Genomic DNA, 456,514 nt, shown 5'->3' with positions numbered 1-456,514 from the left:
GACCTCCCGGTACGCCTCGCCGCGCACCTGCACCACCGGACCGTCCGCCACCATGCCCCTCAGCCTAGTCAGCCACCGGCAGCCGCGCGGTGTAGGAAACCGCCTCGGCGTCGACCCGGCACCCGGTCAGGTGCCCGCCGACGTCGCCCAGCCCGCGCAACCAGGTCACCTCGGCGGCCCTGTCGCCGCCGACCGGGAACTCCCGGGTCTCGCCGGTGAACAGCCGATCCGACAATGCGCAACGGGCGGCCCTGGCCTCCGCGTACCGGGCGACGAGGGCTGGCGCGTCGTCGGCCCGCAGGGCGGCGGCCAGCCCGTCCAGGAAGGCGCGGACCTCGGCCAACCCGTCCAGGACCCGGTCGCGGTTACCCAGCAGCATGTTCGCGGTCCGCTCGGCCGGAGTGCCGGCGACCCGCGTGCCGTCGGAGAAACTGCCCGCGGCCAGCGTCAGCACCGCGTCGCGCAGCGGCGCCCGCTGCGTCGCACCGGCCAACGCCCCGGCCAGCAGGTGTGGCACGTGCGAGGCGAGCGCCGCCGCCGAGTCGTGGGCCGACGCCGACATCGGCACGACGCGGGCGGCGAACACATCCACCAGCAGCCCGGTCAGCCAACGGAAGGCGTCCGTCGCGGCGCCCGGGGTCGGGCAGAGCACCCAGGCGGCGTTGGTCAACAGGGTCGGCGAGGCGGCGGTCAGGCCGGCCGACTCCGCGCCGGCCATCGGATGCCCGGGTACGAACCGGTCGGCCAGCCCGAGCCGACCGGCCGCCTCGGCCACCTCGACCTTGGTGCTGCCCACGTCGGTGAGCACACAGCCGGGCGCGGTCAGCTCGGCCACCCGGGCCAGGGTCAGCGGGAGAGTCGGCAGCGGGCCGCAGAGAAAGACCACGTCCCGACCGGACACGGCCTGCTCGATCGTGGCCGGGGCGACCACACCCCGGAGCTGGGCCCCCGCACGGGTGGCCGGGTCCGGGTCCCATCCGACGACGTCCAGGCCGGCCTCGGCCAGGCGCAGCAGCACGGAGCCGCCGATCAGGCCGGTGCCGATCACGGCTGCGCGCACCCCGGCGTACCGCCCGGTCGTGCCGTCGGTCATCGCCGGGCGCCCGGGGTCAGGCCCGCAGCCGGTCGGCGACCGCCGCGACGTGCGCGTCGGACTCGGTCAGTGCGACCCGGACGTACTGCCCGGCGGAGGGGCCGTAGAACACCCCGGCGGCGACCAGGATGCCCCGACGGGCCAGCCAGTCGACCGTCTGCCAGCAATCCTCACCGCGGGTGAGCCACAGGTAGAGACCCGCCTCGGAGTGCTCGACGGTGAACCCGGCCTCGGTGAACGCGGCCCGGAGCACCTCACGTCGGGCGCGGTAGCGCTCCCGCTGCTCCTCGGCGTGGCCCTCGTCGTGCAGCGCGGCCACCATCGCCGCCTGCACGGGCGCGGGCACGATCATGCCCGCGTGCTTGCGCACCTTCAGCAGCTCGGCGACGAGCGCCGGGTCACCGGCGACGAACCCCGCCCGGTAGCCGGCCAGGTTGGACCGCTTGGACAGCGAGTGCAGGGCCAGCACCCCGTCGTAGCTGCCGCCGCTGACCTGCGGGGACAGCACGGAAACCGGCTCCGCCGACCAGCCCAGAGGCAGGTAGCACTCGTCGCTGGCGACCACCGCGCCGCGCTCCCGGGCCCAGTCGACCACCTTGCGCAGGTGCGCCGCGGGCAGCACCCGCCCGGTCGGGTTGCCGGGCGAGTTGACCCAGACCAGCCGGACCCGCGAGGTCGGCCCGACCGAGGTGAGCGAGTCGGTGCGCACGACGGTGGCGCCGGCCAGCCGGGCGCCGTCCTCGTACGTCGGGTACGCGATCGACGGCACCACCACCACGTCACCCGGGCCGATGCCGAGCAGGGTGGGCAGCCACGCGACCAACTCCTTCGAGCCGATCGTCGGCAGCACTCCGAGACCGTCGACACCAGCGCCGCAGGCCCGGGACACCCATGCCGCGATCGCGGCCCGCAACGCGGGCGTACCGGCGGTCAGCGGGTAGCCGGGAGCGTCGGACGCTTCAGCCAGGGCTCGACGGATCACCTCGGGCACCGGGTCGACCGGCGTACCCATGGAGAGGTTGATCAGGCCCTCCGGATGCGCTGCGGCCAGGGTGGCCGCGGCGTCCAGGGTGTCCCAGGTGAACTCGGGCAGCCGCGACGAGACCGGCGCGGGCCGGTTCAGTGGCCCTCGCCGCGCGGCGGCTGCGCGGCGACGAAGGTGGCGTCCTTCTCCACCTTGCCGACCTTCGAGGCGCCACCGGGCGAGCCCAGGTCCTCGAAGAACTCGTAGTTGGCGCCGGTGTAGTCCTTCCACTGCTCCGGGACGTCGTCCTCGTAGAAGATCGCCTCCACCGGGCAGACGGGCTCACAGGCACCACAGTCGACGCACTCGTCGGGGTGGATGTAGAGCATCCGGTTGCCCTCGTAAATGCAGTCGACCGGGCACTCCTCGATGCATGCCTTGTCGAGCACATCCACGCACGGCTCGGCGATGATGTAGGTCACCGGTCTTCTCCTCCGCAGACACGTCGCGATCTCCCGCGACGGTAAGAGCCTAGTATCTCGCCGGGGAGGGGGTCGATCGTGCTCCGACAGCAGGATGTGGGACACCGAATTGTGGTCCGCCGGATTGTGGGGATTCGCGAAGGCCGCCCGCTCTTCTCCGATGCCCTCGGCGAGCTGGTGGAGCTGAGCGAGACTCATCTCACCCTGGCCACGGCGAAGGGGCCGCTACGGGTTCCGGTGGCCCAGGTCCACCGCGCCAAGCGGGTGCCGGCGACCCGTCGACCGACTGCGGCGGCCGTCGTGGCACTGGAGCGGGCCGCAGACGAGGCCTGGCCGGCACCGACGCGCGGCCGACTCGGCGACTGGCTGCTCCGGTCGGCGGACGGCTGGACCGGCCGGGCCAACTCGGCGCTGCCGATCGGCGACCCGGACCGGCCGCTGCTGGCCGCCGTGGACGCGGTGGAACGCTGGTACGCCGAGCAGGGCCAGCCCGCGATGATCAATACGCCGCTGCCGCTCGCCGCACCGGTCGGCGGCGAGCTGGACGCCCGCGGCTGGACCGCCCGCCCGCCGACACTCGTGCAGACCGCACCACTCCCCCTGCCGCCCGAGGGTCCGCCCGCCCCACGACAGGGTGGCGCGATCACCGCCACGCCCGGCGCCGCTGGGGCGCAGAACGACGAGGTCGCCGAGCCGCCCGCCGACGTCGAGGAGCCGGGCACCGCTGCGGTCGCCGACGCCGAGTCGCCGCCCGGCGCGGTCGTCGAGCTGCGCACGGCGCCGAGCGAGCCGTGGCTGGCCGTCGCCGCCGGCCGCAAGGGCGGCCTACCGGAGGCCGCCCGACACGTGCTCACCGCCGTGGACCAGGTCCGCTTCGCCCACGTGTACGTCGACGGCGCGCTGGTGGCTGTCGGCCGGGGCACGGTGACCGGCGAGGGGCGCTGGTTGGGCCTCAGCCTGATCGAGGTGCTGCCGGACGCCCGCCGGCAGGGGCTGGCGCGGCGCGTGATCCACGAACTGACCGCCTGGGGCGTGTCGGTCGGCGCGACACACGCGTTCCTCCAGGTCGAGCAGCACAACACGGCCGCGGTCACGCTCTACCGACGGCTCGGCTTCACCACCCACCACACCTACCTGACCCGGGTCGCCCCGCACTGAAGCCTGACCACCCGGGGCCGCCCAGCGATCGGTCCGGGCGCTGATCCACTCGCGTTCACGGAAACCGGGCCATCCGATGCGCCCTGACCCCGCGACTTCCTGAAATCCGAGTCGATCACCGCCCAGCACGCGAGCGGCGCACGCGGGCCGGGTCAGCGGCGGACGACCCGGCGGGGCTTGGCGGCCCTCACCTCGGCGTACCGCTTGAGCTGCTGCGAGCGGTAGTCCCGCCCGAGCGCGGTCAGCACCAGATAGCCGACCAGCAACCCGGCGCCGGTGGCGAGCAGGTAGAGCCAGATCTGGGCGAAGAACGTCGGCGCGCCGCCCGCGAAGGGGTTGTGACCGATCAACAGGGGCCCGACCAGCACGGTCAAGACCATCGCCATCGGCACCACGAGGGCCATGTCGGCCGCCCAGCCCGCCAGCGGCCGACGACGACCCCAGCGGAAGGCGACCACCGCCAGGATCAGCCCGATCACCGCGAACATCGCCAACGACACCCGGTCGGCGGCGGTGTCGTCACCCTCGAAGCCGAACCGGATGATCAGCCGGGCGACCACGTTCACCGCGAACAGGGCCGCAACGAGCACCCCGATGTCACGCCACCGCTTGTCCATCACCGGACCTCCCGCCGTACGCCCCGTCGTGGGGCCCCCATCTCTGGCAGGAATATCTACCACCCCTACCTGGGTGACGTCATCAGCCGCCGAGGGTGTGCGGCGGGGCGAGGATCTGCCGGAAGCCCATCACCGCGAAGGTCATCGCACCCGCCACGATCATGGCCAGGCCGACCCAGTTGTCGCCGGCCAGCAGCAGGTCGCCCTCGCTGGTCCGGAGGGCGGCCACCGCCATCAGCGCGAACCACGGCACCGCCGGCAACGCCACCGCCCACCTACGGCCGACCGCCTCGTACGCGAACCAGCTCAACGCGATGTTCGCGCCGACTGCCACGACCACTGACACGCCGATCAGGTGACCACCGACGCGGACCGTGGCCAGCAGCAACTCCAACACCCCGGTCAGCACCCCGGCCACCACCACGACGATCGCGCCGGCCACCCGCAGGCCCAGGTCCAGCAGGCGCGGCGGCGGTCCCGCCGGGGGCGGGGCGGCCTGGTCGTCGACGACCGTCATCGGCGCGGCGGGCGAGGTCACCGGAGACCGGCCGCCGCGACCGGAGACCGGTCCGGGGCGGTCTCCAGGGGCAGCCCGGCGAAGAGGTCGTCCTCCCAGCCGTACGGCCCGGTGCCCGGACCCTTCCCGCCGACGGCGAGGGTGAAGTACTCCACGCCCATGAACTCGCCGCCGAAGTTACCGGCGATCGAGTAGAGCCAGGAGTCGGCCGGGATCTGGGTGGCGTGCGCCCGCATCGCGGCTTCCTTGGCCAAATGCTGGTCGGTGCCGTCGATTCGGGCGGCGATCTCCGCGTCCGGGGTGCCGAAGGGCAGGTCGGCGATGTCCTCGATGCCGCCGAACGGGTTGTCCGAGGATTCCGCGAACTGCGTCATCCCGGCCTCCAGCACACTGAGCGGCATCGCCGTCCAGTAGACCTTGAGCGGGGCGCAGCCCTCGGCGGCGGCCAACTCGACGGCGCGCATCGCCACCCGGTGCGCCTGGATGTGGTCGGGGTGGCCGTAGAAGCCGTTCGGGTCGTACGTGACGAGCACCTGCGGGCGTACCTCCCGCATGATCTCGACCAGGTGCCCGGCGGCCTCGTCGAGGTCGGCCTGCCAGAAGGCCCGCGGGTGTTCGTTGGTCGCGAGCCCCATCATGCCCGAGTCGCGGTAGCGGCCCGCGCCCCCGAGGAAGCGGTGGTCGGTGACGCCGAGCGCGGCGCACGCGGCGGTCAGCTCGGCGATGCGGTACCCGCCGAGCTGGTCGGCCTCGGCGGCGACGAGCTGGGCCAGCGCGGGGACGTGCACCTCACCCTCCTCGCCGAGGGTGCAGGTCACCAGCGTGACGTGCGCGCCGTCGGCGGCGTAGTGGGCCATCGTCGAGCCGGTGCCGATCGACTCGTCGTCGGGGTGCGCGTGGACCAGCAGCAGGCGGCGGTCGGGCAACATCGTCACGCCGGTCACTCTAACCGGCGGTTCCCCCCGGTCGGCGCTGACGCGTCCGCCCAGGTCGGCCACATCACCTGCGGTCCGGCTCTACGATTTGGTCTGTGGACTTTCCGGAGCTGGCCGCCCGCACCCACCGGTTCAGCCACGGCGCGCCACGCGCTGTCTCGGTGGCCGAGGACGGCTCCCGGGTGATCTTCCTGCGCTCCGCCGGGCCGGAGGATCCCGCGGACGCGCTCTGGATGCTGGACGTGGCCACCGCCGAGGAGCGCCTGGTCGCCGACCCGGCGACGCTGCTCGGCGAGGACGGGGACGTCAGGTCCCTCTCCCCCGGCGAACGCGCCCTGCGGGAACGGCTGCGGCTCAGTGCCGCCGGCATCGGCTCGTACGCACTGGACGCCGCCGGCCGGGTCGCCGTGTTCGCGCTGGCCGGGCGGTTGTTCCGGGCTGACCTGGTGCACGGTGACGTGGTGGAGGTGGCCGCCGTCGGCCCGGTGCTGGACCCGCGTCCGGACCCGACCGGGCAGCGGCTGGCGTACGTGACCGACGCGGCCGAGGGTGTGCGCCGGGGCGAACTGCGGGTGATCGACCCGGACGGGACCGACACCCTGCTGGCCGGCGAGGACGCCGGGGTGAGCTGGGGCTTGGCCGAGCACATCGCGGCTGAGGAGTTCGGCAGGTACCGGGGCTACTGGTGGGCTCCGGACGGTCGGTCGGTGCTCGCCGCCCGGGTCGACGAGTCTCGCCTGGAACGCTGGCACCTGCACGACCCGGCCCAACCGGCCAGCCCACCGACGGCCGTCGCGTACCCCCGAGCCGGTGGGCCGAACGCCGAGGTCAGCCTGCACCTGCTCGACCTGGACGACGGCTGGGTCGACGTGCACTGGGACCGGGAGACCTACCCGTACCTCACCGGGGTCAGCTGGGGCGAGGGCAGCCCGTTGATCACCGTGCTGCGCCGCTCACAGCAGCACGGGCTGGTGTTGGCGGTGGACCCCCGCACGGGGGAGACGCAGGTGCACGCGGAGCTGGCCGACCCGCGTTGGGTCGAGCCGATCGCCGGCACCCCGGCGCACCTGCCGGACGGCCGGGTGCTGGTCGGCGGGGAGTTGGCCCATGACGGGTACGACGCACGGTGCTTGTTCGCCGACGGCACCCTGCTCACCCCGCCGTCGCTGTACGTACGCCGGGTGGTCGGTCGGCTGCCGGCCGCCTCCGGCCCGGCGGACCTGCTGGTCGAGGCGAGCGACGGCGAGCCTAGCGAGCGTCACCTGTTCCGGATCCGCACCACCATCGGCGGTGGGGTGGACGCGCGGCGACTCACCACCGACTCCGGCTGGTACACCGCCGCGGTCGGCGGGGACGTGCTGGCGGTCGGTGTCGCGTCACTGGACCACGCCGGGGTGCACTGGACGGTGCGGCGCGGTGACCAGGAGCTGGCCGAGCTGCGGTCGTTCGCCGCCAACCCGCCGTATGCTCCGCTGCCGCTGCTGGAACGGGTGACCGACCGGCGGCTGCCGGCGGCGGTGCTCTACCCGGACAACCACGTGACGGGTCGACGGTTGCCGGTGCTGCTGGACATCTACGGCGGGCCGGGGCACCAGGAGGTCGTGGCGGCGCGGGCCGCGTGGTTGGAGCGGCAGTGGTGGGCCGACGCCGGGTTCGCGGTGGTCACCATCGACAACCGGGGTACGCCGGGAGTGGCCCCCTCGTTCGAGAAGGCGATCCACCGCCGGGTCGCCGACGTGATCCTCACCGACCAGATCGACGCGCTGACCGCACTCGCCGGCAAGCACCCGGACCTGGACCTGAGCCGGGTGGGGGTGCGCGGCTGGTCGTTCGGCGGCTGGCTGGCCGGGTTGGCGGTGCTGCGCCACCCGGAGCTGTTCCGCTGCGGCATCGCCGGCGCGCCGGTGACCGACTGGGCGCTGTACGACACCGCGTACACCGAGCGTTATCTGGGGTTGCCGGAGGACGGCATGGACGTCTACGCGCACCACTCGCTCGTCGAGTTGGCCGCCGAGCCGGTCACCGGCCCGGACCAGGCCCGCCCGTTGCTGCTGGTGCACGGTCTGGCCGACGACAACGTGGTGGCCGCGCACACGCTCCGGCTGTCGGCGGCCCTGCTGAGCACCGGTCGCCCGCACGCCGTGCTGCCGCTGACCGGCGCCACCCACATGGCCGCGAACGGCACCGCCGAGCGTCTGCTTCCACTGGAGCTGGAGTTCCTCCGGACCCATCTGCTGTAGCCGGGATCCGGCCTCAGTCCGATCCCCGGGACGCGGCCCCCCTGCCGACAACCCTGTCGGAAAGGGGGCCGGCCTGCCCACTCCTGGAACGTGTTGTCGGCGCTCAGCCCTTCGGGTTGGGGCCGAAACGGTTCGTGCCCGGCGTGCTGTCCAACACGAAGAACACGATGAGGACGATGAAGCCCACGAGCGGCACCAGAGCGATCAGCAACCACCATCCCGTGCGGTCGGTGTCGTGCAGGCGTCGCACCCCGACCGCCAGCGAAGGCAGCAGCAGCGCCAGGGAGGCGACGAGGCCGATCAAACCGGTGGTGGAGCCCTCGAAGTCCAGTCCCAGCGCACCATCCAGGATGGACGCGACGATGCTGACCAGGACTGTGAACAAGGCGAACCACCAGTACTCGGACCGGCGGGCGCGGCCCGTGAAGCCGACGTACTTACTGAGAACCGACTTGACTGCGTCAATGAAGGACATGACTATCCCCGTTCGATTGAGGGGTTTTCAAGGTCATCGCGGAGGCAGCCAAACAGTTCGATCCGGCGAGGTCAAGGGGCGAACAGCCGAGGCGCGGTAGCCGCAGCGCCTATCGGGACCGACCGATGAGGCAAGCGCCGACGAGTCGAGTCGCTGCCCGGCACCGGACACACCTCCGGTCACAGACCGCTGGTGCCCTGGTCGGAGACCGACGGCGGCCAGCGGTGCGTACGCCACTGGTTCCACGTCGCGAACCCAGCCGGCGGGTCGTCGATGGCTTCGCTGCCGTCGAGTTCGCCCGGCGTCGGGACCTCGAAGTTCGCAGCCCACTCGGCGAGTTCGTCGTCGGACATCGGCCACGTCGTGTGCGGCGCTTCCGCTTGGCGCTGATCGAGCCGTCTGCGCTGCTCGGCCGGGGTGAGTGCGAAGTAGTGCAACTCCACCGTCGCGCCGACGTCCGCTGCTGCCTGCCGCAGCGCAGTGCGCTCGTTCCGACTCCACAGGCCGTAGTCGATCACGACGTTGGTGCCGAGTTCGAGGGACCGCAGCCCGATCTCGATGAGCCTTCCTTCGATCACGTCCTGGGCCGACGGCGGATTCTCCGGCCCGTAGAGAGCCTTCACCCACTCGTCCTTCGTCAGACGAAGAGCCTTCCGCTCGACCTCGATACGCCGAGCAGCAGTGGTCTTCCCGGTGCATGGGAGCCCCACCGTCAGGAACAGTGTCGTCATCCCCCGCCTCCGTACGAACGACCCCTCGTCACCGGGTCGGGACGACCCTATGCGCACCAGCCTTTCGCGCCGACCGATCCGGTCGCCCGAGCTCTGAGGATGCGCGCGGCCCATCGCATGGATCCACGAGCACCAGGGCACCCCGCACGGCCGCACGTGGTCGCGGTTCTCGTTCGACTCACCGGCCGCCCGGCACGGAGTTGAAGAAGTCGGAAAGAAGTCCGGCCGTCTGCGCAGGATCTTCGAGCATGGGTGAGTGACCGACACCGGGCATCAGCTCGACTGTCGCACCCGCAACGCCGCGGTACGCGGCCGCCGACGACGATCGCCACCTCTGGTCGAGCTCACCGAAGATGACCAGCAGTGGCTTGCCGAGGCTCGTGAGCCGATCCGGAAGGTGTCGCTGGGTCAGATAGTCCTCGGACGCCCGCGATGCCGCCGTGAGCCCGTGGTAGGTCATGCCACGCGTGTCGTCGACGAGCTGCTGCGGGACGGGGAAGCCGGGCGCGAACGCGGTGCTCAAGCCCCGGCGCAGAATCCCATCGGTCCGAAGTCGCCACAGGAGTTGACCCAGCACGGGGACGAAGACGAGCTTGCCGACCGGCCCGTCCGAGATGAAGGCGTCCAGGTGCGGTCCCGTGTTGACGAGCGCGAGCGCGGTCACCAGGTCGCCGCGGTGTTCGGCGAGCGCGGTGGCGACGTAGCCGCCGGTGGAGTGGCCGATCACGATGGCCTGTTCGACGCCGAGCTGGTCCAGTGCCTGCCCGACGCGGCGTCCTTGCTGCGACACGGCATAGCCGCCGCCGGTCGGTTTCGCGGATCGGCCATGTCCGAGCAGGTCGATTCGGATGACACGATGGGACGCTGCCAGCGTCGGGACGATCGACTTCCACCACTCGGTCGAGGCGCCGAGCCCGTGGATCAGCACGAGTACCGGGGCGTCGCGGGGTCCGTCCTGGCTGACGTTGATGTCGCCGCCGTCGAGCTGCAGGATCGTGTCTCCGGTGGCAGGCGCGGCCTGCCAGTTCACCGATGCCGCGTTGGCGAGGAGCAGTCCGACGACCGTGAGCAGTGTCGTCGAGGCGATGACGCGCCGTCGCCGACGGGCGTGACGTCCACGCGGTTGCTGGTCGGGCGCGCGCGGGTCGACCTCGTCGACCTGTTTGCCGGGGGCTGGCGATGCCGTCATGAAGTCACTGTCGCTGCCCTGCCGTGCCGCCGGCTTGGACGAATGTTCCCCTCAACCGCGCGCGTAGGGCCGTGGCCGCACTGCGAGGTGCAGGCGTGAGGCTGGGCCGTCGGCACGCCGGGTCGAGGATGCTCCAACGACTGAATCGTCTACGACATCAGCTCGAAAGGAAGCGTGCAGTACCACCCATCCCGGGCCGGCCGAACAGCGCTCGCGCTCGAAGGACGGACGGCGAGGGCCCCCTTCCGACGACGCTGTCGGAAGGGGGCCCGGCCTGCCTGCAATACGACTACGGCTTGACGTGCGCGTTCACGAACGACGGGTAGCCGAAGACGCTGGAGATGAAGATCCCGCCGGCCTTGGACCCGTGCACGTTGTACGCCACGTCGACGTACATCGGCACCACCGGCGCGTACTCCTTCATGATCCGCTCGTCGAGCTTGGCCCACTCCGGGCCCTGGTCGGCGGGGGCGAGGGCCAGGATGCGGTCCATCTCGGCGTTGATCGCCGGGTCGTTGAAGTAGGACTGGTTGCTGTTGCCCTCGGCCTTGATGGTGCGGCCGTCGTAGAGCACCGGCAGGATCGACGCCCCGCTGGGCCAGTCGGCCGCCCAGTTACCGATGTACAGGTCCCACGGGTTGTCCTTCTTCTTGATCTCGTCGAGCTTGGCGTCGTCGGAGATGTTCCGCACCGTGATCTTGAAGCCGGCCCGCTCCAGGTTGGCCTTGAGCTGCGCGCCCTGCTGCTGCTCCGTGGAGTTGTCGGCGACACCCAGCACCAGCTCCGGGGTCTTGCCGCCGAGCAGTTCCTTGGCCTTGTCGACGTTGCCGTTGGGACCGGCCGGGTACGCCTCGTACGCCTGGTAGCCGATGGTGGCCGGCGGCATCAGCGTGGTCAGCGGCGCGGCGACGTTCTGGCCGCCGAGCGCCTTGATCATGCCTTCGCGGTCGATGGCGTAGTTGAGCGCCTGGCGGATCTTGAGGTCGGTCACCCGCTGGTTGTTGATGACGAGCTGGTTGGCGCTCGGCGTCGGGGAGAGGATGCTGCGCGACTTGAGCGCGGGGTCACCGGCCACCTTGGCGACCAGCGAGGCGGGCACGGTGTTGAAGGCGAGCGCGCTCTGGTCGGCGCCGTTGTCGGCGATCACCCGGTTGTTGGCGGCGTCCGCGGTCGGGCCGAAGGTCCAGACGAACTGGTCCGGGTACTGGTGCCGCACCGGGTCGGTGGCCGGGTCCCAGTTGGGGTTGCGGTCCAGGGTGAGCTGTACGCCGACCTGGTTCTTGGCGATCTTGTACGGGCCGGACGAGAACGGCTGCTTGTCCACGTCGATGCCGGTGTCCTTGTCGGCGGGCAGCGGCGCGGTCGTCGGCAGTGAGGCCGCGAACGGCAGGTCACAGCGGGGCTTGGCGAACTCGAAGCGCAGCGTCTTGGCGTCCGGCGTGCTCAGGCCGGGCGGGAGCGACGTCTTGTTCTTCTTGAAGTCCCACTTGGTGTCGAACTGCGCGGTGTCGGCCAGCCACTCCTGGATGTAGGTCGGGCCACCGGAGAGGTCGGGGTCGAAGGACCGGGCGATGCCGTACGCGATCTCCTTGGAGGTGATCGGCCGGCCGTCCTCGAACTTCACCCCGTCCTTGATGGTGAATTCCCAGACCTTGCAGTCGTTGTTGACGTTCTTGCCCGGGGTCTCGGCCAGGTCACCGACCAGGACCAGGCCGCCCTTGCCGTCGTCCTTCCAGGTGGTCAGGTAGCGGGACCAGAGCGGGTTGGCCATCAGACCGGCGAACGAGTACGTCCGCTGCGGGTCGAGGTGGGAGATCGGCGACTCGCGGATGACGGTGAAGGTGCCACCCTTCTGCGCCCCGCTCACCTCGGCCGCGGGCCCCTGCGAGTCCTTGGGGTCGGTCGAGATGACCCCGGTCTGCGTCCGGTTGGTGTCCACCGTGGTGCCCTCGCCCGTGTTCTTCGAGCACGCACCCAGTGCCACCACCAGAGCGATCGCGCCGCCTGCGGCAACCGCCACGCGTGGTCGCATGAAATACCCCCTTCAGCCGTGTGCCGTGCGGTCTCGTCGGGGCGAGAACCACCGACGTCCCGAGGATCGTAAGGAAGAAAACCTACGAGTTGTGTAACAGTTGTCGATAAGTTTCGCCATCGGTCACCGCAGCCGTACCCGCGGATCGATGGCCGCGTAGAGCAGGTCCACCAGCACGTTCGCCAGGACCACGAAGACGGCCGCGATCAGCACGGTGGCCATGATCGTGGGTAGGTCACCCGAGCGCACCGCGTCCACCGCCGTACGCCCCAGCCCCTGGATGCCGAACGTCGTCTCGGTGATCACCGTGCCGCCCAGCGCCCCGCCCACGTCCAGCCCCGCGATCGTCACCACCGGGGTGATCGCCGCGCGCAGCGCGTGTCGCCCGTACACCTTCGGTTTGGCCAGGCCCTTGGCCCGCGCGGTCCGGACGAAGTCCTCCGACAGCGTCTCCAACATCTGCGCCCGCGACAGCCGGGCGTAGATGGCCGAGAAGAGGAAGGCCAACGCCACCCAGGCGAGCACCAGCCCACTGGCCCACTTCGCCGGGTTGTCGAAGAGGGAGGTGTAGCTCGGCACCGGCAGCCACCGCAGGTTGTAGACGAAGACCAGCAACAGCACCGCGCCCACGAAGTAGAGCTGCAACGAGGCACCGGTCAACGAGAAGCCGATGGCGGCCCGGTCCAACCAGGTGCCCCGCCGCAGCGCGGACACCATGCCCAGCCCGACCCCCAGTAGCAACCACAGGATCGCCGCCGGGATCACGATGCTCAGCGTCACCGGCAACACCCGGGCGATGGTGTCCGAGACCGCCTCGTTGGTGACGTACGACCAGCCCAGGCAGGGCGCGTCGCACCGGCCGCCCTGGGCGCTGCCCAGGTCCCGACCGGTGACGATGCCCTTCATGTAGCCGGCGTACTGGCTGATCAGCGGGTCGTTCAGGCCCAGGTCGTCGCGGACCCGCTCCAACCGCTCCGGGTTGCAGTTCTTCGAGCAGATGCTGCTCACCGGATCACGCGGCAGGGCGAAGAACATCAGGAAGGTCAGCACGCTCACCGCGAAGAGCGTCAGCGTGGCCGAGAACAGTCGCTTGAGCAGAAATCGCGCCATCGGGTACCCCCTACCGGGACGACTTCGGGTCGAGCGCGTCCCGCAACGCGTCGCCGAAGAGGTTGAAGGCGAACACCAGCGCGAAGATCACGATGCCCGGGAAGAACACGTACGCCGGGTCGGTCTGCAGGTAGTCCAGACTGCGGTAGATCATTCGGCCGAAGCTCGGTGTCTCGTCGCTGAGCCCGACGCCGATGAAGGAGAGCGCTGCCTCGCTGGTGATGAACTGCGGCACCGCCAGGGAGAACGACACCAGGATCGGCGCCCAGATGTTCGGCAGCAGCTGCCGGAAGAGCATGTGCCCCAACCCGGCGCCGCTGGCCTTGGCCGCCTCCACGAACTCCCGCTCACGCAGCGCGATCACCTGCCCCCGCACCAGCCGGGCGGTGCTGGTCCAGCCGAAGATCGCGAAGACGGCGATCAGCACGCCCACCCCGAAGGCCGACGACACCTGCCCCCGCTCGCCGTAGAAGCGCAGCGTGATGGTGGGGGTGAGCGCCAACGCGATGATCAGGAAGGGCATCGCCAGGGTCAGGTCGGTGATCCAGTTGACCACCGCGTCGAGCCAGCCACCGAGGTAACCGGCGAGCGCGCCGAGCGCGACGCCGATCGTCGCGGTGATCAACGCGGCGGCGAGAGCGATGAACAACGACGTGCGCAGCCCGTAGACCAGCCGGATGAAGATGTCCCGACCCAGCCCCGGCTCCAGACCGAACCAGTGCTCCCCGGTGACACCACCGGCGTACCCCAGCGGCATGCCGGAGCCGTCCAGCAACTGCTGGAACTGCTCGCGCGGGCCGATCCCGTAGACCATCTCGATCAGCGGGGCGGACAACCCCAACACCATGAAGAACACCAGGAGTACGCCGCTGACCACGGCCGTGCGGTCACGGCGCAGCCGCAGCCAGGCGAGTTGACCGGGTGAACGGCCGACGACGCCCTTCTCGGCGGGTCCGCCCGCGTCCGTGCCGGACTCGATCTCGGCCAGCGCCACACCCTCCACCGGGGAGAGGCTCACGACGACACCTCCTCGACGGTCGGGCTGGTCGACCCGGCCGCTTCCGGGCGCGTGCCGGCCGGTCCCCCTTCGGGGCTCGTGCCGGCCGGTTCCCCTACCGGGCTCGTGCCGGCCGGTTCCCCTTCCGGGCTCGTGCCGGCCGGTTCCCCTTCGGGGAAGTGACACGCGGTGGACTGCCGGCCGCCGTCGCGCGGGACCAACGCCGGATCCTCGGTGGCGCAGAGGTCCTGCGCCTTCCAGCAGCGGGTACGGAACCGGCAGCCCGACGGCGGGTCGAGCGGCGTCGGCACGTCACCGGTCAACCGGATGCGGCCCGCTGGGCCGAGCCGGGTGACGTCCGGGATCGCCGAGAGCAGAGCCCTGGTGTACGGGTGCTGCGGGCGCTCGTAGATGTCCTCCCGATCGCCGATCTCCACGATCCGGCCCAGGTACATGACCGCGACCCGCTGGCAGAAGTGCCGGACCACGGCCAGGTCGTGCGCGATGAACACGAACGCCAGACCCAGCTCCCGTTGCAGGTCACGCAGCAGGTTGACGACCTGCGCCTGGATCGAGACGTCCAGCGCGCTCACCGGCTCGTCCGCGACGATCAGTTTGGGCCGCAGGGCCAGCGCCCGGGCGATGCCGATGCGCTGGCGTTGACCGCCGGAGAACTCGTGCGGGTACCGGTTGTAGTGCTCCGGGTTCAACCCGACCAGCTCCAGCAACTCCTGGACCCGGGCCTTGACCCCGCCCGGCGGTCTGATGCCGTTGACCTGCAACGGCATCGCCACGATCCGGCCGACGGTGTGCCGGGGGTTCAGCGACGCGTACGGGTCCTGAAAGATGATCTGGAGTTCCTGACGCAGTGGGCGCAACTCTCGGCGACCGGCGTGCGTGATGTCCCGCCCGGCGAACTCGATGCTGCCGCTCGTCGGCTCCAGCAACCGCACCAGCATCCGGCCGGTGGTGGTCTTGCCGCAGCCCGACTCCCCCACCAGCCCGAGCGTCTCGCCGGGGCGCACGTCGAAGTCGAGCCCGTCCACCGCCCGCACCAGGCCGGTGTCGCGCAGCCCCTGTCGTACCGGGAAATGCTTGGTCAGGCCGCGCACCCGCAACAACGGTTCGTCGGTCACCTCCACGGTCCTCACACAGCCACCCCCACTCGTGCGACGTCCTCGGCGTAGAACGCGGCGCGCTCCTCGGCGCCCAGGTGGCAGGCGACCAGGTGCCCGTCGCCGCCCGCCGGACGCAGCTCGGGCGTCTCGGTGCGGGATCGGCTGCCGGCGCGGTCCGCATACCGGCAACGCGGGTGGAACGCGCAGCCGGACGGCAGGTTGATCAGGCTCGGCGGGTTGCCGGGGATCGGCACCAGGTCCGCGTCCGCGTCGCCGTGCAGCGACGGCACGCTGGAGAGCAACCCCCAGGTGTACGGATGCTGCGGCGAGCGGAGCACCTGCTCGACGCTGCCCCGTTCGACGGCACGACCGCCGTACATCACCAGCACGTCGTCGGCGACCTGGCCGACCACGCCGAGGTCGTGGGTGATCAGGATGATCGCGGAGTGGAACTCGGCCTGGAGGTCGGCGAGCAGGTCCAGGATCTGCGCCTGCACGGTGACGTCCAGCGCCGTGGTCGGCTCGTCGGCGATCAGCAGTGCAGGGTCGTTGACCAGCGACATCGCGATCATCGCCCGTTGCCGCATGCCGCCGGAGAACTCGTGCGGGTACTGGTCGAAGCGGCGGCCCGCCTGCGGGATGCCGACCCGGTCCAGCATGTCGACAGCCCGCTTGCGGGCCTCGCGGCGGTTGGCCTTCGGGTGATGCACCCGGTACGCCTCGGCGATCTGTCGACCCACCGTGTAGTAGGGGTGCAGCGCCGACAGCGGATCCTGGAAGATCATCGCCATGTCCCGGCCACGCAGCCGGCGTACCTCCTCGTCGGGCAGGCCGACCACCTGTCGGCCGCCGACGGAGATCTCACCGGTGATGGTGGCCCGCTTGGGGTCGTGCAGGCCGAGGATGGCCAGCGAGGTGACGCTCTTGCCGGAGCCGGACTCACCGACGATGCCGAGGGTGCGACCCCGCTCGACGGCGAACGACACCCCGTCGACCGCGCGCACCACGCCGTCCGAGGTGTCGAACCGGACGCGCAGGTCACTGACCCGCAGGTAGGCGTCCTCGCTGCCGCGCTGCGTCGGCACGGCGGGATGGTCGTCCGGCTTCCCGGACGGCGCCGGATCCGAGCTGTCCACGGCAACCTCCCTCAGTGACGAAGAGAACTTACAACAAAGTCCCGAGGGTGAAAATAAGCTACAAAGTCGGCACGTGTCAGCGGGCCCGAGCGTAACGAGTCGGCATCGGCCCCGCATCCCCGTCACCTCGCCATCCACGCCCGTTCATGGCTCCGATCGCACGTCAAGTGCGATCATTGGGCGAGCAGCCAGCAAAGGATGTCCGTGGCACGAGGTGGAGGTGACGATGACCGCGGCGGTGTTCAACCATGAAGGCCCGTGGACCGAAGAGGAGTACCTCGCCCTCGGCGAGACGCAGCAACGCGTCGAACTCTTCGACGGGAGCCTCCACGTGACCCCAGCCCCCACCCCCCGACACCAGAACATCTCCGGCGAACTACGCGCGATGCTACGAGCCCCGGTTCGCGAGGCCGGCCTACACGTCTTGGAAGCGGTGAACGTCCGCCTCAGGCCCGGCCGGATCCCGATCCCTGATCTTGTTATCACCGGCCCGATCGACTTCGACGAACTCAACGTCGAGGCAGGTGACGTGCGGCTAGTTTGCGAGATCATCTCGCCGAGCAACGCGTCGACTGACAAAGTGCTCAAGATGCACTACTACGCTGCCGCCGGCATCGAGTGGTACCTCCTGGTGGAGCAGGAGAGCGGCACCATGCATCTGTACCGGCGGCGGGGCGGTCACTACATCGAGCAGTCCGTAACCAGACCGGGCGATCAGCTGGTGCTCACTGAGCCGGTGAAGGCCACCATTCGGCCGGAGGAGTTGCTCCCCTGACGGGTGTCGGTCGGCTGGCCTAGGGTCGGTCCCATGACCGAGTTCGACGCGGCCACCGCCGCCGTCCAGGCCGCCCTCGACGCGGGAGCGCGGTACGCCGACGCACGGGTGATGCATCGCCGCTACGAGTCGATGACCGCCCGCAACGGTGACGTGGAGGAGCTGACCCAGGACGAGAGCATCGGGCTTGGCGTCCGGGCGCTCGTCGGCGCCAGTTGGGGCTTCTACGCCGTACCCGATCTCTCCGACGCCGCCGCCCGCGACGCCGGCCGGCGCGCGACGCGTACCGCGATGGCGAGCGCGCGGGTGCCGGGCCCGGCAGTCGACCTGGTGCCCACCGAGGCCGTCACCGCGAGCTGGGCGTCCGGCTGCCAGATCGACCCACTCGGGGTGCCACTGTCGGACAAGGGCGACCTGCTGGTCGACGCGACCCGCGCGATGGTCGAGCACGGTGCGGACCTGGCCGAGGGCCTGTACCAGGTCTGGGACACCGCGAAGTGGTTCGTCTCCAGTGAGGGCCACCGGATCGACCAGCGGATCCGCGAGTGCGGTGGCGGCATCTCCGCCACCTCCATCGGTGACGGCGAGACGCAGCGGCGGTCCTGGCCGAGCTACCGGGGGCAGTACGGCACCACCGGTTGGGAGTTGGTCGAGTCGCTCGACCTGGCCGCGCACGCCGCGCAGATCGCCGACGAGTCCCGGGCGCTGCTCACCGCGCCGCTCTGCCCGGCCGGTGAGACGGATCTGATCCTCGGCGGCGAACAGTTGGCCCTGCAGATCCACGAGTCGGTCGGGCACGCCATCGAGCTGGACCGCATCCTCGGCTGGGAGGCGGCGTTCGCCGGCACGTCCTGGTTGGACCTGGCCCAGCTCGGCTCGCTGCGCTACGGCTCGGAGCTGATGAACATCACCATCGATCCGACGATCCCGGGCGCGCTGGGCAGCTTCGGCTTCGACGACGAGGGCTCCCCGGCGGTCAAGCGGGACGCGGTTCGCGACGGCCGCTGGGTCGGTGTGCTCGCCGGTCGGGACTCCGCCGCGATGGCCGGCCTCGACTACGGCGGCAGCGTACGGGCCGACGGGTGGGCACGCCTGCCGATGGTGCGGATGACGAACGTGGGCCTGGAACCCGGCCCGCACACCCTGGAGGAGATCATCGCGGCGACCGACGACGGCGTTCTGATGGACCTCAACCGGTCCTGGTCGATCGACGACAAGCGGCTCAACTTCCAGTTCGGCTGCGAGGTCGGCTGGGAGATCAAGAAGGGGCGGCGGGGGCGGATGCTGCGCAATCCCACGTACACGGGGATCGGCCCGCTCTTCTGGCGCTCGATGGACATGCTCTCCAACGAGACGATCTCCTGGGGCACGCCCAACTGCGGGAAGGGCCAACCCGGCCAGATCGGCCACACCGGCCACCCGGCGGCGCCGGCCCGGTTCCGCAACGTCCGGGTGGGGGTTTCCGCGTGAGCGCGAGGAGTGAGCCGGGGTTGCGAGCCCCGCAGTCGCGAACGAAAGGGAGCTCAGTGAGCGCGAGGAGTGAGCCGGTCTTGCGAGCCCCGCAGTCGCGAACGAAAGGCGGCACCGCGTGAGCGCGAGGAGTGAGTTGGAGCTGGCGGGGCAGGTCGTCGAACTGGTCCGGCAGCTCGGCGGGCCGGCGGCGCAGGCCGATGCGGTGGTGACGCGGGCGGATCTGGCGCTGACCCGGTTCGCCAACTCGGCCATCCACCAGAACGTGGCGGAGTCGACTGTCGGTGTCCGGTTGCGGCTGCATGTGGACGGCCGGACCGCCGCCGGCAGCGGCAGCGTGGTCACCGCCGACGGGCTGCGCGCGCTGGTGGAGCGGACACTGGCCGCGGCCCGTCTCTGCCCACCCGACCCGGGTTGGCCGGGGCTGACCGAGCCGACGCCCACGCCGGACGCGCCGCCCGTGGACGAGGCGACCGCGTACGCCGAGCCGGATCAACGGGCCGACCGGGTGGGCGCGTTCGTGGCCGCCGCCGGGGGCCTGAGCACGGCCGGCTACTGCCGTACTGCGCACCGGTCGTCGGGGTTCGCGAACTCGGCCGGGCACACCGCGTACGGCCGCTCGGCGGAGGCGGCGATGGACGGCATCGCCCGCCGCGACGGCGCGGACGGGGTGGCCCGACGCAGCGCGGATCGGCTCTCCGACCTCGACGGTGCCGCGTTGGGGGCGCACGCGGCGGCGAAGGCGCAGGCCGCGGCCGATCCGGTGGAGCTGCCGCCGGGGCACTACGAGGTGGTGTTCGAGCCGGCCGCGGTGGCGGACCTGTTGCAGAACCTGTCCTGGTTCGGCTTCAACGGCAAGCGGTACGCCGAACGGCAGTCGTTCGCCGAGCCGGGGGTCGCCCAGTTCGACCGGGCGGTGACCCTGGTGGACGATCCGCTGGGCGCGTCGGGCCTGCCGTTCGACGCGGAGGGCACCCCCCGTGGGGCGTTGACCCTGGTCGAGGCGGGCACCACGCGGGCGGTCGCGCACGACCGACGGACCGCCGTGGAGGCGGGTACGCAGTCCACCGGGCACGCGGTCGCGGGTGGCGCCACCTGGGGGCCGATGGCGCGCACCATGCGGCTGGTCGGCGCGGCGGCGGGCCCGGCCGGTGCGAACGGCCGGAGCACCACCGGCGCGGCGGCCGGGGCGGTCGTCGACGCGGACACGGCCGCACTGGTCAGCGGTGTGCGGCGGGGTCTGCTGGTCAGCGACCTGTGGTACACGCGGGTGCTCGACCCGAAGAGCCTCGTCGTCACCGGGTTGACCCGCAACGGCGTCTGGTTGATCGAGGACGGCACCGTCGTGCGGGCGGTACGCGACCTGCGGTTCACCGAGTCGTACCCCCGGGCGCTCGGGCCGGGGGCGGTGCTCGGGCTGGGCGCGCGGCCGGTGCGCCAACCGGATCGGGTGGACGGTGCGTGGTGGACGGCGCCGCCGGTGCGGCTGGCGTCCTGGCACTTCACCGGAGGCGCCTCCGGCTGACCTTCGCCGATACGGCACCGACCGCCGCATCGAGGGTCTTTTCCGCAGGCCAGACACACGGGACGGTCCCTTGCGCGGACGGCTCGCAGAGATCGGCGTAACGTGTGTCACTTAGCTGCGTCGGTCGATCCGGCGTGGTCGTTGTGTGCGCAGGACGTGGCAGCGGGTGCGGTTCTCCGGTCCGCGTGCCGACCGGTGAAAGCTCAGCCCGCCCGTACGGGCCCGTCGAGGAGACGACTCGAATGACTTCAACGGCAACGAGGCCGCGGGGGGCGCGGGCGCGCGCCGCCATCGCGGCGAAGACGTTGCGTACCGACCGCTGGTGGTTCGCCCCGCTGATCACCGTGATCGGGCTCAGCGCCTGGGTCGCGTACGCGACGGTCCGGGTCTTCATGCACGACTTCTACTGGGTCCCGGATTACCACTACCTGACCCCGTTCTACTCGCCCTGCGTCACGGAGCGGTGCATTGAGGGCGCCTCGCACTTCGGGCGGTTCCTGCCCGGCTGGTGGATCATCCCGGACGCCGCGTTGACCCTGCCGTTCCTGCTGCTGTTCCGGCTCACCTGCTACTACTACCGCAAGGCGTACTACCGGTCGTTCTGGCTGTCGCCGCCGGCCTGCGCCGTGCCGGACGGCCACAAGGAGTACGGCGGTGAGACCCGTTTCCCGCTGCTCGGTCAGAACCTGCACCGCTACTTCTTCTACGCCGCCGCGATCATCTCGCTGATCAACACCTGGGACGCGATCCTCGCGTTCCACTCCCCCAAGGGCTTCGGCTTCGGGCTGGGCAACATCATCCTGGTGCTCAACGTGGTGATGCTCTGGGCGTACACCATCTCCTGCCACTCCTGCCGGCACATCATCGGCGGCCGGTTGAAGCACTTCTCCAAGCACCCGGTGCGGTACCGGGCCTGGACGTTCGTCTCGGCACTGAACGTCCGGCACATGCAGCTCGCCTGGATCACCCTCGGCACCCTGGCGCTGGCCGACTTCTACATCATGGCGGTCGCTGCCGACTGGTTCTCCGACCTGCGGTTCATCAACTAAAGGGCCCCTGACATGACCACTACCACTCGCATCGAACGACACCACTACGACGTCGTCGTCATCGGGGCCGGCGGCGCCGGTCTGCGTGCCGCCATCGAGGCCCGGCTCGCCGGCAAGAAGACCGCGATCATCTCCAAGTCGCTGTTCGGCAAGGCGCACACGGTGATGGCCGAGGGCGGCGCGGCCGCGGCGATGGGCAACGTGAACAGCCGGGACAACTGGCAGGTGCACTTCCGCGACACCATGCGCGGCGGCAAGTTCCTCAACAACTTCCGGATGGCCGAGCTGCACGCGAAGGAGTCGCCGCAGCGGATCTGGGAGTTGGAGACGTACGGTGCGCTCTTCGACCGCACCAAGGACGGCAAGATCTCGCAGCGCAACTTCGGTGGCCACGAGTACCCGCGTCTGGCGCACGTGGGCGACCGGACCGGTCTGGAGCTGATCCGCACCCTCCAGCAGAAGATCGTCTCGCTGCAGCAGGAGGACCAGCGGGAGTTCGGCTCGTACGACGCTCGGATCAAGGTGTTCTCCGAGACCACGATCACCGAGCTGCTGCTCGACGGTGACCGGGTCGCCGGCGCGTTCGGCTACTACCGCGAGTCGGGCGAGTTCATCCTCTTCGAGGCGCCGGCCGTGGTGCTGGCGACCGGCGGTGTCGGGCGTTCCTACAAGGTCACCTCGAACTCGTGGGAGTACACCGGCGACGGGCACGCGTTGGCGCTGCGCGCCGGGGCAACGCTGATCAACATGGAGTTCCTCCAGTTCCACCCGACCGGCATGGTCTGGCCGCCCTCGGTGAAGGGCATTCTGGTCACCGAGTCGGTCCGTGGCGACGGTGGTGTCCTGAAGAACTCCGAGGGCAAGCGGTTCATGTTCGACTACGTCCCCGACGTCTTCCGCAAGCAGTACGCGGAGACCGAGGAGGAGGCGGACCGCTGGTACACCGACCCGGACAACAACCGGCGTCCGCCGGAGCTGCTGCCCCGCGACGAGGTGGCCCGCGCGATCAACAGTGAGGTCAAGGCCGGTCGGGGCTCCCCCGCCGGCGGTGTCTTCCTGGACATCGCGAGCCGGCGTTCGGCCGACGAGATCCGTCGGCGACTGCCGTCGATGTACCACCAGTTCAAGGAGCTGGCCGACGTCGACATCACCGCCGAGGCGATGGAGGTGGGGCCGACCTGTCACTACGTCATGGGCGGCGTCGAGGTGGACCCGGACTCGGGTGCCGCCTTCGGCCACGTACGCGGGCTGTTCGCCGCCGGTGAGGTGTCCGGCGGCATGCACGGCTCCAACCGGCTGGGCGGCAACTCCCTGTCCGACCTGCTGGTCTTCGGCAAGCGGGCGGGCGGCCACGCGGCCAGTTACGCCGACGGGCTGACCGCCCGGCCGAAGGTGGCCGTGGACGCGGTCGAGGCAGCCGTGGAGACCGCGCTCGCTCCGCTGCAGCGTGACACCGGCGAGAACCCGTACACCCTTCAGCAGGACCTCCAGGCGGTCATGGGGGATTTGGTCGGCATCATCCGGCGGGAGGGTGAGCTGGCCGACGCCCTGGTGCGGCTGGCCGAGCTGCGCGAGCGGGTCGCCAAGGTGAGCGCGGCCGGTGGGCGACGCTACAACCCGGGCTGGCATCTGGCCCTGGACCTGCGCAACATGCTCGTGGTCTCGGAGTGCACCGCGAAGGCGGCGCTGGAGCGGCAGGAGTCGCGCGGCGGGCACACCCGGGAGGACTACCCGGCGATGGAGCCGAAGTGGCGGCAGGTGAACCTGGTCTGCTCGCTGGACGGCGACAGCGTACGGCTGACCCGTAAGCCGCTGCCGAAGATGCGGCCGGAGCTGATCGGCCTCTTCGACCGTGCGGAGCTGGCCAAGTACCTCACCGACGAGGAGCTGGCCGACTTCGACGCCCTCGTCGCCGACGCTGGAGAGGCGGACAACCGATGAGCGCGAAGCGTCAGTTCCGGATCTGGCGGGGCGACGAGACCGGCGGGGACCTGCAGGACTACATGGTGGAGGTGAACGAGGGCGAGGTCGTCCTCGACGTCATCCACCGTCTGCAGGCCACCGACGCACCCGACCTGGCCTGCCGGTGGAACTGCAAGGCCGGCAAGTGCGGCTCCTGCTCCATGGAGATCAACGGCAAGCCGCGACTGGGCTGCATGACCCGGATGTCGACCTTCGGCGACGACGAGACGGTCACGGTCACCCCGCTGCGTACCTTCCCGGTCATCCGGGACCTGGTCACCGACGTCTCGTTCAACTACGAGAAGGCACGGGAGACTCCGGCCTTCGCCCCGCCGGCCGACGTGGCACCGGGTGACTACCGGATGCAGCAGGTCGACGTGGAACGCTCGCAGGAGTTCCGAAAGTGCATCGAGTGCTTCCTGTGCCAGACGGTCTGCCACGTGATCCGCGATCACGAGGAGAACAAGCAGGCGTTCTCCGGCCCCCGGTACTTCATCCGGGCGGCCGAGCTGGACATGCACCCGCTGGACACCCGGACCGACCGCAAGGAGTACGCGCAGGCCGAACAGGGCCTCGGTTTCTGCAACATCACCAAGTGCTGCACCGAGGTCTGCCCCGAGCACATCAAGATCACTGACAACGGGATCATCCCCATGAAGGAACGGGTCGTCGACCGCAGGTACGATCCCCTTGTGTGGCTTGGTAGCAAGATCTTCCGTCGGGGCGAGACGCCCCAGACCAGCGTGACCACCGCCCGTCAGGGCTCTGCGACGCCGGGTTCGGCCCACGGTGGGCTGCACTCGCACGCGGGTGGTTCCCACGACTCGCGGGCTGAGGCGCAGGCGCAGAGCGGCGTCAACTGGGACCGGGAGGTGCCCCACCCGACCGCTCCGGCGGTGGACGACCGGGGCAAGCTGCCGCTGACCGAGCTCACGTTCGACCGGCCCGCCGCGCCGTCGCCGTTCGGTGACGACGTGACGTTCCCGCTGCCTCCGGAGCACCTCAACTTCGCCCACCCGGACCAGGACAAGCACTGACCACCCGAACCAGACGGGGGCCGCGGCTGTTGCCGCGGCCCCCGTCCCGTTCCCACCCACCCCCACCCCCATTCGGGCGTTGATCATGAAGTTGTTGCTGCGACACGCCGCGGTCAGCCTGGCGGTAACTTCATGATCACCGAAGGGGAAGGGTCGGGGCTGAGGCCAGGGAGCAGGCTGGGTTAGGGAGTTTCGAGGAGGGGGCGGAGGGCTGCGACGATGGGGGCGTCGGCGGGGAGCCAGGTGACCGAGTCCAGCTCGTCGGCGGTCAGCCAGCGCAACCCCTCGTGCTCCAGGGCCTGCGGCTCGTCGCCGTCGAGCAGGCGGGCCGCGTACACCTTGAGCACCGAACGGCCGTGTGCCATCCGCACGTCCCGGCCGACCCGGTCGCCGATCTCCACGCGTACGGCCAGCTCCTCGACGCACTCCCGGACCAGGGCGTCGACCTCGGACTCCCCCGGCTCGACCTTTCCGCCGGGGAACTCCCACATCCCCGCCACCTCCGGCGGCGCGGAACGCGCGCAGGCGAGCACCCGCCCGTCCCGGATTATCGCCGCACCGACGATCACCTTCAGGTCGCGTCGTTCGGCCTGCCCGCCATCATTAGCCCGTTCGGTCCGCACGGGCGTCCAGGGTGCCAGATCAATCGGCGGTTTGGGTACCGGAACCGTCCGCTAGGCCAATAGAACACGGAAGTGTGGGCGTGGACACCCCTCCCGCGTGGGGAGAGACTAGGGGACACCGACAAGACACGGGATGGCGACGATTTGGCCACAAGCCGGCAACGGCGCTTGGGGGGTGCGGTGATGCGCGTGCTGTTCAGCAGCAGGTCGAAGCACGACTACCTTGCCGACGCGTTGACCTTGCTATCTGGTTGGACGCGCGAAGGGGAGCAGATCCGACGGACGCTCGTGATCGACGATACCCAACACGCGGCGCTAACTGAACGAGTCAAGGTGGTCGCGGACGCGCTGCACCTGCGCCCCGAGATCAGTCGACGGTCCGACAGCACCCAGATCCGGGTCGGGCACGGCAACGGCGAGCCGCTGACCGAGGGCGAGGTCCTGCTGGCCGCCCGCATCGAGGACGCCTACCGCGCGGTCACCGAGTCCTGAGACCCGCGACCGACGCGAACGCGCGGTGAGGCACGGCGAGTTCCAGCATCCCCGCCTGGTCGAGGTCTACGACGCGGAGTGCCGGTGGGGGCCGGACGACGACTTCTTCCGGGCGGTGGTGGGTGAGACTCCGGCGGCCCGGGTGCTCGACCTCGGCTGCGGCACCGGCCGGTTGACCGTCGCCCTCGCCGCCGCCGGTCACACCGTCACCGGCGTCGACCCGGCCGGCGCGTCAGTGGCCGCCGCCCGCGCCCGTCCCGGTGGCGAGTCGGTGACCTGGGTCGAGGGCACCTCGGCGGTGCTGCCGAGCGGGGTGTTCGACGTGGCGGTGCTGACCAGCCACGTGGCGCAGTTCTTCGTGGACGACGCGGAGTGGGCGCGTACCCTCGCCGACCTGCGCCGTGCGCTCGTGCCCGGCGGCCGGTTGGTGTTCGACGCCCGCGACCCGGCGGACCGCCGCTGGGAGCTGTGGAACCCGGTGGATTCGCGGCGGCTGATCACCCTGCCGGGCGGCGGCGAGGTCCGCGCGTGGACCGCTGTCACCGGGGTACGCGACGGAGTGGTCGACTTCACCCACCACTACCACTTCGCCGACGGCGAGCGGTTGGTCAGCTCGGCGACCCTGCGGTTCCGCACCGAGGCGGAGCTGCGTGAGTCTCTGACCAGGGCAGGTTTCGTGGTGGATCGTGTCTACGGCGGTTGGCGTCACGAGCCCGTCGGCCACGGCGACGGCGAGTTCGTGGTCCTCGCCCGGGCCGGCGGGCTGGCACCGGTTTTCTAGCCTGGGACGCATGGCGAACATCGCGTACGACCGCAAAGAGCAGGTCCAGCAGATCGAGAGTGGCCTCCTCGACGGTGAGCAGATCATCGCCGTCTACGACGCCGTCGGCACGGGCACCGGGTTCATCGGGCTGACCGACCGCCGCGTGATCATCCAGGACCGGTCCTTCGTCGGGAAGCGGTTCGCGATCACCAGCATCCCGTACTCGAAGATCACGAGCGTGAGCGTGGTCAGCAACAAGTCCTGGGGTGGGTCGTTCTTCTCCACCGGGTCGATCGCGATCCACGTCGGCACGCACACCTACGAGGTGGAGTTCCGTGGTGCGCAGAAGAGTCACCACGTGCACAACGTGATCCTGCACCACATCTCCTGACCTGACGTCCCGCTGCGGGCCCGGCCGGCGTAAATGCCTTGCCGGGCCCGCAGTGTCTCTGGTGTCCTCGGTCGACTGTCACGCGAAGGGAGCAGCGCCATGCCCGCTACGACGAAGTGCCTCCGACCCGACGTCAATCGCACCGAGGAATCGAGACTTCGTGAGCAGATCTGTTCCCCCGACCACGGCGCCGCCGCGCGCCACTGACACCACCTGCGGAGGCCGCTGATGTCGGTCTTCGACGATCCCGGCCTCTTCGGCCGGCTGTGGGCCGCCGACTACGACGGCCCGGGCAACCCCGACGCGATGCCGGCGGTGGATTTCCTGGCCGACCTGGCCGACGGTGGTCCGGTACTCGAACTGGCGATCGGCACCGGCCGCGTCGCGCTTCCACTGGCCGAGCGTGGTCTCACCGTGCACGGCGTGGAGGCGTCCGAGGAGATGGTGGCCCAGTTGCGGGCCAAGCCCGGCGGCGACCGGATCCCGGTGGTCATCGCCGACATGGCCGACGTACCGGTGCCGGGTGAGTTCCGGCTGGCGTACCTCGTCTTCAACACGCTGTTCAACCTGGTCGACGCCGAGCGACAGGCGGACTGCTTCCGTAACGTCGCCCGGGTCCTGTCACCCGGTGGCGCGTTCGTCATCGAGACGTTCGTGCCCGACCCGCGCAGCTTCGACTCCGACGAGCAGGTGCAGGTGTGGGACGTGGCCGAGGACTCCGCAACGATCCGGCTGCACAGGTATGACCGGCCGGCGCAGCGGTTCATCAGGCAGACCATCACCTTCGACAGTGCTGGTGTGCACCTGAAGCCGTTCGCCATGCGGTACGCCTGGCCGCACCAGATAGACGCGATGGCGCAGCGGGCGGGGCTCCGGCTCACCGAGCGGTACGCCGACTGGCAGCGGCGACCGTTCCAGGCCGACAGCCCGTCGCACATCTCCGTCTACCGGGCGGAGTAGCGGTGTGATCGACTCGGGTTCCGGAAAGTCGCTGTGTTGTCGCCGCGACTTCGAGGAACCCGAGTCGACCTCGCACCCTCCGGTGAGTGAGGTGCCGTAACGCAGTCCCGGGCGCTGAACTGGACGTCAGTCTCCCTCGTGGTGGCGGTCGCTTTCGATCGCCTCGGCGATCCGCTTGATCCGGCGCAGACGGGCGTCCCAGGTCGCGCCCACCGCCGACAGCTGGGCGACCGCGCGGGCGAGCTGCGCCTCGTCGACCTGGTAGTGACGCTCACGGCCGGCCGGCTCGCCGTGGATCAGCCCCACCCGATCCAGGACGGCCAGGTGTTTCGCGACGGCCTGACGGGTGACGGGCAGCCGCCTGCTCAGCGACGTCGCAGTGCCCGGCCCGTCGGCGAGTAGAAGATCGATCATGGTACGACGGGTGGGGTCGCCGATCGCGGACCACAGCTCGTCGTCGACCGCCGTACTCACGGGGTGGCGACCAGCCGCGCGACGTACGTGCCCAGCCTGGGCAGGTAGTGGTCCCAGCCGTTCTCGTGGTCGCGGTACTGCTCCTCCAGGACGGCGACCTCCCAGCCCATCTCGCGGAACCCGGTCTCGGTCATGCGAACCCGGGTGCCCGCACCGCTGGCCGCCAGGTCGAAGGTGACGAGCAACGCCTGCCCGTTCCGGCCCTCGTCGGTGAAGCACCACCGGAAGGAGAATCGTTTCGGCGGGTCGACCTCGACCACGGCGAGGGCGACGGTCGTCGTCTCGCCGGTGTCAGCGTTGCGCCAGACCAGCTCGCCGGGCGCGCCCGCGACCGATTCGAACCGTGCGTCGTCCGGCCACCACTCCCGCATGTGCTCCGGTCGGCTGACGACCTCGAAGACCACCTCGGGTGACGCGTCGACGTGGATATCGCGTTCGATCGTTCCCTGTTCCATACCCTCACCCTTTCGCAACCTTTGGTTGCACTCAACCTACGACGACGGACCCCCATCACGCAACCTTTTGTTGCATGTCGTGGATTCGTCGTACCCGGGTCGGACAATGCCGAGCATGTCTGAGACGACTCCGCACCGGCACCACGCCATCGACTACGTCGAGTTCACGGTGAAAGACCTCGCCGAGGCCAAGAGCTTCTACACCGAGGCGTTCGGCTGGCAGTTCAACGACTACGGCCCGGGGTACGCGGGCATCCGCAGCCCGCAGGGTGACTCCGAGGTCGGCGGTCTACGCCTGGACGACGCCGTACGCGCCGGCGGTCCGCTGGTGCTGCTCTTCTCGGCCGACCTCGACCGGTCGGTGCAGGCGGTCAAGGACGCCGGTGGCCAGGTGGTCGACGGGCCGTACGACTTCCCCGGTGGCCGGCGGTTCCACTTCACCGACCCCAGCGGCAACGAGCTGGGGGTCTGGGCCGAGCAGTAGACCCCTGTCGATGGTGGCCGGCCGGCTTGACCGGGCACCATACGATCCGCGCATGCGGCGTGCGGAGATGGACGGAGTCACGGTCTTCCAACACGATCTGCCAGGCGTGCTGGGCGCATCGTTGACCTTCGGCTGTGGCACCCGCGACGAGGAGCTGGACTCCATCGGCCTGAACCACCTGGTGCATCATCTGTTGGAACGGGCCGACCCGTACATCGCGGAGAAGTACGCGAACGACACCTGGGTGAACGAGACCTCCTTCGTCGCCGCCGGCACACCCGCGCAGATCGCGGAGCACTTCACCACTGTCTGCTCGGCTATCAGCCATCTTCCGCCGACGGACCTGTCCGACGCGGTGGCCGACGTCGACGCGGACGACCGGGACGTGTCCGACATCGACGAGGGCGTGCTCGACCCGTGGGGATCACTGCTCGCACGGCGGTTCGGGCCGCGCGGGCACGGCCTGGCGCGCTGGCCCGCGGTGGATTACCGGCTCTTCACGGCCGACGAGGTCAGCCAGCATGTGGGCAGGTTCTTCACCAGCGGCAACGCCGTCCTCGCCACGACCGCCGAAGCACCTGCGGCGATGCGACTGCTACTGCCCGCCGGACCCCGCGCACACCACGACATACACCTCGTGAACCACCAGTCGGGCCCGGCCTGGTACGCCGACGAGGTGCGGGGTGTGGCGCTGGTCGTCGGCGCCGCGCCCAGCGTGGAAGCCCTCCTGCTGATGTCCGCGCTGAGATCGCGCGTCGACCAGGCGCTGCAGCGGGCCGGGATCGCCCCGTTCGCCGAACTCATGGCCGAGGTCGTCGACGGCACACGGCACGAACTCGGCATCAGGATCAGCCCGACGAGAGCCAGGCGGTTCGACGCCGCGGCGGCGGCGGAACTGCTCTGGGCCGAGCTACGGAGACTGGTGCACGACGGGCTCGACCCGGCCGACATGGCCGACCTGGAGGCGACCCGGACCGCAGCCGCACCCGCGGAACTCGTGCCGCTGTATGACGCGTTGGCCTGGATGCGGCCGATCGGAAAGCTCGGATCCGCTGTCCACCGGGAGTTGTTCGGCACCACCGAGCACTACCTCACGGACCCGCTCACCGAACCGGACGGGCTCTCCCCGGCAGCGACGCGGGACATCATGTCGGGCTGGCTCTCCTCCGCGATGATCGTCGTGCCGTACGAATCGCGACCAGACCTTCCCGGCGTCGGCGACGCCTCCTGCCCCAGCACCCGTTTCGTGCCGGCGGGCGAGGTGGTCCGGCCGGCCCTCCGGAAGCGGTTCGGCAACAAGGGCTCGATGGTGATCGGCACCGATGCCATATCCACCGTGGACGGCGAAGGGAACGTGCACACCGTCCCGCTGGCCCAGGCGCTCGTCGTCGAAGGCGACGACGCACTCTGGCTCGCCCACGTCGGCCACGGTTGCGTCACCACCATCTCGGACTTCACCCACGCAGCCGACAAGCTCCGGTCCGCGCTACCGCCACGACGGTTCCGCAGAGCGGCAGTGACCTGAGCCCGCAGGCGGATTCCCAGCGGCCGTCACTGCCGCCGAGCGCGCAGCACACCGGTCAGCATCGGCAGGGCGAACTCGCCCTCGGCGGTTTCCGGCCGGCTCCCGAGGAAGGTGCGAATGCGGCCGAGCACGGCCTCCCGGTCCGGATCCGGCATGACCAGCATCCCCGCCCGGGTCGCGAGCGTGGCGACGAGGGAATCGGCGGTACGGCGCTGCGCGTGCGGAAACTCGGCCTGCTGCGACGCCCCCAGCCGGGCGACCGGACCGAGCAGGTCCGCTGTCGCCGTCCGCCAGGCACTCAACGTGTCACGCGGGCCGATGGCCGCGCTTCCGCTGACCCGTTCGAGGTCGGCAACCCAGTCGACCCGGTCGTCCATGACGTTCCACAGGCCGGCCAGGACGCCTCCGGGTGCGAGGACCCGGGTGATCTCCGGCCCCGCGACGGCCATGTCGAACCAGTGCAGGGCGTTGCCGGCCAACACGGCGTCGACTGACGCATCCGGCAACGGGATGGCCTCGGCGCTACCCGGCAGCGCACGAACGGTCGGCAGCGCGCGGCGCAGCTCGGTGAGCATCGCCGGGTCGGGCTCGACCGCGACGACGTCCACGCCCACCGCGAGCAGTGTGGCGGACAGCTTGCCGGTACCGGCTCCTAGGTCGAGCACGCGCCGGCCGGGCGCGACCTCGAGCGCCCATCGCACCGCGGCCTGCGTGTAGTCCGGGCGGTGCTCGGCGTACGCGGCAGCCGCCGCGCCGAACGACGATCGCAGCAGCTGTCCCGTCATGCGCTCAACCTACCCCCGGTCGCTGGACGCCGACTGCGACCATGACCGTCGTGAAGATCGTGCGGATCTGGTGGCGATGGCGCTACCCCGCCTACCTGCTCGGCATCGTGGCCGGGATGGTCATGATGTGGCTGCCCCTGAAGACCTTCGATGACCAGGAAGCCTGGGAGACCCGGCTGCGGGCCGACGGCGTGCCCATCCAGGCGGTCATCCACGAGACCGTGTACAAGGCCCGCAACAGCCGCACGATGCATCTGCGCTACCAGTTCGCCGGGGTGCCGCATCGGGCCGAGGTCGGCTGCTGGGAGGTCTGCCTCCCGGCCGACACGTCAGTGCGGATCTGGGTCGACCCCGATGATCCGGAGGACTTCGTGACCGAGTTCGGGACGTTGAGCGGGCATCGCGGCCGACTGCAAGGCGTGATCGGGGCGGCAGGTCTGATCCTGGCCGGCACGACGCTGGCCGCCGTGGTCGGCCATTTCCTCGGACGACGACGGGACCGCCGACGACGCGCCTGGCAGTCGCAGCAACGCGAACAGCGCCGACGACAGTTCCTGAACGCCACGGGCGGAACCAAGCGCAAGCCGAGCCGCCGCTGACCGGACCGCCGCGACGGCCAACCAACAGAAGGCGCTCCGGCGACTAGCGGCGGTCGCGCTGAGTCGAGCGCTGACGCCGGCGCAGCAGCACGGCTGTCACCAGGTAACCAACGCCGAGCAGCGCCGCCAACACTGCGACGATCACGGACCAATTGATCGGCTCTCCGACTGCGAACACCCCGTACGCCACGGCGAGCAGGAGCCAGAACCCTCCCAGGACAAAGCCCTGCTTCGGGGTCTTGGCTGTCTGCCACCACGGGCTACCGGCCGGTCCCACGTACGCGATCCTGCCACCTGTCCTGTGGCACGACCATGCATGGGAGGCAACATGGAGATCACTTCTGGCGGTACGCCAGGGCCGCGTCTTGCCGACCGTCTAGACGTTGAAGCGGAACTCCACGACGTCGCCGTCCTGCATGACGTACTCCTTGCCCTCGATACGGACCTTGCCCGCCGCCTTGGCCGACGCCATCGAGCCGTGCTCGACCAGGTCGTGGTACGAGACCACCTCGGCCTTGATGAAGCCGCGCTGGAAGTCGCTGTGGATGACACCCGCGGCCTCCGGCGCGGTGGCGCCGATCGGGACGGTCCAGGCGCGCGCCTCCTTGGGGCCGGCCGTGAGGTACGTCTGGAGGCCGAGGGTGCGGAAGCCGACGCGGACGAGTTGGTTGAGGCCGGGCTCGTTCTGGCCGATCGACTCCAGCAGCTCGCGGGCTTCCTCTTCGGGCAGATCCACCAGCTCGGATTCGATCTTGGCGTCCATGAAGACGGCCTCGGCGGGCGCGACCAGGGCACGCAGTTCGTCGAGGAACGCCTCGTTGGCCAGCTCGGCCTCGTCGACGTTGAAGACGTACAGGAAGGGCTTGGTGGTGAGCAGGTGCAGCTCGCGCAGGTGCTCCAGCTCGATCTTGGCGGCGGCGGCCCCGGAGTAGAGCGTGGTGCCGCCGTCGAGCACCTCGATGGCGGCCTTCGCGGCGGCGACCGCGACGGCCCGGTCCTTGCGGAGCTTGGCTTCCTTCTCCAGCCGCGGCAGCGCCTTGTCCAGGGTCTGCAGGTCGGCGAGGATCAGCTCGGTGTTGATCGTCTCGATGTCGTCGGCCGGGGAGATTTTGCCGTCGACGTGCACCACGTTCGGGTCGGAGAAGGCCCGGACGACCTGGCAGATCGCCGAGGCGTCCCGGATGTTCGCCAGGAAGGCGTTGCCCCGGCCCTGCCCCTTCGACGCGCCGCGGACCAGGCCGGCGATGTCGACGAACGACACCGGGGCGGGCAGCACCTTCTGCGAGGAGAAGATCTCAGCCAGCTTGCCCAGTCGTTCGTCGGGAAGACCGACCACGCCGACGTTGGGCTCGATGGTGGCGAACGGGTAGTTCGCCGCCAGCACGTCGTTCTTGGTCAACGCGTTGAAAAGCGTGCTCTTGCCGACGTTGGGCAGGCCGACGATGCCGATGGAGAGACTCACGACCAGCCAGCTTACGCGGGTGCCGGTCGGGTCGACCCACGCGCCTCCGACTCCGCCCGACCGCCGCCGCTCAGCCGAGCAGGCGGGGGGCGATGACCGCCTCCCGGACGCTGCCGTCCGCACCGCGGCTGACCTCGTACGCCGAGACACCCTCGCGGTCCGCGATCGCCTCGACCAGGCGGGTGCCCCGGTAGACCAGGCCGACCCCGTCGTCGGTGCAGTGGCTGGTCGGCAGCGTCTCGTCACCGACCAGCTCGTGCATGAGTGGGCGGCGTTGGCCCTCGCTGTCGTAGTGCACCCCGTTGCCGTACGGCAGCCAGCCCAGGCCCTGGGTGAAGCCGCGCAGCCGGGGGCCGAAGCTGTCGGTGGCACCGCCGACGTGCCAGCAGATCGAGCCGGCGGAGACACCGGCGAGCACCACGCCGGCCTGCCAGCACTCGTGCAGGATCTCGTCGAGCCCGTGCACGCGCCAGACGGCGACCAGGTTCGCCACGCTGCCGCCGCCGACCCAGATCACGTCCTGGGCGAGCAGGTGGGCGCGGATGTCCTCGACGTTCGGCATGGGGAACAGGGCGAGGTGCGACAGCCGGAACCGGGTGTCGGCGAACGCGCCGTAGACAGCGGTCAGCGAGGTGGGCTGGTCGCCGACGGCCTGCCCGAGGTAGCACACCCGCGGTTGCGGACCCGCCTGGGCCAGCTCGGCCGCCAGGTCGAAGACCGGGCCGGGGCGCATGTCGTAGGGGCCCCGGTCACCCCGGAAGAAGCCCATGCTGGTGGCGATGATGGTCGGCTCGCTGGCGGGCATCGGGGCGTCCTTCCGTCGGGGCGGTGCGGCGTCCATCCTGCCTCAGCCGGCACACCCCGCAGGCTGCGACCGCGCCTTGACGGTCACCGGGACCCCTCCGGTCGGCGTTGGCGGGGCACCTCGACCTCGGGCCGGCAGGTGAGGGCCGGTCGGTCCGCCGGGGGTAGTTGGCCGGCGGCGGCGTGGGGAAGGGTGAACCGGTCGGCGGCGGCCGGGCCCGCCGAGGCCGACTCGCGCAGCATCCACCGCACCTCGTCGGCAGTCCAGCCCAACCCCGGTCGGCCGGCGATCTCGCGAACCAGCCGCCGGCCGACGCGGGTGTCGTCGTCGTAGAAGCGCATGCACCAGTGGTGCGTCCACATCCCGAGCGCCCGTAGGCCCGCATCGTCGAGTGAAGCGGCCAACCGGCCGCACGCGGTGTCGGAGAAGGCCCGCTCGGGGTCGCCCGCCCGGTCCCGTTCGATGGCGCCGACGGCGGCCGGCGCGACCGCCCTCATCCGTCGGTAGAAGGACTGCACCACAGCGCGGGGCAACGGCGGGAACGCACCCGATGTCGACGCCGCCGCCCAACCCGCCACGCTCGCCATCCGCCGCACCCCTTCTTGAGTTGGTGGCCGGACGGTACCCGCCACGACCGACAGTTCCGGGTCGGGAGATCCCGGTCACCTTCCCGCCTGCGCTTCCGTACGGGGAGCCACGAACAGGACGTACCGGTCCACGGGATTTGTCGGGGCCGGTGTGCCCGCTCATCCTTGGGCCATGACCGATCCCGGACACCCGAGGCCCGAGCGGCGGGGACACCGATGACCACCGCCATGGCCCGGGTGCCCGACTCGCTGCGGGGGCAGATCGTCACACCCGGCGACCGCCGGTACGCGCAGCTGCGCTCGACGTACACCACCTCGGCGTCGCCGGCCGCCGTCCTGCTGCCGAAGACCACCGCGCAGGTGGTCGACGCCCTGCGCTACGCGCGGGAGCAGCGGCTGCCCATCGCCGTACGCAGCGGCGGGCACGGCTTCTCCGGCGCCTCCTCCAACAACGGCGGCGTGGTCATCGACCTGTCCATGCTCAACCAGGTGCGGGTGCTGGACGAGCGGGCCGGACTGGTGCGGGTCGAGGCCGGTGCCCGCTGGGCGAACGTGGCGAAGGCGCTGGCCCCGTACGGCCTGGTGATCAGCTCGGGCGACCACGGCGGTGTCGGTGTCGGCGGTCTGGCCACCGGCGGTGGTGTCGGCTGGTTGGTCCGCGCCCACGGCCTCACCGTCGACCGCGTCCGCGCGGTCGAGGTGGTCCTCGCCGACGGGACGCTGGTACGCGCCGACGCCGACCACGAACCGGAGCTGTTCTGGCTGGTCCGGGGCGCGGGAGCGGGAGCCGGGATCGTGGTGGCCTTCGAGATCGAGGCCGTCGAGCAGCGCAGTGTCGGCGTGGCGCAACTGGTCGTCGAGGCGCGCCCGGACGGGGGCACCGTGCGGGAGTGGACGAGCTACCTCGCGCAGGCTCCACGGGAGCTGTCCGCAGCCGCCGTGGTGTACGCCGAGGGCCGCTCGGCCCTCATGTCCATCACCGCCGTGGTGGCCGCCGAGAGCCTGCGTCGGGCCCGACCCGCGGTGGAGCCGCTGCTCGCCATCGGCCGGGTGCTCGAACACCGTACCGACCTGCTGCCCTACCCGGCCCTGGTGCCGACGGCACACCTGCACCCGAACGTCGGGCAGCAGCGCGGCACGACGACCAACGGTCTGTTCCGCGACCTGGACGACGCGGGGGCGCGGGCCGTGATGCGAGCGGTGACCGGGCCGGGGCGGGCGGTGGTGCAACTCCGCTCGCTGGGCGGGGCGGTCAACGACGTCCCCTCCGACGCGACCGCGTACCCCCATCGCCACCAGGACACGATGGTGGTCGCCTCGGTGTTCCCCCCGCAGGGCGCCGGGGCGTTGGACGCCGCCTGGCGGGCGATCGGCGCCCGCGCCGACGGGGCGTACGTCAACTTCGAGAGCCGACCCGGCCCGGCCGCGTTCGCCCGGATCTACCCGGGCGAGGCCGGGGCCCGGGTGCGGCGGCTGTGGAAGCGGTACGACCCGGACGGCGTGTTCCGCCCGACCCTGCTGACCGGCCAGCCGCAACGCGCCACCCGGTCGGCCCGGTCCGCCCAGCCGACCGGGTCCGGCCGGTCGGCCCAGCCCACCGGGTCCGGCCAGCCGCATCGCCGCCGTCGACGCCCCCGTTGACAGCGGCCCTGCACAGCGACACACCCAGGTCCGATTCCCGCCAGCCGACAGTCCATCGGGCGGGGCATCATCGGGGGCATGGAGATGGACTTCGAGCGGTGCTACCGAGCCGTGGACAGCCGTGACCAGCGGTTCGACGGCTGGTTCTACACCGGCGTGACGTCCACCGGCATCTACTGCCGACCGTCCTGCCCAGCGATCACCCCGAAGCGACAGAATGTCCGGTTCTTCCCGTCGGCCGCCGCCGCGCAGGGCGCCGGATTGCGCGCCTGCCGCCGCTGCCGACCGGACGCCGCACCCGGCTCACCGCAGTGGGACATCCGCGCGGACGTGGTCGGCCGGGCGATGCGGTTGATCGCCGACGGGGTGGTCGACCGGGCGGGCGTACCGGGGCTGGCCTCGCGCCTCGGCTACACCGAGCGGCACCTGCACCGGATGCTGAGCGCCGAGATGGGCGCCGGTCCGCTCGCGCTGGCCCGGGCCCAACGAGCGCAGACCGCCCGCATCCTGATCGAGACGACCGACCTCGGGATGGCCGAGATCGCGTTCGCCGCGGGCTTCGGCAGCGTGCGGCAGTTCAACGACACGCTCCGCGAGGTGTACGCGAGCGCACCGTCGGACCTGCGGGCGGCCCGTGGTCGCCGGCAGGCGGCGATCGGGGCGGGGACCATCGCGCTGCGGCTCGCGTACCGCCCGCCGCTGCACGCCCAGGCGCTGCTGGACTTCCTCGCGGTGCGGGCGCTGCCCGGAGTGGACGAGGTTCGCGACGGGACGTACCACCGCGGTCTGCGGTTGCCGCACGGCACCGGCGAGGTGGCGCTGACCCCCGCGGACGGGCACGTGGCGGCGACGTTGCGGCTGACCGACCTGCGCGACCTGGCGCCCGCGGTGGCCCGGTGCCGTCGGCTGCTCGACCTGGACGCGGACCCGAGCGCGATCGACGCGACAGTGGCCGCGGACCCGGCACTCGCTCCGGCGGTCGCCGCCGAACCCGGCGTCCGGGTCCCCCGCGCGGTGGACGGCTTCGAGATGGCCGTGCGCGCCGTCGTCGGCCAACAGGTCTCGGTAAGAGCGGCAACGAAGACCCTCACCCGCCTCCTCCTGACCCACCAGGTCGATCATGAGGTTGACGAGGCCAATGGAGATCGAATTCCGGGCCAACCCCATGATCAACCGGGTGGGGCGGCCGGGATGGGGCCGCTGCGGGGGTTCTTGAGCGCGGAGGAGCTGTTGGGTCTGCCGGACGCGGCGTTCGGGATGCCCGCGGCGCGGCGGGAGACCCTGCGGGGGTTGGCTCGGGCCGTTGTGGACGGGGCTCTGGACCTCGCGCCGGGCGTGGATCGCGAGGAGGCCGTGCGGCGGCTGCTCGCGCTGCCCGGCATCGGCCCGTGGACCGCCGACTACCTGGCCATGCGCGCCCTCGGCGACCCGGACATCCTGCTCAGCACCGACCTCGCGGTCCGGCGCGGCGCCGCCGCGCTCGGCCTGCCCGACACCCGAAAGACCCTCGACGGGTACGCCGAGCGATGGCGTCCCTGGCGGTCCTACGCCACGATCAGACTCTGGAGAGCCGCATGAGCATCGACAGCACCGTCCTGACCACACCGACCGGCCCGTTGAGCATCCTCGCCGGCCCGGACGGCGACGTGCGGGCCGCCGGCTTCACAGCGGACCCGGCGACGCTGCTGCCCCTGGTCCACCCGACCCTGCGAGCGCCGCTACGACAGCGCGCCGACCTCGGCCCGGTGAGCGTCGCCGTGCGGTCCTACCTGGATGGTGACCTCGCCGCGATCGACGCGGTGCCGGTCCGTCAGGTCACCGGCGGCGAGTTCATGGCGCACGCCTGGCAGGTGCTGCGTGCGGTCCCGCCGGGCACTCCGGTCACCTACACCGGGTACGCGGCGCTGGCCGGTCGACCACCGGCGGTGCGAGCCGCCGCGGCGGCCTGCGCGCGCAACGCGGCGGCGCTGTTCGTGCCCTGCCACCGGGTGCTCCGCACCGACGGTTCGCTCGGCGGCTACCGCTGGGGGCTGGACGTGAAGAGGTGGCTCCTCGGCCACGAACGGCGCTTGACAGCAAGCTGACAGAGGCATCGACACCTGTTAGACGCTACCGTCTGGTAGTGCCTGTGGAGAGCGACGGCGACCCGGCCGCCCGGGCCGCCGCGGGCACCCACCCCGTGCACAACCTCTGGCGGCTGCGCCCCTACCTGCGCCCGTACGCGCTCGAGTTCGCCTGGCTGCTCGTCGCCGGGCTGGCCGGCACGGCGGCCGGGATCGCCGTACCACTCGTGGTGCAGCGGGTGGTGGACGGCCCGGTGGCCCGGCACGAACCCGGCGGGCTCCTCCAGCTCGGCGGCCTGGCACTACTGCTCGGCGTGGTCGAGGCGGTGCTCATCTTCATCCGCCGGTGGGTGCAGTCCTCCTCGGCGGTCGGCATGGAGGCGGCGCTGCGCGCCGACGTCTACGCCCACCTGCAACGGTTGCCGACGAGCTTCCACGACCGCTGGCAGTCCGGCCAGTTGCTCTCCCGGATCACCAGCGACCTGTCGGTGATCCGTCGGTTCCTCTCCTTCGGCGTGTTCTTCCTGGTGCTCAACCTGACCACCTACGTGGTCGTGGTCGTGCTGCTGATCAATCTGCATCCCCTGCTCGGGGTGCTGGTGGCGGCCAGTGCGGTGCCGCTGCTGCTGATCAGCCGCCGGTTCGGTCGGCACTACCACGCCGCGTCCCGGCGGATGCAGGACCAGCAGGGCGACGTGGCGACCCTGGTCGAGGAGACCGCCCAGGGCCTACGCACCATGAAGGCGTACGGCCGGGGGCCCGAACTGGCCACCCGCTTCGCCGGCGCCGCCCGGCGGCTGCACGACACCGGCGTCGGCAAGGGGCGGCTGCTGGCCAACACGTCGGCGCTGCTCGACCTGGTGCCCAACGTGACCCTGGGCGTGGTGCTGGTGGCCGGGGCGGCCGCCGCCGCGGCGGGCGTCCTCACCATCGGTGAGCTGGTCGCGTTCGTCAGCCTCCAGCTGATGCTCATCTGGCCGGTGCAGTCCCTGGGTTGGATCATCGCCAACGGTCAGGAGGCCGCCACCGCCGCCGACCGGATCCAGGAGGTGCTGGACACCCCACCTCAGATCGTGGACCGCCCCGGCGCGCTCGCGCTGCCCCGCGACGCGGTCCACGGTCGACTCCGCTTCGAACGGGTCGCGTTCAGCTACCCGGGCGCCACCGCACCGGTGCTCCGCGAGATCGACCTGACCATCGAACCGGGCGAGACGCTGGCCCTGGTGGGCGCCACCGGCTGCGGCAAGAGCACCCTGCTGTCCCTGGTGCCCCGGCTGCACGAGGTGACCGCCGGACGGATCACCCTGGACGGGCACGACCTGCGCGAGCTTCGGCTGGCATCGCTGCGCCGGCTGGTCGGCGTGGCGTTCGAGGAGCCCACGCTCTTCTCCATGTCGGTCCGGGAGAACCTCACCCTGGGTCGCCCGGACGCCGGCGACCACGACGTCCGGGCGGCCCTGGCGCTGGCCCAGGCGGACTTCGCGTACGACCTGCCGTGGGGGTTGGCCACCCGCGTGGGCGAGCAGGGGCTGTCCCTCTCCGGCGGGCAACGGCAACGGCTCGCGTTGGCGCGGGCGGTGCTCGGCCGGCCGGCGGTACTGGTGTTGGACGACCCGTTGTCCGCGCTCGACGTGCACACCGAGGCGCTGGTCGAGGCGGCGCTCCGCCGGGTCCTGCGGGACAGCACCGCGCTGCTGGTGGTGCACCGGCCGTCGACCATCGCGCTGGCCGACCGGGTCGCCCTGCTCGAAGACGGGCGGATCACGGCGATCGGGCGGCACTCCGAGTTGCTCACCCGGGTGCCGGCGTACCGGGCGCTGCTCGCCGCCGAGCCGCGCGCCGGGCACCCGCCGCCGTCCGGCGCCGCCGGGTCGAGCCCACCCGCCTCCGACGGCTGGGGGTTGGTGCACTCGTGACAGTGCCGACGCAGGCCGACCCCCCGGAGGAGGAGCCGGAGCTGACCCGCTGGCGGGGCACCGCCACCGACCCGGAGGCCGACCGGAGTCGCGCCGAGGACACCTCACCCGAGGCGGTGGCTCGACTGCGCGGGCTGAGCCGGGCCCTGCTGGCCGACCTGCTGCGCCCGCACCGGGGGCGACTCGCCGCCGCGGTCGGCCTGCTGCTGGTCCAGAACGCCGCGGCGATGGCCGGCCCGTACCTGGTCATGATCGGGATCGACCGGGCGATCACGCCGCTGCGCGCCGGCGACGCGGGCCCGCTGACGGCCGTCGCCGGGGCGTTCGCGGTGGCATCGGTGACCGAGTACGCGGCCCGCCGGGGATTCCTCACCCTCTCCTCGCGGATCGGCCAGGCCGTCCTGCTGGAGCTGCGGCAGCGGGTGTTCGGGCACTTCCTGCGCCTGTCGGTGGGCTTCCACGAGCGGTACACCTCCGGCCGGATGGTCTCCCGGCTCACCAGTGACCTGGACTCCATCGCCGAACTGGTCGACGGCGGCATCGACAGCCTGGTGCTGGCCGGGCTGTCGATCCTGTCGGTGGCCGCCATCCTGCTCTGGCTGGACCTGCCGCTGGCCGCCGTGACGCTCTTCGCCTTCCCGTTCCTGTTCTGGCTCTCCCGCTGGTTCGCCCGGTCGTCGGCCAGCGCGTACCGGCGGACCCGGGACGCGGTCGCGCTCGTCATCGTGCACTTCGTCGAATCCATGCGGGGCATCCGGGCGGTGCAGGCGTTCCGCCGGGAACCGCGCAACCAGCGGATCTTCGTGGCGCTCGGTGACGACTACCGGCGCTCCAGCCTGCACGCGTTCCGGCTGATCGCCACCTACTCGCCCGCGATCAAGCTGATCGGCAACGTGACGGTGGCGGTGGTGCTCGGCTACGGCGGTTGGCGGGTGCTCGGTGGGCAGACCGAGATCGGCGTGCTCGCCGCGTTCCTGCTCTACCTGCGCCGCTTCTTCGAGCCGATGCAGGAGCTGAGCCAGTTCTACAACTCGCTCCAATCGGCCACCGCCGCCCTGGAGAAGCTGGCCGGGGTGCTCGACGAACGACCGGCCGTCGCCGAGCCGGCGCGACCCACACCGTTGCCGACCGGGCCCGGGTGCGGCGAGGTGACCTTCCGGGCGGTCTCCTTCGGCTACCGGGCGGACACCCCGATCCTCGGCGGGCTGGAGCTGACCGTGCCGGCCGGGCAGACCGTGGCGCTGATCGGACCGACCGGCGCGGGCAAGTCGACGATCGCCAAGCTGGTCGCCCGGTTCCACGACCCGGACACCGGCACGGTCCGGCTCGACGGGGTGGACCTGCGCGATGTGAGCGACGCCGACCTGCGCCGGGCGGTGGTGCTGGTGACGCAGGAGAACCACCTCTTCAGCGGGACCGTCGCGGAGAACATCCGCTTCGGCCGTCCCGGCGCCGACGACGCCGAGGTCCAGGCCGCCGCCCGGGCGATCGGCGCGCACGACTTCATCGCCGCCCTCCCCGAGGGGTACGCCACCCAGGTGCACCGACGCGGCGGTCGGCTCTCCGCCGGGCAGCGGCAGCTCGTCGCGTTCGCCCGGGCTTTCCTCGCCGACCCGACGGTGCTCATCCTGGACGAGGCGACGTCGTCCCTGGACGTACCGACCGAGCGGTTGGTCCAGCAGGCACTCGGGACCATCCTGCGCGACCGCACCGCCCTGGTGATCGCGCACCGACTCTCCACGGTGGAGACCGCCGACCGGGTGCTCGTCCTCGACGACGGCACCGTCGTCGAGGACGGCCCACCCGACGTGCTGGCCGAGGCCGACGGCCGGTACGCGGCCCTGCACCGACAGTGGCGTGACTCGCTGATCTGACCAGCGATCCGTAACTGCGTGGTCCGACCCCCCGGTGGTGCCTACGATCGCAGGATGACCGATACGGCGAGGACGGCCCGCGCCGGCGTTCCCGAGCGTCCCACCCTGGACGGGCTCGAGGAGCGCTGGGCACGCCGCTGGCAGGAGGAGGGCACGTACGCGTTCGACCGCAGCAGGACGGCTGTTCCCGGTCGCGGCGCGGCGTCAGACGCGCCGAACGGGAATGGCCGCAGGGCCGACGTGTACTCCATCGACACGCCTCCGCCGACCGTATCGGGCGAACTCCATATGGGGCACGTCTTCTCGTACACGCACACCGACACCGTGGCGCGTTACCAGCGGATGCGCGGCAAGGCCGTCTTCTACCCGATGGGCTGGGACGACAACGGTCTGCCCACCGAGCGTCGCGTGCAGAACGTCTACGGGGTGCGCTGCGATCCGGCGCTGGCGTACGACCCGGTGTGGCGGCCACCGGCGGCTCCCGTCGACGACGCGGCCCGCCGTGACCCGACCCCGATCTCCCGGCGCAACTTCATCGAGCTGTGCGAACGGCTGACGGTCACCGACGAGCAGGTCTTCGAGGCGCTGTGGCGGCGGCTGGGGCTCTCGGTGGACTGGTCGTTGACGTACACGACGATCGGCCGGATCGCCCGGGCCACCAGCCAGCGGGCGTTCGTGCGCAACGTGCTCCGCGGTGAGGCGTACCAGGCGGAGGCGCCGACGCTGTGGGACGTCGGCTTCGCCACCGCCGTCGCCCAGGCCGAGTTGGAGGACCGGGAGCGTCCCGGCGCCTACCACCGGCTGCGGTTCACCGCACCCGGCGGGCGTGAGGTGCTCATCGACACCACCCGTCCCGAGCTGTTGCCGGCCTGCGTGGCGCTGGTCTGCCACCCGGACGACGAGCGCTACGCCGACCTGGTGGGCGGCACCGCGCGCAGTCCGTTGTTCGACGTCGACGTGCCGGTGTACGCGCACCCGCTCGCCGATCCCGGCAAGGGCACCGGGGTGGCGATGGTCTGCACGTTCGGCGACCTGACCGACGTGACGTGGTGGCGTGAGCTGGGGCTGGGCACGCGGGTGGTGATGGGCCGCGACGGTCGGCTGCTCCCCGAGCCACCGGCGGGGGTGCCGGCGCAGCCGTACGCGGCGCTGGCCGGGCAGACCGTCAACGGCGCCCGCCGGGAGATCGTGAGCCTGCTGGCCGACGCGGGTGACCTGATCGGCGAGCCGCGCCCGATCACCCACCCGGTGAAGTTCTACGAGCGCGGCGACCGGCCACTGGAGATCGTGTCGACTCGACAGTGGTATCTGCGCAACGGTGGCCGGGATGCCGAGCTGCGGGCGACGCTGCTGGCCCGGGGCGGTGAGCTGAACTGGGTGCCGGCGCACATGAAGCACCGCTACGACAACTGGGTGGGCGGCCTGACCGGTGACTGGCTGGTCAGCCGGCAGCGCTTCTTCGGCGTGCCGGTGCCGGTGTGGTACCGGCTCGACGACACTGGCGAGCCGGACTGGTCCCACCCTCTCACGCCGGACGAGTCCGCGCTGCCGGTCGACCCGTCCAGTGATCCGGCGCCCGGCTACGACGAGTCGCAGCGCGGCTATCCGGGTGGCTTCATCGGTGACCCGGACGTGCTGGACACCTGGGCCACCTCCTCGTTGACCCCGCAGATCGTCGGCGGGTGGGAGACGGACCCGGACCTGTTCGCCCAGATCTTCCCGATGGACCTCCGGCCACAGGGGCAGGAGATCATCCGGACCTGGCTGTTCGACACCGTGGTCCGTTCGCACTTCGAGCACGGGGTGCTGCCCTGGCGGGACACCGTGCTCTCGGGGTGGATCCTCGACCCGGACCGGAAGAAGATGGCCAAGTCCAAGGGCAACGTGGTGACGCCGTCGGCGCTGTTGGAGCAGCACGGCTCGGACGCGGTGCGCTACTGGGCGGCCAGCGGCAAACCCGGCACCGACCTGGCCTTCGACCCCGCGCAGATCAAGATCGGTCGGCGGTTGGCGACCAAACTGCTCAACGCCTCCAAGTTCGCGCTCCGGCTGGGCGCGGCGGACGCGCTCCGCGCCCCGTACGACAACCTCAGCTCGGCGCGTCCGACGCCACGCCGCGACCTGGAGCTGCCGGCCACCGCCGCTCTGGACCGGGCGATGCTCGCCGAACTGGCGACCGTGGTCGACACCGCGGGCGCCGCCTTCGACGCGTACGACCACACTGCCGCGTTGCAGGCGACCGAGGCGTTCTTCTGGCGGTTCTGCGACGACTACATCGAGTTGGTCAAGGAACGCGCGTACGGCACCGACGCGGCGGCCGACTCGGCGCGGGCGGCGCTCGCCACGGCGCTCTCGGTGCAGCTACGGCTGTTCGCCCCGGTGCTGCCGTACGTGACCGAGGAGATCTGGTCGTGGTGGCGGTACGGCTCGGTGCACCGGGCGCCGTGGCCGACCACCCACGAGGTGGCCCGGACCATCGAGGGGTCGGGTGACCCGGCGCTGCTGCGGCTGGCCGGTGACGCGTTGAGCCAGGTCCGGCGGGCCAAGTCGGAGCGCAAGCTGTCGATGAGGGCAGAGGTGCCGCTGGCCGAGGCGCTTGGCCCGGCGGCGCTCCTGGAGCAGCTCACCCTGGTCGCCGACGACCTGCGGGCGGCCGGCCGGATCGCCAAACTCGACCTGCTCCCCGACCGCACCCCGGAACTCGTCATCGCCTGCGCGTTCTGACCCGCGTCCGCCGCCGCCCCCTCGCGCGGCGGCGGACGCGCGGCGTCACCAGCCGCGCAGGAAACGCAGCCCGAGCAGGAACGCGACCACCGAGGGCCCGACCAGCAGGGTGATCGCCTGCAGGCGGTAGGGCATCCGGTGCCGGGTCAGCTCACCCGCGTTGCCGAGCACGATGACCCCGGCCAGCATCAGGAACGCACCCCACCAGCCGGCCCTGAGGTGGATCAGGTCCACCCGGATCAGTTGCAGGGTCAGGCCGAGCAACGCGCCGGTCAGCGCGAGCAGGGCCACCGCCCGGTGCAGGCCACGAACCAGGGGGTGGGCCGCCCGCCAACCGTAGGTGCCGGCGACCGCCAGGCAGGGCAGCACCACCATCAGCGGCCAGCCCCGCCCCATCACGCCGAACATCAGCAGCGCGCCCACCGCGAACCCCATCGCGCCGACGCAGGCGAGCATGTACCCGGCGAAGGCCCGACCGCCGCCCCGGGCCAGCAACGGCCCACCGCTGGCCGCGAGCAACGCGGTGGGGATCAGGATGAACACGGCCCACCAGTGGAACCGGCCGCTGCCCTGGGCTGCCGTGGCGACCGTGGCGCAGGCCAGCCCGGCGACGGCCAGGCTGGTCAGCCACGGCCGACTGCTCCGAGAGTACGGCTCAGCCAACGACGTCTGCTCCGCTTCGACGCTCACACCCGACAGCCTGGCTCGTCGTGGCCCGCGCGGTCCATCCGGCCAGCCCTACCGCAAGGCGGGGGCTGGCCGGAACGGCGACTCGCACCGGTGTCAGCTCGTCTCGCCGGCAACGCTGAACGAACGCAGGCGGTCGATGGCCAACACCGTGAAGCCGACGCTGACCAACACGGTCATCACCGACGCCACCGGCACCGACACGCTGGTCTCCAGCAGGCCGGTGGGGGCGAGCCGGTCGGCGAGCGCGATCACGTACTGCTGGATGGAGAGCACCTTGGTGCCGCTGACGAAGTTGCCCAGCAGGCCCTCCCAGATCAGCACGTAGACCAGGCCGAGCAGCACCGGCCGCCGGGTGACCAGGCTGAGCGCGAGGAACAGCGCCGAGTACGCCAGCGCGCCGAGCGCCGCCGCGACCGCCAACGCCAGTCCGAGGCGTACCGAAGCGGCCAGCACGCCCGCGACGTAGAGCGGCACCGCGACGGTGAGCGCGGTGATCCCGGCGGCCACCGCGAGTTTCGGCAGCACGATCTGCCAACGCGGAAGCGGTTTGGTCAGGATGTGCACCACCGTGCCGTCGTCGATCTCGGCGCCCAGCACACCGGTGCCGATGATCAGCGCAACCACCGGCAGCACCACGGCCAGCCCGAGGCCGACCAGCACCGGAGGCCCCCACTGACGGGGGTCCACCCCCAGGGACCGGCACAGCACGGCCAGCCCGAGCAGGACCAACGGCAGCGGGAGCAGCAGCAGGAACCGACGGCGGCCGAACAGCCCACGGGCGGTGATCCAGGTGATCGTCGACATGTCAGGCCTCCACGAGGTAGGAGAAGACGCTCTCCAGGGACTCGTCGGACGGCACCAACTGGCGCACCCGGATGCCCTGGTCGAGCGCGATCCGGGGTAGCGCCCGGGTGAAGGCGCCGTAGTCACCGGCGCGCACGGTCAGGCCGGTGGGGTCCAACTCGACCCCGGTCACCGAGGACTCGGCGATCAACGCGACGGCCAACGCCCGGTCGTCGGTGGAGCGCACCGCGAAGACGTGCGGGCGGTTGGTCATCAGCCGCCGGATGGTCCGGAAGTCGCCGGAGGCGGCCAACCTGCCGGCCACCATCACCTGCACCGTCCCGGAGACCTGCTCGACCTCCTCCAGGATGTGCGAGCTGAACAGGATCGTCCGGCCGGAGTCGCCGAGGGAGTGCAGCAGGTCCATCATGTGCAGCCGTTGGCGTGGATCCATCCCGTTGAACGGCTCGTCGAGCAGCAGTACCTGCGGTTCGTGCACCAGCGCGGCGGCCACCCGGGCCCGCTGCCGCATGCCCTTGGAGTACGTGCCGATCCGCCGATTCTGCGCCGACTCCAACTCGACCAGCTCGATCGCCCGCCGGGCCGCCGCCGCGGGGTCGGCCAGCCGGTGCAGCTTCGCGCTGGCCAGCACGAACTCGTAGGCGGTGAGGTAACTCTGCACCGCCTCCCGCTCGCTGACCAGCCCCAGCCGCCGGTAGACGTCGGGGTTGCGCCAGGTCGGCTCGTCGTCCAGGGTGACCGTGCCCCGCGACGGGGCGAGGAACCCGGCCATCATGTGCAGCAGCGTGGTCTTGCCGGCGCCGTTCGGGCCGAGCAGCCCGGTCACGCCCGGCCCGAGGGCCATGCTGATGTCGTTGACCGCGACCACGTTGCCGTACCACCGGGACACCCCGGTCAGGCTCAGCATGCTCATCAGGAGGCGACCTTCCGGTAGCGGGCCAGCAGGAGGGCGGTGGCACCGGCGACCAGCAGGACCGCGGCCAGGGCGTAGACCGGACCGAACCGGCCGACACCGAGACCTTCCTGCCCGTCCTCCACCAGCAGGTCGCCGAGCGACCAGATGCCCACGCCCTGCACCAGGGTGGAGGGCGAGGCGAGGCCGGCCAGTTCGTTGGCGCTGCGCGACGGCAGGATGCTCAGCACCCCGACGATCGGCGTGGTCATCAGGAAGACGGCGACCACCCCACCGGCGGCGAAGGCGCGCTTGCCGGTCAGCGACGCGATCAGCAGCCCGACCGAGGCGAAGACCACCGCCCACAGCCCGGCGTAGAGCAGGCCGGGCAGCAGGTCGAGCAGCTCGTTCCAGACCCCGCGAAGACCCTGCTCGGTGGTGAACGCGGCACCCAGGAACATCAGCACCTGCGGGCCGCCGAGCAGCAGCCAGAGCCCCGTGACCAGGGCCAGCAGCTTGGCCAGCGCGTAGTCGCCGCGCGGCAGCGGCCGGGAGAAGTAGAGCGGCAGGACGCCGCTGCGCAGGTCCCGCGAGACCAGCTCCGGCGCGGCCACCGCGACGAAGAAGAGGACCAGCCAGCTCATCGAGTCGGCGAACTGGGCGTACGTGGCGACCGGCTCACCGATCTGGCTGCGGATCGCGGTCAGCGCCGCCGCGACCAGGGTGACGATGCCGATCACCAACCACGGGAAGATCTTGGCCTTGGCGCTGCGCCCGAAGCCGAAGATGGTACGCAGCCCGTGCACGTAGAGCGCGCCGAAGACGTTCCAGCGGCCCAGCCTCGGGCCCGTGTACCGCTGGTAGCCGATGTCGTGGATGACGCCGGTGGGCGTGGACCGCAGCGCGGTGGAAGACGGCTCAGGCATGGGTGAGCTCCCTCGTGGCGAAGAGTTCGGCCACCCGGTGCCGGCGCTGGTCCAGTCGGTGCAGTGGCAGGTCCAGCTCGGCGACCGCGCCGAGGATCAGGTCGTACGTGCCGTCGTCGGCGAGTTCGACGAGGAGCAGCCGACCTTCCCGCGCGACCGGTAGCTTCAACTCGGCCAGCCGGGCGGCGAGTTCCTCGGTGCCCTCGCTCACCTCCACGGCGAGCACGTCGGTCGCCGAGGTCATCGCGGAGATGTTGTCGGCGCGCAGCAACCGGCCGCCGTCGATGGCGATCAGGGTGTCGCAGATCCGCTCCACCTCGCCGAGCAGGTGCGAGCAGACCAGCACGGAGATGCCGAACTCGGTGCCGATCCGGTGCACCAGGGCCAGCATGGCGTCGCGGCCGGCCGGGTCCAGGCCGTTGGTCGGCTCGTCGAGCAGCAGCAGGTCGGGGTCGTGCACCAGCGCCTGGGCCAGCTTGACGCGTTGCTTCATGCCGGTCGAGTAGCCACCGACCGGGCGGTAACGCTCCTCGTAGAGACCGACGTGCCGCAGCGCCTCCGACGCCCGTTCGCGGGCGGCGGTGCGAGGCAGGCCGCTCATCCGGCCGAGGTGGGTGACCAGCTCGGCGGCGGACAGGTCCGGCGGGAGACAGTCGTGCTCGGGCATGTAGCCGACCCGGGCGCGGACCTGCGCCGGGTCCGCGGTCGGGTCGATGCCGAGCACCGAGACCCGACCGCTGCTCGGTGGGATCAGGCCGAGCAGGATCTTGATCAACGTGGATTTGCCGGCGCCGTTCGCGCCCACCAGGCCGATGATCCCGGGCTCGACGGCGACGGTGAGGTCGGCGAGCGCGGTGACCCGACCTCCGTACGTCTTGGTGAGCGACTGGGTCGCGATCAGTGTCACGTCGCCCAGCGTAGGGAGTGGATGCCCGGCGCAGACACCGGCGCGCCCCCGGCGCTTCCCTGATCCTCGGCGCCGCGGACCCCTAAGGTCCGCCACCCGGCTGGTGGGAAGGTTCTCTCCGGTCCCCTGTCCACCCGCGACCCCGCTTCGGAAAAGCCCGTCGCGGGTGGGACGATTCATCTTCCGTTCAGTGGGCGGCAATCCGGCGGTTGGTCGCCACGGCACGAGGTCACGGACGGGCGGACGGGCGAGGGTGCGTGCGGGTGGCGACGGATCGGCGTCGATCCTGTCCCCCGGCGTCGTGGAGTGGCGCTCTCGACCGATCGGCGGTGGGCTGCGAAACTGTGTGCCGGTCAGCGAGTGGGGGGTGTGGATGAGCAACGGTTGGGTGCTGCCCGACGAGGTGCTGCGGGACGCACCGGCGTACACGCCGCGTCCGGGTGAACTCGCGGATCTTGAGCTGCTGCTGACCGGCGCGTACGCCCCGCTGAACGGCTTCATGACCCGCGCCGACCTGGTCTCGGTCAGTCGACGCGGCCGCTTGGCCGACGGCGCGCCGTGGCAGGTCGCGGTGACACTCCAGGTGCCGGCCGCCCTGGCGCAGAGCTTCGACCCCCGTGACCCGGCCCGTCGGGCGTTGGTGCTGACCGACGGCGAGGGTGCACCGGCGGCCGCTCTGGACGTGGCGGACGTCTGGCAGGTGCGCGACGGCATCGCCGGGGTCGGTGGCCCGGTCCGGCGACTGGGCGACGGTGGCCACGGCCCGTTCCAGCGGCTGCGCCGCGAGCCGGAGGAGGTCCGTGCGCTGCTGCCTCCGGGCCGGGTGCTCGGGGTCATCGCCGACCGGCCACTGCATCGTCCACAGCTCGCCCAGATCGCCCATGCCGCCCGCACCCTGGCCGCGCACCTGCTGGTGATGATCCCGGTGGGTGAGGGTGGCGCCGGTGGTCTCCCGCCGGAGGCGCTGGTCCGCGCCATCTTCGCCGCCCGCGACCGGATGCCGCCGGCGACCCTGGTCGCGGTGCCCCTGTCGCACCGACGCGAGGAGATCAGCGACGCGCTGCTGCGTGCCCGGGTCTCCGCCGCGTACGGGGTGACCCACCTGCTCTCCACCGGGGAGATGCTCTCCGGCGCCGGGCTGCGGGTGCTCGTGCCGCGGGAACTCGCGTACGACAACCGGGACGGGCAGTGGCGTTGGCGGGAGGACATCCCACCGCGTAACCGCCGGCTCGCCCTCACCCAGCAGGAGATCGACGACCTGCTCGACCGGGGCTTCCCGCTGCCCGAGTGGCACACCCCGCCGGCCGTGGCGAGGGAGTTGGCCCGGGCCCGACCGCCGCGCCGGCACCGGGGGTTGGTGGTCTTCCTGACCGGCCTCTCCGGTTCGGGCAAGTCGACGATCGCCCGAGGGCTGGCGGACGCTCTGCGGGAGAGCGGCGACCGCACGGTGACCCTGCTCGACGGGGACGTGGTGCGCCGGGAACTCTCCGCCGGGCTGGGCTTCAGCAAGACCGACCGGGATCTCAACGTCCGGCGGATCGGTTGGGTGGCCGCCGAGGTCGCCCGGCACCGTGGGGTGGGCATCTGCTGCCCGATCGCCCCGTACGCGGCGGCTCGCGCCACGGCCCGGGAGATGGCCCTGGCCGCCGGGGCGGGTTTCGTGCTGGTGCACGTGGCCACCCCGCTGGAGGTGTGCGAACGCCGGGACCGCAAGGGCCTGTACGCGCGGGCGCGCGCCGGCCTGCTCACCGGGATGACCGGCATCGACGACCCGTACGAGGAGCCGACCGACGCCGACCTGGTGCTCGACACGACCGACCTGAGCGTGCCGGACGCGGTGCAGGCGGTGCTTCACCACCTGACCGAGACCGGCTGGGTGGAGTTGAAGATCGCGTCCTCCTGAGGGGTCGCCGTACCCCGTTCCTTCCACCGCTGCCGGCTACGCGCTAGTGTTCATTCTTGTTGGAACACGTTTGACCGCGTGAGAGTACGGGGTTCTCGGGAGGCACGGCGATGCTCGCTCAGCAGCGGCAGGCGGCCATCCTGGAGCGGGTCCGGTCGACCGGCGGCGTTCGGGTGAGCGAGCTGGCCACCGAGTTCGGCGTCTCCGACATGACCATCCGGCGCGACCTGGAGGCGCTGCACGAACGCGGCCTGCTGGCCAAGGTGCACGGCGGCGCCACGACAGCCGGGCCGGGCTCGACCGACGAGCCGGGCTTCCACGCCAAGTCGGTCCGTCAGTCGCCGGAGAAGGCCGCCATCGCCGAGCACGCCGCCCACCTGGTCCGCCCCGGTGCGGCGGTCGCCCTCTCCGCCGGCACCACCACCGCCGAACTGGCCCGCAGGCTGGTGGACGTGCCCGGCCTGACCGTGGTGACCAACTCGTTGCCGGTGGCCGAGATCCTGCACGCCGGAGGCCGGCCGGACCAGACGGTGGTGCTCACCGGAGGCGTACGCACACCGTCGGACGCGCTGGTCGGCCCCCTCGCGGTCGGGGCGGTCCGGTCGCTGCACCTGGACCTGCTCTTCCTGGGCGTCCACGGGATCTCCGAGCGGGCCGGCTTCACCACCCCGAACCTGATGGAGGCCGAGACCGACCGGGCGCTCGTGGCCGCGGCGGACCGGCTGGTGGTGCTCGCCGACCACACCAAGTGGGGCACCGTGGGCATCTCCTCGATCGTCGAGCTGGCCGCGGCACACGTACTGGTCAGCGACGACCGGTTGCCTCCACCCGCTCGACGGGTACTCGGCGAACAGGTGGGCGAATTGATCATGGTGAAGGCGACAGGGGCGGGCCGCGCGACGCGCACGCCGACGAGTGAGGGGACGGCGTAGTGAAGCGCACCGCGATCGACCTGGCCGACGGCCGGGAGCTGATCTACTTCGACGAGCGCGACGACGCCGTCCGCGACCAGCCCGACCGCCGTGACCTGCCACCACCGCCTCCCGCGTCCCAGCTGCGCTACGACCCGCTGACCGACGAGTGGGTGGCCGTCGCCGTCCACCGGCAGACCCGGATCTTCCTGCCGCCGGCGAACGAGTGCCCGCTCGACCCGTCGGTGGGCGACCGGCTGACCGAGATCCCCGCCCCCGACTACGACGTGGTGGTCTTCGAGAACCGGTTCCCGTCGCTGAGCGGCCGGGTCGCCGACGAGCCCGGGGCGATCACCCCGTTCACGTCGGTCCGGCCGGGCCTCGGCCGCTGCGAGGTGGTGTGCTTCACCTCGGACCACAACGCCTCCTTCGCCGGCCTGCCGCCGCGTCGGGTGCGTACCGTGCTGGACGCGCTCGCCGACCGCACCGAGGTGCTCGGCGAACTGCCCGGTGTGGAGCAGGTCTTCTGCTTCGAGAACCGCGGCGTCGAGATCGGCGTCACGCTGCACCACCCGCACGGGCAGATCTACGCGTACCCCTTCGTGACGCCGCGCACCCGCGCGCTGCTGGCCGCCTCCCGCCGACACGCGGAGCGGACCGGCGGGGGCAACCTGTACGCGGACGTGCTGGCCGCCGAGCGCGCCGCCGGCGAACGGGTGGTGGCCGAGAACGAGCACTGGACGGCGTTCGTCCCGGCGGCTGCCCGCTGGCCGTTCGAGGTGCACGTCGCGCCTCGCCGGGTGGTGCCGGACATCCCGGCGCTCAGTGACAGCGAGCGGGACGCCTTCGGGCCGCTCTACCTGGATCTGCTGCGCCGCTTCGACGGCCTGTTCGACATGCCGATGCCCTATATCTCGGCGTGGCACCAGGCACCGGTGCGGATCGACCGGGGCCTCGGCCACCTGCACCTACAGCTGTTCAGCATCCGGCGCGCCAAGGACAAGCTGAAGTACCTGGCGGGCTCCGAGTCCGGGATGGGTGTCTTCATCAACGACATCGCCCCGGAGCGGGCCGCCGAGATGCTCCGCGCTACCTGAGCCTGCGCGACCCTGAGCGGGCCGGAACAGGGCGGGCGGGAAACAGGGCGCGGGGGGCCCGGGACAGGGCCCCCCGCAGGGAAGGGACGGCTGGCTGTGCACGGCACAGCCGGGAAGGCTGGCTGATCGGCGCACGGGTGCCGCGGGTCGACCGAGGTCAACCTTCCTGGACGCGACTGGCATCTCGTCCATCCTGGTCAACGAGGCGCGCCGACGGCGGTGACGCCGATCGGCGTGGCACCGCCGGACACGCCGAAGCCCGCCGGCGGGTGGCCGGCGGGCTCCGATGACGCGGTACGCCTGGATCAGGCGGAGAGCTTACGGGCCAGGTTTTCGTCGAGCGCGTTCATGAACTCGTCGGTGGTCAGCCACGGGGCGTCGCGCGAGATGAGCAGCGCGAGGTCCTTGGTCATCTGGCCGCCCTCGACGGTGTCGACGATGACCTGCTCCAGGGTGTTGGCGAACTCGGTGACCGCCGGGGTGCCGTCCAGCTTGCCCCGGTGGGCCAGGCCCCGGGTCCAGGCGTAGATCGACGCGATCGGGTTGGTCGAGGTCTTCTCGCCCTTCTGGTACTGCCGGTAGTGCCGGGTGACAGTGCCGTGCGCGGCCTCGGCCTCGACGGTCCGGCCGTCCGGGGAGAGCAGCACCGAGGTCATCAGACCCAGCGAGCCGAAGCCCTGCGCGACGGTGTCGGACTGCACGTCACCGTCGTAGTTCTTGCAGGCCCAGACGTAGCCACCCTCCCACTTGAGCGCGGCGGCGACCATGTCGTCGATGAGCCGGTGCTCGTAGGTGAGGCCGGCGGCGTCGAACTCGGCCTTGAACTCGGCCTCGAACACCTCGGCGAAGATGTCCTTGAACCGGCCGTCGTACGCCTTGAGGATGGTGTTCTTGGTCGACATGTAGACCGGGTAGTTGCGGTCCAGGCCGTACCGGAAGGACGCCCGGGCGAAGTCCCGGATCGACTCGTCGTAGTTGTACATGCCCATGGCGATGCCGCCGCCCGGGAAGTCGGCGACCTCCATCTCCATCGGCGCGCCGCCGTCGGCCGGGGTGTAGGTGATGGTCACCGTGCCCGGGCCGGGGACGACGAAGTCGGTGGCCTTGTACTGGTCACCGTGGGCGTGCCGGCCGATGATGATCGGCTTGGTCCAGCCGGGCACCAGCCGCGGCACGTTGGACATGATGATCGGCTCGCGGAAGACGACGCCGCCGAGGATGTTGCGGATGGTGCCGTTGGGCGACCGCCACATCTTCTTCAGGCCGAACTCCTCCACCCGGGCCTCGTCCGGGGTGATGGTCGCGCACTTGACGCCGACGCCGTGCTCCTTGATGGCGTTGGCGGCGTCGATGGTGACCTGGTCGTCGGTCTCGTCGCGGTACTGGATCGACAGGTCGTAGTAGTGCAGGTCGACGTCGAGGTAGGGCAGGATCAGCTGCTCCCGGATCTGCTTCCAGATGATCCGGGTCATCTCGTCGCCGTCGAGCTCCACGACCGGGTTGTTTACCTTGATCTTCGCCATCGGCCGGCGCTCCTCTCGGGGGACACGTGCTCAAGCAGTACGAGCGTACTGCAATTGGGGCGGCGACCCCCAGCCGGCCTCGACCGACCGGCGGAAACCGGGCTGCGCGGCGCAGAAACTCCCTGGATCATGACGCGATGCCACTGAGCCGCACCCTCGGGTCTATCACGGTCACCGCCCTCACCGACGGCGAGGGTGCCTTCTTCCAACCCCGCGCCGAGGCGTTTCCGCATGCCACGGCGGCGCACTGGGCGGAGGCCGACCGGCGCGACCCCGCCTCGGTCACCGCCGACGGGCAGTGGTGGCTGCCGTTCCGCAGCTTCGCGATCCGCTCCGGCGACGGGCCGGTCACCCTGGTCGACGCGGGGATCGGCCCGGCCGACGCGCCCGCCGCGAGTTGGGCGCCGGTACCCGGCCGGATGCCCGCCGAACTGGCCGCCGCCGGCATCGACCCGACCGACGTCGAGACTGTCGTGCTGACCCACCTGCACAGCGACCACATCGGCTGGGCCGTCACCGGCACGCCCGGCAGGCCGTACTTCCCGAACGCGAGCTACCTGGTGCAGCGCGCCGAGGTGGACGCGGCCGAAACCCTCAACCCGGGACTGCCGACCGGCCTGATCGCGCCGTTGCGCGCCGCCGGCCGGCTCCGGGTGGTCGACGGCGAGACGAGCCTCACCCCGGCGGTACGCCTCCTGCCCACTCCCGGCCACACCCCAGGCCACCAGTCGGTGCTCCTGACCTCGGCCGACGAACGGATGCTGCTCACCGGTGACCTGCTGGTGCACATGGTGCAGCTGGTCGACCCCGACCTGGCGTACGCCCACGAGGAGGACCCGGAGCAAGCCCGCGCCTCCCGCCTGACCACCCTCCGCACCCACTCCCCCACCCTGCTGGCCACCCCCCACCTAGGCACCCCCTTCACCCCCTGCCCCCTGACCCCCACCCCCTACCCACCGCCTGACCCCCACCCCCGGAGCGGTTGATCATGACCTTGACGGGCTTTTCGATCTCCACCCCTGCCGCTAACTCCATGATCAACCGAGGGCGCCTGTGCGTGGGTGGGTGGGACGGTGAAGGGCCCGCCGGCGCAGCCGGCGGGCCCTTCACGTGGTCTGGTTCGGGGAACTACATGCTGGAGATGTCGCCCTGCTTCGCGCGGACGGCTTCGGCCGCCTCCAGGAGGCTGGCGCGCTCGTCGGCGTCCAGGTCGGTCTCGACGACCCGCTTGACGCCCTCGGCACCGATCTCCGCCTCGACGCCCAGGTAGACGCCGGAGATGCCGTACTCGCCGTCGACCCAGGCGCAGACCGGCATGACCTCGCCGGAGTCCTCGGCGACAGCCTTCGCCATCCGGGCCGCGGCGGCCGACGGGGCGTAGTACGCCGAGCCGGTCTTGAGCAGCGCGACCACCTCGGCGCCACCGTTGCGGGTCTTGACGACCAGCTCCTCGATCTGCTCGGCCGGCATCGCGTCACGCAGCGGCTTGCCGTTGACGGTGCTCTTCGACGGCACCGGGACCATGGTGTCGCCGTGCGAGCCGAGGGTCAGCGTGCGTACCGACGCCACCGGCACGTTCAGCGCCTCGGCGACGAAGTTGCTGAACCGGGCGGTGTCGAGCATGCCGGCCTGGCCGAGCACCCGGTTCTTGGGGAACTGGGTGGCGATCTGCGCCAGCGCGGTCATCTCGTCCAGCGGGTTGGAGACGACGATGACGACGGCGTTCGGGGCGTACTTGGCGACGTTCTCGGCGACCTGGCGAACGATCTTGGCGTTGGTCTCCAGCAGGTCCATCCGGCTCATGCCGGGCTTGCGCGGCAGGCCGGCGGTGATCACGACGACGTCGGAGCCCTCGATCGCCTCGTAGCCCTCGCCGTTGGGGCCGGTGGTCACGCCGACGACCTTGGTCTCGAAGCCCTCGATGGCCCGCGACTGGTTGAGGTCGAGCGCGAGGCCCGCGGGCTTGCCCTCCACGATGTCGGTGATCACTACGGTGTCGAAGACGTCGTACTCGGCCAGGCGCTGTGCGGTGGTAGAGCCGTAGAAGCCAGCCCCGACGACAGTGACCTTCTTACCCATGGTCGTCCCACTCCCTGATACCAGTCGGTTTTCCGGACCGTATCAGTCATCCTGGCACCGATCAGGCCAGGGGCGGCGGGCATCGCCGGGATGGGGCGAACGTCACCGGCGTCACCGGCGCACCGGTCAGCCGCGCTCCGCGCGCTCCACCACGTTGGTGAGCAGCATGGCCCGGGTCATCGGCCCGACACCACCGGGCATCGGGACCAGCGCGCCGGCCGTCTCGGCCACCTCCGGGTCCACGTCGCCGGTGTAGCGGCCCTTGCCGTCCGCACCGATCACCCGCGTGATGCCGACGTCCACCACCACCGCCCCCGGGTTGATCATGTCGGGGGTGAGCAGCCCCGGTACGCCGGCCGCGACGATGACGATGTCGGCGGCCCGGGTGTGCGAGGCGAGATCGAGGGTGCCGGTATGGCACAGGGTGACGGTGGCGTTCTCGGAGCGACGGGTGAGCAGCAGGCCGAGCGGTCGTCCGACGGTGTTGCCCCGGCCGACGACGGCGACGGTGGCGCCGCGCAGCGCCACGTCGTGACGGCGGAGCAACTCGACGATGCCGCGCGGGGTGCAGGGCAGCGGGCCGTCGTAGCCGAGGACGAGCCGACCCAGGTTGACCGGGTGCAGGCCGTCGGCGTCCTTGTCCGGGTCGATCAGCTCCAGCACGCGCTGGGTGTCGAGGTGGGCGGGCAGCGGCAGCTGGACGATGTAGCCGTGGCACGCCGGGTCGGCGTTCAGCTCGGCCAGCACGTCGTCGACCTGCTGCTGGGTGGCGTCGGTCGGCAGTTCCCGGCGGATCGAGGCGATGCCCACCTCGGCGCAGTCACGGTGCTTGCCGTTGACGTACGCCTGACTGCCCGGGTCCGCCCCGACCAGGACGGTGCCCAGCCCGGGGGTGATGCCGCGTTCCGCGAGTGCCTTCACCCGAATTCGCAGCTCGTCCTTGATCTCTGCCGCGGTTGCCTTGCCGTCCAGAAGCGTCGCCGTCACGACCCGATCGTCTCACGGCCGCCGCCCGCGGTTCCGACGACCTCGATCGGGCGCCCCACCACGCCCTTGATCACCATCAGCGAATGTGACCATCCGTGACGTGTTACTAGTCACTCTCTGCGAACAGATGTTCTTTCGGTCACCATCGAACCAGACGTCGTGGGTGCGGCCGGCCAAACCCGGATGGACGCCCCAGCGATTGCCAGCACGATCCAGACCGCCACGACCGGACTCGAAAGCAGCCGCCTATTCGCAGGCAGATGACGTTTCGTACGGTTTGACGTAGCAGGCCGAAGACGGCTCGACAAGAGACTCGACCTCAGACCGTTACCCACCCGCAACCGCGTCGTTGCCGAAGCCTCGCCGCCGACCTACCGTTGCCGCTTGTTGCGCAGCGTAAACCCAGCGTCGGGCCTGACTGCGCAGCGTGAGGAGATGAGGAGGCTCAATGCGAGTTCGTAGACTCGCCGCCTGGACCGCCCTCCCGCTCGCGGTGACGCTGGGCCTCGCGGCCTGCGGCAGCGGCGGCGACGGGGGTTCCGGCGGCAGCGGCAGTTCGGCGGTCAGCATCCAGATCGGCGAGCCGAAGCACCTGGTTCCCACGAACACCACCGAGACGTCCGGCGCGCAGGTGCTCACCGGCCTGTTCAGCCCGCTCGTCGACTACGACGCCCAGAACAAGCCGTACGAGGTCGCCGCCCAGTCGGTCACCTCGTCCGACAACAAGGTCTGGACGATCAAGCTCAAGGACGGCTTCACCTTCCACAACGGTGAGAAGGTCACGGCCGAGGACTACATCAACGCCTGGAACTACGGCGCGTACGCCCCCAACGGCCAGGACAGCAACTACTTCTTCGAGAAGATCGCCGGCTACGCGGACCTGCAGGGCAAGACGCCCAAGGCCAAGGAGATGTCCGGTCTGAAGAAGGTCGACGACCTCACCTTCACCGTGACGCTCTCCGAGCCGTACATCGACTTCAAGACGGTGCTCGGTTACACCTCGTTCTACCCGATGCCGGACGCCGCGTTCTCGGCCCCGGGCGTGCTGAAGGACTCCTACGAGCAGGCCCCGATCGGGCAGGGCCCCTTCAAGATGAAGGGCACCTGGCAGCACGACAGCAAGATCGAGGTCGAGCGGTACGACGCCTACCCGGGTGAGAAGCCCAAGGTCAAGAACATCGAGTTCCGGATCTACCAGCAGCTCACCGCGGCGTACGCGGACGTCCTGGCGGACAACCTGGACGTGCTGCCGACGATCCCGACCGAGAGCCTGAGCACCGCGCCGAGCGACCTGGGCGACCGGTACCAGACCAGCCCGATGTCGTCGTTCCAGTTCCTGGCGTTCCCGACGTTCGACAAGGACTACAGCAACCCGGACGTCCGCAAGGCCATCTCGATGGCGATCGACCGCGACGAGATCACCAAGTCGGTCTTCAAGGGCTCGCAGCAGTCCGCGCGCTCCTTCGTCTCGCCGGTCCTGCCGGGCTACCGGGAGAACACCGCGGGCACGGCCGCCGAGTTCAACCCGACCGAGGCCAAGAAGCTCTACCAGGCCGCCGGTGGTCCCTCGAAGATCGTCATCTCGTACAACGGTGACGGCGGGCACAAGGACTGGGTCGACGCCACGGTCAACCAGCTCAAGACCAACCTGGGCGTGGACGCCGTCGGCGTGGCCGAGCCGAAGTTCGCCGACCTGCTGACCAAGGTCGAGAAGAAGACGCCGGTGGGTGCGTTCCGGATGGGTTGGGTCATGGACTACCCGACCATGGAGGACTACCTCGGCCCGCTGTACAGCACGAACGGCTCGTCGAACTACTACGGCTACAGCAACCCGGAGTTCGACAAGCTGGTCAAGGAGGGTTCCGCCGCCAAGACGCAGGACGAGGCGATCGCCAAGTACCAGCAGGCGGAGGACATCCTGGCCAAGGACATGCCGGTGATCCCGCTCCGCTTCGGCGAGAACGTGTTCGGCCACTCGTCCAAGGTCAAGAACGTGGAGATGGACCTGTTCCAGCGGGTCAACCTCGTCAAGATCGAAGCGGCCAGCTGAGCTGACCATGGTGCGGGCCACCCGGGCGACGATGCCCGGGTGGCCCGGACCGCACCACCGGGGGCCGGGCCGCAGCAGCGAGCCCGGCCCGGTGGTGCCGGCTCCCCCGGGCCGGACGGCACGTCTGGAGATATTTCGGGTACGACCAGAGATGCCGTCCTGCGACCCTTTCGCACATTTCCGGAGAGACTGCTAAGCATGTTCCGCTACATCTTGCGGCGCCTACTGCAGATGGTCCTGGCGTTCTTCGGGACCACCCTGATCGTCTACGCGCTGACATTCGCCGGGCAGGGTGACCCGATCCAGGCGCTCGCCGGCGAACGACCGGTGACGCCGGCCCAACGGGCCTACCTGACCGAGAAGTACCACCTGGACGCCACGGGCGTCGGCGGCTTCTTCTACCGCTACTTCGACTACGTGAAGAACCTGCTCCAGGGCAACCTGGGCGAGTCGCTCACCGGTCGGAGCATCGGCGACATCCTCGAACAGGCCTGGCCGGTCACCGTACAGCTCGCGCTCATCGCGCTCGCCGTGGCGATCATCTTCGGGGTCAGCGCCGGGGTGATCGCCGGTATCCGCCGGGCCAGCATCTTCGACAACTCGACGCTGGTGCTGACCCTGCTGGTCCTGGGCATCCCGACCATCGTGCTGGCACCGTTGGCGCAGTTCTTCCTGGGCGTCAAGTGGCAGCTCTTCCCGCCCACCGCCGGTTCCGACCCCTCGTTCTACGCGCTCCTGCTGCCGGGCATCGTGCTCGGCTCGTTGTCGCTGGCCACCGCGTTGCGACTCACCCGCGCCTCGGTGGCGGAGAACCTGCGTGCCGACTACGTCCGGACCGCCCGGTCGAAGGGGCTGGTCAAGCGCCGCATCGTCATCGTCCACGTGCTGCGCAACTCGCTCATCCCGGTCGTCACCTTCCTCGGTGTCGAACTGGGCAACCTGATGAGCGGCGCGATCATCACCGAGGGCGTCTTCAACATCCCCGGCGTGGGGTTCAACCTCTTCCGCGGCATCCGCACCGAGGACGGCCCCCTGGTGGTGGGCATCGTCAGTGTGCTCGTCGTGGTCTACCTGGTCTCGAACCTGGTGGTTGACGTCCTGTACGCCGTACTCGACCCGAGGATCCGCTATGAGTGAGCGCAGCGAGGTGCCGGCATGAGCGATTTCGAAACCGTGGCGGCCAGCGAGAACCAGGCCGCACGGCGTGGCCCCTCCGGGGAGCCGGGCACACCCAACCAGGTCGGCGCCCCGAACAAGCCCCGCAGCCTGGCCGGAGACGCCTGGCGCGACCTGCGCCGCAACCCGATCTTCTGGATCTCGCTGTCGCTGGTCGTCATCTTCACGCTGATGGCGCTGATCCCCGGTGTGTTCACCGCCAACAACCCGAACGACTGCCTGCTGTCCCGGCAGCACGCCGGGCCGTCCGGCGGGGCGATCTTCGGGTACGACTTCCAGGGGTGCGACACGTACTCCCGGGCGGTCTACGGCACCCGGGCCTCGCTGCTGGTCGGCGCGCTCGCCGCGCTCGGCACCGGGATCATCGCCCTGGTCATCGGCATGTTGGCCGGTTACTTCGGCCGGTGGGTCGACGCCGTGCTCTCCCGGGTGATCGACATCGTGCTCGGCATCCCGCTGCTGCTGGCCGCGATCGTGCTGCTCAAGCGGGTGTCCAGCGACAGCCAGTGGGCGCGGATCGGCGCGGTCGTCTTCGTGCTGGCCCTCCTCGGCTGGACCACCGCCGCCCGGGTGGTCCGTTCCTCGGTGATCACCGCCAAGGAGCAGGACTACGTCGCGGCGGCCCGGATGCTCGGTGCCGGCAACAGCCGGATCATGTGGCGGCACATCCTGCCCAACTCGCTGGCACCGGTCATCGTCGTGCTGACCATCGCGCTCGGCTCGTTCATCGCCGCCGAGGCGACGCTCTCCTTCCTGGGCATCGGTCTGAAGGCACCGACCATCTCCTGGGGTCAGGACATCGACACCGGCCGGATCCACATGCGGGAGGCGGCCACCCCGTTGATCGTCCCGTCGGCGTTCCTCGCGCTGACCGTGCTGGCGTTCATCATGCTCGGCGACGCGATCCGTGACGCCTTCGACCCGAAGCTGCGGTGATTCACATGCGAGCGCGAGGAGTGAGCGAAGCGAGCCCCGCAGCCGCGAGCGAAAGGCAGGCACTGTCATGACCGTCCAACCCACGCCCGCCTCCACCACGCCCGAGGGCGGCCACCTACTGGAGTTGCGGGACCTGCACGTCGAGTTCCGCACCAACGAGGGCGTGGCCCGGGTGATCAACGGCGTGTCGTACCACCTGGACGCCGGCGAGACACTCGCCGTGCTCGGCGAGTCCGGCTCGGGCAAGTCGGTGACCGCCCAGGCGATCATGGGCATCCTGGACACCCCGCCCGCGTTCGTCCGCTCCGGCCAGATCCTCTACCAGGGTCAGGACCTGCTCACCCGCTCCGAGGAGCAGCGTCGGCAGGTACGCGGCAAGGAGATCGCGATGATCTTCCAGGACGCGCTCTCCGCCCTGAACCCGGTGTTCCCGGTCGGCTGGCAGATCGGCGAGACGCTGCGCCAGCGGGCCGGCATGTCCCGGGCCGACGCCCGGCGGCGCGCCATCGAGTTGATGGACCTGGTCAAGATCCCCGGCGCCGCCAAGCGGATCGGCGACTACCCGCACCAGTTCTCCGGTGGCATGCGGCAGCGCGTCATGATCGCCATGGCGCTGGCGCTGGACCCGAAGGTGTTGATCGCCGACGAGCCCACCACGGCGCTCGACGTGACGGTCCAGGCCCAGATCATGGACCTGCTGGCCGACCTGCGCCGCGAACTCAACATGGCGATGATCCTGATCACCCACGACCTGGGTGTGGTCGCCGGTGTCGCGGACCGGATCGCCGTCATGTACGCCGGTCGGATCGTCGAGCACGCCGACGTCCACTCGCTATACAAGGCGCCGGCCCACCCGTACACCAAGGGGTTGTTGGAGTCGATCCCGCGCCTGGACGTCCGTGGCGAGGAGCTGTCGACGATCAAGGGGTTGCCGCCGAACCTGATGCGCATCCCGTCCGGCTGCCCGTTCCACCCCCGGTGCCCGTACGTCCAGCAGGTCTGCGTGGACGTCGTGCCGCACGACCTGGTCCTCGGCGACGGCCGGACCAGCGCTTGCCACTTCGCGCAGGAGGTCCGTGATGACAGCGTCGCCCGCTAACCCCACCAAGGTCCGCGGCGAGGCGATCCTCTCCGTCGACAACCTGGTGAAGCACTTCCCGATCACCCAGGGCGTGCTGTTCCAGCGGCAGGTCGGCGCGGTCAAGGCCGTCGACGGGGTGAGCTTCGAGCTGCGTCGGGGCGAGACACTGGGTGTCGTCGGCGAGTCCGGCTGCGGAAAGTCCACCCTCGCCCGGCTGCTGATGCGATTGGAGACGCCCACCTCGGGCAGCGCCACGCTGGAGGGCCGGGACCTGTTCAAGGCATCCGGCGGCGAGCTGCGCCGGGTGCGTCGCAACATGCAGATGGTGATGCAGGACCCGTACACCTCGCTGAACCCGCGGATGACGGTCGGCGACATCATCGGCGAGCCGTTCGAGATCCACCCGGATGCCGCACCCAAGGGCAGCAAGCAGCAGCGCGTCCAGGAGCTGTTGGACCTGGTCGGGCTCAACCCGGAACACATCAACCGGTACCCGCACCAGTTCTCCGGCGGTCAGCGCCAGCGCATCGGCATCGCCCGGGCGCTCGCGCTGCGGCCCGACGTGATCGTCTGCGACGAGCCGGTGTCGGCGCTGGACGTCTCCATCCAGGCCCAGGTGATCAACCTGCTCAAGCAGTTGCAGGACGAGCTGGGGCTGTCGTACATCTTCATCGCCCACGACCTGTCCGTGGTGCGGCACATCGCCGACCGGGTCGCGGTGATGTACCTCGGTCGGATCGTGGAGATCGGCACCGAGGACGAGATCTACGAGCGGGCCACCCACCCGTACACCCAGGCTCTGCTCTCCGCCGTGCCGGTGCCCGACCCGGAGGCCCGCGACCAGCGCACCATGATCCGGCTGGTCGGTGACGTGCCCAGCCCGGCCGACCCGCCGAGCGGATGCCACTTCCGGACCCGCTGCTGGAAGGCTCAGGACATCTGCGCCGTGGAGGACCCGGCAACGGTGCCGAGGGCTGCGGAACCGCACCCGTCCGCCTGCCACTTCGCCGAACTCCGCCCGGCCACCCCCTGACCCCCTTGCGTTGATCATGAAGTTAGCGCCCTGCACGTCGGCGTGTCAGGGCGATAACTTCATGATCGACGGAGTGCCGAGCGGTCAGTGGAAGAAGTGGCGGGTTCCCGTCAGGTACATCGTGACGTTGGCCTTTCGGGCCGCTTCGATGACCTCTTCGTCGCGGATGGAGCCGCCGGGCTGGACGATGGCGCGCACGCCGGCGTCGATGAGGATCTGCGGACCGTCGGCGAACGGGAAGAAGGCGTCCGAGGCGGCCACCGAACCCCGGGCCCGGTCGGCACCGGCCCGGCTCACCGCGAGCTGCGCCGAGTCCACCCGGTTGACCTGACCCATGCCGACGCCGACGGTGGCACCGTCCTTGGCGAGCAGGATCGCGTTGCTCTTCACCGCCCGGACCGCCCGCCACGCGAACGCCAGGTCGCGCAGCAACTCCTCGTCAGCAGCCTCGCCGGTCGCCAACTGCCAGTTGGACGGGTCGTCGCCGGGGGCGTCCACCCGGTCGGCGACCTGGGTCAGGACGCCACCGGTCACCGGCCGCCACTCGACGGTCGCCGGGGTCCAGGCCGGTGCGCGCAGCAGCCGGATGTTCTTCTTGCCCTGCAGCACCTCGACCGCACCCTCGTCGAAGCCGGGGGCGACCACCACCTCGGTGAAGATGTCCGCCACCTGCCGGGCCATCTCGACCGAGACGGGCCGGTTGACCGCGATGACACCGCCGAACGCCGACACCGGATCACAGGCGTGCGCCCGGCGGTGCGCCTCGGCCACGTCCGCGCCGACCGCGATGCCGCACGGGTTCGCGTGCTTGATGATCGCCACCGCCGGCTGGTCGGCGAAGTCGTTCGCGGCCCGCCAGGCGGCGTCCGCGTCGACATAGTTGTTGTACGACATCTCCTTGCCGTGCAACTGCTCGGCCTGGGCCAACCCCGCCGGAGCGTCCGGGTCGGTGTAGAGCGCGGCGGGCTGGTGCGGGTTCTCCCCGTACCGCAGCACAGTCGACTTGCGCAGCGCCGAACCGGCGAACGCCGGCCAGGTGTCGTCGGCCGGGGCCAACTCCCGGGCACACCACCGGGCCACCGCCACGTCGTACTCGGCGATGTCGGCGAACGCCCGGGCGGCCAGCGCGCGACGCTGGGCCACTGTGAAACCGCCCTCGTCGAGCGCGCCGAGGAGAGCCGGGTAACCGGACGGGTCGGTGAGCACGGCGACCGAGGCGTGGTTCTTGGCCGCGGCCCGCACCATCGCCGGGCCGCCGATGTCGATCTGCTCCACGCACTCCTCGACACCGGCGCCGGAGGCGACCGTCGCCTGGAACGGGTAGAGGTTGGAGACCAGCAGGTCGAACGCCGCCACCCCCAGCTCGTCGAGCTGCGTGACGTGGGTGTCCTTGCGGAGGTCGGCGAGGAGACCAGCGTGCACCTTCGGGTGCAGGGTCTTCACCCGGCCGTCGAGCACCTCGGGGAACCCGGTCACCGTCTCCACCGGCGTCACCGGCACACCCGCGGCGGCGATGGTGCCCGCCGTGCTGCCGGTGGACACGATCTCCACCCCGGCGGCGTGCAGGGCCTGGGCCAGCTCGACCAACCCGGTCTTGTCGTAGACGCTGACCAGCGCCCGCCTGATCGGGCGGCGCCCGTCCTGAGTGGGACTCACGGAACCGTGACCTTCCTTCCGGTGATGGTCCAGCCTTCGCGGACCAGGCGGCCGACCTGCTCGACGAGCTGGCGCCGCTCGGCTTCCTTGATGCGCTCGGTGAGCGTGTCCACGTCGTCGTCGTCGAGCACCGGCACCGCGACCTGCGCGACGATCGGCCCGGTGTCCATGCCGGCGTCGACGAAGAAGAGGGTGGCCCCGGTGAGCTTCACGCCGTAGGCGAGCGCGTCACGCGGGCCGTGGATGCCGGGGAACGCCGGCAGCAGGGTGTTGTGGGTGTTCAGGTAGCGGTCGCCGAAGGCGGCGAGGAAGTGCGGCCCGACCAGCTTGAGGAAACCGGCGGAGATGACCAGGTCGGGCTGGTGCTTCGCGACGTGCGCGGTGAGCGCCCGGTCCCAGTCCTCCCGTGTGTCGTGGTCACGGACCCGCTCCACGAAGGTCGGCACCCCGGCGGCCTCGGCCCGGTCCAGGCCCGCGATGCCGTCACGGTCCGCGCCGACCGCGACGACCTGCGCGCCGTACGCGGGGTCGGCGGCGGCGTCCAGCAACGACTGGAGGTTGCTGCCGGAGCCGGAGAGGAGGACGACGATGCGGGCGACAGGCGCGGGCTCGGTCACCGGGCCACCCTATCGGGCAGGTCAGGACGCCCTTCGGCTGGGCGGCGCGCCGATCTTTGACAGCGTCGACGTGCACCGACCCGGTACGCTGCCGCTCGCTCGGCCGAAAGCCGCGCCGGTCCGCGCCCGCACCGATCGGCCAACGCCAGACGTCGATCGACAGCGTCACCGCGATGTCGTCGTGATCCTCCGCTGTGCATTCCGAGGAGTGACAGCGATCATGGGTGGAAACAACAGCAGCAACTGACGGAACCAGTTCAAGGAGCTTGTGCATGCAACCCGGTAACCCCGGCCAGGACCCGTACGGCCAGCAGCCCAACGACCCGACCGCGCCCCAGCCGCCGCAGAACCCGTACGGCCAGCCGCCGGCCGCTCCGTACGGTCAGCAGCCGACGTCCGGTCAGCCCTACGGCCAGCAGCAGCCGTACCAGGATCCGTACGGCCAGCAGCAGCCGCAGTACGGCGGCGGTCCGACGTACCCGAACGCCGGCTACCCGCAGGGTCAGGGACAGAACAACACCCTCGGCCTGGTGGCGCTGATCCTCGGCATCGCGTCGATCCCGCTGGCCTGCTGCCCGCTGCTGGGCATCCCGGTCGGCATCGGCGGCGCCGTGACCGGCTACCTGGGTCGGCAGAAGGCGGCGCAGGGGCAGGCCAGCAACGCCGGGCAGGCCAAGGCCGGCCTGATCTGTGGTGCCGTCGGCGTCGCGCTCGGCGTCATCTCGATCATCCTGAGCGTCGCGCTGAACGTCGGCCTGCCGACCAACCCCTGACGAATCCCGCATCCACGGGGCGTTCCGGATTCCGTCCGGGGCGCCCCGGGCTCGTCTACTGAGCGGCTGAGCGGGTGAGCGCCCGGGTGGCGGCAGCGCCGAGCAGCGCACCGACTGCGATGACGGCGGTCGCCACCCCGCCCACCTGCCAGCCCACCGGCCCGACCTGCGCCAGCCGACCGGCCCCCAGCGGCCCACCGGAGATCGCCGCGGCCAGACCGAGCAGCACACCGGCCACCGGCCCGGCCAGCACCGCCGGTGTCAGCACCTCCGCCCAGCGCTGCGGGGCCCGCTCCGGGCCGGCGAGTCGGGCCACCCGGCGGGCGAGCAGCCAGCCCGCGACCATCCCGACCAACACCGGCACCGCGAGCAGCAGGGCGCCCAGGCCGTCCACCGGGCCGCGCGGCAGACCGGCGAGCAGAGGCACGGCCGGCAACGCCCCGACCGACACCTCACTGGTACGGACCGCGGTGTCGGTGCCGACCGCGAAGCCCGGCCCGAGGAGGTAGCTGGTGGACCAGATCGCCGCATTCGGCGCGTACGCGACGCTGACCAGCGTGATCCCGGCCTGACCGGCGACCCCCGTCCGGTACGCCCCGATCATGTCCGCCGCGTCGCCCCCACCGGTGGCCACCGCCAGGCCCGCCGCACCGGCACCCGCGCCGAGCAACAGCAACCCCGCCACCAGGCCGGTGCGAACGCCGTCCCGGACCGGGCCCGGTATCCGGGCGACGAGCACCCGGGTCACTGCGGTGATCCGGACGGCGCCGACCAGGGCGGCGAATGTGCCCACCACCGCGAACGTGGCACCCGCCCGGATCGCGGACACCTCCGGCCCTCCGGTGCCGATCAGCACCGCCGCGAGCACGCCGAACAGCGCGTACGCGACGCCGACCGCACCCGCGGCGACCATTGCCCGACGCGGTGAGCGGGTGTCCCGGGCGCCGATCGCGCGGCTGACGTGCACGCCGGCTCGGCTGAGCCGCCAGAGCGCGAGCACGGTCAGCGCCAGCGGGGCGAGCCCGAGCGGACCGGAGTCGGTGTGCAGCGGCACCCCGTGGCCGAGCAGCCAGCCGGCCAACGCCGTACGCAGGGTGCCGGTCAGGGTCGTCGAGTCGGTGCCGAGCTGGACCAGGCCGAGCACGATGGCGACCGGCAGGTAGGAGGTGAGGGCAGCCCAACCGGCCGCCACCCCGGCGGCGACGGGCAACGGCGCACGTCCGCGCGGCGACCCACCCGCGCGGGGCGCGGGCACCCGCCGCGCCGGCGCGGCACGGTCGACCGGCCGGTCGTCGGCGCTCACACCACCGGGACGGCTGGGACGGTCAGGGGTGACGGGGGACATCCGCTCTACTCTGGCACGTCGGGCGGGCGGTGGCAGTCCGTTAACCCCTCCTGGGGCGCGTTTCATAAGGGCTGTCGGGTCGAGGCCGAGTCCGAACGGCGGTCCGGCGAGCACCCCCACCCGCCGCCGACGCTCCCGCGCCGTCGCACCGCTGCACCGTCGCACCGCTGCACCGTCGCACCGCTGCACCGTCGCACCGCTGCACCGTCACACCGCTGCACCGTCACACCGCTGCGCGCCCCGCGCCCCGCGCCCCGCGCCCCGCGCCCCGCGCCCCGCGCCCCGCGCCCCGCGCCCCGCGCCCCGCGCCCCGCGCCCCGCGCCCCGCGCCCCGCGCCCCGCGCCCCGCGCCCCGCGCCCCGCGCCCCGCGCCAAGATCCTCACAACATCGGGGATGTTGCTGCCTCCGACACGCGGGACACAGCAACATCCCCGATACTGCGCGGATCTTGACGCCGAGCGCTTGGGCGGGAGCGCGCGGGCGGGAGGGAGCGCGCGGGCAGCGCCGAGCGCGCGGGGACGGGCGCTTCTGTCGTTGCGGCACCGGGGGCGGCTTGTTCAGCGAACTGGCGTCCAGGTCACCCGGCTCGGTCTAGCCTCGGCCCAGAGGGCGTGAGTCGTCGCCGCCCGGGTCGGGCCCGCCGGTCGCGGTCCGGTCGGCACGTCGCCCACGACCGCCGGAGGTAGCTGTGACGACCGCATATCCGCCACCCCCGCCCCCACCGGCCCGGGGGCGGGACCGGACGACGCTGTGGGGTGTGCTCGGCATCGTGCTGGGGCTGATCTGCTGCGGCATCCTCGGCATCATCTTCGGCTATCTGTCCATCCGCGACGCTCGGCGTTACGGGCAGTCGCCGGTGCTCGGGTACCTCGCCATCGTGTTCGGCGTGATCAACATCATCGGTGGGTCGATCCTGCGGCTGACCGGCAACTACCCGTTCTGGAACGACTGAGTTTCCCGTACGCCGAAGGGGGCCGACCGTTGCGGTCGACCCCCTTCCGCCTGTCCTGCCGGCTCAGCTGCCGGACATGATCTCCCGCATCAGGTTCGCGGTCTCGGTCGGCGTCTTGCCGACCTTGACGCCGACCGCCTCCAGCGCCGCCTGCTTCGCCTCGGCGGTGCCGGCCGAGCCGGAGATGATCGCCCCGGCGTGACCCATGGTCTTGCCGGGAGGCGCGGTGAAGCCGGCGATGTAGCCGACGACCGGCTTGGTGACGTTGGCCTTGATGAATTCGGCGGCCCGCTCCTCGGCGTCGCCACCGATCTCACCGATCATCACGATGGCGTCGGTCTCCGGGTCGGCCTCGAACGCCGCCAGGGCGTCGATGTGGGTGGTCCCGATGATCGGGTCACCGCCGATGCCGACGCAGGTGGAGAAGCCGATGTCGCGCAGCTCGTACATCATCTGGTAGGTCAGCGTGCCGCTCTTGCTGACCAGGCCGATGCGGCCGGAGCCGGTGATGTCGGCCGGGATGATGCCGGCGTTGGACGCGCCGGGCGAGGCGATGCCCGGGCAGTTCGGCCCGATGATCCGGGTCCGCTCGCCCTGCGAGACGTTGTACGCCCAGAACGACGCGGTGTCGTGCACCGGCACGCCCTCGGTGATCACCACGGCCAGCGGGATCGCGGCGTCGATCGCCTCGACCACAGCGGCCTTGGTGAACTGCGGCGGCACGAAGATGACCGTGACGTCGGCCCCGGTCTCGGCCATGGCGTCCGCGACGGACGCGAAGACCGGCAGCTCGGTGCCGTCGAAGTCGACGGTCTGACCCGCCTTGCGCGGGTTGACGCCGCCCACCACGTTGGTGCCGGCGGCGAGCATCCGCCGGGTGTGCTTGGAACCCTCGGAACCGGTCATCCCCTGGACGATGACCTTCGAGTCCTTGGTCAGCCAGATAGCCATGATCAGACCCCCGCAGCTGCCAGCTCGGCGGCCCGCTCGGCCGCACCGTCCATGGTGTCCACCCGCTGCACGAGCGGGTTGTTCGCGCTGTCCAGGATCGCCCGGCCAGCCTCCGCGTTGTTGCCGTCCAGACGGACGACGAGCGGCTTGGTGACCTGCTCGCCACGCTGCTCCAGCAGGGCCAGCGCCTGGATGATGCCGTTCGCCACCTCGTCGCAGGCGGTGATGCCACCGAAGACGTTGACGAAGACGCTCTTCACGGCCGGGTCGGAGAGCACGATCTCCAGCCCGTTCGCCATCACCGCGGCACTCGCGCCGCCGCCGATGTCGAGGAAGTTCGCGGGCTTGACGTTGCCGTGCCGCTCGCCGGCGTACGCGACCACGTCGAGGGTCGACATGACCAAACCCGCGCCGTTGCCGATGATGCCGACCTCGCCGTCGAGCTTGACGTAGTTGAGGTCCTTGGCCTTGGCGGCCTGCTCCAGCGGGTCCACGGCGGCCTGGTCGACGAGCGCCTCGTGGTCCGGGTGCCGGAACGCCGCGTTCTCGTCCAGGCTGATCTTGGCGTCGAGCAGCAGCAGCCGGCCGTCGCCGTTCTTGGCCAGCGGGTTGACCTCGACCAGCGTGGCGTCCTCGGCGACGAACGCCTGCCACAGGCCGACCGCCACCTCGACCACCTGGTCGGCGACCTCGGCCGGGAAGCCGGCGGCGGTCACGATCTCGCGGGCCTTGGCCTCGTCCACGCCCTTCACGGCGTCGATCGGTGCCTTCACGACCCGGTCCGGGGTCTCGGCGGCGACCTGCTCGATGTCCATGCCACCGGCGACGCTGGCGATGCAGAGGAAGGTGCGGTTCGCCCGGTCGAGCAGGTACGAGAAGTAGTACTCCTCGGCCACGTCCGCGGTCACCGTGATCATGACCTTGTGGACGGTGTGACCCTTGATGTCCATGCCGAGGATGTCGGTGGCGCGGGCCACCGTCTCCTCGGCGCCCTCGGCCAGCTTGACGCCGCCGGCCTTGCCTCGGCCGCCGACCTTCACCTGCGCCTTGACGACCACGCGACCGCCGAGGCGTTCGGCGATCGCACGGGCCTCTTCCGGGGTAGTGGCGACGCCGCCGGCCAGCACGGGCAAGCCGTGCCGCTCGAACAGGTCCCGCCCCTGGTACTCGTACAGGTCCACGTTTGCGCGTCCCGTCCCGTCTCCGCGGCGCGCCGTCGCGCCGCCACCAGCGTTCAGAAAACAGTTTGACGCCTGTCATCACTTGAAACAGGCCATTGGCCGCAGCCTAGCGAGGTCGGCACCACCGGCAACCGAGCGGGTGCGCGGTGTGCGGTAATGCACAAGCGGACATCCGGCGGGGCCGGTTTCCGCTCAGGACGCGGACGCCATCCTCCGTCCGGGCGATGTTGCCCAGCTTGCGTAACCCGGCCGTGGGGGCGTCGTTGAGTCAGGTGTCGGAGCGCTGAACAGCGCGATGACGGGAGACGGCCGATGCCCTGTCGGTCGAGGGGTGGCGGCGGGGCATCGTGCATAGAGGGGCCGGACGTGTGAGGGGTGCGTCCGGCCCCTCCCCCGTGCCCGGACTCCGGTCGCCGGCGTCTCCGCGAGCCGTCGCCGGCGTCTCCGCGAGCTTCAGGAAAGGCGAGCGGCGAGCGTCGGAGAAGACGTCCGGCGCGCTTCAGGAAACCGGCTGCGCGACGTTCTCCCGGACCCACTCGACAATCGCCTGAGTGGTGGCGCCCGGCGTGAAGATCTTCGCGACGCCCATCTTCTCCAACTCGGGGATGTCGTCGTTCGGGATGATGCCGCCGCCGAACACGACGATGTCGCGGGCATCCCGCTCACCGAGCAGTTCCAGCACCCGCCGGAAGAGGGTCATGTGCGCGCCGGAGAGAACGGACAGGCCGACCGCATCGGCGTCCTCCTGGATGGCGGCCTCCACGATCTGCTCGGGGGTCTGGTGCAGGCCGGTGTAGACGACCTCCATCCCGGCATCCCGCAGGGCGCGCGCGACGACCTTCGCGCCCCGGTCGTGGCCGTCCAGGCCGGGCTTGGCGACGACGACCCGAATACGAGAGCTCATCAGCGCACACCTTTCACCGGCTTCACGGGCCTTCACCTTAACGAACGGTAACCCGGCCGACCCAGCCCTCGACATCCGGGCCGGGAAGCCGACCCCGACCACCGGCCGACGCCTGCCCGGCGGCAGCGCGAGGATCCGTGCCCAGAGGGTGCGGAGGCGACCCGGCACCGTCCGTAGTCAAGTCGGACGAGTCCGCCGGATCGGTCACGCTCGGCGACGAACGGGCAGCATCAAGGGCACCGTTCGGCGTCGCGATGCGTGACAATAATGGACGCAAACGGACAGAACGACACGCCAATTTGGCGCTCTAGCTTGTGACTCGCCTGGTGGTTGGCTAACGTGTCCACGGTTGTCATCAGGTCCATGGACGGGTGACGACGCGGTCAGCGGACGTTCACTGGAGCTTCACGAACGCCCACCGGCCGCCTCGGAACCCCGACAACGGAGGGTGTGCGTGCGCCAGCGCCTGTCGTCTGAGCCCGATCGATATCGCGGTCGTCGCCGTGTGCCCACCCCGCCGCGCAGCCGTTACGCCGCGGTCGTCACCACCGCGTTCGTCGGTGCCGGCATCGTCGCCCTCGGCGCGAGCGCCCTGCCGGACGCCAAGGACGTCAGCCCGACGGTGCTCGACGAGCTCAAGCAGGCGTCGGTCACCAGCCAGGACGCCGCGGCCCGTGCGGACAACGCCGACCGCGCCTCCCGGGACAGCCGCACCAAGGACAGCGCCGAGCCCGAGGTCTGGCTGCTACCACTGCAGGGCTACGACTTCAACTCGCCCTACGGGGTCCGCTGGGGCAAGATGCACACCGGCGTTGACCTGGTCGCCGGCGAGGGCACTCCCTATGTGGCGATCCACGACGGGCTGGTCACCAAGGCCGGCTGGTTCGGCGGGTACGGCAACGCGGTGATCGTGCAGCACGCCGACGGCAGTGAGGCCATCTACGGTCACTCCTCCGCGGTGAGCGTGAAGGAAGGCCAGCAGGTCAAGGCCGGCGACCAACTCGGCCTGGTGGGCCAGACGGGCCACGCCTACGGCACCCACCTGCACCTGGAGATCCATGTCAAGGGCCAGCCGGTCGACCCGGTGCCCTACCTCCAGGAGCGCGGAGTGGACATCAAGCTGCAAGTCGAGGCAATTTACAGCGAGGTAGCCGCGTCCTGACGCTGCGTACCGACCGATGACCGCCCGGATCTGAGGATCTGGGCGGTTTTTCGTTGCCGGTCGACGGCGGATGTGTGCCGGGTCACTGGCACGACTGTGACCGGCGACACCGTCCCGCATGATCACTTTTCCGGATGCAGCACCGCACATCGGGTCATACCCGGGCAGTCATCACGTCGTCCATCGCCGGTGATCCGGTCCCCGCGCCTCCCCCGCCTCGGCCCGACACCAGTATTTCGAGGTCAAGTGCCCCTCGACTGTGAAGGTCCGCCGTGCAGGAAGACAGCCCCGTCCAGAACGAGACCACCCCGGACACCACCCAGACCGAACCGCCACGGCGGGCCGGTCGGCGCAACCGCCTCATCGTGCTCAGCGCCGCCGCCCTGGTGGCCCTCGGCCTCGGCGGCATCGCCGTCGCCACCACCGGCAACGACCGCCCGGCGCCGACTGCCGTCTCCCTCGACGCGCAGTCCCGGGCCGAGGCCGCCGGCCGGGCGGACCGCTCCGCCCGCGAGTCGAGCACGCCGGTCGTCCCGTCGACCAGCCCCACGGCGAGCCCGTCGGCGGCCAGCGCCAGCCCGACACCGACGAAGACGGCCTCCGCGAAGGCCAAGCCGAAGCCGAAGAAGACCACCAAGCCCACGCCCGCCTGGGTCGACCCGATGCCGGGCGCGGCGGTCACCTCCTGCTACGGGCAGCGCTGGGGCACCCTGCATGCCGGCATCGACCTCGCGCTGCCCTCCGGTACGCCGATCCGCGCCGCCGCCGCCGGCACCGTGACGCAGGCCGGCGACGCCTCCGACGGCTACGGGAACTCCGTCTTCATCGACCACGGCAACGGTTACCTGACCCACTACGCCCACCAGAGCCGGATCGCGGTGACGGTCGGCCAGACGGTCAAGGCCGGCCAGGTCATCGGCTACGAGGGCGCCACCGGCGATGCCACCGGGCCGCACCTGCACTTCGAGGTGCACCAGGGCATGTGGAACCAGATCGACCCCGCCCCGTTCATGCGGGCCCGCGGCGTGGACCTAGGCTGCTGAACGACCGCCGCAGCCGGAAGGGGTGACCTGCGCCTCAGCGGAGGTCACCCCTTCCGTCACCTGCGCCGGGGTCAGAGCTTGTCGACCGGCGCGTGCCGGAGGACCAGCCACATGGTCTGGTCGCCGAAGTCGATCTGCGCGCGGGCGCCCGGGCCGTGCCCCTCGACGGCGAGCACCCGCCCCAGCCCGTACCGCTGGTGGTTGACCCGGTCCCCGGCCGCCACCTTAGGCCCCTGCGGCAGCTCGCTGGCCGTGGTCAGTCGGCTGGCGTCCACGCCGAGCCGCTGGGCCAGTTGGGCCGCCTTCGGCGTGCCCCCGGTGAAGGTGCCCCGGCCGCCGGGCGCGCGGTCGGCCCGACCGCCGACGCCGCCGCCACCGCCGGCCCACGAGGTGTACGACCCTTCGGTGCGCTCCCAGTGCACCAACTCCGTCGGCAACTCCTCCAGGAACCGCGACGGCGGGTTGTAGGACGGCTGCCCCCAGGCCGAGCGGGTCACCGCCCGGGAGAGGTAGAGCCGCTGCCGGGCACGGGTGATGCCGACGTACGCCAGCCGGCGCTCCTCCTCCAGCTCGCGGGTGTCGCCCAGTGAGCGCAGGTGCGGGAAGACGCCGTCCTCCAGCCCGGTCAGGAAGACCACCGGGAACTCCAGCCCCTTGGCGGTGTGCAACGTCATCAGGGTGACCACGCCTTGGTGGTCGGGGTCGTCGGACGGGATCTGGTCGGCGTCGGCGACAAGCGCCACCTGCTCCAGGAAACCGGCCAGGGTGGCGCGCTCCCCCTCCTCGCCCAGCGCCTCGATCCGCTCGGTGTACTCCCGGGCGACGCTCACCAACTCCTGGAGGTTGTCCACCCGGCCGGCGTCCTGCGGGTCGAGGCTCTCCTCCAGCTCGGTGAGGTAGCCCGAGCGGGTCAACAGGGCCTCCAGCACCTCCTCCGGGGTGCCGGTCTCGGCCAGCTCCCGGGCACCGTCGAGCAACGCGACGAAGTCGGCGATGCCGTTGGCCGCCCGGGTGGAGATGCCCGGGGCTTCCCGGGCCCGCCGCAGCGCCGCGCCGAACGAGATCCGGTCGCGGCTGGAGAGCGCCTCGACGCACGCCTCGGCGCGGTCGCCGATCCCCCGGCGGGGGGTGTTGAGCACCCGCCGCAGGCTCACCGTGTCGTCGTCGTTGACCACCGAACGCAGGTACGCGAGGGCGTCGCGGACCTCCTTACGCTCGTAGAAGCGCACCCCGCCGACGACCTTGTAGGGCAGGCCGACGCGGATGAACACCTCTTCGAAGACCCGGGACTGGGCGTTGGTGCGGTAGAAGACAGCGACGTCGCCGGGGCGGGTCTCGTCGGCGTCGACCAGTCGGTCGATCTCCCGGGCCACCCAGTCGGCCTCGGCGTGCTCGGTGTCGGCCACGTAACCGACGATCTGCTCGCCGGCGCCGGACTCGCTCCACAGCCGCTTGGGTTTGCGGGAGGTGTTGCGGTCGATCACCGCGTTGGCCGCGTTGAGGATGGTCTGGGTGGAGCGGTAGTTCTGCTCCAACAGGATCGTCCGCGCGTCGGTGAAGTCCCGTTCGAACTCCAGGATGTTGCGGATCGTGGCGCCACGGAACGCGTAGATCGACTGGTCGGCGTCGCCGACCACGCACAGCTCGGCCGGCGCCAGCCCGTCGGTGCCGGAGACCAGCTCCTTGATCAGGACGTACTGGGCGTGGTTGGTGTCCTGGTATTCGTCCACCAACACGTGCCGGAAACGCCGCCGGTAGCTCTCCGCGACGTGCGGGTGGGACTGGAGCAGGTGCACCGTGGTCATGATCAGGTCGTCGAAGTCCAGTGCGTGCGCCTCGCGCAGCCGACGCTGGTAGAGCGTGTACGCCTCCGCGAGGGCCCGCTCGTTGGGCCCGGTCGCCCGGGCGGCGAACTGCTCCGGGTCGACCAGTTCGTTCTTGAGGTTGGAGACCTGAGCGGCCAGCCCTCGGGCCGGGTAGCGCTTCGGGTCGAGATCCAGCTCGCGCGTGACCAGCTGCATCAGGCGGCGCGAGTCGTCCGCGTCGTAGATCGAGAACGTCGACTTGAGGCCGGCGTGCTCGTGCTCGGCGCGCAGGATCCGGACACACGCGGAGTGGAACGTCGACACCCACATCAGCCGGGCCCGGGGGCCCACCAGCGCGGCGACGCGTTCCTTCATCTCGCCGGCCGCCTTGTTGGTGAAGGTGATCGCGATGATCTCGCCGGGGTGCACGTCGCGTGCGGCGAGCAGGTAGGCGATCCGGTGCGTGAGCACCCGGGTCTTGCCCGACCCGGCGCCGGCCACGATCAGCAGCGACGAACCGGCATGGCTGACCGCGTCGCGCTGTGGCCCGTTGAGCCCGTCGAGCAGTTCCTGCGGATCGAGGCGGACGGCGGGCCGGGGCCGGTCCGGGCGGGCCGGCGCGGACTCCGGCGCAGGCGGGGACGCGGGGATGTCGAAGAGAGGATGCATCGCCGGACAAGTCTATGCCGCCGGTCGGACACCGCGCCTCTGGCGCTCGGCAGCTCGTGGCCTCCGGCGCTCGGCAGCTCGTGGCCTCCGGCGCTCAGTAGCTCGTGCCCGACCGCGTGCTGCCACCGCCCGGGGCGCCCGGACGAAGAAAGCTTCCCGGCGCACAGCCGAATGCTTGCGCACCCGCCGCCGACGTGGGCATACTCGACGGCGTGATCGCTGCGCGCTACTACTTTTACTACGGCACCGGGAGTCCGGCTGCCGTAGGTCGCGCCTGATCGATTCAGACCTACGAAAGCCCCGGGCTCCTGGAGTCCGGGGCTTTTCCGTCCCGGGTTCCGGGCACCGGGCACCACCGTGCGAGAGGTACCCGATGATGACAGACGTGATGGAGCAGAGCGGCGGCCCGACCCGACCGGAGGCCGGGCAGCCGGCGGTCGACGGGCACGAGACGACGGTGCCCTCGTCGACGGCCGAGAACACCGAGCAGGCCGAGGCGCAGACCGGCACCGAGGAGCCGTCGGCAGCCGCGCGGATCGTGCAGATCAGGGAGCGGATCGACGAGATCGACCACGCGTTGATCGCGCTCTGGCAGGAGCGGGCCGCGTTGTCCCAGGAGGTCGGGGTCACCCGGATGGCGTCCGGCGGGACCCGCCTGGTGCTCTCCCGGGAACAGGCGATCCTGGAGCGGTTCCGCGTCGCGCTCGGATCGGACGGCACCCAGCTGGCGCTGCTGCTGCTCCGCGCGGGTCGCGGGCCGCTGTAGCCCGCGCCCCGGTCCGTGGTTGATCACTCGGCGCGCCGACGCCGGGCGGGCACGTCCTCGCCCGCCCGGTCGGTGGTCCATCCCGCGTGCACCGAGGCTGCCACCGGCCCGTCCTTGTCACCGGACAGACGAAACCGCCTGCCGCCGTCGTGCGGACGGCGGCAGGCGGTTTCGGTGACTCACGCCTCGTGGGTGGCGACGATCTCGCGCCGCTCCGCGAAGTGGCAGGCAGTCGGGTGGTCCGAGCCCTGACGGATCTCCAGCAGCGGGACCTGCTCGGCGCAGACGTCCTGCGCCTTCCAGCAGCGGGTCCGGAACCGGCAGCCCGAGGGCGGGCTGATCGGCGACGGCACGTCACCCGTCAACCGGATGATCGTCTTGTTGCTCCGCTGGGTGGGGTCCGGCACCGGCACCGCGGAGAGCAGAGCCTGGGTGTACGGGTGGGTCGGACGCTCGTAGATCTCGTCCTCGGTGCCGATCTCCACGATCTTGCCGAGGTACATCACCGCGACCCGGTCCGAGAGGTGACGGACCACCGACAGGTCGTGTGCGATGAAGACGTACGACAGCCCGAACTCGCCCTGGAGCTGCTCCAGCAGGTTCATCACCTGAGCCTGGATGGAGACGTCCAGCGCCGACACCGGCTCGTCACAGACGATGATCTCGGGCCGCAGCGCGAGCGCCCGGGCGATGCCGATGCGCTGACGCTGACCGCCGGAGAACTGGTGCGGGTACCGGTTGATGTGCTCCGGGTTGAGCCCGACCAGGTCGAGCAGCTCGCGGACCTTGGCCCGGCGGCTGCCCTTGGGCGCCACCTCCGGGTGGATCTCGAACGGCTCACCCAGCAGGTCACCGACCGTCATTCGCGGGTTCAGCGAGGTGTACGGGTCCTGCATCACCAGCTGGATCTGCCGGCGGAGGCGTCGCAGCGCCGTACCGGACAGCTTGGAGATGTCCTGGCCCTTGTAGACCACGCTGCCGGCGGTCGGCTTCTCCAGGTTCATCAGCACCCGGGCGAGGGTCGACTTGCCGCAGCCGGACTCGCCGACCACGCCGAGCGTCTCACCGGCGCGCAGACCGAATGAGACCCCGTCGACCGCCTTGACCTGACCGACGGTCTTCTTGAACACCACGCCCTGGGTGACGGGGTAGTGCTTGACCAGGTCACGGACCTCGAGGATGTTCTCAGACACGGTTCACCAGCTCCTCGGCGAAGTGGCAGGCGCTGGCCCGGCCGGCACCCACCTGCAGCAGCGGCGGGACCTTCTCCCGGCACACCGGCTGAGCCATGGGGCAGCGCGGGTTGAACGGGCAGCCCGGCGGAATGTTCATCAGGTTCGGCGGGAGGCCCTTGATCGTCCGGAGCTGCTGCCCCTTCTCGTCCATGCGCGGGATCGAGTCGATCAGACCGATCGTGTACGGGTGCGCCGGCTTGGCGTACAGGTCGTACACGTTCGCTTCCTCGACGATCCGGCCCGCGTACATGACGGCGATCCGGTCCGCGACGTCGGCGACCACGCCGAGGTCGTGGGTGATCAGGATCATGCCCATCTGCCGCTCACGCTGAAGCTCCGCCAGCAGGTCCATGATCTGGGCCTGCACGGTCACGTCGAGTGCCGTGGTCGGCTCGTCCGCGATCAACACCTCCGGGTCGAGCGCCAGCGACATCGCGATCATCGCGCGCTGCCGCATACCGCCGGAGAACTGGTGTGGGTAGTTGTTGAACCGACCCTTGGCGTTCGGGATCTTGACCTGGTCGAGCATGTCGATCGCGCGCTTCTTGGCCTCGGCGCGACCCATGCCCCGCCGGACCCGGAACTGCTCGGCAATCTGGAACCCGACGGTGAAGACGGGGTTCAGTGCGGAGAGCGCGTCCTGGAAGATCATCGCGATGCCCTCGCCGCGGATGCGGCGGCGCTCCTCGTTGGACATGCGGAGCATGTCCTTGCCGTGGAAGCGGACCTGCCCACCGGTCACGAAACCGGGTGGCGTGTCGAGGATGCCCATGATGGTCTGCGCCGTGACGCTCTTACCGGAGCCGGACTCGCCGAGCACGGCGAGGGTCTCCCCCGCGTCGACGTGGTACGTGACCCCGTTGATGACCTTTGCGACGCCGTCCCGGGTACGGAACTCCACCCGCAGGTCGTCGACCTCGAGCAGCCGGCCGGAGGGACGCCCGGACCCGCCGGGTCCCGGCGCGGACTGCTCGGACACGAGAATGTCGGACACTGGATATCCCCTAGCGGAGTTTCGGATCGAGGGCCTCGCGGACCGACTCACCGAGCATCACGAAGCTCAGCACTGCGGTGACGAGGAACGCGGCGGGGAAGAAGACCAGCCCCGGCGCGACCCGGACGAACTGCTGCCCATCGCTGATCATGATGCCCCAGGACACCACCGGCGACTTCAGACCGACGCCCAGGAACGACAGGGTGGCCTCGGCGCCGATGAAGGAGCCGACCATGATCGTGCCGTAGACCAGCAGCGGAGCCAGGCAGTTCGGCAGCAGGTGCTTGAGGATGATCCGGCCGGTGCCGGCGCCCAGCGCGCGGGCCGCCACGATGTAGTCGGCCTCCTTGGTGGCGAGCACCGACGAGCGCATCAGCCGCATCACGACCGGCCAGCTCAGCACGATCAGCGACGCGATCACCAGGCCCATGATCTGGGCCTTGCTGTTGCCGGAGCCGGAGCCGTTGAAGGTGGTCAGGATGACGATCGCGCCGAGCACGAAGGGCAGACCGAAGAAGACGTCGGCGATCCGGCTGAGCAGCGCGTCCACCCAGCCACCGCGGTAGCCGGAGATGATGCCCATCGTCCCGCCGATGAGCAGGGTGCCCATCACGGACAGCACGGCGACCACGACGGAGGCCCGTGCGCCGTAGATGACCCGGGCGTAGACGTCACGGCCCTGCACGTCGTACCCGAACCAGCCATCGGCGCCCGGCTTGTTGAGGCTGCGGGACAGCGAGCCGTTGACCGGGTCTCCGCCCGGCGCGAACAGCTGCGGGAAGGCAGCCATCAGCAGGAAGATGACGATCAGCGTGGCCGAGATCCAGAACAGCGGCTTGCGCCGCAGGTCCCGCCAGGCGTCACCGAGCAGACCGCGCGGCTTTTCGTTGCTCTGCGGCTGGCCCGCGGTGGCGGGGGCGGCGGAGTCGGTCGAGTGTGCGCCAGGGGTGCTGACGATCGATGCGGTACTGGGGTCACTCATAACGGATCCTCGGGTCCAGGGCGGCGTAGAGCAGGTCAACCAGCAGGTTCATCACGAGATAGACCAGCACCAGGACGACCACGATTCCTACCACCGTGGCGCTTTCCTTGGTGATGATCGCCCGGAAGACCTGGCGGCCGATTCCGTTGATGCCGAAGATCCCCTCGGTGACGATCGCGCCGCCCATCAGGGCGCCGAGGTCGGTGCCGAGCAGGGTCACCACCGGGATCAGCGAGTTGCGCAGCAGGTGCACACCCACCACCCGGCGCATCGGCAGGCCCTTGGCGATCGCGGTACGCACGTAGTCGGCGCGACGGTTCTCCGCGATGCTCGTTCTGGCCACCCGGGCGATGTACGCCACTGACGCGCTGCCGAGCACGAAGCCCGGCACGATCAGCTCGGACCACCGCATCTCGGAGGAGACGGTCGGCTTGATGATGCCCCACTGCACGCCCAGCAGCCACTGCAGCACGAAGCCGACGACGAACACCGGCAGCGCGATCAGGAAGAGGGTGGAGACCAGGACCAGGTTGTCCAGGAAACCGTTGCGCCGCAGACCGGTCAGCACGCCGGCACCGAGGCCGATGACCGCCTCGATGGCGAGCGCCACGACGGCCAGCTTCAGGGTGTTCGGGTACGAGGTCAGGATGATGTCGCTGATGTCGCGCTGGGAGAACGTCTGACCGAAGTCACCCTGGAGCAGGTTCTTCATGTAGTTCGCGTACTGCACGAAGACGTTCTGGTCGAGGTGGTACTTCTCGGTCATGAAGGCGATGTACTGGTCCGGGCAGCGGCGCTCACCGCACTTGCCGGCGAACGGGTCGCCCGGAACGGCCCAGACGAGCCAGTAGATCAGGAACGTCGTACCGATGAAGACCGGCACGAGTTGGAGCAGCCGTCTCAACAGATAACGGCCCATGGGGTGGTCCTCCAGACAGGGGGCGCGTCGGACGGCCGACACGGTGGTGACAACGTGCGAATGGAGTGTTGTAACACCCACTCGCGGAACGGCCCCGGGTCGGGCTCACCGGATGTGGCGAGCCCGACCCGGGGTCAGACCGTTCGGATCAGAGCTCGACCGAGGTGATGTCGATCTCGCCGACGTTGTTCAGCTCGAGCTTCTTGATCTTCTCCGAGTGGCCGGACTGCTGGCCGTAGAAGTAGACCGGGATGCTCGGAACGTCCGCGTCGACCTTCTCGACGGCCTTGGCGAACGCCTCGTGCGAGGCCTCCAGGCTCGGCGCGGCGCTGGCCTGCTTGGCCAGAGCGTCGACCTCGGGGTTGCTGTACAGACCGTCGTTGGAGGAACCGTTCGTGACGAACAGCGGGTTGACCCAGTTCTCCACGTCCGGGTAGTCCTGCTGCCAGGCAGCACGGTACGGGCCGGTCATCTTGTGGGCGTTGATGTTCTGGCGGAAGACCGCGAAGGTCGGCACGCCCTCGGCCCGAGCGTTGATGTTGAGGTTGGTCTTGATCTGCTGCGCGACGGCGTCCATCCAGTCCTTGTGGGCGGAGTCCGCGTTGTAGTAGAAGACCATCTCACCGGTGAAGCCACCGGCCTCGGCGAGCAGCGTCTTGGCCGTCTCCGGGTCGAACTTGCAGGCGGTGCAGTTGCCCGGCTTGGCGCCCGGGGTCAGCGGGTTCGCCCAGCTGTCGGCCGGCTTGCGGGTACCGAAGAAGATCTTGTCCGAGATCTCCTGCCGGTTGACGGCGAGCGAGATGGCACGACGCAGCTTCGGGTTCTGGAAGCGCTTGTCGTAGATCGGGAACGCGATGAACGCGGTCGTCGGCGTGACGGTGTTACGGCCCCGGTCACCGAGGTCGGTCTTCCACTTGTCACCGGCGAGCGCCGAGGTGGGAACGACCTCCATGAAGTCGAGGTTGTTCGCCAGCAGGTCGGCGTAGGCGGCGTTGTCGTCCTGGTACAGCTTGACGTCGACGTCCTTGACCTTCATCTTGTCGCGAAGGTTGTAGTCGTCGAAGCGCGTCAGCTTGATGAGGGCGTTGTCGTCCCACGACACGAACTTCACCGGGCCGTTGGCGATCGGCTTGCGGCCGAACTCCTCGGGCTTCATGGTGAAGAAGACGTCCGGCAGCGGCATGAAGGCGCTGTAGCCGAGCTTGGTCGGGAAGACCGCGGTCGGCGCCGACAGGGTGACCTCGAAGGTCTGGTCGTCGATGACCTTCAGGCCGGACAGCTTGTCAGCGGTCGGCGCCGGGGCCTTCTTCGGGCCGTCCGGGCCGTCCGGGTCCGAGGTGTAGGTCTGGTCGAAGCCCGCGATGTCCGCGAAGAAGGTGCCGTTCTGCGCACCGTTCGGCGAGTAGGCGGCCCAGTTCCAGGCGTCGACGAAGTTCTTCGCCTTGACCTCGGTGCCGTCGTGGAACTTGGTGCCGGCCTTGATCTTGATCGTGAAGACCTTGGAGTCCGTGGTGTTGATGGACTCCGCCAGCGCGTTACGCGGGGCCCCACCGTCGTTCGGGTACTCGACCAGGCCGGTCCACAGCCAGTCGATGATCTTTCCGCCGCCGGTCTCCGTGGTGTTCGACGGGACCAGCGGGTTCTCCGGCTGGACGCCGTGGACAACGATCGAGCCGTCCTTGCTGGCGGCAGCGTCGCCGTCGCCATCGCTGCTCGAGCAACCGCTCGCGACAAGCGCGGCAGCCGCGCTGAGCGCGATCGCGCTCGTCGCCCGCTTCGAGACTCTCATTCCGAGGGGCCTCCTCTTTCTAACCAGGTTCCGTCGTGGGTTTCACGCACGTTTGGGGGTGACACCGCCCGACCACCCCGGGGCGCGGGTCGCCGGGACCACAGGGAAGTTGGGGACACCCCTGATGTACCGATCCGCCGGGCTCCCCCGCCACCGAGGCGCGACACGACGCAGGAGACACAGCCACGAACCGCCGCGAGCGGCGAGGACATGGTCGTGGGCCGTACGGAGTGCCACACACCGATGGTGAGGTGCTGCCACTGTGACACCCACTGGCCGCTTCCGTGAAGGTGCCGTTATCAAGCCGTTAGTTGCCCGGCACGTTGCCGATACTTGAAAAATGATCACAAAACGGTCGGCTCGGGCTGCGTTGAGCAGGAAATACGTTGCGTCACCCGCTCATCGGGTCCCGGCCCGCGCGCCGGCCCTGAGCGAACGGTGACCGATAGGACGTCGGTCATTACCCACTTTTCGACCCGTCCGGACTAGGTCGACTTCGGCTGCACGGACACGACCATCGGCTGGGTGGACGAGGGCGCCGAGATCGTTTCTCTGATCCTCAGCGCCGGGTGCGGCACCGGGTCAGACGAGGCGGCGGTCCGCCGCCCAGCGGGACAGTTCGTAGCGGTTGGACATCTGCAGCTTGCGGAGCACGTTCGACACGTGCGTCTCCACCGTCTTGATGGAGATGAACAGCTCCTTGGCGATCTCCTTGTACGCGTACCCCCGGGCCAGCAGCCGCAGCACCTCGCGCTCACGGTTGGTCAGCTGGTCCAGCTCGGGGTCGGCCACCGGGGCATCGGGGCGGGCCGCGAAGGCGTCCAGCACGAAGCCGGCCAACCGCGGACTGAAGACCGCGTCCCCGTCGGCCACCCGCCGGATCGCCGCGGCCAGCTCGTCCGGGGAGATGGTCTTGGTGACATACCCCCGAGCGCCGGCCCGGATCAACCCGATCACGTCCTCCGCCGCGTCGGAGACGCTCAACGCGAGGAACTTGACCTGCGGGTGCGTACGCCGCATCGCCTCCAGCACCGCACGACCACCTCCGTCGGGCATGTGCACGTCGAGCAGCACCACGTCCGGCCCGATGGCGGCTATCCGGGTGACCGCCTCGGCCACCGTGCTCGCCTCGCCCACCACCTCGACGTGCGCGCCCAACTCCGCGCGCACCCCGGCCCGGAACATGGCGTGATCGTCCACCAGGAACACCCGCAACCGCTCGGGGCGGGCATCCGGGTCGAGGTGCTCGGTCGACTGCTCGGCCATGGTCATCTGTTCCTCTCCGCTGCGGACGAGTCCCGGGAGATCGGCAGGATCAACCGAACCTCGGTCCCCTCCCCCGGACCGGACCGGATTTCGGCCCGTCCGCCGTGCCGCCTCATCCGCCCGATGATCGAGCCGCGTACGCCGTGCCGGTGGTCCTCCACGGTATCCGGATCGAAGCCCTTGCCCCGGTCCCGGACGAAGACGCTGACCTGATCGGGCTCCACCTCCGCGTAGAGGGACACCGTCTGCACTCCGGCGTGCCGGGCCGCGTTCACCAGCGCCTCCCGCGCGGCCGCGACCAGCGCCCCGACCTTCTCGTCGGTCTCCCGGTCACCGACCACCACCGCCTCCACCGTGATCGCGAAGGTGTCCTCGACCTCGGCGGCGGCCTGCTCCAGCGCGGCGGCGAAGCGCTCGCTCGGCGACGCGGTGGGTTTGTAGAGCCAGTTGCGCAGGGAACGCTCCTGCCCCCGGGCCAGCCGCTGCACCATCTTGACGTCGCCGGCGTTGCGCTGGATCAGCGCCAACGTGTGCAGCACCTGGTCGTGCACCATCGCGGCCAACTCGGCCCGCTCCTGCTCGCGGATGCGGCCCTCGCGCTCCGAGCGGAGCTGACTGTACGTCCGCCAGAGCACCGGTGCGGCGACCACCCCGACCCCGGCCAACCCGACCAGCGCGAAGATCACCCCGTTGATCACCGCGTCGAAGTTCTGGGCCGGCGAGTAGACCGCCGCGACGCCGATGATGCCGACCGCGACCAGCACTCCCCCGCCGATGAACCGCAGCACGAAGGCCCGCCGGTCGCTCTCCTCGACGACCGCCCCGAGCCAGGGCACCGGCATCGTCTCGCCCCACTGCCGCCGCCGCTCGGGTGCGGACTGGTGCCAGATGACCCCGGCGCCGACCGCGATGATGGCCACCAGCCAGCCGGCGGTGCCCGCCGCGCCGACCGAGTCGAAGACCATCACCTGGATCAGCAGGACACCGAGCCCGATCCCCACGAACGGCAGGAGCTGCGCCACGTCACGCCGGGGCGGCACGGCGTTGTCTCCGGGCCGCAGCGGCACCACGGCCCAGAAGGCCGCGTAGAGCAGCAGGCCGAGCCCGCTCAGCCCGAGCAGGACCATGAACGCGACGCGTACCCGCAGCACCGAGATGCCCAGATGGTCGGCGATGCCGGCGGCGACACCGGCGGCCATCCGGTGCTCCGGGGCGCGGTAGAGGCGCGGGGGCGTGCTCACGGTGCTGATCGGAGGCTCCCTGGTCACGGTGGCGGGCGGGTCGAGGTCGGTGACTCGATCGTCACACGCTGCGTCGTCCACGACCACGGGGACGCCCCCGACATTCCGGCCCCCGGATCTCAGGGTGGGGTCAGGGTCGGGTCCTGAGGTCGTTCGGGTGCACGGGGCAGCAGGATCGAGGCATGACCGAGGAAGCTGCCCCGCCACCCCGCCCGGGGTCGGCACCGCCGGAGGGCGCGTCACCGCCCCCACCGGCTGCGACGCCCGGCGCCGGGACCGAACCCAGCGCGCCCGGCCCGCACCCGGGCACCACGCCTACCGATCCGTCCGGCGGCTATCCGCCGCCCGGCGGCGCGAGCCACGGCCCGCAGTTCGCGGCCGGCACCGGTTACGGGCCTCCCGGCCCGGGCGGTGGTCCCGGTCCGTCCGCGCCACCACCGCCACTGGGTGGCACCGGCTTCACCTCGCGGTACGGGTTGGTCCGGCCCCGCGAGGGGCGGTATCTCGCCGGCGTCTGCGCGGCGATCGGACGGGCCACCAACACCGACCCGGTGCTGTGGCGGGTGTTGCTCGCGGTGCTCGGGTTCTTCGGGGGCATCGGCATCCTGGTGTACGTCGCCGCCTGGCTGATCATCCCGAACGAGGGCGACACCGCCTCCCCGGTCGAGTCGATGCTCGGGCGCGGCCGTTCCAGCATGTCGCCGGTGACCGTGATCATCCTGAGCATCCTGGTCGCGGCCAGCTTCGGCTACATCGTCACCGACGCCTTCCGCGCAGTGCTGCTCGGCGCGGCCATCCTGGTGGCCGGCGCGCTCCTGCTCAACCGGGACAGCCGCAACCCGCAGGCCGGCACCGCGGGCGGGCCGATGCCCGCCGCACCGACCGGCACCCCACCCGGTCCGGTCCCACCGGTGACCTGGCCGGCGCCGTCGTTCGGCGCGGCCCCGTCGACCGGTCCACTCACCACCACAGCGGCCCCGGGGGCGAGCGGCGACCCCGCCCACGCCACCGTGACGACGGGAGGGACACCCACCGTGGCGTACGACGTACCGCCGACCGGTGGTCCGCAGCCGCCCACCACCGGGCAGCCGGTCTCCGGCGCGGGCCCGGTGTCCGGGCAGCCGGCCGGGACGACGGCCGTCCACCCCGGCTGGCCGGCACCGCCCACGGGTTGGCCGAGCACCGCCGCACCGAGCGTCGGTTGGCCGTCCGCGCCGGTGACCGGGGCGCCCACGGCTCCGTCGGGCTACCCGACCGCCACGCCGCCGTCCGCGTACCGCCAGCCGTTCGCTCCGCACGGCCCGTACGCCTCGCCGACCCCGACGCCGCCCCCGCCCAAGCCACCGAAGCCGCCGAAGCGCCCGAAGGAGCGTTCACCGCTCGGCGCGGTGACCTTCTCCCTGATCTTCCTGGTCCTCGGCATGGTCGCCCTGCTCGACCTGCTCGACGTCTTCGCCATCAGCGCCTCGGCGTACTTCGCGGCGGCGTTGGCGACGATCGCGCTGGGGTTGCTGGTCGGCACCTGGTTCGGTCGGGCCCGCTGGCTCATCGCGCTCGGCCTGGTGACCGCCGCGGCACTGGGCACGGCGACGATCGCCGAGTCCTACGACCGGATCCGAGGGGTAGACGGCGCGGTGACCTGGGCGCCCACCGACTATCGCGACCTCGCCGACCGGTACGAGAACAGCTTCGGTGACGCCGTGCTCGACCTACGCGGTATCGACTTCACGAAGCGGGACACCCAGGTCACCGTCGCCATCAACTTCGGCCAGGCGACGGTTGTCGTACCGCCGAACGTCGACGTCACCACGGTGGCCGACGTCAACGCGGGCGATGCCGACATCTTCGGTAACCGGTCCGGCGGGTTGGACGGTCGCCTGCGGGAGTTCACCGATGTCGGCGCGGACGGGCCCGGCGGCGGGACCCTGCGCCTGTACGTCCACGTCAATGCCGGCAACCTGGAGGTGACCCGGTGAAGGCTCACCGCACGGATCTGGTGTCGTTCGCCTTCGGGCTCGTGTTCCTGGCGCTGTCCGGCTGGTGGCTGCTCGCTCAGCTGCTCGGGCTCGCCCTGCCGGCGGTGGGTTGGTTCCTGGCCAGCGCACTCATCCTGATCGGCGTCTTCGGGCTGGTCGGCGCGCTGCGCTCGGGTCGGTCGCCGCAGCCGGAGGCGACCCCCGGCTCCGGTGCCACCGACGCCACCGCGCCGGTCTCGGGCGCGACCGCACCCGTCTCCGGGGTCGCGGTGCCGACCTCCGGCGACGCGGTGCCGACCTCCGGCGACGCGGTGCCGGTCTGGGAAGCCGGCCGGTCCACCTGGGACGCTCCCCCGTCGTCGGCGACGCCGGAGCCACCGACCGCCGAGATGATCCACCCGGCCTGGTTGGCTCACCCGCCGGCGGAGCCGCAGACGTCCCCGATCCCCGGCCGGCCCGACGACCGGCACGAGGAGCCGACCGTCGGCCTCGGCACCGGAGCAGCCCCGGTCGAGGGAGACGAGCCGACCCGGTCAGCTGACCCGGTGGAGGCCGTCGGCGACCAGACGGACGACGAACGGGAGGGCCGGCGCGGGAACCTCTGATCCCGACGTCGGCCGGCGGCGGCCCACTCCACCGCTACGGCGGTGCGGCTGGCGCGAACGGGCGCATATGCTGGCCGGTGGAGATCTCGCCCTCCGCCGGCCGGCCCGTCCCGCCATGGCGGTCCCGCCGCGATTCCCGTCTCTACCCCCGTCAGGAGCCCGCCCGACATGACCCAGTCCCCCGCCGTGCGCATCACCGGCCGGTCCGGTCCGGTCCGCATCGGCGAGCGAGCCGCCCGTACGCTCGTCACCGAGCTGGCCCGGATCAACGATCCCAAGGCCGCCCTGCTGGTCGGGGCGAGCCCGGACTCCGCAGTGCTGGCCGCGGCGATCGAGGCGCTGCTCCCCGGTGACCGGCTCACCGTGGTACCCGTCGAACCCGTCGGCGCCACCGCGCTCCGCGAGCATGTCACCGCCCAGGGCCGCTGGGTCGCCGACCGGGTGAGCGTCGTCGACTCGCTGGCCGAGGCCGAGCCCGCCGAGGTCGTCATCGCCGGTGAGGCGTTCGTCGGCACTGCCGAGGAGACCCGTGGCGGCATCGAGGGCCTGGCCAAGTACCTCTCCGACGGTGCGGTGCTCAGCGTGGCCACCGTCGCCGCGCCCGGCCGGACGACCGGGGCGGCCGCCGAGCTGGCTCGACAGGACGCGCTCAACGGCGTCGGCACCGACCTGGTGGTGCGTAACTCCCCGCCGGTGCGGGTCTACCGGCTGCGGTTCACCCCGGCCAGCCCCGCCTCGGCCGACCGGTTGGCCCCTGCGCACCGCCCGTCGAGCGTGCCGCTGACCCGCGGCATGCACATCGACTCCAACGGCGTGGCCGCGGCGGGCATCGCGCTCGGCCTCGCGGCGCTGGCCCGGGTGGCGCGTCCGTCGTCCAAGCTCTGGTTGCTGCCGGCGCTGGCCGCCGGGCCGGTCGCCGCGTTCTTCCGCGACCCCGAGCGGGACGTGCCGGAGGACCCGTCGGCCGTGGTCGCCAGCGCGGACGGCAAGGTCCTGTCGGTGCAGCGACTGCACGACGAGCGTTTCGGCGACGGCGAGTGGCTGCGGGTGGCGGTCTTCCTGTCGGTGCTGGACGTGCACGTCAACCGTGCCCCGGTCGCCGGCAAGGTGGTCGACTACTTCGTCGCCGACGGTGGGTTCGTCAACGCGATGAAGCCGGACGCCGAACACAACGTGGCGGCGTACACGGTGCTGGACACCGCTCGCGGCACGGTGGTGGTAGCGCAGCGGACCGGGTTGATCGCCCGGCGAATCGTGCAGCGCGCGCCGATCGGCGCGCTGCTGGCCAGGGGCGAGCGCTTCGGTCTGATCCGGTTCGGCTCGCGGACCGACGTCTACCTCCCGGCCGAGGCCGCGGACCCGTTGGTCGGGCCGGGCGACAAGGTGGTCGGCGGGTCCACGGTCATCGCCCGCTGGCGCTGACCGACGACCCGTCATCGCCCGCCGGCGCTGAGAGGCGAACGCGAAACGGGGCGCCGCCAACCGGCGGCGCCCCGTTCTGCTTGCTGTGGTCAGGCGGTGCGGCGCTGCCGCAGCCAGAGCACCGGGCCACTGACCAGGTAGCCCACCACGATCAGGGCGAACGTGATCCGAATGTCGATCAGCGCGCCGATCACCGGGGCCAGCCAGAGCCACGGGGGCAGCTTCACCAGGCGGGCGAGCTTGGCGTACGGGAAGCTCGACACCATCGCGAAGGCCAACAGCGCCACACCGGCGACCAGCACGGCGCCGGGCACCGGCAGGCCGATCGCGACGGTCACGGCGAGCACCGCCGCCGCCATGGTGGTGGGCACCCCGCAGAAGAACCGGCCGTCCTTCGGCGAGACGTTGAAGCGGGCCAGGCGAATCGCGGCACAGGCCGCGACGAGCGCGCACGCCACCGCCGCCGCGGCGGTGGAGACGGAGCCGGCCAGCGACGCGTAGACGACGACCGGCGCGGCGAGACCGAACGAGCACATGTCGGCCAGGGAGTCCATCTGCGCGCCGAACGGGCTGGCCACGCCGAGTCGACGGGCCAGGGCACCGTCCAGGCCGTCGAAGGCCACGCAGGCGATCAGGCAGAGCGCGGCGACGCGCACCTGGCCCTGCATCGCCAGGAAGATGGCCAGCATGCCGAGCATCAGGCTGGCCAGGGTGCAGGCGTTGACCAGGCCGAACTTCATCCGCCGGGCCATGGTGCGCTCGCCCGGGAGCAACGGGATCGACCGAGCCGAGGCCTCGTCGGCCTGCGCCATCGGTGGCATCGCCGGACTGACCGGCATGACCGCTTCGATCTCCGCCCGCCGGACGCTTCCCGCCGGCCGGCTGAGCCGGTCCAGGCCGTAGCGACGGCGCTGCCGATCGGCGTACCGGTGCTCGGGTGATGCCACGTCGGTCGGGAGCAGGTCGCCGTCGCGGCGGCCGACCCGGACCAACAGCACCTGGCGGGCGAACGTGCTGCTGCGGCGCAACGGGCCCGCCCAGCGACGCCCTGCGGGGCGCGGACTGTCAGTAGTACGACGCCGGCGCCATGGGGCTCTCGGCACGTTTCCTCCATCACCGGATCGGCTGGCCGCCGTGTGGCGGGTGTCCGGCTGTCTCGTGCCGGACCTTGCGTGGCCCGGCAGCCGTTTTGCGGAGTACACCATCGCATAGGGGAACATGGCTTGGCGATAGCTGCCGGCGGTACTTATATCTGGCTTAAACCGCTCGAACCGCTCGCTTGTTCCCATCCCGGGCGTCATCGCCCGTTTCCTCCATCATTCCCGCCTTTGACTGTACCGGAGGGTCACCATCTCGGCTCAGTGAGCGGCGTGCTATCGGCCACTCTGTCCGATTGCTGCGGCAGCGATGTCGCTCAACGGCAGGTCAGCAGCCTGGGCACTGGTGAACCAGGCGGCCCTCGCCGTCGAACCCCCGGCGGATTCGGTGACCACCGCATCGGTTGGTACGTCCACCAGCACCCGATAGATCACCCGTACGCCGTGCCAGTCCAGCGGACGGCCCTCCGGGCCGAGTGCGGCGGGGTTGTGCAGGTTGTCCACTCCGAGGAGGTCCACCACCCGGCCGACCTGGCCACCCTCCTCGACCAACTCCCGGAGCAGGCCGGTCGTCGGCTGCTCACCGTGATCGGTGCCCCCACCGGGCAGGTGCCACAGGCCGGCACCCGGATAGCCGTCCGCGATCTGGGTGAGCAGGATCCGCCCAGCCGGATCGGTGACCAGCCCGTACGCCCCGAAGCGCAGCCGGCGATCAGGGTGCGCCGGCGGTAGGGGCTCCGGCGGCCGGTGCGTTCCGGAGGGCAGTGGCGTGACCGGCCGGCCGAGCACCTCGGCGGTGAACGGCGTCAGCGTGATCAGCGCCGACTCGGCCGAGGTGAGCCGGCGAACCTGGTCGACCGGGCCGCCCGGCGCGCCGACGCCTGTCGTGTCATCGCCCGCGGTGAGGTCGAACACCAGCCGGTCGGTGTGCGTTGCGACACCCTCGGGACGCTCGGTCACGTCGGCGATCACCGTACGCAGTCGACCCGTGGTGACGGTCAGCCCCGTCTGCTCGGCGACCGTGCGGACGACAGCGCGCTCGGGATCCTCGGCGTGCTCGACGGCACCACCCGGCAGCCGCCAGACCCCGGGAAACTCACCGTCGCCCCCGTCCCGCACCACCAAGATCCGATCCGAGTCCCGCAGAACCCCGTAGACCCCCACTCGCCGCGCAAACCGCACCCTCGCCCCTCCCCCGCGTCGACCGACCCATCGATCATGAAGTTAGCCCGTCCGGGTCGCGGCAGTCGGGTCACGTCATGATGCACGCGGAATCACGGAAGGCGCGGTATCCCATCGCCTGGATACCGCGCCTTTCCGAAAGCCGAGTCGATCAGAGGGCGAGCACGGGCAGCCCCCGGTGGTCACCCGGGAGAGCTGGGTCAGGTCAGTTGGGCTGCTTGGACTGCTTCGGCGGTCACCTCGGTGAGGCGGTCGGTGGGGAGGGCGCCCAGCTCCTCGCGGCCGAACCAGCGGGCTTCGCAGGTGGAACCGCCGACGTCGGCCACGGTCAGCGGGTTGGGCTTGTCGACGACGATGCGGTAGAAGGCGCGTACGCCGTGCCAGTCGATCGGGTAGCCCTCGGGGCCGAGCGAGGCGGCGTCGCGGTGGCTGGCCACGCCGAGCAGCTCGACCAGGCGGCCGGTCTGCCCGGTCTCCTCGACCAACTCCCGGATGAGGGCCGCGCCGGGCTGCTCGCCGTAGTCGGTGCCGCCGCCGGGCAGGTGCCAGCAGCCGGCGCCGGGGTAGCCGTCGGAGACCCGGGTGAGCAGCACCCGCCCGGCCGGGTCGGTGCAGACCGCGTACGCGGCGAAGCGTTGCGCCCGGTGCAGCCCGTCCGGGCCGGGCACCGCGTAGAAGGAGGGGAACTCCGGCGGCTCGTCGGGCACCACGTCGGCCGAGGAGGTGGGCAGCCCGAGGGCACGCGCGGTGAACGAGCGCAGCGGCAGTGTGCGTGCCTCGTCGAGCGTGTACCAGCGGGCCAGGTCGGTCGGGCGCTCGCCGACCCGGTCGGCCAGGGTGCCGCCACGGACCGCCACCCGGTAGATCAACCGGTCGGTGTGGATCGTGATGCCCCGCTCGGGCAGCGCCCGCATGTCGGCGAGCACGTCGGCCAGGCCGGAGACGGCCACCGAGAGACCCGTCTCGGCGGCGGTCTCGCGGACGACTGTGTGGTTCGGATCCTCGCCGTGGTCGACCGCCCCACCGGGCAGCGACCACGTGCCGGGGGTGCCGGAGCGCTCCGATGCGCGGACCAGCAGGACTCGGCCTCTTGAATCAGCACAAACTGCGTATGCCGCGATCCTGCGGAGCGGCTCGAGCATGGTGGTCACGGGAGCAAATTCTCCCCGGGCCGGGTTACCGGAACGGAAAAGAGTCAGATTCCTGACTGTCGGACCCGGATCAGGGATCGGTCAGGGTAAGGATCCGGGCGGTCACCGAGGGCGGGCCGGGCGGCAACGCGGACCGTGGGGGTATGACATCCACCGCCGCTCCCCACGCCCCGTACAAGCAGCTCCGACGCCCCACCACCGACCGCATGGTCGCGGGGGTCGCCAGTGGCGTCGGCCGCTACTTCGCCGTCGACCCGACACTCGTCCGGGTGGCGTTCGCCGTCACCGGCCTGCTCACCGGCGGGCTCGCGCTGTTCGCGTACCCGATCATGTGGTTCCTGATGCCGGAGGAGCCCACCGGCGCGCCGGCCTGGCCGCACCCGGCGGGCGTCGCGCCGCAGGCGGGCCCGCCGCCCACCGCCGGGCCCGCGCCCGGCGGACCACAGCCGGGGTACGCGCCGACGCCGCCCTACCCGCCGACGACCCCGTCGGACCCGCCGCCGGCCGCCTGACCGGCGCTCACTCCCACTCGATGGTGCCCGGCGGCTTGCTGGTGACGTCCAGGACCACCCGGTTCACCTCGGCCACCTCGTTGGTGATCCGGGTGGAGATCCGGGCGACCACCTCGTAGGGCAGTCGGGACCAGTCGGCCGTCATCGCGTCCTCGCTGGAGACGGGGCGCAGCACCACGGGATGCCCGTAGCTGCGCCCGTCTCCCTGCACACCGACGCTGCGCACGTCGGCGAGCAGCACCACCGGGAACTGCCACACGCCCCGGTCCAGGCCGGCGGCGGTCAGCTCCTCGCGGGCGATCAGGTCGGCCTCGCGGAGCAGGTCGAGACGCTGCTGGTCGACCGCGCCGATGATCCGGATGGCCAGGCCCGGCCCCGGGAACGGGTGCCGCCAGACCATCGCCTCGGGCAGGCCCAGTTGCAGGCCGAGCGCCCGCACCTCGTCCTTGAAGAGCGTGCGCAGCGGCTCGACCAGGGCGAACTTCAGGTCCTCCGGCAGGCCGCCGACGTTGTGGTGGCTCTTGATGTTGGCGGTGCCGGTGCCGCCGCCGGACTCCACGACGTCCGGGTAGAGCGTGCCCTGGACGAGGAACTCCACGTCGCCGTGCGAGGCGATCTCGCGGGCCGCGGCCTCGAAGACCCGGATGAACTCCCGGCCGATGATCTTGCGCTTCTGCTCCGGGTCGGTGACCCCGGCCAACGCGCCGAGGAACCGGTCCGCGGCGTCGACCACCTTCAGCTTGATGCCGGTCGCGGCCACGTAGTCCTTCTCGACCTGCTCGGCCTCGCCGGCGCGCAGCAGACCGTGGTCGACGAAGACGCAGGTGAGCTGGTCACCGACCGCCTTGTGCACGAGCGCCGCGGCGACCGCCGAGTCCACCCCGCCGGACAGGCCGCAGATGACCTCCTTGTCGCCGACCTGGGCGCGGATCCGGGCGACCTGCTCGTCGATGATGTTCTCGGGCGTCCAGGTCGGCTCGATGCCGGCGATGTCGTAGAGGAAGCGGGTCAGCATCTCCTGCCCGTGCGCGGTGTGCCCGACCTCCGGGTGAAACTGCACACCCGCCCGCCGTCCGGCCAGGTCCTCGAACGCGGCCACCGGCGCGCCCGCCGACTCGGCGGTGACCGTGAAGCCCTCCGGAGCCTCGGTGACGCAGTCGCCGTGGCTCATCCACACCGGCAGGTCGGCGGGCAGGTCCCGCAGCAGCACACCGGGGTCGAGGAGGCGGGGGCGCAGCGGCGTGCCGCCGTACTCACGGTTACCGGTCTTCGCGACGGTGCCACCGAGCGCCTGGGCCATCGCCTGGAAGCCGTAGCAGATGCCGAAGACCGGCACGTCGGCGCTGAACAGGCCCGCGTCGATCTGCGGCGCGTCCGGCGCGTAGACGCTGGACGGGCCACCGGAGAGGATGATCGCGGCGGGGTTCTTCGCCAGCATCTCGGCGATCGGCATCGAGTGCGGCACGATCTCGGAGTAGACCTTCGCCTCACGGACCCGGCGGGCGATGAGCTGGGCGTACTGGGCTCCGAAGTCCACCACGAGGACGGGGCGAGGCAGGCTCATGTGCACAAAGCCTACCGACAGTCACGGCCACGCCCGGCACCGGCTCGCCCTGCGGCGTCCGCCGGGCTCACTGCCGCAGCGCGCCCGGGGCGTCCGCCGGCACCGCCGGGTGCTTGGGGGGTACGGCTGCCAGTCGGCGGTACGGGGACCCGAGCGGCGGACGGGGGTCCTGCTCGCCCTGGTTGGGCCAGAAGGACATCGCCCGTTCCGCCTGGGCGGTGATCGTCAGGGACGGGTTCACGCCGAGGTTGGCGGAGACCGCCGCACCGTCGACGACGTGCAGCCCCGGATGCCCGTACACCCGGTGCCAGGGGTCGATCACCCCGTCGGCCGGTGTCGCTCCGATGACCGCCCCGCCCAGGATGTGCGCGGTGATCGGGACATCGAACGGCTCGGTGAGCGAGCCGCCCGGTGTGCCGCCGATCTCCTCGGCGAGCAGCCGGGTGGCGGCGTTGCCGGCCGGGATCCAGGTGGGGCTGGGGGTGCCGTGGCCCGGGCCGGTGACCAGTCGACGGCCGAACATGCCGCGCCGCCACCGGGTCGTCAGCGAGTTGTCCACCGACTGCATGACCAGGGCGATCACCGTCCGTTCCGACCAGCCGCGCACGGACAGCATCCGGGCGGCCAGCCCCGGTTGCCGCACGATGCCGCCCAGCCACCGCCGCACCCGGTGTGGGCCACCGTCCACGAGCAGCGACTGGAGTAGGCCCATCGCGTTGGAGCCCCGCCCGTAGCGGACCGGCTCGACGTGGGTCTGCGGGTCCGGGTGGAACGAGCTGGTGATGGACACCCCCTCGGTGTAGTCCAGCCGCTCGGACCGGGCCCGTCGGCGGGGCACCGAGGCGCCCAGGATCGCCTCCGAGTTGGTCCGGGTCAGCTCGCCGAGGCGGGGCGAGAGCCGGGGCAGCACGCCGTCGGCCCGCATGGCGTGCAGCAGTCGTTGGGTGCCGAGCGCACCGGCGGCGAACACCACCTGGTCGGCGTGCAGGACCTGCCGCCGCTTGCGCAGCCACGCGCCGGTGCGTTCGGCGTGCACGTCGTACCCGCCGTCGGCGGCCGGACGGACGGCGGTCACCGTGGTCAGCGGCAGCACCGTGACCCCGAGCCGCTCGGCGAGCCACAGGTAGTTCTTGACGAGCGTGTTCTTCGCCCCGTGCCGGCACCCGGTCATGCACGACCCGCAGTGCAGACAGCCGGTGCGCTCCGGACCGGCACCACCGAAGTACGGGTCGGCGACCCGCTGGCCGGGGCGGCCGATGTGCACGCCGACCGGGGTGGCGTGGAACGTGTGCCCCACCCCCATCCGCTCGGCCACCGCCCGCATGGCCCGGTCCGCGCCGGTGTCCACCGGGTACGTGGTGACCCCGAGCATCCGTTTGGCCTGGTCGTAGTGACGGGCCAGCTCGTCCCGCCAGTCGGTGATGTCGCGCCACTGCCGGTCGGCGTAGAAGGCGGGCAACGGTTCGTAGAGGGTGTTCGCGTAGACCAGCGAGCCGCCGCCCACCCCGGCGCCGGAGAGCACCAGCACCCCGCTGCCGGCACCTCGGCGGGCCGGGCGGAGCAGGGTGAGCCGCTGGATGCCGTAGCAGCCCAGCCTCGGCGCCCAGAGGAACCGGCGGGCCCGCCAGGACGTCCGTGGGAACTCGTCGTCGGTGAAGCGCCGACCGGCTTCCAACACGGCGACCGAGTAACCCTTCTCGGCCAGCCGGAGCGCGGTGACGGCTCCGCCGAAGCCGGACCCGATGACGAGCACGTCGTACCGCATGGAGGCATCATTACTCGCGAGTAACGCTCGCGCCAGCGGCAGTTTTCGCGCGATCATGCTCCGGCCGACCGACCCGGCGCCTCCCGGCCGCAACCCGGAGCACCCGTCGGAACGTTGTTCACCAGACGGGTGGAAGGAATCCAAGATGATCCTCGGGTCGATGGCGCCGCGCCGACGATGGCTGCTGCTGGGCTTGACGGCCCTCGCGGCCGTCGCGCTGATCGCGGCCGGCGCAGTGGTGGTCACCCGGCTGACCGGTGACAGCAAGCCGGGCGGCGGCCCGGTCGCCGGCTCACCGACCCCGTCGCCGAACGGCACGCCCACCCCGAGTCCCAGCGGCCCACCGCCGGGCGCGGACATCACCGGCCCGCTCAACCTGCTGCTGGTCGGTGTGGACACCCGGGTCAGCGTGCCCGGGTGGGAACCGCACTCGGACGCCGTGCTGGTGCTGCACGTGCCGAAGGGGTTGGGTCAGGCGTACCTCTTCTCGCTCCCCCGCGACCTGCTGGTGGACATCCCGGCGTTCCCGAAGGCCGGCTACAAGGGCGGTAAGACCAAGCTCACCCACGCGATGAGCTTCGGCAGCAGGGTGCCGGGCAAACCCAAGGAGCCGAACACCGCCCAGGGGTACGAGCTGCTGCGCAGCACGGTCAGCGGCTACACCGGGCTGCGCATCGACGCGGGCGCGGTGCTCACCTTCAACGGGTTCGACCGGCTGGTCGACGCTCTCGGCGGGGTGGACATCTACGTCGACCAGCGGGTCGAGTCGCTGCATCGCCGACCGGACGGCAAGTACCGGCAGAGCGCGCCGGGCGGCTACACCGGGCCGCAGCAGGTCTACGAGAAGGGCGAGCAACACCTCAACGGCTGGCAGGCACTGGACTACGCGCGGCAGCGCTACATCACCGGCGGCGACTACGCCCGGCAGCGCCACCAGCAGCAACTCATCAAGGCACTGACCCGCAAGATCCTGGACGAGAACCTGGCCCGCCAACCGGATCGGGTCGACCAGGTGGTCGGCGCACTGGGCGACACGCTGATCTACGTGGGTGGACGACGGATCGTCGACATCGCGTACGCCCTCAGCGGGGTGCCGGAGAACAAGTTCGTGCTGGTGGGCCTGCCCGGTTCCGGTGTCGGCAAGGGCAGCGCCTACCGTGGCGAACAGCTCACCAAGGTCGGCCGTGACTTCATCACCGAACTCCGTGCCGGGCGCGCCGACGCCTACCTGGCGGCCCACCCCACCCTGGTCGTCAAGAACTGACCCGTTCAGAGGCGCTTGGGCAGGGCCGGCTTCTTCGTGCCGTAGAGCCAGGCGTCGAAGAGCGGGCCCAACTTCTTGCCGGAGACGCGTTCGGCGAGGGCGACGAACTCGGCGGTGGTGGCGGTGCCGTTGCGCTTCTCCGCGGCCCAGGTCTTGACGATCTCGAAGAACGCCTTGTCACCCACTGCCACCCGCAGGGCGTGCAGGGTCATGCCACCCCGCTGGTAGACCGACTCGCTGAACAACTGCTTCACCCCCGGCTTGCCCGGCGGCGTCTTCCACACCTGCGCGGGCACCTGGGTGTACCGGATGTCGAACGCCTGCTCGGCCGTGTACGCCTTGGTGTGCTCGGCCCAGAGCCACTCCGCGTACGTCGCGAAGCCCTCGTTGAGCCAGATGTCCTCCCAGGTGGCCAACGCGACGCTGTCACCGAACCACTGGTGCGCCAGCTCGTGGGCGACCACCTCGGTGTTCTCGCCCTGCCGGAAGAACCCGGCGGAGTAGACCGGCCGGCTCTGCGTCTCCAGGGCGTACGAGATCCGGCTGTCCGAGACCACCACACCGCCGTACGCGTCGAACGGGTACGGCCCGAACACGCTCTCCAGGTAGTCGGCCACCTTGACGGTCTGGGCGATCGACGAGTCAGCCGCGCCCTTGGCCACGTTCGTGGCGACCGCGTTGTACACCGGACGGCCCTTGTGCTCGCCGGTGGTGATCCGGAACTTGCCGATCACCAGCGTGCTGAGGTAGCTCGCCATCGGTGACTTCTCCGACCACTTCCAGGTGGTCCACCCGCCCGCGCTGGTCTTGCCGCCGGGAACGCCGTTGCTGACCGCGGTCAGGCCGTCCGGGACGGTGACCTCGAAGTCGTACGCCGCCTTGTCCGACGGGTGGTCGTTGACCGGGAACCAGGTGCTGGCCGACTCGGGCTGGCCCAGCGCGATGGCCCCCTCGGCGGTGTGCAGGAAGCCGCCCTCACCGAGGGTCTCGTTCTTCAGCGGCTTCGGCACACCCTCGTAGGTGACCTCGGCGACGAACCCGTTGCCGTTGATCAGCCCGGAGGCCGGAGTGACGACCAGCTCGTTGCGCTTGCGCTTGTGGGTGGCCGGTGCGCCGTCCACGGTGACCGCGGTGACGGTCAGACCGGCCAGGTCGAGGTTGAACGACGACAGGTCGGCCGTGGCGGTGCCCTGCACTGTGGTCGTGCCGGTCAGCCGGTCATTCGCTGGGTCGTAGCGAACCTTGACCGTGTACCGCCCGACGTCGTACCCACCGTTGCCGTAGGTCGGGAAGTAGGCGTCGCCGACCCCCTCCGCACCCGGGCTGAACGTCCGCGACGGGGTGGGGGACGCGCTCGGCGACGGCGCGGCCTTCGGTGCCGACGAACCGCACCCGGACAGTGCGAGTGCCCCGACCACCAGCAGACCGACGCTCATCCGCAGTCTGTGCCGCGTCACCCGCATTCCACCCTTCCCGTGTGGCGGTGGCGGCGTACGCCGCTCCGCGCGAGCCCACGGTTTCCCGCTTCTCGCGGGCCGGAGCATATCGACCGGTGATCACGGCTCCGTCACGGCAGTGTGGGGGCGGACCCACCCACCAACCAGGCGTCGAAAAGCGGCCGCAGCTGCCGGCCCGCCACGCGCTCGGCCAGCGCCACGAGATCCGCAGTGGTCGCGTTGCCCGCCGCCCGCTCGGCGGTCCAGGTTCGCAGGATGCGGAAGAACGTGTCGTCACCGACGGTCCGACGCAACGCGTGCACGGTCAGCGCTCCGCGCTGGTAGACGGCAGTGCCGAACATCAGCTCGCGGCCCGGCTCCACCGAGGGCTGCGACCAGTCGGTCTTCGCGTACTGGAGTTCGAAGTTGCGCTGGGCGGTCCGGCCGCCGTCGTGCTCCTCCCACAGCCACTCGGCGTAGCTGGCGAAGCCCTCGTTGAGCCAGATGTCACCCCACCTGGCCAGCGACACGCTGTCGCCGAACCACTGGTGGGCCAGCTCGTGCGCGACGACACCCGGGTTGGGCCGGTCGTCGGCGAAGAAGGCGGGTCCGTAGACCGGGCGCGACTGGGTCTCCAGCGCGTACCCGACCCGGTCGTCGGCGATCACGATCCCGCCGTACGAGTCGAACGGGTACGGACCGAAGCGGCTGGCCAGGAAGTCGACGATCTCCCCGGTCCGGGCCAGTGAGCTTGCCGCGGCACCGGTCGCCGGCAGACTCGCCGCCACCGCCGTCACCATCGGCCGACCTGCGTGGGTGCCGGTCACCACCTGGTAGTCGCCGATCACGAGGGTGCTGAGGTAGCTGGCCATCGGGGCGCGCTCCGACCAACGCCAGGTGGTCCAGCCGTCGGCGCTGCTCCTCGGGCCGGGCACCCCGTTGCTCAGCGCGGCGAGGCCGTCCGGGACGGTCACCGCGAGGTCGTAGGTGGCTTTGTCCGAGGGGTGGTCGTTGACCGGGAACCAGGTGGCGGCCGAGTCGGGTTGCCCGAGCGCGACCGCGCCGTCGGCGGTGTGCAGGAAGCCGCCGCTGCCCAACGACCCGTCCTCGACGGCGGTGGGAACGCCCGCGTAGTCGACCGTCACGGTGAACTGCCGACCGCGCGGGAGCCCGTCGCGTGGGGTCACCACGAGTTCGGCGTCGGCGCGGCGGTGGTCGGCCGCCGCGTCGCCCACCCGGACCGTGCCGACGTCCAGGCCGACCAGGTCCAGATTGAACCGGGACAGGTCCTGGGTAGCCGTGGCGGTGATGACGGCCCGCCCGGTCAGCCGGTCGGTCGACGGGTCGTAGCGGACGTCCAGGCCGTAGTGCGTGACGTCGTAGCCGCCGTTGCCGTGCCCCGGCACGTACGGGTCACCGGCGTCGGCGGCGCCGGGCCGGAAGCCGTCGTGGTCGTCGCCCGTACAACCGGCGGTGAGCAGCGCGACCACGCAGGTCAGCGCGGCGGCCAGGGCGGTCGGTCGACCGCGGGCCGGTGTCCGTCGGGTTCGGACCATGCACACTCCTCCTGCGGCATCACGGTCAGGACGAGCGTAGTCAGCGCCACCGGTCGCGCGGTCAATATCGACGATCATCAGTCACTTTCGTTGGAACAAACAAAAGTAGTGATCGATCTTCACTTTCTTTCGACTTAGACCGACGTTAGTGTCTGTTCCCGACCACCGTCGCGAAAGGTGGAACCATGCCCGACCACACCGCACCCGACGCCACCCCCACCCCCCGGTTGAGCCGCCGATCCCTGCTCGCCGCCTCCGCCGGAGCCGCCGCCGCGATCGGTGCGGCCGGCCTGCCGGTCCTCGCCACCGGCACCCCCGCACTCGCCGACCCCGGCAACGCCGGCAAGCTGCGGGTCGAGCCGCTGATCCCGGCCCGCAACCGCGGCATCATCCTCTACAGCGTCCGCGACCGGATCACCGCCGCGCCGGACGACAGCGGAGTGCCCTACGGCTTCGAGCGCGTCCTCGCCCGACTCGCCGAGATCGGCTACAAGGAGATCGAGTTCGCCGGCTACACGCAGAGCACCGAGATCCTCGGCCGGCAGATCACCCCGGCCGAGATCCGCAAGATCCTCGACGACAACGGCCTGGTCGCCAACGGCACCCACGCCACGATCCAGCCCTCCACCTTCCAGCAGCAGCTCGACATCGCCGAGGAACTCGGCATGAAGAACATCGGCACCGGCAGCGACCCGACCAACAGCGCGTACAAGGCCGAGTGGGACGCCGCCGCGGACATCTGGAACGAGCTGGGCCGGCAGGCCAAGGCCCGGGGCATGCGGCTCTACACGCACAACCACGACGCCGCGTACAGCTTCCTGATCGACCGTGGCCCGCGCGACGCGCAGGGTCGGCAGACCCGGTCGTCCGGCATCCGCCGACTCGAATACTTCTTCGAGATCACCGACCCGCGGTACGTCTTCTTCGAACTCGACATCTACTGGGCCTACGTGGCCCGCTACAAGCACCAGAAGTACGTCAACGCGGCCGGCCAGGAGGTCACCGACCTCTTCGACCCGATCCTCACCGTCGCCGACCGGACCACCCGGTTCCCGCTGTTCCACGCCAAGGACGGCGACCGGGACACCAGCGTCCCCAACGGCCACCAGATGGTCCCGCTGGGCGAGGGCGACATCAACTTCCAGCAGTTCTTCCAGACCATCGGCGAACGGAACTTCCACCACGCCAACTGGGAGATGGACACCGCACCGGGCGGCACCGAGAACCGGGGTCAGTCGCTCGACTTCGCGGCGAGCAGCTACCAGAACATGTCCGACCTGACCATCTACGTGGAGAAGTGACAGCAGCCTGAACACGACGAAGGCCGGCCCGTGCGGGCCGGCCTTCGCACGTCTGAGGAACGGGTCAGCGGTCGAGGACCAGGCCGACCTTCTGGAACTCCTTCAGGTCGCGGTAGCCGCACTTGGCCATCGCCCGGCGCAGCCCACCGAACAGGTTGAGCTGGCCGTCGGGCTCGTCCGCCGGCCCGAAGAGCAACTCCTCCATCGACCCGAGCGGCTCACCGGCGACCTCGAACGCGCCACGCGGCAACGACGGGTGGCTCGCCGCCGAGTGCCACCAGGCACCACCGGCGGGCGCCTCCTCGCAGAGCGACAGCGGCTCACCGAGCATCACCGCGTCCGCACCGCAGCCGAGGGCCTTGGCGATGTCGCCCGAGGTCTGCATGTCACCGTCGGCGATCAGGTGCACGTACCGGCCGCCGGTCTCGTCGAGGTAGTCGCGACGGGCCGCCGCCGCGTCCGCGATCGCGGTGGCCATCGGCACCCGGATGCCCAGCACCGACTCGGTGGTCGACCACTCGTCACCGCCGATGCCCACGATCACACCGGCCGCGCCGGTACGCATCAGGTGCAGAGCCGTCTTGTAGTCGGTGCAACCGCCGACGATGACCGGCAGGTCCAGGTCGGCGATGAACTCCTTGAGGTTCAGCGGCTCGTCGGTGGTCGACACGTGCTCGGCCGAGACGATGGTGCCCTGGATGACCAGGATGTCCACCCCGGCGTCCAGGATCACCGGAGCCAGCGCCAGGGTGTGCTGCGGGGAGACCCGCACCGCCACCGTGCCGCCGCCGGCACGCAGCTCACGAACCCGCTCGGCGATCAGGTCCGGACGGATCGGCTCGGCGTACACCTCCTGGAGCCGCTTGGTGGCGCGGGCATCCTCGTCGAGGCCGGCCAACTCCTCCAGCACCTTCGTCGGGTTCTCGTAGCGGGTCCACAGCCCCTCGACGTTGAGCACGCCGAGGCCGCCGAGCTGACCGAGCCGCACCGCCGAGGCCGGGCTCATGGTGGCGTCGGACGGGTGACCGACGCAGGGGATGCCGAACGGGTACGCGTCGAGCTGCCAGGAGGTGGAGACGTCGTCGACGTCCCGGGTGCGGCGGCTCGGCACGATGGCGATGTCGTCCAGGTGGTAACCGCGCTGCGCGGTCTTGCCCAGCCCGATCTCGACCACGTCACGCATGGGGGACTCCAGGTGGTTGGGGGTGGTGGGTCAGCGGGTGTGGTAGTTGGGCGCCTCGACGGTCATCTGGATGTCGTGCGGGTGGCTCTCCTTCAGGCCGGCCGCGGTGATCCGGATGAGCTGGCCCCGGCGGTGCAGATCGGGGATGTTCTCCGCACCGGCGTACCCCATGGCCAGCCGCAGCCCGCCGACCAGCTGGTGGGCCACCCGGGACAGCGGCCCCCGGTAGGGAACCTGGCCCTCGACGCCCTCCGGGACGAGCTTGTCGTCGCTGAGCACGTCCTGCTGGAAGTAGCGGTCCTTGCTGTACGACTTGGCCTGGCCCCGGGACTGCATCGCGCCGAGCGACCCCATCCCGCGGTAGGTCTTGTACTGCTTGCCGTTGACGAAGATCAGCTCACCGGGGCTCTCCTCGCAGCCGGCCAGCAGGCTGCCGAGCATCACCGTGTCGGCACCGGCCACCAAGGCCTTGGCGATGTCGCCCGAATACTGGATGCCGCCGTCGCCGATCACCGGCACGCCGGCCGGACGGGCGGCCCGGGCCGCCTCCATGATCGCGGTCACCTGCGGCACGCCGACCCCGGCGACGATCCGGGTGGTGCAGATCGCGCCCGGCCCCACGCCGACCTTGACGCCGTCGGCGCCCGCGTCGACGAGCGCCTTCGCGCCGGCGTACGTGGCCACGTTGCCGCCCATGATGTCGACCGCGACGTCGGCCTTCAGCCGGCGGACCATGTCCAGCACGGCCCGCTGGTGGCCGTGCGCCGTGTCCACGATCAGCACGTCGACGCCCGCGTCGACAAGGGCACGGGCCCGCTTGTACGCGTCCTCGCCGACACCGATGGCGGCGGCGACCCGCAGGCGACCGGCGTCGTCCTTGCTGGCGTCCGGGTACTGCTCACTCTTGGTGAAGTCCTTCACCGTGATCAGGCCCCGCAGCCGACCCGAGTCGTCGACGATCGGCAGCTTCTCGACCTTGTGCTGACGCAGCAGCGCCAGCGCGTCATCCTTGCTGACGCCCACCCGCGCGGTGATCAGCGGAGTGCGGGTCATGATCTCGCGGACCGGGGTGTTCGGCTCGGAGACGAAACGCATGTCCCGGTTGGTGACGATGCCGACCAGCTGGCCGTCGCCGTCCACCACCGGCACACCCGAGATGCGGTAGCGCCCGCACAGCTCGTCGACCTCGCGCAGCGTGTCGTCCGGGCTGGCGGTCACCGGGTTGGTGATCATGCCGGATTCGGAGCGCTTGACCAGGTCGACCTGGAGCGCCTGGTCCTCCAGGGACAGGTTGCGGTGCAACACGCCGATGCCGCCCTGGCGGGCCATGGCGATGGCCATCCGGGCCTCGGTCACCGTGTCCATCGCGCTGGAGAGCAGCGGAATCGACAACTCGACGTTGCGGGTGAGCTTCGTCCGGGTGTTGACCCGGCTGGGCACCACGTCCGACTCGCCCGGCTGCAACAGCACGTCGTCGAAGGTGAGGCCGAGCGGAACCACCCGGGCCGAGCCGGCCGGCAGCTCGGGCAGGTGGCCGCCCAGGTCGGCGTGCTCGACGCCGGCCGGAAGATCAGTGCTGGGCGAATTTTCCACGATTGCTCCCCTGAGCTGCTCGGATGGGCTTCAGCGAGGTGGCGCGGGCGGGCACCGGAACGCGCCACGGTGCCGGCACGTCGCCTCATCGTACCCAGTGAGCTGGGCGACCCGTCCGTGGCGGCCCGGCCCGGCGCGCGGCCGGGGGGCGGACGTCCGCGCCGCGTTAGGTCTACGGTGAAGGGGTGCACGACGAGCCCATCGACCCGTTCAACGGCGACCCGGCCGATCCCACCGCGGGTCTGGACGACCCGGGCGATGACGCGACGCCGGATCCGCTGACCGACGTCGAGCGGCAGGACGTGCTGGAAGACCTCGCCGACCTGGAGATATACCAGGCCCTGTTGGCCCCGATCGGAGTCCGCGGGCTGGTGATCGAATGCGAGGACTGCCGCGAGCCGCACTACTTCGACTGGGACCTGCTCCGGGGCAACCTGCGGCACCTGCTCAACTCGGGCCGCCCCCGGGTGCACGAGCCTGCCTACGACCCCGACCCGGACCACTACGTGACCTGGGACTACGCCCGGGGGTACGCCGACGGGGTGCACGACACCCTCTCCGAGGGCACCGAGGACGAGCCGGGCACCCCGACCGCCGCGCAGTAACGCTGCCGTGTGCCGCGGCGGGGCGTCGCGGCCGTCGTCGCGCGGGCCGGTGCTGTCATGTGGCGCGGCGGCCGTTGCGGCCGTCCTCGCGGCCGTTCGCGTGCTGATCGTGCCGGACACCTCGGCGAAGGCCTCCCGGTCGCGGCAGTCGCGCCGGGCGTCGCTCTGCGCGGACGGGTCAGGCGACCAGGCCGGCGCGGAAGCCCGCCGCCACCGCGTGCGCCCGGTCCCGCGCCCCGAGCTTGCGGAACAACCGGCGGGCGTGCGTCTTGACGGTGTCCTCCGACACGAACAGCTCCCGGCCGATCTCCGCGTTGCTCTTGCCCTCGGCCATGCCCAGCAGCACCTGAAGCTCACGCTCGGTGAGCCCGATCGACGCACGGGTGGGTAGGGCGTTCGAGGTGGGCCGGGCCGCCTCGCTCTGGTCCGCCGACGCATCGCCGGTGGCCGACTCGGCCTCGTCGTCGCCCCGCTGCACCGGCACCGACGGCACACCCGCAGTCCCCTCGCCGGGGGCGGCCGCCCAGCCGGGCTCGCCGGAGCCACGCGGCGACGGCCCGGAGCGGCCGGAACCGCCCACCGCCGCGGCGTTCCGGGCCGGGTCGGTGATCCGTTGCCGGGAGGCTCGACCGGGAGCGGCGAGCAGCAGCAGAGCCTTGGCCACGGCGCTGGTCAGGTCGTGGTCGACGTTCTGGATGAGACCCCGGGCACCGGCGCTGATGGTGGCCGCCGCGGCCTCGGACTCCTCGGTGCCGAGCAACAGCACCGCGGCCTGCGGCGCACGCGCCAACACCCGACGGACGAAGCCCGCGCTGTCCGGCCGGGTGAGGGCCGTGTCGGCCAGCACCACGTCGGCCGGTCGCTCGGCCAACCGCAGCATCACCTCAGGATCGGAGACGGCGGTACGAACGATTGCTGACAACCCCAGCCGCGCGGCAGCAGAAGTAAGGTGCTGGGCCGCGAGTGGTGTCCGAACGCACACAAGGACGCTACGCACTGTGGTCTCCTCTCCGCCAACGAGCAGACCATGACGGGGTCGGCTGGGGAGGGGGTTCCCGGCAATCCTTCGAACTTTTCCGACAGAAGGGGCAAAAGCCGCAATTTGCGGGACGTTTTCGATCACACACGTGTGAGGTGACGACAGCCCGGGTACCGGGAGGTCCAGGCCGGGAACGGTGCGCCTGCGCGGCCCGCCGCCCGGACACCGGCCAAAGGATTCTCGCGGAGCCGCGCGGGAGGAGGGGTGCTGATGTCGAACGTACGTAGACTGCCCGGACCCATCGTCGATCTCTGGGACTGGCAGCGACTCGGTGCCTGCCGAGGGCGGGACAGCGCCCAGTTCTTCCACCCCGACGGCGAGCGAGGCTCCTCCCGACTGCGCCGCGAGTCCGCCGCCAAGTCGGTCTGTCGCGCCTGCCCGGTCCGGGCCGAATGCGCCGCCCACGCACTGTCGGTTCGCGAACCGTACGGCGTGTGGGGCGGCTTCAGCGAGTCGGAGCGGCTGCGACTGCTCGCCGTCGGCTGGGAGGACCTGGCCGACCGCCGACACGCCCGGGTCGACGTCGCGCGGTTGGAGGCCCGGCTGGGCCACCCGCACAAGTCGACCATTCCGATCCAACGCAACGTGGCCTGATCTTTACATAACAGACAAACGGAACGCGCCCCCCGGTTCGGGGGCGCGTTTCGGCGTCTGCGAACCGGGGGGTGCCTGAGGCGCGCGCCGCGACGGCGTGACACGCGCGAGCGAGTGGGCGTTTTGTCCGATCCGGCCCGTCACCGCGATGCCCTCTCGGGCCGTATATGCGGTTTCATCCCGTGACCGGCCGCACCCGTAGGCCGGAATCATGGCCGGGCCGGAGTCGTTACACCTCCTGACGATCGCAGTACCAGGGCCCGCCAGCCGAGCCCCGGGCTGGAATGCCGGCCACCGGGTGGTCGTTACAGTCCCGACGAGCGATCGCCCAGGGAGGCGCCTCAGCGCCCACCCGGCCGCGGGCACCGCCTCCCGATGGTGCCGACGGATCGGCCCGGGAATGGGCCCCGGCCCCCGGCCGTTACACACGGACCCGGCACCCACCAGTTGGTAGGTCGTCGATCTCGGCACCACGGGCCCCGCCCGCAGGTAGCCGAACCAGCGCCGCAGGCAACCCCCGGCCCGTGGGCGCAAACCCCCGAGACTTTCCCCCCTGAACGTCGATGCGCCGGACGAGGTGCTCACACCCGTGGCATCACTGCGGGTGTCCTTACCCCCGAAGGAGCTACCCCCATGAACACGATCATGCGTAAGAGCGTGCTGTCCGTTGCTGGTCTGGCGTTCGTCGGTGGTGTCTTCGCCGGCCCGATCGCCGCGCACGACATCGTCGACGCCAAGCCGGTCGCGGTAGCGGTGCAGGCCGACAAGCCGGACACCGCCAAGCTGATCCCGCACGGCACTCAGGGCAACCAGTCCCACATCGACCTGAACGACGAGCAGACCGCCAACGTGAAGGCGATCATCGCCGCCACGAAGAAGGCCGGCCTGCCCGAGCGGGCTGCGGTGATCTCGATCGCCACGAGCCTGCAGGAGTCGAAGCTGGAGAACCTGGGCCACCTCGGCGACAGGAACGACCACGACTCGCTGGGCCTGTTCCAGCAGCGCCCGTCCTCGGGTTGGGGTACGCCGGAGCAGATCACCGACCCCGAGTACTCGACCACCGCGTTCCTGAAGGGCCTGAAGCAGGTTGACGGGTGGCAGGACATGCCGCTGACCGAGGCCGCGCAGACCGTGCAGGTGTCGGCGTACCCGGACGCGTACGCCCAGTGGGAGCAGCAGGCTGCCGACCTGGTCGGCCAGTACTGGAACAGCTGACCCCCTTCTGAAACCATCCGACCGCTGGCCGGCACCCCCACAACGGGGTGCCGGCCAGCGGCGTGTCTACACCGAGATCTTGGACAGTTTCCGTTACGCGGGAACGGAAACTGTCCAAGATCTCCGAGGTCGGGCAGTCGCGGGTCGGCGGATGGCTTGGCGCTGGCCGACCGGCCGGGGCGACCCACCCCAGGACGGCGGCGGACGCCGTGCGTCGGCCGATCGAGGCCGTCAGCGGACGGCGACGGTCACCGTGTGCCAGCCGGTCGCGCCGTCGGGGGCGACGCCCTGCGTACGCTCGGTCTGGGTCTCCCCGGTGGCGTCCGTCGCCCGGACCTGGAGGCGATGCTCGCCCGGCGTGGCGTCCCAACTCCACGACCACTGCACCCAGGTGTCCACCGACACCGTCGGGGCCAGTGTCGCCTCCTGCCAGGGCCCGTCGTCGACGCGTACCTCGACGCGGCGGATACCCCGGTGCTGTGCCCACGCCACGCCGGCCACGGTGATCGGGCCGCTGGTCAGCCGGTTGCGTCGCCGGGGAGCGTCGATCCGGGACTGGGTCTTGATCGGCCCCTGGGCGGACCAGCCGCGGGGCACCCAGTACGCGTCGAAGTCGGCGAACCTGGTCAACTCCAGCTCGGTCACCCACTTGCACGCCGACACGTAGCCGTAGAGGCCGGGCACCACCATCCGGACCGGGAAGCCGTGCTCGACCGGCAGCGGCTCGCCGTTCATGCCGACCGCCAGCAGAGCGTCCCGCCCGTCGCGCAGCGCCGCCGTGGGCGTCCCGCAGGTCCAGCCGTCGACCGACCGGCCGACGACCTGGTCGGCGTCCTCGTCCGGGTCCACCTCGTCCAGCAGTTCCCGCAGGGGTACGCCGAGCCAACGGGCGTTGCCGATCAGGTCCCCACCCACCTCGTTGGAGACGCACGCCAACGTGACGTACCGCTCCACCAGCGGCCGGGCCAGCAGATCGGCGTACGTGTAGGTGCGCTCGGTGCCGACTCGACCGTGAATCCGCAGCCGCCAGGTGTCCGGGTCGACCTGCGGCACCACGAGCGCGGTGTCGATCCGGTAGAAGCCCAGGTTCGGGGTGACGTACGGCGCGAGTTGCGCCAGCGAGAGGTCCGCGCCGGCCGGCACGGCCGGCGCGGCGGCGACCGGCGCGGGCAGTCGGATCGCGTCCCGCGCGGCGGAGACGCCGCGTCGTCCAGCCAGCCAGCGCCCACCGAGGCCAGCCACCACGGCGGTGCCGAGCAGCACCCCGCTGCCGGTGAGGAACCGCCGTCGAGACTCGGGGTCGACCTCGGCGGGACCGTCCGGCCCGGTGGGGACCACCGGCGCGGGCGCGGCGGGCGTCGCCGGCAGGCCCTCGTCACCCGGCGAGGACGGCTCGCTCCGCGACTCTCGCCCCGACCCGCCGGACGGCACCACCCCTGAAGGGGGCACCGGGTCGGCGGACGACACCGCACCGGCGGTCGGGGTGGGTGGGGACCAGGGCCAGGGGTCCAGCTCGAACGGCCCGTCGATGAACAGCCAGAGCACCAGGGCGCCGAGGGCGGCGCCGACCAGGGACGGCAGCGCGTCGAAGGCGTCCGCACCGGGTCGGGTCAGCGCGGCGGTCACGCCGATGACGCCGAACACGGCGATGCCGGTCAGGCCGAACGCCAGCCGACGGACCGCAAGCACACCGAACAGTGCGGCGAACCCTCCCAGCAACAGGCCCGTGCCGACCAGCAAGGCGATCTTGTCGGCGGTGCCGAAGAGGTCGATGGCGAGTTGCTTCAACGACTCGGGGACGGCGTCCACGACCGCCCCGCCGACCGCGACCAGGGGCGCCGACCGGGGACCGGTCAGCACCGCCACCGGCTCGGCGATCCCGATCGCGACGGCGGCGGCGGTCACTCCGGCCAGCGCGGCGTAGCGCGGCGACGTGGTGCTCATCGGCCCAGTGTGCGCGATCATCTCGCCCGGTCGCCAACAACGTCAGCGTTCGGTAATGACCAGAGAAGCGCGAGAACGAGCCGGGGCACACCGCCGTACGACGGTGTGCCCCGGAACGGGTGTCGCTACCGGATCAGAAGCCCGGGCCGTGCTGGTGGCCGTGGCCGTGGCCGTGCCCACCGGCGGCGGCCGGCTCGGCCTGCTCCGGCTTGTCCACCACGAGGCTCTCCGTGGTGAGCAGCAGACCGGCGATCGACGCGGCGTTGGTGACCGCGTTGCGGGTCACCTTCACCGGGTCGATGATGCCGGCCTTGACCAGGTCGACGTACTCGCCCTGGGCGGCGTCGAGACCGTTGCCCCAGCTGAGGTCGGCGACCTTCTGCGTCACGACGTAGCCGTCGTGGCCGGCGTTCTGGGCGATCCAGCGCAGCGGCTCGACGAGCGCCTTGCGCACGACCGAGACGCCGACCTTCTCGTCACCGGTGAAGCCCAGGTCGTCGTCGAGCACCGAGAGGATCTGCACCAGTGCGGCACCGCCGCCGGGGACGGTGCCCTCCTCGACCGCAGCCTTGGTCGCCGCGATGGCGTCCTCGATGCGGTGCTTGCGCTCCTTCATCTCGACCTCGGTGGCCGCACCAGCCTTGATCACGGCGATGCCACCGGAGAGCTTCGCCAGCCGCTCGGCCAGCTTCTCCCGGTCCCAGTCGGAGTCGGACGCCTCGATCTCCTTGCGGATCTGGGCCACCCGGTCGGCGACGTCGGCCTTCTGGCCGCCACCGTCGACGATCGTGGTGTTCTCCTTGTCGACCACGACGCGCCGAGCGGTGCCGAGCACCTCCAGGCCGACCTGGTCGAGCTTGTAGCCCAGCTCCGGGGCGACCAGCTCGGCACCCGTGGAGATCGCGATGTCCTGGAGCATCGCCTTGCGCCGGTCACCGAAGCCCGGGGCCTTGACCGCGCAGACCTTGAGGGTCTTGCGCAGCGAGTTGACCACCAGGGTGGAGAGCGCCTGGCCGTCCACGTCCTCGGCGATGATCAGCAGCGGCTTGCTGTTCTGCAGGACCTTCTCCAGCAGCGGCAGCAGCTCCTCGATCGCCGAGATCTTCTGGGTGGTGACCAGGATGTACGCGTCCTCGAGGACGGACTCCTGGCTCTCCAGGTCGGTGACGAAGTTCGGCGAGATGAAGCCCTTGTCGAACTGGAGACCCTCGGTCACGTCCAGCTCGGTGGTGAGCATGGAGCCCTCCTCGACGGTGATGACACCGTCGCGGCCGACCCGCTCCATCGCCTCGGCGATCAGGTCGCCGATCGTGGCGTCCTGCGCGGAGATCGTCGCCACGTTCGCGATCGACTCCTTGCTGGTGACCTCGACGGCACGGCCGAGCAGCGCTTCGGAGACCTTGACGGCCGCCGCGTCGATGCCCCGCTTGAGGCCGGCCGGGTTGGTCCCGGCGGTCACGTTGCGCAGACCCTCGCGAACCATCGCCTGGGCCAGCACGGTCGCGGTGGTGGTCCCGTCGCCGGCGACGTCGTTGGTCTTGGTCGCCACCTCCTTGACCAGCTGCGCGCCGAGGTTCTCGTACGGGTTGGTGAGCTCGATCTCCTTGGCGATGGTCACACCATCGTTGGTGATCGTCGGCGCACCGAATTTCTTGTCCAGGACGACGTTGCGCCCGCGCGGGCCGAGGGTGACCTTGACCGCGTCCGCGAGGGCGTTGACACCGTGCTCCAGCAGGTGCCGGGCGTCGTCCGAGAAGCTCAGGATCTTCGCCATTAATGTCCCTTCGAAGCGCCATTGCCCCGGCCCGGCGAGCCGGACCGGGGCAATGGAACTGATCGGTTGCTTACTTCTCGATGACCGCGAGGACGTCGCGGGCGGAGAGCACCAGGTACTCCTCGCCGGCGTACTTGACCTCGGTGCCGCCGTACTTCGAGTAGAGGACGGTGTCGCCGACCTGCACGTCAACCGGAACCCGGTTGCCGTTGTCGTCGACGCGCCCCGGGCCCACAGCGAGGACGGTGCCCTCCTGCGGCTTCTCCTTGGCGGTGTCGGGGATCACGATGCCCGACGCCGTGGTGGTCTCAGCCTCGTTCGCCTGGACCACGATGCGGTCCTCGAGCGGCTTGATCGCAACCTTGGTCGCGGTAGTCACGGGCATACCCTCCTGGGGTACTGGTTTCGTTGCTGGCCGGCGGGGCCGACCAGCGTCAATCTGCCTCATGCCACCGGGCGGGGCCGTCGTCGCGGGTGCCGGTCCGCCTGGCGTTGCGCACCCGGGTCGTGAGACCCGGAAGCTGGCACCCTCAGGGTGAGAGTGCTAATCGCAGGTTATTCCGTGGCTAGCACTCCGTCAAGGAGAGTGCCAGCGCGTCGCGCCCCGCCAGCCAGGATTCTTGGTCCGACCGGGAGAATGACGGCGTGGATCTCGATCAGCTGGCGGCGCTGCGTACCCCCGAGGGGTCGGCCGCGCTCACCGCGGCGGCCGGTCTCGCCGGCGGTGATCCACTGACCGCGGCCTCGGCGTTGCGCGCCGCCGGGGTGCCGCCGACGCTGGCCGCGGCGGCGCTCACCCAGGCCGAGCTGCGCCACCGGGCGGTCGGCAAGTTCGGCCCGGCCGCCGCCGGGATGTTCCTCACCCGCCCCGGCCTGGAACAGGCCACCCGTCGGGTGGTCGCCGACCGTCGGGCCGCCCGGCTGCACGCCGCCGGGGTGCGCACCCTGGCCGATCTCGGGTGCGGCCTGGGCGCCGACGCACTGGCCGCCGCCCGTGCCGGCATCCGGGTGTACGGGGTGGAGGCCGACCCGGTGACCGCGGCGATGGCCGCCGCCAACGCCGCGGCGGCCGGGCTTGCCGACCTGTTCACCGTCGAGTGCGGGGATGCCACCGCGTTCGACGTGTCACGGGTCGACGGGGTCTTCTGCGACCCGGCCCGCCGCACGACCGGCACCGGGCGACGAATCTTCGATCCGCGCGCCTACTCGCCGCCGTGGGACTTCGTGACCGGGTTGGCCGACCGGGTGCCACGCACCGTCGTGAAGGTGGCGCCGGGCCTGGACCACGGGCTCGTTCCGGCGGGCGCTGAGGCGGAGTGGGTGAGTGTGAACGGCGACCTGGTCGAGGCGGCGCTCTGGTGCGGCGAGCTGGCCGAGGTGCCCCGCCGCGCCAGCGTGTTCCGTACGGAGATCCACCAGCTCACCGGCTCGGGCACCGACGAGGCGCCGGTCGGCCCGACGCGTCGCTACCTGTACGACCCGGACCCGGCCGTGGTCCGCGCGCACCTCGTCGCCGAACTCGCCACCGAACTGGCCGCCACCCTCGGCGACCCGAGCATCGCCTACCTCTACGCCGACCACCCCACCCGCACCCCGTACGCGCGCTGCCTGGAGATCACCGACGTGCTGCCGTTCTCGCTCAAGCGTCTGCGGGCGCTGCTGCGCGAGCGCGGGGTGGGGCGGGTGGAGATCCTCAAGCGGGGTTCCGCCCTCACCCCGGAGCAGCTTCGACGGGACCTGCGGCTGACCGGCGACGCCTCGGCGAGCCTGGTGCTCACCCGGGTGGCCGGCGCACCGACAGTGCTGATCGGACAGCCGGTGGCCTAGCGTCGTCGGCATGGCAGGACAGGGCACGCCCGCGACGGCGTTGTTGGTCAAGCGCGGGATCGCGCATCGCACCCACCCGTACCGGGTGTCGCCGGAGGCCCCGAACTACGGCGCGTTGGTGGCGGTGGCGCTCGGCGTGGCACCGGAGCGCGTCTTCAAGTCGCTGGTGACGGAGGTCGACGGTGGGCTCACCGTCGCGGTCGTCCCGGTCACCGGCGAGTTGGATCTGAAGGCGCTCGCGGCGGCCGTCGGCGGCAAGCGGGCGACGCTCGCCGAACGGGCGGTCGCCGAGCGGGCCACCGGCTACGTACGTAAGGGAATCAGCCCGCTCGGGCAACGCCGCCGCTTGCCGACCGTGCTGGACGACTCCGCGCTGGATCTCCCGACGATCTACGTCTCGGCTGGTCGGCGTGGCCTGCAGCTCGAACTGGCCGCGGCCGATCTGGTGGCGCTCACGGACGCCCGCACCGCGCCGTTGCAGACCCGCTGACGACATTCATGACGGCCGAACCGTTCCGGGATGGCCGGGGAGTAACAGTCGCGTTGCTGAATTGTTATCGCTCCCAACAAACTTGGCACCTGCGCGGTCTTGTGGAGCCGGTGTGACGCGAAATACGTTGCCGGACACAACAAAACGACACCTCCCCCACCCGAAAGGACCCTGCACATGCGTAAGGGGATCCTCACCATCGCCGCCGTGGGCCTGCTCGCGACCGGCGGCTTGACCGCCTGTGGCGGCGACGACGCCGGCTCCGGTTCGACCGACTCCAAGAAGACCCCCAAGATCGGCGTGATCCTCCCGGACAGCAAGTCGTCCGTCCGCTGGGAGACCGCGGACCGTCGGTTCCTGGAGGAGGCGTTCAAGGCCGCCGGCGTCCAGTCCGACATCCAGAACGCCCAGAACGACAAGACCGCCTTCCAGACCATCGCCGACCAGATGATCACCGGCGGCGTCACCGTTCTGATGATCGTCAACCTGGACTCCGGCACCGGCAAGGCCGTGCTCGACAAGGCCAAGTCGCAGGGCGTCGCCACCATCGACTACGACCGGCTCACCCTGGGCGGCTCCGCCCAGTACTACGTCAGCTTCGACAACGAGGTCGTCGGCAAGCTCCAGGGCGAGGGCCTGTCGAAGTGCCTGACCGACAAGGGCGTCAAGAACCCCGTCGTGTCGTACCTGAACGGCTCCCCCACCGACAACAACGCCACCCTGTTCAAGGCCGGCTACGACTCGGTGCTCAAGCCGAAGTTCGACTCCAACGAATACGTCAAGGGCCCCGAGGACGCGGTGCCGGCGTGGGACAACGCGCAGGCCGCGACCATCTTCGAGCAGCAGCTCACCAAGGCCAACGGCAAGATCGACGGCGTGCTCGCCGCCAACGACGGTCTCGGCAACGCGGCCATCTCGATCCTGAAGAAGAACAAGCTCAACGGCAAGGTGCCGGTGACCGGGCAGGACGCCAGCACCGAGGGCCTGCAGAACATCCTCGCCGGTGACCAGTGCATGACCGTCTACAAGGCCGTCCGGGAAGAGGCCAAGGCCGCGTCCGACCTGGCCATCGCACTCGCCAAGGGCGAGCGGAAGGACACCGGCCAGACGGTGAAGGACCCGGAGGGCAACCGCGACGTCCCGGCGGTACTGCTCACCCCGAAGGCCATCTACAAGGACAACGTCAAGGACGTCATCGCCGACGGTTACGTGACCAAGGAAGAGGTCTGCGCCGGGGCGTACGCCAAGCTCTGCGCCGACGCCGGCATCAGCTGACCGACGCCGCAGTACCCGCCGGGACGACCATCGCCGCCCGGCACGGGAGCACCCCTCTCGTGCCGGGCGGCGCCCGCCGGACGGGCCCCGACACTCCCTTAAGAAGGAGACCCCCCGTGTCCGCGACCCCCCTGCTGGAACTCCGCGGGATCGACAAGAGCTTCGGTCCCGTCCAGGTGCTCCGCGACGTCGCCCTGACCGTCCACCCGGGCGAAGTCACCGCACTGGTCGGTGACAACGGCGCCGGCAAGTCGACCCTGGTCAAGTGCATCAGTGGAATCCACCCCACCGATGCCGGTGAGTTCCTGTTCAACGGTGAACCAGTGCACATCGGCAGCCCCCGCGACGCCGCCGCGCTCGGCATCGAGGTCGTCTACCAGGACCTCGCGCTCTGCGACAACCTGGACATCGTGCAGAACATGTTCCTCGGCCGGGAGAAGCGCAGCGGCATCGTCCTCGACGAGCCGACGATGGAACAGCTCGCCGCCGAGACACTGGCCGGGCTCTCCATCCGCACCGTCACGTCGCTGCGCCAACACGTGTCCAGCCTCTCCGGCGGTCAGCGTCAGACCGTGGCCATCGCCAAGGCCGTGCTGTGGAACAGCAAGCTGGTCATCCTGGACGAGCCGACCGCGGCGCTCGGCGTGGCACAGACCGCGCAGGTGCTCGAACTGGTCCGCCGTCTCGCCGACAACGGCCTGGCCGTGGTGCTCATCTCGCACAACATGAACGACGTCTTCGCCGTCTCCGACCGGATCGCCGCGCTGTACCTCGGCCAGATGGTCGCCCAGGTGAAGACCACCGACATCACCCACGCGCAGGTGGTCGAGCTGATCACCGCCGGGCGCTCGGGCGGGCTCGGCATCGCCGCCGACCCGGGCAGCAACGGCGACGGCCCGCGGCCGGCCGACTCGATCTCAGGAGGCGCCGAATGACCACCACCGCCGTGCGGAAGGACGGCCCCGCGGCCGTCACACCGCCGCCGACCGTCGGGGGCCACGCCCGCAACTACCTGAGCCGGGTACGCGGCGGCGACGTCGGAGCGCTACCGGCCGTGCTCGGCCTCATCGTGCTCTGCACCGTCTTCGCGATCATGCAGCCGTCGTCGTTCCTGTCGGCCGGCAACTTCGCGAACCTCTTCACCCAGGGCGCGGCGGTCACGCTGATCGCGATGGGTCTGGTCTTCGTGCTGCTGCTCGGCGAGATCGACCTCTCCGCGGGCTTCGCCAGCGGCGTCTGCGCGGCGGTACTGGCCAATGTGGTCACCGTCCTCGGCTACCCCTGGTGGGTCGCCGTACTCGCCGGGATCGCCACCGGACTGGTCATCGGCACCACCCTCGGCCTGCTCGTCGCGAAGATCGGCATTCCGTCCTTCGTGGTCACCCTCGCCGGCTTCCTCGCCTTCCAGGGCATCGTGCTGCTGCTGGTGAAGGAGGGCACCAACATCTCCGTCCGCGACGACGTGCTGGTCGCCATCGCCAACCGCAACCTCACCCCCACCCTGGGCTGGACGCTGGCCGTACTCGCGGTCGTCGGCTATGCGGCGGTGCAACTGCTGCGTCACCGCAACCGGGTGGCCCGCGGTCTGATCAGCGACCCGATCGCGGTGGTGGCCCTGCGGATCGGCGGACTCGCCGTCATCCTCTTCTCCGCGGTGTACGTGCTCAACCTCGAACGCAGCCGCAACGTCCTGATCAGCTCGCTCAAGGGCGTGCCGATCGTGGTGCCGATCATCGCGGTGCTGCTGATCGTGTGGACCTTCGTGCTCCAACGCACCAGCTACGGTCGGCACGTCTACGCCGTCGGCGGCAACCGGGAAGCGGCCCGCCGCGCCGGCATCGACGTCGACCGGATCCGGATCTCGGTCTTCATGATCTGCTCGTCCATGGCGGCCGTCGGTGGCATCGTTGCGGCCAGCCGGGCCAACTCGGTCGACCCGAACACGGGGGGCAGTAACGTACTGCTCTACGCGGTAGGCGCGGCGGTGATCGGCGGCACCAGCCTCTTCGGCGGCAAGGGCCGGGTCCTCGACGCCGTGCTCGGCGGCGCGGTCGTCGCGGTCATCGAAAACGGAATGGGCCTGATGGGGTACAGCGCAGGAGTCAAGTACGTGGTCACCGGCGTCGTACTGCTGCTCGCCGCCAGCGTCGACGCGCTCTCCCGCCGCCGCGCGGCAGCCACCGGCACCCGCTGACCCGCGGGAGGTGACACCACGATGCGCCCAGGACCGAGCCAGGACGACGTCCGACGGCAGAACCTCGGTGCCCTGCTGAGACACGTCCACGTCCACGGGGCGACCACCCGTGCCGAACTGACCACCACACTGGGCCTCAACCGCAGCACCATCGGTGCGCTCACCGCCGACCTGTCCGCTGTGGGGCTGGTCAGCGAAGGAGCGCCGAAGGAGACCGGCCGGGCCGGACGACCGTCACTCGTCGTCCGGCCCGAGTCGGCCCGGGTCTACGCGTACGCGTACTCGGTGGAGGTGGACCGGCTGCGCGCAGCCCGGATCGGGCTGGGCGGCGCGGTCCTGGACCGCCGCGAACTGGACCGACCACGCGGTCTGCTGGCCGCCGAGGCCGCGCCGCTGCTGGCCGGCGCGGTCAAGGAGATGCAGCAGCTGGTCCCGGCCGACTCGATCTGCGTCGGAGCCGGTGTCGCCGTCTGCGGGATGGTCCGTCGAGACGACGGCCTGGTCCGGCTCGGCCCGACCACCGGCTGGGTGGACGAGCCGATCGGCGCCGCGGTCGCCGACGAGTTGGGCATCGACGTACCGGTCACCGTGGGCAACGTGGCCGACGTCGCCGCGTTCGCCGAACACGCCCGAGGGGTGGCGGCCGGCTGCGACAACGTGCTCTACCTGTACGGGGACGTCGGCGTCGGCGCCGGCATCATCGCGGGTGGACGTCGGCTGACCGGGCACGGCGGGTACGGCGGCGAGGTCGGCCACATGAAGGTGGTCCGCGACGGCAGGCCCTGCGAGTGCGGCGCCCGGGGCTGCTGGGAGACCGAGATCGGCGAGCACGGTCTGCTCCGCGCCGCCGGACGTTCCGACGCCCGGGGCCGTGACGCGTTGCTGGAGGTCTTCGACGCCGCCGACCGGGGCGACGCCCGGGCGCAGACGGCGGTCCGCCAGGCCGGCGACTGGCTCGGCTTCGGCGTCGCCAATCTGGTGAACGTCTTCAACCCCGAAATGGTCATCTTCGGCGGCACCATGCGCGACCTCTACCTCGCCGCCGCCGCGCAGATCCGCAGCCGGCTCAACTCGAACGCGCTCGGCGCCTGCCTGGAACACGTCCGGCTGCGCACTCCCAAACTGGGCGAGGACGCGCCGCTGATCGGGGCCGCCGAACTGGCCTTCGAACGGCTCCTCGCCGACCCCCTCGACGTGGGCTGACCCGCGTACGCTGTCCGGCGTGGATGTCGAGTTGCGCGCCTCCGACGACGACCGTAACCGGGTGGTCGCCGAGTTGCACCGGCACACCGCGGCGGGTCGGCTGACCCTCGACGAGTTCTCCGACCGGGCCGGTGCGGTGTGGACAGCACGTACCCTCGGCGACCTGGCCGCGCTGACCCGCGACCTGCCGGCCCTGGCCGACCCGGCCGTCGGCAGCGACGCGGTGGGGCACGGGCGTCGGGAGTTGCTGATGCTCTTCGCCGCAGCCGCGGTCACCCTGCTGCTGCTCGGCGGCTTCCTCGCCATCACTCGCTGATCCAGGTCGCCAACCGGTGAACTGATCACGCGTTCGGTCCGTACCAGTGGGCGGACGGGCGGCCCGGAGCGTACGGCTGCCCGGTCCAGACGCGATCCGGTCCGGACCGAGGAGGCACCACAGACATGGCACCGCTCAGATCCGCCCGTCGCCGACTGGGCAACCGGACCCACCGGGCAGCGATGCTGCTCGTCGCGATCATCGCGGGGGTCGGTGTCCTGCCCGGCGTGGCAGTCGCCGCCCCCGCCGGCGGCCAGCAGCTCAACGCCGCCGACATGACACTGCTCAACGGGGTACGGCTGGCCGGGCTGTGGGAGATGCCGGCCGGCCAGATGGCAGCCGAGAAGGGGCAGTCCGCCAAGGTTCGGGAGATCGGCGCGGGCATCGCCAGTGAGCACCAGAGGCTCGACGAACTCGTCGTCGAGGCGGCCAACAAACTGGGTGCGACGATCCCGAGTGAGCCGACCGCCGAGCAGAAGGGCTGGCTGGCGGAGATGCAGAAGGCCTCCGGCGCCCGGTTCGACCAGATCTTCGTCACCCGGCTCCGGGTCGCCCACGGCAAGATCTTCCCGGTGATCGGCGCGGTACGGGCCAGCACCCGGGACGCCACCGTCCGCAAGCTCTGCGAGGACGCCAACGGCTTCGTCCAGCACCACATGCAGATGTTGGAGAGTACCGGCCTGGTCCGCTGGCCGGAGCTGCCGCCGGCCGCGCTGCCCGCCCCCGGTGAGGACGGGCTGCTGGCCGCCGCCTCCGCCAACTCCGGTCCGCAGGTCGGCGTCAGCAGTACCGTCGTCTGGCTGGTCTTCCTCGCGGCGCTGGGCACCGGCGGAATCGCCACCTACCGGATGCTGCGCCGCAGCTGACCGTTTGCCTGCGTGGTGGCTCGCGTCAGCGGTCGACCTGGGTGAAGTCCCAGGAGTGCGGGGCGCGGGCCACCAGCAGGGCGGGCGGATCCGGCAACGGGCGTGGGTTGCTGCGCCACTTGGAGATGACCACCACTCGATGGTCGGTGGAGGAGAAGACCTCGCTGGAGACGTGCAGCGGGTCGTGCTCCAACTCGGGCAGGGCGGTATCGCACACCCAGGTGATCAGATCCGCGACGCCGTACGCCTCGGCGCGCGCCTCCCACATCCGCACGATCACGTCCGCTGCCCCCGTCACACGCTGACCGTGGTCAACGGCAGCGCCGAATCGGCCGGCAGGTCCAGTCGGCTCGGTGCGACCCCCGCGGCGACCAGGTGCGAACCGAGTGCGGCCACCATCGCGCCGTTGTCGGTGCACAGCTTGGGCCGGGGCACCCGCACTCGGATGCCGTACTTCTCGGCGCGCTGCTCGGCCATCGCCCGCAGCCGCGAGTTCGCCGCCACTCCCCCGCCGATCACCAGGGTCTCGATGCCCTGGGCACGGCAGGCCGCGAGTGCCTTGCTGGTCAGGACATCACAGACCGCCTCCTGGAAGGAGGCGGCCACGTCGGCCACCGGCACCGGCTCGCCGGCGCGCTGACGGGCCTCGACCCACCGGGCCACCGCCGTCTTCAGACCGGAGAACGAGAAGTCGTACCGGTGGGCGGCGAGGTCCTTCGCGGCGGTCAGGCCACGCGGGAACGCGATCGAGGCGGCGTCGCCGGCACGGGCCTCCCGGTCGATGGGCGGACCACCCGGGAAGGGCAGTCCGAGCAGCCGGGCGACCTTGTCGAACGCCTCTCCGGCCGCGTCGTCGATGGTGGCTCCCAGCGGGGTGACGCCTCGGGCCAGGTCGTCGACGAGCAGCAGGGAGGAGTGGCCACCGGACACCAGCAGCGCGATGGCGGGCTCGGGCAGTGGGCCGTGTTCGAGAGTGTCCACCGCGACGTGGGCGGCGAGGTGGTTCACGCCGTAGACGGGCTTCTCGGCGGCGAGCGCGTACCCCTTGGCGGCGGCGACACCGACCAGAAGCGCGCCGGCCAGACCGGGCCCGGAGGTGACCGCGATCGCGTCGATGTCGGCCAGGGTGACCCCGGCTTCGGTCAGGGCGCGGTCCATGGTCGGGACGATGGCCTCCAGATGTGCCCGGCTGGCCACCTCCGGGACCACACCCCCGAACCGGGCGTGCTCCTCGACGCTGGAGGCGAGCGCGTCGGCCAGCAGGGTGTGCCCCCGCACGATGCCGACGCCGGTCTCGTCGCAGGAGGTTTCGATACCCAGGATCAGCGGTTCGTCAGCCATTGTCGTGTGGTCCGTCCCCGGTCGGTTCGGCGTCGCGCCGCATGACCAGCGCGTCGGTGTTGCTCGGTTGGTAGTAGCCGCGCCGTACCCCGATCGGCTCGAACCCGTACGTCGCGTAGAGCCGCTGGGCGGCGGCGTTGTCCACGGCCACCTCCAGCAGGGTGCTGCGGGTCTCGCGGCGGGCCGCCTCGGCGAGCAGGTCCTCCAGCAGGGCACGGCCCACGCCGCGCCGCTGCGCGTCCCGGCGGACGGCGATGTTCTGTACCCACACCTCGTCCGGGGGAACTCCGGCGAGCCCGGCGTAACCGAGCACCGCGCCGTCCTCGTCGACGGCGACCCGGTAGTGGTGCCCGTTGGCCAACTCGCTCCAGAACATGCCGGCTGACCACTGCTCGGCGCCGAAGAGGTCCGCCTCGATCGGCAGCACGTCGTCGATGTGCCACCAGCGGAACGGGACGAGGCGTACCTCCGTCATGGCAGGACCGGTTTGCGACCGGTCGCCGCCACCGCGTCGGGGCGGCGCAGGTAGAGCGGGGTGAGCCGCTCGCTGGGGGCACCAGCCCGGATCCGCTCGGCGGCGAGCAGCGCCAGCACGGTGGCGTCCGGGTACCGGGGCTCGACCCGAACGGGCAGGTCCAGCGTCTCGGCGTACCGGTGCGCCCCGTCGCCGACCGCGATCGTGGCACCCAGCTCCCGGGCGCGCACCGCGGCCACCGCCGGGGTCGACACCTCAGGCCCGACGATACGCTGGCCCGCGCCGTCGTAGACGGCCCAGTACAGCTCCTTGCGCCGGGCGTCGCTGGCGGCCAACACGGGCTCGCCGGACGCCGCCGGGTAGCCGATGGCGTCCAGCGAGCAGACGCCGTACGTGGGAACGTCCAGCACCTGCCCCATCGTCGCGGCGGTGACCAGGCCGACCCGCAGCCCGGTGAACGGCCCCGGGCCGAGCCCGGCGACGATGGCGGTCACATCACGTGGGCGCGCGTCGGCGTCGGCGAGGACCGCGTCCACCTGGGGGGCGAGCAGTTCGCCGTGCGCGCGGGCATCGACCGTGCACCGGTGCGCCCGGGGCGTCACGCCGTCTGCCGAGACCTCCACCAGCGCTGCGGTCACCGCAGGGGTCGAGCTGTCCACCACGAGTACGAGCACGGTAAGCCAGCCTAGCCGCCCCGCCCGCAGCCCCCTGTCACGCCCCGGCCCCACCGCAGTGCGTCGGGCGGCCAGCGCGTTGGTCAGGCCCGGCCGACGCCACTCGGCCACCCGCGTGACGCCCCAACCCCGCGCGACGCCGGCGAACGTCCACACCGTCGGACGGCCCCACCCGGCGCGACGCAGCCGCTCCGGCCGGCCCGGCAGCATCCGCCGCTAGCCGGGAGGCCATTCGCTGGTGAGCGATATACCTCTGAGTCATATTTATGGCTCAGAGGTATATCGCTCATCAGGGCACCTGTCGCCCGGACCGGAGCGCGCGGCGGACCGACGAAGCGCGGGGCGACGGGGGGCCCACGATCCGGACAACGGACCTTCACGAAAGACCGTCAAGTCGTGAATCCGGCTCTGTGGTAGCGGCTCCGACCCGGCGTGGTCCACCATGCCGGGATGCCGTCCCCACGCCTTGCCATCCTGATCGCCAGCGTCGTTCGGGAGCAACGCCACCTGCGCGATCTGACCCAGTGCGAGCTGGCCGAGGCGGCCGGGGTCAGCCAGGCTGCGGTGGCCCGGATCGAAAACGGCAACCGCACCCCCAGCATCACCGTTCTCGAGGCACTGCTCGCCGCGATGGGCGTGCAGTTGGTCGTCGGGGTCGAACCGCTGGACGCGCACCTCGACGCCCGCATGGACGACCTGGCGGCGCGTCCGATCGCCGAACGGATCGAGGCGCTCGCGCTGGACGACCTGCTGGACCGACTTCCCGACCTCCCGCCGGTGATCACCGGAAGCACCGCCGCGCTGTTGCAGGGCGCGCCGGTGCCGGTCGAGGCGCTGGAGATCGCCCTGCGCTGGCAGGACTCCAAACTGTTCACCAGCTGGCTGGAGAACAACTACGGCCGGCGGTGGAACGCCCGTTGGAGCGAGTGGGGCGGATTGTGGTTGGAGCCGGAGGAGCCGGGCGAGCACCGATGGTCGACCACGTACGGCGAGATAAGGGCCACCATGTGCGACGAACTGCCCGAGACGATCGAGGTGCGCCACGGTCAGCGGAGTTACCAGGTGGTGCCGCTTGTCGAGCTGGAGCTGACCGACGCCCGGGCCGCCGATCTGCTGCGCCGCTACCGGGACCGCCGGCCGACCGACGCCGGCTGAGCCGGCGTCGGCTCAGCCGGCGGTGTGCTCCCAGTCGATGGTGGACAGGCCGGCGTCGGCGAGAGCCTTGTTGGCGGCGCTGAACGGTCGGCTGCCGAGGAAGCCGCGCGGGTTCATCGGGCTGGGATGGCCGGCTTCGAGGACCACGTGCTGCGGGTTGGTGACCAGGGCGGCCTTCTTGCGGGCGTAGCCACCCCAGAGCAGGAAGACGACCCGGTCCGATGACGCGTCCAGCGCCCGGATCGTCGCATCGGTGAACTCTTCCCAGCCGGAGTTGGCGTGCGAGCCCGGGGTGGCCTGGCGGACGGTCAGCACCGCGTTGAGCAGCAGCACACCCTGGGCGGCCCACCCGTCGAGGTTGCCGCTGCGCGGCTTGGGGACGCCGACGTCCTCGCCCAACTCCTTGAAGACGTTGCGCAACGACGGAGGCACCGTCACACCCTCGCGGACACTGAAGCTCAACCCGTGCGCCTGCCCGGCCCGGTGGTAGGGATCCTGGCCGAGGATCAGCACCCGGGTGGCCTGCGGCAGGCACAGCCGGTACGCCGAGAACAGGTCCTCCAGCGGCGGGAAGACGGTCTGCGTGGCGTATTCGCGGGCGACGAACTCGCCCAACGCGGCGGTGCGCGCGGGGTCCAGGTGCGGGGTGAGCACGGCACGCCACTGCTCCGGCAGCAGGGCCAACAGATCCAGGGCGGGGGCGTCGTCGGGCATCGGGAACCTCTCACACGGTGGGTCGAGTCCCCCGCACTCTAGAGATCGGGTACGACAGCGACGATCTAGCCCAGGTCGCTGAGCCGCCGAGCCCAGTCGCCACCGACCGGGTCCAGTTCGACGACGCGGGTGTCGTCGTCGCGGCGGTCGATCCGGACCCGCAGATGCGCGTCGACCAACTGCTCCACCAGGCCCTCGCCCCACTCCACCACGGTCACCGAGTCGTCGACCGACGCGTCGAGGTCCAGATCGTCGATCTCGGCGCGCGGGTCGGTGGCGTCCCCCAGCCGGTACGCGTCGGCGTGCACCAGCGCGACCCGGCCACCTCGGGACGGGTCGGGGCGGTGCACCCGGGCGATGACGAAGGTCGGCGAGGTGACGTCCCCGAGGACACCGAGCCCGGCGCCGATGCCCTGGGTGAGCGCTGTCTTGCCGGCGCCCAGCGGGCCGGTCAACAGCACCAGGTCGCCGGCGCGCAGCAGCCCGGCCAGGCGTCGGCCGAACTCCCGGGTGTCCTCGACGGTCGGCAGCTTGACGACGTGACTCACCGTTCCTCCGGCTCTGCGATCGACTCGAGGAACCGCGCGAGCGCGGCGTTGACCTCGTCGGCGTGCTCCAACATCACCACGTGACCGCTGTCTTTGATCTTCACGAACTCGGCGTGCGGCAGCCGCCGGACGATCTCCTCAGAGTGGGTCACCGGTGTGATCATGTCCTTGTCGCCGACCACCACCAGGACCGGGGTCGCCGCCAGCGCCGCCAGCGCCGGGAAGCGTGAGTGGGTGGCCAGGGTCCGCAGGTACCGGGTGACCGTGTCGGCCGACGTCCGGGAGTTCATCGTCTCCACGTAGGACACCAGCGACGGGCTGGGCTTGCGGGTGCCGAAACCGTACTTGCGGGTCAGCAGCCAGGCAACGTTCGACGTCGACTTGCGGGCCTTGTCGATCACCGGGCCGCCGTACCGCGTGGCGTTGCTGACCATGTACAGCACCGGGCCGCCGACCCGGCCGAGCAGCGCGGGTGCGACCAGCTTGGTCTCCGCGACGAGGCCACCCGAGGTGGCCATCAGGACGGTGCCCACCACCCGGTCCCCGAACAGCTCCGGGAACAACTCGGCGAACGCCATGATGGTCATTCCGCCCATCGAGTGCCCGACCAGCACCAGCGGCCCCTCCGGCGCGGTCCGGTCGATCACCCGGCGCAGCGTCCGGCCGAGCACCGCGAGGTCGTACTCCCCGGTCTCCAACCGGCCGGACCGGCCGTGACCGGGCTGGTCGTACGCCACGATCCGGTAGTCACCGCGCTCGGCGAGCATCTGACGCTGGAAGTGGAACGTCCCCATGTCCAGGCAGAAGCCGTGCACCAACACCACCGTCGGGTGCCCCGGCACCGGCCGGGTCGGCTCGACCACCTCGACGTGGATGTCCGTGCCGTCCGGCAGTTCCAGCCGGAACGCCTCGTCGTACCGCTGCTCGCCGAACGTCTCGTGCGCGTAGCGGTCGGTCGGGTCGGCCTTGAAGCGGCGGACCAGGGTGCGTTCGGTCGCGACGCCGGCCGCGAGGCCCGCCGCGGCCACGCCCACCGCGGCGCCGACGATGCCCGCGACCCGACCCGCCGCGGTACGCGGACGCGGGATGCGGTAGCTCATGGCCGTTGGCCGTCGTAGACCCGGGGCACCCGGGTGCCGCCGAAGCGGGTGACGATCTCGTAGTTGATCGTGCCCACGGCCTCGGCCCAGTCGTCGGCGGTCGGGGCGCCGTCGGTGCCGTCGCCGAACAGGGTCGCCACGTCGCCGTCGACCACCGGGTCGTCGCCGCAGTCGATCACGAACTGGTCCATGCAGACCCGCCCCGAGATGGTCCTCCGCGCTCCGGCGAGCTGCACCGGCCCCGTGTTGGACGCGTGCCGGGGAACCCCGTCGGCGTAGCCGAGCGGGACGACGGCCAGGTTCGCGTCGGCCTCGGTGGTGTAGGTGTGCCCGTAGGAGACACCGGTGCCGGCGGGCACCCGCTTGGTGAGCATCACCCGAGCACGCGCGGTCATCGCCGGCCGCAACCCGTACGTCTCACCGGCGATCGGGGAGAGACCGTAGATGGCGATGCCGGGGCGGACCAGGTCGAAGTGGGTGTCCGGGCGGGTCAGGGTGGCCGCCGAGTTGGCGAGGTGCCGCCAGCGCGGGCGCAGGCCGGCCCGCTCGACCATGTCCAGCCCCTCGTGGAAGACGGCCAGCTGACGGTCGGTGGTGGGGTGGCCGGGCGAGTCCGCGTACACGAAGTGGCTCCACACACCGACCACCTCGACCAGGCCGTCGGCCTGTGCCTTCGCGGCGGCGTTCAGCAGCGCCGGCCAGTCGGCGACGGTCGCGCCACCCCGGGACAGGCCGGTGTCGATCTTCAGGTGCAGGCGGGCGGGACGCCCGGCGAGCTGACTCGCCTTGATCATCTCGTCCAGTTGCGACAGGCTCGCCGCGCCCAGGTCGACCCCGGAGCTGATCCCCTCGTGCAGCGGCAGCCCCGGCGCGAGCAACCAGGCCAGCACCGGCGCGGTCACCCCGCCCCCGCGCAGCGTGAGCGCCTCGTCGAGGGTGCAGACGCCGAGCCAGTCCGCGCCGCCGTCGAGTGCCGCGCGGGCGGCCGGGAGCAGGCCGTGGCCATACCCGTCGGCCTTCACCACCGCCATCAGCTCGGCGGTGGTGCCGGAGCGGAGTCGGCTCACGTTCTCGCGGATGGCGTCAAGATCGACGCGTACCTCGGCCTGCCACATGCGCCCAGCCTACTTTCCGCCGTGATCACCGGGGGCGGCGACGCACGTCATCGGGTGCCGATCCGGACGGGACGACACGATCAGCCCAGCCGGGCGACAACAGGGCGAAGCCCGGTGACCACGTCGGGCGCGGTCACCGGCCCGCCCCGGGCCGCCTCCCGACCGGCGAGCCCGTGCAGGTACGCGGCCGAGGCCGCAGCCCGGTCGGCGGGCACCCCGGCGGCCAGCAGCGAGCCGAGCAGCCCGGCCAACACGTCACCGGTGCCGCCGGTGGCCAGCGCCGGGGTGCCGGTCGGGTTGACGTACGCCCGGCCGTCCGGGGTGCCGATCACCGTGCGGTCCCCCTTGAGCAGCACCACGGCGTTCATCCAGGCGGCCAACCGCAGCGCCGAACCGACCCGGTCGGCGCCGGGCTCCTCCCCGCAGAGTCGGGTGAACTCCCGGTCGTGCGGGGTGACCACGATCGGCGCGTCGCGCCCGCGTAGCCGGTCGGCGAGCGAGCCGTCCACCAGCAGGGTCAGCGCGTCGGCGTCGAGCACCACCGGCACCGGGGCGGCCAGCACGGCACGCAACTCGGCTGCCGCGTCCGCGCCGGTGCCCAGGCCGGAGCCGCACACCCAGGCCTGCACCCGGCCCGCGTCGGCGACCCGCCCGCTGGCGATCACCGACGGGTGCTGGTGCAGCACCTCGGCGCGGGCGCTACCGGCGTAGCGGACCAGGCCGGTCGGCCCGGCCAGAGCCCCGCCGACGGAGAGCACCGCCGCGCCCGGATAGGTCTCCGAGCCGGTCGCCACGCCCACCACGCCCCGGGTGTACTTCTCCGACGCCGGTCCCAGCTCCGGCCACCACTCGACCAGATCGGACCACTCGGTGACCCGTAGCGCGGGGGTGCCCCGCAGCCACGGCCGCAGCCCGATGTCGACCAACTCCACCTGCCCGGCCAGGGCGGCGGCCGGCCCGACCACGAGTGCGGGCTTCAGCGCGCCGAACGCCACTGTCACGTCGGCGCGGACGGCGCTCGGTCGGCCGGACGCGGACAGCGGCACGTGGCCGGTGTCCACCGCGACCCCGCTCGGCACGTCCACCGCGACGACGGTGGCCCGCGCACCGTCGCGCCCGCGCAACTCGCCGAGACGTTGGACCACCTCGTCCGCGTTCGCCCGCAGCCCACCGGTGCCACCGATGCCGACGATCCCGTCGAGGACCAGATCGACCGGGCCGGTCGGCTGCGGCACCAGCCGACCACCGGCCGCGCGCAGCGCGGCCAGCCCGGCGGCGTGCGCGCGCCCGGGGGTGAGCAGCAGGGCGGACACCTGGACACCCCGGCGGGCCAGGCGCTCCCCCGCGTACAGGGCGTCGCCGCCGTTGTCGCCGGAGCCGACCAGCAGCAGGACCCGGCTGCCGTAGACCCCGCCGCGCTCGTCGAGCAGGAGAGCGGCCCGGCGGGCCAGCCCGGCGGCGGCCCGCTGCATCAGCGTCCCGTCCGGCAGTGTGCCCATCAGCCCCGCCTCGGCCGCCCGTACGTCGGCCACCCGCCACACCGATCTCATGCCACCGTGTCCCATCCCGTTCGCGGGTGGGCCGGATCGGCCCGCCCAGTCGACGTCACCGTTCCGCGACCACCATGGCCGACGCGATCCCCCCGTCGTGCGACAACGAGAGATGCCAGTGGTTGACTCCACGCGCCTGCGCCGCCGCCGCGACCGTGCCGGAGACGGCGAGCCGGGGGCGGCCGTCCGGGTCGGGCACGATCTCGCAGTCGTGCCAGTTCAGCCCGGCCGGGGCGCCGAGCGCCTTGGCCACGGCCTCCTTGGCGGCGAAGCGGGCGGCGAGCGACTCCGGCGAGCGTGGGGCACCGGCGCGGGTGTGCCGCTCGGCCGTGGTGAAGAGCCGGTCGGCGAGCGACGGCGTCCGGGTCAGCGCCCGGGCGAACCGGTCGACCAGGACCACGTCGATGCCGACGGCGACGATCACCACATCACCCTACCGGCGGTCGGGGCCGCAGATTAGCCGTCGGGCTCGCGCTGGGCAAGGCCTGTGGACAGGCCGGGGTACGACCCACGGCGGCTGTCCACAGGGCACCCGGCGACCACCGGTCCGCGCCTAGCGTCAGCACGTCGATGCCGATCGTCCACGGGGGTGGAGTCATGGCCGAGGAGTCCTTCGCCGTCCGGCCGGAGGAGCTGCGGGCGGTCGCCGTCACGCTCGACGGCGAGGCGCACCGGCTGGCGCTGGGCCTTGCGGGAGCGCCAGGGTTGCTGGTGGCGGCGCCCGAGTGGCGGGCCGGCGCGGCTCTGGCGGGGCTGGAGGCGGTCACGCACGCGTGGCTCTGTCGGCTGGGCACCCGGGTCGAGGTGACCTCGCAGGGGGTCCGGGCGGCAGCCGAGGCGTACGAGACGGTGGACGACCGGGCCGCCGACCGGTTCGCCGTGCTGCCCCGGTGAGCAGCGTCGGCTACCGGCAACTGTGGGCGGCGGATCCGAGCGGGTGGCGGGCCGCGGGGGTGGCCTGGCTCGGGTTGACCGAGCCGGTCGAGCGTCGCGCCGGTGAGCTGCGGGCGGCGGGCGGGCGGTTGCGGGGCGGCTGGTCGGGTGTGGCGGCCACGGCGGCGGACGTCCGGCTCGTCGGCCTGCGGGACGAGCTGACGTCGGTCCTGCCCGCCCTGATCGAGGCCGATCAGGTGCTGGCCGATTTTGCCGGTCGGCTGACGTCGGCGAAGGCGCGGCTCGCCGACGCTGTCGCTCGGGCGGAGGCGTCCGGCCTGGTGGTGGACCGCACGGGCCGGGTGCACGTCGATCCGGCCCGGCATCGGTCCACCGAACGGGATGGCGTGGCTGCCGCCCGGGTGACGGCCGCCCTACGGGACGCACTCGACGAGGCGGGAGCCGCCGACCGGTTCGCCGCCGACCGATTGGACGAGCTGACCCGGGCCGCCGCCAGCGGGTGGGCGTCCCCGCCACCGCCGGGCCGACCGGCCCTCGACGCCGCGCCGACGCTGGTCCACGCCTGGTGGTCGGGTCTGACCCCGGCGCAGCGACGCTGGCTGGTCGGGCACGAGCCGGCACTGGTGGGCCGGTGGGACGGCGTGCCGGTGGCCGCCCGCGACCAGGCCAACCGGCTGCGGCTCGCGGTGTGGCGGGAGGAGCTGCTGGCCGAGCGCAGGGGTCTGCTGGGCCGGGTGCCGCCCGGGCCACTCGCGTCGGTCGGGCTGCGCGGGGTGGCCGGGCGGTTGGCCGGCCTGGACGCGCTGGCCGGTCGGCTGGCGGCCGGCGGGGGGCCCCGGGCGTACCTGCTCGGGTTGGATCCGGCCGGTGAGGGCCGGGTGGTGGTGGCGCTCGGCGACCCGGACCGGGCCGACCGGGTGCTGACCTATGTGCCGGGGATGACCGCCGGCCTGGACGACGCCCCCGGCGAGCTGGGCAGGGCGGCGCGGGTGCTGGACCGGTGCGCCGCGCTGGCTCCGGGTGAGCGCAGCGCGGCGGTGCTCTGGTTGGACTACGACGCTCCGGATTCCCTGACCGAGGCCGTCTCGGCGGGCCAGGCACGCGACGCCGGCCCGGCGCTGCACCGCTTCCAGGAGGGGTTGCGGGCCACCCATGAGGGGTCACCGGCCCGGCAGACCGTCCTCGGGCACAGTTACGGGTCGCTGGTGGTGGGTGTGACGGCCCGGGAGCACGGGCTGGCCGCCGACGCGCTGGTCTTCGTCGGCTCGCCCGGGGTCGGCGCGTCGCACGCGGCCGAGTTGGGCGTGCCGCCCGGGGAGGTCTGGGCGAGCAGCGCCTCCGGCGACGTGATCCGCGCGGCCCGTTCGGCGGACGAGCTCGGTCGCCGCGCCCTGCTGGGCGCGGCGCCGCTGGCCGCCCTGCTCGGCTGGCCCGACCGGACCGGGCATGAGCTGTGGTTCGGTCACGACCCGTCGGCCCCGGGGTTCGGCGGCCGGGTCTTCGACGGCGGGCGGGGCGGCCACACCGGTTACTGGGACCCGGGCAACCCCGCGCTGGACGGGATGGCCCGGGTCGTGTTGGGCCGTTGAGCTACTACTCGACGGTGACCGACTTGGCCAGGTTGCGGGGCTGGTCCACGTCGTGCCCACGGGCGTCGGCGATCTCGGCGGCGAACACCTGCAACGGCACCGTGGTGACGAGCGGGGCCAGCAGGGTCGGCGTACGCGGCACGTAGATCAGGTGGTCGGCGTACCGGACGACGGCCTCGTCGCCCTCCTCGGCGATCACGATGGTCCGCGCACCACGGGCCCGGACCTCCTGGATGTTGGAGACGACCTTGTCGTGCAGCATGCCCCGGCCGACCGGCGACGGCACCACGCAGATCACCGGGGTGCCCTTGTCGATCAAGGCGATCGGGCCGTGCTTCAGCTCGCCGGCCGCGAAGCCCTCGGCGTGCATGTACGCCAACTCCTTGAGCTTCAGCGCACCCTCCAGGGCCACCGGGTAGCCGACGTGCCGGCCGATGAACAGCACCGTCGGCTCGGACTTCAGGTCCCGGGCCAGCTCACGGACGGGTTCGATCCGGTCGAGCAGCTCGCGCAGCTTGCCCGGGATCTCCTGCAACTGGGCGACGACCGCGCCCACCTCGTCGGCGAACTTGATGCCGCGCACCTGGGCCAGGTGCAGACCGATCAGGTAGCAGGCGACGACCTGGGTGAGGAACGCCTTGGTGGAGGCGACGGCGATCTCCGGCCCGCCGTGGGTGTAGAGCACCGCGTCCGACTCGCGCGGGATGGTCGAGCCGTTGGTGTTGCAGATCGCCAGCACCCGGGCCTTCTGGTCCTTGGCGTGGCGCAGCGCCATCAGGGTGTCCATCGTCTCGCCGGACTGCGAGATCACCACGATCAGCGTGGACCGGTCGAGCACCGGGTCGCGGTAGCGGAACTCGCTGGCCAGCTCCACCTCGCACGGAATCCGGGTCCAGTGCTCGATGGCGTACTTGGCGACCATCCCGGCGTGGTACGCCGTGCCGCAGGCCACGATGAAGATCTTGTCGACGTCGCGCAGGTCCTGGTCGCTGAGGCGGACCTCGTCGAGGGCGATCTCACCGGTCTCGGTGAGCCGACCGAGCAGCGTGTCGGCGATGGCCTGCGGCTGCTCCTCGATCTCCTTGAGCATGAACCAGTCGTAGCCGCCCTTCTCGGCAGCCGAGGAGTCCCAGTCGATGTGGAAGTCCTTGCCGGCGGCGGGCCGGCCCTCGAAGTCGGTGATCTCGATGCTGTCACCGGTGATCAAGACGATCTGGTCCTGGCCCAGCTCGACCGCTTCCCGGGTGTGCTCGATGAACGCGGCCACGTCACTGGCCAGGTAGTTCTCCCCATCGCCCCGCCCGACGACCAGCGGCGAGTTACGTCGGGCGCCGACGACCGCGCCCGGCACCGCGGCATCCACCGCGAGCAGGGTGAACGCGCCCTCCAGCCGCTGGCAGACCACCCGCATTCCGGCGGCGAGCAGTTGCGGGCCGTCGGGCTGACCGGCGGCGCGCAGGTCAGCCAGCGCGGCGGAGAGCAGGTGGGCGGCGCACTCGGTGTCGGTGTCGCTGGCGAACTGGACCCCGTCGGCCTCCAGCTCGGCACGCAGCTTGGCGAAGTTCTCGATGATGCCGTTGTGGATGACCGCGACCCGGCCGTCCGGTGCGACGTGCGGGTGGGCGTTGCGGTCGGTCGGGCCGCCGTGGGTGGCCCACCGGGTGTGGCCGATGCCGGTGGTGCCGTCACCGATGCCGATCGGGCTGGCCGCGCAGGAGGTCGGGTCGTCGGCGGCCCGCTCGGAGAGCACCTTCTCGAGGTTGGCCAGCTTGCCGGCCTTCTTCTCGGTCAGCAGCTGGTCGTCGCAGACGATCGCGACGCCCGCCGAGTCGTAGCCGCGGTATTCCAGCCGCCGCAGTCCGTCGAGCACGATGCCCAGTGCGGGGCGCGCGCCCGCGTATCCCACGATTCCACACATGGCCCGCAGCCTAACCCAGTTTCACTCACGATGGGTGCTCGAAAGTCGGGTTATCAATCACGGAATCTGAGCGATAGATGGTTGGCGGGTCGCAACGGGACGAGCGTCACAGCCCACGCGGGAAGGGACGGGAGCCCACGGGGTTGCGGCACGCCTGCGGTTACGACAGTCTCTCGGCGGGTTCGGCGCGCCTGCCCTCGGCCCGTTCGTCCCATACCCGATCCCGTCCGGAGCAGCCATGTCCGACGCGCCGTCGCCCGATCCGTCCCCCTCCTCCCCGTCGGATCCGACGCCCAGCCCGCAGCCGCCGGATCCGACGCCCAGCCCGCAGCCGCCGGATCCGACGCCCAGCCCGGAGCCGCCGGGTTCGACGCCCAGCCCGCAGCCGCCGGATCCGACTGCGCCGCCGTCCTCGGCTCCGATCCCGCCACCCGACCCGCTCGCTGCGGGCCAGCCGTGGGCACCACCGGCTCCCTGGACACCGTCCCCGCCCACCACGGAGTGGACCCCACCACCGCCCACGCCCCCGTGGACGCCCGGATCACCGCCCCCATGGACGCCCGGATCACCGTCCCCATGGACGCCCGGGTCACCCGCGTCCCCGTGGGCGCCTGTACCACCAGGGTCTTCCTGGACGCCTGGCCCGCCGGCGTCCCCCTGGGGACCGCAACCGCCCGACGCCTCGGACCCGAACCAGGCCGGTTCAGCCTCGGACCCGACCCACGCCGGTTCAGCCTCGGACCCGACCCACGCCGGTTCAGCCTCGGACCCGACCCACGCCGGTTCAGCCTCGGACCCGACCCACGCCGGTTCGCCTTCGCACGCCGGGTGGCCACCGCCTACCGGCTGGTCCGCACCCGGCGGGGAGCCACCAACGGGCGGCTGGCAGCCGCAGGCCGGATGGCAGCCGTACGGCTACCCGCCGCCGTACGCCTACCCCGGCTATCCGCAGGCCAGCGCTGGCCGGACCACGAACGCCGGGCGGATCGTCGGAATCGTCGTCGCGGCCTTCGTGGTGCTGGTCGTGCTCGTCTGTGGCTGCCTATGCGCGGCCGGTTTCCTGCTCGACGGGACCGGCTCGGAGCCGGTCGCCGAGGAGCCGTGGGGCGTTCCCGACGACGGTTGGGCAGCACCCACCACGAGCGCGCCCATCCCCGGGCGACCCAGCTCCGCGCCCCGGATCCCCAGCCCCGCGTCCCCGACCCCGAGCAAGCAGCCGATCACCCGGCCGACGTCGGGGCCGGCCCCGGTGACAGTGGTCTACGAGGTCACCGGATCGGGCGAGGCCGACATCGCGTACTACGACGCCGAGAGCGATCTCATGCATGTCGACGGCGCGACGTTGCCGTGGCGCACCACCATCCGGACCAACGGCAAGACCAGGGTGATGGTGGAGGCCACCGGGCCCGACATCAACAACGCCACGCCGATCGACTGCACCGTCACGATCACCGGCGTCGGAAAGCCGGTGGTCATCAAGGAACAGGGGTATTACGCCATCTCCTGCACGCCGGAGTGAGCCTGAGCGTGGCCGATCCCGCTTGATCGACGCCGGTTCGCCGATGTCGGGGTATCGGAACGCCGCTGATACCCCGATATCGGCGATCTCGTGTCGATCAAGCGGGTGGGCGGGCGAGCGGGCGCGGACGAGCGGGCGCGGGCGGGCGGGCGCGGGCGTGACGGGTCTGGGGTTCAGCCGCGGGTGGCCTTAGGCTGGCGCAGGTGACGAGCACCGATGTCGACCCGCTGGTGGCCCGGATGCGGCCGTTCGGCACGACGATCTTCGCCGAGATGTCCGCCCTCGCCGTACGTACCGGAGCGGTCAACCTCGGCCAGGGATTCCCCGACACCGACGGCCCACCGGAGATGTTGGCCGCCGCCGCCGAGGCGTTGCGCGGTGGGCAGAACCAGTACCCACCCGGCCCGGGGATCCCCGCCCTGCGCGCGGCGGTCGCGGCCCATCAGCAACGGTTCCAGAACCTGGAGTACGACCCGGACGGCGAGATCGTCATCACCGCGGGTGCCACCGAGGCCGTCGCGGCGAGCATTCTCGCGCTCTGCGAACCGGGCGACGAGGTGGTCTGCTTCGAGCCGTACTACGACTCGTACGCCGCCTCGATCGCCCTCGCCGGTGCGGTCCGGCGGCCGGTGACCCTGCGCCCGAAGGCCGACGGCCGGTACGCGTTCGACCCGGCGGCGCTTCGCGCGGCGTTCGGTCCGCGCACCCGGTTGGTGCTGCTCAACTCCCCGCACAACCCGACCGGCAAGGTCTTCACCCCGGCCGAGTCGGCACTGGTCGCCGAGCTGTGCCAGGAGTTCGGCGCGTACGCGGTCACCGACGAGGTGTACGAGCACCTGGTGTTCACCGACGCGGCGAGCCCGCACGTGTCGCTGGCCACCCTGCCCGGGATGCGGGAGCGGACGCTGCGCATCTCATCGGCCGGCAAGACGTTCTCCTGCACGGGCTGGAAGGTCGGGTGGGCGAGCGGTCCGGCGGCGCTGGTGTCGGCGATGCTCCGGGTGAAGCAGTTCCTCACCTACGTCAACGCCGCGCCGCTGCAACCGGCGGTGGCCGTGGCGCTGTCCCTGCCGGACGACTACTACACCGGCTTCCGGGACGGGCTCCAGCAACGGCGGGACCAACTCGTCGACGGTCTCACCGACGCCGGGTTCGACGTGCTCAGTTCGGAGGGGACGTACTTCGTGACCGCCGACGTGACAGCTCTCGGCGGCCGGGACGGGGTGGAGTTCTGCCGTTCCCTGCCGGAGCGTTGCGGGGTGGTGGCGGTGCCGACCCAGGTCTTCTACGACGACACCGACGCCGGCCGGCGACTGGTCCGCTTCGCCTTCTGCAAGCGCCCGGAGGTGCTGACCGAGGCGGTCACCCGGCTGCGCGGTCTGCGCCCGACCCGCTGACCGGCCCGGAGCCGGTCGGCTCCGAATCGGTCGTCGACTGTTCCGGGGTGGACGACGCGAGTCGGGTGAGCAGTCGGCCCTCGTCGCCGAGCAGCACCGATTCGGCGTCGTCCACGAACGACAGGTCCGCCGTCACGTGCCGGCTCGCCGCGGTGAGGAGCAACCCGACCACCGGGTCGTCGGCGGCCCGTCGTAGGCCGTCCAGATTGCGCAGCTCGCGCAGCAGGTGCCCGCGCTGGTTCGTGAGGACCGCACGAACGGTGGCTGCCGAGCCGGATCGGGCGGCGGCGGTGACCTTGAGGAAGAAGTCGTCCCGGAATCCGCCACTTCGCGGGCTCGGTTCGGCCAGCCACCGCGCCAACTCCGCTCGGCCGCCCGGGGTGATCTCGTAGACCACCCGGTCCGGCTTGATCGGCTGCGGTTGTCGTTCGGCGACGACCAGCTCGTCCCGGGAGAGCCGGTCGAGGATCTGGTAGAGGTGGCCGATGTTCAGCGGCCCCCACTGCGGGCCGACGGCGGCCTCGAACGCGCCCTTGAGCTGGTAGCCGTGGCTGGGGCCGGCCGCGAGCAGGGCCAGGACGGCGTGCTGGATCGCCATGTCACCTCCGGTACGGGTCTTGCATTGTCACAATGTATCGCGCAGAGTGGGGGGACAGCACACGGGGAGGCGCGACATGCTCGGCTTCATCTGGAGGCAGCTGCGCGGCCGTGCGGGGCGGTCGGTGGCGCTGTTGGTCGGCGTGCTGGTGGCCACCACCGGTTTCGTGGTCCTGACCAGTGCCACCACCACTTCTCAGTTGAACGTCGTCGGCACGATCGAGCGCAACACTCAGGTCGGCTACGAGGTCCTGGTCCGACCGGCAGGCACCCGCACACCGCTGGAGGCCGAGCGCGGGTTGGTCCGCCCCAACTACCTCTCCGGGCTCTTCGGCGGCATCACGACCCAGCAGTACGAGCAGGTGAAGCAGATCCCCGGCATCGAGGTGGCGGCACCGATCGCGATGCTCGGCCATTCGACCACTCTGCTGCCGACGCCGATCGACCTCACCGAGGCCGTCGACCGCTCGCTCGATCGCCAGGTCATCCGTGTCGATCCGACCTTCCACGCCGAACGCGGTCTCTCCAGCGCACCGGGCAAACCCCGGTACGTGTACGTGACGACGAAGCCGTTGATCCATCCCCGGATCGAGAGGGAGATCGACAGGGACGCCGTACCGTACTCCGACGGGCGGTCCTATCCCTGGTCGGACACGTGTGGGCCGGTCTCCCGCGAGGTGCAGCCGGACGGGCGCAGCCTCCCCATCTGCGACCCGGGATACGCGCTGCTGGGTAACCCGGGCACCTACTCCGAGCGCGAGGGCTGGTCGCTGCACGCCGTCCAACTGCTGCCCGACGGTCGATTCCAAGCCGACTCCCATGTCCTCGCGACCGATCGGGACGGCTCCTCGACACCCACCGACCGGCTGGTGATGGCGTACGACCTGACCGTGCCGTTCCTCCTGGCCGCTGTCGACCCGGCGGCCGAGGAGCGACTTGTCGGCCTCGACGACGCGGTGGTCACGGGCCGAGCCGTGCGCACCGACGACACGGCGGCCGTCGACCGCCGGGGCTCGGCCGACAACCTGGAGGTCCCGGTCCTCGTCACCAACCGACCCTTCATCGACGAGTCGCTGACGGCCAGATTCACCCGGCTCGCGCTCAGCCCCGCCGGGGTGGAGGCGATCGACCTGGAGCAGACGTTGAGCCGCCCGGGCGGGACTCCGGCCGGGTCCGGCCGGTACGACCTCACCGCCGGGCACCAGGCGATGCTCACCGAAGAGCTCTCCCTGGCCGGGTGCTGCCACGGCCAACTGCAGACGGTCGTGCAGTCGGGCGAAGTGCAGTACGACCGACTACCCGACGGCAGCCTGCGCGCCCGGTCGCAGCCACCCGGCGACCCGGAGGTGTACGGCAAGGAGGAGGCGTTCAACCCGCTACCCCGCCCCTGGCTCGCCGACGACAGTGGCTCGCGAACGGTACGCGCGCTGCCACTACCCACTGGCGGTAACGCGACCATTCGATTCTGGCGGGCCGTCGGTGTCTTCGACCCGAGCCGACTGACCGGGTTCAGCGACCTCGGCCGCCTGCCGCTGGAGACCTACCAGGCGCCGGTGGCGCAGGGTGCCGACGACCGCAGCCGGGCCGCATTGGGCGGCCGGCCGTTGACGCCCAGCGGCAATCCCGCCGGCTACCTCTCGGCGCCGCCGTTGCTCCTCACCAACCTCGGCAGTGTGCCGAAACTCCTGGAGGGCGGCGGGGCGCAGGCCAAGGCGCCGATCAGCGCGATCCGGGTACGCGTGGCGGACGTGGGCGGCTACACCGAACAGTCGGCCGAGCGGGTCCGGCTGGTCGCCGAACAGATCGCAGCACGCACCGGGCTGGACGTCGACGTCACCCTCGGCTCGTCGGCCGCACCACAGACCGTGGAGTTGCCCGCCGGCTCGTTCGGCCGGCCGATGCTGCGGCTGACCGAGGACTGGTCGGCCCTCGGTGTGGCATCGGTCATCACTCAGGCGGTGGACCACAAGAGCCTGGTGCTCTTCGTGCTGGTGCTGGTGGTCTGCGTGCTGTTCCTGGGCAACGCGGTCAGCGCCGCCGTCCGCGACCGCCGCTCCGAGCTGGCGGTGCTCGCCTGCCTCGGCTGGCCGGCCCGCCGCATCGCGGCGCTACTCCTCGGTGAGGTCGCCCTGCTCGGGCTCGTCGCCGGCCTGCTCTCGCTCGCCCTCGCGGTGCCGCTCGGGACGGCGCTCGGCATGGACGTCGACTGGCGGCGGGCGGCCCTGGCCGTACCCATCGCCCTGCTCCTCGCGCTGGCTGCGGGCCTGGTGCCGGCGCTGCGGGCGGCGCGCGCCCACCCGGCCGCCGCCCTCCGTCCGATCGTCGCTCCCGCCGGCTGGGTACGCCGACCGCGCACCCTGCTCGGCCTGGCCCTGGTCAACCTGGCCCGCACCCCGGGGCGCACCTTCCTCGGCGCCGGTGCGCTGGCGATCGGGGTGGCCGCGTTGACGCTGGTCGCCGCCGCCGCGTGGGCGTTCCGGGGCGCGATCGTCGGCAGTCTGCTCGGCGACGTGGTCTCGTTGAGCGTGCGCGGGGCGGACACTGTGGCCGCCGCCGCCACCGTGCTGCTCGGTGCCGCGGCGGTCGCGGACGTGCTCTACCTGAACATCCGCGACCGGGCCGCCGAGCTGGCCACCCTTCGCGCGATCGGCTGGACCGACGCCGACCTCGGGCGGCTGGTCGGCTACGAAGGGCTGGCCTTGGGCGTCGTCGGCGCGACGACCGGAGCGGCGATCGGTCTGGCCGGCGCGGGCTGGCTGATCGGCGACCTGCCCGAAGCGCTGCTCCTGGTCGCCGCGCTGACGGCACTGGCTGGCGCGCTGGTCAGCGCCCTCGCCGCGCTGGTGCCCGCCGCCCTGTTGCCGCGTCTACGGCCCGCCCGACTTCTGGCAGAGGAGTAGCAGATGGTGAGCGAGCAGAGCGGCAGCACGATCGCGGTCGACCACCTGGTCCGACGATTCGGCACCGGCGCGGACCGGTTGACGGCCGTCGACGACGTCTCACTGACCATCGCGGCCGGTTCGGTGGTGGCGCTGACCGGGCCGAGCGGGTCGGGGAAGTCGACGCTGCTGCACCTGATCGGCGCGATCGAGCAGCCCGACGAAGGGACCGTCACCGTCGACGGCATGGTGGTCAGCAGCCTGCGCAGGGCCGCGTTGGCCCGCTACCGGCAACGGGTCGGGTTCGTGTTCCAGCGCTACCACCTGCTGCCGGCGTTGACAGTGCTGGACAACGTGATCGCGCCCGTCCTCCCCCGCCGGGGCCGGGCCGATCACGCGGCACGAGCGCGGGAGCTACTGGACGCGGTCGGCCTGGCCGGGCGGGAGCGGGCCCTGCCCCCGCAGCTCTCCGGCGGCCAGCAGCAGCGGGTCGCCATCGCCCGGGCGCTGATGGGGGCCCCGGGCCTGCTGCTGGCTGACGAGCCCACCGGAAACCTCGACTCCGTCACCGGCGGCCAGATCCTCGACCTGCTGCTCGACCTTCGTGACCGGCACGGCATGACCATCCTGCTCGCCACACACGAACAGTCCATCGCCGCCCGCTGCGACCGACTGGTCCGTCTCAACGACGGACGCGTCACCGAAGACCTCGACCTCACCGACGGCGAGGACCCGGCCGACACGTACGAGCGGGCCGCCCGGCTACGGCTGTGACAGCTCGGGCCGTCAGGCCACGGGGCTGGCGGTGCGGACCTGCTCGGCGATCCGTTCGGCGACCTCGCGGGCGGTCGCCTCGGTGGCGGCCTCGACCATCACCCGGACCAGCGGCTCGGTGCCCGACGGGCGCAGCAGCACCCGACCGGTCTCACCCAACTCCGCCTCGGCCCGCTCGGCCTCGGCGCGGACGGCCGGCGCGTTGGCGCCCACGGTCCGGTCCCCGACCGGCACGTTGATCAGCACCTGGGGCAGCTTGGTGACCACCGAGGCCAGCTCGGCGAGGGACTGGCCGGTGGCCGCCATCCGGGCCATCAGGTGCAGGCCGGTGAGCACGCCGTCGCCGGTGGTGGCGTGCGCGGGCATCACGATGTGACCGCTCTGCTCACCGCCGAGCGCGAGGCCCGAGGCGCGCAGCTCCTCCAGCACGTACCGGTCGCCGACCTTGGTCTCGATCAGCCGGATGCCCTGCGCGGACATCGCGAGCCGCAGACCGAGGTTGCTCATCACGGTGGCGACGAGGGTGTCCTGGGTGAGGGTCCCGGCTTCGCGCATGGCCAGCGCCAGGATCGCCATCACCTGGTCGCCGTCGACCTCGTCGCCGTCGGCGGTGACCGCCAGGCAGCGGTCGGCGTCGCCGTCGTGGGCGATGCCCAGGTGGGCGCCGTGCTCGACCACGGCGGCGCGTAGCGCCTCGATGTGGTTGGAGCCACAGTCGTCGTTGATGTTCAGGCCGTCGGGCTCCGCGTAGATCGCGACGACCTCCGCACCGGCCTCCCGGTAGGCGACGGGCGCGACCTCGGCGGCGGCACCGTTGGCGCAGTCGACCACGACCTTGATCCCGTCGAGCCGGTGCGGCACGGTGCTGACCAGGTGCTGGACGTAGTGGTCGGCACCGTCGAGCAGGTCGTGCACGCGACCGACGCCGGCGCCGATCGGACGCTCCCAGGCGGTGGTGGCGTTCGTCTCGACGGCCGCCTCGATCTGCATCTCGATCTCGTCGGGCAACTTGTGCCCGCCGGCGGCGAAGAGCTTGATGCCGTTGTCGGGCATCGGGTTGTGCGACGCGGAGAGCATCACCCCGAGGTCGGCCTTGGCTTCCGCGGTGAGGAACGCCACCGCGGGGGTGGGCAGCACGCCGACCCGCACCACGTTGGCACCGGCGCTGGTCAGGCCGGCCACCACGGCGGCCTCCAGCATCTCGCCGCTGGCCCGGGTGTCCCGACCGACGACGGCGAGTGGTGGGTGGCTGCGGTCTGTCTCGGCCAGTGTGTGCGCGGCGGCCACGGCGACCGCCAGCGCCAGCTCGGGGGTGAGATCCGCGTTCGCCCGCCCGCGTACGCCGTCCGTGCCGAACAACCGACCCATACCCGCCAACCTCCGATTGAGCACAACAAGTGAGGAGAAAGCGGAACGGCCGACCCACCTCCCCGTCGTGGGGAGGCGGACCGGCCGTCCGTCAGAAGTACAACGCGCTGGGAAAGATCAGCGCTTCGAGTACTGAGGAGCCTTGCGGGCCTTCTTGAGGCCGTACTTCTTGCTCTCCTTGACCCGGGCGTCCCGGGTGAGGAAGCCGGCCTTCTTCAGCGCCGGGCGGTCGTCCGGCTCGCTGACGATCAGCGCACGCGCGATGGCCAGCCGCAGCGCACCGGCCTGGCCGGTGGTGCCGCCGCCACGCAGGTTGGCGATGACGTCGAACGCCTCGGGCTTCTCGGCGGTGACCAGCGGGTCCTTGATGAGCTGCTGGTGCACCTTGCTCGGGAAGTAGGCCTCGAGGTCACGACCGTTGCAGGTGATCTTGCCGGTGCCCGGGACGATACGGACCCGGACGATGGCCTCCTTGCGCCGACCCACGGTCTGGATCGGGCGGTCACCACGCGGCGCGCGGGCGACGGGCGCCGGTGCCTCGGTGACCTCGGGGGCGACCTCGGTCTCGGTGATGTCGGTCATGCTGATTCCTTCGCCCGCGCTCACTGCGCGATCTGCTTGATCTCGAACGGCACCGGCTGCTGCGCGAGGTGCGGGTGCTCGGCACCGGCGTAGACCTTCAGCTTCTTGATCAGCTGACGGCCGAGCTTGTTGTGCGGGAGCATCCCCTTCACCGCGAGCTCGATGGCCCGCTCGGGGCGCTTGGTCAGCAGCTCGTCGTAGCCGACCTGCTTCAGGCCACCCGGGTAACCGGAGTGGCGGTAAGCGACCTTGGTGTGGCGCTTGTTGCCGGTCAGCGCGACCTTGCCCGCGTTCACGATGACGACGAAGTCGCCCGTGTCGACGTGCGGCGCGAAAGTCGGCTTGTGCTTACCACGCAGCAACGTGGCGGCGTGGGTGGCCAGGCGGCCCAGCACGACATCAGAGGCGTCGATGACGTGCCACTGACGCTCGATCTCACCCGGCTTCGGGCTGTACGTACGCACAGGTCTACCTTGTCTCGTCGTCGGTCTGGGGTCGCGCGCCGAGGTGACCAGATCTTGCAGGCCGGACCAGCGCGCACGAACGACCAAGCGTACCTGATGGGGCACGCCTCTGGATGTCGTACAACAGCAGGCAACGATACCCGGCGCCCGGTACGCAGGTCAAAACGGGGGTACGGTCCCCCGCGCCGACCCGCCGCCGGTGGCCCAGCTCACACGCCGGCTCACACGTCGGCGAGCCGACCGGCCCGGGGCCGCAGGTAGACCGCCCAGGTGACCGCGAAGCACAACGCGTACCAGCCGATGAAGGCCAGGTAGGCGGCGTCGGCGTCGCCGGAGCCGAGGAACGACTGGCGGAACGAGATGTTGACCAGCACCCCTCCGGACGCGCCGACGGCACCGGCGATGCCGATCAACGAGCCGGTCATCCGCCGCGCCCACCGGGCGGCCGAATCCGGGTCACGACGACCCGTGGCGACCGCGGCCGCCGCCCGGGCCCGGAAGATCGCCGGGATCATCTTGTACGTGGAGCCGTTGCCGATGCCGGAGAAGACGAAGAGGGCGATGAACCCGGTCAGGTAGAGCCAGAACGAGTGCTCCCGGGCCGCGTACAGCACGGTGCCCGCGCCGGCCGCCATCGCGACGAAGTTCCAGAAGGTCACCCGGGCCCCGCCCAGCCGGTCGGCCAGGTGCCCGCCCAGCGGGCGGATCAGCGAACCGACCAGCGGGCCGAGGAAGGTCAGCCAGGCGGCGTCGACCGGGGTGGGGAACCGCTCGGCGAACTGGAGCTGGAGCACCTGGCCGAAGGCGAAGCCGAAGCCGATGAACGAGCCGAAGGTGCCGATGTAGAGCAGTGACATGACCCAGGTGTGCCGGTCGCGGGCCGCCTCGCGCAGCGCGCCGGGCTCGTTGCGCGCCCCGGGCACCGTGTCCAACCAGCGGGCCGCCGCCAGCGCGGCCAGCACGATCAGCGGCAGGTAGACCGCCGGGACCAACCGGGGGTACGCGGCACCGGCGGTGGCGAGGACCGCCAGCCCGACCAGTTGCACGGCGGGGACGCCCAGGTTGCCGCCGCCGGCGTTGAGCCCGAGGGCCCGGCCCTTGAGCCGCTCCGGGTAGAACAGGTTGATGTTCGCCATGGAGGAGGCGAAGTTGCCTCCGCCCACGCCGGTCAGGCAGGCGAGCACCATCAGGGTGGTGTAGGACACCCCGGGTTCCAGCAGCACCGTCATCGGCACCGTGGGCACCAGCAGCATGAGTGCGCTGATGATCGTCCAGCGCCGTCCGCCGAAGCGGGCCACCGCCAGCGTGTACGGCAGCCGTAGCACCGCGCCCAGGGCGGCGGGCACGGCGGTGAGCAGGAACTTCCCGGCCGGGTCGATGCCGTACGCCGGGCCGAGGAAGAGCACGGTGACCGACCAGAGGCTCCACACCGAGAAGCCGATGTGCTCGGCGAAGATCGAGACCCAGAGGTTGCGCCGGGCGATCGGTGCGCCCGTCGTCCGCCAGAAGTCGGGGTCCTCGGGGCGCCAGTCGTCGAGCCGGCGCCCACGGCCGGTGGTGGTCGGCGGCCCGACGGTGACAGCGGTGGTGGTGAGCGTGCTCACGGCGGCTCCTCCTGGTCGATGTGACGAGGAGGAACGCTAGGAACACCCGGTTACCTGGCAGTGCCCGTCGCGGGTCGGCCCGGATACGGCTACCGCACCACGAGCCGGCGGCGATGGTGAGGTGTCGATCAGAGCTGCTGGAGGATGCGCAGCGCGCGGCCCACCCGGAGCATCGTGTCGGTGTCGGCGACGTCCACGCATTCGGTGAACCACTTCTTCATCGGCGAGGAGATGCGGTCGGGCATCACCACGTACCGGCCCATGGACACGGCGAGCGGCGAGTCGCGCAGCAGCGACTCCTCGACCACCTCGACCACGATCACGATGGGGACGTCGGTGGAGTTGTAGACATCCGAGCTGACCACGAGGCCGAGGCGCTCCCGGGCGCCCTCGATGCGCCAGACCTCTCCCCTACGCAGCACGCGGCCGGCCGCCGGAGAGCAGGTCGTTGACCATGCCCACCTCGCGGGCGTCGGCGAGAGCGGCGGACTCCAAGTCCAGACCGGCCCGGCTCACGGCGGCGGCGTGCGCGGTGAAGACCTCGCGCAGCGCCTTCTCGCGGGCGGCCTGGTCCATCCACGCGGAGAGCGACAGGCCCTCGCGCTTGGCGAACCGCCGGGCCTCCTCGATCGTCTCGTCGGTGAACGACAGAGTCACCTTGGCAGTCATGCCGAGCAGATTACCCAGTGGTATGACCGACAGTCATCCCTGCGCTCACCGGCTCACCGTCGGGCGGCGAAACGCACAAAACGGTGGCCTTCAGGCGGCGCGACCGCCGAACACCGCGAACCGCCACTCCTTGAAGTAGCAGTCGACGTCGACCAGGCCAGCCTCGGAAAGCCACCGGCACTGGTCGGCCACCGTCGCCGGCCGGTCGTGCCGCATCCGCTCCCGGGAGGCCGCGATCTCGGCGGGGGACGCGCCCAGCTCGGTGATCTGCTTCATCCACACCTCGTCGTAGCGCCGGTCCAGCTCCGGGGTCGGGCCGGCGACCTGCTCGGCGTTGACGAACATCCCACCCGGTGCCAGCGCGGCGGCGACCCGCCGGTAGAGCGCGCGCTTGCCGGCGTCGTCCAGGTGGTGGATCGCCAGCGCGCTTACCACCGCGTCGTACCGGCCCGGCGGCAGCTCGTCGGCCAGGTCGGCGTGGACCGTCAGGTATGGCACGGACCGCGCGTCCAACTGGTCGGTGGCGCGGGCGAGCATCGCCGGCGCTCCGTCCACCAGGGTCAACCGCACTCCGGGCACCGCCGCGGCGAGCAGCAACGAGAGCAGGCCGGTGCCCGCGCCCAGATCCAACACCTCCGGGGTACGCCCCGCGGCGAGCGCGGCCCGCAACGGCGGCGCGGCGACCTGGACGGCGGTGCCGTAGAAGCTGTCAAAGCAGGGAATCAACCGCCGGCGCGCCTCGTCGTAAGTGCCGGCCACCGCGTCGAAGACGTCCACCACACTCATCGCGATCTCCCATTTGTTGGGACAAGTTTCCCACATCATAAGCGCAGCACGGTGAGCGGACTCATCCTGGACACAGGAAAAGCCCCCGGTTCCGTGAGACCTCCAGGACACCGGGGGCGGTTGGTGCTGCGCGGGTCAGCCGACGGGGCCGGGTGGCCGGACACGCCCGCCCCGGCGGCCCGACCATCGACCACCCGCACTCCCGCCAGGCGAGGTCCGGTGAGTGTTCGATGAACCGCCGACCTCGCCCGCACCAGCCGATGCGCCCGGGGTGGCTCTGCCGTAACTGCGCGGCGCCCTGGCCGTGTCCACCGGCTCAGCTTCACCTGGCGACCGAGTTCTACGGCCACTCGATCGCGCTGGCGTTCTACCTGGCGGCGAACATGCAGGACGCGGTCCACGACCTGTACTCACTGGGCGTTCACCCTGACCCGCGGGCACTCCACGCGCGGTTCCTCGGCTGGCTGCCACTGACCCGCCGACCACACCGCTACGACGTGCGTCGACCGCCTGCGGGGTGACGTGCGCTGCCGCTGTGGAGCTGATGTCGCAAACGAATCAACCGTCGATGTCGTAAACGATTCAGCTCCACAGGCTCCGACTCGCACCCTCCGACGCGCTCGCTGCCCCAGGGTGGTGTGAGGCCCACTTGACAGGACCGAAACAGAAGGGACCCGGACCGGAAACCGCCCGGCGGCACGCTTTGCCGACATGACAGACGGTGCACGGTCGGCAACTCGACCGGGGTTCACACCCCGGGAGGTGGCGACGCACTGCCCGTACTGCGCCCTGCAGTGCGGCATGACGCTGCGCGAGGACCACGCCGGAGTGACGGTCCACCCCCGCCAGTTCCCCACCAACCGGGGCGGGCTCTGCCAGAAGGGTTGGACCGCCGCCGAACTGCTCGACCACCCGGAGCGGCTGACCACCCCACTACTGCGCGACCCGGCCACCGGCGAGCTGCGCCCGGCGAGCTGGGACGCCGCGCTCGACCGGATCGTCACCGGCATCCGCGCGATCCAGGACGATGCCGGCCCGGACGCGGTCGCCGTCTTCGGTGGCGGCGGCCTGACCAACGAGAAGGCGTACGCGTTGGGCAAGTTCGCCCGGATCGGGCTGCGCACCCGGAACATCGACTACAACGGACGGTTCTGCATGTCCTCGGCGGCGGCCGCCGGGATGCGGGCCTTCGGCATCGACCGGGGGCTGCCGTTCCCGCTCGCCGACCTGGGTCGGGCCGACACGCTGCTGCTGGTCGGTGCCAACCCGGCGGAGACCATGCCGCCGCTGGTGCGCTGGCTCACCGAGCAGCGCCGCAACGGCGGCCGGCTGATCGTCGTCGACCCCCGGGTCACCGCCACCGCCCGTCAGGCCGACCTGCACCTGCAACCGCTGCCCGGCACAGATCTCGCGGTGGCCAACGCGCTGCTGCACATCGCGCTCACCGAAGGGTGGGTCGACCGCAGCTACGTGGCCGAGCGCACCAGCGGCTTCGAAGCGGTCCGCCGGGCTGTCGCCGCCTGGTGGCCGGCCCGCGCGGAACAGCTCTCCGGGGTGCCGGTGGCCGACCTGGAGGCGACCGCCCACGCTCTGGGCACCGGCGGTCGCGTGATCATCCTGACCGCACGCGGCGCCGAGCAGCACGCGAAGGGCGTCGACACGGTCACCGCGTACGTCAATCTGGCTCTCGCCCTCGGTCTTCCCGGGCGGGACGGTTCGGGGTACGGCTGCCTCACCGGGCAGGGCAACGGCCAGGGCGGGCGGGAGCACGGGCAGAAGGCCGACCAGCTCCCCGGCTATCGGAAGATCGACGACCCGGCGGCCCGGGAGCACGTCGCCCGGGTCTGGGGGGTGACCGCCGACGAACTGCCCGGCCCGGGTGTGCCGGCCTACCGACTTCTCGACTCGCTCGGCACTCCGGACGGCCCCCGGGCGTTGCTGGTGTTCGGCTCCAACCCGGTGGTCTCCGCGCCCCGGGCGACCCGGATCGAACGGCGGTTGCGGGACCTGGACCTGCTGGTCGTCGCCGACCTGCTGCTCTCCGAGACAGCGGCGCTGGCCGACGTGGTTCTGCCCACCGCTCAGTGGGCCGAGGAGGACGGAACCATGACCAACCTGGAGGGTCGGGTGCTGCGTCGCCGCGCCCTGCGCCCACCCCCGGCGGGCGTCCGAACCGACCTGGACATCATCTCCGACCTCGCGGCGAGGCTCGCCGCCGCCGAAGCCCCAACCGCCGCCGAACCGGACGGCGCGCGACCGGAGGCCGTCGCGGCTGCCCGGTTCCCGGCCGACCCGGCCGCCGTCTTCGCCGAGCTACGCCTCGCCTCCGCCGGCGGGGCAGCCGACTACGCCGGCATCAGCTGGGCCCGGATCGACGACCAGGACGGCGTCTACTGGCCCTGCCGCAGCGAGGACGGGCCGGACACCCCACGGTTGTTCGCCGAGGAGTTCGCGACCCCGGACGGCCGGGCCCGGTTCCACCCCGTCGACCATCGGCCGGCCGCCGAGGAGGTCTGCGAGACGTACCCGCTGCACTTCACGACCGGCCGGGTGCTGACGCAGTACCAGTCCGGCACCCAGACCCGCCGGGTGCCCGCGCTGCGCCGTGCCGCCCCGGAGGCGTTCGTCGAGCTACACCCCGATCTGGCCGCGCGGTTGGGCGTCGATGACGGCGACCCGGTGCGGGTCACCTCGCGGCGGGGCGAGTTGTGCGCTCCGGCCCGACTCAGCGTGGGGATTCGACCGGACACGGTGTTCGCCCCGTTCCACTACCCGGGGGCGCAACGGGCCAACTCGGTGACCAGCGACGCGGTCGACCCGATCTCCGGGATGCCCGAATTCAAGATCTGCGCGGTCCGGGTGGAGAAGGCATGACCGCCCGGGTGGTGATCGTCGGCAACGGGATGGCGGGCGCCCGCCTCGCGGGGGAACTGCACGCCCGCGAGGGTGACCGAAAGGTCACCGTGCTCGGGGCGGAGCCGCACCGCGCGTACAACCGGATCCTGCTCTCCACACTGCTGGCCGGTCGCATCGGCGAGCCGGACGTGGAGCTGACCGAGGCCGCGGGGCACGGCATCGACCTGCGCACCGGCGTATCGGTGGCCTCGATCGACAGGTCCTCCCGGGAGGTCCACACCGACGACGGCGAACGCATCTCCTACGACCACCTGGTGCTGGCCACGGGCGCGCGGGCGGTGGTACCACCCCTGCCCGGCCTGGATCCGGCCGACCTGCCGGAGCGGGTCGTTCCCTTCCGGACCCTGGACGACTGCCGGCGGATCCTCGCCGCAGCGGACGGCGCGCGCAGTGCCCTGGTGCTGGGCGGCGGTCTGCTCGGCCTGGAGGCCGCCCGTGGTCTGGCCAGCCGCGGGTTGGCCACCACCGTGGTGCACCCGAGCGAGCACCTGATGGAACGGCAGCTCGACCCGGTAGCCGGTGCGGTGCTCGCCGGCACGCTCGCCGGGATCGGCGTCACAGTGCAGCTCGCGGTGCCGGCTACCGGCGTCGTCGCCGACGCCGACGGCGTTCGCCTCGACCTGGCCGACGGGCGGACGTTGCGCGCCGACCTACTGGTGCTCTCCTGCGGGGTACGCCCCGACACCGCCCTCGCGCAGGCCGCCGGGCTGACCGTCCGACGTGGCGTGGTGGTGGACGACCGGCTGCGTACCGACGACCGGTCCATCTCGGCGATCGGCGACTGCGCCGAGCACGACGGCATGCTCACCGGGCTGGTCGCGCCCGCCTGGGCCCAGGCACGGGTGCTCGCCGACGTGCTGAGCGGAACGGACCCGTTGGCGCGGTACCGGCCCCAGCCGGTGGTGACCCGACTCAAGGCCGCCGGGATCGACCTGGCCTCGATGGGTGACCCGGTCGGCGGCGGGCCGGGCGAGGAGCTGACCTTCGCCGACCCGGCGCGGGGGACGTACGCCCGGTTGCGGATCCGCGACGAGCGGCTGGTCGGGGCGATCCTGCTCGGCGACAACCCGGCCGTCGGGACGGTGATCCAGCTCTTCGACCGTGGTCACCCGGTGCCGGCCGACCGGCGGGCACTCCTGCTGGGTCGGGCACTCGGCACAAGCGGAGCGACCCCGGCCGCGTCACCGGCACTGATGCCGGACGCGGCGACGGTCTGCCAGTGCAACACGGTGAGCAAGGGCGCGCTCGTCCGCAGTTGGCGCTCCGGAGCCCGGACCGTCGACGCGGTGGTGGCGGCTACCCGGGCCGGCACCGGCTGCGGCGGATGCCGGGACGCGGTGGGCGGCATCGTCGACTGGCTGAGCCAGGCGGAATCGGTGGAGGTGACGCGATGAACGGCGGCGATCTGGTCGTCATCGGCAACGGCATGGTCGGGCAGCGTTTCGTCGACGCGCTGCGCGCACGTGACCCGGAGGGTCGGTGGCGGGTGACCGTGCTGGCCGAGGAGCGACGCCCGGCGTACGACCGGGTGCGGCTGTCGGCGTACTTCGACGGGGTGAGTGAGAGCGAACTCAACCTGTACACAGCGCACGACGCAGTGCGGCTACGGCTGGGCGAACCGGCCACCGGCATCGACCGGGCCCGGCAGGTGGTGACCACCGACGGCGGCGAATACCCGTACGACGCGGTGGTGCTGGCCACCGGGTCGTACCCGTTCGTGCCGCCGGTGCCCGGCGCGGACCTGCCCGGGGTGTTCGTCTATCGGACGCTCGACGACCTGGCGGCGATCCGGGCGTACGCGGACGGCCGACGGGTCGGCGCGGTGATCGGTGGCGGGTTGCTGGGATTGGAGGCGGCGAACGCGTTGCGGTTGCTCGGCCTGAGCACCGACGTGGTCGAGTTCGCGCCCCGGCTGATGCCGGTGCAGGTGGACCAGGCCGGTGGCGCGATGCTGCGGCGCTACGTCGAGGAGTTGGGCGTACGGACCCATCTCGGGGTCGCGACGAGCGCGATCCGACCGGGTCCGGACGGCGCGGTCGCCGCGCTGGAGTTGTCCGACGGCGGCGTGCTCGACGCCGAGCTGGTGGTGGTGGCCGCCGGCATCCGGCCCCGGGACCAGCTGGCCCGGGACGCCGACCTGCCACTGGGCCCGCGCGGCGGGGTGCTCGTCGACGAGACCTGCCGCACCGCCGACGAGCGGATCTGGGCGATCGGTGAGTGCGCGGCCGTCGACGGCACCTGTCACGGTCTGGTCGCCCCCGGGTACGCGACGGCCGAGGTGGTGGCCGACCGGCTGGTTGGCGGCGCGGCGACGTTCCCGGGTGCGGACACCGCCACCAAGCTCAAGCTTCTCGGTGTCGACGTCGCCTCGTTCGGCGACGCCCACGGCGTGACCTCCGGCTGCCTGGACGTCACCTTCACCGACCCGGCCACCCGGGTCTACGCGAAGCTGGTCCTCTCCGACGACGCGCAAACCCTGCTCGGCGGCGTGTTGGTCGGCGACGCCAGCGCGTACCCGACGTTGCGGGCCAGCGTGGGCGGCCCGTTGCCGGCGGCGCCGCTGGCGTTGCTCGCCCCGGACGGTGGCGGGGCGGACGCCGGCGCTCTGCCCGCCACCGCCCAGGTCTGCTCCTGCAACGCGGTGACCCGGGGCGACGTGGACGCCGCCATCGCCGACGGCTGCGCGGACGTGCCGGCGTTGAAGGCGTGCACCCGGGCCGGCACGAGCTGCGGTTCCTGCGTGCCGATGCTGAAGCAGCTCCTGGACGCGGCCGGGGTGGCGCAGTCCAGCGCGCTCTGCGAGCACTTCGACGTCAGCCGCCGGGAGCTGTTCGAGATCGTCCGCGTACGCGGCATCCGGACGTTCTCCCGGCTGGTCGCCGAGCACGGTCGGGGGCGCGGCTGCGACATCTGCAAGCCGGTGGTGGCGTCCATCCTCGCGTCGCTGGGCAGCGGGCACGTGCTCGACGGTGAGCAGGCGTCGTTGCAGGACACCAACGACCACTTCCTCGCCAACCTGCAACGCGACGGCAGCTACTCGGTGGTGCCGCGGATTCCGGGCGGCGAGATCACCCCGGAGAAGCTGATCGTGATCGGCGAGGTGGCCAGGGATTTCCAGCTCTACACGAAGATCACCGGCGGGCAGCGCATCGACCTGTTCGGGGCGCGGGTGGAGCAGTTGCCGCAGATCTGGCGGCGGCTGGTGGACGCCGGCTTCGAGTCCGGCCACGCGTACGGCAAGGCGCTGCGGACGGTGAAGTCCTGCGTGGGCGAGACCTGGTGCCGGTACGGCGTACAGGACTCGGTGGGGTTGGCCGTCGCGTTGGAGCTGCGCTACCGGGGGCTGCGCGCACCGCACAAGCTCAAGTCCGCCGTCTCCGGCTGCGCCCGGGAGTGCGCCGAGGCGCGCAGCAAGGACTTCGGCATCATCGCCACCGAGACCGGCTGGAATCTCTACGTCGGCGGCAACGGCGGCTTCCGGCCCCGGCACGCCGACCTGTTCGCCACTGATTTGTCAACAGAAACCCTGATTCGACTAATCGATAGATTTTTAATGTATTACATCCGCACCGCCGACCGGCTGCAACGCACCGCCGGCTGGATCGAGGCGATGGACGGGGGCCTGGACCACCTGCGCTCGGTGATCGTGGACGACTCGCTCGGCCTCTGCGCCGAACTGGACGCGGCGATGGCCCGGCACGTGTCGTCGTACTCCGACGAGTGGCGCGACGTGCTCGACGACCCGGACCGGCTCCGTCGCTACACCTCTTTCGTCAACGCCCCCGACGTGCCCGACCCGTCGATCACCTTCGCTCTGGAGCGCGGCCAACCGGTGCCGGCACGGGGCGACACCCCCGCCGACGGTCACCGTCGTCGGCCGGTCACCCTCGGCCTACCGGAGGTACGGCGATGAACCAGACCATCACGCGGAGCTGGACGGCTGTCTGCGCCCTCGACCGCCTCGAACCGGACCGGGGGGTCGCCGCCCTGGTCGACGGGACACAGATCGCGTTGTTCCGGACGGCGGACGGGTTGTTCGCGATCGACAACCGCGATCCGGTCTCCGGGGCGTACGTGCTGTCCCGGGGCATCGTCGGCAGCCGTGGCGGTGTGCCGACGGTCGCCTCGCCGCTGCACAAGCAGGTGTACGACCTGCGCAGCGGGCACTGCCTCGACCTGCCCGGGGTAGCCGTGGCCCGGCACGACGCACGGTGCCGCGACGGTCTGGTCGAGGTGCGGCTGCGACAGGAGGGTTGATGCGGGAGGAACTGGCGGGCTTCACCATCGGGGTGACCGCCGACCGGCGGCGCGACGAGTTGGCCGCGTTGCTCGAACGGCGAGGTGCCCGGGTGGTGCTCGCCCCGGCGCTGCGGATCGTGCCGCTCTCCGACGACACCGAGCTGCGCGAGGCGACCCGTGCCTGCCTCGACCAACCGCCGGACATCCTGATGGCCAACACCGGCATCGGCATGCGGGGGTGGCTGGAGGCGGCCGAGGGGTGGGGGCTGGGCGAGCCGCTGCGCTCGGTGCTGTCCAGCTCGTACGTGGTGGCCCGGGGCCCGAAGGCGCGCGGGGCGATCCGTGCGGCCGGGCTGCACGACCAGTGGTCGCCGGCCTCGGAGAGCTGCGACGAGGTGGTCGACCACCTGCGCCGGCGAGGTGTGGCCGGGCAGGTGATCGCCATGCAGTTGCACGGCGAGCGGCAGCCCGACTGCACGATGGCGCTGGAAGCGGCCGGCGCGACGGTGATCGAGGTGCCGGTCTACCGCTGGGCTCCGCCGACCGATCCGGCGCCGCTGCACCGGTTGATCGACCTGATCGCCGGTCGGCTGGTGGACGCTGTCACCTTCACCTCGGCACCGGCCGCCGAGGCACTGCTGCGGGCGGCCGGGGATCGTACCGACGCGCTGCTCTCCGCGTTCCGCACCGACGTGCTCGCCAGTTGCGTCGGCGCGGTGACCGCCGAGCCGCTGCTGCGACGCGGGGTGCCGGTGAGCGCGCCGAATCGGGCCCGGCTGGGGGCGCTGGTGCGGACCATCGTCGACGAGTTGCCCCGCCGGACCGTCACCTTCAAGGCCGGCGGGCACCTGCTCACGCTGCGCGGGCACGCCGCCGTGATCGACGGCGAGTTGCGGCCACTCGCCCCCGCTCCGATGGCGGTGCTCCGGGCCCTGGCCCAGTCGCCCGGCCGGGTGCTGTCCCGCACTGCGCTGCTGCGGACGCTGCCGCGAGGCGCGGACGAGCACGCGGTGGAGATGGCCGTCGCCCGCCTACGGGCCGGCCTGCACGCGCCACGCGTGGTACAGACCGTCGTGAAGCGCGGCTATCGCCTACGGGTCGACTGACGCGTCGCGGCCAGCCGGTGGACACCGGCCGGCCGGGACACGACGGGTCAGCCGACCGGGGTGGCGAAGCCCCGCCCGTGCTCGGCTTCGAGGCGGAGCATGGCGTGCTCGACGACAGTCACCAGCACCTGCTTGACCGACTCCCGGTGCCGGGCGTCGGTCATCACCAGCGGCACCTGCGGCGAGATGGCCAGCGCCTCGCGGACCTCCTCCAACTCGTACTGGGGAGCACCGTCGAAACGGTTCAGGGCCACCACGTACGGCAGGTTCCGGTTCTCGAAGTAGTCCAGCGGGGCGAACGCGTCGGTGATCCGGCGCGTGTCCACCAGCACGGCGGCACCCACCGCACCTCTGATGATCTCGTCCCACATGAACCAGAACCGGGTCTGACCGGGCGTACCGAAGAGGTACAGGATCAGATCCTGGGCCATGGTGATACGGCCGAAGTCCATGGCGACCGTGGTGGTCTCCTTGCCCGGCACCTTGGACGGGTCGTCGATGCCGACGCCCGCCGCGGTCATCAACGCCTCGGTGGTCAGCGGCGTGATCTCGGAGATCGCCCCGACCAGCGTCGTCTTGCCGACGCCGAAGCCGCCCGCGACGACGATCTTCGCGGAGACGATTCCCCGGCCCGGCCTCCCCCCAGCGGGGTCATAGCCTGCGAAGTCCACTTAGCACCCTTCCAAGCAGTTCCATCCGCTCCTCGAACCCCTCGGCGGGAGCAGCAGTGTGTAACGTCAGCAGGCTCTCGGCCACCATGTCGGCGACCAACACCCGGGCGACGCCCAGCGGCATCCGGGTGTACGCGGCGATCTCCGCCAGCGACTGTGCGCGGCCCTCGCAGACCGTGGCGATGCGGTGCTTGTCATGCCCGGCGAAGCGGGACTCGGCGACCTGGGTCGGAGACGAGGTGAGGACGGCCTCCAGGGCGATGTCCTGCCGGGGCTCGGTACGACCGCGGGTGACCGCGTACGGGCGCACCAGCGCCCCGCGTGGGTCAATCCGGCGTTGGTCCATCCCCGATCACCTCCTCGTCCCCTGTGGAGCCGGCGGATGCCGGCTCCGGTCTCTGCTCAGGCGCGCCGGTAGCGCACCGCCTGCCGGCGCTAGGAACGCACCGCGTCCCGCGGCAGCGGCACCAGCGCGGCACCCACCCGCTCGACCAGCAGAGCCATCTCGTAGCCCACCTGGCCCACGTCGCAGCTCCGCGCGGCCAGCACGGCCATCGACGAGCCGTCGCTGATCGACATCAGGAAGAGATACCCGCTGTCCATCTCGATGACTGTCTGCAGCACCCCGCCCGCGCTGAACATCCGGGCTGCGCCCTCGGTCAGGCTCACCACGCCCGAGGTGATCGCGGCGAGCTGATCGGCCCGGTCCGCCGGGAGATCCCGGGAGGACGCGAGCAGCAGCCCGTCGGCGGACACCGCCACCACGTGGGCGATACCCGCCACGCTGTCGGCGAAGTTGGTGAGCAGCCAACCCATGTCCTGCATGGCAGCTGGCCTGTTCATCGGCTCTCCTTGGTCGAGGTGCTGTTCAGGTCCGTTCCGGCCGTCCGACCGCGCTGTACGCCGCGGTGGTAGGCCGACAGCAGACCACGTACTTCATCAGGGGTCCGCCGGCTGCGGTCCCGGCCGCTCTTCGGTTCGATGCCGCCCGGCACGAGCTGTGCCTGTGGCACCCGCTTGGGCAACCCGGACCGGGTGGTCCCGGCCGGAGCCGGCTCGGCGGCCCGACTGGCCCGCGACCAACCCTCGTCCGCAGCGGTCCGCCAGGCATGCGGGTCAGCCGACGGCGCGCTGGGTGCGGCCGGCGCAGCCGGGGGCGGAGAGTACGACGGCGGGGCCGAAGGCGGCGTACGGCGGCCGTCGGTGGGCGCGCCGCCCAGACCCCCGGTGCTCGGCGCGGTGGCACCGTCGGTGCTGGAGGTGCCCGGGGTCCGCGTCGGCAGTGGCGGCCGGGCCGGCGCGGCGGCGGGCACGGGGGCGGCACTCGGCTGGGCGTCGGCACGCGGACGCGGACCGGCGTCGGCCGGAGCTGCCGTCGTCGGCGGCTCGTCGAAGTTGGGCCGGGTGAAGATCGCGGTGGCGTCGTCGCCGTGTGACCGGAACCAGACCGCCTCCATCTCCCGGAAGATCGGCGCTTCGGCGGGGAAGTCCGGGCGGCTGCTCACCGGCGCGGCGGGCACCGTCGGGGCGGCCGGTGGTGCCACCGCGCCGGGGCCGGCGACCGGCCCGACCGGCAGACCCGGGGTGATGTCGCGTCCGCCGTCGGTGTCCGGGGTCGAGCCGCGCCGGGGCAGTGGGTCGATCGTCGGGTACGCCACGGTCGGGCTGCCCGTCGAGGCGCCCACACCGTTGCCGTACGACGGCCGCGTCGGCGGCAGCGGGGCGGCCGGTGCCGGGGCGGCCGGTGCCGGCGGCACTGTCGAGCGCGTGGCGGCGTAGCCGCCCGCCTGCACTGCGGCAGTGGTGTCCCGCGAGTCCAGCGGGGACTGCCACTGGGCGGGTGCCGCGTTGGTCCGCCACTGGTCCGGCAGCGTCGCCGCCGAGGTAGCTGCACCGGCGAACTGCTCGGCGTGACCGGCCGGAGCGAGCGGCGACTGCTCCACGGCCATCGGCTGGCGCGGCCGGGTGAGCACCTGGTCGCGACCCCGGCTGGTGGGCAGCACCACGGTCGCGGCGGGCAACGTCACCTGGGCGACGGTGCCGCCCTCCACGTTGCGGCGCAGCTCCACCCGGATGCCGTAGCGGGAGGCGAGCCGACTGACCACGGCCAGGCCCATCAGCCGGAACGCGGCGACGTCGACGCTCGGCGGCGCGGCCAGCCGACGGTTGAGCGAGTCGAGCTGCTCATCGGTGAGGCCGAGCCCGCGGTCCTCGATCTGGATCAGGACGTAGTCGCGGATCCGCCGTCCGTCGGCGACCACAGTGGTGTTCGGCGGCGAGAACCGGGTGGCGTTGTCGAGAAGCTCGGCGACGAGGCGTACCACGTCGTTGACAGCGTGCGCGGCCACCGAGATGTCGGTGTCCACCGTCCCGAACTCGATGCGGTTGTACAGCTCCACCTCGGACTGGGCGGCGCGCAGCACGTCGACGACGAGCGCGTCGTCGCGACGCGGTACGGCGGAGTCGGCACCGGCCAGGACCAGCAGGTTCTCGTCGTTGCGGCGCATCCGGGTGGCGAGGTGGTCCAGCTCGAAGAGCTGCGCGAGCCGCTTCGGGTCCTCCTCGCCACGTTCGATCGCGTCCAGCTCGCCGATCATCCGGTCGACCAGGGTCTGACTACGACGGGCCAGGTTGAGGAACATCGCCGAAACGCTGGTACGCAGCGCCGCCTGCTCGGCCGCGACACGTACCGCCTCCCGGTGGACGACGTTGAAGGCCACCGCCACCTGACCGACCTCGTCGCGGCTGTTGAGCTGGATGGGGTCCCGGACCTGGCGGACGATCTCGTCCACCCCGCCGTCGCCCACGCTGCCCATGGTCTGTAGCCGCTGCACGGCGTCCGGCAGGTCGTGGTTCGCCACCGAGAGGGCGCCCTCACGCAGCCGGCGCAGCGAGTGGTTGAGCGAGCGGGCCAGCACCACGGCCAGCGTCACGGCGATGATCAGGGTCAGCAGCACCAGGACCGACTCGACGACGGCCTGCCGGATGACGTCCGACCGGGCGTCGTCGGCCTGCTGGAGCAGCCGATCCTGAAGTTGGATCTCGGCCCAGCGCATCAGGTCGTTCACCGCGCCGATGGCGGCGGTGGCGTCCTGCGCGCTGACCAGCGGACGCTGCCCGACCGAGCGGGTGATGTCGGTGGCCACCCGGTCGGCCAGGCCGACCGCGTCACCCGCGACGGTGCTGTCGACGAGTGCCCGCTGCACCGGGTCGGCGGCCAGCGAGAAGGCGACCAGGGACTCCTGCTGGCTGGTCAGCGTCGCCACGAAGGAGGAGAACTGCTCCGAGTCGAGCTGACCCGCCGTGAGCGCGGTGAAGGCGACCGCCTGCTCCTCGGCGACGGAAGCCTTGGCGCGGGCGAAGGCGGCGACCGCGCGGCGGCTGTCCGCCAGGCTCTCGGAGCCGGGCAGCTGGGCCAGGCCGTCGCCGTACGAGACCAGGTCGGTGAGGATGACGCCGTAGCGGAGCACCGCCTCGGCGACCGCCATCTGCCGGCGGTCCAGCACCTCCTGACGGGTGCCGTCCAGAGTGGCCAGATGCTCGTCGATGACGGCGAGTCGCTCGCGCAGAGCCGCCGGCACCTCGCCGACCCGGCCCCGCTCGGCGCGGTACTCGTCCACCTTCTGCTGCGTCTGACGGACCCGCAGGTTGTACGCGTCGGCCGGCTGCTGCGGCGTGGCCAGGTAGGCCGCCGCGGCCATCCGCTCGCTCTGGAGATCCTGCGTGAGGGCACTGACGTCGACGGCGAGCGCGGTCAACGAACGGGCCCGGGTGGCGTCGAGAGCGCCCTCGCCGACGGTGATCAACCGGACCGTGGCCAGCGCGATCACCGCCGCCACCGGGACGACCAGGATCAGCGCCAGCTTGGACCGGATCCGTGCGTCCCGCAGTCTGGGCATCCGTCGGCTCGGACGCCGAGCGCTGTCGCCGAGCGCGGGCAGGGTCGTCGGTCCGGTGCTCACGACATCGCCTCCGTCGTTTCTTCCCCGCCTGACCCGCCGAGCCATGCCGTGAGCGGAGGGGACCACGCGCGGCACGGCCGCGATTTCATCAGAGAAGATCGGATTTGGGAAGCCGCAGTGAGGTAGGAAACGGTCGGACGGAGCGCATCCCATGATCCGGGCAACTGATACCTTCATTTCCGCAAGCCCCTGAACAGGGCATGTGACTCCAGAGTGGTCACGCGTGTGTGCAAAGTGAGGTTTTGCAAACATTGCGTTACCCCAGCATGTGGGATGACCGTCCCGAAAGCGATGCCCGGGTCCGCGCTTGACCACAGCGCCGGCCATTGGCAAGGTTTTGCAGGCTTCGCGCACACCGTACGGCAGAGAAGATCCCGCCCTCCACTGAGGACGGATTAGCGGCGGTGACCGGGCAGCGCCCGCGCCCGCACCTGGAGGACTGAGTTGAGCCCCATCCGCTCCGCGACCATCGCGGCGCTCGCATCGGCCGTTGTGGCCACCACGCTCACCGGCTGCCAGTTCGGTGAAGCGGAGACGGACACGAGTCCGATCGTGATCGCCGTCGACCTCGAACTGTCCGGCGCCGCGGCCCCCGTCGGCCGGACATACCAGCGAGCCCTCGAACTCAAGCGCGATCAGTTGAACTCCTCCGGAGCGCTGAACGGCCGGAAGATTGAACTGAAGTTCAAGGACAACCGTTCCGACGCCGCCGAGTCGCTTCGCAACATCGCGGACTTCAGCAGCGATTCTCAGGTGAGCGCCATCATCATGGGCGGCTGCAACGAATGTGCGGTCGGTGCCGTGGGGACCATCAACGAGAAGCGCATTCCCACCATTGCGCTCGCCGCTTCCGGCGCGGTCGCCAGCCCGGTCGCCGAACGGCGCTACGTGTTCAAGCTGGGCCCCAACGCCGCCGACAGTGCCGCCGCACTCACCACCGAACTGCGCCGCAACAACGTCCGCAAGGTGGGGGCGCTCGTCAGCGACGACGACTACGGTCGGGAGGGCATGGCCGCACTGAAGAGCGAGTTGGACAAGGTCAACATCGCGCTCCGCGAGCAGAAAGCCAAGATCACCGACACGGACGTGAACCAGCAGGTCCGGCTGCTCACGACGAACAAGCCGGACGCGCTCGTCTTCTGGACCCCGCCGGAGCAGGCGATGCTGGCCGCGACCAGCGCCCAGCAGACCACCTTCCGTGGGTCGCTCTTCTTCGACGCCGGGGCGGCCGGTGACCTCTTCCTCGGCGGCGCGGCCAAGGCCACCGAGCGCGCGACGCTGATCTTCACCCAGACGATGGCGATCGACGACGTGATCGCGACCACGCCGGCCAAGGCCGCTAGGCGGCAGTGGTTCCAGGACTACACGGCACGCTTCGGCGGCTACAACGGCGCGTCGTCCTTCGCCGCGGACGCCATCCAACTGATCGCCGACGCGGAACTGCGCGCCGGTGGCGAGGTCGGCAAGGTCAACCGCGACGGCCTCCGGGACGTGCTTGAGACGTCGCAGATGGACGGCCTGTCCGGGCCGATCCGGATGACGCCGGACAACCACAGCGGCCTGATGCCCCAGGCGCTCACCACGCTGGTCGCCCGCAACGGGCGCTGGAGGTTGGCGGGGTAACGGTGGGACCTCTCGTGGCTGTCTGGTTCGTCGGGCGCCGGGTGGGGGTGTGGCCGACCGCGCCCGGCTCCGGGCGGTCAGGCTTGATCCCGTGGTGTGCCGGGTGGGAGGTGTGGCCTACCGCGCCCGGCTCCGGGCGGTCAGGCTTGATCCCTCCGCCGGGCACGGTCGGCCACACCTGACTCGCCTGCGGCTTCGACCGAAGGGCCGGCCTCCTAGTGGGGGGCCGGCCCTTCGCGTTTCTTGGGTTGGATCTGGTCGGTATCCAGGCGCTGGCTTGATCTTGCTTGTTCTTTGTCGTCAGCGGCTGCTGGTGGTTTCGCGGACCCAGGGCAGGGCCATCCGCTCGGTGAGCAGGAGCGCCGAGTAGAGCAGGATGCTGACCAGGGCCACCAGCATGATCGCCGCCCAGGCGGTGGCGGTGTCGCCGACACCGGCGTACTGCGTGATGACGAAGCCGAGGCCACTCTCGCCGGCCTGGAACTCACCGATCACCGCGCCGATCGCGGCCAACGGCATGGCCACCTTGAGCCCGACGAAGATCTGCGGCAGCGCGGCCGGGAAGCGCACCTTGCGGAACGCCTGCCAGCGGGACGCGTTCCAGGACCGCACCAGTTCGGCCAGGTCCGCCGGGGTGGTGGTGAGGCCGGTGGCGGTCGACAGCACGATCGGGAAGAAGCAGAGCAGGAACACCATGGTGAGGATCGGCGTCTGGCCCCAGCCGAACGCCACCACCAGCAGCGGGCCCAGCGTGATCTTCGGCACCGCGTTCACCGCGACCAGGAGCGGGGTGAACATCCGTTCGACCGTGCGCGAGCCGGCCAGTGACAGTCCGATCAGGACACCGGCGGCGACCGAGAGGGCGAAGCCGTACAGGATCTCCAGCATCGTGTCCCAGGTGTGCCCCAGCATCTGAGCGGGCTTGTCGACGAACGCGGTGAGTACCTCGCCGGGCGGCGGCAGCGCCGCGGGGTGGATCAGCTCCAGCCGGGCGGTCAACCACCACACCGCCAGAGCGATCAGGAGGCCGACCGCGGGCAGCGCCGCCCCGGCTCCGGCCCGGAGACCGGCACCTCGACCCGCACGCCCCGACTCGGGGCCGGCACCCGGGGCCGGGGTCGCCGCCACCGCCGGGTCCGCTGACCGGATGTCGGTCATCTTGTCCTCCTAGAAAATCCCACGGCCCTGGGGGCCGACGAGCGACGGGGGTACGCCCCGCCGGGATCGGCGGAACGTACCCCCTGGTGACGACCGGACGATCAGGCCTTCGGCGCGAGGCTGAAGTCGATGATCTGCTCGGGGGTGATGGTCTGCTTCAGCGCGCCCGCGCCCTGCAGGATGGCGATGCTCTTGGCGACCCGGCCGCTGTCCAGGGTGCCGATCGCGGTGCCGGTGTTGCCGGAACGGACGTACGCGGCCATCAGCTCGAGTTCGGCGGCGGCGGCGACCGGGTTGGTGGCGTCGATGTTCTTCTTCAGGATGTCGCCGGCCTCCTTGGAGTTGGCCAGGCTGTACTCCAGGCCCTTGAGCAGCGCCGCGGTGAACCGCTTCACCATCTCGGGCTTCTCCTTGGCGATCTTCGAGGAGGTGATCAGGACGTTGCCGTAGAGGTCCTGCATCACGTTGCTGTACGGCAGCATGACGGCCTTCTTCTTGGCCACCGCCTCGATGGTCGGCTGACCGACGACGAACTGGCCGATGCCGTCCACCGAGCCGGTGCCCAGCATGCCGATCAGGCCCTGCGCCTCACCGTTGACCCAGGTCACCTTGTTGACGTCCACACCGGCGAGCCGGGCGTACGTCGGGAACAGGTTGCGGACCACGGAACCGGGGGTGTCGGCGAGCTTCTTGCCCTCCAGGTCCTTCGGGGAGGCGATGTTCTTGCCCTCGACCGAGGCGATGCCGGCCATGGTGCGCTGCTGGATCGCGGCCACCACGGTGAAGTCCTTCGCCTGGCCGTTGCCGACCTGGAGCAGGCTGCCGGTGAGGTCGACCGGGCCGAAGTCGGCCTGGCCGCCCACGATGGTCTGGATCACGCCGCCGGTGCCCTGACCGGGCTTGATCTCCACGTCGAAACCGGCCTCCTTGAAGAAGCCCTTCTCCTTCGCCACCCAGGCGTAGGAGTCACGGCCGAAGTTGCCGAAGGAGGTGAGGTAGGTCACCTTCTCCAGGCTCTTGCTGTCGCCGCCCTTGGCGTCGTCGGCCGAGTCCGACCCGCTGCTGCAGGCGGAGACAAAGGCGAGGGCGGTGGCCAGCGCGGCCGTAGCGACCGTACGGGTCAGCCTTCTCATCAAAGCACCATGTCCTTTCCGACCGGGCCTGACCGGCACCGGAGGGGTTGTCATGACGGGCCGGCAAGAGGGGCGGAAGCCGGCGCCGCCGTCGTGGGGGGACTCTTCGCGGGCACAGCGTACGAGAAACCCACACTTGCGACGCCAGGTGCATCGGGTTGCGGAACGGAAACAACCTGACGACCACCCCGGACGGTGCGATACACCGAAGGGCGGGCTAGCCTTTGTCGGATTCCTGACCGTCCACTCAGCGGAGGCCGCCGGAGATGATCCGACTGTCCGGAGTGTCCCGTACCTTCGAAGGCCGGTCCGGCCGGGTGGAAGCGCTGCGCGGCATCGACCTCGACGTCGCCGAGGGTGAGTTCGTGGCGGTGCTCGGCCGCTCCGGCTGCGGAAAGTCCACGCTGCTGCGGCTCATCGCCGGGCTGCTCCCGCTGACCGCCGGCGAGATCACTGTGGCCGGTACGCCGATCGCCCGCCCGCGCCAGGACATCGCCATGCTGTTCCAGAAGCCGGCGCTGCTGCCCTGGCGCACCGTGCTGGACAACGTTCTGCTGCCGGTGGAGATCTTCGGCTGGAGCCGCGCCAAGCACCGCGAGCGGGCTCGGCAGTTGCTCGACGTGGCCGGTCTGGCGGGCTTCGAGAAGCGCCTGCCGCACGAACTCTCCGGCGGTATGCAGCAGCGCGTCTCGCTGTGCCGGTCGTTGATCGGCGAACCCCGGGTGATGCTGATGGACGAGCCGTTCTCCGCGCTCGACGCGCTCACCCGCGAGGAACTGTCCGGCGAACTCCAGCGGGTGCACATGGAGAACAAGCCGACGATCGTCTTCGTCACCCACTCGATCGACGAGGCGGTGCTGCTCGCCGACCGGGTGGTCGTGCTGAGCCCTCGCCCCGGCCGGATCCGCAAGGTGCTCGACGTCGACATCCCCCGGCCCCGCACCCTGGGCCGCAACGCCCACCTGGCCGACGTCGCTCGCGTCAGCGCCGACCTCCACGAGCTGTTGATGGAACGCGACGAGCCGGCCGCGGCCGGTGCGGAAGGACGATGAACATGCGGGTGTCGGTCTTCACCGAACCCCACCGGGGCGCCACCTACGACACCCAACTCCGGTTCGCCCGATCGGTCGAGGCCTGCGGGTACGAGGGTTTCCTCCGCGCCGACCACTACCAGGCGATGGGTGCCGACCCGGGCCTGCCCGGCCCGACGGACGCCTGGCTGACCCTCGCCGCGCTGGCCCGGGAGACCGAACGGATCCGACTCGGCACCCTGGTGACGTCGGCCACCTTCCGGCCGCCCGGCCCGCTCGCGGTGATGGTCGCGCAGGTCGACCAGATGAGCGGCGGTCGCGTCGAGCTGGGCATCGGCGCCGGCTGGTACGAGCGCGAGCACACGTCGTACGGCATTCCGTTCCCGGCGGTCGGCGAACGCTTCGACCGGCTCGCCGAGCAGCTCGAGGTGATCACCGGGCTGTGGGGAACCCCGTCCGGCGAGACCTACAGCTTCACCGGCGACCACTACCGGTTGGTGGACGCGCCGGCCCTGCCCAAGCCGGTGCAGGTGCCCGGGCCCCCGATCATCGTGGGCGGTCGCGGCCCCAAACGCACCCCCGAGCTGGCCGCCCGGTACGCCGACGAGTTCAACATGCCGTTCAAGTCCGTCGCGGAGACCGCCGCCGCGTACGACCGGGTACGGGAGGCGAGCGAGCGCACCGGGCGGACGGAGTCCGGGCGGGCGCCGCTGGTGCTGTCCGCCGGGATCGTCGTGGCCATCGGCCGGACCGACGAGGAGGCCCGGCGGCGGGCGGCACCCCTGCACGAGAAGAGCGCACTTCCGCCGGAGGACCCGGTGGTCGGCTCACCCGCGCAGCTCGCCCAGCGGATCGGCGAGTTCGCCGCGATCGGCGCCACCCGGGTACACCTGCGTCTGATCGACTTCGACGACCTCGACCACCTCGAACTGATCGCCGCCGAGGTGCTTCCCCAACTGGACGGAGAACGATGACCGACGTGATCGACGGAACCGAACTCGGCCCGGTGGGCCAGGAGATCGTGTTCGAGAACGACCGGGTCCGGGTCTGGCACATCCGCCTCGAGCCCGGCGAGCGGCAGCCGCTGCACCGGCACGACCACCCGTATCTGGTGGTGGCGATCGAGGGCGCGAAGAACGTCGTACAGACGATCGACGGCACCCTGATCGACGCCGACGAGCCCACCGGTGGCGTGGTCTACCGGGACCCGGGCGCGGTCCATATGCTCACCAATGTCGGAGACACGACTTACCTGGCCCGGCTGGTCGAGCTCAAGTAGACCCGCCGAGCGCGGGCCGGCGCGCCGCGCGGCGCGCCGGTGGCGATCGGGTGTACCAGGTGCGTAACGTGCCCGACATGGCCTTTCGGACCTGGGGCAGACTGCTGCTCACGGCGCTCGGGGTGAGCGTGCTGGCCGGGGCCGGCCAGCTCGGCGTCGCGTACGGTTTCGGCATCGTCCGGCTGACCGGCGCCTTCACCGGTACGACCGTCAATCAGTGGCCGACCCAGCTCGTCTGGGTCGGCTGGTTCGCCGCGAACGCCGCCGTCGTCGGCGCGGTCCTGACCGGACGCCTCGCGCGCCGCGACGCACCCGCGCCCACCACCGGTCGTCAGTTGGCGATCGGTGCCGCGGCGGCGCTCGGTGCCACAGTCATCGCTCCGCTCTGCATGCAGCCCGCCCGCGCCGCCGAGTTGATCTCGGTGGACCCGGTGTGGGCGGTGGGCATCTGCGCCGTACTCGGAGCGGTGGTCGGAGCGGGTGCGGCGATCGCTGTCCTGCTCCGGCCCGAGTTGGGCTGGAACATGGCAGCCGTCGCCGGTGCGGTCTGGCTACTGGCGCTGATCTCGGTGCTGCCGTCGCTCGGCACGACCGGCCCCCTGCCGACGGTCCGGCTCGGCGTCCTGGAGCCGAGCTGGCTGGACGACGCCGCCGCGCAACGGCTGGCGCTGCTCCTGCTGCCCATCGTGGCCCTGCTGGCCGGCGGGGCGACCGCCGGTCTGGCCCGTTGGCGGGGTCAGCCACCACTGATCAGCGGAGCCACCGGGGTGGCCGGTCCGGTGCTGGTCGCGTTCGCCTACCTGACCGCCGGCCCGGGTGACGCGGTGGACCGCTACCAGGCCACCCCGTACTACGGTTCGTTGATCGCGATCCTCGCCGGTGCGCTCGGCGCGGCGGCCGCTGCGCTGCTGCGGTGGCCCGTCGGCGCCCGTGGCGCGGACCCGCAGGCGATCGAGCCCTCCGACATCCTGCGCCCGCTGCCCGCAGGCCCGGAGCTGCCCGGCGCGACGTCGGCGGATTCGTCGAACGAGCCGGCCACCGCCGACCGCGCCGCCGTCGAGCCGCCCGCCGACCCGAAGCCGGCCACCGTCGCTCCAGGTCCGTGGGCCGCCGAGGGCTCCGATGGGGTACGCACCGTCCCCGCCCACTGGGACTGGCCGACGTCCACCGCGAGCGGCCAACACGGTCCGGCCCCGACCGCTGCGACCACCCCTGACACGCCCACGAAGCCGGCGTCCTGGCTGACCGACCCGACCGGCGAGTTCACCGCCGAAGCGCGGACCCGCAGGCTCAGCCCGAAGGAGGGCACCTCCTCGGCCGATCCCGAGCGCACGCCCACCGCCGACGTCACCAGCACGACCAGCGCCGCCTCGACCAGCAGCGAGGCCGGTCGTGCGGGTGGGGTCAGCCCGGCCGGTGACGATCCGACCGACAGCGCGACAACGCGCACGAACGGCCTACCGACCGGCGAGCGCAGCATCGGCACGAGCAGCACGGGCGCGACCAACACGGACGCGACCAACACGGGTACGGCTGGGACGGAAGCGACCGGCACGGCCAGCACGGCTGCGGCCAGCACGGGCACGACGAACACGGTCACGGGCAGCACGACTGCGACCGGTGCGGGTGCGGCCAGCACGGGCACGGGCGCTACCGGCACGGCTGCAACCCGCGCGGGCAGCACGGGTGCGGGTACGGGCAGCACGACTGCGACCGGCACAGCTGCGACCGGCACAGCTGCGACCGGCACGGGCAGCACGGGCACAGGCAGCACGGCTGCGGGCAGCACGGCTGCGGGCGATACCGCTGCGCCGCTCAAGCCTCGGCGGGGGCGCAAGCCGAAGGGCGACCCGGATGCCACCTCCGACCTCCCGGGCGACCGGTCGCCGACCGAGTCGAGGAGCACCTACGGTACGGCTACCGGACGCACGCGGAAGGTCACCGGGCCCGGCAGGTCCGACGACCGCACCGGTTCCGGCTCGCCGACCGACACGCCGATGCCCAGCGCCGGGCGTCCGGCCACCGGGTCCGACCGGGCGACCAAGACGCCCTCCGAGGCCCGCGCGACGGCAGAGGCCCCGACCGCAGCCACCGACGCGGCAGGAACCGCGACCACCGCAACCGGTCCAGCGAAGCCCTCGACGTCGGCGACCGACGCGACGGAAGTCCCAACCGGCGCGGCACATGCCCCGATCGCTCCGGAGGCCGAGACGGTCGACCCCTCGCGCGCCCCGGCCCCCAGCGCGAAGAGGCAATCGGCCAACGCCAGGACGGCCGACCCGAAGGCGGCACCGGCCACCGGGACCAGCCCAGCGTCCGAGAGGGCCGACCCGAAGGCGGGCTCGCCGCGTACCCCGGTCGGCGCAACCGCCGACTCCACCGCGCCACCGGCCGATGTGGCCGGTGTGTCCGCAGCCGACCGGGCCGGCGACGCCGCCGAGGTGCGGGCGGCGACCGAGGACACGTCCGCCGCTGGGTTGTTCGGGTCCACGACCACCGGCGACCCGGACACGGACCGCTGGACGCCCGCGCGATCGCCCTGGCCGGTCAGCTCAGCGTGGACGGTGCCGCCGCAGGCTCCTGGGCAGGAGTCGACGGCTTCGGACGCGCCCGCCGGGTCGGCGCCGTCCGGACCGACACCGAGGCCCCGGCACCGGGCGCCGCTGCCGGACCTGAGTCGGGCCAGCACCTGGAACGCCTTCGACACGACCCGACGCACCGGACCGACCGAGTCGACTGATCGTCCGGGTCCGGCAGCGAGCAGCGAGACCGCAGCACCGCCGGAGCGCGCGAGCGCACCGGATCTCTCGGCCACCGGCTCCGGCACCGAAGACCCGGCGAGCGTCGACACGACACCGACGCCGGAGAAGGTGGCGGAACAGCCTTCCCGGCGCGGACGGCTCGGGGGTCTCTTCCGCCGGAACCGGTCCCGAGGCGACGAGAGCCAGCAGCCGGACGGCGCGACGGAACCGCTGCCGGCCCAGGACGAGGAGTTCGTCGACTGGGTCGCGGGGCTCAGCGAGCCGGTGTCGGACAACGAGCCGGAGCAGGGGAAGGCGCGCCGGTCGCTGCGCTCCACCGGCCGACACCACCGCGAGTAGGTCCCGCTGATCCACTCGGGTTCCCCGACGTCGGGCCATCCCGCCCGTCCGGACAGCGCGACATCGGTGAACCCGAGTGGATCATCCTGCGGCGTCCGCTGGCCGGACCGGTCGGCAGGCCGCGCCGAGGCGGCTGGGCCGCGCCGAGCCCGGCACCGTCAGGCCAGCGGCAGGTAGACCCGGCCACCTCCGGAGACGAACTCCTCCGACTTGTCCTTCATGCCGCGGGCCGCGTACTCCTTCAGCTCCTGGGTGATCTTCATCGAGCAGAACTTCGGGCCGCACATCGAGCAGAAGTGCGCCGTCTTCGCGGGCTCGGCGGGCAGTGTCGCGTCGTGGTACGACCGGGCGGTCTCCGGGTCCAGTGAGAGGTTGAACTGGTCCTCCCAGCGGAACTCGAACCGCGCCTTGGACAGCGCGTCGTCCCACGCCTGCGCCCCCGGGTGCCCCTTGGCCAGGTCCGCCGCGTGCGCGGCGATCTTGTACGCGATCACGCCCGCCTTCACGTCGTCGCGGTCCGGCAGGCCGAGGTGCTCCTTCGGGGTGACGTAGCAGAGCATCGCGGTGCCGAACATGCCGATCATCGCGGCGCCGATCGCCGAGGTGATGTGGTCGTACGCCGGCGCGATGTCGGTGGTCAGCGGCCCGAGCGTGTAGAAGGGCGCCTCGTAGCACCACTCCTGCTGGAGGTCCACGTTCTCCTTGATCTTGTGCATCGGCACGTGGCCCGGGCCTTCGATCATCACCTGGACGTCGTACTCCCAGGCGATCTTCGTCAGTTCGCCGAGGGTGCGCAGCTCGGCGAACTGCGCCTCGTCGTTGGCGTCCGCGATCGAACCGGGGCGCAGCCCGTCACCGAGGGAGAACGTCACGTCGTACTTCGCGAGGATCGCGCACAGCTCGGCGAAGTTGGTGTAGAGGAAGTTCTCCTCGTGGTGCGCCAGGCACCACGCCGCCATGATCGAGCCGCCCCGGGAGACGATGCCGGTGACCCGGTCCACGGCCAGCGGCACGTACGGCAGCAGCACCCCGGCGTGCACGGTCATGTAGTCCACGCCCTGCTCGGCCTGCTCGATGACGGTGTCCCGGAACACCTCCCAGCTCAGCTTCACCGGGTCACCACCGACCTTCTCCAACGCCTGGTAGATCGGCACGGTCCCGATCGGCACCGGCGAGTTCCGCACGATCGCCTCGCGGGTCTCGTGGATCCGCTTGCCGGTGGACAGGTCCATCACGGTGTCCGCACCCCACCGGGTGGCCCAGGTGAGCTTCTCCACCTCCTCGGCGACCGACGAGCTGACCGCCGAGGTGCCGATGTTGGCGTTCACCTTGACCAGGAACGCCTTACCGATGATCGCCGGCTCACACTCGGGGTGGTTCACGTTGAGCGGCAGCACCGCCCGGCCGGCGGCGATCTCGGCCCGGACCAGCTCCGGGTCGACGTTCTCCCGGATCGCCACGAACTCCATCTCCGGCGTCACCACACCGGCCCGCGCGTACGCGAGCTGCGTCGGGCGGCGTCCGTCCACACCGGCCAGTGGCGTACCCGCGCCCCGCACCGGCGCCACGTCGCCCCGCTCGGCGATCCACGGGCCCCGCAACGCGGGCAGCCCCACCGATGGGTCCGACCCCGGGCCGGACGTGTCGTAGAGCCGCACCGGCGGATGGTCACCGGTCAGCTCCACCTCCGCGAACGGCACCCGGACATCCGGCCGCGAACCCTCGACGTACACCTTGCCTCGTGCCTGCATGACAGCCTCCCTGGTGATCAAGCGGGCCAGCCGAAGTGGTTCAGCGGTCCGCGCCCCGCGCCCAGCTCCCAACTCCGCGCGCCGGTCAGCGCGCGGAGCACGTACTCCTTGGCGGCCCCCACCGCCGCCGGCACCGGATCGCCCAGCGCGAGCCGCACCGCGATCGCCGCCGAGAACGAGCACCCGGTGCCGTGGGTGTGCCGCGTGTCCACCCGTGGCGCGCGCAGCACTGTGGTGACGCCGCCGCCGTGCAGCACGTCGACCGCCTCGTCACCGCCCAGGTCGCCGCCGGTGACCACCACGTACTCCGGTCCGCCGTCCGCGAGCGCCTCGGCGGCGACGACCATCCCCGCCACGTCGTCGACCGGACGTCCGGTGATGGCCGCGGCCTCCGCGCAGTTCGGCGTCGCCACAGTGGCGTACGGCAGCAGTCGCTCCACCGCACCCACCACGCCGAGCCGGTGACCGCTCGTGGCGACCAGCACCGGGTCGACGACGAGGTGGGGCAGTCGACCGTCCCGTGCGGCCTCGGCCACCACGTCGGCGACCGCCGGGGTGCCGAGCATCCCCGTCTTCACGGCGGCGACGGTGAAATCCGCGAGCACGCTGTCCAACTGCTCGGTGACGGTGCGCGGAGGCATCGGCAGCACGGCGTCGACACCGGTGGTGTTCTGCGCGGTGACCGCCGTGAGGACGCTGGTGCCGTACGCGCCGAGCGCCGCGAAGACCTTGAGGTCGGCCTGGATGCCCGCGCCGCCGCCGGAGTCCGAGCCGGCGATGGTCAGCAGTGTTCTCGGGGTCATCTTCTTTCCCCTTTGGTTGCGGTTGGGGGCTGCGAGACCTGGGTGCCTTCCCGGCGGGTTTTGGTCAGCACAGGGGTGACCGCCTTTGCATAGGCGTTGGTCAGGGTTGCGGCTGTTTCGGCGGGGTCTCCTGCTCGCATCAGTGCGCCCAGGATGGCTACGCCTGCTGCTCCCGCCTTGACGCAGGCGGTTACCTGGTCTGGGGTTTCGACTCCGCCGAGGGCCAGGACGGGGACGGTGCTGATGTCGATCAGCCGTCGCAGGCCGTCCGACCCCAGGGGTGGGCCGTAGCCCGGTTTCGTCTTCGTGAGGTGGACCGGGGAGATGGTGGCGTAGTGCTCGGTGGTCAGGCGGTCCAACTCGGCCTTGTCGTGGCAGGAGCGGCCGACGACGGTGTGGGTCGGTGGTGGGTACGGACCGGCGGCCGGTAGGTGGACCGCGTCGCCTCCGAGCGGGTCGGGACCGGCGACGACGAGGGTCCCGCCGACGTCGGCGAGGATCGCGCGCAGGTCGGCGGCGAGGGCGGCGCGTTCGGCTCGGGGCAGGTCCTTCTCCCGCAGCACCACCCAGCGCACTCCCCCGGCCACGGCCCCCGCCACGACCCGGTCGAGCCGGTCCCGGGCCACGAGCCGGTCGGTCAGCACGACGACGCCGTCCGGCCCGGTCACAGGTCGGGTCTTCCCTCGTCGGGGGTGGAGGCGAGCGCGTGGAAGCGTCGGGCGATCCGACCGGCACCGGCCGCCAGGTGTCCCGCCTCGACCGCGTACCGCATCGCGGTCGCCATCGCCACCGGGTCGGCTGCCCGGGTGACAGCGCTGGCCAGCAACACCCCGTCGCAGCCCAACTCCATGGCCAGGGCGGCGTCGGAGGCGGTGCCGATGCCCGCGTCGAGGATCACCGGAACGTCCACACCCTGCCGGATGAGCCGGATGTGGTGCGGGTTGCCGATGCCGAGCCCCGACCCGATCGGTGAGCCGGCCGGCATCACCGCCGCGCAGCCCACGTCGGCGAGGCGACGGGCCAACACCGGGTCGTCGCTGGTGTACGGCAGCACGGTGAAGCCGTCGGAGACCAGCTCCTCGGCGGCGCGGAGCAGTTCCACCCCGTCGGGCAGCAGCGTGCGCTCGTCGCCGATCACCTCCAGTTTGACCCAGTCGGTGTCGAACGCGTCCCGGGCCAGCCGGGCCACCTTGACCGCCTCGGTCGCGGTGTGACAGCCGGCGGTGTTCGGCAGCAGGCGTACCCCGCACCGGTCCAGCAGGTCCAGCAATCCGCCGGTGGAGCCCGGAGCGGTGCCCACCCGACGCAACGCCAGCGTGACCAGCTCGGTGCCGGACGCCCGGATCGCCTGCTCCAGGACGTGCAGGTTCGCGGCACCGCCGGTGCCGAGGATCAACCGCGAGGTGAACGTCTCCCCGCCCAGTTCGAACGGCATGCCGCTCACCCGCCCTGCGCCGCGGTGAGCACCTCGACCCGGTCGCCGTCGCGCAGCGCCGTGGCCGGCCAACCCGCCCGGGGTACGACCTCGCCGTTGACGGCGACCGCCACCCCGCGCTGTTCGGGCACGATGTCGCGCACCAGGTCGGCGACCGACGTGCCATCCGGCACGCTGCGTCCGGCCCCGTTCACCGTCAACTCCACTGGTCCCCCTCCGTGCTGCGATCAGGGCTGCCGCCGGGCGTCCGGGCGGAGAACCGCTCCGGGCGCAACGGCGTGAGCAGCGGTTCGGGTCCGCCGCCGAGCACCAGATCCGCGATCAGGTCGGCGGTGATCGGGGCGAGCACGATGCCGTGCCGGTGATGCCCGGTGGCGGCCAGGACGTCCGGCCGGTCGGGCAGCGGTCCGAGGATCGGCGCGTTGTCCGGGGTGCCTGGGCGCAGCCCGGCGACCGCTTCGACCAGGTCGTACTCGGCCAGCTCGGGCAGCAGGTCGACTCCGGCGCGCAGCAGACGCTGCACGGCACCGGCGGTGACGGTGGTGTCCGACCGCTCCTCGACTGTCGCGCCGAGCACGACCTCGCCGTCGGCACGGGGCACGAGGTAGACGGGTTCGCCGTCGGCGTACCCCCGGATCACGTGCCGGAAGCCCGGCGCGACGCCGTCGGGCGCGCGGAGCCGGAGGATCTGGCCCTTGACCGGCCGCACCGGCAGACCGGTGAGTGCCGCGGCCCCGCAGCCGGCGGCGACCACAGTGACCCGGGCGTCCACATCGGACAGCCGCTGAACGGGTCGCGGCACGAGGACCGCGCCGGCCTGCTGCACCGCCGCGCGCAGCGCCGGCACCAGCAGTCGGGGGTCCACCTGGTGGTCGGTCGGCGCGAGCGCGCCGCCGCGCACTCTCGGGGCGAGCGCCGGCTCGTGGTCGCGCAGCTCACTGGGGCGCAGCGGGGTCACCGGAAGTCCCAACCCCTGTTGGTACGCCCAGAGCCGGCGCGCCTCGGCCAGGTCGTCGCCGGTGAGCCCGACCATCAGGGTGCCCTCGGTCCGGTAGCCGATCTCGACGCCGGTCACCTCGGTCAACTCGGCGGCGAACCCCGGCCAGCGGGCGGCGGACGCCAGGAGCAGTTCGGTCAACTGCCGCTCACCGAAGTACGCCTCGGCGACCGGGGAGAGCATGCCGGCGGCCACCGCGGAGGCCCCCGATCCGGGTGCCGGATCGTGCACCACCACCCGCAGCCCCCGGGTGGCACAGCGCCAGGCGATGGACAGCCCGATCGGCCCCGCCCCCACCACCGCCACATCCGGCCGGACCCGGTCGCTCGACGGCGGTGACGGGAACCGGCCGGTCAGCACGTCAGCGCCTCGATCAGCTCGGCCGTCGCCCGGGCCGGGTCGGCGGCAGCGGAGACGGCACCGACGACGGCCACCCCGTACGCCCCGGCGGCCCGCAGCGCCGGCACCCGCGCGGCGGTCACTCCGCCGATGGCGATGACCGGCACGTCGACGGCGTCGACGACGGCGCGTACCCCGGCGGGCCCGATGGGGTCGGGCAGGCCGGACTTGGTGCTGGTGGTGTGGCACGGCCCGACGCCCAGGTAGCCGGCTCCGGCGGCGACCGCCTCGGCGGCCGGACCCGGCGCGCGGGCGGTGGCACCGAGCACTCCGGCGGGGCCGAGCACCCGGCGGGCGGCGGCGACCGGCAGGTCGTCGGCCCCCACGTGCCCGCCGGCCGCGCCGACCGCCAGCGCCACGTGCAGCCGGTCGTTGACCAGGCAGGTCGCCTCGTACGGGGCACACAGCGCCAGCACCCGCCGGGCCAGGTCGTACGCCTCGCGGTCGGTGGCGGAGTCCTCGACCCGGACCTGCACCACCAGGTCGGCGCGGGCCGCGGTGAGGGCGGCCCGGACCACGGTGAGCGGGTCACGCCCGGGTCGGGTGTCGGTGATCAGATGCAGTCGCCCCAGGGACGGCACGGCAACACTCCTCCCTGCGCCGGCATTACCCGGATCAGGTTCGACGGTCGGGGGCTGTCAGCCCCCCTCTCAGCCCGGTACACCGGGCTCCCGTGGGTTACTTGCGTGTCACCGTACGACAGATCCGCCGGTCTGCCAAGGCGGGGTCGGCGGCGTCCGGGCGGGCCGCGACGAACAAGATCGATGGGGCACTTCATACGGTCCTGTTCGGAATGTCGCCCGCCGTTGCAGAACCGTTACCCGTCGGCATCTTGCCCGACATCGAGCCAGCCGAATTAATTTGTTCAGCGATTCGACAAAATGTCGGTGGGGCACCCTGGCACGGCGTCACCACCGGCTCCACGAGGGAGGGCGTTCGGCGAGCCGACTCCCGCGAGCTCTCTGTCACTACGACACAGGAGGCGGCGTGTCCCGTTCTCGTCGTGCCCGCGTACCCATCACCGCAACACTCATCTCCCTGGCCATGGCCTCGACCACCCTGTTCGGCACGCCTGCCCAGGCAGCCGCCCAGGTCCCCCCACGGGAGGCGCCGGCCGGCGCCCCGGTCAGCCAGGTGGTGCCCAAGGCACCAAAGGCAGCGGCCGATCCCTTCTCCGTCCTGATCTTCTCCAAGACCGCCGGCTTCCGGCACGACTCCATCCCCACCGGCATCGCCGCGATCCAGCAGCTCGGTGCCGCCAACGGATTCACCGTTGACAACTCCGAGGACGGCGCCGCATTCAACGACGCCAACCTGGCGAAGTACAAGGCGGTGATCTGGCTCTCCACCACCGGTGACGTGCTCAACGCCGAGCAGCAGGCGGCGTTCGAGCGCTACGTGAAGGCCGGCGGCGGCTACGTCGGCATCCACGCCGCGTCGGACACCGAGTACAACTGGCCCTGGTACGGCGACCTGGTCGGCGCGTACTTCGCCAACCACCCGCAGAACCAGCAGGCCACCGTGAAGGTGGAGGACCACGCGCACCCGTCCACCGCCGAGTTGCCGGACCGCTGGTCCCGCTTCGACGAGTGGTACAACTACCAGACCAACCCGCGGCCGGACGTGCACGTGCTGGCCAGCCTGGACGAGAAGAGCTACACGGCCGGTGCCGGCGCGATGGGCGCCGACCACCCGATCGCCTGGTGTCAGGACTACGACGGTGGTCGTTCCTGGTACACCGGCGGCGGCCACACCCGGGAGTCGTACGCCGAGCCCGGCTTCCTCTCCCACCTGCTCGGCGGCATCCGCACCGCGGCAGGTGTCCAGGACGCCGACTGCGGCGCCTCGAAGACCTCGAACTTCGAGAAGGTGGCGCTGGACAGCAACACCAGCAACCCGATGGAGTTGGACATCGCCCCCGACGGGCGGGTCTTCTACATCGAGCGTGACGGTCGCGTGCAGATCATCAAGCCGGACACCGGCAACACCGTCACCGCCGTCGACCTGGACGTCTTCACCGGCAACGAGGACGGCCTGATCGGCATCCGGCTCGACCCGGACTTCGCCACCAACAACTGGGTGTACCTGTACTATGCCCCGAACGACGGGGTCGCCCGCAACCTGCTGTCCCGGTTCACGGTGACCGGCGACACCATCAACCCGGCCAGTGAGAAGCAGGTGCTGCGGGTCGACACCCAGCGCAACACCTGCTGCCACGCCGGCGGCAGCATGACGTTCGACAGCGAGGGCAACCTCTACCTGGCCACCGGTGACAACACCAACCCGTTCGAGTCGAACTCGTACACGCCGATCGACGAGCGGGCGGGCCGCCAGGACTACGACGCGCAGCGCACCTCGGCCAACACGAACGACCTGCGCGGCAAGGTGATCCGGATCCACCCGGAGGACGACGGAACGTACACCGTTCCGGCCGGCAACCTCTTCCCGGCGGGCACCGAGAAGACCCGTCCCGAGATCTACGCGATGGGCTTCCGCAACCCGTTCCGGATCGGCACCGACCCGAAGACCAACACGCTGTACGTCGGCGACTACGGTCCGGACGCCAACTCGGACAACCCGAACCGGGGCCCGCGCGGTCTGGTCGAGTGGAACATCGTCACCCCGGGCAACTACGGCTGGCCGTACTGCACGGGCACGAACGAGGCGTACAACGACTACACGTTCCCGTCCGGTCCGAGCGGCCCGAAGTTCGACTGCGCCGCACCGGTCAACAACTCGCCCAACAACACCGGTCTGACCAACCTCCCGCCGGTCGTCCCGGCGACCGTCGACTACGGGTACGCCGGTGACGCGCGCTACCCGGAGATCGGCGGCGGTGGCGCCCCGATGGGTGGCCCGGTCTACCGCTACGACGCCGACCTCGACTCCACCCGCAAGTGGCCGGCGTACTACGACGGCAAGGCGCTGCTCGGCGAGTGGAACCAGAACAAGATGTACACGATGCAGGTGACTGCCGACGGCAAGTCTCTTGTGGACATCAACCAGCTGCTCACCGGCATGAGCATGATCCGGCCGATGGACTTCGAGTTCGGCCCCGACGGCGCGCTGTACCTGATCGAGTGGGGCAGCGGCTTCGGCGGCAACAACGACAACTCGGGCGTCTACCGGATCGACTACACCGCCGGTGACCGCGCGCCGATCGCGGCGGCGTCCGCCACCCCGACCTCGGGTGCGGCACCGTTGACGGTCACCTTCTCCAGTGCCGGATCCCGGGACCCGGACGGTGGCACGCTCACCTACGCCTGGACCTTCGGCGACGGGCAGACCTCCACCGAGGCGAACCCGACGCACACCTACGCCGCGGCGGGCAACTACACCGCCCAGCTCACCGTCACCAACCCGAAGGGCCGTACCGCGGTGGCCAACGTGCCGATCACCGTGGGCAACACGTCCCCGACTGTGACGATCGAGTTCCCGCCGGACGGTGGGTTCTTCGAGTGGGGTGACCAGGTCCGCTACTCGATCAAGGTGACCGACCCGGAGGACGGGGAGATCGACTGTGACCGGGTGAACCTCCAGGTCCTGCTGGGCCACGACGAGCACGCCCACCCGCTGGAGCAGCACACCGGCTGCACCGGCACCGTCCAGACGTCGCTCGCCTCCGGGCACGGCGCCGAGGCGAACGTGTTCGCGGTCTTCGAGGCCACCTACACCGATGACGGTGGCGCCGGCGGGGCCAGCCCGCTCACCGGTCGGGTGATCGAGGTCCTGCAGCCCAAGCGCAAGCAGGCCGAGTTCTTCACCGCCACCGGGCGCGCTCCGGTGAGCACCGGCGGCGGTGACGCCGGCGTGCAGCGGGAAGCCGCCACCGACCCCGCCGGCGGCGGTCAGAGCATCGCGTTCATCGAGGACGGTGACTGGTGGTCGGTCGCTCCGGCGAACCTGACCAACATCACCGAGATCCGCTTCCGGGCGGCCTCGGCCGCTGCGGGTGGTCGGATCGAGGTCCGCGCGGGTGCGGTCGACGGACCGGTGGTCGCCACGGCCACCGTGCCGGCCACCGGCGGGTGGCAGACGTACACGGACGTGAGCGCGCCGGTCACCGGTGCCGCGAGCGGCTCGCTGTACTTCCTGGCCCGCGACCCGAACGGCGGCACCGGTTCGCTGTTCAACGTCAACTGGATGGACTTCGTCGGCCGCGGTGTCACCGAGAACGCGCCGCCGGTGGTCAGCGCCACGGCCAACCCGGCCACCGGCACCGCACCGGTCACCGTCGCCTTCGACGGCACGGCCACCGACGCCGAGGGCGACACCCCGTTGACGTACGCCTGGGACTTCGGTGACGGTGGCACGGCGACCACTCTGGACGCCAGCCACACCTACACCACCGCGGGCACGTTCACGGCCACCCTCACGGTGACCGACAGCAAGGGCGCCAAGGCGTACGCCACGGTGCCGGTGCGGGTGGACGCTCCGGACACGTCCTGCTTCGGGGCGCGTTCGGACGACTTCAACGGCAACAGCCTCGACAAGGAGCGCTGGACCAGCGTCATCCGGGAGAACCAGCTCTACTCGCTCAGTGGCGGCGCGCTGCGGCTGCCCACCGCGGTGGGTGACCTCTACGGCGCTCGCAACGACGCCACCAACCTGGTGCTCCAGGCGGCACCGACCGGCGCCTGGGAGATGACCACCAAGGTCACGCTTCCGGTGACGGCCAACTACCAGCAGGCCGGTCTGCTGGTGTACGGCGACGACGACAACTACGCCAAGGTGGACCTGCTGTACAACGGCAGCCGTCGGGTGGAGTTCATCCGGGAGACGGCCGGCACGCCTCGCAACGAGGCCGCCGACGCCACCAACGCACCGGCGGGTGACACCGTGTACCTGCGGGTCACCAGCGACGGGACGAACCTGACGGCGGCCGTCTCGGCCGACGGACAGACCTTCACCCCGGTCGGCCGTTCGGCCGCGCTCGCCGGCATCACCAACCCGCGCATCGGGGTCTTCGCCCTCAACGGCGGCACCGAGGCACCGGTCGTCGACGCGGCCTTCGATTCGTTCCAGGTCACGCCGGACGCCCCGGCCGGTCCGGTCGACCCGTCGGACGAGTTCAACGGCGACACCTTGGACAAGTGCCGGTGGGACGCGATCCTTCGGGAGGACCCGACCGGTTACCGGGTCACCGGTGGCGCGCTGCGCATCGACGTGCCCAACGGTGACATCTACGGCACCGACAACACCGGGCCGAAGAACTTCATCCTCCAGACCGCGCCCTCGGGCGACTGGACCCTGGAGACGAAGGTCGACGGCAGTCTGCTGAACGAGCAGTACCAGCAGGCCGGTCTGCTCGTGCAGGCGGACGACGACAACTACCTGAAGTTCGACTTCATCGCGGACAACCAGGCCGGCTCGGCGGTGACGCGGCGGATCGAGTTCCGCAGCGAGATCGCCGGGGCGGTCCAGAACCCGCAGCCGGAGGCGGCCAGCCTGACCAGTGCCGTGTGGCACCTCCGGTTGGCCCGCACCGGTGACACGTTCACCGCGTCGTACTCGGCCGACGGGACGACCTGGACCGCGTTGGAGGCGCTGACCAACACCGCGGTGGGTGCCACCCCGAAGGTCGGGTTGTTCACCCTCGGCGCCAACCAGACGGCCTCGAAGACCGCCGCGTTCGACTACTTCCGGTTGAGCACGGAGGTGGCCGACGAGACCGCTCCGGTGACCACGTCGTCGGTGTCCGGCACCCCGACCGAGGGGTGGTACACCGGGGCGGTGACGGTGACCCTCACCGCCGCCGACGAGGCCGGCGGCAGCGGGCTCGCCACCACCGAGTACCAGCTGGACGGTGCCACCACCTGGACGGCGTACACCGCCCCGGTGGAGGTCACCGGTGACGGCGAGCACGAGCTGCGGTTCCGCTCGACGGACAAGGCCGGCAACGTGGAGGCGACGAAGACCGTCTCGGTCAAGATCGACGCCACCGCGCCGGTGACCACCGCGACGTTCGCTCCGGCGAACGACGCCGGTTGGCACAACGGGACGATCCCGGTCGTGCTGGCCTCCACCGACGCCGGTTCGGGCGTCAAGACGGTGGAGTGGTCGCTGGACGGTGGGGCGTGGACCCCGTACACGACGCCGGTCGAGGTGACCGGTGACGGGCAGCACGAGCTGCTGTACCGCTCGACCGACAAGGCGGGCAACGCCGAGACGCTCAAGTCGGCGGTCTTGAAGATCGACGGCACCAAGCCGACGTTGCTGGTCTCCGGTATCGCCGACGGCCAGCTCTACGGTGACAGCCAGGACGTTCGGGTGTCCTGGCAGGCTGTCGACCCGACCTCGGGCATCGCGACCGTGGTCGGCAAGCTGGACGGCGAGGCGTACGCCAGCGGCACCCTGCAGGCCATGTACGAGCTGTCGCTCGGCCTGCACGAGCTGACCGTGACCGCGACCGACAAGGCGGGCAACGAGACCACCTCGACGGTCCGGTTCTTCGTCACCACCTCGTTCCGGGACATGCAGGGTCTGCTGGACCGGTTCAAGGCGACGGGTCGACTCTCGGCCAAGGCGCACAAGCAGCTGACCAACAAGCTCGACGCCGTCCGCAAGTCCGAGGCGGCCGGCGACGACAAGGCGGCGGTGCGGCAGCTGACCGCGTTCCGGACGCTCGCCTCCGACACCGCTCTGGTGGGCGAGGCGGAGGTCCGGGACGTCCTGATCCGGGACGCCGATGCCATGATCGTTCGGCTCGGTGGCGCGGCCAGTAAGGCCGGGGTCAAGGCGAACGACGGCGAATCGGTCAAGGGCACCGGACGGCTCGGTGGCGATGCCACCCGGCTCGCGCCCGGTCGCCAGCTCTGATCCGACGAGGCCCCTCCCCGACGCCACGGCGTCGGGGAGGGGCCTCCCTCATCCGTAGTGAGGAGATGTCCGTGACGGGTATCCGCAAGGCGTTGGCCGCCGTGTTCGTCGGACTGGCTCTGACGGTGTTCGCCGCTGCCCCCGCGCAGGCCGCTCAGGTCGCCCGGGCGGCGCAGGCCGACAAACTCAAACTCGTGGTGGCCGGCGACGGCGCCGAGGGGGTCACCATCCAGGCCACCTACCCCGACGGGCGTCGGCTGGACCAGGTGGTACGACTGGTCCTCACCGCCACCGGCCCGGACGGGCAGAAGGTCGGGCCGGTGCAGTTGGAACCGCAGCCCGAGGGGCAGGGCTTCTACAGCAGCGGCGCGGTGCTCACCGCCGGCACGTGGAAGGTGACCGTCAACTCCCCCGCCCCACTGTCGGGCAAGGCCACCGCGACGGTGCAGGCCCGGGCCGCGCAGACTCCGCCCGCGCCCGAGCCGGTCGCGGTGAACAAGCCGGCGGACGGCGGGGCGGGTGCCGGCTGGTGGCCGTACGCGGCGGCCGGCCTGGTCCTCGTCGCCCTGGCGATGGGGGTGGCCATGCTGTTCGGCCGCCGCCGCACCGACTGACGGAGACGATCTCGCCGCCGCACCGGCTCACCACGACGATCTCGCCGGAGCGGTCGACCGACCGACACTGACGACGAAACGGGCCGGGCCGCAACCAGCGGCCCGGCCCATCGTCATCTCACCCACCGACCCGGGGTTGGTCGGTCACCGCCAGCCCGTGCTGGCGTCATCTAGCCGCCGCGACCGGCATGATCGACTCGACTTTCATGAAACCGCGCATTCCCCGGCCCAAGTCACCCCGACTTTCAGGAACACGAGTGGATCAAGGAGCCGCGCCGGCCGCGCCGAACCGCGCCAGGCCGGACCGCTCAGAGGATGGCGCGCAGCGCGGCCAGGTCCTCGTCGCCGGGCTCCCAGGTGCCGGCGGCGGCGTTGGCGAGGACCTGCTCCGGCGTGGTGGCGCCGGCGATCACCGAGGTGACCGCCGGCTGGGCGGCCAGCCCACCGATCGCCACCTGGAGCATGCTCAGACCCCGCTCGGCCGCGTACGCCTCGATCGCCTCGATGGCGTCCCAGTCGGCTGCGGCGAGCCGCTCCGCGTACCGGCCACCGCCGGAGAGCCGGCTCCCGGCCGGGGGCTGCTCACTGCGCTTGTACTTGCCGGTGAGCAGGCCGTTGGCGAGTGGGAAGAACGGAAGCATGCCCAGCCCGAACCGCTCGCACGCGGGGATCACCTCGGTCTCCACGGACCGCTCCAGCAGGCTGTAGTGGTTCTGCGCGCTGATGAAGCGGGCCCGCCCGTTGGACGAGGCGACCCAGTCGGCGTCGGCGATCTGCCACCCGGCGAAGTTGGAATTGCCCAGGTAGCGCACCTTGCCGTCGCGCACCAGGTCGTCCAGGGCGGCGAGGGTCTCGTCGATCGGGGTGCCCGGGTCGGGCTCGTGCATCTGGTACAGGTCGATGTGGTCGGTGCCGAGCCGGCGCAGCGACGCCTCCACCGCTCGCGCGATGTAGCGGCGTGCGCCACGGGCGCCGAAGTCCGGCCCGTTGAGGCCGTGCATGTCCATGCCGAACTTGGTGGCCACCACCACGTCGTCCCGGCGGCCCTTGAGCGCCTGCCCGAGCAGCTCCTCGGAGCCGCCCTGCGGTTCACCGTAGATGTCGGCGGTGTCGAACAGGTTGATCCCGGCGTCCAGTGCCGCGTCCACCACCGCACGGGTGCCATCGAGGTCGAGCTTGCGGCCGAAGTTGTTGCAGCCGATGCCGACCACGGACACCACGAGCCCGGAGTCGCCCAGCCGGCGATAGGTCATCTCTGTCACGACAACCACCCTATGCCTGTCAGCTGGCGGCCACCCCCGCAGAGGCTCAGCCGACCACCTCGGTGACCAGCTCGCGGGCGGCGGCGATGGTGGCCGCCGGCTCGGCGGGGCCGCGGCCGACGGCCCGGCCCTCCAGGGCCCGCCGAGGCGACGTCATCGCCCCGGCGGCCCCCGGAAGAAGCCAGCCGATCCTGAAGATCAGCAGGAGCGGGTGTTGTAGGTGGCCCAGTAGGGGCCGCCGCCCTGCGGCGGGTAGAACCGGTGGTTCCCGTCGGGCGATCGCTGCAGGACGAACTCGTGCGCGCTGTACGCGCTCCTGGAGCCCCGTGCCCCCCGGTACACCACGTACCGCCACCCGTTCTGGTCGTCGGTCTGCGCGAGCCTGTCGCCGGCCTTCGTCCAGCTGTTCCGGCCGGCGGAACCGTCCGCGGTGAGGCTCTTGTCGCGCTGGAAGTTCCTCGTTGCGGCATCGGTCTGGTCGCCGAAGATGCCGTCGATCCCGGACGAGGGCAGGTAACCATTTGCCCAGAGAATGGTCTGCCACAGACAGGTGACGTTCGAGCTGCGGTGCGTCCCGACGTTGACGACGCCCTCGTCATCGAAATCGTCGGATACCGCACCGGTGCCGTGGACGTACGCCCTGCCGGTGTAGGAGCCGCTGGCCGCGGCCGGCGTGGCGAGCGTGACGTTGAGTCCGATGGCCAACGCCGCGCCGACCGCGGGGACCGCAGCCTTACCGAGCACCCGGCGGATGGAGTGGAGCGAAGACATGCATCTCCCTGGTTGGACGGAGGTGGATACTTCGATGGGCGATGGAACGGTTGAACGGTAAGGTGGGGCCGGTACATCCGCCGCACAACTGGCGTACAGGGCACCCGCCCGCCCCGTCATCCCGGGTGCGGCGCGCGTCCGGATTGCAGCGCCCACATGTGAGGTGCCTGGTTGCGTTTCGACATCCTCGGCCCGTTCCGGGTGTACCGCGAAGGCCGGCCGGTTCCGCTGGGCTCGGTGAAGCAACGCCTCCTGCTGGCCGGCCTCCTGTTGCGCCCGAACGAGGTCGTCGGCACCAACGAGTTGGCGTCGATGCTGTGGGGCGACGAGGAGCCGGCGTCGGCTGCGGCGAACCTCCGCACCTACGTGCGCGGGCTGCGGCAGTCGCTGGGCGACCGGGAGTCCTGGAACGGGATCACCGCCGCGGCGGGCGGCTACGTGATCCGGGTGGGCCCCGACGAGCGGGACCTGGACCTCTTCGACGCCGCTGCGGCCCGAGGGCGCGACGCTCTCGCGGCCTCCGACATGGACCGCGCTGAGGCCGAGCTCTCCGCCGCGCTGGGGCTTTGGCGCGGGGCCCCACTGTCGGACCTGCCCCTGCGTTCGTCGCTGGCCAGGCGGGTGGCGCAGTTCGAGGAACGTCGGCTGCTCGTCGAGGAGGACTACGCGGAGGCGGTGCTGGCGCTCGGCGCACCGGCCGACGTGGTGCGCCGGCTCCGGTCCCTGCTCGACCGGCATCCGCTGCGGCAGCGTGCCTGGGGCCAGCTGATGGTGGGCCTGTACCGCATCGGGGACGTGGCCGGCGCCCTGGACGCCTTCCGACAAGCTCGGCAGGCGCTGGCGGAGGAGACCGGCCTCGATCCGGCACCGGAGCTCGTCAAGGTGTACGACGACATCCTGCATCACCGACCGGGGTTGGCAGCGCACCCGCCCTCAGGGTCGGACGGGCCGGCGCCGGTGCCGCACGTCCTGCGCCCCGAGCAGCTGCCGCGCGCGGTACCGGAGTTCGTCGGTCGCGCCGCCGAACTGGCGAGCCTCGACGCGCTGCTGGACGGCGGTGCACAGGGGTCGGGCACAGTGGCCATCTCCGCGGTGTCCGGCATGGCTGGAGTCGGCAAGACCGCCCTGGCCCTGCACTGGGCGCACCGGGTCGCCGACCGCTTTCCCGACGGCCAGCTCTATGTCAACCTTCGGGGTTACGACGAAGCCGGGGTGGTGTCCCCGCTCGACGCGCTGTCCGAATTCCTCGAAGCGCTCGGTGTGCCGCACTCCCGGATACCCGCCGGCACGGAGGCCCGGACGGGTCTCTACCGCAGCCTGCTGGCCTCCCGCCGGATGCTCGTGATGCTCGACAACGCCCGCGACTCCGCCCAGGTTCGCGCCCTGCTACCCGGTGCCGGTGGCTGCATGGTCGTGGTCACCAGCCGGGACCGGCTCGGTGGCCTGATCGCCGCCGAGTGCGCGGAGCCGTTGACACTGGGCGTGCTCACGGCGGAGGAGTCGACAAGCCTGCTCGCCGGCCGGCTCGGGGTCGGCCGTCTCGCCTCCGAGCCGCGTGCGGTGGCCGACATCGTCGAGGCCGCCGGCCGGCTACCGCTGGCGCTGGCGATAGTGGCGGCACGCGTCGCCACCCACCCCACCTTTCCGCTCAGCGCCATCGCCGCCGAGTTGCACTCCACCGAGGCGCGGCTCGACGTGTTGGCCGACGGCGACGTGCGGCGCGTCTTCTCCTGGTCGTACCTCGCGTTGCGGCCGGACGCGGCCCGGTTGTTCACCCTGTTGGGGCTGCACCCGGGCCCGGACCTGACCACCGTCGCAGCCGCGGCACTGGCCGGTGAGCCGACCGCAGTCGTCACGCCGCGACTGCGCGAGTTGACTCGGCTCAATCTGCTGACCGAGCACACGCCCGGCCGCTACGCCTTCCACGATCTTCTCCGCGCCTATGCAGCCGAGCTGGCGGAGTCGTCGGAGCGCGCCGATGACCACACCGCCGCCCGACAGCGCCTGTACGACCACTACCTGCACGCCGCCTATCCGGCGGCGCTACTGCTCCAGCCGCAGTGGCCCCCGATCGAGCCGGTGCCACCGCTGCCTGTACCCACCAGGCGGCCGGCGACCGACCACGGCGGCGCGCTCGCCTGGTTCACGGCAGAGCACCGGGTGTTGATTCGGGTGGTTCGGCAGGCCGCCGAGCGCGGGTTCGAGGCGTACGCCTGGCAGATCGCCTGGGCGTTGAACACCTTCGTCGCGCCGCGTGGCCTGTGGCAGGACCAGCTCGACATCCAACGGGTCGCGCTGGCCGCCGCGGAGAAGATCGGCGACCTGGCCGGTCAGGCTGCCGCCAACCGGCTACTCTCCCGTGCCCTGACCCGACTCGGCGACCGCGATGCCGCCGAGCACCGGCTGAAGCGCGCACTCGAGCTGCACGAACGCCTCGGCGATCCGACCGGCCAGGCGCAGACGCTGCACAACTACTGTGAACTCTGCTATCTGGACGGCCGTTTCGACGAGGCCCTCGCACACGGTCGCGAGGCGCTACGGCTCTACCGGCTGGCGGGCAACCGCTCGGGTGAAGCTCGGACACTCAACGCGATCGGCTGGCTGCTGGCCACCACCGGCGACTACGCCCAGGCGATCGAGAGCTGCACCGAAGCTCTCGACCAACAACGACGAAGCGACGATCGCAACGGCCAGGCCGCGACGCTCGACAGCCTCGGCTTCGCCTACGACCGCCTCGGTGAACGCGACCGCGCGGCCGACTGCTACGAGCAGGCGATCCGACTCTTTCGCGACTCCGCCGACCGCTACCACGAGGCGGAGACCCTCATCCGACTCGGTGACACCCGGGAAGGGATGGGCGACCTGACCGCCGCCTCCGTCGCCTGGCGTCAGGCCGTGCAGATCTACGAGGACGTGGGCGACCCCGCGATTGCGGAGGCCCGCCGCCGCCTCGAACGCCTGGTTCCGTCCTAGCCCGCCGGGCAGTGCGCTCCGACGGCGCGCAGCCGGTCGGGCAGGTCGGCGGGGATCACCCGACGTCCCAGACCGGTTCGGGAGTCTCCACCACCTCGTTGTCGCCCCGGAACAGCACGAACCGGTCGAAGGAGCGGGTGAACCAGCGGTCGTGGGTCACCGCGATCACCGTCCCCTCGAAGGCGTTCAGGCCCGCTTCGAGGGCCTCCGCGCTGGCCAGGTCGAGGTTGTCGGTGGGTTCGTCGAGCAGCAGCAGGGTCGCCCCGGACAACTCCAGCAGCAGCACCAGGAAACGGGCCTGCTGCCCGCCGGAGAGCGTGCCGAAGCGCTGGTCGCCCTGCGCCGCCAACTCGTACCGGCTGAGCACCCCCATCGCCGCGTGCCGGTCCATCCCGGTGCGGTGCTCGTCGCCCCGCCAGAGGATCTCGACGAGGGTCTTCGACATCAGCTCCGGGCGGTCGTGGGTCTGCGAGAAGTGCCCGGGGCGGACCCGGGCACCGAGCCGGGCCGTGCCGTCGTGCGCCACCGGAGCGAGCGCTCCCGCCCCGTCGACCGGCCCGTTGGCCGGGTCGGGGTCGGTTCCGCCCCGCGCCAGCAACCGCAGGAAGTGGGACTTGCCGGTGCCGTTGGCACCGAGCACCGCCACCCGGTCGCCGTACCAGATCTCCAGGTCGAAGGGGAACGTCAGGCCGTCCAGCTCAAGCTGCTCGCAGACGACCGCACGCTTGCCGGTGCGCCCGCCGGCCAGCCGCATCCGGATGTCCTGGTCCTTCGGGGGTACGGGCGGCGGCCCGGCCTCCTCGAACTTGCGCAACCGGGTCTGCGCGGCCTGGTAGCGCGAGGCCAACCCGTCGTTGTACGCGGCCTTCTGCTTGTACATCAGCATCAGCTCGCGCAGCTTCTGGTGCTCCTCGTCCCAGCGCCGCCGCAGTTCGTCGAGTCGGGCGTGCCGGGCGACGCGGGCGTCGTGCCAGCTGGCGAAGCCACCCGGGTGCACCCAGGCGCTGCCACCCTCGACGGCGACCACCCGGTCCGCGCTCTGGGCCAGCAGCTCACGGTCGTGCGAGACGTAGAGCACCGACTTGGTCGACTCACGCAGCCGCGCCTCCAGCCAACGCTTGCCGGGCACGTCGAGGAAGTTGTCCGGCTCGTCGAGCAGCAGCACCTCGTCCGGGCCACGCAGCAGCAACTCCAGGGCGAAGCGCTTCTGCTGACCACCGGAGAGGGTGCGCACCGGCCGGTCCCGGACCGCGTCCCACTGTCGGCCCAGCACGATCGTCGTGACGGTGTCGAAGAGCACCTCGGCGTCGTACCCGCCGGCCTCGCCCCAGGCGCCGAGCGCGTCCGCGTACGCCAACTGAGCCTTGCTCGCGGCGTTGCTGAACTTGCCCCGGGCCTCGGCGGCCCGCATGGCCGTCTCGGTCTCGCCGAGCCGGCGGCCGGCGTCGCGCAGTGCGGGCGGGGCCAGCGACAGCGCCAGGTCGGCGAGCGTCGACTCATCGCCGATCATGCCGATGAACTGGCGCATCACGCCCAGCCCACCGGCGCGTGCGACGACGCCGGTGCGCACCGGCAGATCACCGGCGACCATCCTCAGCAGTGTCGTCTTACCCGCGCCGTTCGGCCCGACCAGGGCGACCTTGGCGCCCTCCCCGACCCGGAACGACACGTCGGCGAAGAGTTCCCGACCGTCGGGCAGAATGTGCCCGACCCCTGCCACGTCCACGTATCCCACGCGGGGATCCTGCCCCAGCGAGGGCCGGAGGGGACATCCAATTACCGGGTGACTCGTAGCACCCGGAAACCTTTCTGGCTGGCGTGCCGCTTTACCTGCCAGTTCTGCTCGGTGAGCCAGCGCTGCAACGAGTCGCCGCCGAGGTGCCGGGCGACGACCAGCCAGCCGACGCCGTCCGGTGCGAGTCGGGGCAGCCACCGCAGCAGCAGTTCGTGCAGCCCGTCCTTACCGATCCGGATGGGAGGGTTGGACCAGATCTGGGCGAACCGAACGTCCGGCGGCACGTCGTCCGGCGCGCTGACCCGGACCCGGTCGGCGGCGTCGACCCGGGCCGCGTTGGCGGCGGTCAGCTCGCGGGCGCGGGCGTTGACGTCGACGGCCCAGACGGTGCTGGTCGGTGCCAGGTCGGCCAGGACGCAGGTGATCGGCCCGAATCCGCAGCCCAGGTCGAGCAGGTCACCGCTGGTGTCGGCGGCGGGCAGCTCCGCCTTGCGCAGCAGCACAGCGGTGCCCGGGTCGAGTCGGCTGGCGGAGAAGACCCCGCCGGCGGAGGCGAGCCGGTAGTCGCGGTCGGCGACGGAGAACTCGACCTCGCGCGCCGGGGCGTCGCTGGCGGGCTGAGCGGTGAAGTAGTGGTCGCCGGTCACGTCGGCAATTCTCGCACCGGTCGGGGCCGACCCCGACGCGGCCTGCGCACGCATTTCCCTGAAATTATCACCAAAAGGGACAATAGCTCTTACTCTGGGCGACATGGTGTATCGGTACGAGTCCGATGAGGACGCTTTCGAGGAGTACCCGGAGCCCGGGTCCGACCGCTCGGCGCTCGGCGCCGGTCCGCCGCCGGCCGGGCCCTCTCCGTCACGCTTCCCCGCGCCGTCGCTGCCCCGGCCGAACCAGCTCTCGCTGCCGTCGTCCTCGCGGCCGTCGCCGTCGCTGCCGTCTTCGTCGCAGCCGTCTTCGTCGCAGCCGTCGCCACCGCCGCCGGCCCGTGCCGAGATCCCGCCCGCCGCGCCCCGCAGCCAGGTCTACACCTCGGCCACGCCGACGGAGCCGCCCACCCGGCGCGGCGGCGGCCGACTGTGGCAGGTGTTGATCGGGGGTGCGGCCGTCCTGGTGCTGCTCGCCCTCTGCGGCCTGGGTGCCGCCGCGCTGCTCTCCGAACGCGGCCCGCAACCGCAGTCCACCCCGACGTTCCAACCGAACGCCGCACCGACGTCCGCCCCGGCGGAACGGCTCACCCTGGACTCCCGAGACACCGACCAGTCCCCGCTCACCGCCAAGGAACTCTTCCCCGGCAAGGAGCTGAAGCTCGGCGAAGGCCAGCCGAGTTACCAGGTCCTGAAGACCCAGTCCAGCGGCAGTTGCGCCGTCGCCGCCACCGGCGAGGTCGCCGACCTGCTGGTCCGACTCGGCTGCAACCAGGTCGTCCGGGCCACACTGCGGACACCCGGCGGCGATCACCTGGTCACCGCCGGACTGTTCAACCTCACCGACAAGGCCAGTGCGGAACGGGCCCGGGACCGCGTTCGACAACTGCTCGACGAGCGGCAGGGTCGGTTCCGTGGCCTCACCGGCAACGAGGGCGACGGCACCGACGTGCTCGCCAGCGCCCCGGCACGGGTCGGCTGGCAGGTACGCGGCCACTACCTGGCGTACGCCCTGGTGGTCCGCGAGGACGGAACTGCGATCAAGGCGGGCGACGCCAAGGTCGGCGAGATCCTGTTCGACATGATCGAGCTGCACCTCAGCCGCGGAGTGCTGCAACAACGCGCCGACGGTGGCACCGCCGCACAACCGACGGCAGCGCCGACCGACAACAGCGGCACGCAGAGCGGCGACGACCTGCCGGGCGACTGACCCGGAGGTCAGCTCTCGACCGGAACCCGCAGCCGACGGGTGAGGTCCGCACGGCGGGCGTACTCCGCCGGATCGGTCGGGTAACCCACGGCCACCAGCGTCAACCCGCGCGCCGGTGCCACCGTCACCTCGCTGGAACGCTCCCGATTGGTGAGCAGGCTGCCCGGCCACTCGACCGGCCGGCGGCCGTCACCCGCCACCAGCATCGCCCCCACCAGGCTGCGCACCATCGCCTGGCAGAACGCGTCGGCCTGGACGGTGGCGACCAGGATGCCGTCCGGGTCGCGCCGCCAGTCCAGCCGGGTCACCTCGCGCAGCGTGGTCGCGTTCTCCTTGCGCCGGCAGTACGCGGCGAAGTCGTGCTCACCGACCAGGCCGCCCGCCGCGGCGTTCAACGAGGCCAGGTCCAGCGGCTTCGGCCAGGCCAACACCTCGTGCCGACGCAGCGGCTCGGCACCGAAGGGCGCGTCGGTGACCCGGTACTCGTAGCGCCGGAAGGTCGCCGAGAACCGGGCGTCGAAGTCGGCCGGCACCTCGGTCATCGCGCGTACGCGCACGTCGCCGGGGAGCAGCCGGGCCAGGCGGCGCAGCAACCGCCCCTCGTGCTCCCGCCACACGTCAGCGGGTAGGTCCAGGTGGCAGACCTGCCCGGTGGCGTGCACCCCGGCGTCGGTCCGCCCGGCCACCGTCAGCCCGGTGACCGTGTCGGCACCGAGGACCAGGGCCAGGGTCTCGATCAGCACCCCGGCGACGGTGCGGCGGGTCGGCTGCGGGGCCCACCCGGAGAAGTCCGTGCCGTCGTACGAGACGTCCAGCCGCAGCCGGATCAGCTCGTCCACCTCGTACCTCCTGTAACGGGTCGGGCCCGACACCCCGATGGGGTGCCGGGCCCGACGATGCCCTTGATCAGGCCTTGTTCTCGGTGGCCTCGTCGCTGTCCTCGCGGGCGGCGTCGGTGTCACCGGACGCCGACACCGGCGCCTCGGAGTCCTGGTCGGCGTCGGCCGACTTCGGGGCCTCCTCGGCCGGGGCGAGCGCCTCGACCTTGTCCTGCTGCGCGGCCTTGCGGGCGGCGGTCTTCTTGTTCGCCTTCGGCTCGGCGACCTGAAGCTCCTCCACCAGCTCGATGATCGCCATCGGAGCGGCGTCACCCTTGCGCGGGCCGGTCTTCACGATCCGGGTGTAACCGCCGGGGCGGTTGGCGTACCGGGGCGCGATCTGGTCGAACAGGGCGTAGACCACGTCCTTGTCCTTGACGACACCCAGCACCCGCCGACGCGAGGCGAGGTCACCGCGCTTGGCCTTGGTGATGAGCTGCTCGGCCAGCGGACGCAGCCGCCGAGCCTTCGTCTCGGTGGTCTGGATCTTGCCGTGCTGGAACAGCGCAGTGGCCAGGTTGGCCAGCATCAGCCGCTCGTGCGAGGGGCTGCCGCCGAGGCGGGGGCCCTTGGTGGGCGTGGGCATTTTTGGTGCTCCTCAGTTGTGGCGGCAGCGCGGACTAGAGCTGCTCGGTCTCGCGGTAGTCGTCGGTGTCGTAGTCGGCCTCGCCGAAGGTGTCCACGACGTGCGCCGGGTCGAAGTTCGGAGCCGAGTCCTTCAGCCCGAGACCCATCCCGGCGAGCTTCATCTTGACCTCGTCGATCGACTTCTGACCGAAGTTACGAATGTCGAGGAGGTCGGCCTCGGTACGCCCGATGAGCTCACCAACGGAGTTGATGCCCTCGCGCTTGAGGCAGTTGTAGGAGCGGACGGTGAGGTCCAGCTCCTCGATCGGCAGAGCGAGGTCCGCCGCCAGCTGGGCGTCCTGCGGGGACGGCCCGATGTCGATGCCCTCGGCGGTCTCGTCCAGCTCCCGGGCCAGCCCGAAGAGCTCCACCAGCGTCGAACCGGCGGAGGCCAGCGCGGTACGCGGGCCCATCGACGGCTTGGTCTCGACGTCGATGATCAGCCGGTCGAAGTCCGTGCGCTGCTCCACACGGGTCGCCTCGACGCGGTAGGTCACCTTCAGCACCGGCGAGTAGATCGAGTCGACCGGGATCCGGCCGATCTCCGCACCGGACTGCTTGTTCTGCGCGGCCGTCACGTAACCCCGGCCCCGCTCGACGGTCAGCTCCATGTCGAGCCGGCCCTTGCCGTTGAGGGTGGCGAGCTTGAGATCCGGGTTGTGCACCGAGACGCCGGCCGGGGGCTGGATGTCGCCCGCCGTCACGTCGCCCGGGCCCTGCTTGCGCAGGTACATGCTGACCGGCTCGTCGTGCTCGGAGCTGACGCACAGCTCCTTGATGTTCATGACGAGCTCCACCACGTCCTCCTTGACACCGGGGATCGTGGTGAACTCGTGCAGAACGCCGTCGATCTTGATCGAGGTGACGGCCGCGCCCGGGATCGACGACAGCAGCGTACGCCGCAGCGAGTTACCCAGGGTGTAGCCGAAGCCCGGCTCCAGCGGCTCGATGGCGAACCGCGACCGGGTCTCGTTGATCGACTCCTCGGACAGGGAGGGTCGCTGGCTGATGAGCATCTTTTCTCTTCTCTTCCGGGACGCCCGCTATTTGACGTCCACGACACAAACTGTTCCGGTGGCCCGCCCCTGGCGGGACGGGCCACCGCAACGAGCCCGACTACTTGGAGTAGAGCTCGACGATCAGCTGCTCCTGGACCTGCGTGTCGATGACCTGCCGGGCCGGGAGGGAGTGCACGAGCACCTTCATCTGGCTCGGGATGGCCTCGAGCCACGCCGGAACCGTCTTCGAGCCGGCCTGGGCCTGCGCGACGACGAACGGGGTGAGCTCCTTGCTCTTGCCCCGAACCTCGATGATGTCGTGCTCCTTGACGCGGTACGACGGGATGTCGACCTTCTTGCCGTTCACCGTGAAGTGACCGTGCTTGACCAGCTGGCGGGCCATGTCCCGCGAGTGGGCGAAGCCGGCCCGGTAAACGACGTTGTCCAGCCGCGACTCGAGGATCTGCAGGAGGACCTCACCGGTCTTGGCCTGCTTGCCGACGGCTTCCTCGTAGTAGCCGCGGAACTGCTTCTCCAGCACGCCGTAGACGCGGCGGGCCTTCTGCTTCTCGCGGAGCTGGAGCAGGTACTCCGTCTCCTTGGTGCGGCCGCGGCCGTGCTGCCCGGGCGGGAACGGCCGGGACTCGAACGGGCACTTCGGGCCATCGCACTTGCTGCCCTTGAGGAACAGCTTCATCTTCTCCCGCCGGCAACGGCGGCAGTCAGCACCGGTGTAACGAGCCATCTCTCTCTACCTCTCAGACCCGGCGACGCTTCGGCGGACGGCATCCGTTGTGCGGCTGCGGGGTGACGTCGGAGATCTGACCGACCTCGAGGCCCACGGCCTGCAGCGAACGGATGGCGGTCTCCCGGCCGGAGCCGGGGCCCTTGACGAACACGTCGACCTTGCGCATGCCGTGCTCCATGGCGCGACGCGCGGCGGCCTCGGCGGCCAGCTGCGCGGCGAACGGAGTCGACTTGCGAGAGCCCTTGAAGCCGACCTGGCCGGCGGAGGCCCAGGAGATGACCGCACCGGTCGGGTCCGTGATGGACACGATGGTGTTGTTGAACGTGCTCTTGATGTGCGCCTGCCCGTGGGCGACGTTCTTGCGTTCCTTGCGCCGGACCTTCTTTACAGCGGCTCCGGCACGAGCCTTCGGTGGCATAAGTCTTCTGCGCTCCTAGTTGACTTCCGATACAGGTTGCGGCCTGGCCGTGCTCGGCGGACCTAGACCCGTATTCCGGTCTACGTCTTACTTCTTGCCGGGCTTCTTCTTGCCGGCGACGGTCCGCTTCGGGCCCTTGCGGGTCCGGGCGTTGGTCTTGGTCCGCTGGCCACGCACGGGCAGGCCCCGGCGGTGCCGGATGCCGGCGTAGCAGCCGATCTCAACCTTGCGGCGGATGTCAGCGGCGACCTCGCGGCGCAGGTCGCCTTCAACCTTGTAGTTGCCCTCGATGTGGTCGCGGAGCTGCACGAGCTCCTCGTCCGTGAGGTCCCGAGCGCGCTTGTCCGGCGAGATGCCGGTGGCGGCGAGCGTCTCCAGGGCGCGGGTGCGACCGACCCCGAAGATGTAGGTGAGCGCGATCTCCAACCGCTTTTCGCGGGGGAGATCCACGCCGACTAGACGTGCCATGTGCGGGCGTACTCCTCGTTATGTGTGGCGGAGGTGTGGACCCGTCCCACCCCGCTACCGGCCGTCCCGTCTTTCCGACGCAAGAAGCGCCGGCGACCGGGATCGGTCGCTGCCCAAGCGGGCCCCGGCCTCCGACCGGGGGTCAGCCACGAAGGAGTACGTCTCGCGTACCGCTCGCGGCTGGGACGAGCATGTGTGATGTGTGGGCTGACTCAGCCCTGGCGCTGCTTGTGGCGCGGGTCGGTGCAGATCACCATGACCCGGCCGTGCCGGCGGATAACCCGGCACTTGTTGCAGATCCTCTTGACGCTCGGCTTGACCTTCACGGTTGCCTTACTTCCCATCTGGCCCGGGGACGCGCTCTGCGCGACGCCGGACGTCGAAGACGGACACGGGACTTCCCGGCCGTCGTCAGGACTACTTGTAGCGGTAGACGATGCGCCCGCGGGTCAGGTCGTACGGCGAGAGTTCGACGACGACCCGGTCCTCCGGAAGGATGCGGATGTAGTGCTGTCGCATCTTCCCGCTGATGTGAGCCAACACCTTGTGACCGTTCGCGAGCTCCACCCGGAACATGGCGTTCGGCAGGGGCTCGATGACCCGACCCTCGATCTCAATGGCTCCGTCTTTTTTCGGCATGTCCTCCGCTGTCCTGACGTCGATTGCTCCGGGCGACCCACAACGCCTTACACGGAAATCTGACCATGATCAGAAGACCGCGCCAGCCGCGGCTCCAGCTCCCACCGAAGCGCAGGGTGGGCATGCCGGAGTGGACGCTGTGCGCCGATCTGAAAGTGTACGCCCGCCGACTGGCGCCCGCCAAACCGGCCACCCGCTCCGACCCGCACACTCTCGTTGATCATGCAGTTGGCAACCGTCGCATCATGATCGACACCGTTGACGGGCCTCGGATGGCGCACGTCGATCGACACCGCCGCCGAGACCCGGGCCACGGCCGTTGATCGACTCGCCTTCAGGGAACCTGCGGTGACGAACCGCGCTCGACACCCCGATTTCCCGGAACCCGAGTCGATCTAGAGGTCCGCCGCCAGCCGCCGACGATGAGGCGCGTCGAGGTGCGTCGAGGTCAGGCCGGTGCGGTGGGGTCGTCCGGTTCGTCCGACTCGGCGGCGCGCAACTCGCGCCGCCGCTCCCGCTTGTCCCGTTTACGCTGCCGGCGACGCTCCCGCTCGACGGCCTGGCGCTGCGGCTCTCCCCCGGTCAGCCCGGTGACCGTGCGGACCAGCAGCACCGCACCCCACGGCCCGGCCACCCACACCGGCCAGAAGTAGAGCAGGTCCCGACTGAGCAGCGAGGTCACCGCCCAGATCGTCACCACGATGGCCACCACGTTGAGGTACCGCAGCCACACCTCGGCCAGCCAACGGGCGGTGACGCCGCGGGTGGCGACCGGGCCGGACTGGGCACCCGGAGGATCGACCGCCGGCACGCTGGTCGAGGCCGCCGCCAGTCCGGACCGCTGCGGCGGCGTCACCGGCGGCAGATCGGTCAGCAGCACCTCAAGATCAGCGTACGTACGCGCCGCATACGCCCGCTGCAACCGCTCGTCGTACTCGTGCAGTTCCAACCGACCCTCGTTGAGGGCGATCCGCAACCGTTCGGCCACCGCTTCCCGGTCCGCGTCCGCCGCTCGCATCCCGTCGCGCCCGTCCATGCCGGCAAGCATGCCACCGCCACGCCAATCCGGCCCCACCCCGGTCCAACCGGCGCGCTTGATCCACACCGTATCGCCGACCGACCTGGGGGTATCCGAGCGCTCTGATACCGCCATTCCGGCGATACGGAGTCGATCAGTAGGGCGGGCTGGCCGGTCACGACAGGGTCGGGGCGACGCAGCCGGTCAGCCGGGTTGTTCGGGAATGACCGGCCGGGCTCGGCTGATCAGGGGGTCGTCGAGGCGGCGGGCTGACGGGCGGTGACCAGGTCACCGAGGCGGGCCCGGCCCCCGTCGAACGCGGTCAGCACCCAGACCCCGTCCGGCAGCAGCGCCATCGAGTGCTCGACGTGCGCTGCCACCGAGCCGTCCCGGGTGACGACCGTCCACCCGTCGGACAACTCGACGGTACGCGGGGAGGCCATCGTGATCATCGGCTCGATGGCCAACGCCATGCCGGGAACCAGGCGCGGGCCCTTGCCCGGTCGGCCGTGGTTGAGCACGTGCGGGTCCTGGTGCATCTCCGTGCCGATGCCGTGCCCGCCGTAGCCGTCGACGATGCCGTACCGGCCGCCCTTACGCACGGCGGTCTCCACCGCGTGGGAGATGTCCGTGAGCCGGCCCTTGCCGCTCGCCGCGCCACGGGCGGCGGCGGCGATACCGGCCCACATGGCGTCCTCGGCGACCTCGGCCATCTTCAGCAGTGCCGGGTCGACGTCGCCGACCCCGACCGTGATCGCGGAGTCGCCGTGCCACCCGTCCAGCACGGCTCCGCAGTCGATGCTGATGAGGTCGCCGTCGGCGAGCACCTGCTTCGGCGAGGGGATCGCGTGGACGATCTGCTCGTTGACCGAGGAGCAGATCGACGCCGGGAAGCCGTGGTAGCCCTTGAACGACGGGACGCCACCCGCCTCGCGGATGGTCGACTCGGCGATGGCGTCCAGATCGGCGGTGCTCACACCGGGGGCGACAGCCTCCCGCATCCGGCGAAGCGCCTCGGCCACCACCAGCCCGGCGGCCCGCATCTTCTCGATCTGGTCAGGGGTCTTCAGCTGGATGTCCAGCTGGGGACGACGCATGGAGCGATTACCTTTCGTTGCAGAACAGCGGGGCACGTCTCGCGTACCCCGCTGTTCGCACTCTATCCGCCGTGGTCCGGCCGGACCTCAGCCGCCGTACGACCGCAGGGCGTCGATGGCCCGGGTGGTGACGTCCTCCACCGGCCCGGTGGCGTCGATCCCGACCAGCTTGCCCTGGGCGCCGTAGTAGTCGACCAGGGGCGCGGTCTTCTCGCCGTACTCCCGAAGCCGGGTGGCGATCGTCTCCGGCTTGTCGTCGTCGCGCTGGAACAGCTCGGCGCCGCACCGGTCACAGATGCCCGGCCGGGTGGTGGCGTCGAACTCGACGTGCCAGATCTTGCCGCAGCCCCGGCAGGTGCGCCGGCCGGAGAGCCGCCGGATCACCTCGTCGTCGTCGACGACCAGCTCCAGGACCAGGTCGAGTGCCGTCCCCAGATCGGCGAGGAGCTTGTCCAGAGCGGCCGCCTGCGGAGTGGTCCGCGGGAAGCCGTCGAGCAGGAACCCCTCGCTGGCGTCGGGCTCGGCCAGCCGGTCCCGGACCATGTTGATGGTGACCTCGTCCGGAACCAGCTCGCCCGCGTCCATGTACCGCTTCGCCTCGACGCCCAGCGGAGTGCCCTGGGTGACGTTCGACCGGAAGATGTCTCCGGTCGAGATCTTCGGCACCGAGAGGTGCGCGGCGATGAACTCGGCCTGTGTGCCCTTGCCCGCCCCCGGCGGGCCAACCAGAACGAGTCTCATCTACCGCAGGAACCCTTCGTAGTTCCGCTGCATGAGTTGGCTCTCGATCTGCTTCACGGTCTCCAGACCGACGCCGACCATGATGAGCACAGCGGTGCCGCCGAACGGGAAGTTCTGGTACTGCTGGTTGTCCAGCCAGATGAAGAAGAAGTTCGGCAGGATCGAGATGACGCCCAGGTAGAGCGCGCCCGGCAGGGTGATCCGGCTGAGGATGAAGTCCAGGTAGTCGGCCGTCGGCTTGCCCGGGCGGATACCCGGCACGAACCCGCCGTACTTCTTCATGTTGTCCGCGACCTCGGTCGGGTTGAACGTGATCGAGACGTAGAAGTACGTGAAGAAGATGATCAGCAGGAAGTAGACCGCGATGTAGATCGGGCTACTCGGGTTGACCAGGTTGTTCTGGATCCACGCCTGGGTCTTGCCCGGGTCGTTCTGGTCGAAGAACTGCAGGGCCAGCTGCGGCAGGTAGAGCAGCGACGAGCCGAAGATGACCGGGATGACACCCGCCTGGTTGACCTTGAGCGGGATGTAGGTCGAGGTGCCGCCGTACATCCGCCGGCCGATCATCCGCTTGGCGTACTGCACGGGGATCCGGCGCTGCGCCTGCTCGATGAAGGTGACAGCGGTGATGACCACCAGAACCAGCACGATGACCAGGGCGAACTTACCCCAACCCTGACTGGTCTTGATGCTCCAACCCTCGCTGGGCAGCCGGGCCGCGATCGAGGTGAAGATCAGGACGGACATGCCGTTGCCGACGCCGCGGTCGGTGATCAGCTCGCCGAGCCACATGACCATGCCGGTGCCGGCGGTCATCGTCATCACCAGGATGGACAGCGTCAGCCAGTCCGGGATGCCGGTGCCGGTGGGGATGATCGGGAACTGGTCGCAGCGGTTCTGGAAGAGCTGGCCCGAGCGGGCCAGGGCCACGAACGCCGACGCCTGCAGCACACCGAGACCGAGGGTCAGGTAGCGGGTGTACTGGGTGATCTTCGCCTGGCCGGCCTGGCCCTCCTTGCGGAGCTGCTCGAGGCGCGGGATCACGACGGTCAGCAGCTGCAGGATGATCGACGCGGTGATGTAGGGCATGATGCCCAGCGCGAAGACCGAGAGCTGCAGCAGCGCTCCGCCGGAGAAGAGGTTGAGCAGGTTCACCACCCCGGTGGTGTCACCCTGGATGGTGTCGAGGCACTTCTGCACGTTGCCGTACGAGACGCCTGGGCTGGGGAGCGTCGCGCCCAGCCGGTAGACCGCGATGATGCCTACTGTGAACAGCAGCTTCTTGCGCAGGTCAGGCGTACGGAACGCACTGAGAAAGGCGGACAGCAACTTCTTCCTCCTGCGCGAGGCGGGCCGCCGGTGATCCCTGGCGGGTCGGGGTGGATCACGGGCGAGCGCCCGCAATCCATGACTGGGATGGGACTCTAACAGCCCTACCCCGCTCCGGGCAGATGTGCCCGACTACATAAATCGATTCCGATATTACCGGGCGCTAGGGCCCCAGGCAGACCATGGCGCCCGCCAGTTGGTCACAACTGGACGGGCGCCATTGTCCTACGCCTTACAGCTCGGTGACGGAGCCACCGGCGGCAGCGATCTTCTCCTTGGCCGACGCACTGAACGCGTGCGCGGACACCTGGAGCGCCACACCGCCGAGGTCCCCGGTGCCGAGGACCTTGACCGGGTGACCCTTGCGGACCGCGCCGGCCTCGACCAGCTCCAGCGGGCCGACCTGGCCACCGTTCGGGAACAGCTCAGCGAGTCGGTCCAGGTTGACAACCTGGAAGACCACCTTGAACTTGTTCTTGAAGCCCTTCATCTTCGGCAGACGCATGTGGATGGGCATCTGCCCACCCTCGAACGCCGCCGAGATGTTCTTGCGGGCCTTGGAACCCTTGGTACCGCGACCGGCGGTCTTGCCCTTGGACCCCTCACCGCGACCCACACGGGTCTTCGCGGTCTTGGATCCGGGTGCCGGGCGCAGGTGATGCACCTTGATCGTCATTACTCGACCTCCTCGACCTTCACGAGGTGGTTGACCGTGAAGATCATGCCGCGGATCTCGGGCCGGTCCTCCTTGACCACCACGTCGTTGATCCGCTTGAGACCGAGCGAACGCAGCGAGTCACGCTGGTTCTGCTTGGTCCCGATACCGGACCGGAGCTGGGTGACCTTCAGGCGTGCCATCAGGACGCCACCCCCGCCCGCGACGCCAGCATGGCGGCCGGCGCGACGTCCTCCACCGGCAGACCACGACGCGACGCGACCTGCTCGGGGGACTCGAGCCCCTTCAGGGCCGCCACGGTGGCGTGCACGATGTTGATCGGGTTCGACGAGCCGAGGCTCTTGGAGAGCACGTCGTGGATACCGGCGCACTCCAGCACGGCGCGCACCGGACCACCGGCGATGACACCCGTACCGGCCGAGGCCGGCTTGAGCAGCACCACGCCAGCGGCGTCCTCACCCGTCACCGGGTGCGGGATCGACTGGCCGATACGCGGAACCTTGAAGAAGTGCTTCTTGGCCTCCTCGACACCCTTGGCGATGGCCGCGGGCACCTCCTTGGCCTTTCCGTAGCCCACGCCGACCGTGCCGTCGCCGTCGCCCACGATCACCAGGGCGGTGAAGCTGAAGCGACGACCACCCTTCACGACCTTGGCGACGCGGTTGATCGCGACGACCCGCTCGAGGTGCGGGGTCTTCTCGACGGGCGCGTTTCCGCGGCCGCCCTCACGGCGGTTGTCGCGGCGACCACCCTCGTTGCCACCGGACCCGCCGCCACGGCGCTGTTGACCTGGCATCAGCAGCCTTCCTTATCTCTCGTGACGGGGTTGTTAGAACTCGAGCCCGGCTTCGCGGGCGGCGTCGGCAAGCGCGGCGACCCGCCCCGCGTACCGGTTGCCACCGCGGTCGAAGACGACCTTGGAGACGCCAGCGGCCTTGGCCCGCTCGGCGAGCAGAGCGCCCACCTTGCCGGCGAGGGCGCTCTTGTCGCCCTCCGCACCGCGCAGCGAGGCGTCCAGGGTCGACGCCGACGCCAGGGTGTGACCCTTGGAGTCGTCGACGACCTGGGCGACCATGTGCCGCAGCGAACGGGTGACGACCAGGCGCGGACGCTCGGCCGTACCGGTGACGTTCTTGCGGACGCGGAAGTGTCGACGCGCACGCCCGACGGCGCGCTTGGCGGCGACACCGCGGCGGCGCTTGAGCAGCGTGGCGCTCACTTCTTACCTGCCTTTCCAGCCTTGCGGCGGATGACCTCGCCCTGGTACTTGACGCCCTTGCCCTTGTAGGGCTCCGGCGGGCGGATCTTCCGGATGTTGGCGGCGACCTCACCGACCTGCTGCTTGTTGATGCCGGCAACGTGGAATAGGGTCGGCCGCTCCACCGTGAAGGTGATGCCCGTCGGGGCGGAGACGACCACCGGGTGCGAGAACCCGAGCGCGAACTCGAGGTCCGAACCCTTAGCGGTCACCCGGTAACCGGTGCCGGCGATCTCCAGGCTCTTGCGGTAGCCCTCGGTGACACCGACGATCATGTTGGCGATCAACGTACGGCTGAGGCCGTGGAGTTCCTTGGCCTTGCGCTCGTCGTTCGGCCGGTTGACGCTCAGCTGCCCATCCTCGGCCCGCTCGATCGTGATCGGCTCGGCGAGGGTGTGCTCAAGCTGGCCCTTGGGGCCCTTGACCGTGACGGTCTGCCCGGAAATCGTGATGTCGACGCCGGCTGGCACCGGGATCGACTTACGTCCAATTCGCGACATTTCTACCTGTCTCCCGTTACCAGACGAAGGCGAGGACTTCCCCGCCAACGCTCCGCTTGCGGGCCTGCCGGTCGGTCAGCAGCCCCTGGGACGTCGAAATGATCGCCACGCCGAGCCCGCCGAGCACCCGCGGGAGCCCGTCCGACTTGGCGTACACCCGGAGACCGGGCTTGGACACTCGCTTGATGCCGGCCAGGCTCCGCTCGCGGTTCTGGCCGTACTTCAGCTCGACGACCAGTCGCTTGCCGACGGCGCCCTCCTCGGGCTCCTCGACCGACCAGGTGGCGATGTAACCCTCGGCCTTCAGGACCTCGGCGATGTTCGCCTTGATCTTGGAGTAGGGCATCTTCACCTGATCGTGGTACGCCTGGTTGGCGTTACGCAGACGCGTGAGCATGTCTGCGATCGGGTCGGTCATCGTCATGGATTTCGTCAGCCTTTCTCGCCGGGGTTCCCGGGGCATCAGCCCCGGGCCTACGGCGAAGAGCAATACCTAATCGGTGCAGGAGTTCCCGGCCGACGGCCGGGACGCGGTCGCCCTTACCAGGAAGCCTTGGACACGCCCGGCAGCTCACCACGGTGAGCCATCTCCCGGATGCAGACCCGGCAGAGCCCGAACTTGCGGTAGACCGCCTTCGGACGCCCGCACCGCTGGCAGCGGGTGTACGCGCGAACCGAGAACTTCGGCTTCGCGGCCGCCTTGATGATCAGCGCCTTCTTGGCCATCTCAGTTCTCCTTGAACGGGAAGCCCAGGAGCTTGAGCAGCGCCCGGCCCTCGTCGTCGGTCGTGGCGGTCGTGACCACCGTGATGTCCATGCCCCGCTGCCGATCGATCTTGTCCTGATCGATCTCGTGGAACACCGACTGCTCGGTCAGACCGAACGTGTAGTTGCCGTGCCCGTCCAGCTTGCGCCCGTCCAGACCGCGGAAGTCACGGATACGCGGCAGCGCGATGGAGAGCAGCCGGTCCAGGAACTCCCACATCCGGTCACCGCGAAGGGTGACCTTCGCGCCGATCGGCATGCCCTCACGCAGCTTGAACTGCGCGATGGACTTGGTCGCCCGCCGCACCTGCGGCTTCTGGCCGGTGATCGTGGCGAGGTCACGGACCGCGCCGTCGATCAGCTTGGCGTCGCGAGCAGCCTCGCCGACACCCATGTTGACGACGATCTTGACCAGCCGCGGCACCTGCATGGGGTTGCCGTAGCTGTGCTGCTCGCGCAGCTGGGCCACGATCTCGTTGCGGTACCGCTCCTTGAGGCGCGGCATGGTCTTTTCGGTAGCCGTGGTCATCACAGGTCCTTACCGGTGCTACGCGCGATGCGGACCTTCTGGCCGTTGTCGTCGATCCGGTAACCGACGCGGGTCGGCTTGCCGTCGGAGTCCAGGACCTGCACGTTCGAGACGTGGATCGGGGCCTCCTGGGTGACGATGCCGCCGGTCTTGGCGCCACGCTGGGTGGTGCTGATGCGGGTGTGCTTCTTGACCCGGTTCACGCCCTCGACCAGGACCTTGTCCTGCCGCGGGTAGGCCGCGATGACCTTGCCCTTGGCACCCTTGTCCTTGCCGGCGATGACGACGACCGTGTCGCCCTTCTTGACCTTCACGGTCACAACACCTCCGGCGCGAGGGAAATAATCTTCATGAACCGCTTGTCCCGCAGCTCCCGGCCCACCGGGCCGAAGATGCGGGTACCACGCGGGTCCCCGCCGTCCTTGATGATGACGGCGGCGTTCTCGTCGAAGCGGATGTACGAGCCGTCCGGCCGCCGCTTCTCCTTGGCCGTGCGAACGACGACCGCCTTGACGACGTCGCCCTTCTTCACACCGGCACCCGGGATGGCGTCCTTGACCGTGGCCACGATGACGTCGCCGATGCTCGCGTAGCGCCGACCCGAGCCACCGAGAACCCGGATGCACAGGATCTCCCGAGCACCCGTGTTGTCGGCGACGCGCAGTCGCGACTCCTGCTGAATCACGTCTATCTCCTATGTCTGCCGGTTCTCCGGCCGCCGTGGCGGCCGGAGCCTGGCGGAACCTACGCCCGACGCAACGCCGGGCGAGCTCGAGCCTTCGCTACTTGGCCTTTTCCAGGATCTCCACGATCCGCCAACGCTTGGTGGCGCTCAGCGGCCGGGTCTCCATGATGAGAACCCGGTCACCGGTGCCGGCGGCGTTCTGCTCGTCGTGCACCTTCAGCTTGCTCGTACGACGCATGATCTTGCCGTACAGCGCGTGCCGAACCCGGTCCTCGACCTCGACCACGACGGTCTTGTCCATCTTGTCGCTGACCACCAGGCCCTCACGGACCTTGCGGCGCGAGCGCGCGGTGGTGGCGGTCTCTTCGGTCATGATGCAGTCACCTCAGTCGGCGCGGCCGAGAGCCCCAGCTCGCGCTCGCGCATGATCGTGTAGATCCGGGCGATCTCCCGGCGGATGACCTGCAGCCGCCGGTTGTTGTCGAGCTGCCCGGTTGCGGCCTGCACGCGGAGGTTGAACAGCTCCGCCTTGGCCTCCCGCAGCTTCGTGACCAGCTCCTCCTCGGAGAGCTCACGCAGCTCGGTCGCCTTAACGCCCGCTGCCATCAGGATTCACCCACTTCGCGCGTAACAATGCGGCACTTCATCGGGAGCTTGTGGATCGCGCGACGCATGGCCTCTCGCGCGGTCTGCTCGTTGGGGAAGGACATCTCGAAGAGAACCCGCCCCGGCTTGACGTTGGCGACCCACCACTCGGGCGAACCCTTACCGGAACCCATCCGGGTCTCGGCCGGCTTCTTGGTGAGGGCCTGGTCCGGGAAGATCGTGATCCAGACCTTGCCACCACGCTTGATGTGGCGAGTCATCGCGATACGTGCCGACTCGATCTGCCGGTTCGTCACGTACGCCGGCTCGAGAGCCTGGATCCCGAACTCGCCGAACACCACCCGGTTACCACCCTTGGACGCGCCACTGCGGTCCGGGTGGTGCGGCTTGCGGAAGCCCTTCGGGGGCTTGCGCGGCATCAGCATCTGTCAGCCCTCCTGCTGCGTTTCTGCCGGAGCAGCCGCGGCGGCGACAGCGGAGCTGTCGACCGGCTCGCCGCTCGGCGTCTCGGCCTGCTGCGCGATGGTGGTCGCAGCAGCCCGGCCGGCCTCGGTGCCACCAGCCGTGGTGCCGGACGAACCCGACCGGCCACGGCGCGGACGCTCGGGACGGTCGCCACGCTCACCACGACGCGGGCGGGACGGACCGGCCTCGGCCGGAGCCTCCCGGCCCGGAACGGCGTCGCCCTTGTAGATCCAGACCTTCACACCGATCCGACCGAACGTGGTACGGGCCTCGAAGAAGCCGTACTCGATGTTGGCCCGCAGCGTGTGCAGCGGAACCCGGCCCTCACGGTAGAACTCGGTCCGGCTCATCTCGGCGCCGCCGAGGCGACCCGAGACCTGAACCCGGATGCCCTTGCAGACCGGGTTCTTCATCGCCGACTGCATGGCCTTGCGCATCGCCCGACGGAAGCTGACCCGGCTGGACAGCTGCTCGGCCACGCCCTGCGCGACGAGCTGAGCGTCCGACTCGGGGTTCTTCACCTCGATGATGTTCAGCTGAACCTGCTTGCCGGTGAGCTTCTCCAGCTCGCCGCGGATCCGGTCGGCCTCCGCACCCTTACGGCCGATGACGATGCCCGGCCGGGCGGTGTGGATGTCGACCCGAACCCGGTCGCGGGTGCGCTCGATGTCGACCTTGGAGATCCCGGCGCGCTCGAGGCCCTTGGACATCATGCGGCGGATCTTGACATCCTCGCCGATGTAGTCCTTGTAGAGCTTGTCCGCGAACCAGCGGGACTTCCAGTCGGTCGAGATGCCGAGCCGGAACCCAGTGGGGTGAACCTTCTGACCCATTACTCGGCGTCCTCCGTCTTGCTCTGCGCTTCGGCCGGTGCGGCCTCCGTGGCCGGGGCGGCCTTCTTAGCCGCAGCCTTCCTCGGTGCTGCCGGCGCGACCGCTTCGACCGCCACGGTGATGTGGCACGTGCGCTTGCGGATGCGGTAGGCCCGACCCTGGGCCCGCGGCTGGAACCGCTTCATCGTCGGGCCCTCGTCCACGAAGGCCTCGCTGACGAGCAGCGCGTCGGGGTCCAGCCGCTCGTTGTTCTCCGCGTTGGCGATCGCGCTAGCGAGCACCTTGTACACCTGCTCGCTCGCAGCCTGCGGCGCGAACTGCAGCACCGTGAGCGCCTCCTTCGCGGGCAGGCCGCGGACGAGGTTGACCACCCGGCGCGCCTTCATCGGCGAGATGCGCACGTGCCGCGCAACCGCCCGCGCGCCCGGAAGCACCGGAGCGTCGCCCTTTCCTGGCATCGCTGTAACCCCTTGTTCCCTCTATCCGTATGCCCGCGGCGTCAGCGCCGACGGCTCTTCCGGTCGTCCTTCTCGTGACCCTTGAACGTGCGGGTCAGCGCGAACTCGCCGAGCTTGTGCCCGACCATCGCCTCGGTCACGAACACCGGGACGTGCTTGCGTCCGTCGTGCACGGCGATCGTGTGCCCCAGCATCTCGGGGATGATCGTCGAGCGCCGCGACCAGGTCTTGATCACGTTCTTGGAGCCCTTGTCGTTCTGAACTTCCACCTTCTTGAGCAGGTGGTCGTCGACGAACGGGCCCTTCTTCAGGCTGCGAGGCATGTCTTATCTCCCTCAGCCGCGCTTACGCGTGGCGTAGCGACGGCGGACGATCAGCCGGTCACTCGGCTGGCCCTTACGGCGGGTACGGCCCTCGGGCTTACCCTGCGGGTTGACCGGGTGGCGACCACCGGAGGTCTTACCCTCACCACCACCGTGCGGGTGGTCGACCGGGTTCATGGCGACACCACGGACGGTCGGGCGCTTGCCCTTCCACCGCATCCGGCCGGCCTTGCCCCAGTTGATGTTCGACTGATCGGCGTTGCCGATCTCGCCGACGCTGGCGCGGCAGCGCACGTCCACCCGCCGGATCTCGCCGGACGGCATACGCAGGGTCGCGTACGCGCCCTCACGACCGAGCAGCTGGATGCCGACCCCGGCGGAACGGGCCAGCTTGGCCCCGCCGCCCGGACGCAGCTCCACGTTGTGGATCGTGGTACCGACCGGGATGTTGCGCAGCGGCAGGTTGTTGCCGGGCTTGATGTCGGCGCCCGGACCGGACTCGACGCGGTCGCCCTGCTTCAGGTCCTTCGGCGCGATGATGTACCGCTTCTCGCCGTCGGCGTAGTGCAGCAGCGCGATGCGCGCGGTGCGGTTGGGGTCGTACTCGATGTGAGCGACCTTCGCCGGCACGCCGTCCTTGTCGACCCGCTTGAAGTCGATCAGACGGTACTGGCGCTTGTGACCGCCGCCGTGGTGCCGCGTGGTGATCCGGCCGTGGGCGTTACGCCCGCCCTTCTTCGGCAGCGGAGCCAGCAGCGACTTCTCCGGCGTGGACCGGGTGATCTCGGCGAAGTCAGCGACACTGGAGCCACGTCGGCCCGGCGTCGTCGGCTTGTACTTACGGATAGCCATTGTCTACACCCCTCAGCTGACCGGGCCGCCGAAGGCCTCGATGCGGTCACCGTCAGCCAGCTTCACGATCGCCCGCTTGGTCGCCTTGCGCTGACCGAAGCCGGTCTTGGTGCGCTTGCGCTTACCCTGGCGGTTGAGCGTGTTGACCGTCAGGACGCGGACGTTGAAGATCTGCTGGATAGCGATCTTGATCTCGGTCTTGTTCGCGTCCGGGTGCACCAGGAAGGTGTACCAGTTCCGGTTCAGCTCGCTGTAGCTCTTCTCCGAGACGACCGGCGCCACGATGATGTCGCGCGGGTCGGCGATCGTGCTCACTTGCCACCCTCCTCGGTGGTCTCGGCGGGCACGCCCAGGAACTCGTCCAGGGCGTCCTTGGTGAAGACCACGTCGTCGGCCACGAGCACGTCGTACGTGTTCAGCTGGCCGGACTCGATCAGGTGCACGCGCGGCTCGTTGCGCAGCGACACCCAGTTCAGCTCGTCGGTGCTGCTCAGCACGACCAGGACCCGACGGGCCTCGGTGAGCTTCGCGAGCGTGGCCAGGGCCGCCTTGGTCGACGGCTTCTCGCCCGAGACGAACGCCTCGACGACGTGCACCTGCCCGGCGCGGGCCCGGTCGGAGAGGGCGCCCCGCAGAGCGGCGGCCTTCATCTTCTTCGGGGTCCGCTGGCTGTAGTCACGCGGCACGGGACCGTGCACGACGCCACCGCCGGCGAACTGCGGCGCGCGGATCGAGCCCTGCCGGGCGCGACCGGTGCCCTTCTGCTTGTACGGCTTCTTGCCGCCACCGGCGACCTCGCCGCGGGTCTTGGCCTTGTGCGTGCCCTGTCGGGCCGCCGCGAGCTGGGCCACCACGACCTGGTGCATCAGCGCGACGTTGGCCTGCACGTCGAAGATGTCCGCCGGCAGCTCGACCGAGCTGCTGGTGGTGCCTTCGACGGTGCGCACGTCAACGGTGGTCACTTGGCCGCACCGCCCTTCTTCACCTTGCTCTTCGCCGCGGTACGGACCAGAACGAGCGCGCCCTTCGGACCGGGGATGGCACCCCGGACGAGCAGCAGGTTGTTCTCGGTGTCGACCGCCTGGACGGTGAGGTTCTGCACGGTGTACCGCACGCCACCCATCCGGCCGGCCATCCGGGTGCCCTTGAAGACACGACCCGGCGTGGCGCAGGCACCGATGGAACCGGGCGAGCGGTGCTTGCGCTCGACACCGTGGCCGGCGCCCAGACCGTGGAAGCCGTGCCGCTTCATCGGGCCGGCGTAGCCCTTGCCCTTGGTCTTGCCGGTGACGTCGATGACGACGCCGGCCGGGAACTCCTCGACGGTGACTTCCTGGCCGAGCGAGTATTCCGCGGCGTCCGTGGTGCGCAGCTCGACGATGTGCCGGCGCGGCGCCACGTCCGCCTTGGCGTAGTGCCCGCTGACCGGCTTCTTGACCTTGCGCGGGTCGATGTTGCCGTAGGCCAGCTGGACCGCGGAGTAACCGTCCTTCTCGGCGCTACGAACCTGGCTGATGACGCACGGGCCGGCCTCGACCACGGTCACGGGAACAACGCGGTTGTTGTCCCAGACCTGGGTCATGCCGAGCTTGGCGCCCAGGATCCCCTTGACTTGCCTGTCCATTTGTCCGGTCCCTACAGCTTGATCTCGATGTCGACGCCAGCCGGCAGGTCGAGGCGCATGAGCGAGTCGACCGTCTTCGGGGTCGGGTCGATGATGTCGATCAGCCGCTTGTGCGTGCGCATCTCGAAGTGCTCGCGCGAGTCCTTGTACTTGTGCGGCGAGCGGATAACGCAGAAACGGTTGATCTCCGTGGGCAGCGGCACCGGGCCCGCGACCTGCGCCCCGGTGCGCGTCACCGTCTCGACGATCTTCCGAGCCGAGGAGTCGACGACCTCGTGGTCATAGGCCTTGAGCCGGATGCGGATCTTCTGTCCCGCCATGGTGGCTTCTGTTCCTTCTCTCGATGCCGCTGTGTTGCGGGCGCCTGTACCGGCTGGCACAGGCCCACTTCGCCGACCCCCGCGGTCGGGCGTGTCGCGCCCTCGGGCCGAGCTCCGCCCCATGGTTCCGGAGTGGTGCTTGACCGCGCGGTGGGTCAAGGCGCCGATCGCTTACCGCGACCTGAACGCCGTGCGAGGGTGGTTGGCGACTGGGCCGCCAACCACCCCACGCTCGACCGTCTCGCCACCCGGAGGTTCAGCGAAAGCCGAACACAGGCGACGAACTGTCGTTACGCAACCTGACTAGTATGCCGCACGACCGGCGGCGGGTCTAATCGGGGTTACCTAGTTCACTTGACGATCTTGGTGACGAACCCGGCGCCGACGGTGCGGCCACCCTCGCGGATCGCGAACTTGAGGTTCTCCTCCATGGCGATGGGCTGGATCAGCTTCACCGACATGGTGGTGTTGTCACCCGGCATGACCATCTCGGTGCCCTCGGGGAGGGTGACGACACCGGTGACGTCCGTGGTCCGGAAGTAGAACTGCGGACGGTAGTTCTGGAAGAACGGGGTGTGGCGGCCACCCTCCTCCTTGGAGAGGATGTAGACCGTCGCCTCGAACTCCGTGTGCGGGGTGGTCGTGCCCGGCTTGATGACGACCATGCCGCGCTCGACGTCCTCGCGCTTGGTGCCACGCAGCAGCAGGCCGACGTTCTCACCTGCGCGGGCGTCGTCCAGGGTCTTCCGGAACATCTCGATCGCGGTGACCTTGGTCTTGAAGCCCTTCTCGCGGATGCCGACGACCTCGACGTCCTCGTTCGGGAGCAGGACGCCACGCTCGACACGACCGGTGACGACGGTGCCACGACCGGTGATCGTGAACACGTCCTCGACGGGCATGAGGAACGGCTTCTCGGTCTCGCGCTCCGGCTGCGGGATCGCGGTGTCGACCGCGCTCATCAGCTCGAGCAGCTTCGCGGTCCAGACCGGGTCGCCCTCGAGCGCCTTCAGCGCGGAGACCTGGACGACCGGCAGGTCGTCACCCGGGTACTCCTGCGAGGAGAGCAGCTCGCGCACCTCGAGCTCGACGAGCTCCAGGAGCTCCTCGTCGTCGACCATGTCGCTCTTGTTGAGCGCCACGACGATGTACGGCACACCGACCTGACGGGCCAGCAGCACGTGCTCGCGGGTCTGCGGCATCGGGCCGTCGGTCGCCGCCACCACCAGGATCGCGCCGTCCATCTGCGCGGCACCGGTGATCATGTTCTTGATGTAGTCAGCGTGACCGGGGCAGTCAACGTGCGCGTAGTGCCGCGCCTCGGTCTGGTACTCGACGTGCGCGATGGAGATCGTGATGCCGCGGGCCTTCTCCTCCGGCGCCTTGTCGATCTCGTCGAACGGCGTGTAGGGGTTCAGGTCCGGGTACTGGTCGTGCAGGACCTTGGTGATGGCCGCCGTCAGCGTCGTCTTACCGTGGTCGATGTGACCAATGGTGCCGATGTTGACGTGCGGCTTAGTCCGCTCGAACTTAGCCTTCGCCACTGGTGTCCTCCTGTGGACTTCTTGGTTCGTACGCCCGGCGCGCCGGTCGGCGCTTAGGACTCTGTCGACAGCCTTTCCGGCCAGACGGCCGGAGAGCCTTTGTGGGTTCTGCGGCGATGAAGCCTACAGGCCCGGTCTCACGCGATCCGATCGTGGTGGCCGCGGGCGGGTGAACCTCCCGCGACCAACCACGAATCACCTGCTCGGGGCAGTTACTCGCCCGTCGCCTTCGCGATGATCTCCTTCGCGACGCTCTGCGGAACCTCGGCGTAGGAGTCGAACTGCATGCTGTAGCTAGCCCGGCCCTGGGTCTTCGACCGCAGGTCGCCGACGTAGCCGAACATCTCCGACAACGGCACCAGAGCCCGGACGATGCGGGCGCCGCTGCGCTCCTCCATCGCCTGGATGATGCCGCGGCGGGAGTTGAGGTCGCCGATGACGTCACCCATGTTCTCCTCAGGAGTGGTGACCTCAACAGCCATCATCGGCTCGAGCAGTGCGGGGTCGGCCTTGCGGGCCGCCTCCTTCATCACCATCGAGCCGGCGATCTTGAATGCCATTTCCGAGGAGTCGACCTCGTGGTACTGGCCGTCCAGCAGCGTCAGCTTCACACCGACCAGCGGGAAGCCCGCCAGGATGCCGTACTGCATGGCGTCCTGGGCGCCCGCGTCCACCGACGGGATGAACTCCCGGGGGACACGGCCACCGGTGACGGCGTTCGCGAACTCGTAGGTCGGCGAGTCGTTGTCCAACGGCAGCGGCTCGACGCTCACGATGACGCGGGCGTACTGACCCGAACCACCGGTCTGCTTCTTGTGGGTGTACTCGATCTTCTCCACCTTGCGGCGGATCGTCTCGCGGTACGCCACCTGCGGCTTACCGATGTTCGCCTCGACGTTGAACTCGCGGCGCATCCGGTCGACCAGGATGTCCAGGTGCAGCTCGCCCATGCCGGCGATGACCGTCTGGCCGGTCTCCTCGTCCAGCTTGACGCGGAAGGTCGGGTCCTCCTCGGCCAGCCGCTGGATGGCGGTGCTGAGCTTCTCCTGGTCGGCCTTGGTCTTCGGCTCGATCGCGACCTCGATGACCGGCTCCGGGAAGGTCATCGACTCCAGGATGACCGGGTTCGCCGGGTCGCACAGCGTGTCACCGGTGGTGGTCTGCTTGAGACCCTGCACCGCGATGATGTCGCCAGCCTGGGCCGAGCTGCGCTCTTCCCGCTTGTTGGCGTGCATCTGGTAGATCTTGCCGATCCGCTCCTTGCGGTCCTTGGTGGAGTTGACCACCTGGGTGCCGGTCTCGACCACGCCGGAGTAGACCCGGACGTAGGTGAGCTTGCCGAGGTGCTTGTCGGTCTGGATCTTGAACGCCAGGCCGGAGAAGGGCTCGGCCTTGGACGGCTTCCGCAGCAGCGGGGTCTCGCCGTCGGGGGCCGTGCCCTCGATCGCCGGAACGTCCAGCGGCGACGGCAGGAAATCGACGACGGCGTCGAGCATGGGCTGGACGCCCTTGTTCTTGAACGCCGAGCCGCAGAGCACCGGGTTCGCCTTGCCGGCGATGGTGGCACGCCGGATGGCGGCCTTGATCTCCTCGACGGAGACCTCCTCGCCTTCCAGGTACTTCTCCATCACCGAGTCGTCGACGTCGGCCAGGGTCTCCATCAGCTTCTCGCGCCACTCGGCCGCGGAGTCGGCCAGCTCGGCCGGGATCTCCTCGATCGCGTAGTCCTCACCCTTCTGGGTCTCCCCGCGCCAGGTGAGGGCGCGCATGCCGATCAGGTCGACGACACCGATGTGGTCGCCCTCGAGCCCGATCGGGATCTGGAGCACCAGCGGGGTGGCGTTCAGCCGGTCGATCATCATCTGCACGCAGCGGAAGAAGTCGGCGCCGGTCCGGTCGAGCTTGTTGACGAAGCACATGCGCGGGACGTTGTACTTGTCGGCCTGCCGCCAGACGTTCTCCGTCTGGGGCTCCACGCCGGCGACACCGTCGTAAACCGCGACCGCGCCATCCAGGACCCGCAGCGACCGCTCGACCTCGACCGTGAAGTCGACGTGGCCAGGCGTGTCGATGATCTGGATCGTGTGGCCCTTCCACTCACACTTGGTAGCAGCGGAGGTGATGGTGATACCACGCTCCTGCTCCTGCTCCATCCAGTCCATGACGGCAGCGCCCTCGTGGACCTCACCGATCTTGTACGTGATACCGGTGTAGAACAGGATTCGCTCGGTGGTCGTGGTCTTACCGGCATCGATGTGCGCCATGATGCCGATGTTGCGTACGTTGGCGAGCGCGTCTGCGGCGGCCACTTCAATCCCTACTTATCGTCGTCTCGACTCAACTGGTGGCGGTTCCGGCGCCCGTGAGCGCCGGAACCAGGGTGTTACCAGCGGTAGTGCGCGAAGGCCTTGTTCGACTCGGCCATCTTGTGCGTGTCCTCGCGCCGCTTGACGGCGGCACCGAGGCCGTTGCTCGCGTCCAGCAGCTCGTTCATCAGCCGCTCGACCATGGTCTTCTCGCGCCGGGCGCGGGAGTAGGTGACCAGCCAACGCAGGCCCAGGGTGGTCGCCCGGGTCGGGCGGACCTCGACCGGAACCTGGTAGGTGGCGCCACCGACACGACGGCTGCGCACCTCGAGGGTCGGCTTGACGTTGTCCATCGCCCGCTTCAGGGTGACGACCGGGTCGGTGCCGGACTTCTCGCGGCAGCCCTCGAGGGCCGCGTACACGATGGACTCGGCGAGCTGACGCTTGCCGCGGAGCAGGATCTTGTTCACCAGCTGGGTGACCAGCGGCGAGTTGTACACCGGGTCAGCGACCAGTGGCCGCCGCGGAGCGGGTCCCTTACGCGGCATGTCAGCTCTTCTCCTTCTTCGCGCCGTAACGGCTGCGCGCCTGCTTGCGGTTGCGGACACCCTGGGTGTCCAGCGAGCCGCGAACGATCTTGTAACGCACGCCGGGGAGGTCCTTCACCCGGCCACCGCGGACGAGCACGATCGAGTGCTCCTGCAGGTTGTGACCGACGCCCGGGATGTAGGCGGTCACCTCGATCTGGCTGCTGAGCTTCACGCGAGCGACCTTGCGCAGCGCCGAGTTCGGCTTCTTCGGGGTGGTGGTGTACACGCGGGTGCACACGCCGCGCCGCTGAGGGGAACCCTTCAACGCCGGGGTCTTCGTCTTGGTCGTCTTCGCCTGGCGGCCCTTTCGGACCAGCTGCTGGATCGTGGGCACCGGGTTTCTCCGCTCCCTTCGGCCGCATCCGCGGCCGCGCCGTCTGCTCGTTAGCCGGCCTGATGACCGGCTCTCCTACATTCCGACCAGGGTCGCCTTGCGGAGACCCCGGCACCCGCGGTCGGGCGTGTCGCCCTCGTCACGGCTCCGTTGCGACGCTCTCGCGTGCGGACCGGAGTTTGTCACCGGTACGCGGGTCGCCCCGCCCCGGATCCTTGGCCTGTCGTGCCGCCGCTCGAAATCCCCAAACAGCGCACGCACGAGTTGCCCGGGCATGCCCGGGCACAAGGGGAAAGAGTACCTACCACAACCGCCCAGGTCAAAACGGAATGGCCCGGCGACTGTCTCACTCCGCCGGCCGGATCTCGCCCTGCCCCGTCGCCCGCGATGGGCACCTACGAAAACAAGTGTACCGGCTTCCCCGCGGGACCACCCGTCGGCCCCGGACCGGCACCGGGTTTGGACACGGAAGGGGGCGACGGCAGCGAACCCGCTCAGGCCAGCGCGAGGAGCAACGCCAGGCCCAGGCCGAGGAGGCTGAGCACCGCTCCCGCCACGCCGCAGCTGATCCCGGCCACCGCCAGACCACGGCCGGTGAAGCGGACGGCCGGAGGCGTGACCGGCCGGCGGATCTGCCGCTGGCCCAGCAGCCCGATGACGACCGCCGCCACGCCCGTCAGGACCCCGAGCACCGCGAACGCCCCGGAGGCCCACGCACCGCCCTCGTCCACGAAGGTCACGCCGAAGCAGATCACCAGAAGCGAGACCACTGCCGACGCGATGCCGGCCACCAGCGCCCCGATGGCCAGCCCGGACGTGACGGGCGCCACGTCCAGGTGCACGACACCGAACGGCGTACCCGGAACCGTCTCGACCCGCTTCGGCGGTCGGCGCTGGTCATCCGTGGGGGGTGGAACCGGATGCCCGACCATGCCACCCCAACCCGGCCCACGCCCCGGCGGCGGACCCCACCCGGGCGGGACACCAGGCCCAGACGACGGCGGACCCCACCCCGGCGGCACACCAGGCCCAGACGACGGCGGACCCCACCCCGGCGGCACACCAGGCCCAGACGACGGCGGACCCCAGCCTGGGGGCGGCGGGGTCGGCCCACCGGAGACCGGGTACGGCTGGTGGTAGCCGGTCGACGCGGGCGGGCCCCAGCCGGGGGGTGGTGCGGAGGACGGCGTTGGAGCCCAACCCGCAGGCTGCGGTGCGCCACCCGGGCCAGGCCGCTCCCAGCCACTCGGCGCAGGCGAGCCCGGCGCCGCAGAGGCGGGCGCGGAAGAGGTCGGCTCGGGCGGGCTCGACACAGCAGGGGCCGGCTCGGGCGCGGTCGGCGCGGCAGGGGCCGGCTCGGGCGCGGTCGGCGCGGCAGGGGCCGGCTCGGGCGCGGTCGGCGCGGCAGGGGCCGGCTCGGGCGCGGTCGGCGCGGCAGGGGCCGGCTCGGGCGCGGTCGGCGCGTCCGGAGGGGCGGCCGATTCGTCCGCAGGGGGCCGCGCCGGTTCCGTCACGAGGTCCTCCTGTCGAAAGGGCACCACCGCCGCACGGTGGACACCGGCCAGGCTACCGCCGAGGGCGCCGCGGCCGGGGCGCGGCCACCGGCCGGCTCAGTCCATGTTCGTCGGGTAGTCGTGGCCGAACGGCGCCCCGGCCAGCCGGACCACGCCGATCACCACCGCGGTGACCACGGTGACCGCGAACAGCACCAGGCCGGTCCAGGCCATCCGCTCCCCCCGCCGCAGCCAGACGGCACCGGTCAGAAAACCCCCCGAGGTGTACGCCTCACGGCGCGCCTGCCGGGCCAACTGCAGTGCCACCGTCGCGGGCACCACCCCCCCGATGAAGAGCCCGGTCAGCATGCCGAGCAGCCCCAGCGCGAAGACCGCCCGCGCCTTCGTGGCACGGGCCGGATCCGGGTCGAGAGGGTGACGTGGGTCGTGGTGCGCGACGGGCACCTGCCCGGGTGCGGTCGTCATCCCCCCATCATGCCGAAGTCGCAGCCGGGGTGGGTGGCTCCGGACACGACGAGGCCCCCGGCGGATACCGGGGGCCTCGTCGTGTGATGGTGCTTAGCGGTACGACCCGAAGTCGAAGTCGTCCAGCGGCACAGCCTGCCCGCCGGCCGGCCCGAACCCGTAGTCGGTCTCCGGGTACCCGGTCATCGAGTAGACCTTGGCCTTGGCCTCCTCGGTCGGCTCCACCCGGACGTTGCGGTACTTGCTGATGCCCGTACCGGCCGGGATGAGCTTTCCGATGATCACGTTCTCCTTGAGGCCGACCAGCGAGTCGCTGCGCGAGTTGATCGCAGCGTCGGTCAGCACCCGGGTGGTCTCCTGGAAGGAGGCCGCCGAGAGCCAGGAGTCGGTGGCCAGCGAGGCCTTGGTGATACCCATCAGCACCGGACGACCGGCGGCGGGCTCGCCGCCCTCCGAGACGAGTCGGCGGTTCTCCGACTCGAACAGCGCCCGGTCGACGAGCACACCCGGCAGGAACTCGGTCGAGCCGGAGTCGATGACCGTCACCCGCTTGAGCATCTGGCGGATGATGATCTCGATGTGCTTGTCGTGGATGAGCACACCCTGCGAACGGTAGACCTCCTGGACCTCACTGGTCAGGTGGACCTGGACCGCCCGCGGACCCATGATCCGCAGAAGCTCATGCGGGTCGATGGTGCCCTCGGTCAGCTTCTCGCCGACCGCGACGTGGCCGCCGTCGTGGGTCCGGAGCTTGACCCGCTTCGAGATCTTGTCGTAGACGATCTCGTCGCTGCCGTCGTCCGGCACCACGATGATCTTGCGCGAGCGCTCGCCGTCCTCGATCCGGATCCGGCCGGGGGTGTCGGCGATGGGCGCCTTACCCTTCGGGACCCGGGCCTCGAAGATCTCCTGCACACGCGGCAGACCCTGGGTGATGTCCTCACCCGCGACACCACCGGTGTGGAAGGTACGCATCGTCAGCTGCGTACCGGGCTCACCGATGGACTGGGCGGCGATGATGCCGACGGCCTCGCCGATGTCGACCGACTTACCGGTCGGCAGCGACCGGCCGTAGCAGGCCGCGCAGACGCCCAGCTTCGACTCGCAGGTGAGCACGCTGCGCACCCGGACCGTCTCCACGCCGGCGGCGACGATCTTGTCGACCCCGATGGAGTTGATGTCCTGGCCACGCTCGGCCACCACGGTGCCGTCCGGACCCTTGATGTCGTCGGCCAGCGTCCGGGCGTGCACGCTGGTCTCGGCGTGGGTGTGGACGACGAGCTTGCCGTCCAGCCGCTCGCCGATCTGCATCGGGATCGCCCGGTCGGTGCCGCAGTCCTCCTCGCGGATGATGACGTCCTGCGAGACGTCCACCAGACGACGGGTCAGGTAACCCGAGTCGGCGGTACGCAGCGCGGTGTCGGCGAGACCCTTACGGGCACCGTGCGTGGAGATGAAGTACTCCAGCACGGACAGACCCTCCCGGTAGCTGGCCTTGATCGGCCGCGGGATGATCTCGCCCTTCGGGTTGGCCACCAGACCACGGATCGCCGCGATCTGCCGGAGCTGAAGCAGGTTACCGCGAGCACCCGAGTTGATCATCTTCCACAGTGGGTTCTCCTGCGGCAGCGCGGTGTCCATCTCCTTGGCGACCTCGTTGGTCGCCTTGGTCCAGATCTCGATGAGTTCGCCGCGACGCTCCTCGGCGGTCATCAGACCACGCTGGTACTGCTTGTCGATCCGGTCGGCTTCCTTCTCGTACCGCGCCAGGATCTCCGCCTTGCGCGGCGGAGCGATGACGTCCTCCATGCCGATCGTCACGCCGGACCAGGTGGCCCAGTGGAAACCGGCCTCCTTGAGCCCGTCCAGGGTGGCGGCCAGGGCCACCTTCGGGAAGCGCTCGGCGAGGTCGTTGACGATCGCGGAGAGCTGACCCTTGCGGATCTCGTAGTTCACGAAGCGGTAGCCCTGCGGCAGCGTCTCGTTGAACAGCACCCGACCCAGGGTCGTGTCCACGGTCAGCGGCTCACCCTCGACCCAGCCCTCCGGGGCGGTCCACGGCTCGGCGCCGGCGCCGTTGTCGACACCGATCACGCCGTGCAGACGGATCCGCACCGGTGCCTGCAGGTGCAGCTCACCGTTGTCGAAGGCCATCCGCGCCTCGGCGTCCGAGCTGAACGCCCGGCCCTCGCCCTTCTCACCGGCGGTGAGATGGGTGAGGTGGTAGAGACCGATGACCATGTCCTGGGTGGGCATGGTGACCGGCTTGCCGTCGGCCGGCTTGAGGATGTTGTTCGACGACAGCATCAGGATCCGAGCCTCGGCCTGGGCCTCGGCGGACAGCGGCACGTGCACCGCCATCTGGTCACCGTCGAAGTCGGCGTTGAACGCGGTGCAGACCAGCGGGTGGATCTGGATCGCCTTGCCCTCGACCAGCTGCGGCTCGAAGGCCTGGATGCCCAGGCGGTGCAGGGTCGGCGCCCGGTTGAGCAGCACCGGGTGCTCGCCGATGACCTCTTCCAGCACGTCCCACACGACCGGGCGCTGACGCTCGACCATCCGCTTGGCGGACTTGATGTTCTGCGCGTGGTTGAGGTCCACCAGCCGCTTCATGACGAACGGCTTGAACAGCTCCAACGCCATCTGCTTGGGCAGACCGCACTGGTGCAGCTTGAGCTTCGGGCCGACCACGATGACCGAACGGCCGGAGTAGTCGACGCGCTTGCCCAGCAGGTTCTGGCGGAACCGGCCCTGCTTGCCCTTCAGCATGTCGGACAGCGACTTGAGCGGGCGGTTACCCGGGCCGGTGACCGGCCGACCACGACGGCCGTTGTCGAACAGCGCGTCGACGGCCTCCTGGAGCATCCGCTTCTCGTTGTTCACGATGATCTCGGGAGCACCGAGGTCGATCAGACGCTTGAGGCGGTTGTTCCGGTTGATCACGCGGCGGTACAGGTCGTTCAGGTCCGAGGTCGCGAAGCGACCACCGTCGAGCTGCACCATCGGGCGCAGGTCCGGCGGGATGACCGGGACGCAGTCGAGCACCATGCCGAGCGGCGAGTTGCGGGTGTTCAGGAACGCCGCGACGACCTTGAGTCGCTTGAGCGCCCGGATCTTCCGCTGACCCTTGCCGGACCGGATGGTCTCCCGCAGGCTCTCGGCCTCGGCGTCGAGGTCCATGTTCTGGACCAGCGCCTTGATCGCCTCGGCGCCCATGGAACCGGTGAAGTACTCACCGAACCGGTCACGCAGCTCGCGGTAGAGCAGCTCGTCGGTGACCAGTTGCTTCGGCTCCAGCTTGCGGAAGGTGTCCAGCACCTCGTCCAGGCGGTCGATCTCGCGCTGGGCCCGGTCGCGGATCTGGCGCATCTCGCGCTCTCCGCCCTCCTTGACCTTGCGCCGGACGTCCGCCTTGGCACCCTCGGCCTCCAGCTCGGCCAGGTCGGCCTCGAGCTTGGCGGCCCGCTTCTCGATCTCCGAGTCGCGGCTGTTCTCGGACTGCCGCTTCTCGGCCAGGATCTCGTTCTCGATCGTCGAGAGGTCACGGTGACGCGACTCCGCGTCCACGCTCGTCACGACGTACGAGGCGAAGTAGATGATCTTCTCGAGGTCCTTGGGGGCGAGGTCCAGCAGGTAGCCCAGCCGGCTCGGAACGCCCTTGAAGTACCAGATGTGGGTCACCGGAGCGGCGAGCTCGATGTGCCCCATCCGCTCACGACGGACCTTGGAACGAGTCACCTCGACGCCGCAGCGCTCACAGATGATGCCCTTGAACCGGACGCGCTTGTACTTACCGCAGTAGCACTCCCAGTCCCGCTGCGGACCGAAGATCTTCTCGCAGAAGAGCCCGTCCTTCTCCGGCTTCAGGGTGCGGTAGTTGATCGTTTCAGGCTTCTTGACCTCGCCGTGCGACCACTGACGGATGTCGTCGGCGGTGGCGAGACCAATGCGCAGCTCGTCGAAGAAGTTGACGTCGAGCACTATGTCCCCTATGTCGTCGTCTGTACTGCTAATTCTCGGGCGAGGTCGGGGGCCGGCAGACCGGCCCCCGACCGCTCACCTCAGACCTCTTCGACCGAGCTCGGCTCGCGCCGGGACAGGTCGATGCCCAGCTCCTCAGCGGCCCGGAACACCTCGTCGTCGGTCTCGCGCATCTCCAGGGCCACACCGTCGCTGGAGAGCACCTCGACGTTGAGGCACAGCGACTGCAGCTCCTTGAGCAGCACCTTGAACGACTCCGGGATGCCCGGCTCCGGGATGTTCTCGCCCTTGACGATGGCCTCGTAGACCTTCACCCGGCCGAGCACGTCGTCGGACTTGATCGTGAGCAGCTCCTGCAGGGCGTACGCGGCGCCGTACGCCTGCATCGCCCAGCACTCCATCTCACCGAAACGCTGACCACCGAACTGCGCCTTACCACCCAGCGGCTGCTGCGTGATCATCGAGTACGGGCCGGTCGACCGAGCGTGGATCTTGTCGTCGACCAGGTGGTTGAGCTTCAGGATGTAGATGTAGCCGACCGCGATCGGGTCCGGCAGTGGCTCACCGGAACGACCGTCGAACAGCTGCGCCTTGCCGCTGGAACCGATCAGCTGGTTGCCGTCACGGTTGGGCAGCGTGGACGCCAGCAGGCCGGAGATCTCGGCCTCGCGGGCACCGTCGAAGACCGGGGTGGCCACGTTCGTGTCCCCCTCGGACTCGTGCGCGTCGATCGAGCGCAACTGCCGCTTCCACTCGGTGTCGTCGCCCTCGACCTTCCAACCGGTCTTGGCGACCCAACCGAGGTGGGTCTCCAGCACCTGGCCGATGTTCATCCGGCTCGGCACACCCAGCGGGTTGAGCACGATGTCGACCGGGGTGCCGTCCTCCAGGAACGGCATGTCCTCGATCGGCAGGATCTTCGAGATGACGCCCTTGTTGCCGTGCCGGCCGGCGAGCTTGTCGCCGTCCTGGATCTTGCGCTTCTGGGCGACGTAGACCCGCACCAGCTCGTTGACACCCGGCGGCAGCTCGTCGCCGTCCTCGCGGGAGAAGGTACGCACACCGATGACCGTGCCGGTCTCGCCGTGCGGCACCTTCAGCGAGGTGTCGCGGACCTCGCGCGCCTTCTCACCGAAGATCGCGCGGAGCAGCCGCTCCTCCGGGGTCAGCTCGGTCTCACCCTTGGGCGTGACCTTGCCGACCAGGATGTCACCGGGGACGACCTCGGCACCGATCCGGATGATGCCGCGCTCGTCGAGGTCGGCGAGCATCTCCTCGCTGACGTTCGGGATGTCGCGGGTGATCTCCTCCGGGCCGAGCTTGGTGTCCCGAGCGTCGACCTCGTGCTCCTCGATGTGGATCGAGGTGAGCACGTCCTGCTGCACGAGGCGCTGCGACAGGATGATCGCGTCCTCGTAGTTGTGCCCCTCCCAGGTCATGAAGGCCACGAGCAGGTTGCGCCCGAGTGCCATCTCGCCCTCGTCGGTGCACGGCCCGTCGGCGATGACCTGACCGGCCTCGACGCGGTCGCCCTCGAAGACCACCGGCTTCTGGTTGACGCAGGAGCCGGCGTTGGAGCGGCGGAACTTGTGCAGCAGGTACGTCCGGCGGTGGCCGTCGTCCTGGTGGATGGTGACGTAGTCGGCGCAGAGATCCTCGATCACACCGCCGACCTCGGCGACGACCACGTCGCCGGCGTCGACAGCGGCCCGGTACTCCATGCCCGTGCCCACCAGCGGCGCCTCGGCCTTGACCAGCGGCACCGCCTGGCGCTGCATGTTCGCGCCCATCAGTGCCCGGTTGGCGTCGTCGTGCTCGAGGAACGGGATCATGGCGGTCGCGACCGAGGTCATCTGCCGCGGCGAGACGTCCATGTAGTCCACGGCGCCCGGCGCCACGTCCTCGGTCTCGCCGCCCTTACGACGGACGAGGACCCGGTCCTCGGCGAACGTCCCGTCAGCCCGCAGCGGCGCGTTGGCCTGGGCCTTGACGAAACGGTCCTCCTCGTCCGCGGTCAGGTAGTCGATCTGGTCGGTGACCCGACCCTCGACGACCTTCCGGTACGGCGTCTCGATGAAGCCGAACGGGTTGACCCGGGCGAAGGTGGACAGCGCGCCGATCAGACCGATGTTCGGGCCTTCCGGCGTCTCGATCGGGCACATCCGGCCGTAGTGGGACGGGTGCACGTCGCGGACCTCGAAGCCGGCCCGCTCCCGGGACAGACCACCCGGGCCGAGCGCGCTCAGCCGCCGCCGGTGGGTCAGGCCCGCCAGCGGGTTGGTCTGGTCCATGAACTGGGACAGCTGCGACGTCCCGAAGAACTCCTTGATCGCCGCCACCACCGGGCGGATGTTGATCAGGGTCTGCGGGGTGATCGCCTCGACGTCCTGCGTGGTCATCCGCTCGCGGACGACCCGCTCCATGCGGGACAGGCCGACCCGAACCTGGTTCTGGATCAGCTCGCCCACGGTGCGCAGACGACGGTTGCCGAAGTGGTCGATGTCGTCGGCCTCGTAGCCCTCCTCACCGGCGTGCAGCCGGCAGAGGTATTCCACGGTGGCGACGATGTCGTCCTCGGTCAGCGTGCCCGTGGTGATCGGCACGTCGACTTCGAGCTTCTTGTTGAACTTGTAGCGCCCGACCTTGGCGACGTCGTACCTCTTCGGGTTGAAGAAGAGGTTGTCGAGCAGGGTCTGGGCGTTCTCGCGCGTCGGCGGCTCGCCAGGGCGCAGCTTGCGGTAGATGTCGAGCAGCGCCTCGTCGGCGCCGGCGATGTGGTCCTTCTCGAGCGTGGTCATCATCAGCTCGGACCAGCCGAACCGCTCACGGATCCGCTCGGCCGACCATCCGATGGCCTTGAGCAGGACCGTGACGGCCTGCCGACGCTTGCGGTCGATGCGTACGCCGACCGTGTCGCGCTTGTCGATGTCGAACTCCAGCCAGGCACCCCGACTCGGGATGACCTTGACGCTGGAGAGGTCGCGGTCGGAGGTCTTGTCCGGCTGCTTGTCGAAGTAGACGCCCGGGGACCGGACGAGCTGGCTGACCACGACGCGCTCGGTGCCGTTGATGACGAAGGTGCCCTTGGGCGTCATCATCGGGAAGTCACCCATGAACACCGTCTGGCTCTTGATCTCGCCAGTGGTGTTGTTGGTGAACTCCGCGGTCACGAAGAGCGGAGCGCAGTAGGTCAGGTCCTTCTCCTTGCACTCCTCGATCGAGGCCTTGACCTCGTCGAAGCGCGGCGCCGAGAAGGAGAGTGACATGGTGCCGGAGAAGTCCTCAATGGGACTGATCTCTTCAAGGATCTCCGCGAGACCCGAGCGTGCGTGCGGGTCGTCCGCCGACCGGCCCTGCCAAGCCTCGTTGCCGACGAGCCAGTCGAAGGACTCGTTCTGGATGGCAAGGAGGTTGGGGACCTCGAGGTGTTCGGTGATCCTGCCGAATGAAACTCGGCGGGGAGCGAATGCGCTCGACGTACGACTGGTCTTCGCAGGGCGGGAAGCTGCCAAGATGCGTCCTTCCGAGGACCGGTGCTGCAGAACGGCTGGTACGCGTGCACTCCAATGACCCCACCAGAATTATCCGTAAACGGACATTTCCGAGCAGGGGTCAAGTCGGAAGGCAGCGCAAACTAGCAGTGTAGCCGAGAGGCTAACCGCTGTCCAGCCCACCCCGCAGGTCGTTTGCGGAACGCGCCTCGGCCCCCCTCAACCGGGGTCTGCCGGGCCGCTCAGAACGCAACTCCCCACTGGGCCGCTCGGGTGACCGCGACCGATGGTGCCGTCGCTGTCATACCCACATCGTGGCCGTCGCAAGCGCGGTGTCTTGCTGGTGTCAGCGTGCCTGGCAGCCCGGGGCCGCGTCAAGGGCCGGTATCCGGGTCGTCACTTCTTTCCTGCTGGCGGGCGACCCGCCGCGCTCCTCGGGGTCCCGCACGCCGGTCGTCGGAGCCCAGCTCAGGGCCGGTCCGCGCCGCATCCACCAACACGGCGGGCGGCGATCCGTGTCGGATCACCGCCCGCCGTGACGCGATTCGTGTCCCGGCTCACGAGCCGGGTACGCGCAGGTGGAGCTCAGGTCACTTGAGGGTGACCTTGGCGCCCTCACCCTCGAGCTTGGCCTTCGCCTTCTCGGCGGTCTCCTTGTTGACCTTCTCCAGGATGGCCTTCGGCGCGGACTCGACCGCGTCCTTGGCCTCCTTGAGGCCCAGGCCGGTCAGCTCACGCACGACCTTGATGACCTGGATCTTCTTGCCACCGTCGGCGTCGAGGATGACGTCGAACTCGTCCTTCTCCTCCTCGGCCGGGGCAGCAGCGCCACCGGTGGCACCGCCGGCCGCGGCAACCGCGACCGGAGCGGCAGCGGTGACCTCGAAGGTGGTCTCGAACTGCTTCACGAACTCAGAGAGCTCGATCAGCGTCATCTCCTTGAACGCGTCGAGCAGCTCGTCGGTGCTGAGCTTCGCCATGTCTGGCGTCCTTTCCTAATGCTGATAAGTAAGAACTGGTGCGCCGTGGAAGCCCTCAGGCCGCCTCGGCGCCCTCCTTCTCGCGCTTGTCCTGCAGTGCAGCCGCCAGACGGGCGGTCTTCGACAGCGGGGCCTGGAACAGGGCCGCGGCCTTGCTCAGGTTGCCCTTCATCGCGCCGGCCAGCTTGGCCAGCAGCACCTCGCGGGACTCCAGGTCGGCGAGCTTCGTGACCTCGGCCGCGGAAATGGCCTTGCCCTCGAAGACACCGCCCTTGATGACGAGCTTCGGGTTGGCCTTCGCGAAGTCGCGAAGCCCCTTCGCCGCCTCGACGACGTCGCCCGAAACGAAAGTCAGCGCGGTAGGACCGGTGAACAGCTCGTCGAGGCCGGTGATGCCCGCGTCCGTCGCAGCACGCTTGGCCAGCGTGTTCTTCGCGACCATGTAGCTGGTGTCGGCGCCGAGCGAGCGCCGAAGCTGGGTGAGCTGGGAAACCGTCAGACCGCGGTACTCGGTCAGCACGGTGGCGCCCGAGCTGCGGAAGCTCTCGGTCAGCTCAGCGACGGCCGTGGCCTTGTCGGCCCGGATCGGCTTGTCCGCCATGTCCCTCCTCTCTCGTTACTCGAGGCTGGCCCCGTCACGGCCGAAGCCGGAACGGGAGCGGAGGCAGCGCGACAACGAAAAAGCCCCGGCGCAGGGCGCACGGGGCGAGGGCCGGCGGATCGTCACGGTCGGCGGACCATGCTCACTGCCGAGTTACGCTTGCCGCCCTGCGCGGGTCGCCCGTTGTCGCGGGACCTTCGACCGTGCCGAAGCACGGTGACCAGCGGTCTCTGGGTGGTTCGCCATCCATGAGAACACGGATGACGTTTGAAGAGTACGCGCCCGGGCCACCAGCACCAAATCGCGCCTGGTGAGCCACGTCACCGACGCCGACGTCGGTGGTCAGCCCCGGGCCCGCCGCCGCCACAGATAGCCGCCGACGACCACGGCGCTCCAGGCCACCGCCCACATGCTCAGCCCGACCAGGGTGAGCGCGGCGGCGCCCCCTCCGGTGGCGCGGGCGGCGGCCATGATCGGCGGTGCCAGCCAGGGAACCACCGAGCCGCTCAGGCCCAGCACCACCGCGCCGACGCCGCCGAGGGCCAGCACCGCGACGCCGTACCCGGCCCCGCCCACCGACGCCCGGCTGGCCAGCGCGCCGAGGGCGACCGCAGCGGGTACGGCCACCAGGTGCGCCCACAGCCCCAGCGCGAGCCCGACCGGGATCGACCGGTCCCCCGGCTCGACCGGGCCGGAAACCCCACCGACCAACCAGGGGAACAGCAGCCCGACGCCCACCGTCACCAGCGCTGCCACACCGGCGGCGAGGAGACCCGCCGACCGCTCCCGGGCCACCCCGACCGCCACCTGTGCCAGCCGGCGCTGCACGTCCGGCTCCACGTCCAGGAGGATCTTGGTCTGCCAGGCGATGACCGGGAAGAGGACCACTGCCGAGACGCCGTACGCCTCCGCCGGCTGGGCACGACCGCCGCCGTAGAGGAGGCCGAGCGTCACGAGGCCGGCGAGCAGCGGCGCGACCGCGCGGCCGGTCCGCAGGAAACCCGCCAGCCGCATCCGGATCAGGGCGTTCACCGGGCCTCCCCCGCCGCCGGCTCGACCACCGCGTCGGCGGGTTGCCCCGCTGCCGGTTCCCCGACCACCGAGGACGGCGGCTCGCCGGGTCGGGCGGCACCGGCCTCCGGCGACGGCTCGCCCGGTCGCGCCGGAGCTGCGGCGGTGGGGGCGTCGACGCGTACCCGCAGAATGTGATGCCCCTCGGCGCGCAACCGGGCGACGGTGCCGGCGGCCCGCGCGGCCGGAACCGCGACCTCGACCACCGCGAGCGTCTCGTCCGCGGCGGACTTCTCCTCGGTCAGCGAACCGTCGGCCACCAGCCAGCGGCGCGCGGCCGGCAATCGGACGGTCTCCCCCCGGTGGTCGCTGACCAGGACGGACCCCCCGGCGGCGAGCACCTCGTCGATCAGCTCGGGCACCAGCTCGCGGGTGGCGGCGTCCAGCCCCTCCCACGGTTCGTCGAGCACCAGCAACCCCGGAGGGCGCAGCATCGCCTGGGCCAGGCCCACCTTCTGCGCGGTGCCCTTGGACAGCTCCGGCAGCCGGACCGAGCGGAAGGCGGAGAGCCCGAGCCGGTCGGTCCACGAGGCCACCGCCTCGTCGGCCGCCGCCCTGCCCAGCCCGGCCACCCGAGCCATCCCGGTCAGGTAGCGAGCCACGGTGAACGGCTGGTCGGCCGGAAAGCGCTCCGGCACCCAGCCCACCCGCGCGGGCCGATCGGTGACCCGGCCCCGGCCCGGCCGCAGCACTCCGGCCGCGACCTGGAGCAGTGTGGACTTGCCCACCCCGTTGCGGCCCAGCACGACCGCGACCTCGCCCGGACCGATCCGCACGTCGACACCGTGCAGCACCCACGGCCCCCGCCGGTGGTACCGCAACCAGACGTTCTCCAGCCGCATGGCGTCGAGCCTGCCACACCATGAACGCGCCGGGGCGCCGCCACAGTCGTGGCGGCGCCCCGGCGGAGCGAACTGTCGGCTCAGGCCTCGGCCGAGTCCTCACGGAGGTTCTTCACCAGGTTCGGGTCGACCGGGACGCCCGGGCCCATCGTGGTGGTGAGGATGACCTTGCGGAGGTACTTGCCCTTGGCCGCGGACGGCTTGGCCCGCAGGACCTCGTCGAGCACCGCGGCGTAGTTGTCCACCAGCTGGTTCTCCGTGAAGGATGCCTTGCCGATGATCAGGTGCAGGTTGGAGTGCTTGTCCACCCGGAAGGTGATCTTGCCGCCCTTGATGTCCTGCACCGCCTTGGTGACGTCCATGGTCACCGTGCCGGTCTTCGGGTTCGGCATGAGACCGCGCGGGCCCAGGATCCGCGCGATCCGGCCGATCTTGGCCATCTGGTCCGGCGTGGCGATCGCCGCGTCGAAGTCGAGCCAACCACCCTGGATCCGGGCGACCAGCTCGTCGGTGCCCACCTCGTCGGCACCCGCCGCGGCGGCCTCTTCGGCCTTCGCGCCACCGGCGAACACGATCACGCGGGCGGTCTTACCGGTGCCGTGCGGCAGGTTGACCGTGCCGCGGACCATCTGGTCCGCCTTGCGGGGGTCGACGCCGAGGCGCATGGCGACCTCGACCGTGGCGTCGAACTTGACGTTGGTGGTCTCCTTGGCCAGCTTCACGGCCTCGGCGGGGGTGTAGAGCTTCGACCGGTCGATGACGTCGGCGGCCTTGCGGTAGCTCTTGCTGCGCTGCATTGCTGATTACTCCTGTGGTCTCTGGCGGGCCGCTCGGCGCGGGCCCTCCCACGGTCGGGTCGACGGCCTGGGCCGACGTCAGTCGTTGACGGTGATGCCCATCGACCGGGCGGTGCCGGCGATGATCTTCTCGGCCTGCTCGATGTCGTTGGCGTTGAGGTCGGCCATCTTCTTCTCGGCGATCTCACGGAGCTGGCCGCGGCTGACCGAGCCGACCTTGTCGGACTGCGGAACACCCGAGCCCTTCTGCACACCGGCGGCCTTGAGCAGCAGCCGGGCGGCGGGCGGGGTCTTCAGCACGAAGGTGAAGGACCGGTCCTCGTAGACGCTGATCTCGGCGGGGACGATGTCGCCCCGCTGGGACTCGGTCTGCGAGTTGTAGGACTTGCAGAACTCCATGATGTTCACGCCGTGCTGGCCGAGCGCGGGGCCGACCGGCGGGGCCGGCGTGGCCTGGCCCGCCGGCAGCTGAAGCGTGAACGTCTTGACGAGCTTCTTCTTCGGAGGCATGTCACTTCCTGGGGCTTGGAGCTGGGAAAATGCGGCTGTCGCCGCCCTCGGAGCGCGCACGGTCAGCGCGGTGCGACAGCGGCGACATTCAAGAGTAGCGCAGGCCGCAGCCCGCTCGTCCGCCGAGGTCGAGCGGGAGGGCTACGCCGACGTCGGCGACGGGTCGGGCCCGCCGCCGACGACCAGTCAGATCTTGGCGACCTGGTTGAAGTTGAGCTCCACCGGGGTCTCCCGACCGAAGATCGACACCAGCACCTTGAGCTTCTGCTGGTCGGCGTTGATCTCGCTGATCGTGGCCGGCAGCGACGCGAAGGCGCCGTCGGTGACGGTGACGGAGTCGCCCACCTCGAAGTCGAGGACCTTGACCTCCGGCTTCGCCTTCTTCTGCTCGGTCTCGACGGCCGGTGCCAGCCACTTCAACACCTCGTCGAGGGAGAGCGGGGCGGGCCGGTCGGCCCGGTCGGTCGCGCCGACGAAGCCCGTCACACCCGGGGTGTTGCGCACACACGAGTAGGACTCGGCGGTCAGCTCCATCCGGACCAGGATGTAACCCGGGAAGACCTTGGCCTGGACCTGGGAACGCTTGCCGTTCTTGACCTCGACCTCTTCCCGGGTCGGCACCTCGACCTGGTAGATGAAGTCCTCCATGTCGAGGCTCGTGATCCGGGTCTCGAGGTTGGTCTTGACCTTGTTCTCGTAGCCGGCGTACGAGTGCACCACGTACCAGTCGCCAGGCGCGTAACGCAGCTTCTGCCTCAGCTCGGCGACCGCGTCGTAATCCTCGTCCGGTGCGGGCTCGGTCGTTGGGAACTCCGGCTCGCTGGCGGCCTCAACCGACTCGTCACCAGCCGCCGTCGCGACCGTGGACTGCTCGTCCACCGGTCCGGCGGTCTCGTCGTACTCAGGCACGCTCGCTCACTTCCGTCACTATCGGCTGGAGGCAGCCGGTCAGTCCGAGTTGCCGAAGACAAACAGCACGACCTTGGCGAAGCCGTAGTCCAACACACCGACGATCGTCAGCATCACCGCGACGAACGTCACCACCACGGCGGTGTAGGTCAGCAACTCCTTGCGGGTCGGCCAGATGACCTTACGCAGTTCGGCTACGACCTCGCGGAAGAACCGCGCGATGCGGCCGAACACGCCCACCCGACCCGTTTCCGACCGGGTGGTCGGTCGGCTGTCCGCCGACTCCGCCCGTGCGCGCGACCGCGTGGCGGTGCCGCCCCGGGAAACCGGCTCGTCCGCGCCGGTGGCGTCGTCGTCGGCCACGTCGTCGACGATCTCGTCATCCAGACGATCGTCGCCGGCGTCCTCGCCGTGCCGCTTGTTGTCGGCCACTTCGCCCTCCGTCGCGGAATCTCGGGTCGCACGCCGGGCGGCGTACGCGGCGCTGGTCACGCCAGCCGGGCCCAACCGTCCCGCGACGGGCCGCGGCCGGTGGATCATCCGGAGGGGCCCGATCGCCTCGGAACCACCCCGCCGATGCCACCACCACGGGCCGGACGCCGCCATGCTGGCGGCGCGACCCACGGGAACGGTCAGGCCTGAGGCGCAGGGGTGACAGGACTTGAACCTGCAGCCTGCGGTTTTGGAGACCGCTGCTCTGCCAATTGAGCTACACCCCTGTGCGGCAACACTCGCCCCACGCGGTCACAGACGACCGAGCAGGGGTCACTTGCCCCACGGCGGACCAGTGTACGGGTAGCCCCCCGACTTTCCCAACCGGTCTCCCCGCCACGCGTGGCGGGGAGGGTTCAGCGGGCCGCACGGATCGTCGCGCGGGCCTGCGAGAGCACCTTCTCGCCCAGACAGGTCGCGGTCACGTCGAGTCGGGTCAGGCCGTCCTCGGTGACCTCACGGACCTTGGCGGTGACCTCGATCTCGGTGCCCTGGTCGTCGTCGGGAACAACAACCGGTCGGGTGAACCGGACCCCGTACTCGACCACCGCGTCGGGCGCTCCGGCCCACTCGGTGACCGCCCGGCCGACCAGCGCCATGGTGAACATGCCGTGGGCGATCACCCCGGGCAGACCGACCTTGGTGGCGACCCGGTCACTCCAGTGGATCGGGTTGAAGTCACCCGAGGCGCCCGCGTACTGCACCAGGTCGGCGCGGGTCACCCGGAACGTCTTGGTCGGCAGCTCCATCTCAGCCCTCCCCGCGAATGACGTACCTGGCCCAGACGGCGACCACCGGTTCCCCGCCGACGGTGCTCACGTCGGTGCGCGTGGTCAGGAAGCCGTGCCCACCCCGGGTGCTGACGTCCTCGATGGTGTTGGTGCAGACCAGCTCGTCGCCCGCGACGACCGGCCGGGTGTACGCGAACCGCTGGTCGCCGTGCACCAGGCGGCTGTAGTCGACGCCCAGGTCCGGATCCTCGATGATCTGACGGGTGGCGGCCATCGTGACGATCACCGGGAAGGTCGGCGGGGCCACCACGTCGCCGTGCCCCAGCGCCCGAGCAGCCTCCGGGTCGTGATGAGCCGGGTCCGTGGCCCCGATGGCGCTGGCGAACTCACGGATCTTTTCTCGGCCCACCTGGTAGGGGGCGGTCGGCGGATAGGTCCGGCCGACGAAGGAAGGGTCCAGAGACATGCCGCGAACCTACACGCAAGCGCAATCGCCGATCCGATCGGCAGGCGGCGGCGGAGCCGCGCCAAACCGGTCAGATCGGCGATTGCTAGAGCTTCGACAACGGCCGGCGCGAAGCCGGCCACGGATCAGCGGGTCTCGCGGTGGACCGTGTGCCGACCGTCACGCGGGCAGAACTTCTTCAGCTCGATGCGGTCGGGGTCGTTGCGCCGGTTCTTGCGCGTGATGTAGTTGCGCTCCTTGCACTCCACACACGCCAAAGTGATCTTCGGCCGGACATCGGTAGCCTTCGCCACGGCGGAGTGCCTTCCTCGCTAACGGAAACAACTACGACGCGCCAGCCTAGACGCTGACAGCGCGGACATGCAAAGTGGGCGCCAGAAGCGCCCATTCTTACGACCACCGGCAACGAGCCCGGAAGACGAGAGTAGCGGTGGCCGGACTTGAACCGGCGACACAGCGATTATGAGCCGCTTGCTCTACCATCTGAGCTACACCGCTGCGATGGGTCCAGCTGAACCCTCGAGCCCCCTTACGGAATCGAACCGTAGACCTTCTCCTTACCATGGAGACGCTCTGCCGACTGAGCTAAGGGGGCCTGCGCGATCTCCCCGTGGGGCGCGCAGGAGTAAGAGTACACGGCCCGGCTCGACAGGTGAAATCGGATCCCCGGTGATGGTTCCCGCCCTGCTCAGGGCACTACTCGAAGGCGCGGAAGCTCCCCTTCGGCGGTCGTCTCCGGCTCGACCTGAGCACCGAACCAGGCGGCCAACCGCTCGTACGGCAGCGGCCTGCTGAACAGGAAGCCCTGCCCGATCTCGCAGCCGATGTCCTGGAGAAGCTCCAGCGTCAGCTCACTCTCCACGCCCTCGGCGACCACGGCCAGGCCGAACTGCTGCGAGAGAGTCACCACCGCGTTGACGATGGCCAGGTCCCCCGGGTCGGTCGCCATGCCCTGCACGAAGGAGCGGTCCACCTTCACCTCGTGCACCGGCAGCCGGCGTAGGTGCGCCAGGGACGAGTCGCCCGTGCCGAAGTCGTCCACCGACAGCCGGACGCCGAGGTCGCGCAGCCGCTGCAGGGTCGGGATGGGCCGGTCCGTGCCGTCCAGCACCCCCGACTCGGTGATCTCCAGGGTGAGACGCTGCGCCGGCACCCGGTACTCGCTCAGCAGCTCCCGCACCCGCTCCGGGAAGTCCTGGTCGGTCAGCGTGCGGGCCGCGAGGTTGACGGCGATGGGCAGCGGTTGGTCGGCCAGCGCCCAGTCCCGGCTGCGGCGCAGCCCCTCCCGGAGCACCACCTCCGTGAGTCGGCTCAACTGACCGGTGTGCTCGGCCACCGCCACGAAGTCCTCCGGGGCGACAGTGCCATGCGTCGGATGCTCCCACCGGGCCAGGCACTCGACACCCACCAGACGCCGGTCCCGCAGGGTCACCTTCGGCTGGAAGTAGACCTCCAGCTCGTCGTCGTCCAACGCTCGGCGCAGATCGCCGGCCAGACCGAGCCGACGCAGCGACCGGGACTCCAGAGCCGGGTTGAAGAGCTGCACGCTGCCCGGCACCGACTTCGCCGCCGTGGCCGCCAGGTCGACCCGCAGGAGCAGGGTCGCCGCATCGCTTCCATGATCCGGGTGTACCGCCACCCCGACGGCGGTGTTCACGTCCAGGGTGAGCGCGTCGAACACCATCTCGTCGCGGATCTGGTCGCGCAGTTGGGCGGCCAACTCCAGCGCGGCCTCGGCGCTCTCCAACCGCAACGTCACCAGGAACTCGTCGCCACCCGCCCGGCCGACCAGCGCCGCCGACGGCGCGCTGGCCCGCAACCGGCTGGCGACCTCGGCGAGGACCTTGTCCCCCGCCGCGTGACCGAGGGACTCGTTGACCTGCCGCAACCCGTCGACGTCGAAGAGCAGCAGCGCCACCACCTCACCGGGCAGCCGGATCTTGACCGACTCGTCCAGCGCGTCGGTGATCCGCCGCCGGTTGGGCAGCCGGGTCAACGCGTCGTGGTAGGCGTCGTGCCGCAGCCGGTCCACCAGGCGGGAATTCTCCAACGCCACCGCCGCGTGCGCCGCCACGGTCTCGAAGATGGGGATGTCGCTACGGGTGAAATGACCGACGTCGCTGAGCCGGTTGGCGACTTCCAGCGTGCCGATGACCGCTTGGCCGGAACGGAGCGGCACCACGATGACGTCCTTGATCTTGCCCTGACTCAGTGCCTGTCGCTCGTGCGACTCGTCGTCGAAGGCACGCCCCACCGCGAGGGTCCGTCCCTCGTCCGCGGCTCGCTGCCGGAGGGACGGCGGCGTCGGCACGACGTCCAGCAGGCCCGAATCGTCGACCCGGGCGGTGAGCAGCACCTCGGGATGACGGCCCTGGGCGGGCAGCCAGAGTGTCGCGTATTCGGCCTGCATCAGCGCTCGGACCCGACCCAGGAGAGCATCGACGAGCGCACCATCCTGGCCCTGCTCCGCGATCGCGCGGGTCAGCTCGTACATCGCGGCCAGCGTCCGGTGCTGGCGGAAGAACGCCGCGTAGGAGCGGTAGACCAGCACGAGGGCCGCACCCAGCGAGGCCAGCAGCAGCACAGACCACCACGTGGTGGTGACGGCGATCAGGATGATCAGACCGAGTGAGGCGTTGATCGCTGCGGTGAGGAGCGCTGGGGGCGCGGTGCGCAGGGCGTCCCGTCCCGCCTGCCAGCCCTGCAACAGCGTGTGCACGCCGACCACGGCCACCAGACTGACGAGGATCACCGCGGTGACGGCCGCGAACAGCCCCAGCCAGGTGCCCGGTTCCACCTTTTCGAGGGGTGGCAGCGCCTCAAGGACGAGGACCGCGAGAGACGTGCCGGCGGCCGCCTTGGCCACGTTGAACCAGAACTTGACGGGCGCGAACCGGTGGCGCGTCTGCGTGAGCATGGACGCCACCGTGTAGATCACGACGACGGTCAACGGTGGCAGCAGAAAGAGTGCGAGGACCAGCGGAATCTCGGTCAGCGTCACGCCGAACGACTGCCGCCGGATGACGAAGTTGAGGACCGGCATGCCGATGCCGACCATCGCGACCAGCAACGCGGCCGCCAACAGCCAGTCACCGAACGGCGGATCAGACACCAGCCCCGTGACCAGGGAACAAATAGCCGCGAACAGCGCCAATGGCCCGGTGATGAACCAGGCCCGATCTGCTGATCGTCGCGAGCGATCACGCTGCGCCATGTCGCTCCCTACGGCTTCTTCGGCCCCCGCCGTCCGGTGGCGATGACGGCGGAACCGCTCAGCGGCCGCTGTCGACGACAGCGCTCTCTGTGCCGATGGTCCAGATGATGTCGGTGGCCTGGTAAGCATCGGCCATGCCGTCGTAGAGACCGGCGTTGAATCCGACGATGGCGGCGGCAGCGAGAAGAAGGAGAAGCGACCCGCTCAGTCGGCCCAACCTACGACCAGACATTATCGCTCCTGTCGGAAGATGTGCAGCGTGGATAAAGATTCCACGATGGTGCCATAGGGCTGGCAGCCAGAAAAGTGGTGGACGCCCCGACTGACCCCACCGTCTGTGACTTCCCGCCGTTCGGCCGACCGCCCTCGTCGCACCGGGCCAGATCACACGCCTGCGGGGCAGCTCACCGCTTCACAGAACGCTCAATACGACCTTCACCACAATTCGGTCCAGCCGTCCGACGCTCACTGCTTCCAGCGCGACGGTCACCGTACGTAACACCTGGAGGCGGTATGTCGATGCTCGCTCTCCGTATCGGCCATCGACAACCATACCGTCTTACCGCCATCGCGCCAGCCCCCCGGCGGATTCGTTACAGACGGAGAGCACCCCCGTGCGGCCGCATACGTGACCAGCGCCGGCGTCAGTCGGATCGCCTACCCCGCATCGACGGTGCGGATACGCACGCCCCCACCTGGGCTGTGCCGGTCCGCCGCACCAGACGAATTCCGTCGAGCTGACGCTGCCGACTCCGTCCTCAGGACGCCCTCAGCCGCCGGACCACCTCCCGCAGTTCGGCTGGGGTCGGCCGGAGACATGACAACGGCCCCCGATCAGCATCTCTGCTGTTCAGGGGCCGTGTCTGCACCTGGTGGCGGGTAGAGGATTCGAACCTCTGAAGCTTTCGCGACGGATTTACAGTCCGCTCCCATTGGCCGCTCGGGCAACCCGCCAGGGCACCCCACCGCGTCGTAACGCGGCGGCGGAAGCAAGGATAGCGGCTCCCCCCGGCACCAACGCAACCGGGTACGGTCAGGGGGTCGTGCCGCTGGTCGGCGGCCGACGGCAGGCCCAGACCGCCGGACAGCAGGAGCAGAAACATGGCAGCGAACCCGTCGTTCGACATCGTGAGCAAGGTTGACCGCCAGGAGGTCGACAACGCCCTTCGGCAGGCGGAGAAGGAGCTCGCGACGCGGTTCGACTTCCGCGGCACCGGCGCTGAGATCTCCTGGTCCGGCGAGGAGGCGATCGGCCTTCAGGCGGAGACCGAGGAGCGGGTGCGGGCGGCGCTGGACGTGTTCAAGGAGAAGTTGGTCAAGCGGAACATTTCGCTGAAGTCGCTGGACGCCGGTGATCCGCGCCCGTCGGGCAAGACCTTCAAGATCGACTGCAAGGTGATCCAGGGCATCGAGACGGACAAGGCCAAGGCGATCAGCAAGAAGATCCGCGACGAGGGCCCCAAGGGCGTGCAGGCCCAGATCCAGGGCGACCAGCTGCGGGTAACCGGCAAGAAGCGGGACGACCTCCAGGCGGTCATCGCACTGCTCAAGGGCGAGGACTTCGGCGTCGCCCTCCAGTTCACCAACTACCGGTAGGGCGCGGACCGGCGAGCTGGCAGACCGATCATCCCCTGGGCACACCGTCACTCCTGGTCGTCGTTGGTCGGCCGCGATCGGCCTCCGACGGCCCGGCGCAGCCTCGGTGTGAGCATCGGCCTGGCACCGTTGCCCGAATGACCGCCCAGACACACTGGCAGGCGTGGCATGAGCCCTATGCCGATGAAACATCCCCGCTGTCGCGTCGACTGCGCCTGGTGCAGCAGCACATTGCGTCGTGGCTCGAGCAGCGTTCCGACGAGCGGCTGACTGTGGTGAGCGTGTGCGCGGGGCAGGGCCGAGACCTCATCGGCGTCCTCGCCTCCAGGTCTGATGCTCAACGCGTACGCGCGACCCTTCTTGAGAACGACGCGGGCAATGTGGCGGCCGCTCAGGCCGCCGCCGCTCAGGCCGGGCTCTCCACCATCGTGATCAGGCAGGCAGACGCGGGCCGGCTGTCGTCGTACGCGGGGATGGTTCCGGCCGACCTGCTGCTCATGGTCGGGGTCTTCGGCAACATCTCGGACGCCGACGTAGAGCGAACCCTTGCCGCCCTACCCCAGGTCTGCGCCGAGGGCGCCACCGTGATCTGGACCAGGACGCGGCGCGAGCCGGACCTGACCCCGGCGGTACGGGAGTGGTTTCGGGCTGCCGGCTTCGTGGAGCAGGCATTCCACGCTCCGGACGACGTTCGATTCTCTGTCGGCGTTCACCGGTTCGCAAGCGCTCCGCGGCCCCTGGAACCTTCGGGAACCCTCTTCACGTTCCTGCGTTGATGCCAGCAGGTCACTGCTCGAGACCCGTCGACCGACTATGCGGCAGATCGGGTCACCGACCGCCAAGCGTCGTAGGCCCAACCGAGGTCACCCGAGTGCCTGTCGGTGAAGACCGTCTCCAGGTATGTCTCATCGGTGAAGGCGTAGCCGTGGAGGGTGGACTCGACATCGCCGTCGTGGTGGTAGACCCAGGCGGCGCGATGACCGGTCCCGCCTCGGCCCCCCTCACCCAGCTTGACCGTGGGTTCCGGCGGTAGCTGGGCATCGAGCGAGGCGATGATGTCGACCCCATCGGCACACCGCCATGGAGCGCCGGGCACGACCAGGATCGTGCGGCCGGGCGCACACCAGGTTGTGCCGCCGTCTGTGGCGCGCTCAGCCGTCCAGTCACCGTAGAGATCGATCGACCAGCCATCACCCAGATCCCGTCGCACGCCTCAATACTGCAACGGCAGTGCGCGCGGGCCGCCGATGCGGCCACCCGCGCCGGATGCTCGTCGCTCAAGATCCGCGCAACATCAGGGATGTTGGTGTCTCCCGCACGTCGGAAGCAGCAACATCCGGGAAGTTGCGCGGATCTTGGGCGCGGGGCGCGGGGCGCGGGGCGCGGAGCGCGGAGCACGGAGCGCGGAGCACGGAGCACGGAGCACGGAGCACGGAGCACGGAGCGCGGAGCACGGAGCGCGGAGCACGGAGCGCGGAGCACGGAGCGCGGAGCACGGAGCGCGGAGCACGGAGCACGGAGCACGGGGCGCGGAGCACGGAGCACGGAGCACGGAGCGCGGAGCGCGGAGCACGGGGCGCGCGGGGCGGGAGACCGAAGGCGAGCGGGCTCAGTAGGCGACGCGGTACCAGTGTTCGGTCTCGCCGGGTAGGCGCACCAACCGCACAGTGGTGCCGCCCGGGTGGTCGAACATGCGTACCCCGTCGCCGAGCAGCACCGGGGCGAAGAACATGAGGACCTCGTCGAGCAGCCCGGCCTCGATGCACTGTTTGGCCACGTTGGCGCCGAGGATGTTGACGTACTTGTCCCCGGCGGCCTCCTTGGCCTGGGCGACGGCGGTGTGCAGGTCACTCACGAACGTGACGTCGGCGGATGGTTCGGCCGGGGGTCGGTGGGTGAGGATGAAGACGGGCCCGTGGTACTGGCCGCCGAAGGCGCCTTCGCTGTCGGTGCCGCGGTTCGGGTCGTCGCCGCCGAAGGTGCCGTTGCCGGCCAGGATCGCGCCGACACTGTGCAGCAGGCGTTCCGCCGTCGGGTTCTCGCCCCCGAGATGGTCCGTCAGCCACGACATGTCACCGCCCGGGCCCGCGATGTAGCCGTCGAGTGATGCGGTCGCCGAATACAGAACCTTGGCCATCAGCCGAGGGTACGGCGCACGTTCCTCGATGTCTGGTGCCGGGACAGCCCGACATCACGGAAACCGAGTGGATCAAGGACCGGCGCGACGCGGCAAGGGCGGTCAGGCGGGCACGGGCTGTTCGGCGCGTACCGCAGTGGTTTCCGCACGGGCGATGGGCCCGGCGGGGAGCGCGGCGACCCCGGCCGCGACGGCGACCGCCGCTCCGGCGAACAGGAACGCCCAGCGGACGCCACCGGCGTGGTCCACGATCAGGCCGGCGACCGAGCCGCCGGCCGCGCTCGCCGCGACCGCCACGGTGACGACCCAGGTGTACGCCTCGTTCAGCATGCCGGCGGGGGCGATCCGGCCGACCAGGGTGTTCTCCAGGGTCAGCGCGGGAGCGATGGTGGCTCCGCCGACGACGAGCGCGACACCCAGGGCCAGCGGGGTGGGCATCACCGAGAACACCGCGAAGGTGCCGGCGAGGGCGGCGAGGAGCAGGGCGAACTGGCGGGTCATGTTCGGTGCCGGCTTGCGGACGCCGAACCAGACCCCGCCGGCGGCGCTGCCAAGCCCCCAGACCGCGAGGAGAAGGCCGGCGAGACTCTCCGGATCGTCGGTGGTGTGGCCGCTCGCGTAGGCCGGGACGATCACCCCGGCGGCGCCGAACGCGATGCCCAGCCCGGCGACGCAGACCAGGAGGGCCGGGAAGCCGGCGACCCGCAGTGGCCCGAGGCCGCGGGCGTGGTGCTCCTTGGGGTGCGGCTGCCAGCCACGCATCACCCGGCCGAGGGCCACGGCGGTGGTGCCGGCCAGGGTGACGACTGCCGCGCCGACCAGCGCGGCTGCCGCGTCGGCGACCAGGACGAAGCCGGCGACGAGCAGTGGGCCGAGCACGAAGACGATCTCGAAGAGCGTGGTCTCGGCGGCCAGTGCGGTGTTGCGCAGGGGGTACCGGCCGGAGGCGGGGCCGGTCAGGTCGTTCCAGGCGCCTCGGATGGCGGCGGTGAGCGGCGGGTAGGTGGCACCGGCCACGCCGCTGGCGAGGTAGATGGCCGCCAGGGCGTCGTCACCCGAGCGGCTGGCCAGCAGCAGCCCGGTGAGCGCCAGGGGGTGGGCCACGGCGGTGACCAGGAGGACGGGGCTGGGGCCGACCCGGTCGGCGATCCGCCCGGCCACTGGGCTGAGCGCGGCACCGGCGACGGCGTAGATTCCGCCCGCCACGGCGGCCAACGAGTATCGCCCGGTCACCTGCTCGACCACCAGGAGCAGCGCCAGCGGGGTCATGCCGATCCCGAGCCGCCCGATGATGCCGGTGACCAGCAGCATCGGCGCGCCCGGGATCCGCCAGACTCCCAGGTACTGACGCAGCGCGACCACGGTGGACCTCCTGGAGGATGTAATGAGCGTGGACCGTTTACGACCCTAACGCCGCCGTGTGACGGTAGACAGCGGTTATCGGCACCGACACAGCACTCCGCCCGTACCCGGGCGACCGGGTACGGGCGGAGGCGTCGATCAGCGGGTCAGCGCTGGAACTGCACCGGCCCGGAGTTGCGGGCCATCTGCTCCAGCCGGGCGACCCGGTCCTCCATCTTCGGGTGGGTGGCGAACAGCGCCGCCACGCCGCCGCCCCGGAACGGGTTGGCGATCATGAGGTGCGCGGTGCTGGTGAGCTGACCCTCGGCCGGCAACGGCCGACGTCGGGCCACCGCATCGATCTTGCGGAGGGCGCTGGCCAGGGCCAGCGGGTCGCGGCTCAACTCGGCGCCCGAGGCGTCCGCCTGGAACTCACGGCTCCGGCTGATCGCCAACTGGATCACGGTCGCCGCGATCGGGCCCAGGATCAGGGTCAGCAGCAGGACGGCCGGGTTCGGCCGGTCCTCGTCGTCCCCACCGCCGATCGGGATGAAGAAGGCGAGGTTCGCGAGCAGGGTGATGATGCTGGCCAGGCCCGCCGCCACGCTGGAGATCAGGATGTCCCGGTTGTAGACGTGGGACAGCTCGTGGCCGATCACACCGCGCAGCTCGCGGTAGTCGAGGATCTCGGTGATGCCCTGGGTCACGCAGACCGCCGCATGCTGCGGGTTACGACCCGTGGCGAACGCGTTGGGCTGAGCGGTCGGGCTCACGTAGAGCCGGGGCATCGGCTGCCGGGCGTCGGCCGCCAACTCCCGCACCATCCGGTACAGCTCGGGGAACTGTGCCTCGGTGACCGGTTGCGCCCCCATCGAGCGCAGTGCGATCTTGTCGGAGTAGAAGTAGGAAACGCCGTTCATGACCAGCGACACGACGACGGCGATGACCAGGCCACCGCTGCCACCGAACCAGTAACCCACCGCCAGGATCAGGGCGCTGAGCAGGCCGAGCAGCGCTGCGGTCTTCAGACGGTTGTGGTGCACGATCTCTCCTTCGGTGCACGGATCGCCGGGATCCGCTGACCGGTGCAACAACCCGGTACCCGCCAACCATCCGTTACAACGCTGAGAGTTGACTGAGACTGCGCCGCAGGTCAGGTCAGGTCGGGTCAGCGGCCGGCGACGTCGAGCACCAACTGCGGGGCGACGCCGAGCACCACGGCGGCCACCGTCGCCACCGCCAGCACCACGGCCACCACGCCCACCAGGGGTACGGCCGCGACACCGCCGCCACTCGGGGCGGCCGAGGATGTCGGCGCCCACAGCGCGGCGGTCACCCGCAGGTAGTAGGCGAGCCCGATCACCGCGTTCAGCGCCACCACCAGCGCCAACCAGGCCGCCCCACCGTCCAGCAGCGCCCGCACCACAGTCACCTTCGCGAACAGGCCGGCGAGCCCCGGCGGCAGACCGGCCAGGCCCACCAGCGCGAGACCGAGCGCCGCGCCGCGCCACGGGTGCCGACGGGCCGCCCCGCGCAGGTCGTCGAGCGTGCCGCCGTCGGCACCGGTCGGCCGCAGGGCGGTCACCCCGGCGAACGCGGCCAGCTCCAACACCACGAAGAAGACGGCGTACGCCACCGCGGCGGCGTACGCGGCGGACCGGGCGTCGTCGGTGCGGCCCGCGGCCAGCGCCAACGCCCCCAGCGGGGCGAGGATGTAGCCGGCCTGCGCGACGGACGACCACGCGAGCAACCGGACGGTACGCCGCTGGCGCAGCGCGACCAGGTTGCCGACCGTCATGGTGAGCACCGCGAGCACGGCGAGCACCGGGCCGGTCTGGTCCGCCGGAAGGGCCCGCTGCACCACGGCGAGCAGGGCGACCACGCCACCCAGTTTCGACGCCGTGGACAGGTACGCGGCCACCGGCAGCGGCGCGCCGTCGTAGGTGGCCGGTGCCCACGCGTGGAACGGCACCGCCGCCACCTTGAAGGCCAGCCCGACCAGCAGCACCGCCACCGCCGCGGTGGTCAGCGGAAGGTCCCGCAGCTCCGGCCGCTCGGCCAGCAGTGCGCCGAGCCGGTCCAGGTGCAGCCCACCGGTCACCGCGTACAGCAGGGCCGCGCCGAGCAGGGTCAGCGTGGTCGCCACCACGCTGACCACGAAGAACGTCACCGCCGCCTCGGCGCTGGCGAGGCTGCCCCGACGCAGGCCCACCAGGACGTACAGCGGCAGGGTCAACGTCTCCAGGGCGACGATCAGGGTGATCAGGTCACCGGCCGCGCCGAGCACCACGCCGCCGGTCATCGAGCAGGCCAGCAGGAATGCGTACTCCCCCACCGGCGACCGCCCGGCCCGCAGCGCGGGCACGGACAGCCCGAGCACGCCCACGGTGAGCAGTGCCACCACGACGCCGACCAGGGCGGCCCGGCCGCCGAAGATCCAGGAGCAGTCGACGCCGACACAGAAGGTCCGCCGCTCCCCGCCCGCGCCGACCACCGCGGAGCCGACTGCCGTGCCGAGCGCGCCCAGCGCGGCCACCACGACCGTGGCCCGTGGCCGGGCCAGGAGCAGGTCGGTGAGGAGCACGAGCACGGCGGTGCCGGCGGCCAGGTAGGCCGGCAACAGCGCGACGCTGTCCACGCTCTGCACACCAGTCATGGGAAGACCACCCCGATCAGGGCGTCGACGGGGGCCTCGGCGACGCCGAGGACCAGCGCCGGGGCCAGCCCGATGGCCAACGCGAGCAGCACCAACGGCACCCACGCGGTCAGCTCCGCACCGGCCAGGCCGGGGCCGACCTGCCCGACGGCGGGGCTCGGACGGTTGTGGGTGACCTGACGCAGCAGCCGCAGGAAGTACGCGGCGGTGAGCGCACCGCCGACCGCCGCCAGCACCCCGAGGGTGGTCCAGAGCGGGCCACCCACCTGGACGGCGGCGATCACCGCGAACGCCTCACCCCAGAAACCGGCCAGCCCGGGCAGGCCGAGCGACGCGACCGCCGCGAACGCGAGCAGACCGGCCAGCCGGGGCGCGGTCTCCCGCAGCCCGGACAGCTCGGCGAGGGTGCCCGTGCCGGTACGGTCCTTCACCGCGCCGGCCAGGAAGAAAAGCAGGGCGGTGATCACCCCGTGCGCGATGTTGCCGATCAGCGCCGCCTGCACGCCGACGGTGGTCAGCGTGGCGACACCCAGCAGAACGAAGCCCATGTGCCCCACGCTGGAGTACGCGATGAGCCGCTTCACGTCGACCTGGGCCAGGCAGACCAGCGAGCCGATCAGGATCGCGGCGACGGCGAGTACGCCGAGCACCGGCGCCGCCCAACGGGCACCCTCCGGCGCCACCCCCACCGCCACCCGGATCAGGCCGTACGTGCCCATCTTGAGCAGCACCCCGGCCAGCACGACACTGCCCACAGTGGGGGCCTGCGTGTGCGCGTCGGGCAGCCAGGAGTGCAACGGCCACAGCGGGCTCTTCACCGCGAACGCCAGCGCGAGCAGTGTGAACGCGGCCAACTGGGTGCCCCGGGACATCCCCGCGCCACCGGTCAACGCCACCAGGTCGGCGGTGCCGGCGGCGGTGACCACGACGTACACGCCGACCAGCAGCAGCACCGAGCCGAACAGCGTGTAGAGGGCGAACTTGCGGGCCGCCCGGCGACGGTCCGCGCCGCCCCAGCCGGCGATGATCGCGTACATCGGGAGGAGCACGACTTCGAAGAAGAGGAAGAACAGCACCAGGTCCAGGGCGAGGAACGTGCCCAGGATGCCCACCTCGACCACCAGCAGCAACGCGACGAGCGCCCGGCCACTGCCGCCGTCGGGCACCCGCCACATGGTGTACGCGCAGCACAGCAGCGTGAGCAGCGCGGTCAACACCACGAGCGGCCAGGAGATGCCGTCGACGCCGAGGTGGAAGCGCAACTCCAGGCCGGGCACCCACCGCAGGTCCAGTTGGTGCCACGGCCGCACCGCCGGCTCGTCGCCCGACCAGACCAGCCAGTCCGCCCGGCCGAACACCAGCGGCAGCGCGGCCAGCAGGGTCAACGCCGCCGCGACAGTGCCGACCAGCCGGGCCGCCCGGTCCCGGGGCGTCGCCGCCACCACGACCGCACCGAGCGCCGGCACCGCCAGCAGGGCGACGAGCAACACCTGCCCGAGGGTCACGGGACCACCTCTGTTCGCGACTGCGCCCGCTTGGGGTCGTCACCCGGGGCCAGCCGGATGCTGAGCTTCGGGGCTCGCAGACCCGCTTCACTCCTCGCGCTCATCGGGTCACTCCGATCACGGTCACGGCCAGGCCGATCAGCAGCGCGCCGGCCAGCACACCGGCGGCGGCCCGGGGCAGCGCCGCCCGGTGCAGCACGGCCAACCCCGCCCCCAGCGCGGACGCGGCCCGACCACTGCCCTCGACCGCGCCGTCCACCACCACCTCGTCACTCGCCCGAGCGGCGCGGGCCAGCGCCCGGACGGGGCGTACGACAACCGTGTGTTGGACGTCGTCGAGCCGGAACGCGCGGGCGAAGACCGGCCCCAGCGGACCCAGCGCGTCCGCCGGGTCGGCGGACGGATCCCGCCGCCAGCGCAACGCCACCAGCCCCGCGCCGACCAGCAGCAGCGCGAGCGGCAGCAGCAGCCCCGGCCCGAGGTGGACCAGGCCGTCCTCGGAGCCGGCCACCGGAACGGTGGGGAAACGCAGGCGGTCGGCGAACGCCCCGACGAACCCGGCCAGACCGAGCAGCGCGGCGGGCACGGCCAGCAGCAGCACCGGCCAGCGCAGCACGGCCGGTGGGTCGTGCGGTCGGACCAGCGGCAGGCGGGGCGCGCCGAAGAAGGCACGCAGCAGCAGGCGACCCGCATACCAGGCGGTGATCGCCACGCCGAGCAACCCGGCGATCCAGACCATCCACCCCACCCAGGACGGCGCCGGGCCGGTGCCCTCCAGCGCCGCCGACTCGGCCACCGTCAGCACGCCGTCCTTGCTCCAGAAGCCGGCGAACGGTGGCACCCCGGCCAGTGCTCCGAGACCCACCACCGTGCACCAGAACGTGATCGGCATGCTGCGCCGCAGCCCGCCCATCTCCGACATCAGCGTGGTGCCGACCGCGTGGATCACCGCGCCCGCGGCGAGGAACAGCAACGCCTTGAACGCGGCGTGGGTGAGCAGGTGGAACAGCGCCGCCGACGGCGAGCCGACCGCCAGCGCGCCGGTCATGTAGCCCAGTTGGGACACCGTCGACCAGGCCAGCACGCGCTTGATGTCGTCCTGCGCGGTCGCGGCGAGCGCGCCGAGCAGCAGGGTGATCGCGCCGACCACCCCGAGCACCGTCAGCGTCACCGGAGCGGCGGTGAACAGCGGGTAGAGGCGGGCCACCGCGTACACCCCGGCGGCGACCATCGTCGCGGCGTGGATCAGCGCGGAGATCGGCGTCGGACCGGCCATCGCATCCGGCAGCCAGGTGTGCAGCGGGAACTGCGCGCTCTTACCGGCGACCCCGGCGAGCAGCAGCAGGCCCGCCGCGGTCAGTGTCGCGCCGGAGTGGTCGTGGGCGAGCACGTCGGCGATTCGGAAGCTGCCCGTCGACACGCCCAGCAACGCGATGCCGAGCAGGAACCCGACGTCACCGACCCGGGTCACCAGGAACGCCTTCATCGCCGCCGCCGGAGCGCCGGGCAGTCGGCGGTCGTGGGCGATCAGCAGGTACGAGCAGAGGCCCATCACCTCCCAACCGACCAGCAGCATGAGCAGGTCCCCGGCGACCACCACCAGCAGCATCGCGCCGGTGAAGAGGCTGATCTGGGCGGCGTACGGCGGGTAGCGGTGGTCGACGTCGATGTCGTCGTGTGGACCGCGCCGCAGGTAGCCGATCGAGTAGACCTGCACCGCCAGGGCGACGGCGGTGACCGCCACCGCGACCAGCGCGGCGGCGCCGTCCAGGCGTACGCCGAGGGTCACCGCCAGCCCGCCGAGGTCGACCCAGGTGGTCGAGGTCTCCGTCGGCCCGTCGACGGTCAGCAGCAGCGCGACGGCCAGCGCCAGGGCACCGGCCGCACCGGTGACGCCGAGCGCGACGGCGGCCCGGCGGGCCCGGCTGCCGCCGGTCCTGTCGTCGTGACGTGGAGCCGGGGGCAGCAACAGACCGGCCAGTCCGGCGGCGAGCGGCACGGCGGGCAGCAACGCCCCGAGCAGCCCGGTCACCGGCCGACCTCCGTGTCCAGGACGGCCGGCTCACGCCGGTCGGCGATCTGCGCCGACTCGGTCAGCGGCACGTCGTCGACCGCCACCGTGGCCCGCAGCCGGTAGAGCTGCAGGACGATGGCCAACCCCACGCCGATCTCGGCGGCGGCGAGGACGATCACGAACAGCGCGAAGACCTGCCCCGAGTGCGGGAGCACCGCGCGGGCGGTGGTGTCCGCGGTGACCAGGATCAGGTTGACCGCGTTGAGCATCAACTCGACCGACATCAGCACCAGTACCGCGTTACGTCGGCGCAGTACGCCGTAGACGCCGAGCCCGAACAGCAGCGCGGCGGTGACGTACGGGATGACCGGCCTCACCGGCGCCCCCGTGGCTCGACGTCGGCCGGCTCGGAGGGGGCCGCCGCGCCGCTGGGCTGACGGCCGATGTCCGGCCGGGACAGCACGATCGCGCCCACCAGGGCGGACAGCAGCAGCACGGAGAGCACCTCGAACGGCAGCACCCAGGACTGGAAGATCTGCTCGCCCAGCCGCTCGGCGGTGCCCGTGTCGGGCGACGTGACAGTGCTCCACCGGTACGCGTCGACGAGCAGCGCGGTCAACCCCAGCCCCGCGCCGCCACCGATCAGGGCGGCCGGCCAGCCGGGTCGGTCCAGGTCGTCGGAGGCCCCGATCGGAGCGCGGGTCAGCATCACCGCGAACAACAGCAGGACCACCACCGCGCCCACGTAGATCAGCACCTGCACCCAGGCCACCAACTCGGCGCTGAGCACCAGGAAGTCACCGGCCAACGCGCCCAGGCACACCACCAGGTAGAGACCGGCCCGGACCAGGTGTTTCGTGGTCACCACCAGCACACCGGCACCCACCGCCACCGCGCCGAGAGCGAGCAGCAGCACGTCCGCCCCGGTCACCGGTGCACCTCTGCGGCTCGGGCGGTCACGACGCGGGATCCTCGTCGGCTTCGGGGCGTACCGAAGGAGGAGCCGGACGGGCCGCGGCTGCCTTGCGCGCGGCGGCGGTCTCCTCCTTGGCCGGCTCGCCGTTCGGGTCGTGCGCGGGCGGCGGCGGCACGGTGGCCATCCACTGGCCGAGGTGGCCCTTGTCGTGCAGCAGGTCCTTGATGTCGTACTCGGCGTACTCGAACTCCGGTGACCAGTAGAGCGCGTCGAACGGGCAGACCTCGATGCAGATGCCGCAGTACATGCAGAGCGAGAAGTCGATGTCGAACTTGTCGAGCACGTTGCGCTGCCGGGGGCGAGCGGCGCCGGGCACCGCCACCTCCTCCTTGTGCGAGTCGATGTAGATGCACCAGTCCGGACATTCACGCGCGCAGAGCATGCAGACCGTGCAGTTCTCCTCCGACAGCGCGATCACACCCCGCGAGCGGGGCGGCAGGTCGGGGGCGACGTCCGGGTACTGCTGGGTGGTCGACCGGCTGGTCATCGTCTTGAGGGTGACCGCCAAACCCTTCACCAGGCCCGCGCCGGGCAGGCCCCCGCGTTCGCTGGCGCCACCGTGCTCGCTGGGGTCGCTCATGTCGACCATCCTGCCCTGTGGCCCCGGCGCGCGCGACCACCACCCGTGGGTCGACGGCCCTACGGGGTACGCGAGGAGCGCGGTGAACTGCCGATCACTCGGATCACGCCCCGGGCCCGTTGACGACGGTCGGGGGCAGCATCTCGACGCCGAGTTGTTGCAGCAACTGGAACAACTCGTTGCAGCTCCACACCTCCACGATCCGGCCCGCCGCGTCGAAGCGCAGGAACGTCGCGCCCGAGTAGCTCACCACCTGACCGGTCGGCGGCACCGGCCCGAACTGCCCGACGTGCGTGCCGGCCGCCCGCCAGTGCACCGCCACCCGCTCGTCGGCGGCCACCACGTCCACGATCTTGTAGCGCAGGTCCGGGAAGGCCGCCCGTCGCTCGCGGTGCCAGGCCAACGTCGCCTCCGGCCCGGTGCCGCCCAGCCCCGGGCACTCCTCGGCGACCAACTCGTACGCCGACTCCTCCCGACGCGCGTTCCACACGTCGGCGATGAACCTTCGGGCCGCCGCCTCCACATCCGTCATGCCGGCGAGGGTATCCGGGCTCACCGCGTCGACAGCTCGGAGATCGGTAAGGATGGGGAGCAGGGCAGCAACAGGACCGGGAGGCTGACGTGGGCGAGCAGACAGGCGGCAAGTACGTCGAGCCGGGTGGCGAGTTCACCCGCGACCAGCGGTACATCGCCACTCGGATCACCAAGGACGGGCGTGACGGGTACCCGGTGGAGCCGGGCCGGTACCGGCTGGTGGTGAGCCGGGCCTGCCCGTGGGCCAACCGGCTGATCATCGTGCGGCGGCTGCTCGGCCTGGAGCACGCCCTCTCGATGGGGGTGGCCGGTCCGACCCACGACGCCCGGAGTTGGACGTTCGACCTCGACCCGGACGGCCGGGACCCGGTGCTCGGCATCGAACGCATCCAGGAGGCGTACTTCAAGCGCTTCCCCGGCTACGAGCGCGGCATCACCGTGCCGGCGATCGTGGACGTGCCGACCGGGCAGGTGGTGACCAACGACTACGCGCAGATGAGCCTGGACCTGTCGACGCAGTGGGACGCGTACCACCGCGACGGCGCCCCGCAGCTCTACCCCGAGCACCTGCGGGCGCCGATCGACGAGGTCAACGACGTGGTGTTCCGGGACGTCAACAACGGCGTCTACCGGTGTGGTTTCGCCGGCAGCCAGGAGGCGTACGACAAGGCGTACCACCGGCTCTTCGACCGCCTGGACTGGCTCTCCGAGCGGCTAGCCGACCAGCGTTACCTGGTCGGCGACACCATCACCGAGGCGGACGTGCGGTTGTTCACCACGCTGGTCCGCTTCGACCCGGTCTACCACGGTCACTTCAAGTGCAACCGGCAGAAGTTGAGCGAGATGCCGGTGCTGTGGGCGTACGCCCGGGACCTGTTCCAGACCCCCGGTTTCGGCGACACGATCGACTTCGACCACATCAAGCGGCACTACTACGAGGTGCACCGCGACATCAACCCGACCGGGATTGTGCCGCTCGGGCCCGACCTGTCCAACTGGCTCACTCCGCACGGCCGGGAGGCGCTGGGCGGTCGCCCCTTCGGCGACGGCACCCCGCCCCCGCCGCCGGTCGAGCCGGTCGACCCCGCGCACACACCGCTGCGCTGAGCGGGCCACCTCGCGCCGTCTCGTCGCCAAGATCCGCGCAACATCAGGGGGGTAGTTCCATCCTGAGTTGGCTGGTCAGGGGGTCTTGACGGCGTGGGGGTGGCGGGGATGGGGCAGGTCAACCGCTGGTGATCTTCGCGGTGATCGTTTGCCGGTGGTGACGGTGTGGCGTGCAGAAGATAGACGAGCCCTCGGCCAGGGTGTTCGGTCGTGACACACAAAAACCCGGTGGCTGAGGGCTCGCCGCTTGTCTACCAGTCCAGCCTTGCGCTGTCCACGAAGACCCTGACCCTGGTCGTCAACGCGATCCGTCAGCACCGCTCACGGGTGCGTTCCCGATGGCGCAAACTGCCCGATCACCGCGCGGCGATGATCGTGCTGGCGGTATTACGCCATAACCAACGCCCTCACGACCTGGCCGCCGGCAACGGCATATCCGCCTCCACCGTCCGTCGATGGGTCGCGCAAGTCATCGCTGTCCTGGCCGCTGAGATGCCCCGCCTGTCACGGGTCCTGCGCCGCGCCCGCCACCACAGCGAGGTAGTCCTGCTCGACGGCACCCTCATCCCGGTCCAACGCCCCCACGACCGACACCGCCGCCGCACCCACTACAGCGGTAAACACAAAACCTTCGGCCTGCTCGTCCTCGCCATCACCGACCTCAACGGCAACCTGCTGTGGACCTCCGCAGCCCTACCCGCACGCACCGCGGAAATCACCGCCGCCCGCCGCAACCGCATCCCCGCACACCTACGCGCAGCCGACCTCGCCGCCATCTGCGACCTCGGCTTCACCCGCCTCGACGACCAACCCGGCATCAGCCACACACCTCGCCCCCGCGCTCACCCCGGCCACCCCCACGACCAACCCACCATCATCACCGGCCGCCGCGCCGCCCGCGGCAAACCCCTCACCCGCCACCAAACAATCGTCAACACCCTCATCAGCCGCGAACGAGCAACCAACGAACACGCCTTCAGCGACCTCAAGAACTGGCGAATCCTCGACCGACTACGCGGCAACCACCACCACGCCACCACCCTGATCCGCGCACTCACCGTCCTCACCCAAACCCACACCACCCGCTAACCGGCAAACGATCAACCCAAAGATCACCTCACCACCAACCTGGACCTCCCACCCACCACCACCAACCGTCAAGACCCCCTGACCAGCCAACTCAGGATGGAACTACCCCAGGGATGTTGGTGTCTCCCGCCTGTCGGAGGCAGCAACATCCGGGAAGTTGCGCGGATCTGGGGCGGTCGGGCGGTCGGGCGTGGAACGAGGGGCCGGTCGGGCTCGCCGGTCGGGCTCGCCGGTCGGGCTCGCCGGTCGGGCTCGCCGGCCGGGAGCCCGGCGCGGGGATGGTCGTAAGGACGCTTTCGAGCTGAATCGTTTGTGACATCGGGCGGCATCTAGGCCGACGACGACAGCGACGGCGACGACAGCGGCGGCGGCACCGGCACAGCGACAGCAGCGGCGGCACAGCGACAGCACCGGCACAGCGACAGCGATTCGTCTACGACATCAGCTCGAAAGCGTCTCTAGGAACCACCTCGAAGCCCCGCGCTGAGCGATCCGGCGCGACGTCCGGGCACTGTCGCGCGAGGTCAAGCGTCTCTCCGACCACCTCGAAGCCCCGCGCTGAGCGATCCGGCGCGACGTCCGGGCACTGTCGCGCGAGGTCAAGCGTCTCTCCGACCACCTCGAAGCCCCGCGCTGAGCGATCCGGCGCGACGTCCGGGCACTGTCGCGCGAGGTCAAGCGTCCCTCCGACCACCTCGAAGCCCCGCGCTGAGCGATCCGGCGCGAGGTCCAGGCACCGTGGCGCTGTCAGAGGGCGATACGCACTGCTGCGGTGAGGACCAGTTGCGCGAGGGACGCGGGCACCAGCACCAGCCAGCAGAGCCGTTGCAACTGGTCCTCGCGTAGCCGGGGGTAGGACACCCGAAGCCAGATGATCACGAACGACACGGCGAAGATCTTGAGTAGCGTCCAGAGCCAGCCGAGCTGGTCGTCGGCGAACGGACCCTGCCAGCCGCCGAGGAACAGCACGGTGGTCAGCGCGGCGATCACCACGATGCCGACGTACTCGGCGAGCAGGAAGAACGCGAACCGCAGCCCGGTGTACTCGGTCATGTAGCCGAAGACCAGCTCCGAGTCGGCCACCGGCATGTCGAACGGCGGTCGCCGGATCTCGGCCAGCCCCGCGACGAAGAAAATGATCATCGCGGGCGCCTGCCAGAGCAGCCACCACGGCCGCCAGGCCTCGACGATGCCGGAGAGGCTGAGCGTGCCTGCCGCCATCGCCACCGACGCGGCGGCCAGCACCAACGGCAGCTCGTAACCGAGTAGCTGGGCGGCCCCGCGCAGCCCACCGAGCAGGCTGTACTTGTTGGCCGACGCCCACGCCGACATCAGGACCGCCACGACCCCGACCCCGACCACGGCCAGCACGAAGAACAGGCCGATGTCCAGAGGTTGCCCGACCAGGTCGTTCGGGCCGAGGGGGATGACCAGCAGCACCAGCAGGTAGGGCACCAGCGCCACCGCCGGGGCCAGCCGGAACACCGCCCGGTCCGCCTCCCGCGGAGTCACGTCCTCCTTCTGCACGAACTTGACCCCGTCCGCGACCAGCTGGGCCCAGCCGTGGAAGCCGCCTGCGTACATCGGGCCGAGCCGGCCCTGCATGTGCGCCATCACCTTGTGCTCGGCCTGGCCCACCAGCAACGGCAGGGTGAGGAACGCGACCACCACCCCGCCGATCCGGAGCGCCAGCTCCACCCAGAGCGGCATCAGGTCGTACCCCCGTCGTGGTCGGGCCGGTCGTCGCCCGCCGCCGGCCGGGGCGCGGCCGGGTCGCTCGGCGCCGGGCCTCCGTCGGACCCGGGTCCGTCGGTGGAGGCCGGGCCTGCGCCGGGTGCGGGCCGGTCGGTCGGCGTCGGGCCGTCGTCACCGGCGGCAGGCCGGGGGGTACGCGCCGGACGGCCCCCCGGGGCGGGCCGCGCCGGACGTTCCCCGGCGGGCCTGGCCGGGGTGCCGCCGCGCGGGCCCTCCCCCACCCCACCCGCGCCGGCCGGGGTGGGCGTGGTGCCCCACTCGCCCGGAGCGGGAACGCCCGGTGGGCGGATCGGCCGACGCCCGCCGCCGGCCTCCGACTCGCCCGGTTCCTTCGCGCCCGGCCAGGGCTTGGCCACCCGGGACGCGAGCACGAACTCCTTACGCAGCGGGTGACCCTCGAACTCGGGGGGCAGCAGCAGCGGACGCAGTTCCCCGTGGCCGGCGAAGTCGATGCCGAACATCTCGTGGGTCTCCCGCTCGTGCCAGGCGGCACCCGGGTAGACGTCGACGACCGAGGCGACAGCGGGCTCACCGCGCGGCAACCGGGTACGCAGCAGCACACCGTGGTGCAGCCGCGTCGACCACAGGTGCGCCACCACGTCGAAGCCCTCGGCCAGCTCGTCCACGGCGGAGAGCCAGTCGAAGAAGTCGCAGGCCAGCTCGGTGTCGTCGCGGGCCGCGCGGACAGCGGTCAACCAGCTCGCGGGCGGCACGTCGACCGTGGCACGGGCGAACCGTTGCCCGCCGGAGACCGACGGGGTCGCCTCGACCGGCGCGAGCAGCGCGACCAGCCGAGCGCCGACCTCTTCGGGAGTCATGCCGCTGATCCTAGTGCCGCCCGCGCCCGCGCCTGGTCGCCGCCGATGCCCGGCGATCTGCCGGCTTTGGGCGCGGCGCGGCCCTCGGCGGGGAAGGATGAGGGCGTGCGCGCTGTGACTGTGACACCAGGGGTGGCCGACTCGTTGCGCCTCGTCGAGGACCAACCGGAGCCTGCCGCCGAGGAGGGCTCGGTCCTGGTCGAGGCGCTGGCGGTCGGCATCTGCGGCACCGACCACGAGATCATCGCCGGGGACTACGGCGAGGCGCCCCCGGGCGCGGACCGCCTGATCATCGGGCACGAGTCGCTGGGCCGGGTGATCGAGGACCCGACCGGCACCCTGCAGACCGGCGACCTGGTGGCCGGGATCGTCCGGCACCCCGACCCGGTGCCGTGCCCGAACTGCGCCGTCGACGAGTGGGACATGTGCCGCAACGGTCGGTACACCGAGCACGGCATCAAGGCGCTACCCGGGTTCGCCCGCGACCGCTGGCGGATCGAGCACCAGTACGCGGTCAAGCTCGACCCGGCGCTGGCCCAGGTCGGCGTGCTGTTGGAGCCGACCAGCGTGGTGGCGAAGGCCTGGGACCACATCGAGCGGATCGGGCACCGGGCCGAGTGGCAACCCCAGACCGTCCTGGTGACCGGGGCCGGTCCGATCGGGCTGCTGGCCGCGTTGCTCGGCACCCAGCGCGGGCTCGCCGTGCACGTGTTGGACCGGGCCACCGAGGGGCCGAAGCCGGAGCTGGTCGCCGGGCTCGGCGCCGCCTATCACGCGGTGCCCGTCAACGAGCTGCCGTTCGAGCCGGACGTGGTGATCGAGTGCACCGGTGCGCCCACGGTGGTCCTCGACGTCATGTGCAAGGCGGCGCCGAACGGGATCGTCTGCCTGGCCGGGGTGTCCAGCGGCGGCCGAACCATCGACTTCGACGCCGGGGCGCTCAACCGGTCCCTGGTGCTGGAGAACAACGTGGTGTTCGGCTCGGTGAACGCCAACCGGCGGCACTGGAGCATGGCCGCACAGGCGCTCGCCCGCGCCGACCAGGTCTGGCTCGAGTCCCTCGTCACCCGGCGGGTGCCGGTGAACCGGTACGCCGACGCGTACACCCCCGGGCCGGACGACATCAAGGTGGTGCTGGAGTTCGCGTCCTGAAGGACGCCCATCCGGTCAGATCCCCGGCAGCCGACCGTTGCGGAACAGGTCGACGAAGAGCTGATGGTCCTGTCGGGCGCGCACCCCGTACGCGTGCGCGAACTCCACCAGGTGAGCCACGAAGCCCCGCTCGTCGGCGTCCACCGCCGCGACGATCGCCTCCTCGGTGGAGTAGTCCACCAGGTCGTGACTGGACTCGTCGTCGGCTACCGAGTGCATCCGGGCCACCGCCCGACCGAGGTCGACGAGCACCCCGGTCAGCTCCTCCGGCTCGTTCACGTCGGACCAGTCCAGGTCGGCGGCGTACGGGGACACCTCGGCGACGAGCTGACCGGCCCCGTGCAACTCGGTGAAGCCCAGCCACGGGTCGGCGTGCGCCTGCAACGCGCGCTGCGACTCGGCGGTCCGGTGCCCCTGGTGCTGGAAGTAGCCACGAACCGACTCGTCGGTGACGTACCGCGCGACGGCCGGGACCTGCGCCTGCTTCATGTAGATGACGACGTCGTTCTCCAACGCCTGGGTGTGCCCCTCCAACAGCAGGTTGTACGACGGCAGCCCGGCCGAACCGATGCCCACCCCCTTGCGCAGCACCACGTCCTTGATCCGCGCCGCCACCGGCCGTGGCTGCGTCGGACCGATCGGCAGGGTGCCCAGGTAGTCCTGAAAGGCGGCGCTCACCAGGTCCCGGGTGGCGTCGTCGATCTCGAAGACGCCGTCACCGAGGGAGAACCGCCGCTCGTAGTTGTCGATCGTGGTCTGCGCGGCGAGCAGGTCGACGCGGGTGTTGAGGCGGGCCTGCTGGAGCACCCGGCGCAGCACGCCGTCGGCGTTGTCCAGGGTGATCGAGCCGATCGCGTCGTCACCGCCGGCGGCGATGGCCCGCAGCTCGGTCAGGTACGACCGGGCGAAGCCGGCCACCAGGTCCCCGATCGCCGTGTCGGAGAGCGCCTTGCCGTAGCCGAGCAGCGCCACGCTGGCCGCGAGCCTCCGTAGGTCCCAGGTGAACGGCCCGACGTACGCCTCGTCGAAGTCGTTGACGTTGAACACCAGCTGCCCGGAGGCGTTCATGTAGGTGCCGAAGTTCTCCGCGTGCAGGTCACCGTGGATCCACACCCGGCTGGTCCGCTCGTCGGAGAACCGGTCGTCGGCGAAGTCGCCGCGCTGGTCGGCGTAGAACAGCGCGGCGCTACCCCGGTAGAAGGCGAACGGCGACGCCGCCATCTTGCGGAACTTGCGGCGGAAGGCGGCCGGGTCGATCGCCATCGACGCGCCGAACTCCTCGATGAGCACGTCGACGATGTGGGCGGACCGCTGGGCCACTGAACTGCTGCTCATGACCCGCACGCTAGCCGGGCGCGGCCACCCCGAACGCCAACTGACCGACTTGTCTGATTCGGCCGGAAGGTCAACACGGGGCCGCTCTGGGTGGCTTCGTCGACGATGCTGGACCGACGCGAATCGATGGTTGTGCGACGGCAACCAAACCACCGGTTCGCTGACGTCTATCTAGGCGGCCGGCGCGATCGGCACCGGCTGCCATCACGGGAGGATCAGACACACGTGTTCAGGAAAACGGGGACCCTACTCACCGCCGTGCTGCTCGGCCTGACCGCGACGGTCGCCACGACCGGCCCGGCGGTCGCCGCGCCGGCCGGTGACGGCACGCTCTCGATCGGCAGGCTGATCCTGACCCCGACCGACCGGGGGTACCAGGGCAGCGTCTCATTGACCATCACCAACACCGGCAGTGCCACCGACTACTTCCACTACAAGCTGCGCGAGCCGGTGCCGGGCGCATTCCAGTCCGACGACCTCAACTGCGACATGTTCGACATGAGGGTGGAGCAGAACCGCCGCGTGTTCAACTGCGCCCTGACCGACGACTGGGTCGACCTGGCCCCGGGCGAGAGCATCCAGAACGTGCTGGACTTCCACGTGCTGACCGATCCCCGGCAGTACCCGATGATCATGAGTGGGGGCTGGGTGGAGGCATACTCCACCAACGGCGGCCTGGTGGCGAGCACGTCGGTCAAGGCCCTGTTCCGGTCCACCACCGGGTCGCTGATCCGTCCCCGACCGTACGTCCAGGACGCTCAGCCGGACGCCTCGATCAGGCTGAACGGCCCGGTGACGGAGTTCCCGGACGGTGCGGGCGACCTGCGGGTGCCGGTGACGATCCGCTACGACGGCGACGCGCCGCACAACAGTTTCTGGGTGCAGGCCGGCTCCCTGCCGACAGGCTCCGTGTTGCGGCACACCGACCCGGGCAGCGGCCCGGTGGGTAGCGGCGGCGCCCTGGTGCCGGTGCCGGGGATTCAGTTGATGCCCGGGGAGGAGTTCAGCTTCGCCCTGGTCATCAGCCCGCCGACCGATCCGGCCGACGCCACCAAGTTGATCGACATCGAGGTGACGACCGACTGGTACCCGGAGACTCCCGACGTCGACCCGAGCGACAACGTCGTGCGGACCGCGCTGGCTGTCGGCGCGAACGGCTGACCTGTGAGCCCGGCCGCCGCTCGGACTCGTCCGGGCGGCGGTCGGTCGCCGTCAGTTCGCGGCGGGTGGGCGCACCGGCGGCGCGGTGAGGGAGTCGACGGAACGCGGGGCGGCGGCCTCTCGGGGCGGCGCGTCCAGCGGTGCGGCCAACACGTCACGTTGCGGTACGCCGCCGATGCCGGACTGCTCGGCGGCGATCTTCTCCTGCAGGCGCAGGATGCCGTGCAGCAGCGCCTCCGGCCGGGGCGGGCAGCCGGGCACGTAGACGTCGACCGGGATGAGCTGGTCGACGCCCTTGGTCACCGAGTACGAATCCCAGTAGGGGCCGCCGCAGTTGGAGCAGGCACCGAACGAGATGACGTACTTCGGCTCGGGCATCTGGTCGTACAGCCGCTTGATCGCCGGAGCCATCTTGTCCGTCACCGTGCCGGAGACCACCATCAGGTCTGCCTGCCGGGGGCCGTGGGCGAACGGGATCACGCCGAGCCGGATGAAGTCGTGACGACCCATGCTGGTGGCGATGAACTCGATCGCGCAGCAGGCCAGGCCGAAGTTGAACACCCAGAGCGAGTAGCGACGCCCCCAGTTCAACACGAACCGGATCGGCTCACCGAGCACTGCCGGTAGCTGCACGACCGCCCCCTCTCGTCATCGACAGTGAATCACAGGCGGCGGCGCCCCGGTCCGGTGGTGAGTGGCCTGGAGTCCCCGCCGGCTGTCCCGGAGCCGACAAGGAATCGACACTGATCGGCGCGCAACCCTCTGACGGACCTGAGTGTGTGACCGGTGCCGGCGAACACGTCGCCCGCGGCCACCACGGGGAGGACGAGTGCTTGTGACAGGAGAAGTACAGGTGGGCGGACGACCGCCGGACCCGCTGGGCGACTCCACCCCGGCCGTCACCGAACTGGTCTTCGACGACTTCTACCACGCTCACTTCCGGTCACTGGTGGTGCAGCTCACCGCGTACACGGGTGACCGTGGGCAGGCGCAGGACCTGGTCCAGGAGGCGTTCTGCCGGGCGTTCGCCCGCTGGGACCGGCTCGCCCGGTACGAGGACCCGCTGGCCTGGGTACGCAAGGTCGCCTGGAACCTCGGCCACACCCGCTGGCGGCGGCTGCGGACCGCCCAGTCGTGGCTGTCGCGGCAGCGGGAGACCCACGTCGCCGGGCCGAGCCCCGACCGGGTCGCCCTCGACGTCGCGCTGGCGAAGTTGCCGCCGAAACAGCGACGGGCGGTCGTCCTGCACTACCTCGCCGATCTGTCGGTCGCCGAGATCGCCGCTGAGGAGCGGGTCGCCGAGGGCACCGTCAAGTCGTGGCTGCATCGGGGCCGCACCGCCCTCGCCACGCATCTGCGGGACACCAACGAGGAGGTGCGGGATGTCTGAGCAGGAGACCCTCGGCCTCGCCGAGGAATTCGCCACCTACCGCCGTACCGTGCTGGAGAAGATCGAGGTGCCCGGTCCCGCCGCCGTCCGGCGGACGGTGCGAGGTCGCAACCGACGCCGGTGGGGAGCCACCGCCACGACGGCGCTCGCGCTGTTCGGCGGGTCCGCCATCGGGTACGCGGCGATGAGCGGCCCGGACCACCAGCCGGGTCCGGTCGACCCGACACCGAGCATCTCGGCGTCGCCCACCCCGGACGGCTCGACCAGCCCGACTCCCGGCCCCTCCGTGACCACCGGCGGCCCCGCCTCCGCCGTGCCGGACGGCCAGCTCAGTCGGGCCCAGTTGCTCGGCGCGTCGGTGACCCTGCCGGCCTGGCGGGCCGGGCGCGGCTGCCCGACGTCGGGCGTACGGATCAGCGGCGACAACCGCGAGGGGGTCAACTGGCTGGTGGCGCTCGACCACGGCGACGTCGACGGGGACGGTGCGGTGGAGACGGTGGCGCTCGTGCAGTGTGTGCTCGGCACTCGTGGGCCGATGCAGGTCGTCGCCTTCGACCGGGACGAGCAGGGGAAGGTGATCGCACTCGGCCGGGTGGTGGTGACGACGATCGACAAGCCGGAGTGGCTGTTCGCCCTCGACGTGGTGGACGACGGCACGGTCCGCGTGCAGGTGGGTGACATCGCCCCCGGGGGCGGCTGGCCCGCCGAGTGGTCGCAGCGGCAGTGGCGGGGCTACCGCTGGACGGGCGACGCCTTCGCCCAGGTCACCGGGCCGACGACATTCGGCCCGAACCGGCATGACGTCAACCTCGTCGTCACCGCCACGAACCTGGTGCTCGCCGAGGACGCGGACGGCTCCAGGATCGGCACGGTCGCCGTGCACATCCGCAACACCGCCGGGTCGGCCGCCCACGTGGCGCTGCGGCTGGGCCTGCCGCCGGAGTTCCGCCCGGACGGCAGTGGTTGGGCGGCGTGCCGCAACGATCCGGAGACGACCCGGGAGCCGGTGACGTGCGACCTGGACCGGCTCGACACCGGCAAGGAGATCAAGCTCGTCCTCGGCTTCCGGGTTCCGGCGGGCACCGTGGGCACCGGCAAGGCCGACGTGCACGCCCGACCGATGGACGCGAACCTCGACCCCGTGGAGGAGGTCTACGAGGTGGACAACACGGTCTCGATCACCTACCGCTGAACCTGCCGGTCCGGTCCGCCGTCCCGCGACGGTGGACCGGACCCGGCGTCACCAGGTGGGACGTTGCAGCAGGCCGACGAACTCGACCAGCAGGCGTTCGCGCAACGCCGGTGGGGCGGCGTCGAGCAGCGTGTTCACCACCGCCAGACGGTCCGGCGTCGACGCGCCCCCGCCACCGAGTCCGAGACCGGCGGCGAGCCCGGCGACGAGTTCGGGCGTGAGCGCGTCCGGGGTCAGTGACGTCGCCAGCGCCGTCAGCTCCGGCGGTAGGGCGACCGGACCGGCCGCCCGGGCGGCGGCCACCGCGTCGGCCAGGTCCGGCCCGAACTCGGCGACCCGGGGCGCGACCGAGGCGGTCACCGTGAGGTGCACACTCGCCGGCAGCCCCGCGTACGACAGTTGGGGCTGGGTGTGCCACCCGCGTGCGGTCAGCTCGTCGACCAGGACGAACAGGTCGGGGCCGTCATCGGTGGCGGTGAAGCAGACCACTGTGGACTCCGGCTCGACCATCAGCCGCAGTCCGTCGACGGCGCGGACCGCGTCGGCCAGACCGGCGACCGCGTCCCGGGTGACGGTGGCGAGTCGCAGGTAACCGTCGTCGCCCAGGTGCCGCACGGTGGCGTACGCGGCGGCGATCGGCCCGCCCGAACGGGTGGACGCGATCACCGGGTTGATCATCGTGTAGCCGGGCCAGTCCGCGTACGCGAAGTACTGCGGCGCTCGTAGCGCGGCGTCGCGGTGCAGCAGCACCGACACACCCTTCGGCGCGTACGCGTACTTGTGCAGGTCCACCGAGATGGAGGTGACCCCGGGGACCGCGAAGTCGAACGCCGGCACCGGCTCACCGAGGCGACGCAGGTACGGCAGGGTCCAGCCGCCGAAGCAGGCGTCCACATGACAGCGCACCCCGGCCTCGGCGGCCACCGCCGCGATCTCCGCGACCGGGTCCACCACCCCGTGCGCGTACGACGGCGCGGAGCAGGCGACGAGCACCGTCTCCGGGCGGATCGCGGCGGCCATCGCGGCCGGGTCGGGACGCAACGTGTCCGGGGAGACCGGCACGACGTCCATCGCCACCCGCAGGTAGTGCGCCGCCTTGGCGAACGCGGCGTGGGCACTCGACGGCACCATGATCCGGGGCTCGGCGATCTCCGGGTGCGCGTCCCTCGCCGTCTTGACCGCGAGGATCAGCGACTCGGTGCCGCCGCTGGTGACACTGCCGACGACGTCCGGGGCGGTTGTGCCCGGGCCGGCTCCGAGGACCCTGGCGGCGGCGCCCACCAAGGCGTTCTCCATCGCCAGCAGGGACGGGAACGCGGTCGGGTCGAGCCCGTTGACGTGCGCGCTCTCTCGGTGCGCGGCGGCGGTCAACTCGTCCAGGCCCGGCACCGCCGGGTCGTAGACGTACGCGAACAGCTGCCCGCCGTGCGTGGGCCGGTCCCCGGCGCGCAACTGCCGCACCTCGGCCAACGCGACCTCCGCCGCGACCCCGACAGGCAACGCGGCCCGGTCCTCGACAGTGCTCTCGTCGATCATGGAGTCATGGTGCCCTTCTCGTGACAGTCAACGGCTTTCGTCCCCACCACAACTCCATGATCGACGCGGTCGTCACGGGTCACGTCGGCCAGCACGGCCGGGGTGAGGGTGTAGCGGCGGAGCAGGAGGATCGGAGGGGCGATCAACAGGGCCGGGATGACGGTGAAGCCCAGCAGGACGCCCAGGCGGGCACCGTCGGACTGCGTGGCGGCCGTTCCGGTGTCGGAGGACACGTAGCCGGAGAGCTGGAGCACCAGTCCGTAGATGCCCGGACCCAGCGCCAGACCGAGGGTCTCCCCCGCCGTCCACAGGCCGGTGAACACACCCGCCTGTCGCCGACCGGTGCGCGCGGTGTCGTACGCGATGCAGTCCGGCAGCATCGCCAGCGCGAAGACCTGCTGCCCGGCGTACCCGACGCCGATCAGCGCGACCACCAGGTAGACGGCGACAGTCGGCAGCACCGACGCGGCGACCAGGGCGAGCGCCCCGGCGGCGAGGATCAGCGAGGCGACGACCAGCGCGGTCCGCTTGCCCAGCCGGGCACCGACCCGGGACCAGATCGGCATGACCAGCAGCGCCGGCCCGACGAAGCAGACGAAGAGCAGGGTCGGCCCGCTCTCGTCGTCGCGCAGGATCTGCCCGGCGAAGTAGTTGACCCCGGCCAGGATCGTCGCCACCCCGGCGGACTGCACGACGAAACAGATCAGCAGCGCCCGGAACGGACGGTTGGCGGTGGCCACGGCGAGTTGGGCGCGCAGGGTCGGCTCGCTCCCGCCCACCGTGCCGGTCGGAGCGGACCGGGTGCCCAGGAACGCCCCGAGGGCGCCGAGGGCGATCAGCGCCGCCACGAACAGCCCCATCCACCGGTGCCCGGCCACACCGTCACCACCGGCGCTCACCACCAGCGGGGCGACCGCACCGGAGACCAGGATGGCCAACGCGAGAACCGCGATCCGCCAGGTCATCAGCCTGGTGCGTTCGGCGTAGTCGTCGGTCAACTCGGCCGGCATCGCCACGTACGGCACCTGGAAGAAGGCGAAAGCGGTGGCGGTGGCGAGGAAGGCGAACGCCACGTACGCCGCGGCTGCCGGGCCGTTGCCGAACGGCGCGGCGAAGATCGACGCGAAGAGCACGGCGAGCGCGAGACCGGCGACGAGCAGGTACGGGCGGCGAGCCCCCCAGCGTGACCGGGTGCGGTCGGAGATCCGCCCGGCGACCGGGTTGACCAGTACGTCCCAGGCCTTCGGCAGCAGCACCAGCAGGGCGGCCAGTCCGGCGGCGACGCCCAGCGTGTCGGTCAGGTACGGCAGCAGCAGCAGGCCGGGCACGGTGCCGAACGCACCGGTCGCCAGCGAGCCGAGCGCGTAGCCGGCGTGCACCGGGCGAGGCAGCGGACCGGCGGCTGACGAGCCGGTGCCCGGCGGCTTTTCCATGGGCCCGAATGTTACTCACGTTATGTCGGAGGTCACATCCCCTCATCCGTCGGCACTGACGGGCATCCGCACAGTCGGGTTGACGGCAGTACGACACGCAACCGCCTCCGCACTCGCGGAGTGTTATCAGCGCCGACGGCAGACCAGCCCGGCGGTACGGGGGAGGGGCAGTGACAGCAACGATGGGAGCCCGCGCCAACGAGCCACCGGCCGCACGAACGGCCGACCCGGCCGAGGTGACGATCACTTTCGACGACTTCTACCACGCGCACTTCGGCAGCGTGACCGCCCAGCTGTGCGCGTACACCGGGGATCTCGGACAGGCGCAGGACCTGGCCCAGGAGGCGTTCTACCGGGCGCTGGCCCGCTGGGACCGCCTGGTCCGCTACGACGACCCGGTGGCCTGGGTCCGCCGGGTCGCCTGGAACCTGGCCCGCAGCCGCTGGCGACGCCTGCGTACCGCCCGCAACCACCTGCTGCGGCAGCGGCCCGGCGAGGCGGAGGTCGCCGGCCCGAACCCCGACCGGGTGGCGATCGACGCGGCGCTGGCGCAACTGCCCGCCAACCACCGCCGGGCCGTCATCCTGCACTACCTGGCCGATCTGTCGGTGAGTCAGATCGCCGTCCAGGAGGGGGTGGCCGAGGGCACCGTGAAGTCCTGGTTGCACCGCGGTCGGACAGCCCTGGCCGGGCTGCTCGACGAGAACATCGAGGGGGTGCGCGATGTCTGACCTGGATGCGCGACTGCGCGAGCGGCTCACCGCCTACCGCAACGACGTGGTCACCAAGGCCGCCGGCCCGGGCCCGGACCAGGCCCGGCATCTCCTCCGCCGACGCCGACGGATGACGGCGGTGGCCGTGGCCGCCGCGGCGGTCGTCCTGGTGGTGGCCCCCGTCGTCGCCAACGCCGCGCTGCGCGGCGACCGGAACCCGCCGGTGCCGGCCGAGTCCGTCGAGCCGACGGCCCCACCGACGTCGGCGCCGCCGACGCCCCCACCGACCGGATCGCCGTCGGCGACCACCGGCACCCCGAGCGCCCCGGACGGACGGATCAGTCGAGCCCAACTGCTCGCCACCCGCGTCGACCTGCCGAGCTGGCCGTCGAGCCTGGCGGAGCAGGGCTGCACCACCTCGAAGGTTCGTCTCAAGACCAACACGACCGACTTGTTCGTGCCGGAGTTGGCGGACGACGCCTTCCGGTACGGCGACCTGGACGACGACGGTGCCGTCGAGACCCTCGCCGTCGTCGCCTGCCGGTACGGCGAGGCGTCGGCGAAGCAGGTGGTGGCCTTCGACCGGGATCCGGAGGGTCGGATCGTGACGGTGGGCAGGGTGGTGCGGACCGGCGACGGGTTCATGGACGTTCGCGCCGTGGAGGTGAACCAGACCGGGTCGATCGAGGTGCGCGTCGCCGACCTCGTGCCGTGCTGTGGCACACCGACCTACCTGCGGCGGGAGCAGGTACGGACGTACCGGTGGGACGGCGAGCGGTTCGCGCAGACCGGCGGCCCCACCGCGTTCGGCACGGACCCCCGACGCACCGACCTGAGGCTGAGCATGACCCACGAACTGGTCGACGTCCCCGGCGCCGACACCCGGCGCGAACTGACCACCGTCTTCACCGTCACCAACGCCGGCACGCTCGACGCGCCGCAGGTCGCATTCCACTCCATCGACGTCGGCGAACGGGCGGGCGGGGACTGGTCGAAGTGCGACCCGAACCCCGCACCGCAGAAGTACGTGCTGTCGTGCCTGCTACCCGGGGTGCCGGGCGGTGAGTCGCGCCGCTACACGTTCACCCAACTGGTGCCGGGTGAACCGGGGCCCGACGCGCACACCAGAACCTTCGAGGTCGAACACCACGACACCCAGGACCGCCCCTGGCCCGACCTCAAGCCCGCCGACAACAAGGTCCGGTCCCCCATGCCGCTCTGACCCGCCTCGCCGTGCCCCGTTCCCCACCCGGAACGGGGCACCGCGTCGCACGTCGCTTCGGCGCCGGTCACCGATCCTCGTCCGGCGACCAACCGGCCGCCGCCATGTCCACCCCGGCCGGCCGGAGCGGCACCCCCTCGGCGCGCAGCCGGGCCCGCGCCTCCCGCTCGTGGCCCGGAGGCAGCCGCCCCGCCGCCGTCACCACCCGATGCCAGGGCACCGAGCCGCCGTGGCGGGCCATGATGCTGCCCACCAGTCGCGCCGAGGTGCGGCCCGACCGCTCGGCGAGCGCGTCGGCGACCGCCCCGTACGACATGACCCGGCCCTCCGGGATCCGCTCGACCAGGTCGAGCACCGCCTCGACGTACTCGTCAGGTGTCACAATCCGCCACCATATGGGAACGCCGCCGGGCGGTGCGGCCGTGACCACGCAGAATGGGCGGGTGCGTGACGCAGTCACGACGGCCCGGCGGGTCGTCGTCAAGATCGGATCCTCCTCGTTGACCACCGCCACCGGCGGTCTGGCCGACCAGCGCGTCGACGCGCTGGTCGACATCCTCGGTCGGCTGACCGCCGAGGGGCGCGAGGTGGTTCTGGTGTCCTCCGGCGCGATCGCCGCCGGCCTCGCCCCGCTCGGGCTGCCCCGACGCCCGCGCGACCTGGCCACCCAGCAGGCCGCCGCCAGCGTCGGGCAGGGCCTCCTGATCGGCCGGTACGCGACCAGCTTCGCCCGGCACGGCCGCACGGTCGGGCAGGTGCTGCTCACCGTAGACGACGTGACCCGGCGGGCGCACTACCGCAACGCGTACCGCACGCTGCGCAAACTGCTCGACCTGCGGGCGGTGCCGATCGTCAACGAGAACGACACGGTGGCCACCCAGGAGATCCGGTTCGGCGACAACGACCGGCTGGCCGCCCTGGTGGCCGCGTTGGTGCACGCCGACCTGCTGGTGCTCCTCTCCGACGTCGACGCGCTCTGGACCGGCGACCCCACCAACCCGCAGTCGACCCGGATCGCCGAGGTCCGCGACGACGCGGATCTCGCCGGGATCACCATCGGCGGTGCCGGCCGCTCCGGCGTCGGCACCGGCGGGATGGTGACGAAGGTCGAGGCGGCCCGGATCGCCACCGGCTTCGGCATCCCGGTGGTGCTCACCGCCGCCGACCTGGCCGGCCCGGCGTTGGCCGGCGAGCCCGTCGGCACGCTCTTCCACCCGCAGCGGCAACGCCCGACGGCCCGACTGTTCTGGTTGGCCCACGCCACGTCGCCCCGAGGGCGGCTGCACCTCGACCCGGGCGCGGTGGCCGCGGTCGTCGGGCGACGCAAGTCGCTGCTACCGGCCGGCATCACCGCCGTGGACGGCACGTTCACCGCGGGCGACCCGGTGGACCTGGTGGACACCGCCGGGGCGTCGGTCGCCCGAGGGCTGGTCAACTACGACGCGGTGGAGTTACCGGGTCTGCTCGGCCGTTCCACGTCCGAACTCGCCGCGGCGCTCGGCCCGGCGTACGAACGAGAGGTCGTCCACCGCGACGACCTCGTGCTGCTGTGAGGAGTGCAGGCATGACCGTCGTCGAGCAGGCACGTCGGGCGCGGGACGCCGCTGCCGACCTGGCCACTGCCACCCGTACCGTGAAGGACGCCGCGCTGGTGGCGATGGCCGACGCGCTGGTGGCGCGTACCCCGGAGATCCTCACCGCCAACGAGGCGGACCTGGCGGCCGGGCGCGAGGCCGGGCTGAGCGCGGCCGTGCTGGACCGGCTCGCCCTCGACGCGGGCCGGGTGGCCGACATCGCCGACGCGCTGCGCCAGATGGCCGCGCTGCCCGACCCGGTCGGCGAGGTGGTCCGTGGTTCCACCCTGCCCAACGGGTTGGAGCTGCGTCAGATCCGGGTGCCGTTCGGGGTGGTCGGCATCATCTACGAGGCGCGGCCGAACGTGACGGTGGACGCCGCCGGGATCTGCCTCAAGTCCGGCAACGCGGCGCTGCTGCGCGGGTCGTCCTCGGCCGCCCACTCCAACGCCGCACTCGTCGCGGTGCTGCGCGACGCGGTGGCCGGGGCCGGGCTGCCCGCCGACGCGGTGCAGTTGCTCGACGCCGGCTCCCGCGACTCGGTCAAGGAGCTGATGCGCGCCCGAGGGCTCGTCGACGTGCTCATCCCGCGCGGCGGCGCGTCGCTGATCCGCACGGTGGTCGAGGAGTCGACAGTGCCGGTGATCGAGACCGGGGTGGGCAACTGCCACGTCTACGTGGATGCCGCCGCCGACGTGGCGAAGGCCGTCGCGGTGACGCTGAACGCCAAGACGCAACGCCTGTCCACCTGCAACACCGCCGAGTCGCTGCTGGTGCACGCCGACGTCGCCGACGCGTTCCTGCCGCCGATGCTGGCCGCGCTCGCCGAGGCGGGGGTGGCAGTGCACGGCTCCCCCGAGGTGGCCGCGTACTCCGCGGCCGTCGTTCCGGCCACCGAGGAGGACTTCGCCACCGAATACCTGTCCGCCGACATCTCGGTCGCGGTGGTCGACTCACTGGACGCGGCGGTGGCGCACATCCGCCGTTTCGGCACCGGGCACACCGAGGCGATCCTCACCGACTCGACGGGCGCGGCCCGCGAGTTCGTGGCCCGGGTGGACGCGGCGGCGGTGATGGTCAACGCCTCGACCCGGTTCACCGACGGCGGCGAGTTCGGGTTCGGGGCGGAGATCGGCATCTCCACCCAGAAGCTGCACGCCCGGGGCCCGATGGGTCTGCCCGAGCTGACCAGCACCAAGTACGTGGTCACCGGCGACGGGCACCTGCGCTAGGGCGGGTCAAAGCCCCTAGCCGGTTACGCGGCGGATCCGGCCGTCGCGGGCCGGGCGGCTCGGATCGCGGCCAGTGTGGCGTGTACGTCGAACTGGTGGCCGTCGTCGCTCTCCCAACCGCCGTCGCTGCGCTGTGTCTCGGCCAGCCGGCGCAGCGCCCGCACCATGATCCAGTCCTGCGGGTCGACGCCGGCCCGGCGCAGCGTGGCCGCCAACCACGCCACGTTGCCCGGGGACATCTTCGGCATCCGTTCGGCGAGCACCACCTGGATCCGCGCCGACTCCTGGAACATCTCCTGCCGGTGCAGTACTGCCGCGCTCAGCCAGCCTGCGGCGAGGAACGACGGCCAACTGCCGTCCGGGCGCAGCCGCGCGGCGAGCGAGTGGGCCGCCGCCTGCACCACCCCGGCGTACGCCCCACCGACCCGGTGGTCCAGCGGGCCCGAGGCTCGGGCATCCAGGCCGGCCACAGTGAGCCAGAAACCGGCGTTGGCGGACACGAGGAACCCGGCCTCCGGATCGCCCGGCCGGGCCCACTCCGGCGCCGAGTCGGCCAACGACGCGTCCTCTTCCCAACCGCCGTCGGCCTGCTGCCGGGACGCCAGCCAGTCCAGCGCCCGTCGGGCTGCGGGACGGCCGAGCGCGCCCAGGTCGTCCAGTTCGGCGAGCCGGAAACAGGTGGCGTCGATCGAGGCGATCGGGCCGCCCCAGGTGGCCGGCCAACCGCCATCCGGTGACTGGCCGACCTCGGCCGTCTCCAGCAACTCGGCGGGCACGGGGGTGCCGTTGCGCAGCCAGGAGAGGCGGGCACGTTCCACCGCATCCCCATGCGCCACGACGAACCCGATCGCGGCTTCCAAGTCGACCACGGCGGAGACGCTACCTGCGCAGACGCGATGCCGCCTCAGAGAATCGGCCAGCCCGAACTGGCTGCGTCGCTCCGACCGTCGGGCTGCTCGGCGTCATCTGCGTCGATTTGCAAGGGCGGAAGCGTGGCCCAGGGCGGACGGCGCGGCGCAGGCCGGCAGCGCGGCGCGGCGTGGGCCGGGGCGGCGCGACAGGGCCGGCGCAGCGCAGGCCCGGGGCGGGCCGGGGCGGCGGTGTTCGGCCGCCCCGACCCGTTCGGTCAGTACGCGGGCAGCGACGGGTCGATCTGCTTGATCCAGGAGAGCACGCCGCCCTGCACGTGCACGGCGTCCCGGAAACCGGCCGCCTTGAGCGCCGCGAGCGCCTCCGCCGAGCGGACGCCGGACTTGCAGTGCAGCACGATCTGCCGGTCCTGCGGCAGCTTCGCGAGGGCCTCGCCGGAGATGATGTCGCCCTTGGGGATCAGGGTGGCGCCGGGAATCCGGACGATCTCGTACTCGGCGGGCTCCCGCACGTCGACCAGGAAGATGTCCTTGCCGGCGTCCTGCCACTCCTTGAGTTCCAGGGCGGTGATGGTCGAGTCGACCGTCGCCTCCTGGGCCTCCTCGGAGACCGCGCCGCAGAAGTCCTCGTAGTCTTCCAGCAGGTCGGTGACCGTCGGGTTGTCGCCGCAGAGCACGCAGTTCGGGTCCTTGCGAACCTTGATCTTGCGGTATTCCATCTCCAGGGCGTCGTAGACCATCAGACGGCCGACCAGGGGCTCACCGATGCCGGTGAGCAGCTTGATCGCCTCGTTCACCTGGATCGAGCCGATCGACGCGCAGAGCACACCCAGCACGCCACCCTCCGCGCAGGAGGGGACCATGCCGGGGGGCGGCGGCTCCGGGTAGAGGCAGCGGTAGCAGGGGCCGTGCTCGGCCCAGAACACCGACGCCTGGCCGTCGAAGCGGTAGATCGAGCCCCACACGTACGGCTTGCCGAGCAGCACCGCCGCGTCGTTGACCATGTAGCGGGTGGCGAAGTTGTCGGTGCCGTCGACGATCAGGTCGTACTGGGCGAAGATCTCGCGGACGTTCTCCCGGTCGAGCGCGGTGTTGTGGATCTCCACGGTGACCAGCGGGTTGATCTCGCGGATCGACGCGGCGGCGGACTCGGCCTTGGACCGGCCGATGTCGGACACGCCGTGGATGACCTGGCGCTGCAGGTTCGACTCGTCGACGGTGTCGAAGTCGATGATGCCGAGCGTGCCGACCCCGGCCGCGGCGAGGTACAGCAGGGCGGGCGACCCGAGGCCACCCGCGCCGACACAGAGCACCCGGGCGTTCTTGAGCCGCTTCTGCCCGGCCACCCCGACATCCGGGATGATCAGGTGGCGTGAATAACGGCGGATCTCGTCAACGGTCAGCTCGGCGGCGGGTTCGACGAGCGGGGGCAACGACACGGTGGACTCCCCGGGATCGGCGGCGTGAACCGCGCCATTGTCGCTCGCGCAGACCCCCCTCGGCCATGAGGGACGACACGTGGTCCGCGATGCGGGAGCGGGAATAACCGACGATGCGGCCGATCAGGGGACGATGTCACCGGCGTAGCGTCGGCCGTCGAGGTAGGGCCAGGCGTTGGCGACGCACCCCTCCAGGCCGTACGTCTGCTGCTGCATGACGGGGGCGGGCTCGCCCGGCTCGGGACAGGCCTCGTGTTGCTCGCCGAACTCGTGACCGACCTCGTGGTTGATCACGTACGTCCGGTAGGTGTCCAGCGAGGCACCGTAGTCGGGGACCGCCTCCATCCAGCGGGCCAGGTTGATGATGACCTGACCGGGCAGGCGGCAGGAGGTGTACTGCTCCGTGGTCAGCCCACCCTCGGCGCACATCCGCTCGGAGGTGACAGGCGTGGCCAGGTAGATGGTGAAGTCGGCGGCCCCGGCGTCGGCGACCCGCTGCACCCGCAGCTCGCCCGAGCCGATCCAGCTCCGTGGGTCGGCCAGCACCTCGTCCACTCGGGTGGCGAACGCCTGGGCGTCCTGGCCGGTGCCGCGTTCGACGACGACCCGGTACCGCCGCAGCGGCCCGTCCGTGCCGTGCACGGGCGTCTCGCCGTCGGCCGCCGCGAAGCGTCCCGCCCCGACCGACGGGTAGCCGGTCGGCGCCGGATGCGCCGCACCGCCGCCGCGACCCGTACCGCCCTGGGTGGTGACGGCGGGAGTGACCGCTGCCGGCTCGCCGTCGCCCCCGGCCAGCGGCACACCGATGGCGGCGGTGAGCACGAGCAGGCCGAGCAGCAGGGTACGGCGACGTCGCCGATGCATCAGGGCCAGCGTGGGACGCACGTACGCCGACCGGCCCGAGGGGTCGGGCGGCTGGGGTGGGCCGTATCGGGACGACGGCGTCATGACGTCGAGCCTGCCAGATTATTCGGGCATTTCTCCGTTTTCGCCGCTATTACCGCAAGACGCCTGATGGAGGGGTGGCAGACGGCGTGTCGCTCAGAGGGCCGGGCCGGTGTACCGGCGCCCGTCGACGTACGGCCACGGGTTGGCCCGGCACCCGTTCAGGAAGAGCGTCTGCTGCATCATCACCGGCGCCGGCCGGCCCGCACCCGGGCAACGCTCGTGCCGGTGCCCGAGTTGGTGACCCACCTCGTGGTTGACCACGTACGTCCGGTAGACCTCCAACGGCACCCCGGCGGAGACGAAGTGCGGCACGGACAGCCGCCACCGATCCAGATTGATGATCACCTGACCGGGCGCGCGACAGGACGTGTAGGGCCGACCCCCGACCCGGATGTCCACTCCCCCGTCCGCGCACATCCGACCCGCCGTGCGGGCGGTCGCCAGGTAGACGGTGAAGTCGCGCGGCGCACCCCCCGGCACCTGTTGCAGCCGCAGTCGGCCGCTGTCCACCCAACTGCCCGGCCCGGCGAGCGCCGTCTGGACCGCCACCGCGAAGTCGGCGGCGTCCTCGTCGCTGCCGGACTCCACCGCGACCCGGTAACGCCGCAGCTCACCCGCTCGCCCCAACACCGGGCCGGAGCGGGCGTCGTACCCGAAATCGCCGGTGCCGGCGCTCGGAACCGCACCGGGCATCCGCAGCACCGGGGGCGCCGGGCTGGACGGGACCACCGCGGAGGGCGACGGGCTCACCGACGGCGGCAGCGGCGCGGCCACCAGCGGCGGCACCGTGGAGATCTCGTCGGCGGCCAACCGTTCGGCGCCGGGGTGCCCACCCGGCCCCTCCGCGATCACGGCCACCGCCGCGCCCACCGCCAGCACCACCGCGACCAACTGGGCGAAGAGCGCGAAGCGTCGCTGACGACGGACCGGGAGGCGGGCTGAGCTGGGCATCCCGGTCAGCCTGCCAGATCGGACCGCCCGGCGGAGTCCCCCGTTTCGGCGAGCAGGCCGACCACCGCCCTGGCCACCAGCCGGGGCACCTCCAACTGCGCCACATGCCCGACGCCGTCGAGCATCATCAACCGGCTGTCGCGGATGACCCGCGCGGTCTGCGGCGCGACCCGCACGTCGACCAGACGATCCTGTCGACCGCCCACCACCAACGTCGGTGCGCGTACCGCCTCCGCGAGCCGCCACAGCGACCCCGGCCCCGGCAGGTACGACCGCAGGAAGCTGGAGACCAGACCACGGAACGTCCGGACGTACGCGGCCGCGTAGTGGTCCGCCTCGTAGCGGATTCGGATCTCCTCCAGCGCCTCGGCCCGGCGCTGGTCGCAGATCCGGCTGAGATCGGCGACGCACGCCTCCAACACCTGCTGGGCCATCACCTCGGGAGGGAGCTGGGTGAGCCGCCGGGCGACCAACCGTTCGCCACGCGGAATGGCGAGCACCGGCAGCATCCGCCCCTGCAACGAACGACGGAAATCCAGAAACGGCAGAGCCGGGGAGATCAGGGTGAGCGTACGGACCAGATCCGGCCGGAGCCCGGCCACCTGGACCGCGACCGCCCCGCCCAGCGAGTTGCCGAACAGGTGCACCGGACCCCGGTCGGAGTGCTCGATCCAGCGGACGACGAGGTCCGCGAACGCCGGGATCGTGTAGCGGGGCCCCGGCTCGCTGCGACCGAAGCCGGGCAGGTCGATGGCCTGCCCGTCCAGCCGGTCGGCCAGCAACCCGGCCAGGTCCGTCCAGTTCTGCGACGACCCGCCGAGCCCGTGCACGTACAGCGCCGGCTCCGCGCCGGCCGCCGTGGCCGGCGTGTCCCGTACGTACGTGACCAGGCCGTCGAGGCGGACCTCCCGGCCCGGCCACGGCGGCGGAACACGGTCGTCGGGGAGCAGGTGGTCCGGCCAGAGGGTGGCACGTCTCATCGTTCCAGTCTGCCCCGGACCACTCAGGACAGCAGCGCCTCCAGCCGACGGTTCACCGCTGCCAGCGTCGCCCGGACCACGGCCTGCCGGGGATCACCGGCGACCAGAGCCGAACCGGCGAGCTGCTCGACCCAGCCCTCGCAGACGAGGAGCGCCACCACAGTGGCCACCTCACAGTTGCCGAACGGCACCACCGCCGCGTGCTCGACGAAGCAGCGCCCCCGATCGGCGTTGTCGGCGCCGCGCAGCAACTCGTCGACAGCGGCGGCCGCCGCCACCGCGCAGAGCCGCAACACGTAGCCGTCCACCGCCGGCCCGGTCGCGTACCCGGAGGCGCTCTCGCCCCCGGCCAGCAGCCGGACCTCCACGTTCGCGTCCAGGCCGAAGGTGCTGACCTGCACGTGGTCGATCACCACCCGCGGCCCCGGCGCGCCGCCCGTCTCCAACGGCCGGGACGGCGCCGACTCCGTCGTGGTCACCTGACCACCGGAGTACGACGTGCCGAGCGTCGCCGGGCTGCCGGTGGCGGCACCGGCCGGTGCGGCCGAGACCGAACCCGGCTCCTCGACGGTGGCGCGACCCCGGTGCGGCGCGTTCGACCGGCGGCGGCGCGAGGTCTCCGTGCCCGGTCGCTGCTCCGGGCCCGTCGGCGCGGCCTGCACCCGACCGCCGGACGGTCGGCCACCCGACGTCGACTCGGCCGCCCGGGCCTCACCGTCACGCGGGTCGGCACCGGCGTCGCGCGTCTGGGAATCCGGGGTACGCCGTTCGGCGACCCGAGGCTCGGCCACGCGACGGCGGACCGGCGGGGGCGGCGTGCTGGGCAGGCCGGGCACGTTCTGCGGGGCGGCGGCCAGCCCCATCCGATCCTGGAGCAGCCGAGCCACCTGTCGGCTCACCTCGGCCGGGTCGGCACCGTCGGCGAGGTCCAGTCGCAGGCTGTGCGCCCCGGCCGGGGTACGCCGCAGCGCGGCGTCGCGGACACCCGCCACCTCCCGAACGGCGTCCAGGATCGCGTTGACGTCGAACCCCTCGGGGCGCTCCCGCAGCGGTGCCGGCTCGTCGTCGCGGCGAAGGTGCGTCGCGATGCGCGCGAGTTCCGGGGTTTCGGCCGGCGGGTCCACGGCTGGCGGCTCCGGCACGACAGGCACGTCCGGCTCTGCGGGGACGCGCTGCGGCAGCACCGCTTTCGGGTCCGACTGCCGGTCGTCGTCGGCGGACGACGCCGGGTCGGGCGCGGATCGGCGCGCCGCGTAGGAAGAGGGGGGCGCTGGGGCGGGCCGGTCGCGGGGTTCGGGCCCGTTCGCCGACGGTGGCGTCACCCCCGACGAGGAGGACCTGACGTCGGTGCTCGACGGCACGTTCGTCGGCGCGGAGGGGCGCTGCGAGTCGACGGGGCCGGGCGGCTCGGGCGCAGCCGGGCGCAGCCGGAACGGCCCAGTCGGCCGGACCGGGCTGCCGGGAGTCTCGTCGTCACCCCCACGCGGCGACGTGGCCGACTGGATCGCCGCCCACGACGGACGCTCGACCGGGGCGGCGGGAATCCGCCCCTCGGACCAGTCCGGACGCTCCTCATGGTTGGGCTTCGGTGAACCGCCGGCCCAGGAGGGGCGTTCCGCCACCAGCGGTGGACCCGCCGGAGCCGGCGGCGGGTCGGCCGACGTCGGAGGTGCCCCCGCCGGCGCGGGAGGTGGCGTGGCGGGCGACGCCGGGTTGGTGGCCCAGGACGGACGCGACGGCGAAGCACTGGTCGGTGCCGGGTCTGACCCTCCGGCCCAGGACGGGCGCGACGGCGAAGCGCCGGTCGGCTCCGGATCGGACCCTCCGGCCCAGGACGGGCGGGACGGCGGAGCGCCGGTCGGCTCCGGATCAGCTCCCGCGGCCCAGGACGGGCGGTCGGCCCGGGACGCACGGGTCGCCCCGGACCCGGCCCAGGACGGCCGGTCGGCCGGCGGACCGCTGGTCGCCGTCGGGCCACCGGCCCAACTCGGGCGCTCGACGGCGGGCGGCGACGACACCGGCGGACCGCTGGTCGGGGACGGGTCCGAGTCGACTGACCGGAGGGGACGGTCGGCAGGTGGGACAGCCGACGGAGCGGCCCAGGACGGGCGGTCCGTCGGCGGCACGCTGGCCGGGTCGGCGGGGCGCTCCGGCACGGACTCAGGTCGGGCGGGGTCGTACCCACGCGGCGAGTCGGCGCGCACCGGCTCGTACGGGCGGGACGACTCGGCCCGCACCGGCTCGTACGGCTGGACCGGCTCGGCGACCCAGCCCGGCGCGGACTCGTCGCGCGTCGGCGGAACGTCCGGATCGTCGGACTGACGGGACCACTGTGGCGCCCAACCGCGGTCCCAGCTCGGCCCCGACCAGTCCGGCTCGACCGTCGGCGGCTCCCCGCCTCGGTGCGTGTCTCCCGGGTGGGGGCCCTCGGCGGCGTCGGCGTGCCCGACCGGCCCGGGCGCACGTCCCGGTGCGGTCGGATGCTCCGGGGTGAGCGGTTCGCGCCAGTCGCGTGGCGTGGCCGACGGGTCGTCGGCGGCGAGGCGTTCCCCGATCGGCGCGTGGAAGCCGGGCGGCACCTCGAAACCCGACGCGGCGGTGCCCACTGGCGGCACCTGGACCGCCGGCGGTGCCGAGGTGGGTGGCCCGGGCTCGGCCCAGCGGGCGCGGTGCGCGGCGGTCGGATCGGCGGACCGTTGACCGGTGCCCGTGTCGGGCTCGCCCGCGCCCTGCTCCGCCGGAGGGGCGGGACGTTGGGCGGGCACCACCAGCCGGTCGCTGGGCTGCTCGGACCGCCCGTCGCTGGGCAGCCCGGGTGGTGCGCTCACCGGTGTGGGACGGCCCACCGTCGGTTCGAGACCGGGGCGACGGACGCCGTTGGCGTCCTCCGGGTGGTGCACACCGTTGGCGTGATGACCATTGACCCGGCCCGGCGGCTCCGGGTCACCCGGCGGCTCGGCCAGCGGCGGCGGAAGGTCACCGTGCCGCTTCGAGGAGGTGCGCCAGCCGGACGCCGGGTCGGGCTGCCAGCGCGGCGCCTGCTCCCGGGCGTCCTCACGGTCGGCGGCGCGAGGCCACCCACCCGCCTGAGGCGCCCACCCACTGACGGGACGGCTCGGGTCGTCGTGCTGACCCGCTCCGTCACCGTGTTCTCCCGGGGTGGCGGCTCCGGGTTGCCCTGTTTCACTCACCGCGCGCTCCTTGGTCGCCCCCGCTGAGGCTACCGTGTGCCGAGAGTGGCGATAAGTTACAGCGGCGGGGCATTTCCGCGACTGTGGTCGGTGACCTCGCCGGTCGGGGAAAAATGCCGGCTCGTACGGAGAACTCGGAGGATCCCATGACCGCTGCGGGGAACGGTGCACAGACCGCTGGCCGGCCCACCCGCCTGCCCCGCTCCGCGCGTCGTAAGCAGCTTCTCGCTGCGGCGCAGGAGGTGTTCGTCGCGCAGGGCTACCACGCCGCCGCGATGGACGACATCGCCGAGCGGGCCGGGGTGTCGAAGCCGGTGCTTTACCAGCACTTTCCCGGAAAGATGGACCTCTACCTGGCATTGCTCGACACGCACTGTGACGCCATCGTCGCCAAGGTGCACGAGGCGATGCGTGGCACCAGCGACAACAAGGAACGGGTCAGCGCGTCGGTACGCGCGTACTTCGACTTCGTCGACCACGAGAGCGAGGCGTTCCGGCTCGTCTTCGAGTCGGACCTGCGCAACGACCCGGCGGTGCGGCAACGGGTGGAACGGGTCGAGCAGGGCTGCATCGCGGCGATCACCGACACGATCATCTCGGACACCGGGGTGAGCCGGGCGCACGCCGAACTGCTCGCCTCCGGGCTGGTCGGTGCGGCGGAGACGGCCGCCCAGTTCTGGCTGGCCGGCGGCCGGCAGGTGCCGAAGGCCGAGGCCGAGGCGTTGGTGGCCGCGCTGTCGTGGCGGGGGATCGCGAGCTTCCCGCTGCAAGGTGAGTCAGCCTGACCGCCGGGCCCGTGATCGGATAGCCTTCGCAGGGCGGTTCCATCGCCCCAGTTGAGGAGGCACAGTGGAGGTCAAGATCGGCGTGCAGTACGCGCCGCGCGAACTGGTACTGGACAGCGCGCAGTCGCCGGCCGAGATCGAGCAGATCGTGACCGACGCCTTCGCCGGCAACGGCGGCACGCTCTCCCTGACCGACGAGAAGGGCCGGCGGGTCATCGTTCCGGTCGAGAAGGTCGCCTACGTCGAGATCGCCGAGGCGTCGCCCCGCGCGGTCGGTTTCACCGTCCGCTGACCGGTCCGGCCATCGCGGCAGGTCGGCGTCCGGCCCGCCTGCCGCGGGCCGGCTCCGGCCCCGACCGCCGCAGGGCCACCCCGCCCCCCGTTCGCCCGGTCGGTCAGTTGTTCAGCCCGGCGGCGGCCATCCGCGTGGTGTGCGCGGCGGTGAGCCGGCCGAACAGCCCGGGCACGTCGACCCGGTCATCCCGCGCGACCAGCGTGGTGAGTGCGGCCCGCTCGGCGGCGACGCGGCTCGCCTGGGACAGCGCCTCGCCGACCAGCCGCCGCGCCCACATCGAGAGCCGACCGGCCACCCTCGGGTCGTCGGCGACTGCCGCCCGGATCTCGGTCGCGGCGAATTCGGCGTAACGGGAGTCGTGCAGGACGTCGAGCACCAGTGCCCGGTCCGGCTCCTCCAACACGTCGGCGATCTCCCGGATGAAGTCGTCGGTGACGGCGTCACCGACGTACGCCTTGGTGACCACCTCCGCCCAGTCCCGAGGCTCGGTCGAGTCGTGGTACGCCTGCAGCGGCTGGACGTAGGGGGCCATCGCGGCCTCCGGCGGCACACCCAGCGCGTCGAGGCGGTCGGCGAGACGCCGGTAGTTGACGATCTCGGCGGCGGCCATCTCGTTCAGCGCGGCTCGTCGGCGCAGGTCGGGGGCGAGCCGGGCATCACCGGCCATTCGTTCGAAGGCGAGCAGCTCCCCGAAGGCGACCAGGCCCAGCAGGTCGGCGACGGCGGGACCGGGGGTGGTCGGCGTGGACACGAGCGCAGGTTACCCCGTACCCGAACACCCGAAGTTGTGTGACGTAGGTCACATTTACTTGCCCCGCGTGGCGAGTGGCCGGATGGGAATCGGGACGGGGGCATGCCTGTTCAGGTAGCATGGAGCAGTTGCCGTGGGCGCCGATCTGATCGAAGCTCAGCCCGCGGCGCGCGTGCGGCCCGGTCCGGCTCGGCAGTCTGCCGCCGACCGTGTGGCCCGCGTCATACCGAACGCGCCCTGAGGACATGACGGGCGCACCCACGAGAGGGCACCCCCACATCCAGATGAGCGAGTTGACTCAAGATCTGATGGACGGCCAGGAACTGGCCCCCACCGCCCCGGTTCGACCGGAGGCCCCCACGTTCGCCGCACTCGGCGCCCGTGCCGAGACCGTCGAGGCCCTGGCCGCGGCCGGCATCACCCGCGCCTTCGCCATCCAGGAGTACGCGATCCCGATCGCGCTGCGCGGCGTCGATCTGATCGGCCAGGCCCCCACCGGCACCGGCAAGACCCTCGGCTTCGGCGTACCCCTGTTGGATCGGGTTTTCGCGCCGGGCGAGGGAGGCGACGGCGTCCCGCAGGCGCTGGTCGTCGTCCCCACCCGTGAGCTGGGCATCCAGGTCGCCAAGGACCTGGCCGCCGCCGGCCGGACGCGCGGCGTCCGGGTGCTGCCGATCTACGGCGGCGTGGCGTACGAGCCCCAGATCGACGCGCTGCGCAAGGGCGTGGAGATCCTGGTCGGCACCCCCGGCCGGTTGATGGACCTGCAGAAGCAGAAGCACCTCCGTCTGGACCGGGTGCACGCGCTCGTCCTGGACGAGGCCGACCGGATGCTCGACCTGGGCTTCCTCGACGACGTCGAGAAGATCCTCGCGATGCTTCCGGAAGACCGGCAGACGATGCTCTTCTCGGCCACCATGCCGGACCCGATCGTCACCCTGTCCCGGCGCTTCCTGCGCCAGCCGATGACGATCCACGCCGGGCACACCGCCGAGACCGGCCCGTCGCCGCAGACCCAGCAGCTCGTCTACCGCACCCACTCGATGAACAAGGTCGAGGTGGTGGCGCGCATCCTCCAGGCGGAGGGGCGAGGGCTGACCATGATCTTCACCCGTACCAAGCGGGCCGCCGACCGGGTCGCCGAGGACCTCGACTTCCGCGGGTTCGCGGTCGCCGCGGTGCACGGTGACCTCGGCCAGGGTGCTCGTGAGCGCGCCCTGCGCGCCTTCCGCGCCGGCAAGATCGACATTCTGGTCGCCACCGACGTGGCGGCCCGAGGGTTGGACGTCACCGGCGTCACCCACGTGATCAACTACGACTGCCCCGAAGACCAGGACACCTACACCCACCGGATCGGTCGTACCGGCCGGGCCGGCGCGACGGGTGTCGCGGTGACCTTCGTCGACTGGGACGACATGCCGCGCTGGCGCATCATCGACAAGACCCTCGGTCTGGAGATGCCGGAGCCGCCGGAGACGTACCACACGTCGCCGCACCTCTACACCGACCTGCACATCTCCACCGAGGTCAGCGGCACGCTGCCCACGGCCGAGCGCACCCGGGCCGGGCTGGCCGCCGAGATCGAAGAGGACCTGGGTGGCACGACCCGCTCCCGTCGGGGTGACGGCGGCGGTCGGGGCTCCCGTCGCGGTGAGGGCCGTGGCGAGCGCCGTGGTCGAGGTGACAGCCGTCGCGGCCGCTCCGACGCCGACACCGCGACCACCGCCGAGGCACCCGCCGGCGACGCCGCCGACGAAGGCACCCGTACCCCCCGCCGCCGGCGTCGCCGCCGGGCCGGCGAGGTGGTCGCGGGCGAGGCGACCACGGTGATCGCCGCCGAGCCCGGTGCCACCGAGCCGGCCGCCGCATCCGACGGCGAGCCGTCGAAGCCCCGCCGCCGCCGGCGTCGCCGTGGTGGCGGTTCCGGTGCGGGTACGCCGGCCGAGGCGACCGCCGACTGACCGACTGCCACACCTGACATCCCCCGCACCGCCCCGCGCGGTACGGGGGATGTTCCCTTCCCACCCCGCCTGCCGAAGATGGAACGATGCCGGAACCACTGGACGCCGCCCTGACCGAGGTCCGGGCGCTGCTACTCGACCCCGCGCTGACCCGGGCGGTCGCCGCCGGACGACGCCGTGGCCACCGCCCCTCCGTGGTTCGGGCCGAACTGCGGCCGGTGACGCTCAAGGCCGGGCCCCGCATCCAGATCGCCACGTCGGACGGCGCTCGCCCGTACACCCGCAACGTCGCCCCCGGCGCGGAGGCCGCCGTGGCGGTCGACGAACTGCTGGCCGAGCCGTTCGGTAACTGGCACGTGGAGACTGCCGACGCGACGCTGCAACTGCGGGTGACCAAGTCCGGCGAGGCGCAGGTACACCGGGCCGCGACCACCCGCGTCGCGGCCACGCCCAGCGGAAACGACCGGGCCAAGGACTACCTGCTGGACCCGGGCGACCCGATCTTCGCCGAGATCGGCGGCTCGGCGGCCAAACGCCGCCAGGTGGACGCGTTCCTGCGGGCCCTGGCCGCGACCCTGCCCGACGACCTGACCGGCCCGCTGCGGGTCGTCGACCTGGGCTGCGGCAACGCCTACCTGACGTTCGCCGCGTACCGCTACCTGACCGGCCGAGGGCTGGACGTGCACCTGGTCGGCGTGGACGTCCGCGAGGACCAGCGGCAGCGCAACACCGAGCTGGCGCAACGGCTGGGCTGGGCCGACCAGGTCAGCTTCGTGGCCGGCACCATCGCCGACGCCGTCGTCGACCCCGCACCCGACCTGGTGCTGGCGCTGCACGCCTGCGACACCGCCACCGACGAGGCGCTGGCCCGCGCGGTGCGATGGGACGCCCGCTGGGTGCTGGCCGCCCCGTGCTGCCACCACGACCTGGCGAAGCAGCTCCGCGCCCAGCCGACCCCGTCCCCGTACGAGCTGCTGACCCGGCAGGGCATCCTGCGTGAGCGCTTCGCCGACGTGCTCACCGACGCGCTGCGCGCCGGATTGCTGCGAGTCCACGGATACCGGGCCGAGGTGGTGGAGTTCGTGGACTCCCAGCACACGCCGCGCAACCTGCTGATCCGTGCCCGTCGTACCGGTGGTGGGCAGACCGAGGCGCAGCGGGCGGAGTACCGCGAGCTGGTCGACCAGTGGCAGGTCACACCTCGGCTGGAGACCCTGCTCTCCGGCGAGTAGGGGCTGTTACATAAGGGCGGTCGAGCCGAGTTCATAGGGGCGGGCGAACCGAGGCGGAGTCCGGGCGGCGATCCGGCAAGACGCGGTCGCGTTCGGATACCGGCGTCGTATCCGGATGCGACCACAACGCCACCGGGCGTAGTCCGGGCCCGCCGGCTCTTGTGAAACAGCCCCTGGGAACGCCCCTAACGGCGGCGGTCGCTACGGTCGCGGGCGCCCCCGTCGAGGACGGACACCCGGTCGGTGCCGGACCGATGGTTGTCCCCCGGGGCGGTCGGGAACGGAACGACCTTGCCCGCGCTCTCGGCGTTGCCGGCCGCCGCGAAGGCGTTCCAGGAGATGTCCACCAACAGCTTCTTGATCTCGGCGTGCCGGGTGGCCGCGTTGTGTTGCAACGCCATCCGGGCACCCAGCACGACACCGACAAGCGTCGTGGTGATCGCGCCGGTGGCGGCCAACACGTGCAGACCGGTCGCGGAACCGGTGCGGAGCACCAGGACCAGCAGCCAGATCCAGAACCCGGCAGCGAAGACGCCGGCCTTGGCGACGAAGAAGAGACTCACCGCACCGGGCTGGTACGGCTGGGGGCGGCTCGGGTCGGCCATGGTGCTCCTCGGCGGTGGTGCGGTCGGACGTCGGCAGGCGAAGGACGCCAGGCCGGGACGGGCACGAGCTTAGTGGAACAACGATGATGATCGCTCGATGCAGGTTCCGGTCCGCATCATGCTGCCGGAGAAAAGTCTCATCCACGGGACAGTTTGTGCGGTCAGTCAATTGTTTCCGCCGCTGGGCGTACTACCCTCGGAAGGCGCATCGTCCCGTGCTCCGGCAGGAGGGGAAGTCACACAGGGATGGCATCAGCCGACGTATCACCGCAGATGGCCTTCGCCCGCTTCGTCCGGCGCGCCATCGATGACGCCCGCGACGAACGCGGCTGGACCGTGACCGATCTTGCCTCGCACACGGGCGTCGGTCGCTCCACCGTGTTCCGCTGGCTCGCGGGTGACTGGCAGGACTATCCCGAACTCGCCAAGGTGCGCGGCTTCTGCGCCGCACTGGATCTGCCGGTCGCGGCAGCCTTCCGCGCGCTCGGGCTACCCGACGCCGGCCCCACGCCCCGACGACGTCACGACGACGGCCCGGTCGAGGCCGACGTCCGCGCCATCCTGGATCGGCTGGCCGACCCCACGGTCCCCGCCGAGGAGAAGCACCACATCCGGGACCTGCTCCGCTACCTCGCCCGCCGCCCCATCCGCCGCGCCGGCTGACCCCGCGCCCCGCGCCCCAGATCCTCACAACATCGGCGATGTTGCTGCCTCAGACACGCGGGACACAGCAACATCCCCGATGTTGCGCGGATCTCCCGGTGAAGAACACTCCGGTGCCGGCAGGCACGACGTCAGGGATGACCGACACGACTCCGACTCCAAACGGGGCCGGGGCTGGGAGGCACCCAGCGGGCTTTAGGGGACGGTTCGGGTGAACTCGGCCGTGTGGACGGTGGGGCCTACCTGGAAGTCGAGGTAGAGGCGGTAGCGACCCGGGCCGGGGACGGTCAGCCAGAACTTGACCTGGCCGTCGACCAGTTCCGGCTCCGGGTGCACGTGCAGGTAGCCGAGGTCCCCCTCGCGCAGTGCCACCAGGTGCCCGTACGCACCGAGGTAACGCTCCAGCCGGGCGGCACCGTCCGCGCCGTCGATTCGGAAGGTCAGGGGCACCGTCGTCCCGGCCTGCGGGGTGCCCTGGTAGCCGACCGCGAACCCCTCGACAGTCGTCGAGGTGGCCGGCTCCGGCAGCGGACGGGGTTGGTAGTCACCCGGCACGACCAGGTCCGTGCCGAGGGTCACCGCGGTCTGCGCGCCGTTGTCCGCGACGACTGTGAAGTCGGCGTACGCGCGCCAGACGCCGGGCTGGGCCAGGGTCAACGGCACCGACCAGGTGCCGTCGGCCGCCATGGTCGGGTGCAGGTGCTGGTAGCCGGTCAGGTCCCGGCGGACGACGATGAGGTGCATCGGTTTGTCGTGCACGACGGCGAAGCGGGTGACCGGTCGGCGTTGCACGTCGCGTACCTGGAAGCGGAGCTGTCCGGGGCGACCGGCCGCGAACTCGGTGGACGACGGCACCAGGGTGAGCCCGGCCGAGCTGACCGCCAGGCCACCCGGCTCGGTGGGCGCGCCCTGGTCGGTGCCCGTGGCGGCGCCGTGGTTGTGCGGGCCGACGCCGGGTGGGTCGCTGTGTTCGGCGGCCAGCGAAGGCGCGCCGGTGGTGGTGCCGCCCTCGTTCAGCCGGCCGAGACCGAAACCGAGCAGGACCGCCAGCACCAGCCCGCCGACCACCAGTGCCAGCCGGAGTGTGGCTCGGTCCGGCGCGGCCGAGACCTCGTCAGGCAGCGGCGCGGCCGAGACCTCGTCGGACACCGGCACGGCGGAGACCTGGTCAGGCACCGCCGACGCCCAGCACGTGAACCGCCTGGTCGGCGGCGGTCCGGCCCGCGACGGCGCGGGTGTCGGGCTGCTGGTCGGTCATGCCGCCCACGGTACCGTCGCGCCGGGCCGACCCGGACCGACGCCCGGACGGCGTGGCGACCATCGCATTCGACGCCGCCCGGGAACTTCTCCACGACCGGCACCTGAGCGAGCCGCCGCGCGACCACCACACCACCGCGCGATCACCGAGCCGCTACGCGGGAACTTGTCCACCGACCGGCACCGAAGCGAGCCGCCGCGCGGGTCACCCGGCGACGGCCAGGGCGAGCGGGAGCACGTCCGGTGCACCGGCCCGGCGCAGTGCCCGCGCCACGAGCGTCATCGTCCAACCCGAGTCGATCAGGTCGTCGACGAGCAGCACCGGGCCGTCCAGGCCGGCCAGCGCGTCGGCCAGATCGGTCGGCACGGTGAAGGTGTCGTGCAGCGCGCGTACCCGTTGGGCGCTGTTGCCGCGCGGCCCGCCTGGGCCGCCCGCACCGGCCGGTGTGACCTGCCCGAGGAGCGGCAGCCGGCCCACGGCGGAGATCCGCTCGGCGAGCGACCCGACCAGCCGGGGCCGCCGCCGGGAGCCGACCGCGACCACGGCCACCGGACGGCGGGGCCACGGGTCGTCGCCGTGCGCCCACGCCTTCAGCACCTCCACCACGGCCGCGGCCACGTCGTCGGGCACCGGCCTGTCGGCCGCCTCCGCGCCGACGAGATCCCGCAGTCGACCACCCCAACCCAGGTCGGAGAGACGCCCGACGGCCCGGCCCGGCAGGGCCTGCTCCGCGGGGGCGATCCGGCCCTTGAGGGGTACGCCCACCGCGTCGAGCCCGGTCGGCCAGAGCTTCTTCGGGGCGATCTCCACACCGGGTCGGCCCAGGAAGGTCTGCGCGGCGGCGAGAGCGGCCGTCGACACGTCGGCGGCGAAGAGGGGCTCGGCGCACCTGTCGCAGCGGCCGCAGTCGACCGCCCCGGTGTCGTCCAGGCGTTCCCGTAGATACCGCATCCGGCAGTCGGACGTGGTCGCGTACTCCCGCATGGCCTGTTGCTCGACGGTGCGCGCCTCGGCGACGCGGCGCAACCGGGCCTCGTCGTAGGTCCAGGGCTCGCCGGTGGCGAGCCAGCCACCGCGCACCCGACGGACCGCGCCGTCCACGTCGAGCACCTTGAGCATCAGTTCCAGGCGGGCCCGGCGCAGGTCGACGAGGGGTTCGAGGGCCTGGGTGGAGAGCGGGCGGTCGGTCTGCAGGGCGGCCAGCACGGCCCGGACCTGCTGCTCCGGCGGGAAGGCCAGGGAGGCGAAGTATCGCCAGATCGCGGCGTCCTCGACGCCGGGCAGCAGCAACACCTCGGCGTGCTCCACGGCGCGACCGGCGCGGCCGACCTGCTGGTAGTACGCGATGGGCGAGGGCGGTGCGCCGAGGTGCACGACGAAGCCCAGGTCGGGCTTGTCGAAACCCATGCCGAGCGCGCTGGTGGCGACCAACGCCTTGATCTTGTTGTCGAGCAGGTCCTGCTCCGCGGCCCGCCGGTCGGCGTCGTCGGCCTGCCCGGTGTACGACGCCACCGGGTAGCCCCGGGAACGCAGGAACTCGGCCGTCTCCCCCGCCGCCGCCACGGTCAGCGTGTAGATGATGCCGGAGCCGGGCAGCTGGTCCAGGTGGTCGGCGAGCCAGGCCAACCGGTGCGCCGGGCTGGGCAGGTCGAGCACCCCGAGGCGCAGCGACTCGCGGTCCAGGGTGCCGCGCAGGACGAGGGCGTCGCCCAACTGCTCGGCGACGTCCTGGGTGACGCGGGAGTTGGCGGTGGCGGTGGTGGCCAGCACCGGCGTGCGCTCGGGCAGCTCGGCGAGGAACGTGCGCAGCCGCCGGTAGTCCGGCCGGAAGTCGTGCCCCCAGTCGGAGACGCAGTGCGCCTCGTCGACCACCAGCAGCCCGGTGGTCGCGGCCAGCTTGGGCAGTACGCCGTCGCGGAAGTCCGGGTTGTTGAGCCGTTCCGGGCTGATCAGCAGCACGTCGACGGCCCCGGACTGGATCTCGGCGGTGATCTCGTCCCACTCGTCGAGGTTCGCCGAGTTGATCGTGCGGGCCCGGATGCCCGCCCGGGCGGCCGCCTCGACCTGGTTGCGCATCAACGCCAGCAACGGCGACACGATCACCGTCGGGCCGTGCTCTCCGCCGTCCCTCAGCAGCGCTGTCGCCACGAAGTAGACAGCCGACTTGCCCCAACCGGTGCGCTGCACGCAGAGCACCCGCCGCCGGTCGACGACGAGCGCCTCGATGGCCCGCCACTGGTCCTCGCGCAGCCGGGCATGGTCACCGGCGAGCCGGCGCAGCACCGCCTCGGCCCGCTCCCGTACCGCCGCTCGATCGTGGCTCATCCGGCATTTCTACCAGGAGTGGGGGACGGCCCGGCCCGTCGCGCCCGGTGCCGGTCGCCTCACTCGACCCGGCCGGGTGGGGCGGGCACGGCCGGCGGGGGAAGGAAGATGAGCAGCTCGCGCAGGGAATCAGTGAGCGCCGGTGGGAGGAGGCAGCGGGCCGCCAGGTCCTCCATCGAGCCGAACGGCCCACGAAGCCACCGGTCCATCACCACCTGCCGCGCCTGCCCGGCGGTGACCCCGGGCAGCTCGGCGATCGTCCGTTCCTGGACCGCGTTGACATCCACCAGGCCACCGTCGTCGAAGGTGCGGGGCAGGTCGGGGCGGCCGATGTGCAGCTCCTGCCGCGCCGCCGGGTAGTGGTACAGCAGGTAGCGGGCCTGCTCACGGCGGACCCGACGGTCGTCCACCACCGGCTCGGACGACCCCCCGATCCGGTTCGTGAGGGCCGACCAGATCGCGCCGTTGAGCAGGATCGTGTGCAGGACGCCGAGCAACCAACCGAGCAGCCAGGCCAGGATCAGGACACCCTCGGCGTCGGTCACCTCCTCCGAGTCGCCGCTACCGAGTACGCCGATGAAGGTGACCGACAGCGCCAGGTACGCCACGGCGAAGAGCCCGTTGCGCCAGCTCCGCCGCCAACTGGCGTAGACCAGCACCACCAACCAGGTGAGGAGACCGAAGGAGAACACGGCGGTGAGGGTGCCGACGATCGTCGAGGTGACACTCAGCCAGCGCGGCACCGAGTGCGCCGAGGTGTCCCGGGATGAGTGCCGGTCCCTGGGCGCCCAGGGCGGAGACGGGACAGGCTGCGGGGCGGGCATCGGGCCGGTCAGGCCAGGCGGCGCGGGCGGGTTCGTCGGCGCGGGCGGGCTGATCGGTGCGGGCGGGCTGGCCGGCGCGGCTGGGTTCGTCGGCGCGGCCGGGCTCGTCGGCTCGGGTGAGCCAGTCGGCGCCGGTGGGCTGATCGGTGCGGGCGGGCTGGGGGTCGGTAGGGGGCGGGGCGACTCCGGCTCACCCGGCGGCTCCGCCACCACGAGGGTCGGGTCGGAGCGGAGGATGCGCCGGTGCAGTTCCTGGAGCGGCTCGCCCGGTCCGATGCCGTGCTCCTCCCGGAGCAGGTCAGCGAACTCCCGGTAGGCCGCGAGCGCCTCCGCCTGCCGCCCACTGCGATAGAGCGCCAGCATGAGCTGGTGCCGCAGTCGTTCCCGGACCGGGAACTCGGCCACCAACTCCACCAACTCCCCGACCATCTCCCGGTGCCGGCCGAGATCCAACATCAGGTCGGCCCGGGTCTCCAACCCGACGGCCCGCAGCTCGACCAACCGTTGCCGGGCCGCCTCCAGAGGAGGCCCGGTGAAGCCGCCGAACGGCTCGCCCTGCCAGAGCGCCAGGGCGGTGGCCAGCTCGGTCAGTGCCTCGGTGGCACGGCCCTCGGCCCGCCGCTGCCGGGCGCGGTGGATGCCCCGTTGGAAACGGACCGCGTCGAGCGCGTCCGGATCCACGCGGAGCAGATAACCGGCATCGGTCAGGCCCAACACCTGCCCGGGGGTACGCGGCGAACGGTCCGGCTCCAGCACCCGGCGCAGCCCGGCGACGTACTTCTGCACGACGTTGGGGCCGTTCGCGGGCGGATCCTCCGGCCAGACCGCCTCGATGATCTGCCCGGTGGACACCGGACGGCCCGCGGAAAGCAGCAGCACGGTCAGCACCGCGCGCTGTTTGCCCGGACCGAGGTCGATCTCCCGGTCGGAATACCAGGCCCGCTGAGGCCCGAGGATCTCGAAACGCAGCTGTCCTGACATGCGAGTTTCCGCTCCTGACACCCCCGCGTGCACCGGACGGCAGTGCCCGGCAGCCGGACGGCAGCATATCGGCAGCCGGACGGCCGTGATGGTCCGCAACATCGTCATCGGCAGAAGCCACGCAGCGAGAAAGAGACATGCGATGACACAGGCAACGGGCACCGCCGGCACCTTCGGACGGACGGTCGGCACGATCGCCGCCGTACTGGCCGCGACCACCCTCCTCGGCGGTTGCGGGCCGAAGGACGAGCCCGCCGCGGCACCGCGGAGCGGCCCGAGCGCCAGCCCGACGGTCGATCCGAAGCGGGCGCTCCTCGACGCCGTCCCGGACGGCACCGAGGGGACGTTCCAATTCAGTGGGAAGGACTCCACCAACACGCACACCGGTCGGGTCGACCCCGCGTCGAAGGCTGTCGAACTCAGCATCACCGGCGCGCCGGGCTCCGACGGCATCACCACGAAGATGTCGTTCCTACTCATCGGCGAGGAGGCGTGGCTGAAGGCGAAGTTCAGCGGCAAGCCGGGCCTGCCGAAGTTCCCGGACAAGTGGATGAAGCTGGACCGCACGAAGCTGACCGGCAGCGACACCATCCCGGCCTACGACAGCGCCGACCAGGGCAACGCCGGTCCGCTCATCGAGGCGGCCACCTCGGTGCAGGAGCAGAGCCCCGGCCAGTACGTCGGTGTCGTCGACGTGAGCGCTGGCAACGCGGCCGAGGTGCTGGACGACGGCGAGGCGGCGGCACTCGGCGAAGCCGGTAAGACGGTGCCGTTCACCGCGGTCGTCGACGAGGAGAAGCGCCTGACCTCGCTGACGTTGAAGATCCCCGCCGCCGGCAAGGCGAAGGCGTACGACTACGTCGTCACCTACACCGACTACGGCACCGCACCGAAGATCTCCGTCCCCACCGGCAGCGCCGCCACCAAGGCCCCGGCCATGGCGTACGAGATGCTCAACGGCTGACCCATACGGGCGGGCGGCGGCCACACGGGGGGCCGCCGCCCAATCCCTGTTGATCAAGAGGTTTGCGTCATCGTTCGGCCGAATTCTGACGCAAACCTCTTGATCAACACGGTCAGGGGCGGGGGCGGGGTCAGCGGCGGGGGCGGAGGGCTCGGGTCAGGTGGGCTACGCGGGGGGCCAGGCCCGCCAGGCCGCCGGGGAAGAAGTAGACGGCCAGGATGAAGACCGTGCCCAGGACGAACAGCGGCTGGCTCAACGGGTGACTGAGGACGGCCGGCAGGTTGTCGACGGCGTCGCTGGTGCCGAAGGCGGTGAGCCGGTGGTCCAGGTACATGTAGAGGACACCGCCGAGCACCGGCCCCCACCGGGTGCCCGGCCCGCCGAGCACGACCATGACCAGCAGCGACAGGGTCAGCTCGGAGGACGTGATGTGCGGCGACGCGCCGCCGACGATCAGGACGTAGACCACCCCACCCGTCGACGCCAACCCACCGGCCAGGGTGAACGCGACAAGCTTGTAGCGGTACGGGTCCAACCCGAGCACGCCGATCCGCCGCTCGTCGTCGCGCAGCCCGGCGAGCACCCGACCGGTCGGCGACCCGCTCACCCGGTGCACCACGAAGACCACGAGCGTCAGGTAGGCCAGCGCCAGCCAGTACAGGTTGACGGTGTTGGTCACCCCGACCAGCCCGGCGGGCAGCCCGGACACGTCCAGCGGCAGTCCCTCCTCACCGCCGGTGAGGCCACCGAAGTCGCGGGCCACCAGGATCGCCCCGACCTGCGCGAAGGCCAGCGTGACCATGGCGAACGCGATGCCCACGGTCCGCAGCGCCACCGCGCCGAGCAGCGCGGCGAGGATCGTGCCGCCGGTGACGGTCAGCAGGGCCGCCTGCCACAGCGGCAGGCCGGCCCGGGTGACGAGGATGTCGGTGCCGTAGACGCCGGCGGCGAAGTACAGGGCGTGCCCGAAGGACAGCATCCCGGTCCGGCCGAAGAGCAGGTCGTAACCCGCCGCCAGCCCGCCGAAGATCAGGCAGATGGCGAGCAGTTGCAGGGTGCCGGGCGAGTTGACCGGCCCCTCGAAGATCCCCGGCAGGGAGATCGTCGAGTACGGCAGGATAGCCAGCACCAGCAGCGCTACCAGTGGCAGGAACGGCCGAACCCGGTGCCACCGCCCCCGTTGCGGACTCAGTTCGTCGGGCACCTGCGCCCGAGGCGCGTCGATCACCGTCATGCCGTTGCCACCTTTCCGGCGATGCCCTGCGGGCGCAGCAGCAGCACCACCGCCAGCAGCCCGACCACGCAGATGTCGCCCAGCCCGGACGTGCCGTAGTAGTTGACGAACTGCTGCACCAGCCCGACCACGACCGCCGCGTACGCGGAGCCGACCACCGAGCCCATCCCACCGATCACCACCACGATGAACGCGAAGATCAGCAGTGAGCTGCCCTGACCGGGCGAGACGGTGCCGAAGTAGACGCCGCCGAGCGCCCCGGCGAGCGCCGCCGCCGCCCCGCCGATCGCGAAGACCAGCGTGAACGCCTTCCGCACGTCGATGCCGAGCGCGGTCACCATCTCCCGGTTCTCCACCCCGGCGCGGATCACCAGGCCGTACCGGGTCCAGCGCAGGAACGCCAGGATCGCGCCGAGCACCAGCACCGCCGCGATGATCAGCAGCAGGCCGCCGTTCGGCACCTGCGCGCCGAGGATCCCGGTCACCTGCCGGGTCCAGTCCGGGCGCGGGAACGGTCGAGCGTCCGCACCCCAGGTGGCCTGCAACAGCGCCACCCCGGCCAGCGAGAGGCCGACGGTGACCAGCACCTGCTCGATGGTGCGGGAGTAGAGCGGACGGATCAGCACCAGCTCGACCAGGATCGCCACCAGCGTGCCGGCGACCACCCCGAACGCGACGGCCAGCACGAAGCCGAACCCGTCGGGCCCCGCGCCGGGTAGGTTGCCCGCCGCCCACCAGGTGCCGTACGCGCCGACGCCGAGGAACAGCCCGTGCGCGAAGTTGAGCACGTCGGCCAGACCGAAGACCAGGGACAGGCCGGAGGCGACCAGGAAGTACAGCGCCGCCAGGCCGAGCCCGGTCAACGCCAGGAGAATGACGGTCCCCATCAGTGTGCGTCCTTCCCGGCCAACGGCGCCCGGTCCGACCCGGTCGGGCGGTGCGCCTCGCCGGACCCCACACCCAGCAGCGACTTGGTCAACGCCGTCTCCAACAGCAGCTCGTTGGCGTCGCCGGTCCAGGCCACCCGACCGGCGGCCAGCACCACCGCGTCGCGGGCCAGTCGGCGTACGACGGCAAGGTTCTGCTCCACGAGCAGCACCGGCACCGACTCCGCGACCCGTTCCAGCACCTCGGCCACCTCGGTCACCACCTTGGGCGCCAGCCCCTTCGTCGGCTCGTCCACGAGCAGCAGCCGGTTGTCGTTGAGCAGCACCCGACCGATCGCGAGCATCTGCTGCTGCCCGCCGGAGAGCGAGCCGGCCCGTTGCCGTCCGCGCCGGTCCAGCTCCGGGAAGAGCGCGAAGACCTTGTCGTACGCCGGGCTGGTGCCGCGCCGTTCGGCGAGCCGGAGGTTCTCGGCGACGGTGAGACCGGCGAACACGTCCCGGTCCTCCGGCACGTAGCCGAGCCCACCGCGGACCAGCCGGTGGGTGGGTTGGGTCAGCAGACTCTGCGCGCCCATCCGCATGGTGCCGCGGACCTCCCCGGCGGGCGGGGTGAGCCCGAGGATGGCGCGCAACGTGGTGGTCTTGCCGACGCCGTTGCGGCCGAGCAGAACCGTCACGCCGGTCGGGGCGACAGTGAAGGACACCCCCTGGAGGATGTGCAGCCCGGAGATCCGGACCGACAGCTCCTCCACACTGAGGATCGGTTCCATCAGAGCGACTCCCCCAGGTAGGCCTCTTGCACAGTGGGGTTGGCCATCACCGTCTCCGGGGTGTCACAGGCCAGCAGCGCGCCGTGGTGCATCACGGCGATCCGGTCGGCCAGCTCCAGGATGACGTCCATGTGGTGCTCGACCATCAGCACCGCCCGGCCGCTGTCGCCGGTCAGCGACTTGATGACGGCGACCAGCTCCGGGATGTCCTCGGCGCTGACCCCGGCCATCGGCTCGTCCAGCAGCATCACCCGGGGTTCACCGGCGAGCAGCAGGGCGATCTCCAACTTGCGCTTCTCGCCGTGGGCCAGGGTGCCGGCGAGCGCCGTACCCCGGTGGGAGAGGCCGACCCGGTCGAGCGCCGTGTCGGCGGCGGCGGCGACCTCCCGGTCGGCCGCCGCCCGCCGCCACAGTGCCATCGAGCCCCCGCGGTGCGCCTGCACGGCGAGCCGGACGTTCTCCCGCACGCTGAGCGAGCCGAAGACCGAGGACGCCTGGAAGGTACGGCCCAACCCGAGGCGGGCCCGCCGGTGCGGCGGAAGCGCCCCGATGTCCTGCCCGTCCAGGGTGATCCGGCCCTCCGTGGCCCGGCGCAGGCCGGTGATCAGGTTGAACAGTGAGGTCTTGCCGGCGCCGTTCGGCCCGATGACGCCCAGGAACTCCCCGGGCTCGAGGTCGAGGTAGACGCTGTCGACGATGGCGACCTCACCGATCCGCCAGGTCAGACCGCGGGTGGCGAGCATGGCTCAGCCCTTCATGGCCACGGCCGGTGGCGCGGTCTCGTCACCGGTGAGGCTCTTCTGCGCGGTGGCCGTGAACTCGGTGCCGCTGCCGGTCAGCTTGGCCTGGAACATCGGCTGGAGCAGCGCGTGGTCGGCGGCCCGGATGGTCATCTTGCCCTTGACCCCGTCGAAGCTCCAGCCCTCCAGAGCGGTGACCATCTTGTCGACGTCGTCCCCGCCCTCCTGTGCCGCCCGCACCACCATCTGGGCGGCCGCGAAGCCGTCCGGGTGGAACAGGTCGATGGTGTTGACCTTCGCCTTGAGCGCCTTGCTGGCCTCGGTGTCGCTGGCACCGTCGAAGTAGTGCGACAGGAAGGAGATCTTGGTGCCGGCGGCCCCGAAGGTCGGCCAGGAGGCACGGATGTCCAGGCCGGTGACGACCGTGGTGGACGCGAGCACGCCCTGCTGGTCGAGGGTCTGCCACATCGCCGGGGCGGTGGTGCCCGCCCAGGCCACGAAGAGCAGGTCGGGCTTGGCGGCCTTGATCTGGCTGGCGAACGGGGTGAACTCGGTGGCGCTCGCCGGGGCCCGGACACTGCTCACGGTGGCTCCCGCCCCGCCGATGACGGCCTTGACGGCCGCCTCGTTGGCGTCACCGAACGCGCCGTCCTGCGCGAAGACCACCACCTTCTTGCCGGTCGGATCGCCGATGAACGACTTGGCGGTCACCACGTCCTGGTAGGACTGTCGACCGGAACGGAACGTGTACTTGTTCGCGCCGGTCACCGCGTCGGTGGCGGCCGGCCCACTGATGAACAGGACCTTGTTCTGCGCCGCGATCGGCGCGACCTGCAACGCGACGCCGGAGGCGGTGGAACCGGCGATGATCTTCGTGCCCTTGCCGATCAGGTCCTTCGCGGCGGAGACCGCCTTGGCCGGGTCACCCGCGTCGTCGACCTCGGTCAACTCGATCTTCCGGTCGCCGACCTTGCCGGTGCCCTTCGTGGCGAAGTCGAGCCCGGCCTTGAACCCCTCGATGTACTGCTTTCCGTAGCTGGCCAGGGCACCCGACTGGGAGTACACCAAGCCGACCTTGACCGGCGCGGCGCTGTCGCCGCCGCCGGTGGCGGTGTCCTGCGGGCTACCACAGGCCGTGGCGGCCAGCGCCGCGGCCATCATCGTGGCGGCGGACAGGAACGCCCGCCGCGTGTGCCGGACCGTCATCGCGACTCCAGGTGAGGACAGGATGCTGTGTTGTCGGCTCACGCTAGAAGTGACGTCACCCACGGGCTATGTGGCGGAAACACACAAGTAACGGGAATGAGGTGGCCGGAGGTTACAACGGGCCACCCGCCCACCGGAGAGCAATCGGCGCTGATGGCCCGAATCACCACGGACCGCACTCGACGTGTGTCTCCTCGCGCCATCCGCCGCTCAGCCGTTCGATGATCGACTCCACCTCGACGAGGTGGTGCCATCCCGAGCGGCGGACACCCCCACATCGCCGACCAGGAGTCGATCACCCCGCCACGCATTCGGGGCAGGGCACTGCGGCGAGGGCAGGGCGGGCACAGAGCCGGCCCGTCGTCCGGGTGGCGGACGACGGGCCGGCGGGTGGGCCGGGCGTGATCGGCCCAGCGGTCGGCTCGGAGCGGATCAGCTCCGGGCCGGGGTCAGGAGACGAGGCCGGCGCGGGCGGCGACGGCGGTGTCCGGGTGGTCGCTGAAGACGCCGTCCAGGCCCAGGCCGAGGAAGAGTTCGTACTCGGCGGTGATGTCGCCGCGAGCGTTGGGATCGGTGCCGATCCGGAAGTCCACGGGGAGGAACTGGTTCTCCGCGCGGAACGTCCAGGAGTGCACGAGCAGCCGCTCGCGGTGCGCGTCGCGTACCACGTTGGTGGGGGCGAGCAGGTTGCCGGCCGCGTCCCGGGGCACCAGTAGGTTCTTGTTCGCGCCGATGCCGTCGGCGTACCCGGCGATCCACTTCAACCCGGCCGGCGTGACGAGGTCCTGGTAGCCACGGGTGTCACCGGCGACGGTGAAGTCGTACGGGCGGCCGGTGGCGTCGAGTAGCTGCACCAGCTTCACGTCGGTGAGCCGGCTCAGTCGACGCAGGTTCGCCGTCTCGAACGACTGGATGAACACCGGCGAGTTCTTTCGGTCCAGCTTGTTCTGCCGCAGCACCTTCAGCAGCGGCTCCTCCAACGGCTTGCCGATCGACGTGAAGTAGGTCGGGTGCTTGGTCTCCGGGTAGATGCCGATGGTGCGGCCCCGTGCCCGCCCCTCGGTCCGGGCCAGGTCGATGACCTCCTGGAGGGTCGGCACCTCGAAGCGGCCGTCGAAGGCGGTGTTCGCCACCCGTACCTGCGGCAGTCGTTCCTTGGCTCGCAGCGTCTTCAGCTCGGCCAGGGTGAAGTCCTCGGTGAACCAGCCGGTCACGGCGACACCGTCGATGGTCTTGGTCGCCTTGCGGGCCGCGAATTCCGGGTGGGTCGACACGTCGGTGGTGCCGGAGATCTCGTTCTCGTGCCGGGCGACCAGGATGCCGTCGGCTGTCGACACCAGGTCCGGCTCGATGTAGTCGGCGCCCATCCGGATCGCCAGCCGGTACGCCTCCAGGGTGTGCTCCGGCCGGTAGCCGCTGGCGCCTCGGTGACCGATCACGATCGGACGGTCGGTCGCCCGGGTGCGGTCCGCTTCGGTCGAGGGCTCGGCGGCAGCCATCGTGGGCACGGCCACGGCGGCGGCGAGCAGCACGCCGGCCACGCCGAGGGTCGAGAGGGTACGTCGCAACGCCGTCTCCTGTCATCGGGGGTTGCCCGTCAGCAGACCGCCCGTGATTGGCCGGGAGTTTGTCGGCGACTGGCCGGGAGGTGAATCTCCGGAATGGGCGTTCCCGCTCCGGCGTTCGCCCGGAAAAGGAAGATTGTCTGGTGCGCTGGTTCTTCCGCAACCCCGTGCGGCTGGTGCCGCTGGGGTTCCTGGTGCCGATCCTGCTGGGCACCGGGCTGTTGATGGCGCGCTGGGCAACGGTCGATCACCAACGCCCACCCCTGGTCACCGCGTTGTTCACCGCCACCTCCGCGGTGTCGGTGACCGGAATGGCGATCAACGACACCCCCAACTACTGGTCAGGTGCGGGGCTGGTGGTGATCACCCTGCTCACCCAGCTCGGCGGTCTCGGCATCCTCACCGCGGCGGCGCTGGTCATCCTGGCGGTCTCGCGCCAACTGGGCCTGCGCAACCGCCTGCTGGTGCAGGCCGAGACGGCGGAGTTCGGGATCGCCGACGTGGCCCGCCTGCTGCGTCGGATCGCGGTGACCGTCTTCGCCTGCGAGGCGGTGATGACCGCGCTGGTCGCCGGCCGGCTCTGGTGGGCGTACGACTACCGGCCGGGCCGGGCCCTCTGGTCGGGGGTGTTCCACACCGTCCAGGCGTTCAACAACTGTGGATTCGCGCTCTACAGCGACGGTCTGCTGGCCTTCTCCCGCGATCCGTGGGTGTCGCTGCCGCTGGCGTTCGGTGGAATCGTCGGCGGGCTCGGGTTTCCCGCCCTGTTCGAGGCCGTCCGCGAGTGGCGGAGGCCGGCGGGGTGGGTGGTGGCCACGAAGTTGACCATCTGGGGCAGCCTCGTCCTGCTGCTGCTGGGCTTCGCCGGACTGCTCGCCGCCGAGTGGACCAACGCCAACACCATCGGCTCGTACGACGCCGCAGGCAAGACGCTCGCGTCGTTCACCCAGATCGCGTTGAGCCGCACCGGCGGGTTCAGCGTGCTGAACATCGCCGAACTCCAGGAGGAGACCTATCCGCTGCTGATCGTGCTGATGTTCATCGGCGGCGGCAGCGCCAGCACGGCCGGGGGCATCAAGGTGTCCACGTTCTTCCTGCTCGGGTTCACCATCTGGGCGGAGTTGCGCGGCGAGCCGGACGTCACGGTCGGGCAACGCCGGGTGGCGACCGCCAGCCAGCGGCAGGCCGTCACGGTGGCCCTGCTCAGCGTCGCGCTGGTCACGGCCGGGACCATGCTCCTGCTGCTGCTCACCGAGGGCGTGCGGTTCGTCGCGGCCCTGTTCGAGGTCACCTCCGCGTTCAGCACCACCGGGCTCACCGTCGGTCTGGCCGGCGAGCTGCCGACCAGCGGGCAACTGGTGCTCACCGTGCTGATGTTCATCGGCCGGGTCGGGCCGCTCACCCTGGGGTCGGCGATCGCCCTGAACACCCGACGCAGGCTCTACCGCTACCCCCAGGAACAACCAATTGTCGGCTAGAGGCGAGGAGGGTCGAGGTGTCCGCGAGACGATCGGACGGCGGCGGCATCGTGGTGATCGGGTTGGGCCGTTTCGGCTGCCACCTGGCCGCGTCGCTCAGCCGGATGGACCGCGAGGTGCTGGCCGTCGACCGCAACCCGGAGCAGGTACAACGCTTCTCCGACCAGCTCGACCGGGTGGTTCAGGCCGACTCGACCGAGGACGGGGCGCTCCGTCAGCTCGGCGTCGCCAGCTTCGGCCGGGCGGTGGTGGCCATCGGGGCGTCGGTGGAGGCGAGCGTCCTCACCGTGCTGGCGTTGGTCGAGTTGGGTGTGCCGCAGATCTGGGCGCGGGCCACCTCGCAGAAACACGCCAAGATCCTGTCGTCGGTGGGCGCACACCACGTGATCTTTCCGGAGGCGGAGACCGGCGACCGGGTGGCGCACCTGATCGTCAGCCGGTTGCTGGACTTCGTCGAGTTCGACGACGACTTCGCGATCGCCACCGTCCGGGTTCCGGAGTCGTTCGTCGGGCGCACCCTGCTCGACCTGCGCCCGGAGGAGCGTTCCGGGGTACGCGTGATCGGCGCGAAGGTGCCCGGTGAGCGTTTCCGGTACGCCTCGGACGACACGGCCCTCACCGAGGGTGGGGTGCTGATCGTGGAGGGCGGGATCGACCAGGTGCAGCGGTTCGCGGGGCGACGCTGACAGTCACCTCTTCGGCCCGCCGTGCTTCTCGGGGCCCTTCACCCTTTTCCCGGACCACCCGGCCCCTTGCCCTCGGCGGGCTTCGCCGGTGCCTTCGCCACCTTCGGCGGCTTCGCCTTCTGGGCGGCTCCGCCGCCGGAGCCGCTGGGTGTCGTCGCCTTCTTCGGCGGGGCCTTCTTCGTGGTGGCGGCCGTGCTCGCCGGTGCGGTGGACGGCACGCTGCCGGCCACCCCGGAGACGCGTACGCCGCAGGTCACGTCGCCGAGCCGGAACTCCACCGGCAGCGGGTTCGCCCCGCTGTACGTCCCGGACAGGGTGAGCTTCTCGGCCGCGCCGGGCGCGAGGGTGGTGCGCTGTGCAGCGGGTCGGATCAGCACCTTGCTGCCCTGCTGCTGCACCGACGTCGGCTCCGCCTTCGTCACGGTCTGCTGACCGGGGAAGGTGAAGTTCATCGTCCAGTCCCGCAGCTCCTGCTTGCCGCTGTTGGTCAGGGTCAGCTCGGCGGCGAAGTCCTTGCCGGTATCGGCCCGCAGCGCGTACGTCACGTCGCAGGTCGGTGCCTGCGGCAGACCCATCCGGGCCTCGGTGGTCGGCCGGTCTTCGCCGCTGGCCGGGCTGCGCGAGGTGAATCCCCACATCGCACCGGTGACCGCGATCAGGCCGACGGCGGCCACCCCGGCCTCCACCCGCCGGCGACGCCGGTCCGTCCGCCGGCTCCGGTTACGGGTACGCGACAGCGGCAACGCGTCGGTCGCCGCGGACCAGGGCAGGATCGTGGTGCCCGCATTGGCCAGCGCGGCCGGGTCCAGTGGCCCGCCGGCCGGGGAGACCGCGACCGCGGCGAGCATCCCGGCCGCCTCGGCGAGGGTCCGGGCCAGCTCGGCGGTCACCGGGCGGTCACCGGGCCGCTTGGCCAGGCAGCGCCGCACCAGATCGGCGACCTCGTCGGGCAGGCCGGGCGCCGGCGGCATCGGGTCCGGGTCGTTGTACATGTGCGCCCGCAGCATCTGCGTGGTCGTGGTGGCCTGCCAGGGCAACCGGCCGACGAGCATCCGGTAGAGCAGCAGCCCGACGGCGTACACGTCGGTGGCCGGGGAGACCTGGCCGTTGTCCAGCCGCTCCGGAGCGAGGTACGCGGGGGTGCCGAGCAGTGCGCCGTCCGGCCCCTTCTCACTCTCCCCCACCAGCGCCGAGATGCCGAAGTCGACGACCTTCACACCGGTCGAGGTGAGCATCACGTTGCCCGGGGTGACATCGCGGTGCACCACACCACGCGCGTGTGCGGTGGCCAGCGCCGAGCTGACCTCGGCGCCGATCGTCACCGCCTCCCGCCACGGCAGGCGTCCCTCCCGGCCCAGCCGGCTGGCCAGCGAGGTGCCGTCGACCAACTCCATCACCACGTACGGCACGGTCAGGCCGACCTGCTCGGACTCGCCGTAGTCGTACACGTTGGTGATGTTGGGGTGGCAGAGCCGGGCGGCGGCCTGCGCCTCCACCCGGATGCGATGCCGGAACGCCCGGTCGCTGGCCAGCCGGGAGGCCAGCACCTTCACCGCGACCTGGCGGCCCAACACCTCGTCGTAGCCCCGCCAGACCACCGACATGCCACCCGCGCCCAGTTGCTCGACGAGCCGGTACCGCTCATCGAGGAGTTGCGCGTTGTTCCGGTCCCCACCGCCCATGGTGGCCGTTGTTGCCCAGGTCGGGCGCTCCTACACCTCAAGGATCGGAATCGGTCGGGAAAGTCACCCGATCAGGCGGTCGCCAGCAGTTGGTCCACCGGGGCGTAGTCGTCGGTCAACACCAGCGCCGAGCCGACGAACTCCGTCAGCTCCGCACCGGAGAGCAGGCTGACCTTGGGGTCCACCTCGTTCAGCCGGGCGCGGACGGCGTCCAGCGGCAGCGGCACGTCCGAGCCGACGATGAGGAAGTTGGAACCCCGCTGCTCCGCGAGCGCCTCCGGCGGCGCGATCAACGCGACGTGCCGGAACTCGGCGGCCACCGTGGCCAACTCGGCACGGATGAACCGCAGCGGCGGGTAGTCGATGACGTTCTGCACGTACACGCCGCCGGGGCGGGTCACCCGCCGGACCTCGGCCGCCATCTCCCGGGTGGCCAGGTGCCAGGGCACCACCAGGTGACCGAACGCGTCCCCGACGACCAGGTCACGGCTGTCCGTCGGCTCGCCGGCGACGAGCATCCGGGCGTCACCGACGACCGCCCGCAGCTCCGGCCCCGTGCGTACGCCCAACTCCTGCTCACCCAACTCGACCAGGCCGCCGTCGATCTCGAACACCAGGTTGTCGGTGCCCGGCCGGGTGGCGGTCAGGTAGCCCGGGACGGTGAACCCGCCGCCGCCCAGGTGCAGCGCGTCCAGGCGCTTCCCGGCCGGTGCGGCGACGTCGGCGACCGCGCCGATCCACTTCGTGTACGCGTACTCCAGGTGCTTCGGGTCGGCGAGGTCCACGTACGAGTGCTGGGCCGAGTTGAGCAGCAGCGTCCGCCCGGTGGGCCGGTCCGGGTCGGACACGACGCGGGCGCAGTGGTACGCGGTCTCGATGTCGCACGGGTTCGGTGCCACGGTGGTCAGCCCCGCCCCGACCAGGCCGAGAACCGCCAACGCGGCCCGGGTCCGGGCCGGGCCGGGCAGTTCGGTGGGCTCCTGCCGGCGCAGGTACCAGCCGAGACCGATACCGACCAGCCCGAGCGCGAGGGCGAGGGTCAGCAGGATGACGGTGCTGCGCAGCGCGGCGACCAGCACGAAGCCGGTGAGCAGGGTGGCGGTGATGCCGCCCAGGGTGCCGATCCCGGAGAGTCGACCGACCACCTGGCCGGTACGACGCAGGTCGGCGAGTTGGAGCTTCACGACCAGCGGGGTGACGGCGGCCAGCAGCGCGGCCGGGACGAACACCGCCAACGCCACCAACAGCAGGATGCCGCTGGCCGCGCCGCCGCGCAGCACCTCACCGGCGTAACGGACCACCGGCAGGGTGATCGCGGTGGCGATGCCGGCCAGCACCAGCGCCGGTGCCAGCAGGCCACGCGGGTTACGTCGGTCGGCGAGCCAACCGCCGGACCACGCCCCGTACGCGATGGCGGCCAGCGCGATGCCGATCACCGAGCTGGTCACCTGGAGGGTCACCCCGACGTACGGGCCGACCAGGCGCAGCGCGACGGTCTCCAGCACCAGCACGGCACCGCTGGAGAAGAAGACCAGGAAGGCGGCCAGGCCGTTGGGCAACGCCCGGCCGGTGACCGCAACGGGCGAGGTCGGGGACGCCGGCGGGGCCGTTACGTCGGACGGTGGGGAGCTCATCGTCGCGATGGTACGCAGCGAAGCTGGCGCTTCGGGTCAGTACATCGAGAGATGAACATGGTTCGTGTGGGATGCGGCGGGACTGCCGCTGCCGCTGTAGGCGCGCCAACCGGTGCCGGGATGCCAGATCTGCCGGTACCAGATCACGTAGAGCACCCCGAGTCGTTCGGCGTTGCGCACGTGCCAGGCGGCCAGGCTGTCCCCGTACGCCTTGTCGCCGCCGGTCGCGTTCTTGTCCTCGAAACCGTTGGTGGCGGCCGAGAAGTCGCAGGCCCGACCCTTGGGGTGCTCGCCGCCGCCACCGCTGCGCTTGCAGGAGACGTGCCGCTTGTAGCCGGCGGCCTGGGTCTCCTTCAGCGCGTGCAGCGTGCGCGGGGTGATGCATCCGGAGGTGGTCGGGTCCTTCACCGAGCACGACTCCGACGGCCAGGACCCGTCGGAGTTGCGCGGCGCCGGTTTCGCCGAGGTGGAGCTGCCGCCGCTGAAGCCGTTGCTGCCACCCGAGCTGACCTCGGCGAGGGCCGCCTCGGCCTCCTTCTTCTTCTTCGCCATCACGGCGAGCTGCTTCTGCTGCTCGCGGACCTCGGCGTCGATGGCGAGCTTGGCCTGCTGCGCCTGCTCCTTGGCCTCGACGAGGTCACGCAGCCGCTTGCTGTCGCGCTGGGCCATCAGGTCGAGGTCGCTCACGCGTTCCAGGAACGCCTGCGGCGTGGTGGTGTTGAGCAACATCGTCGCCGGGGTGAGCCGACCGAGCCGGTACGACTGCGCGGCCACCTCGCCCACCTGGGCGGTCAGCCCGACCAGCCGACCCTCGACCGCGGTCAGCTCCCCGGCCAGCGCCGTCTGGCGACGCTTGGAGTTGTCCAGTTTGGCCTTCGCCTCGATGTGCCCCTTGGCGGTCAGCTCCAACGCGTCCTGGAGCTTCTTGCTGCCACCCTCGCCGGGCTCCGCGTACGCGGGCACGGCGGAACCGCCGAGCACCAGCGCGACGGTGGCGAGCAGAGCGAACAGGGTGCGGCGACCGAGCCGCGGGCGAAGCCTGGTCCTGGGCACGAAAGCGTCCTTCCGTCGACCGCCGGTGAACCAACTGCGGCGGCGTCCCCGCCGGCCCCGGTCGGCGGCCTGCTGGCGGAGACCGCCGGTCACGATACCGGACGATGACCTGCTGACCAGCCCCCCGACCTCCGGGCCGCCCAGATGTCGACAGAGCGTCTCGGCACCGTCGCGCAGGGCGCGGATCAGCTGTCGAGCAGGGCTTCGCGGACCTCGGCCCAGACCTGCTCGTTGGCGGCGACGAGGAGACCGCGGCCGTCGTCGGCCGGGTGGTAGTCGACACCGTCGAACCGGCGGGCGACGCCACCGGCCGCGCGGACCAGCAGGGTGCCCGGCGCATGATCCCATGGCAGGGTCCGCCAGAAGAGGACGAACTGCTGCTCTCCGGTGAGGATGTCCAGGTACTCCCGGCCGGCGCAGTGTTGGCCGGGCAGCAGCTCGCCGAGGCGCCGGCCGCCGGCGCGCACCCGGTCCCGGGTCTCCAGGGGCAGGAACCGGGTCATCGCCGCCCCGCGCAGCTCGCCGAGCGGCGGGGTCGAGGCGCTGCCGTCGACCGGTCGGCCGTTGAGCAGGGTGCCGTCGTCGGCCGTGCCGACGGCGAGGGTGTCGGCGAGCGGGTCGAGGATCCAGCCGGCGGCCGGTCGCCCGTCGGTCAGCAGCGACACCATCAGGGCGAACGGCCGACGGCCCGCGGCGAAGTTGGCGGTGCCGTCGACGGGGTCGACCAACCAGACGTCCCCGCCGTCGCGCAGGTGCCGCAGCAGCCCCGGGTCGTCGGCGACGCCCTCCTCGCCGACCACCAGCGAGCCCGGCCGCAGCCGACGCAGACCGGCCGAGAGCAACTCCTCGGCCCGGCGGTCGGCGACGGTCACCACCTCACCGGGCGCCTTCTCCGACACGTCCTCGTCGTCGAGCTTGCGGAACAGGGGCAGCACGACCTGGTCGGCGGCCTCCCGGAGGAGGTCGCCGACGTCGTCGAGCAGGGTGTCAGCCACGCGGCGGCAGCTTGACCACGCTGACGAAGAACTCGTCGATCTGACGGACCACCGAGATGAATCGCTCGAAGTCCACCGGCTTGGTCACGTAGGCGTTGGCGTGCAGTTGGTAGCTGCGCAGGATGTCCTCGTCGGCCTGCGAGGTGGTGAGCACCACCACCGGGATCCGACGCAGCTGCTCGTCCTTCTTGATCTCTTCCAGCACCTCCCGGCCGTCGCGGCGGGGCAGGTTGAGGTCGAGCAGGATCAGGTCGGGCGCGACCGCGTCCGCGTACTGGCCCTCCCGGCGCAGGTAGGCGAGCGCCTCGGCGCCGTCGGAGACGACGGTCAGGCGGTTGCGCAGCTTGTGCTCCTCGAACGCCTCCTGGGTCATCAACACGTCACCCGGGTCGTCCTCGACGAGCAGGACCTCGATCGGGCTCTTGCCATCCGCCGGCGCGGTCATCCCACCGTCTCCCTCATGTCACCCGTTCTACCGCTTCCCGGCGGCTCGTCGGCCCGGTCCGGCCGGTCCGACCCGTCGGACTGCTCGGCCGGCGCTGCCGAAGCGTCGTCCGAGGGCGTCGTGTCGTCCGCCGTCGACGCCGTCGACTGCTCCGGCGACTCGACGGCGGCAGCCGCCTCCACGTCCGCCGGAAGGGCCGGCAGCGTGAAGCGGATCGCGGTGCCCTCGGGTACGTCGGTGTCCACCCAGACCCGGCCGCCGTGGTACTCGACGATCTTCTTGACGATGGCCAACCCGATGCCGGTGCCCGGGTACGCGTCCTTCGAGTGCAGGCGCTGGAAGATCACGAAGATCTTGTCGGCGAACTCCGGCTCGATCCCGATGCCGTTGTCCTCGCAGCTGATCTCCCACTCCGCGCCCACCAGGCGGGCCGAGACGTGCACCTTGCACGGCACGTCGGCGCGGCGGAACTTGATCGAGTTGCTGACCAGGTTGGCCAGCAGGTTGGTGAGCAGCGGTTCCTCACCCGAGATCACCGGCAGGTCGGTCCAGGTCAGCTCGGCGTCGGCGTACTGCCGGGCGGCCTCGGTCTGACCGGCCACGTCGCCCATCACCTTGTTCAGGTCGACCTCGACGAAGCCGGTGGTGAGCCGCCCGATCCGGGAGAACGCGAGCAGGTCGTTGATCAGGCGCTGCATGCGCTGGGCACCGTCCACCGCGAACGCGATGTACTGGTCGGCCCGCTCGTCCAACTGCCCGGCGTAGCGGCGTTGCAGCAGTTGGCAGAAGCTGGCGACCTTGCGCAGCGGCTCCTGCAGGTCGTGCGAGGCCACGTACGCGAACTGCTCCAGGTCACGGTTGGACCGGGTCAGCTCCTCGGCCTGCTTCTGCAGCTGGCTGTTGACCCACTCGATGCGCTCGCGGGCACCCCGCACCTCGGCCAGGTCCGCGGCGATCTTCTGACGCATCGCGTCCACGTCGTCACCGAGCCGGACGAACTCCGGGGGGCCGACGGTGGCGATGCGGTGCTGGTAGTCGCCCTCGGCGACCTCGCGCACCTGGTCGGCCAGGCCGGTCAGCGGCCGGACCACCATCCGGTCCAGCGAGATCAGCAGCACCGCGCCGGCCACGACCACCACCAGGGCGGCGACGATGAGCAGGACGACGAGCACGTTGCTGCTGGTCCGTACGGCGGTGGCGGTCTGCTCCCGGGCGGCCAGGATCTCCTCCTGGAGGTCGTTCACCGCGGCGCGCACCTCGTCGAACTGCTGCCGGGCGCCCTCGGTGATCAACGCCTGCCCGGCGCTCGTACCGCTCTGCTCGGTGGTGCTGATCACCGGCTCCGCCACCGACTGCCGCCACTGCGAGCTGCGCTCCTCGACGGTCCGCAACTCCCGCCCGATCTGCGGATAGTCGTTGAGCAGCACCCGCATCGAGGAGACGATGTCCGCCTCCCGGGCCAGCCCCTCCCGATAGGGGCTCAGGTCGGCCGGATCACCGCTGACCGCGTACCCGCGGATCCCGGTCTCCTGGTCGAGCAACGCGTTGAGTAGTTCCTGCGACTGCACCCGCAGCGGACCGGTCTGGTTCAGGACGGCGTCGATCTGGGTGCGGTTGCGCGCCGCCACCGCCGCCTCCGCGGCGGCCAGGCCGATCAGCAGCACACCCACGACGGCGAGCAGGGTGACGACCCGGCGGCGCAGACTCCAGCCGCCGACCACCGGCTTCACCGGCCACCGCCCCGGCTGACCAGCAGCATCGCCACGTCGTCGGCGAGCGGGCCACCGTTGAGCCGCTCGGCTCGACCGACCAGCCAGGCCGGCAGCTCGGTCAGCGACACCTCGCGGTTGGCCGGCTCGTCGAGCAACCCGCTCAGACCCGGCACGTCGAGGCGTTCGTTGCCCTCGCCCACCCGCCCCTCGATGAGGCCGTCGGTGTACATCAGCAGGGACCAGTCATCGGTGTCGAACTCCAGGTCGTAGGCGATCGGCCGGCGGGGTCGTACGCCCAGCAGCAGGCCACCGGGCGCGGGCACCGGAGCGACCCGACCGCCCGACAGCAGCAGCGGCGGCGGGTGCCCGGCGAGCCGGACGGTGGCGCGGTTGGCGTCCAGGTCCAGTCGGGTGGTGGCCACCGTCGCGAAGATCTCCTGTAGCCGGCGCTCGCTCATCAGCACCTGCTCCAGCGCGGGCAGCACCTCGTCGTCCGGCACCCCGGCGAGCACCAGCGCCCGCCAGGCCACCCGAAGCTCGACGCCGAGCGCGGCCTCGTCGACCCCGTGCCCGCAGACGTCGCCGACGATCAGGTCGAGGCGGTCCGGGCGGGTCTGCACCACGTCGAAGAAGTCCCCGCCGATCAGCGCGGCGTGCCGGCCGGGCCGGTAGAAGGTGTGCACCGCCACCTGGTCGGTCGTCATCAGCGGCTGCGGCAGCAGGCCGCGTTCGAGGCGGGCCGACTCGGCCTGGCGCAACTCGACCTCGCGCAGCCGGCGGGCGTTCACGTCGGCGCGCTTACGCTCCACGGCGTAGCGCAGTGCCCGGGTCAGCAACACCCCGTCGACCTGACCCTTGACCAGGTAGTCCTGTGCGCCCTCGGCGACCGCCACGACGCCGAGGTGCTCGTCCGAGCGACCGGTCAGCACGCACACCGCGGCCCCGCTGGACATCTCCAGCACCTGACGCAGCCCGTCCAGCCCCTGCGCGTCGGGCAGGCCCAGGTCGAGCAGGACACAGTCGACGTCGGTGATCCGCTGCCGCGCCTCGCTCAGACTGGTGGCGACCAGCAGGTCGATCATCGAGTTGGTCTCGGCGAGCAGCTCACCGACCAGGAAGGCGTCGCCCTCGTCGTCCTCCACCAGCAGCACCCGCAACCGCTCACCGGGTGGCAGGTTGGCGTGCCGCGCCAGACCGCCGTGCGGGTACGGCACGACGGGGGAACCGGTCAGACCGGGTCCCCGGGTCGGCCGGGTCACCGCCGCGAGGCGCGGGAGTTCGCTGGTGATGTCGGGCTCCTTCCGAGTGCCCTGCTGATCCTGTATTAGACAACGGTCGCACACAACACGACGCCTCCGGCGCGGGCGGGCAGGGGGATGGACCGCGTCACTGCCCACCGAGCGACAAACCGGGCGGCGGGCGAGGTACGGCGTACCGGCCATCCCATCCGGGGGCACCGAGGGGCAGGATGGTGCCACCCCCAGGCCCCACCACCCCCCGAGGAGTTCCCGTGGGCGCACCCACCACCCCGGCCACGACGGGCACGCCGCCCCGCCCGATTCGGGGCGTACCCCCGGCCGACCGGGCGCTGACGCGACCTCGACGGCGGCTCCTGGCGGCCGTGGCGGCAGTGGCCGCGCTGGTCGCCGTCGGCGCCGGCAGCCTGCTCGACCTGCGCACCCCGACGCCGAAGCCGGCGGACGCGCCGGCCGGTGAGTTCAGCGCCGGGCGGGCGTACGAGGACGTCCAGGTGATCGCGGCCCGGACGCACCCCGCCGGCAGCCCGGCCAACGACCAGGTACGCGCGCACATCGAGCAGACGTTGCGCGGCCTGGGCCTGGAGACCGAGGTGCAGGACACGGTGGCACCGGAGGCCGGCCAGCTCAGCGGGGCGGCGGGCGGGGCGACGATGGCCCGGGTCCGCAACGTGGTGGCCCGGCTGCCCGGCACCGCGTCGACGGGCCGGATCTTCCTGGTCGCCCACTACGACTCGGTGCAGACCGGGCCGGGCGGCAACGACGACGCCGCCGGCACCTCGGCCATCCTGGAGGTGGCCCGCGCGCTCACCACCGGCCCCCGGCCGCGCAACGACATCGTCTTCGTGCTGACCGACGCCGAGGAGGCGTGCCTCTGCGGCGCGTCGGCGTTCGCCGCCGGTCATCCGCTGGCCGCCGACGGCGGGGTGGTGCTGAACCTGGAGGCCCGGGGCTCCACCGGGCCGGTGATCATGTTCGAGACGTCGACTGACAACGCGAAGCTGGTGGACGTCTTCGGCCGGGCCGCCCCGCACCCGGTCGGCACCTCGTTCGCCGTGGAGATCTACCGCGCACTGCCCAACGACACCGACTTCACCGCGTTCCTCGACCAGAAGTTCGTCGGGCTGAACTCGGCGTACATCGACGGCGGCGCGATCTACCACACCCCGCTGGACACCCCGGCGGCGATGGACCGGGGCAGCCTCCAGCAGCACGGCGACAACGCGCTGGGTCTGGCCCGGGAGTTCGGCGCCGTGGACCTGACCGACCTGCGCTCGGGGCACGACGCCACCTACTTTCCGGTCCCCGGTGGCCTGGTCCGCTACCCGGGCTGGCTCACGCTGCCGCTGGCCCTGCTCGCGGTGGCCGCGGTGGCCGCGCTGGGCTGGCTGACCCGTCGGCAGGGCCGGGCCTCCACCGGCCGGCTGGCCGCCGGCTTCGGGCTGGCCCTGGCGCCCATCGTGGTCGCGCCGGTCGCCGCCCAACTGCTCTGGCTCGCGATCACCACGATCCGACCGGGGTACGCCGAACTGCTCGACCCGTACCGACCGATCTGGTACCGGTTGGCCGTCCTGGGGCTCGCCGCCGCCATCCTGTTCACCTGGTACGCGCTGACCCGCCGTCGGATCGGCCCGGCCGCCCTCGCCGTCGGTGGGCTGGCCTGGCTGGCGCTGCTCGGAGTGCTGCTCGCCGTGGCGGTGCCCGGTGGGGCGTACCTCACCACGGTCCCGGCGTTGGCCGGTGCCCTCGGCGGGCTGGTCGCGTTGCGTACCCGGCAGACCGGGCCGTGGCCGGTGGTGGCCGTGACGGCCGCCGCGGCCGTGGCTGTGGTCATCCTGCTGCCCACCGTGGTGCTGCTCTTCCCGGCGCTGGGGATGGCGATGGGCGGGGTGGCCGCGCTGGTCGCGGTGCTGCTCGGCCTGGCCGCCCTGCCGGTCGTCGACCTCCTGCACCCGCAGGCCGGGGGCCGGCGCGGCCGGCCGGCGCTGCGGGCCCGACGGCTCGGGGCGCTGCCGGCCGGGGCCGCCGCCGTGGCGGCGGTGGTGCTCGCCGGGGTCGGGCTGGCCGTCGACCGCTTCGACGCCGCGCACCCCGCGCCCACCCACCTGATGTACGCGATGGACGCCGGCACCGGTCAGGCCCGTTGGCTCAGCCACGAGGGCGACCCGCAGCCGTGGACGGACGGCTACGTGGACGGGACGGCCGACGTCGGCGACGACTTCCCCGGGCTCGGCGACGGTGAGCTGCGGGTCGGGCCGGCGCAGGCGGCGAACCTGCCCGCGCCGAAGCTCGACGTGCTGGGCGACGCCACCGCCGGCGGCGAACGCACACTGCGGCTGCGGCTCATCCCGCAGCGGGTGGCCCGGCTCGCCACCCTGCACGTCGACACGTCGACCGCCACCGTGCTGCGGGCCGAGGTGGCCGGACGGTCGGTGCCGGTGGAACCCCGCGAGGGGAAGTGGGGATTCGGGTTGGTCTTCCACGCCCCGCCCACGGAGGGCGTCGAGGTCACGCTGACCGTGCGGCCCAGGGCCGGGCAGGTGTCGCTGCGGGTGATGGACGCCAGTGACGGGTTGGAGGCACTACCCGGCTTCCGGCCCCGGCCGCCGGCCGTCGGCGTCGTCGGGTCGCACAGCTCGGAGATGCTGGCCGTCGCCCGCACCTATCCCATCTGACGGACACGACTGTGGTCCGGCGGGAGATTCGCCCGCCGGACCACAGCTATTCGTGGCCACCGGAATGCCGACCGCCCTTTCGGATCCGTTGAGTCGGAATGTGGTCACTCCACTGGTTCGGGTTGACCGGCACCGATACGGTGCCAGCGATTTCCGTCATGGTCGGTGAAGGTGAGATCCACCAGAACGGTGTCGCCCGGGCGTAACCGGTGCTCGGCCGTAACGGTGACGAAGAGGTCCTGCACGTCACGGCCGGGTATCCGGCGGACGTGTTTCGGCGCGGCCAACTCGACGGGTGCGCCGTCCGGGGCGACGAGCCGGGCCAGCACCGCGACGTCCAGCACCGGTGCGTCGCTCTCGTTGGCCACGGCGACCCGCAGCACCGAAGTGCCCCGGATCTCGACGACCGCCGACACCAGCCGGGCCTGGGCAGCCCGGATCCGCAGGTCGTCGCTGCGCCGGGCGCGGATCTCCCGCCGGAGTCCGAGGTAGACGAACAACACGCTGGCGATGGACCCGACCGCGCCGAACCAGTCCGGTACGGAACCCCAGTCGACCACGTCCTGGATTGGTGACCAGTTCATCAGTCCATCGTGGATGCACCTGTCGAGTGCCGCGTACGGCGGATCGGCTGGATTCGACTGCGAAATGGGAATCGGGGCCACGATTACGGTCGTCCGGGTGGCCTAAACGGTGAGTGTGCAACCCGGCACAGCGGTGGATACGCTTGTGGCTGACGTGGCGCCGGCGACAATCCCTCCGACTGTCCACCAGATGGACAGGATCTCCCGCCGGCCCACTGCAATTTCGCCACCGAAGGGGGACCGCATTGACTGCGGACGTTCCACCCGAGGATGTCAGCGTGCCCCGGCCCGCGTACGACCGGCCGAGTCGCGTCTCCGTCGACCCACCCCTCGGGCGACTGGACAGCCCGCTGCACGGTCGAAACGACCTGATCGACGAGATCATGCGGCCGGAGGAAAGCACCGGGGAGCCTTCGGTGCACATCCTGTGCGGCATGGGCGGCTCCGGCAAGAGCCACGTCGCCCTGGAGATCGCCCGCCGGGCACGGGCCGACGGCCGGACGGTCTGGTGGGTGCAGGCCGGGCGGCTCAACTCCGGCATGCGGGAGGTGGTCAGCCAGCTCGGCGCGTCGGAGACGCAGGTCGACCAGGCCTGGGCCGGGATGATCAGCGCGACCGACCTGGTGTGGCGCTACCTCAACCAGGCCGCGCAGCCCTGGTTGCTGATCTTCGACAGCGCGGACGAGCCCGCCACCCTGGGCCCCACCGACGGGGTGCTCGCCGACGGCACCGGTTGGTTGCGACGCCCGGAGGCCGACGACGGTGTGGTCATCGTGACCACCCGGGACGGCAACCGGGCCACCTGGGGCACCTGGTCGACGCTGCACCAGGTGCGCCCCCTCGACGCCGACGCCGGCGCACAGGTGCTGATCGACCGGGCCGGTCCGCAGGCCGGTGACGTGGCCGACGCCCGGGAGCTGTCCCGGGAGCTGGGCGGGTTGCCACTCGCCCTGCGCGCCGCCGGCAACTACCTCAAGTCGGTCAACGCCAGCCCGGTCTGGCGCGGCTCCTCCACCATCACCACCTTCGCCGACTACCGGATCGCGGTGCAGCGCCGGTTCCGCGCCCCGCTCGACGCCCCCGACGTCGACCTCGACGAGTCCCTCGGCCTGGAGATCGTCCGCGAGGTCGACGACCTCTCCCTGGACCTGCTGTCCCGCCGCAAGCTTCAACAGAGTCGGCCGCTGCTCAACGTGCTGGCCTGCCTGAGTGTCTCCCCGGTGCCCTACGAGGTGGTGCTCAAGCCGGCCATCCTGGCCGAGTCGCCACTCTTCGAAGGGCTCACCGCCCAGCAGCGGGTGCGGGTGCTGGAGGGCATCGCCGACCTCGCCCTCGTCGACTTCGACGTCCACGACGAGGTCACCGACCCGGCGTTCGCGCACGTGCTGTCGCTGCACCCGCTGGTGCACGCCATGTTCCGCGACCGCGACGAGGTGCGTGAGCAGATCGCCGAATACCACGGCCTGGTCATGAAGCTGCTGCTCGCCGCCACCGAAGGGCAGAACCCGGACGACTCGGCGGCCTGGCCCAACTGGGACGTGCTGGTGCCGCACCTGGTCGAGGCCGTGCGGGAATACCTCGTGCCGCAGAAACACAAGCACGACCCCGAGACGGTACGCCGCGCACTGGAGCTGGCCCGACTCACCGCCCGCTACCTCATCGCGGTCGGCCTACCCGGTTCCGCCTTCGACATCCTCGACCCGATCGTGCGGGGCTGCGCCGCGTACGACCACGATTTGGACCGGCCGCAGGTGCTCGCTCTCCGCCACGAACTGGGCCGCACCTGGCTGGAGCGCAACCAGCCCGAGATGGCCGACCGGGTGCTCCGCGACGTCATCGCCGACCGCACCCGGGTGCTGGGCAGCGACGACGCCGACACCCTCGCCAGCCGACACAAGCTCACCAAGGCGATCATGGCGCAGCGCCAGTGGCCGGAGGCCGAGACGGAGCTGCGGCAGATCGTCGCCGCGGAGGACCAGGTCCGCGGCCCGGAGCACTGGGACACGATGATCGTGCGACACAGCCTGGCGCTGGCGGTGCTCGCCCAACAGCGGGCACCCGAGGCCGAGGAGATGCTGCACGCCATCCTGGAGGTCCGCTACCGGACGTGGCCGCTCAACCAACCGGAGACCTGGCAGGCCCGGCACACGCTGGCCCGGTGCATGCAGGCGCAGGGCCGGTTGGCCGAGGCCGAAGCCGAGCTGCGGGCCACCCTCGCCACCGTGGAGCCCCGGCACGCCGACCGCAGTGAGGTGCTGGCCATCCGGGCCACCCTGGCCGCGGTGCTCCTGCTCGACGGGCGACTGGAACCGGCCATCGAGGAGTACGAGCGGCTGCTGGCCGACCGCCGCCGACTACTCGGAGACACCCACCTGGACACCCTCCAGATCGAACACGCGCTGCGCCGCCTGCGCAACGGCGACTGACCGGGTCGGTGCCCGGCTCACGGTCGGTGCCCGGCCCGGTCGGTAGTCGGCCCGGTCAGTGCGGCGCGGCCGGGCCCAGGTCGCTCGGGTCGGTGTTGCCACCGCAGATGACCACCGCGACGCGCTCCCCCGCCTGCGGCACGTACGCCCCGCCGACCAGCGCGGCCAACGCGGCAGCACCACCCAGCTCGGCGGCGACCCGCAGCTCCGACCAGAGCAGCCGGCGCGCCCGCACCAGGTCCTCGTCCCGCACCAGCACGGACACCACACCCGTCCGGCGGGCGGTGTCGTAGGCGATCTCACCGATGCGGCGGGCACCCAGCGAATCGGTGGCGATGCCGCCGACCTCGATGTCGACCGGTCGACCGGCCTTCAGCGCCGAGTGCAGGGTGGGGATCTGCTCCGGCTCCACGGCGACCACCCGCACCGACCCGTCGAACCAACTGGCGATGCCGGACACCAACCCACCGCCGCCGACCGCCACCAGCACGGTGTCGATCCCGTCGACCTGCCGCTCCAACTCCCGACCGACGGTCCCCTGCCCCGCCACCACCTCCGGCTGGTCGTACGCGTGCACCACCAACGCGCCGGTCTCCCCGGCCCGCTGGGTGCTGGCCGCCAGGGCCTCGGCGTAGTGCTGACCGACCTGACGCACCTGGGCGCCCAGCCCGGCCAACCGCTGCACCTTCACCGGTGAGGCGGTGACCGGCACGAAGACCTCCGCCGGAACGCCGAGCGACCGGGCCGCGTACGCGACGGCGAGACCGTGGTTGCCGCCCGACGCGGCGATCACCCCCGCCGCCGGCAACGACCCCTGGAGCATCCGGTTGAACGCGCCGCGCGGCTTGAACGAGCCGGTGTGCTGGTGCAACTCCAGTTTGAGACTGAGCTGCCCCGGCACCCCCAGGTCGGCACCGTCGACGGCGATGACCGGGGTTTCCCGGACCCGCCCCTCGACAAGTGCGGCAGCCGCCTCGACGTCGCTTCTGTCCACCATGGGGAAACGCCCTTCACTACGACCAGAGGGCCAGTCGGCCATCGTCGGTGAGCCCGACAAAGCATCCTATGGAGATCCGGCGGCCATCGGTCGCGGGACGCACCGTGTGATAGTGCCGGGGATCGAACAGGAACCCCTCCCCGAGCGTGGGCCGCAGGGTCAACGACTGCGATTCGACGGTCACCGACTCGTCGAAGCCGTACCCGCCGGGAATCCGCCGCTCCTCGTCGCCCGGCTGCCACCGCCGCCGCCACAGCACCGTCTCGCCACCGGCCGGTGGAACCCGGATGTAGATGTTGAACGCCAACTGCGCCACCACATCACCGTCGAGCAGCCGCCCCGCGTACTCCCGGACGGCGTCGTCGAAGTGCACCTGGAGGCCGGCGTTGATCTCGCGGACGATGCCGACGTGCATCTCCCGACCCTGCCGACGGCCGGGTGCGACATCCGGCCAGGCGGACCGGAAGGCGGCCAGACACAACTCCCGTGGCGAATCCGGCAGGCCCAACGTCGTCCAGACCTTGTCAGCCGCGCGGGCCGCGTCCCAGTAGTCGTCCCGAAGCTCACCGGCGGCCCGGTGGTCGTTGATGGCCGGGCCGAACTTGGCGACGACCGGAAAGACCCGGCTCTCGTCGTAGCGGTCCATCGGCGCGTCGGCGAGCGCGGCCGTGATCGCGTGACACCGGGCCGCGGACAGCAGCCCCGGCACCCGGATGGCGGCCAGTCGCCCCGCGATGAGCCCGGCGATGTCCGCACGGGTGAGCGAGTCTGATTCGACGGCGACGAACAACGGATCGGTGGTGATCGGATGCTGCACGGCGGTCCTCCCGTAACGAAGATCCCTCACCGGACATGTCGCGCCCCCCAGTCCGCGCACACTGCAATGTACAAACCGCCAGCAAGACCAGGTTCGGTCAGTTCCGAGCGGGGTGGCACGGCCGCCGCTACCATCAGCGCAACCGGGGTACGCGACACCGAGCCGTACGGCGGGCGTTTTCCACCGATCGGGGAATGGTGACGGTTCCCGACATGCCGCATGATGCGATTAGCTCGAACGCTGACGAGGAGTTCGATATGGCTGGCGCCGGCTCGGCGGATCTTGACTCATACGTCGACCGCCTGGAAATGGCACGTCGAATAGCCCGGGAAATGATCGAGTCCGATCACCTGGCGTTGGAGCTGGCCGTCCGCCAGCGCCCCCAGTGCTGGTCCCGCCGCTCGGTCGGCCACGGCGCCCGCGTCGACGCGACAGGTCACTGACCCTTTCGTACCCTGCCCCAGGGCTTCACCGCACCGGTGCTGACCTTGGCGCTGCCGATCCTGTGTGCGACGCTTCGGCGGTGACTGACCTCGACATCCGTGCGGCCACCCCGGCTGATTCCGAATTCCTGGTCGACATGCTCGTGGAGGCCGTCAACTGGCTACCCGAGCGCAACTGGTCCCGCGAAGAGATCCTGGCGAACCCCGCGCTGGCCCACTACGTCATCGGCTGGATGCGGCCGGACGACTTCGGCCTCGTTGCGATGGACCCGACGGATCGGCCGGTCGGCGCGGCCTGGTTCCGATTCCTGAGCGCCGCCGATCCGGGCTACGGGTACGTGAGTGACGACGTTCCAGAGCTGACCATCGGCGTGGTGGAATCCTGCCGGGGCCGGGGTGTGGGCCGAGCGCTCCTGCGCGCCGTCCTGCACGCCGCAGGAGAACGCGGCATCCGCACGGTGTCATTGAGCGTGGAGCGGGCCAACTTCGCCGCGAGGCTGTACGCCGCCGAAGGCTTCCGCACTGTCGAGTCCTTTGAGGACGCGGACACGATGGTCGCCGAGATCGGGGGCTGACCCCGCTCACCCGACGGTGGATACTCCGCTCATGACCCTGGCACCGTCACGTACCCGTCTCGTTGACGCGCGCTCATCCTTCCTGGTGCTGGCCGGCTGGTACGTGGCCGTCGTCGTGTCGTTCGGCCTGTTCCTCGGCACGCTCTCCGGATCGGTCCCGGCAGGCTGCGGCGAGGCATGCGACTCCGAACGGTCGCGGGCGCTGCTCTTCGTGCTCTACGTGGCCACGCCCGCGCTGTTTCTTGCATTGCTGGTCAGCCTGGCGATGCTCGCGGTCCTCGTCTCCCGTACCCGGATCCGCTCGTCGGCAGTGGTGGGCACGCTGTCCGCAGTACTTCCGCTGGCCGTCTGCGGCTTCGTCGCCGCCAGCCTCTGACCACCGCCCGTCGCCTCAGACCAGCCGCTGGATGCGGATCTTCGGACGCTCGTTCCTCAGGTGGCCGTGTTTGTGCTGGCGAACCTGTTCATCCCAGACCTCCTGGTCGTAGTCGGGGCCCGGCGGGATCCACCTGTGGGAACCGTCGCTGTAGTGGAACTTCTCGTCACCCGCACGAAGGATGCTCATCGGGTCCAACCCAGAAAGCGGTAGTGCAGATGGCCGGCCGGAACGTGGGCCAGGTCCTGAGCAGCGTCAACCAACTGGGCGGCCAGGTAAAGGGCGAGTGACACCGGCGCTCTGTCGTACTCCGCTTGCAGCTCTTGGCGGCGGGTATGGCAGGACCAATCGGCACCGCAGCCGCCGCAGGTCCAGCCCGGGGTCATCGCGAGGTGGCTCGTCATCGTGTTCCGTCCTGACTCGGCCAGTGACGGCTACTGATCGGGATGCGGTGGCGACTTCTGCATGGCAGGTCGGCACCGCAGCGACAGACGCGTCGCCAGTGCTGCCAGGACCAGATGGGCCGATGGCGGCGCGCCAGGGTGAGCGCCACTGCGATGACGTACTCGTCGTATGACACGCGCCGCTGGGCGCTCTCCAGTCGCGGCTGTCCAGCACCGGAATCCCTGGCAGCGTCGCGGGCGCCCGCGGTTGCGGCAGTTGCACCGTTCGGTCTGGTCACGATGCCTCCTGCCGACGCCTGGGATTCCGTGGGCACCCGGTCAACGGTGTCCGGAGACAGGGCACCCACGGCAGGACGACCCGGCCGCCAAGCTGGGTAGCCCCACAAGCAACATAAGACGCAATGTGCGCAGGGTCAACAGCTACGACACATAGCGTTGTAAGTCGAACCAGAGATGTGGTCTGCTTGCACCAGCCGCCAAGCTGGGAGCACCACCTATGTCTGAAGCTGCGTACCTGCAGGTCGCCCGAGATATCCGCGAGCAGATCAGCTCCGGCCAGTTGAAGCCGGGCGACAAGCTGCCGTCGTTTGCTGCACTCTGCGAGCACTACGAGGTCAGCAACACCGTCATCCGCGCCGCCATGCTCCTACTCAAAGCCGAGGGCTTGATCGACGGCCGGCAGGGCAAGGGCGTCTACGTCGCCAACCCACTTCCGCAATAGACCCCGCAGGCCCGACGCCGACCTGGAGAACCTGCTGACGACGGCCAGTACGCTCCCTAGCTCACGGGCCTACACCAGCGGCTACCAGCCGCGGCAGCGGTCCTCGAAGCTCGGGTGTGGCCGCGGGGTGCCGGTCGCCCGCTTCCTCGCCAAGACTGGGCATCGTCTGACCGGCTTCGACATCAGCGACGTGCCGGCTGTGCGGGCACCGCGCACCGCCGCCGGCCAGCTGTCCGATACTTCATCAGCCGCGTCGACGCGACTCTCGGTCCACGCCGCTGGCTACAGCTCACCCCGGGCTTTGCGCGCGACCAGCTCCAACACCGCGATCACCGTGCCGGACCCTACGATCTCACCCCGGGACACGAGGTCGCGCGCCTCCGCCAACGGCATCCAGGCCACCTGCTCGGCCTCGTTGACGTCCACCGGGGAACCGACATGTATCGCATCGCGCGCGAGGAACAACAGATTCTCCGCATCCGCCGTCGCCACCCACGGCTGGAACGACAGCATCGGCTCCACCGCACCCGGGCGCCATCCGGTCTCCTCCTCAACCTCCCGGACCGCGCACGCTTCGGGCTGCTCACCGTCGTCGACGTAACCCCCAGGCAGCTCCCACACCCACCGGTCGAACACGAACCGGTGCCGCCGCATCAGCAGCAGGCGCTCCTGCTCGTCAAGCACCGCAACCATGGCTGACCGGGGCGCCCTGATCACGTACTGCTCGAAACGAACCCCGTCCGGCAGTTCCACGTCGGCAATGCTCAGCCGCGCCCGCCGGCTGCCGTCCACCACCCGCTCACCGTGAATCGTCCACCGCGTCGGCTCGGTAACCTGCTCCTCCGTCACCCGCCCAGTATCCGACCGCTGACGCGGACGCATGGCCGCGCCTCATGACGAAAATTCCGCTCCACCCGATGCCGAACCTCCTCGGGAATCGAACCCTCGGCGTCGGCAGGCGCAGTGGCCAGATTTTGCCGAAGCTAGATCGAGTCTTACTTCGGAACGATCTACCTAAACCCAAAGGCCGATGACCGCATGGATCGACCGCGCCGGTCGGAGGCGGCGCAGCCTCTACTTCCAGCGGAAGTGGACGAAGAGGCGGCCGAAGTTCTTCGAGTCCTTCTCCACCCGGTGGTAGAGCTGCTTGACGTCCTTCTGGTCGAGGAATCGCAGCACGCGCTTCTTGAGCTGGCCGGACCCCTTGCCGGGGATGATCTCGACGAGGGTGGCCTTCTTCGCCACCGCCTCGTCCATGATCCCGCGCAGCGCGCGGTCGATGTCGTGGCCCTTGTTGAAGATGTCGTGCAGGTCCAGCTTGAGCTTCATGCCGCAGCCCCCGGCCGGTCAGGTCCCATGTCCGCCATCCTAGGCACGCCGGACGGCCCGCCCACCAAACGACCAGGGGCAGCCCCCGAACGACCAGGGACAGCCGCCGGACGACGAAGGGGCGGCCCCGGAGGACCGCCCCTGCCACATCACCGGTTCACGCCTCAGCGTGTGCCGCCCACTCGGGTCTCCACCCGCTCCAGCGCGGTCCGGTAGTCGTCGTTCGTCGCGTACATCGCGGCGGCGATCCGCAGGTGCCGCAGCGCGTCGTTGTGCCGGTTGAGCCGCTCCAGCGTCCGACCGAGCACGTGGTGCGCGTAGTGGTCGCTCGGGTCCCGGTCGATCAGCTCCCGCAGGTGCTCCTCGGCCCGGTTGAGCTGGGCCGACTGGAAGTACGCCCGGGCCAGCAGCTGCCGAACGGCCGCGTTGCCGGGTTCGGCGTCGACGATCGGCTCCAGCAGTCGGGCCGCTCCGCTCGGGTCACCGGTTTCGAAGAACATGGTCGCCCGCCGGTAGTCCGCCAGAAGATCCATCTGCCCCACCCCCTCGCCTCGTACCGTCACCTGTTCCGACGCTGGCACAACACCGGACGTTTGGCGACTGTTCCCCGGAGTCGAGAAGGGGTCAGGTGCGGGCGTCCCGACGTCCGGCGGAAAGTTCCCAAGCACGGACACCGCCGACGATTCCGGCGGTGTTCGGCACCACCACCACGTCGTCACCCATCCGGGCAAGCTGCTCGGGCCGGATCAGTCGGGAGTTGCCCCCGCCCAGGTAGAGGCGGTCCCACCGGAACACCGGGCGCAGCCCGTCGACCACCTGCCGGATCCGGCGGGACCAGAAGGCGTCGCCGAGCCGCCGACGTTCCGGCTCACCCACGTACGTGTCGTAGGTGGTGCCCCAGCGCACCGGCGCGTGCGACAGCTCCAGGTGCGGTGCGAGCACCCCGCCGTCGAAGAGCGCGCTGCCCAGCCCGGTCCCGAGGGTCAGCACCAGTTCGCAGCCGGTGCCGGCGACCACCCCGGCGCCGTGCACCTCGGCGTCGTTGAGCACCAGCGCCGGCACCCCGAAGGCGTCCGCGAGGGCGCCCCGCGCGTCCCAGCCGGACCACTCGGCGAGCAGGTCCGGGTCGACGCGACTGCGCGGGCCGCTGCGGGTCACGTAGTGCGGCGTGGCGACCACCACCCCGTGCCGGATCATCCCGGGTACGCCGACGGTCAGCCGGTCCGCCGCCGGCAGGCGTCCGCCCAGATCCAGCAGGGTCCGGACGAAGAGCGCGGGCGGCAACGGGTACGGGGTGGGCACCCGCAACGGTCGGGCCCGCATCGTGCCCGCCTCGTCCAGCACGGAGGCCTTGATGCCTCCGCCGCCGCAGTCGATCGCCAGTGTGGTCACCACGCCGTTGAGTCTGCCCGCTGCGGTCGGCTGGTATGCGGGCAGCCGGATAGGCTGCCGTCCTGATGAGCGCCACGATGATCGTCAAGGACCTGGCCGCCGGGCACGGCGACCGCTCACTCTTCGCCGGGTTGGACCTGGTGGTCGCCCCCGGTGACGTGGTCGGCCTGGTCGGGCCGAACGGGGCCGGCAAGTCGACGCTGCTGCGTACCCTCGCCGGGTTGTTGCCGGTCGAGGCCGGCAGCGTCCGGCTCAGCCCGCCCACCGCGACCGTCGGGCACCTGCCGCAGGAGCCGGAACGGCGACCGGGCGAGACGGTGCGTGACTTCCTGGCTCGACGGACCGGGGTGACCGCCGCGCAGGCGGCGTTGGACGCCGCGACCGAGGCGTTGACCGCCGGGTCGGCGGGCGCCGACGACGCCTACGGCGACGCCCTGGAGCGCTGGCTCGCCCTCGGCGGCGCGGACCTCGACGAGCGGGCCGAGCAGGTGAGCGCCGACCTGGGTCTGGCGGTGGACCTGGACCACGCCATGACCGGGTTGTCCGGCGGCCAGGCGGCCCGGGCGGGGCTCGCGTCGTTGCTGCTCAGCCGGTACGACGTGTTCCTGCTCGACGAGCCGACCAACGACCTGGACCTGGCCGGGTTGGAGCGGCTGGAGGAGTTCGTCACCGGGCTGCGCGCCGGCACGGTGCTGGTCAGCCACGACCGGGAGTTCCTGACCCGCACGGTGACCCGGGTGCTGGAGCTGGACCTGCCGCAGCAGCAGGTCAACCACTACGGCGGCGGCTACGCGGCCTACCTGGAGGAGCGCGAGGTGGCGCGGCGGCACGCCCGCGCGGACTACGAGGAGTACGCCGAGACGAAGGCCGGGCTGGAGGCCCGCGCCCGCACCCAGCGCGGCTGGATGGAGAAGGGCGTGAAGAACGCCCGCCGCAAGGCCACCGACAACGACAAGATCGGCCGCAAGCTGCGGGCCGAGTCGAGCGAGAAGCAGGCCGCCAAGGCCAAGCAGACCGACCGGCTGATCGAACGGCTGGAGGTGGTCGAGGAGCCCCGCAAGGAGTGGGAGCTGCGGATGGAGATCGCCGCTGCGCCCCGCGCCGGCGCCGTCGTGGCCACGCTGCGAGGTGCGGTGGTACGCCGAGGCGGATTCACCCTCGGCCCGATCGACCTCCAGATCGACTGGGCGGACCGGGTGGCGGTGACCGGGGCGAACGGCTCGGGCAAGTCCACCCTGCTGGCCGCGCTGCTCGGTCGGCTGCCGCTGGACGCCGGCACCGCCTCGCTCGGTCCCGGTGTCGTGGTCGGTGAGGTGGACCAGGCCCGTGGGCTGTTCCTCGGCGACGCGCCGCTGATCGACGCGTTCCACGCGGCCGTACCCCACCTGTCGCCGGCCGACGCGCGGACCCTGCTGGCGAAGTTCGGCCTGCGGGCGGCGCACGTGCCCCGACCGGCGGCCACCCTCTCCCCCGGTGAGCGCACCCGGGCGGCGCTGGCCCTGCTCCAGGGTCGCGGGGTCAACCTGCTGGTGCTCGACGAGCCCACCAACCACCTGGACCTGCCGGCCATCGAGCAGCTCGAATCGGCGCTGGCCAATTACCCCGGAACGCTGCTGCTGGTCACCCACGACCGGCGGATGCTGGCCGCCATCGAGACCAACCGGCGGCTCCGGGTCGACGGCGGGCGGATCGCCGAAGATTGATGCAGCTCCGCGGGCCGCCGCGGGGTGAGAATGACGCCATGCTCAAGTGGGAGTACGCCCTGCTGGTCCGCCGCCGCCAGGCGGCGACCAACGACCTCGGCTGGGAGGTCGTGTTCGTCTGGTACGGCCCGGACGGCTCGATGGTCGACGTGACGCCCTACGGCGACACCTCGCTGGCCCACCTGAACCGGGCCGGCGACCAGGGCTGGGAGTTGGTTGCGATGAGCGAGGACCCGTCCCTGCCCGGCAACCACGAGTTGCACCGCTATCACCTGAAACGGCCGAAGCCGGCCGACCCGCCGCCCCGCCAACGAATGCGCGGCGGTCGCCGGACCCTCTCGGGCTGACCCGACCGTTCAGGGCGTGGCCGCTCCGGCTCTGCGTGGCTGACTTCGCAGGCACCTGACCTGCCGCGGCAGGTCCCACGGCGGCGTGTCGCTGCGTCAGCCCGATGTTCGCGAAGGGCGATATACCTCTGCGTCATATTTATGACTCACAGGTATATCGCTCATCGCGGCTATACCCGCCCGGGCGGCGAGGCTGGGGCACGTCCGTCGACACGCCTGGCCGATCCACCGGTGGGCAAGCCGATCCACCGACGAGCGGGGCATATCGGGCGCGATTGCGGGTATCGCGCGGCGGGAGGTGGCCCGAATGGTCGCTTTGGCACAGACTCCGCCCTCGGCCGACCGGCTGCGGGCGATCGACGAATTCCTCGCTGACGCCTGGGCGGACCAGGTGCGGCACGACGACCGGCTGCGCGGCCTGACGGTGGAGGTGCGGTTCGACCGGGGGGTGGCCCACCTCAGCGGAGACGTCGCCGAGCCCGCCGAGTTACGGCTGGTCCGGGACCTGGTGGGGCAGCTGGCGGGCGTCTACGGCGTCTGGTGCCGGGTCGGCATCGACGGGCGCGCGCCGGTGGTGGTGGACCTCGGTTGCGGGCCGACCAAGCAGTGGTCGAGCAACCTGGGACTCGACATCTATCCCGCGCCGGGGGTGAACGCCGTCGCGGACCTGTCCGGCTCGCTGCCGCTGGCGGACGACTCGGTGGACGTCCTCTTCGCGGTGCACATCCTGGAGCATCTGATCGACTTCCTGCCGCTGGTGGACGAGTGCCACCGGGTGTTGCGTCCGGGTGGCGTCCTGCACGTGATGAGCCCCTGGTGGGGGCACGTCAACGCGGTGGCCGACCCGACCCACGTCCGGTTGCTGGACGTGCAGACGTTCAAGGGGATCTGCCAGGGCCGGCCGCCGGGCACCCCACGGTGGTACCCGCTGCACGCGGGCTGCGACGGCGCCTCGATCTTCGCTGACCTGACCCCCCTCCCACCGGACGCCGACCTGGCGTCCAAGCCCCACCTGGCCCGCTTCTTCGACTAGGGGGTCCTGGTGGACTCGCGCAGTTCCAGGCGGTACGGAGCGGAGAGCACCGTCGCCGGGGCGGCCCGTTCGCCGTCGAGGCGGTTCGCCAGGAGGTCGACAGCCAGGTGGGCGATCCGCTCCTTGTCCGGTGCGACGGTGCTCAGGGCGGGGATGGACGGCCCTTGCGCAGGTGCCGCGCCGAGAGGTTGGGCCGGTAGTGCAGCTCGGCGATCGCCTCTTCGACGCAGGCTCGGGTGTCCGCTCGGACGTGCACGTAGCCGTTGACGACGTTGGACACGGTCTTGACCGACACCCCGGCCCGCTCGGCCACGTCCTTGAGCCTGTGCCGCACGTCGCAACCTCCCCGATGTGACCCAGCGCACGGTACCTCGTCGACCCCGTCGCAACGGTGCACGCGAAAGGGCCCCCGCGGCGGGGGCCCTTTCGCGTGGCTGGTGTCAGGCGCTCGGCTCGCGCGGCTGCGGGGCGACGGCGGGCTCGTGACGGGCCAACCGGTTGCGGCGGTAGCCGTACCCGAAGTAGATGAGCGCGCCGAGCAGCATCCAGGCCAGGAACCGCAGCCAGGTCTCCACCGACAGGTTCAGCATCAGGTAGAGGCAGGCCAGCGCGGAGACGATCGGCAGCACCGGGGAGAACGGCACCCGGAACGGTCGCTCCAGGTCCGGGCGCCTCCGGCGCAGGATCGGCACCGCCACCGACACCAGCACGAACGCGCAGAGCGCGCCGATGCTGACCAGGTCGGCCAGGGCGGACAGCGGCAGGAACCCGGCCAGCAGCGCGACCGCCACCGTCATGATCGCCGAGATCCGGTACGGGGTGCCCCAGCGCGGGTGCACCGTCGCGATCGAGGGCGGGATCAGGCCGTCCCGGGCGATGGCGAAGCCGATCCGGCCCATGGCCACCAGGTCGACCAGGATGACGCTGGTCAGGCCGGCGACCGCGGCGATGGAGACCAGCACGGCGGCCCAGCCCGCGCCCACCGCCTCGAAGGCCGAGGCGATCGGGGCCCCACGGTCGATCTCGGTGTACGGCACCATGCCCACCACGACCAGCGAAACGCCGATGTACAGCACGGTGGAGATCAGCAGCGTGCCGAGCAACCCCAGGGTGAGGTCCCGCTTGGGCTTGCGCGTCTCCTCGCCCAGGTTGGCCACGGCCTCGAAGCCGGTGTACGCGAAGAAGACCACCGCAGCCGCGCTGAGCACTCCGACGAAGCCGAACACCGATGGCTCCAGCCCGAACAGCGCCTGGGTGACGGGCTGCTTGATGCCGTCGTCGCCGCTGCCCGCGGGCTCGGCCGGCGGGATGAACGGGGTGAGGTTGGCGGCCCGGACGAAGAACAGCCCGGCCACCACCACGAAGACGCAGATCGACACCTTGACCAGCACGAGCAGGTTGGTGATCCGGGCGGACTCGCGGATGCCGACGATCGCGACGATGCCGAGGATCAGCACGATGGCGATGGCGCCCACATTGACGGTGCTGCCCTCCTCGCCGAACCAGCGGGTCGGCAGGTCGAGCAGTTCGGCGAGGTAGCCGGACCAGCCTCGGGCCACCACCGCGGCACCGAGCGCGAACTCCAGCAGCAGGTCCCAGCCGATGATCCAGGCGACGATCTCGCCCATCGTGGCGTACGCGTAGGTGTAGGCGCTGCCCGCGGTCGGCACGCTGGACGCCAGCTCGGCGTAGCAGAGCGCGGCGAGCAGGGCGACCACGCCGGCGATGGCGAAGGAGATCACCACGCCCGGCCCGGCGCTGTCCCGGGCCTCGATGCCGGTGAGCGTGAAGATGCCGGTGCCGATCACGATGCCGATGCCGAAGCCGGTGAGGTCGAACGCCCCGAGTCGCCTCTTCAGCCCGAGCCCACCCTCGGTGCCGTCCGCCTCGCTCTGGGCTATCACGTCCTTGATCGGTTTTGTTCGTAGCACGGACACGTGGTCACCCCTCCCACCGTGCGACCACCTCGGTGGCGGCCGGTGACCGGCGTTGCTACCCAGCGGCGCGAATGGTCAACCACGAACCCTTGCGGTTCGCACCCGAGTGTGAAAATTTCCTACCAGCGGCAGATCGTCGTCGGCGAATCTTTCCGACACGCCGCGCTGATCACACGGGAGCCCCAACGAAGGGACACACCGCATGAAGGCAACTCGACTCGGCGCCGCCGGGCTCGTCACCGCCCTGCTCGGCACCCTCGTCGCCGCCACCCCCGCGACCGCGACACCGCGCAACAGCAGCACCAATGCCACCACCTGCACCACCGACCCGGCCACGCCGAAGCGGCAGTTCCGCGCCATGTGGATCTCGTCGGTGGTCAACATCGACTGGCCCAGCAAGGCGTCCCAGGCCAGCCCCGACCGGGTCGCCGCCCAGCAGGCCGAATATCGCGAGCTGCTCGACCTCGCCGAGCGGCTGCACCACAACGCCGTCGTGGTGCAGGTCCGGCCCACCGCCGACGCCGTCTGGCCCTCGCGGTACGAGCCCTGGTCGGAGTACCTGACCGGCGTCCGTGGGCAGGACCCGGGCTGGGATCCGCTGGCCTTCCTGGTCGACGAGGCGCACCGACGCAACCTGGAGTTCCACGCCTGGTTCAACCCGTACCGCGTCTCCATGCCGGCACCCGGCGGCGCCGGCGCGGACCTCACCCAGCTCGCGCCCGGCCACCCGGCCCGGCAGCACCCGGACTGGACCTTCGCCTACCCGCCGGCCGGCGTCGCCGGCAGCCGGCTCTACTACAACCCCGGCATTCCGGAGGTACGCGAGTTCGTGCAGACCGCGATGATGGACGCGGTCCGCCGGTACGACGTCGACGGCGTGCACTTCGACGACTACTTCTACCCCTACCCCAGCGGCACCTACCAGGTGCCCGACGACGCCACCTTCGCCGCGCACAACCGGGGCTTCACCGATCGGGCGGACTGGCGGCGGGACAACATCAACCTGCTGATCCAGGAGATGAACGGCAAGATCAAGGCGGCGAAGCCGTGGGTGAAGTTCGGGGTCAGCCCGTTCGGCATCTGGCGTAACAAGGCCGCCGACCCGCTCGGCTCGGACACCACCGGCAGCCAGTCGTACGACATCATCTCCGCCGACACCCGCAAGTGGATCAAGCAGGAGTGGATCGACTACGTCGTACCGCAGCTCTACTGGTACATCGGCCAGTACCCGGCCGCCGACTACGCCCGGCTCGTGCCGTGGTGGGCCGAGACGGTGCGCGGCACCCGCGTGCAGCTCTACATCGGCCAGGCCGACTACAAGAGCGGCGATCCGGCGTACGGGCCGTTCTGGCAGAACCCGCGCGAGCTGTCCGACCATCTGACGCTCAACCGGTCGTACCCGGAGGTGCAGGGCAACGTGCACTTCTCCGCCGTTCAGGTGCGGGCCAACCGGCTCGGGGCGACCGACATCTACGCCGCCGAGCACTACTCCCGCCCGGCGCTCGTACCGGCCATGCCACACCTGCCGGCCAAGCCGCTGCTCTTCCCGGTGATCACCAAGGCCACGCGGCAGGCCGACGGGGTCCGGCTGAGCTGGCGTCAGCCGGCTGACGGGGTACGCCCACTCGGCACCGCCACCTCGTACGCGATCTACCGGTTCGACGGCACCACACTGCCCGGCCGGTGCGGGACGGCGGACGCCGCGCACCTGGTCGACACCGTGCGGGCCGCCTCCGGTGGCAGCCAGTCCTGGGTGGACACCACCGCCGAGCCCGGCCGGCGCTACACCTACCAGGTGACCGCGCTGGACCGGTCGGCCAACGAGAGCCCGACCAGCCCGCCGGCGTTCACAGTGCGCTGACCTGCCTGTGCGAGTGCCCCGGTCGCCCCGGCGTCCGGGGCATTCGTCTGTTTGAACGCATGTCACCAATAGTTGGCGAGACACATACCGCCTAGTTGATCAGTTGATCGACACTGATCGACATCCGGTGACCCGCCGGTAACTTCCCGTCCCACCCGCTCACCCCGCGGAGGTAACCCGTGCCCCGACGTCTCGCCACCCTGTTCGCCTCGGGCGCTCTCGCACTACTCGCCACCCTCGTCGCCGCCTCCCCCGCCGCCGCCGTCACCCCCGCCCAGAAGCTGTCCGTGCTGTCCAGCTGGACGCAGACCAGCGCGTCCAGCTACAACTCCTGGAACAACGCCCGGGTCAACCGGGCCCCCTGGGCCGAGTACAACTTCAACTGGTCCACCGACTACTGCTCGTCCAGCCCGGACAACCCGCTCGGCTTCACCTTCAACCTGGGCTGCTACCGGCACGACTTCGGCTACCGCAACTACAAGGCGGTCGGCCAGTTCCCGGCCAACAAGTCCCGCCTGGACAGCGCCTTCTACGAGGACCTCAAGCGCGTCTGCGCCACGTACAACACCGTCGTCCGACCGGCCTGCTACAGCCTGGCCTGGACCTACTACCAGGCGGTCAGCATCTTCGGCTCGGTGGCGGCCGTCCAGCAGGCCGACATCGACCGCGCCGCCCGAATGAAGGCCCAAGCCGAAGCCGCCGCCTCCTCCCGCGCCTAACCCCCACCCACCCCCGCCCCCTCCCCCCACCCACCCCGCCCCTCCCACGGTGATCAAGAGGTTTGCGTCAGAATTCGGGCTCCCGATGACGCAAACCTCTTGGTCAACAGGGAACGGGCGGGGGTTCCTGGGGGCCTGGGGGGAGGGTCAGGCGCGTTCGGTTCGGGATGCGGGGTGGCGGTCGGAGTCGGCGGGGACGCGCGGGGTCGGCTGGGACAGGCCGGTGCTGAAGCGGGTCGAATCCGCCGCCAGGTCCGGGTGTTCCACGTCGAGTGCCAGCGCCGCCGCCTCGTCCAACCCCAACTCGGCACCCTCGCCGTACGCGTCGTCGAAGGCCGTGTCGCCCAGCACCGTACGCAACTCCGCCTGCTGCTCCGCCCAGTAGCCGCCGTAGATGCCCGGGGTGGCCCGCATGCTCGCCCGGGTGGCCTGCGCGGCACCGAAGAGGCGGGCGGCGGTCAACCGGTCACCGCCGATCGCGCAGCGCACCGCCACCGCGTTGAGCGTGTCGCACGCCCGGCCGTGGTAGCCGTGGCCCATCCGGGAACGCAACGCCACCAGCAGGTGCTCGTGTGCGGCGACGATGTCGCCCCGGGCCAGCGCGACCATGCCGAGCAGCATGTCCACCGATCGCCGGCCCCGCTCCACCGGCCGGGCCGCCTCCACCGGGCGGACCGCACCCAGCAGCTCCGCCGCCTCCTCCAGCGCACCCCGCCGCCACAGCAACTCGGCCAGGCTGAACACCGCGAACAGCGCCTCGCCGACCACGTCCTGCCCGTGCGCCCAGTCGATGACCTCCCGGCACACCCGCTCGGCCTCGACGAACTGTCCCATGTCCACAAGCGGCGCCGCCCTGCCGGCGAGCACCCGGGCGAGCAGCCCCGCGTCACCGGCCTGCCGGGCCGCCGCCTCCGCCCGCTGCGAGTAGCGCAACTCCTCGGCGAACTCGCCGTCGGCACCGGCGTGCAACGAATGCATGTGGTAGGCCGCCGCAAGCTCGGACTCGGGGATGCGCTCCCCCGTCTCGGCGATCCGCCCATACAACCGGAACAACCACAGCCGCCCCTCCCGGGCCAGGCCCCGCTCGAGCCACCACTGGTCCAGCCCACCGGCCAGACCGAGACCGGCCCGGGCGCTGCCCCCGGTGGCGCACCACCGCAGCGCGGCGCGCAACTCCCCGGCGAGCGGGTCCAGCGCGTACAACGACAGCGTGACCGGTCGGCCGTCCTGCCCCAGGTGCGCCCGGTCCAACGCATGCGCCGACCACGCCACGTGCCGGTTCCGGGCGGCCTGCTCCTCGCCCGCCTCGGCCAACCGCCGCGCCGCGTACGCCCGGATGGGGTCGAGCATCCGGTAGGTGCTGCCGGAGGCGCGCGGTTCGGCGAGGACCATCGACTTGTCCACCAGCACCGACAGCGGGTCCAGCGGGTCGTCGCCCAGCAGCCACTCCACCGTCGCCAGGTCCACCGGCCCGGCGAAGACCGCCATCCACCGCAGCAGGCGGGCGGCGCGAGGCCCCAGCGTCCGGTACGACCAGGTGACGGTGGCCTGCATGGTCAGGTGCCGCTCGGTCGCGGAGCGCTGCACGGCCCGGCTCGCCGGGGTGGGCGGTGACGCCCCGGCCGCGGCGGCGACCAGGTCCACCGTGTCCTGCTGGTTGCCGGACCAACCCCGCTCCACCGGTGTCGGCTCCGGGTCGTCCCGCCCGGCGTCCAACGTGCCGAGCACGTCGTCGAGCCGTTCGGCGAGCTGACCGACGGACAGCACCCGCAAACGGGCGGCGGCCAACTCGATGGCGAGCGGCAACCCGTCCAGCCGCTGCACCACCCGGCGCAGGTCGGCCGACTCGGCCGGGTCCGGTTGCCGCCCGCCACGCGCCGCCGCCGTTCGGTCCAGCAGCAACGCCACCGCGTCGCTCTCCGCACCGTCGGTCTGCGGGTCGACCGAGAGCGGCGGGATCCGCCACACCACCTCACCCGGCAGGCTGAACGACTCCCGACTGGTGGCCAGCACCCGCACGCCACCCCCACCGGACAGCAGGCGCGCGATCACCTCCGCGCAGGCTGCGGGTTGGGTGTCGCAGGTGTCCAGCACGACCAGCATGCGGCGGTTGGCCGCGTACTCGACCAGGGTGTCCAGCATCGGGCGGCCCGGCTCGGGCCGCAGGCCGAGCACCGCGGCGATCGCGAACGCCACCAGCCCCGGGTCGGTCACCGCGGCGATGTCCACGAACCAGACCCCGTCCGGGTACGCCTCGACCACGCCGCTGGCCAACTCCACCGCGAGGCGGGTCTTGCCCGCGCCGCCCGCGCCCAGCACCGTGACCAGGCGGTGTTGCCGCACGAGCAGGCCCAACTCGACGCGCTCGGTCTGCCGGCCGACGAACGAGGTCACCTGGGTCGGCAGGTTGTGCGCCACCGCGTCGGCGGTGCGGGGGCGGGGGAACTGCCGCTCCAGACCCGGTGCGACCAGTTGGAACAGTCGTTCCCGATCGTCGAAGCCGCGCAACCGGTGCAGGCCCAGGTCGAGCAGGGTCGCACCGGGCGGCAACGGCTCGGCCCGCCGTGCCGTGGACGCCGAGCAGAGCACCTGCCCACCGTGCGCGGCGGCGGCCACCCGGGCGGCCCGGTGCACCTCGGGGCTGGCGTACTCGCCGTCGCGCGGCTCGGCGTAGCCGGTGTGCAGGCCCATCCGCACCCGTGGGGCCGCGTCCGGGGTGGGCCAGTCGTGACTGGACAACGCCCGCTGGGCGGTCAGGCACGCGGTCAGCGCCGCAGCGGCGTCCTCGAAGGCCAGGAAGAACGAGTCGCCCTCGGTCAGCAGCTCCGCCCCACCCGTGCTGGCCAGTGTTCGACGCAGCAGCCGCCGATGCTCGGCGAGCACCGGCCGGTAGTCCGGGCCGAGCAACTGGGCCAGCCGGGTCGAGCCCTCGATGTCGGTAAACACGAAGGTCACCCAACCGCTCGGGAGCTGGATCCGTGGCGACATGCGTGGAACCTCCGCCCGTGACGTCGGATTCATGCTGCCTGAGTCCGAGCGGTCACACATCGTGAGAACGGCCGGGCAGGTGCCGCCTCAAAGTGCCACTCAGCCCTGCTCCCGGCAAGGCCCGCCCACCATGCGGCAGAGAATCGGCTCGATCAGCAGCCGCACGCGCCCCCGCAGCAACCGCCACCGGTGGACGCGGGGGGGCCACCGGCGGCACCACCCCGGCCGGTGACCGCGACCGCGGACAGCAGCTTGACCGTGTCGGTGTGACCGTGCGGGCTGTTCGCCGGCTCACCGGCCGCCGCCATCGAACGGTTGACCTCGAAGGTGTCGCCGCAGGCGCGGCAGCGGAACTCGTACCGGGGCATGAAGCCAGGGTACGTGGATCTGGCGTTTGGCGTGGCATGGGTGATACTCGACGGGTGGTGGACGGCGAGGACGACACGCGTGTGCAACGGTTACGACCGGCCGCTCCGCTGGACGGGTCGCTGGAGGGCTCGGGGGCGGCGCCTGATCCGGTGCTTGCGGTACCCCGCCCACGCCGGCCCTGGCTGAGCGGACGTTCCGGGGGTTCGACGACCACACCGGCGGCCACGCCGGCCGAGCCCGACCAGGGCGCGAGCGGCACGCCGGCCCCGCCCACGCCGGTTACGGCCCCCGACGGCAAGCGCGAGGACGCGCCCGCCGAAACACCGAAGACCGAGGCCGCAACGGTCGCGGACTCGAAGACCGCGGACCCGAAGGTGACGGGCCCGACGACCACCGAAACCAAGGCCACGGACGCCGAGGGGGCCGACACGCGACCCGCCACGGTGGCCGCCGACGGGGATCCGGCGAAGACCACCGTGGACGAACTGCCCGTGGTGCCGGCGTCCGATCCGGCCCGGCGACGGCGGGTGCCCTTCGCGCACGCGGTACGGGTGCAGCCACGCCGGGCCGCCGCCACCGCAGCCCACGCGACCCGCGCCTGGGCCCGTCGGCCCAGCGGTCGGCTCACCCTGCCCGGTGTGTTCCTGCTGGCGCTGGTCGGCGCTACCGCCGCGGCGGGCGCGCTGCTCGTGCCGGCCACGATCCGCGCGCCCCGACCGGTCGCGGCCGACGCCACGGCGACGGCGGGCGCACCGCCCGCGGCACCGTCCAGCCTCCCGACCGGCCCACTCCCGACCGGCCCACTCCCCACCGGCCCGCTCCCGACCGGTTCGGTGCCCGGCGGCGGGCTACCCAGCGGGTTCCCGACCGGGCAGCCCACCATCGGGCCGGTGATCGGAGGTCGGCCGTCGGACGCCCTGGCCGGCTGGGCTCAGCAGGTCGGTGCCAAGGTGGGCATCCCGGCCGTCGCCATGCAGGCGTACGGCTACGCCGAACTCGTCCTCGCCCAGACCAACCGCAGTTGCGCGCTGAGCTGGACCACGCTGGCCGCGATCGGCCAGGTCGAGTCGGGGCACGGCTCGGCCAACGGTGCCCGGTTGGGCCAGGACGGCAAGGCGCTACCGCAGATCATCGGGCTGCCGTTGGACGGGAAGGACGGCCGGATGCGGATCATCGACACCGACCGTGGAGACCTCGACGGCGACCGGGTCCTCGACCGCGCCATCGGGCCGATGCAGTTCATCCCGACGACCTGGCGGGAGATCGGCGCGGACGCCGACAACGACGGGCGCAAGGACCCGCACGACCTGGACGACGCCGCCCTGGCAGCGGGAAACTACCTCTGCAAGGGCGGTCGGAACCTGAGCATCGCGGGCGACTGGTGGAACGCGATCCTCTCCTACAACGATGTCCGGCGGTACGCCCAGGAGGTCTACGACACCGCGAACCGGTACGGACGGACCAGTCGCCAGTGAAGTGATCGTCTCGATACGTTGGAGAACTGGACACTTCCCCCGCGAAGCTGTTAGCGGCAAGCTAGACGAGTGATGGTGCGCGAGTGGGACCCCAGGACCGCGTCGTCTGCCGAGATCGCGTCGCTGCTGGCCACGCTGAACGCGGTTCTGGCGACCGATCTGCCGCAGGACCCGCCGTGGCGGGAGACGTCGCTGCGGGAGTACCTCGCCGAGGTGATGCCGGGTGAGCGGCGGATCTCCTGGATCGCCCAGGCCGAGCCGACCGGCCCGGACGACCCGGGCGCGGTGCTCGGCCAGGTCCACGTGCTGCTCCTCGGCGACATCGGCGTGCTCGAGGTGCTGGTGCACCCGTCCGTGCGGCGCGGTGGCCTCGGTCGTGACCTGGTGTTGCGCGCCGCCCGCCGGGTCTACCAGGAGGGCTTCCAGTCGATCGGGGTGGAGGTCGTCGGCGACACGCCGGCGGTGGCCTTCTACGAGTCGCTCGGCTTCACCCGGGAGTACGTGGAGACCCGCAGTGTGCTCGACCTGACCTCGGTCGACTGGGCGGAGCTGGCCGAGATGGCAGCCGGCATCGGCGCGGGTTACCACCTGGAGTTCTTCCCGGGCGGGCCACCGGACGACCTGATCGAGGCGTACGCGCGGGCGAAGGCCGAGGTGCGCGACGTCGAGGACGGTGAGCTGCGCCCCAGCTCCTACGACCCGGAGCGGCTACGCGACAGCCTCGACACCCTGCACCGGCGGGGCATGAAGCCGTACATCGTGCTCGCCCGGCACGAGCAGAGCGGCGAGGTCGCCGGCCTGACCGAGGTGGTGGTGCCGGCGCAGCACCCGACCCGCGCCGACCAGTACGACACGATCGTCGCGCAGGACCACCGGGGCTACGGCATCGATCGGGCGATCAAGGCTCGGATGTTGTTGGAGTTGCGCTCCGCCGAGCCGGAGCTGATCGAGGTGCAGACCTGGAACGCGCAGGCCAACGAGGCGATGCTGAAGGTCAACGCGGAGTTGGGTTACCGATCCGACCGGGACTGGTGCGAATACAGCGTCGACGTCGCTGAGCTGGTGCATCGCCTCGACCCGCCGCACTGAGGGAATTCACGAAACTGTCCATTAGGGGATGGACGGTGGACAGTCACGCACCTTAACGTGCGTTGACCCCCATCCACCCATCGTGGAGGCCCTATGCGCCCGCGCCGCTCACTCGCCGCGCTCGCGACCGCCACCGCCGCCGTGACAGTCACGGCGCTCGGCGTCGCACCCACCGCGGCCAGCGCCGCGCCCACCGACCTGTTCATCTCCGAGTACGTCGAAGGTTCGTCGAACAACAAGGCGATCGAGCTGTTCAACGGCACGGGCGCCGCCGTCGACCTGACGGCCGGCGGCTACCAGTTGCAGCTCTACTTCAACGGCTCCACCACGGCCACCACGATCGCGCTGACCGGGAGCGTCGCCGCGGGTGACGCTTTCGTGTTCGCCAGCGCCTCGGCCGGGGCCGCCATCCTCGCCCAGGCCGACCAGACCACCGGGGCGAGCCTGTTCAACGGTGACGACGCGATAGTGCTGCGTCGGGGCACCACCGTGCTCGACTCGATCGGGCAGGTGGGCGTCGACCCCGGCACCGAGTGGGGTGCCGGCACCACCAGCACCGCGGACAACACCCTGCGTCGGGTTCCCACCGTGACCGTCGGCGACACGGACCCGTCGGACGCGTTCGACCCGGCCGCGCAGTGGGCCGGTTTCCCGGTCGACACCTTCGACGGGCTCGGCACGCACACCGTGGACGGTGGTGGCCCGGTCGACGTGCCGGCATCGCTGACCTGCGGTGGTCCGCTGGTCACCGCGGCCGGGACGGCCGCGACCCGGGAGGTCACCGCCACCGACCCCGACGACACGATCGTCGAGCTGGCCGTAACGGCGGTCAGCCCGACTCCGTCGACCGGTTCGATCACCCGTACCGCGTTCACCCCCGCGGACGGGCTGGGCGGCACCGCACGGGCCACGGTCAGCGCGAGTGCCGATCTCGCCGCCGGGGCGTACACGGTCACCCTCACCGCGACCGACGCGGGCGGCGGCACCGCCACCTGCGCGCTGGCCGTGCAGGTGACCCGGGAGCTGACCGTCGGCGAGGTGCAGGGTCCGACCACCGACACCGAGTCCGGTCCGACCGACCGGTCGCCGCTCGCACCGGCGAGCGGCAACGGCACGAGCAGCACGCTGTACGACGTTCGCGGCGTGATCACCCAGTTGACGCTGGCCCGCACGTCGGCCGGGGCGGAGCAGCACGGCTTCTTCCTGCAGAGCCGTACCGGCGACACCGACGGCGACCCGACCAGTTCCGACGGCATCTTCGTGTTCATGGGCACGTTCACCTCGCTGATCGGCGGCTACGTGCCGACCGTCGGCGACGAGGTCGTGCTGCGGGCCCGGGTCTCGGAGTACTACGACTTCACCCAACTCTCCGGTGCCTCGCTGGTCCGCCGGATCGCCGGTGGCCTGGCCGTGGACACCGAGGTCGCGGTCACCGACGCGGTGCCACCGGTCGAGCTGACCGACGCGCAGCGTTTCTGGGAGCGGCACGAGGGTGCCCGGATGCGGGTACGCGCTGGCAGTGGCGCGGTCAGCGGACGGGACGTGTTCTCGTCGACCGCCGACGCCGAGCTGTGGGTGGTCGACCGCGACGACCCGCTGCTGGACCGCGCCGACCCGTACTCCCGGCGGGTCTTCCGGGACGCGCACCCGCTGGACAACGACCCGACCCGGCGTTTCGACGACGGCAACGGTCAGCGGACGCTGCTCGGCAGCATGGGTGTGAAGGCCACCGCCGGGGACAGCGCCGCGCTGCTCCCGCCGGCGCACACCTTCGACACGCTGCGCGCGGACGCGGTGGGTGGCGTCTACTACTCGTTCGAGAAGTACGGCGTCCAGGTCGAGAGTGCCGAGTTCGACGCCGGCGCCGACCCGTCGAAGAACAACCCGCCGAAGCCGGCCGACCGGTCGCAGGAGGTGGCGGTGGCCACCTACAACGTGGAGAACCTGTACGACTACCGCGACGACCCGTTCGACGGCTGTGACTTCGCCGGGAACGCCGGTTGCACCGGGGTCAGCCCGCCGTTCGACTACGTGCCGAGCAGCGAGGCGGACTACCGGCAGCAGTTGGCCGCGCTGGCCGACCAGATCGTCAAGGACCTGCACGCTCCGGATCTGATCCTGGTGCAGGAAGCCGAGGACCAGGACATCTGCACGGTCTCCGGTACTGCGCTGAGCTGCGGCGACACCAACGACGCCGATGGTGCGCCGGACAGCCTCCAGGAGTTGGCGCTCAGCGTGGCGGCTGCCGGCGGGCCGGCGTACGCCGCTGCCTATGACCGGACCGGCGCGGACGCCCGCGGTATCACCGCCGCGTTCCTCTACCGCACGGACCGGTTGTCGCTGGCCGCCGCGACGGCGGGCGACCCGCTGCTGGGCTCGACGCCGACCGTCCAGTACCGCGCGGCGGGGCTGCCGACCAATGCCGACGTGCAGAACCCGAAGGCCCTGAACGCGGTGTTGCCGTCGGACGTGGACACCTCCACCGGCAAGGACGGGAACAACGTCTTCACCCGTGCCCCCCAGCTGGGCAAGTTCAGCGTGGCAGCGGCACCCGGTGCGTCGGAGCGGTTCACCCTGTACGCGCTCAGCAACCACTACTCCTCGGGCCCGGACAGCCGGGTCGGGCAGCGGCGGGAGCAGGCGCGCTACGGCGCGGCGATCGTCACGGCGATCGAGGCGGCCGACCAGACCGCCCGGGTGGTCTACGGCGGGGACCTGAACGTCTTCCCCCGCCCGGACGATCCCATCGCGACCGGTGACCAGCCGACCCCGTCGGATCAGCTCGCCCCGCTCTACGAGGCCGGGCTGCACAACCTGTGGGACGACCTGGTCGCGGACGTGCCGTCGTCGGCCTACTCGTACAGCTTCGAGGGGCAGGCGCAGACGCTCGACCACCTGTTCGTCAACGACGTGCTCCACGACGACCTGGTGCAGGTGCGGGCGGCTCACGTCAACGCCGACTGGCCGGCGGAGTTCACCGGCGACGGGTCGCGGGGTTCCAGTGACCACGACCCGCAGGTGGCCCGGTTCCGGTCCCGGGCGTCGTTGACCGTCGCCGACACGGCGGTGGTCGAGGGCGACCAGGGCAGCCGGCAGCTCGCCTTCACGGCCACGGTGTCCCGGCCGTTGTCCCAGCCGGTGCTGCTCTGCGCCGCCACCGTCGGTGTCACGGCGCAGGTCGGCTCGGACTTCGACGCGTACGCCGCCTGCAAGGTGTTGGCGGCGGGGCAGACGTCGGTGGTGTTCCCGGTGACGGTGCGCGGTGACCGCAAGCGGGAGGCGGACGAGAAGCTGACACTGCTGGTGGCCGGCGTACCCGGTCTGCGGCTGGCCGATCCGCTCGCGGTCGGCAGGATCACCAACGACGACTGACGTCGCGCGTTCCGGTGAGGCCCGTCGTTCCGGTCCGGATCGACGGGCCTCGCCCGTGCCGGGCTCACACCGGCCCACGCGGGGGCCAGGGCGGTCGGGGCAGGTGCCGGTGCTGGGCCACGCGAACCTCCCACTGGCTGCGCCGACGCATCGCGTCCCGGACCTCCCGGTTGCGGTGGAACGTCTCCGGCGGGCGGGCGAGCCCGTAGACGTCCGCCCACCACTCCCCCGGCTCGGGGTCGAGGATGGTGTCCAGGTGCGACGGGTAGCGACGCTCCGCGCCGTTGCGAGTGTCCTGCCAGTCACGCATCGGTTTCAGCACCCGGCCGAACTCGTCCACCACGGCCAGCCGGCAGCCCACCACACCGATGATGCGCCGGAGCAGGACGATGCTCGGCACCATGCGACCGGCCTCGATCCTGCCGATGGTGGCGTGGTGCACACCCGCCCACCGGGCCAGCTCGCGCTGGCTGAGGTCGGCACGGCGGCGGACCGCGCGGACGATTCCGGCGGCCGGCCAGGGCGCGTCGAAGGGTTCGGTGATCAGGACCGGCTCGGTTGAGGAATCGCTCACGCCGTCACGGTCCCGCCTGGTGCGGCCGGCCGCAATCCCGAATGCCTCAGCTGTGGACAACCAACTGGGCTGTGGAAAACTCCTGCGGCCGGCAGGTCACTGTCCGTGTTTTAGACTCGATGCCCGTCGCCGTTACGCGGAGCAACGGGTGTCACGCTGTTCCGTCGGGCCCAGCCGCCGCCAACCGATCCCACCCCACGCCTGACCAGGGAGATCACGATTCCGGCCGCCGGGCACCACACACCCTGACCCGCCCCTTTGCTCTGCAGCTCGATATGCACCAGTCACCGAGGGTGTGCGTCGCCGTCGTGGGTGCAGAGCAAAGGACGGAAGGGGGGTGGTGGTTGCCGGGATGGAGGGTCACGCTAAGCAACCGGCATAGCCTGACCCGCAAGTCGGCGTGGGCGCAGAGCCCGTCGGCCCGTCGGCCCCCGAAGCGGTGCGTCGGGCAAGACCTACCGCCGCCGCCCGCAAACCCGGGAGACGAGGCGGCCGAGAGGCGGCTGCACGCGCGCGAACCGACACGCCTCCCGCCACGCTGCGGGAGACGGCGCAGCCGGCACGGCGCCGGCCGAGGGGACAGGCCCGCCCGGGGTCAGTAGCGCTGGCGGAGCAGGTTGGCGGCCTCGACCGCCCAGTAGGTGAGGATGACCTGCGCGCCGGCCCGCTTGATCGAGGTGAGCGTCTCCAGCATGACGCGCTCCCGGTCGATCCAGCCGTTCGCGGCGGCGGCCTCGACCATCGCGTACTCGCCGGAAACCTGGTAGGCGGCGACCGGCACGTCCACGGTGGCCCGCACCGCCGACACCACGTCGAGGTAGGGCAGCGCCGGCTTGACCATCACCAGGTCGGCGCCCTCGGCCACGTCGAGCGCGACCTCGCGCAGCGACTCACGCAGGTTGGCCGGGTCCTGCTGGTAGGTGCGCCGGTCGCCCTCCAGCGCCGACTCGACCGCCTCGCGGAACGGGCCGTAGAAGGCGGAGGCGTACTTGGCGGCGTACGCCAGCACCGCCACATCCTGGTGCCCGGCGGCGTCGAGCGCCCGGCGCACCACGCCGACCTGACCGTCCATCATCCCGGACGGCCCGACCATGCCGACCCCGGCGGCGGCCTGGGCCACCGCCATCTCGGCGTACGCGGCGAGGGTGGAGTCGTTGTCGACCTCACCGTCGGGGGTGAGCAGCCCGCAGTGCCCGTGCGAGGTGAACTCGTCCAGGCACAGGTCGCTCATCACCACCGTGGCGTCGCCCACCTCGGCGACCACGTCGCGGATGGCGACGTTGAGGATGCCGTTCGGGTCGATGCCGCCGGAGCCGGTCGGGTCGCGCTGCTCCGGCACACCGAAGAGCATGATCCCGCCTACACCGGCCTGGACGGCCTCGACCGCTGCCTTGCGCAGCGAGTCCCGGGAGTGCTGGAGCACTCCCGGGAGCGACCCGATCGCCCGGGGCTCGCGCAGCCCTTCCTTGACGAACATCGGCACGACCAGCTCGGCCGGGTCGACCCGGGTCTCGGAGACCAGCCGGCGGATCGCCGGGGTGCGGCGCAGCCGGCGGGGCCGGATCTCGGGGTACGACATGGAAGGGCCTCCTCGAACGACTACCGGAAGCGCAGGGCGGTCGGGCCCTGCACCTTGGAGCCGCGGCGCTGCTTGGCCGGCATGGCGGCCAACTTCTCGCGCAGCTCGACGGCGTAGGCGGCGAGCGCCTCCACCAGGTCGGGCACCGAGGCGTGCGGCGGCTGGACGTCGACCCGCAGGCCGAACTCCGTCGCGGTCTCCGCCGTCTTGGGCCCGATGACGGCAACAACCGTCCGGGCGTGTGGCTTCCCGGCGATGCCGACCAGGTTGCGCACGGTGGAGGACGAGGTGAAGAGCACGGCGTCGAACCCGCCCGACTTGATCGCGTCCCGGATCTCGGCGGGCGGCGGCGCGGCCCGCACCGTCCGGTACGCCGTCACGTCGTCGACCTCCCAGCCGCGCTCGGTGAGCCCGGCGGCGAGCGTCTCGGTGGCGATGTCGGCGCGCGGCAGCAGCACCCGGCCCACCGGGTCGAGGATTTCGTCGTGCGGGGAGAACTCGGCCAGCAACCCCTCGGAGGACTGCTCCCCGGCGGGGATCAGCTCCGGCTGGATGCCGAACGCGCGGACCGCGTCCGCGGTGGCCTCACCGATGCAGGCGATCTTGACGCCACCGAAGTGCCGGGCGTCCAGGCCGTGCTCGGCGAACTTCTCCCAGACCGCGCGGACCGCGTTGACCGACGTGAAGATCACCCAGGCGTACCGGCCGTCGACCAGGCCCTTGACGGCCCGCTCCATCTGCGCCGGAGTACGCGGCGGCTCGACCGCGATGGTCGGCACCTCGCACGGGATCGCCCCGTACGCGCGCAGTCGGGCGCTCATCGCGCCGGCCTGCTCCTTGGTGCGGGGGACGAGCACCTTCCAGCCGTACAGCGGGCGGTTCTCCCACCAGCTCAGCTTGTCGCGCTGGCCCACCCCGACACCGACGGTGAGCACCACCCGGCCGGTGAAGCCGAGCGCAGCGGCCACGAAGCTGTCCACGGTCGACGTGGTCGTGTACTGGGTCTCGCCGGTGCCGTCGCCGGTCACACCGACTCCGGTGGTGCCGTCGACCCCGGCGGCGAGCAGCCCGTCGCGGACGGCGGCGAGGTCACCGGCGTCCACGGCGAGCGCGAGCGAACCCCGGCCGACGGCCGTGGCCAGCGCCTCGAAGTCCAGTGCGCTGACGTCCTCGACGTCGGCGGCCGTACGCACACCCGGCAGCGGAACACCGGCGTAGGTGGCCACACCCTCGGCCTGACCGACGCCGGGCACGACCTCGAAGTGGGCAGCGGTGCGGGCCACGGCCTGCACCTCCTTGACCACCGAGTCGTGGCCGAACGGGTCACCAGCGACCAGGTGCACCGCGTTCAGCCCGGAACGGGCAGCGGAGATCAGCACCTTCGCCACGTCCCCCGGCACGCCTTCGGCGGGGGTGAACTCGGCGTCGTCCCTGGCTTCGGCGCGGACGACGGCGAGCAACGACTCCGGGACACCCCGGTCGTAGATCACCTGGTCGGCGTCGACCAGGGCGTCGTGCGCCCGACGGGTCAGCAGGCCCGGGTCACCGGGGCCAGCCCCGACGAACGCGATACGGCCGACGGGCTTACGGGTGCGGGTCATTCTGTGCTCCCAAATTGCTGGGTCCCCGGGCCGGTGTGTCCTTCGTGGCCGAGGATCGAGTCGGCGCCGAGGTCGAGGAGTTCGGCGGCGAGTGCCTTACCGATCTCCGCCGCGTCGGCGGGCGTTCCGGTGCGGGAAAGCCGGAGGTCACGAGTGCCGTCCGGGCTGATCACCGCCCCGCGCAGGTAGATCTCATTGACAACATCGCCTTCGGCGGCAGAGCCGACTGGCTCGCCTTCGGCGAGGATGGCATAGGCGGCGACGGGTGCGCTGCACCCGGCCTCCAGGGTTGCCAGAAACGCGCGTTCCGCGGTGACCGCGGCACGCGACGGTGCGTGGTCGAGCACCGCGAGCAGCTCGACCAGGTCCTGGTCGTCGGCCCGGCACTCCACTGCCAACGCGCCCTGGGCGGGCGCGGGCAGCATGAGCATCGGGTCCAGCGTCTCGGTGATCACGTCGACCCGGCCGAGTCGGGCCAGCCCGGCTCGGGCCAGGACGACGGCGTCCAGGTCGGCGTCGGGGCCGAGCACCCGCGCCAGGCGGGTGTCCACGTTGCCGCGGATCGGGGTGACCTCGAGTTGCAGACCGAGCGCGTGCAGTTGGGCGATGCGGCGCAACGCGCCGGTGCCCACGGTGGCTCCGGGCGGCAACTCGGCGAGCGTCCGACCGCCGCGGGCGATCAGCGCGTCGCGCGGGTCCTGCCGGGCCGGCACCGCCGCGATGTGCAGCCCGGCGGCGGCAGCCGTGGGCAGGTCCTTGTACGAGTGCACCGCGAAGTCGATCGTCCTGGCGGCCAGCGCGTCGCGCAGCGCGGAGACGAACACCCCGACGCCGAGCCGGTGCACCGGCGCGGTGGAGCGGTCGCCGGCCGTGACGACCTCGACCAGCTCGACCGGGCGGCCGGTGGCGGCGGTCAACGCTTCGGCGATCTGGCCGGACTGGGCCATCGCCAAGGCGCTGCCCCGGGTGCCGAGGCGCAGGGGGGCGGTCATCGCGCACCTCCGGTGGGCGGGGTCGGCTCGGCGGCGTCGGCGATGGGCATCGGGGCGGTGCCGGGCATCGGCAGGCCCAGGTCGGGCGTGAGGACGTCGGGGACGGTGTCCACCGGCGAGGTCTGCGGGACTTCGAGGTCGAACAGTTCGCGCAGCAGGGCCGCGTACTGGTCGCCGCCGGGCTCGGCGGCCAACTGGCGGACCTTGACGGTGGGCTGGTGCAGCAGTCGCTGCACGACCCGGTGCACCGTGCGGGCCACCTCGGCTCGCAGGTCGTCGCCGAGGTCGGGGCGACGCTGGGCGAGTCGGCGCAGCTCGGCGGTGACGACGTCGTCGGCGCGACCGCGCAGCGCGGCCACGGTGGGTGCCACGTCGGCGCCGCGCAGCCAGGTGAGGAAACCCTCCACCTCGCTCAGCACGATGCGCTCGACGGCGGCGGCGTCGGCGGCGGCGGGGCCGTCGGCGAGCAGTGCGGCCATCCGGTCGATGTCGATCACCTCGACGCCGGGCAGCTCGGCGACGCCCTCCTCGACGTCGCGTGGAACGGCCAGGTCGAGCAGGACCAGCGGGCCCCGGGCCGGGTCCCGTTCGGCCAGCGCCGCGCTGACCACCGACCGGGTGAGGACCGGTTCGGTGGACGCGGTGGCGGCCACTACGATGTCCACTGTGGAGAGAGTGTCGGCCAGCTCGGCCATCGGTGCGGCACTCGCCCCGTACGACTCGGCGAGCCGGACGGCCCGGTCGGCGCCCCGGTTGCTGACGGTGAGCGGCCCGGCGCCCAGCCGGGACAGGGTGGCCACTCCGAGCGAGCCCATCGCGCCGGCACCGACCACCAGGGCCGGGCGGCCGACGAGGTCGCCGTCGAGGTATCCGGCGGCCAACTCCAGCGCGGCGGTGACGACGCTCTGGCCGGCCCGGTCGATGCCGGTCTCGGCGTGGGCCCGCTTGCCGACCCGCAGCGCCTGCTGCATCAGCTCGTGCAGCAGGCGGCCGGCCGAGTCGGCACCGGTCGCCCAGTGGTACGCGTCGCGCAACTGCCCGAGGATCTGCGCCTCGCCGACCACCATCGAGTCCAGGCCGGTGGCGACGCGGAAGACGTGGTCCACGGCGGCGTTGTCGTAGTGCACGTACAGGTGGCTGGCGAGCGCCGCCGGAGGGCTGCCGGCCTGTTCGGCCAGGACGGCGCAGACGTCGCCGAGCCCGCCGTGGAAACCGGACACCGCGGCGTACACCTCCACCCGGTTGCAGGTGGAGACGATCACCGCCTCGGAGACGTACGGCAGGGCGATCAGGCGGTCCAGGGTGCGGGTCAGGTCGGCCGGGGGCACGGCCAGCTGCTCCAGCGTGGCGACCGGGGCGGTCCGGTAGGACGCGCCGACGACGAGCAGTTTCACGTGCCGATCGCCTCCTGGGTGTCGGTGGCCGCGAACCCGCCCGGCAGGGCGGTGAGAGCGGACCCGCCGGTGGCGGGCAGCGCGGTCAGCGACGCCTTGCGGTGCTCGTGGAAGGACAGAATCTGCAGCTCGATGGCGAGGTCGACCTTGCGCACGTCGACCCCCTCCGGAACCGAGAGTACGCACGGCGCGAAGTTGAGGATGCTCGTCACGCCGACGGCGACCAGTTGGTCGGCGACCTGCTGGGCGGCGGCGGCCGGGGTGGCGATCACGCCGATCGCGAGGGCTTCCTCGGCGGCGACCGTGGGCAGGTCGTCGACATGCCTGACCACCAGGCCGTTGATCTCCTCGCCGACCCGGGAGGGATCGGCGTCGAGCAGTGCGGCGATCCGGAAGCCTCGGCTGGCGAAGCCGTCGTAGCCGGCCAGAGCGTGACCGAGATTACCCACGCCGACCAGGGCGACGGCCCGTCGTTGGGTGAGCCCGAGCACATACTCGATCTGCTCGATCAGGAGCGCGACGTCGTAGCCGACGCCCCGGGTGCCGTACGAGCCGAGGTGGGACAGGTCCTTGCGGAGCTTCGCGGAGTTGACCCCGGCGGCGGCGGAGAGGCCCTCGCTGGAGACCGTCTCGTGCCCTGTCTCGGCGAGGTTGTGCAGCGCGCGCAGGTATTCCGGCAGCCGAGCGACGGTCGCCTCAGGCAGGTCCGGGAGCGCTGGTACGGCACCGGCGCGGCCGGGCGCGCCTGGGTGACGGTGCTGACTCATGAGACTCCGTGCGGTGCGATCCTCGGCCAACTCCGCTGGTCGGCCGTTTGTGGACTCCCGCTGACGACCGAGGTTGCCGGCTGTGCTAGCAGGGCGCGTCGGAGTCACAGCGTAGGCGCTTGTGAAGACGTGCACAAATCGCGATCTTGCCGCTGCGTGACGCAACCTCACCAGCACCTCCATTCCGCAAGATCGATCCGACGGGTCTTCCGCGCGCGCCGCCCGGGCGATTATTGCTCAATCCCGACTTCTCTGACCAATCCCGCGCCGGGCCGTCCAGGGGTCGTCCCGCAGGTGGTAGGGGCAGCACTACGGCGGAGAGGCGGGGCTTCGGGATGGGGACGGGAGGCCCGGCTGCCTAGCCTTTGGGGCATGACCACCGTTGCCGCCACCAGCGACCCGCCGACGCCGGCACCGAGCATCCCCCGCCAACTCTTCGTCGACTCCGGGTACGTACTGCTCGGCCTGCCCCTGGCACTGGCCAGCTTCGTCGTCCTCATCGTCGGCCTCTCGGTCGGCGTCGGCCTGGTGGTCACGGTGATCGGCCTGCCGATCCTCAGCGGCACCCTGTACGCGGCCCGCGCGCTGGCCGACGTCGAGCGGCTCCGGCTGCCCGCGGTGCTCCGCCAGCCGCGGATCCGGCCGCACTACCGGCTGCCCGAGGCGGGGGCGAACGCCTGGCGGCGGATCTTCGTGCCGATGCGGGACGCCCAGTCCTGGCTCGACCTGGCGCACGGCATCCTGCGACTGATCGCGGCGGTCGGCACCTTCGTGGTGACCATGGTCTGGTGGGCCCTCGCGATCGCCGGCTCCCTCTACTGGGCCTACGACTGGGCCATTCCCCACCCGTCCGGGGAGGGCGACCAGAATCTGGCCCAACTGCTCGGCCTGGGCGACTCGACCACCGCCCGGATCGGCCTGAACACCGCGCTCGGGGTGTTCTTCCTGATCACCCTGCCGATCGTGGTCCGGGGCTGCGCGCTGCTGCAGGCCAGCTTCGCCAGGGCCATGCTGACCGGGGTGGCCGAGATGCGGGACCGGATCACCGTGCTGGAGGAGCAGAAGCGGGCCGCCGTGTCCGCCGAGGCGTCCGCGTTGCGCCGGTTGGAACGCGACATCCACGACGGCCCCCAGCAGCGACTGGTCCGACTGGCGATGGACCTCAGCCGGGCCCGGTTGCAGCTCGCCTCCGACCCGGAGGCAGCCGGTCGGACCATCGACGAGGCGGTCAGCCAGACCCGGGACACGCTGGCCGAGCTGCGGGCGCTGTCCCGGGGCATCGCCCCGCCGATCCTGGTCGACAGGGGCCTGCCCAGCGCCCTGGCCGCCATCGCCGCCCGTGGGTTGATCCCGATCGAGCTACAGGTGGATCCGCAGCTCGGCACCCCGGCCGGGCGGCTCGACCCGGCGGTGGAGAACACCGCGTACTTCGTGGTGGCCGAGGCGCTGACGAACGTCGCCAAGCACGCCCGGGCCACCGAGGCCACCGTGGCCGTCGCCCGGCACGGCTCCCACCTGCAAGTGCGGGTGGGCGACGACGGGCAGGGCGGCGCGCACCTCGCCAAGGGGCACGGTCTGGCCGGGATCGCCGACCGGGTACGGGCCGCCGGTGGTGAGCTGACCGTGGTCAGCCCGAGCGGCGGCCCCACCGAGGTCCGCGCCGGCCTGCCGCTGTGAACCACCGAAAGGCGGCCCCGACGTGGTAGACAACACAGCCATGCGCATCGTGATCGCCGACGACGCCGTCCTGCTCCGCGAGGGGCTGGTCCGGCTGCTGACCGAGAGCGGGCACCAGGTGGTGGCCGCCGTCGGGGACGGCGACGCGCTGGTCGAGGCGGTGGTGGAGCACCAGCCCGACGTGTCGATCGTCGACGTCCGGATGCCGCCGTCACACACCGACGAGGGGCTGCGCGCGGCGGTGGAGGCCCGCCGGCTGGTGCCGCGTACCCCGATCCTGGTGCTCTCCCAGTACGTCGAGGTCTCGTACGCCGACGATCTGCTCGCCACCACCGGTGGCTCCGGTGGTGGGATCGGTTACCTGCTCAAGGACCGGGTCGCCGCGATCGACGAGTTCCTGGACGCGTTGCGCAGGGTGGCGGCCGGCGGCACGGTGCTCGACCCGGAGGTGGTGGGTCAGCTCTTCGCCCGGCGTCGCCGCGACGACCCGCTGAGCGAGCTGACCCCGCGTGAGCGGGAGGTGCTGGCGCTGATGGCGGAGGGGCGTTCGAACACCGCCATCGCCCGCGCGCTCGTGGTCAGCGACGGGGCGGTGGAGAAGCACGTGCGCAACATCTTCACCAAGCTCACCCTGCCGCCGGACACCGAGCAGCACCGTCGGGTGCTGGCCGTCCTCACCTATCTGCGGAACTGACCTGCCGGGCCAGGGCCACCGCGTCGGTGAGGGTGTCGGCCACCGGGTGGCCGGAGGCGCGCAGCCGGGCCGGGTCGGTGAACCCGCCGGTGTAGAGCACCGCCCGGCCGCCGACCGCGGTCGCCGCGTCCGCGTCGTCGATGGAGTCGCCGATCAGCACCACGGAGGCGCCGTCCACACCCAGCTCGGCCAGGTGCAGTTTGAGCGACTCGGCCTTCCGGTCGCCGCCGACCGTGGCCCGCAGCCCGTCGACCCGGGTGAACTGACCGGTCAGCCCGTAGGTGTGCACGGTCGGCACCAGTTCCTCGTGGAACCACATGGAGAGCAGACTCTGGCTGCCGGGCCAGGCGGCCATCGCGGTGCGGGCGTCGGCGGCCAGCTCACAGGTCGTCAACCCGGTGCGGTACGCGTCGTGGAAGATCCGGTCCAGGCGGCCGAACTCGTCGGCGTCCACGGCCTGCCCGAGCACCTCGGCGTAGTACTCGGCGATCGGGCGGCGGAACCGCACCCGGTGCTCGTCGGGGGTGACGGTCGGCCCGCCGAGGCTGGCGAACACGACGTTGGTGGCGGACACCACCAGGCTGAGGTCGTTGAGCAGGGTGCCGTTCCAGTCCCAGACGAGGTGCGGGTGCGCAGGGGTCATCAGAGCACCCTAGGCACCCCTCAGAGCTGTGGCGTGGTCAGGTCCCGCAGCAGCCGGTCCTCCTCGACCCGCCAGTAGCCGTGCTCCTTGCCGTCGAGCATCACCACCGGCAGCCGGTCCCCGTACTCCCGTTCCAGGCCCTCGTCGCCGGTGACGTCCCACTCGACCCACTTGTCGCCGGTGACCGCCACCACCCGGTCGAGCGCCGCCTTGGCGTCGTCGCAGAGGTGGCAGCCGGGTCGGGTGATCAGGGCGAGCCGGGCGTCAGTGGCCATCGGTTACCTCCGTGCGGGTGTCGGCGGGTGCGGGCGGGCCGGCCGGAGCCGCCGACCGGAGCTGGGTCTTGCGTACCTTGCCGATCGCCGAGTGGGGCAGGGCGTCGACGATCTCGACGGCGGTCGGGCACTTGAACCGGGCCAGGTTCCGTGCGCAGTGGGCGAGCAACTCCTCACCGGTCACCGGTCGCCCCGGCTTCGGCACCACGTACGCCCGCACAGTCTCGCCGGTCCGCGGGTGCGGCACACCCAGTACCGCCGACTCGGCCACCCCGGGATGCCCGCTGAGCACGAGTTCGACCTCGTGCGGATAGACGTTGAACCCGTTGACCAGGATCAGCTCGCCCAGCCGGTCGACCAGGAAGAGGTCCCCGTCCTCGTCGGCGTAGGCGATGTCCCCGGTGCCCCACCAGCCGTCGGCGTCGGGCCCACCCCGCCGGTCGGGCCAGTAGCCGTCGAAGAGGTTGGGGCCGCGCACGACGATCTGCCCCGGGTCGGTGCCCGGCGTCACGTCGGAGAGGTCCAGCTCGTCCGGGTCGTCGTCGGGGACGGCGAGCCCGTCGAGCCAGAGGTCCACCCCGTCGGCGCCGATGAGGCGTAACCCCACCCCGGGCAGCGGCCGGCCGATCGAGCCGGCCTTGGCCACACCACCCACCAGGGTGGAGGTGAGCACCGGCGCGGTCTCGGTCAGGCCGTACCCGATGTGCACCCGATGCCCGGTGGCCTCGGTGAAGCGCGCCGCGACCGGGGGTTCCAGCGGCGCCGCGCCGCAGACCGCCACCCGCACCGACGCGGTCGCCGCCCGGACCGTGGGGGCATCGGCCCAGGTCGAGAACATCGACGGTACGCCGACCAGCACGGTGACCCGGTGCCGGGCGATCTCGTCCAGCCCCGCGGTCGGGCCCAGCTCGTCGAGCAGCACTCCGGTCGCGCCGTGGTGGATGACCGCGCCGAGCCCCGAGTTGAGCCCGTACGCGTGGAAGAGCGGCAACGCGAGCAGCACGGTGTCCGCGGGCCCGACCACCGGCGGTTCGATCCCGTCGACCTGCTCGAGGTTGGCCAGCAGCGCCCGGTGCGAGAGCATCGCCCCCTTGGGCCGCCCCTCGGTGCCGGAGGTGTAGAGGAGTACGGCCAGGTCGGTGCCGCCTCGGAGTGGGCGGGTCGGACCGGGCGTCTCGGCTGTCGGCGGTGTGCCGTGCACGGCGACCAGCGCGGGCAGGTCGCCGGTCAGGTCGGCGACCAGACCTCGGACCCGGTCGGTGGCGACGAGCACCGACGCGCCGGAGTCGGACAACACGTGCCGCAACTCCGGTGCGGTGAGGCCGGGGTTGACCGGCACGGCGACCAGTCCCGCGCGCAGGGCGCCGAGCCAGGCGACCACGAAGTCGACGGTGTTCGGCAGCGCGATCGCGACGCGTGGCGGTGTGTCGCCGGGGTGGGCGGGTGGCGCGGCGGTCGACAGGCCACGCGCGGCGGCGTCCACCGCGACGTCCAGGTCGGACCAGCTGAGTGTCTGGTCGCGCCAGTGCAGCGCGGCCCCGTCCGCGCGGCCGTGAGCCGCCTGACGAACCCGGTCGGCGAGGTTCGGCGCGGGGTTTACCGAGACGTCCTGCACGGTGATCGAGTCTGGCACAGCGGGCGACGACAGGCCACGCCCGACGGCCGGCCCCGCGCGTGGGCGACGGCGCCGCGAGAGTCCCACCGACGGGACTGCGCGGTGTGCCACCGGCGGGCCGATCAGGTCCTGTCGGTGGGACGGGCGACGGCGTCCACAAGCGCTTCGGCCGCACCCGGACGGCCACCCGGCGCGGCGCGCCGACCGAACGTCCATCAAGCCCGCTAGCTGGCAATCCATCCTGGAACAGCGCGTGAACGGAAAGTCAAACGCACACGACGGACAACCGGTCCGGCATTGGTGCGACGGAGCGGGAAATACTTCCGCCTTGTGTAACGGACTTGCCACGCGCGGGTGACGTTGGCCCTATCATCACTCGGGTCGGGTCACCCCATTTGCCGTGAGTCGACACCCCTCAGCCCGAGGAGGCCCCCGTGCCTGTGAGCGCATTGGACCAGCACCTCCAGGGGAATTGCCGTCCGCCGGCAACCCCCGCGACCGTCCTGCCCGACCGGGAGCCCGGTCGGCCCGCCCCGACGACCCACAGACCGACCCGTCCGACGACCACCGGGGCGGAGGCGACACGGTGACCACCTTCGGTTACGCGGAACGCCCGCTCGGCCTGACCGGTCAGCCGGCGCGCTCCCACGTCAACGAGCGGCCCACGGCCCGTTCCCCGCTGGACGATCCACACGGCACCGCCGTGCGGGGCGACGGCGCGGCGCACCGGATCCGCAGCCGCCCACACCACAACGAACCCACGCCGAGACCGGCGGTGCCCGGCGGTAACGCCAAGTCGCCCGGGGGTCGGGTCGGCGCACCTCCCCGGCCGCTGCCCGCGCAGGGTCGACGGGTGAGCGACACACCGGCGGTGGCCACCGACCCGGCGGCGGGCGAGACGGCTGTCATTCCGGCGGTGCCGGCCGAACCCGTTACCACCCCGACCGGCTTCCCGAGCCGCCCGGACCCGTCCGACCCGGCCACCGAGGTCTGGACGTTGATCGAGCGGGCCCAGTCCGGCGATTCCGAGGCGTTCGGCCTGATCTACGACCGGTACGTGGACACCGTCTTCCGGTTCGTCTACTTCCGGGTCGGCAACCGCCAGCTCGCCGAGGACCTCACCTCGGACACCTTCCTGCGCGCGCTCAAGCGGATCGGCAGCTTCACCTGGCAGGGTCGTGACCTCGGCGCCTGGCTGGTGACGATCGCCCGCAACCTGGTCGCCGACCACTTCAAGTCGGGCCGCTACCGCCTGGAGGTCACCACCGGCGACGTGCTCGACGCCGACCGGGAGGACCGGGGTCCGGAGGGCAGCCCGGAGGCCGCGGTGGTGGAGCACATCACCAACGTCGCGCTCCTCACCGCCGTGAAGCAACTCAACCCGGAGCAGCAGGAGTGCATCGTGCTCCGCTTCCTCCAGGGCTTCTCGGTGGCCGAGACGGCCCGTGCCATGGGCAAGAACGAGGGTGCCATCAAGGCCCTCCAGTACCGAGCCGTTCGCGCCCTGGCCCGACTCCTCCCAGACGGCTTCCAACCGTAGATTGTTTCCAGACACCGATGGATGTCGATCACCATCTGCCCAGCTCAGAGCCGATGCGACCTGGTGACGACCATCACTTTCTGTAATTTCCGCCCCGCCTGGCCCGTAACCCGTGCCTGGTCCGCCGCGTTTCTCCGGGTGCGACCGGTGGATGTCCCGGCAGGCCCGGGCACCGAGGTCCCACCGGCACGCCGGCGGCACCTCACCTCCGTGGTGTCACACTGCCGCCCGGTCGCCGGTAACGACGGCGGCCGACCGGCCGTGACCAGCGAGAGGAGGTGCCTGCGGTGGACGACATCCTCTTCTCCCGCCGGCGCGCCGAGCGCTTCGCGCAGCTTCTCGACGAGGCCAACGGCGCTCGGCGGCACCACGTGCGATCCCGGGTGGACGGCCGACTCGCGCCACTCGTCGCGGTGGGTCAGCGGCTCAGCGTCGACCCCCCGGCTGTCGAGGTGAACCCGGAGTTCCGGACCGGCCTGCGGGCGATGCTGCTCGCTACCGCCGAACGGGACGGGCTGGGCGCGACACCGGCGGCCGGCGAACCGGCCACCACGACGACACGCGGACGGCTGCTACCGGCGGTCACCGCGCGGCGGGCCCGAGCGCGGGGCGCGATCCTCGTCGGCATCGCCGCCGGCGCCATCGCCGTCTCCGGCATCTCCGCCGCCAGTGAGAACGCGGTGCCCGGCGACGCGCTGTACGGCATGAAGCGCTCGACCGAACGCGCCCAGCTCGCGCTGGCCAGCTCGGACATCAGCCGCGGCCAACTCTTCCTGGACTTCGCCCGGACCAGACTCGGCGAAGCCGCCAAACTGCGCGGCGACCGGATCGGCTACAGCGCCGTCCTCGACGACATGGACGCCGACACCCGGCAGGGTGTCCGCCTGCTCACCTCCGCTGCGGTGCAACGTGCCGACCCGGGCAGCCTGGACACCCTCAACACCTTCGTCTCCGGCCAACGTCGGGCGGTGAGCGGCCTGCTCGACGGGACCACCCGCGCCGAACGGGAACGCACCCAGCGGTCGCTGCTCCTGCTGGACAGCATCCGGGAACGTTCGGATTCGCTGCGCGCGGCAATCGCCTGTGGCCTTCCCGCCCCGACCGCCAGCGACACCCTCGGGCCCGACCCGAAGACCTGCCCCGGGTCCCGCTGACCTATACCGCACGTCCGACCGGCCGCGCCACAGTTCGCTGTGTGCTCGGCCGGTCGACCGTCTGCGCCGGATACCCTCGCAGAGGCATCCGTCGTACCGGTGAGGAAGGAAGTCGCGTGGCGCGCAGCCGTAAGGTGACGGTCAGCACCGACGCCGAGGGGCACACTGCGGGCTGGGCGGAGACCGACCTGGCCCCGGCCACCGCGCCGGACTCGACGGCCGCGGCGTTCTTCGACGTGGACAACACGATGATGCAGGGCGCGTCCATCTACTGGTTCGCCCGTGGGCTCGCCTCCCGCAACTACCTCACCACCGGTGACCTGGCCCGATTCGCCTGGCAGCAGCTCCGGTTCCGGCTGCTGGCCCGGGAGCACGCAGGTGACATGTCACTGGCGAAGGAGGCCGCGCTGGCCTTCGTCCAGGGTTGGCGGGTCCACGAGGTGGAGCACCTCGCGGAGGAGATCTTCGACGAGATGATGGCTCCCCGGATCTGGGCCGGCACCCACCGACTCGCCCAACGCCACCTGGACTCCGGGCAGCGGGTGTGGCTGGTCAGTGCCGCCCCGGTGGAGATCGGCCGGGTGATCGCCGCCCGGCTCGGCCTCACCGGTGCGATCGGCACGGTGGCCGAGGTGGTGGACGGGGCGTACACCGGGCGGTTGGTGGGTGACCTCATGCACGGGCCGGCGAAGGCCGAGGCGGTCACCCAGCTCGCCGCGGTGGAGGGGCTCGACCTGACCCGCTGCGCCGCCTACAGCGACTCCGCCAACGACCTGCCGCTGCTCTCCGCGGTGGGCAGGGCGGTGGCCGTCAACCCGGACGGCAGCCTGCTGCGGCAGGCCCGCCGACACGGGTGGGAGGTGCGGGACTTCCGCACCGGCCGTCGGGCGGTGAAGATCGCCGTGCCGTCGACCGCGGCAGCCGGACTGGTCGTCGGCGCGGTCACCGCCGGCCTGGCCCTGCAACGACGCCGCCGCGGCGGCTGACGCACGCCACGCCGCCGCGCCCACTCAGGGGCCGAACGGGTCGGGCCGTCGCTCCAGCAGTGTGTGCACGGTCTGCTGGATGGTCTCCCGCACCTGGTCGGCGAGGTTGAACACCACCAGCGGGTCGTCCGCCGAGTCGGTCAGGTGGGCGGTGGGGATCGGCGGGCAGAACTCGATCAGCCACTTGCTGGGCAGCGGCACCATGCCCAACGGCCCGAGCCACGGGAAGGTCGGCGTGACCGGGAAGTAGGGCAGCTTGAGCAGCCGCGCCAGCGGCTTGATGTCGGCGAGCATCGGGTAGATCTCCTCGCCGCCCACGATGGCGACCGGCACGATCGGCGTGCCGGTGCGCAGCGCCGCCGAGACGAAACCACCCCGCCCGAACCGTTGCAGCTTGTACCGGTCGGCGTAGAGCTTGCCGATCCCCTTGAAGCCCTCGGGGAACACGCCGACCAGGTCACCCCCGCCGAGCAGCCGCTCCGCGTCCGGGTTGCAGGCCACGGTGCCACCGGTCTTGCGGGCGATCTCGGAGACCACCGGCATCCGGAACACCAGGTCAGCGCCGAGCAGCCGCAGGTAGCGGTGCGCCGGGTGCTTGTCGTGCAGCGCCGCCGAGAGGATCAACGCGTCCAGCGCCACCGTCCCCGAGTGGTTGCCGACCACCAGGGCGGGCCCGTCGACCGGCACATGCTCCACCCCACTGACCTCGGTGCGGAACCAGTCCCGATACAGCAGCCGCAGCAGCGGATGGAAGACCGCGTCGGTCAGCTCCGAGTCGAAGCCGAACTCGTCGACCTCGTAGTCACCGGACAGCCGTCGGCGCAGGAACGCCAGACCGTTCGCGACCTTACGGTCCCAGTGATCACCCGGCCGGTCCGCCACGGCCGGCTCGGTGCCACCCGGCGTCCCGGCACCCGCCGGGTCACCCGACTCCGCGACGGGCTCGTCGGTGGCCGCGGTGTCGACCTCGTCGTCGGGCGACGTCGGGGTCGGCGCGACCCGCGCGACCGGCCGATGCCCGTTCCGCCGCGCCGGCTCCGCGTCCGGCGCGGGCGACTGCTGCGGTACGTCGAAACGCCCGACCCCCTGCGGGTCACGCCCCTCCGTCGGCCCGGTCATGGTGCCACCTCGGTTCGCGACTGCGGGGCTCGCAAACCCGGCTCACTCCTCGCGCTCACGGTGCCACCTCGGTTCGCGACTGCGGGGCTCGCAAACCCGGCTCACTCCTCGCGCTCACGGCCTGCGCTCCCGTACTGCCGCGCGGACCTGCCGGATGCCGTTCCGGACGAGTTGCTCGGCGACGGCCAACTGGTCGCGGGTCACCACCACCCCACCGTGGTGGGCGCGGATGAAGTCCTCGAACGCCTCGGCTGTGGAACGGGGCGTGGAACCGTACTCCTGCTCCAGCCGGCTGGTGTCGACCACCCGGCCGTGCACGAACAGGTCGACCTGGTCCAGGCCGTAACGCCCGAAACCCATGGTGCGAGCCAGTGCGGCGGCACCGGAGAGACCCGGTTCGAGCACCGGCACGGCCACCCGCCCGGCGCGCCGGATCGCCTGCGACAGCGACAGCACCCCCGGGCCCGCGACGTTGTAGGTGCCGGGATGGTCCTCCACGATCGACCGGTGCAGCACCTCCAACGCGTCGTCGAAGTGCAGGAACTGCAGACGGGGGTCACGGCCGAAGACGGTCGGCACGAACGGCTGCGCGAAGTAGCGGGTCAACGTGGTGTCGGCGGTCGAGCCGATGAACGGCGCGAAGCGCAGCACCGTCGCGGTGACGTCGGGCCGACGGCGGCGGAACCCGCGGACGTACCCCTCGAGGTCGAGGATGTCGCGGCCGAACCCGCCGCGCGGCACCTCGCGCGGCTCGGTCTCCTCGGTGAAGACCGCCGGGTCCCGGAACGAGACCCCGTACGCGGCCGTCGACGAGCGGACCACGAGTTTGCGCAGCCGGGGGGCCCGTTGGCAGGCGGCCAGCAGGTGCATGGTGCCGATGACGTTCTGGTCCTTCATCGCCGACCGGCCACCGTGCTGCTGGTCGGGGGCACTGACCAGGGCGAGGTGGACCACCGCGTCGACGTCCAGATCGGCGAGGAGGCCACCGAGCGAGTCACTGTCGAGGCGGATCCGCTCGACCCGGTCCAGCAGGTCGGTGAACTCGGTGCCGGAATCCGGGGCGTCCACCCCGATGACCCGTTCGATCCGGGGGTCGGCGGCCAGTCGGGCTGCCACGTGGGCACCCAGGTAGCGGCCTACCCCGGTGACGACGACGACCCCCGGGGCACCTGAGGTGCCACCGGGGGTCATCTGACGCACCTACCCCGGCAGGAAGGACCGAGCCGGGACGACCACGGCCTGATCACCTGAGCCTCCGGGGATCGACTGTTGGGCAAGTGACGCCGAAAGCCGGGCCGGATGGGCCGGGGGCGCTCCGGCGCGGCATGCGCCGCCGGCCTGTCCGTTAAAGCCCGGCGGCGATCACTTGCCGAGACGGCGACGCTGGACGCGGGTCTTGCGCAGCAGCTTGCGGTGCTTCTTCTTAGCCATGCGCTTACGGCGCTTCTTGACCACCGAGCCCATACGACAGCCTTTCGATACAACGTGCGGGGCGGACCGGATGACACCACGCAGGTGGCGACGGCGACCGCTTGCGGACAACGGACCGGACCAGTCTGGGCGGCGGGGCGCACCGGTGGGGTCTCGGTCGGGCTCCAGGGTAGCCGGAGAGCGTCAGCCGGACCAACGCGCCCCCGTCGATGCCGCTCAGGGGGCGCTGGAAGGGGGTGACGGTGGCTCAGGCGGTTTCCTGAAAAGCACCCCGGAGATATTCGTGCACCGCATGCTCGGGCACCCGGAATGAGCGGCCGACCCGGACGGCGGTGAGCTCACCGCTGTGCACCAGGCGATAGACCGTCATCTTCGACACCCGCATGACCGTCGCCACCTCAGCGACGGTCAGGAACTTGACCTCCGACAGCCGTCCGTCGGACTGCGACCCGGCCATGGCTCACCGACCCATCCCATGCCCGGCGCGTGCCAACCCGACGGATGCTCCGGGCCGGGCCGGCGACGCGCGTGTTACCAGTACGGTAGCGGGGCGGTTGTGACCGGCGCGATCCCTTCGTACAACTGATCATGTTTCTGCTCGCGGTTCACCCGATCCGCGCTCCCGATTCGTGCCCGTCTGGGCTCGCCGTCCCGGTCGTCGCGCCGCTGGTCACTCGGCGCGCAACGCCACCACCGGGTCGAGCCGGCCGGCGCGCTGCGCGGGGACGACCCCGAAGACGATGCCGACGACCGCCGACACCCCGAAGGCGAGTGCCAGCGACCACCAGGTGATCGCGGCCGGGATCGGCGACAGGGCGTCGACCAGCAGGGCGGTCCCCACGCCCACCGCCATCCCGGTCACCCCGCCGATCGTGGTGAGCAGCACCGCCTCCAGCAGGAACTGCACCCCGATGTCGCGGGGGCGTGCGCCGACCGCCTTGCGCAGACCGATCTCCCGGGTCCGTTCCCGGACGCTGACCAGCATGATGTTGGAGACGCCGACGCCGCCGACCAGCAACGAGATGCCGGCGATGGCGGCCAGTACGCCGGTGAGGACGCCGAGGATGTCGCCGAGCACGCCGAGGATCTGCTGTTGGGTGACGGCGCTGAACTCGGTGTCGGGGTGGCGGCGGTTCAGCTCGGCGACGATCCGCTCGCCCAACTCGTCGATCCGCTCCCGGTCGGGCGCCTTCACCGCGATGCCGTCCACCCGTTGGGTGCCCCAGAGCCGCTGCGCGGCGGTCACCGGTACGTGCACCTCGTCGTCCCGGTCGACGCCGAGGCTCTGCCCGAGCGGCGCGAAGACACCGATCACCCGGAACCGCACCCCGGCCAGTGTCACCTGCTGGCCGAGCGGGTCCCGGTCGGGGAACAGCGCGCGGGCCACCGAGTCGCCGAGCACCGCGACGCGACGGCTGGTGTCCACGTCGGTGCCGGTGAGATAGCGACCACGGGCCAACGACCTGGTGAACACCGCCGGGGTGCTCTCCAGCACCCCCTGCACGGTGGTGAAGTCGGAGCGGTTGCCGGCTCGGGCGGTCGCCCCGGAGGCGACGGTGACCGCCACCCGGTCCGGGTCGCCGACCACCCGGGTGACGGCGTCCACGTCCCTGAGGGTCAACGGCGACACCACCGGCGCGTTGCCGACCTCGATGCGGCCGGGGACGACCAGCAGCAGGTTGGAGCCGAGGCCCTCGACCTGCTGTTCGACGGTTTGTTTGGTGCCGGTGCCGATGGCCACCAGCAGGACCACCGAGGCCACCCCGATGATCACCCCGAGCATGGTCAGGGCGCTGCGCAGCCGGTTGGCCCGGAGGGCGTCCAGTGCGACCCGCCATGCCTCGGCGACCCTCACGCCGCGCCGCCGGGCTGCTCGACCTCGGGCTGACCCGCGGCTGCCTCGCGCTGCTCGACCTCGCGCGGAAGGCACCCGGTGGCTCCGGCGGCGCCACCGGAGCCACCGGGTGGGTGCCCCGGGCCGCTTCCGGACGCGGACCGGGGCTCCGCGCTGGGAGCGGGGACCAGTGTCGCAGGTCGACCGTGGTGGACGGACGGCGGTCGATCATGGGTGGTGCGGGGGTCGTCGCTGTCCGCCACCACCACCCCGTCGCGCATGGTGATCCGGCGGCGGGCCCGCGCCGCGACCTCCTGGTCGTGGGTGACCATCACCAGGGCCACACCCGACTCCGCGTTCAACCGCTCCAACAACTCCAGCACGGCCGCACCGGTGGCGCTGTCCAGATTGCCGGTGGGTTCGTCGGCCAGCAGCACCGTCGGCTCGGTGACCAGCGCGCGGGCGATGGCGACCCGTTGCTGCTCGCCGCCGGACATCTGGTTGGGGCGGTGGTCCAACCGGTGGCCGAGGCCCACCCGGGCGAGCATCGCCGCCGCCCGTTCCCGCCGCCGCCGGGCCGGCACACCCCGGTAGACCAGCGGCAGTGCGACGTTCTCCACCGCCGAGGTACGCGGCAGCAGGTGGAACGCCTGGAAGACGAAACCGATCGTCTCGTTGCGCAGGGTGGCCATCTCCGGCGGGGCCAGCGCGTTGACGTCCCGCCCGCCGATCACCAGACGGCCACCGGTGGGGCGGTCCAACCCACCGAGCAGGTGCATGAGCGTGGACTTGCCCGAGCCGGACGGGCCGACCAGGGCCACGTAGTCCCCCGGTCGCACCACCAGCGACACCCCGCGCAGCGCCTCGACGGAGACCCCGTCGAGGTGGTACGTCCGGGACACGTCCACCGCCTCGATCGCCGGCGGGGTGCCGGTCACCGCACCTCCTGGCCGTCGCGGACCTGGTCGGAGCCGCGCACCACGATCCGGTCGCCGGGTTGGACGCCGTTGAGGATCTGCACCAGATCGGCCCCCTGGACGCCGACGGTCACCGCCGCCCGGCCGGCCCGGCCGTCCCGGACCACCCACACCGCGTCCCGGCCGTCGGCCGAGAACACCGCCGAGGCGGGAACGGTCACGGCGTCGGCGGCCTCGCGTACGCGCAGGTGGACTACCGCGTTCATGCCGGGGCGGGGCGTGGGCGCCGGCTCGTCCTCGGCCAGCTTCCCGGCGCCCAGAGCGAGGCGTACCCGGTAGGTGACCCCGCCCTGGGCGGAGTTGGTGGGCAGCACGTCGACCGAGCGGACGGTGGCGTCGTAGCTGGCTCCGGTGACGGCGTCCAACTCGACGGTGGCGGTCACGCCGGCCTTGACCAGCAGGACGTCGGTCTCGTCGACCTCGGCGAGCAGCCCCAACTGTCCGGTGTCGACGACCGTCAGGACCGGCGTGCCGGCGGTGACCCGACCGCCGACCGCCACCGCGTCGTCCACCCCGGCCGGTGGCCCGCCCTGGTCGGGGGCCAGCACGGACGGGTCGAGACCGGCCGCCTGGGCGCCGCCGGCCTGCTCCAACAGCCCGGCGAGACCACCTGTCGCGCCGCCGCCGGCCCGGGTGCCGCCCGGTTGCACCACACCGGCGATCGGAGCGCGCAGGGTCAACGCGTCTACTGTCGCCTTCGCCAGGTCGTACCCCTGCTGGGCCTGGAGCCGCTGCGCCGCGGAGAGCGCGCCGACGGCGGAGCTCAGCCCGTTGATGCCGCGTTGGACGGCGCGGACGGCCTGGTCGGCGCTGCGTGCGGCGGCGGTGTACTGCCGCTGGGCGGACGTCACCTGGGTCAGCAGCGCGTCGCGCACCTTCGGGTCGGCGATCTTCTCGGCGGCCTCACGGGCGGCGTCGAACGCCTCGTCAGCGGCCTTGTCCGTGCCGCGTCGGCTGCTGGTCAGGTCACCCGTGGAGACACCTCGCCCGGCGCGCTTCGCCGCGTCCAGGGCCTCCTTCGCCTGCCGGAGCCGCTGCCGGGCGGAGGGCGAGTCGACCACGGCGAGAACCTGGCCACGCTGCACCGACTGTCCGGGCTGGACGCGGAGGCTCGCCAGGGTGCCGTCGGCGGGGGCGGTGAGGGTGGCGGCGGCCCGGGCGGTCACCGTCGCCGGCGCGTCGATCACCTCGCTGACCGGGTTGCGGGCCGCCGACGCCAACGCGAGGTCCGGGGTGTCGTCACCGCAGGAGGCGGCGGTGGTGGCGGTGAGGACGGCGACGGCGGTCAGGGCGACGAGCAGGCGGGGCCGCGTGGTGCCGGCCGGCCGCGGCAACTGGGGGCGGCGCACCCATCGATGGTACGACCGGCCGGCACACCGCCGACGGGACAGTCAGGCGGAGGCGGCGCGGACGTACGCGACGCACTCGTCGTGCAGCGTCGACCACTTCTCACCGAACGCCTGTTCGGCGGCCACGTCGAGGGTGTCGCGCTCGTGCACCACCGCCTTGAAGAAGGCGAGCAGCCGCTGCGGCCCGTACCTGTCGACGAGGTGCCGCACGGCGAGGTAGCCGACCCCGTAGCTGCCGGCGACCCGCTCGGCGGGGGCGTCGTCGGCGGGGTTGACGCCCGCCAACTGGCCGTCCCAACCGCCCCGGACCAGTGTGCGCACCTCGGCGATGCCCTCGTACCTGTCGACCGCCTGGCCGCCGGCACCGGCCAGCTCGGCCAGCCCTTCCACCAGCCACCAGGTCGTCTTGCCCGGGTAGCCGCGCTCGGGCAACGAGGCCGCGTGGGTCAACTCGTGCCGGAGCAGGTCGTCGGTGCCGCTGCTGGACAGCCCTTCGGCGTTGAGCACCACCTCGTGGTGGCCGCCGCCCACGGTGACCGCGTACCCGCCGGTCCACTCCGGCCGGTCGCCGCCGTACCAGCGCTGCCACTCCGTCCGGCCGGCGTAGAAGATCCGGTAGCGGTCCGGCGGCGACCCGGTCAGCGCGTACCCGTCAGCGACCTTGGCCGCCGCCTCGGCCTGCGCGAGCAGGCCGGGCAGTTTGCCGCGCAACGCGGGGGTGGTGGCGACGATGGTCCGCGCGCCGACCACCACGGCCAGGTCGCTGATCTCCCACGGTCGGGTGCCGGTCTCCACCGACTTGGATTCCTCCACGGCGACCAGCCGGGGCTGGTCGCCGTTCTCCCGCCACCGGGTGCCGATGAGCACCGGGCTGGGGCGGCAGTTCGGTGCGACGAAGCAGTACTGGAAGCGCACCAGGAGTCGCCACTCCCCCGGCTTACCGACGATCGGCGCGGGCAGGCCGCTCGGTTCGGCCCGCCACACGGTCACCTTGAGGTCGCGTAGTGCGGCGAAGCGTCGGCGCAGGTCACCGTGTGCGGCAGGGTCGGCGATGGCGAGGAAGCCGGCACGGTCGCCACCGAGTAGCGCGGTGGACTGGCGGTTGAGCTGGGCGGTCATCCGGTCGGCGAGCGCTCGGGCCGCCACGGTGGCGGGATCGTCGGCGGTCGAGACGCCGGCGCGGCTGAACGTGGACCGGGCGCCGTTCTCCCGGATCACCCCGACGACGAGCACCGCCGGCACGCCGCAGCCCAGCAGCACGACGACCACCAGGAACACCGTCCACAGCGGCCAGAGCCGCCGTGGTGCCGGCCGTTGCTGCACCTCGTCAATCCCGTCAGTCACCCGCCGAAGGGTACGACCATTACCTGTGCGGGGTGCGGCCACCCCGGGCCGCCCGTCCCGGGCGTCGGCGGTCGGCTCTCACGCGTCGGCCGCCGGCCAGGAGCGGAACGAGATGTCCATGGCGGCGACCAGTCGATGGTACGAGCGGTCGAGTTCGCGGGGCAGGCCGAAACCACCCGCGGCCTCCAGGGCGACGAAGCCGTGCAGGGCGCTGCGCAGGGCGCGGGTCGCGTCCACGGCGTCGTCACCGGTGAGCCCGTAGCCGCGCAGCACCGCGAAGATGGCTCCGACCGCACGCTCGCCCGCCTCGACGTGCTCCGGGTCGGTGGGGTCGGGCACCCGCTGGGTCGCCGGATAGCGACCGGGGTGCCGGTGGGCGTAGTCGCGGTAGGCGTCGGCCATCGCCCGCAGCGCGTCCCCACCGGCCCGTCCGGCGGCGGCGGTGGTCAGCGCGGTGGCCAACTCGGCGGTGGCCAGCGCGGACAATTTCTGGGCCAGCGCGTCCGCGCCCCGCACGTGCTTGTAGAGGCTGGGCAGCGCCACCCCGAGCCGGCCGGCGAGCGCGGCCAGGGTGAGCTGCTGGTAGCCGACCTCGTCGGCCAGCCGGGCCGCCTCCCGCACCACGGTCTGCTGGTTGAGACCGACCCTAGGCACCGGTGCACACCGCCAGGAAGGCGAGCAGCTCGTCGGCCATGCGCTGCGGTCGGTCGGCGTGCGGGTAGTGGCCGGATTCCTCGATCATCCGGGCCTCGGCGGTGCGGAACAGCCGCCGGGCCGCTCGCGCCTCGGCCCCCGGGTCGGGGAAGTCCGGGTCCTTGGCGCCCATCAGCACCAGCACCGGCTGCCGCACCTGCGGGGCGCGGGCGGTCCAGTGCGGCTCGACCGGCACGATCACGCCGCGCATCGCGGCCATCCGGCCGGGCTCGCGCAGGTTGGCGACCATGGATCGGCGGTACGCGTCATCGTCGGCGGGCCGGTGCACCGGGAAGAGCGTCTTGTGGAACATCCCGAACAGTCGGGGGCTGTGCAGCACGGACCACATCGCCATCCGCACCAAGGGGTTGAGTTTGGGCTGACCGACGAACGCGCCGACCTGCACGATGCCGGCCACCAGTTCGGGCGCGTCGGTCGCCGCGAAGACCACCGCCGCGGCGCTGGACGAGTTGCCGACCAGCACGGCCGGACCGCCGTCGAGGTCGCGGACCACGGCCAGCAGGTCCGCGCCGACCTCCGCCGGGGCGTACGTGGGCCAGCCGACGCTCGACTCGCCGTGACCCCGGACGTCGACCGAGGCGACCCGGTGGCCGGCCGCGACCAGCAGCGGCACCAGGTGCCGGTAGCTCGCCCGGTTCTCTCCCATGCCGTGCGCGAGGACGACCAGAGGGCCCTCGCCGTGCACCTCGTACGCGATGTGTCCGCCGTCGCGGCGGACCTGGCTAGCTGTCATAGCCATAAAGCTAACTTGCTTAGCCAGCATCGTCAAGGCGCCTACGCGAACGGGCCGGCGGGACCACCGGGGTCACCGCCGGCCCGTCGACCGGATTCGGGGGGTTACTTCTTGGAGACCAGAGCCCGGCCGAAGAAGACCAGGTTCGCGGGACGCTCGGCGAGCCGGCGCATCAGGTAGCCGTACCACTCGTCGCCGTACGGGACGTAGGTGCGCACCGTGTAGCCCTCGCCGGCCAGGCGCGCCTGCTCCTCCGGGCGGATGCCGAAGAGCATCTGGAACTCGAAGCGCTCCGGCCCCCGGTCGAACCAACGGGCCCGGTCCTCACCGATGGCGATCATCCGAGGATCGTGGGTCGCCAGCATCGGGTAGCCGTCGCCGGACATCAGGATGTTCATGCAGCGCACGTACGACTTGTCCACCTCGCGGGCCGACTGGTACGCCACCGACTCCGGCTCCTTGTAGGCGCCCTTGCACAGCCGCACCCGCGACCCGGCCGAGGACAGCTCCCGGCAGTCCGACTCGGTCCGACGCAGGTACGCCTGGAGCACTGCGCCCGTCGACGGGAAGTCCTTGCGCAGCCGGCTCAGCACCTCCAGCGTCGAATCCGTCGTGGTGTGGTCCTCCATGTCCAGCGTGACGGTGGTGCCCGCCGCGTCGGCCGCCACGCAGATCGCCCGCGCGTTGTCGTACGCCAACTGCTCGTCGAACATCTGGCCGAGGGCGGACAGCTTCACGCTGACCTCGGCGGCCGGGGTGAGCCCCGCGGCGGCGAGCGACTTCAGCAACTTCAGGTATTCGTCACGGGTGGCGGTGGCCTGTTCGGGGGTGACGGTGTCCTCACCGAGGTGGTCGAGGGTGACCGCGAGACCGTCGTCGACGAGCCCGCGGGTCGCGCGCAACGCGTCGTCGGTGGCAGCGCCGGCGACGAACCGGCGAACGACGTCCCGGGTGTACGGGGCGGTCGCGACGAGCCGCTCGACCTGGGATGACCGGGAGGCGGCGAGGATGACGGAACGGAGCATGAGCCGAGCGTAACGCCCCTGCCAGGGCCCCCGCCGAGGGGCGGCCGGGGCTGCGGCGCTGGCGCGCATCGGCTACAACGATGCCGTGGACCAACGCCCCCGCCGCCGGCTCCGGTCGGCCTCCGTGCAGCTCGGCGCGCTCACCGCTCTCGCGCTCGCCCTCTCCGGCTGCAACATGACCTCGGACGACGACGATGACGACGACTGCGCCCTCGGGCCGGTCGGCGGCGGCGACACGGTCGCGCTGGCGATGCGGGTCCCCGACCCGGCCGCCGGTCGCACCGCTCCGGAGCCGACCACCGCCGCCCTGCCCGATCGCGGCGGGTTCGGCACCCACCTCGCCGCCTGCGGCGGCTGAGGTGCGCCGCGAGACGGTCACCCCCCGACCCGACTGGAACACCACCATCCGGGAGCAGGGGCTGATCTACGTCGACACCGAGCTGCCCGACGGCGGGATCATGTCGTACTGGGACGAGACCGCCGCGTACGCGTTCGACCTGGACGAGGTGCTGCGGCTGGAGGAGGCCACCGAGGAGCTGCACCGGATGTCGGTGGCCGCCGCCGAACACGTGGTCACCCACCGCCGGTACGCCGAGTTCGGCATCCCGGCCTGGGCAGCCGACGCGGTGGCCCGGTCGCTGCGCGAGACGCCCCCCACCCTCTACGGGCGCTTCGACCTGGCGTACGACGGCACCTGGCCGCCGAAGATGCTGGAGTACAACGCGGACACCCCGACCGCGCTGGTCGAGGCGAGCATCATCCAGTGGTACTGGTTGGAGCAGAGCCGGCCGGAGCTGGACCAGTGGAACAGCCTGCACGAGCGGCTGGTCGGCACCTGGGCGAAGATCGGTGCCGGGCTACACGAGCCCCGGGTGCACGTGCTCTGGTCGAACGAGGAGGAGTCCGGCGAGGACCACATGACCGCCGGTTACCTCGCCGAGACCGCCCGACAGGCCGGCCTGACCGTGACGTTGCAGCCCATCCAGGAGATCGGCTGGGACGGTCGGCGCTTCGTCGACGCCGACGACCAACCGGTGACCACGTGCTTCAAGCTCTACCCGTGGGAGTGGATGCTGGCCGAGCCGTACGGGTCGGCGGCGCTGGCTCCGGGCACCCCGACCACCTGGATCGAACCGGCCTGGAAGCTGCTGCTGTCCAACAAGGCGTTGCTCGCCGTCCTGTGGGAGCTGTACCCCGACCACGAGTACCTGCTCCCGGCCTACCTCGACTCGCCGCGCGGCATGCCGGAGTACGTGGCCAAGCCGCTGCTCGGCCGGGAGGGCGGTTCGGTACGCATCGTCACCGCCGACGAGGAGATCACCAACCCGGGCATCTACGGCGACGAGGGCTGGTGCTACCAGGAGTTCCGGGCGCTGCCGCAGTTCGCCGGCAACCGGGTGGTGCTGGGTAGCTGGATCGTCGACGGCGAGTCGGCCGGAGTCGGGGTGCGGGAGAGCGCCAGCCTGATCACCGACGGCTACGCGCGGTTCCTGCCGCACTACATCGACGCGCCACGCACCCCGTGAGTCGTCTACCGTTGGGGGCGTGAACTTCGACGCGTACGCCCGGACCGCTGTTGACCTGGTCAACGCCCGTCTGGACGACCTCGACGACCTGCGCGCCCTCTTCGCCGAGGACCACTCCTGGATGAGCGACGAGGTCGTGGAACGGGATGTGGCGATTTTCCGGCGGGCGCAGAAGCGACTGCGGGACGTCTTCGAGTACGGCACCTCGGGGCGCGACGCCCAGGCGGTGACCGAGCTGAACGCGCTGTTGGAGGCGTTCCCGGTCCAGCCGCGCATCTCCGGGCACGACTCCAGTGACTGGCACATGCACGTGACCAGCCGGGGCGCGTCGGTCAGCGCGGAATACCTGGCCGGCGCGGCGTGGGGGTTGTCCGTCTGGCTGTGCGAGTACGGCAGCGCCCGCTTCGGGGTCTGCGCCGACGAGCGCTGCGGCAACGTCTACCTGGACACGTCGTCCAACTGCTGCCGGCGGTTCTGCTCCGAGCGCTGCGCCACCCGCTCGCACGTGGCCGCGCACCGGGCCCGCAAGCGGGCGGCCGTCGGCGAGCAGGTGACCGTCGCGGCGCAGCCGACGACCGGCGTCGACTCCCTCTCGCCGGTCAGCTGACGCCGCCGTCGCCCGGTCGGGTGGACGGTCAGGCGTCGACCGGGGAGGACGCGGTCAGGTGCTGGCGGGCGAACTCCAGCGCGGCGCGCAGGTCCGCCTCGCGCACCGCGCGGCTCTTCGCGCCCCGGGTCGCGACCTCGACCGCCACCGCCCCGGTGAAGCCACGCCCGGCCAGCGAGGAGAGCAGCTCACCGCAGGGTTGGGTGCCGCGACCGGGCACCAGGTGCTCGTCGCGCCCCTCGCCGGTGCCGTCACCGAGATGCACGTGCGCCAGCCCGGCGCCCATCCGGTCGGCCATCTCCAGCGGGTCGCTGTGCGAGGCCGCGCAGTGCGAAAGATCCAGGGTGTACGCCGGGTAGCCGGTGTCGGTGGGATCCCAGCCGGGGACGTACGGGACGAACTGCCGCCCCGCCATCCGCACCGGGTACATGTTCTCCACGGCGAACCGCAGCCCGGGGAACCGCTCCCCGACGCCTGCCAACCCCTCGGCGAAGTTACGGGCGTAGTCCCGCTGCCAGGTGAACGGCGGGTGCACCACGACGGTCGGGGCCTCCAGCGTCTCGGCCAACTCGGCGGCCCTGCGCAGCCGCTCCCACGGGTCCGGGCTCCACACCCGCTGGGTGACCAGCAGGCAGGGCGCGTGCACCGAGAGCACCGGCACACCGTAGTGCTCCGACAGGCCGCGCAGCGCGCCCGCGTCCTGGCTGACCACGTCGGTCCAGACCATCACCTCGACGCCGTCGTACCCGAGTGCCGCAGCCAGTTGGAACGCCGCCGCGGTCGGCTCGGGAAAGACCGACGAGCTGGACAGGAGCACGGGAACGCGGGAAGTCACATCAGCCAGCGTAGCCCGGCGACGCCGGGACATCGTGACGAGCGCCGGCAAACCACCCGAAACCGGAACGCCGATCAGATCGGTTCGAGTTGATCGAGCCGACGGAGGATGACCCCCTCGCGCAGGGCCCACGGGCAGATGTCCAGCGAGTCCATGTCCAGCCGGCGCATCACCGCCTCGGCGACCACCGCACCGGCCAGCAACTGGTGGGCCCGACCCGAACTGACCCCTTCCAGCTCCATGAGCTGAGCCGGTGGGATGTGCCGGATGAACCCGATGACCTGCCGCAACCCGGCGCGGGTCAGGCTGCGCCGCACCCACAGCCCGGCACCGGAAGGCGCCGCCCCGGCCAGCCGGGCCAGGGTGCGGAACGTCTTCGAGGTGGCGACCGTCCGGTCCCAGCCGACCTGGGTGATCTGGTCGGCCACCTTGTCCAGCCGCCCCTCGACGTACTCCCGGAGCTTCTCGACGGCCTCCGCCGACGGCGGCGACGCACTGGCCGGGTCGACCCGTAGCCGCTCCCGGGTCAGCCGGCCCGCGCCGAGCGGCAGCGAGATCGCGACGTCCGGGTCCTCGTCGATCCCGGCCGCGATCTCCAGGGAGCCGCCGCCGATATCCAACACCAGTAGCCGCCCGGCCGACCAGCCGAACCACCGCCGGACGGCCAGGAACGTCATCCGCGCCTCGTCCGCCCCGGAGAGCACCGCCAGGCGTACGCCCGTCTCGTCGCGGACCCGAGCCAGCACGTCGGCCGCGTTGGTGGCGTCCCGCACCGCGGACGTGGCGAACGCGATCAGGTCGTCGGCCTCCAACCCGGCGGACGCCGCCTTGGCCATCCCGACGGCCTTGACCAGGCCGTCCGCGCCCGCCTCGGTGAGCGCGCCGTCGGGGCCGATCTGCTCGGCCAGCCGGAGCACCACCTTCTCCGAGTGCGCCGGCCACGGGTGCGCGCCGTGGTGCGCGTCCACCACGAGGAGGTGCACCGTGTTGGATCCGACGTCGAGGACACCCAGTCGCATGATGAAGACCCTAGGCGCAACACGTTTGCGCGGCTCGCCGGCCTGCCGACCGCACCGCGCGTACGCTGGGCCGGGTGACGATGGAGCTCCGTGTGCTGGTGGACGACCCTGGTGATCCGCGTAGCCGCGAGGTGCCGCTGGACTTCCCCCGGGAGTGGATCGAGTTCGCCGACCCGGCTGACGAGACGCACCTGATCCGGGCCGACCTGACCTGGCTGCTCTCCCGCTGGACCTGCATCTTCGGCAAGGGCTGCCACGGCATCATCGCCGGTCGGTCCGCCGACGGCTGCTGCTCGCACGGGGCGTTCTTCACCGACTCGGACGACGAGAAGCGCGTTCGCACCGCCGTGAAGCGGCTCACCCCGGAGACCTGGCAGCACTTCCGGCGCGGGTTCAAGAACTGGACCGACCAGGACACGATCGACGGCAAGAACCCGGCCCGCCGCACCGCGACCCAGGGCAGCGACGGCCCGTGCGTGTTCCTCAACGACGCCGACTTCGCCGGTGGCGGCGGCTGCGCCCTGCACGCCCAGGCGTTGCGCGACGGGGTGCACCCGTTGGAATACAAGCCGGACGTCTGCTGGCAACTGCCCATCCGCCGCGATCAGGACTGGGTCAAGCGACCGGACAACTCCAAGGTCCTGGTCTCCACTCTGTCCGAGTTCGACCGGCGGGGCTGGGGAGCCGGTGGGCACGACCTGGACTGGTGGTGCACCTCCTCGACGGACGCGCACGTCGGCGCCGAGCCGATGTACCTGTCGTACGGGCCGGAGCTGACCGCCCTGATCGGCGCCGCCGCGTACGAGCGGCTTGCCGAGCTGTGCGCGGCCCGGACCCGGCAGGGCATGGTCGCCCCGCACCCCGCGGACGAGTTGTAGCTGATCAGCGCAGGGCGTCGTCGACAAGCGTGCGGGCGCTGCGCTGGGCCGCGTCGGCGATCAGCGGGTCCCCGTCCAGCACACCGGCGGCCAGCCCGCCGTCGAGCAGCAGGGTGAGCTGCCGGGCGAGCAGTTCCGGGTCGGCCGCGCCGGCCTGGCGGGCCAGCTCGGTCACCCAGGCGCGGACCACGGCCTTGTGCTCGACCGTCCGGGCGTGCACCGGCCCGGCGGCGGACGACTCGGCAGCGGTGTTGATGAACGCGCAGCCGTGGTAGCCCTCCCGGCGACAGGCGCCGGTCAGCGCGTCGAACATCCCGACCAGTTGGTCGCGTGGCTCGTCGCCGGCATCGCGGGCCGCGGACCGCAGCGCGCCGAACCACGCCTGGTCGACCCGGTCGAGGTACGCCAGCACGAGGTCGTCCTTGCGCGGGAAGTGCTTGTAGAGCGTCGCCTTGGCCACGCCCGACTCGGCGATCACCGTGTCCACCCCCACGCCGCGCGGCCCGTGCGCGTAGAAGAGCCGGAACGCGGTGTCCAGGATCCGGTCCCTGGCCGAGCCGGCCGGGGTGCGGGGCGCGGACATCGGTGCTCCCTCGTTCTGCTGATGACAGCCCTGATCCTATAGACAGCTTCGTCTGCGGAGGCAGTGCCCTCGGCTTCGGTGATCCAGCCGGGGCCACGCGGCCATGGCGCGACGACCTCGCGACGGTCCCCGTGGACGAGAGGGCGGGACATGGGTCGAGGGCGCTTTGGAGCTGAATCGCTTGTGGCATCAGCGGAGGACACCGGCCGGCGACGGCGGATGACTCGTTTGTGACATCAGCTCCAAAGGGCTGCCACCCGCACTGCCGCCCTCCGGGCGTCCAGAGAGGGCTGCACGCCGACACCCTCTGTAGCTCGACAGGGGCAGCGGTAGACAGACCTGTCTGTTAGCCTGCTCGCAATCGGCACGAGCCGATTGGATGCCCCGACGGAGGATCGATCGACATGCGTATCGCAGTTCTCGGCACCGGCTCGGTCGGTCGAGCTGTCGCCGCCCGCACGGCGGAGTTGGGTCACCAGGTGACCATCGGCACCCGCGATGTCACGGCCGTCCGGGCCGGCGAACACGCCCACTGGGCGGCGCAGCACCCCGAGGTCGGCCTGGCGACCCTCGCCGATGCCGCAAGCGGCGCCGAGCTGGTGGTGAACGCCACGAACGGCAACGGCTCGCTCCCCGCACTGACCACAGCCAGCGCACCGAACCTGGCCGGCAAGGTTCTGCTCGACATCGCCAACCCGCTCGACTTCAGTGCGGGCTTCCCGCCCACCCTGACGGTGCACAACACCGACTCCCTCGCCGAGCGGATCCAACGGGAGTTTCCGCAGGCCAAGGTGGTCAAGTCGCTCAACACGATGACCGCCGAGCTGATGGTGCACCCGCGCCGGCTCGCCGACGGCGCGCACAGCGTCTTCGTCTCCGGCGATGACGCGGAGGCCAAGCGGATCGTCACGGGGCTGCTCATCAGCTTCGGGCACAGCGACGTGATCGACCTCGGTGACCTCTCCACCGCGCGGGGCACCGAGATGCTGCTGCCGCTCTGGTTGCGACTCTACGGTCGACTCGACACCGCAGACTTCAACATCAAGGTCGTCCGCTGACCGAGCGGGAAGAGGCCGAAGGGGGCCTGCGCCGAGCGCGGGCCCCCTTCGCGTACGCCGATCACGGCTCGAACTTGTAGCCCAGACCCCGGACGGTGACGATGAAGCGGGGCGCGGACGGCTCCGGCTCGATCTTGGAGCGCAGGCGCTTGACGTGCACGTCCAGTGTCTTGGTGTCACCGACGTAGTCGGCGCCCCAGACCCGGTCGATGAGCTGGCCGCGGGTGAGCACCCGGCCCGCGTTGCGCAGCAGCAGCTCCAGCAGCTCGAACTCCTTCAACGGCAGCTGCACGGCCCCACCGTCGACGGTCACCACGTGCCGCTCGATGTCCATCCGCACCGGCCCGGCGGCCAGGGTGGGAGCACCCGTCTCGGCCACCTCCGGGCTCTGCCGGCGCAGCACCGCCCGGATCCGGGCGACCAGCTCACGCGGAGAGTACGGCTTGGTGACGTAGTCGTCGGCGCCGATCTCCAGCCCGACCACCTTGTCGATCTCGCTGTCCCGGGCGGTGACCATGATGATCGGCACGGCCGACCGCTGCCGCAGTTGCCGGCAGACCTCGGTGCCCGACATCTCGGGCAACATCAGGTCGAGCAGCACGATGTCGGCGCCGGTCCGGTCGAACTCGGTGAGGGCGTCGGTCCCGGTCGCGGCGACCGAAACCTCGAAACCCTCCTTACGGAGCATGTACGACAAGGCGTCGGAGAACGACTCCTCGTCCTCGACCACCAGAACGCGGCTCAACGGGGATTTCCTTTCCATTGCTGTCAGACCTGCCGTAGCCCGGCCGGACCGGAGTCGATCCCAACCGGCGGCAGTGTCGCCAGAAGGTCGTCCGGTGGACTGGCAGGCAGCCGGAGGGTGAACGTCGACCCACCACCAAGAGTGCTCGACACCTCGACCCGTCCGCCATGGTTGCTCGCGATGTGTTTCACGATCGCCAGCCCGAGCCCGGTACCGCCGGTGGCCCGGGAGCGGGCCTGGTCGGCCCGGTAGAACCGCTCGAAGATCCGGTCCACGTCGGTGGGGGCGATGCCGATGCCCTGGTCAGCGACGGCGACCTCGACGTGCTCGTCGTCGCCGCGGAGGGTGACCCGGACCGTGGTGTCCTCGCCCGAGTAGTTGATGGCGTTCTCCACCAGGTTCGCCACCGCGGTGGCGAGCTGGGAGTCGCTGCCGTACGCGGTGAGGCCACGCTCACCGTCGACGGTCACCTCGATCCCCCGGGCGGAGGCCGTGGTGCGGGTCCGGTCGACCACCTCGGCGATCACCCAGTCCAGGGCGACCGGCTCCGGTGGCGGCTGCGGTTCGGCCCCCTGCAACCGGGTCAGCTCCAGCAACTCCTGCACCAGCCGACCCAACCGGGTCGACTCGTGCTGGATGCGTTCGGCGAACCGGCGGGCGGCGACCAGGTCCTCGGAGAGGTCGGGCGCCGCGGCGTCGGCCGGTTCGGTCGCGTCCAGCAACGCCTCGGCGAGTAGTTGCAGCGCCCCGATCGGGGTCTTGAGTTCGTGGCTGACATTGGCCACGAAGTCGCGGCGTACGCGGGTCAACCGGTGCGCCTCGGTCACGTCGACCGCCTCGACCGCGATGAAGCCGTTGCCGATGCCCATGGCCCGCAGGTGCACGCCGAGCGGGTTCTCCCCCGCGCCGTCGCGACCTCGGGGCAGGTCCAGCTCGATCTCGCGCCGCACGCCGGTGCGGCGCACCTGGCCGGCGAGGGTACGGATCAATGGGTGCGCGGCGATCGAGCCGGGAGTGCTGCCGGTACGGAGGAGCCCCATCGCGCGGGCAGCCGGATTGATCAGCACGGGGACGTCGTCGTTGTCGAGTACCACGACACCGGCGCGGAGCGAGTCGATCGTCCGGCGGCCGAGCCCGGTCTGCTGCTCGTCGGCTATCGCGGGCCTCCCCCTGCTCCAGCGGGAGCTCGCGCTGCCCGTCGACGTGGAGCGACCGTCCCGCGCGGGCAGGAACCGGGGCAGCAGGAGACCGGCGGCCATCCCGGCCACCAACGCCACGGCCACCACGACCGCCACCGCCCACTCCACCCGGCGATCGTAGGGTCATTGTTAACCTGGCTACCACACAGAACGGGACGAAACACCCGCACTTAGAGAAGTGTTCACCCCCACGTCTGGCGTCGTTCACCGTGGTTCATCAGGGGTCCGTCCGCGCGCCCTACCGTTGGCGTCGCACCTGCTCAACCCCCTGCGCCGGCACCCGTCGGCGGCGACCGACCACAGGACGTGATGATGCGCGACGAGTTCCGGGCCGACCTCCAGATCGTCAGCCAACTGCTGGTGGACATGGCGGAGGGCGTCCGCGCCGCCATGCGCCAGGCCACCCGGGCCCTGCTCACCGCCGACCGGCAGTCCGCCGAGACGGTCATCGAGCGGGACGCCGAGATCGACGACCTCTACCGGCACGTCGAGGAGCGGGTCTGTGACCTGCTCGCCCGACAGGCGCCGGTCGCCTCCGACCTCCGCGCGATGATCACCGCGCTGCACGTGGCCGCTGATCTGGAGCGGATGGGCGACCTGGCCGAGCACGTGGCGAAGACCGCGCTGCGCCGACACCCCTCGCCCGCCGTCCCGGCCGAGCTGCGGGCGGTCTTCACCGAAATGTCCGAGATCGCCGACCGGATGGCCGTGAAGATCGGTTCGGTGCTGGCGAAGCCCGACGTCGACCTCGCCGGCGAGTTGGACGGCGACGACGACGCCATGGACGAGCTGCACAAGAATCTGTTCGCGGTGCTGCTCGGCGACGACTGGCCGTACGGGGTGGAGACCGCCATCGACGCCACCCTGCTGGGCCGCTTCTACGAGCGCTTCGCCGACCACGCGGTCAACGCCGGCGAGCACGTGATCTACCTGATCACCGGGGAGAACAGCCCCACCACCAACTGACGCGAAAACGGAGGGCCCCCGCGTCGCGGGGGCCCTCCGTCCGGGTTCAGCGGCCCTGGTTGGCGACCGCGGCAGCGGCTTCCTTCGCTGCCGTCGGGTCGAGGTACGTGCCGCCCAGGCTGAGCGGACGCAGCTGCGGGTCGAGGTCGTAGCGCAGCGGGATGCCCGTCGGGATGTTGAGCTTGGCGATCGCCTCGTCGGAGATCTGGTCGAGGTGCTTGACCAGGGCGCGCAGCGAGTTGCCGTGCGCGGCCACCAGCACCGTCCGGCCGGCCAGGATGTCCGGCACGATCGAGTCGTACCAGTAGGGCAGCATCCGGTCGACGACGTCCTTGAGGCACTCCGTCCGTGGCATCAGCTCGGTCGGCAGCAGCGCGTAACGAGGGTCACCCACCTGCGACCACTCGTCGTTGTCGTCGATCGGCGGCGGTGGCGTGTCGTACGACCGGCGCCAGAGCATGAACTGCTCCTCGCCGTACTCGTCGAGGGTCTGCTTCTTGTTCTTGCCCTGCAGGGCGCCGTAGTGCCGCTCGTTGAGTCGCCACGACCGACGCACCGCGATCCAGTGCCGGTCGGCGGCGTTGAGTGCCAGCTCGGCGGTGCGGATCGCGCGACGCATCACGCTGGTGTGCACGACGTCCGGCAGCAGGCTGTGCTCGCGCAGCAACTCGCCGCCGCGCCGTGCCTCACCCTCGCCCTTCTCGGTCAGGTCGACGTCGACCCAGCCGGTGAAGAGGTTCTTGGCATTCCAGTCGCTCTCACCGTGTCGCAGCAGGACCAGCGTCCCGACGGTGGGCCCTTCGCTCGCAGTCATGCGGATCATCCTGCCTCAACCGCCGAGTGGACACGCGGGCACCCGTCGTGACGACCACCACGTGAAAATGCGGATGACCAGCGACTCCGCCGGCCACTAGGGTTGTAAGGCACGGCAGTCAGATCGGTCATTACTTGTATACGGGGCGCCTTATGCGGACGATGCGGAGTTGGTTCCGGGACACCACCGGCGGGCTACCGACCACCTTCTGGTACCTGTGGTCTGGGACCCTGATCAACCGACTCGGCTCGTTCGTCCTCGTCTTCCTCGCCATCTACCTGACTCAGGAACGCGGCTTCTCCGCCTCCCAGGCCGGGCTCGTGATCGGCCTCTGGGGCGTCGGCGGCGCGTTCGGCACCACGGCGGGCGGCACCCTCGCCGACCGGTGGGGGCGGCGGCCGACCCTCCTCACGGCCCATGTGGGCGCCGCCGCCATGATGCTCGCGCTCGGGCTGGCCCGGGACCTCTGGGCGGTGGCGCTGGGCGCCCTGCTGCTCGGCATGTTCGCCGAGGCGGCCCGACCCGCGTTCGGCGCGATGATGATCGACGTGGTGCCGGCGAAGGACCGGCTGCGCGCGTTCTCGCTCAACTACTGGGCCATCAACCTGGGCTTCGCCTGCGCCGCCGTCCTCGCCGGCCTCGCCGCGCAGGCGGACTACCTGCTGCTGTTCGTCGTCGACGCCGGCACCATGCTGATCACTGCGCTGATCATCTTCGTCAGGGTGCCGGAGACCCGGCAGGCCGGCGCTCCCACCGCCAGCGCGGCGAAGGTGTCACGCGGCGCCCTGCGCACGATCCTCACCGACCGGGTCTACCTCGGCTTCGTGGCGCTCAACCTGTTCGCCGCGCTGGTGTTCCTCCAGCACATCTCGATGCTGCCGATCGCGATGGGCGACAGCGGCCTGAGCCCGGCCACCTACGGCTCGGTCATCGCGCTCAACGGCATCCTCATCGTGGTCGGTCAGCTCTTCGTGCCCCGGCTGATCCGGGGGCGCAGCCGCTCACACGTGCTGGCACTGGCGTCAGTGGTGATGGGCCTGGGGTTCGGTCTGACCGCGTTCGCCGGCACCGCCTGGTTCTACGGGCTGACGGTGCTGATCTGGACGGTCGGCGAGATGCTGAACTCGCCGTCCAACTCCACGCTGATCGCGGAGCTGTCCCCGGCCGATCTGCGCGGTCGCTACCAGGGCGTGTTCTCCCTCTCCTGGCAGATCGCCGGGGCCAGCGCGCCGATCCTCGGTGGCCTGGTGCGCGAGCACGCCGGCAACGACGCACTCTGGTACGGCTGCGCCGCGCTGGGTGTTCTCACCGCCGTGGCCCACCTGGTGTCCGGGCCCGCCCGGGAGCGGCGGGCCGCCGACCTCCGCCGCTCCGGCGAAGCCCTGACGCCGGTCACCGCCGACCGGGGGCCGCAGCCCGCCGAGGCCCTCGCCTGACGACACGCCCGAAGATCAGCATTCGACTGGCGCGACGCGGCCCGGGTTTCTACCGTGCAGAGGAAACGGTTAAGAAGCTGAACTGTCGGGAGGTCGGTTGCACGCCGTGCGGCGCTGGTGGCACGACACCGCGGGCGGGCTTCCCGCCACCTTCTGGTATCTCTGGGTCGGCCTCCTGATCAACCGGGCGGGCGCCTTCGCCATGCTGTTCCTCTCGCTCTATCTCACCGACGTGCGCGATGCGAGCGTCGGGCTCGCCGGCACCGTCGTCGGCCTGTACGGGGCAGGTGGCGCTGCCGGTGTGCTGCTCGGCGGAGTGCTGGCCGACCGGTGGGGCCGACGGGCGACCCTGCTCGCCGCGCACCTGACGACCGCCGCGCTGATGGTGGCGCTCGCCTTCAGCCGGTCCCTTCTCCTCATCGCGGTGCTCGCCGCGCTGGTCGGCGTGGTCCACTCGATGCCCAGTCCGGCGTTCGTCGCGGCGATCGTCGACGTGGTGCCCGCCGAACGCCGCTCGCGGGCGTTCAACCTTCAGTTCTGGGCGTTCAACCTGGGCATGGCGGTCGCCTCGTTGCTCGCCGGGGTGCTGGCCGAGGCGAGCTTCACCGCGCTGTTCCTGGTCGACGCCGCCGCCACGCTCACCGCCGCCGTCGTGATCGGCTGGAAGGTACCGGAGACCCTGCGCCTGGCCACGTCGACGGCAGACCAGCCGCCGCCACCGAGGTCCCTGCGACCTCGCCGGCCGGGGCTGCACACCGCCCTGACCGACCGCACCTTCCTGGTCTTCGTCGGGCTCACCTTCGTCCTGGCCGTGCTCACCATGCAGACCTCGACGATCATGCCGCTGGCCATGCGCGACGACGGCCTGGGCCCGTCGGCGTACGGGCTGGTGGTGGCGCTCGGCGGAGCGCTGATCGTGATCGGGCAACTGTTCGTGCCCCGGCTGATCGACAGGCACCGCAAGGACGTCGTACTGGCCGCCTCCACCACGCTGCTCGCTCTCGGCTTCGGGGTGCTCGCCGTCGCCGACGAACTGGCCGTCTACCTGGCCGCCGCGGTGGTCTGGACGGTCGGCTCGATGATCGCCGCTCCGCCCAACGCGCAGATCAACGCCGACCTGGCACCACCCCAACTACGGGCGCGGTACCAGTCGGTCTTCTACCTGACGTTCCCGGCGGCCGCATTCGTCGCCCCCACCCTCGGCGGGGTGAGCCTCCAACACCTCGGCGACCGGCACTGGCTGATCGTGGGCGGGTTGGGCCTGCTGGCCGCACTCGGCCACCTGTTGGCCGGGCCACCCCGGGAACGGCACGTCGCCGCACTACGGAAAGCGGGGGAACCGCCGACACCCGCCGAACGGGTATCGGCGTCGTAATCGCGATTACAACGCAAAGCGCCCACCACTACCCGAAGGTGGTGGTGGGCACCCGCCGGTGGGGCCGGCGGCGGCGGGCAACACTCACCCCCGTAAGCATCGCCCGCTCACGCCGCCGGTCCAAACAGGTGGTCACCGTCCCCCAACGGCTAATCCACCCGTCCCCTCGCGTCTCGCCTGGTGCACGGATCTGATCGATCCGCCGCTCCCCCGAACGTTTCCAAGCGTGACGCGGCGCAATAAAGCTAGTTCGCCCGGATTCTGGATTCAACCCACAACGGCTGTCTCGCCCGTCACAACTGACGAGTATCCGCTGCTCCGGCCTCGGTCATTGGCAACAGCCGCGTACCCGGCAGCCATTCCCGCAAACACCTCAACCGTCTTCCCGATCGGGTGACTCGGTCCGGAAGAAGTTGCTCGGCCGGCCGTCACGCAACTGTTCCTGATAAATCAGGTTCAGTCGGCGCAGGTCGAAGGTGTAGAACCAGTCATCCCAGGTGATCTCACGGATTCGGCTGCTTTCCCGATATCCGGGGATGTTGAAGGTCAACACACCCACGCGACCATCCCGCTCGGTGCCCGCGATGGTCGCCGGCTTCGCACCACGATCGCGAGCCCACCGCTGGATCACCTCGTGGTTCGCGGTGATCAGGCTTCGCCCCGGCCGCTCCGGCCGATCCATCGTCGACGAGATCACCTGCGAACTACGGACCGATCGCCCGGTCCCCCGTCCGGTCCGGATCCCCCCGGCCGCCGCCGACGGAGGCGCGGTGCGCTTGGCGGGTGCCGCACGCTTCGCCGCCGGCCGCGCCGACGCCTTCTTCGCCGGAGCCTTCTTGGCCGGCGCCTTCTTGGCAGCCACCTTCCGCGTTGACGCCGCCTTGCGCGCGGTGGCGGCCTTGCGCGCCGACGTCGTACGGGCCGTCGCCGCCTTGCGCGCGGCCGTCGACGTGCTCGCCGTCGTCGTCTTGCGCGCGGCGGTCGACTTGCTCGCCGACGCTGTCTTGCGGGCGGTCGTCGACTTGCTCGCCGCCGCCGTCTTCTTCGCGGGAGCCGTCTTGCGCGCCCCGCTTGTCGACACCCGCGCGGACGTCGTCTTCTTCGCGGCGGTCGTCTTCCTGGCCGCCGTCGTCCTCTTCGTGGCCGTCGTCTTCTTCGCGGCGGCCCGCTTGGCGGGAGCACTCTTGTTCGCCGGTGCGGCCTTCGCGCGACTCGGTGCCGCCCTCGACGCCGACTTCTTCGTCGCGGCGGCCCGACCGGCCGACGCCCTGGTGCCGGTGGCCCGACCAGCCGGTCCGGTGCTGCGCCGGGCCGCACCAGAGGCACCGGAACGCAGCGAGCGGACCAACTGCTTCACCAACTCGGGCTTGCGCAGCGCCGAGATCCCGGAGACCCCGCGTTTGCGTAGCTGCCCGCGGATGTCGTCCACCCGCATCCGGGAGATCTCCGACTCGGAGACCCCTGGGGTACCCGGCGTCTGGTTGCCGGCCTGTCGCTTCGTCCTGGTCGCAGTCGCGCCGCGACCTGAGCTGTTCCGCTGAGCCATGGGACGCTCCGCTCCTTGAACTCCGTCCTCGGCGCGCGGGGGTCCCTTGCCGCACCGCGCGGTGCGGCATACCCGTCAGGAGCAGTCCGAACCTCCGTCCGTTCCCCATGATCGTGCTGGTTCCAGGAAGTAGTGGCCTCGGCGCGGGGACCAGACCACTACTTCCTGGATCGAGCACGATCATGGCGCGGGGCGCGGGGGCGCAAGGCCCCCGGGCGGGCGGGGTGCCGGTGGGCGGGCGGTCAGGCCGGGTCGGGGCCGGTGCCGGAGGGCTCGAAGAGGTGGGCGAACGCGGCCAGGTTGGCCGTCGACTCGCCTCGCTTGACCCGCCACTCGTACTCGCGCCGGATCGAGCTGCCGAAGCCGATCTCCAGCATCGTGTCGAACGACTCGTCGGCGTACGTGAGCACCGATCCGAGCAGCCGGTCCAACTCGTCGGCGTCCACCCCGGCCGGGTTGACCCGCCCGGTCAGGTAGACGTCGCCGACGGCGTCGGTGGAGAACGAGACGCCGTACATCCGTGCGTTGCGCTGCAACAGCCAGGCCCACAACTCCTCGCGCCGCTCGTCGGGCTGGCGCATCACGAAAGCCTCGATCCGCAGGGCGTGCTCGCCGACGATCAGGTTGCAGATCGTCTTGAGCTTGTGGGTGCCCGGCAGGGTCACCGCGTACGAGTCGGGGCCGGTCGACTCCCAGGCCAGGCCCCGCTCGGCGCAGACCGACTCGATCAGGGTCGCAAGATCGCTCTTCGGGCTCACCGGACCCACTCTACGACCGACCCGGCCGGCTCACCCGTCGGCGACCAGCGCCCCCGGGGTCACCAGGAGCAGGAGAGCGCGGGATCGCACGCCAGGTCAGCCGCGCGCCGAGCGCGGTGCGCGGCGATGGCCTCGCCGTACACGCCGAGCAGGCCGGTGACCGTGCGGTCCCAGGAGAAGCGCCGAGCGTGCTGCTCGGCACCGCGGGCCAGCATCGCCCGGCGTGCCCGGTCCGGCAGCAGGTGCCCCAGCGCACGGGCCCAGTCGACCGGGTCGTGCCCGTCGATCAGCACTCCGCTGGCCTGATCCCGCACGGCGGTGACCAGTCCTCCGACCGCGGCGGCCAGCACCGGCGTACCGCAGGCCTGCGCCTCCAGCGCGACCAGCCCGAACGATTCGTTGTGCGACGGCACCGCGACCAGGTCGGCCGCCCGGTACAGCGCCGGCAGGTCGTCTCCGGTGAGCGGGGGCAGGAATCGGACGCCGTCGGCGACCCCGAGCGTGGCGGCCAGCTCGATCAGCGCCGTCGGTCGGTCCAGCCCACTTCCGCTGGGACCGCCGCAGATCACCACGGTCACCTGGTCGGCGAGTGCCGGGTCGCGCTCGCGCAGGGCGGCGACCGCGCGGATCAACACGTCGGGGGCTTTGAGCGGCTGGATCCGACCGACGAAGGCGACCACGTACCCATCGGTCGGTAGTCCCAGCCGGCGGCGAGCCTCGCGGGCAGCCGCGGACCGGTCGCCCGGCGCGGGCCGGAACCGGTCCAGGTCGACTCCCGGCTGTACGACGGACACCCGGGTCGGGTCGGCGTCGTACCGGGCGAGGAGGTCGGTGGCCTCGACCCGGGTGTTGGCGACCAGCCGGTCCGCCTCGGCGACGACCTGCTCCTCGCCGATCACCCGGGCCTTCGGCTCCGGCCGGTCACCCGCCGCGAGCTGAGCGTTCTTGACCTTCGCGAGGGTGTGCGAGGTGTGCACCAGCGGCACGCCCCACCGCTCCTTGGCCAGCCAGCCGACCTGGCCGGACAGCCAGTAGTGGGAGTGGATCAGGTCGTAGTGCCCGGGCGGGCGCGATGCCTCGGCCCGCAGCACCCCGGCGGTGAAGGCGCAGAGCTGCCCGGGCAACTCCTCCTTGGTGAGGCCCTCCAGGGGGCCGGAGGTGATGTGCCGGACCTGCACGCCGGGTGCCATCTCGACCACCGGGGGAAGGTCGCCGGAGGTGGCCCGGGTGAAGATCTCCACCTCGACGTCGGCCTCGGCGAGCCGCCGGGCGACTTCCAGGATGTAGACGTTCATTCCACCGGCGTCGCCCGTTCCGGGCTGGTGCAGGGGGGAGGTGTGCACCGACAGGGTGGCGATGCGGCGGGGGCGGGGCCACGGTCGGGCACCTCGCTGACGTCCGACACCGGTGTGCATTTCCGCCACATCCGCTCCTTCTTCACGGTTGATGCCGTCTCGCACGACCGGCGCTTCTCGGTCAACCTGTACGCCGGATGTCATCTTCCCCATCGGGCATCGGAAATTCCCCAGCGCGGCCCCCGCGCGTGACGGACCTCATCACCGGAGCCGTCGATGGCCGGCCCACGCCCGGTCGGGACGGGTCGCACGGCCGGGGGGACAATGCCGGAATGACCTCTGTCGCCATCGTCACCGGAGCGTCCAGCGGAATCGGCGCGGCCAGCGCCCGCCGGCTCGCCGCCGACGGCTTCCACGTGCTCGCCGCCGCCCGCCGCACCGACCGGCTCGCCGACCTGGTCGCTGAGATCACCGCCGCCGGTGGGCAGGCCACCGCCGTGACCTGCGACATCACCTCGGACGAGTCGGTGGCCGCGTTGGCCGAGGCCGCCGCCCAGGCACCCGGGCCGGTCACCCTGCTGGTCAACAACGCGGGCGGAGCGCGCGGGCTGGACCCGGTGGAGTCCGGCTCGGTCGCCGACTGGCAGTGGATGTACGACGTGAACGTCCTCGGCACGCTGCGGGTCACCCAGGCGTTGCTGCCGGCGCTGGAGGCGTCCGGGTCCGGCACCATCGTGGTGGTCTCCTCCACCGCCGGCCTGACCGTCTACGAGGGCGGGGGCGGCTACACGGCGGCGAAGCACGCGCAGACCGCCATCGCCGGCACGCTCCGTCTGGAGCTGTGCGGCCGGCCGCTGCGGGTGATCGAGATCGACCCGGGGATGGTGAAGACCGACGAGTTCGGGCTGGTCCGCTTCGAGGGCGACGCGGAGCGGGCGGCGGCCGTCTACGCCGGGGTGCCGGGGCCGCTGGTCGCCGAGGACGTCGCCGACTGCATCGCCTGGTGCGCCACCCGCCCGGAGCACGTCAACGTCGACCGGTTGGTGGTCCGGCCACGGGCGCAGGCCGCCCAGCACAAGGTGCACCGGGTCTCCTGACTCCGGGGACCGGGCGCATGAGCGGGGCTCCCCGACGCCGACCACTGGGCGTGGTCACCCGGGGCACCACCAACCCGAACCGGCTCCGCCGGGTGGACAACTGGATCGTGGCGACCTGCGCCGAGCGACTGCGGGCGGCGGACGATCCGCTGGTGGTGGATCTCGGCTACGGCGCCACGCCGGTCACCGCCGTGGAGTTGCGGGCCCGACTGGCGGCCGGGGTCCGTCGGGACGTACGCCTGGTCGGGCTGGAGATCGACCCGGCGCGGGTGGCCGCCGCGACGCCGGCCGCCGACCCACCCGGCCTGACGTTCGCCCGGGGTGGGTTCGAGCTGGCCGGGCTCCGGCCGGTGCTGGTCCGCGCGTTCAACGTGCTGCGACAGTACGACGAGAGCGAGGTGCCGCACGCCTGGCGGACGATGACCGGGGCGCTCGCCCCGGGCGGCGCGCTGGTGGAGGGCACGTGCGACGAGTTGGGCCGCCTCGCCGGTTGGCTGCTGATCGACGCCGACGGTCCTCGGACGCTGACCCTCGCCGCGAAGCTCACCACGCTGGGCAGCCCGGCGGAGTTGGCCGAGCGGCTACCGAAGGCGCTGATCCACCGCAACGTCCCCGGTGAACCGGTGCACGCCCTGATCCGCGCCCTGGACGACGCCTGGCAGGCCGCCGCCCCCTACGCCACCTTCGGCCCCCGCCAGCGCTGGCTGAGAGCGGTGGGCAGCCTCCGGGAGACCGGCTGGCCGGTCCTCGGCGGCCCCACCCGCTGGCGCCAGGGCGAGGTCACCCTCCCCTGGGCGTCAGTGGCCCCCACCTGACGCGTTGATCATGAAGTTGTCGTCCCGACACGCCGATCCGGACAACGATAACTTCATGATCGACGGGGGCTTAGAGGGCGCAGTCGATCAGGACCGGTTCGGGGTGGAGGGTCACGCCGAAGCGGTTGTGGACCTCGTCGCGGATGTCGCGGGCCAGGGCCAGCAGGTCGGCGGTTCGGGCGGTGCCGCTGCGGTTGGTGAGGGCGAGGGTGTGCTTGCTGGAGATGGCGGTGCCGCCCGGCCCGGGGTGGCCCTTGGTGAAGCCGGCCTTGTCGATCAGCCAGGCGGCGCTGACCTTGACCATGCCGTCCGCCCCGGGCCAGGCGGGCGGGTCGCCCAGGTCGGCGGCGCGCTCCAGGAGCAGCTCGTACGTCGCCCCGTCGAGCACCGGGTTGGTGAAGAAGGAGCCGACCGATCGGGTGTCCGGGTCGGTGGCGTCGAGCACCATGCCCTTGCCGGCCCGCAGCCGCAGCACCGCCGCTCGGGCGTCCGCCAGCGGCACCTGGTCGCCGACCTGGACACCGAGGGCCCGAGCCAGTTCGGCGTAGCGCACCGGCCCGGAGAGCGGGGACCGGGTGAGCCGGAAGTCGACGGCGAGCACCACCCAGCGGTCCCCGTACTTGAAGATGCTCCCCCGGTAGGCGAACCCGCAGTCGGCGGCGGGGATGATCCGGCGGCTGCCGTCCACCCGGTCGTACACCTCGACCCCGGTGATCGTCTCGGCGACCTCCTGGCCGTACGCGCCGACGTTCTGGATCGGGGTGGCACCGGTCGAGCCGGGGATGCCGGAGAGGCATTCCAGACCGGCCCAGCCGTTGGCGACGGTGGCGGCGACCAGGTCGTCCCACGGCTCGCCGGCGTCGACCCGTACGGTCACCGATTCGGCGTCCTCCGCGACGACGCGAAAGCCACGGGAGCGCACCAGGACGACGGTGCCGGGGAAGCCGGCGTCGCCGATCACCACGTTGCTGCCGCCGGCCAGGATCAGCACCGGCTCGTCCGCGGCTCGGACCGCCTGGATGATCTCGTCGGCGCTGCCGGCGGCCACGATCCGCGCGGCCGTCCCACCCGTCCCTAGAGTCGTGTAGCCCGCCAGTGGACCGGGGATGGCACGATCGGCTGCGGTTGTCGGCTGGGCGGAGGCGTCTGGCACGCCCTTCACCTTAGGCTGACTGATAGCCGTGGCACCCACTGGTCGCCCGGCACCCCCGGGAGGATGGCGATGAGCAGACTGCAGGGCAGCAAGGATTTTTGGATCGGGGCGCTCCGGGCGGAGGGTCCGGCTTTCGCGGCGGCGGTCGCCGAGGCGCCGCCGGAGACACCGGTGCTGTCCTGTCCGGGCTGGACGGTCAACGACCTCACACTGCACCTCGCGGGCATCTACCACTGGGTGTCGTCGTTCGTCGGCTCCGGCTCGACCGCCCAGCCGGCCCGCCGGGAGCCGCTTGAGGCGACCCCGGGCGTGAGCCCGCTCCAGCTCTGGGAGCAGGGGTACGACCGGCTGCTGACCGTGTTCGACGGGCTCGACCCGGAGGCACCGGCCTGGAACTGGGCCCCGCAGCCGAAGAAGGCCGGCTTCTGGCCGCGTCGGATGGCGCACGAGACGGCGGTGCACCGGTGGGACGCCCAGCTCGCGATCGGGGCGGGCGACCCGGTCGAGGCGAAGCTGGCGGCCGACGGGGTGAGTGAGGTTCTGGACACCTGGCTGCCCGCCGGTCGGCGGCAGGTGCCGGGTGACTGGCACGGTGTGGTGCAGCTTTCCGCCACCGACGCGGCCCAGGAGTGGTATCTGCGGCTCCGGGGCGAGGGGGTGGCGCTGCTCGACACGGCGACCATCTTCGACCACGACGACCACCATGCCCGGGCGCAGGTCAGCGGCACCGCCAGCGACCTGCTGCTGGCTCTGTGGGGGCGGGTGAGTTTCGAGACGCTGGACGTGGCCGGCGACCCCAACCTGCTGAACGGTCTGCGTACCGGCTGACCGGGCCTGCCCCGTCGAGGGCGTCACCCATTGACGGGTGACGCCCTCGGCTACGTCGTGGGTCACGTCGGCATATCAAAGAGAGCGCTCTCTTGACAGCTGATCGACCGCCCACCACCCTGTCGTGAGAGCGCTCTCTTGCCTATCGATCACCACCGACCACCTTGAGAGAGGTCGAAACCCATGGCTGTCTTCCCGCGCCGCCGCCTCGCCGCGGTGGCCCTCGCCGCGACCACCGCCCTGCTCGTCACCGCCGGCTGCGGTGGCGGCGACGAGCAGGGTGGGGACGAACCGGTCACCCTCACCGTCGACGTGTTCGGCCAGTTCGGTTACGAGCAGCTCTACCAGGAGTACATGGCCGCGAACCCCGACGTGAAGATCGTCGAGCGCGGCGCCGGCACCAACCTCGACGAGTACTCCCCGAAGCTGACCCAGTGGCTCGCCGCCGGTCGTGGCGCCGGTGACATCGTGGCCATCGAGGAAGGGCTGATGGTCGAGTACAAGGCGAACCCCGGCAACTTCGTCAACCTGCTGGACCACGGCGCCGCCGACCTCAAGGGCAACTTCCTCGAATGGAAGTGGAACGCCGGGCTGACCGCCGACGGCAAGCAGCTGATCGGCCTCGGCACCGACGTCGGTGGCATCGCCATCTGCTACCGCAAGGACCTCTTCGAGAAGGCCGGCCTGCCCACCGAGCGGGACGCGGTCTCCCAACTCTGGCCGACCTGGCAGGACTACATCGCCACCGGCGAGAAGTTCGTCGCGGCCAAGACCGGCGCGTCCTTCCTCGACGGGGCCACCAACACCTTCAACACCATCCTGCTCCAGACCGCCGGCAACACCACCGGCTACAGCTACTACGACACCAGCGGCAACCTCGTCGTGGACAGCAACCCGGCGGTACGGCAGGCGTGGGACACCACGATGGACATCATCGACTCCGGCCTCTCCGGCAAGTACGGCTCGTGGTCCGAGGAGTGGGTGTCCGCGTTCAAGCAGTCGAAGTTCGCCACCATCGCCTGCCCCGCCTGGATGACCGGGGTGATCGAGGGCAACGCCGGCCCGGCCGCCCAGGGCAAGTGGGACATCGCCCGGGTGCCCGGCAACGGCGGCAACTGGGGTGGGTCACACCTCGCCGTACCCAAGCAGAGCAAGCACCAGGCCGAGGCGATCGAGCTGGCCAAGTTCCTGACCAGCGCCAAGGGTCAGATCGGGGCGTTCAAGGCCAAGGGCCCGCTGCCCTCCTCGCCGCAGGCGCTGGACGACCCGGCGATCGCCGGCGCGACGAACGCGTACTTCTCCGGGGCGCCGGTCGGCACCATCTTCGGCGCCGGCGCGAAGAGCCTCAAGCCGGTCTACATGGGCCCGAAGAACCAGGCCGTCCGCACCGAGGTGGAGAACGCCGTACGGACCGTGGAGCTGGGCCAGCGCAACCCCGGGCAGGGCTGGACCGACGCGGTGACCAACGCGAAGAAGGCCGCCGCCAAGTAGCCCAACCAGCGTGCGGGCGGGGCTCCGGCGACCGGAGTCCCGCCCGCACGACGGAAAGGAGTCCCCGGGCATGACCGTCCAGCTCGACGCCCGTCCGCCGGTCGTACCGGCACCCAAGCGTTCGACGGGTCGCCTCAGCCGGCTCGACACCCGGCTCTCGCCGTACCTCTACATCGCCCCGTTCTTCCTGCTCTTCGCCGTCTTCGGGGCCTACCCGCTGGCGTACACCTTCTGGGTCTCGCTGCACGACTGGGACCTGCTGGGCAGCGAGCACCCCTTCGTCGGGGCGGAGAACTACACCCGCCTGCTGGCCGACGTCGACTTCTGGCACGCGCTGGTCAACACGCTCGGGATCTTCGTCATCTCGACGGTGCCGCAGTTGCTCGCCGCGCTCTGGCTGGCCAACCTGCTCAACCGGGGCCTGCGGGCGCGTACCGCCTGGCGGATGGCCGTGCTCGTGCCCAACGTCACGTCCACCGCCGCGGTGGCGATCGTGTTCGGGGTGATCTTCGGCCGCGAGTTCGGCATGGTCAACTGGCTGCTCGACATGGTCGGGGTGGACGCGATCGGCTGGAAGTCCAACCGGTTCGCCTCCTGGGTGGCCATCTCGGCGATGGTCGACTGGCGGTGGACCGGCTACAACGCGCTGATCCTGCTGGCCGCCATGCAGGCCATCCCCCGCGACCTGTACGAGTCGGCGTCCATCGACGGCGCGAACCGGGCCCGGCAGTTCTGGTCCATCACCGTGCCACTGCTCAAGCCGACGATCATCTTCTGCGCCATCATCGCCACCATCGGCGGGTTGCAGCTCTTCACCGAGCCGCGGCTGTTCCACTCCGGCACCAACCCGATCCGCGGCGGCACCATGCGCGAGTCGCAGACATTGACCATGTACATGTTCGAGAACGCCTTCGCGCCGCACTACAACTTCGGGTACGGCTCGGCCGTGGCCTGGCTGCTCTTCGCGCTCATCGCGATCGTCGCGGCGGTGAACGTCCTGGTCCTCCGCCGTCTCGGCGGCGACTCGGGCCCCACAACCCGGAAGGGAGCGGCACGATGAGCCGACTCTGGCGGGCCAGCCCGCTCACCTACCTGGCCCTGTGCGTCGCCGGCGGCCTGTCGGTCTTCCCGATCTGGTGGATGTTCGTGGTGGCCAGCCGGTCCAGCGACGCGATGGGGCAACTGCCGCCGCCGATGACGCCCGGCGGCAACCTCGGGGCCAACATCGCCCGGCTGTTCGACAACGCCGACGCGTACTTCCTGACCGGGCTGATCAACTCGACGATCGTGGCCACCACGGTCACCGTCTCCGTGGTCCTCTTCTCCAGCCTGGCCGGGTTCGCCTTCGCCAAACTGCGGTTCCGGGGGCGCAACGCGCTGCTGCTGGTCATCATCGCGACCATGATGGTGCCGACCCAGCTCGGCGTGATCCCGCTGTACCTGCTGATGACCAAGCTGGAGTGGAACGACCGACTCCCCGCGGTCATCGTGCCCGCGCTGGTCACCGGCTTCGGGGTGTTCATGATGCGGCAGTACGCCGGTCAGGCGGTCAGCGACGAGCTGATCGAGGCCGCCCGGATGGACGGCTGCGGCACCGCCCGGATCTGGTGGCACGTCGTCCTGCCCGCGCTGCGTCCCGCCGCCGCCGTCCTCGGCCTGCTCACGTTCATGACCACCTGGAACGACTTCCTGTGGCCGTACGCTGTGCTGAACGATCCGTCCAATCCGACTGTGCAACTCTCCCTGCGGGCGCTGTCGGACGGGTACTACCAGGACATGTCGCAGGTGTTCACCGGGACAGCCATCGCGACGCTGCCCCTGCTGTTGGTGTTCGTGTTGTTCGGCCGGCAGATCATCGGCGGGATCATGGAAGGTGCGGTCAAGGCGTGAGCGAGATCCGATTTCCCGAACATTTCCTCTGGGGTGCGGCCACCGCCGCGTACCAGATCGAGGGTGCGGCCCGCGACGACGGCCGCGGTCCGTCCATCTGGGACACCTTTAGCCGTACGCCGGGCCGGGTCTACCAGGGCCACACCGGCGACGTCGCCTGCGACCACTACCACCGCTACGCCGACGACGTGGCGCTGATGGCCGAGCTGGGGCTGCGGGCGTACCGCTTCTCGGTCGCCTGGCCCCGCATCCAGCCGGACGGCACCGGTCCGGCCAACCCTCGCGGGCTGGACTTCTACGACCGGCTCACCGACGCGCTGCTCGATCGGGGAATCGACCCGATCGTCACCCTCTACCACTGGGACCTGCCGCAGGCTCTGGGCGACCGGGGCGGCTGGACCAACCGGGACACCGCCGAGCACTTCGCCACCTACGCCACGGCCGTGTACGCCCGCCTCGGCGACCGGATCGACGTGTGGACCACCCTCAACGAGCCGTGGTGCTCGGCCTACCTCGGTTACGCCAACGGGCTGCACGCCCCCGGCGAGCAGGACCCGGGTGCGGCCTTCAGCGCCGTACACCATCTGCTGCTCGGCCACGGCCTGGCCGCGCGGGCGCTGCGGGCGGCCGGGGCGCGCAGCGTCGGCATCACCCTCAACCCCGCCGACGTACGCCCGGCCGACCCGGAGAGCGCGGTGGACGCCGCGGCGGTCCGCCTGGTCGACGGCCTGCACAACCGGATCTTCCTCGACCCGCTGCTGGCCGGTGGCTACCCGGACGACGTTCGCGAGCACGTGGCGCGGATCGTCGAACCGACGTTCATCCGTGACGGTGACGAGAAGCTGATCGCCGCCCCGATCGACCTGCTCGGCATCAACTACTACGCCCCCGGTTACGTGGCAGGTCGACCCGACGGTGCCGGCAACAGCGCGTACCCGGGCACCGAGGGCGTGGTGCACTTCGTGCCGCCGACCGGGCCGTTGACCGACATGGGCTGGATGATCGAGCCGGCCGGGCTGACCCGGCTGCTGGAACGGATCGCCACCGACTACCCCGGCGTACCGCTGCTCATCACCGAGAACGGTGGCGCGTTCCCCGACAAACCCGGCGCCGACTCGCCCGACGGGCCGACCCAGGTGATCGACACCGATCGCATCGCCTACCTCGACGGGCACCTGCGCGCGGCGCACGAGGCGATCTCCCGGGGCGTGGACCTGCGCGGTTATCTCGTATGGTCATTACTGGACAACTTCGAGTGGGCGGAGGGTTACCGCAAGCGGTTCGGGATCGTGCACGTCGACTACCTGACCCAGCGGCGCACACCGAAGGCCAGTGCCCGGTGGTACCAGGAGGTGATCTCCCGGAACGGGCTGTGACGAGCGGGGGGAAGGCGCGATGACGACGGCGCAGCGGCCGACGCTCGAAGCGGTGGCGGCGCGGGCCGGGGTGTCCCGCGCCACCGTGTCCCGGGTGGTCAACGGCTCCACCACCGTCGCCGAACCGATCCGGGAGGCGGTCACCCGGGCCGTCGCCGAGTTGGGGTACGTGCCCAACCTCGCCGCCCGCAGTCTGGTCACCCAACGCACCGACTCGATCGCCCTGGTCATGCCGGAGGCCGCCACCCGGGTCTTCTCCGACGACCAGGTCTTCCCCGGCATCATCCGTGGCGTCAGCCAGGAGTTGGAAGCCGCCGACAAGCAACTGGTGCTGATGCTCGCCGGTTCACCGGCCGGGCATCAACGGGTGGAGCGCTACACCACCGGCCGGCACGTCGACGGGGTGCTGTTCGCCTCGCTGCACGGCGCCGACCCGCTCCCCGGCACGCTGGCCCGACTCGGCATCCCGGTGGTGGTCAGCGGCCGGCCGCTCGGCGACGCGCCGGTGCCGTACGTCGACGTCGACCACGTGGCCGGGGTGACCGCAGCCGTCCGATACATGATCGACAGCGGTCGTCGGCGGATCGCCACCATCGCCGGGCCGCAGGACATGGTCGCCGGCATCGAACGGCTCAGCGGCTACCGCGGCGCGGTAGCCGACGCGGGGCTGCCCGAGTTGGTCGCCGTCGGTGACTTCACCCGGGAGTCCGGCTCCGCGGCGATGCGCCGCCTGCTCACCGAACACCCCGACCTGGACGGCGTCTTCGCCGCCTCCGACCTGATGGCGCACGCCGCCCTGCGTACGCTGCGCGAGGCCGGCCGGCGGGTGCCGGAGGACGTGGCGGTGATCGGCTTCGACGACATCGAGACCGCCGCCTACACCGAGCCGCCGCTGACCACCGTCCGGCAGCCCATCGTGGAACTCGGCCGCGCGATGACCCGCCAACTGCTCCGGCTCGCCGCCGGCGAGACCATCGAACAGGCGGTCATGCTCCCCACCGAGTTGATCCGCCGAGCCTCCGCCTGACCGCCGCCCCGCACCCCGCACCCACCTCGCACCCACCCCCACCTCGCGCCCACGCGCCCCACGCGCCCCACACGCCCACGCCCCCCACACGCCCACGCGCCCACGCCCCACGCGCCCACGCCAAGATCCGCGCAGCATCCGGGATGTTGCTGCCTCCCGGCGCCGTGAGGCAGCACTTTCCCCGAAGTTGCTGCCAGCCTTCGTGTGGCGCGGCGGGTTATTGCGTCGCAGCGGCGGCCGATCGTCGCTAGCCTCGCCGGCATGCCGGATCCTGTCGCGCTGCTGCACGTCCCCGCCCTCTCCGACGCCGCCGAGTACGCGTACGCCGCCACCGTGGAGTCACCCGCGCGGCTGGTCTTCACCGCGGGCGCGTGCCCGCTGGACGCCGAGGGGCGCACCGTCGCGCCGGGCGACCACGCCGCGCAGGCCCGGCAGGTGATGACGAACCTGTCCACCGCCCTCGACGCGGCCGGCGCCCGGCTGACCGACGTCGTGAAGACAACCGTCTACGTGGCGTCGTCGCGGCAGAAGGACCTGGTCACCGTCTGGGAGGTGGTGCGGGACTTCTTCGGCGACCACGATCCGCCCAGCACCCTGCTCGGGGTGGCCGTACTCGGCTACACCGACCAGCTCGTCGAGGTCGAGGCCGTCGCCGCCGTCCGGACGGGGGCCTGAGGTGCAGACGCCGTCCGGACGAGGGCCCGAGGTGCGCATCCGTGTGGCACAGCCGGACGACGCGCCGGGCGTGGTGGCGCTGCGGACGCTGGTCTACCCGTACCTGGTTCGCGGGGTCGAGTCGACCCGGAAGATGCTCGCCGAGCCACCACCCGAGGAGGGCTGGACGGCCTTCGTGGCCGAGGTCGACGCCCAGGTGGTCGGCTGGGTGTCGGCGCAGCGCGCCGGCTGGACGTCCACGCCGGACTTCGGTGAGCTGAACCTGCTGCACGTGCACCCGGAGCACCGGCGACGAGGCGTCGGCACGGCCCTGCTGACCGTCGCCACCGATCACCTCCGCCCGCTGGGAATCCGCCGGGTTCGCGCCATGGTCCTGCCCGACGGGCTTCCGTTCGCGCGTCGCCACGGCTATGAGCCGAGCCGCGAGGTGCGCTACTCGGCGCTCGAACTGAACACGACACCCGCGCTACCCGAGCCGCCTCCGGGTGTACGACTGCGCCCGATCGCCGACCTGGACCCGCGCCTGCTGTACGAGGCGGACGTGGCCGCGGCGGCCGACGAGCCGGGTGACGTGCCGGTCGACGCGATCAGCTACGAGAGTTGGCAGTACGACGTCTGGAACAGCCTCGGCTTGGACAAGGCGTCCAGCACGGTGGTCGAGGTGGACGGCGAGATCGCCGCGTTCAGTCTGGTCAAGCGGGACGGCGACCGGATGTGGTCGGACTTCACCGGCACCGTCCCGGCGTACCGGGGGCGAGGGCTGGCCCGACTGGCCAAGACGGCGGCGCTGCACCGGGCCGCCGCCGACGGGGTTCGGACCGCGTACACCTCGAACGACGAGGCGAACGGGCCGATGCTCGCGATCAACACCCGGCTTGGCTATCGACCGGTGGCCGCCCAGTGGACCTGCCTGGCCGACCTGACCTGATCTTGGCTAGCTCCTTTCGGCGGGCTGTCCGGCGGGCGGCGCGGACAGTTGGCCGTCGATCGGCTGGCCGAGTGACCGGCGGGCCAGCAGGGTGGCACCGGCGACCGCCGCCGGCATGATCAGTACCGCGCCGAGCGGGATGAGGAAGCAGAGGAAGACGGCCACCCCGAAACCGATTGACGTGGGGCGGTCGGCCTTCAGGATCGTCCGGCGCTGCGGCAGCCTCATCCCGCGCCGGTAGAACGGCGCCCCGACCAACTCCACGGCGAGGAACCAGCCGCCGACGGCCGCCCCGATGACCGGGACGACCGTCTGACCGACCACCGGGATGAAACCGGCGAGGAAGAGCGGAATCCCGACCAGCGCCGTGAGCGCCACCAGGCGTACCGAGTCGGCGGAGCTGCGGCGCAACGACGACCAGAAGGGCACGTCCACCGCGCCCGGCGTACCGCCGTACCGCAGCTCGACCTGCTCGGAGATCTTCTCGTAGAACGGGTCGCCGATGACCAGGGTGACGGCGGTGAAGCTGACCACCGCGAGCAGGCCGCCGAGCCCCAGGAACGCCAGCCCGGCGACCACCCGGACCAGGCTGCGGCCGGTCTTCGACCAGTCGTCGGCGAACGGGGTGACCAGCGCGGCGAGGTCGTCCACGAAGTACACCAGGGTGGCGAACGCACCCACGAAGAGCGCACCGGAGATCAACGCCGGCACGATGCCGAGCAGCATCAACCCCGGGCTGCGCACATAGAGACCGAGCCCCCGCAGGAGCAGTCCCGCCCCGGCGAGAAAACGGCCGACGGCCCCGGTGACCGGGCTGGCGATTCTGCTGGCGTCCACGATCGAGCAGCGTAGCGACCGATCCGGTCCGCCGCCGGGTGGCGAGCGTTACCAGGCAGGATGGGCGGGTGCGTGCCTCCCGACTGATCTCACTGCTGCTGCTGTTGCAGGCTCGCGGCGCGATGACGGCCGGCGAGCTGGCACGGGAGCTGGAGGTCTCCGAGCGGACCGTCTACCGGGACGTGTTGGCGCTCTCCGCCGCCGGTGTGCCGGTCTACGCCGACCGGGGCCGGGCCGGCGGTTACCGGTTGCTCGGCGGTTACCGCACCCGACTCACCGGGCTCACCCGGGACGAGGCGGAGGCGCTCTTCCTCGCCGGGCTGCCCGGACCGGCGGGCGACATGGGGCTCGCCGACGAGGTCGCCGCCGCCGAGTTGAAGGTGCTCGCCGCCCTGCCACCGGCCCTGCGGGACGCCCCGGCCCGGACCGGGCAGCGGTTCCACCTGGACGTGCCGGGTTGGTTCCGGGAGACGGCCCCACCGCCGTGGCTGAGCGAGTTGGCCCGCGCGGTCTGGCGGGACCGGGTGGTGGATTTGCGCTACCGGCGCGGCGACCGGGAGGTGACCCGCCGGGTCCAGCCGTACGGGCTGGTGCTCAAGAGTGGGGCCTGGTATCTGGTCGGCCGGGTCGGCGACGACACCCGCACCTACCGGGTGGACCGGGTCACCGCTGTCGAGGTGGGCGAGGAGAGCTTCGACCGGGACGAGGGCTTCGACCTGGCCGGGCACTGGCGCGAGCAGGCCGGGTCGTTCCTGCGGACCATGCTGCGGACCGAGGTCGGCGTCCGGCTCAGCCCGGCGGGTCTGCGCCGGCTCCGGCACCTGGTCGATGCCCCCTTCGTGTACGACGAGGTCGTGGCCGCCGCCGGAGAACCCGACGGGCAGGGCTGGGTGGTGGCCCGGCTGCCCGTCGAGTCCGTCGAGGTGGCGTACCACCAACTGCTGGGGCTCGGCCCCGAGGTGGAGGTCCTCGACCCGCCCGCACTCCGACGGCTGTTCGTCGACGCGGCCGACCGGTTCCAGGCCCTCTACCGGTAGCCGGTCACGTCCGACGGTTTGCCCGCGTCGACCACCTCGGTGATGTAGCGGAAGCCCTCGGGTTGGCTGCCGTCGAGGTCGGTGAACCCGTACACCTTGGAGAGCGAGCCGGCGTCGACGGACCTGCCGCTCCAGCGGGCCTTGTCCTCGTCGGCGGCGAGCGCGGCCACGGCCCGGCCGACGAAGGCCGGGGTCTCCGAGATGAGGAAGTTGGGGTCGGTGGCGGCGCCGTCGCGCCAGTTCTCCTCGGTCACGCCGAAGTGTTCGAGCATCGCCTCGGACCGGATCCAGCCGGGGGTGAGCGCCACGGCCGTGCAGCCGTGCGGTTTCAGCTCGTGCGCCTGGCTGAAGGCGAGCCGGTTGACCGACACCTTGGCCAGGTCGTAGAAGATCGACAGCCGGTAGTTGTCGTCGTTGTACGCCTTGGTGCCGTCGCCCATCTCCACCACCAGGCCGCCGGGCTTGCGGATCAGCAGCGGCAGGGCGAAGTGGCTGGTGATGATGTGGGTGTCGATGGCCAGTCGAAGGGTCCGGAAACCCGCGTCCAACGGCTGCTCCCACACCGGCTTCTCCCAGGTGACCAGCGGGTCACCACCCCAGATGTCGTTGACCAGCACGTCGAGTCGGCCCTGCTCGGCGTCGATCCGGGCGACGAGGTCGCGAACCTGCTCGGGCACCAGATGGTCGACCTGGACGGCGATGCCCGTGCCTCCGGCGTCGGTGACCAGCTCGGCGGTCTCCTCGATGGTCTCCGGGCGGTCCATCTCCGAGCGCTTGGCCCGGGTGGTGCGGCCGGTGGCGTACACGGTGGCTCCGGCAGCCCCGAGTTGCACGGCGATCTGCCGTCCGGCGCCTCGCGTGGCACCGGCGACGAGCGCGATCTTTCCTGCGAGCGGTTGTGTCATACCGGCGAGGTTGTCAGCGATACCTGACAACCGCCGTCCGAATTACCGAACTGTCAGTCGACCAGGCGGACGCGGACCCGGCGGTTGGCCCGGCCCTTGCTCTCGACCTTGACCACCTGCACCTTGCCGATCTGGGCGGTGGACGCGACGTGGGTGCCACCGTCGGCCTGCACGTCCAGCCCGACGATGTCGACGATCCGGACCTCCTGCTCGTCCGGCGGGATCAGGTTGGACTGGGTGCGGATGATGTCCGGCAGCGCGAGCGCCTCGGTGCGTGGCAACACCCGCACGGCGACCGAACGGTCGGCGGCCACCTCGGCGTTGACGAGTTCCTCGATGCGGCTCTTGAAATCCGGCGGCACCTCGGGGAGGTTGAAATCCATCCGGGCCTCGCCGGGTTCCATGTTTCCGCCGGTCACCAGCGCGCCGAAGTCGCGGAACACCACACCGCAGAGCACGTGCAGCCCGGAGTGGGTACGCATCAGCCGGGTGCGACGCTCGTCCTCCAGCGCGCCGACGACCTCGGTGCCGACCGGCGGGAGCGGATCACCCTCGGCGGGGATCAGGTAGAGGTCGTCGCCCTTGCGGGTGCCGACGATCCGGGTCTGCACACCCTGCCACAGCAGCACGCCGTGGTCCGGCGGCTGACCACCGCCGCCCGGGTAGAAGGCGGAGCGGTCCAGAACGATGCCCTGCTCGGCGTCGGCGTGCAGGACCGTGCACGTCCATTCGCGCAGAGTCGGGTCGGCGAGGTCGAGCCGGTGTGTCCGGCCATGCTGTGTGACGCCCATGACAGGGCAGGTTACTCGTTGAGGAAGCCGGCGACGCGGTCCCGCAGGTCGGCGCGTTCCGACCAGAGGACGCCGGGCCGGTCGTACACGTGCAGGGTGGCCTGGGGTAGCGCGGCGGCGAGCCGCTCGGCGACCTCGACCGGGTGCAGGTCGTCGCCCGCGTTGGCGATCACCAGCGCCGGCGCGGTGACCGCCGCGAGGTCGGTGACGTCCCGCAGCGGCGTCTGTGCCGCGAGGTCGGCCAGGCTGCCGGCGAGCCCGTCGCGGAGCAGCTGGTCGAGTCGCTGCCGCAGGTACGCCCAGCCGGCGGGGGTGTTGCGCACCCCGGCGGGCAGTTCCAGGGTGACGACGTCGGCGACCGCCGAGGCGTCCCCGCTCTCCACCGCCTCCAGCAGGTCCGTGATCCGGTCCGCCGCCACCGGGCCGCGCGGCTGGTCGAGCACCGCGGGCAGGAAGAAGACCAGCTTCTCGAAACGGTCCGGGCTCTCCGTGAGCAGGCGGCAGAGGGCACCGGCGCCGAGGCTCGCCCCGAACGCCCGGCTGGCGCCGCCCAGATCGGCTATCGCCCGAAGGTCGCGGGCCAGGTCGGTGTACGTCCACGGCCCGTTCGGCGCCTCGGAACGGCCGTGCCCGCGGAACTGGAAGAACACCTTGCGGCCGGTCACCCCACTGCCGAACGGACGGGTGGTGGCGATGCCGTTGCCCAGCCCGTGCGCGAACACGGTCACCGGGTCACCGGTGCCGGTGACCAGTCGTTCCAGCTGTACGCCGTGCGGGGTGGCGACCAGGTCGGTGTCCGGCTCGGGCAGAGCCGGACGGCCGGTACGCGGCCCACCCGGGCCGGGCCCCCAGGTACGGGGCCCGCTGTCGGGTGGGGGCGGCCAGCGGAAACCTCTCACCAGAACCCTTTGCCGTCGCTGAGGTCGCGCAGGCCGACCCGCACGTCGAGCAGGTAGATGAGCCCGGCGGCGATGCCGATCAGTCCGAAGAGGCTGATCGGACCGAAGCCGAGCAGGGTCAGCACGAGGCAGACCGCCAGGATGGCGATCCAGCCACCCTTGGGAAGTGTCCCGATGGCGGGGAAGGCGTCGGAGCGCTGGGTGATCGCGTGCACCAGGGCGACGCCCTGAACGATCAGCGCGAAGACGAGCAGGATCAGCTCGATCACGTAGCGGACTTCGAACGCGAAGATCGGCGCGGCGTTGGCCATGCCGGCAAGCTTATGTCGAGGACCCCGGCTTCGTCCGACAAGGACGCCGCCGGGGTCGTCGACACTGCTACTACTCGGCGGCCGGACGGGTCCGCTTGGTGGCCCGGGGCAGCTTCGCCGACGGGGTGGCGGCCGGCTTGGCGGCCTTCGGAGCGCGGGTGGCCTTCTTGGCGGCGGCCGGCTTGGCCTCGGCGATCTCGGCCACATCGGCCGGGGTCGGCACCTCGGCCGGGGCGGGGGCGGCGGCGGTGGCCGTCGGGGCGGTCTCCGCCGGGGTCACGGCCTGGGTGGCCTCGATGTCGGCGTTGACCGTGTCGGCGGCCTCGAGCACACCGGCGCCGACGACCCGCTCACCCCGGGCGACCAGCGCGCCGTACGCGGCGAAGGCCCGCTCCTGGGCGGCCTGGGCCCCGGCGACCACCATGGCGGCGTTGCGGGTCGCGGCGGCCCGCAGCTTGTCCAGGTCGGCGACCTCGCGCAGCTTCGCCAGGTCGGCGGCGTCGCGCAGCTTGGCCAGGTCGGCCGACTCGCGGAGCTTGGCCAGGTCCAGCTCGTTGGCCTTCTGGCGCAGCTCGTAGCCGGTCAGCACGGCCCGGCCACCCAGGTCGGCGACGACGCGGGTGCTGAGGACGCCGACCACTGCCGGCAGCTTGCGCAACTGCTCGATGGCCAGCTCACCGGCGCCCGCGGCGGCGTAGATCGGGGCGGGGATGCGGTTGGTCTTCGGCTCGCTCATGACGTCTCCTCTTCGGCCGCCTCGGCGGCCTTGCGTGCCGCCGGACCGGCGGCCTTCTTCTCGGGGGTGTTGGTGCTGGTCGGGGCGGGTGCGGTGCCCGCCTCGGTGACGGCGACCGACTCGATCACGGCCTCGGTCGGGGTGCCGCCCGCGGTGGTGGGACCGGTGGCGGCCAGGTTCGCCAGGTCGGCCGGCTCGTCGCCGACGTCGGTCGGGGTTGTCGCCCCGGCCGTGGCGCCGGTGGGCCCGGTGCCACCGGCCTCGGCGGCGGCCTGGGCCTCGGCCAGCCGGGTGTTCTCCCGGCGGAACGTCTCGTAGATCTGGCTGAGGGACTGCTTCTGGGCCATCGTCAGGTCGGTGTCCACGGCGATGGCAGCGAGCACGCCGTGACCTTCCTTGTCGTCGAGCAGCCCGGCGCGCAGGTACATGGCCGGGGTGGAGACCCGCAGCGCGCTCGCCAGTTGCTGGAGCACCTCGGCGCTGGGCTTGCGCAGGCCGCGCTCGATCTGACTGAGGTACGGGTTGCTGACCCCGGCCTGCTCGGCGAGCTGCCGGAGCGAGATCTTGGCGTTCCGCCGCAGATCGCGGATGAACCCGCCGACGTCGGGAAGGTCCTTCGAGGTGGCCATGACTGCGACGCTAACCGGCCGCGCTAGCTGCTGCAAGCAAAACGCTAGCCAGAGTTAGCAAGGTCTCAGCATCACGGTTGCGCCCCGGCTCGCGGCTCCGTACGGTCCGTCCGTGCACAAGATCACAGTCAATGGAGCAAGCATCGCGTACGACGAGGCGGGCACCGGCTCGCCAGTCGTACTGCTGCACGCCGGCATCGCCGACCGGCGGATGTGGCGGGGGCAGATCTCCGCGCTCGCCGCCCGCCACCGGGTCATCGTCCCGGACCTGCGCGGCTACGGAGACTCCGAGCTACCGCCGACGCCGTTCGCGCACCACGACGACGTGGCGGGGCTGCTGGACGCACTCGACCTGCCCCGGGCCGCCCTGGTCGGCTGCTCCTTCGGCGGCGCGGTCGCCATCGACACCGCGCTCGCCCACCCCGGCCGGGTGAGCGCGCTCGCGCTGTTCGACACCGCTGTCTCCGGCAACGAGTGGTCCGACGAGGCGAACGACCTCTGGGACGATCTGGTCGGCGAGGTCGACCCCGACGACTTCGTCGCGGGCGCGGCCGGCGAGGTGCGGTTCTGGGTGGTCGGCCCGGGTCGTCAGCCGGCCGACGTCGACCCCGCGCTCATCGCCTTCGCGCAGGAGATGGACCAGCGCGCGCTCGCCGCCGAGTTGGCGCTCGGCGCGGTCGAGGTCGGCGAACTGACACCGCCGGCCATCGGTCGCCTCGGCGAGCTGACGGTGCCGGTCCTGGTCACCGCAGGCGCGGCGGACGTACCGGACATCCGCCGGCTCGCCGACCGGATCGCCGCCGAGGTCCCCGGCGCGGTACGGCTGCCGGACGTCCCGGACGCCGGGCACCTGTTGCCGTTGGAACGCCCGGAGCCCGTCAACGCCGCACTGCTCGACTTCCTCGGCTGACCACCCCGGCTCACCAGAGCGGGCGGACCGCCCCGACCGGAACTCCGCCGCCGAAGAGCGGCACCTCGGCGTACTCGGTGAGCACCGGGGCGTCCACACCGAGCCGCCGCAGCGCAGAGACCAGCACTGGCATCCGCGCCCGGTCGGCGCCGTCGTCGATCTTCAGGGCGACGGCGCCGACACCCGGCACGGCCACCGTGATCACACCTTCGGCGCCGACCTTGGCCAGCAGGCTCGGAACGCCACGCATCAGCCGGCTGTCATCGGCCTGGGTGCCGCCCACGATCTCCGGGTACGCGCGCATGGCGTCGGCCACCGTTCGCGGCACCGAACCGGGCTCGGCGTCGACCAGCCGGAGGAACGCCCCGGCCAACCCGGTCAGCGACACCGCGAGCACCGGGGCGCCGCACCCGTCCACGCCCACCGCCGCCACCTGCTCACCGGTGAACTCCTCGATCGCCGCCCGCAACCGCTGCTGGAGCGGGTGCTCCGGCCGCCAGTAACCCTCCAACGGCCACCCGGCGGCCTCGCAGGTCAGCAGCATCCCGCTGTGCTTGCCCGAGCAGTTCATCTGTACCCGGGTGGGGCCACCCCCGGCGCGCAGCACGGCCTCCCGGGCCGCCGCCCCCACCGGCAGGTCGGGCGGACAGTGCAGGGCCGAGGCGTCCAACCCGGCCCGGTCCAGCAGCGCGCCGACCCGGGCCAGGTGGAAGTCCTCACCGGCGTGACTCGCCGCGACCAGCGCCACGTCGGCCGGGTCGGTCAACGGCAGTCCGGCACGGAGCATCCCGATCGCCTGCATCGGCTTGCTCGCCGAGCGGGGAAAAATCGGCGAGGTCACGTCCCCGGCGGACGCCACCACGGCGCCGTCGGCGTCGAGCACCACCACCGAGCCGCGGTGCGCACCCTCCACGAACCCGGAACGGACCACCTCGGCGAGCGGGTCGCCACCCTCGTACGTCTTCGTCACGGGCTGGACGGTACCGACGGTCCTGGGGTGCCCGTCGGCGGGGTGACCTGGTGGTCCACCGCCCGGGTGACAGGAGCGCGGGGCGGTTCCGGCCTTACAACCCGAGCAGCTCGCGAGCCTCGGCGGTGGTCAACGGCGGACGCTGGGCGAGCTGAGCGAAACCCACCGCGCGGGCGACCAGTTGCATGTTCGACTCCACCGGGCGGCCCTTGGCGTACGTCACGGTGTCCTCCATGCCGACCCGCAGGTGCCCGCCGGTCGACAGCGAGGCCAGCATGACCGGAATCGTGCTGCGGCCGATGCCGGTGGCCGAGAAGGTGGTGCCCTCGGGCAGGTCCCGCAGCATCCGGTGGGCCGCCACCAGTGTCTCGGTGGTGCCCGGCATGCCTCCCGGCACACCCATCACGAAGTCGACGTGCACGTGCCCGCCGGCCGGCAGCCCGTACTTGCCGAGGAGACGCTGCAACGCGGACAGGTGACCGAGGTCGAAGATCTCGTACTCCGGCACGATCCCGCGCTCCTGCATCCGGGTGTGCAGGTCGACGATGAACTCCCACCGGTTGAGGAAGACGTCGTCGCCGAAGTTGACAGTGCCCATCGTGCAGGAGGCCATGTCCGGTCGGGCGTCGAGGACGGCCAGCCGGGCGGCCTCCGGGTCGGTCACCGCACCACCGGAGGAGAGCTGCACGATCAGGTCGGTGCCGTCCCGCAACGCCGCCACGGTGTCGGCCAGGCGCACCGGGTCGAGGGTCGGCCGCGCCTCGTCGTCACGGATGTGGACGTGGATCACGGAAGCGCCGAGCGCCTCGCACTCCTTGGCGGTGAGCAGCAGCTCGTCGAGGGTCACCGGCAGCGCCGGCACCTCCGCCTTGGCCGACTCAGCGCCGGTCGGGGCCACCGTGATCAACGTCCCTGTCGTCATGCCGGCGATCCTAGACGCCCGGGTCAGGACGGGTCGATCGCCGCCGCCGTCTCGCCGACCAGCAGCGCGGCGTCGTCCGGCACGTTCCGCTTGACCACAGCGAGCGCCACCTGACCCAGCTCGTGGTGCAGCACGGCGGTGCCGACGAAGCCGACCGCCCGGCCGTCGAGCATCACCGGCGTACCGGCCGCGGGCGGTTGGTCGGTGGTCACCCCGTCCAGATGCAGCAGTACGAGGCGACGCGGCGGCCGGCCCATGTTGTGCACCCGCGCCACCGTCTCCTGCCCCCGGTAGCAACCCTTGTCCAAGTGCACGGCGGGACCGATCAGGTCGACCTCGGCCGGGATCGTCCGGTGGTCGGTGTCCACCCCGACCCGAGGTCGGCGGGCGGCCACCCGGATCGCCTCGTACGCCCAGAGCCCCGCGACCGGCACCCCGGCACCCCGCAACTCCGCCACGACCTGGTCCATCGCCGAGCGGGGCACCAGCAGGTCCACCCCGAGCGGAACCCGTCGGGCCCAGCCACCGGTGGGCAGCGGCTTCACGTCGTACCGGACGCTCGCCCGCTGCGGCACGGCACCGTGGGCGAACTTCGGACCCGGCACCGCGACCAGGTCCGGCTCGGCCAGCCCGGTCACGCCGAGCGTGCCCAGAGCCTCCGTCGCCGCCGGCCCGACCAGCGACAGCAACGCCCGCTCCGCGGTCGCGTCGCGCGGCTCGACCTTGCTGAAGAACCGCATCTTCTGCAGGTAGGCCAGCAGGCCCTCGGTCGCCCCCGGCTCGGTGTCCAGCCAGGCGGTCTCGCCGTCCTCGGCGACCACTGCGTGCTGCTCGATGTGGCCGTGCGGGGACAGCACCAGCAACTCGGTGCCCTCACCGGCGGCCAGCGCGGTCAGGTGCTGCGAGGTGACGGTGTGCAGCCAGCTCGCCCGCTCCTCCCCGGGCACCGCGACGACCCCCCGGTGCGACCTGTCGACCAGGCCGACGGCGGTGTCGAGGGTGCGCTGCTCACGCAACGGGTCGCCGTAGTGGGCGGCCACCCCCCGCACCCCGGCCGCGACGTGCGCCGCGTCCGGCTGATCACGGCTGGCCTCGTCGATGCTCTCGACGGCCACCGCACCCGCGATGTCGATCATTTGTCGTCCCCGTTCTCGCAGCGTACGCAGACGCCGAAGAGTGACACGTGCCCGATGTCCACCCGGAACCCCCGCTGCGTGGCCAACTGGTCGGCGAGCGGGCGCAGCATCTCCGGATCGATCTCGTCGATCGCGCCACACTCCCGGCAGACCAGGTGGACGTGTTGGTGCTCACCCGCCGCGTGATAGGTCGGCGAGCCGTGCGACAGGTGGGTGTGGGTGACCAGGCCGAGCCGTTCCAGCAGTTCGAGTGTGCGGTAGATGGTGGTGATGTTGACGCCGGCGGCGACCTCCCGCACGGCGGTGTGCACCTGCTCCGGGCTGGCGTGCCCCAGATCGAGCACCGCCTGGAGGACGAGCTGCCGTTGGGGCGTCAGCCGCAGCCCACGGGCCCGCAGCATTTCCGCGAGGGAGGATTCGGACACGGTCCGATCATAGTTCGGCAATCGCTGCGACCCCCTGCGAGCGGCCCGTCGCCGCTACGCTCGGCGGTCATGGTGACGTCGTCCGCCGGAACCGCCCCGGCCTCTCCGAGCACCCGGATCGCCGTGCTCGGTCGGGGCCTGATCGCTGCCGACGAGCCCGTGCTCCGCGGCGACGACCTGGGGGTCCTGCGCGGCGACGGGCTCTTCGAGTCGATGCATCTGCGCGAGGGCCGGCCGTGGCTGCGCGACGAGCATCTGGCCCGGATGACCACCGCCGCGGCGGCCGTCGAGCTGGACCTGCCCCCCACCGACGCCCTCGTCGACCTGCTCGACACGGTACGCACGGGCTGGCCCGTCCAGGTGGAGGGCGCGCTGCGGCTGGTCTGCACCCGAGGCTCCGAGGCCGGCGGCCCACCGACCGTCTACGCCACGTTGAGCGAGGTGCCGGCGTCGTCTCGGGCGGCGCGACGCACCGGGATCACCGTGGCGATCCTGCCGCTGGGCGTGCCCGCCGACTCGCGTACCGGCCTCGACTGGTTGCCGGCCGGCATCAAGTCCACCTCGTACGCGGTCAACAGCGCCGCCCGCCGCTGGGCGCACCGGGCCGGGGTGGACGACGTGCTCTGGGTCTCCTCGGACGGGTACGCCCTGGAAGGGCCGATCGCGAACGTGGTGTGGTTCACCGGAGACACGCTCTGCACGGTGCCGGCCGCCACCACCGGCATCCTGCCCGGCACGACCGTGGCGTGGCTGCTCGCGCACGCCCACGAGTTGGGCCTGGGCGCCGCCGAACGGATGGTCACGCCGACCGAGCTGCACGACGCCGACGGGGTGTGGTTCAGCTCCTCGGTACGCGGGCTCGTCGAGGTCCGGACGCTGGACGGGGTGCGCCGGGACCACTGCCCGCGCACCCCCGCCCTGCAAGCCCTGCTGGGTTTCCCCGTCTAGCCTGCCGGGTTTCCCCGGCTGGTCAGCCGCCGACCCGGACCAGCCGGCCTGCCGGGTTTCCCCGGCTGGTCAGCCGCCGACCCGGACGAGCCGGGCGGAGAGGTGCGGGCTGAGCCCGTGCCCCATGGCGGCCATCTCCTGGGCGTAGAGCAGCGCGCCCTCGACGATGCCGAAGAGCCGGTGACCGCCGGTGACCTCCTTGGCGGTCGGGGTCCGGACCACCGCGTCGGTGGCGAACTCGACCTGCGTGCCGGTGCGCTTGCCCAGGTGCAACTCCATCACCCCGGTCGGCGTGGTGAGCACCGCCTCCAGCTCATCGGTCGCTCGCCCGTCCACCAGCACCGGCCGCCACCAGCCGACCTCCCGACCGGCCGGGCGGACCGGCTTGCTCTGCTCGTCCAGGATCCAGGCACGGGACTCGTAGTGCAGGAACGGCCGCCCGTCGTGGCTGATCCGGATCTCCTGGGCGTAGTCGAAGTCCTCGATGGTGGGGAAGCCGCCCTTGCCCCGGCCACGCCACAGCCCGATGTAGGGCAGCAGGCCGTCCAGGGCGGGGTGCAGCTTCGGCCCGACCCGCAGGTCGAAACTCTCCTCGAACGGGTACTCCTCAACCGGCGGCGCGTTCAGCCACGGCGGCTGCAGCGGATTCTCGCTCACCGAGCCGTCTCCGTTCGCGACTGCGGGGCTCGCAACCCCGGCTCACTCCTCGCGCTCACTGGACCACCTTCGTTCGCGACTGCGGGGCTCGCAACCCCGGCTCACTCCTCGCGCTCACTGGACCACCTTCGTTCGCGACTGCGGGGCTCGCAACCCCGGCTCACTCCTCGCGCTCACCAGCGTCCTCTCGACATGCGTACGGCAAGGTAGACCAGGCCACCGGCGAGCCCGCCCAGGCCCGCGACCAACAGGCTGACAAACCCGATCTCGGTAACCATCCCGACCATCCTATGCTGGGCCACATGGCCCGCACTCTCGTCGTCAAGGCCACCGCGGGGGCGGACGCCCCGGAGCGGTGCGCGCAGGCGTTCACTGTCGCCGCGACGGCTGTCGCGGCCGGGGTGGACGTGTCGCTCTGGCTGACCGGTGAATCGACCTGGTTCGCGGTGCCCGGTCGCGCCCAACAGTTCGAGCTGCCGCACTCCGCGCCTCTGGCCGAGTTGTTGCACGTCATCCTGACCAGTGGCCGGGTGACCGCCTGCACCCAGTGCGCGGCCCGACGGGAGATCGGCCCGGACGACGTGCTGCCCGGGGTCCGGATCGCGGGTGCCGCTGTCTTCGTCGAGGAGGCGATGACCGAAGGCGCTCAGGCGTTGGTCTACTGAGCATCCTCGGAGTGCCGATACCGACCCGACATCTCGGGCGACTGCCTACGATTCGGATGTGACCGAGGCGGCGGAGAGGTTCTTCGAATCACTGCCGGCGCGCGCCCCCGACGTCCTGGTCGGCCTGCCCGAGGGGACCCTCCAGATCGACCTCGGCAGCGACCACCGGACCGAGCACTGGCTGGTCCGGATGGGACCAGGGTCGGTGCAGGTCACGCGCGAGCGCGGCCCGGCCGACGCCATCTGGTACAGCAGCGAGACTCTCTTCGACCGGCTGATCAGCGGTGCGGCCCAGGGTGTCGCGGCGGTGCTGCGCAACGAGAGCACGTTCAGCGGGAACGTGGTGCTCTTCCTCGCCTTCCGCCGGTTCTTCCCGAGCCCGCCCGGCACCCGCGACCCCCGCGAGACGGCGCGCAGAGCAGCCGGACGACCGGCGTGAGGAACCTCGTCAGCATCCTGGACGGCAACACCTTCCTGGTCAGCGATCACCGGGGGGACATCGAACCGTCCCACGACTTCCCCACCGGGTTGTTCTCCTTCGACACCCGCTTCCTGTCCAAGTGGATCCTCACCCTCGACGGCCAGCGGCTGCACGCCCTCTCCACGGACGACGGCGAGTCGTACCGCACCAAGTTCTTCCTCGCCCCCGGCGAGCCCACGCACTACCTCGACGCGAAGGCGTCGGTGATCCGCAGCCGGGCCATCGTGGGCAGCTTCCAGGAGGAGCTGACCGTGCTGAACCACACCGGCACGGAGGTCGAGTTCACCGTTCGGATCGATGTCGAGGCCGACTTCGCCGACCTGTTCGAGATCAAGGACTCCCGCCGCAAGCGCGGCACGACCACGATCACGGCCTCCGACGACGAACTGCGACTCAGCTACCGGCGAGAGGCGTTCCACCGGGAGACGACCGTCACGACCACCGCGCCGGCGCAGGTCGACGCCGACGGGCTGACCTTCCGCATCCGGATCGCCAGCAACAGCAGGTGGACCACCCGGCTGCACGTGTCCAGCGTGGTCTACGGGGCGCGCGGTGAGGACATCCGGGCGACCCTCCCGTACGGGGGGAGCCGCAGCGCGGACGCGATCCGGGCCGAACAGCAGGAGCTGATCGACCGGGCACCGAAGCTCGGCTGCGACTGTGAGCCACTCGCCGGTGCGTACCGGCGCAGCCTCAACGACCTGGCCGCACTGCGCTACGAGTCGATCGCCCTGGGCGTGCGGCTGATCGCCGCCGGGCTGCCCTGGTTCATGACGTTGTTCGGGCGGGACAGCATCATCACGTCGTTGCAGGTGCTGCCGTTCCTGCCGGAGCTGGTCCCGCCGACCATCCTGATGCTGGCCGGCCTGCAGGGGCAGCGGGTGGACGACTTCCGGGACGAGGAGCCCGGCAAGATCCTGCACGAGCTGCGGTACGGGGAGACCGCCGGCTTCGAGGAGCAGCCGCACTCGCCGTACTACGGGTCGGCCGACTCGACACCGCTGTTCGTCATCCTGGTCGACGAGTACGAGCGTTGGACGGGTGACGACGCGCTGGTCCGCCGACTGGAGCCGCAGGTCCGCGCGGCGTTGAGGTGGATCGACACGTACGGCGACCTGCTCGGCACCGGTTACCTCTGGTATCAGACCCGCAACCCGGAGACCGGTCTGCAGAACCAGTGTTGGAAGGACTCCTGGGACGCCATCTCCTACGCCGACGGTCGGATGCCCGGCTTCCCCCGGGCGACCTGCGAGTTGCAGGGGTACGCGTACGACGCGAAGATCCGGGCCGCCCGGCTGGCCCGAACCTTCTGGAACGACCCGGCGTACGCCGACCGGTTGGAGCGGGAGGCCGCCGATCTCAAGCGGCGGTTCGACCGCGACTTCTGGATCGCCGACCGCGGCTACTACGCGCTCGCGCTGGACGCCGACGGGCGGCAGGTGGACGCGCTGACCTCGAACATCGGGCACCTGTTGTGGAGCGGCATCGTGGACGAGTCCCGCGCCGGCAAGGTGGTCGAACAGCTGCTCGGGCCGCGTCTGTTCTCCGGGTGGGGCGTGCGGACGCTCGCCGCGGACGAGGGGCGGTACAACCCGATCGGCTACCACGTGGGCACGGTGTGGCCGTTCGACAACTCGATCATCGCGTGGGGTCTGTGGCGGTACGGCTACCGGAAGGAGGCCGGGCTGATCTGCGACACGATGCTGGCGGCGTCCCGGTACTTCGATGGACGGCTGCCGGAGGCGTTCGCCGGCTACGCCCGTGACCTCACCGACTACCCGGTGGAGTACCCGACCGCGTGCAGCCCGCAGGCCTGGTCGACCGGCACCCCACTACTGCTGCTGCGGGTGATGCTCGGGTTGGACCCGCAGGGCGAGCACCTGATCATCGACCCGGCCGTGCCGCCGGGGATGGGCCGCGTCGAGCTGCTGAACATCCCCGGCCGGTGGGGCATGGTGGACGCGTTGGGCCGCAGCCACGAATCGGCGGATCAGCCGCAGGGCGACTGACTCGACTCAGTCCGGGCAGCCGACCGTGGCGGCCACCCGGGTGGCGTCCGGGCCGACCTCGGCCAGCACCGTGACCTGGCCGGTGCGGTACGCGTACACCGGTGGTTCGTCCAGCAGGGGGGCGCCCCCGGCCAGCGGGGCGAGCGCGGCCGGCGAGGTGGTCGAGCCGGGACCACCCACGGAGCGCACGGTGTGGGCCGAACCGCCGCCCGGGCAGGGCGCGCTGACCAGCTCGGGCGTCGCGTCGCCCGGCCCGCCGAGCACCCCCAGCGCCGCAGTCAACGCGGCGGCCTCCGGGCCGGTAGCGGCGGCCGGGGACGGCGCGTAGCCCGAGCCGACCGGCCGGCAGCCGGTGTCGACGACCAGTCGGACCTGACCGTCCGCGGTCGGTCGCCCCTCGACGGCCACGAACTCACCGGCGTCGGCGTAGAGCTCCGGGCCGTTCAGCCCGGACCCGACCCGAGCGCGCCAGTCGGCCGGCAGTCGCTCGGCGATCCCGGCCAACACGGCCCGTTCGGTGCCGGTGGGCGCGAGCACGCCCACGTCCCGGCGCAGCCTCGCCCCGTCGGCGAACGGGGTGACCCGGCAGCCTTCCGCGACCCGCGCCGCACCCAGGTCGAGCAGACCGGCCGTCCCCGCCGCGCGGACCAGCTCGCCGACCGCCCGGTCGACCACCGGGCCGGCCTGGTCGAGGGAGCGCTGCTCGCGCACTGTCGGCGGGTCGTCGCGGACCGATGTCCAGGTGAGCACCGCCAGCACCACGGCCCAGGCCGCCGTCGCAACCAGCAGCCACCGCCGCCACGGCCGGGCCGGCACCGGCGCCACCGGACCACCCGAAGAGGTCCAACCCGTCTGGACAGCACTGCTCACCCGGCCATGGTGTCACGCCCGCGCCGCCGAGCCGGCAGCGCCGCGGCCCGACCTCGGGCGGCGGCCAGAGGTCAGGCGGGCTGCGACGGCTCCTGCGGCGACCTCGGCGGTGCGGCCGGCGTCGGGCCGGGCGGCGACGGGAACAACATCGCCCGCAACTCGGCCAGGTCCGGGCAGCTCACCACCTGACCGACCCCGTCCAGTCGTCGGAGCACCCGCTCGACCATGGCGGCATCCGCGCTGACGCACACGACCATCGGAACGTTCTCACCGGACGTGCCGCCGCCACTCGCACCAACCTCGACATCCACCAGTAGATAGTGACGCATGCCGATTGATGCGGTGAAGCCGCACCAACTCCCGGCTATCATGCGAACTCATACAGTTATCGGTCGGTGTGACTGGTGTGACTGGTCGGGCTCCCCAGCCTGACGACTGTCGCAGAACCGACATCGCCATACCCGAAGAGCCGGTCCCGTCGATTAACGATGGGTAGTGGACTAGTGACGCGGGGATCCAGAACGTGGTCCGCGTCGTCGGAGGGAGGCACTAGAGTGACGCCAACAGCGACGTCGTCGACGGCGAGAGGACCAGCAATGGGCACCGCCATCGTCAAGACTCCGGAGCAGCTGCGGGAGTGGCGCGCTCGGCTCCTGGCGCGCGTCCACATGAACAAAGAGACACTCTACGAGTTGGGACGCAACTTCGAGCTTCGTCCCGACGAACGCAGCGCCTACGAGATGGTCCGTTCCATCGACTACCTGCTCGGCGATGACAACTGACGGGACGACCGTCTCTCCGGAACTGATCGCCAAAGCCAGCGCCTTCGCCGACGACATCACCAGCCGGCTGCACCGAGTGGTGAGGACAGAGAAGAATCTGTCCGCGCTGCTGATGCCCGGCAGGAACGGCGGCCGCGTCATGGTAGGCATCGTCGAGGGGGACGATTTCGGCACCTTCCGCTGTACATCGACAACAAGCATCGTTGGCTAAGTTCCACTTCCCCCTCGGCGGACACCGCTTCCGGCCCTGCGTCGAGGACGTGCTGCAAGCCGTGGTCGAGGAATTCTGCGTCGACGCGGTCGAGGGGTGGCGGAGCGCTGTCGGTGAGGGCCGAGAGCAGTGGCGCAAGCTTCAATTACTGGCTGCGGTACGCGACGCCCCGGGAATCGCCGCTCGAGCACTCGAGGAGTTGAACTACAAGGTGGTCCCACCCGAATCAGCTCCTGCCGACAACCACAGCAGGATGCAGGCGTACTGACGCAAACGGCGGGGGCCGGCCACCCCTGGCGGGTGACCGGCCCCGGTCGATCAGAGCGTGGGTCAGGCGACGGTGACGGCGACCTCGTTGATGCCCCGGCCGGCGGTGACGGCGGTGTCGCCGTTGCCGTGCCGGGACAGCGCCCGCAGCGTCCACGAGCCCGGCGCGGCGAAGAACCGGAACTGACCGGCGGTCGAGGTCACCACCTCGGCGGTGAACTCACCGGTCGAGTCGAGCAGCCGGACGTACGCCCCCGGCACCGGCTCGTCGTCAGCGGCGCGGACGATCCCGGTGATGACGGTCTCCTTCTCCAGGTCCAGGCTGGCCGGCAGCGGCGCGGCCTGGTCAGGTGCGGCGCAACCGGCCGCGATGGGAAGCGTCATGATCACGCCTCCCCGGGTTCGTCGCCGAGCGCGACCGGCACACCGACCAGCGAGCCGTACTCGGTCCAGGAGCCGTCGTAGTTCTTGACGTTGCGGTGACCCAGCAGCTCCTGGAGCACGAACCAGGTGTGCGAGGAGCGCTCACCGATGCGGCAGTAGGCGATGGTCTCCTTGCTGTCGTCCAGCCCCGCGTCGCCGTAGATCTTGCGCAGCTCGTCGTCGGACCGGAACGTGCCGTCCTCGTTGGCCGCCTTGGACCACGGAACGCTGATCGCGGTGGGGATGTGGCCGGCCCGCTGCGCCTGCTCCTGCGGCAGGTGGGCGGGGGCGAGCAACCGACCGGCGAACTCGTCGGGGCTGCGCACGTCGACCAGGTTCTTGGTGCCGATCGCGGCGACGACCTCGTCGCGGAACGCCCGGATGGAGGTGTCCGGCTCCTGCGCGACGTACTGCGTCGCCGGGCGGGTCACCGAGTCGGTGACCAGCGGACGGGCGTCCAACTCCCACTTCTTGCGACCGCCGTCGAGCAGCTTCACGTCGCCGTGGCCGTAGAGCTTGAAGTACCAGTACGCGTACGCGGCGAACCAGTTGTTGTTGCCGCCGTAGAGGATGACGGTGTCGTCGTTGCTGATGCCCCGCTCGGAGAGCAGCGCCTCGAACTGGGACTTGTTGACGAAGTCCCGGCGGACCTGGTCCTGCAGGTCGGTCTTCCAGTCAATCTTGATGGCGCCGGCGATGTGGCCGGTCTCGTAGGCCGAAGTGTCCTCGTCGACCTCGACGAAGACGACGCCCGGGGCGTCGAGGTTCTTCTCGGCCCACTCGGCCGAAACGAGTGCGGTGTCGCGACTCATCGAATCACTCCCTGGTGAGGATGGATGGTGAGCCAACGCGCGAGTTTCGATGGTTTCTGTCGCACCACGCGCGGGACCCAGCGGAAGGACGGGATCACGGGTTCGTGCGACGGCGCCGCTGCCGGGCGTTCGGTGGGATGACCGGAGGGTTGGAGAACCCCGTGCCGGTGGCCGCCGTCAGGCGGCCGGAGACAGCCCCGCCGTCAGATGACGGGGCGACACAGGCAGGTGGCCACGCGGCACAGGTCGACCGCGCGCCGTTTGGTGAGGTGGGTCCCCATGGTCAGCGAGCCTACCAGTCAGTGACCGTGCTGCCACTCAGCCGACCACCATCCGGGATCGACCGAATGGTGGAGGACGGCGCTGACCGGGAAGTCAGCCGACGGAATTGATGGGTACGTCCTTCGCGTCGACGGTGACCGCCAGCCCTTCCGGCAGCGGTCGAACCTCCCGCACGGTCAACTGGAACGGCAGGTCAGGCAGGGGTACGTCGATGGAGATGCCCTTGGCGTAGTTGTTCACCAGGGCGCGGGCCAACGGCAGGTTCGGCAGACCGGCCGCGTCCAGGTCGTTGAAGCGCAGGGCGACCGCGCCGTTGTCGGCGACCGTGACGTCGGCGGTGCCGGCGACGGTCAGCTTCTGACCGAGGATGTCGACGGGTGCGGTGACGGCGAGCTTGCCGTTCTGCTCGCCGAGCTTGAGCCCGGGGCGGTTCAGCAGGGCGGCGAGGCTGTCGTAGCTGATGGTGCCGGCGCCGTTGACGGTGTCCGCGATGATGTCCCCCTGACCGGTGCGCAGGGTGTCCAGCGAGGCCCGCACGTTGCGGGCGGTCACGTCCAGCACCGGCAACTGCACGGCGTCACCTTCGACCGACGTCCGCACGTCCCGCAGGTTGATGGTTATCCGCTGGTAGCGGCCGTCGAGCACCTGGGTGAGGAACGGTGTGCCGGCCACCTCGACGTCGGGCGTGGCGGCCTGGGCGCCCTGCTTGGCGATCTCCTGACCGACCCGGTCGGCGATGGTCCGCTCGGCCACCCCGACCGCCACCCGGTCGGCGACCACCAGCAACCCGGCCACCACCAGGAGCAGGACGATCAGGCCGATGAGCAGTTTGCGGCCGCGCCGTCGGGGACGTGCCCCGCCCGCCGGATAGTCCTCCGCCACGCCGCCTCCCGTCTTCGCCCGCCGCGCCGCGACGGATCGTCCACACCGGTGCCGCAGCGCGGCGCACCCGTAGGTACCCGACCGGCCCCGGGCTCAACCGTCACTCAGAGCAGGAGCATGCACATGGCGTACGCGGCGGGAGCCGCCAGGGCGAAACCACCGAGCGGACCCTGCATGTGCCGGGCCGCCCACATGGTGGGCGGTTCCCCGGCCATCAGCCGGCCCGCCTCCGCGTACCCCACGGCGAGGTCGGCGAGCACGGCGGTGACCGCCGCGACCAGGCCGATCACGGCGGCCCGCGTCGGCGTGAAGGGAGCCACCAGGTAGCTGCCCAGAAGCGCGCTGGTCAGCGTGCCGACCATCGCGCCGGCCACCACGCCGGCGGCACCGCGCGGCACCTGCGGGGCCAGCCGGGGCCACGGCAGCACGGCGTCGGTGAGCCGGGCGACGGTCAGCGCGACGCCGCTCGCCGACAGGCAGACGGTGATCGCCTGGGTGCCGGCCGGGATCCGGCTGAGCACGATGAGGGTGCCGAAGGCCACGACCCCGACCACGATGAGCAGCGTCGCACCGAGGGAGTCGGTGACCCGGACGCGGTCGACGCGGCGGACCAGCTGGCCGAGCACCGCGGCGACGAACCCGCCGACGGCCAGGTAGCCCAGCGGCGCGAGCCCGGCGATGTCGGTCTGCACCGCGGCGACGTCGGCGAGTGCCGCGGCCCCGGCGCTGATCCCGGCGACGACCAGCAGCGCGGGCGGGCGCATGGCCATCGTCCAGGCGAGCACGAAGAGCAACTGGACGCCGAAGATGATGAAGGCGAACGGGAGCCGGTGGCCGGGGCCGGACGTCTGCGCGCCGAGCACCAGACCGACGCCGAGCAGCGCGGCGAAGCCGGCGATGGTCAACGAGAGCTGCCGGTGCACCTCGACCGGGGGTACGACCTCCTCCTCCGGCTCGTCCACCTCGTCCTCGGATCGGCGGGCCGGCTCGCCGGAGCGGCGGGCCCGGCGGGGACCGCCCCGTTCACGGCGGTCGCCATCGGTGGCGGCCGGACCGGTGCGCGGCGCGGGCGGGTTGCCGCGGGTCGCTGCGGCGGCCGGGCCCGGGTGGGGCTCGGCGGGCCACGAGTCGCGGCCGGCCTCGGGCGAGGTGGAGGGAAACACGACCCGATCGTGCCAGACCGACCGCCCGAGACGGTGGTCCCGGGTTTCGGTAACGTTAAAAACTGCTCCACGATCAGGGGCAAGGTAGACAAACAGGAAATGGCCTGAGGGCACGGCCGAGGCGATCCGCTACGCTCAAGCTCGTTACCCGCCCGTCAGCGACGCCGGGGCCACGCAATTTCTCAGCGCACTCCTCCGTGGGTGTGTCTGGTCGCGTGCGGCCGAGCGCCGCCGGGACGGAGGTGATCGTGGAGATCCTGTTGCTGGTGACCGCGCGCGCAGGCGAACCGTCGGCTGTGCTGCCGGCACTCGACCTGCTGCCGCACTCGGTCCGCACCGCGCCACGTGACGTACGCACCCTGGTCGCGGGCCCCAGCCCGGACGCGGTTCTGGTGGACGCCCGGTCGGAGTTGAGCGAGGCCCGAGCGACGTGCCGGATGCTGCATGCCACCGGGCTCGGCGTGCCGCTGGTCGCGGTGGTGACCGAGGCCGGCCTGATCGCGCTGAACGCCGACTGGGGCGTCGACGACGTCATCCTCGCCTCGGCCGGTCCCGCCGAGGTGGAGGCGCGGTTGCGGTTGGCGGTCGGCCGCCTGAGCAACGCGACGGCCGGCGCCGGTGGCTCGATCCGGGCCGGCGAGCTGACCATCGACCCCGACACGTACGCGGCCAAGCTCAAGGGTCGCCCGCTCGACCTCACCTACAAGGAGTTCGAGCTGCTGAAGTTCCTGGCCCAGCACCCCGGCCGGGTCTTCACCCGGGACCAGCTCCTGCGCGAGGTCTGGGGCTACGACTACTTCGGCGGCACCCGCACCGTCGACGTGCACGTTCGGCGACTGCGCGCCAAGCTCGGCTCCGAGTACGAGTCGATGATCGGCACCGTTCGTCAGGTCGGCTACAAGTTCGTCGTCCCGCCGTCGCGGTCGCTGCCCGAGGCGGAGCACGCGCCCCTGCCCGTCTGACCGGCACCCTGCCCGTCCGCCCCCGGAAGCCACGCCTTCAATTTCCCGTATGCCCTTTTTGCGTAGCTTGGCGGTTCTATTCTGACTGCCGGGTTTGCCGGAGAAAGGGGCCACGGTGCGCGCAGTCACCACGGGGGCGACGGGTCGGCCTGGCCGGCCGGCCGGGCGGACGCCGTGACGCGGGGCAGTTCGACAGCGAAGGCGACGGGGATCGTGACGCTGGTGCTGGCGGCACTGCTCGGCTCGGCGTACGCGCTGGGCCGGAGCCTCGTCCTGGACCCGAGCCCTCGGCACCCCCCCGACGTGACCACGAACGCCGACGCGCCGCACTACGCCGACCAGCCCAGCGACGGCGACCCGGACAGCGCGCCGCGCCCCGACGGCAGCACCGGCCCGGCCGAGACCGGCCAGGACGGTTCGGGCCGCGACGCGGGCGGCGACAAGCTGTTCGGCGCCCACGAGACCACCGGCTCTCCCCGCCTCGCGCTGACCTTCGACGACGGGCCGGACCCCCGGTACACCCCGCAGGTCCTCGCCACGCTGCGCGAGTTCGACGTGCGGGCCACGTTCTGCGTCGTCGGGGAGAACGCCCAGAACCATCCCGACCTGATCCAGGCGATCGTCGACGACGGACACACCCTGTGCAACCACTCGTGGCACCACGACGTCGGCCTGGGTGCCCGATCGGCCGACGCGATCCGCGCCGACCTGCTGCGCACCAACGACGCGATCCGGGCGGCGGTGCCGAGCGCGCCGATCGTCTGGTACCGCCAGCCGGGCGGCGCCTGGACGTACCCGGTGGTGTCGGTGGCGCGGCAGCTCGGCATGACCCCGCTGCACTGGTCGGTCGACCCGTCGGACTGGGACCTGCCCGGCGCTGCCAAGATCACTGCGACGGTGGTGACCCAGGCCGCGCCCGGCTCGGTGGTGCTGCTGCACGACGCCGGCGGCGACCGACAGGGCACGGTGGACGCCCTGCGCCGGATCCTGCCCGACCTGACCGCGCGTTTCGAGCTGGAGGCGCTGCCCACCGATCCGACCTGACCGCACGTCACGAGTTGGAGGCGCCGCCCACCGATCCGACCTGATCCGCAGCTTTGCGCGGCGACGGTCCGGGCGGCACGACACGCAACGGATACGGTGACTGGATGAGCAGCGCGGAGCCGACCAGCGACCAGGTGACCCGGACCGACCGACTGGCACCGGGGGAGATCGCCGACGTGCTGGCCCTGGCCGGCACCGCGGCTGACACCGACGGCGCGAGCCCGCTCGACGAGCACGTCCTGCTCCGACTGCGCGATCCGGACGCCCCGGCGCTGCACCTGATCGCCCGCGCCGACGACGGCACCCTGACCGGGTACGCACACCTGGACACCACCGACCCGGTCGGCGGGATCGGAGTCGAGCTGGTGGTGCACCCCACGTACCGGCGGCGGGGCACCGGTCGCGCGTTGGCCCGGGGCGTACTCGCGTCGGCCACCGGACCGCTGCGGGCGTGGGCGCACGGCGACCACCCGTCGGCGGCGGCGCTCGGCGTCGACCTCGGCTTCACCCGCGCACGGGTGCTGTGGCAACTGCGCCGGTCCCTGGCCGCCCCGCTCGGTGAACCACGCCTCCCCGAAGGGGTCGCGCTGCGCGCGTTCCGGCCCGGGGTGGACGACGCGGCCTGGCTGACCCTCAACTCGCGCGCCTTCGCCGAGCACCCCGAGCAGGGGCGCTGGACCTCTGACGACCTGCGGGTCCGGCTGGCCGAGCCCTGGTTCGACAGGGAGGGCTTCCTGCTCGCCGAGGAGACCGGGACCGGTCGGCTGCTCGGCTTCCACTGGACCAAGGTGCACGAACGCCCGGGCTCGGCCCGGATCGGCGAGGTGTACGTGCTGGGGGTCGAGCCGACCGCGCACGGTGGCGGGCTCGGCCGGGCACTGACCACGGCCGGGCTGGCGTACCTGCGGGACAGGCGGGGCCTGGACCGCGTGATGCTCTACGTGGACGAGTCGAACACCGGCGCCGTCGCGCTCTACGAGCGGATGGGCTTCGCCCGCTGGTCCGCGCACATCAACTACCACCTGGGCTGAGCGCCGCCGCCGTCCCGGCCGGGTCACCGCTGGATAACGGCCGGGCGTCGGCGCCATAACAGCGAACCGGAAATATACCTATACATCCGACAGGTGTACCCGGGTTCACTTAACGGACAACTCACCCTCAGCGAGCGGTCACCTCGGGGGCCGCACGTGTTCACCTCGCGTTCACTTGCGACCGGCGAACCGGCTACCTGGCACTTCTAACTTTCGTGTCAGCCGGTCACTGCCGGTCCTCGGGCCCCGGGATCGGGGCGCCAAGTCAGACGCGAAGGGAAACCCCTCAGGTGAAGCTCCAGCGGTACGGCGCTATTGCCGGCCTCGCTCTTGCCGCGACGCTCGGTCTCAGCGCATGCGGCTCGGACAACAACGGGCCCGCCTCCGGCGCGAGTGCTTCGGGCTCGGCCGCCGCGGTCGACTGCGCTACCGGCACGCTGAACGCCCAGGGCTCGTCGGCGCAGAAGAACGCCATGGCCGAATGGATCAAGGCGTACCAGCAGAAGTGCCAGGGCACCACGATCAACTACGAGCCGACCGGCTCCGGCGCCGGCATCCAGGCGTTCATCGCCGGGACCGCCGACTTCGCCGGCTCCGACTCCGCGCTCAAGCCGGAGGAGCAGCCGCAGGCCGACGCCAAGTGCGCCGGTGGCAAGGCCATCCACCTGCCGATGGTGATCGGCCCGGTGGCCGTCGCCTACAACGTGAGCGGCGTGGACAACCTCCAGCTCAAGCCGGCCACCCTGGCGAAGATCTTCGCCGGCAAGGTGACCAAGTGGGACGACGCGGCCATCAAGGCCGACAACCCGGACGCCAAGCTCCCGGCGACCACCATCCAGACCGTCCACCGCTCGGACGAGTCGGGCACCACCGACAACTTCACCAACTACCTCTCCAAGACCGCCGAGGCCGACTGGACCCTCGGCAAGGCCAAGGCGTGGAAGGCTCCGGGCGGCACCGGCGCCAAGGGCTCCGACGGCGTGGCCAGCTCGGTCAAGGGCGCCGACGGCTCCATCGGTTACATGGAGTGGTCGTTCGCCGAGAACGCCGGCCTGAAGATGGCCAAGATCGGTAACGGTGCGGGCGAGTTCGCCGCGCTGACCGCCGAGGCGGCCGGCAAGACCATCGCCGGTGCGGCCGTCGAGGGCCAGGGCGACGACCTCAAGCTGAAGATCGACTACAACACCAAGGAGGCCGGGGCGTACCCGATCGTCCTGGCGACGTACGAGATCGTCTGCAGCAAGGGCCTCGCGGCCGACAAGCTCGCGCTGGTCAAGGGCCTGCTGGGCTACGCCGCCAGCGCCGAGGGCCAGAACTCGCTGACCGACCTGGGCTACGCCCCGCTGCCGGAGTCGGTCCGCACCAAGGTCGAGACCGCGGTCAAGAACCTCTCCTGACCCGAATCCACCACCTCCGCAACCGAATCGAGCGAGCAGATGGGTGAAACCCCTCACCGCTCGGCCGACGCCGGCACCGGCGGGACGCGCGTGACCCAGAGTCACGAGTGGCCCGCCGGTGCCTCGGCGCGTGTGGCCGAGGCACCAGTCAGCACCCGTTCCCCGGGCGGCGCCGGGCTGGGCGGCGGCGGCGCGCTGCCGCGCAGCCGTAGGTTCGGCGCCGAGCGGGCCTTCCGCGGTCTCACAATGGCCGCCGGCACCGCGGTTCTGGTCATCATCGCCGCCATCGCGATCTTCCTGATCGCCAAGGCGGTGCCGGCCCTGCGCGCCAACACCGAGAACTTCTGGACCTACGAGGGCTGGTCCCCCAACGAGACGGAGCCGAAGTTCGGCATCGGCACCCTCGCCTTCGGCACCGTGCTCAGCGCGGCGCTGGCGCTGCTCATGGCGGTGCCGGTGGCACTGGGCATCGCGCTCTACCTCTCGCACTACGCACCCCGCCGGCTGGGCACCGCGCTCGGCTTCCTGATCGACCTGCTCGCCGCCGTACCCAGCGTGGTCTTCGGCCTCTGGGGGCGGGACATCTTCATCAACCCGGTCCGGGACTTCTCGGTCTGGTTGAACCAGCACTTCGGCTGGCTTCCGATCTTCGGCGGTGACGGCCCGTTCGGTAAGTCGATCATGCTGGGTGCCCTGGTGCTCGCCATCATGGTGCTGCCGATCATCACCTCGCTCTCCCGCGAGGTGTTCCTCCAGACGCCGACCGCCAACGAGGAGGCCGCACTCGCCCTGGGCGCCACCCGGTGGGAGATGCTCCGCACCGCGGTCCTTCCCTACGGCCGCCCCGGCATCATCGCCGCGGTGATGCTCGGCCTCGGCCGGGCGCTCGGCGAGACCATCGCCCTGGCCATGACCCTCGGCATCACCTTCGGCATCTCGTTCAACCTGATCCAGAACGGCGGCAACACCATCGCCGCCAACATCGCCAACGCGTTCGGCGAGGCGAACGAGACCGGTCGGGGCGCGCTCATCGCCTCCGGCCTGGTGCTGTTCACCATCACGCTGATCGTCAACATCACGGCGCGGGCGATCATCTACCGCCGCCGGGAGTTCACGGAGTCGGCCGCATGACCACAACCGTCACCTCCCACCGCACCCGCCCGCCGGCCCAGCCCGAGTCGCTGCGGGCGAAGCGGCTACCCGCGTACGCCGCACCAGCCATCGCCGTGGCGGCCCTGGCGCTCTCCGCCGTGATCGTCTACGGCGCCGGCATCGGCGGCCCGGTCCTCGTTGTCGTCCTCGGCGCCATCCTCTACCTGGTCGGGCTCTTCGCCGCGGCCAACGCGGTCGAGGGGCGCCGGTCGGCCCGTAACCGCACCTGGAGCGCGCTGATCCACTCCGCGTTCGTGGTGGCGGTGCTGCCGCTCGTGTCAGTGGTCTGGACGCTGGTCAGCAAGGGTGCCGACCGGCTGGACGTCAACTTCTTCCAGACCTCGATGAACAACATCGGGGCCCGCGACGCCAACGGTGGCGCGTACCACGCGATCGTCGGCACGCTGGAGCAGGTCGGCATCGCCACCCTGATCACCGTGCCGCTCGGCATCCTGTGCGCGATCTACATCGTCGAGTACGGCCGGGGTAAGTTCGCCTTCGCGATCCGGTTCTTCGTGGACGTGATGACGGGCATCCCGTCGATCGTCTCCGGCCTGTTCGTGCTGGCGTTCTGGGTGCTGGTCGTGTCGCCGTGGTTCAACGACGGTCGACCGAGCTTCTCCGGCTTCGCCGCTGCGCTCGCGCTCAGCGTGCTCATGCTGCCGACCATCGTCCGCTCGACCGAGGAGATGCTCCGCCTCGTTCCGGCGCCACTGCGCGAGGGCGCCTACGCGCTCGGCGTACCCAAGTGGAAGACCATCCTGCGGGTGGTGGTGCCGACGGCACTGCCCGGCATCATCACCGGCGTCATGCTGGCCATCGCCCGCGCGGCCGGTGAGACCGCGCCGGTCCTGCTGGTCGCCGGCGGCGGCGCCGCTATCAACACGAACCCGTTCGAGAACAACCAGTCGTCGCTGTCCCTCTTCGTCTACCAGCAGGCCGGTGACGCGTCGAAGTACGCACCGGCACGGGCGTGGACCGCGGCACTCACCCTGGTCGCCCTCGTGCTCATCCTGACGATCGCGGCGAAGCTGCTGGCCCGTCGCAACAGGCTCAGCCGATGAACCCCGGAGGTACCACAATGGCCAAGCGCGTCTCCGCCTCGAACGTCACCGCGTACTACGGCGGCTTCAAGGCGATCGAGAACATCAACCTGACTGTCGAGCCGAAGACGGTCACCGCCCTCATCGGGCCGTCCGGTTGCGGCAAGTCGACGTTCCTGCGGTCCATCAACCGGATGCACGAGGTGCTGCCGGGGGCCCGCGTCGAGGGCAGCCTGACCATCGACGACCAGGACATCTACCACCGCGACGTGGACGTCACGGCGGTCCGCCGCACGATCGGCATGGTCTTCCAGCGGCCGAACCCGTTCCCCACCATGAGCATCTTCGAGAACGTTGTGGCCGGTCTGAAGCTCAACGGGGTGCGCAAGAAGTCGATCCTGGACGAGGCCGCCGAGAAGGCGCTGCGTTCGGCGAACCTGTGGGACGAGGTCAAGGACCGGCTGGGCAAGCCCGGCGCTGGTCTCTCCGGTGGTCAGCAGCAGCGACTGTGCATCGCCCGGACGATCGCTGTCGAGCCGCAGGTCGTGCTGATGGACGAGCCGTGCTCGGCCCTGGACCCGATCTCCACGCTGGCGATCGAGGACCTGATGTTCCAGCTCAAGGACAAGTTCACGATCATCATCGTGACGCACAACATGCAGCAGGCCGCGCGGGTCTCGGACCGGACCGCCTTCTTCTCCATCGAGAAGACCGGCGACCCGGGCCGCCTGATCGAGTACGACAACACCCAGAAGATCTTCAGCAACCCGAGCGTGAAGAAGACCGAGGACTACATCACCGGCCGTTTCGGCTGAGCCGACCGCTTCGGCTGAGCCGACCGCGACCGGTCACCGGCGCCCCGCCCTCCCGGCGTGGGCGCCGGTGCCGTTTCCGGGCGTCAGCCCAGGACGAAGCGGGGGGTGCCGTTCGGGGGGAGGTCCAGGCGGGGGGTGACCGGGGTGGCCGCGTCCCGGTCGGCGGCGGCCTGCGCCACTCCGGCCAGGTCACCGGCCGCCGCCACCTGGGCCAGCGTGACCAGGGTCGGTGGCAGCATGGTCAGCTCGCCCGCCTCGGCGCGGGCCAGCGCGTCCGCCGGCCGGATCCACAGCGTGTGGTCGGCCTCGCCGGAGACGTCGCGGGTTCGTTGCCCCGCCGGCAGCAGGGCGACGAAGAAGTACGTGTCGAAGCGGCGCGGTTCGAATTCCGGCGTGATCCACCGGCTCCACGGCAGCAGCAGGTCCGAGCGGAGCGTGAGCTGACGGTCGGCGAGCAGCGCCGCGAAGCCCAACCGGCGACCCTCCAGGTCCTGCCGGGCCGCCTCCCAGTCGTCGCCACTGACGTCGCCCACCACCGTCGTCCGGTCCGGGCCGGCGAGCAGCACACCGGCCTCCTCGAAGACCTCCCGCGCGGCGGCGCAGACGACTGCCTGGGCGGCGTCCGGGGTCACCCCGAGCCGCCCGGCCCACTCACTCGGCGCCGGCCCCGCCCAGTCCAGGTGCGCCTCCGAGTCGGAGCGGTCGACACCGCCGCCGGGGAAGGCGTACATGCCTCCGAAGGTCATGGCGGCGACCCGGCGGATGACGTACACCTCGAAGTCGGCCTCGGTCGGGCGGAGCAGCAGCACGGTGGCCGCGACCCGGGGCACCGCCGGGGTGCCGCCCTCGGCCCGGAACCGGCGGGCGTGCTCGACCAGGGCGGCCGGGGCGGCGAAGCCGTCACTGTCGATCGTCATGCCGCGAGCCTAGTTCCCTCCGTCGGGCTCCTGGCCCGGCCGATGCGCCGGAACGGATCGACCCGGCGGCGGCCCGAGCGGCGTGGACGGTCCAGGGAGCCACATTGGTCCAGTCGTCCTTTGCTCTGCATATGCGGGTGCACCACATCCGGCCGCGACGTGGTGCGTCGGCATAAGCAGAGCAAAGGACGTGGGTGAGGTGGGCGGGGCCGGGGAGGCGACCGGGCAGTACCGCGATGTCCGACGGCTGAGCCGGCGGCGAACCGTTCACCCAGCTCGGTTAGCGTTTCCGGCATGACTCGTTGGGGCATCCTGGCCACCGGCCACATCGCCAGCCGTTTCGCCGAAGACCTCCGGCTGGTGCCGGACGCCGAGCTGGTGGCGGTCGGTTCCCGTTCCGCGGAGAGCGCGCGGCGTTTCGCCGACACGTACGGCGCGAAGCGCGCGCACGGTTCCTGGGTGGAGCTGGCCGCCGACCCGGAGGTCGACGCGATCTACGTGGCGACGCCGCACTCCGCGCACTACGAGGCGGCGATGACCTGTCTGACCGCCGGGCGGGCGGTGCTGTTGGAGAAGCCGTTCACCCTCGACCTGGCCACCAGCACCGAGTTGGTGGAGACCGCCCGCGCCGCCGGGGTCTTCCTGATGGAAGCCATGTGGATGAGGACGAACCCGCTGATCCTGCGGGCGGTCCAGCTGATCGCGGACGGGGCGATCGGCACGGTGAGCGGCGTCCGCGCCGACTTCGGGGTGGCCGGGCCGTTCCCGCCGGACCACCGGATGCGCAACGCGGCGCTGGGCGGGGGCGCCCTGCTCGACCTGGGCATCTACCCGATCAGTCTGGCCCACCTGCTGCTCGGGGTGCCGCAGCACATCCGGTCCTGGGCGCAGATCGGCCCGGAGGGTACGGACGAGAACACCGGCATCCTGTTCGGCTACGACAACGGCGCGCTGGCGACGCTGAGCTGCGGCATGGTCGGGCTGAGCGGACAGACCGCCTCGATCACCGGCACCACCGGGCGGATCGACCTGCCGGAGCCGTTCTTCCGGCCGGGCTCGCTCATCGTGCACCGGGCCGGTGCCGAGCCGGAGACGATCACTGCGGACACCGCGGGCAACGGCTACCAGTACGAGGCGATGGAGGTGCAGCGCTGCCTGGCCGCCGGGCTGACCGAGAGCCCGCTGGTGCCGCATGCCACCACCCTCGAGGTGATGGCGCTGCTCGACGCGGTGCGCGAGCAGATCGGCGTGCGCTACGAGTGACGTAAGAGGCCCCCGGTCGAAACCGGGGGCCTCTCCTTTGGCGTGAGCGGTCAGCCGAAGAGCGGCCGGACCAGCAGGTAGGTGACGCAGGCGATCAGCGCGGCGGCCGGGAACGTGATGATCCAGGCGATCACGATGTTGCCGGCGACGTTCCAACGGACGGCGGAGAGCCGCTTGGTCGCCCCCACACCCATGATCGCCGAGGTGATCGTGTGGGTGGTGGAGATCGGGGCCTTGAGCACCAGGGCGTTGAAGTAGAGCACCGCGCTGGCGACCGTCTCGGCCGCGAAACCCTCCGGCGGCCCCAGGTCGATGATCTTCCGGCCCAGCGTGCGGATGATCCGCCAACCACCGGCGTACGTGCCGAGGGCCAGCATGGTCGCCGACGTCCAGAAGACCCAGCCCGGGATGTGCGTCTTGCTCTCCTGGAAGCCACCGGTGTAGAGCGCCAGCACCACGATGCCCATGGTCTTGGCGGCGTCCTGCATGCCGTGGCCGACGGACATGGCGGCCGCCGAGGCGGTCTGCGCCCACCGGAAGCCCCGGTTGAGCTTGCCCGGCTGCCCCTTCCGGAACAGCCAGAGGATGGCCAGCATCAGCAGGTAGCCGAGGGTGAGACCGACGATCGGCGAGAGCACCATCGGCAGGATGACCTTCTCGCCGATGTTGACCCACTGCACGATGCCGCCGGCGGACAGCAGCGTCGCGCCGACCAGGCCGCCGAAGAGCGCGTGCGAGGAGGAGGACGGCAGACCGAAGTACCAGGTGATCAGGTTCCAGGCGATGGCGCCGAGCACACCGGCGAAGACCACCCCCAGGCTGCTCACCCCGGTGGGCAGGGTGACCAGTCCGTCGCCGACGGTCTTGGCCACCCCCGCGCCGAAGTGCGCACCGATGAAGTTGCCCACCGCGGCGAGCAGCAGGGCGATCCGGGGTGTCAGAGCCCGGGTGGAGACGCTTGTCGCGATCGCGTTGGCAGCGTCGTGGAAGCCGTTGGTGTAGTCGAACGCCAGGGCTACCGCGATCACCGCCAGGACGGCGATGAGTTCGGGAGACACCGGCTCAGGACTCCTTGACCGCGATGGTCTCGACGGTGTTGGCCACGTGCTCGAAGGCGTCGCAGGCGGCCTCCAGCTCGTCGGCGACCTCCTTCATCTTCAGCACGGTCAACGCGTCGTACTCGCCGGAGAAGAGGCGGACGAGCAACTGCCTGTTGATCCGGTCGCCCTCGTTCTCCAGGCGGTTGCACTCGATCCAGTAGTCCTCGAGATCCTTCATCGACTTCAGCCGGGGCATCGCCTCGGCGGTCAACTTGGCCTGCTGGTCGAGGACGTTGACCATCTCGTGCAGCTCCCGGGGCAGTGCCGGCAGCTCGGTGAGCCCGTACAGGTAGAGCAGGTCGCCCACGGCTTCCAGGTGGTCCATCACGTCGTCCAGCAGCGAGCCGAGCCGGTAGATGTCCTCCCGGTCGAACGGCGTGATGAACGTCGAGTTGATCTTCTTGTACAGCTCGTGGGTGATCTGGTCGCTGTCGTGCTCGACCTCGGTCAGCCGCTCGCTGACCGACTGCACGTCCACTCCGGGCAGGGCCAGCTCGTTGAGCAGCTCAGTGCCCCGGACCAGGTTCTGCGCGGCCCTGGTGAAGAGCTCGTAGAAGGCGCCCTCGGTGGGGCGGAAGGAAAACTTCACAGCACAGACCTCGTCGCGTCGGTGGAAGGGTGGCGCCGCCCGAAGGGCGACCGCTCGGTGAATGCTAGGAAACGCCTGGACCGCGAATTCGTCGGCCCACCCCTGGCCAGGCCGCATTCACCGCTCGTTTACCTGATGTTCATCTCGGCTGCCCCACGCGCACCCGCTCCCCCAGCACGCAGCCGTTCCCGCTCCTCGTCCACGTCGAAATCGGCAGCCGGATACCCCAGGTCGAGAGTGTCGAACGTCTCACGCAGCAGGTGGGCCACCGCCCAGTCCCGATACCACTTGCGGTCCGCCGGCACCACGAACCAGGGCGCGGCGTCCGTGCCGCACCGGCTCAGGGCCTCGGCGTACGCGGCCTGGTAGTCGTCCCAGTGCCCTCGCGAGTCGATGTCGGACGGGTTGTACTTCCAGTGCTTGCGGGGATCGGTGAGGCGTTCCAGCAGGCGCTCGCCCTGCTCCTCGTACGAGATGTGCAACATGACCTTCACCAGGGTCATTCCAGAGTCGGTCAGCTCCCGCTCGAACGAGTTGATGGCGTCGTAGCGGGCCCGCCAGGTCGACTCCGGCACCAGCGAGCCGACCCGGGCGATCAACACGTCCTCGTAGTGCGAACGGTTGAACATCCCCACGTATCCCGGCGGCGGCAGCTCCCGACGAATCCGCCAGAGGAAGTCGTGCCGCAGCTCCTCCGGGGTCGGCGGCCCGAACGACCGGATGTGCAGGCCCAGCGGGTTCATCGCACCGGCCACCCGCTTGATCGTGCCGTCCTTGCCACCGCAGTCCATCGCCTGGAGCACCAGCAGCACCCGGTGCGCGGGCCGATCCGACCCGGTCTTGGCCATCGCGAAGAGCATCTCCTGCTGCTGGGCCAACTCGCCGCCGACCAGCTCCACCTGCTCTCGCGCCCAGGTCTTGCGATGCTCGCCGCGCCCCACCGTCTCCGGCAGGCCGGGGGTGGAGCGGGGGTCGATGGTGGCGAGATCCACAGGTGCGCCGACCCGCAGCAACTCCCGCACGGAGCCGCCGGCCGGTGCCACGATCTGCCCTTGCTGGGGTGCGCTCATCCACGGATCATCGCCCACCCGGGTGCCATCCGCTTATCAAGGGGACCGCCGTCCGGGTAGGTACGGGGCTGCCGGGGCGTGCGGTTGCCGCGAGGATGTAGCCAGGACGTGCCGACCGGAGAGGGTGGTGGGTCGTGCGGGACCTGGCGACGGAGTTCGAGGCCGAGCGGGGCCGGCTGCTCGCGGTGGCCCACCGGATGCTGGGCAGCCGCGCCGAGGCGGAGGACGCGGTGCAGGAGACCTGGCTGCGCTGCGCCGGGGCACTGGCGGACCCGACGGCGCGCACCGAGATCCGTGAGCTGTCCGCGTGGCTGACCACCACCTGCGCCCGCATCTGCCTGGACGTGCTCCGCTCGGCCCGGGTCCGCCGGGAGGCGTACCCGGGTCAGTGGCTTCCGGAGCCGGTGGTGAGCCCGTTGGCCGGCGGCCCGGCCTCGGACGGCTACGCGCCCGATCCGGCGGACCGGGCGGTCCGCACCGACCAGGTCGGCGCGGCGTTACTGGTGGTGCTGGAGCGGCTCGCACCTGAGCAGCGGGTCGCCCTCGTGCTGCACGACGTGTTCGCGGTGCCGTTCGCCCGGGTCGCCGACGTGCTCGGCACCACCGAGGTGGCGGCCCGACAGCTCGCCTCCCGGGCACGCCGGGCGGTCGCCGCGCCGGACGTCCCCCGGCACACCGCCGACCTGGCCGAGCAGCGTCGGGTGCTCGAAGCGTTCGTCGCCGCCACCGAGTCCGGCGAGTTGGACCAACTGCTCCGGGTGCTCGCGCCGGACGTGGTGTTCGTCGGCGATTCCGGCGGGCACTTCCCGGCGGCCCGGCGACCGGTGCTCGGCGCGGACGCCGTGGGCCGCCTCACGCTCGGTCTGTTCGGCCGGACCGGCCGGTACGCCCACCGGGTGCGGTCCCGGCCGGTGCTCGTCGACGGTGTGCTCGGCCTGCAGATGGAGACGACGCACAGCGACGGCCGGCCCATCCGCCTGGTGACCGCGTTCGCGGTGCACGCGGGGCGGATCACCGCCATCTACAACCAGCTCAATCCGGAGAAGCTCGCCGCCCTCGTGCCGTTGGGCGACGACGACACCTGGCCGCCGCGCTGGTGAGCCGACCCCGCCGTGGGCGGTGTCAGACCACGAGGGCCAACCACTTGCGGTACGCGCCGGCGAACGGCTCGGTGCCGTCGCCGAGGGCGCCGAACAGCCGCTGGGCCGCTGCTTCGGCCTCGGCCACCACGTCGTCCGGGTAACCGAACCGAGCCCGGTGCTCGGCGAACTCGTCCTCGTCGAGCAGCTCCACCAGCCCGGTGGCGCGACGCCGGACCACGTCCAGGTCGAGGTCGATGAGGTGCACCGTGTCGTCGGACTCCCAGCGGGCCGGGGTGGTGATGTCGCAGTAGACCTCGCTGGTGCGGGGCGGCGGGTTGAACATCGCCGTCCACCAGGCGCGATGCGGCACCAGCAACACGAACGGGATCTTCTCGACCGACGGCCGGCCGTGATAGACCGACTCGGTGCCCTCCGGCACGCCGAGCCAGATGCCGAGGTCGTCCTCTGTGAGCCGACGGGCCGGGTAGTCGCGGTGGGCGCTGCCGTCGTACTTGCGGTAGATCACTCGGACCATGTCGCTCGGCATGATTCGCACCCTAACCGATACCGCCCACGCGTCGTAGCGCGGCGGTAACCGGGCGACGCGTCCCCACGTCGACAGGTCCGGTCGGCATTCGCGCCACGCGGCGGATGGGCGCGGTCGGTGTCGGCGGCGACGGGTACCGTCGCACGGTGACTCCGCCCCGCACCGCCACCGGTTCCGCCACCCCGTCGGCCCGTTCCAACGGGCGGCGGCGGGGTGCCCGGCCCAGCGGCACCGAACTGCTGGCGGCGGCGGTCGGCGCGGTGCCCGGCGGTGCGGAACGCCCCGGCCAGCTGCAGATGACCACGGCCATCGAAGAGTGCGTCGCCGACGGCGAGCACCTTCTCGTGCAGGCGGGCACCGGCACCGGCAAGTCGCTCGCCTACCTCGCGCCGGCGCTCACCGTGGACGGCCCGGTGGTGGTCTCCACCGCCACCCTGGCGTTGCAGTCCCAGCTCGTCGACCACGACCTGCCCCGGCTGGCCGACGCGGTCGAGCCGGTGCTCGGGCGTCGACCCACCTTCGCGGTGCTCAAGGGCCGCCACCACTACCTCTGCCTCGCCCGGCTGGACAACTCCACCGAGGAGGAGCCGGAGGACACCCTCTTCGACGCCCCCGCGGCTCGCCCCGGCGGCGGGACGAAGTGGCTCGGTGAGGCGGGCCGGCTGGGCAAGCAGATCGAGCGGCTACGCGACTGGGCCGAGAAGACCGCCACCGGCGACCGCGACGAACTGGACCCGGGCGTCGACGACCAGGCCTGGCGGCTGGTGTCGATGCCCGCCCGGGAGTGCGTCGGCGCGAGCCGCTGCCCGTTCGGGCAGGAGTGCTTCGCCGAGGCGTCCCGGGCCCGCGCCCGGGAGGCCGACATCGTGGTGACCAACCACAGCCTGCTCGCCGTCGACATGCTCGCCGACCGGCACATCGTTCCGCCGCACAAGCTGCTCATCGTCGACGAGGCGCACGAGCTGGCCGACCGGGTCTCCTCCGCGGCCCAGGCGGAGCTGGTGCCGGAGCTGGTCGACCGGACCACCCGCCGGGCCCGCACGCTGCTGCGGCCGGAGACCGCCGAGGCGCTCACCGCGGCCGGTGACGCCCTCGCGGTGGGGCTGGCCGAGGCGCCGGCCGGGCGCATCACCGCCGGGCTGCCGACGCCGCTGCGGGAGGCGTGCACGCTGCTCGACGCGGCGACCCGATCCGCCCTGGACGCCATCGGCGACATCAAGGCCGACGATCCCGACCCGGTCCGCAAGCAGCAGGCCAAGGCCACTCTGGACGAACTCTCCAGCACCGCGCAGCGGCTGCTGGAGGAGGCCGACCACGACGTGGCCTGGGTCGAGAAGAACGACAGCGGCAGCCGTCGGGCCCTGGTGGTCGCACCGCTCTCGGTCGCCGGCACCCTCGCCACCCACCTGTACGACGAGCGCACAGTCGTCGCCACCTCGGCGACCCTGGCGCTGGGCGGCCGGTTCGACACGGTGGCCCGCGCCCTCGGGCTGGACGCTCCCCCACCGGCACCGCCGTCCCCCGCGTCGGCCGCGCTGGCCGCCCGTACCGGCCCGGGCCGTCCGGCCGCCGAGACGCCGGGCCGTCGACTGGCCGGAGACGCGCCTGCCGGTGCCGTCGTACCGGCGACCGAGGGCCCCGGGTGGCGGTCACTCGACGTCGGTTCACCGTTCGACTACGCGCGGCAGGGCATCCTGTACGTGGCCGCGCACCTGCCCCGCCCCAGCGTCTCCGGGCTGCCCGAGGCCGCCGGAGAGGAACTGCTCGGGCTGGTCGGTGCGCTCGGTGGTCGTACCCTCGGTCTCTTCTCCTCTCGGCGGGCCGCGCAGCAGGCCGCGGAGCTGCTGCGCGCGCGGACCGACCTGCCCGTGCTGTTGCAGGGTGAGGAGGCCCTGCCGTTGCTGGTCCGCCGTTTCCGCGAGGAGCGCGCCAGCTGCCTGTTCGGGGTGATGTCGCTGTGGCAGGGGGTGGATGTGCCGGGCGACTCGTGTCAGCTCGTCGTCATCGACCGGCTGCCGTTCCCGCGCCCGGACGAGCCGCTGGCGGCGGCCCGCGCCGCTGCCGTCGACGCCGGTGGCGGCTCCGGCTTCGCCGCGGTCAGCGTGCCGATCGCCGCGGTGCGGCTGGCGCAGGGTGTGGGCCGGCTGATCCGCGCGACCGGCGACAAGGGCGTGGTCGCGGTGCTCGACTCGCGGCTGGAGACGGCCCGCGGTTACGGGCCGTTCCTACGCCGCTCGTTGCCCCCGTTCTGGTATACGACGCGCCCCGAGGTGGCTCGCGGTGCCCTGGAACGCCTCGCCGGCTCGCGTTAGGGAGCCTGGGCGGCGACGACCACGGCGTCGGGTGGCGTGTCCGGAACCCTTCGGGCGGCGAGCCGACGGACCGCGGTGTTCAGCACCGCGATGAGCGGCACGGAGACCAGCGCGCCGGTGATGCCGGCGAGTACGACACCGGCGGCGATGCCGATGATCACCGCGAGCGGGTGGAGGGCGACCGCCCGTCCCATGATCAGCGGCTGGAGCACGTGCCCCTCGATCTGCTGCACACCGATCACCGCACCCAGGATGATCAACGCAGTGACCGGGCCACTGTCGACGAGTGCGACGAGCACCGCGACGCCACCGGAGAGCGCCGCACCGACGATCGGGATGAACGCGCCGAGGAAGACCAGCGCGGCCAGCGGGAAGGCGAACGGGATGTCGAAGGCGACCAGGAAGATGCCGATGCCGACCGCGTCGATGAAGGCGACCAGGACGGTCGCGCGAACGTAGGCGCCCAGGGTCTGCCAGGAGGCCCGGCCGGCGTCGTCGACCTTCCAGCGGGCGGCCACCGGCAGCAGGCGGACCAGGAAGCGCCAGATCCGGTTGCCGTCGCGCAGGAAGAAGAACGTCGCGAAGAGCACCAGGATGGTGCCGGTCAACACCTCGGCCAGCGTCGCCGCGGTGCTCAGCGCGCCGCTGGTGAACTTCGAGGTGTTGTTGTTGATCCAGCCCTGCGCCTCGTCGATGTAGCGGTCGAGTTGGGTGTCGGAAAGGTGCAGCGGGCCCGTCTTCAACCAGTTCTGGATCTGCCGGACGCCCTCCGAGGACTTCTCGCTCAGCTCCGGCACGCCCCGGATGAACTCGTTGACCACGAGCGTCAGCGTGCCGATCACGCCGACCAGGCCGCCGACCAGCACCACCGCCGTCGCCAGCGACCGGGGGAACCGGGCCCGCAGCAGCCAGCCCACCGCCGGCGCGAGCAGCGCGGAGAGCAGCAGCGCGATGGCCAACGGGATGATCACGATCTTGATGGTGCCGACGATCCGGAGCAGGGCCCAGGCCACCACACCGATCACGATCAGCCGCCAGCACCACGCGGCGGCGATCCGCAACCCGTGCGGCACGTCGGCGTCGTCCCGGCTGGAGGTCGAACTGTGCAGGTCCACCGGGGGTTCGGCGCCGTAGACCGAGGCGCTCGGCGGTGCGGTCGGGCCCGGCACGGCCGGCGACGCCACCCGGGCCCCCTCCGACACGTCACTCAGCGTGCCCTCGTCGGCCTGTGCCGACTCCTGTCGCGACTGGTAGGCGCGGCGAAGCCGCCCGCGTACCCGCTCGAAGCGGCTCAAGCGCACCTCCTGGCAGAAAAAGCTGGTCCGCCCACGACGACAGGTCGGCCAGCATACGTTCTCTGCCGACACCGTAGGGCAGTTCCGCCACACATTGCCCCGGCCACCCACCGGCGTAACCACCGGCAGCCCGCCGTCGGCCACACGGTAGCGTCTGCGGCGTGACCGCCGACAACGATCTCGACGCCGGCCTGCCGATCCGCCTGCTGCACGACCGCGTGCTGGTCCGGATGGAGGGCAGCGAGGGCGAACGCCGCTCCACCGCCGGCATCGTCATTCCGGCGACCGCCGCCGTCGGCAAGCGCCTCGCCTGGGCCACCGCGGTCGGCGTGGGCCCGAACGTCCGCGCCATCGTCTCCGGTGACCGGGTCCTCTTCGACCCGGACGACCGCTCCGAGGTCGAGCTGCACGGTCGCGGGTACGTGTTGCTGCGCGAGCGCGACGTGCACGCCGTGGCCGCCGAGCGGATCGAGAACGACTCCACCGGCCTCTACCTCTGACGCACCCCCTCCCTGCCGCGCACCGTTTGCCCGGCCGCACGACGGGAAGCCATCCGGCGACCGTGGCCCTGGGGAGGGACGATGCCGGTATTCGTGAAGAAGCTGTTGACCTGGGGCTTCGTCGCGTTCCTGATCTACTTCGTGGCCTTCCGGCCGGACGGCGCCGCGCAGATGTTCCGGGCGATCGGGGCCGCGTTGATCGCGATGTTCCAGGGCTTCGGCGACTTCCTCACCTCGCTGATGACCTGAGCCCTGCCGACGTGCGGAGCCCTGCCGATGACCTGAGCCCCGCCGATGTACGGAGCCCCGCGATGACCTGAGCCGCCGGACGGGGCCGGCGGCCGTCAGTGGTGAGCCGGGGGCCAGGGCGCGGGCGGGCGCAGGCCGGGCCAGCCGGGCGGGGCGTGACCGACAGGTGGCGGGGCGGGCGTCAGCACCACCGGAATCGGCACCACCGGCTCGTCCGGCGCGCTCACCGGGCGCTGCGTGCCGTCCGGGAAGCGCAGGTGGTAGCGGCTACCGTCCCAGAGCCCGGCCGGGGCCTGCGGGTCCCGACCGACGAACACCGACCGGTACGCGCTGATCGCGTCCAGCAGCTCCCGCTCCTCCCGCGCCGTCCGTTCCTGGTCGGCGGCTTTCCGGTCCAGGCCGCGCAGCGTGCCGTCGCGCAGCAGGGCCAGGCGGGTGGCGGCGGACTGGTAGCCGCGCATCGCCCGCACCCCGGCGTCGCCGGCCACCCGGCGCGCCCAACTGCGGGCCGCGTGCCGCCGGCCGAGGCTGCTCAACGCGGCCACCTCGGGCGGGCTCAGCCAACCGGCGCGTACGTAGTCCGGCAGGACGCGCTCGGTGAGCCGTCCCTCCCAGGCGCGCAACCAGACCGCCAGCCCCACCGTGCCGAAGAAGACGGGCACCATCAGGCCCAGGAAGCCGTACAGCATGATCACCGCCTCGCCGGTGGCCTGGGTCAGCGTGGGCAGCAGGTTCCACGTGCCGTGCAACATCATCGCCAACAGCAGGCCGGCGATCGGGGCGAGCACCCGCACCCGCCGGTCCGCCGTCCGCGCCGCGATGCCCAGGCCGAAACCGGTCATCGAGGTGAAGAGCGGATGGGCGAACCCGAACAGCAGGATCCGCAGGATGAAGATCGCGATGACCTGCTGGATGCCGGTCGCCGGGCCATACCTGTCGACACCTGACGCGTAGCCCAGCCCGCCCAGGTAGAGGATGTTCTCCACCATCGCGAAGCCGACCGCGGACAGCCCGCAGTAGACCAGGCCGTCGGTGATCCCGGACCACTCGCGGCGGCGGAACACCAGCAGCAGGATCGGGCCGAGCGCCTTCGTCGACTCCTCGATGAACGGCGCCACCAACACGCCGGTGAGCGCGGACGGCAGACCCCAGTCGGCGAAGCGGCCTGCCGCGAAGTCGTTCACGGTGAGCGAGGCGGCGGTGGAGACGAACGCACCCCAGGCGAAGCAGAAGATCAGATACTTCAGCGGCTCGGGCTCGTACCGGTCCAGCCAGAGGAAGCAGGCGACCAGCACCGGCACCGGCAGGATGGCGGCGGCCACACCGATCAGCAGGGCCTGCAGACCGAGCGACTGGCCCAGCGTGAAGACCATGAACACCGCGCAGGCGGCGATGAGCAGCACCACCCCGGCCAGCGCCAGGAACCGCCGCCAGCCCAGTCGGCGGCGCGGCATCCGGGGCGCCTCGCCGACGGACGGGGCGGTGGGTGCGGGCGGCGGCGACGGCAGCTGCGAACCGGGCGGGGTGTCGGCCATGCGGTCAGCGTAGCCATCCGCCGCCGACTGGTCCGGTCGCATCGGTTGCCGCTATGCTGCCCGCAGGTCACGAGTGCCAGCGCGAAGCCCCGGCTTGCTGGCCGGCAACCCTCGTCGAGTTCGCGGTGGGGTGCCCCGGGTGATGACCGGGCCCAGCCCGATCGGTGTGCTGGGCAAGCGCGGACCCCGTCCCGACAGTGCACCCGGGGTCCCTGACCCCGGAGGTCCCGGCGTGTCCGTCACTCTTCTCCCCGCACCATCCACCCATCTCGACGCCGCGCCCGAGCCGGCCTCGTCGGGGCCGCTCGACGTCCTCGGCGTACCGGGTGAGATCAACCTGGACTACGCCGCCAGCGCGCCGTGTGCGCGGGCCGCCGCCGACGCGGTGGCCGAGCTGCTGCCGTGGTACGCGAGCGTGCACCGTGGGGCGGGAGCGTTGTCCCGACGCTGCACCCTCGCCTACGAGCAGGCCCGGCAGACGGTGGGTGACTTCTTCGGTGCCCGCGCCGACGACCACGTGATCTTCACCCGCAACACGACCGACGCGCTCAACCTGCTGGCGAGGGCCCTTCCGGCCGGCACGACAGTGGTCACCTTCGCGGGTGAGCACCACGCCAACCTGCTGCCCTGGCCGCGCGGCTCGGTGCGGCTGCCGGTGCCCACCGACCCGGACGCGGCGGTACGCGACCTCGCCGCCGCCCTCACCGAACTGCGCCGGGGCAGCAACCCGGCGCTGCCGGTGCTGGTCGCCGTGACCGGTGCCAGCAACGTCACCGGGGAACTGTGGCCGGTCACCGAGCTGGCCCGGGTGGCGCACCGGCACGGCGCCCGGATCGTGCTGGACGCCGCGCAGCTCGCTCCGCACGCACCGGTCGACCTGCTCGCGCTCGGCGTCGACTATCTGGCCGTGTCCGGCCACAAGCTGTACGCGCCCTTCGGCGCGGGCGTGCTGATCGGCCGGGCGGACTGGCTGGACGCCGCTCCGCCCTACCTGGCCGGTGGCGGCGCCACCAGCCGGGTCGGACCGGCGACCCACGACGTGACCTGGGCTACCGGGCCGGCGCGGCACGAGGGCGGCACACCGAACCTGCTCGGCGCGGTCGCGCTGGCGGCCGTGTGCGCGGCGCTCGACGACGCCGACCGGGCCGCGCTGGCCGCTCAGGAGCAGGCGCTGCTGACCCGACTGCGGACCGGCATCGCCGCTCTGCCGCACGTCGTGGAGCTGCGCACCTTCGGCCCGGACGCGCCCCGCGTCGGGATCGTCTCGTTCGTCGTCGTCGGCTGGGACTCCAGCGACGTGGCCGCGCGGCTGGCGGCCGAGCACCACATCGGCGTACGCGACGGGCTGTTCTGTGCCCACCCGCTGGCTCGACGTCTGCTCAGCGAGGCGGCGGCGCGTACCGGTCGACCGGACCTGCCGCCCACCGCGCTGCGCGCCAGCGTCGGCCTGGGCAGCACGGCTGCGCAGGTGGACCGGCTGCTGACCGCGCTCGCCGAACTGGGCTGAGGGCTCAGCCGACGGGTGGGGCGGTGGGCGGTTTCGGCGTCTCGTCGGGCTTGGCCGGCTCGGCGACCGGCCGCTCCTGCTCCCCGAAGGCGGTGCGGATCCAGCGGTTCGCCTCCTCCTGCTCGATCCCGGAGGCCACCAGCAGGTCGCTGGCGGTGGTACGGATCTGGGCGACCACCACGCTGCCGGAGAAGCCGACCCCGGCGCCGTACGCCCGACCGGCCTCGCTGACCGCCCGCAGGGACCGCTCCCGGGCCTTCTCCGGCTCCTCCCCGGCGGCGAACTCGTGCTTGAGCAGCCGGACCGACTCGGCGAGGTGAGCGATCGAGTCCGGCATCGAGTCGGGTACCGGTTCCTCGTCCTCGACGAGGGTGACCGACCGGCGGATCAGGGTGCCGCTGTTCCGCATCGCCCGGTCGATCGGGTCGGCCGCCTCCGCGTAGTGGGTCAGTTCGTCGCGGCGGTGCCAGCGGGCCGGGGAGAGGATCGCGGTCTCCTTCGCGCCCTCGATCGCCTCGCCCAACGTGGCCAACTCCTCCTTGTTGTCGCGCAGCCGGTCCAGTGCCCGCTGGATCTCGGCGCGGTCCCGGCTGCGTAACCCGTCCGCGGTGACGTCGAGCTGGGTGGCGAGCAGGTCGAGCGCCGGCCGGGCGGCCCGGTTGATCACCCGTAGTGGGTTCAGCGGTAGCAACAACGCGGTGACCACGAGGGCCACCCCGCCACCGAGAAAAGCGTCGACGAACCGGGGGATCTCCAGGTTCTGGGTGGAGGGGCTCAGTGTCACGATCAGCACCGCCGTGGCCGCCGCCTGGATGACGATGGCCACGCTCGCCCCGGCGAAGATGGTGAGCAGGATCGCCACCGTGACCACCAGGCCGAGCTGCCAGGCCCCGGTGCCGAGCAGGTAGATCAAGAGGTCGCCGACGGCCACCCCTACCCCCACCCCGACGATCAACTCGATGGTCCGGCGGAACCGCTGGCCCACCGACGCGGCCAGGGTGCCGACCGCGGAGATCGGCGCGAAGACCGGTTGCGGGTTGCCGAGCACCTTGTGCGAGATCAGGTACGCGATTCCGGCAGCCAGCCCGGCCTGCAGGGCCAGCCCGCCCGCCATCCGCACCCGGTGCAGACGGTCGTGCAGGGTGGCCCGGCTCCGATGGCGCAGTTGCTCGGTCGCCTCGGCGATCCGGGCACCGTCGATGTCCACCAACCCGTCACGCAACGCGGTACGTCGCACCATCGGCTGTCGCTTGTCCCGGGCCACGGCCATGGGCGCGACTACCCGTGGTGGGCGCGCTGAATCCTCAGTTCCCACGCGTCACGGGCGGATACGGCAGACTCGGGCGGTGGTTGATCTACTCGAGCGATGGCGAGCAGCGGTACGAGGCGCCGGCGCGAGTCCGGACGCGTCGTCCGCCCGGGCCGGGGAGCAGTTGCTCGGTCGGTGGCGCGAGCCGCACCGGCACTATCACACGGTGGCCCACCTGACGGCGGTGCTCGACGTGGTGGACGAGTACGCCGACCTCGCCGACCGGGTCGACCTGGTGCGGTTGGCGGCCTGGTTCCACGACGCCGTCTACGACCCACGGGCCGCCGGGTACGCCAACGAACGCGACAGCGCCGCGTTGGCCGACGAGGTGCTCGCCGGGCTCGGGGTGCCGGCGTCCGCGGTCGCCGAGGTGCGTCGGCTGGTGCTGCTCACCGCCGGGCACACCGTGGCACCCGGCGACGGGGACGGCGCGCTGCTCTGCGACGCGGACCTCGCCGTGCTGGCCGCGCCGCCGGCCACCTACGAGCGGTACGCCTCGGCGATCCGCCGGGAGTACGCCCACGTGCCGGATCCGGCCTTCCGGGCCGGGCGGGCGGCGGTGTTGACGAGTCTGCTGGCCCTGCCCGCGCTGTTCCGGCTGCCGTCGCCGGCCGCCCACTGGGAGGAGCCCGCCCGGGACAATGTGCGCCGCGAGCTGGCCGCGCTCAGCGAGGAACCGGAGGGCCTGGGCTGACCAGGTGCTTCGGGCGACGCAGCCCGGCGGTGCGGAGCAACCGGACCAGTTCGCGGCTCGGCACCACCTGCGCGCCGAGCCACACCGCCGCCGCGAACCGGTCGGCCGGGATGTCGTAGTGGTCCCTGTCGAAACCGCGCCGGGGCGCGCCGAGCGTCTCGGCGAAGGCGTGCAGCTCGGCGTACGAGACGTCACTGATCAGGTGCGACCACAGCCGACCGCGCCACGGCCAGGCAGGCCGGTCCAGGTAGAGCATGGTGCCCAAGCTATCCCGCGCAGTCGATCATGTTGATGATCGCCGGCCGGCGACCTAGCCTCGGCTGCATGGCCCCCACCGATCTCCTCGACGACCTGCGCGACGCGCTCGGCGACCACGCCGTGCTCACCGACCCGGACCTGCTGCGGATGCACCAGCGGGACGAGGCCGACCTGTGCGCCGCCGGCACCCCGCTCGTGGTGACCCGCCCGCGCAGCACCGAACAGGTGGTCGCCGTGGTGCGGGCGGCGGCGCGACACGGCGTACCGGTGGTGCCGCAGGGCGCGCGGACCGGGTTGGCCGGCGCGGCGAACGCGGTGGACGGGGCGGTGGTGATCAGCACCGTCGCGATGGACGAGATCCGAGAGATCGACCCGGTGAGCCGGATCGCCGTGGTCCAACCCGGTGTGGTCAACGCGGCGCTGGCCGGGGCGGTCGCCAAGCAGGGGCTCTGGTACCCGCCGGACCCCGGGTCCTGGGAGTCGTCGACGATCGGCGGCAACGTGGCCACCAACGCCGGTGGCATGTGCTGTGTGAAGTACGGCGTGACCACCGAGTACGTCCTCGGCCTGGAGGTGGTGCTCGCCTCCGGTGAGGTGCTGCGCACCGGCCGGCGTACGGCCAAGGGGGTTGCCGGCTACGACCTGACCCGCCTCTTCGTCGGCTCGGAGGGCACCCTCGGCGTGATCACCGAGGTGACCGTGGCGCTGCGGCCCGCACCGGCCGACTCGCTGACCCTGGTGGCGGTCTTCCCGTCCACCGCCGCGGCGGGGACCGCGGTGGCCGAGATCGCGGCTCGTGGGCTCACCCCCAGCCTGTTGGAGCTGCTCGACCAGACCCACCTGCGGGCGATCGAGGCGTACCAGCCGATGGGGCTGCGCACCGACGCTCAGGCGCTGCTGCTGGCCGCTGCGGACACCGGCACCCGGGCCGCCGACGACCTGGCCGGTCTGGCCGCTGTGTGCGAGGCGGCCGGCGCCGACGAGGTCTACGCGGCCACCGACGCGGTGGAGGCGGCGGCGCTTCTCCAGGCCCGGCGGCTGGCGCACCCGGCGATGGAGAAGTTCGCCGCCGACGCGTACCCGGGCGGCAACGGCGGTCTGGTGATCGACGACGTGGCGGTGCCGCGTGGCTCGCTCGCGGCGCTGCTGGACGGAGTGGCCCGGATCGCTGCGGAGTGCGAGGTGCCGATCGGTGTGGTGGGTCACGCCGGGGACGGCAACATGCACCCGAACATCGTGGTCGACCGGGCCGACCCGGCGAGCGTGGAGCGCGGTCGGCGGGCGTTCGACGAGATCATGCGGCTCGGCCTCGACCTGGGTGGCACGTGCACCGGCGAGCACGGCGTGGGGCTGCTCAAGAGGGACTGGCTGGCCCGGGAGATCGGGCCGGTCGGCGTCCGCGTGCACCAGGCGATCAAGTCGGCGCTCGACCCGGCCGGTCTGCTCAACCCGGGCAAGGTGCTCTGACCTTCCGCGGTCAGCCCTTGACCTCGGCCGGCTGCGGTCAGCCCTCGACCTCGGCCGGCTGCGGTCAGCCCTCGACCTCGGCCGGCTGCGGTCAGCCCTTGACCTCGGCCGGGGTCGCCTGGGTGAGCAGCAGCAGGATCTCACCGGCGACCGGCGTGCGTTCCTCACCCGGGCAGTCCTGCGAGGTGATCAGCCCGGTCGAGGTGATGAGACTGGACGTCAGCGCGTCGATGCAGGTGGTCCGGTAGCGCCGGGCCTGGTCGGTCTCGTCGGCCAGCGACGGGTTGGCGAGCAGCACCTGGAGCCGTTCGGTCAACTCCGGAGCCAGGGTGCCCCGGGAGGTCACGCCGTCGCCGGCGCAGTCGAGGCACTGCCAGGCACCGTTGCGCTCGACGCTGAGGGTGCGCAGTGGGCCGTCCTCGCCGAGCCGTTGCACCAGGCTGACCTGACCGGCGGCGACGGTGGTGGGGATCTCCAACTGCGACCCGCCTCCCGCCGCGGCTCCGGTGGGTTGCGCGACGGTTTCACCCGGCTCGTCGCCGTCGAACAGCGAGCACCCGGTCAGGGCACCGGCGAGCGCGACGGCGAGGAGGGGTGTGAGCAGACGAGGGCGCGCGCGGGGTAGCACGCGCGGAAACCTACCCCACCGTAGGTAGCGTTCGAAACCACCATCCGGGTCGGTATCGATGGTTACCCATTGGTAACGTCGCAATTCGTCATCGAGCGGACGTGCGTAGCTCCGCCTGATCGTCGTCGCCACCACGATCGGCCGCGTAACCCCGGACGTCCGGGGCACCGAGCCGAGCCGCGTCCGCCGCCGCGTCGTCCGGCATCAACTGGGACTGCCGCTCCGCCTCCACCCGAGCGCGGTAGTGCTCCACCTCGCGGGCCCGGGTCGCCGCGTCCCAACCGAGCACCGCGCCCATCAGTTCGGCGGCGTGATCCGCCGACTCCAACCCCCGATGACTGGTCTCGAACGAGATCCGCGTCCGGCGGGTCAGCACGTCCTCCAGGTGCAGCGCACCTTCGGCCCGCGCCGCGTACGCGACCTCGGCCGCCAGATACTCCGGAGCACCGGCCAGCGGAGACGCGAGCAGCGGATCGGCGTCGACGAGCGCCAGCAGGTCCAGGGTCAGGCTGCCGTACCGCTCCAGCAGGTGCTCCACCACGCCCACCGGGACGCCGTGCCGGCGAGCCAGGTCGGCACGGTCCCGCCACATCGCCGGGTACCCGTCGGCGCCGAGCAGCGGCAGGTCGGCGGTACGCGACGGGCGGGTCCCACCGAGCCGACGGGCCGCACGGTCGACCACGTCGGAGGCCATCACCCGGTACGTCGTGTACTTGCCCCCGGCCACCAGCAGCAACCCGAGCATGGGCTCGAAGACCGCGTGCTCGCGGGACAGCTTCGAGGTCGAGTCGGCCTCCCCGGCCAGCAGTGGCCGCAGCCCCGCGTAGACGCCCTCGATGTCGGCGGTCGTCAACGGCCGGTCCAGCACCGTGTTGACCTGTTCGAGGAGGTAGTCGATGTCGCTCGCGGAGGCGGCCGGGTGGGACCGGTCCAGCCGCCAGTCGGTGTCCGTGGTGCCGATGATCCAGTGCCCGCCCCACGGGATGACGAACAACACCGACTTCGCCGTACGCAGGATGAGTCCCGTCTCGCCGGTGATCGCCGAGCGGGGCACCACCAGGTGCACCCCCTTGGAGGCGCGCACCCGGATGCCGGGCCGCAGCCCCACGTCGTTGAGCATCCGGGACATGTCGTCGCTCCACACCCCCGTCGCGGCGATGACGGTGCGGGCGTGCACCTCGAACTCCGCGTCCGGTGAGCCGGCCGGCGCCTCCAGGTCGCGTACGCGGACACCTGTCACCTCACGCGCCTGCCGGATCAGCCCGACGGCACGGGCGCTGCTCACCACTGTCGCGCCGAGGCTGGCTGCGGTGCGGGCCAGGGTGACCACCAGGCGGGCGTCGTCGACCTGCCCGTCGTAGTAGCGGATCGCACCGGCCAGCGCGTCGGCCCGCAGACTCGGGAAGATCCGCCGGGCGCTCTCCCGGGTCAGGTGCCGATGCAGTGGCATCCCCCGACCGCCGCCGAAGAGCCCGGCGAACGCGTCGTACGCGGCCACACCCGCGCCGTAGTACGAGCGGCGGAGAATCCGAGCCGGCAGGTCGCGCAGGCCCCGCCCGGCCGGCAGCGGCACCAGGAACGGCACCGGGCGCACCAGGTGCGGCGCGAGCCGGGTGGCGAGCAGCCCGCGCTCGGTGAGCGCCTCGTGCACCAGGTGGAACTCCAACTGCTCCAGGTAGCGCAGGCCACCGTGGATGAGTTTGCTGGACCGGCTGGAGGTGCCGGCGGCGAGGTCGCGCGCCTCGACGAGGGCCACCTTGAGGCCCCGGGACGCCGCGTCCAGGGCGGCTCCGGCACCGGTCACCCCGCCCCCGATGACCAGCACGTCGAAGCGCTCGGCGCGCAGTCGGCGCAGGTCGGACGCACGGCGGACCGGCGAGAGCTGGCCGGCGACGGAGCGGGAGATGTTGGGGTCACGCACCCGTCCACGGTAACCCCGTGCTCGCCAGTCGACATTCGTCGCCCGACCCGAAGCGCGCGCCCACGTCGCTACCTTCGCCCCTCTCCGCGCGGCGTGGCCGCCCCTCCCGCCTTGATCAAGTGATGAGAAATAGGCGCCTGCGACGATCAGGACCTACTTTTCATCACTTGATCACTGCGGACCCGCGTCGTGATGTCCGCGTCCGAACCGTTCGACATCGGTCGTAAGGTTCTCGGATGCACGGTGAGCCTTCGCACCCCGGACTCGACCACCGCAGCTCCCCCTGGCCGGCGGTGGCGGCCGTGTTCGTCGGCTGCTGGATCGTCGCCGTCACCGTGGCCGTCCAGTCCGGCGGCTGGGTCACCGACCAGGTGATGCTCGGCTTCGGCCGGGATCGGGTCGGCTGGCTCTGGCCGGTGCTCGGCCTGGCGGCTGTCGTGCTGGTGGGCACGCCCTCCCTGCTGCTGGCCGTCGTGCCCCGGTCGACAACGGTCCGGGCCACCGGGCGGGTCTGGTTCGTCGGGGCCGTCGCACTGGGGGTGCTCACCGCGCTGCGGGTCGTGCCGCCGGTGCACCACGAGGCGTACCTCGCCGCGCTGGCCGCCGTAGCCACGCTCACCGCGCTTGTCGTGCGCCGATCGACCCGCCGGCAGGCGTACCCCGGACCAGCCGCGGCGGTCAGCGGCGCGGCACCCACCGAAAACCGCGGCGCCGCATGGACCGAGGCAGGCGACGCCGCACGGACCGGGGCAGAGCCGGCCGGGCGTGCCCGCCGACCCGGGCCGGTGCCGCTGCTCGCGGTCGCGGCCGGGTCGGCGATGCTGCTGCCGTGGGCCTGGCTGGGCGCGCTCGGCGGGCTGTTGGAGACCGCGCTCGCGCTGCTGGCGTCCGCCGCGCTCGGTGTGCTGGCCGCGACCCTGTTGGACGCCACGTTCTGGTCCCGGTTCGCGGTCGGTTGGCCACCGCGGCCGGCCCGGCTGGTGCTGGTCGGGGGCCTGGTCGCCGGGGTGGCGCTGCTGCTGCTCGCGGCCGGAGCCGGCCAGTCCGGCGCGCAGTTGCCCGCGCTGTGGACCCTGCCGCCCACGGGTTTCGCCCTGGCCGCACTGTGGGCCGCGGCCTGGCGGTCGTCCGACGAGTCGGCGGACGCCGCGCGTGCCGGTCGGACGGCGACCGGTTGGCTCGTCGGGTCGGCCGCACTCGGCCCGCTCGCCTTCACCGACCCGGAAGAGATCAGCCTGCTGCTGATCGGCACCCGGGACGTCCCGTTCTGGGTGGCGGCCGCCACCGGCGTCGGGCTCGCCGTCGCCGTCCTGGTGGCCATCGGGTACGCGGTGCTGCTCGCCCGGCCGTCGGCGCGTACCCCGAGTCGTCGGTTCGCCGCCGTGACCGCCGTGGTGCTGGTGGTGGCGTTCGGCGTGGTCGACCTCGGCCCCGGCCAACCGGGCCTGTACGGCGAGCGACTGCTGGTGGTGCTACGCGCGCAGGCGGACCTGACCGGTCTGCCGACCGGCACGGCGGGTCGGGCGGGGCGGGACGCCCGGGCGACGGAGGTCTACCGGCGGCTGGTGACGACCGCCGAGCAGAGCCAGGCCGACCTGGTCCGGGAGCTGAGCCGACTTCGACTCGACCCGGTGTCGTACTACCTCGTGAACGCGGTCGAGGTGGACGGCGGCCCGGCGGTGCGCGCGTGGCTCGCCCGCCGACCGGAGGTGGACCGGGTGCTGATCAGCCAACGCCTCCGCCCACTGCCGGCCCCGGCCGGGCAGAACCGGGGCACCGCGCCCAAGCCCACCGGTCCGGAGTGGAACATCAGCCAGATCGGTGCCGACAAGGTCTGGTCCCAGCTCGGCGTGACCGGATCGGGCATCGTGGTCGGCAGCTCGGACTCGGGGGTGGACGGCACCCATCCGGCACTGCGGGCGCAGTTCCGCGGTGGCGACGACTCCTGGTACGACCCGTGGGACGGCACGCGCAGCCCCACCGACCAGGGCGGGCACGGCACCCACACGGTCGGCAGCGCGGTCGGGCGGGACGGCATCGGGGTGGCACCGGACGCGCAGTGGGTGGGCTGCGTCAACCTGGACCGCAACCTCGGCAGCCCCGGGCACTACCTGCAGTGTCTCCAGTTCATGCTGGCGCCCTTCCCGACCGGCGGTGACCCGTTCACCGACGGCCGCCCGGAGCGCGCCCCGCAGGTGTTGACCAACTCGTGGGGCTGCCCGTCCATCGAGGGGTGCGACCGGGGTGTGCTGCGCCCGGCCACCGCCGCGTTGGACGCCGCCGGGATCTTCGTGGCGGCCGCGGCCGGCAACACCGGCCCGTGGTGCGCGTCGATCGACGACCCGCCGGCTCCGTTCCCGGACGTGTTGACGGTGGGCGCGGTGGACTCGCAGCGACGGGTCGCCGAGTTCTCCTCGCGCGGACCGGTTCCCGGCGTGGGCAAGCCGGACGTGCTGGCGCCGGGTGTGGGCGTGGTGTCGGCCATGCCGGGCGGCACGTACGCCGCACTCGACGGCACCTCGATGGCGACCCCGCAGGTGGCGGGGGTGGTCGCGCTGATGTGGTCGGCGAACCCGGCGCTGGTCGGCGACGTGACCCGGACCCGGCAGATCCTGCGGGACACCGCGACGGCGGCCACGCCGACCTACCGCTCCCGCAACCCGTCCGACGACTGCGGCACCCCGTCGAACGTCACCGGGGCCGGTCAGGTCGACGCGTACGCCGCCGTTCGGGCGGCCGCGGGGGTGCGACCCGGTACCCGGTGATCTAGGGTCGGCGACCATGGACGCCGAGATCACCGTCACCGAGCTGAGCACCGACCTGGTCCCCGCCGTGGTACGGCTCTGCGAGCAGGCGCTCGACCTGCCCGAGGACGCCGCCGAGGCGGCCCCCGTCGTGGACGTGCTCTGGCCCCGGGCCGCCGCCGACCGGCGGGTGGTCGGGCTGGGCGCGTACCGGGGTGCGGACCTGGTCGGGGTGTTGATCTGCTCGGAGTCGGCGACCGAGCCGGGCATCGGGCACGTGGACCTGGTCGCGGTCCTGCCGGACCAGCGCCGTCGGGGCGTCGGCCGTTCACTGCTGCGGCGGGCCGAGCAGGTGCTCGCCGAGCGCGGCGTGACCGAGGTGCTGCTGGCCGGGAACCCGCCGTACTACGCGTGGCCGGGCATCGACGTCCGCTACACGCCGGCGGTGTGTGCCGCCCTCGCGCTCGGCTACCACCAGGACCGGACCGCCTGGAACATGACCGCGGACCTGTCGTACGACGGGTCGCCGGCCCTGCGGTCCACGGAGGCGGCGGAGCGTCGGCTGGCCGACCAGGGCGTGACCGTACGTCGGGCGGAGCCGAGGGACCTGCCGGCGCTCACCGCATTCGCCCGGTCCACCTTCGGCGGCGCGTGGGACGGCGAGTTGACAGGGTCGGTGGGTCGGGACGGCGCCGGTTGCCACCTCGCGGAGCGGGACGGCGAGGTGCTGGGCTTCGCCGCGTACGGGTCGTCCCGGCCGAGTTGGTTCGGGCCGATGGGCACCGCGCCGGCGGCGGAGGGCTCGGGCATCGGTGGGGTGTTGCTGCGCCGCTGCCTGCGGGATCAGCAGGCGGCCGGGCTGGACCGGGCGCAGATCGGCTGGGTGGGGCCGGTGCCGTTCTACTCGGGCAGCGCGGGCGCCTGGATCGAGCGGGTCTTCTTCCTGTACCGACGGACCTTGACCGACTAAAAGGGTCAAACAGGACATAGATCCATTCGCCCGCATCGGCCATCGACGCCCCCTACCGTTTCGGTAGAGGAGGCAGCCATGACCACGGATGACGACCAGACCGAGGACGGCACGCCGATCACCTGGAAACCGGTCGGCGAGCTACCCGGCCGACTGCCATTCGACCGGCTCGACTACGGCGACGCCGAACAACTCGCCGAGATGACCACCGACGGGGAGTCGCCGCTGGTGGACGAGCCGCGCGAGATGGTGGACGCCCCGATCCAACTGCTTCCGCCGTACGACCGGGCGCAGAAACGGCGCAACCAGCGCCCACTGCCGACCTGACGACGAACGGGGCGGACCGCGTCAGCGGCCCGCCCCGTTCGGTGTGTCGGAACTGGACTCAGAAGTCCATGTCCCCGCCACCCGGGCCGGCCGGGGCAGCCGGGGTCTTCTCCGGCTTGTCCGCGACGACGGCCTCGGTGGTGAGGAACAGCGCCGCGATGGAGGCGGCGTTCTGCAGCGCGGAGCGCGTCACCTTGGCCGGGTCGATGATGCCCGCGGCCAGCAGGTCGACGTACTCGCCGTTGGCGGCGTTGAGGCCGTGACCCGACTCGAGGTTACGGACCTTCTCCACCACGACGCCGCCCTCGAGGCCGGCGTTGACGGCGATCTGCCGCAGCGGGGCGTCCAGCGCGACCTTGACGATGTTCGCACCGGTCGCCTCGTCGCCGACCAGGTCGAGCTTGTCGAAGGCGGTCTTGCCGGCCTGGACCAGCGCGACGCCACCACCCGGGACGATGCCCTCCTCGACGGCGGCCTTCGCGTTGCGAACGGCGTCCTCGATGCGGTGCTTGCGCTCCTTGAGCTCGACCTCGGTGGCCGCGCCGACCTTGATGACCGCAACGCCGCCGGCCAGCTTGGCCAGCCGCTCCTGCAGCTTCTCCCGGTCGTAGTCGGAGTCGCTCTTGTCGATCTCGGCCCGGATCTGGTTCACCCGGCCCTGGATCTGCTCGGCGTCACCGGCACCGTCGACGATGGTGGTCTCGTCCTTGGTCACCACGACCTTGCGGGCGCGGCCCAGCATGTCGAGGCTGGCGGCGTCGAGCTTGAGGCCGACCTCCTCGCTGATGACCTGACCACCGGCGAGGATGGCGATGTCGGTCAGCATGGCCTTGCGGCGGTCACCGAAGCCCGGCGCCTTGACGGCGACCGACTTGAAGGTGCCACGGACCTTGTTGACCACCAGGGTGGCGAGAGCCTCGCCCTCCAGGTCCTCGGCGATGATCAGCAGCGGCTTGCCCGACTGCATGACCTTCTCCAGGATCGGGAGCAGGTCCTTCACCGACGAGATCTTGCTGTTGGCGATCAGGATGTACGGGTCGTCGAAGACGGCCTCCATACGCTCCGGGTCGGTCATGAAGTAGGCCGAGATGTAGCCCTTGTCGAAGCGCATACCCTCGGTGAGCTCCAGCTCCAGCCCGAAGGTGTTGCTCTCCTCGACGGTGATGACGCCTTCCTTGCCGACCTTGTCCATCGCCTCGGCGATGATCTCGCCGACGGTGCTGTCACCAGCGGAGATGGAGGCGGTGGAGGCGATCTGCTCCTTGGTCTCGACGTCCTTGGCGAGCTTGGACAGCTCCTCCGAGACGCTCGCGACAGCGGTCTCGATGCCCCGCTTCAGGGCCATCGGGTTGGCGCCGGCGGCCACGTTGCGCAGGCCCTCGCGAACCAGGGCCTGGGCCAGGACGGTCGCCGTCGTCGTGCCGTCACCGGCGACGTCGTCGGTCTTCTTGGCGACCTCCTTGACCAGCTCAGCGCCGATCTTCTCGTACGGGTCCTCGAGCTCGATCTCCTTGGCGATGCTCACACCATCGTTGGTGATGGTGGGGGCACCCCACTTCTTCTCGAGCACGACGTTGCGGCCCTTGGGGCCGAGGGTCACCTTCACGGCGTCGGCGAGCTGGTTCATGCCCCGCTCGAGGCCGCGGCGCGCCTCTTCGTCGAACGCGATCATCTTGGCCATACGGCGTTGTCCTCCTGGACACTCACGGGCCACCCGAGATGTGCCTCGGATGGGCCGCCTGGTGTACGCACCTTGGGACGTCGCCACCTGGCGACGACGACGTCCTTCGGCCGGGCCGGATAGCCCGCGACGACCGGCCGTGTGCCGCCCCGGCGTCTCCACGCCGGTGCGACCTGGCCCCACCGTCCCGACCATTGGCACTCACGGTATGCGAGTGCCAATGACTTGTTTAGCACTCTCCCCTGCCGAGTGCAAGCACGACGAAGCCGCTCAGCCGAGTTCCGCGGCGAGTCCGGTGGCGTTCACCGGCCCCTCATGAGCGCGCTGCTCGGTGTACGTCAGCAGCAGACCGATCATCTGGGCGAGGTGGGCCGGCAGGGCCAGGACAGCGGTGACCCCGATCACCACCACCGCGCCGAGCGCGGTGCCCGCCGACGCGAAGGGATCGGTGCCGAGAGCGGAGGTGCCGAACCCTTCCAGGGCGCTCGCGACGAAGCTGACCACGATCACCGCGAGGGCCACCAGGGCCACCCGCCCGAGCAGCAGGCCGAGCCGGTCGTGGAACATCCGGAACGATCGGCCGATCGGGTTGTGGCGCTCGAAGAGGTAGACCGGGCCCGCCATGCTCAACGCGAACGCCAGATAGATGCCCGGCAGCACGCAGAAGCAGATGCCGAAGCCGATGAGCAGGCTGATCAGCAGGGTCCACCCCCACAGCCCGAGCGCCCGACGGAGGCCGTAGCGCAGCGCGGCGTCGAGGCCGGCCGGTTGACCGGCTGCCTGCCGGGTGATCACCCAACTGCCGGCGGCCCACCCGACGGCCTGCACCAGGCCGATCACCAGACTCCCACCGACCAGCACGGCCAGGAGCCCCGCCAACTCCGCGACGAAGTCGTCCGGCAGTGCGGCGGTCGGATTGGTCTCGGCCTCGGCGGCCCAGGTCGCCGACGGGTCCACCCCGAGAGAGATCACCGACAGCACCGCCGCGGGCAGCACCTGGGTCAGCAGCATGATCGGCACCAACTGTCGCCAACCCCGGCGCAGCGCTCCCCCGCACCTGTTGAACCAGCCACCGATGCCGAAGCCGGGCGGCGTGACGAGGGGGTCGTTCGGGTCGAACCCGTAGCCGGGCGGATACCACCCGGCCGGCGGCCCCGGATACCACTGCTGCGCGCCGTACGGACCCGCGCCGGGTGGGTAACCCCCGGTGGGCGGGAACACCCAGCCCTGCGGCGGCGGACCGCCCGGCCCCCAGGTGCCCGGCGCAGGGTCCCACCCCGGCGGTAGGCTGGCCGGCTGTACGTGCTCGCCACCCGGCGGAGGACCGCCCACACCGGGTTGGCCCTGGGTCGGGTCGGACGGGCCCGGCTCACCTGGCCCGGAGGGTGGGGTGGACGAGGGTGGCTGGTCGGTCATGAACGCTCCTCAGCATCGGCTGGAACGGTTCACGATCTTCCCGGTTGCGCGCCCGTGCCGCTGCCCCGACGCGCGGGGCCGCTCGGTACGGGAGATTCAGCCGATGACGCGTACGTGTTCCGCCTGCGGACCCTTCTGGCCCTGCGCGATCTCGAACTCGACCCGCTGGCCGTCCTCCAACGCCTTGTAGCCGTCCATCTCGATCGCGGAGAAGTGAACGAACACGTCCTGACCGCCGTCGACGGCGATGAAGCCGTAACCCTTCTCGGCGTTGAACCACTTCACGGAACCCTGTGCCACGGTGCCACTTCCCTCACTCTGTGCGGCGTTGCCGGCCTGGCGCACGGCACAGCCGGACGCCATCGGAGCACCGCCTCAGCAATCGACGACGGCCATTGAAGCGGTGACCGAAATCGCACGCTACACGAGGAGTGACGGCCGTGCACGACCGCAAATCGGGCATATTCCAGCGCGGCCCGACGACGTCGAGGAACCCGTTTCCCGATCCGCCGGATCGGCGGCGGTGGATCCTGGCGAAGGGGCAGGCCGACCCCCGGGGCAACGGCCCGAGAGGCGTGGCCAGGAGCCCCGTCCGCCCTGTGGTAGGCATGCGGACATGACCACCGACACCGGCTCGCCCGTCCTGCGCCAGGCGGAGATCCGCCGAGTGCGGCCGACGGACGCCGCCCGGATGCGGGCGCTGCGTCTGGAGATGCTCGCCGACGCGCCGCTGGCCTTCCTGGAGACGATCGCGGACGCGGCGGCCCGGTCCCACGCCGAGTACGCCGCACGGATCGCCTACACCTCCGCCGGCCCGAACAACGCGCAGTTCGTCGCGGACCCGGGCGGCGGCCGGCTGGTCGGGCACGCCGGCGGCACCACCACTCCGGACGAGGCGGGGTTGACCGTCATCTACGCCGTGTACGTCACGCCCACCTGGCGGGGCAGCGGCCTTCTCGGCGAGCTGATCGACGGCGTCGCGGCCTGGTCGCGGGCCTGCGGGCGACCGGAACTGCTGTTGGAGGTGGTGGTGGGCAACGACCGCGCCTACCGCGCCTACCAGCGGCTCGGCTTCGAGGACACCGGTGTACGGGTCCCCCACCCCAACATCCCAGCGATGACCGAGCTGCAGATGCGCCGCCCAGCCTGACCCCGCCGACCTCCCCCGCCAGCGACCGGTGATCAAGAGGTTTGCGTCAGGAATCGCGCTGATCCTGACGCAAACCTCTTGATCACCTTGGGGGTCGGGCGTCGGGAGTCGGCTGGGCGCTGGGCGTCAGGCTGGGCGTCGGGACTGGACGATGCGGAAGCGGTTGGCCACGTAGGCCCCGTCGGTCAGGGCCGCGTTGGCCGCCGCGTTGGCGCCACTGCCGTGGAAGTCGGAGAACGCCGCCGACTGGTTCACGAAGACCCCGCCGGTGAGGTTGCAGGACAGGTGCACCCCCACCTCGACCGCGACCGCCTCGGTGGCGTCCAGCACCGACTCGTCGGTGGAGTAGACCCCGGCGGTGAGCGCACCCTTCTCGCCGACCGTCCGGCGCAGCAGCTCCAGACTGTGCGCGGTGGAGTCGGTCGCGATGACGAACGAGATCGGCCCGAACCACTCCCGGCCGTAGGTCTCCGCGTCGTCCGCGGCCAGCTTCACGATCGCCGGGGTACGCACCACCGCGTCCGGGAACGCCGGGTGGGTGACGGTCTGCGACTCCAGCACCGGGGAGCCGACCTTCGTCACGTCGGCCAGCCGTTCCAGCACCCCGTCGTTGACGATGGCGCCGGTCAGCTCCACGCCCCGGGCCGGGTCGGCGGTGAGCTTGCCGACGGCGGCGGCGATCCCGCCGGCCACCTCGTCGAAGCTCTTGTGCCCCTGGTCGGTCTCGATGCCGCCGGTCGGGATGAGGATGTTCTGCGAGGTGGTGCACATCTGACCGCTGTAGAGGGTCAGCGTGAAGCCGAGGTTGCGGCACATGCCGGCGAAGTCGTCGGTGGAGTCGATGACGACGGTGTTCAGACCGGCCTTCTCGGTGTAGACCGACGCCTGCCGGGCGTGCGTCTCCAGCCAGTCGCCGTACTCGGTCGAACCGGTGAAGTCGACGATCTTGACGGCCTGGTGCAGGGCCAGGTCGCTGGCGAGCTTCTCACCGGGGGCCTCGGCCGCCAACATGATCAGGTTCGGGTCGAAGCCGGCCTCGGCGAGCACCTCCCGCGCGTACTTCACGGTGATGGCCAGCGGCAGCACCGCCCGCGGGTGCGGCTTGACGATCACCGGGTTGCCGGTGACCAGCGAGGCGAACAGCCCGGGGTACGAGTTCCAGGTCGGGAAGGTGTTGCAGCCGATCACCAGCGCCACCCCACGCGGCACCACGTGGAACGTCTTGGTCATCCGCAGCGGGTCGCCCTTGCCGGCGGCCTTCTCCCAACCGGCGGTGCCCGGGTGCCGGGTCATCTCGGAGTACGCGTACGCCAGCGCCTCCAGGGCACGATCCAGCGCGTGCGCGCCACCGGCCTGGAAGGCCATCACGAACGCCTGTCCGCTGGTGAACTGCACCGCGTTGGCCAACTCGAAGATGTGCTTGTGCAGCCGGTCGAGGATCTCCAGGCAGACACCCACCCGGGCCTGCGGACCGGCGTCGCGCCACGCGGGCAGCGCGGCCGAGGCGGCACTCACCAGCTCGCCCGGTCCGGCGTGCGGGTACCGCACCGCCAGCTCCACCCCGAAGGGGCTCGTCTCGGTGGCGACCCGCCCGCCGGTGCCCGGCTGGTCGAGCGGGAAATCACCACCGAGGTACGCCTCGAAGGCGGCCTTACCGTCGGCGGCGGCGGTCTCGCCGTACACCCGGGGGCTGGGAGATTCGGGATAGGCGGACCAGTAACCCCGCTCCGTGATCGCGGTCAGCGCACGGTTGAGGGTGTCGGCGTGCCTCTCGTACAGGGGATGCGGGGTCTCCGTCATGCCCGCCATCATGCCGCAGTCGAGTTCGGGAGCAGAAGCGCCAATGGCCGCGGGGTTGCGCGCGGCGGCAGCGGGTAACCGCGGGCCTTCGGCCAGGGAAGCCGGCCAGGGGAGGGCGGCGGGTGAGGATCACCGAGATCCGGGTGCACGGGGTCGCCGACAAGGGGCCCGAGGCGATCCTCGACCGACCGATCGTCACGCGAGTCGCGGGAGACGACAACGCCGGCTTCTACGGGCCGCGGCCCGGCTACGGTGCCCCCGCCGACCGCGGCGGGGTGGCGCTTGAGGCATACCGCTGGAGCAGGCTGACCGGCGGCACCGCGACCCGGACGTTCTCTCTGGTGCTGCTTCTACCGTTCATGCTCAGCAACATCGCGGTCTGGATGCTGCCGGTCACCGGTTGCAGCGGCCGCGCCGCGCGGGCGCTGTGCCGACTGCTGGCCGCGACGATGACCGCGATGTACGTGCTCTCCACCGTCGGGGTGTCCCTCGACCTGATCGCCTGGCAGTGCGCGGCCTACCCGAGGTGCATGGAGGGGCGACGGGAGATTTCCTGGCTGGGCGACGTGCCACCCGGCCAGCGGCTCGCGCTGCTGGCCGTACCGCCGATCATCGCGATCGTCCTGATCTGGCGGCTCGGTGCCCGAACCTGGCAGCTCCCCGAGGACAGCGACCACGCGCCCGGGGTGGGTGCGGACCGGCTCGACGCGCCCGCCTTCTGGGACACCCGCTCGCTGCTGCGCCGCCTGCGCTCGGTTCACGTCGCGGTGGCGCTGGGCACGCTCGACCTCGCTCTGCTGCTGGCCCTGGCGCCGCACGACGCCACAGTGCCCGGCTGGCTGCTGCTGGCCGCGGACGTGGCGCTGCTCGCGGGCGCTGTGGTGCTGCTCTGCCGGCCGACGATCGAGCGGCGTGGGGAGACCGACCAGCGCAGCTCGCGAACGATCCGCTGGGCGGCCGTCGCGCTCACCGCACTGACCCTGGCGTACGCACTGCTGCCACGGCCGCCGTGGAAGGCCGAGGGCATGTTGCCGGGGTACGGGATGCTGGTCGCCGGCTTGTTCGCGGGGCAGGTGGCGCTGCTCGCGATCCTCGGCCTGGTGGTCGTGGTGCAGCGCCGTTCCCTTCCCCGGCCCCTCTTCCTGCTGGCCGGGCTCGGCGCGCCGGTGCTGATAACCGTCGCGATCGGGTTGGGCGTCGCCTACGACTCGGGCCTGACCTACGGGCTCGCCGAGTATCTGGACCGTGGTTCCAGCCCGACGCCGGCACGGCCGCTGCCGCCTGGTGCGCCACCGTTGTCGCCGCCGATCGCCTTCCGCTGGGTAACCCTCGGCTTCACCCTCGCAACGCTCCTGGTGCTCGTGACGGCCCTGCTGATACCCCGGATCGGCCGGGATCGTCGCCGCCGGGAGGCCGAGGGCCTGGTCCGGCGGGACTACCCGGAAGCCTCCCGGGCCGCCCCCGAACGGGTCCGGGCCGTCCGCGACGCGATCGTGCGGGCCCGGCTGACGGATCGGCTCGGGCCACTGCTGGCCACCGCGTACGTGGTGTTGGCGCTGCTCACCCTCGCGGCGGCCGGGCTCTCGGTGATCGGTCCGGGGCCGGGTGCGCTCGCTTTCCGACTCGGGGGCGAGCCGCTGGCCCGTCCGGTGATCTTCGTGACCGACCTGGGCGCCCTGCTGATCGGGCTGTTCGCCATAGTCCTCGCCGTGCTGGGGCTGGTCGCCTACCGATCCGGCGCGATCCGCCTGGTCGGGGTGCTCTGGGAGCTGGCCACCTTCTGGCCGCGTGCCGTGCATCCACTCGCCCCGCCGTGCTACGTCGAGCGGGCGGTTCCCGAGCTGAGCCGTCGGATCGGCCAGCTCACCGCCGACGGGAACGCGGTGCTGCTGTCCGGGCAGAGTCACGGCAGCGTGCTCGCGGCGGCGACGGTCCTTCAACTGCCCGACGACTGCCGCCGGCGGGTGGCCCTGCTCACCTACGGCGCCCCGCTCGGAAACCACTACCGGCGGGTCTTCCCGGCTTACGTCAGCGACGAGATGTTGCGCGAGGTCGGCGACCGGTTGGCCTGGCGGTGGATCAACCTGTGGCGGTACACCGACGCGGTGGGCGGAGCGGTGTTCGCCCCGTTCGTCAACGGTGCCGACGACCCGGCCGCCCGGGTCGACCGTCGGGTACGGGACCCGAAGGGATTGCTCATCCCACCGACCGACACCGTGCCCCCGCCGGTGCAGGGCCACCGGTTCACACCGGACGACGATTTCCACGCCGCGATTCGCGATCTGGTCGGGCGGTTGAAACGGACGGACGGATGAACGGCCGCGTCAGAGGGTGAGCTGCCAGTCGGTCCAGGCGTCCACCGGGCGGAAGCCGAGCTGCTCGTTGATCGCCACCATGTAGCTGTTGCTCGCCGCGTTCCAGGTGTCGATCACGCGGACCGCCGGTTCGTGGGTGAGCAGGTGGTGCAGGTTCTCGGCCTTGGCGATCAGGCCGAGCCGGTGCCCCCGGTGGGCCGGGTCGACGATCGTGATCTGCTGGTACGCGTGCCAGTCGGCGGAGGCGCCCACGTCCAGCAGGGTCCAGGCGACCATCCGGCCGGACGCCTCGTGTCGCATCCCGAGGTGGTAGCGCCGACGGCCCCTGGCGTCCAGGGCGCGCTCGTTGCCACGGATGCGGTCGGCGTCGACCTGCTCCGGTTCCCACTGCACGTCGCCCATGGGCGCGTCCATCATGAGCCGGCCGTCCAGGTAGGCGACGTCCGCGACGTACTCCTGCGGGGTTGTTCCCTGCCAGCAGACCGAGTGGTAGCCCTCGGCCCGGGGTCGGGCCTCGGCCAGCGCCGCGCGCAACGCGACCCGGTCGATCCCACCGACGTCGAGTCGGCGACGCACCTCGGCCAACGCGGGCCGGGCGCCGGTGGCGGCGGCGAACGCGTCCCCCGCGGCCGACCGCGCCGGCCCGTCGGGCAACGCGGAGACGGCCATCGCGACGACCCGCTTGCGACCGTGCTCACGGAGCAGACGCACCGCGTACTCGTGCAGCGCCCGGCCGACGCCCCGCCGCCGTAGGTCGGGGTGCACCACCAGCTCGACGGTGGCGTTGTCGGTGTTGTCCAACTGGGGCAGGTCGAGCTGGAGGTATCCGGCCGGCACACCGTCGAGTCGGGCCAGCGCCCAGAGCGACCGGGTGCCGGGCATCGGGGTGTGGACCATTGCGTCGAAGCGTCGCCGGCAGAAGGGCGGGAAGTCCGGCAGGTCGGCGTCGTTGGCCGCCGACCCGATCCGGTACGCCTCGTCGACAGCGGCCCGGTCGGCGCCGTCGAACGACGTGATGGTGATGCTCATGCCGCCGAGCGTGCACCCGGGAAAAGCGATCGGGCCAGCGAATTATTCGCTGGCCCGATCGAACGTGGTCGGGAGGGACACTCGCACAACGCCTCCGGCGTTGGGTCGTAAGAACTTCAAAAGTCTTCGGCGAAATGCCCTCCCGCACGGAGCATCTTGCGCCGTCCGGTTCCTGCCGTCAAGTCCGTAGCGGCGGGTTTTCCACACTCCCAGCGAAAACCCAGTTACCCGGCGGATCGCCCGCCCTCCGTCCGGGCGGTCCGCGCTCAGCCGAGTAGACCCGCGTCGCGGGCGGCCCGCAGCGAGGGCTTGATGTGGTGGGTCGGCCCGACCTGACCGGCCACCGCGTCGATGGTCTTCAGACCCTCGCCGGTGTTGAACACGACGGTCTCCTTGGTCGGGTCCAGCCGACCGGACTCGACAAACTTGCGCAGCACCGCGACGGTGACGCCGCCCGCGGTCTCCGCGAAGACACCCGTCGTACGGGCCAGATCGCGGATACCGGCCCGGATCTCGTCGTCGTCGGCGTACTCCATCCAGCCGCCGGTGCGGCGGACCGCCTCCAGGGCGTAGAGGCCGGCGGCGGGGTCACCGATGTTGAGCGACTTGGCGATGCCGGTGGGCTTGACCGGGGTGATCGTGTCGGTGTCGGCGTGCAGCGCCACGGCGATCGGGTTGCAGCCGGCCGACTGCGCGCCGAAGACCTTCCAGCCCCCGGCCGGTGCCTCGACCAGGCCGATCTCCACCAGCTCGGAGAACGCCTTGTCAATCTTGGTGAGCAGCTCGCCGCTGGCCATCGGGATGACCACCTGCGCCGGGATCCGCCACCCGAGCTGCTCGGCCACCTCGTAGCCGAGCGTCTTCGAGCCCTCCGCGTAGTACGGCCGGACGTTGACGTTGACGAACGCGGTGTCCTCGAACTCGTCGGTCTCCACCAGCTCGCCGCAGAGCCGGTTGACGTCGTCGTACGAGCCGTCGATGGCGACCAGCTCACCGCCGTAGACGGCGGTGGTGATGACCTTGCCCTGTTCCAGGTCGCTGGGGATGAAGACCACCGAGGGCACTCCGGCGCGGGCGCCGTGCGCGGCCACCGAGTTGGCCAGGTTGCCGGTCGACGCGCACGCGAACCGGGTGAAGCCCAGTGCCCTCGCCGCGGTGAGCGCCACCGAGACGACCCGGTCCTTGAAGGAGTGGGTGGGGTTGGCGCTGTCGTCCTTGACCCAGAGCGGCGCGGTGACGCCCAGCTCGGCGGCGAGGTGCGGGGCCGCCACCAGCGGCGTCAACCCCGGGTCGAGCGTGACCCGGGTGCTCGGGTCCTGACCGGCGGGGAGTAGTGCGGCGTACCGCCAGATGTTCTTCGGCCCGGCCTCGATCTGCTCCCGGGTGACGGTCGCCAGGGCGGCGGTGTCGTACTCGACCTCCAGCGGGCCGAAACACTCGTAACAGGCGTGCTGGGCCGCGAGCGGGTAGCGCGCCGAACAGGCACGGCAGACCAGGGCGCGGGCGGGGCTGGCGGAGGTGTCGATGCCGGAGGCGGCGAGCGTCGACGTCATGTCGAGAGTCCTCTCATCTTTCCCCGCATCGCACGGTGCGGCGGGGACGGAATTGGCACCTGCCCCGCCGGTCGCTCAGCGGTGAGCGCGCGGGGTGGTTGCCGGGGCGTCGTCGGGCCGTATCCCTCAGCCCCTCTGGATGAGGTATGCAGTTGTGCCGCCGAGTCTAGGACAACGCTGTCCGCCCTAGCTACCGCCGATCCCAGCCAGTGGGTCAGCGAGCGCTCACCGCCTCGCGGTCGGTCACCGCGATCGGATCCGTCACCGCGCTCGCGGCGGGCAGCGACGAGGCCCGGGTCCGGGGACGGTTGGCCAGGTTCGCGGCGACCAGCGCGGCGATGGTGACGGCGGCACCGACCAGCTCGACCGGCTCCGGACGGTAGCCGCGGGCGATCTGCACAGCGAACGTGGTCACCGGGACCAGGTTCATGAACAGCGCGGCGTTGGCGGCTCCGAGTCGCTGCACTCCGGTGTTCCAGGCCAGGACCGCGATGACGGCTCCCACGATCACGGCGTACGCCAGCTGTGGGGTGACCGCCACCAGGTCGGCGGCGGCCGGCGCATGCTGCCAGCCGACGGCGTCCGCGCCGATACTCACGGCCAGCATGGCGGCGGTGCCGGCGAGCGCGGTGAGCGTGGTGAAGCGCAGTGGCGACCACGTGCCGAAGCGGCTGGCGCCGTGCGTGTAGACGCCCCAGCCGAGCACCGCGCCGATCATCATCAGGCCGCCGAGACCGAACTGACCGAGCCCGGCAAGGCTTCCGCGCGTGATCACCAGGCCGACGCCGAGGAGCGCCACCAGGGAGAGACCCAGCAGGAGAGGCTTCGGGCGTACGCCGTCACGGGCCCACCGGACCAGCTGGGTGATCACCGGGGTGGTGGCCACGAAGAGCGCCACCTGCTGCGGAGCGGCGTGTTCGAGCGCCAGCCCGGTGAGCACGTTGAAGCCGGCGAAGCCGACCACTCCGAGCACCACCACCTCGACCGTCCGGACGCCGGGCCGCAGCGCGTCGGCACCCTCGCGGAGACGCAGGATGGCGACCAGGACGACGGCGGCGAGAAGGTAGCGGGCGGTGGTCAGGTTGAGCGGGTCGACCCGGTTCAACGCGCTGGCCAGGACCGGGAACATCACCCCCCAGCCGAGGGCGGCGAGCAGTGGGTAGGCGGCGGCGCGGGGTCGCATCGGCAGCTCCAATGTTCGAGTATCGTCGAACCAACGACACCGACCCTAGGAGCTTGTTCGACTATTGTCGAACAACGGTTACACTGGTCACATGGAGCCGCACGAACCCGACCTGAGCGCCGTACCGGTCACCGCCGTGCTGGCCGCACTCGCCGACGACGTGCGGCTGCAGATAGTCCGGGCGCTCGCCGAGGGCGGCGAGGCCGCCTGCGGAAGCTTCGACTTCGGCGTCTCCAAGGCGACTCGCAGCCACCACCTGAAGGTGCTGCGCGAGGCGGGCCTGACCCGCACCCGCGCCGCCGGCACGAGCCGGCTGGTGCGGCTCCGACGCGACGAGCTGAACAGGCTCTACCCCGGCCTGCTGGACGCGGTCCTCACCTCCCGCCCGGCGGGCTGACCGCTCCCCACCCGCCAGCGTCACCGCCACGCCCGGCGGGGGACCACCTCCTCTCGCGCGCCCTTTGGAGCTGAATCGTTTGCGGCATCGGGCCGGCAGGACCGCCCTCGCTCCCCCGAACCCGCACGCGTCGCCGGAACCGCCTCGTCGAGGCTCCGGCGACGCGCGGCACGGGTCTGCTCAGACGGACACCGGGCTGGGCTCGGCCACCGAGGACGGCAGTGCGTCGGCGCGGCGTCGGAAGAGCAGTGCGTCAAGCGCCCACGGGCCGGAACCGAGTGCGGCGACCAGCAGGAACGACCAGCAGAAGAGGGCCGACAGTTCGCCCCCGTTGTGCAGTGGCAGCAGGTGGTCCGGCTGGTGCACGACGAAGTAGGCGTACGCCATCGAGCCGGACGCCAGGAACGCGGCGGGTCGGGTGAACAGCCCGACCAGCACCAGGGCGCCGCAGACCAACTGGATCAGCGCCGCCCACCAGCCGGGCCAGGTGCCGACCGGTACCGCTTGGCCGGTCATGGGGTTGCCGCCGAACAACCCGAAGACCGAAGTCAGACCATGCAACGTGAACAGCAGACCGATCACGATGCGAAACAGGGAGAGGGTCGGCCCGCCGAGCCGAGAGACGTCCATGGGTACCTCCATCGAAGGAAACAGATCTCTTCAATGTGAAGCATGAACGTATCGACGGTTATAACTTCTTTGCTAGTGGGAAAGTCCCCGGTCGGAATGTACCGTCGCCCAGGGCCCCGCGTCGAGCAGCAGCAACGCCACAGCCGCGACAACCGCGCCCCCGAGCTGCGCAAATAGGCCAGTCGAGGTAGGCCAGTCGAGGTAGGCCAGCCGCCCTGGACACGCTCCCACACTGTGGGTGCGGCCCGTTGCGCCCACCTCCCACACGGGCTTGGTGCAGCCCTCACCCCCGGGACGAGGCGTCTCGCGAGTCATGCGACCTCGCTCGCCGAGACAGCGTTGCGCTCGAATTCTCGTGATGCGGGCATGCGAGGTGCTCACAGCTAGGCACACCTACCACTAGTCGTCGGCTCGATCACGTACGAAGACGCCGCGACCCTGATGACCCTCAACCAGGCCCTCAGCGCGAAGTGTCAGCATGGCCGAACGGATGACCTGGGTAGACACCCCGTAGTGGGCGCACAGTTCGGAGATGGACGGCAGCTTGTCACCAGGCTTCAGGTCGCCCGACCTGATCCGATCGCGAATCTCGGTGGCTATGCGCTCATAGAACGGCGTGACTGACATGGTGGTGCTCCCTCGTCGGCACCACCATCTGACCACTCTTCGCTTATGACATCAAGTTCTTGGTGTTTCAAGGGTTGCACTACTGATACTAGGCATCATATGTTGAGGCCGAGGCGACCCTCGTCGGCAAAACAAGGGGCGACTCACCCCGGGTACGCCCGGTTCGCCGGGGCAGCACCCCCCTGTGCTGCTGCCCCGGCATCCCTGAACCCCCACGAGAGGAGTCCACCCGTGACCGTGTCGGAGACAGCGGCGGAAGTGCCGGCGGCGAGCGCGATCTGGTCGGTCGAGCAGGTGACGGCCGAGCTGCGCGAGACGTACCTCGCCGTCGCCGCCGCCGCCGTGTTGCTGGAACGGACTGGGGCCGGCTGCGCCCACCCGGCGATCCGGCTGGCCCGGCGCAGCGGTGAGGATGCGCTCGACCTGGCCGGCGACGCGGAGCGGCAGCTCAGCGACGGCGTTCACCTGCTTCGCGCCGACGCCGGCCACCAGGATCGGGCCACCATCGCCGGATTGGTCGAGGTGTTGGACACCGTCCGGGACCAGTTGGCCGCCGCCGCAGCCCGGGTCGGGCAGCTTCCCGCCCGGATCAGCATCGCCGGGCAGGAACTCGTCGGCAGCGACCACCGCGACCCGAGCACCGAGACGGCGGCCGGGCAGTGGCACCGGGCCGCCGACCAGCTCGGGCTGATGACCGAGAGCCTGTCCGCGGCGGTCGCCGCGCTCACGTCGTACACCGGCGGGTTGTCCGGCGCGGAACCCGCCGCCACCTGAACGTGCCCGCGGACCTGCGCGGGACGGGAAGGCCCGGGGCGGGTGCCGGTCGACCCCGCCCGCCCCGGTGCCGCCCGGCACCAGCATCGAACGGAAGGCGGTCCACAGTGATCTACCAGACCATGCGGCGCCTGCTCCCCCAGCACGTCCGCGCCGCCACCTTCGGCGTCCGCCGGTGGCGCGGCCTCGACCCCACCCAGGTGTACGGCTACCTCGACCTGATCGCCGACGAGTTGGAACGACTCACCCGCGATCTCGCCACCGCGAACACCGAGGGTGAACGCATCCGGCAGGCGCTGCGGCAGTGGCAGTCGCGGCACACCGCCTGCCGGCACACCTCGACCGCGGCGAACAGCGGGTGGTCCCGGTGACCGAACCCCACTGGATCATCCACCTGCCGACCACCCTGCGGCGGGTCGACGACGCTGCGGCGCTGGCCATGGCACTACGCCACTCCCTCGGCCATGTGCTCGCCATCGACTTCGGCGAGACGACGTTGAGCGAGGAGGACCGCCAGTTCGTGCGTACCCGAGTCTGGTGTGACCACCGCCTGCCCGGCGGCCACCGCTGCATCCTGCCCGCCGACCACCGCGGCGGGTCGTGCGCGGCGCAGCCCTGGCAAGCGTGAAAACATGCTCGGATGAGTCCCGTCAGTCGTCGTCGTAAGCGTGCCAGGTCCAACCGCTCCGGCCAGCGGGTCGTGCGTCGCGCCACGCCCGTCGAGGCGGTCCAGTGTGACTGCCCGGCCTGCTCGGATGCTGACTTCGACCCGCAGAGCTTCATCGATGACCTGGTCGCCGGCGCTGCCGACCTGGTGAA

434 protein-coding genes, 4 tRNA genes, 5 pseudogenes and 3 riboswitches (2 of these 446 running past the window's edge) are annotated in these 456,514 nt (G+C 71.4%); of the genes and pseudogenes, 166 read left to right on the top strand and 277 right to left on the bottom strand.

Annotation, left to right across the window (positions count from 1 at the left end):
• The 4 genes in view from O7617_RS16985 to fdxA are tightly spaced (at most 16 nt apart) and all read right to left on the bottom strand, a layout consistent with a single transcriptional unit that may run on beyond the window.
• On the bottom strand, nt 1–54 hold the 5' portion of the coding sequence (locus O7617_RS16985) for an SIMPL domain-containing protein (RefSeq protein ID WP_282256769.1). Its footprint begins 588 nt before the window's first position; only the first 54 of its 642 coding nucleotides appear in the window; the start codon lies at nt 52–54; the stop codon falls past the left edge of the window.
• Between the two features lie 10 nt (nt 55–64).
• A complete protein-coding gene (locus O7617_RS16980) occupies nt 65–1,093 on the bottom strand; it encodes a prephenate dehydrogenase/arogenate dehydrogenase family protein (protein ID WP_282256768.1) in 1,029 nt (342 codons plus the stop codon).
• A gap of 16 nt (nt 1,094–1,109) precedes the next feature.
• A complete protein-coding gene (gene dapC / locus O7617_RS16975) occupies nt 1,110–2,216 on the bottom strand; it encodes a succinyldiaminopimelate transaminase (protein ID WP_282264764.1) in 1,107 nt (368 codons plus the stop codon).
• Entirely contained in the window at nt 2,213–2,539 is a 327-nt protein-coding gene (fdxA, locus tag O7617_RS16970; protein ID WP_030490464.1) for a ferredoxin, read from the bottom strand. Before fdxA ends, dapC begins: the two co-directional genes overlap by 4 nt.
• Before the next feature lie 78 nt (nt 2,540–2,617).
• Here fdxA and O7617_RS16965 point away from each other — a divergent pair, with 78 nt between their 5' ends.
• Nucleotides 2,618–3,697, top strand: a complete 1,080-nt coding sequence (locus tag O7617_RS16965) for a GNAT family N-acetyltransferase (RefSeq protein WP_282256767.1) — start codon at nt 2,618–2,620, stop codon at nt 3,695–3,697.
• 152 nt (nt 3,698–3,849) lie between these two features.
• On the opposite strand, the gene O7617_RS16960 is transcribed toward O7617_RS16965, so the two are convergent.
• From O7617_RS16960 to mshB, 3 genes are all read right to left on the bottom strand, one after another.
• Nucleotides 3,850–4,314, bottom strand: a complete 465-nt coding sequence (locus O7617_RS16960; protein ID WP_282256766.1) for a hypothetical protein — start codon at nt 4,312–4,314, stop codon at nt 3,850–3,852.
• 82 nt (nt 4,315–4,396) lie between these two features.
• Nucleotides 4,397–4,831: a hypothetical protein gene (locus O7617_RS16955; RefSeq protein WP_282264763.1), complete on the bottom strand. Its 435-nt coding sequence runs from the start codon at nt 4,829–4,831 to the stop codon at nt 4,397–4,399.
• A 17-nt stretch (nt 4,832–4,848) separates the two neighbouring features.
• Nucleotides 4,849–5,775 carry an N-acetyl-1-D-myo-inositol-2-amino-2-deoxy-alpha-D-glucopyranoside deacetylase gene (mshB, locus tag O7617_RS16950; protein ID WP_282256765.1) on the bottom strand — a complete coding sequence of 309 codons (927 nt, stop codon included), beginning with the start codon at nt 5,773–5,775 and terminating at the stop codon, nt 4,849–4,851.
• An 86-nt stretch (nt 5,776–5,861) separates the two neighbouring features.
• Here mshB and O7617_RS16945 point away from each other — a divergent pair, with 86 nt between their 5' ends.
• The gene (locus O7617_RS16945) at nt 5,862–8,006 is read left to right on the top strand and encodes a prolyl oligopeptidase family serine peptidase (RefSeq protein WP_282256764.1); all 2,145 of its coding nucleotides are present in this window, start codon (nt 5,862–5,864) and stop codon (nt 8,004–8,006) included.
• A 103-nt stretch (nt 8,007–8,109) separates the two neighbouring features.
• On the opposite strand, the gene O7617_RS16940 is transcribed toward O7617_RS16945, so the two are convergent.
• The 8 genes from O7617_RS16940 to O7617_RS16905 form a co-directional block, all read right to left on the bottom strand.
• A complete protein-coding gene (locus tag O7617_RS16940) occupies nt 8,110–8,481 on the bottom strand; it encodes a DUF805 domain-containing protein (protein WP_282256763.1) in 372 nt (123 codons plus the stop codon).
• 179 nt (nt 8,482–8,660) lie between these two features.
• Nucleotides 8,661–9,212, bottom strand: a complete 552-nt coding sequence (locus O7617_RS16935; protein WP_282256762.1) for an ATP-binding protein — start codon at nt 9,210–9,212, stop codon at nt 8,661–8,663.
• Nucleotides 9,213–9,390: 178 nt separating this feature from the next.
• Complete coding sequence (locus O7617_RS16930) at nt 9,391–10,401, bottom strand: alpha/beta fold hydrolase (protein WP_282256761.1); 1,011 nt, start codon at nt 10,399–10,401, stop codon at nt 9,391–9,393.
• A gap of 289 nt (nt 10,402–10,690) precedes the next feature.
• On the bottom strand, nt 10,691–12,433 hold the full coding sequence (locus O7617_RS16925; protein WP_282256760.1) for an ABC transporter substrate-binding protein: 1,743 nt from the start codon (nt 12,431–12,433) through the stop codon (nt 10,691–10,693).
• Between the two features lie 123 nt (nt 12,434–12,556).
• Entirely contained in the window at nt 12,557–13,543 is a 987-nt protein-coding gene (locus tag O7617_RS16920) for an ABC transporter permease (RefSeq protein WP_282256759.1), read from the bottom strand.
• 10 nt (nt 13,544–13,553) lie between these two features.
• The gene (locus O7617_RS16915) at nt 13,554–14,561 is read right to left on the bottom strand and encodes an ABC transporter permease (RefSeq protein WP_282256758.1); all 1,008 of its coding nucleotides are present in this window, start codon (nt 14,559–14,561) and stop codon (nt 13,554–13,556) included.
• Complete coding sequence (locus tag O7617_RS16910) at nt 14,558–15,676, bottom strand: dipeptide ABC transporter ATP-binding protein (RefSeq protein ID WP_282256757.1); 1,119 nt, start codon at nt 15,674–15,676, stop codon at nt 14,558–14,560. Before O7617_RS16910 ends, O7617_RS16915 begins: the two co-directional genes overlap by 4 nt.
• 11 nt (nt 15,677–15,687) lie before the next feature.
• Complete coding sequence (locus O7617_RS16905; protein ID WP_282264762.1) at nt 15,688–16,743, bottom strand: ABC transporter ATP-binding protein; 1,056 nt, start codon at nt 16,741–16,743, stop codon at nt 15,688–15,690.
• 277 nt (nt 16,744–17,020) lie between these two features.
• On the opposite strand from O7617_RS16905, the gene O7617_RS16900 reads away from it, so the two are divergent.
• From O7617_RS16900 to O7617_RS16875, 6 genes are all read left to right on the top strand, one after another.
• A complete protein-coding gene (locus O7617_RS16900) occupies nt 17,021–17,569 on the top strand; it encodes a Uma2 family endonuclease (RefSeq protein WP_282256756.1) in 549 nt (182 codons plus the stop codon).
• 33 nt (nt 17,570–17,602) lie between these two features.
• A complete protein-coding gene (locus O7617_RS16895; protein ID WP_282256755.1) occupies nt 17,603–19,039 on the top strand; it encodes a TldD/PmbA family protein in 1,437 nt (478 codons plus the stop codon).
• A 118-nt stretch (nt 19,040–19,157) separates the two neighbouring features.
• The gene (locus O7617_RS16890; RefSeq protein ID WP_282256754.1) at nt 19,158–20,564 is read left to right on the top strand and encodes a metallopeptidase TldD-related protein; all 1,407 of its coding nucleotides are present in this window, start codon (nt 19,158–19,160) and stop codon (nt 20,562–20,564) included.
• Nucleotides 20,565–20,806: 242 nt separating this feature from the next.
• Nucleotides 20,807–21,613 carry a hypothetical protein gene (locus O7617_RS16885; RefSeq protein WP_282256753.1) on the top strand — a complete coding sequence of 269 codons (807 nt, stop codon included), beginning with the start codon at nt 20,807–20,809 and terminating at the stop codon, nt 21,611–21,613.
• A 12-nt stretch (nt 21,614–21,625) separates the two neighbouring features.
• A complete protein-coding gene (locus O7617_RS16880; RefSeq protein WP_282256752.1) occupies nt 21,626–23,554 on the top strand; it encodes a fumarate reductase/succinate dehydrogenase flavoprotein subunit in 1,929 nt (642 codons plus the stop codon).
• Nucleotides 23,551–24,612 carry a succinate dehydrogenase/fumarate reductase iron-sulfur subunit gene (locus O7617_RS16875; protein ID WP_282256751.1) on the top strand — a complete coding sequence of 354 codons (1,062 nt, stop codon included), beginning with the start codon at nt 23,551–23,553 and terminating at the stop codon, nt 24,610–24,612. Before O7617_RS16880 ends, O7617_RS16875 begins: the two co-directional genes overlap by 4 nt.
• 182 nt (nt 24,613–24,794) lie before the next feature.
• Here the strand turns inward: O7617_RS16875 and O7617_RS16870 are convergent, their stop codons facing one another.
• Nucleotides 24,795–25,235 carry a (deoxy)nucleoside triphosphate pyrophosphohydrolase gene (locus O7617_RS16870; protein WP_282256750.1) on the bottom strand — a complete coding sequence of 147 codons (441 nt, stop codon included), beginning with the start codon at nt 25,233–25,235 and terminating at the stop codon, nt 24,795–24,797.
• 183 nt (nt 25,236–25,418) lie between these two features.
• On the opposite strand from O7617_RS16870, the gene O7617_RS16865 reads away from it, so the two are divergent.
• The 4 genes from O7617_RS16865 to O7617_RS16850 all read left to right on the top strand — a co-directional run bounded on the left by O7617_RS16865 (nt 25,419) and on the right by O7617_RS16850 (nt 27,841).
• Nucleotides 25,419–25,727, top strand: a complete 309-nt coding sequence (locus O7617_RS16865) for a 4a-hydroxytetrahydrobiopterin dehydratase (RefSeq protein WP_088991390.1) — start codon at nt 25,419–25,421, stop codon at nt 25,725–25,727.
• A 25-nt stretch (nt 25,728–25,752) separates the two neighbouring features.
• Complete coding sequence (locus O7617_RS16860) at nt 25,753–26,508, top strand: class I SAM-dependent methyltransferase (RefSeq protein WP_282256749.1); 756 nt, start codon at nt 25,753–25,755, stop codon at nt 26,506–26,508.
• Between the two features lie 10 nt (nt 26,509–26,518).
• The gene (locus tag O7617_RS16855; protein WP_282256748.1) at nt 26,519–26,881 is read left to right on the top strand and encodes a PH domain-containing protein; all 363 of its coding nucleotides are present in this window, start codon (nt 26,519–26,521) and stop codon (nt 26,879–26,881) included.
• A 228-nt stretch (nt 26,882–27,109) separates the two neighbouring features.
• On the top strand, nt 27,110–27,841 hold the full coding sequence (locus tag O7617_RS16850; protein ID WP_282256747.1) for a class I SAM-dependent methyltransferase: 732 nt from the start codon (nt 27,110–27,112) through the stop codon (nt 27,839–27,841).
• A gap of 126 nt (nt 27,842–27,967) precedes the next feature.
• On the opposite strand, the gene O7617_RS16845 is transcribed toward O7617_RS16850, so the two are convergent.
• Nucleotides 27,968–28,315 (bottom strand): metalloregulator ArsR/SmtB family transcription factor, encoded by a 348-nt coding sequence (locus O7617_RS16845; protein WP_282256746.1) that lies wholly within the window; start codon nt 28,313–28,315, stop codon nt 27,968–27,970.
• Nucleotides 28,312–28,770, bottom strand: coding sequence for an SRPBCC domain-containing protein (locus O7617_RS16840; protein ID WP_282256745.1), 459 nt, complete (start codon nt 28,768–28,770; stop codon nt 28,312–28,314). Before O7617_RS16840 ends, O7617_RS16845 begins: the two co-directional genes overlap by 4 nt.
• 115 nt (nt 28,771–28,885) lie before the next feature.
• Here O7617_RS16840 and O7617_RS16835 point away from each other — a divergent pair, with 115 nt between their 5' ends.
• Together O7617_RS16835 and O7617_RS16830 are read left to right on the top strand one after the other, a co-directional pair.
• Nucleotides 28,886–29,254, top strand: a complete 369-nt coding sequence (locus tag O7617_RS16835) for a VOC family protein (protein ID WP_282256744.1) — start codon at nt 28,886–28,888, stop codon at nt 29,252–29,254.
• Nucleotides 29,255–29,306: 52 nt separating this feature from the next.
• On the top strand, nt 29,307–30,779 hold the full coding sequence (locus O7617_RS16830) for a hypothetical protein (RefSeq protein WP_282264592.1): 1,473 nt from the start codon (nt 29,307–29,309) through the stop codon (nt 30,777–30,779).
• 26 nt (nt 30,780–30,805) lie between these two features.
• Here O7617_RS16830 and O7617_RS16825 read toward each other — a convergent pair whose 3' ends face one another.
• Nucleotides 30,806–31,564, bottom strand: a complete 759-nt coding sequence (locus O7617_RS16825) for a class I SAM-dependent methyltransferase (protein ID WP_282264591.1) — start codon at nt 31,562–31,564, stop codon at nt 30,806–30,808.
• A 41-nt stretch (nt 31,565–31,605) separates the two neighbouring features.
• On the opposite strand from O7617_RS16825, the gene O7617_RS16820 reads away from it, so the two are divergent.
• Nucleotides 31,606–32,163, top strand: a complete 558-nt coding sequence (locus O7617_RS16820; RefSeq protein WP_282264590.1) for a DUF3592 domain-containing protein — start codon at nt 31,606–31,608, stop codon at nt 32,161–32,163.
• A 43-nt stretch (nt 32,164–32,206) separates the two neighbouring features.
• On the opposite strand, the gene O7617_RS16815 is transcribed toward O7617_RS16820, so the two are convergent.
• From O7617_RS16815 to O7617_RS16800, 4 genes are all read right to left on the bottom strand, one after another.
• Nucleotides 32,207–32,440 (bottom strand): hypothetical protein, encoded by a 234-nt coding sequence (locus O7617_RS16815; protein WP_282264589.1) that lies wholly within the window; start codon nt 32,438–32,440, stop codon nt 32,207–32,209.
• A 99-nt stretch (nt 32,441–32,539) separates the two neighbouring features.
• On the bottom strand, nt 32,540–33,625 hold the full coding sequence (gene ychF / locus O7617_RS16810; RefSeq protein ID WP_282264588.1) for a redox-regulated ATPase YchF: 1,086 nt from the start codon (nt 33,623–33,625) through the stop codon (nt 32,540–32,542).
• 70 nt (nt 33,626–33,695) lie between these two features.
• Nucleotides 33,696–34,430: a peptidase E gene (locus tag O7617_RS16805; RefSeq protein ID WP_282264587.1), complete on the bottom strand. Its 735-nt coding sequence runs from the start codon at nt 34,428–34,430 to the stop codon at nt 33,696–33,698.
• 83 nt (nt 34,431–34,513) lie between these two features.
• Nucleotides 34,514–35,017, bottom strand: coding sequence for a hypothetical protein (locus O7617_RS16800; protein ID WP_282264586.1), 504 nt, complete (start codon nt 35,015–35,017; stop codon nt 34,514–34,516).
• Between the two features lie 216 nt (nt 35,018–35,233).
• On the opposite strand from O7617_RS16800, the gene O7617_RS16795 reads away from it, so the two are divergent.
• From O7617_RS16795 to valS, 6 genes are all read left to right on the top strand, one after another.
• Nucleotides 35,234–36,658, top strand: a complete 1,425-nt coding sequence (locus O7617_RS16795) for an FAD-dependent oxidoreductase (RefSeq protein ID WP_282264585.1) — start codon at nt 35,234–35,236, stop codon at nt 36,656–36,658.
• A gap of 78 nt (nt 36,659–36,736) precedes the next feature.
• A complete protein-coding gene (locus O7617_RS16790; RefSeq protein ID WP_282264584.1) occupies nt 36,737–38,236 on the top strand; it encodes an AlkA N-terminal domain-containing protein in 1,500 nt (499 codons plus the stop codon).
• A complete protein-coding gene (locus tag O7617_RS16785) occupies nt 38,233–38,742 on the top strand; it encodes a methylated-DNA--[protein]-cysteine S-methyltransferase (protein ID WP_282264583.1) in 510 nt (169 codons plus the stop codon). Before O7617_RS16790 ends, O7617_RS16785 begins: the two co-directional genes overlap by 4 nt.
• A gap of 38 nt (nt 38,743–38,780) precedes the next feature.
• The gene (locus O7617_RS16780) at nt 38,781–40,637 is read left to right on the top strand and encodes an ABC transporter ATP-binding protein (RefSeq protein WP_282264582.1); all 1,857 of its coding nucleotides are present in this window, start codon (nt 38,781–38,783) and stop codon (nt 40,635–40,637) included.
• Nucleotides 40,634–42,511, top strand: a complete 1,878-nt coding sequence (locus O7617_RS16775) for an ABC transporter ATP-binding protein (RefSeq protein ID WP_282264581.1) — start codon at nt 40,634–40,636, stop codon at nt 42,509–42,511. Before O7617_RS16780 ends, O7617_RS16775 begins: the two co-directional genes overlap by 4 nt.
• Before the next feature lie 54 nt (nt 42,512–42,565).
• On the top strand, nt 42,566–45,235 hold the full coding sequence (valS, locus tag O7617_RS16770; RefSeq protein WP_282264580.1) for a valine--tRNA ligase: 2,670 nt from the start codon (nt 42,566–42,568) through the stop codon (nt 45,233–45,235).
• 45 nt (nt 45,236–45,280) lie between these two features.
• On the opposite strand, the gene O7617_RS16765 is transcribed toward valS, so the two are convergent.
• The 5 genes from O7617_RS16765 to O7617_RS16745 all read right to left on the bottom strand — a co-directional run bounded on the left by O7617_RS16765 (nt 45,281) and on the right by O7617_RS16745 (nt 49,454).
• Nucleotides 45,281–45,925 (bottom strand): hypothetical protein, encoded by a 645-nt coding sequence (locus tag O7617_RS16765; protein ID WP_282264579.1) that lies wholly within the window; start codon nt 45,923–45,925, stop codon nt 45,281–45,283.
• Between the two features lie 93 nt (nt 45,926–46,018).
• The gene (locus O7617_RS16760) at nt 46,019–46,729 is read right to left on the bottom strand and encodes an ABC transporter permease subunit (protein ID WP_282264578.1); all 711 of its coding nucleotides are present in this window, start codon (nt 46,727–46,729) and stop codon (nt 46,019–46,021) included.
• A 1-nt stretch (nt 46,730) separates the two neighbouring features.
• Nucleotides 46,731–47,642, bottom strand: coding sequence for an ABC transporter ATP-binding protein (locus O7617_RS16755; RefSeq protein WP_282264577.1), 912 nt, complete (start codon nt 47,640–47,642; stop codon nt 46,731–46,733).
• Nucleotides 47,642–48,547: an ABC transporter permease gene (locus tag O7617_RS16750; protein ID WP_282264576.1), complete on the bottom strand. Its 906-nt coding sequence runs from the start codon at nt 48,545–48,547 to the stop codon at nt 47,642–47,644. Before O7617_RS16750 ends, O7617_RS16755 begins: the two co-directional genes overlap by 1 nt.
• Nucleotides 48,540–49,454 carry an ABC transporter ATP-binding protein gene (locus tag O7617_RS16745; RefSeq protein WP_282264575.1) on the bottom strand — a complete coding sequence of 305 codons (915 nt, stop codon included), beginning with the start codon at nt 49,452–49,454 and terminating at the stop codon, nt 48,540–48,542. Before O7617_RS16745 ends, O7617_RS16750 begins: the two co-directional genes overlap by 8 nt.
• 373 nt (nt 49,455–49,827) lie before the next feature.
• Between O7617_RS16745 and cysC the strand changes: the two genes are divergently transcribed.
• The 3 genes from cysC to galT all read left to right on the top strand — a co-directional run bounded on the left by cysC (nt 49,828) and on the right by galT (nt 53,365).
• Nucleotides 49,828–51,357: an adenylyl-sulfate kinase gene (gene cysC / locus O7617_RS16740; protein ID WP_282264574.1), complete on the top strand. Its 1,530-nt coding sequence runs from the start codon at nt 49,828–49,830 to the stop codon at nt 51,355–51,357.
• Nucleotides 51,358–51,467: 110 nt separating this feature from the next.
• A complete protein-coding gene (locus tag O7617_RS16735) occupies nt 51,468–52,289 on the top strand; it encodes a DeoR/GlpR family DNA-binding transcription regulator (RefSeq protein ID WP_282264573.1) in 822 nt (273 codons plus the stop codon).
• The gene (gene galT, locus O7617_RS16730; protein WP_282264572.1) at nt 52,289–53,365 is read left to right on the top strand and encodes a galactose-1-phosphate uridylyltransferase; all 1,077 of its coding nucleotides are present in this window, start codon (nt 52,289–52,291) and stop codon (nt 53,363–53,365) included. Before O7617_RS16735 ends, galT begins: the two co-directional genes overlap by 1 nt.
• A gap of 305 nt (nt 53,366–53,670) precedes the next feature.
• Here galT and O7617_RS16725 read toward each other — a convergent pair whose 3' ends face one another.
• Entirely contained in the window at nt 53,671–54,888 is a 1,218-nt protein-coding gene (locus tag O7617_RS16725) for an NADP-dependent isocitrate dehydrogenase (protein WP_282264571.1), read from the bottom strand.
• Between the two features lie 137 nt (nt 54,889–55,025).
• Between O7617_RS16725 and O7617_RS16720 the strand changes: the two genes are divergently transcribed.
• On the top strand, nt 55,026–55,874 hold the full coding sequence (locus O7617_RS16720; protein WP_282264570.1) for an MBL fold metallo-hydrolase: 849 nt from the start codon (nt 55,026–55,028) through the stop codon (nt 55,872–55,874).
• A gap of 142 nt (nt 55,875–56,016) precedes the next feature.
• Here the strand turns inward: O7617_RS16720 and O7617_RS16715 are convergent, their stop codons facing one another.
• Nucleotides 56,017–56,967 (bottom strand): malate dehydrogenase, encoded by a 951-nt coding sequence (locus O7617_RS16715; protein ID WP_282264569.1) that lies wholly within the window; start codon nt 56,965–56,967, stop codon nt 56,017–56,019.
• A 126-nt stretch (nt 56,968–57,093) separates the two neighbouring features.
• Nucleotides 57,094–57,954, bottom strand: coding sequence for a bifunctional methylenetetrahydrofolate dehydrogenase/methenyltetrahydrofolate cyclohydrolase (locus O7617_RS16710; protein ID WP_282264568.1), 861 nt, complete (start codon nt 57,952–57,954; stop codon nt 57,094–57,096).
• A gap of 448 nt (nt 57,955–58,402) precedes the next feature.
• Between O7617_RS16710 and O7617_RS16705 the strand changes: the two genes are divergently transcribed.
• From O7617_RS16705 to O7617_RS16685, 5 genes are all read left to right on the top strand, one after another.
• Entirely contained in the window at nt 58,403–60,004 is a 1,602-nt protein-coding gene (locus O7617_RS16705; protein WP_282264567.1) for an ABC transporter substrate-binding protein, read from the top strand.
• Nucleotides 60,005–60,202: 198 nt separating this feature from the next.
• Nucleotides 60,203–61,141 (top strand): ABC transporter permease, encoded by a 939-nt coding sequence (locus O7617_RS16700; protein WP_282264566.1) that lies wholly within the window; start codon nt 60,203–60,205, stop codon nt 61,139–61,141.
• An 18-nt stretch (nt 61,142–61,159) separates the two neighbouring features.
• Nucleotides 61,160–62,116: an ABC transporter permease gene (locus O7617_RS16695; RefSeq protein WP_282264565.1), complete on the top strand. Its 957-nt coding sequence runs from the start codon at nt 61,160–61,162 to the stop codon at nt 62,114–62,116.
• A 67-nt stretch (nt 62,117–62,183) separates the two neighbouring features.
• Nucleotides 62,184–63,215: an ABC transporter ATP-binding protein gene (locus O7617_RS16690; protein WP_282264564.1), complete on the top strand. Its 1,032-nt coding sequence runs from the start codon at nt 62,184–62,186 to the stop codon at nt 63,213–63,215.
• A complete protein-coding gene (locus tag O7617_RS16685) occupies nt 63,196–64,230 on the top strand; it encodes a dipeptide ABC transporter ATP-binding protein (protein ID WP_282264563.1) in 1,035 nt (344 codons plus the stop codon). Before O7617_RS16690 ends, O7617_RS16685 begins: the two co-directional genes overlap by 20 nt.
• Nucleotides 64,231–64,314: 84 nt before the next feature.
• Here the strand turns inward: O7617_RS16685 and purH are convergent, their stop codons facing one another.
• Nucleotides 64,315–65,886, bottom strand: a complete 1,572-nt coding sequence (purH, locus tag O7617_RS16680; protein ID WP_282264562.1) for a bifunctional phosphoribosylaminoimidazolecarboxamide formyltransferase/IMP cyclohydrolase — start codon at nt 65,884–65,886, stop codon at nt 64,315–64,317.
• Nucleotides 65,883–66,503 carry a phosphoribosylglycinamide formyltransferase gene (gene purN, locus O7617_RS16675; protein ID WP_282264561.1) on the bottom strand — a complete coding sequence of 207 codons (621 nt, stop codon included), beginning with the start codon at nt 66,501–66,503 and terminating at the stop codon, nt 65,883–65,885. Before purN ends, purH begins: the two co-directional genes overlap by 4 nt.
• Before the next feature lie 272 nt (nt 66,504–66,775).
• Between purN and O7617_RS16670 the strand changes: the two genes are divergently transcribed.
• Nucleotides 66,776–67,276: a DUF4190 domain-containing protein gene (locus O7617_RS16670; RefSeq protein ID WP_282264560.1), complete on the top strand. Its 501-nt coding sequence runs from the start codon at nt 66,776–66,778 to the stop codon at nt 67,274–67,276.
• 55 nt (nt 67,277–67,331) lie between these two features.
• On the opposite strand, the gene O7617_RS16665 is transcribed toward O7617_RS16670, so the two are convergent.
• Nucleotides 67,332–68,621: a DUF6350 family protein gene (locus tag O7617_RS16665; RefSeq protein WP_282264559.1), complete on the bottom strand. Its 1,290-nt coding sequence runs from the start codon at nt 68,619–68,621 to the stop codon at nt 67,332–67,334.
• Nucleotides 68,622–69,310: 689 nt separating this feature from the next.
• On the opposite strand from O7617_RS16665, the gene O7617_RS16660 reads away from it, so the two are divergent.
• The gene (locus O7617_RS16660) at nt 69,311–69,574 is read left to right on the top strand and encodes a DUF4190 domain-containing protein (RefSeq protein ID WP_282264558.1); all 264 of its coding nucleotides are present in this window, start codon (nt 69,311–69,313) and stop codon (nt 69,572–69,574) included.
• 63 nt (nt 69,575–69,637) lie between these two features.
• On the opposite strand, the gene sucD is transcribed toward O7617_RS16660, so the two are convergent.
• From sucD to O7617_RS16645, 3 genes are all read right to left on the bottom strand, one after another.
• Complete coding sequence (gene sucD / locus O7617_RS16655; RefSeq protein ID WP_282264557.1) at nt 69,638–70,525, bottom strand: succinate--CoA ligase subunit alpha; 888 nt, start codon at nt 70,523–70,525, stop codon at nt 69,638–69,640.
• Between the two features lie 2 nt (nt 70,526–70,527).
• The gene (gene sucC, locus O7617_RS16650) at nt 70,528–71,706 is read right to left on the bottom strand and encodes an ADP-forming succinate--CoA ligase subunit beta (protein WP_282264556.1); all 1,179 of its coding nucleotides are present in this window, start codon (nt 71,704–71,706) and stop codon (nt 70,528–70,530) included.
• A gap of 499 nt (nt 71,707–72,205) precedes the next feature.
• Nucleotides 72,206–72,610, bottom strand: a complete 405-nt coding sequence (locus O7617_RS16645) for a cobalamin B12-binding domain-containing protein (RefSeq protein ID WP_282264555.1) — start codon at nt 72,608–72,610, stop codon at nt 72,206–72,208.
• 454 nt (nt 72,611–73,064) lie between these two features.
• Between O7617_RS16645 and O7617_RS16640 the strand changes: the two genes are divergently transcribed.
• Complete coding sequence (locus O7617_RS16640) at nt 73,065–73,772, top strand: M23 family metallopeptidase (protein ID WP_282264554.1); 708 nt, start codon at nt 73,065–73,067, stop codon at nt 73,770–73,772.
• A gap of 272 nt (nt 73,773–74,044) precedes the next feature.
• Nucleotides 74,045–74,815, top strand: a complete 771-nt coding sequence (locus tag O7617_RS16635) for a peptidoglycan DD-metalloendopeptidase family protein (RefSeq protein WP_282264553.1) — start codon at nt 74,045–74,047, stop codon at nt 74,813–74,815.
• Nucleotides 74,816–74,886: 71 nt separating this feature from the next.
• On the opposite strand, the gene pcrA is transcribed toward O7617_RS16635, so the two are convergent.
• Entirely contained in the window at nt 74,887–77,289 is a 2,403-nt protein-coding gene (gene pcrA, locus O7617_RS16630) for a DNA helicase PcrA (protein ID WP_282264552.1), read from the bottom strand.
• Nucleotides 77,290–77,662: 373 nt separating this feature from the next.
• Here pcrA and O7617_RS16625 point away from each other — a divergent pair, with 373 nt between their 5' ends.
• Nucleotides 77,663–78,055: a chorismate mutase gene (locus O7617_RS16625; protein WP_348773846.1), complete on the top strand. Its 393-nt coding sequence runs from the start codon at nt 77,663–77,665 to the stop codon at nt 78,053–78,055.
• 179 nt (nt 78,056–78,234) lie between these two features.
• On the opposite strand, the gene O7617_RS16620 is transcribed toward O7617_RS16625, so the two are convergent.
• The 7 genes from O7617_RS16620 to O7617_RS16590 all read right to left on the bottom strand — a co-directional run bounded on the left by O7617_RS16620 (nt 78,235) and on the right by O7617_RS16590 (nt 86,508).
• The gene (locus tag O7617_RS16620) at nt 78,235–79,248 is read right to left on the bottom strand and encodes a dipeptide ABC transporter ATP-binding protein (protein ID WP_282264551.1); all 1,014 of its coding nucleotides are present in this window, start codon (nt 79,246–79,248) and stop codon (nt 78,235–78,237) included.
• A complete protein-coding gene (locus tag O7617_RS16615) occupies nt 79,241–80,269 on the bottom strand; it encodes an ABC transporter ATP-binding protein (RefSeq protein ID WP_282264760.1) in 1,029 nt (342 codons plus the stop codon). Before O7617_RS16615 ends, O7617_RS16620 begins: the two co-directional genes overlap by 8 nt.
• A 25-nt stretch (nt 80,270–80,294) precedes the next feature.
• Nucleotides 80,295–81,266 (bottom strand): ABC transporter permease, encoded by a 972-nt coding sequence (locus O7617_RS16610; RefSeq protein WP_282264550.1) that lies wholly within the window; start codon nt 81,264–81,266, stop codon nt 80,295–80,297.
• Nucleotides 81,259–82,185, bottom strand: a complete 927-nt coding sequence (locus O7617_RS16605) for an ABC transporter permease (protein WP_282264549.1) — start codon at nt 82,183–82,185, stop codon at nt 81,259–81,261. Before O7617_RS16605 ends, O7617_RS16610 begins: the two co-directional genes overlap by 8 nt.
• A 148-nt stretch (nt 82,186–82,333) precedes the next feature.
• On the bottom strand, nt 82,334–83,974 hold the full coding sequence (locus O7617_RS16600) for an ABC transporter substrate-binding protein (protein ID WP_282264548.1): 1,641 nt from the start codon (nt 83,972–83,974) through the stop codon (nt 82,334–82,336).
• A 582-nt stretch (nt 83,975–84,556) separates the two neighbouring features.
• A complete protein-coding gene (locus O7617_RS16595) occupies nt 84,557–85,240 on the bottom strand; it encodes a response regulator transcription factor (protein ID WP_282264759.1) in 684 nt (227 codons plus the stop codon).
• 2 nt (nt 85,241–85,242) lie between these two features.
• Nucleotides 85,243–86,508 carry an ATP-binding protein gene (locus tag O7617_RS16590; protein WP_282264758.1) on the bottom strand — a complete coding sequence of 422 codons (1,266 nt, stop codon included), beginning with the start codon at nt 86,506–86,508 and terminating at the stop codon, nt 85,243–85,245.
• A 155-nt stretch (nt 86,509–86,663) separates the two neighbouring features.
• Between O7617_RS16590 and O7617_RS16585 the strand changes: the two genes are divergently transcribed.
• The 3 genes and pseudogenes from O7617_RS16585 (at nt 86,664) to O7617_RS16575 (ending at nt 90,484) form a co-directional block, all read left to right on the top strand.
• Nucleotides 86,664–88,457, top strand: a complete 1,794-nt coding sequence (locus O7617_RS16585) for a PspC domain-containing protein (RefSeq protein WP_282264547.1) — start codon at nt 86,664–86,666, stop codon at nt 88,455–88,457.
• Nucleotides 88,454–88,639, top strand: a pseudogene (locus O7617_RS16580) (hypothetical protein); the annotation flags it as partial. The gene O7617_RS16585 and the pseudogene O7617_RS16580, both read left to right, overlap by 4 nt.
• Before the next feature lie 591 nt (nt 88,640–89,230).
• Complete coding sequence (locus tag O7617_RS16575) at nt 89,231–90,484, top strand: phosphatidylserine decarboxylase (RefSeq protein WP_282264546.1); 1,254 nt, start codon at nt 89,231–89,233, stop codon at nt 90,482–90,484.
• Nucleotides 90,485–90,573: 89 nt separating this feature from the next.
• Here the strand turns inward: O7617_RS16575 and O7617_RS16570 are convergent, their stop codons facing one another.
• The 3 genes from O7617_RS16570 to O7617_RS16560 all read right to left on the bottom strand — a co-directional run bounded on the left by O7617_RS16570 (nt 90,574) and on the right by O7617_RS16560 (nt 93,914).
• A complete protein-coding gene (locus tag O7617_RS16570) occupies nt 90,574–91,512 on the bottom strand; it encodes a CDP-alcohol phosphatidyltransferase family protein (RefSeq protein WP_282264545.1) in 939 nt (312 codons plus the stop codon).
• A 345-nt stretch (nt 91,513–91,857) separates the two neighbouring features.
• Nucleotides 91,858–92,763 carry an NUDIX domain-containing protein gene (locus O7617_RS16565; RefSeq protein ID WP_282264544.1) on the bottom strand — a complete coding sequence of 302 codons (906 nt, stop codon included), beginning with the start codon at nt 92,761–92,763 and terminating at the stop codon, nt 91,858–91,860.
• 200 nt (nt 92,764–92,963) lie between these two features.
• On the bottom strand, nt 92,964–93,914 hold the full coding sequence (locus tag O7617_RS16560) for an NUDIX hydrolase (protein ID WP_282264543.1): 951 nt from the start codon (nt 93,912–93,914) through the stop codon (nt 92,964–92,966).
• A 143-nt stretch (nt 93,915–94,057) separates the two neighbouring features.
• On the opposite strand from O7617_RS16560, the gene O7617_RS16555 reads away from it, so the two are divergent.
• A complete protein-coding gene (locus O7617_RS16555; protein WP_278142621.1) occupies nt 94,058–94,426 on the top strand; it encodes a PspC domain-containing protein in 369 nt (122 codons plus the stop codon).
• Between the two features lie 7 nt (nt 94,427–94,433).
• Here O7617_RS16555 and guaA read toward each other — a convergent pair whose 3' ends face one another.
• Together guaA and O7617_RS16545 are read right to left on the bottom strand one after the other, a co-directional pair.
• Nucleotides 94,434–95,990, bottom strand: coding sequence for a glutamine-hydrolyzing GMP synthase (gene guaA, locus O7617_RS16550; protein WP_282264542.1), 1,557 nt, complete (start codon nt 95,988–95,990; stop codon nt 94,434–94,436).
• Nucleotides 95,991–96,057: 67 nt separating this feature from the next.
• Complete coding sequence (locus O7617_RS16545) at nt 96,058–97,755, bottom strand: GMC family oxidoreductase (protein WP_282264541.1); 1,698 nt, start codon at nt 97,753–97,755, stop codon at nt 96,058–96,060.
• A 145-nt stretch (nt 97,756–97,900) separates the two neighbouring features.
• Between O7617_RS16545 and O7617_RS16540 the strand changes: the two genes are divergently transcribed.
• The gene (locus O7617_RS16540) at nt 97,901–99,019 is read left to right on the top strand and encodes an LCP family protein (protein WP_282264540.1); all 1,119 of its coding nucleotides are present in this window, start codon (nt 97,901–97,903) and stop codon (nt 99,017–99,019) included.
• A 5-nt stretch (nt 99,020–99,024) separates the two neighbouring features.
• Here O7617_RS16540 and O7617_RS16535 read toward each other — a convergent pair whose 3' ends face one another.
• Together O7617_RS16535 and O7617_RS16530 are read right to left on the bottom strand one after the other, a co-directional pair.
• A complete protein-coding gene (locus O7617_RS16535; protein ID WP_282264539.1) occupies nt 99,025–100,482 on the bottom strand; it encodes a M1 family metallopeptidase in 1,458 nt (485 codons plus the stop codon).
• A gap of 104 nt (nt 100,483–100,586) precedes the next feature.
• A complete protein-coding gene (locus O7617_RS16530) occupies nt 100,587–102,011 on the bottom strand; it encodes a M1 family metallopeptidase (protein ID WP_282264538.1) in 1,425 nt (474 codons plus the stop codon).
• A 185-nt stretch (nt 102,012–102,196) separates the two neighbouring features.
• Between O7617_RS16530 and O7617_RS16525 the strand changes: the two genes are divergently transcribed.
• A complete protein-coding gene (locus tag O7617_RS16525) occupies nt 102,197–103,312 on the top strand; it encodes a sugar phosphate isomerase/epimerase (RefSeq protein ID WP_282264537.1) in 1,116 nt (371 codons plus the stop codon).
• Nucleotides 103,313–103,376: 64 nt separating this feature from the next.
• Here the strand turns inward: O7617_RS16525 and O7617_RS16520 are convergent, their stop codons facing one another.
• Nucleotides 103,377–104,495 (bottom strand): GuaB3 family IMP dehydrogenase-related protein, encoded by a 1,119-nt coding sequence (locus O7617_RS16520; protein WP_282264536.1) that lies wholly within the window; start codon nt 104,493–104,495, stop codon nt 103,377–103,379.
• Nucleotides 104,496–104,525: 30 nt separating this feature from the next.
• Nucleotides 104,526–106,088, bottom strand: coding sequence for an IMP dehydrogenase (gene guaB / locus O7617_RS16515; RefSeq protein WP_282264535.1), 1,563 nt, complete (start codon nt 106,086–106,088; stop codon nt 104,526–104,528).
• 185 nt (nt 106,089–106,273) lie between these two features.
• Between guaB and O7617_RS16510 the strand changes: the two genes are divergently transcribed.
• Nucleotides 106,274–106,693 (top strand): DUF5319 domain-containing protein, encoded by a 420-nt coding sequence (locus tag O7617_RS16510; protein ID WP_282264534.1) that lies wholly within the window; start codon nt 106,274–106,276, stop codon nt 106,691–106,693.
• Nucleotides 106,694–106,871: 178 nt separating this feature from the next.
• Here the strand turns inward: O7617_RS16510 and O7617_RS16505 are convergent, their stop codons facing one another.
• Nucleotides 106,872–107,690 carry a response regulator transcription factor gene (locus O7617_RS16505; protein WP_282264533.1) on the bottom strand — a complete coding sequence of 273 codons (819 nt, stop codon included), beginning with the start codon at nt 107,688–107,690 and terminating at the stop codon, nt 106,872–106,874.
• Nucleotides 107,691–107,942: 252 nt separating this feature from the next.
• Between O7617_RS16505 and O7617_RS16500 the strand changes: the two genes are divergently transcribed.
• Both O7617_RS16500 and O7617_RS16495 read left to right on the top strand, forming a co-directional pair.
• Nucleotides 107,943–108,326: a WhiB family transcriptional regulator gene (locus O7617_RS16500; protein ID WP_088991383.1), complete on the top strand. Its 384-nt coding sequence runs from the start codon at nt 107,943–107,945 to the stop codon at nt 108,324–108,326.
• Between the two features lie 633 nt (nt 108,327–108,959).
• Nucleotides 108,960–109,541 carry a hypothetical protein gene (locus O7617_RS16495; RefSeq protein WP_282264532.1) on the top strand — a complete coding sequence of 194 codons (582 nt, stop codon included), beginning with the start codon at nt 108,960–108,962 and terminating at the stop codon, nt 109,539–109,541.
• A 231-nt stretch (nt 109,542–109,772) separates the two neighbouring features.
• Here the strand turns inward: O7617_RS16495 and O7617_RS16490 are convergent, their stop codons facing one another.
• From O7617_RS16490 to groES, 3 genes are all read right to left on the bottom strand, one after another.
• Nucleotides 109,773–111,485 carry a molybdopterin-dependent oxidoreductase gene (locus tag O7617_RS16490; protein ID WP_282264531.1) on the bottom strand — a complete coding sequence of 571 codons (1,713 nt, stop codon included), beginning with the start codon at nt 111,483–111,485 and terminating at the stop codon, nt 109,773–109,775.
• Between the two features lie 133 nt (nt 111,486–111,618).
• Nucleotides 111,619–113,259, bottom strand: coding sequence for a chaperonin GroEL (gene groL, locus O7617_RS16485; protein ID WP_282264530.1), 1,641 nt, complete (start codon nt 113,257–113,259; stop codon nt 111,619–111,621).
• Between the two features lie 70 nt (nt 113,260–113,329).
• On the bottom strand, nt 113,330–113,644 hold the full coding sequence (gene groES, locus O7617_RS16480; RefSeq protein ID WP_030330046.1) for a co-chaperone GroES: 315 nt from the start codon (nt 113,642–113,644) through the stop codon (nt 113,330–113,332).
• A 260-nt stretch (nt 113,645–113,904) separates the two neighbouring features.
• On the opposite strand from groES, the gene O7617_RS16475 reads away from it, so the two are divergent.
• The 8 genes from O7617_RS16475 to O7617_RS16440 all read left to right on the top strand — a co-directional run bounded on the left by O7617_RS16475 (nt 113,905) and on the right by O7617_RS16440 (nt 121,430).
• A complete protein-coding gene (locus O7617_RS16475) occupies nt 113,905–115,086 on the top strand; it encodes a methyltransferase domain-containing protein (RefSeq protein ID WP_282264529.1) in 1,182 nt (393 codons plus the stop codon).
• Between the two features lie 10 nt (nt 115,087–115,096).
• Nucleotides 115,097–115,576 carry a Cys-tRNA(Pro) deacylase gene (gene ybaK, locus O7617_RS16470; protein WP_282264528.1) on the top strand — a complete coding sequence of 160 codons (480 nt, stop codon included), beginning with the start codon at nt 115,097–115,099 and terminating at the stop codon, nt 115,574–115,576.
• A gap of 177 nt (nt 115,577–115,753) precedes the next feature.
• A complete protein-coding gene (locus O7617_RS16465) occupies nt 115,754–116,851 on the top strand; it encodes a substrate-binding domain-containing protein (RefSeq protein WP_282264527.1) in 1,098 nt (365 codons plus the stop codon).
• Between the two features lie 116 nt (nt 116,852–116,967).
• Nucleotides 116,968–117,786 (top strand): ATP-binding cassette domain-containing protein, encoded by an 819-nt coding sequence (locus O7617_RS16460; RefSeq protein ID WP_282264526.1) that lies wholly within the window; start codon nt 116,968–116,970, stop codon nt 117,784–117,786.
• Entirely contained in the window at nt 117,783–119,045 is a 1,263-nt protein-coding gene (locus tag O7617_RS16455) for an ABC transporter permease (RefSeq protein WP_282264525.1), read from the top strand. The genes O7617_RS16460 and O7617_RS16455 overlap by 4 nt, the downstream gene beginning before the upstream one ends.
• A 21-nt stretch (nt 119,046–119,066) precedes the next feature.
• Nucleotides 119,067–120,248, top strand: a complete 1,182-nt coding sequence (locus O7617_RS16450) for an ROK family protein (protein ID WP_282264524.1) — start codon at nt 119,067–119,069, stop codon at nt 120,246–120,248.
• Between the two features lie 19 nt (nt 120,249–120,267).
• Nucleotides 120,268–120,564 carry a DUF1707 domain-containing protein gene (locus O7617_RS16445; RefSeq protein ID WP_282264523.1) on the top strand — a complete coding sequence of 99 codons (297 nt, stop codon included), beginning with the start codon at nt 120,268–120,270 and terminating at the stop codon, nt 120,562–120,564.
• A 125-nt stretch (nt 120,565–120,689) separates the two neighbouring features.
• Nucleotides 120,690–121,430, top strand: coding sequence for a DUF4142 domain-containing protein (locus O7617_RS16440; protein WP_282264522.1), 741 nt, complete (start codon nt 120,690–120,692; stop codon nt 121,428–121,430).
• A gap of 25 nt (nt 121,431–121,455) precedes the next feature.
• Here the strand turns inward: O7617_RS16440 and O7617_RS16435 are convergent, their stop codons facing one another.
• Genes O7617_RS16435 through tsaB form a run of 4 tightly spaced genes read right to left on the bottom strand, consistent with a single transcriptional unit; the run spans nt 121,456 to nt 123,920 of the window.
• Complete coding sequence (locus O7617_RS16435; protein ID WP_053660576.1) at nt 121,456–121,710, bottom strand: hypothetical protein; 255 nt, start codon at nt 121,708–121,710, stop codon at nt 121,456–121,458.
• A 14-nt stretch (nt 121,711–121,724) separates the two neighbouring features.
• The gene (gene tsaD / locus O7617_RS16430) at nt 121,725–122,771 is read right to left on the bottom strand and encodes a tRNA (adenosine(37)-N6)-threonylcarbamoyltransferase complex transferase subunit TsaD (RefSeq protein ID WP_282264521.1); all 1,047 of its coding nucleotides are present in this window, start codon (nt 122,769–122,771) and stop codon (nt 121,725–121,727) included.
• A complete protein-coding gene (gene rimI, locus O7617_RS16425) occupies nt 122,764–123,246 on the bottom strand; it encodes a ribosomal protein S18-alanine N-acetyltransferase (protein ID WP_282264520.1) in 483 nt (160 codons plus the stop codon). The genes tsaD and rimI overlap by 8 nt, the downstream gene beginning before the upstream one ends.
• On the bottom strand, nt 123,243–123,920 hold the full coding sequence (gene tsaB / locus O7617_RS16420) for a tRNA (adenosine(37)-N6)-threonylcarbamoyltransferase complex dimerization subunit type 1 TsaB (RefSeq protein WP_282264757.1): 678 nt from the start codon (nt 123,918–123,920) through the stop codon (nt 123,243–123,245). The genes rimI and tsaB overlap by 4 nt, the downstream gene beginning before the upstream one ends.
• A gap of 450 nt (nt 123,921–124,370) precedes the next feature.
• On the opposite strand from tsaB, the gene O7617_RS16415 reads away from it, so the two are divergent.
• On the top strand, nt 124,371–125,075 hold the full coding sequence (locus O7617_RS16415; RefSeq protein WP_282264519.1) for a helix-turn-helix transcriptional regulator: 705 nt from the start codon (nt 124,371–124,373) through the stop codon (nt 125,073–125,075).
• Nucleotides 125,076–125,087: 12 nt separating this feature from the next.
• On the opposite strand, the gene ung is transcribed toward O7617_RS16415, so the two are convergent.
• The 6 genes from ung to O7617_RS16385 form a co-directional block, all read right to left on the bottom strand.
• Nucleotides 125,088–125,789 carry a uracil-DNA glycosylase gene (gene ung, locus O7617_RS16410; protein ID WP_282264518.1) on the bottom strand — a complete coding sequence of 234 codons (702 nt, stop codon included), beginning with the start codon at nt 125,787–125,789 and terminating at the stop codon, nt 125,088–125,090.
• Nucleotides 125,790–125,854: 65 nt separating this feature from the next.
• Nucleotides 125,855–126,337 (bottom strand): tRNA (adenosine(37)-N6)-threonylcarbamoyltransferase complex ATPase subunit type 1 TsaE, encoded by a 483-nt coding sequence (gene tsaE, locus O7617_RS16405; RefSeq protein ID WP_282264517.1) that lies wholly within the window; start codon nt 126,335–126,337, stop codon nt 125,855–125,857.
• Nucleotides 126,334–127,437 carry an alpha/beta hydrolase gene (locus tag O7617_RS16400; RefSeq protein ID WP_282264516.1) on the bottom strand — a complete coding sequence of 368 codons (1,104 nt, stop codon included), beginning with the start codon at nt 127,435–127,437 and terminating at the stop codon, nt 126,334–126,336. Before O7617_RS16400 ends, tsaE begins: the two co-directional genes overlap by 4 nt.
• Nucleotides 127,434–128,552 carry an alanine racemase gene (gene alr, locus O7617_RS16395; protein WP_282264515.1) on the bottom strand — a complete coding sequence of 373 codons (1,119 nt, stop codon included), beginning with the start codon at nt 128,550–128,552 and terminating at the stop codon, nt 127,434–127,436. Before alr ends, O7617_RS16400 begins: the two co-directional genes overlap by 4 nt.
• Before the next feature lie 80 nt (nt 128,553–128,632).
• A complete protein-coding gene (locus O7617_RS16390; protein ID WP_282264514.1) occupies nt 128,633–130,102 on the bottom strand; it encodes an NAD(P)H-hydrate dehydratase in 1,470 nt (489 codons plus the stop codon).
• Nucleotides 130,103–130,157: 55 nt separating this feature from the next.
• Nucleotides 130,158–130,526: a holo-ACP synthase gene (locus O7617_RS16385; RefSeq protein WP_282264513.1), complete on the bottom strand. Its 369-nt coding sequence runs from the start codon at nt 130,524–130,526 to the stop codon at nt 130,158–130,160.
• A 173-nt stretch (nt 130,527–130,699) separates the two neighbouring features.
• On the opposite strand from O7617_RS16385, the gene O7617_RS16380 reads away from it, so the two are divergent.
• Together O7617_RS16380 and O7617_RS16375 are read left to right on the top strand one after the other, a co-directional pair.
• Nucleotides 130,700–130,996 carry a hypothetical protein gene (locus tag O7617_RS16380; RefSeq protein ID WP_282264512.1) on the top strand — a complete coding sequence of 99 codons (297 nt, stop codon included), beginning with the start codon at nt 130,700–130,702 and terminating at the stop codon, nt 130,994–130,996.
• The gene (locus O7617_RS16375; protein ID WP_282264511.1) at nt 130,993–132,585 is read left to right on the top strand and encodes an alpha/beta hydrolase; all 1,593 of its coding nucleotides are present in this window, start codon (nt 130,993–130,995) and stop codon (nt 132,583–132,585) included. The genes O7617_RS16380 and O7617_RS16375 overlap by 4 nt, the downstream gene beginning before the upstream one ends.
• A gap of 4 nt (nt 132,586–132,589) precedes the next feature.
• Here the strand turns inward: O7617_RS16375 and glmS are convergent, their stop codons facing one another.
• Complete coding sequence (glmS, locus tag O7617_RS16370) at nt 132,590–134,503, bottom strand: glutamine--fructose-6-phosphate transaminase (isomerizing) (protein ID WP_282264510.1); 1,914 nt, start codon at nt 134,501–134,503, stop codon at nt 132,590–132,592.
• A gap of 1,012 nt (nt 134,504–135,515) precedes the next feature.
• On the opposite strand from glmS, the gene O7617_RS16365 reads away from it, so the two are divergent.
• Both O7617_RS16365 and O7617_RS16360 read left to right on the top strand, forming a co-directional pair.
• On the top strand, nt 135,516–136,022 hold the full coding sequence (locus O7617_RS16365) for an MmpS family transport accessory protein (RefSeq protein ID WP_282264509.1): 507 nt from the start codon (nt 135,516–135,518) through the stop codon (nt 136,020–136,022).
• A gap of 203 nt (nt 136,023–136,225) precedes the next feature.
• Nucleotides 136,226–137,419: a pyridoxal phosphate-dependent aminotransferase gene (locus tag O7617_RS16360; RefSeq protein ID WP_282264508.1), complete on the top strand. Its 1,194-nt coding sequence runs from the start codon at nt 136,226–136,228 to the stop codon at nt 137,417–137,419.
• On the opposite strand, the gene O7617_RS16355 is transcribed toward O7617_RS16360, so the two are convergent.
• Nucleotides 137,385–138,017, bottom strand: a complete 633-nt coding sequence (locus O7617_RS16355) for a PadR family transcriptional regulator (protein ID WP_282264507.1) — start codon at nt 138,015–138,017, stop codon at nt 137,385–137,387. The two genes, O7617_RS16360 and O7617_RS16355, sit on opposite strands and share 35 nt — an antisense overlap.
• Nucleotides 138,018–138,093: 76 nt before the next feature.
• Between O7617_RS16355 and O7617_RS16350 the strand changes: the two genes are divergently transcribed.
• Both O7617_RS16350 and O7617_RS16345 read left to right on the top strand, forming a co-directional pair.
• Nucleotides 138,094–140,916 carry an FtsX-like permease family protein gene (locus O7617_RS16350; protein WP_282264506.1) on the top strand — a complete coding sequence of 941 codons (2,823 nt, stop codon included), beginning with the start codon at nt 138,094–138,096 and terminating at the stop codon, nt 140,914–140,916.
• 3 nt (nt 140,917–140,919) lie between these two features.
• Nucleotides 140,920–141,669: an ABC transporter ATP-binding protein gene (locus O7617_RS16345; protein WP_282264505.1), complete on the top strand. Its 750-nt coding sequence runs from the start codon at nt 140,920–140,922 to the stop codon at nt 141,667–141,669.
• A gap of 12 nt (nt 141,670–141,681) precedes the next feature.
• On the opposite strand, the gene glmM is transcribed toward O7617_RS16345, so the two are convergent.
• The 7 genes from glmM to O7617_RS16310 form a co-directional block, all read right to left on the bottom strand.
• Nucleotides 141,682–143,037 carry a phosphoglucosamine mutase gene (gene glmM, locus O7617_RS16340; protein WP_282264504.1) on the bottom strand — a complete coding sequence of 452 codons (1,356 nt, stop codon included), beginning with the start codon at nt 143,035–143,037 and terminating at the stop codon, nt 141,682–141,684.
• A 117-nt stretch (nt 143,038–143,154) separates the two neighbouring features.
• The gene (gene rpsI / locus O7617_RS16335; protein WP_088987626.1) at nt 143,155–143,619 is read right to left on the bottom strand and encodes a 30S ribosomal protein S9; all 465 of its coding nucleotides are present in this window, start codon (nt 143,617–143,619) and stop codon (nt 143,155–143,157) included.
• Nucleotides 143,620–143,639: 20 nt separating this feature from the next.
• Nucleotides 143,640–144,083 (bottom strand): 50S ribosomal protein L13, encoded by a 444-nt coding sequence (rplM, locus tag O7617_RS16330; protein WP_088987625.1) that lies wholly within the window; start codon nt 144,081–144,083, stop codon nt 143,640–143,642.
• Between the two features lie 221 nt (nt 144,084–144,304).
• On the bottom strand, nt 144,305–145,687 hold the full coding sequence (locus O7617_RS16325) for a nitrate/nitrite transporter (RefSeq protein WP_282264503.1): 1,383 nt from the start codon (nt 145,685–145,687) through the stop codon (nt 144,305–144,307).
• 128 nt (nt 145,688–145,815) lie between these two features.
• Nucleotides 145,816–146,109 (bottom strand): hypothetical protein, encoded by a 294-nt coding sequence (locus O7617_RS16320; RefSeq protein ID WP_145778937.1) that lies wholly within the window; start codon nt 146,107–146,109, stop codon nt 145,816–145,818.
• Nucleotides 146,099–146,356, bottom strand: a complete 258-nt coding sequence (locus O7617_RS16315) for a DUF6364 family protein (RefSeq protein ID WP_282264502.1) — start codon at nt 146,354–146,356, stop codon at nt 146,099–146,101. Before O7617_RS16315 ends, O7617_RS16320 begins: the two co-directional genes overlap by 11 nt.
• Before the next feature lie 90 nt (nt 146,357–146,446).
• Complete coding sequence (locus O7617_RS16310) at nt 146,447–147,142, bottom strand: class I SAM-dependent methyltransferase (RefSeq protein WP_282264501.1); 696 nt, start codon at nt 147,140–147,142, stop codon at nt 146,447–146,449.
• 230 nt (nt 147,143–147,372) lie between these two features.
• Between O7617_RS16310 and O7617_RS16305 the strand changes: the two genes are divergently transcribed.
• From O7617_RS16305 to O7617_RS16280, 6 genes are all read left to right on the top strand, one after another.
• Nucleotides 147,373–147,663, top strand: coding sequence for a hypothetical protein (locus O7617_RS16305; protein ID WP_282264500.1), 291 nt, complete (start codon nt 147,373–147,375; stop codon nt 147,661–147,663).
• 190 nt (nt 147,664–147,853) lie between these two features.
• On the top strand, nt 147,854–150,016 hold the full coding sequence (locus O7617_RS16300; RefSeq protein WP_282264499.1) for a molybdopterin oxidoreductase family protein: 2,163 nt from the start codon (nt 147,854–147,856) through the stop codon (nt 150,014–150,016).
• On the top strand, nt 150,013–151,452 hold the full coding sequence (locus O7617_RS16295; protein WP_282264498.1) for an FAD-dependent oxidoreductase: 1,440 nt from the start codon (nt 150,013–150,015) through the stop codon (nt 151,450–151,452). The genes O7617_RS16300 and O7617_RS16295 overlap by 4 nt, the downstream gene beginning before the upstream one ends.
• The gene (gene nirB / locus O7617_RS16290; RefSeq protein WP_282264497.1) at nt 151,449–153,971 is read left to right on the top strand and encodes a nitrite reductase large subunit NirB; all 2,523 of its coding nucleotides are present in this window, start codon (nt 151,449–151,451) and stop codon (nt 153,969–153,971) included. Before O7617_RS16295 ends, nirB begins: the two co-directional genes overlap by 4 nt.
• Nucleotides 153,968–154,315: a nitrite reductase small subunit NirD gene (gene nirD / locus O7617_RS16285; RefSeq protein WP_282264496.1), complete on the top strand. Its 348-nt coding sequence runs from the start codon at nt 153,968–153,970 to the stop codon at nt 154,313–154,315. Before nirB ends, nirD begins: the two co-directional genes overlap by 4 nt.
• Nucleotides 154,315–155,403 (top strand): uroporphyrinogen-III synthase, encoded by a 1,089-nt coding sequence (locus tag O7617_RS16280; RefSeq protein ID WP_282264495.1) that lies wholly within the window; start codon nt 154,315–154,317, stop codon nt 155,401–155,403. Before nirD ends, O7617_RS16280 begins: the two co-directional genes overlap by 1 nt.
• Nucleotides 155,404–155,450: 47 nt before the next feature.
• On the opposite strand, the gene O7617_RS16275 is transcribed toward O7617_RS16280, so the two are convergent.
• From O7617_RS16275 to O7617_RS16260, 4 genes are all read right to left on the bottom strand, one after another.
• On the bottom strand, nt 155,451–156,074 hold the full coding sequence (locus O7617_RS16275; RefSeq protein ID WP_282264494.1) for an ATP/GTP-binding protein: 624 nt from the start codon (nt 156,072–156,074) through the stop codon (nt 155,451–155,453).
• Nucleotides 156,055–156,420, bottom strand: coding sequence for a DUF742 domain-containing protein (locus tag O7617_RS16270; RefSeq protein WP_282264493.1), 366 nt, complete (start codon nt 156,418–156,420; stop codon nt 156,055–156,057). The genes O7617_RS16275 and O7617_RS16270 overlap by 20 nt, the downstream gene beginning before the upstream one ends.
• Before the next feature lie 89 nt (nt 156,421–156,509).
• Nucleotides 156,510–156,917, bottom strand: coding sequence for a roadblock/LC7 domain-containing protein (locus tag O7617_RS16265; RefSeq protein WP_030329975.1), 408 nt, complete (start codon nt 156,915–156,917; stop codon nt 156,510–156,512).
• A complete protein-coding gene (locus tag O7617_RS16260) occupies nt 156,914–160,036 on the bottom strand; it encodes a sensor histidine kinase (RefSeq protein ID WP_282264492.1) in 3,123 nt (1,040 codons plus the stop codon). The genes O7617_RS16265 and O7617_RS16260 overlap by 4 nt, the downstream gene beginning before the upstream one ends.
• A gap of 444 nt (nt 160,037–160,480) precedes the next feature.
• Here O7617_RS16260 and O7617_RS16255 point away from each other — a divergent pair, with 444 nt between their 5' ends.
• On the top strand, nt 160,481–161,659 hold the full coding sequence (locus O7617_RS16255) for an ABC transporter substrate-binding protein (protein ID WP_282264491.1): 1,179 nt from the start codon (nt 160,481–160,483) through the stop codon (nt 161,657–161,659).
• A 300-nt stretch (nt 161,660–161,959) separates the two neighbouring features.
• On the opposite strand, the gene O7617_RS16250 is transcribed toward O7617_RS16255, so the two are convergent.
• Nucleotides 161,960–162,817: an ABC transporter permease gene (locus tag O7617_RS16250; protein ID WP_282264490.1), complete on the bottom strand. Its 858-nt coding sequence runs from the start codon at nt 162,815–162,817 to the stop codon at nt 161,960–161,962.
• A gap of 101 nt (nt 162,818–162,918) precedes the next feature.
• Nucleotides 162,919–163,950: an ABC transporter substrate-binding protein gene (locus O7617_RS16245; RefSeq protein WP_282264489.1), complete on the bottom strand. Its 1,032-nt coding sequence runs from the start codon at nt 163,948–163,950 to the stop codon at nt 162,919–162,921.
• A gap of 266 nt (nt 163,951–164,216) precedes the next feature.
• On the opposite strand from O7617_RS16245, the gene O7617_RS16240 reads away from it, so the two are divergent.
• From O7617_RS16240 to O7617_RS16225, 4 genes are all read left to right on the top strand, one after another.
• Nucleotides 164,217–165,002: an ABC transporter ATP-binding protein gene (locus O7617_RS16240; RefSeq protein WP_278141694.1), complete on the top strand. Its 786-nt coding sequence runs from the start codon at nt 164,217–164,219 to the stop codon at nt 165,000–165,002.
• Nucleotides 165,003–165,004: 2 nt separating this feature from the next.
• Nucleotides 165,005–165,955, top strand: a complete 951-nt coding sequence (locus tag O7617_RS16235) for an LLM class F420-dependent oxidoreductase (protein WP_282264488.1) — start codon at nt 165,005–165,007, stop codon at nt 165,953–165,955.
• Nucleotides 165,952–166,260 carry a cupin gene (locus O7617_RS16230; RefSeq protein ID WP_282264487.1) on the top strand — a complete coding sequence of 103 codons (309 nt, stop codon included), beginning with the start codon at nt 165,952–165,954 and terminating at the stop codon, nt 166,258–166,260. Before O7617_RS16235 ends, O7617_RS16230 begins: the two co-directional genes overlap by 4 nt.
• Nucleotides 166,261–166,337: 77 nt before the next feature.
• On the top strand, nt 166,338–169,361 hold the full coding sequence (locus O7617_RS16225; RefSeq protein WP_282264486.1) for a hypothetical protein: 3,024 nt from the start codon (nt 166,338–166,340) through the stop codon (nt 169,359–169,361).
• A gap of 158 nt (nt 169,362–169,519) precedes the next feature.
• Here O7617_RS16225 and thiC read toward each other — a convergent pair whose 3' ends face one another.
• The 7 genes from thiC to thiE form a co-directional block, all read right to left on the bottom strand.
• Complete coding sequence (thiC, locus tag O7617_RS16220) at nt 169,520–171,112, bottom strand: phosphomethylpyrimidine synthase ThiC (RefSeq protein WP_282264485.1); 1,593 nt, start codon at nt 171,110–171,112, stop codon at nt 169,520–169,522.
• A gap of 17 nt (nt 171,113–171,129) precedes the next feature.
• Nucleotides 171,130–171,915, bottom strand: coding sequence for a bifunctional hydroxymethylpyrimidine kinase/phosphomethylpyrimidine kinase (thiD, locus tag O7617_RS16215; protein ID WP_282264484.1), 786 nt, complete (start codon nt 171,913–171,915; stop codon nt 171,130–171,132).
• Complete coding sequence (locus O7617_RS16210) at nt 171,912–172,583, bottom strand: thiamine phosphate synthase (protein WP_282264483.1); 672 nt, start codon at nt 172,581–172,583, stop codon at nt 171,912–171,914. Before O7617_RS16210 ends, thiD begins: the two co-directional genes overlap by 4 nt.
• Nucleotides 172,580–173,359: a thiazole synthase gene (locus O7617_RS16205; protein WP_282264482.1), complete on the bottom strand. Its 780-nt coding sequence runs from the start codon at nt 173,357–173,359 to the stop codon at nt 172,580–172,582. The genes O7617_RS16210 and O7617_RS16205 overlap by 4 nt, the downstream gene beginning before the upstream one ends.
• A complete protein-coding gene (gene thiS, locus O7617_RS16200; RefSeq protein WP_282264481.1) occupies nt 173,356–173,556 on the bottom strand; it encodes a sulfur carrier protein ThiS in 201 nt (66 codons plus the stop codon). Before thiS ends, O7617_RS16205 begins: the two co-directional genes overlap by 4 nt.
• Nucleotides 173,547–174,704: a glycine oxidase ThiO gene (gene thiO / locus O7617_RS16195; protein WP_282264756.1), complete on the bottom strand. Its 1,158-nt coding sequence runs from the start codon at nt 174,702–174,704 to the stop codon at nt 173,547–173,549. Before thiO ends, thiS begins: the two co-directional genes overlap by 10 nt.
• Entirely contained in the window at nt 174,701–175,327 is a 627-nt protein-coding gene (gene thiE / locus O7617_RS16190) for a thiamine phosphate synthase (RefSeq protein ID WP_282264480.1), read from the bottom strand. Before thiE ends, thiO begins: the two co-directional genes overlap by 4 nt.
• Nucleotides 175,322–175,431, bottom strand: a riboswitch (TPP riboswitch). It overlaps the preceding gene by 6 nt.
• Nucleotides 175,432–175,733: 302 nt before the next feature.
• On the opposite strand from thiE, the gene O7617_RS16185 reads away from it, so the two are divergent.
• Together O7617_RS16185 and O7617_RS16180 are read left to right on the top strand one after the other, a co-directional pair.
• Nucleotides 175,734–181,565, top strand: a complete 5,832-nt coding sequence (locus tag O7617_RS16185) for a ThuA domain-containing protein (protein ID WP_282264479.1) — start codon at nt 175,734–175,736, stop codon at nt 181,563–181,565.
• Between the two features lie 71 nt (nt 181,566–181,636).
• Nucleotides 181,637–182,179, top strand: coding sequence for a hypothetical protein (locus tag O7617_RS16180; RefSeq protein ID WP_282264478.1), 543 nt, complete (start codon nt 181,637–181,639; stop codon nt 182,177–182,179).
• Between the two features lie 308 nt (nt 182,180–182,487).
• On the opposite strand, the gene O7617_RS16175 is transcribed toward O7617_RS16180, so the two are convergent.
• The gene (locus O7617_RS16175; RefSeq protein WP_282264755.1) at nt 182,488–183,432 is read right to left on the bottom strand and encodes an aldo/keto reductase; all 945 of its coding nucleotides are present in this window, start codon (nt 183,430–183,432) and stop codon (nt 182,488–182,490) included.
• Between the two features lie 207 nt (nt 183,433–183,639).
• Nucleotides 183,640–184,212, bottom strand: a complete 573-nt coding sequence (locus O7617_RS16170) for a peptidoglycan-binding domain-containing protein (RefSeq protein WP_282264477.1) — start codon at nt 184,210–184,212, stop codon at nt 183,640–183,642.
• 171 nt (nt 184,213–184,383) lie between these two features.
• Here O7617_RS16170 and O7617_RS16165 point away from each other — a divergent pair, with 171 nt between their 5' ends.
• Nucleotides 184,384–187,185 carry a BTAD domain-containing putative transcriptional regulator gene (locus O7617_RS16165; RefSeq protein ID WP_282264476.1) on the top strand — a complete coding sequence of 934 codons (2,802 nt, stop codon included), beginning with the start codon at nt 184,384–184,386 and terminating at the stop codon, nt 187,183–187,185.
• Nucleotides 187,186–187,240: 55 nt separating this feature from the next.
• On the opposite strand, the gene O7617_RS16160 is transcribed toward O7617_RS16165, so the two are convergent.
• Together O7617_RS16160 and O7617_RS16155 are read right to left on the bottom strand one after the other, a co-directional pair.
• Complete coding sequence (locus O7617_RS16160) at nt 187,241–188,920, bottom strand: ATP-binding cassette domain-containing protein (RefSeq protein WP_282264475.1); 1,680 nt, start codon at nt 188,918–188,920, stop codon at nt 187,241–187,243.
• 41 nt (nt 188,921–188,961) lie between these two features.
• Complete coding sequence (locus O7617_RS16155) at nt 188,962–189,567, bottom strand: methyltransferase (RefSeq protein WP_282264474.1); 606 nt, start codon at nt 189,565–189,567, stop codon at nt 188,962–188,964.
• A gap of 103 nt (nt 189,568–189,670) precedes the next feature.
• On the opposite strand from O7617_RS16155, the gene O7617_RS16150 reads away from it, so the two are divergent.
• Nucleotides 189,671–190,777, top strand: a complete 1,107-nt coding sequence (locus O7617_RS16150) for a hypothetical protein (protein ID WP_282264473.1) — start codon at nt 189,671–189,673, stop codon at nt 190,775–190,777.
• Nucleotides 190,778–190,785: 8 nt separating this feature from the next.
• Here O7617_RS16150 and truA read toward each other — a convergent pair whose 3' ends face one another.
• The 58 genes from truA to O7617_RS15860 form a co-directional block, all read right to left on the bottom strand.
• Entirely contained in the window at nt 190,786–191,616 is an 831-nt protein-coding gene (gene truA, locus O7617_RS16145) for a tRNA pseudouridine(38-40) synthase TruA (protein WP_282264472.1), read from the bottom strand.
• Nucleotides 191,617–191,683: 67 nt separating this feature from the next.
• A complete protein-coding gene (rplQ, locus tag O7617_RS16140; RefSeq protein WP_282264471.1) occupies nt 191,684–192,241 on the bottom strand; it encodes a 50S ribosomal protein L17 in 558 nt (185 codons plus the stop codon).
• Between the two features lie 34 nt (nt 192,242–192,275).
• Nucleotides 192,276–193,298 carry a DNA-directed RNA polymerase subunit alpha gene (locus O7617_RS16135; protein WP_007465227.1) on the bottom strand — a complete coding sequence of 341 codons (1,023 nt, stop codon included), beginning with the start codon at nt 193,296–193,298 and terminating at the stop codon, nt 192,276–192,278.
• 100 nt (nt 193,299–193,398) lie between these two features.
• Nucleotides 193,399–194,025, bottom strand: a complete 627-nt coding sequence (rpsD, locus tag O7617_RS16130; RefSeq protein WP_088987589.1) for a 30S ribosomal protein S4 — start codon at nt 194,023–194,025, stop codon at nt 193,399–193,401.
• A gap of 13 nt (nt 194,026–194,038) precedes the next feature.
• Nucleotides 194,039–194,446: a 30S ribosomal protein S11 gene (gene rpsK / locus O7617_RS16125; RefSeq protein ID WP_007073011.1), complete on the bottom strand. Its 408-nt coding sequence runs from the start codon at nt 194,444–194,446 to the stop codon at nt 194,039–194,041.
• A gap of 87 nt (nt 194,447–194,533) precedes the next feature.
• Nucleotides 194,534–194,914 (bottom strand): 30S ribosomal protein S13, encoded by a 381-nt coding sequence (rpsM, locus tag O7617_RS16120; protein ID WP_030329917.1) that lies wholly within the window; start codon nt 194,912–194,914, stop codon nt 194,534–194,536.
• Between the two features lie 212 nt (nt 194,915–195,126).
• Nucleotides 195,127–195,240, bottom strand: a complete 114-nt coding sequence (gene rpmJ / locus O7617_RS16115; RefSeq protein WP_012184307.1) for a 50S ribosomal protein L36 — start codon at nt 195,238–195,240, stop codon at nt 195,127–195,129.
• Between the two features lie 91 nt (nt 195,241–195,331).
• Nucleotides 195,332–195,553, bottom strand: a complete 222-nt coding sequence (gene infA, locus O7617_RS16110; RefSeq protein WP_007073013.1) for a translation initiation factor IF-1 — start codon at nt 195,551–195,553, stop codon at nt 195,332–195,334.
• Between the two features lie 448 nt (nt 195,554–196,001).
• Nucleotides 196,002–196,589: a DUF1707 domain-containing protein gene (locus O7617_RS16105; protein WP_282264470.1), complete on the bottom strand. Its 588-nt coding sequence runs from the start codon at nt 196,587–196,589 to the stop codon at nt 196,002–196,004.
• A 227-nt stretch (nt 196,590–196,816) separates the two neighbouring features.
• On the bottom strand, nt 196,817–197,668 hold the full coding sequence (map, locus tag O7617_RS16100; protein ID WP_282264469.1) for a type I methionyl aminopeptidase: 852 nt from the start codon (nt 197,666–197,668) through the stop codon (nt 196,817–196,819).
• Nucleotides 197,669–197,755: 87 nt separating this feature from the next.
• The gene (locus O7617_RS16095; RefSeq protein ID WP_282264468.1) at nt 197,756–198,409 is read right to left on the bottom strand and encodes an adenylate kinase; all 654 of its coding nucleotides are present in this window, start codon (nt 198,407–198,409) and stop codon (nt 197,756–197,758) included.
• On the bottom strand, nt 198,410–199,738 hold the full coding sequence (secY, locus tag O7617_RS16090) for a preprotein translocase subunit SecY (RefSeq protein WP_282264467.1): 1,329 nt from the start codon (nt 199,736–199,738) through the stop codon (nt 198,410–198,412).
• Between the two features lie 232 nt (nt 199,739–199,970).
• A complete protein-coding gene (rplO, locus tag O7617_RS16085) occupies nt 199,971–200,414 on the bottom strand; it encodes a 50S ribosomal protein L15 (protein ID WP_088987584.1) in 444 nt (147 codons plus the stop codon).
• Nucleotides 200,414–200,596 carry a 50S ribosomal protein L30 gene (gene rpmD / locus O7617_RS16080; RefSeq protein WP_030329904.1) on the bottom strand — a complete coding sequence of 61 codons (183 nt, stop codon included), beginning with the start codon at nt 200,594–200,596 and terminating at the stop codon, nt 200,414–200,416. Before rpmD ends, rplO begins: the two co-directional genes overlap by 1 nt.
• The gene (rpsE, locus tag O7617_RS16075; protein WP_282264466.1) at nt 200,596–201,210 is read right to left on the bottom strand and encodes a 30S ribosomal protein S5; all 615 of its coding nucleotides are present in this window, start codon (nt 201,208–201,210) and stop codon (nt 200,596–200,598) included. The genes rpmD and rpsE overlap by 1 nt, the downstream gene beginning before the upstream one ends.
• A gap of 33 nt (nt 201,211–201,243) precedes the next feature.
• Nucleotides 201,244–201,621 carry a 50S ribosomal protein L18 gene (gene rplR / locus O7617_RS16070; RefSeq protein WP_347403535.1) on the bottom strand — a complete coding sequence of 126 codons (378 nt, stop codon included), beginning with the start codon at nt 201,619–201,621 and terminating at the stop codon, nt 201,244–201,246.
• An 8-nt stretch (nt 201,622–201,629) separates the two neighbouring features.
• Nucleotides 201,630–202,172: a 50S ribosomal protein L6 gene (gene rplF / locus O7617_RS16065; RefSeq protein WP_282264465.1), complete on the bottom strand. Its 543-nt coding sequence runs from the start codon at nt 202,170–202,172 to the stop codon at nt 201,630–201,632.
• A gap of 16 nt (nt 202,173–202,188) precedes the next feature.
• On the bottom strand, nt 202,189–202,596 hold the full coding sequence (gene rpsH / locus O7617_RS16060) for a 30S ribosomal protein S8 (RefSeq protein ID WP_007465270.1): 408 nt from the start codon (nt 202,594–202,596) through the stop codon (nt 202,189–202,191).
• A gap of 116 nt (nt 202,597–202,712) precedes the next feature.
• Entirely contained in the window at nt 202,713–202,898 is a 186-nt protein-coding gene (locus O7617_RS16055) for a type Z 30S ribosomal protein S14 (RefSeq protein ID WP_007465272.1), read from the bottom strand.
• 1 nt (nt 202,899) lies between these two features.
• Entirely contained in the window at nt 202,900–203,466 is a 567-nt protein-coding gene (rplE, locus tag O7617_RS16050) for a 50S ribosomal protein L5 (RefSeq protein WP_088987580.1), read from the bottom strand.
• A complete protein-coding gene (gene rplX / locus O7617_RS16045; protein WP_007465276.1) occupies nt 203,466–203,786 on the bottom strand; it encodes a 50S ribosomal protein L24 in 321 nt (106 codons plus the stop codon). The genes rplE and rplX overlap by 1 nt, the downstream gene beginning before the upstream one ends.
• Nucleotides 203,783–204,151 carry a 50S ribosomal protein L14 gene (rplN, locus tag O7617_RS16040; RefSeq protein WP_007073026.1) on the bottom strand — a complete coding sequence of 123 codons (369 nt, stop codon included), beginning with the start codon at nt 204,149–204,151 and terminating at the stop codon, nt 203,783–203,785. Before rplN ends, rplX begins: the two co-directional genes overlap by 4 nt.
• Nucleotides 204,152–204,248: 97 nt before the next feature.
• Nucleotides 204,249–204,524, bottom strand: coding sequence for a 30S ribosomal protein S17 (rpsQ, locus tag O7617_RS16035; protein WP_278141718.1), 276 nt, complete (start codon nt 204,522–204,524; stop codon nt 204,249–204,251).
• On the bottom strand, nt 204,521–204,757 hold the full coding sequence (gene rpmC / locus O7617_RS16030) for a 50S ribosomal protein L29 (protein ID WP_007465283.1): 237 nt from the start codon (nt 204,755–204,757) through the stop codon (nt 204,521–204,523). Before rpmC ends, rpsQ begins: the two co-directional genes overlap by 4 nt.
• Nucleotides 204,757–205,182, bottom strand: a complete 426-nt coding sequence (gene rplP / locus O7617_RS16025) for a 50S ribosomal protein L16 (protein WP_053653940.1) — start codon at nt 205,180–205,182, stop codon at nt 204,757–204,759. The genes rpmC and rplP overlap by 1 nt, the downstream gene beginning before the upstream one ends.
• Before the next feature lie 3 nt (nt 205,183–205,185).
• Nucleotides 205,186–206,055, bottom strand: a complete 870-nt coding sequence (gene rpsC, locus O7617_RS16020) for a 30S ribosomal protein S3 (RefSeq protein ID WP_145778898.1) — start codon at nt 206,053–206,055, stop codon at nt 205,186–205,188.
• Complete coding sequence (gene rplV / locus O7617_RS16015; RefSeq protein ID WP_007465297.1) at nt 206,055–206,513, bottom strand: 50S ribosomal protein L22; 459 nt, start codon at nt 206,511–206,513, stop codon at nt 206,055–206,057. The genes rpsC and rplV overlap by 1 nt, the downstream gene beginning before the upstream one ends.
• Nucleotides 206,514–206,554: 41 nt before the next feature.
• A complete protein-coding gene (gene rpsS, locus O7617_RS16010) occupies nt 206,555–206,836 on the bottom strand; it encodes a 30S ribosomal protein S19 (RefSeq protein ID WP_007465299.1) in 282 nt (93 codons plus the stop codon).
• A 12-nt stretch (nt 206,837–206,848) separates the two neighbouring features.
• The gene (rplB, locus tag O7617_RS16005; protein ID WP_088987576.1) at nt 206,849–207,688 is read right to left on the bottom strand and encodes a 50S ribosomal protein L2; all 840 of its coding nucleotides are present in this window, start codon (nt 207,686–207,688) and stop codon (nt 206,849–206,851) included.
• A gap of 12 nt (nt 207,689–207,700) precedes the next feature.
• A complete protein-coding gene (gene rplW / locus O7617_RS16000; protein WP_007465304.1) occupies nt 207,701–208,003 on the bottom strand; it encodes a 50S ribosomal protein L23 in 303 nt (100 codons plus the stop codon).
• Nucleotides 208,000–208,650: a 50S ribosomal protein L4 gene (gene rplD, locus O7617_RS15995; RefSeq protein WP_088987575.1), complete on the bottom strand. Its 651-nt coding sequence runs from the start codon at nt 208,648–208,650 to the stop codon at nt 208,000–208,002. The genes rplW and rplD overlap by 4 nt, the downstream gene beginning before the upstream one ends.
• Nucleotides 208,647–209,312 (bottom strand): 50S ribosomal protein L3, encoded by a 666-nt coding sequence (gene rplC / locus O7617_RS15990; protein ID WP_282264464.1) that lies wholly within the window; start codon nt 209,310–209,312, stop codon nt 208,647–208,649. Before rplC ends, rplD begins: the two co-directional genes overlap by 4 nt.
• Before the next feature lie 11 nt (nt 209,313–209,323).
• The gene (rpsJ, locus tag O7617_RS15985; protein WP_007073037.1) at nt 209,324–209,632 is read right to left on the bottom strand and encodes a 30S ribosomal protein S10; all 309 of its coding nucleotides are present in this window, start codon (nt 209,630–209,632) and stop codon (nt 209,324–209,326) included.
• Between the two features lie 350 nt (nt 209,633–209,982).
• Entirely contained in the window at nt 209,983–211,176 is a 1,194-nt protein-coding gene (gene tuf / locus O7617_RS15980; protein WP_282264463.1) for an elongation factor Tu, read from the bottom strand.
• Nucleotides 211,177–211,388: 212 nt separating this feature from the next.
• Complete coding sequence (fusA, locus tag O7617_RS15975) at nt 211,389–213,485, bottom strand: elongation factor G (RefSeq protein ID WP_088987572.1); 2,097 nt, start codon at nt 213,483–213,485, stop codon at nt 211,389–211,391.
• A 74-nt stretch (nt 213,486–213,559) separates the two neighbouring features.
• Nucleotides 213,560–214,030: a 30S ribosomal protein S7 gene (gene rpsG, locus O7617_RS15970; protein ID WP_007465317.1), complete on the bottom strand. Its 471-nt coding sequence runs from the start codon at nt 214,028–214,030 to the stop codon at nt 213,560–213,562.
• Nucleotide 214,031: 1 nt separating this feature from the next.
• On the bottom strand, nt 214,032–214,406 hold the full coding sequence (rpsL, locus tag O7617_RS15965) for a 30S ribosomal protein S12 (protein WP_007465318.1): 375 nt from the start codon (nt 214,404–214,406) through the stop codon (nt 214,032–214,034).
• 494 nt (nt 214,407–214,900) lie between these two features.
• Nucleotides 214,901–215,338 carry a phage holin family protein gene (locus O7617_RS15960; protein ID WP_282264462.1) on the bottom strand — a complete coding sequence of 146 codons (438 nt, stop codon included), beginning with the start codon at nt 215,336–215,338 and terminating at the stop codon, nt 214,901–214,903.
• Nucleotides 215,339–216,016: 678 nt separating this feature from the next.
• Nucleotides 216,017–216,385, bottom strand: coding sequence for a hypothetical protein (locus O7617_RS15955; RefSeq protein WP_282264461.1), 369 nt, complete (start codon nt 216,383–216,385; stop codon nt 216,017–216,019).
• Between the two features lie 93 nt (nt 216,386–216,478).
• Nucleotides 216,479–220,366, bottom strand: a complete 3,888-nt coding sequence (locus O7617_RS15950) for a DNA-directed RNA polymerase subunit beta' (RefSeq protein ID WP_282264460.1) — start codon at nt 220,364–220,366, stop codon at nt 216,479–216,481.
• Nucleotides 220,367–220,446: 80 nt separating this feature from the next.
• The gene (locus tag O7617_RS15945; protein ID WP_282264459.1) at nt 220,447–223,878 is read right to left on the bottom strand and encodes a DNA-directed RNA polymerase subunit beta; all 3,432 of its coding nucleotides are present in this window, start codon (nt 223,876–223,878) and stop codon (nt 220,447–220,449) included.
• A gap of 569 nt (nt 223,879–224,447) precedes the next feature.
• The gene (gene rplL / locus O7617_RS15940; RefSeq protein WP_088987567.1) at nt 224,448–224,837 is read right to left on the bottom strand and encodes a 50S ribosomal protein L7/L12; all 390 of its coding nucleotides are present in this window, start codon (nt 224,835–224,837) and stop codon (nt 224,448–224,450) included.
• A gap of 55 nt (nt 224,838–224,892) precedes the next feature.
• Complete coding sequence (gene rplJ / locus O7617_RS15935) at nt 224,893–225,438, bottom strand: 50S ribosomal protein L10 (RefSeq protein ID WP_282264458.1); 546 nt, start codon at nt 225,436–225,438, stop codon at nt 224,893–224,895.
• A 342-nt stretch (nt 225,439–225,780) separates the two neighbouring features.
• Nucleotides 225,781–226,470, bottom strand: a complete 690-nt coding sequence (locus O7617_RS15930; protein ID WP_282264457.1) for a hypothetical protein — start codon at nt 226,468–226,470, stop codon at nt 225,781–225,783.
• Nucleotides 226,467–227,351: an ABC transporter ATP-binding protein gene (locus tag O7617_RS15925; RefSeq protein ID WP_282264456.1), complete on the bottom strand. Its 885-nt coding sequence runs from the start codon at nt 227,349–227,351 to the stop codon at nt 226,467–226,469. Before O7617_RS15925 ends, O7617_RS15930 begins: the two co-directional genes overlap by 4 nt.
• An 80-nt stretch (nt 227,352–227,431) precedes the next feature.
• Nucleotides 227,432–228,148 (bottom strand): 50S ribosomal protein L1, encoded by a 717-nt coding sequence (gene rplA / locus O7617_RS15920; protein ID WP_088987563.1) that lies wholly within the window; start codon nt 228,146–228,148, stop codon nt 227,432–227,434.
• Nucleotides 228,149–228,226: 78 nt separating this feature from the next.
• Nucleotides 228,227–228,658 carry a 50S ribosomal protein L11 gene (gene rplK, locus O7617_RS15915; protein ID WP_282264455.1) on the bottom strand — a complete coding sequence of 144 codons (432 nt, stop codon included), beginning with the start codon at nt 228,656–228,658 and terminating at the stop codon, nt 228,227–228,229.
• A gap of 186 nt (nt 228,659–228,844) precedes the next feature.
• Nucleotides 228,845–229,567 carry a transcription termination/antitermination protein NusG gene (gene nusG / locus O7617_RS15910; protein WP_278149140.1) on the bottom strand — a complete coding sequence of 241 codons (723 nt, stop codon included), beginning with the start codon at nt 229,565–229,567 and terminating at the stop codon, nt 228,845–228,847.
• Between the two features lie 39 nt (nt 229,568–229,606).
• Entirely contained in the window at nt 229,607–229,999 is a 393-nt protein-coding gene (gene secE, locus O7617_RS15905) for a preprotein translocase subunit SecE (protein WP_269682297.1), read from the bottom strand.
• A 214-nt stretch (nt 230,000–230,213) separates the two neighbouring features.
• Nucleotides 230,214–230,286 (bottom strand) — tRNA-Trp (locus tag O7617_RS15900).
• A 129-nt stretch (nt 230,287–230,415) separates the two neighbouring features.
• Entirely contained in the window at nt 230,416–230,808 is a 393-nt protein-coding gene (locus O7617_RS15895; protein ID WP_282264454.1) for a MaoC family dehydratase, read from the bottom strand.
• Between the two features lies 1 nt (nt 230,809).
• On the bottom strand, nt 230,810–231,256 hold the full coding sequence (locus tag O7617_RS15890) for a MaoC family dehydratase N-terminal domain-containing protein (protein WP_282264453.1): 447 nt from the start codon (nt 231,254–231,256) through the stop codon (nt 230,810–230,812).
• Nucleotides 231,257–231,381: 125 nt separating this feature from the next.
• Nucleotides 231,382–231,549, bottom strand: coding sequence for a 50S ribosomal protein L33 (gene rpmG / locus O7617_RS15885; protein ID WP_007073056.1), 168 nt, complete (start codon nt 231,547–231,549; stop codon nt 231,382–231,384).
• A gap of 132 nt (nt 231,550–231,681) precedes the next feature.
• Nucleotides 231,682–231,754, bottom strand: a tRNA-Met gene (locus O7617_RS15880).
• 24 nt (nt 231,755–231,778) lie between these two features.
• Nucleotides 231,779–231,851 (bottom strand) — tRNA-Thr (locus tag O7617_RS15875).
• 93 nt (nt 231,852–231,944) lie between these two features.
• Entirely contained in the window at nt 231,945–234,470 is a 2,526-nt protein-coding gene (locus tag O7617_RS15870; RefSeq protein ID WP_282264452.1) for a bifunctional diguanylate cyclase/phosphodiesterase, read from the bottom strand.
• A 58-nt stretch (nt 234,471–234,528) separates the two neighbouring features.
• Nucleotides 234,529–234,702, bottom strand: coding sequence for a hypothetical protein (locus O7617_RS15865; protein WP_282264451.1), 174 nt, complete (start codon nt 234,700–234,702; stop codon nt 234,529–234,531).
• Between the two features lie 638 nt (nt 234,703–235,340).
• Nucleotides 235,341–235,424, bottom strand: a tRNA-Tyr gene (locus tag O7617_RS15860).
• Nucleotides 235,425–235,571: 147 nt separating this feature from the next.
• Here O7617_RS15860 and O7617_RS15855 point away from each other — a divergent pair.
• Nucleotides 235,572–236,066 carry a YajQ family cyclic di-GMP-binding protein gene (locus O7617_RS15855; protein ID WP_250791733.1) on the top strand — a complete coding sequence of 165 codons (495 nt, stop codon included), beginning with the start codon at nt 235,572–235,574 and terminating at the stop codon, nt 236,064–236,066.
• A gap of 137 nt (nt 236,067–236,203) precedes the next feature.
• Entirely contained in the window at nt 236,204–236,842 is a 639-nt protein-coding gene (locus tag O7617_RS15850; protein WP_282264450.1) for a class I SAM-dependent methyltransferase family protein, read from the top strand.
• Between the two features lie 35 nt (nt 236,843–236,877).
• On the opposite strand, the gene O7617_RS15845 is transcribed toward O7617_RS15850, so the two are convergent.
• The 11 genes from O7617_RS15845 to O7617_RS15795 form a co-directional block, all read right to left on the bottom strand.
• Nucleotides 236,878–237,162 (bottom strand): hypothetical protein, encoded by a 285-nt coding sequence (locus O7617_RS15845; protein WP_282264449.1) that lies wholly within the window; start codon nt 237,160–237,162, stop codon nt 236,878–236,880.
• A gap of 513 nt (nt 237,163–237,675) precedes the next feature.
• Complete coding sequence (locus O7617_RS15840) at nt 237,676–238,203, bottom strand: dihydrofolate reductase family protein (protein ID WP_282264448.1); 528 nt, start codon at nt 238,201–238,203, stop codon at nt 237,676–237,678.
• Nucleotides 238,204–238,305: 102 nt separating this feature from the next.
• The gene (locus O7617_RS15835) at nt 238,306–239,565 is read right to left on the bottom strand and encodes an MFS transporter (RefSeq protein WP_282264447.1); all 1,260 of its coding nucleotides are present in this window, start codon (nt 239,563–239,565) and stop codon (nt 238,306–238,308) included.
• A 146-nt stretch (nt 239,566–239,711) separates the two neighbouring features.
• On the bottom strand, nt 239,712–240,587 hold the full coding sequence (gene htpX / locus O7617_RS15830) for a zinc metalloprotease HtpX (RefSeq protein ID WP_269682290.1): 876 nt from the start codon (nt 240,585–240,587) through the stop codon (nt 239,712–239,714).
• A gap of 125 nt (nt 240,588–240,712) precedes the next feature.
• The gene (locus O7617_RS15825) at nt 240,713–242,200 is read right to left on the bottom strand and encodes a proton-conducting transporter membrane subunit (protein ID WP_282264446.1); all 1,488 of its coding nucleotides are present in this window, start codon (nt 242,198–242,200) and stop codon (nt 240,713–240,715) included.
• Nucleotides 242,197–243,705, bottom strand: a complete 1,509-nt coding sequence (locus tag O7617_RS15820) for an NADH-quinone oxidoreductase subunit M (RefSeq protein ID WP_282264445.1) — start codon at nt 243,703–243,705, stop codon at nt 242,197–242,199. Before O7617_RS15820 ends, O7617_RS15825 begins: the two co-directional genes overlap by 4 nt.
• Nucleotides 243,706–243,805: 100 nt before the next feature.
• The gene (locus O7617_RS15815) at nt 243,806–245,737 is read right to left on the bottom strand and encodes an NADH-quinone oxidoreductase subunit L (protein ID WP_282264444.1); all 1,932 of its coding nucleotides are present in this window, start codon (nt 245,735–245,737) and stop codon (nt 243,806–243,808) included.
• Nucleotides 245,734–246,096, bottom strand: coding sequence for an NADH-quinone oxidoreductase subunit NuoK (nuoK, locus tag O7617_RS15810; protein WP_282264443.1), 363 nt, complete (start codon nt 246,094–246,096; stop codon nt 245,734–245,736). Before nuoK ends, O7617_RS15815 begins: the two co-directional genes overlap by 4 nt.
• A complete protein-coding gene (locus O7617_RS15805; RefSeq protein ID WP_282264442.1) occupies nt 246,093–246,650 on the bottom strand; it encodes an NADH-quinone oxidoreductase subunit J in 558 nt (185 codons plus the stop codon). Before O7617_RS15805 ends, nuoK begins: the two co-directional genes overlap by 4 nt.
• Nucleotides 246,651–246,675: 25 nt before the next feature.
• On the bottom strand, nt 246,676–247,284 hold the full coding sequence (locus O7617_RS15800; protein WP_282264441.1) for an NADH-quinone oxidoreductase subunit I: 609 nt from the start codon (nt 247,282–247,284) through the stop codon (nt 246,676–246,678).
• Nucleotides 247,285–247,378: 94 nt separating this feature from the next.
• Nucleotides 247,379–247,807 carry an ester cyclase gene (locus O7617_RS15795; protein ID WP_282264440.1) on the bottom strand — a complete coding sequence of 143 codons (429 nt, stop codon included), beginning with the start codon at nt 247,805–247,807 and terminating at the stop codon, nt 247,379–247,381.
• Nucleotides 247,808–247,896: 89 nt separating this feature from the next.
• Here O7617_RS15795 and O7617_RS15790 point away from each other — a divergent pair, with 89 nt between their 5' ends.
• Nucleotides 247,897–248,916, top strand: coding sequence for a glutathione S-transferase C-terminal domain-containing protein (locus O7617_RS15790; protein ID WP_282264439.1), 1,020 nt, complete (start codon nt 247,897–247,899; stop codon nt 248,914–248,916).
• A 210-nt stretch (nt 248,917–249,126) separates the two neighbouring features.
• The gene (locus tag O7617_RS15785; RefSeq protein WP_282261036.1) at nt 249,127–250,005 is read left to right on the top strand and encodes a transposase family protein; all 879 of its coding nucleotides are present in this window, start codon (nt 249,127–249,129) and stop codon (nt 250,003–250,005) included.
• 747 nt (nt 250,006–250,752) lie between these two features.
• Here the strand turns inward: O7617_RS15785 and O7617_RS15780 are convergent.
• Nucleotides 250,753–251,715 (bottom strand): complex I subunit 1 family protein, encoded by a 963-nt coding sequence (locus tag O7617_RS15780; RefSeq protein ID WP_282264438.1) that lies wholly within the window; start codon nt 251,713–251,715, stop codon nt 250,753–250,755.
• Between the two features lie 296 nt (nt 251,716–252,011).
• Nucleotides 252,012–252,578, bottom strand: a pseudogene (locus O7617_RS15775) (NADH-quinone oxidoreductase subunit C); the annotation flags it as partial.
• 105 nt (nt 252,579–252,683) lie between these two features.
• On the opposite strand from O7617_RS15775, the gene O7617_RS15770 reads away from it, so the two are divergent.
• Nucleotides 252,684–253,730, top strand: a complete 1,047-nt coding sequence (locus tag O7617_RS15770) for a glucose 1-dehydrogenase (protein WP_282264437.1) — start codon at nt 252,684–252,686, stop codon at nt 253,728–253,730.
• Nucleotides 253,731–253,745: 15 nt separating this feature from the next.
• On the opposite strand, the gene O7617_RS15765 is transcribed toward O7617_RS15770, so the two are convergent.
• Nucleotides 253,746–255,065 carry a DUF2252 domain-containing protein gene (locus O7617_RS15765; protein ID WP_282264436.1) on the bottom strand — a complete coding sequence of 440 codons (1,320 nt, stop codon included), beginning with the start codon at nt 255,063–255,065 and terminating at the stop codon, nt 253,746–253,748.
• Between the two features lie 225 nt (nt 255,066–255,290).
• On the opposite strand from O7617_RS15765, the gene O7617_RS15760 reads away from it, so the two are divergent.
• On the top strand, nt 255,291–256,226 hold the full coding sequence (locus tag O7617_RS15760) for a hypothetical protein (RefSeq protein ID WP_282264435.1): 936 nt from the start codon (nt 255,291–255,293) through the stop codon (nt 256,224–256,226).
• Nucleotides 256,227–256,277: 51 nt separating this feature from the next.
• On the opposite strand, the gene O7617_RS15755 is transcribed toward O7617_RS15760, so the two are convergent.
• Complete coding sequence (locus tag O7617_RS15755; protein ID WP_196929437.1) at nt 256,278–256,859, bottom strand: NADH-quinone oxidoreductase subunit B; 582 nt, start codon at nt 256,857–256,859, stop codon at nt 256,278–256,280.
• A 220-nt stretch (nt 256,860–257,079) separates the two neighbouring features.
• On the opposite strand from O7617_RS15755, the gene O7617_RS15750 reads away from it, so the two are divergent.
• Both O7617_RS15750 and O7617_RS15745 read left to right on the top strand, forming a co-directional pair.
• A complete protein-coding gene (locus O7617_RS15750) occupies nt 257,080–257,616 on the top strand; it encodes a SigE family RNA polymerase sigma factor (RefSeq protein ID WP_282264434.1) in 537 nt (178 codons plus the stop codon).
• The gene (locus O7617_RS15745) at nt 257,609–258,808 is read left to right on the top strand and encodes a hypothetical protein (protein ID WP_282264433.1); all 1,200 of its coding nucleotides are present in this window, start codon (nt 257,609–257,611) and stop codon (nt 258,806–258,808) included. The genes O7617_RS15750 and O7617_RS15745 overlap by 8 nt, the downstream gene beginning before the upstream one ends.
• A 48-nt stretch (nt 258,809–258,856) precedes the next feature.
• Here O7617_RS15745 and O7617_RS15740 read toward each other — a convergent pair whose 3' ends face one another.
• A complete protein-coding gene (locus tag O7617_RS15740) occupies nt 258,857–260,344 on the bottom strand; it encodes an aminotransferase class V-fold PLP-dependent enzyme (RefSeq protein WP_282264432.1) in 1,488 nt (495 codons plus the stop codon).
• A complete protein-coding gene (locus tag O7617_RS15735; RefSeq protein WP_282264431.1) occupies nt 260,341–261,777 on the bottom strand; it encodes an MFS transporter in 1,437 nt (478 codons plus the stop codon). Before O7617_RS15735 ends, O7617_RS15740 begins: the two co-directional genes overlap by 4 nt.
• 182 nt (nt 261,778–261,959) lie before the next feature.
• Between O7617_RS15735 and O7617_RS15730 the strand changes: the two genes are divergently transcribed.
• Nucleotides 261,960–262,508: a SigE family RNA polymerase sigma factor gene (locus O7617_RS15730; protein WP_282264754.1), complete on the top strand. Its 549-nt coding sequence runs from the start codon at nt 261,960–261,962 to the stop codon at nt 262,506–262,508.
• Entirely contained in the window at nt 262,501–263,712 is a 1,212-nt protein-coding gene (locus O7617_RS15725) for a hypothetical protein (protein ID WP_282264430.1), read from the top strand. Before O7617_RS15730 ends, O7617_RS15725 begins: the two co-directional genes overlap by 8 nt.
• A gap of 67 nt (nt 263,713–263,779) precedes the next feature.
• Here O7617_RS15725 and O7617_RS15720 read toward each other — a convergent pair whose 3' ends face one another.
• Nucleotides 263,780–264,094, bottom strand: a complete 315-nt coding sequence (locus tag O7617_RS15720; protein WP_282264429.1) for an MGMT family protein — start codon at nt 264,092–264,094, stop codon at nt 263,780–263,782.
• A 13-nt stretch (nt 264,095–264,107) separates the two neighbouring features.
• Here O7617_RS15720 and proB point away from each other — a divergent pair, with 13 nt between their 5' ends.
• The gene (gene proB / locus O7617_RS15715) at nt 264,108–265,265 is read left to right on the top strand and encodes a glutamate 5-kinase (protein ID WP_282264428.1); all 1,158 of its coding nucleotides are present in this window, start codon (nt 264,108–264,110) and stop codon (nt 265,263–265,265) included.
• A gap of 11 nt (nt 265,266–265,276) precedes the next feature.
• Nucleotides 265,277–266,518, top strand: a complete 1,242-nt coding sequence (locus tag O7617_RS15710; protein WP_282264427.1) for a glutamate-5-semialdehyde dehydrogenase — start codon at nt 265,277–265,279, stop codon at nt 266,516–266,518.
• Between the two features lie 23 nt (nt 266,519–266,541).
• Here the strand turns inward: O7617_RS15710 and O7617_RS15705 are convergent, their stop codons facing one another.
• From O7617_RS15705 to O7617_RS15680, 6 genes and pseudogenes are all read right to left on the bottom strand, one after another.
• The gene (locus O7617_RS15705; protein WP_282264753.1) at nt 266,542–267,438 is read right to left on the bottom strand and encodes a prenyltransferase/squalene oxidase repeat-containing protein; all 897 of its coding nucleotides are present in this window, start codon (nt 267,436–267,438) and stop codon (nt 266,542–266,544) included.
• 206 nt (nt 267,439–267,644) lie between these two features.
• Nucleotides 267,645–268,893: pseudogene (gene moeZ, locus O7617_RS15700) on the bottom strand (adenylyltransferase/sulfurtransferase MoeZ).
• Between the two features lie 56 nt (nt 268,894–268,949).
• Nucleotides 268,950–269,690 carry a DUF3152 domain-containing protein gene (locus tag O7617_RS15695; protein WP_282264425.1) on the bottom strand — a complete coding sequence of 247 codons (741 nt, stop codon included), beginning with the start codon at nt 269,688–269,690 and terminating at the stop codon, nt 268,950–268,952.
• Nucleotides 269,691–269,867: 177 nt separating this feature from the next.
• On the bottom strand, nt 269,868–270,725 hold the full coding sequence (locus O7617_RS15690; RefSeq protein ID WP_282264424.1) for a DUF3152 domain-containing protein: 858 nt from the start codon (nt 270,723–270,725) through the stop codon (nt 269,868–269,870).
• A 5-nt stretch (nt 270,726–270,730) separates the two neighbouring features.
• Nucleotides 270,731–271,705, bottom strand: a complete 975-nt coding sequence (locus tag O7617_RS15685) for an alpha/beta hydrolase (protein ID WP_282264423.1) — start codon at nt 271,703–271,705, stop codon at nt 270,731–270,733.
• A gap of 23 nt (nt 271,706–271,728) precedes the next feature.
• The gene (locus tag O7617_RS15680; protein WP_282264752.1) at nt 271,729–273,723 is read right to left on the bottom strand and encodes a hypothetical protein; all 1,995 of its coding nucleotides are present in this window, start codon (nt 273,721–273,723) and stop codon (nt 271,729–271,731) included.
• 1,319 nt (nt 273,724–275,042) lie between these two features.
• Here O7617_RS15680 and O7617_RS15675 point away from each other — a divergent pair.
• Both O7617_RS15675 and O7617_RS15670 read left to right on the top strand, forming a co-directional pair.
• Nucleotides 275,043–275,681 (top strand): TetR/AcrR family transcriptional regulator, encoded by a 639-nt coding sequence (locus tag O7617_RS15675; protein WP_282264422.1) that lies wholly within the window; start codon nt 275,043–275,045, stop codon nt 275,679–275,681.
• Between the two features lie 64 nt (nt 275,682–275,745).
• Complete coding sequence (locus O7617_RS15670; RefSeq protein ID WP_030329796.1) at nt 275,746–275,973, top strand: DUF3107 domain-containing protein; 228 nt, start codon at nt 275,746–275,748, stop codon at nt 275,971–275,973.
• Between the two features lie 103 nt (nt 275,974–276,076).
• Here O7617_RS15670 and O7617_RS15665 read toward each other — a convergent pair whose 3' ends face one another.
• On the bottom strand, nt 276,077–276,727 hold the full coding sequence (locus O7617_RS15665; protein ID WP_282264420.1) for a ferritin-like fold-containing protein: 651 nt from the start codon (nt 276,725–276,727) through the stop codon (nt 276,077–276,079).
• A 284-nt stretch (nt 276,728–277,011) separates the two neighbouring features.
• Between O7617_RS15665 and O7617_RS15660 the strand changes: the two genes are divergently transcribed.
• Both O7617_RS15660 and O7617_RS15655 read left to right on the top strand, forming a co-directional pair.
• A complete protein-coding gene (locus tag O7617_RS15660; protein ID WP_282264418.1) occupies nt 277,012–278,688 on the top strand; it encodes a DEAD/DEAH box helicase in 1,677 nt (558 codons plus the stop codon).
• Between the two features lie 86 nt (nt 278,689–278,774).
• Entirely contained in the window at nt 278,775–279,920 is a 1,146-nt protein-coding gene (locus O7617_RS15655) for an SAM-dependent methyltransferase (protein WP_282264416.1), read from the top strand.
• A gap of 185 nt (nt 279,921–280,105) precedes the next feature.
• Here O7617_RS15655 and O7617_RS15650 read toward each other — a convergent pair whose 3' ends face one another.
• Nucleotides 280,106–280,525: a hypothetical protein gene (locus O7617_RS15650; protein WP_282264415.1), complete on the bottom strand. Its 420-nt coding sequence runs from the start codon at nt 280,523–280,525 to the stop codon at nt 280,106–280,108.
• Between the two features lie 246 nt (nt 280,526–280,771).
• On the opposite strand from O7617_RS15650, the gene O7617_RS15645 reads away from it, so the two are divergent.
• On the top strand, nt 280,772–281,188 hold the full coding sequence (locus tag O7617_RS15645) for a helix-turn-helix domain-containing protein (RefSeq protein WP_088987517.1): 417 nt from the start codon (nt 280,772–280,774) through the stop codon (nt 281,186–281,188).
• Nucleotides 281,189–281,383: 195 nt separating this feature from the next.
• On the opposite strand, the gene O7617_RS15640 is transcribed toward O7617_RS15645, so the two are convergent.
• From O7617_RS15640 to O7617_RS15630, 3 genes are all read right to left on the bottom strand, one after another.
• The gene (locus O7617_RS15640; protein ID WP_282264751.1) at nt 281,384–282,310 is read right to left on the bottom strand and encodes a hypothetical protein; all 927 of its coding nucleotides are present in this window, start codon (nt 282,308–282,310) and stop codon (nt 281,384–281,386) included.
• Nucleotides 282,311–282,650: 340 nt separating this feature from the next.
• Nucleotides 282,651–284,771 carry a RecQ family ATP-dependent DNA helicase gene (locus O7617_RS15635; protein WP_282264409.1) on the bottom strand — a complete coding sequence of 707 codons (2,121 nt, stop codon included), beginning with the start codon at nt 284,769–284,771 and terminating at the stop codon, nt 282,651–282,653.
• 59 nt (nt 284,772–284,830) lie between these two features.
• A complete protein-coding gene (locus O7617_RS15630) occupies nt 284,831–286,576 on the bottom strand; it encodes an AfsR/SARP family transcriptional regulator (protein WP_282264407.1) in 1,746 nt (581 codons plus the stop codon).
• A 142-nt stretch (nt 286,577–286,718) separates the two neighbouring features.
• Here O7617_RS15630 and O7617_RS15625 point away from each other — a divergent pair, with 142 nt between their 5' ends.
• Nucleotides 286,719–287,540 carry a hypothetical protein gene (locus O7617_RS15625; RefSeq protein ID WP_282264405.1) on the top strand — a complete coding sequence of 274 codons (822 nt, stop codon included), beginning with the start codon at nt 286,719–286,721 and terminating at the stop codon, nt 287,538–287,540.
• A 130-nt stretch (nt 287,541–287,670) separates the two neighbouring features.
• On the opposite strand, the gene O7617_RS15620 is transcribed toward O7617_RS15625, so the two are convergent.
• The 6 genes from O7617_RS15620 to O7617_RS15595 all read right to left on the bottom strand — a co-directional run bounded on the left by O7617_RS15620 (nt 287,671) and on the right by O7617_RS15595 (nt 293,945).
• The gene (locus O7617_RS15620; RefSeq protein WP_282264404.1) at nt 287,671–288,774 is read right to left on the bottom strand and encodes a branched-chain amino acid ABC transporter permease; all 1,104 of its coding nucleotides are present in this window, start codon (nt 288,772–288,774) and stop codon (nt 287,671–287,673) included.
• Nucleotides 288,771–289,661, bottom strand: a complete 891-nt coding sequence (locus O7617_RS15615) for a branched-chain amino acid ABC transporter permease (RefSeq protein ID WP_282264403.1) — start codon at nt 289,659–289,661, stop codon at nt 288,771–288,773. Before O7617_RS15615 ends, O7617_RS15620 begins: the two co-directional genes overlap by 4 nt.
• Nucleotides 289,661–290,431: an ABC transporter ATP-binding protein gene (locus O7617_RS15610; RefSeq protein WP_282264402.1), complete on the bottom strand. Its 771-nt coding sequence runs from the start codon at nt 290,429–290,431 to the stop codon at nt 289,661–289,663. Before O7617_RS15610 ends, O7617_RS15615 begins: the two co-directional genes overlap by 1 nt.
• The gene (locus tag O7617_RS15605; RefSeq protein WP_282264400.1) at nt 290,431–291,174 is read right to left on the bottom strand and encodes an ABC transporter ATP-binding protein; all 744 of its coding nucleotides are present in this window, start codon (nt 291,172–291,174) and stop codon (nt 290,431–290,433) included. The genes O7617_RS15610 and O7617_RS15605 overlap by 1 nt, the downstream gene beginning before the upstream one ends.
• Nucleotides 291,175–291,177: 3 nt before the next feature.
• Nucleotides 291,178–292,377 carry a substrate-binding domain-containing protein gene (locus O7617_RS15600; RefSeq protein ID WP_282264399.1) on the bottom strand — a complete coding sequence of 400 codons (1,200 nt, stop codon included), beginning with the start codon at nt 292,375–292,377 and terminating at the stop codon, nt 291,178–291,180.
• A gap of 449 nt (nt 292,378–292,826) precedes the next feature.
• The gene (locus O7617_RS15595; protein WP_282264397.1) at nt 292,827–293,945 is read right to left on the bottom strand and encodes a glycerophosphodiester phosphodiesterase; all 1,119 of its coding nucleotides are present in this window, start codon (nt 293,943–293,945) and stop codon (nt 292,827–292,829) included.
• Nucleotides 293,946–294,085: 140 nt separating this feature from the next.
• Between O7617_RS15595 and O7617_RS15590 the strand changes: the two genes are divergently transcribed.
• Both O7617_RS15590 and O7617_RS15585 read left to right on the top strand, forming a co-directional pair.
• A complete protein-coding gene (locus O7617_RS15590) occupies nt 294,086–295,420 on the top strand; it encodes a potassium transporter TrkG (protein ID WP_282264396.1) in 1,335 nt (444 codons plus the stop codon).
• Nucleotides 295,421–295,437: 17 nt separating this feature from the next.
• Complete coding sequence (locus tag O7617_RS15585; RefSeq protein WP_282264394.1) at nt 295,438–296,106, top strand: TrkA family potassium uptake protein; 669 nt, start codon at nt 295,438–295,440, stop codon at nt 296,104–296,106.
• Nucleotides 296,107–296,144: 38 nt separating this feature from the next.
• Here O7617_RS15585 and O7617_RS15580 read toward each other — a convergent pair whose 3' ends face one another.
• From O7617_RS15580 to O7617_RS15550, 7 genes are all read right to left on the bottom strand, one after another.
• Nucleotides 296,145–297,788, bottom strand: a complete 1,644-nt coding sequence (locus tag O7617_RS15580) for a serine/threonine-protein kinase (protein WP_282264393.1) — start codon at nt 297,786–297,788, stop codon at nt 296,145–296,147.
• Nucleotides 297,789–297,859: 71 nt separating this feature from the next.
• Complete coding sequence (locus O7617_RS15575; protein ID WP_282264392.1) at nt 297,860–299,422, bottom strand: fused MFS/spermidine synthase; 1,563 nt, start codon at nt 299,420–299,422, stop codon at nt 297,860–297,862.
• A gap of 36 nt (nt 299,423–299,458) precedes the next feature.
• A complete protein-coding gene (locus tag O7617_RS15570) occupies nt 299,459–300,433 on the bottom strand; it encodes a hypothetical protein (RefSeq protein ID WP_282264750.1) in 975 nt (324 codons plus the stop codon).
• A gap of 227 nt (nt 300,434–300,660) precedes the next feature.
• Nucleotides 300,661–301,470: an inositol monophosphatase gene (locus O7617_RS15565; protein WP_282264391.1), complete on the bottom strand. Its 810-nt coding sequence runs from the start codon at nt 301,468–301,470 to the stop codon at nt 300,661–300,663.
• Nucleotides 301,463–301,915 (bottom strand): response regulator, encoded by a 453-nt coding sequence (locus O7617_RS15560; RefSeq protein WP_282264390.1) that lies wholly within the window; start codon nt 301,913–301,915, stop codon nt 301,463–301,465. The genes O7617_RS15565 and O7617_RS15560 overlap by 8 nt, the downstream gene beginning before the upstream one ends.
• The gene (locus O7617_RS15555) at nt 301,912–303,645 is read right to left on the bottom strand and encodes a sensor histidine kinase (protein WP_282264389.1); all 1,734 of its coding nucleotides are present in this window, start codon (nt 303,643–303,645) and stop codon (nt 301,912–301,914) included. Before O7617_RS15555 ends, O7617_RS15560 begins: the two co-directional genes overlap by 4 nt.
• Nucleotides 303,642–304,841: a fused response regulator/phosphatase gene (locus tag O7617_RS15550; RefSeq protein ID WP_282264388.1), complete on the bottom strand. Its 1,200-nt coding sequence runs from the start codon at nt 304,839–304,841 to the stop codon at nt 303,642–303,644. Before O7617_RS15550 ends, O7617_RS15555 begins: the two co-directional genes overlap by 4 nt.
• 344 nt (nt 304,842–305,185) lie before the next feature.
• On the opposite strand from O7617_RS15550, the gene O7617_RS15545 reads away from it, so the two are divergent.
• Nucleotides 305,186–307,558: a M28 family peptidase gene (locus tag O7617_RS15545; RefSeq protein WP_282264749.1), complete on the top strand. Its 2,373-nt coding sequence runs from the start codon at nt 305,186–305,188 to the stop codon at nt 307,556–307,558.
• A gap of 104 nt (nt 307,559–307,662) precedes the next feature.
• Here the strand turns inward: O7617_RS15545 and O7617_RS15540 are convergent, their stop codons facing one another.
• Nucleotides 307,663–308,142 (bottom strand): hypothetical protein, encoded by a 480-nt coding sequence (locus O7617_RS15540; RefSeq protein ID WP_282264386.1) that lies wholly within the window; start codon nt 308,140–308,142, stop codon nt 307,663–307,665.
• A gap of 278 nt (nt 308,143–308,420) precedes the next feature.
• Between O7617_RS15540 and O7617_RS15535 the strand changes: the two genes are divergently transcribed.
• Nucleotides 308,421–310,568, top strand: coding sequence for a tetratricopeptide repeat protein (locus tag O7617_RS15535; protein WP_282264385.1), 2,148 nt, complete (start codon nt 308,421–308,423; stop codon nt 310,566–310,568).
• 55 nt (nt 310,569–310,623) lie between these two features.
• Here O7617_RS15535 and O7617_RS15530 read toward each other — a convergent pair whose 3' ends face one another.
• On the bottom strand, nt 310,624–311,565 hold the full coding sequence (locus tag O7617_RS15530) for a threonine/serine dehydratase (RefSeq protein ID WP_282264383.1): 942 nt from the start codon (nt 311,563–311,565) through the stop codon (nt 310,624–310,626).
• Nucleotides 311,566–311,581: 16 nt separating this feature from the next.
• Nucleotides 311,582–312,382, bottom strand: a complete 801-nt coding sequence (locus O7617_RS15525) for a hypothetical protein (protein ID WP_282264382.1) — start codon at nt 312,380–312,382, stop codon at nt 311,582–311,584.
• Between the two features lie 194 nt (nt 312,383–312,576).
• Between O7617_RS15525 and O7617_RS15520 the strand changes: the two genes are divergently transcribed.
• The 3 genes from O7617_RS15520 to O7617_RS15510 all read left to right on the top strand — a co-directional run bounded on the left by O7617_RS15520 (nt 312,577) and on the right by O7617_RS15510 (nt 313,776).
• A complete protein-coding gene (locus O7617_RS15520; protein ID WP_282264381.1) occupies nt 312,577–312,825 on the top strand; it encodes a hypothetical protein in 249 nt (82 codons plus the stop codon).
• 80 nt (nt 312,826–312,905) lie between these two features.
• A complete protein-coding gene (locus O7617_RS15515; protein WP_282264380.1) occupies nt 312,906–313,400 on the top strand; it encodes a GNAT family N-acetyltransferase in 495 nt (164 codons plus the stop codon).
• Nucleotides 313,401–313,431: 31 nt separating this feature from the next.
• A complete protein-coding gene (locus O7617_RS15510; RefSeq protein ID WP_282264378.1) occupies nt 313,432–313,776 on the top strand; it encodes a hypothetical protein in 345 nt (114 codons plus the stop codon).
• Between the two features lie 15 nt (nt 313,777–313,791).
• Here O7617_RS15510 and O7617_RS15505 read toward each other — a convergent pair whose 3' ends face one another.
• Both O7617_RS15505 and O7617_RS15500 read right to left on the bottom strand, forming a co-directional pair.
• Entirely contained in the window at nt 313,792–313,965 is a 174-nt protein-coding gene (locus O7617_RS15505) for a hypothetical protein (protein ID WP_282264377.1), read from the bottom strand.
• Complete coding sequence (locus O7617_RS15500; protein WP_282264376.1) at nt 313,962–314,180, bottom strand: flavin reductase; 219 nt, start codon at nt 314,178–314,180, stop codon at nt 313,962–313,964. Before O7617_RS15500 ends, O7617_RS15505 begins: the two co-directional genes overlap by 4 nt.
• Nucleotides 314,181–314,676: 496 nt before the next feature.
• On the opposite strand from O7617_RS15500, the gene O7617_RS15495 reads away from it, so the two are divergent.
• The gene (locus O7617_RS15495; RefSeq protein WP_282264375.1) at nt 314,677–314,901 is read left to right on the top strand and encodes a winged helix-turn-helix domain-containing protein; all 225 of its coding nucleotides are present in this window, start codon (nt 314,677–314,679) and stop codon (nt 314,899–314,901) included.
• A gap of 282 nt (nt 314,902–315,183) precedes the next feature.
• Here the strand turns inward: O7617_RS15495 and O7617_RS15490 are convergent, their stop codons facing one another.
• From O7617_RS15490 to O7617_RS15475, 4 genes are all read right to left on the bottom strand, one after another.
• Nucleotides 315,184–315,750, bottom strand: coding sequence for an NUDIX hydrolase (locus O7617_RS15490; RefSeq protein WP_282264373.1), 567 nt, complete (start codon nt 315,748–315,750; stop codon nt 315,184–315,186).
• Between the two features lie 225 nt (nt 315,751–315,975).
• Nucleotides 315,976–316,230, bottom strand: coding sequence for a Smr/MutS family protein (locus O7617_RS15485; RefSeq protein ID WP_013736060.1), 255 nt, complete (start codon nt 316,228–316,230; stop codon nt 315,976–315,978).
• Between the two features lie 164 nt (nt 316,231–316,394).
• The gene (locus O7617_RS15480) at nt 316,395–316,763 is read right to left on the bottom strand and encodes a tetratricopeptide repeat protein (protein WP_088987487.1); all 369 of its coding nucleotides are present in this window, start codon (nt 316,761–316,763) and stop codon (nt 316,395–316,397) included.
• 91 nt (nt 316,764–316,854) lie between these two features.
• Entirely contained in the window at nt 316,855–317,625 is a 771-nt protein-coding gene (locus O7617_RS15475; protein WP_282264370.1) for an ROK family protein, read from the bottom strand.
• A 62-nt stretch (nt 317,626–317,687) separates the two neighbouring features.
• On the opposite strand from O7617_RS15475, the gene O7617_RS15470 reads away from it, so the two are divergent.
• The 3 genes from O7617_RS15470 to O7617_RS15460 all read left to right on the top strand — a co-directional run bounded on the left by O7617_RS15470 (nt 317,688) and on the right by O7617_RS15460 (nt 320,705).
• Nucleotides 317,688–319,325: an ABC-F family ATP-binding cassette domain-containing protein gene (locus tag O7617_RS15470; RefSeq protein WP_282264367.1), complete on the top strand. Its 1,638-nt coding sequence runs from the start codon at nt 317,688–317,690 to the stop codon at nt 319,323–319,325.
• Entirely contained in the window at nt 319,325–319,672 is a 348-nt protein-coding gene (locus tag O7617_RS15465; protein WP_348773849.1) for a hypothetical protein, read from the top strand. Before O7617_RS15470 ends, O7617_RS15465 begins: the two co-directional genes overlap by 1 nt.
• 307 nt (nt 319,673–319,979) lie before the next feature.
• The gene (locus O7617_RS15460) at nt 319,980–320,705 is read left to right on the top strand and encodes a methyltransferase domain-containing protein (RefSeq protein ID WP_282264366.1); all 726 of its coding nucleotides are present in this window, start codon (nt 319,980–319,982) and stop codon (nt 320,703–320,705) included.
• A 160-nt stretch (nt 320,706–320,865) separates the two neighbouring features.
• On the opposite strand, the pseudogene O7617_RS15455 reads toward O7617_RS15460, so the two are convergent.
• A pseudogene (locus O7617_RS15455) lies at nt 320,866–321,039 on the bottom strand (LacI family DNA-binding transcriptional regulator); the annotation flags it as partial.
• A gap of 106 nt (nt 321,040–321,145) precedes the next feature.
• Entirely contained in the window at nt 321,146–322,642 is a 1,497-nt protein-coding gene (locus tag O7617_RS15450; protein ID WP_282264365.1) for an amino acid permease, read from the bottom strand.
• A gap of 202 nt (nt 322,643–322,844) precedes the next feature.
• Between O7617_RS15450 and O7617_RS15445 the strand changes: the two genes are divergently transcribed.
• Entirely contained in the window at nt 322,845–324,503 is a 1,659-nt protein-coding gene (locus tag O7617_RS15445; protein WP_282264364.1) for a family 10 glycosylhydrolase, read from the top strand.
• A gap of 179 nt (nt 324,504–324,682) precedes the next feature.
• Nucleotides 324,683–325,222, top strand: a complete 540-nt coding sequence (locus tag O7617_RS15440) for a phospholipase (RefSeq protein ID WP_282264363.1) — start codon at nt 324,683–324,685, stop codon at nt 325,220–325,222.
• A 147-nt stretch (nt 325,223–325,369) separates the two neighbouring features.
• Here the strand turns inward: O7617_RS15440 and O7617_RS15435 are convergent, their stop codons facing one another.
• Nucleotides 325,370–328,210, bottom strand: a complete 2,841-nt coding sequence (locus O7617_RS15435) for an NB-ARC domain-containing protein (protein WP_282264362.1) — start codon at nt 328,208–328,210, stop codon at nt 325,370–325,372.
• Nucleotides 328,211–328,362: 152 nt separating this feature from the next.
• A complete protein-coding gene (locus tag O7617_RS15430) occupies nt 328,363–328,578 on the bottom strand; it encodes a zinc ribbon domain-containing protein (protein ID WP_282264361.1) in 216 nt (71 codons plus the stop codon).
• A 54-nt stretch (nt 328,579–328,632) separates the two neighbouring features.
• On the opposite strand from O7617_RS15430, the gene O7617_RS15425 reads away from it, so the two are divergent.
• The 3 genes from O7617_RS15425 to O7617_RS15415 all read left to right on the top strand — a co-directional run bounded on the left by O7617_RS15425 (nt 328,633) and on the right by O7617_RS15415 (nt 334,515).
• Entirely contained in the window at nt 328,633–330,054 is a 1,422-nt protein-coding gene (locus O7617_RS15425; RefSeq protein ID WP_282264359.1) for a lytic murein transglycosylase, read from the top strand.
• A gap of 72 nt (nt 330,055–330,126) precedes the next feature.
• A complete protein-coding gene (locus O7617_RS15420; RefSeq protein ID WP_282264748.1) occupies nt 330,127–331,143 on the top strand; it encodes a GNAT family N-acetyltransferase in 1,017 nt (338 codons plus the stop codon).
• Nucleotides 331,144–331,236: 93 nt separating this feature from the next.
• Complete coding sequence (locus O7617_RS15415) at nt 331,237–334,515, top strand: lamin tail domain-containing protein (RefSeq protein WP_282264358.1); 3,279 nt, start codon at nt 331,237–331,239, stop codon at nt 334,513–334,515.
• Between the two features lie 64 nt (nt 334,516–334,579).
• Here the strand turns inward: O7617_RS15415 and O7617_RS15410 are convergent, their stop codons facing one another.
• From O7617_RS15410 to O7617_RS15385, 6 genes are all read right to left on the bottom strand, one after another.
• Complete coding sequence (locus tag O7617_RS15410) at nt 334,580–335,089, bottom strand: helix-turn-helix transcriptional regulator (protein ID WP_282264357.1); 510 nt, start codon at nt 335,087–335,089, stop codon at nt 334,580–334,582.
• Nucleotides 335,090–335,684: 595 nt separating this feature from the next.
• Nucleotides 335,685–336,668 carry a porphobilinogen synthase gene (hemB, locus tag O7617_RS15405; protein WP_282264355.1) on the bottom strand — a complete coding sequence of 328 codons (984 nt, stop codon included), beginning with the start codon at nt 336,666–336,668 and terminating at the stop codon, nt 335,685–335,687.
• 20 nt (nt 336,669–336,688) lie between these two features.
• The gene (locus O7617_RS15400) at nt 336,689–338,269 is read right to left on the bottom strand and encodes a uroporphyrinogen-III synthase (protein WP_282264353.1); all 1,581 of its coding nucleotides are present in this window, start codon (nt 338,267–338,269) and stop codon (nt 336,689–336,691) included.
• Complete coding sequence (hemC, locus tag O7617_RS15395; protein ID WP_282264351.1) at nt 338,266–339,261, bottom strand: hydroxymethylbilane synthase; 996 nt, start codon at nt 339,259–339,261, stop codon at nt 338,266–338,268. The genes O7617_RS15400 and hemC overlap by 4 nt, the downstream gene beginning before the upstream one ends.
• Nucleotides 339,258–340,655, bottom strand: a complete 1,398-nt coding sequence (locus O7617_RS15390) for a glutamyl-tRNA reductase (protein ID WP_282264349.1) — start codon at nt 340,653–340,655, stop codon at nt 339,258–339,260. The genes hemC and O7617_RS15390 overlap by 4 nt, the downstream gene beginning before the upstream one ends.
• The gene (locus tag O7617_RS15385; protein WP_282264347.1) at nt 340,652–341,422 is read right to left on the bottom strand and encodes a redox-sensing transcriptional repressor Rex; all 771 of its coding nucleotides are present in this window, start codon (nt 341,420–341,422) and stop codon (nt 340,652–340,654) included. The genes O7617_RS15390 and O7617_RS15385 overlap by 4 nt, the downstream gene beginning before the upstream one ends.
• A 372-nt stretch (nt 341,423–341,794) precedes the next feature.
• Here O7617_RS15385 and O7617_RS15380 point away from each other — a divergent pair, with 372 nt between their 5' ends.
• Together O7617_RS15380 and O7617_RS15375 are read left to right on the top strand one after the other, a co-directional pair.
• On the top strand, nt 341,795–343,099 hold the full coding sequence (locus O7617_RS15380; RefSeq protein WP_282264346.1) for a sensor histidine kinase: 1,305 nt from the start codon (nt 341,795–341,797) through the stop codon (nt 343,097–343,099).
• A 40-nt stretch (nt 343,100–343,139) separates the two neighbouring features.
• Nucleotides 343,140–343,793, top strand: a complete 654-nt coding sequence (locus tag O7617_RS15375) for a response regulator transcription factor (protein ID WP_282264345.1) — start codon at nt 343,140–343,142, stop codon at nt 343,791–343,793.
• Here the strand turns inward: O7617_RS15375 and O7617_RS15370 are convergent.
• From O7617_RS15370 to O7617_RS15360, 3 genes are read right to left on the bottom strand one after another with little or no spacing between them, the layout of a single operon-like run.
• Nucleotides 343,774–344,436: an HAD hydrolase-like protein gene (locus O7617_RS15370; protein WP_282264343.1), complete on the bottom strand. Its 663-nt coding sequence runs from the start codon at nt 344,434–344,436 to the stop codon at nt 343,774–343,776. The genes O7617_RS15375 and O7617_RS15370 overlap by 20 nt on opposite strands.
• 20 nt (nt 344,437–344,456) lie before the next feature.
• Nucleotides 344,457–344,711 carry a glutaredoxin family protein gene (locus tag O7617_RS15365; RefSeq protein WP_030329740.1) on the bottom strand — a complete coding sequence of 85 codons (255 nt, stop codon included), beginning with the start codon at nt 344,709–344,711 and terminating at the stop codon, nt 344,457–344,459.
• The gene (locus O7617_RS15360) at nt 344,701–346,326 is read right to left on the bottom strand and encodes an AMP-binding protein (RefSeq protein WP_282264341.1); all 1,626 of its coding nucleotides are present in this window, start codon (nt 346,324–346,326) and stop codon (nt 344,701–344,703) included. The genes O7617_RS15365 and O7617_RS15360 overlap by 11 nt, the downstream gene beginning before the upstream one ends.
• Before the next feature lie 586 nt (nt 346,327–346,912).
• On the opposite strand from O7617_RS15360, the gene O7617_RS15355 reads away from it, so the two are divergent.
• The 3 genes from O7617_RS15355 to O7617_RS15345 all read left to right on the top strand — a co-directional run bounded on the left by O7617_RS15355 (nt 346,913) and on the right by O7617_RS15345 (nt 350,006).
• Nucleotides 346,913–347,866 (top strand): ECF subfamily RNA polymerase sigma factor, BldN family, encoded by a 954-nt coding sequence (locus O7617_RS15355; protein ID WP_282264339.1) that lies wholly within the window; start codon nt 346,913–346,915, stop codon nt 347,864–347,866.
• A gap of 278 nt (nt 347,867–348,144) precedes the next feature.
• Nucleotides 348,145–349,020 carry a DUF5667 domain-containing protein gene (locus tag O7617_RS15350; protein WP_282264337.1) on the top strand — a complete coding sequence of 292 codons (876 nt, stop codon included), beginning with the start codon at nt 348,145–348,147 and terminating at the stop codon, nt 349,018–349,020.
• A 116-nt stretch (nt 349,021–349,136) separates the two neighbouring features.
• The gene (locus O7617_RS15345) at nt 349,137–350,006 is read left to right on the top strand and encodes an HAD-IB family hydrolase (RefSeq protein WP_282264336.1); all 870 of its coding nucleotides are present in this window, start codon (nt 349,137–349,139) and stop codon (nt 350,004–350,006) included.
• A gap of 24 nt (nt 350,007–350,030) precedes the next feature.
• Here the strand turns inward: O7617_RS15345 and O7617_RS15340 are convergent, their stop codons facing one another.
• The 11 genes from O7617_RS15340 to O7617_RS15290 form a co-directional block, all read right to left on the bottom strand.
• Nucleotides 350,031–350,888, bottom strand: coding sequence for a lysophospholipid acyltransferase family protein (locus tag O7617_RS15340; protein ID WP_282264747.1), 858 nt, complete (start codon nt 350,886–350,888; stop codon nt 350,031–350,033).
• A gap of 351 nt (nt 350,889–351,239) precedes the next feature.
• Nucleotides 351,240–352,316, bottom strand: a complete 1,077-nt coding sequence (locus O7617_RS15335; RefSeq protein ID WP_282264335.1) for an NAD-dependent epimerase/dehydratase family protein — start codon at nt 352,314–352,316, stop codon at nt 351,240–351,242.
• 171 nt (nt 352,317–352,487) lie between these two features.
• On the bottom strand, nt 352,488–352,589 hold the full coding sequence (locus O7617_RS15330; RefSeq protein WP_007465623.1) for an AURKAIP1/COX24 domain-containing protein: 102 nt from the start codon (nt 352,587–352,589) through the stop codon (nt 352,488–352,490).
• Between the two features lie 214 nt (nt 352,590–352,803).
• The gene (locus tag O7617_RS15325) at nt 352,804–353,013 is read right to left on the bottom strand and encodes a helix-turn-helix domain-containing protein (protein WP_007465625.1); all 210 of its coding nucleotides are present in this window, start codon (nt 353,011–353,013) and stop codon (nt 352,804–352,806) included.
• Between the two features lie 213 nt (nt 353,014–353,226).
• A complete protein-coding gene (locus tag O7617_RS15320) occupies nt 353,227–354,411 on the bottom strand; it encodes an ABC transporter permease (RefSeq protein ID WP_282264333.1) in 1,185 nt (394 codons plus the stop codon).
• Nucleotides 354,408–355,328, bottom strand: coding sequence for an ABC transporter ATP-binding protein (locus tag O7617_RS15315; RefSeq protein ID WP_282264330.1), 921 nt, complete (start codon nt 355,326–355,328; stop codon nt 354,408–354,410). The genes O7617_RS15320 and O7617_RS15315 overlap by 4 nt, the downstream gene beginning before the upstream one ends.
• Nucleotides 355,325–356,716: an efflux RND transporter periplasmic adaptor subunit gene (locus tag O7617_RS15310; protein ID WP_282264328.1), complete on the bottom strand. Its 1,392-nt coding sequence runs from the start codon at nt 356,714–356,716 to the stop codon at nt 355,325–355,327. Before O7617_RS15310 ends, O7617_RS15315 begins: the two co-directional genes overlap by 4 nt.
• Nucleotides 356,717–356,758: 42 nt before the next feature.
• Nucleotides 356,759–358,060: a hypothetical protein gene (locus O7617_RS15305; protein WP_282264326.1), complete on the bottom strand. Its 1,302-nt coding sequence runs from the start codon at nt 358,058–358,060 to the stop codon at nt 356,759–356,761.
• A gap of 78 nt (nt 358,061–358,138) precedes the next feature.
• The gene (locus tag O7617_RS15300) at nt 358,139–358,714 is read right to left on the bottom strand and encodes a TetR/AcrR family transcriptional regulator (RefSeq protein ID WP_282264324.1); all 576 of its coding nucleotides are present in this window, start codon (nt 358,712–358,714) and stop codon (nt 358,139–358,141) included.
• A complete protein-coding gene (locus O7617_RS15295; protein ID WP_282264321.1) occupies nt 358,707–359,507 on the bottom strand; it encodes an alpha/beta hydrolase in 801 nt (266 codons plus the stop codon). Before O7617_RS15295 ends, O7617_RS15300 begins: the two co-directional genes overlap by 8 nt.
• 104 nt (nt 359,508–359,611) lie before the next feature.
• Nucleotides 359,612–360,532 (bottom strand): proline dehydrogenase family protein, encoded by a 921-nt coding sequence (locus O7617_RS15290; protein ID WP_282264320.1) that lies wholly within the window; start codon nt 360,530–360,532, stop codon nt 359,612–359,614.
• A gap of 85 nt (nt 360,533–360,617) precedes the next feature.
• Here O7617_RS15290 and O7617_RS15285 point away from each other — a divergent pair, with 85 nt between their 5' ends.
• Genes O7617_RS15285 through O7617_RS15275 form a run of 3 tightly spaced genes read left to right on the top strand, consistent with a single transcriptional unit; the run spans nt 360,618 to nt 362,665 of the window.
• Complete coding sequence (locus O7617_RS15285) at nt 360,618–360,890, top strand: hypothetical protein (protein WP_282264319.1); 273 nt, start codon at nt 360,618–360,620, stop codon at nt 360,888–360,890.
• Nucleotide 360,891: 1 nt separating this feature from the next.
• Nucleotides 360,892–362,058 (top strand): glutathionylspermidine synthase family protein, encoded by a 1,167-nt coding sequence (locus O7617_RS15280; protein WP_282264317.1) that lies wholly within the window; start codon nt 360,892–360,894, stop codon nt 362,056–362,058.
• A 19-nt stretch (nt 362,059–362,077) separates the two neighbouring features.
• Nucleotides 362,078–362,665 carry a CGNR zinc finger domain-containing protein gene (locus tag O7617_RS15275; RefSeq protein ID WP_282264315.1) on the top strand — a complete coding sequence of 196 codons (588 nt, stop codon included), beginning with the start codon at nt 362,078–362,080 and terminating at the stop codon, nt 362,663–362,665.
• A 28-nt stretch (nt 362,666–362,693) separates the two neighbouring features.
• Here the strand turns inward: O7617_RS15275 and O7617_RS15270 are convergent, their stop codons facing one another.
• Both O7617_RS15270 and O7617_RS15265 read right to left on the bottom strand, forming a co-directional pair.
• Nucleotides 362,694–363,500, bottom strand: coding sequence for a sugar phosphate isomerase/epimerase (locus O7617_RS15270; protein WP_282264313.1), 807 nt, complete (start codon nt 363,498–363,500; stop codon nt 362,694–362,696).
• Nucleotides 363,501–363,574: 74 nt separating this feature from the next.
• Complete coding sequence (locus tag O7617_RS15265; protein ID WP_282264312.1) at nt 363,575–364,519, bottom strand: Ppx/GppA phosphatase family protein; 945 nt, start codon at nt 364,517–364,519, stop codon at nt 363,575–363,577.
• A gap of 80 nt (nt 364,520–364,599) precedes the next feature.
• Between O7617_RS15265 and O7617_RS15260 the strand changes: the two genes are divergently transcribed.
• Nucleotides 364,600–365,397: a hypothetical protein gene (locus O7617_RS15260; protein ID WP_282264746.1), complete on the top strand. Its 798-nt coding sequence runs from the start codon at nt 364,600–364,602 to the stop codon at nt 365,395–365,397.
• Nucleotides 365,398–365,401: 4 nt separating this feature from the next.
• Here O7617_RS15260 and O7617_RS15255 read toward each other — a convergent pair whose 3' ends face one another.
• Nucleotides 365,402–365,980 carry a TetR/AcrR family transcriptional regulator gene (locus O7617_RS15255; RefSeq protein WP_282264311.1) on the bottom strand — a complete coding sequence of 193 codons (579 nt, stop codon included), beginning with the start codon at nt 365,978–365,980 and terminating at the stop codon, nt 365,402–365,404.
• 404 nt (nt 365,981–366,384) lie between these two features.
• Here O7617_RS15255 and O7617_RS15250 point away from each other — a divergent pair, with 404 nt between their 5' ends.
• Nucleotides 366,385–367,038 carry an NAD(P)-binding domain-containing protein gene (locus O7617_RS15250; protein ID WP_282264309.1) on the top strand — a complete coding sequence of 218 codons (654 nt, stop codon included), beginning with the start codon at nt 366,385–366,387 and terminating at the stop codon, nt 367,036–367,038.
• Between the two features lie 61 nt (nt 367,039–367,099).
• Here O7617_RS15250 and O7617_RS15245 read toward each other — a convergent pair whose 3' ends face one another.
• Complete coding sequence (locus tag O7617_RS15245; protein ID WP_110563227.1) at nt 367,100–367,783, bottom strand: response regulator transcription factor; 684 nt, start codon at nt 367,781–367,783, stop codon at nt 367,100–367,102.
• Nucleotides 367,784–367,806: 23 nt separating this feature from the next.
• Nucleotides 367,807–369,090 (bottom strand): ATP-binding protein, encoded by a 1,284-nt coding sequence (locus O7617_RS15240; protein ID WP_282264306.1) that lies wholly within the window; start codon nt 369,088–369,090, stop codon nt 367,807–367,809.
• A gap of 204 nt (nt 369,091–369,294) precedes the next feature.
• On the opposite strand from O7617_RS15240, the gene phoU reads away from it, so the two are divergent.
• The gene (gene phoU / locus O7617_RS15235; protein ID WP_282264305.1) at nt 369,295–369,948 is read left to right on the top strand and encodes a phosphate signaling complex protein PhoU; all 654 of its coding nucleotides are present in this window, start codon (nt 369,295–369,297) and stop codon (nt 369,946–369,948) included.
• Nucleotides 369,949–369,994: 46 nt separating this feature from the next.
• Here the strand turns inward: phoU and O7617_RS15230 are convergent, their stop codons facing one another.
• Nucleotides 369,995–370,762 (bottom strand): phosphoglyceromutase, encoded by a 768-nt coding sequence (locus tag O7617_RS15230; RefSeq protein ID WP_088987447.1) that lies wholly within the window; start codon nt 370,760–370,762, stop codon nt 369,995–369,997.
• A gap of 152 nt (nt 370,763–370,914) precedes the next feature.
• Between O7617_RS15230 and O7617_RS15225 the strand changes: the two genes are divergently transcribed.
• Together O7617_RS15225 and O7617_RS15220 are read left to right on the top strand one after the other, a co-directional pair.
• Nucleotides 370,915–372,198: an MFS transporter gene (locus O7617_RS15225; RefSeq protein ID WP_282264304.1), complete on the top strand. Its 1,284-nt coding sequence runs from the start codon at nt 370,915–370,917 to the stop codon at nt 372,196–372,198.
• Nucleotides 372,199–372,295: 97 nt separating this feature from the next.
• Nucleotides 372,296–373,573 (top strand): MFS transporter, encoded by a 1,278-nt coding sequence (locus O7617_RS15220; RefSeq protein ID WP_282264303.1) that lies wholly within the window; start codon nt 372,296–372,298, stop codon nt 373,571–373,573.
• 373 nt (nt 373,574–373,946) lie between these two features.
• Here O7617_RS15220 and O7617_RS33475 read toward each other — a convergent pair whose 3' ends face one another.
• On the bottom strand, nt 373,947–374,654 hold the full coding sequence (locus O7617_RS33475; RefSeq protein WP_348774183.1) for a hypothetical protein: 708 nt from the start codon (nt 374,652–374,654) through the stop codon (nt 373,947–373,949).
• Between O7617_RS33475 and O7617_RS33470 the strand changes: the two genes are divergently transcribed.
• Nucleotides 374,632–375,114, top strand: a complete 483-nt coding sequence (locus O7617_RS33470; RefSeq protein ID WP_348774182.1) for a hypothetical protein — start codon at nt 374,632–374,634, stop codon at nt 375,112–375,114. The two genes, O7617_RS33475 and O7617_RS33470, sit on opposite strands and share 23 nt — an antisense overlap.
• A gap of 247 nt (nt 375,115–375,361) precedes the next feature.
• Here O7617_RS33470 and O7617_RS15205 read toward each other — a convergent pair whose 3' ends face one another.
• Together O7617_RS15205 and mshA are read right to left on the bottom strand one after the other, a co-directional pair.
• A complete protein-coding gene (locus O7617_RS15205; RefSeq protein ID WP_282264299.1) occupies nt 375,362–375,877 on the bottom strand; it encodes a YbjN domain-containing protein in 516 nt (171 codons plus the stop codon).
• A 59-nt stretch (nt 375,878–375,936) separates the two neighbouring features.
• On the bottom strand, nt 375,937–377,406 hold the full coding sequence (gene mshA / locus O7617_RS15200; protein ID WP_282264745.1) for a D-inositol-3-phosphate glycosyltransferase: 1,470 nt from the start codon (nt 377,404–377,406) through the stop codon (nt 375,937–375,939).
• A 98-nt stretch (nt 377,407–377,504) separates the two neighbouring features.
• Between mshA and O7617_RS15195 the strand changes: the two genes are divergently transcribed.
• Nucleotides 377,505–378,269, top strand: a complete 765-nt coding sequence (locus tag O7617_RS15195; RefSeq protein WP_282264298.1) for an SDR family oxidoreductase — start codon at nt 377,505–377,507, stop codon at nt 378,267–378,269.
• A gap of 17 nt (nt 378,270–378,286) precedes the next feature.
• Complete coding sequence (locus tag O7617_RS15190; RefSeq protein ID WP_282264297.1) at nt 378,287–379,084, top strand: class I SAM-dependent methyltransferase; 798 nt, start codon at nt 378,287–378,289, stop codon at nt 379,082–379,084.
• A 70-nt stretch (nt 379,085–379,154) separates the two neighbouring features.
• Here O7617_RS15190 and O7617_RS15185 read toward each other — a convergent pair whose 3' ends face one another.
• Entirely contained in the window at nt 379,155–380,237 is a 1,083-nt protein-coding gene (locus O7617_RS15185; RefSeq protein ID WP_282264296.1) for a UDP-N-acetylmuramate dehydrogenase, read from the bottom strand.
• A gap of 69 nt (nt 380,238–380,306) precedes the next feature.
• Between O7617_RS15185 and O7617_RS15180 the strand changes: the two genes are divergently transcribed.
• The 8 genes from O7617_RS15180 (at nt 380,307) to O7617_RS15145 (ending at nt 388,452) form a co-directional block, all read left to right on the top strand.
• Nucleotides 380,307–381,065, top strand: coding sequence for a maleylpyruvate isomerase family mycothiol-dependent enzyme (locus O7617_RS15180; RefSeq protein ID WP_282264295.1), 759 nt, complete (start codon nt 380,307–380,309; stop codon nt 381,063–381,065).
• 183 nt (nt 381,066–381,248) lie between these two features.
• On the top strand, nt 381,249–382,556 hold the full coding sequence (locus O7617_RS15175; RefSeq protein ID WP_282264294.1) for an extracellular solute-binding protein: 1,308 nt from the start codon (nt 381,249–381,251) through the stop codon (nt 382,554–382,556).
• Nucleotides 382,557–382,626: 70 nt separating this feature from the next.
• Entirely contained in the window at nt 382,627–383,616 is a 990-nt protein-coding gene (locus O7617_RS15170; protein WP_282264292.1) for a sugar ABC transporter permease, read from the top strand.
• Complete coding sequence (locus tag O7617_RS15165) at nt 383,613–384,446, top strand: carbohydrate ABC transporter permease (protein ID WP_282264291.1); 834 nt, start codon at nt 383,613–383,615, stop codon at nt 384,444–384,446. The genes O7617_RS15170 and O7617_RS15165 overlap by 4 nt, the downstream gene beginning before the upstream one ends.
• Complete coding sequence (locus O7617_RS15160; RefSeq protein WP_282264290.1) at nt 384,443–385,822, top strand: GH1 family beta-glucosidase; 1,380 nt, start codon at nt 384,443–384,445, stop codon at nt 385,820–385,822. The genes O7617_RS15165 and O7617_RS15160 overlap by 4 nt, the downstream gene beginning before the upstream one ends.
• A gap of 19 nt (nt 385,823–385,841) precedes the next feature.
• Nucleotides 385,842–386,849 carry a LacI family DNA-binding transcriptional regulator gene (locus O7617_RS15155; protein ID WP_282264289.1) on the top strand — a complete coding sequence of 336 codons (1,008 nt, stop codon included), beginning with the start codon at nt 385,842–385,844 and terminating at the stop codon, nt 386,847–386,849.
• Between the two features lie 261 nt (nt 386,850–387,110).
• Nucleotides 387,111–387,524: a RidA family protein gene (locus O7617_RS15150; protein WP_282264288.1), complete on the top strand. Its 414-nt coding sequence runs from the start codon at nt 387,111–387,113 to the stop codon at nt 387,522–387,524.
• A gap of 31 nt (nt 387,525–387,555) precedes the next feature.
• The gene (locus O7617_RS15145) at nt 387,556–388,452 is read left to right on the top strand and encodes a GNAT family N-acetyltransferase (protein WP_282264287.1); all 897 of its coding nucleotides are present in this window, start codon (nt 387,556–387,558) and stop codon (nt 388,450–388,452) included.
• Between the two features lie 6 nt (nt 388,453–388,458).
• On the opposite strand, the gene O7617_RS15140 is transcribed toward O7617_RS15145, so the two are convergent.
• The gene (locus O7617_RS15140; RefSeq protein WP_282264285.1) at nt 388,459–389,289 is read right to left on the bottom strand and encodes an EI24 domain-containing protein; all 831 of its coding nucleotides are present in this window, start codon (nt 389,287–389,289) and stop codon (nt 388,459–388,461) included.
• Nucleotides 389,290–389,357: 68 nt separating this feature from the next.
• Here O7617_RS15140 and O7617_RS15135 point away from each other — a divergent pair, with 68 nt between their 5' ends.
• On the top strand, nt 389,358–390,326 hold the full coding sequence (locus O7617_RS15135; protein WP_282264284.1) for a YafY family protein: 969 nt from the start codon (nt 389,358–389,360) through the stop codon (nt 390,324–390,326).
• Here the strand turns inward: O7617_RS15135 and O7617_RS15130 are convergent.
• The 6 genes from O7617_RS15130 to O7617_RS15105 all read right to left on the bottom strand — a co-directional run bounded on the left by O7617_RS15130 (nt 390,317) and on the right by O7617_RS15105 (nt 394,597).
• Nucleotides 390,317–391,231 carry an SDR family oxidoreductase gene (locus tag O7617_RS15130; RefSeq protein ID WP_282264283.1) on the bottom strand — a complete coding sequence of 305 codons (915 nt, stop codon included), beginning with the start codon at nt 391,229–391,231 and terminating at the stop codon, nt 390,317–390,319. The genes O7617_RS15135 and O7617_RS15130 overlap by 10 nt on opposite strands.
• Nucleotides 391,232–391,284: 53 nt before the next feature.
• A complete protein-coding gene (locus O7617_RS15125; RefSeq protein ID WP_282264282.1) occupies nt 391,285–392,022 on the bottom strand; it encodes an alanyl-tRNA editing protein in 738 nt (245 codons plus the stop codon).
• A gap of 11 nt (nt 392,023–392,033) precedes the next feature.
• A complete protein-coding gene (locus O7617_RS15120; RefSeq protein WP_282264281.1) occupies nt 392,034–392,921 on the bottom strand; it encodes an alpha/beta hydrolase in 888 nt (295 codons plus the stop codon).
• A complete protein-coding gene (locus O7617_RS15115) occupies nt 392,918–393,232 on the bottom strand; it encodes a DUF2516 family protein (protein WP_088950380.1) in 315 nt (104 codons plus the stop codon). Before O7617_RS15115 ends, O7617_RS15120 begins: the two co-directional genes overlap by 4 nt.
• 70 nt (nt 393,233–393,302) lie before the next feature.
• Entirely contained in the window at nt 393,303–393,968 is a 666-nt protein-coding gene (locus O7617_RS15110) for a hypothetical protein (protein ID WP_282264279.1), read from the bottom strand.
• A complete protein-coding gene (locus O7617_RS15105) occupies nt 393,965–394,597 on the bottom strand; it encodes a helix-turn-helix transcriptional regulator (protein ID WP_282264278.1) in 633 nt (210 codons plus the stop codon). The genes O7617_RS15110 and O7617_RS15105 overlap by 4 nt, the downstream gene beginning before the upstream one ends.
• 112 nt (nt 394,598–394,709) lie before the next feature.
• Between O7617_RS15105 and O7617_RS15100 the strand changes: the two genes are divergently transcribed.
• Complete coding sequence (locus O7617_RS15100; RefSeq protein ID WP_282264277.1) at nt 394,710–395,507, top strand: alpha/beta hydrolase; 798 nt, start codon at nt 394,710–394,712, stop codon at nt 395,505–395,507.
• Nucleotides 395,508–395,517: 10 nt separating this feature from the next.
• Here the strand turns inward: O7617_RS15100 and O7617_RS15095 are convergent, their stop codons facing one another.
• The 4 genes from O7617_RS15095 to O7617_RS15080 all read right to left on the bottom strand — a co-directional run bounded on the left by O7617_RS15095 (nt 395,518) and on the right by O7617_RS15080 (nt 398,960).
• The gene (locus O7617_RS15095) at nt 395,518–396,477 is read right to left on the bottom strand and encodes an asparaginase (RefSeq protein ID WP_282264276.1); all 960 of its coding nucleotides are present in this window, start codon (nt 396,475–396,477) and stop codon (nt 395,518–395,520) included.
• A gap of 94 nt (nt 396,478–396,571) precedes the next feature.
• Entirely contained in the window at nt 396,572–397,399 is an 828-nt protein-coding gene (locus O7617_RS15090) for a 3-keto-5-aminohexanoate cleavage protein (protein WP_282264275.1), read from the bottom strand.
• Between the two features lie 23 nt (nt 397,400–397,422).
• Complete coding sequence (locus O7617_RS15085; protein WP_282264274.1) at nt 397,423–398,535, bottom strand: folate-binding protein; 1,113 nt, start codon at nt 398,533–398,535, stop codon at nt 397,423–397,425.
• The gene (locus tag O7617_RS15080) at nt 398,532–398,960 is read right to left on the bottom strand and encodes a Fur family transcriptional regulator (RefSeq protein WP_088987421.1); all 429 of its coding nucleotides are present in this window, start codon (nt 398,958–398,960) and stop codon (nt 398,532–398,534) included. Before O7617_RS15080 ends, O7617_RS15085 begins: the two co-directional genes overlap by 4 nt.
• Nucleotides 398,961–399,029: 69 nt before the next feature.
• Here O7617_RS15080 and O7617_RS15075 point away from each other — a divergent pair, with 69 nt between their 5' ends.
• Nucleotides 399,030–399,908 (top strand): aminotransferase class IV, encoded by an 879-nt coding sequence (locus O7617_RS15075; protein ID WP_282264273.1) that lies wholly within the window; start codon nt 399,030–399,032, stop codon nt 399,906–399,908.
• Nucleotides 399,909–399,977: 69 nt separating this feature from the next.
• Here the strand turns inward: O7617_RS15075 and O7617_RS15070 are convergent, their stop codons facing one another.
• Both O7617_RS15070 and mtfM read right to left on the bottom strand, forming a co-directional pair.
• Nucleotides 399,978–400,565 (bottom strand): FABP family protein, encoded by a 588-nt coding sequence (locus O7617_RS15070; RefSeq protein WP_282264271.1) that lies wholly within the window; start codon nt 400,563–400,565, stop codon nt 399,978–399,980.
• 173 nt (nt 400,566–400,738) lie between these two features.
• Nucleotides 400,739–400,843, bottom strand: a complete 105-nt coding sequence (mtfM, locus tag O7617_RS15065; RefSeq protein ID WP_282264268.1) for a small membrane protein MtfM — start codon at nt 400,841–400,843, stop codon at nt 400,739–400,741.
• Between the two features lie 12 nt (nt 400,844–400,855).
• Here mtfM and O7617_RS15060 point away from each other — a divergent pair, with 12 nt between their 5' ends.
• Genes O7617_RS15060 through O7617_RS15050 form a run of 3 tightly spaced genes read left to right on the top strand, consistent with a single transcriptional unit; the run spans nt 400,856 to nt 403,720 of the window.
• Nucleotides 400,856–401,230, top strand: a complete 375-nt coding sequence (locus O7617_RS15060; protein ID WP_088987418.1) for a DsrE family protein — start codon at nt 400,856–400,858, stop codon at nt 401,228–401,230.
• 58 nt (nt 401,231–401,288) lie between these two features.
• Nucleotides 401,289–401,669, top strand: a complete 381-nt coding sequence (locus O7617_RS15055) for a hypothetical protein (RefSeq protein WP_282264265.1) — start codon at nt 401,289–401,291, stop codon at nt 401,667–401,669.
• Nucleotides 401,666–403,720, top strand: a complete 2,055-nt coding sequence (locus O7617_RS15050) for a glycogen debranching N-terminal domain-containing protein (RefSeq protein WP_282264264.1) — start codon at nt 401,666–401,668, stop codon at nt 403,718–403,720. Before O7617_RS15055 ends, O7617_RS15050 begins: the two co-directional genes overlap by 4 nt.
• A gap of 6 nt (nt 403,721–403,726) precedes the next feature.
• Here the strand turns inward: O7617_RS15050 and O7617_RS15045 are convergent, their stop codons facing one another.
• Complete coding sequence (locus O7617_RS15045) at nt 403,727–404,590, bottom strand: hypothetical protein (RefSeq protein WP_282264262.1); 864 nt, start codon at nt 404,588–404,590, stop codon at nt 403,727–403,729.
• A gap of 131 nt (nt 404,591–404,721) precedes the next feature.
• Nucleotides 404,722–404,847, bottom strand: a pseudogene (locus O7617_RS15040) (transcriptional regulator); the annotation flags it as partial.
• Nucleotides 404,848–405,186: 339 nt separating this feature from the next.
• Between O7617_RS15040 and O7617_RS15035 the strand changes: the two are divergent.
• The 3 genes from O7617_RS15035 to O7617_RS15025 are packed head-to-tail and all read left to right on the top strand — an operon-like array spanning nt 405,187 to nt 405,851.
• Nucleotides 405,187–405,372 (top strand): hypothetical protein, encoded by a 186-nt coding sequence (locus O7617_RS15035; RefSeq protein WP_282264261.1) that lies wholly within the window; start codon nt 405,187–405,189, stop codon nt 405,370–405,372.
• Nucleotides 405,362–405,583 (top strand): hypothetical protein, encoded by a 222-nt coding sequence (locus O7617_RS15030; RefSeq protein WP_282264260.1) that lies wholly within the window; start codon nt 405,362–405,364, stop codon nt 405,581–405,583. The genes O7617_RS15035 and O7617_RS15030 overlap by 11 nt, the downstream gene beginning before the upstream one ends.
• Nucleotides 405,576–405,851, top strand: coding sequence for a hypothetical protein (locus O7617_RS15025; protein ID WP_282264259.1), 276 nt, complete (start codon nt 405,576–405,578; stop codon nt 405,849–405,851). Before O7617_RS15030 ends, O7617_RS15025 begins: the two co-directional genes overlap by 8 nt.
• Nucleotides 405,852–405,913: 62 nt before the next feature.
• Here the strand turns inward: O7617_RS15025 and O7617_RS15020 are convergent, their stop codons facing one another.
• The 5 genes from O7617_RS15020 to O7617_RS15005 form a co-directional block, all read right to left on the bottom strand.
• Nucleotides 405,914–406,234: a DUF1416 domain-containing protein gene (locus O7617_RS15020; protein WP_282264258.1), complete on the bottom strand. Its 321-nt coding sequence runs from the start codon at nt 406,232–406,234 to the stop codon at nt 405,914–405,916.
• 2 nt (nt 406,235–406,236) lie between these two features.
• On the bottom strand, nt 406,237–407,085 hold the full coding sequence (locus tag O7617_RS15015; RefSeq protein ID WP_282264257.1) for a sulfurtransferase: 849 nt from the start codon (nt 407,083–407,085) through the stop codon (nt 406,237–406,239).
• A 203-nt stretch (nt 407,086–407,288) separates the two neighbouring features.
• Complete coding sequence (locus O7617_RS33465; RefSeq protein WP_310503780.1) at nt 407,289–407,366, bottom strand: Ms5788A family Cys-rich leader peptide; 78 nt, start codon at nt 407,364–407,366, stop codon at nt 407,289–407,291.
• 94 nt (nt 407,367–407,460) lie between these two features.
• Nucleotides 407,461–408,249, bottom strand: a complete 789-nt coding sequence (locus O7617_RS15010) for a DUF2993 domain-containing protein (RefSeq protein ID WP_282264256.1) — start codon at nt 408,247–408,249, stop codon at nt 407,461–407,463.
• Between the two features lie 104 nt (nt 408,250–408,353).
• Nucleotides 408,354–409,412 carry a hypothetical protein gene (locus O7617_RS15005; protein ID WP_282264255.1) on the bottom strand — a complete coding sequence of 353 codons (1,059 nt, stop codon included), beginning with the start codon at nt 409,410–409,412 and terminating at the stop codon, nt 408,354–408,356.
• Nucleotides 409,413–409,654: 242 nt separating this feature from the next.
• Here O7617_RS15005 and O7617_RS15000 point away from each other — a divergent pair, with 242 nt between their 5' ends.
• From O7617_RS15000 to pstB, 7 genes are all read left to right on the top strand, one after another.
• A complete protein-coding gene (locus O7617_RS15000) occupies nt 409,655–410,374 on the top strand; it encodes a response regulator transcription factor (RefSeq protein ID WP_179781168.1) in 720 nt (239 codons plus the stop codon).
• Between the two features lie 213 nt (nt 410,375–410,587).
• Nucleotides 410,588–411,418, top strand: coding sequence for a polysaccharide deacetylase family protein (locus O7617_RS14995; protein WP_282264254.1), 831 nt, complete (start codon nt 410,588–410,590; stop codon nt 411,416–411,418).
• A gap of 104 nt (nt 411,419–411,522) precedes the next feature.
• A complete protein-coding gene (gene mshD / locus O7617_RS14990; protein WP_282264253.1) occupies nt 411,523–412,449 on the top strand; it encodes a mycothiol synthase in 927 nt (308 codons plus the stop codon).
• 290 nt (nt 412,450–412,739) lie between these two features.
• Nucleotides 412,740–413,846, top strand: coding sequence for a phosphate ABC transporter substrate-binding protein PstS (pstS, locus tag O7617_RS14985; protein WP_282264252.1), 1,107 nt, complete (start codon nt 412,740–412,742; stop codon nt 413,844–413,846).
• Between the two features lie 39 nt (nt 413,847–413,885).
• Nucleotides 413,886–414,977 carry a phosphate ABC transporter permease subunit PstC gene (gene pstC, locus O7617_RS14980; RefSeq protein ID WP_282264251.1) on the top strand — a complete coding sequence of 364 codons (1,092 nt, stop codon included), beginning with the start codon at nt 413,886–413,888 and terminating at the stop codon, nt 414,975–414,977.
• A complete protein-coding gene (pstA, locus tag O7617_RS14975; protein WP_282264250.1) occupies nt 414,974–416,062 on the top strand; it encodes a phosphate ABC transporter permease PstA in 1,089 nt (362 codons plus the stop codon). Before pstC ends, pstA begins: the two co-directional genes overlap by 4 nt.
• 17 nt (nt 416,063–416,079) lie before the next feature.
• A complete protein-coding gene (pstB, locus tag O7617_RS14970) occupies nt 416,080–416,856 on the top strand; it encodes a phosphate ABC transporter ATP-binding protein PstB (RefSeq protein ID WP_088987405.1) in 777 nt (258 codons plus the stop codon).
• An 83-nt stretch (nt 416,857–416,939) separates the two neighbouring features.
• Here the strand turns inward: pstB and O7617_RS14965 are convergent, their stop codons facing one another.
• Complete coding sequence (locus O7617_RS14965; protein WP_282264249.1) at nt 416,940–417,773, bottom strand: NUDIX domain-containing protein; 834 nt, start codon at nt 417,771–417,773, stop codon at nt 416,940–416,942.
• A gap of 294 nt (nt 417,774–418,067) precedes the next feature.
• Between O7617_RS14965 and O7617_RS14960 the strand changes: the two genes are divergently transcribed.
• Entirely contained in the window at nt 418,068–419,036 is a 969-nt protein-coding gene (locus tag O7617_RS14960; RefSeq protein ID WP_282264248.1) for a Gfo/Idh/MocA family oxidoreductase, read from the top strand.
• 50 nt (nt 419,037–419,086) lie between these two features.
• On the opposite strand, the gene O7617_RS14955 is transcribed toward O7617_RS14960, so the two are convergent.
• The 3 genes from O7617_RS14955 to O7617_RS14945 all read right to left on the bottom strand — a co-directional run bounded on the left by O7617_RS14955 (nt 419,087) and on the right by O7617_RS14945 (nt 421,795).
• The gene (locus tag O7617_RS14955) at nt 419,087–420,094 is read right to left on the bottom strand and encodes an inorganic phosphate transporter (protein WP_282264247.1); all 1,008 of its coding nucleotides are present in this window, start codon (nt 420,092–420,094) and stop codon (nt 419,087–419,089) included.
• Between the two features lie 4 nt (nt 420,095–420,098).
• Nucleotides 420,099–420,725: a DUF47 family protein gene (locus O7617_RS14950; RefSeq protein ID WP_074314917.1), complete on the bottom strand. Its 627-nt coding sequence runs from the start codon at nt 420,723–420,725 to the stop codon at nt 420,099–420,101.
• A 128-nt stretch (nt 420,726–420,853) separates the two neighbouring features.
• A complete protein-coding gene (locus tag O7617_RS14945; protein ID WP_282264245.1) occupies nt 420,854–421,795 on the bottom strand; it encodes a PPK2 family polyphosphate kinase in 942 nt (313 codons plus the stop codon).
• A 134-nt stretch (nt 421,796–421,929) separates the two neighbouring features.
• Here O7617_RS14945 and sigJ point away from each other — a divergent pair, with 134 nt between their 5' ends.
• Complete coding sequence (gene sigJ / locus O7617_RS14940; RefSeq protein ID WP_282264244.1) at nt 421,930–422,895, top strand: RNA polymerase sigma factor SigJ; 966 nt, start codon at nt 421,930–421,932, stop codon at nt 422,893–422,895.
• Between the two features lie 22 nt (nt 422,896–422,917).
• Here sigJ and O7617_RS14935 read toward each other — a convergent pair whose 3' ends face one another.
• On the bottom strand, nt 422,918–423,424 hold the full coding sequence (locus O7617_RS14935) for a DUF402 domain-containing protein (protein WP_282264243.1): 507 nt from the start codon (nt 423,422–423,424) through the stop codon (nt 422,918–422,920).
• A 104-nt stretch (nt 423,425–423,528) separates the two neighbouring features.
• On the opposite strand from O7617_RS14935, the gene O7617_RS14930 reads away from it, so the two are divergent.
• Complete coding sequence (locus tag O7617_RS14930; RefSeq protein ID WP_282264242.1) at nt 423,529–425,736, top strand: ATP-dependent DNA helicase; 2,208 nt, start codon at nt 423,529–423,531, stop codon at nt 425,734–425,736.
• On the opposite strand, the gene O7617_RS14925 is transcribed toward O7617_RS14930, so the two are convergent.
• A complete protein-coding gene (locus tag O7617_RS14925) occupies nt 425,733–427,031 on the bottom strand; it encodes an AI-2E family transporter (RefSeq protein ID WP_282264241.1) in 1,299 nt (432 codons plus the stop codon). The two genes, O7617_RS14930 and O7617_RS14925, sit on opposite strands and share 4 nt — an antisense overlap.
• Nucleotides 427,032–427,192: 161 nt before the next feature.
• Between O7617_RS14925 and O7617_RS14920 the strand changes: the two genes are divergently transcribed.
• The gene (locus O7617_RS14920) at nt 427,193–427,531 is read left to right on the top strand and encodes a co-chaperone GroES (protein ID WP_030327790.1); all 339 of its coding nucleotides are present in this window, start codon (nt 427,193–427,195) and stop codon (nt 427,529–427,531) included.
• A gap of 81 nt (nt 427,532–427,612) precedes the next feature.
• Entirely contained in the window at nt 427,613–427,780 is a 168-nt protein-coding gene (locus tag O7617_RS14915; protein WP_167393609.1) for a hypothetical protein, read from the top strand.
• Nucleotides 427,781–427,875: 95 nt separating this feature from the next.
• On the opposite strand, the gene O7617_RS14910 is transcribed toward O7617_RS14915, so the two are convergent.
• Nucleotides 427,876–429,357, bottom strand: a complete 1,482-nt coding sequence (locus O7617_RS14910) for a PrsW family intramembrane metalloprotease (RefSeq protein ID WP_282264240.1) — start codon at nt 429,355–429,357, stop codon at nt 427,876–427,878.
• A gap of 23 nt (nt 429,358–429,380) precedes the next feature.
• A riboswitch (SAM riboswitch) is annotated at nt 429,381–429,501 on the top strand.
• A 145-nt stretch (nt 429,502–429,646) separates the two neighbouring features.
• Between O7617_RS14910 and O7617_RS14905 the strand changes: the two genes are divergently transcribed.
• Nucleotides 429,647–430,822, top strand: coding sequence for an aminotransferase class V-fold PLP-dependent enzyme (locus O7617_RS14905; RefSeq protein WP_282264744.1), 1,176 nt, complete (start codon nt 429,647–429,649; stop codon nt 430,820–430,822).
• Nucleotides 430,823–430,826: 4 nt separating this feature from the next.
• Here the strand turns inward: O7617_RS14905 and O7617_RS14900 are convergent, their stop codons facing one another.
• Nucleotides 430,827–432,062, bottom strand: a complete 1,236-nt coding sequence (locus tag O7617_RS14900; RefSeq protein WP_282264239.1) for an FUSC family protein — start codon at nt 432,060–432,062, stop codon at nt 430,827–430,829.
• Between the two features lie 106 nt (nt 432,063–432,168).
• On the opposite strand from O7617_RS14900, the gene O7617_RS14895 reads away from it, so the two are divergent.
• Complete coding sequence (locus O7617_RS14895; protein WP_282264238.1) at nt 432,169–432,825, top strand: metal-dependent phosphohydrolase; 657 nt, start codon at nt 432,169–432,171, stop codon at nt 432,823–432,825.
• Here the strand turns inward: O7617_RS14895 and O7617_RS14890 are convergent.
• Complete coding sequence (locus tag O7617_RS14890) at nt 432,797–433,081, bottom strand: DUF4031 domain-containing protein (RefSeq protein ID WP_282264236.1); 285 nt, start codon at nt 433,079–433,081, stop codon at nt 432,797–432,799. The genes O7617_RS14895 and O7617_RS14890 overlap by 29 nt on opposite strands.
• A 68-nt stretch (nt 433,082–433,149) precedes the next feature.
• On the opposite strand from O7617_RS14890, the gene O7617_RS14885 reads away from it, so the two are divergent.
• Entirely contained in the window at nt 433,150–434,550 is a 1,401-nt protein-coding gene (locus tag O7617_RS14885) for an FAD-linked oxidase C-terminal domain-containing protein (protein WP_282264234.1), read from the top strand.
• A 91-nt stretch (nt 434,551–434,641) separates the two neighbouring features.
• Here O7617_RS14885 and O7617_RS14880 read toward each other — a convergent pair whose 3' ends face one another.
• Nucleotides 434,642–435,178 carry a hypothetical protein gene (locus O7617_RS14880; RefSeq protein ID WP_282264232.1) on the bottom strand — a complete coding sequence of 179 codons (537 nt, stop codon included), beginning with the start codon at nt 435,176–435,178 and terminating at the stop codon, nt 434,642–434,644.
• Nucleotides 435,179–435,266: 88 nt separating this feature from the next.
• Nucleotides 435,267–437,084 carry a glycerol-3-phosphate dehydrogenase/oxidase gene (locus tag O7617_RS14875; protein ID WP_282264743.1) on the bottom strand — a complete coding sequence of 606 codons (1,818 nt, stop codon included), beginning with the start codon at nt 437,082–437,084 and terminating at the stop codon, nt 435,267–435,269.
• Between the two features lie 251 nt (nt 437,085–437,335).
• On the opposite strand from O7617_RS14875, the gene O7617_RS14870 reads away from it, so the two are divergent.
• The 3 genes from O7617_RS14870 (at nt 437,336) to O7617_RS14860 (ending at nt 441,140) form a co-directional block, all read left to right on the top strand.
• Complete coding sequence (locus tag O7617_RS14870; protein WP_282264231.1) at nt 437,336–439,864, top strand: S8 family serine peptidase; 2,529 nt, start codon at nt 437,336–437,338, stop codon at nt 439,862–439,864.
• 16 nt (nt 439,865–439,880) lie between these two features.
• Nucleotides 439,881–440,813 (top strand): GNAT family N-acetyltransferase, encoded by a 933-nt coding sequence (locus O7617_RS14865; protein WP_282264230.1) that lies wholly within the window; start codon nt 439,881–439,883, stop codon nt 440,811–440,813.
• A 78-nt stretch (nt 440,814–440,891) separates the two neighbouring features.
• Nucleotides 440,892–441,140 carry a hypothetical protein gene (locus tag O7617_RS14860; RefSeq protein WP_282264229.1) on the top strand — a complete coding sequence of 83 codons (249 nt, stop codon included), beginning with the start codon at nt 440,892–440,894 and terminating at the stop codon, nt 441,138–441,140.
• 58 nt (nt 441,141–441,198) lie between these two features.
• On the opposite strand, the gene groL (O7617_RS14855) is transcribed toward O7617_RS14860, so the two are convergent.
• The 3 genes from groL (O7617_RS14855) to O7617_RS14845 all read right to left on the bottom strand — a co-directional run bounded on the left by groL (O7617_RS14855) (nt 441,199) and on the right by O7617_RS14845 (nt 444,537).
• Nucleotides 441,199–442,821 carry a chaperonin GroEL gene (gene groL, locus O7617_RS14855; protein WP_088987389.1) on the bottom strand — a complete coding sequence of 541 codons (1,623 nt, stop codon included), beginning with the start codon at nt 442,819–442,821 and terminating at the stop codon, nt 441,199–441,201.
• Between the two features lie 270 nt (nt 442,822–443,091).
• Nucleotides 443,092–444,237, bottom strand: coding sequence for a hypothetical protein (locus O7617_RS14850; protein WP_282264227.1), 1,146 nt, complete (start codon nt 444,235–444,237; stop codon nt 443,092–443,094).
• 96 nt (nt 444,238–444,333) lie between these two features.
• Complete coding sequence (locus tag O7617_RS14845) at nt 444,334–444,537, bottom strand: cold-shock protein (protein WP_088991357.1); 204 nt, start codon at nt 444,535–444,537, stop codon at nt 444,334–444,336.
• A 316-nt stretch (nt 444,538–444,853) separates the two neighbouring features.
• Between O7617_RS14845 and O7617_RS14840 the strand changes: the two genes are divergently transcribed.
• Nucleotides 444,854–445,387 (top strand): GNAT family N-acetyltransferase, encoded by a 534-nt coding sequence (locus tag O7617_RS14840; RefSeq protein ID WP_282264223.1) that lies wholly within the window; start codon nt 444,854–444,856, stop codon nt 445,385–445,387.
• Between the two features lie 126 nt (nt 445,388–445,513).
• On the opposite strand, the gene paaN is transcribed toward O7617_RS14840, so the two are convergent.
• The gene (gene paaN, locus O7617_RS14835) at nt 445,514–447,187 is read right to left on the bottom strand and encodes a phenylacetic acid degradation protein PaaN (protein ID WP_282264221.1); all 1,674 of its coding nucleotides are present in this window, start codon (nt 447,185–447,187) and stop codon (nt 445,514–445,516) included.
• A gap of 122 nt (nt 447,188–447,309) precedes the next feature.
• Between paaN and O7617_RS14830 the strand changes: the two genes are divergently transcribed.
• The gene (locus O7617_RS14830) at nt 447,310–449,502 is read left to right on the top strand and encodes a hypothetical protein (protein WP_282264219.1); all 2,193 of its coding nucleotides are present in this window, start codon (nt 447,310–447,312) and stop codon (nt 449,500–449,502) included.
• Between the two features lie 9 nt (nt 449,503–449,511).
• Here the strand turns inward: O7617_RS14830 and O7617_RS14825 are convergent, their stop codons facing one another.
• The 3 genes from O7617_RS14825 to O7617_RS14815 form a co-directional block, all read right to left on the bottom strand.
• Complete coding sequence (locus O7617_RS14825; protein WP_282264218.1) at nt 449,512–450,531, bottom strand: GNAT family N-acetyltransferase; 1,020 nt, start codon at nt 450,529–450,531, stop codon at nt 449,512–449,514.
• Nucleotides 450,532–450,797: 266 nt separating this feature from the next.
• A complete protein-coding gene (gene thrC, locus O7617_RS14820; protein ID WP_282264217.1) occupies nt 450,798–452,084 on the bottom strand; it encodes a threonine synthase in 1,287 nt (428 codons plus the stop codon).
• 10 nt (nt 452,085–452,094) lie between these two features.
• Nucleotides 452,095–452,230, bottom strand: a riboswitch (SAM riboswitch).
• 68 nt (nt 452,231–452,298) lie between these two features.
• Nucleotides 452,299–453,267, bottom strand: coding sequence for a DMT family transporter (locus tag O7617_RS14815; RefSeq protein ID WP_282264216.1), 969 nt, complete (start codon nt 453,265–453,267; stop codon nt 452,299–452,301).
• A 91-nt stretch (nt 453,268–453,358) separates the two neighbouring features.
• On the opposite strand from O7617_RS14815, the gene O7617_RS14810 reads away from it, so the two are divergent.
• Nucleotides 453,359–453,664 (top strand): helix-turn-helix transcriptional regulator, encoded by a 306-nt coding sequence (locus tag O7617_RS14810; protein ID WP_282264215.1) that lies wholly within the window; start codon nt 453,359–453,361, stop codon nt 453,662–453,664.
• A 180-nt stretch (nt 453,665–453,844) separates the two neighbouring features.
• Here the strand turns inward: O7617_RS14810 and O7617_RS14805 are convergent, their stop codons facing one another.
• Both O7617_RS14805 and O7617_RS14800 read right to left on the bottom strand, forming a co-directional pair.
• The gene (locus O7617_RS14805) at nt 453,845–454,294 is read right to left on the bottom strand and encodes a DoxX family protein (RefSeq protein ID WP_282264214.1); all 450 of its coding nucleotides are present in this window, start codon (nt 454,292–454,294) and stop codon (nt 453,845–453,847) included.
• A gap of 399 nt (nt 454,295–454,693) precedes the next feature.
• Nucleotides 454,694–454,921 carry a winged helix-turn-helix domain-containing protein gene (locus O7617_RS14800; RefSeq protein WP_282264212.1) on the bottom strand — a complete coding sequence of 76 codons (228 nt, stop codon included), beginning with the start codon at nt 454,919–454,921 and terminating at the stop codon, nt 454,694–454,696.
• Between the two features lie 231 nt (nt 454,922–455,152).
• Between O7617_RS14800 and O7617_RS14795 the strand changes: the two genes are divergently transcribed.
• The 4 genes from O7617_RS14795 to O7617_RS14780 form a co-directional block, all read left to right on the top strand.
• Nucleotides 455,153–455,695, top strand: a complete 543-nt coding sequence (locus O7617_RS14795) for a hypothetical protein (protein WP_282264210.1) — start codon at nt 455,153–455,155, stop codon at nt 455,693–455,695.
• A gap of 122 nt (nt 455,696–455,817) precedes the next feature.
• The gene (locus tag O7617_RS14790; RefSeq protein ID WP_282264742.1) at nt 455,818–456,066 is read left to right on the top strand and encodes a DivIVA domain-containing protein; all 249 of its coding nucleotides are present in this window, start codon (nt 455,818–455,820) and stop codon (nt 456,064–456,066) included.
• A complete protein-coding gene (locus O7617_RS14785) occupies nt 456,054–456,323 on the top strand; it encodes a hypothetical protein (protein ID WP_348774181.1) in 270 nt (89 codons plus the stop codon). Before O7617_RS14790 ends, O7617_RS14785 begins: the two co-directional genes overlap by 13 nt.
• A gap of 12 nt (nt 456,324–456,335) precedes the next feature.
• Nucleotides 456,336–456,514, top strand: partial view of a plasmid pRiA4b ORF-3 family protein gene (locus tag O7617_RS14780; protein WP_282264206.1) — the start only. Its footprint extends 1,378 nt past the window's final position; only the first 179 of its 1,557 coding nucleotides appear in the window; the start codon lies at nt 456,336–456,338; its stop codon lies off the right edge, out of view.

It is taken from the genome of Micromonospora sp. WMMD1155 (assembly GCF_029581275.1).
Taxonomy (GTDB): domain Bacteria; phylum Actinomycetota; class Actinomycetes; order Mycobacteriales; family Micromonosporaceae; genus Micromonospora.
Note: the sequence above shows the minus strand (reverse complement) of the source record. Positions and strands in the feature narration are given on the sequence as shown.

What these genes read in the sequence shown, in the direction of transcription:
- O7617_RS15330 (WP_007465623.1), bottom strand. Translation starts at nt 352,589, where the DNA reads ATGGGCTCGGTGGTCAAGAAGCGCCGTAAGCGCATGGCTAAGAAGAAG.
- O7617_RS16930 (WP_282256761.1), bottom strand. Translation starts at nt 10,401, where the DNA reads ATGACGGCATCGCCAGCCCCCGGCAAACAGGTCGACGAGGTCGACCCG.
- mtfM (WP_282264268.1), bottom strand. Translation starts at nt 400,843, where the DNA reads ATGGTTACCGAGATCGGGTTTGTCAGCCTGTTGGTCGCGGGCCTGGGC.
- O7617_RS16735 (WP_282264573.1), top strand. Translation starts at nt 51,468, where the DNA reads ATGCTCGCTCAGCAGCGGCAGGCGGCCATCCTGGAGCGGGTCCGGTCG.
- O7617_RS16670 (WP_282264560.1), top strand. Translation starts at nt 66,776, where the DNA reads ATGCAACCCGGTAACCCCGGCCAGGACCCGTACGGCCAGCAGCCCAAC.
- O7617_RS16400 (WP_282264516.1), bottom strand. Translation starts at nt 127,437, where the DNA reads ATGAGCTACCGCATCCCGCGTCCGCGTACCGCGGCGGGTCGGGTCGCG.
- O7617_RS14915 (WP_167393609.1), top strand. Translation starts at nt 427,613, where the DNA reads ATGCCGGTATTCGTGAAGAAGCTGTTGACCTGGGGCTTCGTCGCGTTC.
- O7617_RS14900 (WP_282264239.1), bottom strand. Translation starts at nt 432,062, where the DNA reads ATGGTGCGACGTACCGCGTTGCGTGACGGGTTGGTGGACATCGACGGT.
- O7617_RS15660 (WP_282264418.1), top strand. Translation starts at nt 277,012, where the DNA reads ATGAGCGAGTTGACTCAAGATCTGATGGACGGCCAGGAACTGGCCCCC.
- O7617_RS16720 (WP_282264570.1), top strand. Translation starts at nt 55,026, where the DNA reads ATGCCACTGAGCCGCACCCTCGGGTCTATCACGGTCACCGCCCTCACC.
- O7617_RS16105 (WP_282264470.1), bottom strand. Translation starts at nt 196,589, where the DNA reads ATGGACGGGCGCGACGGGATGCGAGCGGCGGACGCGGACCGGGAAGCG.
- O7617_RS16135 (WP_007465227.1), bottom strand. Translation starts at nt 193,298, where the DNA reads ATGCTCATCAGCCAGCGACCCTCCCTGTCCGAGGAGTCGATCAACGAG.
- O7617_RS16920 (WP_282256759.1), bottom strand. Translation starts at nt 13,543, where the DNA reads ATGGCGCGATTTCTGCTCAAGCGACTGTTCTCGGCCACGCTGACGCTC.
- O7617_RS16315 (WP_282264502.1), bottom strand. Translation starts at nt 146,356, where the DNA reads ATGACTGCCAAGGTGACTCTGTCGTTCACCGACGAGACGATCGAGGAG.
- O7617_RS15780 (WP_282264438.1), bottom strand. Translation starts at nt 251,715, where the DNA reads ATGCCGCTCTGGGTGGAGCTGGCGCTCCGGATCGGCGGGGTGGTGGTC.
- O7617_RS15380 (WP_282264346.1), top strand. Translation starts at nt 341,795, where the DNA reads ATGACCACCGTTGCCGCCACCAGCGACCCGCCGACGCCGGCACCGAGC.
- rplO (WP_088987584.1), bottom strand. Translation starts at nt 200,414, where the DNA reads ATGACGATCAAGGTGCATCACCTGCGCCCGGCACCCGGATCCAAGACC.
- O7617_RS16605 (WP_282264549.1), bottom strand. Translation starts at nt 82,185, where the DNA reads ATGGGCCGTTATCTGTTGAGACGGCTGCTCCAACTCGTGCCGGTCTTC.
- O7617_RS16925 (WP_282256760.1), bottom strand. Translation starts at nt 12,433, where the DNA reads ATGCGACCACGCGTGGCGGTTGCCGCAGGCGGCGCGATCGCTCTGGTG.
- rplJ (WP_282264458.1), bottom strand. Translation starts at nt 225,438, where the DNA reads ATGGCGGACAAGCCGATCCGGGCCGACAAGGCCACGGCCGTCGCTGAG.
- guaA (WP_282264542.1), bottom strand. Translation starts at nt 95,990, where the DNA reads ATGAGCCTGCCTCGCCCCGTCCTCGTGGTGGACTTCGGAGCCCAGTAC.
- O7617_RS15170 (WP_282264292.1), top strand. Translation starts at nt 382,627, where the DNA reads ATGACCGTCCAGCTCGACGCCCGTCCGCCGGTCGTACCGGCACCCAAG.
- O7617_RS15105 (WP_282264278.1), bottom strand. Translation starts at nt 394,597, where the DNA reads ATGGCCACCTCGAAGGACCTTCCCGACGTCGGCGGGTTCATCCGCGAT.
- O7617_RS16895 (WP_282256755.1), top strand. Translation starts at nt 17,603, where the DNA reads ATGACCGAGTTCGACGCGGCCACCGCCGCCGTCCAGGCCGCCCTCGAC.
- O7617_RS15495 (WP_282264375.1), top strand. Translation starts at nt 314,677, where the DNA reads ATGTCTGAAGCTGCGTACCTGCAGGTCGCCCGAGATATCCGCGAGCAG.
- O7617_RS15620 (WP_282264404.1), bottom strand. Translation starts at nt 288,774, where the DNA reads ATGACGGTGATCGACGCGCCTCGGGCGCAGGTGCCCGACGAACTGAGT.
- O7617_RS15675 (WP_282264422.1), top strand. Translation starts at nt 275,043, where the DNA reads ATGACCGCTGCGGGGAACGGTGCACAGACCGCTGGCCGGCCCACCCGC.
- rpsS (WP_007465299.1), bottom strand. Translation starts at nt 206,836, where the DNA reads ATGCCTCGCAGCCTGAAGAAGGGCCCGTTCGTCGACGACCACCTGCTC.
- O7617_RS15150 (WP_282264288.1), top strand. Translation starts at nt 387,111, where the DNA reads ATGCCGGATCCTGTCGCGCTGCTGCACGTCCCCGCCCTCTCCGACGCC.
- O7617_RS16665 (WP_282264559.1), bottom strand. Translation starts at nt 68,621, where the DNA reads ATGTCCCCCGTCACCCCTGACCGTCCCAGCCGTCCCGGTGGTGTGAGC.
- O7617_RS15435 (WP_282264362.1), bottom strand. Translation starts at nt 328,210, where the DNA reads ATGTCGCCACGGATCCAGCTCCCGAGCGGTTGGGTGACCTTCGTGTTT.
- O7617_RS14840 (WP_282264223.1), top strand. Translation starts at nt 444,854, where the DNA reads ATGACCACCGACACCGGCTCGCCCGTCCTGCGCCAGGCGGAGATCCGC.
- rplL (WP_088987567.1), bottom strand. Translation starts at nt 224,837, where the DNA reads ATGGCGAAGCTCAGCACCGACGAGCTGCTCGACGCGTTCAAGGAGATG.
- pstC (WP_282264251.1), top strand. Translation starts at nt 413,886, where the DNA reads ATGGGTGAAACCCCTCACCGCTCGGCCGACGCCGGCACCGGCGGGACG.
- O7617_RS16465 (WP_282264527.1), top strand. Translation starts at nt 115,754, where the DNA reads ATGCGTAAGGGGATCCTCACCATCGCCGCCGTGGGCCTGCTCGCGACC.
- O7617_RS16170 (WP_282264477.1), bottom strand. Translation starts at nt 184,212, where the DNA reads ATGTCTTCGCTCCACTCCATCCGCCGGGTGCTCGGTAAGGCTGCGGTC.
- O7617_RS15870 (WP_282264452.1), bottom strand. Translation starts at nt 234,470, where the DNA reads ATGGCGCAGCGTGATCGCTCGCGACGATCAGCAGATCGGGCCTGGTTC.
- O7617_RS16345 (WP_282264505.1), top strand. Translation starts at nt 140,920, where the DNA reads ATGGTGAGCGAGCAGAGCGGCAGCACGATCGCGGTCGACCACCTGGTC.
- O7617_RS16280 (WP_282264495.1), top strand. Translation starts at nt 154,315, where the DNA reads ATGCGGGAGGAACTGGCGGGCTTCACCATCGGGGTGACCGCCGACCGG.
- O7617_RS15130 (WP_282264283.1), bottom strand. Translation starts at nt 391,231, where the DNA reads ATGACACAACCGCTCGCAGGAAAGATCGCGCTCGTCGCCGGTGCCACG.
- ybaK (WP_282264528.1), top strand. Translation starts at nt 115,097, where the DNA reads ATGGCAGGACAGGGCACGCCCGCGACGGCGTTGTTGGTCAAGCGCGGG.
- O7617_RS16350 (WP_282264506.1), top strand. Translation starts at nt 138,094, where the DNA reads ATGCTCGGCTTCATCTGGAGGCAGCTGCGCGGCCGTGCGGGGCGGTCG.
- rpsC (WP_145778898.1), bottom strand. Translation starts at nt 206,055, where the DNA reads ATGGGTCAGAAGGTTCACCCCACTGGGTTCCGGCTCGGCATCTCGACC.
- O7617_RS15480 (WP_088987487.1), bottom strand. Translation starts at nt 316,763, where the DNA reads ATGGATCTTCTGGCGGACTACCGGCGGGCGACCATGTTCTTCGAAACC.
- O7617_RS16855 (WP_282256748.1), top strand. Translation starts at nt 26,519, where the DNA reads ATGGCGAACATCGCGTACGACCGCAAAGAGCAGGTCCAGCAGATCGAG.
- O7617_RS16685 (WP_282264563.1), top strand. Translation starts at nt 63,196, where the DNA reads ATGACAGCGTCGCCCGCTAACCCCACCAAGGTCCGCGGCGAGGCGATC.
- O7617_RS16830 (WP_282264592.1), top strand. Translation starts at nt 29,307, where the DNA reads ATGCGGCGTGCGGAGATGGACGGAGTCACGGTCTTCCAACACGATCTG.
- O7617_RS16900 (WP_282256756.1), top strand. Translation starts at nt 17,021, where the DNA reads ATGACCGCGGCGGTGTTCAACCATGAAGGCCCGTGGACCGAAGAGGAG.
- O7617_RS15625 (WP_282264405.1), top strand. Translation starts at nt 286,719, where the DNA reads ATGACACAGGCAACGGGCACCGCCGGCACCTTCGGACGGACGGTCGGC.
- O7617_RS16440 (WP_282264522.1), top strand. Translation starts at nt 120,690, where the DNA reads ATGGCACCGCTCAGATCCGCCCGTCGCCGACTGGGCAACCGGACCCAC.
- O7617_RS16545 (WP_282264541.1), bottom strand. Translation starts at nt 97,755, where the DNA reads ATGCGGTACGACGTGCTCGTCATCGGGTCCGGCTTCGGCGGAGCCGTC.
- O7617_RS16795 (WP_282264585.1), top strand. Translation starts at nt 35,234, where the DNA reads ATGACCACCGCCATGGCCCGGGTGCCCGACTCGCTGCGGGGGCAGATC.
- rpsI (WP_088987626.1), bottom strand. Translation starts at nt 143,619, where the DNA reads ATGACCGACATCACCGAGACCGAGGTCGCCCCCGAGGTCACCGAGGCA.
- O7617_RS15290 (WP_282264320.1), bottom strand. Translation starts at nt 360,532, where the DNA reads ATGCTCCGTTCCGTCATCCTCGCCGCCTCCCGGTCATCCCAGGTCGAG.
- O7617_RS15465 (WP_348773849.1), top strand. Translation starts at nt 319,325, where the DNA reads ATGCAGCTCCGCGGGCCGCCGCGGGGTGAGAATGACGCCATGCTCAAG.
- O7617_RS16530 (WP_282264538.1), bottom strand. Translation starts at nt 102,011, where the DNA reads ATGGTCCGAACCCGACGGACACCGGCCCGCGGTCGACCGACCGCCCTG.
- valS (WP_282264580.1), top strand. Translation starts at nt 42,566, where the DNA reads ATGACCGATACGGCGAGGACGGCCCGCGCCGGCGTTCCCGAGCGTCCC.
- O7617_RS14965 (WP_282264249.1), bottom strand. Translation starts at nt 417,773, where the DNA reads ATGACGATCGACAGTGACGGCTTCGCCGCCCCGGCCGCCCTGGTCGAG.
- O7617_RS16270 (WP_282264493.1), bottom strand. Translation starts at nt 156,420, where the DNA reads ATGGACCAACGCCGGATTGACCCACGCGGGGCGCTGGTGCGCCCGTAC.
- O7617_RS15685 (WP_282264423.1), bottom strand. Translation starts at nt 271,705, where the DNA reads ATGAGACGTGCCACCCTCTGGCCGGACCACCTGCTCCCCGACGACCGT.
- O7617_RS15420 (WP_282264748.1), top strand. Translation starts at nt 330,127, where the DNA reads ATGGTGCGCGAGTGGGACCCCAGGACCGCGTCGTCTGCCGAGATCGCG.
- O7617_RS15470 (WP_282264367.1), top strand. Translation starts at nt 317,688, where the DNA reads ATGAGCGCCACGATGATCGTCAAGGACCTGGCCGCCGGGCACGGCGAC.
- O7617_RS16885 (WP_282256753.1), top strand. Translation starts at nt 20,807, where the DNA reads ATGACTTCAACGGCAACGAGGCCGCGGGGGGCGCGGGCGCGCGCCGCC.
- O7617_RS16625 (WP_348773846.1), top strand. Translation starts at nt 77,663, where the DNA reads ATGATGACAGACGTGATGGAGCAGAGCGGCGGCCCGACCCGACCGGAG.
- glmM (WP_282264504.1), bottom strand. Translation starts at nt 143,037, where the DNA reads ATGGGTCGGTTGTTCGGCACGGACGGCGTACGCGGGCGGGCGAACGCG.
- O7617_RS14945 (WP_282264245.1), bottom strand. Translation starts at nt 421,795, where the DNA reads ATGAGCGCACCCCAGCAAGGGCAGATCGTGGCACCGGCCGGCGGCTCC.
- O7617_RS15335 (WP_282264335.1), bottom strand. Translation starts at nt 352,316, where the DNA reads ATGACCCCCGGTGGCACCTCAGGTGCCCCGGGGGTCGTCGTCGTCACC.
- O7617_RS15795 (WP_282264440.1), bottom strand. Translation starts at nt 247,807, where the DNA reads ATGACGGATGTGGAGGCGGCGGCCCGAAGGTTCATCGCCGACGTGTGG.
- O7617_RS16835 (WP_282256744.1), top strand. Translation starts at nt 28,886, where the DNA reads ATGTCTGAGACGACTCCGCACCGGCACCACGCCATCGACTACGTCGAG.
- O7617_RS16805 (WP_282264587.1), bottom strand. Translation starts at nt 34,430, where the DNA reads ATGCCCGCCAGCGAGCCGACCATCATCGCCACCAGCATGGGCTTCTTC.
- O7617_RS16490 (WP_282264531.1), bottom strand. Translation starts at nt 111,485, where the DNA reads ATGAGCACCACGTCGCCGCGCTACGCCGCGCTGGCCGGAGTGACCGCC.
- O7617_RS14860 (WP_282264229.1), top strand. Translation starts at nt 440,892, where the DNA reads ATGACCACGGATGACGACCAGACCGAGGACGGCACGCCGATCACCTGG.
- pstA (WP_282264250.1), top strand. Translation starts at nt 414,974, where the DNA reads ATGACCACAACCGTCACCTCCCACCGCACCCGCCCGCCGGCCCAGCCC.
- O7617_RS14865 (WP_282264230.1), top strand. Translation starts at nt 439,881, where the DNA reads ATGGACGCCGAGATCACCGTCACCGAGCTGAGCACCGACCTGGTCCCC.
- O7617_RS16500 (WP_088991383.1), top strand. Translation starts at nt 107,943, where the DNA reads ATGTCGAACGTACGTAGACTGCCCGGACCCATCGTCGATCTCTGGGAC.
- O7617_RS16265 (WP_030329975.1), bottom strand. Translation starts at nt 156,917, where the DNA reads ATGAACAGGCCAGCTGCCATGCAGGACATGGGTTGGCTGCTCACCAAC.
- tsaD (WP_282264521.1), bottom strand. Translation starts at nt 122,771, where the DNA reads ATGGCTGACGAACCGCTGATCCTGGGTATCGAAACCTCCTGCGACGAG.
- O7617_RS16715 (WP_282264569.1), bottom strand. Translation starts at nt 56,967, where the DNA reads ATGGGTAAGAAGGTCACTGTCGTCGGGGCTGGCTTCTACGGCTCTACC.
- O7617_RS14930 (WP_282264242.1), top strand. Translation starts at nt 423,529, where the DNA reads ATGGGCGCGGTCGGTGTCGGCGGCGACGGGTACCGTCGCACGGTGACT.
- O7617_RS15650 (WP_282264415.1), bottom strand. Translation starts at nt 280,525, where the DNA reads ATGGCCGACCCGAGCCGCCCCCAGCCGTACCAGCCCGGTGCGGTGAGT.
- phoU (WP_282264305.1), top strand. Translation starts at nt 369,295, where the DNA reads ATGCGCGACGAGTTCCGGGCCGACCTCCAGATCGTCAGCCAACTGCTG.
- O7617_RS16955 (WP_282264763.1), bottom strand. Translation starts at nt 4,831, where the DNA reads ATGACGGTCGTCGACGACCAGGCCGCCCCGCCCCCGGCGGGACCGCCG.
- O7617_RS15230 (WP_088987447.1), bottom strand. Translation starts at nt 370,762, where the DNA reads ATGACTGCGAGCGAAGGGCCCACCGTCGGGACGCTGGTCCTGCTGCGA.
- O7617_RS16875 (WP_282256751.1), top strand. Translation starts at nt 23,551, where the DNA reads ATGAGCGCGAAGCGTCAGTTCCGGATCTGGCGGGGCGACGAGACCGGC.
- O7617_RS14960 (WP_282264248.1), top strand. Translation starts at nt 418,068, where the DNA reads ATGACTCGTTGGGGCATCCTGGCCACCGGCCACATCGCCAGCCGTTTC.
- O7617_RS15165 (WP_282264291.1), top strand. Translation starts at nt 383,613, where the DNA reads ATGAGCCGACTCTGGCGGGCCAGCCCGCTCACCTACCTGGCCCTGTGC.
- O7617_RS16725 (WP_282264571.1), bottom strand. Translation starts at nt 54,888, where the DNA reads ATGGCGAAGATCAAGGTAAACAACCCGGTCGTGGAGCTCGACGGCGAC.
- O7617_RS15075 (WP_282264273.1), top strand. Translation starts at nt 399,030, where the DNA reads ATGGTGACGTCGTCCGCCGGAACCGCCCCGGCCTCTCCGAGCACCCGG.
- O7617_RS14850 (WP_282264227.1), bottom strand. Translation starts at nt 444,237, where the DNA reads ATGACCGACCAGCCACCCTCGTCCACCCCACCCTCCGGGCCAGGTGAG.
- O7617_RS15610 (WP_282264402.1), bottom strand. Translation starts at nt 290,431, where the DNA reads ATGGAACCGATCCTCAGTGTGGAGGAGCTGTCGGTCCGGATCTCCGGG.
- O7617_RS15255 (WP_282264311.1), bottom strand. Translation starts at nt 365,980, where the DNA reads ATGTCCGCGCCCCGCACCCCGGCCGGCTCGGCCAGGGACCGGATCCTG.
- O7617_RS16225 (WP_282264486.1), top strand. Translation starts at nt 166,338, where the DNA reads ATGGCCTTTCGGACCTGGGGCAGACTGCTGCTCACGGCGCTCGGGGTG.
- rplE (WP_088987580.1), bottom strand. Translation starts at nt 203,466, where the DNA reads ATGACCACGGCTACCGAAAAGACCATGCCGCGCCTCAAGGAGCGGTAC.
- O7617_RS15695 (WP_282264425.1), bottom strand. Translation starts at nt 269,690, where the DNA reads ATGCATCGGCGACGTCGCCGTACCCTGCTGCTCGGCCTGCTCGTGCTC.
- O7617_RS15060 (WP_088987418.1), top strand. Translation starts at nt 400,856, where the DNA reads ATGCTGGGCCACATGGCCCGCACTCTCGTCGTCAAGGCCACCGCGGGG.
- O7617_RS16175 (WP_282264755.1), bottom strand. Translation starts at nt 183,432, where the DNA reads ATGACCTATCGCCGGCTGGGCGACTCCGGGCTCGTGGTGTCCGTGGTC.
- O7617_RS14805 (WP_282264214.1), bottom strand. Translation starts at nt 454,294, where the DNA reads ATGGACGTCTCTCGGCTCGGCGGGCCGACCCTCTCCCTGTTTCGCATC.
- O7617_RS16850 (WP_282256747.1), top strand. Translation starts at nt 27,110, where the DNA reads ATGTCGGTCTTCGACGATCCCGGCCTCTTCGGCCGGCTGTGGGCCGCC.
- O7617_RS15895 (WP_282264454.1), bottom strand. Translation starts at nt 230,808, where the DNA reads ATGGAGCTGCCGACCAAGACGTTCCGGGTGACCCGCGCCGACCTGGTG.
- O7617_RS16960 (WP_282256766.1), bottom strand. Translation starts at nt 4,314, where the DNA reads ATGGACAAGCGGTGGCGTGACATCGGGGTGCTCGTTGCGGCCCTGTTC.
- O7617_RS15955 (WP_282264461.1), bottom strand. Translation starts at nt 216,385, where the DNA reads ATGACGACCGCACCCGGGCAGGTGCCCGTCGCGCACCACGACCCACGT.
- rpsG (WP_007465317.1), bottom strand. Translation starts at nt 214,030, where the DNA reads ATGCCGCGTAAGGGACCCGCTCCGCGGCGGCCACTGGTCGCTGACCCG.
- O7617_RS15690 (WP_282264424.1), bottom strand. Translation starts at nt 270,725, where the DNA reads ATGCCCAGCTCAGCCCGCCTCCCGGTCCGTCGTCAGCGACGCTTCGCG.
- O7617_RS15365 (WP_030329740.1), bottom strand. Translation starts at nt 344,711, where the DNA reads ATGGCCACTGACGCCCGGCTCGCCCTGATCACCCGACCCGGCTGCCAC.
- rpsM (WP_030329917.1), bottom strand. Translation starts at nt 194,914, where the DNA reads ATGGCACGTCTAGTCGGCGTGGATCTCCCCCGCGAAAAGCGGTTGGAG.
- nirB (WP_282264497.1), top strand. Translation starts at nt 151,449, where the DNA reads ATGAACGGCGGCGATCTGGTCGTCATCGGCAACGGCATGGTCGGGCAG.
- O7617_RS15540 (WP_282264386.1), bottom strand. Translation starts at nt 308,142, where the DNA reads ATGAACTGGTCACCAATCCAGGACGTGGTCGACTGGGGTTCCGTACCG.
- O7617_RS15890 (WP_282264453.1), bottom strand. Translation starts at nt 231,256, where the DNA reads ATGTCTCTGGACCCTTCCTTCGTCGGCCGGACCTATCCGCCGACCGCC.
- O7617_RS15225 (WP_282264304.1), top strand. Translation starts at nt 370,915, where the DNA reads ATGCGGACGATGCGGAGTTGGTTCCGGGACACCACCGGCGGGCTACCG.
- O7617_RS16585 (WP_282264547.1), top strand. Translation starts at nt 86,664, where the DNA reads ATGACCGAGGAAGCTGCCCCGCCACCCCGCCCGGGGTCGGCACCGCCG.
- O7617_RS14870 (WP_282264231.1), top strand. Translation starts at nt 437,336, where the DNA reads ATGCACGGTGAGCCTTCGCACCCCGGACTCGACCACCGCAGCTCCCCC.
- O7617_RS14825 (WP_282264218.1), bottom strand. Translation starts at nt 450,531, where the DNA reads ATGAGCATCACCATCACGTCGTTCGACGGCGCCGACCGGGCCGCTGTC.
- O7617_RS15855 (WP_250791733.1), top strand. Translation starts at nt 235,572, where the DNA reads ATGGCAGCGAACCCGTCGTTCGACATCGTGAGCAAGGTTGACCGCCAG.
- O7617_RS15580 (WP_282264393.1), bottom strand. Translation starts at nt 297,788, where the DNA reads ATGGGCGGTGGGGACCGGAACAACGCGCAACTCCTCGATGAGCGGTAC.
- O7617_RS14810 (WP_282264215.1), top strand. Translation starts at nt 453,359, where the DNA reads ATGGAGCCGCACGAACCCGACCTGAGCGCCGTACCGGTCACCGCCGTG.
- rplB (WP_088987576.1), bottom strand. Translation starts at nt 207,688, where the DNA reads ATGGCTATCCGTAAGTACAAGCCGACGACGCCGGGCCGACGTGGCTCC.
- rplA (WP_088987563.1), bottom strand. Translation starts at nt 228,148, where the DNA reads ATGCAGCGCAGCAAGAGCTACCGCAAGGCCGCCGACGTCATCGACCGG.
- O7617_RS16600 (WP_282264548.1), bottom strand. Translation starts at nt 83,974, where the DNA reads ATGAGAGTCTCGAAGCGGGCGACGAGCGCGATCGCGCTCAGCGCGGCT.
- O7617_RS16555 (WP_278142621.1), top strand. Translation starts at nt 94,058, where the DNA reads ATGACATCCACCGCCGCTCCCCACGCCCCGTACAAGCAGCTCCGACGC.
- rplC (WP_282264464.1), bottom strand. Translation starts at nt 209,312, where the DNA reads ATGGACAGGCAAGTCAAGGGGATCCTGGGCGCCAAGCTCGGCATGACC.
- rpmC (WP_007465283.1), bottom strand. Translation starts at nt 204,757, where the DNA reads ATGGCAGCGGGCGTTAAGGCGACCGAGCTGCGTGAGCTCTCCGAGGAG.
- O7617_RS16790 (WP_282264584.1), top strand. Translation starts at nt 36,737, where the DNA reads ATGGAGATGGACTTCGAGCGGTGCTACCGAGCCGTGGACAGCCGTGAC.
- O7617_RS15295 (WP_282264321.1), bottom strand. Translation starts at nt 359,507, where the DNA reads ATGACAGCTAGCCAGGTCCGCCGCGACGGCGGACACATCGCGTACGAG.
- O7617_RS15735 (WP_282264431.1), bottom strand. Translation starts at nt 261,777, where the DNA reads ATGGAAAAGCCGCCGGGCACCGGCTCGTCAGCCGCCGGTCCGCTGCCT.
- O7617_RS15500 (WP_282264376.1), bottom strand. Translation starts at nt 314,180, where the DNA reads ATGACGAGCCACCTCGCGATGACCCCGGGCTGGACCTGCGGCGGCTGC.
- nirD (WP_282264496.1), top strand. Translation starts at nt 153,968, where the DNA reads ATGAACCAGACCATCACGCGGAGCTGGACGGCTGTCTGCGCCCTCGAC.
- O7617_RS15505 (WP_282264377.1), bottom strand. Translation starts at nt 313,965, where the DNA reads ATGAGCATCCTTCGTGCGGGTGACGAGAAGTTCCACTACAGCGACGGT.
- O7617_RS16540 (WP_282264540.1), top strand. Translation starts at nt 97,901, where the DNA reads ATGATCCTCGGGTCGATGGCGCCGCGCCGACGATGGCTGCTGCTGGGC.
- alr (WP_282264515.1), bottom strand. Translation starts at nt 128,552, where the DNA reads ATGTGGCAGGCCGAGGTACGCGTCGATCTTGACGCCATCCGCGAGAAC.
- O7617_RS15850 (WP_282264450.1), top strand. Translation starts at nt 236,204, where the DNA reads ATGACCGCCCAGACACACTGGCAGGCGTGGCATGAGCCCTATGCCGAT.
- O7617_RS16820 (WP_282264590.1), top strand. Translation starts at nt 31,606, where the DNA reads ATGACCGTCGTGAAGATCGTGCGGATCTGGTGGCGATGGCGCTACCCC.
- O7617_RS16865 (WP_088991390.1), top strand. Translation starts at nt 25,419, where the DNA reads ATGCGCGTGCTGTTCAGCAGCAGGTCGAAGCACGACTACCTTGCCGAC.
- O7617_RS15260 (WP_282264746.1), top strand. Translation starts at nt 364,600, where the DNA reads ATGGAGCTCCGTGTGCTGGTGGACGACCCTGGTGATCCGCGTAGCCGC.
- O7617_RS15840 (WP_282264448.1), bottom strand. Translation starts at nt 238,203, where the DNA reads ATGGCCAAGGTTCTGTATTCGGCGACCGCATCACTCGACGGCTACATC.
- O7617_RS15710 (WP_282264427.1), top strand. Translation starts at nt 265,277, where the DNA reads ATGACCGTCGTCGAGCAGGCACGTCGGGCGCGGGACGCCGCTGCCGAC.
- O7617_RS15125 (WP_282264282.1), bottom strand. Translation starts at nt 392,022, where the DNA reads ATGGGCGTCACACAGCATGGCCGGACACACCGGCTCGACCTCGCCGAC.
- O7617_RS15630 (WP_282264407.1), bottom strand. Translation starts at nt 286,576, where the DNA reads ATGTCAGGACAGCTGCGTTTCGAGATCCTCGGGCCTCAGCGGGCCTGG.
- O7617_RS14885 (WP_282264234.1), top strand. Translation starts at nt 433,150, where the DNA reads ATGGCCCCCACCGATCTCCTCGACGACCTGCGCGACGCGCTCGGCGAC.
- O7617_RS16240 (WP_278141694.1), top strand. Translation starts at nt 164,217, where the DNA reads ATGATCCGACTGTCCGGAGTGTCCCGTACCTTCGAAGGCCGGTCCGGC.
- O7617_RS16455 (WP_282264525.1), top strand. Translation starts at nt 117,783, where the DNA reads ATGACCACCACCGCCGTGCGGAAGGACGGCCCCGCGGCCGTCACACCG.
- O7617_RS16300 (WP_282264499.1), top strand. Translation starts at nt 147,854, where the DNA reads ATGACAGACGGTGCACGGTCGGCAACTCGACCGGGGTTCACACCCCGG.
- O7617_RS15035 (WP_282264261.1), top strand. Translation starts at nt 405,187, where the DNA reads ATGGGCACCGCCATCGTCAAGACTCCGGAGCAGCTGCGGGAGTGGCGC.
- O7617_RS16055 (WP_007465272.1), bottom strand. Translation starts at nt 202,898, where the DNA reads ATGGCCAAGAAGGCGCTGATCATCAAGGCGGCCGCGAAGCCGAAGTTC.
- groL (WP_282264530.1), bottom strand. Translation starts at nt 113,259, where the DNA reads ATGGCGAAGATCCTGAGCTTCTCGGACGACGCCCGGCACCTGCTGGAG.
- O7617_RS16800 (WP_282264586.1), bottom strand. Translation starts at nt 35,017, where the DNA reads ATGGCGAGCGTGGCGGGTTGGGCGGCGGCGTCGACATCGGGTGCGTTC.
- rplF (WP_282264465.1), bottom strand. Translation starts at nt 202,172, where the DNA reads ATGTCGCGAATTGGACGTAAGTCGATCCCGGTGCCAGCCGGCGTCGAC.
- O7617_RS16520 (WP_282264536.1), bottom strand. Translation starts at nt 104,495, where the DNA reads ATGCGTGACGTGGTCGAGATCGGGCTGGGCAAGACCGCGCAGCGCGGT.
- pstB (WP_088987405.1), top strand. Translation starts at nt 416,080, where the DNA reads ATGGCCAAGCGCGTCTCCGCCTCGAACGTCACCGCGTACTACGGCGGC.
- O7617_RS16940 (WP_282256763.1), bottom strand. Translation starts at nt 8,481, where the DNA reads ATGTCCTTCATTGACGCAGTCAAGTCGGTTCTCAGTAAGTACGTCGGC.
- O7617_RS16535 (WP_282264539.1), bottom strand. Translation starts at nt 100,482, where the DNA reads ATGCGGGTGACGCGGCACAGACTGCGGATGAGCGTCGGTCTGCTGGTG.
- O7617_RS15015 (WP_282264257.1), bottom strand. Translation starts at nt 407,085, where the DNA reads ATGAGTCGCGACACCGCACTCGTTTCGGCCGAGTGGGCCGAGAAGAAC.
- O7617_RS15605 (WP_282264400.1), bottom strand. Translation starts at nt 291,174, where the DNA reads ATGCTCGCCACCCGCGGTCTGACCTGGCGGATCGGTGAGGTCGCCATC.
- O7617_RS16450 (WP_282264524.1), top strand. Translation starts at nt 119,067, where the DNA reads ATGCGCCCAGGACCGAGCCAGGACGACGTCCGACGGCAGAACCTCGGT.
- O7617_RS16150 (WP_282264473.1), top strand. Translation starts at nt 189,671, where the DNA reads ATGGTGTATCGGTACGAGTCCGATGAGGACGCTTTCGAGGAGTACCCG.
- rplK (WP_282264455.1), bottom strand. Translation starts at nt 228,658, where the DNA reads ATGCCTCCGAAGAAGAAGCTCGTCAAGACGTTCACGCTTCAGCTGCCG.
- O7617_RS15485 (WP_013736060.1), bottom strand. Translation starts at nt 316,230, where the DNA reads ATGAAGCTCAAGCTGGACCTGCACGACATCTTCAACAAGGGCCACGAC.
- O7617_RS15030 (WP_282264260.1), top strand. Translation starts at nt 405,362, where the DNA reads ATGACAACTGACGGGACGACCGTCTCTCCGGAACTGATCGCCAAAGCC.
- O7617_RS15725 (WP_282264430.1), top strand. Translation starts at nt 262,501, where the DNA reads ATGTCTGACCTGGATGCGCGACTGCGCGAGCGGCTCACCGCCTACCGC.
- O7617_RS15925 (WP_282264456.1), bottom strand. Translation starts at nt 227,351, where the DNA reads ATGCGGCTGGAGAACGTCTGGTTGCGGTACCACCGGCGGGGGCCGTGG.
- rpsE (WP_282264466.1), bottom strand. Translation starts at nt 201,210, where the DNA reads ATGCCAGGTCAACAGCGCCGTGGCGGCGGGTCCGGTGGCAACGAGGGT.
- O7617_RS15155 (WP_282264289.1), top strand. Translation starts at nt 385,842, where the DNA reads ATGACGACGGCGCAGCGGCCGACGCTCGAAGCGGTGGCGGCGCGGGCC.
- O7617_RS15400 (WP_282264353.1), bottom strand. Translation starts at nt 338,269, where the DNA reads ATGACCCGCACCCGTAAGCCCGTCGGCCGTATCGCGTTCGTCGGGGCT.
- O7617_RS16785 (WP_282264583.1), top strand. Translation starts at nt 38,233, where the DNA reads ATGAGCATCGACAGCACCGTCCTGACCACACCGACCGGCCCGTTGAGC.
- O7617_RS15445 (WP_282264364.1), top strand. Translation starts at nt 322,845, where the DNA reads ATGAAGGCAACTCGACTCGGCGCCGCCGGGCTCGTCACCGCCCTGCTC.
- O7617_RS15190 (WP_282264297.1), top strand. Translation starts at nt 378,287, where the DNA reads ATGAGCGGGGCTCCCCGACGCCGACCACTGGGCGTGGTCACCCGGGGC.
- O7617_RS15460 (WP_282264366.1), top strand. Translation starts at nt 319,980, where the DNA reads ATGGTCGCTTTGGCACAGACTCCGCCCTCGGCCGACCGGCTGCGGGCG.
- O7617_RS15615 (WP_282264403.1), bottom strand. Translation starts at nt 289,661, where the DNA reads ATGGGGACCGTCATTCTCCTGGCGTTGACCGGGCTCGGCCTGGCGGCG.
- rplQ (WP_282264471.1), bottom strand. Translation starts at nt 192,241, where the DNA reads ATGCCCACGCCCACCAAGGGCCCCCGCCTCGGCGGCAGCCCCTCGCAC.
- O7617_RS16750 (WP_282264576.1), bottom strand. Translation starts at nt 48,547, where the DNA reads ATGCCTGAGCCGTCTTCCACCGCGCTGCGGTCCACGCCCACCGGCGTC.
- groL (WP_088987389.1), bottom strand. Translation starts at nt 442,821, where the DNA reads ATGGCCAAGATGATCGCGTTCGACGAAGAGGCGCGCCGCGGCCTCGAG.
- O7617_RS15635 (WP_282264409.1), bottom strand. Translation starts at nt 284,771, where the DNA reads ATGAGCCACGATCGAGCGGCGGTACGGGAGCGGGCCGAGGCGGTGCTG.
- O7617_RS16575 (WP_282264546.1), top strand. Translation starts at nt 89,231, where the DNA reads ATGACCCAGTCCCCCGCCGTGCGCATCACCGGCCGGTCCGGTCCGGTC.
- O7617_RS15575 (WP_282264392.1), bottom strand. Translation starts at nt 299,422, where the DNA reads ATGAGCTCCCCACCGTCCGACGTAACGGCCCCGCCGGCGTCCCCGACC.
- O7617_RS16595 (WP_282264759.1), bottom strand. Translation starts at nt 85,240, where the DNA reads ATGGCCGAGCAGTCGACCGAGCACCTCGACCCGGATGCCCGCCCCGAG.
- rpsJ (WP_007073037.1), bottom strand. Translation starts at nt 209,632, where the DNA reads ATGGCGGGACAGAAGATCCGCATCCGGCTCAAGGCCTATGACCACGAG.
- O7617_RS14935 (WP_282264243.1), bottom strand. Translation starts at nt 423,424, where the DNA reads ATGCCGAGCGACATGGTCCGAGTGATCTACCGCAAGTACGACGGCAGC.
- O7617_RS15175 (WP_282264294.1), top strand. Translation starts at nt 381,249, where the DNA reads ATGGCTGTCTTCCCGCGCCGCCGCCTCGCCGCGGTGGCCCTCGCCGCG.
- O7617_RS16525 (WP_282264537.1), top strand. Translation starts at nt 102,197, where the DNA reads ATGCCCGACCACACCGCACCCGACGCCACCCCCACCCCCCGGTTGAGC.
- O7617_RS14890 (WP_282264236.1), bottom strand. Translation starts at nt 433,081, where the DNA reads ATGCTCTACCTGGACCGGCCTGCCTGGCCGTGGCGCGGTCGGCTGTGG.
- O7617_RS16250 (WP_282264490.1), bottom strand. Translation starts at nt 162,817, where the DNA reads ATGACCGACATCCGGTCAGCGGACCCGGCGGTGGCGGCGACCCCGGCC.
- proB (WP_282264428.1), top strand. Translation starts at nt 264,108, where the DNA reads ATGGGAACGCCGCCGGGCGGTGCGGCCGTGACCACGCAGAATGGGCGG.
- O7617_RS15195 (WP_282264298.1), top strand. Translation starts at nt 377,505, where the DNA reads ATGACCTCTGTCGCCATCGTCACCGGAGCGTCCAGCGGAATCGGCGCG.
- O7617_RS16390 (WP_282264514.1), bottom strand. Translation starts at nt 130,102, where the DNA reads ATGAGATCGGTGTGGCGGGTGGCCGACGTACGGGCGGCCGAGGCGGGG.
- O7617_RS16700 (WP_282264566.1), top strand. Translation starts at nt 60,203, where the DNA reads ATGTTCCGCTACATCTTGCGGCGCCTACTGCAGATGGTCCTGGCGTTC.
- O7617_RS16610 (WP_282264550.1), bottom strand. Translation starts at nt 81,266, where the DNA reads ATGAGTGACCCCAGTACCGCATCGATCGTCAGCACCCCTGGCGCACAC.
- O7617_RS15090 (WP_282264275.1), bottom strand. Translation starts at nt 397,399, where the DNA reads ATGACGACAGGGACGTTGATCACGGTGGCCCCGACCGGCGCTGAGTCG.
- O7617_RS15825 (WP_282264446.1), bottom strand. Translation starts at nt 242,200, where the DNA reads ATGACTGGTGTGCAGAGCGTGGACAGCGTCGCGCTGTTGCCGGCCTAC.
- O7617_RS15655 (WP_282264416.1), top strand. Translation starts at nt 278,775, where the DNA reads ATGCCGGAACCACTGGACGCCGCCCTGACCGAGGTCCGGGCGCTGCTA.
- infA (WP_007073013.1), bottom strand. Translation starts at nt 195,553, where the DNA reads ATGCCGAAAAAAGACGGAGCCATTGAGATCGAGGGTCGGGTCATCGAG.
- O7617_RS15110 (WP_282264279.1), bottom strand. Translation starts at nt 393,968, where the DNA reads ATGAGCGAGCCGAAGACCAACCGCATCCCCGCCCCGATCTACGCCGCC.
- O7617_RS15375 (WP_282264345.1), top strand. Translation starts at nt 343,140, where the DNA reads ATGCGCATCGTGATCGCCGACGACGCCGTCCTGCTCCGCGAGGGGCTG.
- rplP (WP_053653940.1), bottom strand. Translation starts at nt 205,182, where the DNA reads ATGCTGATGCCGCGCAAGCCCCCGAAGGGCTTCCGCAAGCCGCACCAC.
- thrC (WP_282264217.1), bottom strand. Translation starts at nt 452,084, where the DNA reads ATGACGTCGACGCTCGCCGCCTCCGGCATCGACACCTCCGCCAGCCCC.
- O7617_RS15865 (WP_282264451.1), bottom strand. Translation starts at nt 234,702, where the DNA reads ATGTCTGGTCGTAGGTTGGGCCGACTGAGCGGGTCGCTTCTCCTTCTT.
- O7617_RS16690 (WP_282264564.1), top strand. Translation starts at nt 62,184, where the DNA reads ATGACCGTCCAACCCACGCCCGCCTCCACCACGCCCGAGGGCGGCCAC.
- O7617_RS15115 (WP_088950380.1), bottom strand. Translation starts at nt 393,232, where the DNA reads ATGGCCAACGCCGCGCCGATCTTCGCGTTCGAAGTCCGCTACGTGATC.
- O7617_RS16295 (WP_282264498.1), top strand. Translation starts at nt 150,013, where the DNA reads ATGACCGCCCGGGTGGTGATCGTCGGCAACGGGATGGCGGGCGCCCGC.
- rplV (WP_007465297.1), bottom strand. Translation starts at nt 206,513, where the DNA reads ATGCCAGGAAAGGGCGACGCTCCGGTGCTTCCGGGCGCGCGGGCGGTT.
- O7617_RS14790 (WP_282264742.1), top strand. Translation starts at nt 455,818, where the DNA reads ATGCGGCGCCTGCTCCCCCAGCACGTCCGCGCCGCCACCTTCGGCGTC.
- groES (WP_030330046.1), bottom strand. Translation starts at nt 113,644, where the DNA reads ATGCCCGTGACTACCGCGACCAAGGTTGCGATCAAGCCGCTCGAGGAC.
- rpsH (WP_007465270.1), bottom strand. Translation starts at nt 202,596, where the DNA reads ATGACGATGACCGACCCGATCGCAGACATGCTCACGCGTCTGCGTAAC.
- O7617_RS16245 (WP_282264489.1), bottom strand. Translation starts at nt 163,950, where the DNA reads ATGAGAAGGCTGACCCGTACGGTCGCTACGGCCGCGCTGGCCACCGCC.
- pcrA (WP_282264552.1), bottom strand. Translation starts at nt 77,289, where the DNA reads ATGCATCCTCTCTTCGACATCCCCGCGTCCCCGCCTGCGCCGGAGTCC.
- O7617_RS15265 (WP_282264312.1), bottom strand. Translation starts at nt 364,519, where the DNA reads ATGCGACTGGGTGTCCTCGACGTCGGATCCAACACGGTGCACCTCCTC.
- thiC (WP_282264485.1), bottom strand. Translation starts at nt 171,112, where the DNA reads ATGCAGGCACGAGGCAAGGTGTACGTCGAGGGTTCGCGGCCGGATGTC.
- hemC (WP_282264351.1), bottom strand. Translation starts at nt 339,261, where the DNA reads ATGACCGCCCCCCTGCGCCTCGGCACCCGGGGCAGCGCCTTGGCGATG.
- O7617_RS16645 (WP_282264555.1), bottom strand. Translation starts at nt 72,610, where the DNA reads ATGAGCTCTCGTATTCGGGTCGTCGTCGCCAAGCCCGGCCTGGACGGC.
- O7617_RS15520 (WP_282264381.1), top strand. Translation starts at nt 312,577, where the DNA reads ATGGTGACGGTTCCCGACATGCCGCATGATGCGATTAGCTCGAACGCT.
- O7617_RS15085 (WP_282264274.1), bottom strand. Translation starts at nt 398,535, where the DNA reads ATGATCGACATCGCGGGTGCGGTGGCCGTCGAGAGCATCGACGAGGCC.
- O7617_RS16840 (WP_282256745.1), bottom strand. Translation starts at nt 28,770, where the DNA reads ATGGAACAGGGAACGATCGAACGCGATATCCACGTCGACGCGTCACCC.
- O7617_RS15730 (WP_282264754.1), top strand. Translation starts at nt 261,960, where the DNA reads ATGGGAGCCCGCGCCAACGAGCCACCGGCCGCACGAACGGCCGACCCG.
- O7617_RS16310 (WP_282264501.1), bottom strand. Translation starts at nt 147,142, where the DNA reads ATGAGTGTGGTGGACGTCTTCGACGCGGTGGCCGGCACTTACGACGAG.
- hemB (WP_282264355.1), bottom strand. Translation starts at nt 336,668, where the DNA reads ATGTCGTACCCCGAGATCCGGCCCCGCCGGCTGCGCCGCACCCCGGCG.
- O7617_RS16695 (WP_282264565.1), top strand. Translation starts at nt 61,160, where the DNA reads ATGAGCGATTTCGAAACCGTGGCGGCCAGCGAGAACCAGGCCGCACGG.
- mshD (WP_282264253.1), top strand. Translation starts at nt 411,523, where the DNA reads ATGAGCAGCGCGGAGCCGACCAGCGACCAGGTGACCCGGACCGACCGA.
- O7617_RS16705 (WP_282264567.1), top strand. Translation starts at nt 58,403, where the DNA reads ATGCGAGTTCGTAGACTCGCCGCCTGGACCGCCCTCCCGCTCGCGGTG.
- O7617_RS16230 (WP_282264487.1), top strand. Translation starts at nt 165,952, where the DNA reads ATGACCGACGTGATCGACGGAACCGAACTCGGCCCGGTGGGCCAGGAG.
- O7617_RS16760 (WP_282264578.1), bottom strand. Translation starts at nt 46,729, where the DNA reads ATGTCGACGATCACCTGGATCACCGCCCGTGGGCTGTTCGGCCGCCGT.
- O7617_RS15250 (WP_282264309.1), top strand. Translation starts at nt 366,385, where the DNA reads ATGCGTATCGCAGTTCTCGGCACCGGCTCGGTCGGTCGAGCTGTCGCC.
- O7617_RS16380 (WP_282264512.1), top strand. Translation starts at nt 130,700, where the DNA reads ATGGCCGAGGAGTCCTTCGCCGTCCGGCCGGAGGAGCTGCGGGCGGTC.
- rimI (WP_282264520.1), bottom strand. Translation starts at nt 123,246, where the DNA reads ATGACGGAGGTACGCCTCGTCCCGTTCCGCTGGTGGCACATCGACGAC.
- O7617_RS16305 (WP_282264500.1), top strand. Translation starts at nt 147,373, where the DNA reads ATGAACCGCCGACCTCGCCCGCACCAGCCGATGCGCCCGGGGTGGCTC.
- map (WP_282264469.1), bottom strand. Translation starts at nt 197,668, where the DNA reads ATGCGTCGTCCCCAGCTGGACATCCAGCTGAAGACCCCTGACCAGATC.
- O7617_RS16095 (WP_282264468.1), bottom strand. Translation starts at nt 198,409, where the DNA reads ATGAGACTCGTTCTGGTTGGCCCGCCGGGGGCGGGCAAGGGCACACAG.
- ung (WP_282264518.1), bottom strand. Translation starts at nt 125,789, where the DNA reads ATGCCCGACGACGCCCCCGCCCTGGATCTGTTGGCCCTGCTGCCGGAG.
- rpsD (WP_088987589.1), bottom strand. Translation starts at nt 194,025, where the DNA reads ATGGCTCGTTACACCGGTGCTGACTGCCGCCGTTGCCGGCGGGAGAAG.
- O7617_RS16235 (WP_282264488.1), top strand. Translation starts at nt 165,005, where the DNA reads ATGCGGGTGTCGGTCTTCACCGAACCCCACCGGGGCGCCACCTACGAC.
- O7617_RS15800 (WP_282264441.1), bottom strand. Translation starts at nt 247,284, where the DNA reads ATGGTCGACATGAGCGACCCCAGCGAGCACGGTGGCGCCAGCGAACGC.
- O7617_RS14800 (WP_282264212.1), bottom strand. Translation starts at nt 454,921, where the DNA reads ATGTCAGTCACGCCGTTCTATGAGCGCATAGCCACCGAGATTCGCGAT.
- O7617_RS15370 (WP_282264343.1), bottom strand. Translation starts at nt 344,436, where the DNA reads ATGACCCCTGCGCACCCGCACCTCGTCTGGGACTGGAACGGCACCCTG.
- O7617_RS16755 (WP_282264577.1), bottom strand. Translation starts at nt 47,642, where the DNA reads ATGAGCATGCTGAGCCTGACCGGGGTGTCCCGGTGGTACGGCAACGTG.
- O7617_RS16880 (WP_282256752.1), top strand. Translation starts at nt 21,626, where the DNA reads ATGACCACTACCACTCGCATCGAACGACACCACTACGACGTCGTCGTC.
- O7617_RS16495 (WP_282264532.1), top strand. Translation starts at nt 108,960, where the DNA reads ATGAACACGATCATGCGTAAGAGCGTGCTGTCCGTTGCTGGTCTGGCG.
- O7617_RS33465 (WP_310503780.1), bottom strand. Translation starts at nt 407,366, where the DNA reads ATGGGGACCCACCTCACCAAACGGCGCGCGGTCGACCTGTGCCGCGTG.
- O7617_RS15020 (WP_282264258.1), bottom strand. Translation starts at nt 406,234, where the DNA reads ATGACGCTTCCCATCGCGGCCGGTTGCGCCGCACCTGACCAGGCCGCG.
- rpsK (WP_007073011.1), bottom strand. Translation starts at nt 194,446, where the DNA reads ATGCCACCGAAGGCTCGTGCCGGAGCCGCTGTAAAGAAGGTCCGGCGC.
- O7617_RS15325 (WP_007465625.1), bottom strand. Translation starts at nt 353,013, where the DNA reads ATGGCCGGGTCGCAGTCCGACGGACGGCTGTCGGAGGTCAAGTTCCTG.
- O7617_RS15600 (WP_282264399.1), bottom strand. Translation starts at nt 292,377, where the DNA reads ATGACGGTCCGGCACACGCGGCGGGCGTTCCTGTCCGCCGCCACGATG.
- O7617_RS16415 (WP_282264519.1), top strand. Translation starts at nt 124,371, where the DNA reads ATGCCGTCCCCACGCCTTGCCATCCTGATCGCCAGCGTCGTTCGGGAG.
- sucD (WP_282264557.1), bottom strand. Translation starts at nt 70,525, where the DNA reads ATGGCTATCTGGCTGACCAAGGACTCGAAGGTCATCGTCCAGGGGATG.
- O7617_RS15560 (WP_282264390.1), bottom strand. Translation starts at nt 301,915, where the DNA reads ATGACCGCGCCGGCGGATGGCAAGAGCCCGATCGAGGTCCTGCTCGTC.
- rpsQ (WP_278141718.1), bottom strand. Translation starts at nt 204,524, where the DNA reads ATGACCGAAGAGACCGCCACCACCGCGCGCTCGCGCCGCAAGGTCCGT.
- O7617_RS15180 (WP_282264295.1), top strand. Translation starts at nt 380,307, where the DNA reads ATGAGCAGACTGCAGGGCAGCAAGGATTTTTGGATCGGGGCGCTCCGG.
- O7617_RS15415 (WP_282264358.1), top strand. Translation starts at nt 331,237, where the DNA reads ATGCGCCCGCGCCGCTCACTCGCCGCGCTCGCGACCGCCACCGCCGCC.
- O7617_RS16935 (WP_282256762.1), bottom strand. Translation starts at nt 9,212, where the DNA reads ATGACGACACTGTTCCTGACGGTGGGGCTCCCATGCACCGGGAAGACC.
- cysC (WP_282264574.1), top strand. Translation starts at nt 49,828, where the DNA reads ATGAGCAACGGTTGGGTGCTGCCCGACGAGGTGCTGCGGGACGCACCG.
- O7617_RS14815 (WP_282264216.1), bottom strand. Translation starts at nt 453,267, where the DNA reads ATGCGACCCCGCGCCGCCGCCTACCCACTGCTCGCCGCCCTCGGCTGG.
- O7617_RS16355 (WP_282264507.1), bottom strand. Translation starts at nt 138,017, where the DNA reads ATGGCGATCCAGCACGCCGTCCTGGCCCTGCTCGCGGCCGGCCCCAGC.
- O7617_RS15510 (WP_282264378.1), top strand. Translation starts at nt 313,432, where the DNA reads ATGACCCTGGCACCGTCACGTACCCGTCTCGTTGACGCGCGCTCATCC.
- O7617_RS15385 (WP_282264347.1), bottom strand. Translation starts at nt 341,422, where the DNA reads ATGAGTCAGCACCGTCACCCAGGCGCGCCCGGCCGCGCCGGTGCCGTA.
- O7617_RS15960 (WP_282264462.1), bottom strand. Translation starts at nt 215,338, where the DNA reads ATGGTCGGGCATCCGGTTCCACCCCCCACGGATGACCAGCGCCGACCG.
- O7617_RS15430 (WP_282264361.1), bottom strand. Translation starts at nt 328,578, where the DNA reads ATGCCCCGGTACGAGTTCCGCTGCCGCGCCTGCGGCGACACCTTCGAG.
- thiD (WP_282264484.1), bottom strand. Translation starts at nt 171,915, where the DNA reads ATGACCCCGAGAACACTGCTGACCATCGCCGGCTCGGACTCCGGCGGC.
- O7617_RS15765 (WP_282264436.1), bottom strand. Translation starts at nt 255,065, where the DNA reads ATGAGCAGCAGTTCAGTGGCCCAGCGGTCCGCCCACATCGTCGACGTG.
- paaN (WP_282264221.1), bottom strand. Translation starts at nt 447,187, where the DNA reads ATGACGGAGACCCCGCATCCCCTGTACGAGAGGCACGCCGACACCCTC.
- rpmD (WP_030329904.1), bottom strand. Translation starts at nt 200,596, where the DNA reads ATGGCACGCCTGAAGGTCACCCAGCTCCGGTCCGGTATCGGGACCAAG.
- O7617_RS15740 (WP_282264432.1), bottom strand. Translation starts at nt 260,344, where the DNA reads ATGATCGACGAGAGCACTGTCGAGGACCGGGCCGCGTTGCCTGTCGGG.
- O7617_RS15530 (WP_282264383.1), bottom strand. Translation starts at nt 311,565, where the DNA reads ATGGTGGACAGAAGCGACGTCGAGGCGGCTGCCGCACTTGTCGAGGGG.
- glmS (WP_282264510.1), bottom strand. Translation starts at nt 134,503, where the DNA reads ATGTGTGGAATCGTGGGATACGCGGGCGCGCGCCCCGCACTGGGCATC.
- O7617_RS16825 (WP_282264591.1), bottom strand. Translation starts at nt 31,564, where the DNA reads ATGACGGGACAGCTGCTGCGATCGTCGTTCGGCGCGGCGGCTGCCGCG.
- O7617_RS16980 (WP_282256768.1), bottom strand. Translation starts at nt 1,093, where the DNA reads ATGACCGACGGCACGACCGGGCGGTACGCCGGGGTGCGCGCAGCCGTG.
- O7617_RS15645 (WP_088987517.1), top strand. Translation starts at nt 280,772, where the DNA reads ATGGCATCAGCCGACGTATCACCGCAGATGGCCTTCGCCCGCTTCGTC.
- O7617_RS15745 (WP_282264433.1), top strand. Translation starts at nt 257,609, where the DNA reads ATGTCTGAGCAGGAGACCCTCGGCCTCGCCGAGGAATTCGCCACCTAC.
- O7617_RS14910 (WP_282264240.1), bottom strand. Translation starts at nt 429,357, where the DNA reads ATGCGACCGGACCAGTCGGCGGCGGATGGCTACGCTGACCGCATGGCC.